General features: G+C 68.3%; 348 protein-coding genes, 4 tRNA genes, 2 pseudogenes and 2 riboswitches (1 of these 356 running past the window's edge). Of the genes and pseudogenes, 183 read left to right on the top strand and 171 right to left on the bottom strand.

All coding sequences use genetic code 11. The annotated features are described in order from the left end of the window. The 10 genes from AC1DSZ_RS05730 to AC1DSZ_RS05685 all read right to left on the bottom strand — a co-directional run. Positions 1 to 1095 (bottom strand): HAMP domain-containing protein (locus AC1DSZ_RS05730; RefSeq protein ID WP_476837403.1); only part of this gene is annotated, 1095 nt, incomplete at its 3' end. A 170-nt stretch (positions 1096 to 1265) separates the two neighbouring features. Next, positions 1266 to 3230: a response regulator gene (locus AC1DSZ_RS05725; protein WP_476837402.1), complete on the bottom strand. Its 1965-nt coding sequence runs from the start codon at positions 3228 to 3230 to the stop codon at positions 1266 to 1268. After that, a complete protein-coding gene (locus AC1DSZ_RS05720; protein ID WP_476837401.1) occupies positions 3227 to 4966 on the bottom strand; it encodes an ATP-binding protein in 1740 nt (579 codons plus the stop codon). Before AC1DSZ_RS05720 ends, AC1DSZ_RS05725 begins: the two co-directional genes overlap by 4 nt. Next, on the bottom strand, positions 4966 to 6003 hold the full coding sequence (gene cheB / locus AC1DSZ_RS05715) for a chemotaxis-specific protein-glutamate methyltransferase CheB (protein ID WP_476837430.1): 1038 nt from the start codon (positions 6001 to 6003) through the stop codon (positions 4966 to 4968). The genes AC1DSZ_RS05720 and cheB overlap by 1 nt, the downstream gene beginning before the upstream one ends. Positions 6004 to 6032: 29 nt before the next feature. Beyond that, positions 6033 to 8267: a hybrid sensor histidine kinase/response regulator gene (locus AC1DSZ_RS05710; protein ID WP_476837400.1), complete on the bottom strand. Its 2235-nt coding sequence runs from the start codon at positions 8265 to 8267 to the stop codon at positions 6033 to 6035. A 10-nt stretch (positions 8268 to 8277) separates the two neighbouring features. Next, positions 8278 to 9951, bottom strand: coding sequence for a methyl-accepting chemotaxis protein (locus AC1DSZ_RS05705; protein ID WP_476837399.1), 1674 nt, complete (start codon positions 9949 to 9951; stop codon positions 8278 to 8280). Between the two features lie 5 nt (positions 9952 to 9956). Next, on the bottom strand, positions 9957 to 10529 hold the full coding sequence (locus AC1DSZ_RS05700) for a chemotaxis protein CheW (protein WP_476837398.1): 573 nt from the start codon (positions 10527 to 10529) through the stop codon (positions 9957 to 9959). Next, positions 10526 to 11980 (bottom strand): CheR family methyltransferase, encoded by a 1455-nt coding sequence (locus AC1DSZ_RS05695; protein WP_476837397.1) that lies wholly within the window; start codon positions 11978 to 11980, stop codon positions 10526 to 10528. Before AC1DSZ_RS05695 ends, AC1DSZ_RS05700 begins: the two co-directional genes overlap by 4 nt. Then, positions 11977 to 12480 (bottom strand): chemotaxis protein CheW, encoded by a 504-nt coding sequence (locus AC1DSZ_RS05690; protein WP_476837429.1) that lies wholly within the window; start codon positions 12478 to 12480, stop codon positions 11977 to 11979. The genes AC1DSZ_RS05695 and AC1DSZ_RS05690 overlap by 4 nt, the downstream gene beginning before the upstream one ends. An 87-nt stretch (positions 12481 to 12567) precedes the next feature. Beyond that, complete coding sequence (locus tag AC1DSZ_RS05685; RefSeq protein ID WP_476837396.1) at positions 12568 to 13653, bottom strand: alpha/beta fold hydrolase; 1086 nt, start codon at positions 13651 to 13653, stop codon at positions 12568 to 12570. 257 nt (positions 13654 to 13910) lie between these two features. On the opposite strand from AC1DSZ_RS05685, the gene AC1DSZ_RS05680 reads away from it, so the two are divergent. Continuing rightward, positions 13911 to 14573, top strand: coding sequence for a YEATS-associated helix-containing protein (locus tag AC1DSZ_RS05680; RefSeq protein WP_476837428.1), 663 nt, complete (start codon positions 13911 to 13913; stop codon positions 14571 to 14573). Positions 14574 to 14591: 18 nt separating this feature from the next. On the opposite strand, the gene gyrB is transcribed toward AC1DSZ_RS05680, so the two are convergent. From gyrB to mutM, 8 genes are all read right to left on the bottom strand, one after another. Then, positions 14592 to 17015 (bottom strand): DNA topoisomerase (ATP-hydrolyzing) subunit B, encoded by a 2424-nt coding sequence (gyrB, locus tag AC1DSZ_RS05675; RefSeq protein ID WP_476837395.1) that lies wholly within the window; start codon positions 17013 to 17015, stop codon positions 14592 to 14594. A gap of 178 nt (positions 17016 to 17193) precedes the next feature. Continuing rightward, a complete protein-coding gene (recF, locus tag AC1DSZ_RS05670) occupies positions 17194 to 18381 on the bottom strand; it encodes a DNA replication/repair protein RecF (protein WP_476837394.1) in 1188 nt (395 codons plus the stop codon). Further along, positions 18378 to 19496 (bottom strand): DNA polymerase III subunit beta, encoded by a 1119-nt coding sequence (dnaN, locus tag AC1DSZ_RS05665; protein ID WP_476837393.1) that lies wholly within the window; start codon positions 19494 to 19496, stop codon positions 18378 to 18380. Before dnaN ends, recF begins: the two co-directional genes overlap by 4 nt. Before the next feature lie 158 nt (positions 19497 to 19654). Further along, entirely contained in the window at positions 19655 to 21118 is a 1464-nt protein-coding gene (gene dnaA / locus AC1DSZ_RS05660) for a chromosomal replication initiator protein DnaA (protein WP_476837427.1), read from the bottom strand. 967 nt (positions 21119 to 22085) lie between these two features. Continuing rightward, on the bottom strand, positions 22086 to 22352 hold the full coding sequence (gene rpsT, locus AC1DSZ_RS05655; RefSeq protein ID WP_188515741.1) for a 30S ribosomal protein S20: 267 nt from the start codon (positions 22350 to 22352) through the stop codon (positions 22086 to 22088). A gap of 162 nt (positions 22353 to 22514) precedes the next feature. Beyond that, a complete protein-coding gene (locus tag AC1DSZ_RS05650) occupies positions 22515 to 23312 on the bottom strand; it encodes a TSUP family transporter (protein WP_476837392.1) in 798 nt (265 codons plus the stop codon). Between the two features lie 30 nt (positions 23313 to 23342). Then, positions 23343 to 24131 (bottom strand): enoyl-CoA hydratase, encoded by a 789-nt coding sequence (locus AC1DSZ_RS05645; RefSeq protein ID WP_476837391.1) that lies wholly within the window; start codon positions 24129 to 24131, stop codon positions 23343 to 23345. A 99-nt stretch (positions 24132 to 24230) separates the two neighbouring features. Continuing rightward, a complete protein-coding gene (gene mutM / locus AC1DSZ_RS05640) occupies positions 24231 to 25115 on the bottom strand; it encodes a bifunctional DNA-formamidopyrimidine glycosylase/DNA-(apurinic or apyrimidinic site) lyase (protein WP_476837390.1) in 885 nt (294 codons plus the stop codon). A gap of 84 nt (positions 25116 to 25199) precedes the next feature. Here mutM and ubiE point away from each other — a divergent pair, with 84 nt between their 5' ends. The 6 genes from ubiE (at position 25200) to cysK (ending at position 30817) form a co-directional block, all read left to right on the top strand. Then, positions 25200 to 25976, top strand: coding sequence for a bifunctional demethylmenaquinone methyltransferase/2-methoxy-6-polyprenyl-1,4-benzoquinol methylase UbiE (gene ubiE / locus AC1DSZ_RS05635; RefSeq protein WP_476837389.1), 777 nt, complete (start codon positions 25200 to 25202; stop codon positions 25974 to 25976). A gap of 7 nt (positions 25977 to 25983) precedes the next feature. Further along, a complete protein-coding gene (gene ubiB, locus AC1DSZ_RS05630; protein WP_476837388.1) occupies positions 25984 to 27561 on the top strand; it encodes a 2-polyprenylphenol 6-hydroxylase in 1578 nt (525 codons plus the stop codon). A gap of 25 nt (positions 27562 to 27586) precedes the next feature. Then, complete coding sequence (gene coaBC / locus AC1DSZ_RS05625; protein ID WP_476837387.1) at positions 27587 to 28816, top strand: bifunctional phosphopantothenoylcysteine decarboxylase/phosphopantothenate--cysteine ligase CoaBC; 1230 nt, start codon at positions 27587 to 27589, stop codon at positions 28814 to 28816. Further along, entirely contained in the window at positions 28807 to 29277 is a 471-nt protein-coding gene (gene dut, locus AC1DSZ_RS05620; protein ID WP_476837386.1) for a dUTP diphosphatase, read from the top strand. The genes coaBC and dut overlap by 10 nt, the downstream gene beginning before the upstream one ends. A 24-nt stretch (positions 29278 to 29301) precedes the next feature. After that, complete coding sequence (locus tag AC1DSZ_RS05615; RefSeq protein ID WP_476837385.1) at positions 29302 to 29748, top strand: RrF2 family transcriptional regulator; 447 nt, start codon at positions 29302 to 29304, stop codon at positions 29746 to 29748. A gap of 79 nt (positions 29749 to 29827) precedes the next feature. Next, positions 29828 to 30817, top strand: coding sequence for a cysteine synthase A (gene cysK, locus AC1DSZ_RS05610; RefSeq protein WP_188515750.1), 990 nt, complete (start codon positions 29828 to 29830; stop codon positions 30815 to 30817). A 190-nt stretch (positions 30818 to 31007) separates the two neighbouring features. On the opposite strand, the gene AC1DSZ_RS05605 is transcribed toward cysK, so the two are convergent. The 4 genes from AC1DSZ_RS05605 to fabA all read right to left on the bottom strand — a co-directional run bounded on the left by AC1DSZ_RS05605 (position 31008) and on the right by fabA (position 36196). Beyond that, positions 31008 to 33371 carry a xanthine dehydrogenase family protein molybdopterin-binding subunit gene (locus tag AC1DSZ_RS05605; protein WP_476837384.1) on the bottom strand — a complete coding sequence of 788 codons (2364 nt, stop codon included), beginning with the start codon at positions 33369 to 33371 and terminating at the stop codon, positions 31008 to 31010. A 108-nt stretch (positions 33372 to 33479) separates the two neighbouring features. Next, entirely contained in the window at positions 33480 to 34334 is an 855-nt protein-coding gene (gene fabI, locus AC1DSZ_RS05600; protein ID WP_476837383.1) for an enoyl-ACP reductase FabI, read from the bottom strand. Positions 34335 to 34362: 28 nt separating this feature from the next. Then, complete coding sequence (fabB, locus tag AC1DSZ_RS05595; RefSeq protein ID WP_476837382.1) at positions 34363 to 35586, bottom strand: beta-ketoacyl-ACP synthase I; 1224 nt, start codon at positions 35584 to 35586, stop codon at positions 34363 to 34365. Between the two features lie 94 nt (positions 35587 to 35680). Beyond that, complete coding sequence (gene fabA / locus AC1DSZ_RS05590) at positions 35681 to 36196, bottom strand: 3-hydroxyacyl-[acyl-carrier-protein] dehydratase FabA (RefSeq protein WP_188515754.1); 516 nt, start codon at positions 36194 to 36196, stop codon at positions 35681 to 35683. A gap of 281 nt (positions 36197 to 36477) precedes the next feature. On the opposite strand from fabA, the gene irrA reads away from it, so the two are divergent. Continuing rightward, positions 36478 to 36948, top strand: coding sequence for an iron response transcriptional regulator IrrA (irrA, locus tag AC1DSZ_RS05585; protein WP_476837426.1), 471 nt, complete (start codon positions 36478 to 36480; stop codon positions 36946 to 36948). Between the two features lie 63 nt (positions 36949 to 37011). Here the strand turns inward: irrA and AC1DSZ_RS05580 are convergent, their stop codons facing one another. After that, complete coding sequence (locus AC1DSZ_RS05580) at positions 37012 to 37560, bottom strand: SH3 domain-containing protein (protein WP_476837381.1); 549 nt, start codon at positions 37558 to 37560, stop codon at positions 37012 to 37014. A 191-nt stretch (positions 37561 to 37751) separates the two neighbouring features. On the opposite strand from AC1DSZ_RS05580, the gene AC1DSZ_RS05575 reads away from it, so the two are divergent. The 3 genes from AC1DSZ_RS05575 to AC1DSZ_RS05565 all read left to right on the top strand — a co-directional run bounded on the left by AC1DSZ_RS05575 (position 37752) and on the right by AC1DSZ_RS05565 (position 40943). Continuing rightward, the gene (locus tag AC1DSZ_RS05575) at positions 37752 to 38747 is read left to right on the top strand and encodes a 2-hydroxyacid dehydrogenase (RefSeq protein ID WP_476837380.1); all 996 of its coding nucleotides are present in this window, start codon (positions 37752 to 37754) and stop codon (positions 38745 to 38747) included. Between the two features lie 135 nt (positions 38748 to 38882). Further along, positions 38883 to 39815 (top strand): dihydrodipicolinate synthase family protein, encoded by a 933-nt coding sequence (locus AC1DSZ_RS05570; RefSeq protein ID WP_476837379.1) that lies wholly within the window; start codon positions 38883 to 38885, stop codon positions 39813 to 39815. A gap of 27 nt (positions 39816 to 39842) precedes the next feature. Continuing rightward, a complete protein-coding gene (locus AC1DSZ_RS05565) occupies positions 39843 to 40943 on the top strand; it encodes an NAD(P)/FAD-dependent oxidoreductase (RefSeq protein ID WP_476837378.1) in 1101 nt (366 codons plus the stop codon). A 1-nt stretch (position 40944) separates the two neighbouring features. On the opposite strand, the gene pbpC is transcribed toward AC1DSZ_RS05565, so the two are convergent. Further along, positions 40945 to 43032: a penicillin-binding protein 1C gene (gene pbpC, locus AC1DSZ_RS05560; protein ID WP_476837425.1), complete on the bottom strand. Its 2088-nt coding sequence runs from the start codon at positions 43030 to 43032 to the stop codon at positions 40945 to 40947. 271 nt (positions 43033 to 43303) lie between these two features. After that, entirely contained in the window at positions 43304 to 48505 is a 5202-nt protein-coding gene (locus AC1DSZ_RS05555) for an alpha-2-macroglobulin family protein (RefSeq protein WP_476837424.1), read from the bottom strand. A gap of 233 nt (positions 48506 to 48738) precedes the next feature. Between AC1DSZ_RS05555 and AC1DSZ_RS05550 the strand changes: the two genes are divergently transcribed. Continuing rightward, positions 48739 to 50190 carry a peptidoglycan-binding domain-containing protein gene (locus AC1DSZ_RS05550; protein ID WP_476837377.1) on the top strand — a complete coding sequence of 484 codons (1452 nt, stop codon included), beginning with the start codon at positions 48739 to 48741 and terminating at the stop codon, positions 50188 to 50190. A 177-nt stretch (positions 50191 to 50367) separates the two neighbouring features. Further along, positions 50368 to 52011, top strand: coding sequence for a Na/Pi cotransporter family protein (locus tag AC1DSZ_RS05545; RefSeq protein ID WP_476837376.1), 1644 nt, complete (start codon positions 50368 to 50370; stop codon positions 52009 to 52011). 12 nt (positions 52012 to 52023) lie between these two features. On the opposite strand, the gene pcaDC is transcribed toward AC1DSZ_RS05545, so the two are convergent. From pcaDC to AC1DSZ_RS05510, 7 genes are all read right to left on the bottom strand, one after another. Then, entirely contained in the window at positions 52024 to 53229 is a 1206-nt protein-coding gene (pcaDC, locus tag AC1DSZ_RS05540) for a bifunctional 3-oxoadipate enol-lactonase/4-carboxymuconolactone decarboxylase PcaDC (protein ID WP_476837375.1), read from the bottom strand. 28 nt (positions 53230 to 53257) lie between these two features. Then, on the bottom strand, positions 53258 to 54625 hold the full coding sequence (locus AC1DSZ_RS05535) for a class-II fumarase/aspartase family protein (protein WP_476837374.1): 1368 nt from the start codon (positions 54623 to 54625) through the stop codon (positions 53258 to 53260). A gap of 206 nt (positions 54626 to 54831) precedes the next feature. Next, positions 54832 to 55425: a protocatechuate 3,4-dioxygenase subunit alpha gene (pcaG, locus tag AC1DSZ_RS05530; RefSeq protein WP_476837373.1), complete on the bottom strand. Its 594-nt coding sequence runs from the start codon at positions 55423 to 55425 to the stop codon at positions 54832 to 54834. Then, positions 55418 to 56128 carry a protocatechuate 3,4-dioxygenase subunit beta gene (gene pcaH / locus AC1DSZ_RS05525; protein ID WP_188515765.1) on the bottom strand — a complete coding sequence of 237 codons (711 nt, stop codon included), beginning with the start codon at positions 56126 to 56128 and terminating at the stop codon, positions 55418 to 55420. Before pcaH ends, pcaG begins: the two co-directional genes overlap by 8 nt. 57 nt (positions 56129 to 56185) lie before the next feature. Beyond that, the gene (pcaF, locus tag AC1DSZ_RS05520; RefSeq protein ID WP_476837372.1) at positions 56186 to 57385 is read right to left on the bottom strand and encodes a 3-oxoadipyl-CoA thiolase; all 1200 of its coding nucleotides are present in this window, start codon (positions 57383 to 57385) and stop codon (positions 56186 to 56188) included. Beyond that, the gene (locus AC1DSZ_RS05515; RefSeq protein WP_476837371.1) at positions 57382 to 58155 is read right to left on the bottom strand and encodes a CoA-transferase subunit beta; all 774 of its coding nucleotides are present in this window, start codon (positions 58153 to 58155) and stop codon (positions 57382 to 57384) included. Before AC1DSZ_RS05515 ends, pcaF begins: the two co-directional genes overlap by 4 nt. 10 nt (positions 58156 to 58165) lie before the next feature. Continuing rightward, positions 58166 to 59014, bottom strand: a complete 849-nt coding sequence (locus tag AC1DSZ_RS05510) for a CoA transferase subunit A (RefSeq protein WP_476837370.1) — start codon at positions 59012 to 59014, stop codon at positions 58166 to 58168. A 173-nt stretch (positions 59015 to 59187) separates the two neighbouring features. On the opposite strand from AC1DSZ_RS05510, the gene AC1DSZ_RS05505 reads away from it, so the two are divergent. After that, positions 59188 to 59973 carry an IclR family transcriptional regulator domain-containing protein gene (locus AC1DSZ_RS05505; protein WP_476837369.1) on the top strand — a complete coding sequence of 262 codons (786 nt, stop codon included), beginning with the start codon at positions 59188 to 59190 and terminating at the stop codon, positions 59971 to 59973. Between the two features lie 108 nt (positions 59974 to 60081). Beyond that, positions 60082 to 60369 carry a hypothetical protein gene (locus AC1DSZ_RS05500; RefSeq protein ID WP_476837368.1) on the top strand — a complete coding sequence of 96 codons (288 nt, stop codon included), beginning with the start codon at positions 60082 to 60084 and terminating at the stop codon, positions 60367 to 60369. A gap of 110 nt (positions 60370 to 60479) precedes the next feature. Here the strand turns inward: AC1DSZ_RS05500 and AC1DSZ_RS05495 are convergent, their stop codons facing one another. Next, positions 60480 to 61811, bottom strand: a complete 1332-nt coding sequence (locus tag AC1DSZ_RS05495; protein ID WP_476837367.1) for a BON domain-containing protein — start codon at positions 61809 to 61811, stop codon at positions 60480 to 60482. A gap of 146 nt (positions 61812 to 61957) precedes the next feature. Beyond that, positions 61958 to 63214, bottom strand: a complete 1257-nt coding sequence (locus AC1DSZ_RS05490) for an allantoate amidohydrolase (RefSeq protein WP_476837366.1) — start codon at positions 63212 to 63214, stop codon at positions 61958 to 61960. A gap of 141 nt (positions 63215 to 63355) precedes the next feature. On the opposite strand from AC1DSZ_RS05490, the gene AC1DSZ_RS05485 reads away from it, so the two are divergent. From AC1DSZ_RS05485 to AC1DSZ_RS05390, 20 genes are all read left to right on the top strand, one after another. Beyond that, positions 63356 to 63787: a GlcG/HbpS family heme-binding protein gene (locus AC1DSZ_RS05485; protein WP_476837365.1), complete on the top strand. Its 432-nt coding sequence runs from the start codon at positions 63356 to 63358 to the stop codon at positions 63785 to 63787. 136 nt (positions 63788 to 63923) lie between these two features. Next, a complete protein-coding gene (gene otnI, locus AC1DSZ_RS05480) occupies positions 63924 to 64703 on the top strand; it encodes a 2-oxo-tetronate isomerase (protein WP_476837364.1) in 780 nt (259 codons plus the stop codon). A gap of 10 nt (positions 64704 to 64713) precedes the next feature. Further along, positions 64714 to 66309, top strand: coding sequence for an alkaline phosphatase family protein (locus AC1DSZ_RS05475; RefSeq protein ID WP_476837363.1), 1596 nt, complete (start codon positions 64714 to 64716; stop codon positions 66307 to 66309). 247 nt (positions 66310 to 66556) lie between these two features. Further along, positions 66557 to 67843 (top strand): urea ABC transporter substrate-binding protein, encoded by a 1287-nt coding sequence (gene urtA, locus AC1DSZ_RS05470; RefSeq protein ID WP_476837362.1) that lies wholly within the window; start codon positions 66557 to 66559, stop codon positions 67841 to 67843. A 160-nt stretch (positions 67844 to 68003) separates the two neighbouring features. Continuing rightward, positions 68004 to 69608, top strand: a complete 1605-nt coding sequence (gene urtB, locus AC1DSZ_RS05465) for an urea ABC transporter permease subunit UrtB (RefSeq protein WP_476837361.1) — start codon at positions 68004 to 68006, stop codon at positions 69606 to 69608. After that, complete coding sequence (gene urtC, locus AC1DSZ_RS05460) at positions 69605 to 70777, top strand: urea ABC transporter permease subunit UrtC (RefSeq protein WP_476837360.1); 1173 nt, start codon at positions 69605 to 69607, stop codon at positions 70775 to 70777. The genes urtB and urtC overlap by 4 nt, the downstream gene beginning before the upstream one ends. Before the next feature lie 4 nt (positions 70778 to 70781). Further along, positions 70782 to 71546, top strand: coding sequence for an urea ABC transporter ATP-binding protein UrtD (gene urtD / locus AC1DSZ_RS05455; RefSeq protein WP_476837359.1), 765 nt, complete (start codon positions 70782 to 70784; stop codon positions 71544 to 71546). Between the two features lie 2 nt (positions 71547 to 71548). Further along, positions 71549 to 72244: an urea ABC transporter ATP-binding subunit UrtE gene (urtE, locus tag AC1DSZ_RS05450; protein WP_476837358.1), complete on the top strand. Its 696-nt coding sequence runs from the start codon at positions 71549 to 71551 to the stop codon at positions 72242 to 72244. Positions 72245 to 72421: 177 nt separating this feature from the next. Then, positions 72422 to 73231, top strand: a complete 810-nt coding sequence (locus AC1DSZ_RS05445; protein WP_476837357.1) for an urease accessory protein UreD — start codon at positions 72422 to 72424, stop codon at positions 73229 to 73231. Positions 73232 to 73244: 13 nt separating this feature from the next. Next, positions 73245 to 73865, top strand: coding sequence for an urease subunit gamma (locus tag AC1DSZ_RS05440; protein WP_476837356.1), 621 nt, complete (start codon positions 73245 to 73247; stop codon positions 73863 to 73865). 137 nt (positions 73866 to 74002) lie between these two features. Continuing rightward, positions 74003 to 75715 carry an urease subunit alpha gene (ureC, locus tag AC1DSZ_RS05435; RefSeq protein ID WP_476837355.1) on the top strand — a complete coding sequence of 571 codons (1713 nt, stop codon included), beginning with the start codon at positions 74003 to 74005 and terminating at the stop codon, positions 75713 to 75715. A gap of 139 nt (positions 75716 to 75854) precedes the next feature. Next, positions 75855 to 77048 carry an MFS transporter gene (locus AC1DSZ_RS05430; RefSeq protein WP_476837354.1) on the top strand — a complete coding sequence of 398 codons (1194 nt, stop codon included), beginning with the start codon at positions 75855 to 75857 and terminating at the stop codon, positions 77046 to 77048. Positions 77049 to 77097: 49 nt separating this feature from the next. Then, positions 77098 to 77712 carry an urease accessory protein UreE gene (locus tag AC1DSZ_RS05425; RefSeq protein WP_476837353.1) on the top strand — a complete coding sequence of 205 codons (615 nt, stop codon included), beginning with the start codon at positions 77098 to 77100 and terminating at the stop codon, positions 77710 to 77712. Beyond that, positions 77657 to 78385 carry an urease accessory protein UreF gene (locus AC1DSZ_RS05420; RefSeq protein ID WP_476837352.1) on the top strand — a complete coding sequence of 243 codons (729 nt, stop codon included), beginning with the start codon at positions 77657 to 77659 and terminating at the stop codon, positions 78383 to 78385. The genes AC1DSZ_RS05425 and AC1DSZ_RS05420 overlap by 56 nt, the downstream gene beginning before the upstream one ends. A gap of 71 nt (positions 78386 to 78456) precedes the next feature. Further along, positions 78457 to 79077: an urease accessory protein UreG gene (gene ureG / locus AC1DSZ_RS05415; RefSeq protein WP_476837351.1), complete on the top strand. Its 621-nt coding sequence runs from the start codon at positions 78457 to 78459 to the stop codon at positions 79075 to 79077. Positions 79078 to 79123: 46 nt separating this feature from the next. Further along, positions 79124 to 79705, top strand: coding sequence for a HupE/UreJ family protein (locus tag AC1DSZ_RS05410; protein WP_476837350.1), 582 nt, complete (start codon positions 79124 to 79126; stop codon positions 79703 to 79705). Positions 79706 to 79821: 116 nt separating this feature from the next. Next, positions 79822 to 80685, top strand: coding sequence for a formyltetrahydrofolate deformylase (gene purU / locus AC1DSZ_RS05405; RefSeq protein ID WP_476837349.1), 864 nt, complete (start codon positions 79822 to 79824; stop codon positions 80683 to 80685). A 69-nt stretch (positions 80686 to 80754) separates the two neighbouring features. After that, positions 80755 to 80853: riboswitch (TPP riboswitch) on the top strand. 38 nt (positions 80854 to 80891) lie between these two features. After that, positions 80892 to 81692, top strand: coding sequence for a hydroxyethylthiazole kinase (gene thiM / locus AC1DSZ_RS05400; RefSeq protein ID WP_476837423.1), 801 nt, complete (start codon positions 80892 to 80894; stop codon positions 81690 to 81692). Continuing rightward, complete coding sequence (gene thiE, locus AC1DSZ_RS05395; protein ID WP_476837348.1) at positions 81692 to 82339, top strand: thiamine phosphate synthase; 648 nt, start codon at positions 81692 to 81694, stop codon at positions 82337 to 82339. Before thiM ends, thiE begins: the two co-directional genes overlap by 1 nt. Next, positions 82339 to 83400: a TRAP transporter substrate-binding protein gene (locus AC1DSZ_RS05390; RefSeq protein WP_476837347.1), complete on the top strand. Its 1062-nt coding sequence runs from the start codon at positions 82339 to 82341 to the stop codon at positions 83398 to 83400. Before thiE ends, AC1DSZ_RS05390 begins: the two co-directional genes overlap by 1 nt. Before the next feature lie 94 nt (positions 83401 to 83494). Here AC1DSZ_RS05390 and wrbA read toward each other — a convergent pair whose 3' ends face one another. Further along, positions 83495 to 84094 (bottom strand): NAD(P)H:quinone oxidoreductase, encoded by a 600-nt coding sequence (gene wrbA / locus AC1DSZ_RS05385; protein ID WP_476837346.1) that lies wholly within the window; start codon positions 84092 to 84094, stop codon positions 83495 to 83497. A gap of 194 nt (positions 84095 to 84288) precedes the next feature. On the opposite strand from wrbA, the gene betC reads away from it, so the two are divergent. Then, the gene (gene betC, locus AC1DSZ_RS05380) at positions 84289 to 85839 is read left to right on the top strand and encodes a choline-sulfatase (protein WP_476837345.1); all 1551 of its coding nucleotides are present in this window, start codon (positions 84289 to 84291) and stop codon (positions 85837 to 85839) included. On the opposite strand, the pseudogene AC1DSZ_RS05375 reads toward betC, so the two are convergent. The 5 genes and pseudogenes from AC1DSZ_RS05375 to AC1DSZ_RS05355 all read right to left on the bottom strand — a co-directional run bounded on the left by AC1DSZ_RS05375 (position 85836) and on the right by AC1DSZ_RS05355 (position 89591). After that, a pseudogene (locus AC1DSZ_RS05375) lies at positions 85836 to 86384 on the bottom strand (UdgX family uracil-DNA binding protein). The gene betC and the pseudogene AC1DSZ_RS05375 overlap by 4 nt on opposite strands. A 77-nt stretch (positions 86385 to 86461) precedes the next feature. Then, complete coding sequence (locus AC1DSZ_RS05370) at positions 86462 to 86998, bottom strand: cupin domain-containing protein (RefSeq protein WP_476837344.1); 537 nt, start codon at positions 86996 to 86998, stop codon at positions 86462 to 86464. A 61-nt stretch (positions 86999 to 87059) separates the two neighbouring features. Beyond that, positions 87060 to 88478 carry a protein kinase domain-containing protein gene (locus tag AC1DSZ_RS05365; protein WP_476837343.1) on the bottom strand — a complete coding sequence of 473 codons (1419 nt, stop codon included), beginning with the start codon at positions 88476 to 88478 and terminating at the stop codon, positions 87060 to 87062. Further along, complete coding sequence (locus AC1DSZ_RS05360; protein ID WP_476837342.1) at positions 88479 to 89219, bottom strand: metallophosphoesterase family protein; 741 nt, start codon at positions 89217 to 89219, stop codon at positions 88479 to 88481. A 129-nt stretch (positions 89220 to 89348) separates the two neighbouring features. Beyond that, positions 89349 to 89591 carry a hypothetical protein gene (locus AC1DSZ_RS05355; RefSeq protein ID WP_476837341.1) on the bottom strand — a complete coding sequence of 81 codons (243 nt, stop codon included), beginning with the start codon at positions 89589 to 89591 and terminating at the stop codon, positions 89349 to 89351. Between the two features lie 181 nt (positions 89592 to 89772). On the opposite strand from AC1DSZ_RS05355, the gene AC1DSZ_RS05350 reads away from it, so the two are divergent. Continuing rightward, positions 89773 to 91638 carry an AI-2E family transporter gene (locus AC1DSZ_RS05350; protein WP_476837340.1) on the top strand — a complete coding sequence of 622 codons (1866 nt, stop codon included), beginning with the start codon at positions 89773 to 89775 and terminating at the stop codon, positions 91636 to 91638. A 51-nt stretch (positions 91639 to 91689) separates the two neighbouring features. Here AC1DSZ_RS05350 and AC1DSZ_RS05345 read toward each other — a convergent pair whose 3' ends face one another. Further along, positions 91690 to 91929, bottom strand: coding sequence for a hypothetical protein (locus AC1DSZ_RS05345; RefSeq protein ID WP_476837339.1), 240 nt, complete (start codon positions 91927 to 91929; stop codon positions 91690 to 91692). A 148-nt stretch (positions 91930 to 92077) separates the two neighbouring features. Between AC1DSZ_RS05345 and AC1DSZ_RS05340 the strand changes: the two genes are divergently transcribed. From AC1DSZ_RS05340 to AC1DSZ_RS05320, 5 genes are all read left to right on the top strand, one after another. Beyond that, positions 92078 to 93067: a TRAP transporter substrate-binding protein gene (locus tag AC1DSZ_RS05340; RefSeq protein WP_476837338.1), complete on the top strand. Its 990-nt coding sequence runs from the start codon at positions 92078 to 92080 to the stop codon at positions 93065 to 93067. Further along, positions 93064 to 95175 carry a sensor histidine kinase gene (locus AC1DSZ_RS05335; protein ID WP_476837337.1) on the top strand — a complete coding sequence of 704 codons (2112 nt, stop codon included), beginning with the start codon at positions 93064 to 93066 and terminating at the stop codon, positions 95173 to 95175. Before AC1DSZ_RS05340 ends, AC1DSZ_RS05335 begins: the two co-directional genes overlap by 4 nt. After that, complete coding sequence (locus AC1DSZ_RS05330; protein WP_476837336.1) at positions 95168 to 96925, top strand: ATP-binding response regulator; 1758 nt, start codon at positions 95168 to 95170, stop codon at positions 96923 to 96925. The genes AC1DSZ_RS05335 and AC1DSZ_RS05330 overlap by 8 nt, the downstream gene beginning before the upstream one ends. Next, positions 96922 to 97833, top strand: coding sequence for a response regulator (locus tag AC1DSZ_RS05325; protein ID WP_476837335.1), 912 nt, complete (start codon positions 96922 to 96924; stop codon positions 97831 to 97833). The genes AC1DSZ_RS05330 and AC1DSZ_RS05325 overlap by 4 nt, the downstream gene beginning before the upstream one ends. Before the next feature lie 122 nt (positions 97834 to 97955). Then, positions 97956 to 99095 carry an extracellular solute-binding protein gene (locus tag AC1DSZ_RS05320; protein ID WP_476837334.1) on the top strand — a complete coding sequence of 380 codons (1140 nt, stop codon included), beginning with the start codon at positions 97956 to 97958 and terminating at the stop codon, positions 99093 to 99095. 268 nt (positions 99096 to 99363) lie between these two features. On the opposite strand, the gene AC1DSZ_RS05315 is transcribed toward AC1DSZ_RS05320, so the two are convergent. The 3 genes from AC1DSZ_RS05315 to AC1DSZ_RS05305 all read right to left on the bottom strand — a co-directional run bounded on the left by AC1DSZ_RS05315 (position 99364) and on the right by AC1DSZ_RS05305 (position 102091). Continuing rightward, positions 99364 to 99672, bottom strand: coding sequence for a CsbD family protein (locus AC1DSZ_RS05315; protein ID WP_476837333.1), 309 nt, complete (start codon positions 99670 to 99672; stop codon positions 99364 to 99366). 77 nt (positions 99673 to 99749) lie between these two features. Beyond that, positions 99750 to 101429 carry a methyl-accepting chemotaxis protein gene (locus tag AC1DSZ_RS05310; protein ID WP_476837332.1) on the bottom strand — a complete coding sequence of 560 codons (1680 nt, stop codon included), beginning with the start codon at positions 101427 to 101429 and terminating at the stop codon, positions 99750 to 99752. A gap of 113 nt (positions 101430 to 101542) precedes the next feature. Further along, a complete protein-coding gene (locus AC1DSZ_RS05305) occupies positions 101543 to 102091 on the bottom strand; it encodes a CAP domain-containing protein (protein WP_476837331.1) in 549 nt (182 codons plus the stop codon). 282 nt (positions 102092 to 102373) lie between these two features. Between AC1DSZ_RS05305 and AC1DSZ_RS05300 the strand changes: the two genes are divergently transcribed. Next, positions 102374 to 104122, top strand: coding sequence for an ethylbenzene dehydrogenase-related protein (locus tag AC1DSZ_RS05300; protein WP_476837330.1), 1749 nt, complete (start codon positions 102374 to 102376; stop codon positions 104120 to 104122). Positions 104123 to 104190: 68 nt separating this feature from the next. Further along, the gene (locus AC1DSZ_RS05295) at positions 104191 to 105195 is read left to right on the top strand and encodes a 2Fe-2S iron-sulfur cluster binding domain-containing protein (RefSeq protein WP_476837329.1); all 1005 of its coding nucleotides are present in this window, start codon (positions 104191 to 104193) and stop codon (positions 105193 to 105195) included. 53 nt (positions 105196 to 105248) lie between these two features. Here the strand turns inward: AC1DSZ_RS05295 and AC1DSZ_RS05290 are convergent, their stop codons facing one another. The 17 genes from AC1DSZ_RS05290 to hutI form a co-directional block, all read right to left on the bottom strand. Further along, the gene (locus AC1DSZ_RS05290; protein ID WP_476837328.1) at positions 105249 to 107291 is read right to left on the bottom strand and encodes a methyl-accepting chemotaxis protein; all 2043 of its coding nucleotides are present in this window, start codon (positions 107289 to 107291) and stop codon (positions 105249 to 105251) included. 9 nt (positions 107292 to 107300) lie between these two features. After that, positions 107301 to 108053 (bottom strand): PstS family phosphate ABC transporter substrate-binding protein, encoded by a 753-nt coding sequence (locus AC1DSZ_RS05285; protein ID WP_476837422.1) that lies wholly within the window; start codon positions 108051 to 108053, stop codon positions 107301 to 107303. Positions 108054 to 108202: 149 nt separating this feature from the next. Then, entirely contained in the window at positions 108203 to 108376 is a 174-nt protein-coding gene (locus tag AC1DSZ_RS05280) for a hypothetical protein (protein ID WP_476837327.1), read from the bottom strand. 90 nt (positions 108377 to 108466) lie between these two features. Then, positions 108467 to 109147 (bottom strand): protein-methionine-sulfoxide reductase heme-binding subunit MsrQ, encoded by a 681-nt coding sequence (locus AC1DSZ_RS05275; protein ID WP_476837326.1) that lies wholly within the window; start codon positions 109145 to 109147, stop codon positions 108467 to 108469. A gap of 43 nt (positions 109148 to 109190) precedes the next feature. Beyond that, positions 109191 to 110126: a protein-methionine-sulfoxide reductase catalytic subunit MsrP gene (gene msrP / locus AC1DSZ_RS05270; protein ID WP_476837325.1), complete on the bottom strand. Its 936-nt coding sequence runs from the start codon at positions 110124 to 110126 to the stop codon at positions 109191 to 109193. 133 nt (positions 110127 to 110259) lie between these two features. Continuing rightward, positions 110260 to 111186 (bottom strand): sugar kinase, encoded by a 927-nt coding sequence (locus AC1DSZ_RS05265; protein ID WP_476837324.1) that lies wholly within the window; start codon positions 111184 to 111186, stop codon positions 110260 to 110262. A gap of 71 nt (positions 111187 to 111257) precedes the next feature. Continuing rightward, a complete protein-coding gene (locus AC1DSZ_RS05260; RefSeq protein ID WP_476837323.1) occupies positions 111258 to 111944 on the bottom strand; it encodes a haloacid dehalogenase type II in 687 nt (228 codons plus the stop codon). A gap of 89 nt (positions 111945 to 112033) precedes the next feature. After that, on the bottom strand, positions 112034 to 114184 hold the full coding sequence (locus tag AC1DSZ_RS05255) for a methyl-accepting chemotaxis protein (protein ID WP_476837322.1): 2151 nt from the start codon (positions 114182 to 114184) through the stop codon (positions 112034 to 112036). An 80-nt stretch (positions 114185 to 114264) separates the two neighbouring features. After that, on the bottom strand, positions 114265 to 114729 hold the full coding sequence (locus AC1DSZ_RS05250) for a cache domain-containing protein (protein WP_476837321.1): 465 nt from the start codon (positions 114727 to 114729) through the stop codon (positions 114265 to 114267). Positions 114730 to 114932: 203 nt separating this feature from the next. Further along, positions 114933 to 115724 carry an ABC transporter ATP-binding protein gene (locus AC1DSZ_RS05245; protein ID WP_476837320.1) on the bottom strand — a complete coding sequence of 264 codons (792 nt, stop codon included), beginning with the start codon at positions 115722 to 115724 and terminating at the stop codon, positions 114933 to 114935. Next, positions 115721 to 116497 (bottom strand): ABC transporter permease, encoded by a 777-nt coding sequence (locus AC1DSZ_RS05240; RefSeq protein ID WP_188515820.1) that lies wholly within the window; start codon positions 116495 to 116497, stop codon positions 115721 to 115723. The genes AC1DSZ_RS05245 and AC1DSZ_RS05240 overlap by 4 nt, the downstream gene beginning before the upstream one ends. Before the next feature lie 64 nt (positions 116498 to 116561). Beyond that, complete coding sequence (locus tag AC1DSZ_RS05235) at positions 116562 to 117512, bottom strand: ABC transporter substrate-binding protein (RefSeq protein WP_476837319.1); 951 nt, start codon at positions 117510 to 117512, stop codon at positions 116562 to 116564. Between the two features lie 107 nt (positions 117513 to 117619). Next, entirely contained in the window at positions 117620 to 118003 is a 384-nt protein-coding gene (locus AC1DSZ_RS05230) for a response regulator (RefSeq protein ID WP_476837318.1), read from the bottom strand. 107 nt (positions 118004 to 118110) lie between these two features. Then, the gene (gene hutU / locus AC1DSZ_RS05225) at positions 118111 to 119778 is read right to left on the bottom strand and encodes a urocanate hydratase (RefSeq protein WP_476837317.1); all 1668 of its coding nucleotides are present in this window, start codon (positions 119776 to 119778) and stop codon (positions 118111 to 118113) included. Between the two features lie 17 nt (positions 119779 to 119795). Continuing rightward, complete coding sequence (hutG, locus tag AC1DSZ_RS05220; protein WP_476837316.1) at positions 119796 to 120614, bottom strand: N-formylglutamate deformylase; 819 nt, start codon at positions 120612 to 120614, stop codon at positions 119796 to 119798. Continuing rightward, entirely contained in the window at positions 120611 to 122155 is a 1545-nt protein-coding gene (hutH, locus tag AC1DSZ_RS05215; RefSeq protein WP_476837315.1) for a histidine ammonia-lyase, read from the bottom strand. Before hutH ends, hutG begins: the two co-directional genes overlap by 4 nt. After that, positions 122152 to 123375 carry an imidazolonepropionase gene (gene hutI / locus AC1DSZ_RS05210; protein WP_476837314.1) on the bottom strand — a complete coding sequence of 408 codons (1224 nt, stop codon included), beginning with the start codon at positions 123373 to 123375 and terminating at the stop codon, positions 122152 to 122154. The genes hutH and hutI overlap by 4 nt, the downstream gene beginning before the upstream one ends. Before the next feature lie 63 nt (positions 123376 to 123438). On the opposite strand from hutI, the gene AC1DSZ_RS05205 reads away from it, so the two are divergent. Both AC1DSZ_RS05205 and hutC read left to right on the top strand, forming a co-directional pair. Then, positions 123439 to 124800, top strand: coding sequence for a formimidoylglutamate deiminase (locus AC1DSZ_RS05205; protein ID WP_476837313.1), 1362 nt, complete (start codon positions 123439 to 123441; stop codon positions 124798 to 124800). A 4-nt stretch (positions 124801 to 124804) separates the two neighbouring features. Then, a complete protein-coding gene (gene hutC / locus AC1DSZ_RS05200; RefSeq protein ID WP_476837312.1) occupies positions 124805 to 125554 on the top strand; it encodes a histidine utilization repressor in 750 nt (249 codons plus the stop codon). Between the two features lie 3 nt (positions 125555 to 125557). Here the strand turns inward: hutC and AC1DSZ_RS05195 are convergent, their stop codons facing one another. From AC1DSZ_RS05195 to AC1DSZ_RS05185, 3 genes are read right to left on the bottom strand one after another with little or no spacing between them, the layout of a single operon-like run. After that, complete coding sequence (locus AC1DSZ_RS05195; protein WP_476837311.1) at positions 125558 to 126442, bottom strand: transglutaminase family protein; 885 nt, start codon at positions 126440 to 126442, stop codon at positions 125558 to 125560. Further along, entirely contained in the window at positions 126439 to 128952 is a 2514-nt protein-coding gene (locus AC1DSZ_RS05190) for a circularly permuted type 2 ATP-grasp protein (protein WP_476837310.1), read from the bottom strand. The genes AC1DSZ_RS05195 and AC1DSZ_RS05190 overlap by 4 nt, the downstream gene beginning before the upstream one ends. Continuing rightward, on the bottom strand, positions 128940 to 132290 hold the full coding sequence (locus AC1DSZ_RS05185; protein WP_476837309.1) for a transglutaminase family protein: 3351 nt from the start codon (positions 132288 to 132290) through the stop codon (positions 128940 to 128942). The genes AC1DSZ_RS05190 and AC1DSZ_RS05185 overlap by 13 nt, the downstream gene beginning before the upstream one ends. Before the next feature lie 269 nt (positions 132291 to 132559). Between AC1DSZ_RS05185 and fumC the strand changes: the two genes are divergently transcribed. Further along, positions 132560 to 133951 carry a class II fumarate hydratase gene (gene fumC, locus AC1DSZ_RS05180; protein ID WP_476837308.1) on the top strand — a complete coding sequence of 464 codons (1392 nt, stop codon included), beginning with the start codon at positions 132560 to 132562 and terminating at the stop codon, positions 133949 to 133951. Between the two features lie 257 nt (positions 133952 to 134208). Here the strand turns inward: fumC and AC1DSZ_RS05175 are convergent, their stop codons facing one another. Then, complete coding sequence (locus tag AC1DSZ_RS05175; RefSeq protein ID WP_476837307.1) at positions 134209 to 135378, bottom strand: aminotransferase; 1170 nt, start codon at positions 135376 to 135378, stop codon at positions 134209 to 134211. Between the two features lie 114 nt (positions 135379 to 135492). On the opposite strand from AC1DSZ_RS05175, the gene speB reads away from it, so the two are divergent. Then, positions 135493 to 136539 carry an agmatinase gene (speB, locus tag AC1DSZ_RS05170; protein WP_476837306.1) on the top strand — a complete coding sequence of 349 codons (1047 nt, stop codon included), beginning with the start codon at positions 135493 to 135495 and terminating at the stop codon, positions 136537 to 136539. Positions 136540 to 136621: 82 nt separating this feature from the next. Then, complete coding sequence (locus AC1DSZ_RS05165) at positions 136622 to 137737, top strand: NADH:flavin oxidoreductase/NADH oxidase (RefSeq protein ID WP_476837305.1); 1116 nt, start codon at positions 136622 to 136624, stop codon at positions 137735 to 137737. A gap of 42 nt (positions 137738 to 137779) precedes the next feature. Here the strand turns inward: AC1DSZ_RS05165 and AC1DSZ_RS05160 are convergent, their stop codons facing one another. Further along, a complete protein-coding gene (locus AC1DSZ_RS05160) occupies positions 137780 to 138625 on the bottom strand; it encodes a DMT family transporter (RefSeq protein WP_476837304.1) in 846 nt (281 codons plus the stop codon). Between the two features lie 322 nt (positions 138626 to 138947). Here AC1DSZ_RS05160 and AC1DSZ_RS05155 point away from each other — a divergent pair, with 322 nt between their 5' ends. Together AC1DSZ_RS05155 and AC1DSZ_RS05150 are read left to right on the top strand one after the other, a co-directional pair. Then, a complete protein-coding gene (locus tag AC1DSZ_RS05155) occupies positions 138948 to 139937 on the top strand; it encodes an ABC transporter ATP-binding protein (protein ID WP_476837303.1) in 990 nt (329 codons plus the stop codon). Further along, complete coding sequence (locus tag AC1DSZ_RS05150; RefSeq protein WP_476837302.1) at positions 139934 to 140932, top strand: dipeptide ABC transporter ATP-binding protein; 999 nt, start codon at positions 139934 to 139936, stop codon at positions 140930 to 140932. The genes AC1DSZ_RS05155 and AC1DSZ_RS05150 overlap by 4 nt, the downstream gene beginning before the upstream one ends. On the opposite strand, the gene AC1DSZ_RS05145 is transcribed toward AC1DSZ_RS05150, so the two are convergent. Next, positions 140905 to 142098 carry an MFS transporter gene (locus AC1DSZ_RS05145; RefSeq protein ID WP_476837301.1) on the bottom strand — a complete coding sequence of 398 codons (1194 nt, stop codon included), beginning with the start codon at positions 142096 to 142098 and terminating at the stop codon, positions 140905 to 140907. The two genes, AC1DSZ_RS05150 and AC1DSZ_RS05145, sit on opposite strands and share 28 nt — an antisense overlap. 174 nt (positions 142099 to 142272) lie before the next feature. Beyond that, positions 142273 to 142380, top strand: a riboswitch (TPP riboswitch). Between AC1DSZ_RS05145 and AC1DSZ_RS05140 the strand changes: the two genes are divergently transcribed. The 3 genes from AC1DSZ_RS05140 (at position 142371) to thiD (ending at position 145178) form a co-directional block, all read left to right on the top strand. Then, complete coding sequence (locus tag AC1DSZ_RS05140; RefSeq protein ID WP_476837300.1) at positions 142371 to 143192, top strand: ABC transporter permease; 822 nt, start codon at positions 142371 to 142373, stop codon at positions 143190 to 143192. (Overlaps the previous riboswitch by 10 nt.) A gap of 24 nt (positions 143193 to 143216) precedes the next feature. Next, entirely contained in the window at positions 143217 to 144158 is a 942-nt protein-coding gene (locus AC1DSZ_RS05135; protein ID WP_476837299.1) for an ABC transporter substrate-binding protein, read from the top strand. Positions 144159 to 144359: 201 nt separating this feature from the next. After that, entirely contained in the window at positions 144360 to 145178 is an 819-nt protein-coding gene (gene thiD, locus AC1DSZ_RS05130) for a bifunctional hydroxymethylpyrimidine kinase/phosphomethylpyrimidine kinase (RefSeq protein ID WP_476837298.1), read from the top strand. 15 nt (positions 145179 to 145193) lie between these two features. On the opposite strand, the gene AC1DSZ_RS05125 is transcribed toward thiD, so the two are convergent. The 3 genes from AC1DSZ_RS05125 to AC1DSZ_RS05115 form a co-directional block, all read right to left on the bottom strand. Beyond that, positions 145194 to 146099, bottom strand: a complete 906-nt coding sequence (locus AC1DSZ_RS05125; protein ID WP_476837297.1) for an ABC transporter permease subunit — start codon at positions 146097 to 146099, stop codon at positions 145194 to 145196. Then, positions 146089 to 147102 (bottom strand): ABC transporter permease subunit, encoded by a 1014-nt coding sequence (locus AC1DSZ_RS05120; RefSeq protein ID WP_188515840.1) that lies wholly within the window; start codon positions 147100 to 147102, stop codon positions 146089 to 146091. The genes AC1DSZ_RS05125 and AC1DSZ_RS05120 overlap by 11 nt, the downstream gene beginning before the upstream one ends. A gap of 198 nt (positions 147103 to 147300) precedes the next feature. Next, positions 147301 to 148905, bottom strand: a complete 1605-nt coding sequence (locus tag AC1DSZ_RS05115) for an ABC transporter substrate-binding protein (RefSeq protein ID WP_476837296.1) — start codon at positions 148903 to 148905, stop codon at positions 147301 to 147303. A 250-nt stretch (positions 148906 to 149155) separates the two neighbouring features. Here AC1DSZ_RS05115 and AC1DSZ_RS05110 point away from each other — a divergent pair. After that, positions 149156 to 149232 (top strand) — tRNA-Arg (locus AC1DSZ_RS05110). Between the two features lie 83 nt (positions 149233 to 149315). Here AC1DSZ_RS05110 and AC1DSZ_RS05105 read toward each other — a convergent pair. Together AC1DSZ_RS05105 and AC1DSZ_RS05100 are read right to left on the bottom strand one after the other, a co-directional pair. Beyond that, positions 149316 to 149819, bottom strand: coding sequence for a DoxX family protein (locus AC1DSZ_RS05105; RefSeq protein WP_476837295.1), 504 nt, complete (start codon positions 149817 to 149819; stop codon positions 149316 to 149318). Between the two features lie 120 nt (positions 149820 to 149939). Next, positions 149940 to 150938, bottom strand: a complete 999-nt coding sequence (locus AC1DSZ_RS05100; RefSeq protein ID WP_476837294.1) for a MurR/RpiR family transcriptional regulator — start codon at positions 150936 to 150938, stop codon at positions 149940 to 149942. Between the two features lie 65 nt (positions 150939 to 151003). Here AC1DSZ_RS05100 and AC1DSZ_RS05095 point away from each other — a divergent pair, with 65 nt between their 5' ends. The 5 genes from AC1DSZ_RS05095 to AC1DSZ_RS05075 all read left to right on the top strand — a co-directional run bounded on the left by AC1DSZ_RS05095 (position 151004) and on the right by AC1DSZ_RS05075 (position 155299). Then, positions 151004 to 151783: a transporter substrate-binding domain-containing protein gene (locus AC1DSZ_RS05095; RefSeq protein ID WP_476837293.1), complete on the top strand. Its 780-nt coding sequence runs from the start codon at positions 151004 to 151006 to the stop codon at positions 151781 to 151783. Positions 151784 to 151888: 105 nt separating this feature from the next. Beyond that, complete coding sequence (locus AC1DSZ_RS05090) at positions 151889 to 152575, top strand: ABC transporter permease (RefSeq protein WP_476837292.1); 687 nt, start codon at positions 151889 to 151891, stop codon at positions 152573 to 152575. Beyond that, on the top strand, positions 152575 to 153297 hold the full coding sequence (locus tag AC1DSZ_RS05085; protein ID WP_476837291.1) for an ABC transporter permease: 723 nt from the start codon (positions 152575 to 152577) through the stop codon (positions 153295 to 153297). Before AC1DSZ_RS05090 ends, AC1DSZ_RS05085 begins: the two co-directional genes overlap by 1 nt. Before the next feature lie 40 nt (positions 153298 to 153337). After that, entirely contained in the window at positions 153338 to 154453 is a 1116-nt protein-coding gene (locus AC1DSZ_RS05080; RefSeq protein WP_476837290.1) for a succinylglutamate desuccinylase/aspartoacylase family protein, read from the top strand. A 30-nt stretch (positions 154454 to 154483) separates the two neighbouring features. Then, positions 154484 to 155299, top strand: a complete 816-nt coding sequence (locus tag AC1DSZ_RS05075) for an ABC transporter ATP-binding protein (protein WP_476837289.1) — start codon at positions 154484 to 154486, stop codon at positions 155297 to 155299. Between the two features lie 26 nt (positions 155300 to 155325). Here the strand turns inward: AC1DSZ_RS05075 and AC1DSZ_RS05070 are convergent, their stop codons facing one another. After that, positions 155326 to 156381: a LacI family DNA-binding transcriptional regulator gene (locus tag AC1DSZ_RS05070; protein ID WP_476837288.1), complete on the bottom strand. Its 1056-nt coding sequence runs from the start codon at positions 156379 to 156381 to the stop codon at positions 155326 to 155328. A 132-nt stretch (positions 156382 to 156513) separates the two neighbouring features. Between AC1DSZ_RS05070 and AC1DSZ_RS05065 the strand changes: the two genes are divergently transcribed. From AC1DSZ_RS05065 to AC1DSZ_RS05040, 6 genes are all read left to right on the top strand, one after another. Then, positions 156514 to 157794: an ABC transporter substrate-binding protein gene (locus tag AC1DSZ_RS05065; protein WP_476837287.1), complete on the top strand. Its 1281-nt coding sequence runs from the start codon at positions 156514 to 156516 to the stop codon at positions 157792 to 157794. Positions 157795 to 157878: 84 nt separating this feature from the next. Beyond that, positions 157879 to 158592 (top strand): carbohydrate ABC transporter permease, encoded by a 714-nt coding sequence (locus AC1DSZ_RS05060; protein WP_476837286.1) that lies wholly within the window; start codon positions 157879 to 157881, stop codon positions 158590 to 158592. 33 nt (positions 158593 to 158625) lie between these two features. Beyond that, positions 158626 to 158808 (top strand): hypothetical protein, encoded by a 183-nt coding sequence (locus AC1DSZ_RS05055; RefSeq protein ID WP_476837285.1) that lies wholly within the window; start codon positions 158626 to 158628, stop codon positions 158806 to 158808. Continuing rightward, positions 158805 to 159638 carry a carbohydrate ABC transporter permease gene (locus AC1DSZ_RS05050; protein ID WP_476837284.1) on the top strand — a complete coding sequence of 278 codons (834 nt, stop codon included), beginning with the start codon at positions 158805 to 158807 and terminating at the stop codon, positions 159636 to 159638. Before AC1DSZ_RS05055 ends, AC1DSZ_RS05050 begins: the two co-directional genes overlap by 4 nt. 2 nt (positions 159639 to 159640) lie before the next feature. Beyond that, on the top strand, positions 159641 to 160783 hold the full coding sequence (locus AC1DSZ_RS05045) for a hypothetical protein (RefSeq protein ID WP_476837283.1): 1143 nt from the start codon (positions 159641 to 159643) through the stop codon (positions 160781 to 160783). Then, entirely contained in the window at positions 160780 to 162585 is a 1806-nt protein-coding gene (locus AC1DSZ_RS05040) for a glycoside hydrolase family 2 protein (protein ID WP_476837282.1), read from the top strand. Before AC1DSZ_RS05045 ends, AC1DSZ_RS05040 begins: the two co-directional genes overlap by 4 nt. Here the strand turns inward: AC1DSZ_RS05040 and AC1DSZ_RS05035 are convergent. Further along, entirely contained in the window at positions 162582 to 163466 is an 885-nt protein-coding gene (locus tag AC1DSZ_RS05035) for a hypothetical protein (RefSeq protein ID WP_476837281.1), read from the bottom strand. The genes AC1DSZ_RS05040 and AC1DSZ_RS05035 overlap by 4 nt on opposite strands. A 557-nt stretch (positions 163467 to 164023) precedes the next feature. Then, positions 164024 to 164902 (bottom strand): hypothetical protein, encoded by an 879-nt coding sequence (locus AC1DSZ_RS05030; protein WP_476837280.1) that lies wholly within the window; start codon positions 164900 to 164902, stop codon positions 164024 to 164026. Between the two features lie 386 nt (positions 164903 to 165288). Between AC1DSZ_RS05030 and AC1DSZ_RS05025 the strand changes: the two genes are divergently transcribed. The 3 genes from AC1DSZ_RS05025 to AC1DSZ_RS05015 all read left to right on the top strand — a co-directional run bounded on the left by AC1DSZ_RS05025 (position 165289) and on the right by AC1DSZ_RS05015 (position 169141). Next, positions 165289 to 167712, top strand: a complete 2424-nt coding sequence (locus AC1DSZ_RS05025; protein ID WP_476837279.1) for an arylsulfatase — start codon at positions 165289 to 165291, stop codon at positions 167710 to 167712. Positions 167713 to 167897: 185 nt separating this feature from the next. Beyond that, positions 167898 to 168431 carry an arsenate reductase ArsC gene (locus AC1DSZ_RS05020; protein ID WP_476837278.1) on the top strand — a complete coding sequence of 178 codons (534 nt, stop codon included), beginning with the start codon at positions 167898 to 167900 and terminating at the stop codon, positions 168429 to 168431. Continuing rightward, positions 168428 to 169141 carry an MIP/aquaporin family protein gene (locus AC1DSZ_RS05015; protein ID WP_476837277.1) on the top strand — a complete coding sequence of 238 codons (714 nt, stop codon included), beginning with the start codon at positions 168428 to 168430 and terminating at the stop codon, positions 169139 to 169141. The genes AC1DSZ_RS05020 and AC1DSZ_RS05015 overlap by 4 nt, the downstream gene beginning before the upstream one ends. Here AC1DSZ_RS05015 and glf read toward each other — a convergent pair. Both glf and AC1DSZ_RS05005 read right to left on the bottom strand, forming a co-directional pair. Next, complete coding sequence (glf, locus tag AC1DSZ_RS05010) at positions 169136 to 170299, bottom strand: UDP-galactopyranose mutase (protein ID WP_476837276.1); 1164 nt, start codon at positions 170297 to 170299, stop codon at positions 169136 to 169138. The genes AC1DSZ_RS05015 and glf overlap by 6 nt on opposite strands. Continuing rightward, positions 170283 to 171506, bottom strand: a complete 1224-nt coding sequence (locus AC1DSZ_RS05005; protein WP_476837275.1) for a glycosyltransferase family 1 protein — start codon at positions 171504 to 171506, stop codon at positions 170283 to 170285. Before AC1DSZ_RS05005 ends, glf begins: the two co-directional genes overlap by 17 nt. A 346-nt stretch (positions 171507 to 171852) precedes the next feature. Between AC1DSZ_RS05005 and paoA the strand changes: the two genes are divergently transcribed. Genes paoA through AC1DSZ_RS04990 form a run of 3 tightly spaced genes read left to right on the top strand, consistent with a single transcriptional unit; the run spans position 171853 to position 175733 of the window. Further along, a complete protein-coding gene (gene paoA / locus AC1DSZ_RS05000; RefSeq protein ID WP_476837274.1) occupies positions 171853 to 172512 on the top strand; it encodes an aldehyde dehydrogenase iron-sulfur subunit PaoA in 660 nt (219 codons plus the stop codon). Then, positions 172509 to 173459 carry an FAD binding domain-containing protein gene (locus AC1DSZ_RS04995; RefSeq protein WP_476837273.1) on the top strand — a complete coding sequence of 317 codons (951 nt, stop codon included), beginning with the start codon at positions 172509 to 172511 and terminating at the stop codon, positions 173457 to 173459. Before paoA ends, AC1DSZ_RS04995 begins: the two co-directional genes overlap by 4 nt. A 3-nt stretch (positions 173460 to 173462) precedes the next feature. Then, positions 173463 to 175733 (top strand): molybdopterin cofactor-binding domain-containing protein, encoded by a 2271-nt coding sequence (locus AC1DSZ_RS04990; protein ID WP_476837272.1) that lies wholly within the window; start codon positions 173463 to 173465, stop codon positions 175731 to 175733. A gap of 71 nt (positions 175734 to 175804) precedes the next feature. Here AC1DSZ_RS04990 and AC1DSZ_RS04985 read toward each other — a convergent pair whose 3' ends face one another. From AC1DSZ_RS04985 to AC1DSZ_RS04970, 4 genes are all read right to left on the bottom strand, one after another. Next, positions 175805 to 176992, bottom strand: coding sequence for an extracellular solute-binding protein (locus tag AC1DSZ_RS04985; RefSeq protein ID WP_476837271.1), 1188 nt, complete (start codon positions 176990 to 176992; stop codon positions 175805 to 175807). Positions 176993 to 177077: 85 nt separating this feature from the next. After that, positions 177078 to 177722 carry an RraA family protein gene (locus AC1DSZ_RS04980; RefSeq protein ID WP_476837270.1) on the bottom strand — a complete coding sequence of 215 codons (645 nt, stop codon included), beginning with the start codon at positions 177720 to 177722 and terminating at the stop codon, positions 177078 to 177080. 43 nt (positions 177723 to 177765) lie between these two features. Beyond that, the gene (locus tag AC1DSZ_RS04975; protein WP_476837269.1) at positions 177766 to 178884 is read right to left on the bottom strand and encodes a mandelate racemase/muconate lactonizing enzyme family protein; all 1119 of its coding nucleotides are present in this window, start codon (positions 178882 to 178884) and stop codon (positions 177766 to 177768) included. A 55-nt stretch (positions 178885 to 178939) separates the two neighbouring features. Further along, a complete protein-coding gene (locus AC1DSZ_RS04970; RefSeq protein ID WP_476837268.1) occupies positions 178940 to 179686 on the bottom strand; it encodes an amino acid ABC transporter ATP-binding protein in 747 nt (248 codons plus the stop codon). Positions 179687 to 179805: 119 nt separating this feature from the next. Here AC1DSZ_RS04970 and AC1DSZ_RS04965 point away from each other — a divergent pair, with 119 nt between their 5' ends. The 9 genes from AC1DSZ_RS04965 to AC1DSZ_RS04925 all read left to right on the top strand — a co-directional run bounded on the left by AC1DSZ_RS04965 (position 179806) and on the right by AC1DSZ_RS04925 (position 187538). Next, positions 179806 to 180462: a GntR family transcriptional regulator gene (locus AC1DSZ_RS04965; RefSeq protein ID WP_476837267.1), complete on the top strand. Its 657-nt coding sequence runs from the start codon at positions 179806 to 179808 to the stop codon at positions 180460 to 180462. Between the two features lie 74 nt (positions 180463 to 180536). Then, positions 180537 to 181208 carry an amino acid ABC transporter permease gene (locus AC1DSZ_RS04960; protein ID WP_476837266.1) on the top strand — a complete coding sequence of 224 codons (672 nt, stop codon included), beginning with the start codon at positions 180537 to 180539 and terminating at the stop codon, positions 181206 to 181208. 5 nt (positions 181209 to 181213) lie between these two features. Beyond that, a complete protein-coding gene (locus tag AC1DSZ_RS04955; protein WP_476837265.1) occupies positions 181214 to 181918 on the top strand; it encodes an amino acid ABC transporter permease in 705 nt (234 codons plus the stop codon). A gap of 54 nt (positions 181919 to 181972) precedes the next feature. Then, entirely contained in the window at positions 181973 to 182758 is a 786-nt protein-coding gene (locus AC1DSZ_RS04950; protein WP_476837264.1) for a transporter substrate-binding domain-containing protein, read from the top strand. A gap of 66 nt (positions 182759 to 182824) precedes the next feature. After that, positions 182825 to 183157, top strand: a complete 333-nt coding sequence (locus AC1DSZ_RS04945) for a UxaA family hydrolase (protein WP_476837263.1) — start codon at positions 182825 to 182827, stop codon at positions 183155 to 183157. After that, a complete protein-coding gene (locus tag AC1DSZ_RS04940; RefSeq protein WP_476837262.1) occupies positions 183154 to 184377 on the top strand; it encodes a UxaA family hydrolase in 1224 nt (407 codons plus the stop codon). The genes AC1DSZ_RS04945 and AC1DSZ_RS04940 overlap by 4 nt, the downstream gene beginning before the upstream one ends. Positions 184378 to 184411: 34 nt before the next feature. Further along, entirely contained in the window at positions 184412 to 185521 is a 1110-nt protein-coding gene (locus tag AC1DSZ_RS04935) for an enolase C-terminal domain-like protein (RefSeq protein WP_476837261.1), read from the top strand. Between the two features lie 200 nt (positions 185522 to 185721). Further along, on the top strand, positions 185722 to 186762 hold the full coding sequence (locus tag AC1DSZ_RS04930) for a zinc-binding alcohol dehydrogenase family protein (protein ID WP_476837260.1): 1041 nt from the start codon (positions 185722 to 185724) through the stop codon (positions 186760 to 186762). Then, positions 186759 to 187538: an SDR family NAD(P)-dependent oxidoreductase gene (locus AC1DSZ_RS04925; protein ID WP_476837259.1), complete on the top strand. Its 780-nt coding sequence runs from the start codon at positions 186759 to 186761 to the stop codon at positions 187536 to 187538. Before AC1DSZ_RS04930 ends, AC1DSZ_RS04925 begins: the two co-directional genes overlap by 4 nt. A 15-nt stretch (positions 187539 to 187553) precedes the next feature. On the opposite strand, the gene AC1DSZ_RS04920 is transcribed toward AC1DSZ_RS04925, so the two are convergent. After that, positions 187554 to 188264 (bottom strand): L,D-transpeptidase, encoded by a 711-nt coding sequence (locus AC1DSZ_RS04920; RefSeq protein WP_476837258.1) that lies wholly within the window; start codon positions 188262 to 188264, stop codon positions 187554 to 187556. A 277-nt stretch (positions 188265 to 188541) separates the two neighbouring features. Between AC1DSZ_RS04920 and AC1DSZ_RS04915 the strand changes: the two genes are divergently transcribed. The 7 genes from AC1DSZ_RS04915 to AC1DSZ_RS04885 all read left to right on the top strand — a co-directional run bounded on the left by AC1DSZ_RS04915 (position 188542) and on the right by AC1DSZ_RS04885 (position 194945). After that, the gene (locus tag AC1DSZ_RS04915) at positions 188542 to 189201 is read left to right on the top strand and encodes a lectin (protein ID WP_476837257.1); all 660 of its coding nucleotides are present in this window, start codon (positions 188542 to 188544) and stop codon (positions 189199 to 189201) included. A 402-nt stretch (positions 189202 to 189603) separates the two neighbouring features. Next, positions 189604 to 190734 carry an ABC transporter substrate-binding protein gene (locus tag AC1DSZ_RS04910; protein ID WP_476837256.1) on the top strand — a complete coding sequence of 377 codons (1131 nt, stop codon included), beginning with the start codon at positions 189604 to 189606 and terminating at the stop codon, positions 190732 to 190734. 368 nt (positions 190735 to 191102) lie between these two features. Continuing rightward, positions 191103 to 191978: a branched-chain amino acid ABC transporter permease gene (locus AC1DSZ_RS04905; protein WP_476837255.1), complete on the top strand. Its 876-nt coding sequence runs from the start codon at positions 191103 to 191105 to the stop codon at positions 191976 to 191978. Then, on the top strand, positions 191978 to 192994 hold the full coding sequence (locus tag AC1DSZ_RS04900; RefSeq protein WP_476837254.1) for a branched-chain amino acid ABC transporter permease: 1017 nt from the start codon (positions 191978 to 191980) through the stop codon (positions 192992 to 192994). The genes AC1DSZ_RS04905 and AC1DSZ_RS04900 overlap by 1 nt, the downstream gene beginning before the upstream one ends. Further along, positions 192994 to 193740 (top strand): ABC transporter ATP-binding protein, encoded by a 747-nt coding sequence (locus tag AC1DSZ_RS04895; RefSeq protein ID WP_476837253.1) that lies wholly within the window; start codon positions 192994 to 192996, stop codon positions 193738 to 193740. Before AC1DSZ_RS04900 ends, AC1DSZ_RS04895 begins: the two co-directional genes overlap by 1 nt. 9 nt (positions 193741 to 193749) lie before the next feature. Continuing rightward, the gene (locus AC1DSZ_RS04890) at positions 193750 to 194499 is read left to right on the top strand and encodes an ABC transporter ATP-binding protein (RefSeq protein WP_476837252.1); all 750 of its coding nucleotides are present in this window, start codon (positions 193750 to 193752) and stop codon (positions 194497 to 194499) included. A 176-nt stretch (positions 194500 to 194675) separates the two neighbouring features. Beyond that, entirely contained in the window at positions 194676 to 194945 is a 270-nt protein-coding gene (locus tag AC1DSZ_RS04885; RefSeq protein ID WP_188515891.1) for a hypothetical protein, read from the top strand. Positions 194946 to 195064: 119 nt separating this feature from the next. On the opposite strand, the gene AC1DSZ_RS04880 is transcribed toward AC1DSZ_RS04885, so the two are convergent. The 4 genes from AC1DSZ_RS04880 to AC1DSZ_RS04865 form a co-directional block, all read right to left on the bottom strand. Next, positions 195065 to 196036, bottom strand: a complete 972-nt coding sequence (locus AC1DSZ_RS04880; protein ID WP_476837251.1) for a S1C family serine protease — start codon at positions 196034 to 196036, stop codon at positions 195065 to 195067. Then, positions 196033 to 196707, bottom strand: a complete 675-nt coding sequence (locus AC1DSZ_RS04875) for a DNA-3-methyladenine glycosylase (protein ID WP_476837250.1) — start codon at positions 196705 to 196707, stop codon at positions 196033 to 196035. The genes AC1DSZ_RS04880 and AC1DSZ_RS04875 overlap by 4 nt, the downstream gene beginning before the upstream one ends. After that, a complete protein-coding gene (locus AC1DSZ_RS04870; RefSeq protein ID WP_476837249.1) occupies positions 196704 to 198014 on the bottom strand; it encodes a putative PEP-binding protein in 1311 nt (436 codons plus the stop codon). Before AC1DSZ_RS04870 ends, AC1DSZ_RS04875 begins: the two co-directional genes overlap by 4 nt. A 189-nt stretch (positions 198015 to 198203) precedes the next feature. Continuing rightward, positions 198204 to 201566 carry a DEAD/DEAH box helicase gene (locus AC1DSZ_RS04865; protein WP_476837248.1) on the bottom strand — a complete coding sequence of 1121 codons (3363 nt, stop codon included), beginning with the start codon at positions 201564 to 201566 and terminating at the stop codon, positions 198204 to 198206. A gap of 196 nt (positions 201567 to 201762) precedes the next feature. On the opposite strand from AC1DSZ_RS04865, the gene AC1DSZ_RS04860 reads away from it, so the two are divergent. Beyond that, the gene (locus AC1DSZ_RS04860) at positions 201763 to 201954 is read left to right on the top strand and encodes a DUF1289 domain-containing protein (protein ID WP_476837247.1); all 192 of its coding nucleotides are present in this window, start codon (positions 201763 to 201765) and stop codon (positions 201952 to 201954) included. A 65-nt stretch (positions 201955 to 202019) separates the two neighbouring features. After that, positions 202020 to 202823: a PPK2 family polyphosphate kinase gene (locus AC1DSZ_RS04855; protein ID WP_476837246.1), complete on the top strand. Its 804-nt coding sequence runs from the start codon at positions 202020 to 202022 to the stop codon at positions 202821 to 202823. A 237-nt stretch (positions 202824 to 203060) separates the two neighbouring features. Here AC1DSZ_RS04855 and AC1DSZ_RS04850 read toward each other — a convergent pair whose 3' ends face one another. Further along, positions 203061 to 204869, bottom strand: a complete 1809-nt coding sequence (locus tag AC1DSZ_RS04850; RefSeq protein WP_476837245.1) for an ABC-F family ATP-binding cassette domain-containing protein — start codon at positions 204867 to 204869, stop codon at positions 203061 to 203063. A gap of 172 nt (positions 204870 to 205041) precedes the next feature. On the opposite strand from AC1DSZ_RS04850, the gene AC1DSZ_RS04845 reads away from it, so the two are divergent. From AC1DSZ_RS04845 to AC1DSZ_RS04825, 5 genes are all read left to right on the top strand, one after another. After that, positions 205042 to 206181 (top strand): ABC transporter ATP-binding protein, encoded by a 1140-nt coding sequence (locus AC1DSZ_RS04845; RefSeq protein ID WP_476837244.1) that lies wholly within the window; start codon positions 205042 to 205044, stop codon positions 206179 to 206181. A gap of 23 nt (positions 206182 to 206204) precedes the next feature. Continuing rightward, positions 206205 to 207338: an ABC transporter substrate-binding protein gene (locus AC1DSZ_RS04840; protein WP_476837243.1), complete on the top strand. Its 1134-nt coding sequence runs from the start codon at positions 206205 to 206207 to the stop codon at positions 207336 to 207338. Between the two features lie 779 nt (positions 207339 to 208117). Next, positions 208118 to 208948: an ABC transporter permease gene (locus tag AC1DSZ_RS04835; protein WP_476837242.1), complete on the top strand. Its 831-nt coding sequence runs from the start codon at positions 208118 to 208120 to the stop codon at positions 208946 to 208948. Positions 208949 to 209019: 71 nt separating this feature from the next. Further along, positions 209020 to 209805: an ABC transporter permease gene (locus tag AC1DSZ_RS04830; RefSeq protein ID WP_476837421.1), complete on the top strand. Its 786-nt coding sequence runs from the start codon at positions 209020 to 209022 to the stop codon at positions 209803 to 209805. Positions 209806 to 209934: 129 nt separating this feature from the next. Beyond that, the gene (locus AC1DSZ_RS04825; protein ID WP_476837241.1) at positions 209935 to 211563 is read left to right on the top strand and encodes an acyl-CoA dehydrogenase family protein; all 1629 of its coding nucleotides are present in this window, start codon (positions 209935 to 209937) and stop codon (positions 211561 to 211563) included. 238 nt (positions 211564 to 211801) lie between these two features. Here the strand turns inward: AC1DSZ_RS04825 and AC1DSZ_RS04820 are convergent, their stop codons facing one another. The 9 genes from AC1DSZ_RS04820 to AC1DSZ_RS04780 all read right to left on the bottom strand — a co-directional run bounded on the left by AC1DSZ_RS04820 (position 211802) and on the right by AC1DSZ_RS04780 (position 221952). Further along, positions 211802 to 213697, bottom strand: a complete 1896-nt coding sequence (locus AC1DSZ_RS04820) for a P-loop NTPase family protein (RefSeq protein ID WP_476837240.1) — start codon at positions 213695 to 213697, stop codon at positions 211802 to 211804. 77 nt (positions 213698 to 213774) lie between these two features. Continuing rightward, complete coding sequence (locus AC1DSZ_RS04815; protein ID WP_476837239.1) at positions 213775 to 214230, bottom strand: DMT family transporter; 456 nt, start codon at positions 214228 to 214230, stop codon at positions 213775 to 213777. Between the two features lie 4 nt (positions 214231 to 214234). Next, complete coding sequence (locus AC1DSZ_RS04810) at positions 214235 to 214711, bottom strand: hypothetical protein (RefSeq protein WP_476837238.1); 477 nt, start codon at positions 214709 to 214711, stop codon at positions 214235 to 214237. 67 nt (positions 214712 to 214778) lie between these two features. Beyond that, on the bottom strand, positions 214779 to 215777 hold the full coding sequence (locus tag AC1DSZ_RS04805) for an ABC transporter substrate-binding protein (protein ID WP_476837237.1): 999 nt from the start codon (positions 215775 to 215777) through the stop codon (positions 214779 to 214781). 28 nt (positions 215778 to 215805) lie between these two features. Beyond that, positions 215806 to 216936, bottom strand: coding sequence for an ABC transporter permease (locus AC1DSZ_RS04800; protein WP_476837236.1), 1131 nt, complete (start codon positions 216934 to 216936; stop codon positions 215806 to 215808). Continuing rightward, positions 216933 to 217826, bottom strand: coding sequence for an ABC transporter permease (locus AC1DSZ_RS04795; protein WP_476837235.1), 894 nt, complete (start codon positions 217824 to 217826; stop codon positions 216933 to 216935). Before AC1DSZ_RS04795 ends, AC1DSZ_RS04800 begins: the two co-directional genes overlap by 4 nt. Before the next feature lie 219 nt (positions 217827 to 218045). Continuing rightward, on the bottom strand, positions 218046 to 218861 hold the full coding sequence (locus AC1DSZ_RS04790; protein WP_476837234.1) for an ABC transporter ATP-binding protein: 816 nt from the start codon (positions 218859 to 218861) through the stop codon (positions 218046 to 218048). A gap of 147 nt (positions 218862 to 219008) precedes the next feature. Continuing rightward, positions 219009 to 220436: a dihydropyrimidinase gene (gene hydA / locus AC1DSZ_RS04785; RefSeq protein ID WP_476837233.1), complete on the bottom strand. Its 1428-nt coding sequence runs from the start codon at positions 220434 to 220436 to the stop codon at positions 219009 to 219011. 256 nt (positions 220437 to 220692) lie between these two features. Continuing rightward, a complete protein-coding gene (locus AC1DSZ_RS04780; protein WP_476837232.1) occupies positions 220693 to 221952 on the bottom strand; it encodes a Zn-dependent hydrolase in 1260 nt (419 codons plus the stop codon). A 169-nt stretch (positions 221953 to 222121) separates the two neighbouring features. Between AC1DSZ_RS04780 and AC1DSZ_RS04775 the strand changes: the two genes are divergently transcribed. Continuing rightward, positions 222122 to 222754, top strand: coding sequence for a TetR family transcriptional regulator C-terminal domain-containing protein (locus AC1DSZ_RS04775; RefSeq protein WP_476837231.1), 633 nt, complete (start codon positions 222122 to 222124; stop codon positions 222752 to 222754). Positions 222755 to 222935: 181 nt separating this feature from the next. Here the strand turns inward: AC1DSZ_RS04775 and AC1DSZ_RS04770 are convergent, their stop codons facing one another. The 4 genes from AC1DSZ_RS04770 to AC1DSZ_RS04755 form a co-directional block, all read right to left on the bottom strand. Further along, positions 222936 to 223688 carry an SDR family oxidoreductase gene (locus AC1DSZ_RS04770; protein ID WP_476837230.1) on the bottom strand — a complete coding sequence of 251 codons (753 nt, stop codon included), beginning with the start codon at positions 223686 to 223688 and terminating at the stop codon, positions 222936 to 222938. An 89-nt stretch (positions 223689 to 223777) separates the two neighbouring features. Then, positions 223778 to 224626: a carbohydrate ABC transporter permease gene (locus tag AC1DSZ_RS04765; RefSeq protein WP_476837229.1), complete on the bottom strand. Its 849-nt coding sequence runs from the start codon at positions 224624 to 224626 to the stop codon at positions 223778 to 223780. A 12-nt stretch (positions 224627 to 224638) separates the two neighbouring features. Further along, positions 224639 to 225454: a carbohydrate ABC transporter permease gene (locus AC1DSZ_RS04760; RefSeq protein ID WP_371875772.1), complete on the bottom strand. Its 816-nt coding sequence runs from the start codon at positions 225452 to 225454 to the stop codon at positions 224639 to 224641. Positions 225455 to 225850: 396 nt separating this feature from the next. Then, the gene (locus AC1DSZ_RS04755) at positions 225851 to 227224 is read right to left on the bottom strand and encodes an ABC transporter substrate-binding protein (RefSeq protein ID WP_476837228.1); all 1374 of its coding nucleotides are present in this window, start codon (positions 227222 to 227224) and stop codon (positions 225851 to 225853) included. A 313-nt stretch (positions 227225 to 227537) separates the two neighbouring features. Between AC1DSZ_RS04755 and AC1DSZ_RS04750 the strand changes: the two genes are divergently transcribed. Continuing rightward, complete coding sequence (locus AC1DSZ_RS04750) at positions 227538 to 228026, top strand: YaiI/YqxD family protein (RefSeq protein ID WP_476837227.1); 489 nt, start codon at positions 227538 to 227540, stop codon at positions 228024 to 228026. A 311-nt stretch (positions 228027 to 228337) separates the two neighbouring features. Here the strand turns inward: AC1DSZ_RS04750 and AC1DSZ_RS04745 are convergent, their stop codons facing one another. Then, the gene (locus AC1DSZ_RS04745; RefSeq protein ID WP_476837226.1) at positions 228338 to 229750 is read right to left on the bottom strand and encodes a sodium:proton antiporter; all 1413 of its coding nucleotides are present in this window, start codon (positions 229748 to 229750) and stop codon (positions 228338 to 228340) included. A gap of 155 nt (positions 229751 to 229905) precedes the next feature. Between AC1DSZ_RS04745 and AC1DSZ_RS04740 the strand changes: the two genes are divergently transcribed. Beyond that, entirely contained in the window at positions 229906 to 230697 is a 792-nt protein-coding gene (locus AC1DSZ_RS04740; protein ID WP_476837225.1) for a class II glutamine amidotransferase, read from the top strand. A gap of 18 nt (positions 230698 to 230715) precedes the next feature. Here the strand turns inward: AC1DSZ_RS04740 and AC1DSZ_RS04735 are convergent, their stop codons facing one another. After that, positions 230716 to 231555 (bottom strand): amidohydrolase family protein, encoded by an 840-nt coding sequence (locus tag AC1DSZ_RS04735; RefSeq protein ID WP_476837224.1) that lies wholly within the window; start codon positions 231553 to 231555, stop codon positions 230716 to 230718. A 74-nt stretch (positions 231556 to 231629) separates the two neighbouring features. Beyond that, positions 231630 to 232064, bottom strand: a complete 435-nt coding sequence (locus tag AC1DSZ_RS04730) for an RbsD/FucU family protein (protein WP_476837223.1) — start codon at positions 232062 to 232064, stop codon at positions 231630 to 231632. 130 nt (positions 232065 to 232194) lie between these two features. Here AC1DSZ_RS04730 and tal point away from each other — a divergent pair, with 130 nt between their 5' ends. After that, positions 232195 to 233160 (top strand): transaldolase, encoded by a 966-nt coding sequence (gene tal / locus AC1DSZ_RS04725; protein WP_476837222.1) that lies wholly within the window; start codon positions 232195 to 232197, stop codon positions 233158 to 233160. Between the two features lie 271 nt (positions 233161 to 233431). Here the strand turns inward: tal and AC1DSZ_RS04720 are convergent, their stop codons facing one another. From AC1DSZ_RS04720 to AC1DSZ_RS04705, 4 genes are read right to left on the bottom strand one after another with little or no spacing between them, the layout of a single operon-like run. Next, the gene (locus AC1DSZ_RS04720; protein ID WP_476837221.1) at positions 233432 to 234880 is read right to left on the bottom strand and encodes an aldehyde dehydrogenase family protein; all 1449 of its coding nucleotides are present in this window, start codon (positions 234878 to 234880) and stop codon (positions 233432 to 233434) included. Next, positions 234877 to 235308, bottom strand: coding sequence for a PIN domain-containing protein (locus AC1DSZ_RS04715; RefSeq protein WP_476837220.1), 432 nt, complete (start codon positions 235306 to 235308; stop codon positions 234877 to 234879). The genes AC1DSZ_RS04720 and AC1DSZ_RS04715 overlap by 4 nt, the downstream gene beginning before the upstream one ends. Before the next feature lie 2 nt (positions 235309 to 235310). Then, positions 235311 to 235604 carry a hypothetical protein gene (locus tag AC1DSZ_RS04710; RefSeq protein WP_476837219.1) on the bottom strand — a complete coding sequence of 98 codons (294 nt, stop codon included), beginning with the start codon at positions 235602 to 235604 and terminating at the stop codon, positions 235311 to 235313. Between the two features lie 54 nt (positions 235605 to 235658). Next, complete coding sequence (locus AC1DSZ_RS04705; protein ID WP_476837218.1) at positions 235659 to 236837, bottom strand: fumarylacetoacetate hydrolase family protein; 1179 nt, start codon at positions 236835 to 236837, stop codon at positions 235659 to 235661. A gap of 498 nt (positions 236838 to 237335) precedes the next feature. Between AC1DSZ_RS04705 and AC1DSZ_RS04700 the strand changes: the two genes are divergently transcribed. The 11 genes from AC1DSZ_RS04700 (at position 237336) to AC1DSZ_RS04650 (ending at position 250364) form a co-directional block, all read left to right on the top strand. Continuing rightward, positions 237336 to 238298, top strand: a complete 963-nt coding sequence (locus AC1DSZ_RS04700; RefSeq protein WP_476837217.1) for a substrate-binding domain-containing protein — start codon at positions 237336 to 237338, stop codon at positions 238296 to 238298. An 86-nt stretch (positions 238299 to 238384) separates the two neighbouring features. Then, positions 238385 to 239911 carry a sugar ABC transporter ATP-binding protein gene (locus tag AC1DSZ_RS04695; protein WP_476837216.1) on the top strand — a complete coding sequence of 509 codons (1527 nt, stop codon included), beginning with the start codon at positions 238385 to 238387 and terminating at the stop codon, positions 239909 to 239911. A gap of 40 nt (positions 239912 to 239951) precedes the next feature. Next, entirely contained in the window at positions 239952 to 240986 is a 1035-nt protein-coding gene (locus AC1DSZ_RS04690; RefSeq protein ID WP_476837420.1) for an ABC transporter permease, read from the top strand. A 167-nt stretch (positions 240987 to 241153) separates the two neighbouring features. Continuing rightward, on the top strand, positions 241154 to 242686 hold the full coding sequence (locus AC1DSZ_RS04685; RefSeq protein WP_476837215.1) for a UxaA family hydrolase: 1533 nt from the start codon (positions 241154 to 241156) through the stop codon (positions 242684 to 242686). Between the two features lie 122 nt (positions 242687 to 242808). Beyond that, complete coding sequence (gene ugpB, locus AC1DSZ_RS04680) at positions 242809 to 244119, top strand: sn-glycerol-3-phosphate ABC transporter substrate-binding protein UgpB (protein ID WP_188515927.1); 1311 nt, start codon at positions 242809 to 242811, stop codon at positions 244117 to 244119. Positions 244120 to 244332: 213 nt separating this feature from the next. Beyond that, a complete protein-coding gene (gene ugpA / locus AC1DSZ_RS04675) occupies positions 244333 to 245214 on the top strand; it encodes a sn-glycerol-3-phosphate ABC transporter permease UgpA (RefSeq protein ID WP_476837214.1) in 882 nt (293 codons plus the stop codon). Between the two features lie 25 nt (positions 245215 to 245239). Continuing rightward, the gene (gene ugpE / locus AC1DSZ_RS04670; protein WP_476837213.1) at positions 245240 to 246088 is read left to right on the top strand and encodes a sn-glycerol-3-phosphate ABC transporter permease UgpE; all 849 of its coding nucleotides are present in this window, start codon (positions 245240 to 245242) and stop codon (positions 246086 to 246088) included. Between the two features lie 3 nt (positions 246089 to 246091). Further along, positions 246092 to 247192 (top strand): sn-glycerol-3-phosphate import ATP-binding protein UgpC, encoded by a 1101-nt coding sequence (locus AC1DSZ_RS04665; RefSeq protein ID WP_476837212.1) that lies wholly within the window; start codon positions 246092 to 246094, stop codon positions 247190 to 247192. A 144-nt stretch (positions 247193 to 247336) separates the two neighbouring features. Next, positions 247337 to 247771 carry a hypothetical protein gene (locus tag AC1DSZ_RS04660; RefSeq protein ID WP_476837211.1) on the top strand — a complete coding sequence of 145 codons (435 nt, stop codon included), beginning with the start codon at positions 247337 to 247339 and terminating at the stop codon, positions 247769 to 247771. Between the two features lie 63 nt (positions 247772 to 247834). Then, positions 247835 to 249466, top strand: coding sequence for an HAL/PAL/TAL family ammonia-lyase (locus tag AC1DSZ_RS04655; RefSeq protein ID WP_476837210.1), 1632 nt, complete (start codon positions 247835 to 247837; stop codon positions 249464 to 249466). Positions 249467 to 249470: 4 nt separating this feature from the next. Further along, the gene (locus tag AC1DSZ_RS04650) at positions 249471 to 250364 is read left to right on the top strand and encodes a dihydrodipicolinate synthase family protein (protein ID WP_476837209.1); all 894 of its coding nucleotides are present in this window, start codon (positions 249471 to 249473) and stop codon (positions 250362 to 250364) included. Positions 250365 to 250420: 56 nt separating this feature from the next. Here AC1DSZ_RS04650 and typA read toward each other — a convergent pair whose 3' ends face one another. The 3 genes from typA to AC1DSZ_RS04635 all read right to left on the bottom strand — a co-directional run bounded on the left by typA (position 250421) and on the right by AC1DSZ_RS04635 (position 255112). Further along, positions 250421 to 252238, bottom strand: coding sequence for a translational GTPase TypA (gene typA / locus AC1DSZ_RS04645; RefSeq protein ID WP_476837208.1), 1818 nt, complete (start codon positions 252236 to 252238; stop codon positions 250421 to 250423). Positions 252239 to 252406: 168 nt separating this feature from the next. Further along, positions 252407 to 253738 carry a TAXI family TRAP transporter solute-binding subunit gene (locus tag AC1DSZ_RS04640; RefSeq protein ID WP_476837207.1) on the bottom strand — a complete coding sequence of 444 codons (1332 nt, stop codon included), beginning with the start codon at positions 253736 to 253738 and terminating at the stop codon, positions 252407 to 252409. A 141-nt stretch (positions 253739 to 253879) separates the two neighbouring features. After that, entirely contained in the window at positions 253880 to 255112 is a 1233-nt protein-coding gene (locus tag AC1DSZ_RS04635; protein WP_476837419.1) for an argininosuccinate synthase, read from the bottom strand. A gap of 264 nt (positions 255113 to 255376) precedes the next feature. Between AC1DSZ_RS04635 and AC1DSZ_RS04630 the strand changes: the two genes are divergently transcribed. The 3 genes from AC1DSZ_RS04630 (at position 255377) to AC1DSZ_RS04620 (ending at position 259280) form a co-directional block, all read left to right on the top strand. After that, the gene (locus tag AC1DSZ_RS04630) at positions 255377 to 257839 is read left to right on the top strand and encodes a M10 family metallopeptidase (protein WP_476837206.1); all 2463 of its coding nucleotides are present in this window, start codon (positions 255377 to 255379) and stop codon (positions 257837 to 257839) included. Between the two features lie 62 nt (positions 257840 to 257901). After that, positions 257902 to 258501, top strand: a complete 600-nt coding sequence (locus AC1DSZ_RS04625; RefSeq protein WP_476837205.1) for a DsbA family protein — start codon at positions 257902 to 257904, stop codon at positions 258499 to 258501. Beyond that, positions 258498 to 259280 carry a HesA/MoeB/ThiF family protein gene (locus AC1DSZ_RS04620; protein WP_476837204.1) on the top strand — a complete coding sequence of 261 codons (783 nt, stop codon included), beginning with the start codon at positions 258498 to 258500 and terminating at the stop codon, positions 259278 to 259280. The genes AC1DSZ_RS04625 and AC1DSZ_RS04620 overlap by 4 nt, the downstream gene beginning before the upstream one ends. On the opposite strand, the gene AC1DSZ_RS04615 is transcribed toward AC1DSZ_RS04620, so the two are convergent. Together AC1DSZ_RS04615 and AC1DSZ_RS04610 are read right to left on the bottom strand one after the other, a co-directional pair. After that, the gene (locus AC1DSZ_RS04615) at positions 259255 to 260028 is read right to left on the bottom strand and encodes a hypothetical protein (RefSeq protein WP_476837203.1); all 774 of its coding nucleotides are present in this window, start codon (positions 260026 to 260028) and stop codon (positions 259255 to 259257) included. The two genes, AC1DSZ_RS04620 and AC1DSZ_RS04615, sit on opposite strands and share 26 nt — an antisense overlap. A gap of 104 nt (positions 260029 to 260132) precedes the next feature. After that, positions 260133 to 261296, bottom strand: coding sequence for a M20 aminoacylase family protein (locus AC1DSZ_RS04610; protein WP_476837202.1), 1164 nt, complete (start codon positions 261294 to 261296; stop codon positions 260133 to 260135). 203 nt (positions 261297 to 261499) lie between these two features. Between AC1DSZ_RS04610 and argE the strand changes: the two genes are divergently transcribed. The 6 genes from argE to AC1DSZ_RS04580 all read left to right on the top strand — a co-directional run bounded on the left by argE (position 261500) and on the right by AC1DSZ_RS04580 (position 268581). Continuing rightward, complete coding sequence (gene argE, locus AC1DSZ_RS04605) at positions 261500 to 262654, top strand: acetylornithine deacetylase (protein ID WP_476837201.1); 1155 nt, start codon at positions 261500 to 261502, stop codon at positions 262652 to 262654. Positions 262655 to 262813: 159 nt separating this feature from the next. Then, positions 262814 to 264412 carry an ABC transporter substrate-binding protein gene (locus AC1DSZ_RS04600; protein ID WP_476837200.1) on the top strand — a complete coding sequence of 533 codons (1599 nt, stop codon included), beginning with the start codon at positions 262814 to 262816 and terminating at the stop codon, positions 264410 to 264412. Positions 264413 to 264585: 173 nt separating this feature from the next. Beyond that, positions 264586 to 265563, top strand: coding sequence for an ABC transporter permease (locus AC1DSZ_RS04595; protein WP_476837199.1), 978 nt, complete (start codon positions 264586 to 264588; stop codon positions 265561 to 265563). A gap of 11 nt (positions 265564 to 265574) precedes the next feature. Continuing rightward, on the top strand, positions 265575 to 266534 hold the full coding sequence (locus AC1DSZ_RS04590; protein ID WP_476837198.1) for an ABC transporter permease: 960 nt from the start codon (positions 265575 to 265577) through the stop codon (positions 266532 to 266534). Next, the gene (locus AC1DSZ_RS04585; RefSeq protein ID WP_476837197.1) at positions 266531 to 267565 is read left to right on the top strand and encodes an ABC transporter ATP-binding protein; all 1035 of its coding nucleotides are present in this window, start codon (positions 266531 to 266533) and stop codon (positions 267563 to 267565) included. Before AC1DSZ_RS04590 ends, AC1DSZ_RS04585 begins: the two co-directional genes overlap by 4 nt. Further along, a complete protein-coding gene (locus AC1DSZ_RS04580; RefSeq protein WP_476837196.1) occupies positions 267562 to 268581 on the top strand; it encodes an ABC transporter ATP-binding protein in 1020 nt (339 codons plus the stop codon). Before AC1DSZ_RS04585 ends, AC1DSZ_RS04580 begins: the two co-directional genes overlap by 4 nt. A gap of 19 nt (positions 268582 to 268600) precedes the next feature. Here the strand turns inward: AC1DSZ_RS04580 and AC1DSZ_RS04575 are convergent, their stop codons facing one another. Beyond that, positions 268601 to 269827, bottom strand: coding sequence for a peptide ABC transporter permease (locus AC1DSZ_RS04575; RefSeq protein ID WP_476837195.1), 1227 nt, complete (start codon positions 269825 to 269827; stop codon positions 268601 to 268603). A gap of 442 nt (positions 269828 to 270269) precedes the next feature. On the opposite strand from AC1DSZ_RS04575, the gene fdnG reads away from it, so the two are divergent. From fdnG to AC1DSZ_RS04520, 11 genes are all read left to right on the top strand, one after another. Beyond that, the gene (fdnG, locus tag AC1DSZ_RS04570) at positions 270270 to 273350 is read left to right on the top strand and encodes a formate dehydrogenase-N subunit alpha (protein ID WP_476837194.1); all 3081 of its coding nucleotides are present in this window, start codon (positions 270270 to 270272) and stop codon (positions 273348 to 273350) included. A gap of 13 nt (positions 273351 to 273363) precedes the next feature. Continuing rightward, the gene (fdxH, locus tag AC1DSZ_RS04565; RefSeq protein WP_476837193.1) at positions 273364 to 274251 is read left to right on the top strand and encodes a formate dehydrogenase subunit beta; all 888 of its coding nucleotides are present in this window, start codon (positions 273364 to 273366) and stop codon (positions 274249 to 274251) included. A gap of 31 nt (positions 274252 to 274282) precedes the next feature. Further along, positions 274283 to 274954, top strand: a complete 672-nt coding sequence (locus AC1DSZ_RS04560; protein ID WP_476837192.1) for a formate dehydrogenase subunit gamma — start codon at positions 274283 to 274285, stop codon at positions 274952 to 274954. A 198-nt stretch (positions 274955 to 275152) separates the two neighbouring features. After that, positions 275153 to 276070 (top strand): formate dehydrogenase accessory protein FdhE, encoded by a 918-nt coding sequence (gene fdhE / locus AC1DSZ_RS04555; protein ID WP_476837191.1) that lies wholly within the window; start codon positions 275153 to 275155, stop codon positions 276068 to 276070. Between the two features lie 89 nt (positions 276071 to 276159). After that, entirely contained in the window at positions 276160 to 277575 is a 1416-nt protein-coding gene (gene selA, locus AC1DSZ_RS04550; protein WP_476837190.1) for an L-seryl-tRNA(Sec) selenium transferase, read from the top strand. Beyond that, a complete protein-coding gene (locus AC1DSZ_RS04545) occupies positions 277575 to 278438 on the top strand; it encodes a tetratricopeptide repeat protein (RefSeq protein ID WP_476837189.1) in 864 nt (287 codons plus the stop codon). Before selA ends, AC1DSZ_RS04545 begins: the two co-directional genes overlap by 1 nt. Beyond that, positions 278435 to 280378: a selenocysteine-specific translation elongation factor gene (selB, locus tag AC1DSZ_RS04540; protein WP_476837188.1), complete on the top strand. Its 1944-nt coding sequence runs from the start codon at positions 278435 to 278437 to the stop codon at positions 280376 to 280378. Before AC1DSZ_RS04545 ends, selB begins: the two co-directional genes overlap by 4 nt. 50 nt (positions 280379 to 280428) lie before the next feature. Further along, positions 280429 to 280524: transfer RNA gene (locus tag AC1DSZ_RS04535), tRNA-Sec, on the top strand. 29 nt (positions 280525 to 280553) lie between these two features. Continuing rightward, positions 280554 to 281027, top strand: coding sequence for a hypothetical protein (locus tag AC1DSZ_RS04530; RefSeq protein ID WP_476837187.1), 474 nt, complete (start codon positions 280554 to 280556; stop codon positions 281025 to 281027). Then, entirely contained in the window at positions 281014 to 281400 is a 387-nt protein-coding gene (locus AC1DSZ_RS04525) for a hypothetical protein (RefSeq protein WP_476837186.1), read from the top strand. The genes AC1DSZ_RS04530 and AC1DSZ_RS04525 overlap by 14 nt, the downstream gene beginning before the upstream one ends. A gap of 61 nt (positions 281401 to 281461) precedes the next feature. Beyond that, entirely contained in the window at positions 281462 to 281650 is a 189-nt protein-coding gene (locus AC1DSZ_RS04520) for a hypothetical protein (protein ID WP_476837185.1), read from the top strand. Between the two features lie 389 nt (positions 281651 to 282039). Here the strand turns inward: AC1DSZ_RS04520 and AC1DSZ_RS04515 are convergent, their stop codons facing one another. Further along, complete coding sequence (locus AC1DSZ_RS04515) at positions 282040 to 282825, bottom strand: SDR family oxidoreductase (RefSeq protein WP_476837184.1); 786 nt, start codon at positions 282823 to 282825, stop codon at positions 282040 to 282042. Positions 282826 to 282986: 161 nt separating this feature from the next. On the opposite strand from AC1DSZ_RS04515, the gene AC1DSZ_RS04510 reads away from it, so the two are divergent. Together AC1DSZ_RS04510 and AC1DSZ_RS04505 are read left to right on the top strand one after the other, a co-directional pair. Further along, positions 282987 to 283781: an endonuclease/exonuclease/phosphatase family protein gene (locus tag AC1DSZ_RS04510; protein WP_476837183.1), complete on the top strand. Its 795-nt coding sequence runs from the start codon at positions 282987 to 282989 to the stop codon at positions 283779 to 283781. A gap of 158 nt (positions 283782 to 283939) precedes the next feature. Continuing rightward, positions 283940 to 284827 (top strand): lysylphosphatidylglycerol synthase domain-containing protein, encoded by an 888-nt coding sequence (locus tag AC1DSZ_RS04505; protein WP_476837182.1) that lies wholly within the window; start codon positions 283940 to 283942, stop codon positions 284825 to 284827. A gap of 202 nt (positions 284828 to 285029) precedes the next feature. Here the strand turns inward: AC1DSZ_RS04505 and AC1DSZ_RS04500 are convergent, their stop codons facing one another. The 6 genes from AC1DSZ_RS04500 to AC1DSZ_RS04475 all read right to left on the bottom strand — a co-directional run bounded on the left by AC1DSZ_RS04500 (position 285030) and on the right by AC1DSZ_RS04475 (position 293367). After that, positions 285030 to 287246: a transglycosylase domain-containing protein gene (locus tag AC1DSZ_RS04500; RefSeq protein WP_476837418.1), complete on the bottom strand. Its 2217-nt coding sequence runs from the start codon at positions 287244 to 287246 to the stop codon at positions 285030 to 285032. 515 nt (positions 287247 to 287761) lie between these two features. Then, on the bottom strand, positions 287762 to 288664 hold the full coding sequence (gene accD, locus AC1DSZ_RS04495; RefSeq protein WP_476837417.1) for an acetyl-CoA carboxylase, carboxyltransferase subunit beta: 903 nt from the start codon (positions 288662 to 288664) through the stop codon (positions 287762 to 287764). A 33-nt stretch (positions 288665 to 288697) separates the two neighbouring features. Beyond that, positions 288698 to 289546: a tryptophan synthase subunit alpha gene (trpA, locus tag AC1DSZ_RS04490; RefSeq protein WP_476837181.1), complete on the bottom strand. Its 849-nt coding sequence runs from the start codon at positions 289544 to 289546 to the stop codon at positions 288698 to 288700. After that, complete coding sequence (gene trpB, locus AC1DSZ_RS04485; RefSeq protein WP_476837180.1) at positions 289543 to 290760, bottom strand: tryptophan synthase subunit beta; 1218 nt, start codon at positions 290758 to 290760, stop codon at positions 289543 to 289545. The genes trpA and trpB overlap by 4 nt, the downstream gene beginning before the upstream one ends. Before the next feature lie 33 nt (positions 290761 to 290793). Then, positions 290794 to 291435 (bottom strand): phosphoribosylanthranilate isomerase, encoded by a 642-nt coding sequence (locus tag AC1DSZ_RS04480; RefSeq protein ID WP_476837179.1) that lies wholly within the window; start codon positions 291433 to 291435, stop codon positions 290794 to 290796. A gap of 1359 nt (positions 291436 to 292794) precedes the next feature. Next, positions 292795 to 293367, bottom strand: a complete 573-nt coding sequence (locus AC1DSZ_RS04475; protein WP_476837178.1) for a glutathione peroxidase — start codon at positions 293365 to 293367, stop codon at positions 292795 to 292797. A gap of 123 nt (positions 293368 to 293490) precedes the next feature. Here AC1DSZ_RS04475 and hemW point away from each other — a divergent pair, with 123 nt between their 5' ends. Beyond that, a complete protein-coding gene (gene hemW / locus AC1DSZ_RS04470) occupies positions 293491 to 294654 on the top strand; it encodes a radical SAM family heme chaperone HemW (protein WP_476837177.1) in 1164 nt (387 codons plus the stop codon). Positions 294655 to 294660: 6 nt separating this feature from the next. Here hemW and AC1DSZ_RS04465 read toward each other — a convergent pair whose 3' ends face one another. Both AC1DSZ_RS04465 and AC1DSZ_RS04460 read right to left on the bottom strand, forming a co-directional pair. Beyond that, positions 294661 to 296160, bottom strand: a complete 1500-nt coding sequence (locus tag AC1DSZ_RS04465) for an NAD(P)/FAD-dependent oxidoreductase (protein ID WP_476837176.1) — start codon at positions 296158 to 296160, stop codon at positions 294661 to 294663. A gap of 17 nt (positions 296161 to 296177) precedes the next feature. Next, on the bottom strand, positions 296178 to 296684 hold the full coding sequence (locus AC1DSZ_RS04460; RefSeq protein ID WP_476837175.1) for a GtrA family protein: 507 nt from the start codon (positions 296682 to 296684) through the stop codon (positions 296178 to 296180). Between the two features lie 188 nt (positions 296685 to 296872). Between AC1DSZ_RS04460 and AC1DSZ_RS04455 the strand changes: the two genes are divergently transcribed. Together AC1DSZ_RS04455 and mepA are read left to right on the top strand one after the other, a co-directional pair. Further along, on the top strand, positions 296873 to 298654 hold the full coding sequence (locus AC1DSZ_RS04455) for a hypothetical protein (RefSeq protein ID WP_476837174.1): 1782 nt from the start codon (positions 296873 to 296875) through the stop codon (positions 298652 to 298654). Between the two features lie 29 nt (positions 298655 to 298683). Further along, positions 298684 to 299538 (top strand): penicillin-insensitive murein endopeptidase, encoded by an 855-nt coding sequence (gene mepA, locus AC1DSZ_RS04450; RefSeq protein ID WP_476837173.1) that lies wholly within the window; start codon positions 298684 to 298686, stop codon positions 299536 to 299538. 12 nt (positions 299539 to 299550) lie between these two features. Here the strand turns inward: mepA and AC1DSZ_RS04445 are convergent, their stop codons facing one another. The 3 genes from AC1DSZ_RS04445 to AC1DSZ_RS04435 all read right to left on the bottom strand — a co-directional run bounded on the left by AC1DSZ_RS04445 (position 299551) and on the right by AC1DSZ_RS04435 (position 301177). Next, entirely contained in the window at positions 299551 to 300054 is a 504-nt protein-coding gene (locus AC1DSZ_RS04445; protein WP_476837172.1) for a TIGR00645 family protein, read from the bottom strand. 61 nt (positions 300055 to 300115) lie between these two features. Next, positions 300116 to 300772, bottom strand: a complete 657-nt coding sequence (gene msrA / locus AC1DSZ_RS04440) for a peptide-methionine (S)-S-oxide reductase MsrA (protein ID WP_476837171.1) — start codon at positions 300770 to 300772, stop codon at positions 300116 to 300118. A gap of 84 nt (positions 300773 to 300856) precedes the next feature. Next, a complete protein-coding gene (locus AC1DSZ_RS04435) occupies positions 300857 to 301177 on the bottom strand; it encodes a PetM family of cytochrome b6f complex subunit 7 (RefSeq protein WP_476837170.1) in 321 nt (106 codons plus the stop codon). 173 nt (positions 301178 to 301350) lie between these two features. On the opposite strand from AC1DSZ_RS04435, the gene AC1DSZ_RS04430 reads away from it, so the two are divergent. The 7 genes from AC1DSZ_RS04430 (at position 301351) to AC1DSZ_RS04400 (ending at position 307667) form a co-directional block, all read left to right on the top strand. Then, positions 301351 to 301440: transfer RNA gene (locus tag AC1DSZ_RS04430), tRNA-Ser, on the top strand. A gap of 136 nt (positions 301441 to 301576) precedes the next feature. Then, complete coding sequence (locus AC1DSZ_RS04425) at positions 301577 to 302836, top strand: tyrosine-type recombinase/integrase (RefSeq protein WP_476837169.1); 1260 nt, start codon at positions 301577 to 301579, stop codon at positions 302834 to 302836. Then, entirely contained in the window at positions 302836 to 303297 is a 462-nt protein-coding gene (locus AC1DSZ_RS04420) for a hypothetical protein (protein ID WP_476837168.1), read from the top strand. Before AC1DSZ_RS04425 ends, AC1DSZ_RS04420 begins: the two co-directional genes overlap by 1 nt. Before the next feature lie 102 nt (positions 303298 to 303399). Beyond that, positions 303400 to 303645, top strand: a complete 246-nt coding sequence (locus tag AC1DSZ_RS04415; RefSeq protein ID WP_476837167.1) for a helix-turn-helix transcriptional regulator — start codon at positions 303400 to 303402, stop codon at positions 303643 to 303645. Then, the gene (locus tag AC1DSZ_RS04410) at positions 303638 to 304654 is read left to right on the top strand and encodes a hypothetical protein (protein WP_476837166.1); all 1017 of its coding nucleotides are present in this window, start codon (positions 303638 to 303640) and stop codon (positions 304652 to 304654) included. Before AC1DSZ_RS04415 ends, AC1DSZ_RS04410 begins: the two co-directional genes overlap by 8 nt. 392 nt (positions 304655 to 305046) lie before the next feature. Next, positions 305047 to 305292, top strand: coding sequence for a hypothetical protein (locus tag AC1DSZ_RS04405; protein WP_476837165.1), 246 nt, complete (start codon positions 305047 to 305049; stop codon positions 305290 to 305292). 68 nt (positions 305293 to 305360) lie between these two features. After that, positions 305361 to 307667 (top strand): VapE domain-containing protein, encoded by a 2307-nt coding sequence (locus tag AC1DSZ_RS04400; protein ID WP_476837164.1) that lies wholly within the window; start codon positions 305361 to 305363, stop codon positions 307665 to 307667. A gap of 553 nt (positions 307668 to 308220) precedes the next feature. On the opposite strand, the gene AC1DSZ_RS04395 is transcribed toward AC1DSZ_RS04400, so the two are convergent. Together AC1DSZ_RS04395 and AC1DSZ_RS04390 are read right to left on the bottom strand one after the other, a co-directional pair. Further along, entirely contained in the window at positions 308221 to 308751 is a 531-nt protein-coding gene (locus AC1DSZ_RS04395; protein ID WP_476837163.1) for a hypothetical protein, read from the bottom strand. 40 nt (positions 308752 to 308791) lie between these two features. Next, on the bottom strand, positions 308792 to 309769 hold the full coding sequence (locus AC1DSZ_RS04390) for a hypothetical protein (RefSeq protein ID WP_476837162.1): 978 nt from the start codon (positions 309767 to 309769) through the stop codon (positions 308792 to 308794). 287 nt (positions 309770 to 310056) lie between these two features. Between AC1DSZ_RS04390 and hsdR the strand changes: the two genes are divergently transcribed. The 6 genes from hsdR to AC1DSZ_RS04360 all read left to right on the top strand — a co-directional run bounded on the left by hsdR (position 310057) and on the right by AC1DSZ_RS04360 (position 318479). Continuing rightward, positions 310057 to 312489, top strand: a complete 2433-nt coding sequence (gene hsdR / locus AC1DSZ_RS04385) for an EcoAI/FtnUII family type I restriction enzme subunit R (RefSeq protein WP_476837161.1) — start codon at positions 310057 to 310059, stop codon at positions 312487 to 312489. Between the two features lie 3 nt (positions 312490 to 312492). Further along, positions 312493 to 313359 carry an FRG domain-containing protein gene (locus AC1DSZ_RS04380; protein ID WP_476837160.1) on the top strand — a complete coding sequence of 289 codons (867 nt, stop codon included), beginning with the start codon at positions 312493 to 312495 and terminating at the stop codon, positions 313357 to 313359. A 3-nt stretch (positions 313360 to 313362) separates the two neighbouring features. Then, entirely contained in the window at positions 313363 to 314820 is a 1458-nt protein-coding gene (locus AC1DSZ_RS04375) for an N-6 DNA methylase (protein ID WP_476837159.1), read from the top strand. Continuing rightward, positions 314817 to 316523, top strand: a complete 1707-nt coding sequence (locus AC1DSZ_RS04370) for a restriction endonuclease subunit S (RefSeq protein ID WP_476837158.1) — start codon at positions 314817 to 314819, stop codon at positions 316521 to 316523. The genes AC1DSZ_RS04375 and AC1DSZ_RS04370 overlap by 4 nt, the downstream gene beginning before the upstream one ends. A gap of 143 nt (positions 316524 to 316666) precedes the next feature. Continuing rightward, the gene (locus AC1DSZ_RS04365) at positions 316667 to 317281 is read left to right on the top strand and encodes a hypothetical protein (RefSeq protein WP_476837157.1); all 615 of its coding nucleotides are present in this window, start codon (positions 316667 to 316669) and stop codon (positions 317279 to 317281) included. Positions 317282 to 317330: 49 nt separating this feature from the next. Beyond that, positions 317331 to 318479, top strand: a complete 1149-nt coding sequence (locus tag AC1DSZ_RS04360; protein WP_476837156.1) for a PIN domain-containing protein — start codon at positions 317331 to 317333, stop codon at positions 318477 to 318479. 104 nt (positions 318480 to 318583) lie between these two features. Here AC1DSZ_RS04360 and AC1DSZ_RS04355 read toward each other — a convergent pair whose 3' ends face one another. The 6 genes from AC1DSZ_RS04355 to AC1DSZ_RS04330 all read right to left on the bottom strand — a co-directional run bounded on the left by AC1DSZ_RS04355 (position 318584) and on the right by AC1DSZ_RS04330 (position 327702). Further along, a complete protein-coding gene (locus AC1DSZ_RS04355) occupies positions 318584 to 319666 on the bottom strand; it encodes a helix-turn-helix domain-containing protein (RefSeq protein WP_476837155.1) in 1083 nt (360 codons plus the stop codon). 8 nt (positions 319667 to 319674) lie between these two features. Then, a complete protein-coding gene (locus AC1DSZ_RS04350; protein WP_476837154.1) occupies positions 319675 to 320274 on the bottom strand; it encodes a hypothetical protein in 600 nt (199 codons plus the stop codon). 264 nt (positions 320275 to 320538) lie between these two features. Beyond that, positions 320539 to 320745 carry a MucR family transcriptional regulator gene (locus AC1DSZ_RS04345; protein ID WP_476837153.1) on the bottom strand — a complete coding sequence of 69 codons (207 nt, stop codon included), beginning with the start codon at positions 320743 to 320745 and terminating at the stop codon, positions 320539 to 320541. A gap of 68 nt (positions 320746 to 320813) precedes the next feature. Next, complete coding sequence (locus AC1DSZ_RS04340; RefSeq protein WP_476837152.1) at positions 320814 to 322031, bottom strand: Fic family protein; 1218 nt, start codon at positions 322029 to 322031, stop codon at positions 320814 to 320816. A 311-nt stretch (positions 322032 to 322342) separates the two neighbouring features. Continuing rightward, a complete protein-coding gene (locus AC1DSZ_RS04335) occupies positions 322343 to 327244 on the bottom strand; it encodes a glycoside hydrolase family protein (protein ID WP_476837151.1) in 4902 nt (1633 codons plus the stop codon). 23 nt (positions 327245 to 327267) lie between these two features. After that, on the bottom strand, positions 327268 to 327702 hold the full coding sequence (locus AC1DSZ_RS04330) for a phage pre-tape measure protein (protein WP_476837150.1): 435 nt from the start codon (positions 327700 to 327702) through the stop codon (positions 327268 to 327270). A 206-nt stretch (positions 327703 to 327908) separates the two neighbouring features. Here AC1DSZ_RS04330 and AC1DSZ_RS04325 point away from each other — a divergent pair, with 206 nt between their 5' ends. From AC1DSZ_RS04325 to AC1DSZ_RS04315, 3 genes are all read left to right on the top strand, one after another. Next, complete coding sequence (locus AC1DSZ_RS04325; protein ID WP_476837149.1) at positions 327909 to 328160, top strand: hypothetical protein; 252 nt, start codon at positions 327909 to 327911, stop codon at positions 328158 to 328160. Between the two features lie 428 nt (positions 328161 to 328588). Beyond that, the gene (locus tag AC1DSZ_RS04320; protein ID WP_476837148.1) at positions 328589 to 329713 is read left to right on the top strand and encodes an acyltransferase family protein; all 1125 of its coding nucleotides are present in this window, start codon (positions 328589 to 328591) and stop codon (positions 329711 to 329713) included. Positions 329714 to 329847: 134 nt separating this feature from the next. Continuing rightward, on the top strand, positions 329848 to 330078 hold the full coding sequence (locus AC1DSZ_RS04315; protein ID WP_476837147.1) for a BrnA antitoxin family protein: 231 nt from the start codon (positions 329848 to 329850) through the stop codon (positions 330076 to 330078). 13 nt (positions 330079 to 330091) lie between these two features. Here AC1DSZ_RS04315 and lhpI read toward each other — a convergent pair whose 3' ends face one another. The 4 genes from lhpI to sppA all read right to left on the bottom strand — a co-directional run bounded on the left by lhpI (position 330092) and on the right by sppA (position 332846). Next, complete coding sequence (gene lhpI, locus AC1DSZ_RS04310) at positions 330092 to 331045, bottom strand: bifunctional Delta(1)-pyrroline-2-carboxylate/Delta(1)-piperideine-2-carboxylate reductase (RefSeq protein WP_476837146.1); 954 nt, start codon at positions 331043 to 331045, stop codon at positions 330092 to 330094. Positions 331046 to 331077: 32 nt separating this feature from the next. Then, entirely contained in the window at positions 331078 to 331416 is a 339-nt protein-coding gene (locus AC1DSZ_RS04305; protein ID WP_476837145.1) for a lipopolysaccharide assembly protein LapA domain-containing protein, read from the bottom strand. Positions 331417 to 331487: 71 nt separating this feature from the next. Continuing rightward, entirely contained in the window at positions 331488 to 331814 is a 327-nt protein-coding gene (locus AC1DSZ_RS04300; RefSeq protein WP_188515986.1) for an integration host factor subunit beta, read from the bottom strand. Between the two features lie 69 nt (positions 331815 to 331883). Then, the gene (gene sppA, locus AC1DSZ_RS04295; RefSeq protein ID WP_476837144.1) at positions 331884 to 332846 is read right to left on the bottom strand and encodes a signal peptide peptidase SppA; all 963 of its coding nucleotides are present in this window, start codon (positions 332844 to 332846) and stop codon (positions 331884 to 331886) included. Between the two features lie 198 nt (positions 332847 to 333044). Here sppA and AC1DSZ_RS04290 point away from each other — a divergent pair, with 198 nt between their 5' ends. After that, positions 333045 to 334367 carry a bifunctional folylpolyglutamate synthase/dihydrofolate synthase gene (locus AC1DSZ_RS04290; protein ID WP_476837143.1) on the top strand — a complete coding sequence of 441 codons (1323 nt, stop codon included), beginning with the start codon at positions 333045 to 333047 and terminating at the stop codon, positions 334365 to 334367. Positions 334368 to 334452: 85 nt separating this feature from the next. Next, the gene (locus tag AC1DSZ_RS04285) at positions 334453 to 335940 is read left to right on the top strand and encodes a phospholipase D-like domain-containing protein (protein WP_476837142.1); all 1488 of its coding nucleotides are present in this window, start codon (positions 334453 to 334455) and stop codon (positions 335938 to 335940) included. Between the two features lie 5 nt (positions 335941 to 335945). Here the strand turns inward: AC1DSZ_RS04285 and AC1DSZ_RS04280 are convergent, their stop codons facing one another. The 4 genes from AC1DSZ_RS04280 to AC1DSZ_RS04265 all read right to left on the bottom strand — a co-directional run bounded on the left by AC1DSZ_RS04280 (position 335946) and on the right by AC1DSZ_RS04265 (position 340471). Further along, positions 335946 to 337049 (bottom strand): extracellular solute-binding protein, encoded by a 1104-nt coding sequence (locus tag AC1DSZ_RS04280; protein ID WP_476837141.1) that lies wholly within the window; start codon positions 337047 to 337049, stop codon positions 335946 to 335948. Next, positions 337046 to 338200 carry an aminotransferase gene (locus tag AC1DSZ_RS04275; protein ID WP_476837140.1) on the bottom strand — a complete coding sequence of 385 codons (1155 nt, stop codon included), beginning with the start codon at positions 338198 to 338200 and terminating at the stop codon, positions 337046 to 337048. The genes AC1DSZ_RS04280 and AC1DSZ_RS04275 overlap by 4 nt, the downstream gene beginning before the upstream one ends. Before the next feature lie 332 nt (positions 338201 to 338532). Next, complete coding sequence (grpE, locus tag AC1DSZ_RS04270) at positions 338533 to 339153, bottom strand: nucleotide exchange factor GrpE (protein WP_476837139.1); 621 nt, start codon at positions 339151 to 339153, stop codon at positions 338533 to 338535. Between the two features lie 103 nt (positions 339154 to 339256). Continuing rightward, positions 339257 to 340471, bottom strand: coding sequence for a penicillin-binding protein activator (locus tag AC1DSZ_RS04265; protein WP_476837138.1), 1215 nt, complete (start codon positions 340469 to 340471; stop codon positions 339257 to 339259). Between the two features lie 169 nt (positions 340472 to 340640). On the opposite strand from AC1DSZ_RS04265, the gene rsmI reads away from it, so the two are divergent. The 4 genes from rsmI to AC1DSZ_RS04245 all read left to right on the top strand — a co-directional run bounded on the left by rsmI (position 340641) and on the right by AC1DSZ_RS04245 (position 344775). After that, complete coding sequence (gene rsmI / locus AC1DSZ_RS04260; RefSeq protein WP_476837137.1) at positions 340641 to 341561, top strand: 16S rRNA (cytidine(1402)-2'-O)-methyltransferase; 921 nt, start codon at positions 340641 to 340643, stop codon at positions 341559 to 341561. Beyond that, positions 341562 to 341942 carry a YraN family protein gene (locus AC1DSZ_RS04255; protein WP_476837136.1) on the top strand — a complete coding sequence of 127 codons (381 nt, stop codon included), beginning with the start codon at positions 341562 to 341564 and terminating at the stop codon, positions 341940 to 341942. A 96-nt stretch (positions 341943 to 342038) separates the two neighbouring features. Further along, the gene (gene gshB, locus AC1DSZ_RS04250; RefSeq protein ID WP_476837135.1) at positions 342039 to 342986 is read left to right on the top strand and encodes a glutathione synthase; all 948 of its coding nucleotides are present in this window, start codon (positions 342039 to 342041) and stop codon (positions 342984 to 342986) included. Between the two features lie 76 nt (positions 342987 to 343062). Continuing rightward, on the top strand, positions 343063 to 344775 hold the full coding sequence (locus AC1DSZ_RS04245; RefSeq protein WP_476837134.1) for a sulfatase-like hydrolase/transferase: 1713 nt from the start codon (positions 343063 to 343065) through the stop codon (positions 344773 to 344775). A gap of 46 nt (positions 344776 to 344821) precedes the next feature. Here the strand turns inward: AC1DSZ_RS04245 and AC1DSZ_RS04240 are convergent, their stop codons facing one another. The 4 genes from AC1DSZ_RS04240 to AC1DSZ_RS04225 form a co-directional block, all read right to left on the bottom strand. Continuing rightward, positions 344822 to 345331 carry an OsmC family protein gene (locus tag AC1DSZ_RS04240; protein WP_476837416.1) on the bottom strand — a complete coding sequence of 170 codons (510 nt, stop codon included), beginning with the start codon at positions 345329 to 345331 and terminating at the stop codon, positions 344822 to 344824. Between the two features lie 35 nt (positions 345332 to 345366). Next, the gene (locus tag AC1DSZ_RS04235) at positions 345367 to 346149 is read right to left on the bottom strand and encodes an ABC transporter ATP-binding protein (RefSeq protein ID WP_476837133.1); all 783 of its coding nucleotides are present in this window, start codon (positions 346147 to 346149) and stop codon (positions 345367 to 345369) included. Continuing rightward, positions 346149 to 346898: an ABC transporter permease gene (locus tag AC1DSZ_RS04230; RefSeq protein ID WP_476837132.1), complete on the bottom strand. Its 750-nt coding sequence runs from the start codon at positions 346896 to 346898 to the stop codon at positions 346149 to 346151. Before AC1DSZ_RS04230 ends, AC1DSZ_RS04235 begins: the two co-directional genes overlap by 1 nt. Before the next feature lie 154 nt (positions 346899 to 347052). Then, entirely contained in the window at positions 347053 to 348033 is a 981-nt protein-coding gene (locus AC1DSZ_RS04225) for an aliphatic sulfonate ABC transporter substrate-binding protein (protein ID WP_476837131.1), read from the bottom strand. 299 nt (positions 348034 to 348332) lie between these two features. Between AC1DSZ_RS04225 and AC1DSZ_RS04220 the strand changes: the two genes are divergently transcribed. Continuing rightward, a complete protein-coding gene (locus AC1DSZ_RS04220) occupies positions 348333 to 350453 on the top strand; it encodes an ATP-binding protein (protein WP_476837130.1) in 2121 nt (706 codons plus the stop codon). Between the two features lie 159 nt (positions 350454 to 350612). Further along, positions 350613 to 351572, top strand: coding sequence for a l-ornithine N(alpha)-acyltransferase (gene olsB, locus AC1DSZ_RS04215; protein ID WP_476837129.1), 960 nt, complete (start codon positions 350613 to 350615; stop codon positions 351570 to 351572). A 231-nt stretch (positions 351573 to 351803) separates the two neighbouring features. Here the strand turns inward: olsB and AC1DSZ_RS04210 are convergent, their stop codons facing one another. Genes AC1DSZ_RS04210 through AC1DSZ_RS04200 form a run of 3 tightly spaced genes read right to left on the bottom strand, consistent with a single transcriptional unit; the run spans position 351804 to position 354504 of the window. Continuing rightward, positions 351804 to 352700, bottom strand: coding sequence for an SDR family oxidoreductase (locus AC1DSZ_RS04210; RefSeq protein ID WP_476837128.1), 897 nt, complete (start codon positions 352698 to 352700; stop codon positions 351804 to 351806). After that, the gene (gene queG / locus AC1DSZ_RS04205) at positions 352697 to 353815 is read right to left on the bottom strand and encodes a tRNA epoxyqueuosine(34) reductase QueG (protein WP_476837415.1); all 1119 of its coding nucleotides are present in this window, start codon (positions 353813 to 353815) and stop codon (positions 352697 to 352699) included. Before queG ends, AC1DSZ_RS04210 begins: the two co-directional genes overlap by 4 nt. After that, positions 353812 to 354504, bottom strand: coding sequence for a glutathione S-transferase family protein (locus AC1DSZ_RS04200; RefSeq protein ID WP_476837127.1), 693 nt, complete (start codon positions 354502 to 354504; stop codon positions 353812 to 353814). Before AC1DSZ_RS04200 ends, queG begins: the two co-directional genes overlap by 4 nt. 200 nt (positions 354505 to 354704) lie before the next feature. Here AC1DSZ_RS04200 and AC1DSZ_RS04195 point away from each other — a divergent pair, with 200 nt between their 5' ends. Next, entirely contained in the window at positions 354705 to 355520 is an 816-nt protein-coding gene (locus tag AC1DSZ_RS04195; RefSeq protein ID WP_476837126.1) for an undecaprenyl-diphosphate phosphatase, read from the top strand. A gap of 190 nt (positions 355521 to 355710) precedes the next feature. Here the strand turns inward: AC1DSZ_RS04195 and nth are convergent, their stop codons facing one another. Next, positions 355711 to 356601, bottom strand: coding sequence for an endonuclease III (nth, locus tag AC1DSZ_RS04190; protein ID WP_476837414.1), 891 nt, complete (start codon positions 356599 to 356601; stop codon positions 355711 to 355713). Between the two features lie 62 nt (positions 356602 to 356663). Here nth and AC1DSZ_RS04185 point away from each other — a divergent pair, with 62 nt between their 5' ends. Next, entirely contained in the window at positions 356664 to 357170 is a 507-nt protein-coding gene (locus tag AC1DSZ_RS04185) for a DUF2244 domain-containing protein (RefSeq protein ID WP_188516003.1), read from the top strand. A gap of 76 nt (positions 357171 to 357246) precedes the next feature. Next, complete coding sequence (locus AC1DSZ_RS04180; RefSeq protein WP_476837125.1) at positions 357247 to 358140, top strand: methylated-DNA--[protein]-cysteine S-methyltransferase; 894 nt, start codon at positions 357247 to 357249, stop codon at positions 358138 to 358140. Positions 358141 to 358157: 17 nt separating this feature from the next. Here AC1DSZ_RS04180 and AC1DSZ_RS04175 read toward each other — a convergent pair whose 3' ends face one another. Continuing rightward, entirely contained in the window at positions 358158 to 359153 is a 996-nt protein-coding gene (locus AC1DSZ_RS04175; RefSeq protein ID WP_476837124.1) for a hypothetical protein, read from the bottom strand. 313 nt (positions 359154 to 359466) lie between these two features. Between AC1DSZ_RS04175 and dnaK the strand changes: the two genes are divergently transcribed. The 7 genes and pseudogenes from dnaK to pyrF all read left to right on the top strand — a co-directional run bounded on the left by dnaK (position 359467) and on the right by pyrF (position 365571). Then, positions 359467 to 361374: a molecular chaperone DnaK gene (dnaK, locus tag AC1DSZ_RS04170; protein ID WP_476837123.1), complete on the top strand. Its 1908-nt coding sequence runs from the start codon at positions 359467 to 359469 to the stop codon at positions 361372 to 361374. Between the two features lie 7 nt (positions 361375 to 361381). Continuing rightward, positions 361382 to 361717 carry a nucleotidyltransferase family protein gene (locus AC1DSZ_RS04165; protein ID WP_476837413.1) on the top strand — a complete coding sequence of 112 codons (336 nt, stop codon included), beginning with the start codon at positions 361382 to 361384 and terminating at the stop codon, positions 361715 to 361717. Beyond that, the gene (locus AC1DSZ_RS04160; protein ID WP_476837122.1) at positions 361714 to 362097 is read left to right on the top strand and encodes a HepT-like ribonuclease domain-containing protein; all 384 of its coding nucleotides are present in this window, start codon (positions 361714 to 361716) and stop codon (positions 362095 to 362097) included. The genes AC1DSZ_RS04165 and AC1DSZ_RS04160 overlap by 4 nt, the downstream gene beginning before the upstream one ends. Before the next feature lie 8 nt (positions 362098 to 362105). After that, positions 362106 to 363239 carry a molecular chaperone DnaJ gene (dnaJ, locus tag AC1DSZ_RS04155; protein ID WP_476837121.1) on the top strand — a complete coding sequence of 378 codons (1134 nt, stop codon included), beginning with the start codon at positions 362106 to 362108 and terminating at the stop codon, positions 363237 to 363239. 162 nt (positions 363240 to 363401) lie between these two features. Then, a pseudogene (locus AC1DSZ_RS04150) lies at positions 363402 to 363974 on the top strand (class I SAM-dependent methyltransferase); the annotation flags it as partial. A 338-nt stretch (positions 363975 to 364312) separates the two neighbouring features. Then, complete coding sequence (locus AC1DSZ_RS04145) at positions 364313 to 364867, top strand: histidine phosphatase family protein (protein WP_476837412.1); 555 nt, start codon at positions 364313 to 364315, stop codon at positions 364865 to 364867. Beyond that, on the top strand, positions 364864 to 365571 hold the full coding sequence (pyrF, locus tag AC1DSZ_RS04140; protein WP_476837120.1) for an orotidine-5'-phosphate decarboxylase: 708 nt from the start codon (positions 364864 to 364866) through the stop codon (positions 365569 to 365571). The genes AC1DSZ_RS04145 and pyrF overlap by 4 nt, the downstream gene beginning before the upstream one ends. Before the next feature lie 166 nt (positions 365572 to 365737). Here pyrF and AC1DSZ_RS04135 read toward each other — a convergent pair whose 3' ends face one another. After that, a complete protein-coding gene (locus AC1DSZ_RS04135; protein WP_476837119.1) occupies positions 365738 to 367264 on the bottom strand; it encodes a YifB family Mg chelatase-like AAA ATPase in 1527 nt (508 codons plus the stop codon). Positions 367265 to 367514: 250 nt separating this feature from the next. On the opposite strand from AC1DSZ_RS04135, the gene AC1DSZ_RS04130 reads away from it, so the two are divergent. Then, positions 367515 to 370331, top strand: coding sequence for a [protein-PII] uridylyltransferase (locus tag AC1DSZ_RS04130; RefSeq protein WP_476837118.1), 2817 nt, complete (start codon positions 367515 to 367517; stop codon positions 370329 to 370331). Positions 370332 to 370692: 361 nt separating this feature from the next. Here AC1DSZ_RS04130 and AC1DSZ_RS04125 read toward each other — a convergent pair whose 3' ends face one another. The 6 genes from AC1DSZ_RS04125 to dctP form a co-directional block, all read right to left on the bottom strand. Next, positions 370693 to 370902, bottom strand: coding sequence for a DUF4287 domain-containing protein (locus AC1DSZ_RS04125; protein WP_476837117.1), 210 nt, complete (start codon positions 370900 to 370902; stop codon positions 370693 to 370695). 20 nt (positions 370903 to 370922) lie between these two features. Continuing rightward, positions 370923 to 372440, bottom strand: a complete 1518-nt coding sequence (locus AC1DSZ_RS04120) for a malonate--CoA ligase (protein ID WP_476837116.1) — start codon at positions 372438 to 372440, stop codon at positions 370923 to 370925. A gap of 190 nt (positions 372441 to 372630) precedes the next feature. Continuing rightward, a complete protein-coding gene (locus AC1DSZ_RS04115; protein WP_476837411.1) occupies positions 372631 to 373926 on the bottom strand; it encodes a malonyl-CoA decarboxylase in 1296 nt (431 codons plus the stop codon). Positions 373927 to 374068: 142 nt separating this feature from the next. Further along, positions 374069 to 375430 (bottom strand): TRAP transporter large permease, encoded by a 1362-nt coding sequence (locus AC1DSZ_RS04110; protein ID WP_476837115.1) that lies wholly within the window; start codon positions 375428 to 375430, stop codon positions 374069 to 374071. Then, positions 375427 to 375978, bottom strand: a complete 552-nt coding sequence (locus AC1DSZ_RS04105) for a TRAP transporter small permease (RefSeq protein WP_476837114.1) — start codon at positions 375976 to 375978, stop codon at positions 375427 to 375429. The genes AC1DSZ_RS04110 and AC1DSZ_RS04105 overlap by 4 nt, the downstream gene beginning before the upstream one ends. Then, positions 375975 to 376994, bottom strand: coding sequence for a TRAP transporter substrate-binding protein DctP (gene dctP / locus AC1DSZ_RS04100; RefSeq protein WP_476837113.1), 1020 nt, complete (start codon positions 376992 to 376994; stop codon positions 375975 to 375977). The genes AC1DSZ_RS04105 and dctP overlap by 4 nt, the downstream gene beginning before the upstream one ends. 126 nt (positions 376995 to 377120) lie before the next feature. On the opposite strand from dctP, the gene AC1DSZ_RS04095 reads away from it, so the two are divergent. The 3 genes from AC1DSZ_RS04095 (at position 377121) to AC1DSZ_RS04085 (ending at position 379937) form a co-directional block, all read left to right on the top strand. Beyond that, a complete protein-coding gene (locus AC1DSZ_RS04095) occupies positions 377121 to 377789 on the top strand; it encodes a GntR family transcriptional regulator (protein WP_476837112.1) in 669 nt (222 codons plus the stop codon). A gap of 61 nt (positions 377790 to 377850) precedes the next feature. Further along, on the top strand, positions 377851 to 379146 hold the full coding sequence (locus AC1DSZ_RS04090) for an O-acetylhomoserine aminocarboxypropyltransferase (RefSeq protein ID WP_476837111.1): 1296 nt from the start codon (positions 377851 to 377853) through the stop codon (positions 379144 to 379146). 2 nt (positions 379147 to 379148) lie between these two features. After that, positions 379149 to 379937 (top strand): alpha/beta fold hydrolase, encoded by a 789-nt coding sequence (locus AC1DSZ_RS04085; protein ID WP_476837110.1) that lies wholly within the window; start codon positions 379149 to 379151, stop codon positions 379935 to 379937. 139 nt (positions 379938 to 380076) lie between these two features. Here the strand turns inward: AC1DSZ_RS04085 and AC1DSZ_RS04080 are convergent, their stop codons facing one another. After that, on the bottom strand, positions 380077 to 380511 hold the full coding sequence (locus AC1DSZ_RS04080) for a DUF983 domain-containing protein (protein ID WP_476837109.1): 435 nt from the start codon (positions 380509 to 380511) through the stop codon (positions 380077 to 380079). Between the two features lie 168 nt (positions 380512 to 380679). On the opposite strand from AC1DSZ_RS04080, the gene AC1DSZ_RS04075 reads away from it, so the two are divergent. From AC1DSZ_RS04075 to AC1DSZ_RS04065, 3 genes are all read left to right on the top strand, one after another. After that, entirely contained in the window at positions 380680 to 381879 is a 1200-nt protein-coding gene (locus AC1DSZ_RS04075) for an MFS transporter (protein WP_476837108.1), read from the top strand. Between the two features lie 252 nt (positions 381880 to 382131). Next, on the top strand, positions 382132 to 385194 hold the full coding sequence (polA, locus tag AC1DSZ_RS04070; protein ID WP_476837107.1) for a DNA polymerase I: 3063 nt from the start codon (positions 382132 to 382134) through the stop codon (positions 385192 to 385194). A 224-nt stretch (positions 385195 to 385418) separates the two neighbouring features. Next, a complete protein-coding gene (locus AC1DSZ_RS04065) occupies positions 385419 to 385769 on the top strand; it encodes a RidA family protein (RefSeq protein ID WP_476837106.1) in 351 nt (116 codons plus the stop codon). 19 nt (positions 385770 to 385788) lie between these two features. On the opposite strand, the gene AC1DSZ_RS04060 is transcribed toward AC1DSZ_RS04065, so the two are convergent. Next, positions 385789 to 386553 (bottom strand): SDR family NAD(P)-dependent oxidoreductase, encoded by a 765-nt coding sequence (locus tag AC1DSZ_RS04060; protein WP_476837105.1) that lies wholly within the window; start codon positions 386551 to 386553, stop codon positions 385789 to 385791. Between the two features lie 282 nt (positions 386554 to 386835). On the opposite strand from AC1DSZ_RS04060, the gene AC1DSZ_RS04055 reads away from it, so the two are divergent. From AC1DSZ_RS04055 to ggt, 4 genes are all read left to right on the top strand, one after another. Next, the gene (locus tag AC1DSZ_RS04055; protein ID WP_476837410.1) at positions 386836 to 387918 is read left to right on the top strand and encodes a substrate-binding domain-containing protein; all 1083 of its coding nucleotides are present in this window, start codon (positions 386836 to 386838) and stop codon (positions 387916 to 387918) included. A 211-nt stretch (positions 387919 to 388129) separates the two neighbouring features. After that, the gene (locus AC1DSZ_RS04050) at positions 388130 to 390382 is read left to right on the top strand and encodes an ABC transporter permease (protein ID WP_476837104.1); all 2253 of its coding nucleotides are present in this window, start codon (positions 388130 to 388132) and stop codon (positions 390380 to 390382) included. Between the two features lie 10 nt (positions 390383 to 390392). Continuing rightward, positions 390393 to 391166, top strand: coding sequence for an ATP-binding cassette domain-containing protein (locus AC1DSZ_RS04045; RefSeq protein ID WP_476837103.1), 774 nt, complete (start codon positions 390393 to 390395; stop codon positions 391164 to 391166). 266 nt (positions 391167 to 391432) lie between these two features. After that, entirely contained in the window at positions 391433 to 393175 is a 1743-nt protein-coding gene (gene ggt, locus AC1DSZ_RS04040) for a gamma-glutamyltransferase (RefSeq protein WP_476837102.1), read from the top strand. Positions 393176 to 393302: 127 nt separating this feature from the next. Here ggt and ptsN read toward each other — a convergent pair whose 3' ends face one another. The 7 genes from ptsN to AC1DSZ_RS04005 all read right to left on the bottom strand — a co-directional run bounded on the left by ptsN (position 393303) and on the right by AC1DSZ_RS04005 (position 399854). Continuing rightward, a complete protein-coding gene (gene ptsN / locus AC1DSZ_RS04035) occupies positions 393303 to 393770 on the bottom strand; it encodes a PTS IIA-like nitrogen regulatory protein PtsN (RefSeq protein WP_188516028.1) in 468 nt (155 codons plus the stop codon). 87 nt (positions 393771 to 393857) lie between these two features. Beyond that, positions 393858 to 394448, bottom strand: a complete 591-nt coding sequence (gene hpf, locus AC1DSZ_RS04030; protein WP_476837101.1) for a ribosome hibernation-promoting factor, HPF/YfiA family — start codon at positions 394446 to 394448, stop codon at positions 393858 to 393860. Positions 394449 to 394563: 115 nt separating this feature from the next. Continuing rightward, positions 394564 to 396129: an RNA polymerase factor sigma-54 gene (gene rpoN / locus AC1DSZ_RS04025; RefSeq protein WP_476837100.1), complete on the bottom strand. Its 1566-nt coding sequence runs from the start codon at positions 396127 to 396129 to the stop codon at positions 394564 to 394566. Between the two features lie 430 nt (positions 396130 to 396559). Next, entirely contained in the window at positions 396560 to 397372 is an 813-nt protein-coding gene (gene lptB, locus AC1DSZ_RS04020) for an LPS export ABC transporter ATP-binding protein (RefSeq protein ID WP_476837099.1), read from the bottom strand. Positions 397373 to 397685: 313 nt separating this feature from the next. Next, positions 397686 to 398381: an LptA/OstA family protein gene (locus AC1DSZ_RS04015; protein WP_476837098.1), complete on the bottom strand. Its 696-nt coding sequence runs from the start codon at positions 398379 to 398381 to the stop codon at positions 397686 to 397688. Continuing rightward, complete coding sequence (lptC, locus tag AC1DSZ_RS04010) at positions 398378 to 399064, bottom strand: LPS export ABC transporter periplasmic protein LptC (protein WP_476837097.1); 687 nt, start codon at positions 399062 to 399064, stop codon at positions 398378 to 398380. The genes AC1DSZ_RS04015 and lptC overlap by 4 nt, the downstream gene beginning before the upstream one ends. Before the next feature lie 175 nt (positions 399065 to 399239). Further along, the gene (locus AC1DSZ_RS04005) at positions 399240 to 399854 is read right to left on the bottom strand and encodes a ribonuclease D (protein ID WP_476837096.1); all 615 of its coding nucleotides are present in this window, start codon (positions 399852 to 399854) and stop codon (positions 399240 to 399242) included. A gap of 359 nt (positions 399855 to 400213) precedes the next feature. On the opposite strand from AC1DSZ_RS04005, the gene AC1DSZ_RS04000 reads away from it, so the two are divergent. Next, positions 400214 to 400609 (top strand): DUF1801 domain-containing protein, encoded by a 396-nt coding sequence (locus AC1DSZ_RS04000; protein WP_476837095.1) that lies wholly within the window; start codon positions 400214 to 400216, stop codon positions 400607 to 400609. Between the two features lie 107 nt (positions 400610 to 400716). Here the strand turns inward: AC1DSZ_RS04000 and AC1DSZ_RS03995 are convergent. Next, a tRNA-Leu gene (locus tag AC1DSZ_RS03995) sits at positions 400717 to 400803 on the bottom strand. 234 nt (positions 400804 to 401037) lie between these two features. Between AC1DSZ_RS03995 and AC1DSZ_RS03990 the strand changes: the two genes are divergently transcribed. Together AC1DSZ_RS03990 and AC1DSZ_RS03985 are read left to right on the top strand one after the other, a co-directional pair. Further along, positions 401038 to 401406, top strand: coding sequence for a hypothetical protein (locus AC1DSZ_RS03990; RefSeq protein WP_476837094.1), 369 nt, complete (start codon positions 401038 to 401040; stop codon positions 401404 to 401406). 34 nt (positions 401407 to 401440) lie between these two features. Beyond that, on the top strand, positions 401441 to 402439 hold the full coding sequence (locus tag AC1DSZ_RS03985) for a complex I NDUFA9 subunit family protein (protein ID WP_476837093.1): 999 nt from the start codon (positions 401441 to 401443) through the stop codon (positions 402437 to 402439). Between the two features lie 17 nt (positions 402440 to 402456). Here the strand turns inward: AC1DSZ_RS03985 and AC1DSZ_RS03980 are convergent, their stop codons facing one another. The 4 genes from AC1DSZ_RS03980 to AC1DSZ_RS03965 all read right to left on the bottom strand — a co-directional run. Next, on the bottom strand, positions 402457 to 403164 hold the full coding sequence (locus AC1DSZ_RS03980; RefSeq protein WP_476837092.1) for a sulfate transporter family protein: 708 nt from the start codon (positions 403162 to 403164) through the stop codon (positions 402457 to 402459). 19 nt (positions 403165 to 403183) lie between these two features. Beyond that, positions 403184 to 403663: an MmcB family DNA repair protein gene (locus AC1DSZ_RS03975; protein WP_476837091.1), complete on the bottom strand. Its 480-nt coding sequence runs from the start codon at positions 403661 to 403663 to the stop codon at positions 403184 to 403186. Between the two features lie 108 nt (positions 403664 to 403771). Next, entirely contained in the window at positions 403772 to 406066 is a 2295-nt protein-coding gene (locus tag AC1DSZ_RS03970; RefSeq protein WP_476837090.1) for an NADP-dependent malic enzyme, read from the bottom strand. 549 nt (positions 406067 to 406615) lie between these two features. Next, on the bottom strand, positions 406616 to 407144 hold the 3' portion of the coding sequence (locus tag AC1DSZ_RS03965) for an XcyI family restriction endonuclease (protein ID WP_476837089.1). 431 nt of this gene lie beyond the right edge of the window; the window shows 529 of its 960 coding nt (coding positions 432–960); its start codon lies beyond the right edge, outside the window; it ends in the stop codon at positions 406616 to 406618.

Below are 407144 nucleotides of genomic sequence, written 5' to 3'. Positions count from 1 at the left end.
GTCGTTGATCGCCGACTTCAGGTCGGCGAAACGGCCCCGGTAGGCTGTCGCGACCGTCTGGGTCAGGTCGCCCTGCGCGATTCTGTCGAGCACGCTGGCGAACTCCGTCGTGGCGCTGTCCACCACGGCGTTGATCTCGTTGATGCCCTGCACGAGCTTGCGCATCTCGGGATCGGCGGTCTCGATTTCGAGCCGGGCCGAGAAGTCGCCCGCCGCCGCGGCCGCGACGACCTGGCCGACATCGTTCACCACCGCCACCATGGACTCGGCCCGCGCGGCCCGCTCCGCCGCGGCGGCCCGCTCCTGGGCCTCCAATTCGCGCATGCGCAGGCCGTTGTCCTTGAACACCTGCAGGGCGGACGCCATCGCGCCGATCTCGTCGCGGCGCTCCAGATAGGGCACCGCGACTGAGAGGTCGCCCTGCGCCAGTTGGCCCATCGCGTCGGTGGTGCGCCGCAGCGGCGCCGACAGCCTGCGCAACACGAAGAGCAACCCGCCCGCCAGCACGAGGAAGTTCAAGCCCGCGAACGCCATCATGGTCCACCAGACCTGGCTGTAATTCGCGCGGCTATTCGCGTGGGCGTCCTCGGCTCCCTTGTCGTTCGCCGCCGCGATCACCTGGAGGTCGCCCTCCATGGCTTCGAGCAGCTTGTCGATCTCGTTGCGGACTTCCAGGGCCTTCTCCTTCTGGCCTTCCTTGGCCAGACCGAGATGAGTGCGGTTGAGAGCGAGGAAACGCGCCCAACGCTCAGCGAAGCTCGCATAGGCCTGCCGCTCCGCTTCGGTGCTGATCCCCGCCTCATAGGCGCGGCGGCTCTTTTCGACCTTGGCGAGGGAGTCCTCGACCTTGCGCTCCAGCGCGGGCTGCAGCTCCGCTTTGCTGTTCACGTGGTTGGCCAGGTAGACGCGGCTGCGATACATGCCGATCGCAACGTCATCCGAGTTGCTGATGCTCGGGAGCCACGTCCCGGCGATCTGCTCGATGTCGCCGGAAAGCGACGACGCGCCCCGGATCGCAAGGAAGCTTCCCACGCAGGCGGTGAGGCCGATCACGGCGAAGAGGCTCAGCAGGGCCCCGCGAATCGATAAGTGCATGGTTCGTCCAGGTTTGCGGCTGTTGCGCCGTATGCGCGCGTCGATGCAACCCTGGATAGCAAACCGCCGGTTTAAATTTACTTTAAGCAGCTGGATCGGCTCACAAACGTCCAACTCGCGCGTGACTAGTCCTTATGGTCTATTCGGTCACAAGAAGCATCGTCCCGACATTACTTCAAAAGACGAGATACGACCTTACCTAAATCATCGATCTGGAACGGCTTGTGAATAACGGTCGCCTGCGTATCCGCGCCCGAAAAGTCCGCATAGCCGGTGATCAGCAACACCGGAACAGCGGGGTGACGTTGCTTGATGGCGGCGGCCAGCTCCAGCCCGTTCATCTCCGGCATGGCCACGTCGGCAATCACCAGGTTCGGCTTCGAGTTGCGCTCCAGCGCGTCGAGCGCCTCCGCGGCTGATCGGGCCTCCTCGACCGCGTAGCCGAGCTCCTGCAGCGACTGGGCCGTCACGGACCGGACGTCGCGGTCGTCATCCACGAGCAGAATACGCGCCCCGGCGCGGCTCGTTGACGCCACGTCAGCTTCGTCGGCCGCGCTCGCGAGCGCGGGATCCTGGCTGCGCGGCAGATAAAGCTTCATCGAAGTCCCGCGGCCGGGCGCGGTCTCGACGTCCACGGCCCCGCCGGATTGCTGAACCAGCCCATACACCATCGAGAGCCCGAGGCCGGTGCCTTTGCCAACTTCCTTGGTGGTGAAGAACGGCTCGAAGATACGCGCCACGACATCGGGCGGAATGCCCGAGCCGGTGTCGCGCACGGTGAGCAGCGCATAGTCGCCCGGCGCGAGGTTGAGCGTGTTCGGATCACCGATCGAGACGTTCTCGGTCGTGAGCGTGAGCGCGCCGCCTTCCGGCATGGCGTCCCGGGCGTTGATGCAGAGGTTCAGGATAGCGAGTTCCAGCTGCGCCGGGTCGATCAGCACCGGCCACAGGTCGGGCGCGCAGCTCTTGCTGATCTGCACCATCCCGCCGAGCGTCCGCGACAGCAACTCGTCCATCTCGGACAGGATGGCGTTCGGATCCACCACGCGCGGCTCCAGCTCGCGCTGCCGGCTGAAGCTCAGCAACCGGTGCGTCAGGCTGGCTCCTCGCCGCGCCGCGTAGGCGGCGTTTTCCAGAAGCCGGGTCACGCGCGGATTGTTCTCGATCCGGCGCGCCGCCAGGTCGATGCTGCCCAGCACCGCGGTGAGCAGGTTGTTGAAGTCATGCGCGACGCCGCCCGCCAGCGTGCCGAGCGCCTGCATCTTCTCGGCCTGCCGCAAGCGTGCGTCGAGCCGCCGCTGCTCGGTGATGTCGCGCTCGATGATGGCGAGCGATTCCAGCTGCCCGCCATGCCCGAACACCGGCGTGCGGGTCACCATGCGCCAGCGCGGGCCGTCCTCGCCCGCCCATTCCTCCACGGTCTCGACCGGAGCGCCGGCTTCCACGGCCTCGCGCTCGCTGCGCGCGATCGCTTCGGCGCGCTCGCCCGGCACGAAATCGCTCTCCTCGCGGCCGAGGCACGCGACGACGTCCGCGCCCAGCAGGGCGGCCTTGCGCGCGTTCATGCGGATGAAGCGCCCGTCCGCGTCCTTGAACGCGATCGCGTCCGCCACATTGTCCAGCAGGCCGCTGAACAGGGCGCGCTCCGATTGCAGCTCCATCTTGAGCCGCCGGCGGTCCAGCGCAGACGCCACCATGCCGCGCAGCGCGTTGGCGTCCCAGGGCTTCGGCGCGTAGCCGGTGATGCCGCCCTCGTTCAGGGCGCCGACCACGGCCGGCAGGTCCGCGTAGCCGGTCAGCAGAATTGCCTCCGCGTCCGAGAACTTGCGCGCCTCGGACAGGAACACGTGCCCCATCATGCCGGGCATGCGCTCGTCCGAGACGATCACCATGACGTCCGGCCGGTCCCGCAAAATCGCGAGAGCGTCCGCGGGCGCGGGCGCGGTGAGCACGTCGTAGTCGTCGCCGAACAGGTCCTCGAGCGCGATCAGGATGTCGGGCTCGTCGTCCACCACCAGAATGGGACCGCGCGGGCCGCTCTTGCCCGCAAGCTGATGCAACTCGACCGGACCCTTGGGGAGAATGTTAGCGCCCGGCGGGCTCATCGTGGGGGGACTGCTGCTGGGGGGATTCATGGGCGGTTCCGCCTTGGGATCGTGATGGTGAACCGCGCCCCGCCGTCCGGTCCCGAGCCGACGGCGAGGCTTCCCTGATGCGCCTGCACGACGCTGAACGCGATCGCGAGGCCGAGACCGGTGCCGGCCCCAACGGGTTTGGTGGTGAAGAACGGTTCGAAAATGCGCTCGCGCAAAGCGTCCGGCACGCCGGGTCCGCTGTCGGTGATTTCGATCGTGTAGGTTTCCGCGCTGCTCGCCGTGCGCACCACGATGCGCCCTTCGCCCCCCATCGCATCGGCGGCGTTGCCGACGATGTTCATCACCACCTGGTTCAACAGCGCCGACGAGCAGAACAGCTCGCGGTCTCCCTCGTACTGCCGCACCACCTCTATGCCCGTCGAGAGCTTGTGCGACAGCAGCGCCAGCACGGTTTCGATGGAGGCCGGCACGTCCACGGTCTGGAACTCGCCCTCGTCCAGCCGCGAGAACTTGCGCAGGTTGAGCACGATCTCCTCGATCCGCTTCAGGCCGACCCGCATGGACCCGACGCGCTGCATTGCCTTGCCGAGCGATTGGGCTCCGGGCGCATCCGGCCCCATGCCGTCAATCGTCTTGCCGAGGAGACGCTCCACCGTGGACTGGTGAGCCAGGATGAACGCGAGCGGATTGTTGATCTCGTGCGCGATCCCGGCGACGAGCTCGCCCAGCGACGCCATCTTGGCCGACTGGACGAGCTTGGCCTGGGCGTCGCGCAACTGCACGTTGGCGGCTTCGAGCTCGGCGTTGGCGCGCGCCAGCGCTTCGGCCAACGACGCGCGCGCCTCGGCGGCCAGCGCTTCCGCGCGCGCCCGCTGCAGGTCGGTCTGTTGCTCGCGCCACTCGCGCTCAATCCGGCGGTTCTCGTCGCGCACCAGCTTGCGCCGCACCAGCGCGCGGATACGCACGATCAGCACGTCCGGTTCGGCGTCGAGCGGCACGACCTCGTCGGCGCCGGCAGCGAACACCTCCGCCAGCCGGTCTCGTTCGGCGTTTGGCGCGTGGTCGATCGCCACGATCGGGAAACTCGCGCCTTCGCCCGAGCTGGCGTCCTCGACCCGCAGGGCGTCGAAGCTGCGGCACAGCGCCAGATCGCCGTCCGTGCCGTCGAGAAGCCCCAGGATCACGCCGTCGAACTCGATCCGCCGGAACAGCGTCGCCGGGCTTTCGGCGGCCGCCGTGGTCTCCACCGCGTAGCCTTCCGAAGTGAGAAGTTCCTGCAGGAAGCGCAGCCTCGCGCCGGTCGGGTCCACGACGAGGAGCCGCGGCCGGCGATACGAACCCGCCTCGCCCGCCGCGCCGGTGCGATCCGTTGCGCTCGGCGTCTGGCCGCTTTCGGAGCGGCGGAGCAGCGCCTTGATGCGCAGCCCCATAATGTCGCCGGGCGTGGACTTCGGCACATACGCGTCCGCGCCGCTCTCCAGGCCTTTCTGCTCGATGCCGTGCTCGCTCGCCTCGGTGAGCATCAGCACCGGCACGGTCCGGGTGCGGACGTTCAACCTGATCTGGCGCGCCAGCCCGTCGCCGTTCATGCCCGGCAGGTGGTAATCGGCGATCACCAGGTCGGGCAGCGGCCCGTTCAGGCGCTCCAGCGCGTCCTCGGCGCTCGCAACCCAATCAACTCCATAGCCCTGGCCTTCCAGCGCATGGCTGAACTGGAGCGCCTGGGTGCGCGAGTCCTCGACGAGGAGAATGCGGCTCTGCGGCTGGTTCGGCATCACGCGGTTCTCTCGACGAGCCGCAGCAGCCGCGGCCCGATCATGTCCAGCGGCAGGCTCAGGCGCGAGCCGCCAAGCCGGACGGCTGCGGCCGGCATGCCGTAGACCACGGCCGTGCTCTCGTCCTCGGTGATCGTGAAGCCGCCTGCCTTGCGCAACTCCAGGAGCCCGCGGGCGCCGTCCTCCCCCATGCCGGTCATCAGGATGCCGATGGCGTTTGCGCCCGCGCTTTCGGCCAGTGACTGAAACAGCGCGTTGGCGGACGGGCGCTGCCCGCCGATCGGCGGCGTATCGCCGATCTGCAGAAGCCCGTCGCGCCCGACCATGAGGTGGCGATCCCCGGGCGCCACGTACACGTTGCCCGCTTCAGGCGTCGCGCCATGACGGGCGATCGATACGGACAACGGCGTCACGCCATCCAGCCAGGACGCGAAGCCCGGCATGAAGGCCGCGCCCATGTGCTGCACGAGCACGATCGGAAGTGGAAATGTCTTGGGGAGGCCGCCCAGCACCCGGGCGAGCGCGGGCGGGCCCCCGGTCGAGGCCGCCATCGACACAATGGTGGGGCGAGCCGGCGCCAGGAAGTCCTCGCGAAATGACTGCATCGGCCGCGCCGGCGCGCGTTCCTCCGGCAGCCGACGCCGGATCACCGGCACTTGGCTCATGATGAAGAGCTGCGTGCAGATCGACTGCGCCTCGGCCTCGTAGCCGGCGCTCGAAAGCCCCACGGGCTTCTCGACCACCGACAGCGCGCCCGCCCGCAAGGCGTTCATCGAGATCCGCAGCGCCGCGTCCTCGACGCTCGCCGCGATCACGACGATCGGGGTGGGGCGCTCGCTCATGATGCGGCGCGTGGCCTCCAGCCCGTCCATGCCGGGCAAGCGGATGTCCATCGAGATCACGTCCGGCTGCACACGGCCGATCTCCCGCAGTGCGTCCTCGGCGGTCCCGACGGCGGCTGCGAGCTCCAGCCGGGGGTCGCGCGAGATGATGTGCGCCAGCAACTGCCGCACCACGGCCGAGTCCTCGACGATCATCACCCGCACGGGCAGCTTGGCGGTTCCGATCACAGCAATTGTCCGATCGTAGCCAGGAGCTCGCGCTGGTCGAAGTTCTGCTTGGAGATATAGGCCCGGGCGCCGAGGTCCAGCCCGCGCCTGACGTCCTCCGGCGCGGCGCGCGAGGTCATCAGGATCACCGGGATGGCTGAAAGCCCGGGATCAGTCCGGATCGCCTGCAGCAGCCCGAACCCGTCCATGCGCGGCATCTCGACATCCGCGATGACGAGGTCGACCAGCGCCTCGCCCGAGCGCAGGCGCGAGAGGGCGTCGAGCCCGTCTACGCTGAGCAGCACCGCGTAGCCCTGCGCCTCCAGGATGCTCTTCTCCAGCGTGCGCGTTGTGATGGAATCGTCCACAACCAGGATCGTGACCTGCCTGCGCGCGCCGGCCGGCGTCCAGTCCGGCAGGCCGAAGCGCCCGCCCGACGCGCTCGCGTGCTCGCCAAGCCAGCGGTCCATCAGGGCCTCGGGATTGAGCGTGAGAGCCGGGCGGTCGCCGTCGAGCAGCACCGTGCCGGACGCAAGGGCGTCGTCGCGCGCCAGCGCGGGCGCAGGCCCGACCAGCACCGTCTGCACGTCCAGGAACGCATCCACCGCCACCGCACACCGCCTCTCGCCCCTGCGCAGGAGCATGGCCTTCACATGGCCCGCCTCCACGGGAAGCTGCGCCTCGCCCCCCTCCGCCAAGCCCGCGAGAGGGATGATCGGTACGGTAATGTCGCGGGCGCCCATCCGGATCCGCGCCGCCGGTCGACCTTCCACACTTTCGAGCGCCGCCAGCGGCAGGCGCAGCAATCGCTCGATCGCGTGGGTCGGAACGCCATATTCCCGCGCCCCGGCCCGCGCCATCAGAAGCGTCTGCCGAGTCGCCAGCAGCGGCGCCGAGATGATCGCAAGGGCGCCCCATGGTTGCGCCGGCCTCAGCAACACGTCCCCGTGCAGCGCCCGGGCCGCCTCGGCGACCACCGACAGCCCCATTCCCCGCCCCGATAGACGGTCGACTTGGGCCGCTGTGGAAAACTGCGGCTCGAACACGAGCCCGAGCAGCTGGTCGGCGGGCGGAGCCGGCGCATAGGGCGGGCGCGCGGGCAGAAGCCCGCGCTCGATCGCGACGGCCTCGATGCGGGCGAGATCGGGCCCACGCCCGTCGTCCTGCACGCTCACATGCAGCCGCCCGCCCTGCGAGCGGAAAGACAGCGACACGGTCAGGTGCGCGGGCTTGCCGGCCCGGGCCCGAGCCTCCGGCTCCTCCGCGCCATGGCTGAGCGCGTTGCGCAGCAGGTGCATCACCGGGTCCTTCAGAGCCTGAAGGACCCGCCGGTCGGCCTGGATGTCCAGCCCCGACACCAGCACCTCGACGTCCCGGCCTTCGCCCCGGGCGAGGTCGCGGGCCATCCGACCAAAGCCGCCGAAAACGGTCTCGGCCGGGGTCAGCGAGAGCTGGTCGACGCGGTCGCGGACTCGGCGGGCCTGTTCGTCCACCGACTGGGTGGCCGCCGTCTGCCTCCGCACGAGCGCGCCCACATTGCGCGACAGCGCCTCGACGCGGCGCTTCGCCTCGGCGGATTTCGCGCCCCGTGCGGACGCCGCGCCCATCAGGCGGGCGACGGAGGTCAGCTCCGCCTGAAGCGCGCGCAACTCGCCGAGGAGATCCGCGCCCGCCCGCAGCCGGTCCGACAGCCGGTGCATATCCTCCGACAGGCTGTCCACCTGGTCAGCCCCGACGCGCAGGAACTCCGCCTGGGGCTGGGGCGTGGCCAGGGAGCCTTGCGGCGCCGCGTCCTGCAGGGCGGGTTCTCCGGCCGCCGCCGCGACGACCGCGACCTGGTCCTGAGGCGCGGCCGCCGCCTCGTCGGCGGCTTCTGTCCCGTTCAGCAAGTCTTCCAGCGCCTCGATGGCTGCCTGCGGATGCCGGGGCGCGCCGCCGGACGCGATGTCCGCCGCGTAGGCCTCCACGGCGTCGAGGCCGAGCTCGATCACGCGCGCGCCGGCTCGGTCCGCCACCAGCGTGCCGTCCAGCATGCGGGTGAACACGGCTTCCAGGCGGTGCGCCAGTTCCTCGATGGCGGGGAGGTCCACGGCCCGCGCCGCGCCCTTTAGGCTGTGCGCCCGCCGGAACGCGTCCTTCATGTCGCCGCCCTGGCCGTGCTCCACCAACGCCAGCTCGCGCCGGATCGCCGCCAGATGCTCGCGATGCTCGGCGTCGAAGGCTTCCAGGAGCTGGGCGCGGATGTCCTGCACGATCGGCGGCTCAGAACCGGTAGCGTTCGGCCAGCCCCAGCAGCTGCTGGGAGAGGCCGCTGAGGTTGCCGGCGGCCGAATCGAGCTGGCGCGTGCTGGCGGCGGTTTGCTGGCTGGCCTGTCGGATGTTCTGCAGGGCGCCCATCACCTGCTCGATGCCGAGCTGCTGCTGGTTGGTGGACGCGACGATCTGCTGGAACGTCTGCACGCTCTCCTGAACGCGGGCGGTGATTTCCTCAATGGTGCGCTGGGTGGTGTCGGTGCGGTCCTTGCCGGCCGCGACCCGCTTCACGGCTTCCTCGGTGAGCATCACGGAGGCGTTGATGCCCCGCTGGATCTCGCCCAGGATCGAGCGCACCTGCGCGGTGGCGTCCTTGGCCTGGTCGGCCAGGATCTTCATCTCGGCCGCAACCACGGCGAAGCGCTGGCCGGTCTCCCCCGCGCCCGCCGCCTCGATGGCGGCGTTCAGCGCCAGCAGGTGCGAGCGCTCCGAGATGTCGTTCACCGTCGTGGTGATGTCCTCGATCGCGAGCGTCTTCTCGCTGAGCGCCACGATGTTCTCGGCCACCGCCTCGGCCTGGTCGCGGATGGCGTCCATGGCGCGCGCCGTTTCGTCCACGGCCGCGAGGCCCGCCGTGCTGGTTTGCGCGGTGGCCTGCGCGGACGCGATCACCTCCTGGGCCCGCTTGCCGATCTGCGCGCCCGCATGCGTGATCTCGTCCACGGTGGCGGCGGTTTCCTGCACGGCCGCGAGCTGTTCCTCGACGCTGGCGGCCTGCTCCTGCGTGGACGCCCGGATCTCGGCCGCGGCCGCGTTCAGGTTCTCGGTCGCCTCGCGGCTCTGCTTGGCGAGCTGGCGCAGCCCTTCCACCATCTGGTTCAGCGTGGCGCCCAGGTGAGCGATTTCGGAAGGCCCGTCCGTCGCCGTGCGGCCGCCGAGGTCGCCCTGCCCGACGCGCTCCACAAAGGCCATGAAGGCGTGCAGCGGCTGCGTGATCGAGCGGCGAATGCCGAGCGCGATCAGGATCCCGAGCAGCGCCGCGACGCCGAGCGCGATGATCACCGAAACGCGGCTTTCCTCGTAGACGCTGTTGACGCGCTTTTGTCCGGCCAGAATGGCCGCGTTCATCACGTCCGTGGAGGCCGCGATCTGCCGCATGAAGGCGTTGTGGCTCGCATCCACGGGTTGGGTCGAGGCCACCACGCCCGCAACGTCGTTTGCCTGCGCGGCCGCGATCTGGCGCTCGCTGAGGTTGTGGAGCTGGCGCAGCTCCGTCATGGCGTCGCTCAGCAGCACGGCGATCTGCCGCCAGGCCTCGGCGCGCTCCTGGCTCACCGCGCCGTCGCGGAGTTTTTCGGCGGTGGTGATGGTTTGCGCCAGCGCGGCCTCGCCCGCCATGGCGTCGCGACGCCAGAGCGGCGCGGGATCCTCGCCCTGCCCTTCGCGCCCGAGAGCCCGCATCATGGTCCGCGTGATCACCGTCATGCGGAAGTTTCTGGCGCGGTTCTGGAAGTCCTGCACGGCCGAGAGCTGCCGCAGCATCGTGATGTTGCGGCTCACGATGGCCTCGTTGGTGTCCTTCACCTCCGCGACCTGGCTCAGCGCGTAGACGCCGAGCGCCACCATGAGGGCGAGAACGGCCGCAAAGCCGAGAAGGACGCGATTGGCGATCGATATGGACACGGGATTCAAACTCCAGACGCCAGGTTGGGTGCAAACGGGCGCAACACCCGGTCGAGATCGAGAAGGGCCACCAGCATCGGCCCGGCCGCGCCCGCCATCGGGGCGTAGCCGGCCGCGAAAGCCGAGCCGTCGTCGGTCGCCAGCCCGCTGGCGGTTTCGTCCGCCTTCAGGGTCGTGACCGCGATGGCGTCGTCGACCCGAAGCGCGATGCGGGGCTCGCCGCCTTTCAGCAGAACGAAGCAGCCCGGGCTCGCTTCGTCCCGCGGCGGAAGCCCCAGAAGCGCCGCGAGGTCCAGGGCCGAGATCGTCCGGCCTTCATGCGCGAAAAGGCCGATCGCCGCGCCGCCAGCCTGGGCGGCCGGCGTGCAGGGGCGCCATGCCAGCACGGCCGCGACCGCCGGCAGCCGCAATCCATAGCGGTTGCGCCCGATCGCGCAGACAAGGAACGGCTCGCCCGAAGCGGCCGGGTCGCGCGGGGCGAGCGACCGCGCCCGGCGGGCGAGTTCGCGTGTCCGTTCGGCAAGAATGCGCTCGCGCTGCTCGGGCGGTGGAAGAGACTGCTGGTCGCGATCCGTCATCGCGCCGCCGCCAAGGGTTGTAGCGTCGCGCGGGCGAGCCTTGCGAGCACGCCGGCCGTGAGGCCGTCGCCTTCCGCCAGCTCGCGCTCCGGCGGAAGGCCGGCGGCAAGCCTCGCGGCCGCCGTGAGGGCGCGACGCCCGGCTACGATCTCGCCGCAGGACGTGAGGAGCAGCCCGAGCTGGTAGTGCGCCATCACGAAGGCGCCGTCGAGATAGATGGCGCTGCGGAACGCGCGCTCGGCTTCGGCGGAGCGGCGTCCCGCCTGGTCCAGGAGGCCCTGGTAGTAGAACAGCACCGGATCGGTGGGAGCGGCCTTGAGCCCGGCCCGAACGAGCCGAAGCGCGCCTTCCACGTCGCCTTCGTCCGCCTTGGCGCGAAGCGCGGCGACGAGATCGGTTCCGGCAGGATGATGCTGGTCGCCCCCGTCGATAGACGCGGGAGCCGCCGGGGCCGGAGTCGCGCGCCGGGCGCTGGGCCGCTCCGCTCCGGGCCGGACGTCTGCTCGGGAGGGTCGGGGCGCCGAAAACGGGACCGCAGGCGGCTCGGTGGCGGCGGCTTGCGGGGCGGCTGCCTCACCTTGCTCCGACCGGAGCCGATACGCGATGGCGCCCGGCAACTCCACGAGCGCGAGCGACTGGGTGAAATCCGGGTGGCTTTCCGCATGGCCGATCAGCATCCAGCCCTCGGCGCCGAGGCAGTCGCCGAGGGCGTGCACGATCCGCGTCACCGCGTCCGTGTGGAAATAGATCAGCACGTTCCGGCACAGGATGAGGTCGAAGCCGGTGAACTGGAGCGGCGACGTGCCGTCCAGCAGGCTCATGAGGTTGTGGCGCTCGAAATGCGCCAGGCCGCGATAAGCCGGCCGCACTGTCCAGGGGCCGTCCGGTCCCGGCGCGGTGAACCAGCGCTCCCGGTCGGCCGGGTTCATGGAGCGCAGCGCCCATTTGCCATAGACGCCGCGGCGCGCAGCCTCCAGGAAGCTCTCGTTGATGTCGGTCCCGACGATGCCGACCCGCCAGTCCGCGATCGCTTCGCCAAGCAGCTCGCGCAGCACGATCGCGACCGAATAGGCCTCGGCGCCGGTCGAGCAGCCCGCGCTCCAGATCCGGATCTGCCGGCTCTCGCGGTTCCGCGCGATGATGTCCGGAAGGATTGTCGAGCGCAGCGCCGCGAATTGTTCGACGAAGCGGAAGAAGAAGGTCTCGCCGATGGTGATCTCGGCCTCGAGGGCGTTCCACTCGGCCTCGCCGCCGCGGCCGGCGAGCCGCTCCACATAGGCGTCGATCGACCCCGCCCCGGTGGGCTTGAGCCGCTTGGCGACGCGCTCCCACAGAAGCGCGTCCTTGTCCTCGTAGTAGTAGTGCCCCGTGCGCGCGATCACGGCCTGCTTGAGCAGGCGGAATGACTGTTCTTCCCCGAATGGCGGCCCCGTCCTGGCGATGCGGCTCATGGGGCCGCGCTCCAGGCGTCCGCGCGTGCGGCTGCGCGACGCGTCCAGGCGTCCAGGGCGGCGCGCTCCTCCGCGAGCAGGAGGCGCTCCAGCGCCAGCACATGGGTGAGCTGGCCGTCCTGGCTGTGCTCGGCCTCCACGAGGCCGTTCAGCGTCTGGTCCGGCGGAACGGTCTTCAGCGCCTGTGGGTCGATGTCCAGCAGCCCCACGGCTCTGTCGACCAGCAGGCCGATGCGCCGCGCCGCGATGTCACGCCGCAGGCGGACGATGTGGCCATAGAACGGGTCGGCCCGGTCGCCGGCCTCCAGCCCGAGCAGCACGGCGAGCCGAACCACGGGCAGCACGCCGCCGCTCAGGTCGACAAAGCCGGCGAGGGGCGGGGGCGCCTCGGGAGGCCTCTGCAGATGGGGAACGGGCAGGATCTCGCGCACGGCCGACGCGCGTAGCGCGCAGCGTCGGCCGCTGATGTCGAGCGTGAGGTAAGTCTGCCGCGTTGGAATGCTCGCCCCCTAGCGGTCGGCCACGGATGGTGGACGACGAAGGTCGGGCGCTAACGCTCAAGCTGCAAGATGGTTCCCGTACACGCTTTACTGGAGGGATGCGGCTTTCTTGGCCGGCAACGACCGGATGAACTCCTCGAGCTGCGCCTTGTAGAACTTGGCGATGCCGGTGGTGCCGTGCCCGCGGGTCTCGACGCTGGCCGGGATGAGAACCAGCTTGGCGTTCGCGAGCCGCTTCAACTCACGATCCATGACGCCCGTCTCGGGCGGGTTGCGCTCATCGTCGGCCGAGTTGATGGCCAGCACCGCCGCCTTGATCTGCTCCAGCTTCGGCGCGGGGTTGTAGTCGCGCGAGGAGTCCCACTGGTACATGAAATCATTGGCGTCGGCCGTGAACGGCGCCGCGAGACGCTCGTCCAGCATCTTGTCCGCCTTCTCGCGCGTGCCGGCCTGGGCCTGGTAGGCCATGGAGCCGCCATTCGTGGCCGTGCTGTAGAAGACGTTGGCGACGCGCAGCATCTTGGGCTGTTCGGTGTAGTCGCCGTTCTTCCAGTCCGGATCCTTGCGCACGGCGTCGATGATCATCCGGCGCATCATCCAGTTGCGGCTCGCCATCTCGACGGGCTGCGACGCCATCGGGACGATCGCGTCCATCATGTCCGGATAATTCACGCCCCACACCCAGGCGTGCATCCCGCCCATGGAGTTGCCCAGGATGAGACGCAGGTGCTTGATGCCGAGCCCTTCGGTGACGAGCCGCTGCTGGGCCAGCACCATGTCGTCGTAGTTGTAGGACGGGAACTTCGCCCGGAGCCCATCGGAAGGCTTGGAGGACTTGCCCGCCCCGAGCGCGTCCGGGAGCACGATGAAATATTTCGTCGCGTCGAGCGGCTGGCCGGGGCCGAACAGCTCATCCGCGAATGCAGGCGTCAGCATGCTCAGCGCATTGCCGGCCGTGCCATGGAGGATCAGCACCGGCGGGTTCGCGGGATCGCCGATCGTCGTGTAGTGCAGCTTCACCTCCGGCAGCGTCTCGCCGGTGTGGAACTTGAAATCCTTGGCGACATAGTCGCCCTCCCGCGGGGCCGGGTAGTTGGCCGCGAAGGCCGCCTGCGCGATGGTCGATACGGCCAACGCGGCCGCGGCCCCCAGCACGATGCTCCGAAATCCCATGACGTCCTCCCTGCGGCTGGACGAGTCTCGGCTCGCCCTTGGCCAGGCCCGGAGCGTCCTCCACCCTCGCGCCCGGCGCAAGCGCCTCGCATCGGGCGCGCATCAACTAGGCGTGAGCCACGGCCGCGGCCGTGTCCGGCCGAAAGTGTGAGCTACTTCACATTCGCTCACCCGGCCAAACGCCAAGACTGTGGTCTCCTTCTTTGCGGGGGACCGCCATGCGGCGCCTTGTTTTATGGATTTTCGTCGTGTTTTTCATGAGCCTGGGTGACGCGTTCGCGTCCATGACGGCTGCCGAAGCCAGCCTGGAGGCGAGCCGCTTCACGCCGCTCGGCGTCGCCGTGCTGGTGATGTTCATCGCGGGCGGCATGGGCTCGGTCTGCCGCAACGTCCTGGAGCCGAGCTACTCGGCCGGAACGGTCGCGTCCGTGGTTCTGCCCGGGTTGGTGGCCGCCAGTTTCGTTCCACTGCTGCTCAGCATCGGCAAGAGCACGGTGTTGAGCGCCGTGCTCGCCCAGGGCGAGGGTTGGATGGAAAGCGCCTTCCTGCTGTTCGCCTTCTGCCTCGTGGCCGGCATGTCGGCCCGCAGCTTCATCGAGGAGATGCGGGACCAGTCCCCGATCGCCGGGCTGGAGCTGGAGGGCATCGCCGAATTGCTGTTCAAAGGCGCCCGGGATGGCTGGCGAAGCATGGTGAAGCGGCGCCAGGGATCGTCCGGGAAGATCGACGCCGGACCGGCGGGCCAGCCGGGTCCGACGCTGCCCGAGCGGGCGCCCGGCGCCATACCGGCTCCAAGGCCCGAGGCGGCCGCCCCGGGCCACTCGCTCGACGACCCGACCCTGCGCAGCCTGCTGGAGCGGCTGTCCGCGCAACTGCTGGAGCCAGCCCCGGCCGCCGGCCAGGGACTGCTGCAGTCATGAGCCGGGAGCCGGCGGGCGTCAGACGTCCAGGTTGGAGACGTTCAGCGCATTGGTCTGGATGAAGTCGCGGCGCGGCTCCACCACGTCGCCCATCAGCTTGGTGAAGATGTCGTCGGCGTCGGCGACCTCCTTCACGCGCACCTGCAGAAGCGAGCGGATGGACCGGTCGAGCGTGGTTTCCCAGAGCTGCTCCGGGTTCATCTCGCCGAGGCCCTTGTAGCGCTGCAGGGTCAGGCCCTTGCGGCCCACCGCCGTCATGGCCTCGAACAGCGCCACCGCACCGGCGACCTGCGTCTCGTCCGCCCGGCGCGTCAGCGTCGCGGGGGCCGGGAAGACGTCGCGCAGCGGCGCGGAGTGTTCCTCGAGCTTGCGTGCGTCGGCCGAGGCCAGGAGCTGCGCGTCCAGCACGGCCGTGTGCTTCACGCCCCGGATGGTCCGCTCCAGCACGTAGCCGCCCGCTTCGGCGCGGCCGGTCCAGCCACGCTCGATGTCGTCCGCGATCACGTCCAGCCGGCGCGCCATTTCGGCCACGTGCGCTTCCGCGACTGTTTCGTCGTCTATGGGGTGCAGCGCGCCCGCGAGCGCGGCCTGCTCCACCACGGAGCGATCATAGCGCGTATGCAGCCCGCCCAGCAGGTTGCGGACGATCCGCGCCTCCTCGACCAGCGCCTTCAGGTCGCGCCCGGTGCGCTCCTCGCCGCCGCTGGTGCGCAGCAGCGCGCCGTCGACGCCCTGCTCGATGAGGTAGTCCTCGAGCGCGCGCTCGTCCTTCAAGTATTGCTGCGACTTGCCGCGCGTCACTTTGTAGAGCGGCGGCTGCGCGATGTAGATGTGGCCGCGCTCGATCAGCTCCGGCATCTGCCGGAAGAAGAACGTCAGCAGCAGGGTGCGGATATGGGAGCCGTCCACGTCCGCGTCCGTCATGATGATGATCTTGTGGTAGCGCAGCTTGTCGGCGTTGAACTCTTCCTTGCCGATGCCGGTGCCCAGCGCGGTGATCAGCGTGCCGATTTCCTGGCTGGACAGCATCTTGTCGAAGCGGGCGCGCTCGACGTTCAGGATCTTGCCGCGCAGCGGCAGCACGGCCTGGAACTCGCGGTTGCGGCCCTGCTTGGCGGAGCCGCCGGCCGAGTCGCCCTCGACGATGAACAGTTCGGCCTTGGAGGGGTCGCGCTCCTGGCAGTCGGCGAGCTTGCCGGGCAGCGACGCGATGTCGAGCGCGCCCTTGCGGCGGGTGAGCTCGCGCGCCTTGCGGGCGGCCTCGCGCGCCGCGGCGGCTTCCACCACCTTGCCGACCACGGCCTTGGCCTCGGTCGGGTGCTCCTCGAACCACACCGAGATCGCCTCGTTGAGGCAGTTCTCGACCACGGGCCGCACCTCGGAGGAGACGAGCTTGTCCTTGGTCTGGGACGAGAATTTCGGGTCCGGCACCTTCACGGACAGAACCGCCGTCAGCCCCTCGCGGCAGTCGTCGCCGGTGAGGCTGACCTTTTCCTTCTTGGTCAGGCCCGAGCTGTCGCCATAGCCGGTCACCTGCCGGGTGAGCGCCGCCCGGAAGCCCGCCAGATGGGTGCCGCCGTCACGCTGCGGGATGTTGTTGGTGAAGCACAGCACGCTCTCGTGGTAGCTGTCGTTCCACCACAGCGCCGCTTCCACCGTGATGCCGTCCTTCTCGGCCTTCACCATCAGCGGCGAGCCGATGATGGGCGACTTGGCCCGGTCGAGATAGCGCACGAAGGCCTCGAGCCCGCCCTCGTACAGCAGCTCCTGCTGCTTCACTTCCGAGTGGCGCGCATCGGTGAGCAGGATGCGGACGCCCGAGTTCAGGAAGGCGAGCTCGCGCAGCCGGTGCTCCAGCGTGTCGTAGTCGAACTCGATCATCGTGAAAGTCTTGGGCGAGGGCAGGAAGGTCACTTCCGTGCCGCGCCGCTCGGACGGGCCGACGATGCGCAGCGGCGCATCCGCGTCGCCATGCGTGAAGCTCATCTCGTGTTCCTGGCCGCCGCGGAAGATCCGCAGCTTCAGGAACGTCGAGAGCGCGTTCACGACAGAGACGCCCACGCCATGCAGGCCGCCCGAGACCTTGTAGGAATTCTGGTCGAACTTACCGCCGGCGTGCAGCTGGGTCATGATGACCTCGGCCGCCGAGACGCCTTCCTCCGAGTGGATGTCGGTCGGGATGCCGCGGCCGTTGTCCGTCACCGTCACGGAGCCGTCCGGGTTCAGCGTCACGGTGACGATGTCGGCGTGGCCGGCCAGCGCCTCGTCGATGGCGTTGTCGACCACCTCGTACACCATGTGGTGCAGGCCCGAGCCGTCGTCGGTGTCGCCGATATACATGCCGGGGCGCTTGCGCACCGCATCCAGGCCCTTGAGAACCTTGATGGATTCTGCGCCGTAGGCGTTCTCGGCCTCGTCGCGGCGAGCTGCTTCTGCCGTCATGGAGTGTGTGTCATCCGAATGCGTTGATTCGCCTGCCGAATACTAGACCGGATGGGCTCTCGCCGCACGGTCCGAGGCAGGCGCATCGTCCCTGAACCACGACCCGAAGGGCCGGCCCGGCCACTGGGACCGGATCTGTTCATTTCCTTAGCCTATATGGGCCTGCGTGGGGGCTTTTTCATGGCCTGAACCCCAGGTTCTGCACCGCTCCGGGCGTCACCTCGAAGATCTCGCGGCCGGCGGGCAGGCCCGCGAAAGCGGCCGCGTCCGCGCCCGTCATCCAGACCTGCGCGCCGAGGCCCGCCAGCGTCTCGTAGAGCGCCACCCGCCGGCGCGGGTCCAGATGCGCTGCGATCTCGTCCAGCAGCACCAGCGGGACGATCCCCGTCATGGCGGCGACCAGCCGGGCATGCGCGATCACGAGGCCGATCAGCAGCGCCTTCTGCTCTCCCGTGGAGGCGCTCGCGGCCGCCACGTCCTTGGGGCCGTGCCGCACGACGAGGTCGGCGGCCTGCGGGCCGACCAGCGTCCGGCCTGCCGCCTTGTCGCGCAGGCGGCCTTCGCGCAGCCACTCCCGGTAGAGGTCCTCAACGTCCACGGCGGGGCGGCGGCCGAGCTCCACTTCCAGCGGGCCCTCCAGCGCCATTTCCGCCCATGGAAATGCCGAGGCGTCGTCCCGCGTGGCGGCGATCAGCGCCGAAAGCCGCTCCACGGTTTCGCGCCGCGCCGCCGATACCGCGACGGCGGTCTCCGCGACCTCGCGCTCCACGGCGTCGAGCCAGGCCTGGTCGAGGCGATCGTCCGCGAGCAGCCGGTTCCGTCCGCGCAAGGCCCGGTCGAGCGCGTTCACGCGCGCGCCGTGTTCGCTGTCCACCGCCAGCACGAGCCGGTCCAGGAAGCGCCGGCGGTCGCCGGCCGCGCCCGCGAAGAGCCCATCCGAGGCGGGCGTCAGCCACACCACCCGCACACGCTCGGCGAAGGCCGCGGCCGAGGAGACCGGTGCGCGGTCGATCCGGCAACGGCGCGCGAACGCGCCTTCGTCCGTGCGCTCGGTCCCGACGCCGAGCTGCGCAGCGCCCTCAGGGCCGTCGAGATGGATCGAAACCGCGAACCCGCCAGCCGCGCCCGTGCGGGTCATCTCGGTGAGGTCGGCCCGCCGCAGCCCGCGCCCGGGCGTGAACAGCGACAAGGCTTCCAGGAGGTTGGTCTTGCCCGCGCCGTTTTCGCCCGTCAGCGCGACAAGCTGGGCCCCGACATCGAGGTCCAGCGCCGGGTAGGAGCGGAAATCCGACAGGACCAGGCGGGTGACGCGTGGTCCCGCGAGCGGCTCAGGCGAGGCGTCGGGCGACGTCGTCGTTCCGCTCACACGCGCATCGGCATCAGGACGTAGAGCGCTGCCGCGCCCTCGCGATCCTGCACCAGCGTCGGCGAGCCCGGGTCGGCGAGCTTGAACAGGGCGGTGTCGCCCTCCAGCTGCGCCGTGATGTCGAGCAGGTACTTGGCGTTGAACCCGATATCCAGCGGTGTCGAATCGTAGTCGACCTCGATCTCCTCGACCGCCGAGCCGGAGTCCGGATTGGTCACAGACAGCGTCAACCGACGATCCGCGATCGCGAGCTTCACGGCCCTGCCGCGCTCGGACGAGATGGTGGAGACGCGATCCACCGCGGCCGCGAACTCGGCCTTGTCGACGATCAGGTCCTTGTCGTTGCCGGCCGGGATCACGCGCTGGTAGTCAGGGAAGGTGCCGTCGATCAGCTTCGAGGTGAGCACAACCGGCCCCATCGTGAGGCGGATCTTGGTCGGCGACAGCTCGATCTCGACGCCGTCGCCGGCCTCGTCCACGAGCTTGATAATCTCGGCGACGGCCTTGCGAGGCACGATCACGCCCGGCATTCCGGCAGCGCCCTCGGGCGCGCCGGTTTCGACGCGCGCGAGCCGGTGGCCGTCCGTCGCGACGGCGCGCAGCACCTGCTTGCCGCCGGATTCCAGCGTGTGCAGGTAGATGCCGTTGAGATAGTAGCGCGTCTCCTCGGTCGAGATCGCAAACTGGGTCTTCTCGATCAGGCGCTTGAGCTCGGCGGCCGGCACCTTGAAGCGGTAGGCCATTTCGCCGGCTGCAAGATCCGGGAAGTCGGTCTCGGGCAGAGCCTGCAGGTTGAAGCGCGAGCGGCCGGAGCGGATCGTCACCTGGCCGGTGTCGCCGGTGGTCTCCAGCGAGACCTGCGCGCCGTCGGGCAGCTTGCGGACGATGTCGAAGAGCACATAGGCGGGCGCTGTGATCGCGCCCGGCTGGCCGACATCGGCCGCCAGCGTCTCGGTGACCTCGAGGTCGAGGTCGGTCGCCTTCAGGCTGAGTTCGCCCGCGTCGGCCCGGATCAGCACATTCGACAGGATCGGAATCGTGGTGCGCCGCTCCACCACCCGGTGAACGTGGCCGAGCGATCTGAAGAGGGCCGCCCGTTCGACTGTGACCTTCATGGTCCGACCTTGCGCTTGCTCATAAAGGAATGGAACCGGCGTTGACCCGGCCAAGGGGCGAGCACAATGGCGCGGCCGATCCGCCCACGCAAGGGCGTGGACGGGGCTGCAGCAAGCTGTCCCCGCCCAAAACGCCGCATCGGGCCGCAGCCGCGATCCTACTCCTGCAGCATGCGCTTCAGGAGCTCGACATCGTCCCGCAGGCTCGGGTCGGCCTGCACGCAGCCCTCGATCTTGCGCACGGCGTGCAGCACCGTCGTGTGGTCGCGTCCGCCGAAACGCCGGCCGATCTCTGGCAGCGATCGCAGCGTGAGCTGCTTCGACAGGTACATGGCGATCTGGCGCGGCTTCACGACGCCGGCCGACCGTCGCGACGACAGGATGTCGGCCCGGCTGACATTGTAGTGCGTGGCGACGAGCTTCTGGATGTCCTCGATGCGGACCTTCTTGGGCTCGCGCGACCGGACGAGGTCCCGGATCGCGGTCTCGGCCGACTCCACCGTGGCCGAGGAGCCGGACAGGGTCGTATGAGCGAGCAGCCGGTTCACCGCGCCGTCGAGGTCGCGGCCGTTGGTGGTGATCATCCGGGCCACGTAGCCGACCACCGCGGGGCTGACCTCGAAGCTTTGGTGATGCACGCGGGCCGCCGCGATGCGGGTCTCCAGGATCTTGATGCGCAGCTGTTCGTCCAGCGAGCCCATCTCCACCACGAGGCCGCCCGCCAGGCGGGAGCGCACGCGCTCGTCGAGGCTTTCCAGTTCGCCCGGAGCCCGGTCGGCCGCGATCACGACCTGCCGGCCGGCGTCGATCAATGCGTTGATGGTGTGGCAGAACTCCTGCTGGATCGACTTGCCCTGCAGGAACTGCACGTCGTCGATCACCAGGAGGTCGATGCCGCGCAGCCGCTCCTTGAAGGCGATCGCCGTCTGGGCCTTCAGGGCGGCCACGAAGCCGTACATGAACCGGTCCGCGGTGAGGTAGATCACCCGCTTGCCGGACGCGATCACCTCATGGGCGACGGCTTGAAGCAGGTGGGTCTTGCCGAGGCCCACGGCCGAGTGAACATAAAGCGGATTGTAGAGCGGCGGCGCGCCGGCCTCGATGCGGGCGACCCGCTCGCCGGCCGCATGCGCCAGGGCGTTGGAGCGCCCGACCAGGAAGCTCGAGAAAGTCAGGCGGCGGTCGAGCGGCGACCCTTGCAGGCCGTCGGCGTCGGCCAGCGCCGGCTGCATGCGCTCCGGCGACGGCGCGGAATGGCCTGCCTTGGGCTCGGAAGACCGCATGCCGGGCTGCGGCCGCGGGCCGCCGGCGCCGTTTTCGACGGTTGCGACGCGGACCGCGGGGCGCTGCGCGCTGCGAACAAACAGGTTGATCTCGGAAACGCCCTCGCATTCGGCCGAGACCAGCGTGCGAACACGGTCAAGATAATGCGCCTGGATCCAGCTTTTCAGAAAGCGCGTCGGCACCGAGAGCTGCGCCACGCCATCGATCACCTCGACGAGGTCAAGACGGCCGAACCAGCTCGAAAACACGTCATCTCCGAGCTCGGCGCGAAGCCGGCGCCGCACCCGATCCCAAGCTTCGTCGCGGTCCACCCTGAGAGCCTCCCCACTGTTGTGCATCGATTCCAGGGCCGCTTCGCGTTCAGCTGATTGAAACATCGTGTTCTCGCAAAAGGCGCCACATGCTCGCGCGCTGGTCGCGGCGAGTTGTGGCCATGTCTGTGATCTGTCGGTCGCTGGATATGGGCCTCTCGGGCCCTTGGGTCAGCTGAGCGGAGAGGTCCCGCTCGCCACACGCCTGAACGGCGTTCCCACCCTTTCGGTCGCAGGCTCCCCAGCCACGCGCTCTGCTTCAGCCATCCTTGCCCCCTCGGTCCGGCTAAGTATATTTCCAGACGTCATTGCTTGCCCGCTGCATCTTGAAAGGAATTCTGTCGATCACGATTGGTTCGACGACTCCTGAGTTTTCTTATCGTTACCCCTGCTCACAAAACCGGCGACTTCTATTGATACACGACTTAGGCAACGCGAATCCTTCAGCCTGAAGTCAGGCTTGTGGGCCGTCGGTACCTACTGAGGGATGGGCCAGGACGTCGTCCCGGCGTGAAAGGACCTTACACAGGGGCCCCGGGGGGTGCAACACGGCCGCGGGTGAGTCCGCCCCTTGCGGGGAGGACTCAGGCAAGCGCTCCCGCGGGGTTCCGAGCGGTCGTGCACAGCAAATTGTTGAGTCAGTTCACGATTCCTTAAGCCCCACGCCGCCCCCCAAGACCCGGCCCGGGACGCGAGATTCTTTTAAGCCGTTATGACCATTCTGCGACGGCGTGGGCGATTCAGGCTCTGCGCTGACCTTTGGGCCTTAAGCCACGACGATCATTGAACTTTTTCTGCGCAGCAAAGAGCCTCAAACCAGCTTGGCCGCGGCCTTAATGCTGGCATGCCTGTCAAGTCCAAATCGGCGTCAGAATGTCGTTTCGCGCACGTGCGCGACCGCTGAGGCGCCGCCGACACGGCCTCTGAAAGCGGCCCTCAAACGCAAAAAGCCCGGCCAGAAGGCCGGGCTTTGCAACAGTTAAAACGGGGCAGATCAGGCGGTCAGCGACGCGATCGCGTGAGCCAGCCGCGACACCTTCCGGGAGGCGGTGTTGCGATGGACGATGCCCTTCTGGGCGGCGCGCACCAGGACGGGCTCGGCGGCCTTGAAGGCTTCGGTCGCGGCGGTCTTGTCGCCGGCCTTGATGGCTTCCTCGACCTTCTTGACGAAGGTGCGCATGCGCGACCGGCGGCTACGGTTCACGGCCGTGCGGCGTTCGATCTTGCGGGCGGCCTTCTTTGCCGAGGGTGTATTGGCCATCAGTTCGTCCTCATTGCGCGCCGACCGATCAGTGTCGGGTCGCAGGCCGCGCCGTGTTCCTGGGAAAATTGGCGGGAGCCCGTCGAACGCGCCGGCCGGCTCTCATGTGTGCGGGCTTCTACACGCTGCCCGGCGGATCGTCAACGCTCTTTGCCCGCTCGATCAGCCGCCCGCCAGGATGCGCGACAGCGCCTGCCGCAGCGGATTGGCCGGATCGGCCATGAGCCGCGCCGCGACCGCCAAGCAGACGATGATCAAAAGCGGCCGGATCAGCCGCGCGCCGTGCCGCAGCGCGAGCCGCGCGCCGATTTGCGCGCCCGCGAAGGAGCCCGCCGCCATCACGAGGCCAACGGGCCAGACCACGAGGCCAGACCAGATGAAAAGCGCCAGCGAGGCGCCGTTGCTGGAAACATTCAGCAGCTTGGTGTTGCCGGTCGCGCGCACGAGCCCGAGCCCGAGCAGCGTCACCATGCCGACCATATAGAAGGAGCCGGCGCCCGGACCGAAGAAGCCGTCATAGAACCCGACCAGCGGCGCGACCGTGGCGCCGAAGACCCAGGGCGGAATGCGCCGCCGGGCGTCCTCGTCGCGCATCTTGGGCGACAGGCCGAAATAAAGCGCGATGGCGACGAGAAGGATCGGGATCACGCCCGCCAGCACGTTCCCGGCGAGATGGCGCACCGCGAAGGCGCCGGCCAGCGCGCCAAGGGCCGCCGTGGCGGCCATCGGCAGGCTCTCCCGCCAGGCGATTTTGCCGGCCCGCGCAAAGGACCAGGTCGCCGACGCGGTGCCGAACACGCCCTGCAGTTTGTTGGTCGCGACCGCGCTCACCGGGTCGAAGCCGGCCAGCAGCAGCGCCGGCACCGTCATGAGCCCGCCGCCGCCCGCGATGGAGTCGAAGAACCCGGCCAGCAGGGCGACGAGCCCGAGCAGGCCGAGCGTGATGAGATCGAGCTCCATGCGGGGAGAGGCCTTTCGGGCGCGCGCGCCTCAGCTGTTGGTGAAGCCGGGCTTGCGCTTGTCCACGAAGGCGCCCATGCCCTCCTTCTGGTCCTGCGTGGCGAACATGGCGTGGAACACGCGCCGCTCGAAGCGGATGCCTTCGGCCAGCGTGGTCTCGTAGGAGCGGTTGACGCTCTCCTTGGTCATCATCGCGATGGGCAGCGACATGCCGGCGATCTGGGCCGCGACCTTCAACGCCTCGTCGACGAGTTCGGCCGCCGGCACGACGCGGGAGACCAGCCCGGCCCGCTCAGCCTCGGCGGCGTCCATTATCCGGCCGGTGAGGCACATCTCCATCGCCTTGCTCTTGCCGACGAAGCGCGTCAGCCGCTGCGTGCCGCCGGCTCCCGGCATGACGCCGAGCTTGATCTCGGGCTGGCCGAACTTCGCGGTGTCGGCCGCCAGAATGAAGTCGCACATCATCGCGAGCTCGCAGCCGCCGCCGAGCGCGAAGCCCGCCACCGCGGCGATGATTGGCTTGCGCTTCTGGCCGATGCGGTCCCAGGCGGTGATGAAGTCGTCCAGGTAGGTGCCCGGGTAGGTTTTGCTCTGCATCTCCTTGATGTCCGCGCCGGCCGCAAAGGCCTTCTCGGACCCGGTGATCACCACGCAGCCGATGCCGGGGTCGCGCTCGAAGCCGTCCAGCACGCCGTCCAGCTCTGCGATGATCTGCGCGTTCAAGGCGTTCAGCGCCTGCGGGCGGTGCAGCCGCACGAGGCCGACGCGGCCATGCGTCTCGACCAGGATGGTCTCGTAGGTCTTGGCGGTATCGGACATCGGCTCCTCCCATCGTGCGTTTGGTTCAAGCGCTATCGCGGCGCAGCGTCCGCCGCAACACACAGCCGCGCAAGGCCGCCTGCGCGCCGCCGCACCGGCTCAGCGCTGGCACGTCGCGCAGAAAAACGTCGAGCGGCCCGACTGCACGATCCGCTGCACAACGCCCCGGCAGCCCGGCGTGGGGCAGGGCTCGCCCTCGCGGTCATAGACCCTGAAGCGATGCTGGAAATAGCCGAGCGACCCATCCGTCTGCGCGTAGTCGCGCAAGGACGAGCCGCCCGCCGCCACGGCCTCCTCGAGGGTTTCGCGGATCGTCACGGACAGCCGCTCCGCCTTGGCTGTCGGGCCGCCGTCCTGCCGGGCGATGGTTCCGGCCGCCCGGCGCGGCGACAGGCGCGCCCGGTGCAGCGCCTCGCACACATAGATGTTGCCGAGCCCGGCCACGAGCCGCTGGTCCAGAAGCGCGGCCTTCAGGGGCGCGCTCTTGCGGGCGAACAGGGTCGCCAGCGACGCCCCGTTCAGCGCGTTGCCGAGCGGCTCGATGCCCATCTGCCGAAACAGCGGGTGCTCGGCCAGCGTCGCCCGCTCGGCGATGGTCATGAAGCCGAACCGCCGCGCGTCATTATAAGTGACGGTGGCGCCGTTGGAGAGCCGGAACACCACATGGTCGTGCGGCAGCAGCCCGCCGGCTTCGTGGTGGAACTCGCCCAATTGGGCCACGTCCCCGCCCGGCGTCGCCACCGTGAAGCGGCCGCTCATGCCCAGATGCATGACCAGCACTTCGCCATTGTCGAGGTCTGCCAGAAGGTACTTCGCCCGCCGCCCGAGCGCCTCGATGGTGCGGCCCGCGAGGCGCTCGGCGAAGCGCTCGGGAAACGGGAAGCGCAGGTCCGCCCGGCGCTGGTCCACGCTCACGATCCTGGCTCCCACCATGGCGGGTTCGAGCCCGCGGCGGACGGTTTCGACTTCGGGGAGCTCCGGCATTTCCACCTGCGCACGTGTGAGCAAGCCACATAGCGCCCCGCGCGCCCGCGCGCTATGGTCCGCGCCGCAAACAGGGACGTGATCATGCAAGCGGGCAGGACCCAGGGCGACGACGCGGCGGCCGAAACGCATTTCGGCTACACGACGGTGCCGCTCGGGCAGAAACAGTCGATGGTCGACGAGGTGTTCCACAAGGTCGCCAACCGCTACGACCTGATGAACGACCTGATGTCGGCCGGCCTGCACCGCGCCTGGAAAGAGGCGCTGGTCTCCACCCTGCGGCCGCCGCAGTTGAAGCCCTACCGCCATCTCGACGTGGCGGGCGGCACCGGCGACGTCGCGTTCCGCGTGCTGGACGCCGCCGGCCCGCAGGCGCACGTCACCGTGGTGGACATCAACGCCGACATGCTGGCGGTGGGCCGCGAGCGAGCGCCGGCGCGGCTCGAGGGCCGCATCGACTTCGTGGAAGGCAACGCCGAGAGCCTGCCCTACCCGGACAAGAGCTTCGACGCCTACACGATCGCGTTCGGCATCCGCAACGTGCCGCGCATCGACCTCGCGCTGGCGGAGGCCTATCGCGTGCTGAAGCGCGGCGGCCGTTTCCTGTGCCTCGAATTCTCCCATGTCGACGTGCCCGTGCTGGACCGGATCTACGACGCCTATTCGTTCACGGCCGTGCCGGCGCTCGGAAAGGTCGTGACCGGCGACGGCGAGCCCTACCGCTACCTCGTGGAATCCATTCGCAAGTTCCCGCGCCCGGCCGTGTTCTCGGCCATGATCCGCGAGGCGGGGTTCGGACGGGTCACCGACAGGCCGATGAGCGGCGGCATCGTGCGGCTCCACTCCGCCTGGAAGCTGTGAGCCCGGCGTGCTGACCTCCATCGTCCATCTGCTGCGCCTTGCGCGCGTCGGCTTCGTGCTGGCGCGCGAAGGCGCGTTCGGCCTCATCGATCCCAACGAGCTGCCGGCGGGCGCGAAGCCCGCTTTGTGGGCCGTGCGCCTCCTGGAGCGCCGCGGCGCCGGCGACGGAGCCCAGCGCCTCGCCGCCGCGCTCACCCGCATCGGGCCGTCCTACGTCAAGTTCGGCCAGTTCCTCGCCACCCGGCCGGACGTCGTCGGCGTGCGCGTGGCGCGCGATCTGGAAGCCCTGCAGGACCGCATGGCCCCGTTCGGCCGCGCCGAGGCGGTGTCGATGATCGAAGCCTCGCTGGGTGCGCCGCTCGACAGCATCTTCGTGGCGTTCAGCGAGCCCGTGGCAGCAGCCTCCATCGCGCAGGTGCATCGCGCCACCGTGCGCACCGCCACGGGCGACCGCGACGTCGCCGTGAAGGTGCTGCGCCCGGGCGTGCGCGCCCGTTTCCGGCGCGACCTGCGCGCCATGGCGTTTCTGGCCCGCTCGGTGGAGCGCCTGGCTCCGGAAACCCGCCGACTGAAGCCGATGGGCATCGTCGACACGCTGGCGCGCTCCGTCGCCATGGAAATGGATCTCCGGCTGGAGGCCGCCGCCCTTTCGGAGATGGCCGAGAACACCCGCGAGGACGCGGATTTCCGCACCCCGGTCCCGGACTGGGAGCGCACTTCGCGCGACATCCTCACCATGGAGTGGATCGACGGCCTGCCGCTCAACGCCCTCTCGGCTATCGACGAGAAGGGCTATGACCGCGTCGCGCTCGGCCGCAGCGTGATCCAGTCCTTTCTGCGCCATGCCCTGCGGGATGGCTTCTTCCATGCCGACATGCATCCCGGGAACCTGTTCGTCGACACGACGGGCCGGCTTTGCGCCGTGGATTTCGGCATCATGGGGCGCCTCGGCCCCAAGGAGCGGCGCTTCCTGGCCGAGATCCTGCTCGGCTTCATCACCCGCAACTACCGGCGGGTCGCCGAGGTGCATTTCGAGGCCGGCTACGTGCCGGGCCGCCACTCGGTGGATGACTTCGCCCAGGCCATCCGGGCCATCGGCGAGCCCATCCACGACCGCACGGCCGACCAGATTTCGATGGCCAAGCTGCTGACGCTGCTGTTCGAGATCACCGGCATCTTCGAGATGACGACCCGCACCGAACTCGTGATGCTGCAAAAGACCATGGTGGTGGTGGAGGGCGTCGCCCGCAATCTCGACCCCCGCCTCGACATGTGGCGCACCGCCGAGCCCGTCGTGCGCGAGTGGATCGAGCGCAATCTCGGGCCGCTCGGCCGCATCGAGGAGGCCGGCCGCGGGGCCATGGATTATGCCAGGCTCTTCGGCAACATCCCGTCGCTGATGAATCGCGCCGAGCGGCTGGTGCTCGACCTCGAGGACTCGGCCGTGAACGGTTTCCGCCTCGCGCCCGAAAGCCTCGAAGGCATCGGCCGCGCCGAGGCGGAGCGCAATCGATGGTCCACGGTGGCGCTGTGGATCATCGCCATCTGCGTCTTCGCCGCGACCTTGCGCATTCTGTCGTGGTAAAACGCCCGCGAACCCGGAGCCCGTCATGACGATCGCCGGCCAACGCATCCTCCTGATCATCGGCGGCGGCATCGCGGCCTATCGGTCGCTGGAGCTGATCCGAGCCTTCAAGAAGCGCGGCGCATCGGTGCGCTGCATTCTCACCAAGAGCGCGGGGGAGTTCATCACCCCGCTCTCGGCCTCCAGCCTGTCGGGCGACAAGGTCTACACGGACCTGTTCTCGCTCACCGACGAAGCCGAGATGGGCCATATCGAGCTGTCGCGCGACGCCGACCTCCTCGTTGTGGCGCCGGCCACCGCCGACCTCATGGCCAAGATGGCGCACGGGCTGGCGAGCGACCTTGCTTCCACGGCCCTGCTGGCGACCGACAAGCGCGTGCTGATCGCGCCCGCCATGAACGTCCGCATGTGGGAACACCCGGCCACCAAGCGTAATTTGGAGATGCTGCGCGCCGACGGCGTCGCCGTGGTGGGTCCCGACCAGGGCGAAATGGCCTGCGGCGAATTCGGCTATGGCCGCATGGCCCAGCCGGACGCCATCGCGGACGCCGCCGCCCTCCTGCTGCGCGCTCCCGGCGGCGGCCCGCTCGCCGGCAAGCGCGTCCTCGTCACCTCCGGGCCGACCCACGAGCCGCTCGACCCGGTGCGCTTCATCGCCAACCGGTCGTCCGGCAAGCAGGGCCACGCCATCGCGCGCGCGGCCGCCGATCTTGGCGCGGACGTCACGTTGGTCAGCGGCCCGGTGTCCATCCCGGACCCGGTCGGCGTCACGGTGGTGCATGTCGAGACCGCCCGCGAGATGCTGGCGGCCGTTGAAGCCCACATGCCGGTCGACGCCGCCGTGTTCTGCGCCGCCGTGGCGGATTGGCGTGCCGCCCAGCCGGGGGAAGAGAAGCTGAAAAAGGACGGCTCGGGCGCGCCGAGCTTCTCGCTGGTCGAGAACCCCGACATCCTCGCGACGATCGCCACGCGCACCGAAGGCCGGCCCACGCTGGTGGTCGGCTTCGCGGCCGAAACCGAGAAGGTGATCGAGCACGCGCAGGCGAAGCTCGCCCGCAAGGGCTGCGACTGGATCGTCGCCAACGACGTCAGCCATGCGGGGCCGGGCGTCGGCGTGATGGGCGGCGACCGCAACACCGTCTCGATCGTCTCGCAGGCCGGCGTCGAGAACTGGCCGACCATGGGCAAGGATGCGGTCGCAACCCGGCTGGCCGAGCGCATCGCCGAGCAGCTGAAGGACACCCAATGGGTCTGACCCCGATGCAGGACCTCGCCGTCGGCGTCGTCCGCCTGCCGCACGCGCGCGACCTCCCGTTGCCACGCTACGAGACGATCCACAGCGCCGGCATGGATTTACTCGCCGCTATTGGCGAAAACGAAAAAATCACGTTGCAAAATGGGGAAAGGGCCCTTGTACCAACCGGGCTGAAGCTCCACCTGCCAGATAGCTACGAAGCTCAGGTTCGGCCCCGGTCGGGCTTGGCGCTGAAGCACGGCGTGACCGTGCTGAATGCGCCCGGCACGATCGACGCGGATTACCGCGGGGAGGTCGCCGTGGTGCTGATCAACCACGGCGCGGCTCCCTTCGAGATCACGCGCGGCATGCGGATCGCCCAGCTCGTGGTCGCGCCGGTCACGCGCGTGCGGCTGGAAGAGCGGGATACGCTCTCCGAGACCGAGCGCGGCGCAGGAGGATTTGGGTCGACGGGTGTGTGACGCCCGCTCGCGCGGGGGGAATGCATGATCCTGTTGTCACGGCGCAGTCTGCTGGCCATTGCGGCCGTGGTCGATATCGCGCTCCACGCCCGGCCGACTCCTGTCGCCGCCAAGCATCTCGCGCAGCGTCACAACCTGCCGCCCCGGCATCTAGAAACCATGCTGCAAGCGCTCGTGCGCGCCGGGATCCTCAAGGGCGTTCGCGGCCCGCGCGGCGGCTACGAAATCGCCCGTGAGCGCCGCCGTATCACGGCCGGCGACATCGTGCGCGCCGCCATGGCCTCCACGGGAGAGGATTCCATGCCGCCCATCCCCGAATCCAAGCTCGTGGACGAGGTGATCGGCCCCACCGTGAAGCGCGCCGGCGACGCCTTTCTGCGGGAGCTGGACGGCGTCACGGTGGATGACCTGTGCCGCCAGGCGGACGGCATCTACCGCGACATTCCCATCACGGCTGATTTCACGATCTAAAATGTAGATTTCGTGTTCACGTCGACATTTCGCGTGAATATGCGCTATACTGGCTCCACTGACCGATCGGAGGACGACCATGGCCAATCCCGCCGCTTTGCACTCTGCCCCTGAAACCGGCACGGCGCCGGGTCGCGGTCGGATCTACGATTCCATCACGGACACCATCGGCAATACGCCGATCGTCCGCCTGAGCCGCCTGGCGAAAGAGAAGGGCGTCCACGGCAATCTTCTCGCGAAGCTCGAATTCTTCAATCCGATCTCCAGCGTGAAGGACCGCATCGGCGTCAACATGATTGACGCCCTGGAAGCGTCCGGCGCGATCCAGCCCGGCGCGACCCTGATCGAGCCGACCTCCGGCAACACCGGCATCGCGCTCGCCTTCACGGCGGCGGCGCGCGGCTACAAGCTGATCCTCGTCATGCCCGAGTCGATGTCGATCGAGCGCCGCAAGATGCTGGCGCTGCTGGGCGCGCAACTCGACCTCACGCCAGCGCCGCTGGGCATGAAGGGCGCTATCGCGCGCGCCGAGGAGCTCAAGGCCCAGACGCCCGGCTCCGTCATCCCGCAGCAATTCGCCAACCCGGCCAATCCGGACATCCACCGCCGCACCACCGCGGAGGAGATCTGGAACGACACGCACGGGCAAATCGACTACTTCGTCTCCGGCGTCGGCACGGGCGGCACCATCACGGGCGTCGGCCAGGTGCTGAAGCCGCGTCGTCCCACCCTGAAGGTGGTGGCCGTGGAGCCGGAGGACTCGCCGGTGCTGTCAGGCGGCCAGCCTGGGCCTCACAAGATCCAGGGCATCGGCGCCGGCTTCGTCCCGCAGGTGCTGGATCGCTCCGTGATCGACGAGGTGATCACGGTCGGCAACCAGACCTCCTTCGACACCGCGCGCCTGCTCGCCCGCATCGAGGGCATTCCGGTCGGCATCTCGTCCGGCGCGGCTGTCGCGGCGGCGCTCGAGATCGCGGCCCGGCCTGAGGCCAAGGGCAAGAACATCGTGATCATCATCCCGTCCTTCGCCGAGCGCTATCTCTCGACCGCGCTGTTTGAAGGGCTGTGAGAGACCCAATCGGCTGAACAAAAAAGGCGGCTCTCGAAGCCGCCTTTTTTTGTTAGAAGTCCTCTCGCCGTCATCCCCGGCGGCGCGTAGCGCCGGGAAGGGGATCCAGCGCAATGCCGGACATTCGGCTGGATCCCCTTCCCGACCTGCTTCGCAGGTCGCCGGGGATGACGGCGATAGTGTTCAATCCTTAAGCCGCCGCCGTGCCCTTGGCCTGCTGGATGGCCTCCCACACGCGCTTGGGCGTTGCCGGCATGTTCATCTGCCGAATGCCGACCTCCGCGAGCGCGTCGTTGATGGCGTTCATCACCGACGGCAGCGCGCCGGCGCAGCCCGCCTCGCCGCAGCCCTTGGCCCCGAGCGGGTTCGTGGTCGCGACGGTGGGCCGGCTCTCGAACGTGAACGCCGGCATGTCGTCGGCCCGCGGCATGGCGTAGTCCATGAACGAGCCCGTCACGAGCTGCCCGCCGGCGTCGTATTCGGTGAATTCCATCAGGGCCTGGCCGATGCCCTGCATCACGCCGCCATGCAGCTGGCCTTCCACCAGCAGCGGGTTCACGACCGTACCGAAATCGTTGACCATCACGTAGCGCACCACCTTGGTGACGCCCGTGTCCGGGTCGATCTCGACCTCGGCGATGTGACAGCCATTCGGGTAGGCTGACGGCGAAAGCCGGTGCACGTGGTCGACGTCCAGCGACTTGGGCGCATCGTCCGGCAGCCGCAGCGCGCCGCCGCGCAGCTGGGCGGCGAGCTCCATCACGCCGATGCCCCGGTCGGTGCCCGCGATCGTGAAGCGTCCATTCGCGAACTCGATGTCCTCGACGCCCGCCTCCAGCGCGTGGGAGGCGATGATCCGGCCCTTTTCGATCACCTTCTCGGACGCTTCCGCGATGGCCGCGCCAGACGCCATGATGGACTTGGACCCGCCCGTTCCGCCGCCCGAGATCAGCCGGTCGCTGTCGCCCTGCACAAGCTTGATCTTGTCGAAGGGCACGCCGAGCTTGGTGGTGAGCACTTGAGCAAACGGCGTCCAGTGGCCCTGGCCGTAGTCGAGCGTGCCGGTGACGATCGTGACCGTGCCGTCGGCCTCGAAATGGATGCCGCCCATCTCGTTCATGGGCGGGGCCGTCACCTCCAGGTAGCAGCCGATACCGCGCCCGCGCAGCAGGCCGCGCTTGCGGCTGTCGCGCTTGCGCTGGGCGAAGCCCTTCCAGTCCGCCGCCTCGACGGCGCGCTCCAGAAGGGCCGTGAAGTCGCCCGAGTCGTACACGGTGTCGACCGGCGTCTTGTAGGGCATCTGCGACGGCTTGATCTGGTTGCGCTTGCGCAGGCTGACAGGATCGATCCCCATCTCGCGCGCCGCCTGGTCGATCAGCCGCTCCATGAAGTAGTTGCCCTCGGGCCGGCCGGCGCCCCGATAGGCCCCGATCGGCGCCGTGTTGGTGAACATGCAGCGCGTGTCCACCTGGAACAGCGGCGTCAGGTATGTGCCGACGCCGTTCTTGTGGATGTTCAGCGTCGACATCAGCGGCGCCACGGGCGAGAGATACCCGCCCATGTTGCTGTGCCCGCTGATGCGCACGGCCAGGAACTTGCCCTTCGCGTCCAACGCCAGCTCGGCATGGACGTTCTGGTCGCGGCCATGGTGGTCGGACACGAAGCTGTCGGAGCGCGCGTCCGTCCACTTCACCGGCCGGCCGAGCGTCTTGGCGGCGTGGAGGAGTGAGACATATTCGGGGAACACCGAGCCCTTCATGCCGAACGAGCCGCCGACATGGCCCGTGATGACATGGACGTCCTTGGGCTCGACCTTCAGCACGCCCGCCAGATTGTTGCGGAAGCCGAACACGCCCTGCGTCGGCACGTTCAGCACGTAGCGGCCGTCCTTGAACTGAGCCAGCGCCGCGCGCGGCTCCAGCGAGTTCACGACGATGCGGTTGTTGGCGATGTCCAGCTTCGTCACATGCGCGGCGGACGCGAACGCCGCCTCCACCTGCTCGGTGGGGCCGAAATGGTAGTCCAGCGCGCAATTGCCGGGGGCTTCGTCGTAAATGGTCGGCGCACCCGGCTTGTCGGCCTCTTCGGGGGTCGCGACGGCGGGCAGCGGGTCGATGTCGAGCGCCACCGCCTCGGCGGCGTCGCGCGCCTGCACGGCCGTCTCGGCGATCACGAACGCGACCGGGTCGCCCACGAAGCGCACCTTGTCCACCGCGAGCGAGGGCCGGTCGGGCGTCACCATCGCGGAGCCGTCGCGCTGCTTCTGCACCATGATGCATTTCAGCGTGCCGTAACCGGCCGCCACCAGGTCCGCGCCCGTATAGGCCGCCACCACGCCGGGCATCTCGAGCGCCGCCGAGAGGTCGACCCCGTTCAACACGCCATGCGCGTAGGGGCTGCGGACGAATGCCGCATAGAGCTGGCCGTCGACGTTCACGTCGTCCGTGTAGCGGCCTTCGCCGCGCACCAGGATCGGATCCTCGTTGCGGGACACCGGCTGGCCGATGCCGAATTTCATGAGGGACAGGTCGGAAGGGTCCGTCGGCTTGTTCATGACGTGCGAGAACTCGGGTGAGGCGGGATCACCGGAGTCTAGCGCGTTGCGACGGGAAGGCGATACCCAGCCGGGCAGGGCTCCGCCGCGCCTGCGGCATGGAGGCCGCTATTCGGCCGCCTGCCCGGTGGCTTCCGCCTGCTCCTCGGCGGCCGTTTCGGCCGCATCGACGGTCTTCAGCGCGTCCGGCGCTGGCATCGAGATTATGTTGTAGCCCGAATCCACGTAGTGAATCTCGCCCGTGACGCCGCTCGACAGGTCCGACAGGAGGTACAGCGCCGATCCGCCGATCTCGTCGATCGACACCGTCCGGCGCAGCGGCGCGTGGCGCTTCTGGTAGTTGAACATCAGCCGGGCGTCCGTGATGCCCGCGCCCGCCAGCGTCCGCACCGGCCCGGGCGACAGCGCGTTCACCCGGATGCCCTGCGGGCCGAAATCGCCCGCCAGGTAGCGCACGCTCGCCTCCAGCGCCGCCTTGGCGACGCCCATGACGTTGTAGTTCGGCATCACGCGCGTCGACCCGCCATAGGTCAGCGTGATCATCGAGCCGCCATCCGCCATCAGGGCGGCCGCGCGTTTCGCTACCTCGGTGAACGAGAAGCACGAAATCACCATGGTGCGCGAGAAGTTCTCGCGCGTGGTGTCGGCGTAGAGCCCCTTGAGCTCGTTCTTGTCCGAAAAGCCGATGGCATGGACGACGAAGTCGATCTTGCCCCAGGCATCCTTCAGGGCCGCGAACACGGAGTCCACTGTCGCGACGTCCTCGACGTCGCAGGGCAGCACGAGCTTGCTGCCGAGGCTGGCGGCCAGAGGCTCCACGCGCTTGCGCAGGGCGTCGCCCTGATACGTGAAGGCCAGCTCGGCCCCGTGCTCGGCCAGCGTCTTGGCGATGCCCCACGCGATCGAATGGTTGTTCGCGACCCCCATGATGAGGCCGCGCTTGCCGGACATGAACGACGACATGCCGTGATCCTTTTCTGGATGGGGCGCGTCAGGCGTCCGGGTGCTTCATCACGATCGTCGCGTTGGTGCCGCCGAACCCGAAGGAGTTGGACAGCACCGTGCCGAGCTTCACGTTGTCGATCCGCTTGCGGACGATGTTCATGTCCGCGAACTCGGGATCGAGCTCCTCGATGTTGGCGCTCTCGCAAATGAAGCCGTTCTGCATCATCAGCAGCGAGTAGATCGCCTCCTGCACGCCCGTCGCGCCCAGCGAGTGGCCGGTCAGCGACTTGGTGGCCGAGATCGGCGGGCACTTCTCGCCCGTGCCGAACACCTGCCGGATCGCCTCGATCTCCTTCTGGTCGCCCACCGGGGTCGAGGTCGCGTGCGGGTTGATGTAGTCGATCGGGGTCTTCACGCCCACGAGCGCCTGCTTCATGCAGCGGATCGCGCCCTCGCCGGACGGGGCCACCATGTCATAGCCGTCCGAGGTCGCGCCGTAGCCGACGATCTCGCCATAGATCTTGGCGCCGCGCGCCTTGGCGCGCTCGTATTCCTCCAGCACCAGCACGCCGGCGCCGCCCGCGATCACGAAGCCGTCGCGACTGCGGTCATAGGCGCGCGAGGCCACGGCCGGGCGGTCGTTGTACTTGGTCGACATCGCCCCCATGGCGTCGAACAGCACCGAGAGCGACCAGTCGAGCTCCTCGCAGCCGCCCGCGAATATCACGTCCTGCTTGCCGTACTGGATCATCTCATAGGCGTTGCCGATGCAATGGTTCGACGTCGCGCAGGCGGACGAGATCGAATAGTTCACGCCCTTGATCTTGAACCAGGTCGCCAGCGTCGCCGAAGCAGTGGACGACATGGCCTTCGGCACCGCGAACGGGCCGATGCGCTTCGGGCCCTTCTCGCGGGCGATGTCGGCCGCCTCCACGATGGTGCGGGCCGAAGGGCCGCCCGACCCCATGATGATGCCGGTGCGCTCGTTGGAGATGTCGCTCTCCTCGAGCCCCGAATCGCGGATCGCCTGATCCATCGCGACATGGTTCCAGGCCGTGCCGGTGGCGTGGAAACGCATGGCGCGCCGGTCCACGAGCTCCGACGGGTCGAGCTGCGGCTGGCCATGCACCTGGCAGCGGAATCCGAGCTCGGCGTAGCGATCGGCCCGAACGACGCCGGACTTGGCCTCGCGCAGGGAGGCCAGCACTTCCTGGGTGGTGTTGCCGATGGATGAGACGATGCCCATGCCGGTCACGACGACGCGCTTCATGGTGTCGGCTCCTTTTCAAATGAGCGACCAGGGACCGAACGCCCGCTGGCCGGAGAACAGATGAAACTCTTGAACGTCAACAACGCGGCAGGTTTCAGACCGGGTCGGCGGCCTTGAACAACCCGACGCGCAGGTCCTTGGCGTCGTAGATGCGCCTACCGTCCGCCTCGAGCCAGCCGTCGGCCACGCCGAGCACCAACTTGGAGCGGAACACCCGCTTCAGGTCCACGCCGTAGACCACCTTCTTGACGCTGGGAAGAACCTGGTCGGCGAACTTTACCTCGCCGACGCCGAGCGCCCGCCCGCGGCCTTCCGCCCCGAGCCAGCCCAGGAAGAACCCGGTCAACTGCCACAAGGCGTCCAGGCCGAGGCAGCCCGGCATCACCGGATCGCCCTTGAAGTGGCACGGAAAGAACCAGAGGTCCGGCCGGATCTCAAGCTCGGCCCGGATCATGCCTTTGCCGTTCGGTCCGCCCGTCTCGCTGACTTCGGAGATGCGGTCGAACATCAGCATCGGCGGGAGGGGGAGCTGGGCGTTGCCCGGCCCGAACATCTCGCCGCGTCCGCAGGCGAGAAGGTCCTCATATTCGTAGCTCGAGCGCTGCTGCATCTCCCCGAAGGGCTCCGTCCCGTCATGGTAAGTGGGAGCGACGCCCGAGGGCTCGCCCGTTCGCGGCTGCGTTGGTATCACAGCGGCTCTCGCATCGAAAGCCGGAACAGGCGCCCGAGGTTCCCGGCAAACCGATCTTAAGGCTAGGGGTTGGCGCGGGTTGCGGCGAGGGCTTGCGCTTCCTATGATAATGAAAGCAACAGCAGGACCGCTTTCCCCCTATGACGGAACTCACGCGCATCGGCCTTCGCGCATCCTCGTCCGCGCAGCAGGCCCCCCGGATGACGCCGCCGGCCGCAGCCGCCGCGAATCCCGGCGCGTGGCCGAACCAGAGCGGCTGCCTGTTCCACGATCTTCGCGGCAAGCTGCGCCAGGCCGGGTTGCGTCCGACCCGCCAGCGGGTCGGCCTCGGCTGGCTGCTGTTCGCCAAGGGCGATCGCCACGTCACCGCCGAGGTTCTGTTCGAGGAAGCCTCCAAGGCCCGCGTGCCGGTCTCGCTCGCGACCATCTACAACACGCTGCACCAGTTCACCGAAGCCGGCCTGCTGCGTGAAGTCGCCGTCGAGGGCGCCAAGACTTATTTCGACACGAATGTGAGCAACCATCATCACTTCTACGTCGAGGGCGAGAACACCCTGCACGACGTGGAAGGCGACCAGGTTCAGGTCTCGTCCCTGCCGGAAGCCCCCGAGGGGATGGAAATCGCTCGCGTGGACGTCATAATTCGGCTGCGCAAGAAGTCCGCGCGCTAAGCGGCCTCTTCTCCAAGGCCGGTTCCGCCGCTTTGCAGGTCGGAACGGCCGCAGGTTCCTAACTCACTCCACCCGCTCGTTCGGATAAACGCCCCAGAGCTTGTCCTGGGGCATGAAGCCGTCGAATCCCTGGCCGATCACCCGGCACCACTGGCCGTCGCAGGACTTCAACGTAGCGAGGACGCCGGGCTGCAACTGGGCGACGAGATCGCCCTTCTGGTTGGGACGGTTGAACAGCGGCAGCGGCCCCTGCTTCCACCAGGGCGCGACCAACGCGGTGCGGCGTCCGGACAACAGGCTGTGCAGCACCCAGCCTTCCGCGCCGTCCGAATCGCGGATGCGGCGCCAGGTCTCGGCCTCGGCCGTGATCTCGACCGGCAAGCCGGCCCGCTGGAACACCCACGTGGTGCGATGATCCTTGGACGGGCCCTCCCGCAGGTTCACGCGATCCGACTTCAGGCTCACATAGCGCGGCACCGGCAAGCCGGAGGCCGTTCCGGCCGTGGTCCCGTCAGCCGCCCGAACGCCCGGGGCGGTCACCGTCAATGACGCGACCGCAAGCGCGAGAACGAGCAGCAGGCGAGGGAAGCTCTGGCGAAAATCGATGCGCATCAACGGAGCCGTTGGTTCTCAATCTTTAGTCCCGGGTCGCCGGGCGTTGTTTTTCCCCAAGCGCCTCGGTAGACAGGGCTGGTAGCCTGAACGGCGCAGAGGGACACCTCCGGTTGTCTCCCGGTCGTCGTTAATGGTTGGTGAATGCGGCGGCTCGCGGTTGCCGCCACGGGTGGGGGATAGCGTTGGTCATGACCAAGAAGAAGCCGCTCGTCGTCGTCACGCGCAAGCTCCCGGACGTGGTCGAAACGCGCATGCGCGAGCTCTTCGACGCGCGCCTCAACGTCACGGATGCGCCGATGAGCGCCGGCGAACTCGCCGAGGCGGTGCGCACCGCCGATGTGCTGGTGCCCACCGTGACCGACAAAATCGATGCCTCCGTGCTCGCCCAGGCGGGTGAGAACCTTCGGCTGATCGCGAATTTCGGCAATGGCGTCGACAATATCGACGTGCAGTCGGCGCTGTCGCGCGGCATCACGGTCACCAACACGCCCGGCGTACTGACCGAGGACACGGCCGACATGACCATGGCGCTGATCCTCGCGGTAGCGCGCCGCATCGCCGAGGGCGCGCGCACCATCCCGGACGAGAGCTGGAACGGCTGGTCGCCGACCTGGATGCTGGGCCACCGCATCACCGGCAAGCGGCTCGGCATCGTCGGCATGGGCCGCATCGGCCAGGCGCTGGCGCGTCGCGCCAAGGCGTTCGGCCTGCAGGTGCACTATCACAACCGCCGCCGCGTCTCGTCCTCCATCGAGGAAGCCCTTGAGGCGACCTACTGGGATTCGCTGGACCAGATGCTGGCCCGCATGGACGTCGTGTCGGTGAACTGCCCGCACACGCCCGCGACCTATCACCTCCTGTCGGCGCGCCGCCTCAAGCTGATGAAGCGCGAGGCCATCCTGGTGAACACCGCGCGTGGCGAGATCATCGACGAAAACGCGCTTACCCGCATGCTGGAAGCCGGCGAGATCGGCGGCGCCGGCCTCGACGTGTTCGAGCACGAGCCGGCCATTTCGCCCCGCATGCTGAAGCTGGCGCGCCAGCACAAGGTCGTGGTGCTGCCCCATATGGGGTCGGCCACCATCGAGGGCCGCGTCGACATGGGTGAGAAGGTCATCGTCAACATCAAGACCTTCATGGACGGCCACCGTCCGCCGGACCGCGTCCTCCCCGCCATGCTTTGAGGCCGCGACAGCCCACACGAAAGGATTGTTCTTTACCCTGATACAATCGACGCCCGGCCCTGCGCCGGGCGCGCTTGCTCCACCGCCCTCCCGCCGTTAGACGCAGAGGGAGAAATTGCGGCCGGGAGCAGCGCCATGTTCGGTATTCACGCCAGCGGGGTCTACCCCATCGCCCCGACGCCGTTCACGGACGCGGGCGAGATCGATTGGGCGTCCACCGACCGGATGATCGACTGGTACCGGGAGATCGGGGCCACCGGCCTCACGATCCTCGGCATTATGGGCGAAGCCCCGAAGCTGGATCCGGCCGAAGCCGTCGAGTTCGCGACCCGCATCATCCGCCGTGCGCAGGGCCTGCCCGTGCTGGTCGGCGTCTCGGCCCCGGGCTTTGCGGCCATGCGGTCGCTTGCCCGCACCGTCATGGACGCGGGCGCGGGCGGCGTCATGATCGCGCCGCCGCCGGCCTTACGCACCGACGACCAGATCGTCGGCTACTACGCGCAGGCCGTGGAGGCGATCGGGACCGACATCCCGTTCTGCATCCAGGACTACCCGCTGACGCTCACGGTCGTGATGACCCCTAAAGTGATCCAGCGCATCATCACCGACAACCCGTCTTGCGTGATGCTGAAGCACGAGGACTGGCCGGGGCTGGAGAAGATCTCCACCCTGCGCCGCTTCGAGGCCGAAGGGTCGCTGCGCCATGTCTCGATCCTCACCGGCAATGGCGGGCTGTTCCTGGATTTCGAGATGGAGCGCGGCGCCGACGGCGCGATGACCGGCTACGCCTTCCCGGAGATGCTCGTCGATGTCGTGCGCCTCTCGGCCGCGGGCAAGCGCGACGACGCGCACGACCTGTTCGACGCGCATCTGCCGCTTGTTCGCTACGAGCAGCAGGCCGTGATCGGCCTGGCGGTCCGCAAATACATCCTGAAGCGACGCGGCATTCTCCAGTCGGACGCGCAGCGCAAGCCTGGCTCCGCCATCACGGCCGCCGGCAAGGCCGAGGTCGAGTACCTGCTCGCGCGGCTGGCCCGTCGCGATCCGCGCGCCGGCAAGCTGGTGTGAGGCCATGAGGCGAGCGGAGAAGCTGTCATGAGCGACGTCGACGCTATCGTGGTCGGGGCCGGCGTGGTCGGACTCGCGATCGCCCGGGAGCTCGCTCTGTCGGGCCGCTCCGTGGTCGTGCTCGAACAGGCCGAGGGCATCGGCACCGAGACCTCCTCGCGCAACAGCGAGGTGATCCACGCGGGGCTCTACTACCCGGCCGGCAGCCTCAAGGCCCGGCTCTGCGTCGAGGGCAGGAAGCTGCTCTACGCTTTTTGCGAGAGCCACTACGTCCCCCACCGGCGCTGCGGCAAGCTGGTGGTCGCCACCGACGAGGTCGAGCTCGCGGCCGTGGAGGCGATCCGCCTCAAGGGGCTGCACAACGGCTGCGACGACCTGGAGATGATCTCCGGCGAGGCCGCCCGCGCGATGGAGCCGGCTTTGAACACCGTCGGGGCGCTATGGTCGCCCTCCACGGGCATCATCGACAGCCACGCCTACATGCTCGCCCTCCAAGGCGACGCCGAGCAGGCGGGCGCGGGTTTCGCATTCCACACTCCGTTCCTGCGCGCCGACGCGACCGGCAATTCAATCGTGGTGGAGACCGGCGGCGCCGAGCCGATGCGGCTCACGACGTCGCTGCTGATCAACAGCGCCGGCCTGCACGCCTCCCGGGCCGCCAACGCCATCGAGGGGTTGGACCCTTCCGCCGTGCCGGTGACGCAGTACTGCAAGGGCAACTATTTCGTTCTGACCGCCAAGGCGCCCTTCACCCGGCTTATCTACCCGGCCCCGCACACCCACGGCCTCGGCGTCCACCTCACCATCGATCTCGGCGGGCAGGCGCGTTTCGGCCCCGACATCGAGTGGGTCGACGATCTCGCCTACGAGGTCGATCCGAAGCGCGGCGAAGGCTTCGACGCCGCCATCCGGAAATACTGGCCCGGCCTGCCCGAGAATGCGCTCGCGCCCGGCTACGCGGGCATCCGGCCCAAGATTTCCGGCCCGCATGATCCCGCGCCGGATTTCCGCATCGACGGGCCGGCCGACCATGGCGTGCCCGGCCTGGTCAACCTCTACGGAATGGAAAGCCCCGGCCTCACGGCTTCGCTGGCGATCGCCGCCGAAGTGGTGCGCAAGCTCGGCTGAGCTATTCCAGCCGCACCATCACGCTGTCGGTCGCGCCCGCGGCGTCCATCACGCTCACGCGCGCAAAGCCCGCTCCGTCGGGGCGCCACGCGCCCTGCCGCCGCGCTTCGGGCTCGCCTACCGGGCGGCCGTTGACCATCCAGGTGAGCGGCGGCACGCCGCCCAGCGCCTTCAGGGCCAGGCTCGCATCCGGGGTCGGACCGGCCGAGAGGCCGAGGTCCACCCGAGCGCCGTCGGGCGGGAATGCGATCTTCAACGGCGCGTTCGCGGCCGCCGCCACCGAGCGCGGCGCGTCCCGGCGCAACCGGCGCAGGGGAGGCGGCAGCGTCGCCGACGTGGCGAACAGGGCGTCGCGCGGCGCCGCGATGGGCTCCGGCTCGCCGCCAAGCCGCGCGAAGGCGTCAAACAGGATCGGCGCCGCGACCTGCCGGCCGACGAGCCCCGGCACGGCCGCGCCGTCCGGTCGTCCCACCCAGACGCCGATCGTCACGCGCTTGTCGAAGCCCACCGCCCAGGCGTCGCGATAACCGTAGGACGTGCCCGTCTTGAACGCGATGCGGCCCGCCGGCGAGTTGGCGGGCGGCGGCGCCCCGCGCAGGATGTCGAACACGTACCAGGAGGACAGCAGCTCGGCGATCCGCCGCCCCGGCTCGCCGGTCGGCGGCGCGTCCGCGCGCCATTGCAGCGCCGGAGCTTCGCCGCCGCGCGCGAGCCCGGCATAGAGCCGAACGAGGTCGGTGAGCCTGATCCCGAGCCCGCCCAGCCCCACGGCCAGCCCGGGCGCGGCCTCCTTGGGCACCACGATGTCGGCACCGGCTTGCCGCAGCCGCGCCAGGAAGCGCGCCGGCCCGACATCGGCCAGCAGTTCCACGGCCGGCACGTTCAGCGACAGCTGCAGCGCCCGCCGCGCCGTCACCGTGCCCTGGAACGAAAGGTCGAAGTTCTCCGGCGCATAGAGCCCGAAGCGGGACGGCCGGTCGTCCAGGATGGTTTCGGGGTGCGCCAGCCCGTTTTCGAAAGCCAGCGCGTAGATGAAGGGCTTCAGCGCCGAGCCGGGCGACCGCACGGCCTGGGCCATGTCCACCGCGCCGGCCCGCGCGACGGACAGGTAATCCGCCGCCCCCACATGCGCCCGCACGGCCCCGGTGGCGTTGTCCACCGCCAGGATGGCGATGGAGAGCCGTGGCCCCAGCGCATCGGCCCGCTCGCGCGCGAGGCTTTCCAGCGTCGCCTGCAGCCGCGCCTCGACGGCGAGCCGATGCACGCGCCGGCCGGGCTCTGCCCGCATGGCCGCCTCGGCCGCATGGGCGGCCAGCATCGGGACGGTCCGCCGGGCCGTCGGGACGGGCTCGGTCCTGGCCAGCGCCGCCTCCGGTCGGCCAAGCGCTCCAAAGCGCGCCGCTCGTTCAAGCACACGGTCGCGCGCCGTCTGGGCCGCGTGGGCGTAGCGGTCCGGCCGCCGCGTTTCGGGCGACTGCGGCAGGGCGGTCAGCAACGCCGCCTCGGCGGTGGTCAGGCGCTTGGGCTCCTTGCCGAAATAGGACAGCGACGCCGCGCGCAGCCCTTCGATGTTGCCGCCATAGGGCGCGAGGGCGAAATAGAGGTCGAGGATCTGGTCCTTGCTGAAATGCCGCTCCAACTGCACGGCCCGCACGGCCTGCCGCAGCTTCGCCGATAGCGTGCGCTCCTCGCGCGGCTCCAGCAACCGCGCCACCTGCATGGTGAGCGTCGATCCGCCCGACACCACGCGCCCGTTGCGAAGCGCCTGCCAGCCGGCCCGCACGAAAGAGCGCCAGTCCACGCCCGGATGCGAGCGGAAGCGTCGGTCCTCATAGGCGACCAGCATGGCGGTGAAGCGTGGGTCGACCTCCGCGGTGGTCACCGGCAACCGCCAGCGCCCATCCGCGGTCGTGAACGCCCGCAGCAGCTTGCCGTCCCGGTCCGTCACCGTCACCGACCCATCCTCGACGCGCGACAGGTCGAGCGGGCCGAGACTGGTCGTGAAAAACCACAGCGCCGCGCTCGTGGCGGCGACGACCGCCAGACCCGCCAGGCCGACTACGGCAAGACACTGCTTCAGTCGCTTCATCGGGATGAGCGCTTCGGCAGATTGGTCGCCGGAACCGGGCGCGCTCACAACGGCCTCCCGCCCGCGACCATGCCACAGGAGTTGTAACTCTCTCCCGCGCAGCGGGGGAGATGTCGGCGGCAGCCGACAGAGGGGGCGTTTAAGCGCCGAATCATGTGCAAGACAGCGGCGCTCCACCGCCCCCTCCCTGCCCTCCCCCGCTGCGCGGGAGAGGGTTCCGGCCGCAGCCGCCGTTCTGGTTCAAGATGTGGCCGGTGGACACTCATCGTCGTCACCGCGCCGGCGTCACCTCGACCGACCCATATGCGGTGCGGCCGAAGCGGTCGGGGCGGTACATGTCCTCCACGGTGGCGGGCGGGTGCACGTAGCGACCGGGCGAGACCGCCCGCACCATGTAGGCCAGCGTGAAGAATGCCGGCTGGCCGGGCTCGCGATCCAGCGCCGCCACGAAGCGGTCGTCGCGATACTCGGCCGCGACGGGCTCGATCTCGCGCTTGAGCCAAGGGAGGCCCTGCAGGGCGTCGGCGTCCATCAGCTTGGGATTGTCGATCTCGAGCCCGGCGGGCAGCATGTCGACGAGCAGCAGGCGCGCGTATTTCGCCTCCGGCTCCGTCACCTTCAGGACCACCACGAGGCGGTCGTTCTGCCGGATGGTGTTTGGCTCCACCTTCGCGCCGTCAAGCTTGTAGTAGGAGCGCTCCACCGCATAGCCCTGGCTGGCGGCCGGCTCCGGCGTGGTCGGGACGCCCGACAGGGTCAGCACCACCTGCGAGGCGACCTGCCCGGCGTTCGCCACCGTCACGGGGCGGCCTTCCAGCGCGTCGCCCTTCCAGCTGCGGAACAGGGCGCCGGCCTGCGGCGCGCCGTCCACGGTCAGGCGCAGGGCCTCCGCCTGGGACGAGAGGCCCTCCGCGGCCAGCACCATCCAGGCGTTCTCCTGCGTGCTCGTGTAGGACACGCCGTTGCGGGCCTCCTCGACCACAAGGCTGGCGCGTTGCAGCAGGTCCCGCCCCTGGTTGGCTTCCGCCGCCAGCGCCAGCACGCCCGCGCCGTCGCGCAAGCGCGAGCCGTAATCCGGCCGCGAGAAGCGGTCGTCCTTCACCGCGCGGATCTTGTCGAGCGCCGACGCGAAGGCGGTCTGCGCCCGCCCGCGATCGCCCAGCAACGCCAGCGCGGCCGCCACCTGGGCGCGCGACAGCGCGGACCCGAACGCGTTCAGCTTCGTGTCCGCGAGGTAGCGCAGGTCGCCCATCACGGGCCGGCCGTTGCGGGCGAGCACGTAGATCGCGTAGGCGAGCTCCTGCCCCTTGCCCTCCTGCACCTCGGTGGCGTTCGCGACCGTGTTGCGCAGGCGGTCGAGCGCGCTGTCGAGCGCCCGCTGCGGCACCGCGAAGCCGCGCTCGCGCGCCCGCGTGAGGAAGTCCGTCACATAAGCGTCGAGCCAGGCGTCGTCGGAGCCGCCGACGGTCCAGAGCCCGAAGGCGCCGTTGGAGTCCTGGCGCGACAGCACGCGGTCGATGGCGTCGCGGATGCGGTCGTCGACCTTGTCGTCCAGCGCCAGCGCCTCGGTGCGGGCCAGCTTGTTGACGTAGAGCAGCGGCATGGCGCGGCTCACGGTCTGCTCCGAGCAGCCATAGGGGTAGCGGTCCAGCGCGTGCAGCAGCGCCGGAACGTCGATCGCGCCGGCGGGCGACACCGCCATCGAAACCGAGGCCGTGCCGGGTACGAAGTCGGCCACGAGATCGCTCGACGCCGTAATGCTCGATCCGGGCGGCAGCGAACGCACCATGCGGCGATACACCGTCGAGGAGCCCGGCTGCACGCGCAGCGCGAAGCTTTGCGTTGCATCCACCCCGGGCCCGGTCAGCCGCAGGTCGACGCCCGTCATGCCGACGCCCGCGGCCGTTACCGGGATCGTGACGCTGGCCTTGCCGTTGGCCTCCAGCCGAACGGTGGAGCGCGTCGAAGCCGCCGGGATCACGAGCGGCCCTCGCACGTCGAGATCCACCGCATAATCGCCGGCCGGGCCTTCGACATTGTCGATCTGCATGAAGAAGCGGGATTGGTCGCCGAGATTCAGGAAGCGCGGCAGGGTGCCGGTCGCCACCACGGGGTCGCGCACGATCACGTCCTGCGTGGCCGCGCCGACGCGGCCCTTGCTCCACGCCACGGCGGTCACCCGCACGGTTCCGTTGAAGCCCGGGATCTCGAACGCCACCTTCGCGGTTCCGTCCGGTCCGACCTTCACGACGCCCGAATAGCGCGACACCGGCTCCTGCGCGGGCGGGTTGGCGTCGCCCGACAGCGCGGCGGCGTCACCGCCGGACCGGATGGCGCCGCGCGTGCCCTGCATGCCGTCGATCAGGAATCCGTAGAGGTCGCGGATCTCGGTCGCGAGCTGGCGCTGGCCGAAGAAGAAATCGTAGGGCTTGGGCGCCTCGAAACGGGTCAGGTTCAGGATGCCGACATCCACGGCCGCGACCGTCACGAAGGCGTCCTCCCCGGCCTGCAGGCCCGCGAGGCGGATCGGGATCTCCATGGCCTGCCGGGGCCGCATCTTCTCGGGCGCGCCGAGCGAGACGGCGATCGAGCGCGCGTCCTTGTCGAGCGCGAACCACGCGACGCCGAGCGCCCGCCCGGGCAGCCGCTTGGCTGCCGTATCGAGCGGCCGGTGCGCCAGCGCCACCACATAGGCCCCCGCGCCCCAATCGGCCTTCACCGGAATGGAGACGCTGTTCTCGCCGGGCTTCACGTCCACGACCTGCAGGTCGTGCACAGTGTCGCCCACGATCGCCACCGTGGCCTTGCCGGCGAAGCGGGGCGCGAGCTTGAGGTTCATCGTGTCGCCGGCCCGGTAGGACGGCTTGTCGAGCGACACCTCCAGCATGTCGGGCGTTTCGGCCGTTGCGTCGCCCGACCAGCCGACCGTGAAGGTCACGCTGGTGTCGCCGCCCTCGCCGCCCGTCCGTAGGTCAAGCCGGTAGGTGCCCCACTGCACCGGGATCGAGAGGCGCGCCGGCGCATCGGCCGCCACGTCGATGGCGCCGTCCGAGATGCGTCGGGCGGACTTGATGGTCTCGAAGGTCCAGCGCCCGTCCTGGTTGAACCACTGGTAGCGGCGCTCGACTTTCTGCAGCGTCCACGGCAGGGCCTTGCGCGCCAGCTTCTGGCCGTCCGGGCCCGCATAGACGACGTCGAAGGTCGCAGGCGCACCTTCGGCGAGATCGCCGAACAGCTTTTTCACCGCCGCGACCGGGCCTTTCGGCCGGATCGGGATCGTGACCGACCGCTCGATCGCGCGTCCGCCTGTTTCGCCGACCCGCAGCGTGATCCTGGCCTGCACAGGGCGGGGCGCGGCCGGATCCGGCAGCGTCATCACGACGGCGGCGTGGCCCTGCGCGTCCGTGCTGGCGCTCTCCTCGAGCGAGCCGGTGACGGTCTCAAACGCCTCGTCCTGAAGGCCCACCACGTAGCCGTCGAGACCCGGCAGAGGTGCGCCTTCCAGCGGCTGGATGGCGAACTCGCCGCCGACGTCGAGCCCGGAGCCGGGCGCGCCATAGAGATATCGGGCCGAAAGGTCGATCTGGGCGGGCTCGCCGGCCCGCAGGCTGGGCGTCTTCGGCTTCAGGTCGAGCTCGAGCCGCTCGGGCACATAGTCCTCGACCAGGAAGCTGACCTCGCCCAGCGCCGGGGCCTTCGGGTCCGCATAGGCCTGCACGCGCCAGGCGCCCCGGGCCGCGCCGGGCAGTAGGGGCAGCGAGAAGGCCCGGCCGCCGAGGCCCTGGTCCTCCACCACGGCGCGCCGATACTCCACGCCGTCCGGCCGCTTGGCCACGAGGGTGAGGGGCAGGCCCGGAACGGCCACGCCCTTGAGGTCGCGCAGGAGGGCCGTGACGTTCACGGTCTCGCCCGAACGGTAGACGCCACGCTCCGTGTACAGCAGCGCGTCGAGCGCCTTGGGGGCGACGCGGCCCTTCACGCCGCGGTCGGAGAGGTCGAAGGCCGCCTGCCCGAGATCCAGGAAGCCGTAGTCGCCCTTGAGGTCGGCCGTGACGAGGCCGGGCGCGAGGCCGCCGGTTCCACGCGCGAGGCCGGGATCGAACCGCACATAGCCGGCCGCGTCCGTCGGCTTGGTCGCCAGCACCTCGTTGTTGCGCGCGATCAGCCGCAGCTCGACGCCCGCGAGCGGCTCGGCGCTCGCGAGCGACCGCACGAGCACGTGGACACCGTCCTCGCCCGCCATCGCGGTAAGGCCGAGGTCGGACACCACGAACCATTGCGTGGCGCGCATGCCGTAGTCGTCATCGTCGGACGCCGAGGCCGAGCGCTCGCCGCCCGGCCGGGCCGTCATGATGTAGACGCCGGGTTCGAGCTTGCCGACCGCTTCCATCACAGGAAAGGCCGTGACGACGTCGCGGTTCAGGTCCTGCTTCGTGTCGAGCGTTCCCGACCAGATCTTGACGCCCTGCTCCTCGGCCAGCTGCCTGGCCTTGTAGCCGCCGATCTGGGACATGAAGTCCTCGGATCGCACGGTGGGCAGGAGGTTGCGGTCCCCGACCCGCGCGATCGCGACCTCGACCTTCGCGGTGTTCACCGAGACGACCGGGATGCCTTCCTGGCCGACGCGCGGCAGCACGTAGTTCTTGCCCGTGAAGCGCACCTGGGCGGAGCGATCGCGAACATAGACCTCGTAGTCCATGGCCTTGAGCAGGTTTTCGCCGACATTGGACGGCAGGCCCTGCCGCAGCACGAAGGCGTATCGCTCGCCGTGCTTCAGCCCGTCGACGCAGAGCTGCTGGTCCTCGGCTGTCACAGCCGCGTTGGCGCTGCCCGAAACGGCCACGAAGGGCGTGAAATCCACCTTGCCGCGCGCCAGCGGGTCCGAGAACTGGAAGCATACGCGCGGCGCGGAGGAATCGCTGTCCACCTTGTAGTCCAGCACCCGGAAGCCGTGCTTCTCGCGCAGATCCTCGTAGATCGGCCGCACCCGCGCATTGTCGGCGAGCTGGAGGCTCGTCCGATAGGCGTCCAGGGCCGGGCGCCAGATCTCGCGCAGTGCGAAGGCTTCGCCGAGCACGGCAAGGGCCGAGGCTTCGTCCGCCCGCGTGGCCGAACGCTGGTAGGCCGCATAGGCGGCGAGCGTCGCGCGCTCCTGGAGCCGCCAGCGCTCCGTGGCGTCCTTGGGATCGACCGCCAGGGCGGTGCGCGCGAAAGCGAGCCAGTTGGCGGGGTCGCGGCCGTCGATCGCGATCGCCTGTCCGTTGAGCCCGAGCGCCCGCCGGGCGTCGCCGCGCCCGACCAGCCCGGCCGCCTCGCGGCGCAAGGCATCCGCTTGCTTGCCCTGCGCGGCCGCGCCCGCGTCCTTGCGCAGCTGCTCCTCCAGCCGGACGCCGTCGCTCGCCAGGTCCTCGCGGTTGAAGCTCTTGGCCGGCGTCTGCGCGTGCGCGGCTGCGACCATGCCCGACAGCGCCATGACAAATGCCAGGGCTTTCAGAACGACGCGCATGGGAGGATCTCCGAGGGGGCGAACCATGACCGTAGCATTCCGCGGGCCGCCCGCAATGTGCGCAATGGCGCCTCCCCAAGCCGCGAGGTTGGGCACAACCAGCATTCGCTCGCCGCTCTCGACGCCAAAGCGCTGCTGCGCGACAGTGAGCGCCGATGCGTCGAGCTCAAGCCTTCGCGCCGAGCCAAGGAGAATCCTGCATGGCCAGCCGACCCGACGCGGTGACGCGGATCATCCTCATGGTCGCGATCGCGACCGGGGCCATGGCGTCCGTGGATATGAGCCGGGCGTTGGCCCAGACGGCTCCTCCGCCCGCCGCCAAGGTCGACCCCGTTTTCGAAGCTGCGCGGGCCCATTTCGACGGCCTGCCGGAAGGCGAGCGCAAGGCCATCCAGGAGGCGCTGATCTGGACCGGCGACTTCTCGGGCGCGGGGACTGGAGGCTATGGGCCGCTGACCCACAAGGGCGTGCTCGCCTTCCAGAAGCGCCAGAACGCGCCGGCGGACGGCATCCTGCAGCCGCGCGACCGCGCCGCCCTGGAGGCGGCCGCCGCCAAGGCGAAGCAGGCCATCGCGTTCGCCCGGGTCGTCGAGCCACGCAGCGGCGTGCGGATCGGCGTGCCGCAGCGGCTCTTCGACAGGCCGCCCGCGCCCGTGCCGGGCGGCATGCGCTACACGGCTGCGAACGGAACGCTGCTGGAGACGATCAGCCAGAGCGGCGGCGACGCCGAGCTCCCGGCGCTGTTCGACCGCTACAAGGCCGACGGCGCCGGCCGGCGCGTGACCTACAAGGTGCTGCGGCCCGACTGGTTCGTGGTCGCGGCCGAGTTCGAAGGGCGCAAGACATACACGCGCATCTCGGCCGGCCCCGGCGGCCTGCGCGGCTTCACGTTCACCTACCCGGCTCAGGCGCCCGAGCTCGACCGCATGGTGATCGCCATCGCAAACAGCTTCGAGGCGTTTCCCACGGCGACGCCCGCCGTCGCGGCGGCCCAGCTTGGCGCTCCGAACTCAAAGGCTGCGCCTGCAACTCCGCCGACTGCGCCGCAGCCCCCGATCGGCCCCATGCTCGCCGGATCCGCCTGGACGGTTGCGTCCGGCAAGGCGGTGACGACGGTTGCGCTAGCCGGTTGCGCCGCCGTTATGGTGGACCGCAAGCCAGTCCGGATCGCGGCCAGCGACGTGGCCACCGGCCTGACGCTCTTGGAGGCGCCCGGCGTCAAGCCTGCAGGCCTTGCGACCGCCGCGGCCCCACCGGCCGATGCTGCTCCGCTCGTGGCGATCGGCTTCGCGGCGACGCCCGACATCCAGCTCACCGCCGCCCCCGCGGAGGCGCGGGCGCCGCAGGGGAGCGACGTGCTGCGCGCCTTCGCGCCCCTGCAGAGAGGCGCGGCCGGAACGGCGCTGTTCGATCGGCAGGGCCGCCTTGCCGGGCTCGTGGCGGGCGCCGCCCCCGAGCCCAGGCTGGTGGCCGGCATATCGCCGGCGGCCAGCTGGCCGGCGATCTCCGGCGCCGTGGTGGCGAAGTTCCTGTCCGCCCACGGGATCGCCCTGCCAACCGGAACGGGCGCGGCCGATCCGCTCAGCGTCGGCCAGATCGCGGCCGCCGCGAAGGGCGCCGCGCTGGCGGTTGAGTGCCAGAAGGCGCTCTGAACCGCCAATCCGCTTGGGGCGGGCCATCGTTCGGCCGGTCGGCGCGCGGTGGTCCGGCAAGGTGGAACCGCCTGTCCGGCCTGCCGTTGAGGCGCCTTCATGGTGTTTCCGGTATATTCATTCCGTCGAGCGTCATAATGTAACGCCGTTTCCGCCCACCCCGTGCGAGGCCCCCCGATGTCCGCCACGCAGGTCATCATCCATCTCTTTGGCGATATCGCGCTGCTCCTGTGGGGCATCCACATGGTGCATAGCGGCGTCATGCGGGCTTTCGGCAGCGAACTCCGGCGTGCGCTCGGCGCGGGCCTGCGCTCGCGCGCCAGTGCATTCATGGCCGGCGTGGGCGTCACGGCCGTGCTGCAGAGCAGCACCGCCACCGCCCTGATGGCGACCTCGTTCACGGCCGAAGGCGTGGTTGCGCTGGCGCCCGCCATGGCGCTGATGCTGGGCGCCAATGTGGGCACGACCCTCATCGTCCAGGCTTTCTCGTTCGATATCAGCCTCGTCTACCCGGTGCTGATCTTCGGCGGCGTCGTGGCGTTCCGGAAGGGCGGACGCACCAAGACGCGCGACCTCGGCCGCGTCGCGATCGGGCTCGGCCTGATGCTGCTGTCGCTGCACCTCCTCACCGAGGCGATCCGCCCGATCGAGAGCGCGCCCGCGATGCGCGACCTCCTCCAGGCCGTGACGCGCGAGCCCGTTCTAAATCTCGCGCTCGCCGCCATCATCACCTGGGCGGCGCATTCCAGCGTCGCCATCGTGCTTTTCGTAATGTCGCTCGCCACGGTCGGGGTGCTGTCGCCCACGGCCGCGCTCGCGATGGTGCTCGGAGCCAATCTCGGCAGCGCCCTGAACCCGCTCATGGAGGGCTCGGGCGGCGATCCCCGGCGCCTGCGGCTGCCGCTCGGCAATTTCATCAACCGCGCCGTCGGCTGCCTGATCGCGCTGCCGCTGCTGCCCGAGATCGCGTCGTGGCTCGCCGTGCTGGATCCCTCTCCGGCCCGGATGGCGGCGCTGTTCCACATGGCGTTCAACATCGTGCTGGCGCTCGCCGCGATGCCGCTGCTCGGCCCGTTCTCCAGGCTGCTGACGCGGCTGCTGCCGCAGACCATCAAGGCCAATGACCCCGGCGCGCCGCAATATCTCGACGCCACCGCGCTGGAGACGCCCAGCGTCGCGCTGTCCAACGCGGCGCGCGAGTCCCTGCGCATGGCCGACGTGGTGGAAGCCATGCTGCGCGGCTCGCAGGACCTGATCCACAGCCTCGACCGCAAGCGCGTGGCCGAGATCGGCCGGCTGGACGACATCGTCGATCGCCTCCATGGCGAAATCGAGCGCTACCTGACGGCGATCAGCCGCGAGGCGTCCAGCGAAGCCGAGACGCGCCGGCTGGCCGAGATCCTCGGCTTCACGATCAACCTCGAGCACATCGGCGACATCGTCGACAAGAACCTCAAGGAGCTCGGGGCCAAGTGCATCAAGAATCGGCTCAAGCTCTCGGGCGAGGGGCTGGCCGAGATCGACTCCATGCACCAGCGCCTGATCGACCACATGCAGCTCGCCATCGCGGTGTTCATCGGCGGCGACGTCAACGCGGCGCGCCGGCTCGTGGCCGAGAAGGAGCAGTTCCGCGAACTGGAGCGCATCGCGACCGAGCGCCATTTCGAGCGCGTGCGTGACGGCGACACGGCCTCCATCGAGACCAGCGCGATCCAGCTCGACATCGTGCGCGACCTGAAGCGCATCGAGGCGCACATCGCGGCCTCCGCCTACCCGCTGCTGGAGCAGAGCGGCGTGCTGCGTCAGAGCCGGCTGCGCTGATCGGCGGGCGGCTTAGAGCTCGGCCCGCCACGGCTCCACGGCGTCGAGCTCCGGCCCGAGCACGTCCTTCACCCACCGGAACGCCGCATTGGCGGCGGGTACGCCTGCATAGATTGCGGTCTGCAGGAGCAGTGAGCGCAGCTCCTCCAGCGAGACGCCGTTCTTGAGCGCCGGGCGGACATGCAGCTTGAACTCCTCCTCGCGGTGCAGCGCCACCATCATGGCGAGCGTCACGCAGGAGCGCGTCTTCCACGGCAGCGTCGGGTCGCCCCAGACCTCGCCCCAGGCCGCCCGTGTGATGAAGTCCTGCCACGGGGCCGCGAACGGACCCGCGCCGGCCAGCGAGCGCTGCACATGGTCCACGCCCAGCACGGCCTTGCGGTTCGAGAGCCCACGCTGAAACGCCGCGTCCGTATGAACGGCGGGCTGTCCGGCCTGGGTTACGAGGAACTCGGCCAAGAGCGCGTTGACGTCGCCGGGCTGCTCGGCGGCGAGAAGATGCGCGGCGTCGGCAACGACCTCTAGCCGCGCGCCCGGGATGGCGGCCGCGAGCTCCTGTCCCATGGCGGGCGTGGTGACTGGATCGCCCGCGCCCGCGATCACGAGCGTCGGGGCTGTGATCGAACCTAGACCGGGCCGCAGGTCCATGTCCCGGATGGCGCGGCAGCAGGCCGCGTAGCCCTTGGGGTCGACGCCGAGCACCATCCTGGTGAAGAAGGCGAGCCGGGCCCGGTCGCGCTCCGCGAAGGCGGGCGTGAACCAGCGGCCCAGCAGCGGCCCGGCGATCGCCGCCATGCCGTCCCGCAGCACGGCCTGGGCGCGCGTCTCCCAGGTTTCGGGCGGCGGCAAGGCCGGCGCGGTGGCCATCAGCACGAGGCTCGCGACCTTTCCGGGATGCCGGATCGCGAGGTTCTGCGCCGTCATGCCACCGAGCGACAGGCCCACCACATGCGCCTTTTCGATCCCGAGCGCGTCCAGCAGGCCGGCGAGATCGTCGCCCAGCGTGTCGATGGTCACCGGCGCGGCGGACGCGGGCGAGCGCCCATGCCCGCGCGTGTCGTAGCGGATCACGCGGTAGCGCCCCGCAAAGGCGCGGGCCTGCGCCTCCCACATCTCCAGGGTGGTCCCGAGCGAGTTGGAAAACACGACCGGAGCCGCGCCCCGCGAGCCGGTCTCATCAAAGAACAGCGTGGTCCCATTCACGTCGATCAGCGGCATGGCGGTGGTCCCGATTGCGATCTGGAGGTTACGACGCCAGCGCGTCCTGGATAGGCTGCGCGGCCGCGACCGCGCGATCCACGAACCGCGCCGCCGCGTCGACGGACGGAGCCGGATCAAACGCCCTGGCGAGCGCGGCGCGGTCGAAGTCGGCCGGCAGTTCGGGCAGGCTCTCGATCACGTCCTGCAGCGAACGGCCCGAAGCGCGGACCGCGCCGGCTGCCTCCTCGACGAGATGGTGCGCCGCCGCGCGCCCGAGCGCGGGCGTCAGCGCGGAGGCTGCCGCGTCGGCGAACAGCAGCCCCTGCGTCAGGTCGACATTGCGGCGCATGCGCTCGGCGTCGACCTCGAGCCCCTCGGCCAGCCGCCGCGCTTCCGCAAGCGCCCCCGAGGCGAGGCCGAACAGTTGCGGCAGCGCGTGCCATTCCGCATGCCAGGCTCCGGCCGGTCGTTCGTGCGCGCCCGTCATGGCCGTGAGCAACGTGGAGGCGAGCCCCGGCGCCGCGCCAGCGGCCGCGAGCATCACCGTGGAAGACACCGGATTGCGCTTGTGCGGCATGGCCGAGGAGCCGCCGCGCCCGGGCGTGTAAGGTTCGGCGACTTCGCCGATCTCCGTGGAGGCGAGGCTGGCCACATCCGTCGCCATCTTGCCCAGGGCGCCGATCAGCATGGCGAGCCAGATCCCGGCCTCCACGACCGCGCTTCGCCGCGTGTGCCAGGACAGGGGCGGAGCCCCGAGGCTCAGCTCGGCCGCGAAGGCGTCCTGCACGGCCGGCCCGTGCTCGCGCAATCCCGCCAGCGTGCCCACCGGCCCGCTGAGCGAGGCCAGCAAGGTCCGCGTGCGAATATCGGGCAGCCGACCGGCGACATCCGCGAGGCCGGCCAGCCAGCCCGCGGCCTTGAAGCCTAAGCTCACCGGCGCGGCGTGCTGCCCATAGGTGCGGCCGACGCACAGCGTCGTCCGGTGCCGGCGCGCTAAGGCTGACAGCCCGGCCAGGGTGGGTCCGAGGTCCCGCCGCAACGCCTCGAAGGCGTCGCGCATCTGCAGCGCCAGCGCGGTGTCGACGATGTCCTGCGTGGTGGAGCCCTTGTGAAATGCGCTTTCCAGCTCCGCCGGCAGGCGCTTCTGCACGGCCTTCACGAACGGAATGGTCGGCACGCCCGCCAGGGCGGTCTCGACGCCCAGTTGCCGCAGATCGAGGCTGCCCGGCTCGATTGCCTCGATGGCGGCCGCCAGAGCCTCCGGCGCCAGCCCGAACCGCGCCTCGGCCCGCGCCAGCGCGGCCTCCGCCCGCAGCATCGCGGCGACCCGCGCCTCGTCCGAAAAGATCGCTCGCATCCGCTCGGTGGCGAAGAGCGGCCCGGTGAGGGCGGAGTCGAGGGCTGAGAAGGTCATCGTGTGTCATGTTCCGGTCGGGTTGCGCAGCATGGCACGCCGGGCAGTAGCCCGAAATGGCGGCCGCCGTGCTCTCCCTCTCCCCACCAGGGGAGAGGGGCAGGGGTGAGGGTGGTTCAGCTGCCTCAAACCCGGTCGTTGGCGCCCCGCCAGTCCACCCTCACCCCAGCCCTCTCCCCGTTCCGGGGAGAGGGGGCCGACGGCATCTAGGCCTCAAAAAACACTGTTTCGCCGTCGCCCTGCAGGCGGATGTCGAACCGGTAGGTCGGCTCGGCTTCGCCCGCCAGCCGCCGGGCGATCAGCGTCCGGCGCCCCTCCTCGTCGGGAACCAGCGCCAGGATGGGGTCAGCCGCGTTTGCGGGCTCGTCCTCGAAATAGATGCGCGTATAAAGATGCTTGAGCATGCCGCGCGCGAACACCGTGACGGCGATGTGAGGCGCCTGCGGCTTGCCGTCCGGGCCCGGAACCTGTCCCGGCTTCACGGTCGTGAACTCATACATGCCATCGGGGGTCGTGGGCGCCCGTCCAAACCCGGCGAAACCGGTGTTGCCGCGGGCGCGGCCATCGGCCGGATGCGCGTAGCGCCCCTCGGGGTCTGCCTGCCAGATCTCGATCATCGCGTCGCCAATGCCGACGCCGTCGCCGTCCAGCACCTGCCCGACCACGCGGATGCGCTCGCCGCCCACCGCCGGGGTCGTGAGGTCGGCCGAGAAGATCTCGCGCGTGTCGTAGTCTTTCGGCGTCAGGCAGTAGGCGAAATAGGGGCCGACCGTCTGCGACGGGGTGATGCCGTCAGTCATCGTGCGGCTCCTCCATGGGGGTGGCGTTGCGGCCGCGCAGCACGATGTCGAACACGAAGCCCAGCGCCCATTCGGGCTGCGTGGTGTCGAGATCGAACCGCGACACCATGCGGTTGCGCGCGCGCTCGTCAGTCACCGAGTTGAAGATCGGATCAAACGGGAACAGCGGGTCGCCCGGGAAATACATTTGCGTCACGAGACGCGACAGGTAGGACGGGCCGAACAGCGAGAAGTGAATATGCGCCGGTCGCCAGGCGTTGTGGTGGTTACGCCACGGGTAAGCGCCCGGCCTGATGGTGACAAAGCGGTAGCGGCCCTCGTCGTCCGTGACGACGCGTCCTGCGCCCGTGAAGTTGGGGTCGAGCGGCGCCGGGTGCTGGTCGGCGACATGCACGTACCGCCCGGCCGCATTGGCCTGCCAGACTTCGAGCAGCGTGTTTGGGACAGGGCGGCCGTCCTCGTCCAGCACGCGGCCGGACACGATGATGCGCTCGCCCAGCGGTTCTCCGGCGTGCTGGAGGGTGAGGTCGGCGTCTTCCGGCCGGACGATCTCATGGCCATAGACCGGGCCGGTCACTTCAGACAGCGTGTGCGGCAGGATCACGAGCGGGCGCTTGGGGTGCCGCTTGGCGGTGCTGCGATAGCCCTCGAACGAGTTGGAGGGGTGCGCCAGCGCGCTCTCCCGCGGGTAGATCAGGCCCATGTCGGTCCTCCTGGCTGTTGTTCGGCTTGGAGATTGCTCAGCCGGGGGAGCTCGCGTTCAGATGCGTTCCACGGCGAGCGCCACGCCCTGGCCGACGCCGACGCACAGCGTCGCGAGGCCGAGCTTGCCGCCCGTCTTGTCGAGATGATGCGCCAGCGTCATGGCCAGTCGCGCGCCCGACATGCCGAGCGGGTGGCCGAGCGCGATGGCGCCGCCGTTGGGGTTCACGTGGTCGGCGTCGTCCGGCAGCCCGAGCCCGCGCAACACCGCGAGCGACTGGCTCGCGAAAGCCTCGTTCAGCTCCAAGGCGTCGAAATCCGACACTTTGAGGCCCAGACGCTCACAGAGCTTCTGCACGGCCGGAACAGGCCCGACGCCCATGATGCGGGGCGCGACGCCAGCGGTCGCCATGCCGAGAATGCGGACGCGCGGGTGCAGGCCGTGCTTGCGGACCGCCTCCGTGGAGGCGACCAGCATCGCGCATGCGCCGTCATTGACGCCGGAGGCGTTGCCGGCCGTCACGGTGCCGTCCGGGCGGACGATGGGCTTCAGCTTGGCGAGCGCATCGGCGGTCGTTTCGCGCGGATGCTCGTCCGTATCGACCGTGATTGGCCCGGCCTTGCCGCCGGGCGTCTCGACGGCGACGATCTCTTCGGCGAAAAACGCCTTGGAACGGGCGGCCCGCTGCTGGCTGCGTAGCGCGAAGGCGTCCTGGTCCTCGCGCGAGACCTGAAAGTCCTGCGCGACGTTCTCGCCCGTTTCGGGCATCGAATCCGTGCCGTATTTCGCCTTCATGGCCTTGTTGACGAAGCGCCAGCCGATTGTGGTGTCGTAGATTTCGGCGGTTCGGCCGAAAGCCTGGTCGGACTTGCCCATCACGAAGGGCGCGCGGGTCATGCTTTCGACTCCGCCCGCGATGGCGAACTCCATCTCGCCGGCCCGGATGGCGCGCGCGGCCGATCCCACGGCGTCGAGCCCGGACGCGCAGAGCCGGTTCAGCGTCGTTCCCGGAACCTCCTGCGGCAGGCCCGCCAGCAGCGCCGCCATGCGGGCGACGTTGCGGTTGTCCTCGCCGGCCTGGTTTGCGCAGCCGAAGAACACCTCGTCCACCTGACCCCAGTCGGCCTCCCGGTTCCGCTCCATCAGGGCGCGGATGGGCGTCGCCGCCAGATCGTCGGTGCGCGTTTTAGCCAGACCGCCGCCGTAGCGGCCGATGGGGGTGCGGACGGCGTCGCAGAGGAAAACATCGCGGCTCATCGGGATCCTCCATGCGCCTTCTTGGTGCGGGCCTGGATGTCGCGCAGCACGTCGAGTTCCTGCGCGGTGGGGGGCGGGGTCTCGCCGACGTTCGCAGCATAACGCACCGGCCAGCCGGTGTTCTCGGCGATCTTCTCACGCGTGACGCCGGGTTGGATGGACACCACAATCATTTCCTTGGTGTCCTCGTCCGGCTCGAACACGCACAGATCCGTCATCAGCCGGCTCGGCCCCTTGGTCTTCACCCCCATGGCGCGGCGTTCGCGGCCCGTGCGGCCATGACCCATGGAGGTGATGAACTCCAGCTCGCCGACAAACGAGCGCGGCGATTGCGCCATTGTGATGAAGATCTCGCCGCAGTTCGTCGCGATCTCGGGCGCGCCGCCGCCGCCCGGCAGCCGCACCTTGGGGGCATCGTATGGGCCCACCACGGTGGTGTTCAGGTTGGCGAAGCGGTCGATCTGCGCCCCGCCCAGGAAACCGACCGTGATGCGCCCGCCCTGCAGCCAGTAGCGGAACATCTCCGGCACCGACACGGTGGTGAGCGCCGTGTCGCAGAGCTCGCCGTCGCCGATGGAGAGCGGCAGCACGTTGGGACGGGTCGCCAGCGTGCCGCTCTCGTAGATCAGCGTGATCTGCGGCGCGTGCGTCAGGCGCGCGAGGTTGCAGGCCGCCGAGGGCGCGCCGATGCCGACGAAGCACACGTCGTCGTTCTTCAGCGCGCGGGCGGCCGCGATGGTCATCATCTCGGTGGGGGTGTGGTCGGTCATGATGGTCCCCTCACGCGACCTTGCGGCCATGGGCCGCGAAGGCATCAGGCCCCTTGGCGAGAACGTTGTCCTTGATCCAGGCCAGGAATCCGTCCCGGTCGCGGGAAATTTTGTCCCACGCGATGTAGAAGGCGTTGTCGCGCTTGTAGTAGCCCTGCGCGTAGGACGGGTGCGCGCCGCCGGGCACGACCGCGATGGCGGTCACGGTCCAGCTCGGCAGCACCACGGCGTTGCGGTTGAGCGGGCCGAAGTCGTCCACCATCTCCTCGACGGTGACGATCGAGCGCCGGGACGCCAGCACGGTCTCCTTCTGAACCCCCGTGATGCCCTCCAGCAGAACGTTGCCCTCCCGGTCCGCCCGCAGCGCGTGGATGACGCCGACATCCGGCCGGATCGCCGGCACGGCGGCCAGCTCCTCGCCCGTGAACGGGCAGGTTATGCGCTTGATGTTGAGATTCACCTTCGGGAGATCGACGCCGAGATAGCCGCGGAACATCGCGAAGGGCAGGTTGGACGCGCCGGCCTCGTAGGCGTTCGCCATGGCGGCGTGGGAGTGCTCCTCGATGGCGAGCTTGTGCGGCCAGCCGTTCTCCACCGCGTCGCGCAGCCGGTGCAGCGAGCCCACGCCCGGATTGCCGCCCCACGAGAAAACGAGCTTCTCGGCGCAGCCCATGCCGATGAGCTGATCGTAGATGATGTCCGGGGTCATGCGGTAGAGGGTCAGGCCCTTGCAGCCCTGGCGGATCACCTCGTGCCCGGCCGCGTGCGGGATCAGATGGGTGAACCCTTCCATCGCGACCTTGTCGCCGTCGCGAATGCACTCGGCCACTGCGTCACGCAGCGTCATGAAGCGCGCCATCCGGGGTGTCTCCTCGCCGTGGTGTCGGCTTGACGTGTTCGCATTACGAACATACATTCGTATTGCGAACATTTTAGGTCCGGCGAAACCGGCCCGTCAAGGCGTGCGGCTTCGGTTTCCAATCGGTCGAGGCTGCGCCCGGCGCGTGTCGCGACCATCGAGGGTGGCTGAGAATGGAGGCGGGACCGGCGCCGATCAGCGAAGACGATCCGTCCTATGTGGGCGCGTTGGCGCGCGGGTTGTCGGTGATCCGCGCCTTCGACATCGGCCGCGAAAGCCTGACGCTGGCGGACGTCGCGAAGGCCACCTCGCTTCCGCGCGCGACCGTCCGGCGGTCGCTTCTCACCCTGCAGGCGCTCGGCTACGTGGCGAGCGACGGCAAGCAGTTTCGGCTCACGCCGCGCATCCTGTCGCTCGGCTACGCCTATCTGGCGTCCACGCCGCTCACGCGCGTTCTCCAGCCGGCGCTGGAGGCCGTGAGCGAGCGCACGCATGAAAGCTGCTCGGCCTGCACGCTGGACGGCCCCGAGATCGTCTATGTGGCGCGCGCCGCCACCAAGCGGATCATGTCGGTGGGGCTGGCCGTCGGCAGCCGCCTGCCGGCCTATTGCACGTCCATGGGGCGGGTGCTGCTGGCCGCCGAGCCGCCCGAGACGGCGCGGCGCATCCTGGCCCAGTCAGACCTGCGCCGGCTGACCCCCCACACCGAAACCGACATCGACGCCCTGATGACGATCCTCGACCAGGTCCGCCGGGACGGCTACGCGCTGGTGGACCAGGAACTCGAGGTCGGGCTGCGCTCGGTCGCCGCGCCGGTCCGCAACTCGGCAGGGCAGGTTCTGGCGGCCATGAACGCCAGCGCGCAAGCCGGCCGAATCTCGGCCGAGCGCCTCGTCGAGACCGCGTTGCCGGTGCTGCGCGAGCAGGCCGAAAGCCTCCGGGCCTCCCTCGTAAGCTGACGCCGCTTCGGCGCTTCTCCTCCGGTGTGCGGCTGCGTCCGACGGGCGCAGCCGGGGAACAGAACCGCCTTCCGGCGGTTCAACCCGTCCCATCACTGGAGGCCAACCATGATTCCGAAACTTGCCGCCGCCGCGTTCGCGACCGCCATCACGTTTGCTGGTCTTGGCATATCGAGCGCCCAGGCGGCTCCGGCCGCGCCGGCGGCTGTGGACTCGTCCGTCCAGGGCGGCGGACTGCTGAACGACGTGCGCTGGGTGTGTGGTCCGCGCGGCCGCAACTGCGTCTGGCGTGGCGGCCCCGGCCCGCGCTTCGCCCGCCCGGCCCCGTTCCGCCGCTGCGTCACGCGCGTTCAGCGTGGTCCCTGGGGCGTGCGCCGGGTCCGCACCTGCCGCTGAACACAGCGTCTGAATCAGGAACCCCGCCGGACGCGAGTCCGGCGGGGTTTTCGTTTTGCGATCTGTTGCAGGCGCCGCCATGGCGGGCGATCCCGCCATGGCGGCGCGGCTCAGGCCCCGCCGATCTTCCGGCTGGACCCGGCGCTGGCCATGGATGACCCGCTCAAGCCGGTCGAGCTCGATCCGGTCGCATCCGCGCCCGTGCCGGTAGTCCCGGTGGTCGAGGAGCCGGCCGTGTCGCCATAGCTCACCGCGCCGGGGTTCTGCGACCCGGTATGCGTTCCCGCCGAAGACGAACTCGTCGACCCGGATCCGGTGGAGCCAGCCCTGGCCGCGGCCGCGCCCGATCCATACAGGCTCTGGTTCGAGTCCGTGGACGTTGATCCGGATCCGGAGCCATAGCCGGAGCGCTGCTTCACCCGGATGTTGTTCTGCACGTGGGTCACGCCCGAGACCGTCTCGGCGATATCCTCGGCGTGGCGCTTGGCGAAGCGTTCCTCCACCGAGCCGCTCAGCGTGACTTCGCCGTTCTGGACCGTGACGTCGATGTCGCTAGCGTCAATGTGCGGGTCGTCCGTCAGGCGGTCGTTGACGTCCTCGCGGATGCGGTCGTCCGAGCGGGCGTAGCCCTTGGGGCCACGGCCGCGGTGCTGGGCGTCGCGCTGCGCGTCCTGGAGCCGGCGGCGCTCGGCGTCGTCATCGCCGAACCATGAGGCCACCTCGTCGCTGGCGCGCTCGAAGAAGCCGCGGTCGTCGTCGCGGCCATAGCCGCGATCCTGAGAGCCGTAGCCCTGCGAACCGTAGCCCTGCGAGCCCCGGCCGTAGCGATCGCGGTCCGAGCCCTGGCTGTAGGAACCAGCGCCCCAGCTGGAGCCAGAAGAACGCCCGAAGTCGCCACCGCGGCCATAGTCGCTCGTGTCGCCTCGGCCATAGCCGCCGGAGCGGCCGGACGAACCATAGCCGTAGCGGTCTTCGCCGCCGGCCGAGTAGGACGCTGCGCCGCGGCTCGGCCCGTATTCGGGAGCCACCGGCTCGTCGAAACGCGACCGCGATCCGAATCCGGACCCGCCGCCCGAGCCGCCGGAGCCGCTGAACGATCCGCGCTCACGGTCGCCGCCGCGCGAGCCGCCCCAGTCGTCGCCGCGCGAATAATCGTTGCTCCAGCTGTCGCGGCCACGCTCGTCGCGGCCCCAGTCGCCGGCCCGCTCCCAGGTCTGGTTGCGGCCATAGTCGGAGCCGCCGCGCGAACCGGACGCGCCCGAGCCGCTCCCGAACTGACCGCCACGGTTGCGGTCGCCGCCATAGCGGTTTTCCGAGCCGGAAGTCCGGCTGCTCGAGCCATAGCGGTTCTCCGAGCCGCCATAGCGGTTGTCCGAGCCGCCATAGCGGTCCTCGGTCCAGCGCTGGCGGTCCGGGTCGCGATATCGATCGTCGTTTGCCATGGGAATCCTCCACTCCTGCATGCAGGCGTTATGGGCTGCCGAGCGGCAGCCTGTTTGGGAAGAGCCCATTCAATGCCCCCAAGATGGGGAAGTTCCGGCGTGGTTAAGACAGCCCGCGCCGGCGCGGTGCAGCTTGCGCCGCCCCCTCAGGTGCGAAAGCCGCGCACGAAATCCAGCAGCGTCGCGATCGCGGCGTCCGCGTCCGCCTCCGTCATCGACTCGGCCGGGTTGTGGCTGATTCCGCCCTTGCACCGCACGAACAGCATGCCCACCGGGCACAGCGACGCCATCGCCATGGCGTCGTGCCCGGCGCCGGAGGGCAGCTCCAGCACGGGGATCTGCCGGCCCGCCACCGCGGCCGCAAGCCCGGCCCGGATCGCCGGGTCGCAGGGCGCGGCGGGCGCGTCATAGAACGGCTCGATCGTGAGCGTCACGCCGCGCCGCTCCGCGATGGCGCGGCATTCGCGCTCCACGGCGGCCACCAGGGCGGTGCGGATCACGTCGTCGGGGCTGCGGACGTCCAGCGTGAACAGCACCCGCCCCGGGATTACGTTGACGGCGTTGGGCTCCACCGTGAAACGCCCCACGGTCGCGACCGTGTCGGGCTGCCCGGCGCCGAGCCGCTCGATCGCGAGCGCCATTTCGGCCGCCGCCGCGAGCGCATCCTGGCGCAGCGTCATCGGCACCGTGCCGGCATGCCCGGCCATGCCCGACACGGTCAGCCGCCGCCGGCTCGCGCCGTTGATGGCCGTGACGACCCCGACCGGCAGGTCGCGAGCCTCCAGCACGGGCCCCTGCTCGATGTGGACCTCCACATAGGCGAGCACGCTCGCGGGATCGCGCCGCAGCGACATGATGTCGTCCGGATTGCCGCCGAACCGCACCAGCGCGTCGCGCAGGCTAATCCCGTCCTCGTCCCGGCCATCCAGCGTGGCGGCGTCGAAGGCGCCGGCCAGCGCGCGGGAGGAGGAAAGATTGCTCGGAAACCGGACATTCTCCTCGTCCCCGAAGGCGAGCGCCTCCACGGCGAAAGGCAGGCGCTCGCCGGACTTCGCGAGTTCCTCGATCACCCCGATCGCCGCGATCACGCCCAGCGTGCCGTCAAAAGCGCCGGCGTCCTTCACGGTGTCGATGTGCGAACCGATCAGCAACGCGGGCAATCCCGGCGTCGCGCCCTCGTAGCGCCCCACCACGGTGCCGAGCGCGTCGACGTGGACGCTGTCGCATCCGGCCGCACGCATCATCTCCGCCACCGCATCCGCGGCATGCCGGTGGGATGGGGAGAGATACAGGCGGTGGATCTGGCCCGGGACGTCCGTGAAGGCGCGGAGCTGCTCCAGGCGCTCGAAGGCGCGCGAGCCGAGCGTGACGGGAAGGCGGATGGACGGCACGATGCTGGTCATGGCGGGAAGCTAAGCCGGAACCGACCGCGGCGGCAACGCCGCCCGGTTCGGGCGAGCGCAATTGTGCCTCTCCCCCGCTGGCGCGCGGCGCCCTATGGTGCCGCATGGCCGCCGTCTCGCGGCTTTCCGGAACGTCCCATCATGACCGAACTCACCCTTGCGGCCGCCCAGGCCCTCGTGTCCGCCGCCCTCGCGCATGGCCGCGAGAAAACCATGCAGCCGCTCGCCGTCGCGGTGCTCGACGCACGTGGGGCGTTGCGCGCCTTCGGGGCCGAGGACGGAACCAGCCTGAAGCGCGGCGACATCGCGCGCGGCAAGGCCTCGGGCGCGATCGCGCTCGGCGTCGGCTCGCGCGCGCTGCACCGCATGGCGCAGGAGCGCCCGCATTTCATCGAATCCATGCACGGCGTCGTCGGCGCGCTCGTGCCGGTGCCGGGCGGCGTCCTGCTGCGCGACGCCTCGGGCGCCGTGATCGGCGCCGTCGGCATCTCGGGCGACAACGCCGACAACGACGAGGCCGCCGCCCTGGCAGGCGCGGCGGCGGTGGGCCTCACGGCCGATCCCGGCAAATGATCACCCTCCCGGGCGCGCGGCAGGCTTGCGCGCCCGGGGCTGGACAGGCCGGCCGCGCCGGGCTTGGCTCACGGAAGCCGCCGCTTTTGCGAACGGCGAGCCGCCAAACAAGGCGGCCAAGGAGGGGAGACCGCAGATGCCGCGCTTCGCCGCCAATCTGTCCATGATGTTCACCGAGTGGGAGTTCCTGGACCGCTTCGCGGCGGCCTCGGACGCCGGTTTCTCGGCCGTCGAATTTCTGTTCCCCTACGAGCATCCGCCCGAGGCCATCGAGCAGCGCTTGCGCGAAAACGGCCTGACCCAGGCTCTTTTCAACCTCTGGCCCGGCGACTGGCAGGCAGGCGAGCGCGGCATCGCGGCGCTGCCGGGGCGTGAAGCCGAGTTTCGTGACAAGCTGCAGGTCGCGGCCGCCTATGTGGAGGCGACCGGAGTGCGCCGCGTCCACCTGATGAGCGGCATGGCCGACCCGGCTGACGCCGCCGCGCAAAGCTGCTTTGCAGCCAACCTGGCGCTTGCCTGCGAGCAGATTGGCCAGCTCGGCGCCGACGTGCTGCTCGAGCCCATCAACGGCCGCGACATGCCGGGCTACTTCATGAACAGCTTCGATCGCGCGGCCGCGATCATCAAGCAGGCGGGCCGACCGAACCTGAAGCTGCAGTTCGATTTCTACCATCGCCAGATCCTGCATGGCGACGTCACGATGGCGTTCCGGGCCATGCAGCCGATCACCGGGCATGTGCAGATCGCCAGCGTGCCGAGCCGCCACGAGCCGGCCGGCGAGGAGCTGAACTACCCGTTCGTGTTCGAGGAGCTGGACCGCCTCGGCTATGACGGTTTCGTCGGCTGCGAATACCGGCCCCGCGCCGGCACGGTGGAAGGCCTCGGCTGGTTCGCGCCCTGGCGGCGCAAGACCTGACGCGTCCGCGATGGCCGAACCCGCCAAGCCCCGCCGCAAGGTGCTGTTCATCACCACCGACCAGCAGCGGGCTGACGCGCTCGCACTCGCGCCGGATTTCGATCTCTGCCCCAACCTGAAGGCGCTCGCGGCCGAGGGCGTGACCTTCACGCGGCACTACACCTGCGCGGCGCCCTGCGGTCCCGCCCGGGCGACGCTGCTGACCGGGCTCTATCCCTTCGTGCATCGCTCCGTCCGCAACGCCACGCCGCTGGACGCGCGGCACGGCAACGTCTTCATGGAGGCGCGCCGGGCCGGCTACGACCCGGTGCTGTTCGGCTACACGGATTCGGCCATCGACCCGCGCGCCACTGTGCCGGGCGATCCCCGGACCCGCAGCTTCGAGGGCGTGCTGCCGGGCTTGCGGCTCGAGGCGGCGCTCAACGAGGCGAGCCTGGAGCCCTGGCTCACCGACCTCGCCAAGCGCGGCTACGAGCTCCCCAAGCGCCTGCGCAACATCTACCGCCACCCCGGCTCAACCAAGGTGATGCCGGCGTTCTCACGCGGCGCGGCGCTTTATCGGGCCGAGGATTCCGACACCGCCTGGCTCACCGACAAGCTGCTCGATTTCTGGCGCCTGCGTCGGGACGAGGACTGGTTCGTCCACCTCGTCTGGTACCGCCCGCACCCGCCCTTCATCGCGCCCGAGCCCTACAACCGCCTCGTGCCCGCCGACGCGGTCGCCCCGCCGAGCCGTCGCGAGACCATCGAGGAGGAGCGCGCCGCGCACCCGTTCCTGGACGCCTGGCTGCACGAGCAGAACACGGCCGACTACCTGAAGACGCAGGTCAACACCCAGGAATCGAGCCCCGCCGAGATCCAGGACATCCGCGCCGTGTATCTGGGCCTCCTGGCCGAGGTGGACGCCAATCTGGGCCGTGTGGTCGCCCACCTGAAGCACACCGGCGAGTGGGACGAGACGCTGGTGGTGTTCACGTCCGACCACGGCGAACTGCTGGGCGATCACTGGTGCTGGGGCAAGGGCGGCTTCCACGACGCCTCCAACCACGTGCCGCTGATCATCCGCGCGCCCGGCATGCCGGCGGAGCACAGGGGACGGGTGGTCGACGCCTTCACCGAATCGGTGGATCTCGCCCCCACGATTCTCGAATGGCTGGGCCTGGAAACGCCCGCCGAGATGAACGGGGCGTCGCTGGGCCCCTGGTTGCGTGGCGAGACGCCGGCCGCCTGGCGCGACTACGCGTTCTGGGAGTTCGACTTCCGCACGCTGGGCGGCGGCGGCCTTGAAGCCGCGCTCGGGCTCATGCCCGACCAATGCACGCTCGACGTCATCCGCGAGCGGCGTTGGAAATACGTGCACTTCACCACCTTGCCGCCGCTTCTCTTCGATCTCGACGACGACCCGGGCGAATTCAAGAACCTCGCGGACGATCCCGCCTACGCGAGCGAGCGGGCTCGCCTCGCCGGCCGCCTGCTGTCGCATCGCATGCTCCACGCCGAGCGCACGCTGACAAACACCAAGCTCGCCCATGCAGGCGTGAAGACCTGGACGGGCGACCGCGGCCTGGTGCCGCCTTCGTTTCAGGCAGCGCCGGCTGGCGCCTAAAACAAAGGCAGACGCGTAAACCGAATCCGCATCCTGCGCGCTCCGCGTGCGAAACGGCCGACGACGCAAGATCCTGCTGCGAGCCCTGCCGCCACGTTCCAGCGCCGCCCAAGCTTGCCTCCAGCGTCCGTTTCGCTCGCATTTTATGCGAATCCAGCGTTCCGCCCGTTGTCGTCAACTGCTGGCACGGCGCTTGCGAACCTTCCTTTTCGGTCCATGAACCCGCGTTTAGGAGGGGGCTCTATCCATGTCGCTTCGTTTCAAGTCTTTCGTAGCCGCCGCGGCCGTCGCCGCCGGGGTGACGCTCGCCTCGGCCGGCGCCCAGGCCCAGACCATCAAGGTCGGCATCCTGCATTCGCTTTCGGGCACCATGGCGATCAGCGAGACCACGCTGAAGGACGTCATGCTCATGCTCATCGACGAGCAGAACAAGAAGGGCGGCCTCCTCGGCAAGAAGCTCGAGGCCGTCGTGGTCGACCCGGCCTCCAACTGGCCGCTCTTCGCCGAGAAGGCCAAGGAGCTGCTGCTCAAGGACAAGGTCGCGGCCACATTCGGCTGCTGGACCTCGGTGTCGCGCAAGTCCGTGCTGCCGGTGTTCGAGGAGAACAACGGCATCCTGTTCTACCCGGTGCAGTACGAGGGTGAAGAGTCCTCCAAGAACATCTTCTACACCGGCGCCGCTCCGAACCAGCAGGCGATCCCGGCCGTCGACTACCTGGCCGAGAACGAGAAGGTCCAGCGTTGGGTGCTGGCCGGCACCGACTACGTCTACCCGCGCACCACCAACAAGATCCTCGAGGCCTACCTTAAGTCCAAGGGCGTGAAGTCCGAGGACATCATGATCAACTACACGCCCTTCGGTCATTCCGACTGGCAGACGATCGTCGCCGACATCAAGAAGTTCGGCTCGGCCGGCAAGAAGACCGCCGTCGTGTCGACCATCAACGGCGACGCCAACGTGCCGTTCTACAAGGAACTCGGCAACCAGGGCGTGAAGGCGACCGACATCCCGGTCGTGGCGTTCTCGGTGGGCGAGGAAGAACTCGCCGGCATCGACACGAAGCCGCTGCTCGGCCATCTCGCCGCCTGGAACTACTTCCAGTCCGTCGACGTGCCGGTCAACAAGGCCTTCATCGAGCAATGGAAGGCCTACACCAAGAACCCGAAGCGCGTGACCAACGACCCGATGGAGGCGCACGTCATCGGCTTCAACATGTGGGTCAAGGCCGTCGAGAAGGCCGGCACCACCGACACCTCCGCGGTGATCGACGCCCTGGTCGGCGTCACCGTCCCGAACCTCTCGGGCGGCTACTCGGCCATGATGCCGAACCACCACATCACCAAGCCGGTCCTGATCGGCGAGATCAAGGCCGACGGCCAGTTCTCCATCGTGCAGCAGACCGCCCAGGTGGTCGGCGACGAGTGGTCGGACTACCTCGAAGGCTCCAAGGACCTGATCTCCGATTGGCGCGCCCCGATGTCCTGCGGCAACTTCAACGTGAAGACCGGCAAGTGCGGCGGCGCCTCCAAGTAAGCTGACGTCCAAGATCGTCATCCCCGGCCGGCCGCTCGCCCGTCGGCCGGAGATTGCGCACCAACCTGGACCGCGGGCCTCCGGCCCGCATCCGTCGGCCCAGCCCCGTGCAGGCCGGAGACCCGCGGTCCAATCCCCTCCGCCACAAGGTTTGCAACCGATGCGTATCGCGCGCCTCCTCGCCGCCCTGCTCGGGCTGGCCCTGGCCTCCGTCGCCTCCGCGCCCACGCGCGCCGCCGACCTAGACGCCTCCTTCGCGCGCATCGCCACCGAGAATTTCGGCGAGATCGAAGCCGCCATCGGCGATCTCGGCGCCACGGGCGACCCCAAGGCCGCAGCCGCCCTGCAGGCGCTCACCGACAGCCGCCTCGTCTATGCGCCCGCCGACAAGGGCGTGTTCATCAAGACGCCGGATGGCAAGTTCATCGACGCCCGCACGGGCGCGGCCCCGGCCGCCGAGCCGTTCGGGACCAAGCCGGTGCGCGTCAACAACCGCGTCCGCCGCGCGCTGGAAGCCGCATTGGGCTCCCTCACGCTGCTCGCTCCCGATCCGGCCAAGCGCCTCGCCGCCGCCGAGGCGGTGCTGAAATCCCGCGACGCCGCCGCGATTCCGGCGCTGGACGCCGCGATCGGCAAGGAAACCGACGCCCGCATCAAGAAGACCATGGTGCAGGCCCGCGCCGCCGCCGTGCTCGGCAAGGCGGACGCCACCGACGCCGAGAAGGTTTCGGCCATTGACGTGGTGGCCGAACGCGGCGACCAGGACACGCTGTCGCTGCTCGCCAACCTGCGCGCCAACGGCACCCCGATCGTCAAGATGGCGGCCGAAACAGCGGCCGGCGCAATTGAGCGGCGCCTCGCGGTGCTCTCTTCCGTGCAGAACGTCTGGTACGGCCTTTCGCTCGGCTCCGTGCTGCTGCTGGCCGCCATCGGGCTGGCGATCACGTTCGGCGTCATGGGCATCATCAACATGGCGCATGGCGAGATGGTGATGCTGGGGGCGTACACGACCTTCGTTGTGCAGGAAGTGCTGCGCACCCGGTACCCGGCGCTGTTCGACTGGTCGCTCGCGATGGCGATTCCGCTCGCTTTCCTGGTGTCGGGCGCGGTCGGCGTGCTGATCGAGCGCAGCGTCATCCGCTTCCTGTATGGCCGGCCGCTCGAAACGCTGCTCGCCACCTGGGGGGTGAGCCTCATTCTCCAGCAGGCCGTGCGCTCCTGGTTCGGCGCCAACAACCGCGAGGTCGGCGCGCCGTCCTTCATGTCCGGCTCCTTCGACTTCATGGGCCTCGCCATCACGTATGGACGGCTCTGGATCGTGGTGTTCGGCGCTCTCGTGTTCGGCGCGCTGCTGTTCGTCCTCAAGGCCACGTCCTTCGGGCTGAAGATGCGGGCCGTCACCCAGAACCGCCGCATGGCGTCCTGCATGGGCATCCGCACGCCCTGGGTCGACTCGCTCACCTTCGGGCTCGGCTCCGGCATCGCCGGGATCGCCGGGGTGGCGCTTTCGCAGATCGACAACGTCTCGCCAAACCTCGGCCAGAGCTACATCGTCGACAGCTTCATGGTGGTGGTGTTCGGCGGGGTCGGGAACCTGTGGGGCACGCTGGTGGCCGCCATGAGCCTGGGCATCGCCAACAAGTTCCTGGAGCCCTTCGCGGGCGCGGTGCTGGGCAAGATCCTGCTGCTGATCTTCATCATCCTGTTCATCCAGAAGCGTCCCCGCGGGCTGTTCGCCCTCAAGGGACGGGCGGTCGAAGCATGATCCTGTCAAAGCTCATCCACGACCTCGACTGGCGCGGCCGGGTCTTCCTGCTGGTGCTCGCCGCCGTCGCCGTGCTGGTGCCGGTTCTGAACCTGGCGGTGCCGGCCGGCTCGGCCTTCAATGTCCCCACCTACCTGGTGTCGCTGCTCGGCAAGTATCTCTGCTACGCCCTGCTCGCCATCGCGCTCGACCTCGTCTGGGGCTATTGCGGCATCCTCTCGCTCGGCCACGGCGCCTTCTTCGCGCTCGGCGGCTACGCGATGGGCATGTACCTGATGCGCCAGATCGGAACCCGCGGCGTCTACGCCAACCCGATCCTGCCGGACTTCATGGTGTTCCTGAACATGAAGGAACTCCCCGTCACATGGTGGGGCTTCCAGCATTTTCCTTACGCGATGCTGATGGTGCTCGTCGTTCCGGGCCTGCTCGCCTTCGTGTTCGGCTGGTTCGCGTTCCGGTCGCGGGTCACCGGCGTGTATCTCTCCATCATCACGCAGGCGATGACCTACGCGCTGCTGCTGGCCTTCTTCCGCAACGACATGGGGTTCGGCGGCAACAACGGCCTCACCGACTTCAAGGACATCCTGGGCTTCAACATCCAGGCGCAGAGCACCCGCGTGGCGCTGTTCGTCGCCAGCGTCATCGCCCTTGCGCTCGGCTACCTGATCGCCCGCGCGATGGTGACATCGGCCTACGGCAAGGTTCTGATCGCGATCCGGGACGCCGAGAGCCGGGCCCGCTTCATGGGCTACCGGGTGGAGCGCTACAAGCTGGTCGCCTTCACGGTGTCGGCCTGCATGGCGGGCGTCGCCGGCGCGCTCTACGTGCCGCAGGTCGGCATCATCAATCCGTCCGAGTTCGCCGCCGCCAACTCCATCGAGGCGGTGATCTGGGTCGCGGTGGGCGGACGCGGCACGCTGGTGGGCGCGGCGCTGGGCGCAGTCTTGGTGAACTGGGCCAAGACCTGGCTTACCGGCGCCTTCCCGGAGATCTGGCTGTTCGGCCTGGGCGCGCTGTTCGTGGTCGTCACCCTGTTTCTGCCCAAGGGCATCATCGGGACGCTCTCGGAATGGAGCGCCCGGCGCTCCGACCAGCGCGCCGCCTCGGTCGCCGCCGAGGCCGGGATCGGGCAGCCGCCCGCTGCGCCACAGCCGGCTGGAGCGGAGTGAGCCCATGTCGTCCGTGACCAACCCGGAGCTCACCCAGTCGATCCTCTATCTCGACGGCGTCAGCGTTTCGTTCGACGGCTTCAAGGCGCTGAACAGCCTTTCCATGGTGATCGGCCATGGCGAAATGCGCGCCATCATCGGCCCCAACGGCGCCGGCAAGACCACCATGATGGACGTCATCACGGGCAAAACCCGACCCGACGAGGGCGACGTTCTCTTCAACGGCACAGTGGACCTCACCGCCATGGACGAAGCCTCCATTGCGGAGCTCGGCATCGGCCGCAAGTTCCAGAAGCCCACCGTGTTCGAGAGCCACACGGTGGACGACAACATCCTGCTCGCCATGAAGGGACCGCGCTCGGCCAAGTCGTCCCTGTTCGGCTGGCGCAATCGCGTCCGCGACGACGAGAAGGACCACGTGCTGGAGACCATCGGGCTCAAGGACCACCGCAAGCGCCTCGCGGCGGATCTCTCGCACGGCCAGAAGCAGTGGCTCGAGATCGGCATGCTGCTGGCGCAGGATCCCAGGCTGCTGCTGGTCGACGAGCCGGTCGCCGGCATGACCGACCACGAGACCGAGCAGACGGCCGCCCTGCTGGCCGAAATCGCCAGGACGCACGCCGTCGTGGTGGTGGAACACGACATGCATTTCGTGCGCGCGCTCGGCTGCAAGGTCACCTGCCTGCACGAGGGCTCGGTTCTGGCCGAGGGCGCGATCGACGCCGTTTCCACCAACGACCGCGTGGTCGAAGTGTACCTGGGACGCTGACCATGCTCTCCGTCGAGTCCATCGACCTCTATTACGGCGCGGCGCAGGCGTTGCGCGGCGTGAGCCTGCAGGCGCAGCCCGGCAAGGTCACGTCCGTGCTCGGCCGCAACGGCGTCGGCAAGTCCTCGCTGCTGCGGGCCATCACGGGCGTGCAGCCTGTGCGGGGCGGCAGGATCGTCTGGAAGGGCCAGGACCTCGGCGGCCTCGCGCCCTTCGATCGCGCCCGGCGCGGCATCGCGTATGTGCCGCAGGGGCGGGAGATCTTCCCGCTGCTCACCGTGAAGGAAAACCTCGAAACCGGCTTCTCGCCCCTGCCGCGCGGCGAGCGCTTCATCCCGGCCGAGATCTTCGACCTCTTCCCGGTGCTGAAGGACATGCTCAACCGCCGCGGCGGCGATCTCTCGGGCGGCCAGCAGCAGCAGCTCGCCATCGGCCGCGCGCTGGTGACGCGCCCGAGCCTGCTGGTGCTGGACGAGCCGACGGAGGGCATCCAGCCCTCCATCATCAAGGACATCGGCCGCGCCATCGACTACCTTCGCCAAAAAGGCGACATGGCGATCCTGCTGGTGGAACAATATTTCGAATGGGCCCGCGACCTCTGCGACAGCTACGCGGTGATGGACCGCGGCCAGATCGTGCTCGCCGGCGCCCGCGCCGACATGGTCGAGACCGATGTGCGCCGGCATCTCTCGGTGTGAGGCCATGAATCGCCTCTCCGTCCTTGCGAGGAGCGCAGCGACGCGGCAATTCAGAAGCTGGGCATCGAGCTCAAACCCGCTTCCATCAGCTGGATTGCTTAGCTGCGCTCGCAATGACGGGAGCTTGGCCTGACGATGCTGCGCGATCCTCAACCAGAGGCGGCAGGCGCATCCTCGGTGGCCGCTCTGCCCGCCTATGTCCGCGCCAGCGGCGTCATCCAGGCGCGCTTCGCCCCGACCGGGCGCGGCACCCGCGTGATGGCGCTGCGCGAGGCGGGCGGCTATCGGCTGAAGTTTCCCAAGGCGCCCGGCTGCGAAGCCGTGCTGATCAACACCGGCGGCGGCATGACGGGCGGCGACCGGCTGGACGTGTCGCTCACGCTCGACGCGCAGGCCGAGGCGGTGCTGACCACGCAATCGGCCGAGAAGATCTACCGGTCCGACGGCGCGGCGGCCGAGATCGCGGTGGACGTGCAACTCGCCGAAGGCGCGCGCCTGTCCTGGCTGCCTCAGGAAGCCATCCTGTTTTCCGGCTCGCGCCTGCGGCGGCGGCTGAAGGCCGCGATGGCGGCGGATGCGACGTTGACGCTGGCCGAGTCCGTGGTGTTCGGCCGCGTCGCCTCCGGGGAGACGCTGGGCGATGGGCTGTTCGACGACCGCTGGGAGATCCGCCGCGGCGGATGCCTCGTCTTCGCCGAAGCCGTGCGGCTGGACGGCCCGTTGGCCGCCACGCTGAACCGCCCGGCGCTGGGCGGCGGCGCGCGGGCGGTTGCGGCCGTCCTGCACCTCGCGCCGGACGCGGAAAGCCGCCTCGAAGAGGCGCGCGCCGCGCTCGAGAACGCACAATCCGATTGCGGCGCGAGCGCCTGGAACGGCATGCTGTGCGTACGTTTCGCGGCCGAGTCTCCGGCCGTCCTGCGGGCCGACATGGCCGCGTTTCTGTCCGGATTCCAATCGGGCCCGCTGCCGCGGGTCTGGCAATGCTGAGCGAGATCGTCCGATGAACCTCTCCCCGCGCGAGAAGGACAAGCTGCTGATCGCCATGGCGGCCAACGTGGCCCGCCGCCGGCTCGAACGCGGCGTGAAGCTCAACCACCCCGAGGCGATCGCGCTGATTACCGACTTCGTGGTGGAAGGCGCGCGCGACGGCCGCTCCGTGGCCGACCTCATGGAGGCGGGCGCCCATGTAATCACGGCCGACCAGGTGATGGACGGCATCGCCGAGATGATCCACGACGTGCAGGTGGAAGCCACCTTCCCGGACGGCACCAAGCTGGTCACCGTGCACAACCCCATCCGGGGCGCGTCCGGCGCGGTGATCCCGGGCGAGGTGATGACGCTGGACGGCGACATCGTCATGAATATCGACCGCAAGACGGTCGCGCTGGCGGTCGCCAACACGGGTGACCGGCCCATCCAGGTCGGCAGCCACTACCATTTCGCCGAGACCAACGCGGCCCTCAGCTTCGACCGGGCTCGCGCCCGCGGCATGCGCCTCGACATCCCGGCCGGCACGGCCGTGCGCTTCGAGCCCGGCCAGACCCGCGAGGTCCGGCTGGTGGCGCTCGCCGGCAATCGCGAAGTGTACGGGTTCCGCCAGGACGTGATGGGCAAGCTGTGAAGCGCTCCTCCGTCATTGCGAGCGCAGCGAAGCAATCCACCTGATGCGGGCAACATGCCCGGCGCCTGGATTGCTTCGTCGCTGCGCTCCTCGCAATGACGGCCGAGGAGCTGAGAAGACGACTGGGGAACTGAACCATGGCCACCAAGCTCTCCCGCGCCGCCTATGCGGACATGTTCGGCCCCACCACGGGCGACAAGGTGCGGCTCGCCGACACCTCGCTGGTGATCGAGGTCGAGAAGGATTTCACGATCTATGGCGAGGAGGTGAAGTTCGGCGGCGGCAAGGTGATCCGAGACGGCATGGGCCAGTCGCAGATCACAAACGCGGCCGGGGCGGTCGACACCGTCATCACCAACGCGCTGATCCTCGACCACTGGGGCATCGTGAAGGCTGACGTCGGCCTCAAGGAAGGCCGCATCGCCGCCATCGGCAAGGCCGGCAACCCGGACATCCAGCCGGGCGTCACCATCGTGATCGGCCCGGGCACCGACATCATCGCGGGCGAGGGCAAGATCCTCACGGCCGGCGGCTTCGACAGCCACATCCACTTCATTTGCCCGCAGCAGATCGAGCACGCCCTGATGTCGGGCGTTACCACCATGCTGGGCGGCGGCACCGGGCCTTCGGCGGGCACCAACGCCACCACGTGCACGCCGGGGCCGTGGCACATCGCCCGGATGATCCAGAGCTTCGACGCCTTTCCGGTGAATCTCGGCATTTCCGGCAAGGGCAACGCCTCCAAGCCTGAGGCGCTGGTCGAGATGGTGAAGGCCGGCGCCTGCGCGCTGAAGCTGCACGAGGACTGGGGCACCACGCCCGCCGCCATCGACAACTGCCTGAACGTCGCCGACGACCACGACGTGCAGGTGATGATCCACACCGACACGCTCAACGAGTCCGGCTTCGTCGAGGACACGGTGGCGGCCTTCAAGGGCCGCACCATCCACGCCTTCCACACCGAGGGCGCGGGCGGCGGGCATGCGCCGGACATCATCAAGGTAGCGGGGCTGAAGAACGTCCTGCCCTCGTCCACCAACCCGACGCGGCCGTTTACCGTTAACACGCTGGACGAGCACCTCGACATGCTGATGGTGTGCCACCACCTCGACTCGTCGATCCCCGAGGACCTGGCCTTCGCGGAAAGCCGCATCCGGCGCGAGACCATCGCGGCCGAGGACATCCTGCACGACCTCGGCGCGCTCTCGATGATGTCGTCCGACAGCCAGGCCATGGGCCGTCTCGGCGAGGTCGTGACACGCACGTGGCAGACCGCCGACAAGATGAAGAAGCAGCGCGGCTCGCTGAAGGGCGACGGCTCCGGCAACGATAATTTCCGGGCCAAGCGCTACATCGCCAAATACACCATCAACCCCGCCATCGCGCATGGCGTCTCCAAACACATCGGCTCGGTCGAGGTCGGCAAGCTTGCCGACCTGGTGCTCTGGTCGCCGGCCTTCTTCGGCGTGAAGCCCGACCTCGTCATCAAGGGCGGCTCGATCGCGGCCGCCCCGATGGGCGACCCCAACGCATCCATCCCGACGCCGCAGCCGGTGCACTACCGGCCGATGTTCGGCGCCTTCGGCAAGGCGCTGACGGCCTCCTCGGTGGTGTTCGTCTCCCAGGCCGCCATGGAGGACGGGTTGCGCGAGAAGCTCGGCGTCGCCAAGCAATTCGTGCCCGTCGAGAACGTGCGCGGCGGCATCTCCAAGGCGTCCATGATCCACAACGACGCCACGCCGGATATCCAGGTCGACCCCGAGACCTATGCGGTAACGGCCGACGGCGAGCTGCTGGTCTGCGAGCCCGCCACCGAACTCCCGATGGCGCAGCGCTACTTCCTGTTCTGACCGTAAGGCTTCGCGAGCGAGCCTTGACGGGCGCGCATCGCGGCTCTGCGCGGGCGCATCGACGCTAGCCGACGCGTTGCCTGCCCCGTATGCCTGTGGGGCGGGGCGGCGCCCATAATGCCGCCCCTTCGGGGACGGGATGGCTCAGGACGTTCGGCGCGCGACGGCCGTGCTGGCGGTGACGCAGGTCATCGGCTGGGGGTCGACATTTTACCTGCCGGGCGTGCTCAGCCGGACCATGGCGGCCGATATCGGCGTGTCGCCGGAGTTCATCTTCGGCGGCGTCACCATCATGCTGGTGATGTCGGGCCTGCTCTCGCCGACGCTGGGCCGGCTGCTGGACCGTCACGGCGCGGCCTCGTTTCTCGCCGTGGGTTCCTTGTTGACCGGCGTTTCGCTGGCGCTGCTCGGGCTGGTCACCGGGCCCGTCACCTACGCGCTGGTATGGCTCGCCCTCGGCTTTTCCACCACGCTGGCGCTGACCTTGCCGTCCTTCACCGCGATGGCGCAGATCGCCGGGCAAAATGCCCGCCAGAGCATGATCGTCCTGATGCTGATGACCGGGCTGTCGTCCAGCATCGCGTGGCCGATCACCGTGTGGCTCGACGGCGCGATCGGCTGGCGCTGGATGTGCGTCGTCTACGCGGTCGTGAACGTGGCCGTTTGCGCGCCGTTGCACGCTTGGGTGCTGCCGCGCCGGCGCAGCATGGGTGGAGGCGCGAGCGCCGGAACCGCGGCCCCGCCGATGATCCGGCAGAGCGGCTTCCGCCCGGCCGTGATCGCCATGATGGCCGCCTTCGCGTGCTCGGGCTTCGTCTCCTGGGGCCTGTCGCTCCATATTGTCGAGCTGCTGCGGGACGTCGGCATGACGCCCGGGCTGGCGCTGACGCTGGGCTCGTCCATGGGCGCGCTACAGGTGCTGGCGCGGCTCATCGAGTTCCTGCTGGGCAAGCGCGTGACGCCGATCGCCTCGGCGGTGTTCGCCTCGCTGGTGATGACGTTCTCGTTCGCCCTGATCGCGCTCGCCAAGGGCTCCGTCACGGGCGCGACCGCCTTCATCCTCATCTACAGCATCGGGTCGGGCCTGCTCGGCGTCACCCGCGTGGCGTTGCCGCTCTGGGTGTTCGGCTCGGCCGTCTACGGGACCTATTCGGGCAAGATCGCGCCGGTGCAGAATTTCTCCTTCGCGGTGGCGCCGCTGGTGTTCTCGATCGTGACCGAGCGTTTCGGCGTCAGCGCCGGCATCGTGCTGTCCGGCGTGCTGGCCTTGTTGGCGGCGGCCGGCATGGCGCTGATCGGCGTCATTGTGCGCCGCCACCGGGCAGATGCCTAAGCGCACCGCGCGTGCTAGGACGATCGGAGGTTTCTTCGGGAGTTCGATCATGCTGCGCGCCGCCGCCGTTGTCCGCAAACCCGCCGTGAAGGCCGAGCGCGTCGTCGACGCCGTGGTGCTGGACCACGAGGGCCGCCATCGCCGCCGGCTGGCCCTGAAGGGCGAGAAGGGCACAGAGTTCCTGCTCGATCTCGAGAAGGCGGCCGTACTGAACGACGGCGACGCCCTGAAGCTGGAGGACGGATCGCTCGTGCTGGTGCGGGCCGCGCCGCAGAGCCTGCTGGAGATCCGCGCCGCCACGCCCAAGCGCCTCATGCGGATCGCCTGGCACATCGGCAACCGCCACACCCCGGCCGAGATCGGCGACGACGCGCTCTGGATCGAGGACGACCACGTGCTGGTCGAGATGGTGCGAGGGCTGGGCGCCGAGGTCGTCAGGGTCGAACGGCCCTTCCAGCCGGAGCGCGGCGCCTATGAGGCCGCGGAAGCGCACGGCCATGCGCACCACGATCATGGGCATGACCACGGCCACGGGCACGACCACGCCCATGCGCACGCCGAGGCCCACGCCCACGCCCACCAGCATGGCGACGCCTGCGGGTGCGGGCATGACCACCACGACCACGACCACCACGACCATGGCCACGCGCACAAGCATGGCTGAGGCGAGCCTGCTGCCGCTGCTGGTGTGGCTGTCTCCCGCCTTCCCGGTGGGAGCCTTCGCGTATTCGCACGGCCTCGAATGGGCGGTCGAAACCGGGCAGGTTAAGGACGCCGCGACCGCGCGGGAGTGGATCGCGGATCTGCTGGCCCAGGGCTCCGGCCGCAACGACGCCGTGCTGCTGGCTGCGGCCTGGCGCGCCGCCTCCAACCGCGACGACGCGGCGCTGCGGGAGGTCGCCGAGCTCGGCGCCGCCCTGCAGCCCTCGCGCGAGCGCCATCTGGAGGCGACCGCGCAAGGGGCGGCCTTCCTGGTCGCGGTCCGGGCCTCCTGGCCGACCGAAGCGGTGGAGCTGTTCGACGCCGCCTGGGACGGCGAGGTCGCCTATCCGGTCGCGCTCGGCGTCGCGGCCGCGGGCCATGACGTCCCGCTCGGCGCGACCCTGGAAGCGAGCCTGCTCGCCTTCGTGGGCAATCTCGTCTCGGCCGTGGTGCGGCTCGGCCCCATCGGGCAAACCGACGGCCAGCGCATCATCGCCGCTCTGGTGGCCGACGTTCGCGCCGCCGCGTCATTCGCGGAAGCGTCCACGCTGGACGACCTCGGCGCCGCGGCGTTTCGATCTGACATCGCGTCCCTGCGGCACGAGACGCAGTATTCCCGCCTTTTCCGGTCCTGACCCGCGCTGGCGCGTTTCTTGGATCAGCTGCCCGACCTGAACGGTCGCCCGACCTGAACGGAGAATGCATCATGACGAGATCCAGCCACGGCCCGCTTCGCGTTGGCATCGGCGGTCCGGTCGGATCCGGCAAGACGGCCCTCATGGAGGCGCTGTGCAAGCGCTTCCGCGACACTTACGACCTCTGCGCCATCACCAACGACATCTACACCAAGGAGGACGCGCGCCTTCTCACGGTTGCGGGCGCGCTGCCGGAGGAGCGCATCATGGGCGTGGAGACGGGCGGCTGCCCGCACACCGCCATCCGGGAGGACTGCTCCATCAATCTGGCCGCCATCGACCAGATGATGAAACGCTTCCCCAAGCTCGACCTGATCCTCATCGAATCCGGCGGCGACAACCTCGCGGCGACCTTCTCGCCCGAGCTCGCCGACATCACCGTCTATGTGATCGACGTTTCGGGCGGCGAGAAGATCCCCCGCAAGGGCGGCCCCGGCATCACGCGCTCGGACCTGCTGGTGATCAACAAGATCGACCTCGCCCCCTTCGTGGGCGCCAGCCTCGAGGTGATGGACCGCGACTCCAAGCTGATGCGCAAGGAGCGGCCCTACGTGTTCACGAATGTCCGCTCCGGCGAGGGCGTGGACGCCGTGGCGGCCTTTATCGAGCAGGCCGGCGGCTTGCGGGCCTAGCACGGGCTTTGCATCCTCGGTCCGAACACCCGTCCTGGAGCCACCGATGACACCGAGCCGCCTCTCCGCCGTCGCCATCCTGACAGTGCTCGCCACCCCGGCGCTCGCTCATACGGGCGTCGACCCGCATGTCCACGGCTTCGCTATGGGGCTGATGCACCCGCTCGGCGGAATGGACCACCTGCTCGCCATGGCGGCCGTCGGCCTCTGGGCCGGCCTCGTGGGCGGCGCGGCGCGCTGGGCCTGGCCGGCCGCCTTCATGGTCGCGATGGCGCTGGCCGCGATCCTCGGCGCGAGCGGGGTGGCTTTGCCTGGCGTCGAGGCCGGCGTGGCCGTCTCGGTCGCGGTGCTCGGCGGCGCCCTCGTGTCGGGCGTCCGCGCGCCGCTGGCGACAGGCGCTGCGCTTTGCGCCGCCATGGCGATTTTCCACGGCCTCGCGCATGGCGCGGAGATGCCCACGAATGCGGCAGGGCTCGCCTATGGCGCAGGCTTCCTGTCCGCCACGGCGCTGCTGCATGTTGCCGGATTGGCGCTCGCGGCCGGCGTTGTCCGGCTGTCCTCGGCGGTGCCGCTGCGCATCGCTGGCGCGGGCCTGCTGGCCGCCGGCGCCGCGCTTCTGGTCGGCTGAAGCAACGCTTTCGTCCCTCGCAGGCCAGCCGGGCCCGTCAGGCGCGCTATGCTGCGTTGCAGGATGGCGCGCCTTTCTGTAGGCAGCGTCTGCCGTCGCGCAGGGATGCCCGTTTCATGACCTCCGAGTCCTTCGTTCTCAAGCTCTCCTGCCCCAACCGCCCCGGCATCGTGGCGGCCGTCTCGACACTGCTCTTCGAGGCGGGCTGCAACATCCTGGATGCGCAGCAATTCGACGATGTCGAGACCGGCCGCTTCTTCATGCGGGTGATCTTCAACGCCGTGGACGCGGACCCTACCGCGGCCGAGCTGCGGGAGCGCTTCAGGCCCGTGGGCGAGCGCTTCGGCATGGACTGGACGATCCGGGCGCGCGGCGAGCGCCGCCGGGTGATGCTCCTGGTGTCGAAGTTCGACCATTGCCTGGTCGACCTGCTGTACCGCCAGCGCAACGGTGAGCTCAACATGGAGATCGCCGCCGTGGTGGCCAACCACCCGCGCGAGACATACGCACATATCGACCTCGACGGCGCGCCCTTCCACCACCTGCCCGTCACCCGCCAGACCAAGATGGAGCAGGAAGCGCAGCTCTGGGAGCTGGTGAAGAGCACGGGAACCGAGGTGGTCGTGCTCGCCCGCTACATGCAGGTGCTGTCGGATGGGCTGGCGGCCAAGCTCACGGGCCGCTGCATCAACATCCACCACTCGTTCCTGCCGGGCTTCAAGGGCGCCAAGCCCTATCATCAGGCGCATGAGCGTGGCGTGAAGCTGATCGGCGCCACGGCCCATTACGTCACGTCCGACCTCGACGAAGGCCCGATCATCGACCAGGACGTCGAGCGCATCAGCCACCGCGACACGCCCGAGGACCTCGTCCGCAAGGGCCGCGACATCGAGCGCCGCGTGCTCGCCCGCGCGCTGGCGGACCACCTCGACGACCGCGTGATCCTGAACGGCCGCAAGACAGTGGTGTTCACCGGCTGAGCCGCGTTCCTCCGCCGAGGTCTGAAATCTGGCGCACGTCTTGTGGCGGCGCGCAGCCGTGATTACGTTGCGTGCGCCATGGGGTGCCGTCCGCGAGGACGGCTGAGATCATACCCGTTGAACCTGATCTGGGTCATGCCAGCGAAGGGAAAGGCTGCCGGCGCGCCCGGCGTCTTTTCCGCTGGAGGAAGGACGCCGTGACCACAATGAATGTGACCCCGCACCACCTCGCCGACGCACTGACAGCCCTGCGCTGGAAGCGCCCGCTCGTGCATTGCCTCACCAACGACGTGGTTTCGTCGGTCACCGCCAATGCCCTGTTGGCCGCCGGCGCCGCGCCCGTGATGGCGCACGCGCCCGAGGAAGCGGCCGTGATCGCGGCGCGTGCCGGAGCGCTTCTGGTGAATATAGGCACGCTGACGCGTGAGCGGGTCGACGTCATGGCGGCCGCCGCGAAGGCCGCCACGGGCGCGGGCGTGCCGTGGGTGCTGGATCCCGTGGGGGTTGGAGCGTCGCCGTTCAGGCAGGGCGCCGCCGGCTGGCTGTCGACCCTCAATCCGACCATCCTCAAAGGGAATGCCGCCGAGATCCTCACCATGGCGACGGGCGAACCCGCCGGCCGCGGCGTCGACGCCGAGGAGCAGAACCCCCGCGCCGTGCAGGACGCCGCGACCGCTCTGGCCCGCAGGCTCGGCTGCGTGGTGGCGGTGACCGGCGAGACGGATTTCGTCACGGACGGCGCCGCGTCGATTTCGATCCACAATGGCGATCCGCTGATGGGTCGCATCACCGGCTCCGGCTGCGTGGCCGGCGCGCTCATGGCCGCCATGCTGGGCGCCGGGGTCGCCCCCCTGGCGGCGGCGGCTGCGGCTCTCGTGGCCTTCGGCCTGGCGGGCGAGCGGGCCGCCAAGGGCGCTGGGGGCCCCGGGACGTTTCAGCCGATGCTGCTGGACGAACTCGCGTCGCTGAGCGCCGAGGATCTTGCCGCCGGCGCGAGGATCGCCTGATGGGCAAGGCTCCCTTCGACCTCTCGCTCTATCTCGTCACCGACCCCGTCCTGGTGCAGCCGCGCGGGCTGCTCGCCACCGTGGCGGCGGCCGTGCGTGGCGGGGCCACGCTGGTGCAGTTCCGGGACAAGACCTCCGACGACCGGCAATTCGCCGCGGACGCCGACGCGCTGCTCGGCCTGCTGCGGCCGCTGCGCGTGCCGCTGATCGTGAACGACCGCGTCGCCATCGCGAAGGCGGTCGGCGCAGACGGAGTCCATATCGGCCAGGACGACGGCGATCCGCGCCGGGTCCGCGACCTCATCGGCCCGGGGATGATCCTCGGCCTTTCGGCCGGGATGGAGGCCGAATTCGCGGCCGTGCCGGAGGGCGTCGTGGACTATCTCGGCGTCGGCCCCATCCGGGCGACCGGCACCAAGCCGGACCATGACCCGCCCATCGGCGTCGACGGATTGGCGCGGCTGCTGCCGCTGCATCCGCTTCCCAAGGTCGCGATCGGGGGCGTCGGGCCCGCCAACGCCCGAGCGCTGGCCGCAACTGGCGTGGACGGCCTCGCGGTGGTGTCCGCCATCTGCTCCGCCTCGGATCCGGAGGCGGCCGCCCGCGAACTCGTCCAGATCATCCGGCAAACGCGCGGGGACGCGTGATGCGCCCGACCCGCCGCTCCCTTGCGATGGGCGCCGCGGCGCTGGTCGCCGCGCCGGCCGTCGCACGCGCGGAGGAGCCGCTGCGCCTGCGCATGGCGACGTCCTGGCCGCGAAACCTGCCGGGGCCCGGCGTCAGCGCGGCCAGGCTGGCGCAGCGCATCGGGCTCCTGTCGGGCGGACGCCTGCAGGTCGACGTCTTCGCCGCGGGCGAGATCGTGCCCGCCTTCGCGGTGCTGGACGCGGTCTCCAACGGTACGGTCGAGATGGGCCACACGGCCTCGTTCTTCTGGGAGGGCAAGGCGCCGGGCGCCTCGCTGTTCACCACCGCGCCGTTCGGGCTCTCGGCCGTGGAGCACCAGGCCTGGTTGTCGGAACGCGGCGGGCAGGCGCTGTGGGACAAGCTCTACGAGCCCTTCGGCGTGCGCGGCATGCTGGCCGGCAACACCGGCCCCTCGATGGGCGGGTGGTTTCGCAAGGAACTCGCCTCGGCGGCCGACCTGAAAGGGCTGCGCATCCGCGTCTCGGGGCTGGGCGGGGAGGTCTACGCCGAACTCGGCGCCGTCCCGCAGGCGATCCCGCCCGGCGACGTCTACCCGGCGCTGGAGCGTGGCGTGATCGACGCCGTGGAGCTCCTGTCCCCGGCCAACGACCTGCCGCTCGGCTTCCACCGTGTCGCGCCGGTCTACTACATGCCGGGCTTCAACAAACCGAACGGAGCCGCCGAGGCGCTGGTGGCGCGCCCCGTCTGGGACCGGCTGTCGCCCGAGCTGCGCGCCGCAGTGGAGACCGCCTGCCTGGCTGAGCATGCGGCCGGACTGGCGGACGCCGAGCGCACCAATGCGGAGGCCATCGTCAAGCTGGTGTCGCTCGGCGCCAGGCCGACGCCGTTCCCGGCCGACGTGATGGCGGCGGCGCGCCGGGCCGCCGACGCCGTGCTGGACCGCGTCGCCGCCAAGACGACGGTCGCGGGCGAGATCGTGACCTCTTACCGCACGGCCGCCTCCGAAGGCCGCCCCTGGGCGCGCATCCAGGGCTACATGGCGCAAGCGCTCCGCGGCTGACCGAAACGGAAAACGGCCTCCGAGAGGGGCGCTCGGAGGCCGTCTGGAGCCGAAGCGGCCGGGGGGCAAGCCGCTTCGGGAAAATCTGGCGACCTTAGCTGGCCAGCTTGCCGGCGATCTGGGCGACGTGCTTGCCCTGGAACCGCGCGCCGTCGAGATCGGCCGCCGAAGGCTGGCGCGAGCCGTCACCGCCCGCGATCGTGGAGGCGCCATAGGGCGAGCCGCCCTTGATCTCCTCGAGACCCATCTGGCCCGCGAACGAGTAGGGCAGGCCCACCACCACCATGCCGTGATGCATCAGCGTGGGGATGAAGCTCAGGATGGTCGACTCCTGGCCGCCATGCTGGGTCGCCGAGGACGTGAACACCGAGCCCACCTTGCCGACCAGCTTGCCCTGCGCCCAGAGGCCGCCGGTCTGGTCGATGAAGCTGCGCATCTGGCTGGCCACGTTGCCGAACCGGGTCGGCGCGCCGAAGATGATGGCGTCGTACTCGGGCAGTTCGGCGACGGTCGCTTCCGGGAACTCATGTTCGGTCTTGAAGCCGTAGGACTTTGCGGCCTCGGCCGGCACGGTCTCGGGAACGCGCTTGATCACCACTTCGGCGCCGCCCTCGCGCGCGCCTTCGGCGACGGCCTTGGCCATGGTCTCGATATGGCCGTAGGACGAGTAGTAGAGAACCAGAACCTTGGTCATCGGAAGCTCCGCTGTCGGGGGATGTTGTGAACCTTGGAGGCTGAGGCAGCCTTGCGTTTGAGCAAATTGGCCCTGCGCGGCCAAACCGCAACCGCGCCCGTGCAAGCGCCCGCTTGCAGAACCGAAGGTCGGCAGGAGAAAAGCGCGGGCGCGGTTGCGCGATACGGTGCATGCAAACCGAACGGGAGCCCGGAATGGCCGAGAAGAAGCCCAACATCCTGCTGATCGTCGCCGACCAGCTCTCGGCCCCGTTCCTGCCCGCCTATGGCCACCCGGTGGTGAAGACGCCGACGCTGGACCGGCTTGCCCACGAGGGCGTCGTTTTCGAGAGCGCTTACACCAATAGCCCGCTCTGCGCCCCGGCCCGCGCCGCCATGATGTCGGGCCTGCTGCCCTCGCGCACGGGCGCGTTCGACAATGCGGCGGAGTTTCGCTCCTCCATCCCGACCTTCGCGCACTACCTGCGGCTGGAGGGCTACCGCACCTGCTTGTCCGGCAAGATGCATTTCGTCGGCCCGGACCAGCTCCACGGCTTCGAGGAGAGGCTGACCACCGACATCTACCCGGCCGATTTCGGCTGGACGCCCGACTGGTCGAAGCCGCAGGAGCGGATCGACTGGTGGTACCACAACATGACCTCGGTGAAGCAGGCCGGGATCGCCGAGATCACCAACCAGCTCGAATATGACGACGAGGTCGCGTTCCTGGCCCGTCGCCGCCTGTTCGACTTCGCCCGCTACAAGGACACGCTGCCATTCTGCCTCATGGTGTCCTTCACGCACCCGCACGACCCCTACGCGGCGCGGGCGAAATACTGGAACCAGTACCGGGACGCCGACATCGACATGCCGGCCACGCCCGCCATCCCGTATGCGCAGATGGACCCGCACAGCCGCCGCCTGCACGACATGTCGGCCATGGACGACTACGACGTGACCGAGGCCGACATCCGCTCCTCGCGCCACGGCTACTACGCCAACATCACTTATGTGGACGACCTGATCGGCGGCCTCATGGAGACGCTCGAGACCTGCGGGATGGCGGACGACACGGTCACGCTGGTGACGTCCGACCACGGCGACTTCCTCGGCGAGCGCGGCCTCTGGTACAAGATGAGCTACCGCGAGCACTCCGCCCGCGTGCCCCTGCTGGTGCATGCGCCCAGGCGCTTTGCGCCTCGCCGGGTCGCCGCGCCGGCCTCCATCGCGGACCTGCTGCCGACGCTGGTGGACATCGCCAGGCCGGGCGGATCGGCCGCGCTGGCCCGCCCGGTGGACGGCGCCAGCCTCGTGCCGGCGCTGGAAGGCCGCGACGAGCCGGACCGGATCGTGGTGGGCGAATACCTCGCCGAGGGCGTCCACGCGCCGATGTACATGGTGCGCCAGGGCGACTGGAAGCTGATCAGCTGCGAAACCGATCCGGACCAGCTCTTCGACCTCGCCACGGACCCGCACGAGAACCACGATCTCGCCGCCGACCCCGCCCAGGCGTCCCGCCTCGCCACGCTGAAGCAGGCGCTGGCCGGCTTTGACGCCAAGGCGATCCGCCAGGAGGTCATCTCCAGCCAGCAGCAACGCCTGCTGGTGTTCAAGGCGCTCACCAAGGGGAACGTCTACCCGTGGGACTTCCAGCCCCTGCGTGACGCCTCCGAGCAGTACACCCGCAACCACCGCGACGTGACCGAGACCGACATCCTGTCGCGCTTTCCGCCCGCCCCCGAGGCCGTGAAGAAGCCGGGGCGCTAGCGCGACATGTCGCCGATGCGCCGCAGGTCGCCCACGAAAGCCTCGTAGGCGACGCGGCGCTCGCCGGGATCCTGCAGGCGCAGCAGGTAGGAGGGGTGCACGGTGACGTAGCCGTCGCGCTCGTCCGGCCAGCGGATCGGGCCGCGCGCTTTGGTGACGGGCAGCGGCTTGCCGGCGAGCGCCAGCACGGCCGTCGCGCCCAGCGCCACCACGACCCGCGGGCCGACCAGCCGGATTTCCTTCTCGAGCCACCAGCGCTCCTTGCGGATCTCGCCCGTGGACGGCTTCTAGTGGATGCGGCGCTTGCCGCGCTGCGTGAAGTGAAACCGCTTCACCGCGTTGGTCACATAGGCTTCGCCGCGCGGCACGCCCGCGTCCGCCAGCGCCCGGTCGAGCAACTGACCGGCCGGACCGACGAAGGGCCTGCCCTGAACGTCCTCCTGGTCGCCCGGCTGCTCGCCTACGAACAGGAGCGGCGCGCCCGCGGGGCCTTCGCCGGGGACGAAGCGGCCGACGCCCGGTCCGGGCGGCTCCCCTTCGGCCATAAGCGCGTAGAGCTCCTGCAAGCTGGTGGGCTCGACGCCTGTGGGATTATCCGGCTGCGAGCGCGAGAACAGGTCGTTCATGCGACACCCGGCGGCGCTTCGGGCACCGCCGCCCACAGGCTTGGCAACGCGCCCGTTTCGCCATGCAGCGGATCCCGCGTCGGCGCAGGCACGGCCACGATCGCCGCCACGGCGGCGTCGAGTTCGCCCGGATCGCCGCGCCGGACGTCCCAGTCGCGGCCGCCGTCATAGGCGCCCACGATTTCGAAGTCGTCCGATTGACCGCGATTGCAATGCGCCACGCCGGCCGGGATCGCGACGGCGTCGCCGGCTTCCAGGGCGATCACGGGCCCGCCCTCGCCGCCGAACTGCACCTTCACGTCGCCCCTGGACACGCCCAGCACTTCATGCGCGGTGGAATGGAAGTGGTGATAGTCGAAGACGCCGTTGCGCCAGCTCCGCGTCCAGCCATTCGCCGCGAAGATGCGCTCGAACGCCCGGGCCACGTCGCCGGACGGCGGAAACGCCTCGCGGTACACCAGCAGCGGAACCTGCGAATTCGGGATGCCGCCATTCGGCTGCAACCGATAGGCTTCGGGCGATCCGGCGCTCATGCGGGTCTCCTCGGGGTGCGTCCACGCGAAAACCCCCGGCCGGCGCCTGCGGTTCCGGGTGTCAGCCTTCCGTGTCCGGGGCCGGCAGGCGCACCACCGTCACCGTGCAGGGCGCCTTGGCGATCACCTCGGACGATACGCTGCCCAGATAACGCCGCAGCGCCGAGGCGCCGCGCGCGCCCAGCACGAGATGATCCACCTGGTTCTTGCTCACATAGTCGATCAGCGCTGCGGCCGGGTCGACCGCTTCGAGCACGTGGTAGCTCACCTTTTCGGCCGGCAAGGCGAGCTCCCGGGCCCAGTCCTTCAGCTCCACGAGGCGCTGCACATAGGCGCTGCGCCCCTGCTCGCCGGCGGTTTCGTCCAGCGACAGAAGCGCCGTCTTGAGCACCGTCACGCAGGCGAGGCGCGCGCCGGGCTCCCCCTCCACGGCCCGCCCGGCCTGGACGCGCACGCGCGCCGCAAGCTCGTCGACGCCGCCCGCGAGATCGACGGCCGCCACCACGATGGCGGCCGCATCGAGATCTGCCGAGACCCGCCGCGTCTGGAAGTCGGACCGCTTCGGCGCCCGCAGCCGCCGGCGCAGCACCGTCCAGAACCCGTCCTGCCGCAGCTTGGCGGCATTGGGGCCGAGCGGAGCCTGCTCGGGATTGGAGAGCGCGAAAGCGAGCTGCGCCGCGCTGCCGAAGCGGCGGCCCGGCTCCACCGCGAGGCAGCGCAGGATGGCCTCCTGCAGCCACGGCGGGCAGGCCGGCTCGAGGGCGCGCGGCGGAACGGGATCGCGCCAGAGCCGGCGCATCATGCCGGCCTTGCGTTGCGGGTCGCCGAAGGGCTGGCTCCCCGTCGTCAGCTCGTACAGCACGGCGCCAAGCGCGAAATGGTCGCTCTTGGGCTCCGTGCGCACGCCAAGCACCTGCTCGGGCGAGATATACGGGCTGGTGCCCATCGGAGCGTCGGATTCCTCGGCCAGCAGGTCCGGCAACTCGTCGTGCCGGGACAGGCCGAAATCGATGAACGTCACGTCGCCGTTCGGCCGCAGCAGGATGTTGGCGGGCTTCAGGTCGAGGTGGATCACGTGCTGGCGGTGGAGGTCCTGCAGCGCCCGCGCGGCCGCGACCCCGATGGCGGAGACGCGCTCCGGCGCGAGCTTGCCCTCGCGAGCCAGAATGGCCTGCAGGCTCTCGCCTTCGATCCACTCCATCACGAGATGCGGCGTCTCGTCGAAGTCCCCGGCCGCTACGAAGCGGGGCACGTGCGGGCCCGACAGGCGCGGCAGGATCATCTGCTCCAGCTCGAAGCCCACGATGGCGGACACATCCTCGCCCTCGGCGAGCGACGGGATCTTCATCACGAGCGGAGCGCCGCCCTCCCGCCCGGGCCGCGACACGCGCCAGAGCGTGCTCATCGGCCCGCGATGCACGAGCGTGTCCAGCCGAAAGCCGTCGATCACGTCGCCGGGCTGTGGTCGGGCCTGCCCCATTCAGCGCCCCGTCTTGAGCCGGCGGGCGAGGCTCTCGGGCAGGCCGGCCGCCAGGATCTTCCGGGCGGCCTCCTCCGCGTCATAGGGCACGCGCACCATGGTGAGCTCCAATGGATCGCGCCGCAGCAGGCCGTAGCAGGCGGCCGGATTGCCATCGCGCGGTTGGCCCACAGAGCCCATCACGGCCAGCCACCGCCGCGAGGCGGCCAGCGGCACCGGCTTGTTCGGCAGGGGCTCGAACTCGCCCGGCGGCCGGTGCGGGGCCATGTGGTAGAGCATCGGCACATGCGTGTGCCCGCAAAAGGTCCAGCGCTGCTGCACGGAGCGGATGCTGCGCTCGGCCTCCACGGACGAGGTCACATAGCCCCAGTCTCCCGGCGCCCACCCATTGGCGTGAACATAGAGCCGGCCTTCGTCCAATGCGGACAGCGGCAGCGACCGCAGGAAACCGAGATGCGTCGGGGACAGCTGCTCGCGCGTCCACGCCAGCGCGGCCGTCGCGACCGGGTTCATGCCGGGGTCAGGCGTCTCGACACCGGCGTCGTGATTGCCCATAACCGCGAACGCCCCCCGGCCGACCAGCTCCGCCACGGTCTCGACCACCCAGGCCGGGTCGGCGCCATAGCCTACATAATCGCCCAGCAGCACGAAGCGGGCGACGCCGCGACGCCGCGCATCCGCCAGGCAGGCCGTGAAAGCCTCCCGATTGCCGTGAACGTCCGAGAAAAACGCGATCGACACGGTTCCGTCCCATCGGCCTGCGGCTCCCCGGCCGCATGGCGCACAGGATGGGACCGCAAAAAGGGCCTGCTGCCTAGCGCTTCATCCTGCCCGACGGCTTGGCTAATGGTCTAGGTCGCGCCTCGAGCTCTACATCGTATGGAGGCGAACCTCGTCGCCGGCCGCGTCCGGGCGGGGCGCGTCCCCGGAACCGGCGTCGCCCCGATCGGCTTCGCGCAGGTCCGGGGCGGGCGCGATCCCGAGCTGGAGAAGCTTGGCCCGCACGGCGTTCAGGTCCATGCCGAGCCGCATCGCGATGGCGGAGGCCGGCTCGCGGTTCTGAGCCATGGTCTTCAGCGCCTGCACGGCTTCCAGCGTCCACTCGGCTGCCATCGTGTGATCTCCAGCGATGCGCGCCCCCGCGGGAGCGTCGTCCCGCAATGCGGCGATCCTGCGTCGGCGGGAACCTTGGGCTGGGCATCGCTGTTCGGGAGGGCGCGACTTCCGCGCCACGAGACAATGAACCATGGCGCCTGCGACACCTCCCAACGCCGCGCTCGAGCTGCAGCGATCCATGTCCATCATGGTTGGCGTCATCGTCGCCGTGGTGGTGACGTGCGCGCTGTATTTCGGCCGCGAGATCCTGATCCCGCTCGCCCTCGCGGTGCTGCTGAGCTTCGTGCTCGCGCCGCTCGTGCGCATGCTTCAACGGGTGAAAGTCCCCAAGGCGGTCGCGGTGATCGGCGTCGTGCTGTCCGCGTTCCTGATCATCGCGGGCCTCGGCACCGTGATCGCCGGGCAGGTCACCGGCCTGGCGAGCGAGCTGCCGAGCTACGAGCGGACGATCCGGGACAAGATCAAGAGCGTGCGCGGCATGGCGGCCGGAAACGGCGCCCTGGAGCGCGCCGCCGACGTGCTGCAGGACCTCGGCAAAGAATTGCAGAAGCCCGAGCAGAACGGAACGCCGGCGCTTTCGCGCAACCCGACCGAGAATTCAGCCCCGATACCGGTCGAGGTGCGCGCGCCCGAGTCCGGCGCCTTCCGGACGCTCGCCAACGTGGTCGGCCCGCTGCTGCACCCGCTGGCCACCACCGGCATCATCATCATCTTCGTGATCTTCATCCTGATGAGGCGCGAGGACCTTCGTAATCGCATGATCCGCCTCGCGGGCGCACAGGACCTGCATCGCACCACGGCCGCGATGGACGACGCCGCCAACCGGCTCAGCAAATTCTTCCTGGTCCAGGTCGCCCTGAATGCGTCGTTTGGCGTGGTGGTCGGAACCGGGCTGTTCTTCATCGGCGTGCCCACGCCGGTGCTGTGGGGCGTGTTAGCGGCCGTGATGCGCTTCATCCCCTATGTGGGCGCGGCGATCTCGGCGCTGTTTCCGCTCGCGCTGGCTGCGGCCGTCGATCCCGGCTGGACCATGCTGGTGTGGACCGCGGCCTTGTTCCTGATCGTAGAGCCGATCGTCGGCCACGTCATCGAGCCGCTGGTCTATGGCCAGAGCACGGGCCTCTCACCGGTGGCGGTCGTCACTGCGGCGACGTTCTGGACCTGGCTCTGGGGCCCGATCGGCCTCGTGCTCGCGACGCCGCTCACCGTGTGCCTTGTCGTGCTCGGCCGCCATGTGGAGCAGCTGTCCGTGTTCGACGTGCTGTTCGGCGACCAGCCCGTGCTCTCCGCGCCCGAGATGTTCTATCAGCGCATGCTGGCCGCCGACCCCACCGAGGCGGTGGAGCAGGCCGAGACTTTCCTCGAAGACGCCAGCATGGCCGAGTATCTCGACACCGTGGCGCTGCCCGGCATCAGGCTCGGCGCGCAGGACGCCACCCGCGGCGCGCTGGAGCCGGAACGCATGACCACCGTTCGGGACTCGGTCGGCGAACTCGTCGACGACCTCGAGGATCTCGTCTCGACGGACGATACCGCGCTTCCGGACGCCTGGGGCGAGGACGGGGATGTCGACGACGGCACGCCGCGGCCCGTCGTCAGCGTCGGCCTGCGCAACGCCTTGGACGATGCAGCCGCGATGCTGTTCGCGCTGCTGTCGCGCCGGCGGGGCCTGCGCACGCGCGTGCTCGCCCCCGAGGTCCTTACGCTCTCCAACCTGTTCCGGCTCGATTTGCGCGGCGTGGAGGTGATCTGCCTGTCGGTGTTCGAGACCTCGAGCCCGGTCCACATCCGCTATGCGCTGCGTCGCCTGAAGCGCAAGGCGCCGGACGCCACGATCGTGGTCGGCTACTGGAAGCAGGACGATCCGGAAGCGATCGAGGGCCTGCGCGAGGTGATCGCTCCGGCGCAGCTGGTGACGACGCTGGCCGAGGCCGTCGTGGCGGCCCAGACCGCGATGGCTGACGTGGAGCCCGCCGAAGTCGCAGCCGAGCGGCCTCCTGCCGAGCCGCATCTCGGCGTGGTCGCGCAGGCCGCGGGGGCCTGATGCAAAAAACCCCGGAGCGAGGCTCCGGGGTTTCGATGTCGACCTGGCTGCTCAGCGCCAATGATGGCGCGGACCGCCGTGGTGACGCCAGCCATAGTGGTGGCCGCGACGCCAGCCATAGTGCGGCCCGCGTCCGTAGTGGCGGACCACGACGGTGCGATGATGGCCGCCCCAGCCATGATGCCGGCCGTAGTGACGGGCTTCAGCCGCGCCGGTCGTCGCCAGAATGGCGATGAAGCTGCCGACGGCGAGCGCCGCCGCCGCGACGGTCTTCATGAAGGGTGCTCTCATTGTGCTTTCTCCGAGGGGTTAAGCGCCCAACAACGTCACAAAAGCCATAGCGTTGCGCCTTGGTGACCTTCGGCTTGGCGTTCTCCCCGCCGGTGCGTATTCTTGGTTGAAACTACGTTAGTAGCTCAACCAGCGGGAGGTTCGGGGAATGGCGATGCGAGGCGGCTTCCGGCTTGCCTGCGCGATGTTCGCCGCGCTCGGCCTCGAGGCGGGATCGCCGGCCGCGCAGGCGCGCGACTTCCGGGCCGCCGACAACCAGGTCGAGGGCTACCCCACCGTCCAGGCGCTCCACCACCTCAGCCGGCTTCTGGCGGAGCGGACGGGGGACCGCCTCACCGTCAAGGTGTTCTCGGCCAGCCAGCTTGGCGAGGAAAAGGACACCATCGAGCAGACGATGGCGGGCGCCATCGACATCAACCGCACCAACGTGGCGCCGCTGACCGCGCTTGCGCCCAAGCTGTCCGTTCTGGTGCTGCCGTTTCTGTTTCGCTCGGGCGAGCACCTGCGCAAGGTGCTGGACGGGCCGATCGGCGACGAGCTTCTCCGGTCGCTGGAGCCCAAGGGGCTCGTCGGGCTCGCCTTCTACGACTCGGGCGCGCGCTCGATCTACAACAGCGTCCGCCCGGTGCGGACCGTCGCGGACCTGAAGGGCCTGCGCATCCGCGTCCAGCAATCCGAAACCGCGATCGCGATGGTCAGGGCGCTCGGCGCGGAACCGGTGCCGCTCTCCTACGGGCAGGTCATGCCGGCGTTGACGTCCGGCCTCATCGACGGCGCCGAAAACAACTGGCCGTCCTATGTGTCCACCAACCATTTCACGGCCGCCCGCTACTACACGCTCACCGAGCACACGATCGGGCCCGAGATCCTCACCATGTCGAAGAAGGCCTGGGATGGGCTTTCGGCGAAGGACCAGGCGCTGTTCCGGGAGGCCGCCGCCGAGTCCAGCGCCTTCATGCATGAGGTCTGGACCACCTGGGAAAACCGCGCCCGTCGCCAGGCCGAGGACGCCGGCAACACCATCACGACCCTGACGGACAGGGCTGGCTTCGAGGACGCCACGCGCGAGCTGCGCGACAAGGCGCTCGACGACCCGGTTCTGCGCGACCTCGTCGAACGCATCCGGCAGGTGCAATGACCGCGCCCGACCAGGCCGCCACGGAGCCGGGCGGGCTGATCGGCGCCGCGCCCTTCGGGACGTTCAGGCAGGCTGTCGAGCGGGTGATCCGCCGCTTTCCGATCCGCTGGCGCATCATGTCGATCGCCGGGATCAACTCCGCCATCGTGGTGGTGCTCGCCATTGTGATCTGGGACGGCGCCAAGGTTCTGAACGCCACCTGGGCGCAACTCCTCCAGGTGCGCCAGTCGGACCGCTTGCTCCTGTCGGTCGAGGGCGAGGCCGGGCGGCTGCAGAGCCTGATCCACCGTTACTTCACGCAGCCCAACCCGGATGTGCTGGCCGAGATCGAACGGCGCCGGGCCGCCCTGATGGGCTCCCTCAAGGGCGCGGACTCGCGCGACGCCACCATCGCGCAGGAGGCCAGCGCGCTGACGCGCATCACCGAGCGGCTGCTGGCCGGCTTCGACGCGCTGCGGGACGTCCGGGGCCAGATCTCGCGGATCTACGACGACGAGGTGCTGAAATCCGCCCGCGAGATGTCGGGCCTCTACGCCATCCTGCAGGGCGCCTCCGAGGGGCGCGGCTCGCTGGTGCTGCCGGCGCTCGGCAAATCGCGCGAGGCCTTCTCGGCCACGCTGGTGGCCGCCAACGCCTATTATTTCTCGCTCTCCTACGATTCCGCCGAGGAAGCCTTCCGCAACATCGCCACCATCGAGAAAACCGTCCCGGTGATGCTCGACCTCGCCGAGACCGACCTCCAGAAGCAGGCGCTGCGCAAGCTCGGCGAACGCGCCGAGACGCTGGCGGCGGGCCTCGACAGGCTGTCAGCGAGCCTCAACCTGCAGGCCCGGCTACTGCGCGACACCATCGACCGCAGCGGCGCCGAGATGGCGCAGGCCGCCGGCGCGATCGCGCGGCGCACCGCCGAGCGCGAGATGCAGGTGCAGAACCGCCTCGACCGCGTGCTGCGCGGCGTGTTCGTGTGGGTCGGCGTGCTCACGCTCGCGCTCGTGGTCATCATCGTGGTGCTGGGCGCCGTGATCGCCCGCAGCGTCAGCGGTCCGCTGGAGGAGATCGGCGTCGCCATGGGCGCCATCGTGGCGGGCCGCTTCGACCACCATGTCGAGGGCGCGGACGCCCGCGACGAGATCGGCCACATGGCCCGCGCCGTGGAGGTGTTCCAGAACAACGCCATCGCCAAGCAGCAGGCCGAGGCGGACCTGCGCGCCTCCAAGGAGGAAGCCGAGCGCGCTCTCGCGGACCTGCGCGACACGCAGCAGAGCCTGATCGAGGCGGAGAAGCTCGCAGCCCTCGGCGGCCTGGTCGCCGGCGTCGCGCACGAGGTCAACAACCCGGTCGGCATCAGCCTCACGGTGGCGTCCGCGCTGGCAGAGCGCTGCAAGACCTTCGCGGGCGAGCTCGAGGCCGGGCAGCTGCGCCGCTCGCAGCTCGCCGCCTTCGTCGACCAGAACCGCGACGCCGCCCGCCAGCTCGTCGCCAACCTGCAGCGCGCCGGCGATCTCATCCAGTCCTTCAAGCAGGTCGCGGTGGACCGGAGCCACGCCGATCGGCGCGTGTTCGATCTTCGCGCCGCCACCGAGGACATCCTCGCCAGCCTGCGGCCGGGGCTGAAGCTCCGCCGGCTCAACCTGGTGGTCGACATCCCGGACGGCATCCAGATGGACGGCGACGCCGGCGCCTACGGGCAGGTGCTCACCAATCTGTTCCTGAACACCGTCACGCACGCGTTTCCCGACCAGACGGGTGGCCACATCAGCATCATTGGCCGGCCGCGCGGGTCCGAATACGTCGAGATCCATTTCTCGGACGATGGCCGCGGCATGCCGGGCGAGGTGATGCGCCAGGCCTTCGATCCCTTCTTCACCACCCGGCGCGGCCAGGGCGGCACCGGGCTTGGCCTGCACATCGTCTACAACGTGGTCACGCAGCGCCTCGGCGGCCGCATCACGCTGTCCTCCGTGGAGGGCCACGGAACCACCTTCGTGCTCGTGCTGCCCCGCGTTGCGCCCGGCGATACGCAGGCCAGGACCCAAGCGACTCCGCCAGTTGCCGGAAATTCCAGAGCGGCCGGCGCCGACACGCCCCAGGACATCCTCCATGGCTGAATCCGAAGACCTGCTCACCTTCATCGACGAGCCAGAAGTGCCCGCGCCGGCGCGGGACAGGCGCGCCCGCAGCTGGAAAATCGCGGTGATCGACGATGACGACGCCGTGCACGAGGGCACCCGCTTTGCGCTCGCCGACTACGAGCTCGCCGGCATGGGGCTGGAGATCCTCTCGGCCCATTCGGCCGCCGAGGGCCGCGAACTCATGCGCCAGCACCCGGACATCGCGGCCGTGCTGCTCGACGTCGTGATGGAAAGCGAAACGGCCGGCCTCGAACTGGTGGATTTCATCCGGCGCGACCTCGGCAACGAGATGATCCGCATCATCCTGCGCACCGGACAGCCCGGACAGGCGCCCGAAAAGCGCGTCATCCTCGACTACGACATCAACGACTACAAGGCCAAGACCGAGCTAACGGCCGACAAGCTTTTTACCTCTTTGACGGCCGCGCTGCGCAGCTACCAGCAGATCCAGCGCATGGAGGAAACGCGCCGCGGCCTGGAGATCATCGTCGACGCGGCCTCGACGCTGTTCGACTTCAAGTCCATGCAACGCCTCGCCGAGGGCGTGCTCACGCAGATCGGCTCGCTGCTCAACGTCGACTGTGCGGGCATCCTCGTGCTGCGGGATTCGGGCGCCACGGAGGGCGGCGTCTCGGTGCTGGCCGGGTCGGGCTGCTACGAGCAATATGTCCGCCAGGGCGTGACCTCGCTCGATCCCGAGGTCCGCGGCCTGGTGGAGCACGCCTTCACGTGCGGGCGCACCGAATATCTGCCGCGGCACTTCCTGATCTATATCCGCACCGCGAGCGGCCGCGAGGTCGTGGTGCTGCTGGACACCAGCCAGGAGCTTTCGGCGACGAACCGGGCGCTCGTGGAGGTGTTCTGCAGCCGCCTTAGCATCGCGTTCGACAACGTGCTGCTCTACCAGCAACTGCAGGACGCCAACGCGCTGCTGGATGATCGCGTCAAGCAGCGCACGCGCGAGCTCACCTCAGCCAACCAGCGCCTCGAAGCCCAGTGGGCGCGCCTGCGCCGCGCCAACGCGTTCCAGAGCGAGTTGCTCGGCACCGTCGCGCACGACCTGAAAAACCCGCTCAGCGTCATCCTGGGCCGCACCGAGATCCTGTCCGACCTTGCCGGGCGCGAACCTCTGCAGAAGGCTGCGGTCGAGACCCAGGTGGAGCACATCCGCAAGTCGGCGCGTTACCTCACCACCCTGGTCGACCGCCTCATCACGGACGCGATGACGGACGCTCTGGACATCAGCATCCGGCTGGAAACCCACGACCTGGCCGACATCATCCGGCGCGTCGCCGAGGCCAACCGGCCCTTGGCTGAGCGCAAGGGCCAGATCATCGACATCGACGTGGAAGCCGCGCTGCCGGCCCGCATCGATCCCGACCGGCTCGAGGAAGCAGTCGACAACCTCGTCAGCAACGCGGTGAAATACTCCCCCATGGGCGAGCGCATCCTGGTCTCGGCGCATCTGGAGGGCGACGAGGCGGTGATCCGCGTCCGCGACAACGGTCCTGGTCTCTCCAGCGAGGACGTCGGCCGCCTGTTCGGCCGCTTCCAGAGGCTGTCCGCCAAGCCCACCGCGGGCGAGGGCTCCACGGGGCTCGGCCTCTGGATCGCCAAGCGCATCGTCGATCTTCATGACGGGCGCATCGAGGCGCTCAGCGATGGGCCCGCGACCGGCAGCACCTTCCAGTTGAGCCTGCCCATCCGCCAGGGCGACGCCGCATGAGCCAGGCGCAACACATCGTCGTGGTCGACGACGAGGCTCCGGCCCGCGAGATGGTGGGCGACTACCTGCGCATGCAGGGCTTCGAGGTGACGCTGTGCGACGGCGGCGGCTCGCTGCGCTCCGTCCTCGTCAGCCGGCCGGCCGATCTCGTGGTGCTGGACCTCAACATGCCGACCGAGGACGGGCTCTCGATCCTGCGCTGGGTCAAGCAGACCTTCCCGACGCCCGTGATCATGCTCACCGCCACGGCCAGCTCCATCGATCGCGTGATCGGCCTCGAGATGGGGGCGGACGACTACGTGTCGAAGCCCTGCGAGCTGCGCGAGCTGCTCGCCCGCATCCGTTCCGTTCTGCGCCGGCAGAAATGGGCCCGCAACGCCCAGTCCGGGCGGCGGCTCGCCGCGATCGTGTCGCTGGATTTCGTCAGCTATGGCCGGTTCATCCACGAGGACGAGCACGCCACGCTGGCCGCCATCGACCGCATCTTCGGGCAGGTGATGACGCCCACCATCGCGCAGCGGCGCGGCACGCTGTTCAAGGTGCTGGGCGATGGCGCGCTGGTCGAGTTCCAGAGCGCCGTCGACGCGGTGGAATGGTCGGTCGCCTTTCAGGAATCCGTGCTGGCGGACCCAGCCTCGCGGCTCGCGGGCGGCGACATCCGGTTTCGCATCGGCATCGCGGCCGGCGAGGTGGTGTTCAAGCACGCCGACCGCTTCGGCGAGACGGTCACGATTGCGGTCCGGATCCAGGAGATCGCCGAGCCCGGAGCCATCGCGCTGACCGACATCGTCCGGCAATTCGTGCGCGGCAGGGTGGACGCGCCGCTCCAGGACGCGGGCTCCCGCGTGCTCAAGAATGTCGACGAGCCCATGCGCATCTGGCTTTGGTCGCCCGGCGCCGCATCATGAGGACAGCGACCCGCGATTGAGGGTACAACTAGGACGTGTGAACAGGTTCACAGACAGGCGGCCGCAACCTGCGCGAAGGTCGCGCCCGTTCTGCACCCGCGGTTCTCGTTTCGGAGCGACCGATGACCGACGCCGCACCCCTGCTGACGCGACGGGCCGCCCTGCGGCTCGCCGTCATGGGCGTCGCGGCCCCGGCCATCCTGCGGGCGAGCGACGCACTTTCGACCTCGGGGCGCGTGCAGGTCTACGCCTGGTCGGATTTCTTCGACAAGAACACGATCCTGGCTGATTTCGAGGCGCGCACCGGCGTCCTCGTCGAACTCTCGACCTTCGGCTCCAACGAGGAACTCGAGGCCCGGCTCACCGCCACCAAGGGCCGCGGCTACGACCTCGTGTTCCCGTCCGTGGACACGGCTCCCAACTACTATGCGCTGAACCTGCTTCAGCCTATCGACGAGCGCCGCTTCACGGGCGACCGCGTGATCCCGTCCATCTACCGCACCTCCGTGAGCCTCGGGGCGACGCACCGGGGCCGGCGCTACCTGATCCCGTTCGATTGGGGCACCGAGGGCATCACATATGACTCGCGGCGATTTCCGGTGCGTTCCGGGGAATTGTCATACGGCATGGTGTGGGATACGGCGCTCGGGAAACGGGCGCTGATCCGGCCCAAGTCGGCGCTCACCGGCGTAGCGCTCCATCTGGACGCCTCAGGGCTCGAGCGGTCGAACCGCGGCATGGACATGTATCGCAGCGAGGACGACTGCCGCCGCGTCATGGAGGCCTGCCTACGCTTCATGGCCGAGCGGCGCGGCGCCATCGCGGCGCGCTGGAACGACGCCGCCGAGGCCACGCGCGGTTTTACCCAGGCGGGCTGCGTGATCGGGCAGACCTGGGACAGCACGGGCGTGCTCCTGAACCGGACGGTGGGGCCGCATTGGCGCTACGGCATGCCCAAGGAGGGCGGGCTCGGCTGGACGGACACCATCGCGATCCCGTCCGGGGCCGCCAATCTCGACCAGGCCTACGCGCTGATCGACCACCTGATGCGCCCCGAAACCGGCGCGAAATTCGCCGAGGCGACGGGCTACAACAGCTGCGCGGCGGGCGCAGAAGCCTTTCTGTCGCCGCTCGCCAAGGCGTCATTCGAAATGATTTATCCGAGTTCGGCCACCATAGAGGACATCTGGTGGTGGCCGATGCAGACCGGCTTCTTCAAGTCGCTGCGCGCCGAGTACGCCGAAAAGGTCGCCGCGCTCTGAAGCGCCGCAATTCGAAGACCTTCTGATCCTGAGAGCCTGGCCGGATAATCGGGTGATCACCCTGAGTGCCCTCATCCTGAGGAGCAGGCCATCTTCGGCCTGCGTCTCGAAGGACGGGGGATTCCAGCTTGCACGACTGTCGGAGCCCTTTGGACCCCTCGTCGTTCGAGACGCATCGCCAAGAGGCGATGCTCCTCAGGATGAGGGGCATCGTTGAACCGCCGAGCCCCGTCAGCGCCGCAGCGGCCGAAGCCGCCCGGCAGATGGATCAGCGACGGCCGTGCAGGATCGTCGCGAGCGCGAAGCCCGCGAAAGCCGCCACCGCGAGCGCCCCGATGGGGTTCGCCTGGACCTGCCGGTGCAGCAGGGCGGCGCCTTCGCCCAGCGATTCAGGAGCCCGGTCCGCCATGTCGCGCACCGTGTCCTTGGCCCGGCCATAGGCGTTCTGGGCCGCCCCGGTCGCCTGGTCGGCGAGCCCGCGGGCCTGCGTCCCCGCATCTCCCGTCAGCCGGCCGGCGGCGTCTTCCACCTTGCCGGCGATGTTGGTGACCGTTCCCGCCACGCGATCCGTGTCCATGCGTTCCTCGCTATACGTCAAGCCCCCGCTGGGCTGGCAACGCGAGGTTGTCGGGTCGGTTCCACCGGGTGGGCCGGTCAGGCGGCTTCCAGCGTCTGGAAGAAGCGCTCGACCTCTTCGCGCATCGCGACCGCCTGCGAGTCGATCTCGCGCACCGCGGCCAGAAACGCGCCCGCGCTGGACGCGCTTTCAAACGACGAGCCGTCGACGTCTTCGGCGAGCCGCACCATCGCCTCCGCGCCATCCGCCGTGGAGCGGATCGAAGCCGCGATGCTCGCGGTGGCGCTGCGCTGCTGGTCCGCCGTCACCGCGATGGCGGTGGAAATCTGGTCGACCTGCGCGATCTTGCTCTGGATCGCATTCAGCGCGAGGGCCGACCCCGCGCCGGCGCGCTGGATGGCGTCGATCTGCTCGGCGATCTCGGCCGTGGCGCGCGCCGTCTGGGCTGCGAGCGACTTCACTTCCGCGGCCACCACCGCGAAGCCGCGCCCCGCTTCGCCGGCACGCGCCGCCTCGATCGTGGCGTTCAGCGCAAGCAGGTTCGTCTGGCCCGCGATCTCGCCGATCACCTGGACGACGCCGCCCACCCGGCTCGAAATGCTCGCGAGCTCGTCCACGGCCGCTCCGGTCTGGCGCGCCGTCTCGACGGTCTGGCGCACCACCGCGGCCGACTCGACGATCCGGCGCTCGATGTCCTCCACCGAGCGCGACAACTGCTCGGCTGCAGCGGCGGCCAGTGAAACCTCCTCGGCCGTGCGCCGGGAGGAGGCCGCCATGCTTTCGCTGCCCTGCCGGGAGCGCGTGGAGGCGGCCGTCATCGTGCCGGCGGACGCCGCCAGATTGGCCACCATGTCGCCGATTTCGTTGATCCAGGCACGCAGGCGCTGGTCGAAAGCCGCAACCCGGTCGCGAACGGCGGCCTGTCGCCGCAAAACCGCTTCGCGGTCGTCGCGGTTCTTCAGTTCGGCGACGAGGTCGTTGTTGCGCTTCACGGCGTCCCGCAGCACCTCGAGTGCGCGCGCCATCTCGCCGATCTCGTCCGCCCGGTCCAGCGGCGGCAGGGTCACGGAGGTGTCGCCCTGGGCGAGGCGCTTCATGATCTGGGTGAGATTCGTGATCGGATCGGCGATGACCTGAACGCTCAGGAAAAACGACAGGCCTCCGGCCGTCAGCACGCACGTGATCGCGATCAGGGTCACGAGGGCCTGCATGGAGCGGATTTCGTCGGCCGCCGCCTTGCCGGAGGACCACATGTGCTCCTCCGAATTCGCCTTCAGGGCCGTGAGGGCCTCGCTCAGTTGTTCGCGGACATTTCGGTTCTGGCCCGTATTGCCGGTTTGCCTCACGCCGTCGAGATTTCCGGCTTCGGCCATCTCGAGCAGCTTCTTACGGAACGCCACGAATTCGGCGATGCCCTTGCGGATTCCGCCTTCCGCCAGGGCGACCCGGTTGTCCGTCCAGGCCAGATCCATGCCTTCGATCTCGGTCAGGGCCGCGCTTAGGCCGTGGATGAAGCGTTGAGCCTCGCCGGGGCTCTGCGCGAGATACAGCCCACGCGATTCCATCACGGCCCGGTGCACCAGATTGTCCAGCCGTTCGGCCGAAAGACTCTCGCGCACCACGACGCGCAGGGAGGGAAACAACGCGCTGACCTGCCGGGTGGACAATACCGCATGCATCGCGATCGTGAGCGCGACGGCGCCAAGGAGCGACATCGCGAACAGGATCTTCAACTTGATCGAGAGCCTGAAAAGCATGGGACGTGAAGCCGCCGCAACGGAGGAGAGCTTCACAACTTTAAGTTGTGGTTCTTAACGATACGGTAGCGACGACGCTTATTTGGGCGCCGGGTGCTGTTTCGTCCCGATGGTCAGGGGCGGCCGCTGCCCCACCAGAAGCCCGGCATCACGGCCGCGCCGGGCGGCGGCCGGTCCGCCCGCGGTTCGGGCCCGGCGAGCACGAGCGCCCAGTACTGGACCGGGCCGCGCGGACCGGGGCCGGGCGCATGCGCGAAACCGATGCGGGTCGCGCCGGACATCAGCAGGTTCTTGCGATGGCCCGGGGACGTCTTCCACCCCTCGAGCGCCTCGGCGGCCGACGTCTGGCCCATCGCGACATTCTCGGAGGCCACATAGGCCTGCACGCCGGCGGCCTTGAGGCGGCTCGGGAAGCTTCCGGCGATCTCGTGCGACATCTGCCCGGCCCGCGCCATCCCGAGCGCCTGGGTAGCCGCCGCTCGCACGAGCGTGGGATCCGCCGTCACTGGGCCGAGGCCTTCGGCCTTCCGGAACGCCGAAATCCAGGCCGCCATGGCGGCCGATTCAGACGGCGCGGCGCTCTTTCGGGCCGGAGCCGCGGAGGCGCCGTTCGGCGAAACCGCAAATGCGGCCAGCACGACGAGAATGGCGAGAGAGCGCAAGCGCAGGGCCTTTCAACAGAGAACGCTCGCTCAGGTTGCAAGCGATCGTGTCAAAAGAACGGCGCGCTCGTATAGCGAGCAACAAGATTAAATGCAAGGTCTAGATGTATTATGATTCGACTGTATTGATAATATTGCATCAAGGATAATAGCCTACTGTGAATTCAATGTCAGAAAACGACGATGCCAAGTCGGCGCAGTGCTTGGCGCGATCAGTGTACAAGCTCTGGCCACATTGGCCTGGGTCGGTTGCAGACACGAATTGATTGACGGAGAAATTGCATGAACGAGTTCGTGACCCCGGCCGCGACCTCTGAGGGCGCACGGCCCGTCAACGCTGGCGCGGCCGGGCAGCGCGCCCCCTCCAAGCCACGCTCCGACGTCGGGACCATCGTGCTGCACTGGGCCACCGCGATCGCCGTGGTGGTGAGCCTCGCCACCGGCCTGCGCATCGGCGGCGACTCGCCCGATTCCATCGTCGGCAAGGCGCTCTGGTCCATCCTCCCCCAGGGCGAAATCTGGACCTGGCACTTCATCGCCGGGTTGGGGCTGTTTTTCTGCGCGACCGCGTACGCGGTCTACATGAAGCGCGCGGGCCTGCTCGCCCCCATCGCGCCCGCGCGCGCACGCGTGCTCACCCTCCCGGCCGCCCCGCGCCTGCGCTGGAACGCCCTCAACGTCATTTTGCACTGGGTGATCTATGCCGTGCTGGCGGCGCTCGCCGCGACCGGCGTGGCGCTTTATGTCGGGTTTGGCGGCTGGATCATTCCGGTGCACGGCCTGCTGGCCACCGGAACGCTGATCTATATCGGCGTCCACGTGTTCACGCATTTCATGTATGGCGGCCTCGACCAGCTGGTGCGGCTGTTCAAGCCGACCGCGCTGGCGAAAACCAAGGCGCTACGCCCGCGGCCCTTCTTGATCGCGGCGGCGGTCGGCGTCCCGGTCGCGGCCGGGGCGGTGGCGATCGATCTCACGACCCGCGACACGCTCGCGGTCGCGCATGTGACCAGCGCCCCCACGCTCGACGGCAAGCTCGACGAGGCAGTCTGGTCCGCGGCCCGGCCGGTGCGCGTGCGCACCGAGCAGGGCTCGACCATCGGTCGCCCGGGACAATCAACCGTCGAGATCCGCGCGGTCGAGGACGGGCGGAAGATCTACTTCGCGTTTCGCTGGGAGGATCCCACCCGCTCGCTGATGCGCCTGCCGCTGATCAAGCGTGAGGACGGCTGGCGCATGCTCGGCCACGACGCCGACATCGCCGACGTCACCGATTTCTATGAAGACAAGTTCGCGGTGATGTTCACGCATTCGGACGCGTTCGGGAACGGCGGCTCGACCCATATGGGTCCCAACCCGCTCCCGGGCGCGCCCAAGCCCGTCCATGGTCGTGGCTATCACTACACGACGGATGGCGAATACGCCGATGTGTGGCAATGGAAAGCCTCGCGCGGCGGCATGCTGGGCCGTGTCGACGACATGTATTTTGGCCCGCCAAACGAAGCCAACGAGGCCATGAAGGCCGGCAAGGCGCGCTATCAGGCCGGATACGACAACGACCCCGGCAAGGGCTTCTACGTCTACAACTACAAGCCCGAAGCGCCGGGTGGCTTCCGCGGACCGGTTGGCCTTCTGAAGCTGCCGAAGGATCCGGCCGCCACCACGCGGGCGATGGGGGCGCTGCATCTCGACGTCAACAAGAGCAACGACGAGGGCTCGCGCTGGTGGATGACCGAGGACGAGGTCGTTCCCTACAGCAAGGAGCTGGACGACAAGATCCCGGTCGGGACCGTGATGCCGGGCGTCCTGATCCAGGGCGCTTATGCGGGCGATCGCGCCGACATTCTCGGGTCCGCGAGCTGGAAGGACGGCTTCTGGACGCTGGAGACCAGCCGGGCGCTCCAGACCGGCAGCAAGTTCGACATCGCTTTCAAGAAGGACAAGCCGATCTACGTTTATGTCTCGGCTTTCGACCACAACCAGACACGCCACACCCGGCACATGCGGCCGGTGGTGCTGTCCATGCCGTGAGGCTCAGGCCGGCCAGCCGCCGGCCTCCACCCGCCATCTGGCGCGCTTCGCTCGGGAATACGTCTCGCATGTCGTCGACAGCTCAAATCAGCATCAACGGACGAACCGTGGCGGCGCATATCGGCGCCACCCTGCTGGACGCCGCCTTGGCGGCTCGCATCCCGATGCCGCATGATTGCTGCACAGGCCAGTGCGAAACCTGCCGGGTGACGGCGCCGTCCGGCGTCGACGACAACGGCACGCGTGTGCGCGACACCGTGCTGGGCTGCCAGGCCACCATTACGGGTCCGGCCGCGATCACCTTCGAGGAGGTCCCGGCGGTTGCGACGCGCGCCGGCGTGATCTACGCGATCAGGCCGCTGTCGCCCTCCATCGTCGAGGTGGTGATCGAGACCGACGCCCCCCTCCGCTACCTGCCCGGCCAATACGTGAAGCTCGGCTTCAAGGGCCTCCCGGAGCGGGACTACAGCCCCACGCTCGGGCTCGGCGGTGAGGCCCATGAGAACCGGCTCTACTTCCACATCCGCCGCTATCCCGGCGGGCGGCTGTCGGGCGCGCTCGGCTCAACCCTCCGGGAGGGCGCGCGCCTGAAGGTGCGCGGCCCGTTTGGCCACGCGTGGCTGCGCCAGGGCTCCGGGCCGCTGGTGCTGGTCGCGAGCGGCACCGGCTTCGCGCCGATCTGGTCGATCGCGGTGGCGGCCCGCCTGGGCCAGCCCGACCGGCCCCTGACGATGATCGCCGGCGCGCGTGACCCCCTGGATCTCTACATGCGCCACGCCTTCGCGTGGCTGGCTGCGCGGGGCGTCCGCGACCTGACGCTCACCTGCAGCGGCGCGCCCGCCTTTGCGGACATCCAGGCCGGACGTCCCACCGACGCTCTGCCGCCGCTCGATCCAAGCGCTACCGTCCATGTGGCCGGCGCTCCCGCGATGGCGGAGGCTGTCGCGGCGCTGGCCGAACAAGCCGGGGCTGCCTGCTTCGCCGACCCGTTCACCATCAAGCCCTCGGCGCCGACATGGCGCGAGCGGATCTTGGATGGGGTCCGGCTGGTCCGAAGCCGCCGCAGCGCCTGACGCCCAACGGTCCGCGAGCCTGCCTTGCGGGCGAAGCGTACCTTGTTCGTGAATCAGGACGCCGCCACGTCCGCCAGGAAGGACCGCACGGCCTGGTCCAGCTGGCGGGCCTCGTCGGTCATGCGCGCCGCCATGCCGACCACGTCCACGGTCGCAGCCCGTGCGTCCTCGACCGTGGCGCTCAGCTTTTCGACGCTTGCGCAGAGCGCCTCCGCGCCTTCAAAGGCCGAGGATACGCTCCCGGCGATCTGCTCGGTGGCCTCGGACTGGTCGCGAACAACATGCCGGATGGTGGTGGTCTGCGTCAGCACGTCCGAGAACGACTGCGCGATCCTGTCGATGGACCGCACGGCGTCGTTCGTGGCGTCCTGGATGGCCGCGACCTTCCCGGCGATAACATCCGTCGCCTTGCCGGTTTCGCCCGCCAGCGCCTTGACCTCGTTGGCCACCACCGCGAAGCCCCGGCCGGCCTCGCCCGCGCGCGCCGCCTCGATGGTGGCGTTGAGGGCGAGCAGGTTGGTTTGCGACGCGATCCCCTCGATCAGGCGCACCACGGCCCCGATCTGTTCGGCCGCCTCAAGCAGGCTGCCGACCTTGCGGGTGGCGTCCAGCGCGATGTCGTTGCCGTGCACCACCACGTCGGCGGCCGCGCTGACGCGTCCGGACACGCTCCGGATCGCTTCGGTCAGCTGGCCGGTCGCGGCGTCCACGACCATCACCGAGGAGGTCGTCTGCTTGGAGGCGCGAGCCGTTACCCCGGCCTCGTCGCGGGCGTTGCGCGAGATGCCGTCGAGGCTCTGCGCCGAGTTGTTCATGGACTGGACGCAGCCCTGGATGCCGTTCATCACCGAGCGCATGGAGGCGTCGAAACGCTGGATCGCGGCTTCCAGCGAGGCGCTGCGCTTGCGCACCCGCTCGGCGCCCGCGACGTCGGACCGCAACCGGTCGCGCTCCTCGAGCGAGCGTTGCACAAGCTGCACCGCCCGCGCGATGGAGCCGATTTCGTCCGTGCGCTCGGCTCCGCTCACGGCGGCCCGCCAGTCGCCTTGCGCGACCGCCGCGACCGCATCCGTGATTTGCCGCAAAGCCTTGGCCATGCGCCCCGCCATCAGCATCATCAGGCAGCCCACCAGCACGATCGCAAACAGGCCTGCGCCCGCCAGCCAGGTGTTCAGCCGCCGCGCGTGGGCTTCGCCGATCCTCACGGTTTCGTCGCGCAACGTGTAGATGTCGCCCCGCGGCGCTAAGGCGCAAACCCGGACGGTGTCGACCAGCGCCGCGCAGCTGCCGACATAGAGGCCGTTTTCGGTTTCGAGCAGGCGCGCGCCGTCCATCCGGCGAAGCCGAAGCCCCTCGGGAGGAACGCCCGCCACCGAGATGATCTGCTCCTCGACCTCGACGAACACGCCGGACCCGGTGAGCTGCGAGAATTCGTCCAGCACGGTCTCGGGCGAGCGAAGCGGCCGGAAGCCGATCAGCGTCGACATGACGTCGCCGAAGTCGTCGAAGACGGGCTCGATGAAGACCATGGCCAGCACGGACGCCTGTCCCATGCCGAGCTGGTGCGCGGTGGCGGCGTCGAGCAGCCGCATCTGGTTCAGCGAACGCGGCGCGGATTTCTGGTTGTCGGCCATCAGAGCGGCGACGCTCTCGAGCAGGGAGGTGCGGCGCAGCTCCTGGTCGATCCGAAGCAGGTCGGCCTGCTTCGACGACGAGCCGACCACGTGGATCTTGTCGTCCACGACCGCGATCAGCCCCAGATTGGCGGCGCGTCCGGCCGCGTCCAGTGTCTCGCTCATGATCGCGACGTTCCGGGACTGCACGGCCCGCATCACGTCGGTGCGCTGGGCCACCATGCCGAGCCGGCGGGCGACGTCCTTCTGAAGGGTGTCGAGACGCGCCTTCGCCAGGTGAGCCTGGCTGCGCATGCCGTCCGACAGCTTCTCCACCGAAAGGCGAGCCAGTTCGGTGGATTGCTCAGCCAGGCTCCGATCGACGCGCACCACGGTGCCGGCCACGAGCGCCGCCAGCGCGAGGCCGGTCACCCCGACGGTGACGGCCAGTATCCTTGCGCTGATGGATCGGAGAAGGGGCAAAGGCGGCCGTCAGGGCGTCGGCGCCACGCCACCGAGGCTCCCGACGATTCGTCGGGCCTTCTCGCCGGTGGAGTACCGAATGAATGCGGACGCTTCGGCCGAGACGGTCTGGGGCTTGTAGATCAGGCCGATCGTCACCGCGCTCGGATAGGCCGTTTCCGTGGGCGCCCGATCGTCGATCTTGAGGACGTTGACCGCATCGCGCAGCAGCGCCGAGTAAGGACCGAAGCCGATCGCGCCTTCCACGGACCGGACGGTCTCGACGGCCTCCTGGGTGGTCAGCGCAGTTTTGGACTTCGACGTGATGACGAGCTCTTTCCACCCCGGCATGGAGTTGCGCAACACGCCCAGCGTGCTGTCCCCGTCCTCGCGGCGCACCAACTTGATGCGCATGTCCGGGCCGCCGACGTCCTGCCAGTTGGAAATCGCGCCCGCATAGATGCCGGCGAGCTGGGCGCTGGTCAGCCCTGCCACCCGCACGCCGGGATGAGTGAAAAATGCCGAAGGCACTTTCACGACGGGGCTCAACGTCAGGCCCTGCGCGCGCTCGGAATCTGAGAGCGGCCGCGCGACGCGGCCGATGGTCTCGCGATCGGACGCGACCGCCACCACGGCGCCGCCGGACCCGATGCTCGGCGGCAGCGTCACCGTCACGGTGGGCATTTCGCCCGCGAACGCGGTTCCGATCGCGCGAAGCATCTCGACGCCGTCGCCGGTGCCGGGAATTGTGATTTCGCCAGACCACGCATGAGCAGGCGTCATCGCGGAAAAAAGCGAGCCGATCAAAGCGACGCGCCTATAAGTTGCAAAACCCATCTGGACACGATCCTTAAAGCAACGTGTCCAGAGCGTAACCAGATAAGCTTAACCGAATATCACACGGTTAAGCCTGGTTGCAAAAGTCAGCGGCTCTACTCTGCACCGTAAAGCAGAGGTTCGTTCGGGCGCAGCATGTCGTAAGCCGCCATCGCCCCGAGGCCGAGGCCCGCGCCGGTGATGAAGCCCGCCACGAGCACCGCCACGATCCGGGCGATCATGCGGATGCTGTCGCGGGGAGCGGCAGGGCGATGCAATGCGGCGTTCATCAGGTCCTCCCGAAGCCGTCGGCTTCATGGAGACGAGAATGCGATGAACCGGGGCGAGGCGCCGTGCCGAAGCGCACAGCCGCGCGCCGCTCAGGCGGCGGCGCGCCGTGCGTTCGGGCGCTTGCGGACCTTCATGTAGACCCGCCAGCCCAGCAAAATCGCGAGCATCGCCGCGAAGATGATCGGCCAGGTCAGGTCCCGCTTCACGAGCCACCAGTAGTGCAGCACCCCAAGCGTCGCGACCACGTAGATGAGCTGGTGCAGCCGCGCCCAGCGCGGCCCGCCGAGGCGCAGCACCCACCCGCGCGTCGACGTGATCGCGAGCGGGGTCATCAGCAGCAGCGCGGCGAACCCCACGGTCACGAAGGGGCGCTTCCAGATGTCTTTCACGATCGCCTCGGCGTCGAACACCATGTCGAAGCCGAGATAGGCCATCAGGTGGATGAACCCGTAGAAAAAGGCGAAGAGCCCCAGCATGCGCCGGAACTTGATCAGCCAGTTCCAGCCGGTGAGCCGGCGCAGCGGCGTCACCGACAACGTGATCAGCAGGAAGTAGAGGCACCAGTCGCCGGTGGTGTGCTCGATGGTTTCGGCAGGGTTGGCGCCCAGCAGATCGGGATTCAAGAATACCCCATAGACCAGCCGGGCGACCGGGATGAGCCCGGCCAAAAGCACGACCGGCTTCGACCAGCGGACCCAATCGGGACCACGCGCGGGCTTCGGCGGGCTGCGCCGCGCAACCGGCTTTTCGGCAAGGGCTGCGTTCGCCATCAGGCCGTCGCCGGCTGCAGCCGCCACATGCGCCGCGTCACCATCAGAAGTTCGACTTCAGGTCCATGCCCGCATAGAGCGACGCGACCTGATCCCCATAGCCGTTGAAGATCTCCGTCTGGCGGCTCGCGAACAGGGCCGGCAGGGCCCGCTCACGCTTCTGCGTCCAGCGCGGATGATCGACGTTCGGGTTCACGTTGGAATAGAAGCCGTATTCGTTGGCGGCGGCCTTGTTCCAGGCCGTGCCCGGCTGCTTCTCCACGAACTCGATCTTGACGATCGATTTCACGCTCTTGAAGCCGTACTTCCACGGAACGATGATCCGCACCGGCGCGCCGTTCTGGTTCGGCAGGATCTCGCCGTACACGCCCAGGGTCAGCAGCGTCAGCGGATGCATGGCCTCGTCGATGCGCAGGCCCTCCACATAGGGCCAGTCCAGCACCGGCACGCGCAGTCCCGGCATGGTCTCGGGCTGCATCGCGGTGGTGAACTTCACGTATTTGGCCTTGCTGGTCGGCCCCACCATCTTGGCGAGCTGGTTGAACTCCAGGCCCACCCACGGCACCACCATCGACCACGCCTCGACGCAGCGGAAGCGGTAGACGCGCTCCTGCAACTGCATCTTGAGCAGCGCCTCGATGTCGATGGTCTGGGGCTTCTCGACCTCGCCGCCGACCTCGATGGTCCAGGGGCGGGTCTTCATCTGGTCGGCGGACGCCGCCGGATCGTATTTGCCGGTCCCGAACTCGTAGTAATTGTTGTAGCCGGTCACGAGCTTCTTGGGCGTGGGCTCGGCGTCGACGCTGAAGGCGGCGTTGCGAGGGGCGGCGAGCGCGGCCGGCGCCGCGAAGGCGCTGCCGCCGCTGGCCCCGATCGCCCCGAGAGCGGCGGCGCCCTGCATGAAGCGCCGGCGGTCCAGGAAGACGGACTGGGGCGTGATCTCGGAAGGAGCGATCGGCGGCGGGCGGAACATCGGCATCGTGTCTCCAGGCGTCGGCGCGGCGGGGGGCCGTGATCGCCACATCGGGCGACGACCGGATCAGTCAAGCGCGCTGCGGCGATCACGGCAACTCACGATCCCGCGTCCGGGTCGCGCCCGGCCGGAGCAGCCGTCAAGCTCTCGCCATGAAGGCTTCGACGTCGACCCGGCGGGGCAGGGGCGCGACCGCCCCGTAGCCGGTGGTCGATAGGGCCGCGGCCGCGTTGGCGTAGTTGGCGGCCGAGAAGGGGTCGCCGCCGCGCAGCCACTCGGCCAGAAACGCGCCGTCGAACGCGTCGCCGGCTCCGGTGGCGTCCACGGCCTCGACCTTGTGACATGGGATCACGCGGGTCTCGCCGGGCGTCGCCACCATCGCGCCTTCGACCCCCATCGTGAGCGCCACGATGCGGCAGCCCAGCGACAGGTAGAAGGCGCAAATGTCCTCCGGCGCGTCGAGGCCGGTGAGCTTGCGCGCATCGTCCAGGCCCGGCCGGGCGATGTCGCTCATCGCCACCGCGGCGTGGATCACCGCGCGCGCCCGGTCGAGCGGCCACAGGCGCAGGCGCAGATTGGTGTCGTAGCAGACGGTGGTCCCGGCCTCGCGCGCACAGCGCAGGGCGTGGAACACAGCGTCGCAGGCGCTGTCCGAGATCGCCTGGCTGATCGCCGAGACATGCAGCACGCGGGCGCTGGCGATCTGCGCCTCCGGGATCGCGGTCGCGTCCACGAGGCTGGCGGCCGAGCCGGCGCGGAAATAGCTAAAATGGTGGCCCGCATCGTCGTGGCTGATGAAGTAGATCCCGGTCGCCGCGCCCTGGCGGGTCAGAACCGTGGAGCGGTCCACGCCTTCGCGGTCCCACAACGCCAGGATCTGCCGGCCGAACGGGTCGTCGCCGAGCGCCGTGAAATAGGCCGCCCTTGCGCCGCTGCGCGCCGCCGCGATCGCCGCGTTGGAGGTGTCGCCGCCATAGCCCGGCAGATAGAGGCTCTCGCCCTGGCGCTCGACCTGGCTGAACTCCATCATGGGTTCGCCCATCGCGAGAACATCCAGGGTCTTCATTTGCGCGCTCTTCAATCGTTTGAATCGAGCTGCATCATGCGCCCTCGCGCGCAGCCGCGCAATCCGCCCCGCTAGGTCGCGGGCGCTTCGAGGAGGTCCGGCAGCTCCGCCAGAGAGGCGATCACCCGGTCGGGCGCGCCCGGCAGCCGCTCGGGCCGCTGGCCGTAGCGGTTGCACCAGACCACCCGCATCCCGAACGCCGAAGCCCCATACGCGTCCCAGCCGTTGGACGACTGGAACGCGATGGCGTCCGGGCTGACGCCGAGCCGATCCACCGCGAGCTGGTAGACGCTCGGGTGAGGCTTGTAGACGCCCACCTCCGCGACCGAGAGCACGTGGTCGAGCCAGGGCCCGACGCCCGCGCCGTCCACGGCCGAGCGCAGCATGTCGGGCGAGCCGTTGGACAGGATCGCGGTCGCGAAGCCGCGCTCCTTCAGGGTGCGCAGCATGGCGGGGACTTCCGGGAAGGGGCGCAGCGTCGCGTAAAGGCCCATGAGCCTGTCGCGCAGGCCGGGCTGGTCGAGCCCGAGCGCATCAAGGCTGTAATCCAGGGCATCGCCCGTCACTTGCCAGAAGTCCGCGTAGCGCCCCTGCAGGCTGCGCAGCCAGGCATATTGCAGCTGCTTGTCGCGCCACAGCGCAGTGAGCAGCCCGGCGCGGTCGCCCAGAACATCCGCGCAGCCGGCGGCCGCTGAGGCAAAGTCGAACAGCGTCCCATAGGCGTCGAAGACGCAGGCCTTGATCCCGATCAGCTTCATCACGGCGCGCTCCCCTCCCGGTGCGCCGCCATCATAACGCGATCAATCGGCCGCCGTCAGCGCCAGCGCGGCAGGCGGCCGACAGAACGCTAGAACTCGTCCCAGCCGGCGCCCGGCTGCGTTCCGCCGCCTGCGCGCCTCGCCCTGGCGGGCGCTGGCGCAGCGGGAGCGGGCGCGTTTCCGGCGGCCGTGACGACCGGGCGAGCCGGCTTGGTCAGCTTCGAGAACGCATCCTGGGCGAGCTTGCGAAGCCGCGCCGGCTCGGTGGCGGGCGCCGGCGCAGGCGCGGCCCTGCCGGCGACCGGCGCGGACGCGGAATAAGCCGCCGCCATCCCGCCCCTGCGGGTGCGGAACGTCGCCACGAGCTGGTTCAGCTGGGCGATCTGGCCGGCGAGCGACTGCGCCGAAGCGGCGCTTTCCTCCGCCAGGGCTGCGTTCTGCTGCGTCATGTCGTCCATGTGGGCGACGGCCTGGCTCATCTCGTCGATGCCGTTGGCCTGCTCGGCCGCCGCGGACGAGATCTCCGACACGGTCGCGGCGACCCGCTGCGATGCGTCCACGATCTTGCCCAACGCCTCGCCGGCAGAGCGCACCAGGCGGACGCCGTCTGCGACTTCGGCGTCGGACGAGTTGATCAGCGTGGTGATGTCCTTGGCGGCCTCGCTGGAACGCTGCGCCAGCGTGCGAACCTCGGACGCCACCACGGCGAAGCCCTTGCCGGCGTCGCCCGCGCGAGCGGCTTCCACGGCGGCGTTCAGGGCCAGGAGGTTGGTCTGGAACGCGATGTCGTCGATCACGGTCGTGATGTCCGAGATGCGGCGGCTCGCCTCCTCGATGCGGCTCATGGCGTCCACCGCCCGCGTCACGATGGCGCCGCCGTCCTGCGCGACCAGCGCGGCTTCCTCGGACAGCCGCACGGCCTGCGCGGAAGATTGCGCCGACGCCTTCACGGAAGCGGCGAGTTCCTCCGTGGTGGCGGCGGTCTGTTCCAGCGACGACGCCTGGTCTTCGGTGCGCTTGGAGAGGTCGTCCGCCCCGGACGTGATCTCTCGCGCGGCGCCCGCCACGTCGACGGAGGTAGACTGGATGGTCTCGACCGTCTCGGACAGGCGCGCCACGGTTTCGTTCAGCGACGCCGCGAGCTCGCCGAAGCGTCCCTTGTAGCTTGTCTCCACCATGTGGGTCAGGTCGCCCTGCGCGAGCGCCTCCAGCACACCGCCGATATCGCGGGTGGCGCGGTCCACCACCGTATTGATGGCGTTGATGCCGTCCACGAGCTTGCTGATGTCGGGGTCGACATTGGCGGCCTGCGCCCGGGCCGAGAAGTCGCCCGCCACGGCTGCGTCCACCACGGTCGCGACCTCGCGCACGATCTCGGCGATCGCGGCCGAGCGCTGCTGCACGGCGATGTCGGCCTGGGCCTTGTCCGCCTCCAGGTGCGATCGGCGCTCCAGCGCCTGCGCGAGAACCTGGTAGGACGCCGCCATGGAGCCGATCTCGTCCTTGCGATCGTCCTTCTCCAGCTGCGCGTGGCGCCCGGCTGCGAGATCCTCGAGAGCCCGCGACATGGCGCTGACGGGGCGGCTGATCGCGCGGGCGATCATCGGGGCGCTCACCAGTCCGACCAGCGCGCTCAGCGCCAGGACGATCATCACGAGCATCATCTCGCGATCCACGATGGCGTTGATGCCGGCGGTTCCGGCCGTCTGGCGCGCCTGCGCGTCGGCCGCGAGCTTGGCGGTGATGTCCTCGAGCGTCCGGAACGTCCGGTCGGCGTTCATCATGAACATCAGCGAGGAACCGGCGTCGCTGTCGGCCATGTCGGCGACATTCTTGCCTTGGCGCGAATAGGTCTTCATCGCGGCGTCGAGCTTGGCCAGGGCCTCGTTCTCCGATGCCTCCTTGGCGAAGGTCGCCTGCGTGGCCGCGACCTTTTCGCCGAGCGCCTTGAGGTCCGCGAGGGTCGCGGCGGCGCTGGCCTGGATCTTGGCCTGGTCGCTCTCATTGGCGGCCGTCGCCGTCAGGCGGTAGAGCCTGCCATGGGTCGCCCATGCGGCGGTCTGGAGTTCACCGGCGATGCGGGCCTGTGCGATGGGGCCATTCGCGAGGTCCTGGAAGGAATCGCGTGTCTTGTCCAAAGCATAAAGCGAGAACGCGCCCAGGCAGGCGAGGGACAGAACGAGGCCGACCGGAGCGGTCAGCACTTTCCAACGCAAGCTGAGGTCTTTGAACCGGATCATGACGACGCTTCCTGGCGTTGAACGCTGGCAAAGGGGGGGACCCGAACGGCCGCGCCGTCCGGGTTTCGTCAGTTCAAGCGTCAGAGCTTGTAGACGCCGCCGCAAACCGCGGTTTCGTCGAGCTTCTCGCAGTACATCTGCTTGGGCTCGACTTTCTTGGTCACCGGGTTCACGAATTTGTATTCCTGCCAGAACGTGCCCTTCGCCTTGGCGAGGTCGACGCGCTCCTTGACGAAGAACTTGCCGTCCACGTCCTGGGAATCGAGCAGGTCCTTGCCGACGAGCTTGTCGTTGGCGCCGTGCGCCAGGACCTTGCCGTCGAGGCCGTAGACAACGACGTAGAGGTCGCGGTCGATGAAGTCCGGGGTCTTTTTGGTGAAAGTCTCGTAGGCCTTGGGGGCGCCATTGGCCTTGATGAAGGCGACCGCCTTCTTGACCATCGCCTGCGCCTCATCCTTGGTCGCCCACTCGCCCGCGCTCGCGCCCGAGAGGGTGAAAAGGCCCGCCAGGGCGGCGCCCACGCATCCGTGAAGCAGCTTCGTCATGTTTCCTCCGCGCATCCGTCATGAAGCGGATAGCCGCAGAGTGGACCCCAACTTTATTAATGCGTGTATAACAGCGTTTTCAACTTACCTAGAGTTGCATGCGGTAGTAGAGCCGGCCGCAGCATCGTCGTATGACTTCAGCTTTAGCCTGACCCTAAGATAAACCGAAAACAGCAAAAAACGACGAGCTTTAGAGCCTTGCGTCAGTGCTCCGTCGCCGCGAGCACCGCTTCGGCCCTGATTTCCTCCGTAAGTCTCGCCTTGAGGGCCGAGAACTCCGGCGTCGTTTTCACCGTGTAGTGACGCGGGTAGGGCAGGTCGACCGCGATGTCGGCCTTGATCCGCCCGGGCCGCGCGCTCATCACCAGCACGCGGGACGCCATGAAGATGGCTTCCTCGATGTCGTGGGTGACGAACAGCACCGTCTTGCGCTCGCGTTCCCAGATGCCGAGCAGCAGCTCCTGCATCAGCGATCGTGTCTGGTTGTCGAGCGCGCCGAAGGGCTCGTCCAGCAGCAGGATCTCGGGGTCGTTGGCGAGCGCGCGCGCGATGGCGGTGCGCTGCTGCATGCCGCCGGAGAGCTGCTTGGGCCAGTGGCGCTCGAAGCCGCGCAGGCCGACCTTGTCGACGTAGCTTTCCACGATCGCGTTGCGCTCGGCTTCCGGCACGCCGCGCTCCTTGAGCCCGAACGCGATGTTCTCGAACACATTGAGCCAGGGAAACAGCGTGTAGCTCTGGAACACCATGCCGCGGTCGGCCCCGGGCCGCGTCACCGCGCGCCCGTCCAGCAGGACGCGCCCGGACGTCGGGCTGTCCAGACCGGCCACGATGCGCAGCAGCGTCGACTTTCCGCAGCCTGACGGCCCCAGAATGGTGATGAAGTCGTTGGGAGCGACGCTGAGCGTGGTGGGCTCCAGCGCGCGCGTCGGCGCCCCGCCATGGACGCCCGGAAACACCCGGGAAACGGCTTCGATCGACAGCGACCCGCTTTTCACGCCAGCCTCCAGGGAAAGAGGCCGCGGTTCAGCGCCTTGAACAGGAAGTCCGAGATCAGGCCGATGAGCCCGATCACGATGATGCCGAAAATGATCTGGCCGGTGGCCATCAACGACTGACTCTCGATGATCATGTGGCCGATGCCCTCGGATGAGCCGATGAGTTCGGCGACGATCACGTAGGTCCAGGCCCATCCGAGCACCAGCCGGAGGATCTCGGCGATCTCGGGCGCATTGGCGGGGATCAGCACGCGCCTGACCACTCCCTGGTCGCCGGCGCCCAGCGTGTAGGCGGCCTCCACGAGGTCCCGCCGCGTCGCCCCGACCGCAACCGCGACCATCAGGACGATCTGGAACACCGAGCCGATGAAGATCACCAACAGCTTCTGGGTCTCGCCCAGGCCGGCCCAGAGGATCAGCAACGGAATGAAGGCGGAAGCCGGCAGGTACCGCGCAAAGGACACGAATGGCTCGAAGAACGCCTCAACCGGCTTGTAGGCCCCCATCAGGATCCCGAGCGGAACGGCCACCAACGCGGCCAGCGTGAAGCCTCCGACCACGCGCCACACCGTCATGCCGATATCGCGTGCGAAGCCGAACTTGGTCAGCAGCTCCCAGCCGTTCTGCACCATCGTGATCGGGTCGGCGAGGAAGATCTTGGACACGAATCCGCCCAGCGTGGCCAAGGCCCAGCAGGCGACGAAGAGGACGAAAAAAGACACGCCCAGCAACACGCGCTGCGTGTTGGGAATGGGCGCCAGCGGGCGCGGCATGACGACCAGGAGCGTTGGAGAGAGTGAGGGGCCGCCCGAACCCGGTCCGGGCGGCCCGAGCGGCTTACTGGATGAAGCGGGTGTCCGCCAGACCATCGAGATCCGGGATCTGTTTGATCACGCCGGCTTCGAGCAGCAGGTCGGCGGCTTCCTTCGAGAAGGTTTTGAAATCGCCCGTGAAGAACGCCTTGTTGGCGGCCTTGTCCTGCCAGCGCAGGTATTTAGACGACGCCGCGAACTGCTCGCCGGTCTGCTTCACGTCCGCGCCCATGATCTCGTTGGCCTTGGCAGGCTCCTTGGCGATCATGTCGAGGGCCTCGAAATAGCTGTCGGCCAGCGCCTTCACGGCCTTCTCGTTCTCGGCGATGAACTTCGGCGCGCAGCCGAACGTGTCCATGACGACCGGGTAGTCGAGCGTGGTCGCGATGATCTTGCCGGCTTCCGGCTTTTCGCGGACGCTGGACAGATAGGGCTCATACGTCATGGCGGCGTCGTTCTGGCCGGCGATGAACGCCTGTGCGGCCGGGCCGGGCTCCATGTTGACGATGGTGACGTCCTTGGAGGTGAGGCCGTTCTTCTTCAGCATCCAGGCGAGCACGAAATAAGGCGACGTGCCGGGGCCGGAGGCCGCCACCGACTTGCCCTTGAGGTCCTTGATGGATGCGACGCCGTTGCGCGTCACCATGCCGTCCGCGCCATAGGACTTGTCGAGCTGGAAGATCTGCTTGATCGGCACGCCATTCGCGTTCCAGACCACATAGGTCTCGACCGTCGTGGCGGCGCACTGGATGTCGCCCGACGCGACCGCGAGATGACGGCTCGCCTGCGGGATCTTCTTGATGGTGACGTCGAGGCCGTTCTTCTTGAAGATGCCGGCTTCCTTGGCGAGCGTCAGCGGCGCGAAGCCGGTCCAGCCCGAAATGCCGATCGCGACCTTGGTTTCCTGAGCAATGGCCGGGGAAGTCGCCCCGACCGCGGCCGCAAGCGCCGCTCCCATGATCCACTCTTTACGCATCCCGCTCTCCCTCGCTCGAAGCCGCCGTCACGACGGCCGCACCATGAGGGCATTCAAGCGTGGACCCTGCTATTTGTCTATACAAACGTGCTGCGATGCGGCGCCGGTCAGGCCGCCTGGGCGTCCACCAGGCTGTCGATGCGCGCGGCCAGCGTCTCGGCGTTGAACGGCTTCACGATCATGGGGCCGAGCGGATTGCCGTAGACGTCATGGGACTTCGTCTGCGCGGTGATCAGCAGCACCGGAATGGTGGCGAGCTGCGCGCGCCGCGCCATGGCGTTCTTGACGTCCGCGCCCGTATGCGGCGGCATGAGCCAGTCGCACACCACGAGCCCGTATGCGCGCTCCGCCACACGGTTCAGCCCGGCCTGGGCGCCGACCGCAACGTCAACGTCGCGAAAGCCTGCCTGATGCAGAAGCCCCCGCAGGATGTTGGTCATGATCTGGCTGTCGTCGATCACGAGCACGGGCGACGAGCGGTCCAACGGCATTGTGTCTCCCTCCCCGGCGGTGGGTTCGGCTAAACTCACGTCAATTGATGCCCTACCCCGGTTGAGATTCGATTATGCCGAACATCGAAAGATCGCATTTTCGCTGATTAGCCGAGAATGCCGGGCAAATTCAGCTGCTGCTCCCGCGCGCAGTCCAACGCCTCCTCGTAGCCCGCATCGGCGTGACGCATCACGCCGGTCGCCGGATCATTCCACAGCACCCGCTCGATCCGCTTGGCCGCCTCCGGCGTGCCATCCGCGACGATCACCATGCCGGCATGCTGCGAGAAGCCCATGCCGACCCCGCCGCCATGATGCAGCGACACCCAGGTGGCGCCCGATGCGCAGTTCAGCAGGGCGTTGAGCAGCGGCCAGTCCGACACGGCGTCCGATCCGTCCCGCATGGCTTCGGTTTCCCGGTTCGGGGACGCCACCGAGCCTGAATCGAGATGGTCGCGGCCGATCACGACGGGCGCCTTGAGTTCGCCGCTGGCCACCATCTCGTTGAAGGCCAGCCCGAGGCGGTGCCGATCGCCGAGGCCGACCCAGCAGATCCGCGCCGGCAGGCCCTGGAAGCTGATGCGCTCGCGCGCCATGTCGAGCCAGTTGTGCAGGTGGGCGTTGTCGGGCAACAGCTCCTTCACCTTGGCGTCCGTGCGGTAGATGTCCTCCGGATCGCCCGACAGCGCGGCCCAGCGGAACGGCCCGATGCCCCTGCAGAACAGCGGCCGGATATAGGCGGGCACGAAGCCCGGGAAGTCGAACGCGTCGGCGACGCCCTCCTCCTTGGCGACCTGGCGGATGTTGTTGCCGTAGTCGAGCGTCGGCACGCCCGCGCGGTGGAAGTCCAGCATGGCGCGGACATGCTCGGCCATGGAGCGCTTGGCCGCCGTGGCGACCTGCTGCGGGTGGGTCTCGCGCTCGCTCTCCCACTGGGCGACGCTCCACCCCTTGGGCAGGTAGCCGTTTACCGGGTCATGCGCGGAGGTCTGGTCGGTGACGACGTCCGGCCGCACGCCTCGGCGCACCAGCTCGGGGAAGATGTCGGCCGCGTTGCCGAGCACGCCCACCGAGAGCGGCTTCTTGTCCCGGCAGGACTGCTCGATCATGGCCAGCGCCTCGTCGAGGTCCTTGGCCTGCACGTCGAGGTAGCGCGTGCGCAACCGCATTTCGATGCGCGACGCCTGGCACTCCACCGCGAGGCAGGAGGCGCCCGCCATGGTGGCGGCCAGCGGCTGCGCGCCTCCCATGCCGCCGAGCCCGGCGGTGAGGATCCACTTGCCGGCCAGCGAGCCGCCATAGTGGCGGCGCCCCACTTCCACGAAGGTCTCGTAGGTGCCCTGCACGATGCCTTGCGTGCCGATATAGATCCAGGATCCGGCCGTCATCTGGCCGTACATCATCAGGCCCTTGCGATCGAGGGCGTTGAAATGGTCCCAGTTGGCCCAGTGCGGCACCAGGTTCGAGTTGGCGATCAGCACACGCGGGGCGTCCGGGTGCGTCTTGAATACGCCGACCGGCTTGCCGGACTGCACCAGCAGGGTCTCGTCGGCGTTGAGATCCCGCAGCGCCGCCACGATGCGGTCGAAGCTCTCCCAGTCGCGCGCCGCGCGGCCGATGCCGCCATACACCACGAGCTCGCCGGGCCGCTCGGCCACCTCGGCGTCGAGGTTGTTCATCAGCATGCGCAGCGGCGCTTCGGTGAGCCAGCTTTTCGCCGTGATCTCGGTGCCCCGGGGGGCGCTGATGCGGCGGGCGTTGTCGATGCGGGTCATGGGCGGGTCCTCAACAATCAGCGCGCGGTGGCGAAGTGCAGGCAGGCTTCCAGCGCGGCGCGCAGCCGCGCCGTGATCGGGGCCGCGTAGGCGGGATCGAAGGCGGTCGGCCATTCGCCCTCGCGCACGGGCCCGGGCGTCTCGGGCATGTAGCCCCGGCCGGCGAGCTCCATCTGGATGGCGTGGACGCCGCCCTCGGGCGCGCCGAAGAACCGCGTGATCCAGCCGCCTTTGAAGCGGCCATTGGTGACGCGCGTGAACGGCGCGCCGTCGCAGGCGGCTTCCACCGCGGCGGTGAGCGCCGGATCGCAGCTCGCGCCGGCGTTCGTGCCGATGTTGAAGTTCGGCAGCTCGCCCTCGAACAGCCGCGGGACTGCCGAGCGGATCGAGTGGCAGTCATACAGCACGACCTTGGGGTGGATCGTGCGCAGCCGCCGCAGCTCGGCCCCGAGGGCCGCATGGTAGGGGTCGAAATAGAGCCGCCGGCGCTCCGCGATCGAGGCGGCGTCGGGCGCGTGGCCGGGCTCGTAGAGCGGCTCGCCGTCGAAGCTCGTGCTGGGGCAAAGCTCCGTGGTGGCCTGCCCGGGATACAGCGAGGCGCCAGAGGGATCGCGGTTCACGTCAATCACGGTGCGCGAGATCGCCGTGTGGACGATCGTGGCGCCGAGCTCGCGCGCGAAGCCGTAGAGCGTCTCGATGTGCCAGTCCGCGTCCTTGCGGGCCAGCCAGGGCGAGACGAGGCCCCGGTCGAAGGGCGCAGGGATCGCCGTGCCGGTGTGCGGGATACTCAGCAGCAGCGGCGCATCGCGCCGCTCGACGGTCAGCCAGTCGTTCACGCGCGTTCTCCCTCAAGGCGGGGCAGCAGGCCGGGGCCGACCGCGTCCGCGAGCGCCCCGCTTCGGACGAGGCCGGCCGCGGCCGCCATGTCGGGCGCAAAATAGCGGTCCTCGCCCAGCGCCGGGACGATCGCCCGCAGCGCCGCGACGGCGCGCTCCAGCGCCGGGCTGGACCGCAGCGGCGCGTGGAAGCCGCAGCCCTGCGCGGCGGCCAGAAGCTCGATCGCCACCACCTGGACGGCGTTCTCGGCCATGGGCAGCAGGCGCCGCGCGCCATGGGCCGCCATGGAGACGTGATCCTCCTGGTTGGCCGAGGTCGGGATCGAGTCGACGCTTGCCGGATAGGCGCGCTGCTTGTTCTCCGAAACCAGCGCGGCTGCCGTGACCTGCGGTATCATGAAGCCCGAGTTGAGGCCCGGATGGGCGGTCAGGAACGCCGGTAGCCGCGACAGCGTCGGATCCACCAGCATGGCGACGCGCCGCTCGGCCAGCGATCCGATCTCGCAGATCGCCATCGCGATCATGTCCGCCGCAAACGCGACCGGCTCGGCGTGGAAATTGCCGCCGGAGATGACTTCGCCGGTATCCGCGAACACAAGAGGGTTGTCCGAGACGCCGTTGGCCTCGATCTCGAGCGTCGCGGCGGCCTGGCGCAGCAGGTCGAGACAGGCCCCCATCACCTGCGGCTGGCAGCGCAGGCAGTAGGGATCCTGCACGCGGTCGTCGCCGACGAGGTGCGACTGGCGAATCGCGGAGCCCGCCATCAGGCCACGCAGCGCATCCGCCACCTCGATCTGCCCGCGATGGCGGCGCAAGGCGTGAATCCGAGGGTCGAATGGCCCGTCCGAGCCCTTGGCGGCGTCGGTGGATAGCGCTCCCGTCACCAGCGCGGCCTGGAAGGCCCGCTCGGCGTCAAACAGTCCCGCCAGCGCCAGCGCGGTGGAGACCTGCGTGCCGTTCAGCAGCGCCAGTCCCTCCTTCGGACCGAGCGCAACGGGCGCAAGCCCGGCGGCCGCCAGCGCCCGCCCGGCCGGCATCCGCTCGCCGCGGGCGAAGACCTTGCCCTCGCCGATCAGCGCCAGCGTCATGTGCGCGAGCGGCGCGAGATCGCCCGACGCGCCCACGGATCCCTGGGCCGGGATCACAGGGAGGATGTCGTGGTCGAGCAGGCCGGTGAGCGCCTGCAAGGTTGTCCAACGCACGCCCGAGGCGCCCTGCGCGAGGCTTGCGGCCTTGAGGGCGATGATGAGCCGAACTACTGCGGCCGGGAGCGGCTCCCCGACGCCTGCCGCATGCGACAGCACGATGTTGCGCTGGAGCTGCGCCAGATCCGCGTCCGCGATGCGCACCGAGGCCAGCCGGCCGAACCCGGTATTGATGCCATAGACCGGCTCGCCCTTGGCGATCACGGCCGCCACCGCCGCCGCGCTCGCGTCCACGGCGTCGCGGCATTCCGGCGTGAGTACAGTTTTCGCTCCAGCGTATACACGGCGAAGATCGGTGAGCGGGATGGCTCCGGGAACCAGTGCGACGGCGCTCATCGGCCTCTCCAGACGCGGGCGTGAAGGGGGTTCAGCCCCATGCGGTAGACCAGCTCGGCCGGCCGCTCGACATTCCAGATCGCGAGGTCGCAGGATTTGCCGACGCTCAGCGTGCCGATCTCGTCGAGCCGCCCCAGAGCTCGCGCGGCCTCGCGCGTCACGGCGGCCAGACACTCGTCGACCGTCATGCGAAATAGCGTCGCCGCCATGTTCATGGTCAGCAGCAGCGAGGTGAGCGGCGAGGTGCCGGGATTGCAGTCCGTCGCCAGCGCCATCGGGACGCCGTGCTGGCGAAAAAGCGCCACCGGCGGAACCTTGGTCTCGCGAATGAAGTAGAACGCGCCCGGCAGCAGCACCGCAACCGTGCCGGCGCGCGCCATCGCGGCCGCGCCCTCGTCGTCGGTGTGCTCCAGGTGGTCCGCCGAGAGCGCGCCATGGTGGGCCGCCAGCCCTGCGCCATGCAGGTTGGACAACTGGTCGGCGTGGAGCTTCACCGGGAGGCCGGCCGCCTTCGCGGCCTCGAACACCCGCGCGGTCTCGTCGGTCGAAAACGCGATCCCTTCGCAGAACGCGTCCACGGCGTCGGCCAGGCCCGCCTTCGCGGCGGCCGGGATCATCTCCCGGCAGACCAGGTCGATGAAGGCGGCCTTGTCGCCCTTCGCCTCGGGCGGCAGCGCATGGGCGCCCAGCAGCGTCGTGGTCACCAATACGGGGCGCTCGGAGCCGAGCCGTCGGGCCGCCCGCAACTGCTTCATCTCGGTCGCGACATCCAGCCCGTAGCCGGACTTGATCTCGACCGTGGTGACGCCCTCGGCCAACAGCGCGTCGAGCCGCGGCAGGGCGGCGCCGACGAGCGCGTCCTCGTCGGCCGCGCGCGTCGCCGCCACGGTGGAGACGATGCCGCCGCCCGCCCGCGCGATCTCCTCGTAGGAGGCGCCGGCCAGCCGCAGCTCGAACTCCTGCGCGCGGTCGCCGCCGTAAACCAGATGCGTGTGGCAGTCGATGAGGCCCGGCGTGATCCAGCGCCCCTCGCAGGCGACGCGCTCGGCGGCGTCCCAGCCGCCCGGCAGATCCGCCTCCGGCCCCGCGAACGCGATGCGTCCGCCCCGGCACGCCACGGCGCCGTTTTCGACCACGCCGAGGCCCGGCCCGGCTCCGTCCAGCGTCAGCAGTCGCGCGCCGAGCCAGATCCTGTCATATCGCTCCCGATGATCCGCCATTTCGGTTGCGCGCCTCCCGGTTTGCCGGTTTAATTGTCTATACATAACCAGAATGGATCGCCCATGGGAAGGCTCATTTTCGATCACGCGTTGCTGCCTGACGGATGGGCGCGCGACGTCGCCGTGACGGTTCGGGACGGTGTCATCGAGGCGGTGGCGCCCGGCGCGGAGCCGCAGGCCGCGGACCGGCGGGTGAGCGGCGTCGCGCTTCCGGGCCTCCCCAACCTCCATTGCCACGCCTTTCAGCGCGCCATGGCGGGCCTTGCCGAAACGCGCGGGCCGACAGGCGACAGCTTCTGGACCTGGCGCCAGGTCATGTACCGCTTCCTCGGCGCGCTCACGCCCGAGGACGTCGAGGCCGTGGCGGCCTTCGCCTACATGGAGATGCTGGAAGGCGGCTTCACGACGGTGGGCGAGTTCCACTACCTCCACCACGACGCTGATGGCCGGCCCTACGCCAACCTCGCCGAGATGTGCGAGCGCATCGCGGCCGCGGCGACCGAGACCGGCATTGGTCTCACCCTGCTGCCGAGCCTCTACGCCCAGGGCGGCGTCGGCGGCCAGCCGCCCGTGCCCGGGCAGCGTCGCTTCCTGAACGATCCGGAGCGCTTCCTGCGTCTGGTCGAAGGCGCGCGAAAGGCCGTCGCCGGCCTGCCGGCCGCCCGCGTCGGCGTCGCGCCCCATTCGCTGCGCGCCGTGACGCCCGAGCAGCTCAGGACGGTGCTGGACGCCATGCCGGACGGCCCGGTCCATATCCACGCGGCCGAACAGGTGAAGGAGGTCGAGGACTGCGTCGCCTGGTCGGGCCTGCGCCCGGTCGAGTGGCTCCTCGCCAACGCGCCCGTGGACGCGCGCTGGTGCCTGATCCACACCACCCACATGACGCCGGACGAAACCCTGCGCCTCGCCCGGTCGGGCGCGGTGTCTGGCCTGTGCCCACTCACCGAAGGCAGCCTCGGCGACGGGGTGTTCGATGGCGTGCGCTTCGGCGAAAGCGGCGGCCTGTTTGGCGTCGGCACCGATTCCAACATCGAGATCACCGCCCCGGGCGAGTTGAAGCAGCTCGAATATTCGCAGCGGCTCGCCCATCTCGGGCGCAACATGATGGCGCTGACCGAGGGCGAACATACGGGCCGTCGGCTCTACGACGCCGCGCTCGCGGGCGGCGCCCGGGCGATGGGTCGCCCGATCGGCGCCATCGCGCCGGAGATGCGCGCCGACTTCGTCGTGCTCGACGGGGAACACCCTGATCTCGCGGCCGTGTCCGGCGATCGCTGGCTCGACGCCTATGTGTTTACGGCCGGCCGCGCGGCCATCGGCAGCGTCTTCGTGGGCGGCGAGCAGGTGGTGGAGGGCGGCCGCCATCGCGCTCGCGCGGCGATCACGCGCCGCTATGTGGACGTGCTTCGGCGCGTCGGGGCCTGAGCGCATGCCGCATCGGCTGAAGCGGGCCACCGCCGAGGAGAACATTCCGCGCTACGCCGAGATCCGGCGGGCGCTGGAGGGCGCGATCATGTCGGGCGCCTGGCCGCCCGGCCACCGGGTGCCGTCCGAGCATGAGTTGATGGCGCAGTTCGACTGCTCGCGCATGACCGTCAACAAGGCGCTGTCCGGTCTGGCCGAGGCCGGCCTCGTGGTCCGCAAGCGCCGCTCCGGCAGCTTCGTGGCGACGCCCGCTTCCGAGCAGACCGTGCTGGAGATCCACGACATCCAGAAGGAGGTTCTCGCCAGCGGGCGCGAGTACCGCTTCGAGATCGTGACGCGCCGGCGCGGCAAGGCCACGGCGGCCGAAGCCGAGCTGCTGGGCGTGAAGGCCGGGGGGCAAGTTCTGGCCCTCAGCGTCCGGCACTTCGCGGGCGGGAAGCCCTTCGCGGCGGAGCGCCGGCTGATCAACCTCGCCCGTGTCCCCGAAGCCGAGGCTGAGAGCTTCGCGCAGGCGCCACCCGGCAGCTGGCTGCTGGCGCGCATTCCGTGGACCGAGGCCGAGCACCAGATCAGCGCCGCCAACCTGGACAATGACACCGCCGAACTGCTGTCGCTTGCGCCCGGAGCCGCCTCCCTCGTTGTCGAGCGCCGCACCTGGCAGGGCGGCGTGCCGATCACCTGCGTGACGCTGTTCTATCCGGGCGACCGGCACCGCCTCATCGGGCGTTTCGCGCCGCCGGCGGGCCGGGGCTGAGCCTCAGGCGCGGCCGAGCGGCCAAACGTCCACCGCCACCTTGAGGCTGTGCCCGGACGACGCCAGCACGATGCCGGAAGACGGCGCCACGTCGGCATAGTCGCGCCCCACCGCCAGAACGACGTGATCCTCGCCGGCCAGAATGGCGTTGGTGGGATCGAAGCCGATCCAGCCCAGCCCGGCGCCGCACCAGGCGCTCGCCCAGGCATGCGTGGCGTCCGCGCCCACCAGCCTCTCGGCCCCCGGTGGCGGGTACGTGCGCAGATAGCCGCTGACGTAGAGCGCCGGCAGCCCGAGGCTGCGCAGGCTGGCGATCATCAGGTGGGCGAAATCCTGGCAAACGCCGCGGCGGTTCGACAGCACCTCGGCGATCGGCGTCGAGATCTCGGTGGCCTTCGGGTCATAGGTGAAATCGTCGTAGATGCGGCGCATCAGCTCCGTCACGGCTTCGACGATCGGCCGGCCGGGCGTGAAGCTCGGTTCCGCATAGGCGGCGGCCGCCGCCGAGATGGGCGTATGGCGGCTGCCGAACAGCCCGTGCACGGGCGATCCCGCGCCAAGGTCGTCGATCTCGCCCGCGGCCGATCGCACGCTTTCCCACGGCTCGGACAGCATGGGGGCGATCGCGTCCCGAGCCGGCGCCTCGACGGTCGTCACCGCCCGGATCGTCAAGGTCTGGTGCGGTTCCGCGAAGGCGACGTTCAGGCTCCAGTTGCCGAAAAAGTCCCGCACGCGCGTGCTTTCGACGGGCTTGGGCGCGATGTGCAGCTCATGCGCCAGCACGCGCTGGCCATCGCGGCTCGCAGGCTCCAGGTGCAACTGGCACCGCGCGAAGGAGACCCGACCGTCGTAATCATACACGGTCGTGTGGCTGATCTCGTAGATCAAGCTCCCTCCTCCGGATCGGGCGGCGTCTGCGAGAAGAACCGGGCCGTGATCTCGGTGGAGAGCTCCATCAGGCGGTTTTCGACCGCCAGGACGTCGGCGGGCTCGAGATCCTCGACATCCGTCACCCGCAGCCCGGTGGCGACCTGCAGCACGATCTTCTGCGGCAGATCGAGCGCCGCATGGGTGGGCAGGTTGCTGAGCGCCGCCAGATGATCCTGGATGCGCGCCACCTGGAACGCCACCGCGCGCGGGTTGCCGTCGTCCAGCGCCACGAGGTCGATCACCGGCAGGCGCAATGCGCCCATCAGGTAGCGCGCCCGGTAGGTGATCTGGCTGTCGCTGATCTCCAGCAGCGCTTCGAGGCTGGCGGCCGACGCTTCCGCGTCCGCAAGCCGGCGCACGCAGCGGCCGGTTAATACGCCGCGCTCGATGCGGCGGCCGATCTCGAGGAAACGCCAGCCCGAAAGGCGGTTCATGTTCTCCTGCACGAGGCCCGAGAAGGCCGCCATGACGCGCAGCGCCTGGTCGCAGAGATCCAGCGCCTCCGCCTGTGAGACGCTGACGCCCTCGTGTTCGAACAGGCGGGAGAGGTCGGCGAGCGCCCGCACGGCGTCGGACGATAGCCTGTCGCGGATCACGGATGCGGTGCGCCGCGCCTCGCCGATGAGGCTCAAGACCGAGCCGCCGCATTCGGCCGACCGCAAGGCTTGGTCCAGCAAGGCCGGCGCCTTGGGGCCCTTGTCCTCGCTCTCCGGCGCGGCCCCCCACGCGACCAGCATGTCGCAGAGCCGCACCACGGCGTCGCGCGCCGGCCCCGTTGTCTCGCTGCTCTCCACCAGCAGTCCGGCGAGGCAGCGCACCACCCGCACGGTCGCTTCGGCGCGCTCCAGATAGCGGCCGAGCCAGAACAGGTTTTCGGCGGCCCGGCTTGGTAGGTAGCCGATCACGCGGCGGATCTGCGGCTGGGCGGGCGAAGGCAGCAGGCTGAGGCGCTCGACGGGCTCGTCGGCCGTGATCCACACATCGGCCGAGCGGTCGCCAAGCTGCATGGAAAGCGCCCGCGCGTCCTGCGAGCCGGAAACGCGGCAAAATCCGCCCGGCAGCACTTCCCAGCCATCCTCGGTGGCCACCACATAGGCGCGCAGCGTGAAGGGCCGGGGCTCCAGCCGGCCCTCGGTCCACACCGGCATGGTGGACAGGCGCACCATCTCCTGGCCGACCACGTCGAAGCCGCGTCGCTCGAGCACGGTTTCGAGCGCCGCGCGGGCGTCGGCGTCGAGTTCCGCCCCGGGCGTCGGGTTGGGCGGCAGCGGCCAGCCGGAGCGGGCCGGGAAGGCGGGCGCGATTGCGAGCCTGTCGAGGTTTTGGCGCACGTGCTCGCGCTCGGCCTTGTGGCCGCACCACCAGGTAGCGACGTTGGGCAAGCTGAGGTCGCGGCCGAGCACCTGGCGCGCCAGCGCGGGCATGAAGCCAAGCAGGCCGCGCGCCTCGATCACGCCGGCGCCGAGCGGGTTGGCGAGCACCACCTTGCCGGCCCGCACTGCGTCCACGAGCCCGGGCACGCCGATGCGCGAGGAAGGCTGCAGCTCCACCGGGTCGGCGAATTCGGCGTCGAGGCGGCGCACCAGCACGTCGACGCGCTTCAGCCCCGCGATGGTGCGCACGAACACCGCGCCGTCCCGCACCGTCAGGTCGCCGCCTTCTACAAGGAGGAAGCCGAGATAGCGCGACAGGTAGGCGTGCTCGAAATAGGTCTCGTTCAGCGGCCCGGGCGTCAGCAGGCAGATGCGCGACGCCTCGCGGCCGGCCTGCGCGGCGAGCGCGCTGCGCCACGTCTGGAAAAAGGGCGCCAGCCGCCGCACGTTCATGCCGCCATAAAGGTCCGGCACGGCGCGCGACAGCGCGATGCGGTTCTCCAGCGCGTAGCCCATACCGGACGGCGCCTGCGCGCGATCGCCCAGCACCCACCAGCGTCCATCCGGCCCGCGGCCAAGATCCGCGGCGTAAACCTGCAGCCGGCGCCGTCCGCGCGACGGCAGGCCCACCATCGGGCGCAGGAAATCCGGACTTCCGGCGATCAGCGTCGCCGGGAGGAAGCCGTCCGCCACCAGCCGGCCAGGGCCGTAGACATCGTCCAGCACGGCGTCCAGCAGCTCCGCGCGCTGCACGAGGCCGGCGGCCAGCGCCGACCACTCGGCCTCGGGGATCACCAGCGGCACGTGGCTCAGCGCCCAGGAGCGCTCGCGGCTCTGTCCGGCGTCATAAACGCGGTAGTACACGCCCGAGTCGCGCTGGTGGCGGTCCGCCAGCGCAAAGGCGCGGTCCACCTCGGCGGGGTCGCCCGAGAGCCGGTCCAGAACCGGGGCCCAATGCGGCCGCAGCCGGCCGTCCCCGTCCACGAACTCGTCGCGGATGCCCGGCAGGGGCCGGTACCCGGCCAGCAAGGCGGCGGCGCGCGTGGACGCGGCCTTGGCGGCGGCTACGCCGGCTCGCGGCGTCAAGACATCCACCCGGGCGGCCTGCGGCGCAGATCCAGCGTCATCGGGAATTCCAGAGACGGCTCCGCCGGCGGCGGCGCGATCGGTCCCGGCGTATGCCCGTGGGCATCGAAGCGGGCGAGGCGCCGCGCCTCGGCCTCGTAGGCGTTCACCGGGAAGGTGTCGTAGCTGCGCCCGCCCGGATGGGCCACATGATAGACGCAGCCGCCCAGCGAACGGCCGGACCAGATGTCCAGGATGTCGAAGGTCAGCGGCGCATGCACCGGGATGGTGGGATGCAGGCCGGACGCCGGCTGCCACGCCTTGAACCGCACGCCCGCCACCGCCTCGCCGGCGACGCCGGTGGGCGTCATCGGCACGCGCCGGCCGTTGCACGTCACGACATGGCGCGACGGGTTGAACCCGTCCGCCTTCACCTGCATGCGCTCGACGGAGGAGTCGACGAACCGCACAGTGCCGCCGATCGCGCCGGTCTCGCCCATGACATTCCAGGGCTCCAGCGCCTGCCGGATCTCCATCTGCACGCCCCCAGCCTCGATCGCGCCGTAGAACGGGAAGCGGAACTCGCGCTGCGCCTCGAACCACAGCGGATCGATGGCGTAGCCGGCGCGGCGCAGGTCGGAGACGACCTCCAGGAAGTCGCCCCACATCACGTGCGGCAGCATGAAGCGGTCGTGCAGGGCCGTGCCCCAACGCGTGAAGTCGCCGTCCTGCGGCTGGCGCCAGAACCACGCGATCAGGGCGCGTAGCAGCAATTGCTGCGCCAGGCTCATGCGCGAGTCCGGCGGCATCTCGAAGGAGCGGAACTCCAAGAGGCCGAGGCGGCCGGTCGGCCCATCCGGCGAGAACAGCTTGTCGATGCAGATCTCGGAGCGGTGAGTGTTGCCGGTCACGTCCACCAGCAGGTTGCGGAACAGCCGGTCCACCAGCCAGGGCGGGGTTGGCGGCCCGCCCGGGCCGGAGACCATCCGGATGGCGGTTTCGAGCTCATAAAGTGAATCGTGCCGCGCCTCGTCGACGCGCGGCGCCTGGCTGGTCGGGCCGATGAACAGCCCCGAGAACATGTAGGACAGGCAGGGATGGCGCTGCCAGTAGAGCACGAGGCTCTTCAGGAGGTCCGGCCGGCGCAGGAACGGGCTGTCGGCCGGCGTCGCGCCGCCCACCACCACGTGGTTGCCGCCGCCCGTGCCGGTGTGGCGGCCGTCCACCATGAACTTGTCGGCGCCGAGCCGCGAGAGCCGCGCCTCCTCGTAGACGCCCTGCGTGATCGCCACGAGTTCGCGCCAGTTGGCGGCGGGCTGGACGTTCACCTCGATCACGCCGGGATCGGGCGTTACCTTCAGGACGTCGATGCGCGGGTCCTGCGGCGGCGCATAGCCCTCGATGCGGACCTTCAGGCGGTTGTCGCGCGCCGTGTCCTCAATGGCTGCGATGAGCTCGAGATAGTCCTCGAGCTTCTTCACCGGCGGCATGAACACGTAGAGGATGCCGTCGCGTACCTCGAACGCCACGGCGGTGCGCACCGCGCCCGCGATCGCGACCTGCTCCACCAGTTCCTGCGAGGCGACGCCGCTCTCCGGCTGCGCGCCCGCGATCTGTGGCTGCGTATGCTCTTTGTCCGGCGCCTGCACGAGCGCCGCGATGGCGGCGGCGGGCGGCAGCGGGCCGCGGGGCTCGGCCGGGTCGGCCGGCACCACATACGGGTAGGACGCCGCCGGTACGTGCGGCAGGCTGCCGAGCGGCAGGCGGTAGCCGACGGGTGAGTCTCCCGGCACCAGGAAGAGCTTGCCCCGGCGCAGCTTCCAGCGCTCGGTCTGCCAGCGCTTGTCGCCGGCCTGCGCGTTCCAGGTTTGCACCGGCAGCACCCAGCCGGTGGCGCGGCCGAGGCCATGCTCGAACACCCGCGCGATGCGGGCCCGCGCCTCGGGGTCCTCGAGCTTGGAGTCGAGCGGGTCGACGTTGTCGGGGAGCTCGGCCTCTTTCAGGATCCACTGCGCCGGATCCTCATAGGCCGGCACAGCATAATCGGCCGGAATGCCGAGCCGCTCGGCGAACCCACGCGCCACGGCTTCGGCCTGCTCGGGCTGCAGCGGCGCCTCGGGCGTCTCCAGCGCCAGCAGCGAGGGATCGCGCCACACGGGCTCGCCGTCCTTGCGCCAGTAGAGCGCGAAGGTCCAGCGCGGCAGCGATTCTCCCGGATACCACTTGCCCTGGCCGTGATGCAGGAAGCCGCCGGGCGCGAAGCGCTGCTGCAGCCGCCGGACCAGCGCGTCCGCGCGCTCCCGCTTGGTCGGTCCGACCGCGGCGGTGTTCCACTCCTCGGCCTCGTAGTCGTCCACCGACACGAAGGTCGGCTCGCCGCCCATGGTGAGCCGCACGTCCTGCGCGGCGAGGTCGCGGTCCACCTGCTCGCCGACCCGGTCTAGCGCCTGCCAGGCCTCGTCGGCGAAAGGCAGCGTGATGCGCGGCGCCTCGGCCACGCGGGTCACGTCCATCGCAAAGGCGAAATCGACCTGCGCGAAGCCCACCATGCCGGTGATCGGCGCGGCCGAGCGGTAATGCGGCGTGGCCGCGAGCGGAATGTGCCCTTCGCCGCAGAACAGGCCCGACGTGGGATCGAGCCCGATCCAGCCCGCGCCCGGGATGTAGACCTCGGCCCAGGCATGGAGGTCGGTGAAGTCGTGATCGGTCCCGGCCGGGCCGTCGAGAGCCTTGAGGTCGTGCTTGAGCTGGATGAGGTAGCCAGAGCAGAACCGCGCCGCGAGGCCGAGCCGGCGCAGCACCTGCACGAGCAGCCAGCTCGTGTCGCGGCAGGAGCCGACCCCGATCGTCAGGGTCTCGGCCGGCGTCTGCACGCCCGCCTCCATGCGGATCGTGTAGCCGATCTGCTGTTGCAAACGCTGGTTCAGCCCGACCAGGAAGTCCACCACCGGCAGCGGCTCGCGCGAGATGCCGGCCACATAGGCGTCGAGCTCCGGGCCGCCGTCCTCCAGCTCCAGATAGGGCAGCAGCTCGTGCTGGAGCTCCATGGGATAGGCGAATGGGATCGTCTGGGCGTAGTCCTCGACAAAGAAGTCGAACGGGTTCACCACCGCGAGCTCGGCGATGAGGTCCACCTCGATCTTCAGCTCGGTCGCGGGCTCGGGGAACACCAGCCGCGCCAGCCAATTGCCGTGCGGATCCTGCTGCCAGTTGATGAAGTGGTTGGCGGGCGAGACCTTCAGCGAATAGCTCTTCACCGGCGTGCGGCTGTGCGGAGCCGGACGCAGGCGGATCACCTGCGGGCCGATCATGACCGGCCGGTCATAGGTGTAGTGCGTCAGATGGTGGAGGGCTGCGGTGATGGACACAGGGCTCTTCCGGTTGAGGACAGATGCGCCGCCCTTGGTGATCAGGGTTACGCGTTCACAACAGGGAGGCAAGGCTTATGCCGCCCCGGAGCCCCGTTCGTGCACAATTGACAAGCTGAAGGCTGCCAATGGCCGCGCGCAACCCCAGCCGGCGGCCTGCGTTTGGAATGGCTCTTTCAAAGGCTCGCAAGTGGAGCGCGCCCCCTCTCCCTGTGCCACGGAGAGGGGGCGCGTTGCGGCGCTTCGTTCGACAGTCCAGGAGAAAAGCAATGGCCGAGACCCGCACCGAGACCGACAGCTTCGGACCCATCGAGGTTCCGGCCGCGCATTACTGGGGCGCACAGACGCAGCGCTCGACCCAGAACTTCGCGATCGGCGTCGAGAAGATGCAGCCGCCGCTCATCCAGGCGCTCGTCACCGTCAAGAAGGCGGCCGCGCTGGTGAATCGCGACCTCGGCGAACTCGACCCCAAGTTGGCCGACGCTATCGTGGCGGCCGCCGACGAGGCGTTGGCCGGTCGCCTGCCGGACGAATTCCCGCTCGCAGTGTGGCAGACCGGCTCCGGCACGCAGACCAACATGAACGTCAACGAGGTGTTGGCCGGCATCGCCAACGAGCGGCTCGGCGGCCAGCGCGGCGGCAAGACGCCGGTGCATCCCAACGACCACGTCAACCGCGGCCAGTCGTCCAACGACACGTTCCCGACCGCCATGCATGTCGCGGCCGCGGGGGAGATCGAGGGCCGGCTTTTGCCAGCGCTCGAGAAGCTGCACGCCTCGGTGGACGCCAAGGCCAGGCAGTTCGCCTCCATCGTGAAGATCGGTCGCACGCATACTCAGGACGCGACGCCGCTGACGCTGGGGCAGGAATTCTCCGGCTACGCCGCCCAGATCGAGCTCGGGATCGCGCGCATTCGCGCCGCGCTGCCCAATCTCTACCCACTCGCGCAGGGCGGCACGGCGGTTGGCACCGGCCTCAACGCCCATCCGCGCTTCGCCGAAGCAGTCGCGGCGAAGATCGCCGAGCTGACGGGCCTGCCCTTTACGAGCGCCGCGAACAAGTTCGAGGCGCTGGCCAGCAACGACGCATTGGTGTTCGTGCACGGCGCCCTGAACGCGCTCGCGACCGGGCTGTTCAAGGTCGCCAACGACATCCGTTTCCTGGCCTCCGGCCCGCGCTCGGGTCTCGGCGAGCTAACGCTGCCCGAAAACGAGCCGGGCTCGTCCATCATGCCCGGCAAGGTCAATCCGACCCAGTGCGAGGCCATGACGATGGTGTGCTGCCGGGTGTTCGGCAATCAGACCACCGTTACGGTGGCGGGCAGCCAGGGCCACTTCGAGCTCAACGTCTACAAGCCCGTGATCATCGACGCGGCGCTGCAGTCCATCCGCCTCTTGGCCGACGCCTCCGACAGCTTCCGCGAGCACTGCGTCGACGGCATCGAGGCCAACCAGGACCGCATCGACGACCTGATGCGCAGGTCGCTCATGCTCGTCACCGCGCTAGCGCCCAAGATCGGCTACGACGCCGCCGCCAAGCTGGCCAAGACCGCCCACCACAACGGCACCACGCTCCGCGAGGAAGCCCTGCGCATGGGGCTGGTGACCGAGCAGGAGTTCGACGAGATCGTACGGCCGGAGACCATGGTGGGGCCGGGCTGACTGTCGTCGGGCCATCCTCCCGTCATTGCGAGCCGGAGGCGAAGCAATCCAGTCTAAGGGCCGACTTTTAGGCCTGGATTGCTACGCTGCGCTCGCAATGACGGCAGGGTGGCCGCACTATCCAAACCGTCATCCCCGGCGGCCTGCGCAGCAGGTCGGGAAGGGGATCCAGGAGCAAAGGCGCTCACTCCTGGACCCCTTCCCGCCGCTTCGCGGCGCCGGGGATGACGGCGAGGCGGTTCCGCCTCGCGCGCTCTCTAAACAGCCAACCCAGCCAGCCGCCCCGGCAACTCGGCGATCGCAGTCCGATCCGCGTTCGCGAACGCCACACGCAGATGGCCATCCTGCCCGGCTCCGAAAAAGCCGCCCGGCAACGCCAGTACGCCGCGCTCCTGCGCGAGCCTGCGCGCCACCACGGGCGCGGCGACGCCCGGAAAGGGATGCGCCACATAGGCGAAATAGGCCCCGATCGAGTCCACCCGCCATCCCGGCAATTGGCCGAACGCCGCCCGGAACGCCTCCGCCCGCGCCGTGATCTCGCGCCGGTTCGCCTCGCGCCAGTCGTCCAGCGCGCCGATCGCCCAGGTGAGCGCGACCTGGCCGGCCCGCGCCGGGCAGATCTGGATGCAGTCCAGCACCTTGCCGATCTCGACGATCACGGCCTCTCCGGCCGTCACCGCGCCGAGCCGGTGGCCGGGCACGCAGTAGGACTTCGAGAAGCTGTAGAGCCCGATCACGGTGTCGCCCCACGCGGGCTCGCCGAACAATCCGTGCGGCCGCTGGTGCGCGCCCTCCAGGAAATCCCGATAGGTCTCGTCCACGACCAGCCAGATGTTCCGGCGCCGGCACAGCGCCGCGAAGCGCGCCAGCGTCTCGGGCGAATACACCGCGCCCGTGGGATTGTTGGGCGTGATCAGCACGATCGCCTTCACGCGATCATCGATCAGCGCCTCGGCGGTCTCGACGTCCGGCACGAAGCCGTTTTCGGCCGAGCAGGGCAGGGGCCGCGCCTCCACGCCGAGCATGCGGCACGTCATCTCGTGATTGAAGTACCACGGTGAGGGCAGCAACACGGCGTCGCCAGCTTTCGCGAGCGCCATCAGCGCGATCACGAAGGCCTGGTTGCAGCCGGCCGTGATCGCGGTCTCGGCGGCGCGGATCGGCGCGCCGAATAGCGCGGAGCAGTGCGCCGCATAGGCCTCGCGCAGGGCGTCGTCGCCGAAGATCGATCCGTAGCCGGCCGACCGCACGTCCCCGGCCGCGGCCGCGAGGCGCGCCAGCATCTCGGGATGCGGCGGATAGCCGGGCACCGCCTGGGAGAGGTCGACCAGGGGGCCGCGCCCGCCCGCATAGGCCCGGGCCCAGCCCTGCGCTTCCGGAATCGGCGGCGTGCCGGTGTCGACGAGGTTCGGATTGAGGGCGGGCATGCGAGTGATCCCTGGCGGCCTTGCGCGCGCGGCGTCCTTCCTACAGGCTTCGACCCGAGGGTCCAACCCGTCGCGCATCCCCGGCGCGCCGGACCCGCCACGAGGGCGAGAGTTGTGAACGACGACAAGCTGAAGGCGCTGCGAGAGAAGTATGGGGCCGCCCGCGGCGGCGACATCTACGATCCCGAATTCGCCAAGGTGGCGGCCGGCCAGTTCCAGGGCGACCGGCGCAAGTGGCCCTATGCGGACCCGGCCACCTTCATGGGCGCGGCCTTCCGGCCGCAGGCTCTGGAGGAGAACTTCGCCGGCCTCGACGTCGCCGTGGTGGGCGTGCCGATGGATCTTGGCGTCACCAACCGGGCCGGCGCCCGCCTCGGCCCGCGCGCGGTGCGCTCGGTGGAGCGCATCGGCCCGTTCGAGCACGTGCTGCGCCGCGCGCCCCTGCAGACGCTGCGGGTGGCGGATGTCGGCGACGTCCCGTTCCGCAGCCGCTTCAGCCTGGAGAGCTGCCACGAGGACATCGTCGACTACTTCAGCAAGATCGTGGACGCCGGCGTGATCCCGCTCTCGGTCGGCGGCGACCACTCGATCAGCATGTCGATCCTGAAGGCGGTGGGCCGCGACCGGCCGGTCGGCATGGTGCATATCGACGCCCATGCGGACACGTCTGGCCCCTATGAGGGCTCGAAGTTCCACCATGGCGGGCCGTTCCGGCAGGCGGTGCTGGACGGCGTTCTCGACCCCGAGCGCGTGGTGCAGATCGGCATCCGCGGCGGCGCCGAGTATCTCTGGGAGTTCTCGTTCGACTCCGGCATGACGGTGATCCACGCCGAGGAATTCGCCGCCATGGGGCCCGAGGCCGCCATCGCCAAGGCTCGGCAGGTGGTGGGCGACGGCCCGACCTACGTGTCCTTTGATGTCGACAGCCTGGACCCGGCCTTCGCGCCCGGCACGGGGACGCCCGAGGTTGGCGGGCTGACGCCGCGCGAGGCGCTGCAGATCCTGCGCGGCATGCAGGGCGTTGACGTGGTGGGCGGCGACGTCGTCGAGGTCGCGCCGCAATACGACGCCACCAGCAACACCGCCCAGGCGGGCGCGCAGGTGCTGTTCACCATCCTGTCGCTGATCGACATCGCGCACGAACGCCGCAAACGCGGCTGAGCCATGCGCGGCGCGCTCTTCCGCGCTGCAGCATGGCGCTTATCTTCGCCCTTCCCCCGACCTTGAACCGGGTTTTTGCACCATGTCTCTTCTGTTTTCTCCCATCGCGCTCGGCAATGTCGAATTGCCCAACCGCATCGCGGTCGCGCCCATGTGCCAGTATTCGGCCACGGACGGCTGCGCCAGCGACTGGCACCTGCAGCACTGGATGAACCTAGCCATGTCGGGCGCGGGCCTCGTCACCGTCGAGGCGACCGCCGTCGAGCGCCACGGGCGCATCAGCCATGGCGACATGGGCCTCTACTCGGACGACAACGAGCGCGCTTTCGCCCGCGCGCTGGCGGCTGCCCGCGCGGTGGCGCTGCCGGGCACGAAGTTCGCCGTCCAGCTCGCGCATGCGGGCCGCAAGGCGTCGTCGCAGCGCCCCTGGGAGGGCGGCGGCCCGCTCAAGGCCGACCAGGATCCCTGGCAGACGGTCGCCCCGTCCGCGATCCCGTTCGCTGAAGGCTGGCATGTGCCCAAGCCCGCCGACGCGCAGGATCTCGACCGGCTGGAAGCCGCCTTCGTTCAGGCCGCGAAGCGCACGGCGCGACTGGGCGTCGAGGTGATCGAGCTCCATTTCGCGCATGGCTATCTCGGCCACGAGTTCCAGTCGCCCTTCTCCAACCAGCGCGCCGACGAGTATGGCGGCACGCCAGAGAAGCGCCGCGCCTTCCTGCTGCGCATCGCCGAGGCCGTGCAGGCGGCCGTGCCGGACACCATGGCGGTCGGCGCCCGCATCACGGGCTCGGACTGGACCGAAGGCGGCATCACGCCGGATGACGCCGTCGCGCTGGCCTCCGAGCTGAAGGCGCTTGGCCTGAGCTGGGTGGACGTGACCTCGGGCGGCAACGTCTCCACCGCCCGCATCCCGGTTGGCCCGGGCTACCAGGTCCCGTTCGCGGCCGCGGTGAAGAAGGGCTCCGGCATCGTCACCCGCGCGGTCGGGATGATCGCCACGGCCAAGCACGCCGAGGAGATCCTCCAGAAGGGCGAGGCCGACCAGATCGCTCTGGCGCGCGCCTTCCTGGACAACCCGCGCTGGGGCTGGCACGCCGCCGAGGCGCTTGGGTTCGACCTGCCGCGCCCGCCGCAATACGCCCGCGCCGCGCCGAAGCTCTGGCCCGGCGCCAGGCTGGCCCGCCCTGACGTTCACTGAGCGCAGAGTCCCTCTCCCGCAAGGCGGGAGAGGGATGTGCCGCTATCCCGTCGCGCGCCGCTCGGCGATCAGCAACCCCACGCCGCTCGCGATGATGAGGCTCGCCCCCATCACGACCCCGATGCGCGGAATGTCGCCCCATATCGCGAAGCCGAACACGAAGGCCCACACCAGCGCCGAATATTCGAACGGCGCCACCGCGGAGGCCGGCGCATAGCGAAAGCCCTCGAACACGAGGTACTGCCCTGCGCCGCCCGCCACGCCGAGGCCCAGCAGCAGCAGCAACTGCGTCCAGGTGGGCGTCACCCAGAGGAACGGCAGCGCGACCGCGCAACCCATCGCGAAAATGAAGTTCGACGCGATCATCTGCGTCGCGGTCGCCTCGGTGCGGCTGATGATGCGCACCAGGATGTTGGTCCACGCCCACAGGAAAGCGGACGCCACCACCATGGCGGCCGGGATGAAGTTCACCGAGCCGGTCGGGTCGGCCGCGAGCGCCACCCCCAGGAAGCCGACGCCGGCCGCCAGCCAGCGCGCCAGCGTGACCTGCTCCTTGAGGATCAGGATTGACAGAACCATCACGAAGATCGGCGCGGCGAAGTAGAGCGTGACCAGCTCGGCCAGCGGCAGCCACTTGGCGGCCGAGTAGTAGGAGATCCACGCGATCAGGATCAGCACGCCCCGGCCGAGCAGCGCCGGCTTTGCGCGGCTGCGCAGCGCCGCGCCATAGACGCCCGGGCCCGCCAGCATGCCGGCGAAGATCATGATCATGATGCTGCGCGCGAACAGGATCTCGAACACAGGCAGGTCCTGCACGAGCCACTTCACGATGGCGTCCTGCACGCTGAAGCACGCATAGCCGGCCATCGCGAGCCCGATGCCGGTCATGATCCGCGGATGGGGGGAGGGCTGCACGGCGGGACGGACCACTGGGACGGGGACCACGGGGTCCGGGGGGATCGCGGGGAGTATGACGCGGCCTCGCGACGCGCCTGCGTCGGGACGCGCCCTCTTCTGTCACCCAGTCGCCTTTCGCGCCAGACGATCCGCGGCATGCTTGGCATGCGACGCGGAGGCCGACCGTGCCTTCGCCGCGCTCCGATTTGCGGACACGCGTTCCTGCTCTATGCTGAAGCCAACGCCAGCGGCTCGCCGCCGGCGATCCCACTTTTCCGGACCTCCGGTCTCGCCCCATCGCCATGGCGGATGAATGAGCCTGCTTGAAATCCGAAACCTCTCGGTCACCTTCGCGACCCGCTCGGGCCAGTTCCGGGCCGTGGACGGCGTCGACCTGACAGTCGACCAGAACGACGTCGTCTCCATCGTGGGCGAGTCCGGCTCCGGAAAGTCCGTCGCCATGTTGGCCGTGATGGGCCTCCTGCCATGGACCGCCACCGTGACGGCCGACGTCATGCGCTTCGACGGGCGCGACCTCCTGACCATCTCGGACAAGGAGCGCCGCTCCATCATCGGCCGCGACATCGCGATGATCTTCCAGGAGCCGATGACTTCGCTGAACCCGTGCTTCACGGTCGGCTTTCAGCTCGGCGAGACGCTGAAGACGCATCTCAAGCTCGACCGCGCCGCCCGCAAGAAGCGCTCGATCGAGCTGCTCGAGGAAGTCGGCATCACGGATCCGGCCCGCCGCCTGTCGGCGTTCCCGCACCAGCTCTCCGGCGGCATGAGCCAGCGCGTCATGATCGCGATGGCGATCGCGTGCCGGCCGAAGCTGCTGATCGCCGACGAGCCCACCACCGCGCTGGACGTCACCATCCAGGCCCAGATCCTCGATCTCCTGCTGCGCCTGCGGCAGGAGACCGGCATGGGCCTCGTGCTGATCACGCACGACATGGGCGTTGTCGCCGAAACCGCGCACCGCGTCGTGGTGCAGTATGCCGGCCAGCAGGTCGAGCGGCAGGAAACGCACGGCCTCTTCGCCGATCCGCACCATCCCTATACGGCGGCGTTGCTGGCCGCCCTGCCCGAGCGCGCCACCGGCCGCATCCTGCCCAGCATCCCGGGCGTGGTGCCGGGCCAGTTCGACCGGCCGCAGGGCTGCCTGTTTTCGCCGCGCTGCGCCTTCGCGACGGACTACTGCCGCGCCGTGCCGCCCAAGCCGGCCGCCCCCGAACTCGGCTACGCGCTGTGCCACTACGCCCTCGTGCAGGGCCAACCCACCAACCGGGAGCGCGCAGCGTGACCGTCGTTCTCGAAGGCCGCAATCTCTCGCGCGACTACAGCGCCAAGCGCGGCATGTTCTCCCCCATGGCGACCGTGAAGGCGCTGAAGGGCGTTTCGTTCGACCTCGAAGCCGGCAAGACGCTGGCGGTGGTGGGCGAATCCGGTTCCGGAAAATCGACGCTGGCGCGCCTGATCACGATGATCGAGGAGCCCACCGAGGGTACGCTCAAGATCAACGGCGTCGACATGGTCTCGGCCACCGCGGCCGATCGCAAGCGCCTGCGCAGCGAAGTCCAGATCGTGTTCCAGAACCCCTACGGCTCGCTCAACCCGCGCCAGACCATCGGGGCCGCGCTGGAAGAGCCGCTGATCGTCAACACCGACATGCCGGCCGCCGAGCGCCGCAAGGCCGCGCGCGACATGATGGCCCGCGTCGGCCTGCGCCCCGAATATGTGGAGCGCTACCCGCACATGTTCTCGGGCGGCCAGCGCCAACGCATCGCGATCGCGCGCGCGCTGATGCTCCGGCCCAAGATCCTGGTGCTGGACGAGCCCGTTTCGGCGCTCGACGTGTCGATCCGCGCCCAGGTGCTGAACCTGCTGGCCGAGCTACAGAACGAATTCCAGCTCGCCTACCTGTTCATCTCGCACGACCTCTCGGTGGTGCGGCACATCGCCGACGACATCATGGTGATCTATCTCGGCCACGCCGTGGAGGTCGGCAGCCGCGAGGCCATCTTCACGGCGCCGCAGCACCCCTATACGCGCGCGCTTCTGTCGGCGACTCCCGTGGCGGAGCCCGGCGCCAAGAAGGAGCGCATCGTGCTGCAGGGCGAGTTGCCGTCGCCCTTCAATCCGCCGAGCGGGTGCCCGTTCAACCCGCGCTGCCCGCTCGCCTTCGAGCCCTGCCCGAAGGAGATGCCGCCGCTCGATTTCAAACAGGGCCGCAAGGTCGCGTGCTGGGCCGTGCCCGCCGATGGCGAGGCTCAGCCGGTCCCCTCACGGATGTCGTGACGGTTCAGCAGCGAGCCTGTCGCCACCCCGGTGGCGGCCAGCACGATCGCGCAAACCGCCAGCGCCACGGGCGCGCCAATGGTGTGGAACGCCACGCCAAACAGCGGCGGCGCCAGCGCCTGCCCGATGAAGAAGAAGAACGCATGCAGCGCGATGGCTGAGCCGCGCGCCGTCGGCGCCAATTCGGTGGCGCGGTTCTGCAGCGAGTTGTGCAGCATGAAGAAACCGAAGCCGACGGCGCCGAAGCACGCCATGAGGGCCGGCCACGTCGCCGCATAGGCCACGCCCGCCAGCCCGAGGCCGCCGATCACCCCGCCGGCGCGCATCAGCACATGCACCGGAAAGCGCCGCAGCAGCAGCGACACAGTGGCCGAGAACAGGATGCCGCCCAGCCCGATGCCGGCGATCGACAAACCGGCCTGCGTCGCCCCGCCGCCGCCGCGCGCCTGCAGAAGCTCCGGCACGAAGGGCAGCACGCCGTAGATGGCCACGCCTTCCAGGAACACCGCCCCATAGCAGATCTTGGCGCGTGGATTGGCGAACACCAGCCGGTAGCGCCCGATCGCTTCCGCGACGCTGAAGCGCCCCGGCGCGCGGGCGTTGAGATGAGCCGGCAGGCCCAGCAGCGTCGCCACCAGCGCGATCGCGGCCGCGCTGGCCGTAACCGCCATGGCGCCGCGCCAGCCGACCCAGTCCGACATCGCGCCCGACGCCGTCACGCCCACGAGCTGGCCGATCAGAGCCGCGGCCAGGAACCGCGAGATCGCGACCTGCCGCCGCTCATACGCGAAGGCGTCGCCCACCATCGCGAGCGCCAGCGGAATGACGCCGCCCGCCGCCAACCCGGCGACGACCCGGCTCACGAAAAGCTGTTCGAGCGACCCAGCGAACACGCCCGCGCCGAGCGCCAGCGCGAACACGACGAGGCACACGCGCAGCACCAGCCCCTTGCTGATGGCGTCGCCGAGCGGCCCCAGCACCGGCTGGCCCAACCCGTAGGGCAGCGCATAGCACGACGACAGCAGCGCCACGGTGGCGACCGGGGCGCTGAAATCCGCCGCGATGGCGTTCACCATGGGATCAGTGGAGCGGGCCGCGAAAGAACTGGCGAAGCCGCTGAGCCCGAGAATGGCCAGGAGCTGGGTTTCGCGCGCCTTGTCGAGCATGGACATCCTTTCGGCGTGGCCCAAACAGTCTGGGCGACGCCGATCGCCCGGCCCTGACGGTCGCCTCCCTGACCGGCGGCGTCAATCGCGGTGTGCGGCACGGCAGTCTTGCGCCGGGCGCGGTGCTCTCGCGCAACGCTTGCGCCCTGCCGAAAGCCGCGATACGTCTTCGTGCATCTCTCGTCGGGGTGCCGCCCAATCCGGGGCGGCTGAGAGGCGTTCCGCCAACCCGTCGAACCTGATCCGGCTCGCACCGGCGGAGGGAACGTGAGATGGCGCCCAGCCAGCAATCCCCCATGCCCAATCGGCTACCCCGACGGTGGCTCGTCGACCCGCTCGCCCTCGGCGCAGGCCTCGCCCTGATCGCCGCCTGGGAAGCCGCGGTCGCGCTTTTCGCCGTTCCGACCTACATCCTCCCGGCTCCGAGCCGGATCGCCCAGACGCTCGCGCTACGCTGGCGTGTGATCGGCGCCGAGGCGCTGGTGACGCTGGGCGAGATCCTGTGCGGCTTTGCGGCCGGCGCCCTGCTCGGCCTCGCGGTCGCGATCGCGATGGCGCGGTGGCGCCTGCTGGAGCGGGCGCTCGGGCCCGTGCTGGTGGTCAGCCAGGCCCTGCCGGTTTTCGCCATCGCGCCGCTGCTCGTGGTGTGGTTCGGCTTCGGCCTCGCCTCCAAGGTCGTGATGGCGACGCTGATCATCTTCTTCCCGGTCGCCGCCAACGCGCTGGATGGCCTGCGCCGCACCGACCCCGGCTTGATCGAACTCGCCCGCCTGTACGGCGCCACGCCGACGCAGACGCTGCGGATCATCCGGGCGCCCGCGGCGCTGCCGGCCGTCGCCACCGGGCTGCGCATCGCGGCCGCGGCCGCCCCCATCGGCGCCGTGGTGGGCGAGTGGGTCGGCTCCTCGGCGGGGCTCGGCCTCCTGATCCTGCACGCCAACGCGCGCTCGCAGACCGACATGGTGTTCGCCGCCCTGGTGGTGCTCGCCGCTCTTTCGATCACACTCTGGGCGCTGGTCGACCGCTTCTCCCGACGCCTCGTGCGCTGGGCTCCGGACAGCCTCGACCAGCCCGCAGCCCGCGCGGCCGCCTGACATCCCCCGAAAGGACCCCAACCCATGCGTTTCGCCTCTCTCGCGCTCGCGGCCGCCCTGGCGGTCGCCGGCCTTGCCGGTCCCGCCGCCGCGCAGGACAAGCTCACCGTGCTGCTCGACTGGTTCACCAACCCGGACCACGCCGCGCTGGTGATCGCCAAGGAGAATGGCTTCTTCGCCAAGGCTGGCCTCGACGTCACGCTCGTGGAGCCCGCCGACCCGTCAGCGCCGCCGCGCCTCGTGGCGGCCGGGCAGGGCGACATCGCGATCACCTACCAGCCGAACCTCTACCAGCAGGTGCAGGAAGGCCTGCCGGTGATCCGGGTCGGCGCGGCCGTCACGACGCCGCTGAACAGCCTCGTCGCGCTGGCGGACGGCCCGGTGAAGTCGATCGCGGACCTCAAGGGCAAGACGATCGGCTACTCCATCGTGGGCTTCGAGGAGGCGCTGCTGTCCACCATGCTGGCCGAGGCCGGCCTGAAACTCACGGACGTGAAGCTCGTGAACATTAACTTCGCGCTCACGCCGGCGCTGCTGAATGGCCAGGTCGACGCTGTGATCGGCGCATTCCGCAATTTCGAGCTCACCGAGCTGAAGCTCGCCGGCAAGCCCGGCCGCGCCTTCTACCCCGAGGAGCACGGCGTGCCGCCCTATGACGAGCTGATCTACATCGTGAAGCAGGACCGCGCCGCCGACCCCAAGGTCACCCGCTTCCTGGACGCCGTAGAGCGCGCCACCTTCTCGATCCTGAACGATCCGGACGCCGCCTGGGCGAGCTTCGCCAAGGCGAACCCGAAGCTCGACGACGAGCTCAACAAGACCGCCTGGACCGACACCCTGAAACGCCTCGCCTCCAGCCCCGCCGCCCTGGACGGCGCCCGCTACAGCCGCTTCGCCCAGTTCATGAAGGACCGCGGCCTGATCGATACCGTGCACCCCGTCTCCCGCTACGCGGTGGCGCGTTGATTGCCTCCTGCCGTCATCCCCGGCGGCGCGCAGCGCCGGGAAGGGGATCCAGGCAACTGGGTGCAGCATCGGGCAAGTGGCCCTGGATCCCCTTCCCGACCTGCTTCGCAGGTCGCCGGGGATGACGGCGAGAATGGAGCCGAATTGGATGGCTCCCCAACTGCGATGATGTTCCCTCATCTCTGATACAAGGACCCGCCCGTGCCCCAGCCCGCCGTCAAAACCCCCATCGCGGTCACCATTGCGGGCTCGGATTCCGGCGGCGGCGCCGGCATCCAGGCCGACCTGAAGAGTTTCTCGGCGCTGGGCGTTTACGGCGCGACCGTGATCACGGCCCTGACGGCGCAGAACACCCTCGGCGTGCAGGGGATCCATGACGTGCCGCCGAAGTTCATCGCCCAGCAGATGGACTCGGTGTTCTCCGACCTCGCCGTGGACGCCGTGAAGATCGGCATGCTGTCGCGCCCCTCCGTGATCGACGCCGTCGCGGCCGGGCTCGAGCGGCACGGCGTGCGGCAGGTCGTGCTCGATCCCGTGATGGTGGCGACCAGCGGCGACCGGCTGATCGCGGCCGACGCCGTGGACGCCCTGCGGCGCATTCTGATCCCGCGCGCCACCCTCATCACCCCGAACCTCCCCGAGGCGGCGGCGCTGCTGGATACGCAGGAGATCGCCGCCGACGAGGCCGCGATGCGCCGGCAGGGCGAGGCGCTGCTTGGCAGCGGCGCGCGCGCGGTTCTGATGAAGGGCGGCCACCAGGGCGGCGAAACCAGCGTCGACCTGCTGGTCGAGTCGTCCGGCGTCACCCGCTTCGAGGCGCCGCGCGTCCAAACGCGCAACACGCACGGCACCGGCTGCTCGCTTTCGGCCGCCATCGCGGCCGGTCTCGCCAAGGGCCAGACCCTGCACGAGGCCGTCGAGGCAGCCAAGATCTGGCTTACCGGCGCGCTACAGGCCGCAGACCGCCTCGCTATCGGCCATGGGCACGGGCCGACGCACCACTTCCACGCCTGGTGGTGAGCGGCGCGGCGCCGCTCAGCTACGCTTCAGCTTCGGATCCAGCGCGTCGCGCAATCCGTCGCCCATCAGGTTGATCGCCACCACGGTGACCAGGATGGCGAGGCCCGGCAGCGTGACGATCCACGGGTTGGAGCGAATGAATTCGCGGCTGTCGGCCAGCATCGAGCCCCATTCTGGCGTCGGCGGCTGCGCGCCCAGCCCCAGGAAGCCCAGCGCGGCCGCCTCCAGAATGGCGTTCGACACGCCCAGCGCTGCCTGCACGATCAGCGGCGCGAGGCAGTTCGGCAGGATGGTGACGAACATCAGCCGCATCGTGCCGACGCCCGCGACCTTGGAGGCGGTGACGTAGTCCTTGCCCAGCTCGCCCAGCGCCGAGGCGCGCACCAGCCGCACATAGCTCGGCAAATACACGATCGCGACCGCCACGATGGTGTTGGTGAGGCTCGGCCCCAGCACCGCCACCACAAGGATCGCCAGCACGAGCCCGGGCACGGACAGGATCAGGTCCATGATCCGCATGATCACAGTGTCGACGATCCCGCCCAGGAACGAGGCCGCGAGCCCGAGCAGCACGCCCACGATCACGGACGTCGCCATCACGGCCACGCCGATGAACAGCGAAATGCGCGCCCCGAAAATCAGCCGGGTGAGCGTGTCGCGCCCGAGCGCGTCCGTGCCGAGCACGAACTTCCAGTTGCCGCCTTCCTCCCAGGCCGGCGGCAGCTTGGAGAAGTCGCGGAACTGTTCGAAGGGCGAGTAGGGCGACACGAAATCGGCGAAGATCGCCAGCAGGGCGATGATGACCAGCACCACCAGGCCGCCGACCGCGCCCTTGTTCTCCGAAAACGACGCCCAGAAGGCGCGCAACGGCCCGGGCGGGGCCGGCTGGACGGGCTGCGCCGCGAGCGCCTCAACGGCCATGGCGGATCCTCGGATTGATGGCTCCGTAGAGCACGTCGATGATCAGGTTCACGACGATCACCATGGATGAGATGAGCAGGATGCCGCCTTGCAGGGCGGGGTAGTCGCGCCGGCCGATGGCCTCGATCAGCCACTTGCCGACGCCCGGCCAGGAGAAGATCGTCTCGGTCAGCACCGCGCCGGCCAGCAGCGTGCCCACCTGCAGCCCCACGATGGTGACCACCGGGATCAGCGCATTGCGGAGCGCGTGATAGCCGATCACCCGGAACGGCGACAAGCCCTTGGCCTTGGCGGTCCGGACATAGTCCTCGCTCAGCACCTCCAGCATGGACGAGCGCGTCATGCGGGCGATCACGGCCAGCGGCACCGTGCCGAGCACGATCATGGGCAGGATGAGGTGGTGCAGCGCCGACCAGAACGCGCCGGGCTGGTCGGACTTCAACGCGTCGATCAGCATGAAGCCGGTGACGGGCTCGAAATAATAGTTGATCAGGTCAATGCGGCCGGACACCGGCGTCAGGCCCCAGCGCTCGGACACCAGCATGATCAGCAGCAGGCCCCACCAGAAGATCGGCATCGAAAAGCCCGTCACGGCCGCGCCCATCAGCGTATGGTCGAACCAGCTGCCGCGCTTCACGGCCGCTATCACACCGGCCGGCACGCCCAGCAACACCGCAAACAGCATGGCGGCGGCCGAAAGCTCCAGGGTGGCGGGGAACAGCGCGAAGAACTCGGTCAGCACCTTCTCGTTGGTGACCACCGAGGTGCCGAAATCGCCGTGCAGCAGCTGCCACACATAGTCGGCGAACTGCTTCCAGATCGGCTGGTCGAGCCCGAGCTCGTGCCGGAATTGCGCCAGCCGCTCGGGCGAGATGCCGCGTTCGCCGGTGCGCACCTCCACGGGGTCGCCCGGCACCATCCGGATGGCCACGAAGGTCACGAACATCAGCGCGAAGAAGGTGGGCAGCGTCAGCGCCGCACGCTTCAGGAGAAATTTGATCATCGAATCCTACGCAGGATCGGGGAATGCGGCCCGGGGGGCGGCCGGCGGTCCCACCTATGCACGTCGTGCGCCACGGGCGCCCTGGGGCCTGCAACGCTCACGGCGGATACTAGCCCAAAACACGAGATCGGCGGAGCGCCTTGGGCGTCCGCCGATCCCGCGCCGATCAGTGCGGGAGGGTTAAGCCCTCCCGCAGCCTCACTTCATGTCGACGCCATAGAACTCGTGGCGGTTGAAGGGGCTCATCTTGTAGCCGGTCACTTCCTTGCGCATCGGCTCGTACACGATCGAGTGCGCGATTGTCATGTCCGGGGCGTCTTCCTTCTGGATCAGCTGCATTTCCTCATACAGCTTGGCGCGCTCCTTGTTGTCCGACATGGCGGCGGCCTTCTTCAGCCGGTCGTCGAACTCCTTGTTGCACCACTTGGAGAGGTTCTGGCCGCCCGGACGGGCCGCCGAGCAGCCGCGCAGGAAGAAGAAGTTGTCCGGGTCGCCGTTGTCGCCGGTCCAGCCGAGCTGGCCGGTGATGTGCTCGCCCTGCTGCATGCGCTTGCGGTACTCGCCCCACTCATAGGTGACCAGCTTGGCGTTGATGCCGAGCTTGGCGAGGTCCGACTGCATCATCTCGGCGATGCGCTTGCCGTTCGGGTTGTAGGGGCGCTGCACCGGCATGTACCAGAGGTCGATGTCGAGCGGCGTCTTCACGCCGGCCTTCTCGAGCAGCTCCTTGGCCTTCGCCTGGTCGAACGGGTAGTCCTTCACGGTGTCGTTGTAGGACCAGATCGTCGGCGGGATCAGGTTCTTGGCCGGCGCGCCGGCGCCCAGATACACGTCCCGGATGATCGCCGCCTTGTCGACCGCCATGTTCATGGCCTGGCGCACTTCCTTCTTGTCGAAGGGAGGCTTGGTGACGTTGAACGACCAGTAGGCGATGTTCAGGCCCGGCTGCTGCATCATCTGCAGCGCCGCGTCCTTCTTGATCTCCTCGAGATCGGCCGGGCGCGGATAGGCCATGTGGTGGCACTCGCCCTTGCGCAGCTTGGCGAGGCGGGCGGTCGGGTCCGGCGTGATCGCGAAGACGAGGTCGTCGACCAGCGCCTTCTCCTGGCCGAAATACTCCTTGTTCGCCTTGAAGCGGATCACCGCGTCCTTCTGGTAGGCGACGAACGAGAACGGGCCGGTGCCGACCGGAACCTGATCCATCAGCTCGGGCTTGCCCTGCTTGAGGAGGAAATCGGCATATTCCTGCGAATGGATGGACGCGAAGTCCATCGCGAGGTTCGCCAGGATGGGCGCGTTCGGCTCGTTGAGAGTCATTACGACCGTGTAGTCGTCCTTCTTCTCGATCGTCTTCAACAGCTTGGGCATGTCCATGTCGTTGAAGTAGTCGTACTTGCCGCCCGACACCTTGAAGAAGGGATGGTCTTCCTTCCACTGGCGGTTGAACGAGAACAGCACGTCATCCGCGTTGAAGTCGCGGCTGGGCTTGAAATCCTTGGTGGCGTGGAATTTCACGCCCTTGCGCAGCTTGAAGGTGATCACCTTCGCGTCGTCCGAGAAGGTCCAGCTCTCGGCGAGGCCGGGCACCACCGTGGTGGAGCCGCGCGCGAATTCGGTGAGCTGGTTGAAGATCGGACGCGCGGCGTCGAAGCTGGTGCCGGTCGTGTTCAGCGCAGGGGTGAAGTTTTCCGGGCTGCCCTCCGAGCAGTAGACGAGCGTCTTGGCCGAAACGGCCGTGGAGCCCATCAACAGAGCCGCGAGCCCGAGGCCCAGCAGGCCTTTGGCGGTTGCATAGCGTGTCATCAACTTCCCCTCGTCACTTGTTCTTCGGGCCATGGCGGGCCCGGCCGTCTCGGGACAGCGTAGGCCTAGCAAAGCGCTTTTCGGCGCCGCACGCAATCGCCATCCCGGCGCCACAAATCGGGTGCGATCAGCCCTCGAACCGCACCTTCGGCGAAACCCGCGGAGCGACCGCCCCGACACACCGCGAAAACCCGCCCCATTGCGACCCGCGCCACAATCGGCTAGACACGATCCGCCGGCCTCGCCGCAGGCACCCGTAGCTCAGCTGGATAGAGCGTTGCCCTCCGAAGGCAAAGGTCACACGTTCGAATCGTGTCGGGTGCGCCAATTTTCTGGCTTCTTTAGATCAGAAGAGTTCTCGCCGCGCGTCAGCCGCTTTCGGTTGCGGTTGATCCGTGCTGGGCCAATCATCAGGGCGCGCTGCCCGGGAAGCGGGCTGGCGATGACGGACGCGGGGCGAGTGGCCAGGTCAGCACGTCGGCGGAAAACAGCGCGCACCAGACGAGGACTGGCTGAAACGCCAGTCGGGGAGCGTGGTACCACCAGCTGGAGGGCAGGCCTGGGACGTCGATGTGCGCGAATGCGTGACGCAGGTTCGCGGGGAACACACACACGGCGTAGAGGGCGAGCATCATCCCGGCCGTGCGGCGTAGGCGCGGAACGAGCAGCCCGATGGCGCCGGCGACTTCGCACAGCCCCGTCGCGACGATCACGGAGAGCGGAGCGGGTACCCAATTCGGCATGATGGGCAGGAACGCGGCGGGCGCATGCAGGTGGAGGAGCCCTGCTCCTCCGTAGAACAGCGCCAACGCGAAACGCAGGGTGGCGCGTGCGCGCTGGAAGAGGGCGCTCCGTTCCGGCGCCCCGTTGACGGATGACTGCGGGAGCTGCGTGCGAGCGTCGTTCTCGTCCATTTCCGCAACCTAGGGCGGCCTGTGTCCGGCAACCAGATCCGGGGGCCGTGACGGGGAGGCCGTGACGTTGGGCCATGCTCGTCGTTTCCGATCGAGCATCACTCTTGAACTGGTTCGCGGCTAGCTCGATTTCGGCCGTCGACGCCTCGAAGGAGTGCGGGACGCATCGTCGCCGAAGAGATAGGACGAGATCGCTTCCGTAAGTTTCGCCGCCTGCACGACGTTGGCCTGGTTCGACGTCATCAGCGCCGCCACGATCGTCTCCACGACGACGATGAGGCCGAGCGTGCTGCTCGACAGGATCGGGTGGCTGCTGCGGGCGAGCAGGACGCAATCCGCAAGCGGAACGAGGGGCGACGCGGAGGAGTCCGTGATCGCGATGATCGAGGCCTTGCGATCGCGCGCGTAGGCGGCGAGGTGAACGGCGTCGCTGGCGTAGCGCGGGATGGACAGCACCACGATCACGTCGCCTTCCCCGACATTGAGGAGGCGTCCCGCCGCCACTTCGGTGCCGCCGAATTCCACCACGTTCTGCACGCCATGGCAGAAGGGCTGCAGTCCGAGCGTGAGCACGCCGGCCACATGGGCGCTGAGGCCAAACCCCATGACGTAGACGTTTCGGGCCGCCGTCAGGCGCTCCACCACCTCGGCGATGAGATCGGGGTGAAGTCCCTCGGCAGTTCCCCGCGAGTTGGCGAGCGCAGCCTCTAGACTGTCCGACAGCGGCGATGGCGCATTGTCGGGTTGGGCGTCGAAGCGACCGCGCAGCTTCTCCACCGGATTGATCATCGCCTCGACGGTGGCGGCGACGTCGCTGCGCAGCGCCGCATAACCCTGGTAGCCGAGCAGGCGGGCGAACCGGCTCAAGGACGCCGGCGATACGGATGCGACTTCGGCCAGGCTCTCGATGCTCCAGGACGTCGCCTGCACGGGATGGCGCAAGAGAATGTCCGAGATTGCGCGGTTGGCGGAGGAGCCGTTGTCCAGCATGGCTCTCAGGCGTTCGCCCAGCTGCGACTGCGCGAACCGCATCTCGGCCGTGGAGGCGCTCACCGGAGGGCCAGGGGGCTCGTTCGCCGCCATGCCGCCGCGCGCGGGTGCTGGATCGGTTTTTTTCATGTATTGATCTTATGAAAATTTACGGTCACATTGAAGTCGCAAATCCGTCTGGCAGGAGACTTCGCATGTTCCGTCGCTCTTTCATCGTGGCCGCGCTCGCCGCCATGTCTGCGTCCCTGGTCCATTCTCCGCTTTCTGCGCAAACAACGAAGCTCCGCGTCGGCGTGGAGGGCAGCTATCCCCCGTTTTCGCAAATCAGCCCGGACGGAAAGCTGTCAGGCTTCGACATCGACATCGCCAACGCGATCTGCGCCGAGATGAAGGCGGACTGCAGCTTCGTGCAGCAGGAATGGGACGGCATGATCCCGGCGCTGAACGCCAAGAAGTTCGACATGATTGTGGCTTCCATGTCGATCACCGAAGAGCGCAAGAAGGCTGTCGAGTTCTCGGACCCCTACTACGACGTCCCGTCGCGCTGGGTGGCGAAGTCCGGCGCCTTCACGGAGGCGACGGCGGCCTCGCTCAAGGGCAAGACGATCGTCGTGCTGCGCAACTCGCCGCGCGCCAAGTGGGTTCAGGACACCTTCAAGGACAGCACGGTGCTGCTGGCCGGCAAGGAGCCGGAGGTCTACATGGAGCTGGCGGCCGGACGCGGCGACATCGCCTTCGGCTCGTCGGTGGTGTCGGGCGAGGCTTTCCTGAAGAAGCCCGAGGGCAAGGGCTTTGCTCAAGTCGGCCAGCTGGTGAAGCTCGACGCGGGCGGCGGCGGAGTCGGGATCGCGCTGCGCAAGTCCGATGGCGAGCTGCGGGAGCGCGTGAATGCGGCGCTGAAGGCCATCAAGGCGAACGGCGTCTACAAGACGCTGCAGGACAAGTATTTCGACTTCGACATTTCGGGCGGGTGACGGTTCGGCGGCAGGACCGGGCGGGGGCGCAAGCTCCCGCAGCATCGCGAACCGCCAATGTGTCCAGGCGCCATGCGCCTTGCTCCAGCCAGCGAGATTGATCGCATGCTGTACGGATATCTCCCGGCCATCCTCGAGGGCCTCGTGACGACGCTGAAAGTGTCGGCGCTGTCGCTGGCCATCGCCTGCGTTTTCGGCCTGATCGGCGCGGCGGCGCGCCTGTCGGACTCACGGGCGGCGCGCTTCCTGGCCGGAGTCTACACCACCCTGATCCGGGGGCTGCCCGAGCTCGTGCTCATGCTGATGATCTTTTATGGAGGCCAGGTCGGCGTCAACGCGCTGTCGGACCGCCTGGGCGGCGGCTATGTCGATATCGATCCCTTCGTGGCCGGCACGATCACGCTCGGCTTCATCTTCGGCGCCTATCTGACCGAGACGTTCAGGGGAGCGATCCTGGCCATCCCGAAAGGGCAGGTGGAGGCCGGGCACGCCTTCGGCCTCACAAGGCTGCAGGTCGCGCGCCGCATCGTCGCGCCGCAGATGGTGCGGCACGCGATCCCGGGCTTCGCCAACAACTGGTTGGTGATGGTGAAGGCGACGGCGCTGGTGTCGGTGATCGGCCTCGACGACATGATGCATCGCGCCGGTCTCGCCTCGGCGTCCACGCGCCAGCCCTTCACGTTCTACGCCGCCATCGCGTGCATCTACCTGGCCGTCACCACGGTCTCGCTGCTGGCTCTCTATGGGCTCGAAAAGCGCTTCTCGCTTGGCGTGCGGAGGGTCGACTTCTGATGAACGCGCCCATGATCGACTGGTCCGTCATCTTCGGCGCGCTGCCCAATTTTTGGCGCGGCCTGCAGATCACGCTGCTGCTGCTCGCCATCTCGATGTCGTCCGGGCTCCTGCTGTCGATCCCGCTCGGCGTGCTGCGCGTCTCGCCGCGGCGCTGGGTCTCGGGCCCGGTCTGGTTCTACACCTACGTGATCCGCGGCACGCCGCTGCTGGTTCAGTTGTTCATGATCTATTTCGGCCTGGCGCAGTTCGAAGCCGTGCGCGAAAGCTTTGCCTGGCCCTTGCTCAAGTCGGCGTGGTTCTGCGCCTGGCTGGCCTTCACGCTCAACACCACGGCCTACACCACCGAGATCGTCGCGGGCGCGCTGCGCGCCACCCCGCCGGGCGAGCTGGAAGCAGCCCGCAGCCTGGGCATGAGCACGCCCGCCATATATCGGCGCATCCTGCTGCCGGGCGCGCTGCGCCGGGCGTTGCCGCAATACGGCAACGAGGTGGTGATGATGATGCACGCCACCGCGCTGGCCAGCACGGTAAGCATCGTGGAGCTCACGCGCGTCGCCCGCGACGTCTACTCCGATCATCTGCTCCCGGCCGAGGCTTTCGGCACGGTGGCGGTGTTCTATTTCGTGCTCACCTTCACGCTGGTGGGCATCTTCAGGCTGCTCGAACAGCGCTATCTGGGCCACCTCAGGCCGAAGCCGCCGGAGCGAAAGGCCGCCTGAAGGTCAGCCAAACCCAGTTTCACTCATCATCGAAAGCGTCATGTCAGTCGAATTCATCGATCTTCACTCGGACATACCCGGCTCCCGGCAAACCCTCGCCGTACACCGCTTCGGCGCGCCCGGCGCGCGGCCGCTCGTCTATGTGCAGGGCGCGCTGCATGCCGACGAAATCCCCGGCATGGCGGCGGCGCGCGCGCTGGTGGACCGCCTCGAGACGCTGGATCGCCAGGGCCTCGTGCGCGGCGAGATCGTGGTCGTGCCGGTCGCCAATCCGATCGGTCTGGGCCAGCGCCTCCACGGGCATGCGCATGGCCGCTTCGACCTTGCCACGGGGGTGAACTTCAACCGTGGCTACGCAGCCCTCACGGATCGGCTGGCGCAGCGCCTGGACGGACGTCTCGCGGCCGATCAGGACGCCAACAGTGCGCTCATCCGCGAGGCGATGCGCGAGGAGATCGCCGCGATCGACGCCGTCAGCGCCACGGATCGACTGAAGCGCACGCTGCTCTCGCTCGCCGCTCCGGCCGACGTGGTGCTCGACCTGCATTGCGACAGCGAGGCCGTGATGCATCTCTACACGCTCACGCCTTTTTCGGAGCGTATCGAGGCCTTGGGCCGGCTTCTAGGCGCGCAGGCCATCCTGCTCGCCACCGAGTCGGGCGACGACCCCTTCGACGAGGCGACGAGCCGTCCGTGGCTGGAGCTTCGCGATCGCTTCCCGGGCGCGGCGATCCCCCTCGGTTGCTTCGCCGTCACCGTCGAGCTGCGCGGTCAGCACGACGTCGACGTCGCGACCGCCGCCGCGGACGCCGACGCGCTGGTCGCCTTCATGGTTCATGAAGGCGCGATCGAGGGCGTCGTTCCGGACCTGCCGGACGCTCTGTGCCGGCCGACGCCGCTCGCGGCCTCCGAGCCGCTCAGCGCGACCGCCGCGGGCATCGTGATGTTCGAGGCGGCGCCAGGCGCCCGTCTCGAAGCGGGCGCGCTCGTCGCCGCCATCGTCGATCCGCTCACCGGCGCGCGAACGGAGGTCCGCTGCCAATCCGCCGGCCTGCTCTACGCACGCAGCGCGTCGAGGTTCGCGGTGCCCGGCCAAAGGCTCGGAAAGGTGGCCGGCTCCGCCGCCATCCGCTCGGGCAAGCTGCTCAGCCCCTGACCTTGCCGATCGCCAGCTCAAGGACTCGTTATGGCCCTCGCAACCACGGTTGACCATCACGCCTCGGCGGGCGCCCCGGCGCCGGCGCTCGAAGCCCAGGACGTCAGAAAGTCCTTCGGCGCCGTCGAGGTGCTGAAGGGAATCTCGGTGGCCGCGGGCTCCGGCGACGTGATCGCGATGATCGGGTCGTCGGGCTCGGGCAAGAGCACGTTTCTGCGCTGCCTCAACCTGCTGGAGCGTCCCAGCGCGGGGCGCATCCTGCTCGGCGGCGAGGAACTGGCGTTGTCGCCGGGGCGCGACGGAAGCCTGGGTCCGAGCGATCCGGCGCAGCTCCAGCGGTTCCGCAGCCGCATCGCCATGGTGTTCCAGCAGTTCAACCTGTGGGCGCACATGACCGCGCTGCAGAATGTCATGGAGGCGCCCGTCCAGGTGCTCGGACTGGCTAAGGCGGAGGCGCGCGATCGCGCGCTGCGCTACCTGGAGCGCGTCGGCGTGGCGCATCGCAAGGACGCCTATCCGGCGCATCTGTCGGGCGGCGAACAGCAGCGCGTCGCCATTGCGCGCGCCTTGGCGATGGAGCCCGAGGTCATGCTCTTCGACGAGCCGACGTCGGCGCTGGACCCCGAGCTCGTCGGCGAGGTGCTGCGGGTGATGCGGTCGCTGGCCGAGGAAGGCCGCACCATGATCGTGGTCACCCATGAGATGAGTTTCGCCCGGGACGTGAGCAACCGCGTGCTGTTCCTCCACCAAGGCGTGCTGGAAGAGGATGGCCCTCCCGGCGAACTGCTGCGGCGCCCCCGCAGCGAACGGCTGAAGACGTTTCTCGCCTCGACCCTGCACGCCTGACGCGCGGCGGCCTAGCTCGGGGCGGTTTAGCCGGCAGGCTTCAGCGAGAGCCCGGCTGCTGCGGTTCTCATCTGCACGTGGAAGGGGAGGACCCGTCCCCTTGCGGGAACATCGGCCGGTGTCCCCAGCGCCTCCACGAGGGCTTGGCCATAGGCCTCATAGGGCACCTTCACGGAGTTGAGCCACGGGGCGACCCAATCGTTGAGAGGGCCGTCGTCGAAGCCGAAGATGATCATTCTCTGCGGATCGACATGGCGGTCCAGCAAGGCGCGGTGAGCCCCGTAGGCGATGAGGTCGCTCAGGCAAAACAGCCCGTCAGGAGGATGGCGTCCGGCGGCCAGCATGGTGGACATCGCCTCGTACCCGATGGCGAGGTGGTCAAGCCCCGGGCCGCCCGCGACCCGTTCGTGCGCGATCGGGCGGCCGCGCTCGCGCAGACGCGTCGTGAAGCCTTCGAGACGGTCGGATGTGGCCGAGGAGTGCAGCGGTCCGTGGATCAGCGCCAGGTCGCGCGCGCCGCGTTCCAGCAGCACGTCCGCGACTGCGGCGCCGGCGGAGCGGTTGTCGACCCCCACGAACGGGGCCGCGCCGCCGAATGGATTGCGCCGGTTCACGAAGACCAGCTGCGGATCGTCCGATTGCGAGAACAGCCGCAGCTGCGGGCTTTCCACCGCGCCCAGCAGCACCATGCCGCGCACCAGTTGGGCGCGCATCTCCAGCAGATATTCGTCCTGGAGCTCCGGCCTGTCATGCGTGTCGCAAAGCACCATCACCAGCCCGGCCTCGCGCAAGGCGACCTCTGCGGATGCGGCGATCGCCGCCATGGCGGGGTTGGCCAGGTTGGCGGCCAGCACGGCCACGAGCCGGCTTCGGCCGCGCCGTAGCGCGCGCCCGACGCTGCCCGGGCGATAACCGAGCTCCGTGATTGCGGCGCGCACCCGCGCCACCGTGTCGGGAGACGCCTTCTTCTCAATGCCGTTCAGGATGCGCGACACCGTCGCGATCGAGACGCCCGCATGCGCAGCGACTTTGGTGATCGACGGCGCCTCGGCGGCGCGGGGCCTCTGCGTCCGGCTCGGCATGCGCATCCCTGTTCGCGCCGCCCGAAAAAGCGGCTTGCGCAAACCTAGCGGGTCGCCATAAGCTGCGTAAAGGGAAAACGTTTACCCAACAACGGGCGAACACGACGGCCCGATCCGTCCGGGAGGAACACCATGCGCAGGACATTCGCGTTCGCAGCCGCGGTCGCGGCGCTCTTCATGTCGCAGGGGGCAGCTCGCGCCCAGGAGCTGAGCGTCTGGCACGATCTCGGCGACAACGGCACGCAGCTCTTCGCCAAGCTCTCGGCCGAGTTCGCCAAGACCCACCCGGGCGTCTCCGTGAAGGCCGCGAACTTCCCGACAGACCAATGGTTCGGCCGCGTCATCGGCGCGCTGAACACCGATACGGCGCCGGACCTCGTGTTCAACAACTATGAGCGCGTGATCCGCGTCGAGACGCAGACCGGCAAGATCTCGGATCTCAAGCCGCAACTCGACGCCGTCAAGGACAAAGACTTCCTGGGCGAGGACGACCTACGCGTCGCGACCTATGCGGGCAAGATGATCATCCTGCCGGTGCAGCGCGTGCAGATGGCGCTGGGCGTCCGCAAGAGCTGGCTGGAAAAGACCGGCGAGACCTTCCCGAAGACCTGGGCCGACGTGCAGCGCATCGCGGTGAAGTTCAAGGATGGCGATCCGGACGGTAACGGCAAGGCCGACACCTACGCGATGGCGCTGGAAGCCGCCAAGCCGCGGGACCTCATCCACATTCTCGACCTTTTCACCTTCGGCTCCGGGCTGCGCCACACGCTGGTGGACCCCAAGGGCGAAATCGTGATCGACGAGCCTGCGCACGCCAAGGTGCTGGCTGAGTTCCTGAAGACCTACACCAGCTACGGCTATGTCTCGCCCGACACCATCAACCACTCCTTCGGCGAGATGTACCAGGTGATCGAGGGCGGCCGCGCCGGCATGTTCCGGGTCGGCGACTGGAACGTAAAGAAGTGGGATGCACAGGCGATCAAGGGCGACTACGTCGTCGGAGCCTGGCCGCAGTTCGACCCCGCGCGCGAGAGCGCGGTGGTGATCGGCGGCATGCGCGGCGTGGCAGTGCCCGCCAACGCCCCCAATAAGGCGCTCGCGCTCGAATTCGCCCAATTCATGCTCACCAAGCCGGCCCAGCAGCTGTCGCTGGAGCTCGTCGGCGCGGCTGTGCGCAAGGACCTCGACATCGCGGCTCTTTCGGAGCGGGCGCAGTTCTTCGCGGCCGCGAAGGGCAAGCTCGTGGCCTATGACTTCCCGGAATCCGTGCACGCCTGGTACCCGGAGCTGGAGGCCGCCTTCCACCGCAAGCTGATGGGCGCGCTGGCCAACCCGCCGAAGGACGTCGAAGCCTTCATCAAGGAAACGGCTGCCGAGATGCGCGACCTCAAGACCAAGCTCGCCGCCAAGTAGGCAATTCACGCGGCGGGCCGCTTCGCCCTGCCGCCCGCGGCGGAGTTCCTCCCCGGCTCCGCCGCCCTTTTCGAGGATGCGACCATGACGGCGACAACTGCGACCCTCGGCGCGGTTCCCCGTAAGGCCCGCGGTGCGGCCCTGCTCAGCCCCCGCGCGACGATGGGCCTCTTCGTGCTGCCTTTCGCGGCGCTCACCATCGTGTTCGGACTGTGGCCGATCCTGCTGTCGATCCAGGTGTCCTTCACGGCCTCGGCTTCGGCGCTGAAGCCGAACGCCAACTATGTCGGCTTCGCCAACTACCTGACCGTGCTGGGCGACCCGCTGTTTCGCGAGTCGCTCTCCCGCACGCTCGCCTATACGGCGCTGGCGGTGGCGGCCAATGTCGGCTTCGCGCTCGCCTACGCGCTGCTGCTGAACTCGCCGCTGATCACCAAGGGTCGCACGCTGTTCAAGGTCGCGGTGTTTCTGCCCGTGGTGACGCCGGACGTCGCCGGCTACGTGGTGTGGCGCTGGCTCTACGATCGCAGCTTCGGCGCCGTGAACGCGGCGCTGGATCTCCTGCATCTGCCTGCCTTCGGCGGCTTGGCGTCGGGCTCGACGGTGACCATCGCGATCCTGATCGCCGAGCTCTGGCACCACGCCGGCTTCTACGTCGTGATCTTCCTCGCCAACCTGGCGATCTGCGACAAATCCCAGGAAGAAGCCGCCGCGATCGACGGCGCCAGCCGCCGCCAGATCCTCTGGCACGTGTTCCTGCCGCAGCTGCGGCCCGCGATCCTGATCAACGGGATCTAAGCGCTGATCCAGTTCCTGAAGACCTTCACGGTCGTGGTGGTGATGACAAAGGGCGGCCCGAACGACGCCACCAACTTCGTCAGCTACTACGCCTACCAACTCTTCGATCAGGGCCGCTACGGCGAGGCCACCGCCATGGCGACCATCCTGTTCGGCATCGTGATCGTGATTGCGATGACGGCCTATCGCTTAGGCGACCGGAGGGCGCAGGCATGAGCGCGCGTCGCATCGAGACTATCGGCGTCTACGGAGCCGCCGGCCTGGTGAGCCTTCTGTTCCTCTATCCCTACTGGTGGATGCTGCTGGGCGCATTCCGCTCCACCGAGGCGGTGATGACGGCGCCGCTGCGGCTGTGGCCGGAGGGGTTCTCGCTGCAGGCCTTCCACGACATCGCCGAGATCGGCGGCACGCCGCTGTGGCGCTATGCGCTGAACTCTGTGCTGATCACGGGGCTCTCCACCGTGCTGGCCGTGCTGGTGACGGCGCTCGGCGCCTACGCGATCGTCCGGCGCACGGGCGACAAGTTCTTCGAAGCGCTACGCTACGGCTTCCTGGTCACCATCATGTATCCCTACATGCTGCTGGTGATCCCGGTCTACATCGTGATGTACAAGCTCGGCCTGCTCGGCAGCTACACCGGCATCGTGCTGTTCCTGGCGCTGGGGCCGATCCAGTTCTTCCTCTTCGAGCAGTTCTTCCGGTCCATTCCGCCCGAGGTGATCGAGGCCGCCGTGGTGGACGGCGCCTCCGAATGGCAGACGCTGTTTCGCGTCGTAATTCCAATGGCGACGCCCATCGTCGCGACGGTGTCGATCATCACCTTCCTGCTCAACTGGGCGCAGTGGTTCCCCGTGATGGTGGTGTCGCGCACGCCCGACACCTTCACGCTTCCGGTCGCGCTGCTGACGCTGAACGGCGAGCTCGGCGTCAACTTCCAGGGGATCATGGCGCTCGCCGTGCTCACCACCATCCCGGCCACGATCGTGTTCCTTCTCGCGCAGCGGCGCGTGATGTCGGGCATGGCCGAAGGCGCCGTGAAAGGCTGACCATGAACCAGCAGTCGCTCCCCGACGCCCTTCTGCAGGGCGCGATCGAACAGGCGCGGGCCCGCACGCTGGGCTGGCTCGAATCCATGCAAGCCCCCGACGCGCCGCGCGGCGTCATGCGGGCCAGCGCGGCGCATGATCCGGCCAGGTGGCCCGGGGTGCTGCTGTCCGGGAGCTACAACGGCGTCATGGCGCTCGACCTGCTGGGCGGCGTCGCCGAGTTCGACGACGCAGAGCGGGACGCGCTGGTCGCCTGGTTCGAGGCGTCGCGCCGCCCAGACGGCGTATTCCGGGTGGCCGGCATGGCCGATGACGCCGTGTTCAAGAAGCCCGACCCGGCCGAGACCTGGGGCTATATCGACTTTCACGTCACCAACTACACACTGGGCGCCATCGAGGCCTTGCGGCCGGATCGCAAGCCCGTGCTGAACTTCGTGCGGCCCTTCCTGGAGCCGCTGCGGCTCGAGGCCTGGCTGGCCCGCCGCGATCTGCGCGATCCCTGGCAGGAGGGCAACAACATCGTCAACCTCGGCGGCTTCCTGCTCGCGCTGAAGCGTCACGGCGACGCGCAGGATGCGGCGGCGGTCGACCGCGCCATGACGGTGCTGTTCGACTGGCATGACCGTCTGCAGGAGCCGTCAACCGGCTTCTGGGGCGTCGGCCAGCTTTCCGATCCGCTGCGCGCCCTGCACTCCATGGCGGGCTCCATGCACAATTTCCATCTCTGGTACGCGACGGGCCGGCCGTTGCCCTATCAGGACAAGGCCATCGACTACGCGCTCGCGCAGCCGCCCGTGATCGACAGCGCCTGCATCGACGTGGACCTCGTCGACCTTCTGGTCCACGGCCACGATCTGATGGACCATCGCCGTCCCGAGATCCGCCGCTGGCTGCGCGTGCTGCTGCCGGCCCTGCTGGATTTCCAGAACCCGGACGGCGGTTTCGCGGACGTGCGCGAGGGCGTGCGCCGGCTCGACGGCTGGGTGAAGGGCTACGAGGAGCCGCAAGGCCTTTCCAACACCTTCGCGACCTGGTTCCGCTGGATCGCGATCGCGATGATCGCCGATTGCCTCTGGCCCGACTGGCGGGACTGGGGCTTCCGTCGCTCGGTGGGCATCGGCTACCGCCTGGAGCGAGCGCGATGACGGCGCCGGACGCTGGCAGCAACGCTGCGGAGGATCCCTTCGCGCATCTTCACGACGAGGATTACGCCGCCGCTTTCGCGGCGCGCCGCCTCGGTTTCGCCGACCGCGTCGCGATGGGCGGGCGCGAGGCCGAGAGCCTCGATGGCGAGTGGCGTTTCACGCTCGACCTCTTCGACGAGGGGCTGCGCCAGCGCTGGTACGCCAATGAGCCCTCCGCCGACCCCAGGACCTGGACCACGCCGCTCGACTACGACGCGGGGCAGGGGGACAGCATCGCGGTCCCGTCCTGCTGGACCTGCTTGAAGCCCGAGTGGAGTTTCTTCGAAGGCGGCGCCTGGTACACCCGCATGATCGACGGTGCGCTCGCGCCGGGCGAGCGCATGGTGCTGCGCGTCGGCGCGGCCGCTTATGAGGCCCGGGTTTTCCTGAACGGCGCCTTCCTCGGCTCGCATCGCGGCGGATCGACGCCGTTCTTCGTCGAGCTGACATCGGGGCTGCGCGACGGCCCCAACCGGCTCCAGATCAATGTCGACAACCGCCGGCGCCCCGAGCGCGTGCCGATGCATCACTTCGACTGGTTCAACCACGGGGGGATCTACCGGGAGGTCTCGATTTTGCGCCTGCCGGCCGTGTTCATGCGCGATGTTGGCGTCGCGCTGGTCCCGGATGGCGGCTTCGGCGCCATCGCGGCCGAGGTCACGCTGTCGGATCCGGTCGCCGCGGAGGCGCGCCTGCGGATCCCGGAACTCGGCGTAGACGTGGCCTTCCGTGTCGAGAACGGAGCCGGCCGCGTTGTCATCGCGGCCCACCCGGAGCTCTGGAGCCCCGACCAGCCGCGCCTCTACGATGTCGAGCTGCGCTGCGGCGAGGATGTCGTGCGCGAGCGCATCGGCTTTCGCGAGGTTCGCACGCAGGGGCATGCGATCCTGCTGAATGGACGCCCGCTGACGCTGCGCGGCGTCTGCGTCCACGAGGACGACGCCGAACTCGGCAAGGTCAGCACGGAGGCGGACGTGCGCCGCCGTTTCGCGCATGCGCGCGACCTCGGCTGCAACGTGTTGCGCCTCGCGCATTACCCCCACCACGAGCACGTCGCGCGCCTCGCCGACCAGGCGGGGCTGATGCTGTGGGAGGAGATCCCGGTCTATTGGGCCATCGATTTCAACAATCCGGAAACCTTGGACGACGCTCAGAACCAGTTGCTCGAGATGATCGCGCGCGACCGCAACCGCGCCAGCGTGATCCTGTGGGGCGTCGGCAACGAGAACGCCGACACCGACGCGCGCTACCGCTTCATGGCGACGCTGGCCGAGGCCGCCCGCGCCGAAGATCCCACTCGCCTGATCAGCGCCGCCTGCCTGATCAACCGCGAGCAGTTCCGCATCGAGGACCGCCTCGCCGCCCATCTCGACGTGATCGGCCTCAACGAATATTTCGGCTGGTACGAGCCCGACTTTTCCGGGCTGGAGCGCCTGATCGCCAACTCGCATCCGGACAGGCCGGTCGTGGTGAGCGAAACCGGCGCGGACGCGCTCGCGGGACATCACGGCTCTGAAGCCGAGCTGTTCACCGAGGAGCGTCAGGCCTGGGTCATCCGCCGGCAGATCGAAATCCTGTCAGCCGTTCCCTGGATCTGCGGATGCTTTCCTTGGCTGCTCTACGACTTCCGGTCGGAACGCAGGCAAACCGCGTTCCAGCAGGGCTGGAACCGAAAGGGCCTCGTGGCGCAAGACAAGACAACGCGGAAAGCCGCTTACCACGCACTGTGTAGCTTGTACGCCGCAATGGGCCGCTGCGGCTAAAGTCTACTTTGTAGTTTCTCGCGGGATACAAAAGCCTCCGCGAGATCTTCACTCGCCAACACTGTTAAGCGGCTTGACGCAGATCGCAGTCGCTTGGCGTCTCTTGCCCGCATGGTGTTGAGGCGAATGCGGTGGCTGTACGAATGGGCAATTTCGGCGCTCTTCGCCACGTGTCCTCGTCGTACCAGCCGATCGATGATACGCGCGGCTCCTTCCTGTTCATCTGATCCGGGGGCTGAGCGACTCTGGACAACCAACAGCCGTTCGCCCACCGGCAAACGCGGATGAACATATCTCCCGATATCGCGAGTCCTTTTGACCAAAGGATCACCGAGTATCTCGATGTAGTCGTAGATGCCAGGAGGGGTGTTTCGGATTTGCACGACAGAAGAGTGCGTTTCCATACTGTCCTGCTCGAGTTGCAACTTCGTGTCGCCAATCGAAAGCATAGGGAACGCTCTCGTTGTGATCACAAGGTTTTCAGCCGTGTGCACGCCCCGATCCGTTCGCAAGCATGCTGCATTGGTTCCAATCGAGGCGCTAAGTACGTTCTCGCCGAAATGAATCACTCCTCCCGCATCAAAGAAAGCTTGGACCAACGTCGAAATCAACGAACCAGCGCCCCCGGCGGGATACTTGAAACCTGCGCTAGAGGAAATCGCCGATCCGACAGCGCTCCGGGCGCTACGCAATGCGCGATCTGTTCGTCCAGAAGCGATGGATTTGATGGCGACCAGGGCATGAAAGAGTGCACGCGAGGCTTGGACTGTGCCGGCAATGTCTAGCGCATAGTGCTCTGGGGAAAGTCGAAGGCCGTACTCGCGTTCAAGCAAGTCATAAAGTCCGGATCGATTTTCTATAAAGTGGACGTTCGTCTCCACGTTTTCGTATCCGAACAAAGTCTTTGCCCGCCATACTCCCCCGGCCCGAGGAGCTTGGTCGATCAAGAGGACTGACCGATTGAGTCGAGCGAGAGCCGTTCCGTGGATCAGCATCAATGGGCTGGTCCCGACTCCTATGTAGTCAAATTTCATGATGCTTGGGGGATATCGAGCAGCGGTTGATCATCAGTGGGGGACGATGTTCATCGTGAAGGCTGTATCTGGAGTTCGGCGGAGTGTCGTCGAGGGTGGCGGTCAACGCCCAATTATTTGCATGACGAACGTCGGAGTAATCAGGAATTTCCCGGGACAGCGCCTGAAGAATGGTCTCTGAGAAGCCCGCGACCTGATCGCCTGATGATCTGCCGAAATGGGGCAGGAGCGTTCGACGTCCACCCCAGCGATCGCTCGACCTGCGGACGAGCAGCCTTCCAGTGCGCCGGGCCAGGGCGGCGATCCACAGTCCAGCATCGAGCCGCGTACACCGCGGGTTCCCCGTCACGACGCGGTGAGGTCTGCGGCGCAGCTCGCGCCTCGAGATCCACTGATGGGCGTTTCTAGAACCGGACGCTCAGGCCCAGCACGGGGCCGTGCTGCAGCATGTCGAAGGCGTAGCGCGAGGGGCCGATCCCCTGGCTGTAGTCGACGTAAAGGGCTTTGTAGCCGAGCACGGCCGAGTAGGTGACGCCGTTCGCGGTCTTGAAGTCATACGCGTAGGCGGCCAGCGCCTGCCATGTGAGCTTGCTGCCGCCCGCGCCGATGTCGCCGCGTAGTTCGAGGTGATGGTTGGGGGCGAGTTCGACACGGGCGCGAACGCCCGCAAAGGCGTCGAGCCAGTCGACTGAGCCCGATCGTGCGATCGCGGCGCCGCGTTTGATGGACAAGCCGCCAAGGTCGACCGTTCCGGCGATGTCGAAGCCGACATCCAGCTTCTGGCGCCAGTAGCGAGCGCCGGCGAGCACGTCGAAGGACGCCGCCCCGATCGTCCCGACCTCATAGGCCGCGCCGGCCTCCACGATGGCCATCTGGAACTGCATGTCCACAGCGGCGCCCACGGTTCCGGTGATGCCCGGAGCGACGCTCTTGGTTTTCAGCCCGGACTTCTCGATCGTGATCTTCTCGCCGATGACGTCGGCGAACAGTGCGACCGGACCGTTGCGCGCTTCGGCGTCCAGCATCACGGCCAGGAGGGAGCCGCCATCCCCGATCGTGTTCTCCACGATGTCGATGAAGCTTGCATTCACGTCCACGCTGCGCCCGCGGACGGTCTGCGAACCGTTCAGCGCCGTGAACCAGCCATAGGACGTCATCCTGAAAGTCCAGCCCGGCACGAAGGTGGGGGCTGCGGGTTGCGCCAGGGGGGCCGGGAGGTCCGCGGCTCCGGCGGGTGAAGCCAGCACGAGCGCACCCAGCAACGCAACGACAGTTTTGGACACCGACATGGATCTCGCCCCCGCTCCGCGAATGCAGCCGCCCGGTACGCCCGCCCGCCGGCCGCGTTCCATGGAAATCAGGCTGCACGTCGAACAACAGGCTGTGCGCAGCGGGCGAGAATCGTCAATACCCCGATAAGGAAATTCCAAGTCGTCGACAAATTTTTATCGACGTTGATCTGGCGCAATGCGGAAATCACTGGTGAATGCTCAGCCGCGATCGGCGCGATTGCGGTGGGGCGGAGCGCATTGGAGAGCGCAACCGAAGATTGCGTTAAATCAACGCCCTTCCCGACATGCCGCCCTACCGTTCACGTCCGTCAATCCGTCGGGCGATGTTTCAGAAAACATTGAATCTACGCGGTGGCGCGGTGACCAAGGGGAACAGGATGGGCAGGACCAGGTATCGCGGGCTACTCCCGGCTGTTGTCGGCGCCCTCTGGGGAGCATCGGCGCTGGCGCAACAGCCACCCGGCGCGCTCGACCGGACCGTGCTGCCGATCCCCGCCCCCCCGCGTCCGACCTACACGGAGCTCGACGCGCGAAACGTCACCATGCCGCCTCGCCAGGAGATCAAGGCCCCGGCGGGAGCCCCGAACGTGGTCGTTATTCTGGTCGACGACATGGGCTTCGGGGCGCCCAGCACCTTCGGCGGGCCGATCGCGATGCCGACCCTGGACGCGCTCGCGGCCGATGGCCTGCGCTACAACAACTTCCACACCACGGCGCTGTGCTCGCCGACCCGGATGGCGCTCAAGACGGGCCGCAACCACCATCAGGGGGAAGCCGGCTCCATCATGGAAACCTCGACGGGTTTTCCGGGAAACACCGGCCAGGTCCCCAACAGCGTCGCGCCCGTGGCCGAGATGCTGCGCCTCAACGGTTACAGCACGGCGGCTTTCGGCAAGTGGCACGAAACGGCCGTCTGGGAGACCAGCGTCTCCGGTCCGTTCGACCGCTGGCCGACGCACCAGGGTTTCGACAAGTTCTACGGATTCTTGGGCGGCGAGACCAACCAGTGGGCGCCGTTCATCTATGACGGGGTGAAGCCGGTCGAACTCCCGACCGACCCGAAATACCACTTCATGACCGACATGACGGACCAGGCCGTCACGTGGGTCCGCCATCAGCAGGCGATGACGCCGAACAAGCCGTTCTTCGTGTATTTCGCGCCGGGCGCCACCCATGCGCCGCACCACGTGCCGAAAGAGTGGATCGCCCGCTGGAAGGGCAAGTTCGACCAGGGTTGGGACAAGCTCCGCGAGGAGACGCTCGCCCGCCAGATCAAGCTCGGCGTTGTTCCCGAGGGAACCAAGCTTGCTCCCAAGCCGGACGCCATCAAGGACTGGGACAAGCTCACGCTGGACGAGCAGCGCCTGTTCGCTCATCAGGCCGAAGTCTACGCCGCGTTCGCCGAGATGACCGACAGCGAGATCGGCCGGCTCGTTCAGGCGATCAAGGACATGGGCGAACTCGACAACACGCTCATCGTCTATATCGCGGGCGACAACGGCGCGAGCGCCGAAGGCGGCATGAACGGCAGCTTCAACGAGCTCACCTACTTCAACGGCGTCGACGAGAAAGTCTCCGACATGCTGAAGAACATGGACAGATGGGGTGGGCCGGATACCTATCCGCATATGGCGGCCGGCTGGGCCGTGGCGCTGGATACACCCTTCACCTGGACAAAGCAGGTAGCGTCCAGCTTTGGCGGAACACGCAACGGCACGGTGTTTCACTGGCCCAACGGCATGAAGGCCAAGGGCGAGGTGCGCAGCCAGTTCCACCATGTCATCGACGTGGCCCCGACCATCCTGGAAGCCGCCAGGCTCCCCGAGCCCAAGGTCGTCAACGGAACGCCGCAAGTGCCGATGGCGGGCGTCAGCATGGCGTACAGCTTCGACAACAAGACAGCCGCCGACCGGCACGTCACGCAATACTTCGAGATCTTCGGCAACCGCGCGATCTACCAGGACGGCTGGCTCGCCGGCACGATCCATAAGGCCCCGTGGGAGCCGAAGGTGCGCAGGCCGCTCGCCGACGACGTGTGGGAGCTCTACGACGTCCGGGCTGATTTCAGCCTCACCCGCAACCTCGCGCAGCAGAACCCGGCCAAGCTCGCGGAGCTGCAGGCGGTGTTCATGAAGGAGGGCGAGAAATACAACGTCCTGCCCATCGACGATCGCCTTCTGGAGCGCTTCGACGCCACGCTTGTCGGCCGTCCCGACATCATGGCGGGACGCACCTCCATGACCTTGTCGCAAGGCATGGTCGGGATGGCCGAGAACGTCTTCCTGAACGTGAAGAACAGATCCAGTTCGGTCACGGCCGATATCGAGATCCCGACCGGCAAGGCGAACGGAACGATCATCGCCCAGGGTGGACGCTTCGGCGGGTGGTCGGTTTACGTGAAGGACGGCGTGCCGGGCTACCACTACAACTTCCTCGGCCTGGAGCAGACCACCATCGCGGCGACGCAGCGCCTGAAGCCCGGCAAGGCCACATTGCGCTTCGAGTTCGCCTATGACGGCGGCGGCGCGGGGCGGGGCGGCGTCGGCCGGCTCTTCGTGGACGGGAAGAAGGTCGCGGAAGGCCGCGTCAAGCGCACGCAGCCGGGCATGTTCTCGGCGGACGAGACGGCCGATGTCGGCATCGATCTCGGAACGCCGGTCTTCGAGGCGATCGGGGCGGAAGCGAAGTCGCGGTTTACCGGCAAGATCTCCAAACTGACCGTCGACATCTCCCCGCCTCAGAAAGGGGCCGCCGCCGACGCGGCCCGGGACGCCGCGGCCAAGAAGGCCTTGGCCGACTGAAATCATTCGGCGACGGGGCCGCGTGTTGCGCCGCCGCCGCCGGAACCGTCGAGCCCCATCCGGGGCAAGATGCGCGCCGCGGCCTGATCCGGCGCGGGGTGTCACGCCCGTGTCACAAACTGCGCCAATGCTCGTAGAGGAACAGCCCATGGACCAACCGGGCTTGGCCCGACGCGAGACGCACCATGGTCGATCGACCCGCAAACGTTCTGATCCTGTGCACGGGTAATTCCGCCCGCTCGATCCTCGCGGAAGCCATCCTCAACCGGGAAGGGGCAGGGCGCTTCAAGGCCTACTCTGCCGGAAGCCAGCCCAAGGGCGAGCCGAACCCGCACGCGCTCTCGTTGCTCAGGGACCTCGGCTACGACACGGAAGGCTTTCGCTCCAAGAGCTGGGACGAGTTCGCCGGACCCGACGCGCCGACAATGGACGTCATCATCACGGTTTGCGACAGCGCCGCCGGCGAGGCCTGTCCGTATTGGCCGGGACACCCGCTCGTCGCCCATTGGGGCATTCCCGATCCCGCCTCCGTCGAGGGTTCGGATGCGGAAAAGCGCGCAGCCTTCCTGGAGGCTTACGGCCGGCTCGCCTCGCGCATCAAGGCGTTCGTCGGCCTTGACCTGGAACGCCTGGACCTCGCCACGCTGAAGCAGCGCCTGGCGGAGATCGGCGCCATGGACGGGGCTACCGCGATGGCGCTCGAGGCCCACACAGGATGACGATTTTCGACCTGAGGCGCCGCCTCGCCGCCGAAGCGCTGGGGACCGCGATGCTGGTCGCCACGGTGGTCGGCTCGGGCGTGATGGCGACCAAGCTCACCAAGGATTTCGGCCTGGCGCTGCTCGGCAATACCCTGCCGACCGGCGCCATTCTGGTGGTGCTCATCCTCATCATGGGTCCGGTTTCGGGCGCGCATTTCAACCCTGCGGTCAGTCTCGTGATGGCGCAGCGCGCGCGCCTGCCCTGGCGCGAGGTCGGCCCCTATGTGGCCGCGCAGACGATTGGGGGCGTCGCGGGCTCGCTGATCGCTCACCTCATGTTCGACCTGCCGGTCTGGCAGGCTTCGCAAACCGTGCGGGCCGGCGGCGCGCAATGGTTCGCCGAGTTCGTCGCCACTTTCGGCCTCCTGCTGACCATTTTCGGCGTTGTCCGCTTTCGGGCCGAAAGCGCGCCTGTGGCGGTCGGGCTCTACATCACGGCCGCCTATTGGTTCACGGCGTCGACCTCCTTCGCCAACCCGGCCGTCACGGTCGCGCGCGCTTTCACGGACACCTTCGCCGGGATCGCGCCCGCCAGCGTGCCGGCCTTCCTGGCCGCGCAGATCCTCGGCGCGCTCGCGGCCGGCGCCCTCTCGGCCTGGCTGTTCGCGCCCGAGCCGGAGACACGCGCCTCGACGATGGCGGCAGGGACTACGCCAGCGCCCTCATGACAAAGGCTGAAGCGCTGGGACGGTCGCCGGGGCGGCGGCGACCGGGACGGATCTAGGGACCGACTGCTCGATCCGGCGGAACGTCGCCAGCGCCTGGCCGACGACCTGGTCCATGTTGTAATAGCGATAGGTCGCCAGGCGGCCCACGAACCAGACGTCGGGCGTCTGCAGCGCCAAGGCTTCGTACCTCTTGTAGAGCTCGGCATTCTCGGCGCGTGGGATGGGGTAGTAGGGATCGCCCGTGTCGCTCGGATATTCGTAGGTGATGCTGGTGCGCGGGTGCTTCTGCCCGGTCAGGTGCTTGTATTCGGTGATGCGCGTGTAGGCTTCCGACATCGGATAGTTCACCACCGCGACGGGCTGGAACTGCTCCTGGTCCAGCGTGCGATGGTCGAAGCGAAGGCAGCGATAGGGCAGCTTGCCGAACCGATGGCCGAAGAACTCGTCCACCGGGCCGGTGAAGATGGTGCGCGGCGCGAGGTTTTCGCGCTTCACGTCGGAATAGTCGACGCCCAGCCGCCGGGTGATGTTGGGATGGTCGAGCATGCGCTCGAACATCCGGGTAAATCCCTCGGCCGGCATCGCCTGGAAGGTGTCGCCGAAATAGCGGTCGTCGCGATTGGTGCGGGTCGGCACTCGGGCGGTCACGCTCTTGTCGAGCTCGGACGGGTCCACGCCCCACTGCTTGCGGGTATAGCCGCGAAAGAACTTCTCGTAGAGTTCACGCCCTACCTTGCTCACCACAACGTCCTCGGAGGTGCGGATCTCGGCGACGGGTTCGGCCCGGGCCGCGAACCAGCCCTCGAGCTCCTCGGACGACAGGTCGAGCCCGTAGAGCATGTTAACGGTGTCGAGATTGATCGGGATCGGCGCCAGCATGCCGTCCACCATGGCGCGCACGCGGTGCTCGTAGGGGCGCCAGGCCGTGAACAGCGAGAGGTGGTCGAAGATCGCCTGCGCGTTGGTGTGGAAGATGTGCGGCCCATACTGGTGGATCAGCACGCCCGCCTGATCCAGCCGGTCATACGCGTTGCCGGCCACGTGCGGGCGCCGGTCGATCAGCAGCACGCGCTCGCCGCGCTGGGAGGCGATGCGCTCCGCCAGCACGCTGCCGGCGAAGCCCGCGCCCACCACCAGCCAGTCATACGCGTACGACATCGGCGGCCTCCCGGCTGCGCACGGCGCGCGACCGCAGCGCTGTCGGCGGGTGGGCGCGGATCAATCCGTCCATCTCGGCCCAGGTGCGATCCCACGAATGGGCGGCGAGGCAGCGATCCACGGCGGCGAGCCATTCGGCCCGCGGCGCCGCCATCAGGGCCTCTGCCCGGGAGACGAACTCCTCGGCGGTGCTCGCGATGGTGACGAGGTTCTGTCGCCCATAGGTGCGCACCACGTCGACGATCGGGGTCGACACCACGGGCTTGCCGGCGGCCAGGAATTCCGGCGTCTTAGTGGGGCTGATGAAGCGCGTCGCCTCGTTGATCGCGAACGGCATCAGGCCGACGTCCCAGCCCGCCAGATAGGCGGGAAGCTCCGCATAGGATTTTGGCCCGAGCCAATGCAGGTTCGGGCGCTGCGGCAGGGTGGCGGGGTCGATCTTCACCACCGGGCCGATCATCACGAAATGCCAGTCGGGCCTGAGATCGGCCATGCGGCCGACCAGATCCACGTCCATGCGCTCGTCGATCACGCCGAAGAAGCCGAGCCTCGGGCCCGGAATGCCTGCCTGGTCGGCCGGCTCCTCGCCCGCATGGCTGCGCGCCTGGCCGAAATGCGCCTTGTCGATGCTGCTCGGAAACGGGTGGATGTTGGCGTGCCGGTGCTTCTTGGCCTCGTAGAGGCTCATGCCGCCGGTGAACACCACGTCGGCGCGGCGCAGCAGCTCGCGCTCCAGCGCGATCGTGCGGCGCGGCGCGCCCAGAAAGGCCGAGAGCTCGTCCATGTTGTCATAGACCACCACGTCGGCGGCCAGATGCCGGGTGAACGGCAGAGCCATCGGGGTGTAGTACCAGGCGACGAGGCGCTCGGCCGCGAGCTCGTCCACCAGAAGGGTCACGAGCCGCCGCTGCGCCCGCGCGACTTGCAGCGAATCCAGCCCCCACGGCAGCACCGGCGCGGCTACCAGCACGCCCTCGGACGTCGTGTACCGCTCCAGAAAAGGCTCCACGCCCTCGCGGTAGTGCGGCTCCTCAAAGAACACGACGTCGTAGTCGCGCGCCGCGCGCGACAGCAGATGCTGCGGCCGCTGCGTGACGAAGTTCCAGCGCAGATGGGAGAGGCAGAGGAGAACGTCTCGTTTCGCCCCCTGCCGTTCTGCGCGAAGTGGCTTCAGCGGAGAAATCGGGGGACAAAACTGCGTTTCCATTGTGGGTTCTACTCTCGTTCGACCCACGGAAAGCGTCGCCGCGCGGCGTGAGTTCCGCGATCAGGGCCGCGGGCCACTGGCGTACAATCCACATTCAGGGTCTAGGCGTAGCCCCGCTTAGGCCTGCAGCGCGGCCGCCCAGGCGGAGTCCGGAACACGCGCCCCCGCGGGCAGCGTCGATCTGACGCGCCGAGCGCCCGAGCCCAATCGGGCGCTCATCCCGGCGCGCGTCCCACCGATCACGAGCGCGTCATCGCCGGACCAACCGGGATCATTTCGGCCGCTGAGCCATTCCACCCTTCGAAATCGATCCACCGCACGCTTCTTCACCCGCATGGGAGCCACCATGAATCCCCCGAATGGTCTCGACGTCAGCCGGCGCGGCGTCGTGCTCGGCACGGCCGCGACCGGCGCCGTCTCGGCGCTGGGCGTCAGCCCCGTCTGCGCCCAAACCGCAACCGCTCCGGCCGGCGCGGCCCCCACGAGCGCGCCCGTCACGGCCCGCGTTTCCGTGACGGTGAATGGCGAGGCCCGGGCGCTCGAGCTCGACACCCGCACCACGCTGCTCGACGCGCTGCGCGAGCATCTCCACCTGACCGGCTCCAAGAAGGGCTGCGACCACGGCCAGTGCGGCGCCTGCACGGTGATCGTCGACGGCAGGCGGATCAATTCCTGCCTGTCGCTCGCCGTGATGCACGAAGGCGCCAGCGTCACCACCATCGAGGGGCTTGGCAGCCCGGACAGCCTTCACCCCATGCAGGCCGCCTTCGTGAAGCACGACGGCTACCAGTGCGGCTACTGCACGCCGGGCCAGATCTGCTCGGCGGTGGCGATGCTGGACGAGGTGAAGGCCGGGCTGCCCAGCCATGTCAGCGACGACCTCCTGGCCATGCCGGAACTCGACGGCGCGGAGCTGCGCGAACGCATGAGCGGCAACATCTGCCGCTGCGGCGCCTACTCCAACATCGCCGAAGCCATCACCGAAGTCGCCGGGAGGAAGGCATGAAACCGTTCACCTTCGAACGCGCCGCATCCCCGGCCGAAGCCGCGGCCGCGGCGGCCCGCACGCCAGGCGCCAAGTTCATCGCCGGCGGCACCAACCTCCTCGACCTGATGAAGCTGCAGATCGAGACGCCCGCGCACCTGATCGACGTCAACGGCCTGGGCCTCGACCGGATCGAGCCGACCCCCGAGGGCGGCCTGCGCATCGGTGCGCTGGTGCGCAACACGGACTTGGCGGCGGATGAGCGGGTGCGGCGCGACTATGGCGTGCTATCGCGGGCGCTGCTCTCCGGCGCCAGCGGCCAGCTGCGCAACAAGGCCACCACGGCCGGCAACCTGCTGCAGCGCACCCGCTGCCCCTATTTCTACGACACCGCGCAGCCCTGCAACAAACGCCAGCCCGGCAGCGGCTGCTCGGCCCTTGGCGGCTTCAGCCGCCAGCACGCCGTGATGGGGGTGAGCGACGCCTGCATCGCGACGCACCCGAGCGACATGGCGGTCGCCATGCGGGTGCTGGACGCCGCCGTCGAGACCGTGCGGCCGGATGGAAACAAGCGCAGCATCCCGATCGCCGAGTTCCATACGCTGCCCGGCGACACGCCCCAGGTCGAGAACACGCTCGCGCCCGGCGAACTGATCACCGCCGTGACGCTGCCGGCGCCGGTCGGCGGCGTGCAGATCTACCGCAAGGTGCGCGACCGGGCCTCCTACGCCTTCGCGCTCGTTTCCGTGGCCGCCATCGTGCAGCGCGACGGTGGCGGACGGGTCGCGGTTGGCGGCGTCGCCCACAAGCCGTGGCGCGTGGAAGCCGCCGAAGCCGAGCTACCCAACGGCGCCAGGGCGACGGCCGAGAAGCTGCTGGCAGGCGCCAGGATCACGCCCGACAACGCCTACAAGATCCCGCTGGTCGAGCGCACGCTCGGCGCGGTTCTGGCCAAAGCAAGGGGCTGAGCCATGAAGTTCGATAACCCCGCAGAACTCAACGCCATCGACCAGCTGAATGTCGTCGGCCAGCCGCTGGACCGCATCGACGGCCCGATGAAGACCACAGGGCGCGCGCCCTACGCGTATGAGCGCCACGACGTCGCGCCCAACCAAGCCTATGGCTACGTGGTCGGCTCCACGATCGCGAAGGGCGCCATCAAGTCGATGGACATCGCCCGCGCGCAGGCCGCGCCGGGCGTGCTCGCCGTGGTGACGGCGCAGAACGCCGGGCCGCTCGGCAAGGGCGACATGAACACCGCCACGCTGCTCGGCGGGCCCGAGATCGAGCATTATCATCAGGTGGTCGCGCTGGTGGTCGCCGAGACCTTCGAGCAGGCCCGGGACGCCGCCCAGGCGATCCGGATCGACTACGCGCCCGCGGACGGCGCCTACGACCTCGCGGCGTCGCGCGACAAGGCCGCCAAGCCCGAGAAGCTCACCGGCGGCCCGCCCGACACGGCGGTCGGCGACTTCGACGGAGCCTTCGCGGCGTCCGAGGTGCGGCTGGACGAGACCTACACGACGCCCGACGAGGCGCACGCCATGATGGAGCCGCACGCCTCCATCGCGGCCTGGAACGGCGACGAACTCATGGTCTGGACCTCCAACCAGATGATCGCCTGGGCCAAGAAGGACATCGCCAAGACGCTGAAGCTCGCGCCCGAAAAGGTGCGGGTGAGCTCGCCCTTTATCGGCGGTGGTTTCGGCGGCAAGCTCTTCGTGCGGGCGGACGCCGTGCTGGCCGCGCTGGGCGCGCGGGCGGCCAAGCGCCCCGTGAAGGTCGCGCTCACGCGCCCGCTGATGTTTAACAACACGCCGCATCGGCCGGCCACTATCCAGCGCATCCGCATCGGGGCGGCGCGCGACGGCCGCATCACGGCCATTGGGCATGAGAGCTGGTCGGGCGACCTGGAGGACGGCAAGCCCGACGGCGCCGTGAGCCAGACCCGCATGCTCTACGCCGGCGAAAACCGCATGACGACCACGCGGCTCGCCGTTCTCGACCTGCCGGAAGCCAACGCCATGCGGGCGCCCGGCGAGGCCACCGGCATGATGGCGCTCGAGATCGCCATGGACGAGATGGCCGAAAAGCTCCGGCTCGACCCTGTCGAGTTCCGCATCCGCAACGACACCCAGGTGGTGCCGGACGACCCCGGCCGCGCATCGGGCAGCGATCCGCAAGGCAAGGCCCCGGGCGCCGGTGGCGACTCCAACCAGCGGCGCGCCTTCTCGCAGCGGCAGCTGGTGCAGTGCCTGCGTTTAGGCGCCGAGACGTTCGGCTGGAGCCGTCGCAACCCGCAGCCGGCGAGCACGCGGCAGGATGGGCTCCTGATCGGCCATGGCGTCGCGGCCGCGTTTCGCAACAACCAGGTCGTGAAGTCTGGCGCGAGGGTGCGGCTCGACGCGCGCGGCGCCATTCAGGTCGACACCGACATGACCGACATTGGCACGGGCAGCTACACGATCATCGCCCAGACGGCGGCCGAGATGATGGGCGTCCCGATCGGGCGTGTGACGGTGCGGCTCGGCGATTCCAGCTTCCCGGTTTCGGCCGGCTCGGGCGGCCAGTTCGGCGGCAACTGCTCCACCGCCGGCGTCTACGCGGCTTGCGTGAAGCTGAGGGAGGAGATCGGCCGCAAACTCGGCTTCAACGCCGCCGAGCTCGTTTTTGCAGATAGCGAAGTGCGCTCGGGCGGCCGCAGCGTGCCCTTGGCCGAAGCGGCGCGCGACGGCGAACTCGTGGCCGAGGACACGATCGAGTTCGGCGCCATCGCCAAGAAATACCAGCAGTCGACCTTCGGGGCGCATTTCGTGGAAGTCGGCGTGGACCCTTTCACGGCGGAGATCCGGGTGCGGCGCATGTTGGCGGTTTGCGCCTCCGGCCGCATCCTGAATCCCAAGACGGCGCGCAGCCAGGTCATCGGCGCGATGACGATGGGCGTCGGCGCGGCCCTGATGGAGGATCTCGTCGTCGACAAGCGCGCGGGCTTCTTCGTCAACCACGACCTTGCCGGCTACGAGGTGCCGGTGCATGCCGACATCCCCCACCAGGACGTGATCTTCCTGGACGAGACCGACCCGGTCTCCTCGCCCATGAAGGCCAAGGGCGTGGCCGAGCTCGGCATCTGCGGCGTGGCGGCGGCGGTCGCCAACGCGGTCTACAACGCCACGGGCGTGCGGGTCCGCGACTACCCCGTCACGCTGGACAAGCTGATCGAGAAGCTGCCCAGCGCGGCCTGACCGACAGGCGACAGCGCGTATCGCTGAACGAGAAGCGGGCGGTTCCGATCCGGAGTCGCCCGCCTTCACGTTCAGGGGGTCTTCTTGCCGGCGATCTCGGTGTCCCAGATGCGGAACGCCTGCACCATCTCGGGCAATTCGAGCGGCATCTCGACCGGAACGGACGAGATCAGGGTCGCGTATTCGGGCCGGCCGAACTCGGCCAGCGTCTTCTGGCTGCTGGCCGGCGCGGCCGTGAGCGGGACGTCCTTCACGGACGGGCCCGGGTAGAGATAGCCCTCGTCATAGGCGAGCGCCTGCTGCTCGGGCGACAGCATGAACGACACGAGGTCGAGGATCACCGCCATGCGCTCGGGCGCGATGCCGGCCGGGACCGCCACGAAATGTGCGTCCGCGATGAAGTGGGTCCCCTTCAGCGCGATGGTCTTGGCCTCCTTGGGGACGATGCCCAGCGCCCGCGGGTTGATGTCCCACCCCATGGTCGAAGTGATCATGTCGCGCGAGCCGTCGCCGAGCTCCTTCATGGTCACGGCCGTGCCGGTCGGGTAGTACTCGATGTACTTGTTGAGTTCCTTCAGATAGGCCCAGGTCTTGTCCCAGCCCTTGGCCGGATCCTTCGGATTGGCGTCGCCGAGCAGGTACGGGACCGCCATCAGGAAGCCGCGCGCCGGGCCGGAATTCGACGGCCGGGCGTAGAAGAACCGGTTCGGGTTCTGCCGGCACCAGTCCAGCAGCTCGGCCGCCGTGTTCGGCGGCGTCTTCACCCGGTCGGGCATGTATTCGAGCAGCGGGCCTGACGGCGTGAACGCGATGCAGACGCCCTGGCCCTGCGTGATCGCCTGCATGCGCTGCACATCGCTGGAGTAGATGTCGGTCGGCTTCGGCAACGCGGCGGCGTGATCCGGGAACAGCTTGGTCCAGACCTTCTGCTCGGCGCCGGCCGAGATGGCGTCGGTGCCCACGAGCGCGATGTCGATGTCGACGCGCCCGGCGTTCTGCTGCGCCTTGAGCTTGCCCGGCAGTTCCGGCGACGGCGCCTTCGTGAAGGTGAAGCGGCTGACGAAATCCGGCTTAGCCTTGCGATAGTTCTCGAACACCGGCTGGGTGAGCGCCAGGCTGCCGGCGGCGTCGATCACCGAGATGGTGAGCGGGGCGGCAGGCTTCGCGACCTGCGCGAAGGCGCCGCGCGTGGATGATCCGAGCACCGCCGCGCCCGCCAGGCCGCCGACGAACCGGCGGCGATCCAAATCGTAGGTCATGCTTCTCCTCCCAGACTGGTTTTTGTGTTTGGCGCCCACCCGTCCGTGCGGGTGGGTTCGTTCGTTCGTTCGTTCGGCCGTCCGGTCAGAACACCCGGTATTTCATGTAGGCTTCCTGCGGATCGACCCCGGCCCGGATGGCCTTCACCATCTCGCCCTCTGTCGCCATCTTGGTTTCGGCCGCCTTGATCACGTCCTCGGCCGCCGAGCCCTCGATCAGGATGATGCCGTCGCGGTCGGCGAGGATCATGTCGTCGGGCTGCACGAGGTGCCCGCCCATCGCGACCGGCTCGTTGAAGGCCTCGGCCCGCCAGGCGCAAACGATGTCGATCGGCGTCGCGTAGCGGGCGAACACCGGGAACTGCTGGTCGGAAATCGCCTGGATGTCGCGGCAGCCGCCGTCCACCACATAGCCTCGCACGCCCTTGATCATCAGCGCCTCGGCCGAGAGCCCGCCGAACAGCGCCCGCGTGTCGTCCTGCGGCTGGCAGACCACCACATGGCCGGCCGGCGACTTCGACAGCAGCCCGGCCCACTCGAACAGCGAGGTGTGCTTGTCCAGCGTCGGATCCGGCCGGCCGCGCACCGTGAACACCGGCCCGGCGGCCTTCATGCCGGGCTCCAGCCCCAGGATGGTGCGGGGAAGGACGCGGATGCGCAGCTTCATGTCCGCCATCACGTCGTGGATCACGGAGCTGTGGCAGGCGTGGAGGCGGTCGGCGAGTGTCATTGCAAATCTCTCTGTCGAGGCGGAAATCGTGGCGATGAGGCGGTCAGCGCAGGGCCTTGCCGTAGCGCTCCATGCTGGCCGGCAGCGGCGTCGTGCTCGCGCCCGGCTGCTCGGGACGGGCGTAGACGCCGTCGCGGACGCTGATCGGCTCGGCGAAGTGGTCCTTGATCCACGGAATGTACTCCAGGATGCTGGAGGCCGGGTGGAAATAGGAGAGGTGCACGTGCACCTGGCTCATCTCGCCCGCATGCGGGGCGATGGGCAGCCGGTGCGCCAGCGCGAGGTCGGCGACCTGCAGGTACTCGGTGACGCCGCCCAGCCGGGTCACGTCCGGCTGCACATAGGTCACCGCGCCCGCCGCGATGAAGGCCTTGAAGGCGTCCAGCGTATAGAGCTGCTCGCCCAGCGCCACCGGGATCGCGGTGGAGCGCGCCAGCGCGGCGTGCGAGGCGACGTCGTCGTACCAGAGCGGCTCCTCGAACCAGAACAGGTCGAGGTCGCGCGCCGCGTTGCAGAAGCGCATGCAGGTCGGCAGGTCCCACTTGCCGTTGCCGTCGATCGCGATGCGGATCTTCGGGCCGATCGCCCGGCGCACGGCCGCGAGCCGCTCCACGTCCGCGGACGGGTCGTCATGCCCCACCTTGAGCTTGATGCGCGTGAACCCCTCCTCCTCCACGGCGCGGCGGGAATTCTCCACCAGCTGCTCGCCCGTGAAGGACAGCCAGCCGATGTCGGTGTTGTAGGCCTCGACGCGCTCGGAGGTCGCGCCGCCGAGATATTTCCACAGCGGCACGCCCGCCCGCTTGCTGTTGAGATCCCACAGCGCCACGTCCACGGCCGCGAGCGCGAGTTGGGTGATGCCGGCGCGCCCCACCCATTGCAGCGCCGGGTGGCGGGCGAGCTTCATCCACAGCCGCCGGTGGTCGCGCTCGTCCTCGCCGACCAGCAGCGGCGCGTAGCTGTCGCTGATGCAGGAGGTGACGAGCCGGTCCGACGCCAGGTGGGCGTGCGTGCCCGTGAAGCCGAAGCCCTCGTGGCCGTCGTCCGAGACGATCCGCGCGCCCACCACGCCCCAATGCGTGATGCTGTGCGTGGAATCCGAGATCGAGCTCTGCGTCAGCGGCAGATGCAGGATGAAGGGGTGAACGGCTGTGATCGTCATGATGGCTCCGGAAGGCGGGCGGGGAGGGACGGGCGCGCGGGCGTGAGCCGCCGCGTCAGTGCAGCAGCCTCCCCAGGAAATTGCGCGTTCGCTCGTGTGTCGGGTTGGCGAAGAAATTGGCCGGCGCGGCCTCCTCGATGATCTCGCCGCGGTCCATGAACACCACGCGGTCGGCGACCTGCCGGGCGAAGCCCATCTCGTGCGTCACCACGATCATCGTCATGCCGTCCAGCGCCAGCGCCACCATGGTGTCCAGCACCTCGCCCACCATCTCGGGGTCGAGCGACGAGGTGGGCTCGTCGAACAGCATGATCTTCGGCCGCATGCATAGCGCCCGCGCGATGGCGACGCGCTGCTGCTGCCCGCCCGAGAGCTGCGCCGGCAGCTTGTGCGCCTGCTCGGCGATGTGAACCTTGGCGAGGAACTCCATGGCGCGCGCCTGCGCCTCCGGCCGGCCCTCGCCGCGCACCCGCATCGGCGCGAGCACGCAGTTCTCCAGCACGCTGAGATGGGGAAACAGGTTGAAATGCTGGAACACCATGCCGACGTCGCGGCGCAGCCGGATCAGGCTGGCGCGGTCCTGCGACAGCTCCGCTCCGTCGATCACCACCGTTCCGCCCTGCAGCGTCTCCAGCCCGTTGATGCAGCGGATCAGCGTCGACTTGCCGGACCCGGAGGGTCCGCAGACCACGATTCGCTGGCCGCGCTCAACCGACAGGCTGACGCCGTCCAGCGCCTTGAAGGTTCCGAATTGCTTGGATGCGTTGCGAACGCTGAGCAGCGGCGCTGCTGATCCCGACATGGCGTTTCCCGAGCACTTTATGGTTGCGCCCAATCCAGCACGACCCTCCGACAGGAGCAAATAGAAAATTTTCTATCTTAGATATTGCGCTCGCCGCGCCCTTGTGGCCGGATGGGCCCATGAGTGGTTTCGTTCGAGCAACCCTGGCCGACCAGGCCTATCGCGAATTGCGCTCCCGCATTCTCGGCGGGCAGCTGCAGGGCGGCGACCGGCTGCTGCCGGAAGAACTCGCGATCGAGATGTCGATCAGCCCGACCCCCATCAAGGAGGCGCTGGTCAGGCTCGAGGTCGACGGGCTGGTGGTCTCGCCGCTGCGCAAGGGCGCGGTGGTGCGCCGCTTCTCGCGGCAGGACGTCGAGGAGCTCTACGAGGCGCGCCTCCTGGTGGAGCAGAACGCCATCCGCACCGCCATGGCGCGCGGCGCGTTCACGCCGGAGCTTCTGGCCAGCCTCGACCGCACCCTCACCGAGCACGAGCGCTACGCCGGCCGCAACACGCTGGACGACGTCGCCACCGCGCTGACCTTCGATTCCGAGTTCCACCACCAGATGGTGCTGGCGGCCGGCAACATCCTGATCGCCGATTGGCACCTGCGCGTGCTGCGCCAGACCAACACCGTGTTCGTGTTCAACGCCGGCGACTACCAGACCTCCGCCAGCGAGCACCGGGCCGTGCTGGCCTGCCTCGTGGAAGGCTCGGCCGACCGCGCCTGCGAGGCGTTGCGCAAGCATCTTGAACACAGCCGGGCCAACACGCTCGCGAACGTGAAGACCTGATCATCTGCGACGCCGGGCCTTCTGGCCCGCGCGATCCAAGAGTCCGGCGGAAACAGCCGGAACCGGGGAGGACCATGTTCTACTTCGATTTCTCCGGCACGCTTTCGCGCTGGGACGTGTTCGCGCATGCGGCGGCCTTCACGGTGGGCCTGTCCATCGCATCCACGCTGCTGGGCCTCCTGATCGGCGTCGCAGGCGCGGCCGCGCGCCTGTCGCGGTTCCGCGCCGCCCGGGCGGTCGCGTTCTTCTATGTCGAGCTGATCCGCAACACGCCCTTCCTGGTGCAGGCCTACGTGGTCTATTTCGGCTTCCCGTCGCTGGGCCTGCGGCTCAACGCCATCACGGCGGCCGTGATCGCAATGTCGCTCTACGCCGGCGCCTACGTCACCGAGATCGTGCGCGCCGGCATCGAGAGCATCGACAAGGGCCAGGTGGAAGCCGCCCGGGCGCTCGGCCTGTCGCCGACCCAGACGTTCCGCCATGTGGTCCTGAAGCCGGCGCTCGCGAGCGTCTATCCGGCGCTGACCAGCCAGTTCATCCTCATCATGCTGGCCTCCAGCGTGGTCTCGACCATCTCGGTGCCCGAGCTCACCGGCGCGGCCAACGACATCCAGGGCCTCACCTTCCGCAGCCTCGAAGCCTTCCTGGTGGTGGCGGCGCTCTATCTCGTGCTCACGGCGGCGTTCAAGGGCGTGTTCAGCGCCATCGGGCACAACGCCTTCACGTTCAAGAACGCGGCGCGGTGAGCGGCATGTTCCAGACCTTCTCCTGGCACCATGTCGGCTTCCTGGCGCAAGCCGGGCTGTGGACGCTGCTGCTCTCCACCGTCGCGCTGTTCGGCGGCGCGATCTTCGGCGCGCTTTTGATGCTCGCCCGGATCTCGATCTTTCCGGCGCTGCGCGGGGCGGCGGCGGCCTATATCTACGTCGTGCAGGGCATCCCGCTTCTGGTGCTCCTGTTCATCGCCTATTTCGGCGTCGCCTTCGCGGGCTTCGACGTGCCGCCGCTCGTGTCGGCCGGCGTCGCCTTCACGCTCTATGCGGCGGCGTTTCTGGGCGAGATCTGGCGCGGCTCGATCGAGTCCGTCGGCAGGGGCCAGTGGGAAGGCGCGGCGGCGCTGGGCCTCGACTGGCCGGGTACGATGCGCCACGTCATCGTCCCGCAGGCCATCCGGGCCGCCATTCCGCCCACGGTCGGCTTCTTCGTCCAGCTGGTGAAGAACACGGCTTTGTCGTCCGTGATCGGCTTCGTGGAGCTCACCCGCGCGGGCCAGATCGTCGCCAATGCGACCTTCCAGCCGCTCAGCGTCTACCTGACGGTCGGGGCCATGTACTTCGTCATCTGCTCCTGCCTGTCCTATCTCAGCCGCCGCCTCGACGAGCGCATGCGCGGCCAGGGCGCGCGGGCCAAAGCCGCGACGGCGCAACCGGCGGCGCTCGCCGCCGCCATCCAGTAGCCAACGAAAAAGCGCGGCCCAGCCGTCGCCGCATACATACCAAGGGAGCGAACCATGAGAACCTTCTTGAAAGCCGCCGTGCTCGGCCTCGGCCTCGCCATCGTGTCCGCTGGCGTAGCGTCGGCCCAGAACCTGCTGGACGACATCATCAAGCGCGGCGTCATCAATGTCGGAGTCAGCCTCGGCACGCCGCCCTATGGCCTCACCAACAGCTCCATGGAGCCGGACGGCTACGACGTGGAGCTCGCCAAGCTGATCGCCCGCGACCTCGGCGTGAAGATCAACATCGTCGACACGGTGGCGTCCAACCGCATCCCCAACCTCACCAGCAACAAGCTGGATCTCGTGATTTCGTCCTTCTCGATCACGCCCGAGCGCGCCAAGGCGATCGCGTTCACCAACACGGTCTATGTGGACCAGCAGGTGCTGCTCGCCCCCAAGGACAACAAGTTCGGCAGCCTCGCCGACCTGAAGGGCAAGAAGATCGGCGTCACGCGCTCCACCACCAACGACATCGCGCTCACCAAGCGCGCCGTGGAAGGCACCGCCATCCAGCGCTACGACGATGACGCCTCCACCAGCCAGGCGCTTCTGGCCGGGCAGGTCGACGGCATCGTGACCAGCGGCGGCCTCGCGCAGGTCTTCAGCCAGAAGAGCCCGAACCTCGAAACCAAGTTCCCGGTCGCAAGCGCCCCCATGGGCCTCGGCATCCGCCGCGGCGAGCACGACTTCCTGCATTGGCTGAACACCGACATCTTCATGCTGTGGACCACGGGCGAGATCCAGGCCCTGCAGAAGAAGTGGATGGGCGCGGCCAATCCCGAGCTGCCCCGCTTCTGACCGAAAAACACGGCGGGGCCCGCATCGGGCGGGCTCCGCCACCCGCTGTTGCAGAAGAGCGAACCCATGGCCGATCCGGACGATCTCGATCCCCGCCTCATCCGCCTCGATCCGCGCGACAACGTCGCGGTGGTCCGGCAGCGGCTGGAGGCCGGGCTTCCCGTGCGGGTCGCCGGACGCGTCGCGACGCCCGCCCGCGACATCCCGCTCGGCCACAAGGTCGCGTGCCGGCCCATCCAGGCCGGCGAGAAGGTGCTGAAATACGGCGCGCCGATCGGCTCGGCCGTGGCCGCGATCGCGCCCGGCGACCACGTGCACGTGCACAACATGAAGAGCGACTACACGGCCACGCACACGCTCGACGAAGCCCGGGCGCGGCACGGAGGATCGGCGGCATGACCCTGGCTGAAACCCATCCCGAGCCCGCGCTGCGCGGCTATCTGCGCGCCGATGGCCGCAAGGGCATCCGCAACACCGTGGTGGTGGCCTATCTGGTCGAGTGCGCGCATCACGTTGCGCGCGAGATCGCCTGGCCGTTCCGCGACGCCGACGTCCACCTCATCGGCTTCCCGGGCTGTTTCCCCAACGCCTATGCGCAGCGCATGATGGAGGCGCTGTGCACGCACCCCAATGTGGGCGCGGTGCTGCTGCTGTCGCTGGGCTGCGAGAGCTTCGATAAATACGGCCTCGCGCATGCGGTGCGCGAGAGCGGCCGGCCGGTGGAGACCATCGTCATCCAGGCGAGCGGCGGCACGCGGCGCTCCATCGCGGAAGGGCAGGCCTGGATCGAGGCCCAGCGCGCTGCTCTGGAAAACGCCGAAACCGTTCCGATGGCGGTGAGCGAGCTCATCGTCGGAACCGTATGCGGCGGCTCGGACGGCACCTCGGGCATCACCGGCAACCCGGCCGCCGGGCGCGCCTTCGACATGCTGATCAACGACGGCGCCGCCTGCATCTTCGAGGAGACCGGCGAACTTATCGGCTGCGAGCACATCATGGCGAGCCGCGCGATCACGCCGGACCTCGCCGGCATCCTGGAGCAGAGCGTCGCCAAGGCGGCGCGCTACTACGCGACGCTGGGCTACGGCTCCTTCGCGCCCGGCAACGCCGACGGCGGGCTCTCCACTATCGAGGAGAAGTCGATGGGGGCCTACGCCAAGTCGGGCTCTTCTGCGATCTCCGGCCTGCTGAAGCCGGCAGACCGGCCGCCTCGCGGCGGGCTCTACCTGCTCGACGTGGTGCCGGACGGCGAAGTGCGCTTCGGCTTCCCCAACATCAACGACACGGCCGAAATCGCCGAACTGATCGCCTGCGGCAGCCACGCGGTGCTGTTCGTCACCGGGCGCGGCTCGGTGGTGGGCTCCGCCATCTCGCCGGTGGTGAAGATCTGCGCCAACCCGGAGACCTACCGGCGCATGGCGGACGACATGGACGTCGACGCCGGCCGCATCTTGGATGGGGCGGCCTCGCTCGACGACGTCGGCCGCGAAATCCGCGACCTCGTGCTGTCGCTCGCGCAGGGCGCACGCACCAAGTCCGAGGAGCTCGGTCACCGCGAGTTCGCCCTCACCTACAAGAGTTTCGAGCCGATCGGCCCCGCCTGCCTTCCGGCGGCGTGAGCCCATCGCCTGATATTTGCACCACGAGGCCCCCATGAAGATCACCGACGTCGAAGTGCGCTGCTGCCGGCGCGCGCCGGACGCCTTCGACACCAGCGCGTTCCGCACCGGCGATTTCGCCGCCTTCCAGTTCCTGGTCGTCACGCTGAAAACCGACACCGGCCACCAGGCCTCGACCTTCGGCTTCGCGGGCCGCTCGGCCGAAGGCGCGGGCAAGCTCATCGCCGACACGCTGCGCCCCTTCATGATCGGCCGCGACCCGCGCGACCGCGAGAAGGCTTGGCACGAGTTCCGCACCGCCGACCGCTGGTGGGGCCACCTGCCGATCTACGCCTACGGCCCCTTCGACACCTGCCAGTGGCTGCTTTCGGCCGAGGCCGCCGGCCAGCCGCTCTACAAATATCTGGGCGCCTACCGCGACAGCGTCCCGGTCTATGGCAGCTCCATGATCCTGAAGGAGCCGGCCGACTACGCCCGCGAGGCGCTGCGCGCCAAGGCGGAGGGGCTGAAGGCCTACAAGCTGCACACCCCCGGCGCCGACATCGCCGAGGACCTGGAGGCGCACCGCCTCGTGCGCGAGGCCGTCGGCCCCGACTTCACGCTGATGTCGGACCCGGTCTCGACCTACAATCTCGAACAGGCGATCCGCTTCGGCCGGGCGCTGGAAAAGCTCGACTACTACTGGTTCGAGGAGCCGCTCTACGACGAGGACGTGCATCAGCTGCGCGATCTCGCCCGCACGCTCGAAATCCCGCTGGTCGGCACGGAGGTGCTGGCCAAGCACCCCTACAGCATCGCCGAATGCATCGCGACGCGCGTGGTCGACCGCGTCCGCGCCGACGTGTCGTGGACGGGCGGCGTCACCGGCGTGATGAAGACGGCCCGGCTCGCCGAGGCCTTCGGGGTGAACTGCGAGATCCACACCTCGATCTTCCATCCGGCCGAGATCGTGAACCTCCACTGCTGCGCGGCCGTGAAGAACTGCGATTTCTTCGAGCTGCTCTACCCGGTCGAGGGCTTCGCGTTCGGCCTCGCCGAGCCGCTGCCGATCCAGAACGGCATGGCGATGCTGCCGACCAAGCCCGGCCTCGGCGTCGAGCTCGACTGGGCGGACATCGACCGCTGCACCGTCGCGATCGTCTGAGGGCGGAGCCGAATAACCAGAATGCCCCTCATCCTGAGGAGCATCGCCCCTTGGCGATGCGTCTCGAAGGACGAGGGACTCCAGTACGTGACCAGGGTCGAGCGTTCTGGATCCCTCGTCCTTCGAGACGCCATGCTGTCGCATGGCTCCTCAGGATGAGGGCGTTCAGCGAGCGATCTCCCAGCAGCAAGGAGCCCACCATGCGCGCGCTTTCCATCGACCGCCCCGGCGAGGTCTCCTTCGTTGACCTCCCGCGCCCCGAACCACGCGAGGGCGAGATCGGTGTCCGCGTCTCGTTCATCGGCTATTGCGGCTCGGACCTGAACAGCTTCCGCGGGGTCAACCCGCTTGTGTCCTATCCGCGCGTGCCCGGCCACGAGATCGCGGGTGTGATCGAGGCCCTAGGGGAGGGCGTTCCCGCCGGCTTCAGGGTTGGCCAGCAGGTCTGCGTGCTGCCCTATTTCAACTGCGGCCAGTGCAACGCTTGCCGGATGGGCCGGCCCAACGCCTGCAAGCACAACCAGACCATGGGCGTCCAGCGCGAGGGCGCGCTCACCGAGTTCGTCTGCGTGCCGCACGGCAAGGTCATCCCGGTGGACGGCCTCGCGCTGCGCGATCTGGCGCTGATCGAGCCCTTGGCCGTCGGCTTCCACGCCGTCCGGCGGGCGGAGCTGCAAGCCGGCGAGCGCGTCGTGGTGCTGGGCTGCGGCGTGATCGGCCTCGGCGCGGTGCTCGGCGCCGTCTCGGCCGGCGCGCGCGTGATCGCGGTGGACCTCGCCGCCGGCAAGCTCGAGCAGGCGCGCGGGCTCGGCGCCGAGGATGTCATCGACGCCTCCAGCCGAGACGTGGCCGCCGAGGTCGCGAGGCTCACCGGCGATGACGGGCCCTCGGTGGTGATCGAGGCCGTCGGCGCTGACGTCACGTTCCGGCAGGCCGTGGATCTCGTCGGCTCCTGCGGGCGGGTGGTCTATGTCGGCTACGCCAAATACCCGGTCACCTACGAGACCCGCTTCTTCCTCATGAAGGAGATGGATATCCGCGGTTCGCGCGGCTCCACGCTCGCGGATTTCGCCGACGTCATCGCGGTGCTCCAGGCCCGCCCCGAAATCGGCGACCTCATCGTCTCCCGCACCGCCAGCTTCGCCGAGGCCGGCGACGCCATGCGCGACTGGGACGCCGATCCCGGCGCCTTCACGAAGATTATGATCGCCGTGCAGCACCCCTTGGAGCAGCCCGCATGAGCGCCCCCGCCGCAGACCCCATCCGCGCCGCCTTCGGCCTCGACGGCCGCCACGCCCTCGTCACCGGCGGCGGCAGTGGGCTTGGCCTCGCGATCGCGCGCTGCTTCCTGCTGGCCGGCGCCAGGGTGACGATCGTGGGCACGAGCGAGGCGAAGCTCGCGGCCGCGTGCGCGGAACTCGGGCCGGACACGGCCGGCCTCGCGTTCGACGTCACGAAGGTGGACGAAGCCGAGCGCTTCGCCGCCCGGGTCCGCGAGGCCCGCGGCGCGGTCGACATCCTGGTCAACAACGCCGGCAGCACCGTCAAGAAGCCGATCGACCAGATGACGCCCGCCGAGTTCCAGTCCGTGCTGGACGTCCACGTCTCCGGCGCCTTCGCGCTCACGCGCGCCTTCCTGCCGCAGATCGAGGCCGGACGGGGCTCGGTCCTGTTCACGGCCTCGATGAGCTCGTTCCTGGGGATCCCCAACGTCTCCGGCTATTCAGCCTCCAAGGCCGCCCATGTGGGGATGATCCGGGCGCTCGCCACCGAGCTCGCGCCGCGCGGCGTGCGCGTCAACGGCGTCGCGCCGGGGTGGATCGACACGCCGCTCTTCCGCGGCGCCACCGCGAACGATCCGGCCCGCCGGGCCAAGATCGACGGCCGCATCCCGATGGGCCGGCTCGGCCAGCCCGAGGACATCGGCTGGGCGATGACCTACCTGGCCTCCGCCGCCGCCAACTACGTCACCGGCCATATCACGGTGGTCGACGGCGGCGCGCTGCACGCCTTCTAGCGCGCCTGCCGGGCCTTAGGCCGGCAGCACGATCACTTTGGTCTTCACCGGCGTGCGATTGTACAGGTCGATCATGTCCTGGCTGAGCAGGCCCGTGCAGCCGCTCGTCAGGTTGGTGCCGATCGTCTCCGGGGCGCTGCTCGCGTAGATCGTGTACAGCGTGTACTTGCCGTTCTGGTAGAGGTGGAGCGCCCGCGCGCCGAGCGGGTTTTCCAGGCCGCCCGGCATGCCGCGCGCGTATTTCGCGGCCTCGGGCTGGCGCTTGATCATTTCGGCCGGCGGCGTCCAGGTCGGCCATTCGGACTTGCGCCCCACATAGGCCTCGCCGCTCCAAAGGAAGCCCGAGCGGCCCACATTTGCGCCGTAGCGCGTCGCGTTTCCATCGCCCTCGATGCGATAGACATAGTAGTTCGCGGGGTCGACCACGATCGTGCCGGGCGCTTCCTTGCTCTCGTAGCGCACCGTGCGGCGGAAATACTTCGGGTCGACCTGGCTGAGATCCACGGCCGGGATCGGGAACTTCTCGTTCGGCATGGGGCCGTACATCAGCGCCGCCTCGGCGCGGCTCAGACCGTCCGTGGTGGCGCATCCCGCCAGCCCGAGCGCGCCCATGCTGACGGCCGAGCCGATCAGAAACGAGCGCCGGCTCAGAGCCTCCGAACCAGGCTGAAGCCGGGCGTTGCCGATCGCCGCATGCGCGTCCGCGTTCCTGCCGTTCATGATCATCTCGCTACAACGCCCCTCTGCCATCACCCGACCAAACGCCATGCGGGTGAACAACTGCTGAACAACTCGCTGGCCGCAACTTGCCGTCGTCGTCCCGGATTGGCAAGGTTGCACGCGCCGCGCTGATCACGTTTGCGTAAGCGTGGGGCCCATTTTCCCGCTTCGGTTGCGCCGTGCGCCCGGCTTTGAGCTAGGCTCAGCGCGCGGCGTCCTGGCCGCATACGGAGCGACTGGCCGCCCATGCAGCCGCCGGCCTCCGCAAGGGAGGATGGAATCCATGAAGAATGCAAGACTGGCGCTCGGCGCCGCCGCGGCGCTCTGTGTCCTGGCCGGCCCGGCCGCGGCGCAGAACGCGAACCCGATGACCTTCTTCGTCACCAGCGCGGGCGTCGGCAAGGGCGGCGACCTGGGCGGCCTCGCGGGCGCGGACCAGCATTGCCAGACGCTCGCGGCCTCCGCCGGAGCGGGCTCGCGCACCTGGCGCGCCTATCTGAGCACGCAGGGCGCTGGAGCCGTGAACGCGCGCGACCGCATTGGGGCCGGGCCCTGGGTCAACGCGAAGGGCGAGACCATCGCCAAGTCGGTCGAGGACCTGCACGGCCCCAACGCGCTCACCAAGCAGACCGCCCTCACCGAAAAGGGCGAGATCGTGAAGGGCCGCGGCGACCAGCCCAACACGCATGACGTTCTCACCGGCTCCACGCCGGACGGCAAGGCCTTCACGGGCGACGCCGACATGACCTGCCGCAACTGGACCAGCAGCACGGCCGGCTCCGCCATGGTGGGCCATTCCGACCGCACCGGCCTCGACGACAGCGCGCCCGCCAAGTCCTGGAACTCGTCCCACCCCTCGCGCGGCCCCGGCGGCGGCTGCACGCAGGACGACCTCAAGAGCACCGGCGGCGCCGGCCTGCTCTACTGCTTCGCGGCCAACTGAGTGCATCGGCGCCTGCCGAGGCGCGCCGGGCGCGCGATGTGGAACCCTCTCCCGCGCAGCGGGGGAGGGCAGGGAGGGGGCGGTCGAGCGCTGGCCATTTCGTTTCCGGCGCTCAGCCGCCCCCTCCGTCGGCTTGCGCCGGCATCTCCCCCGCTGCGCGGGAGACAGTTCGCGCCCTGGCGGTAGCGAGCCTTACGCACCACCTCGAACTTGGTCATTGACGCCGACCCCGAAGATCGCATCAGTTTCGGTGCGAAATTGGGTTGATCGGACCTGAACGGCATGGCTTAAGCGACGCCGTTTATGAACCCGTGAGAACGGCAAGTCGCCCGGATGGCGGCGGGAGCCTGGCTTTCACCACGGCACAATGATCGGCGCTTGAACGCCGCAGAGGAGGAAACGATGAAGCAGATTGCAGGCGCCCTGGTCCTGTCCGCCGCCTTGATGGCGCCCGCTCACGCGCAAAGCATCAAGCTGATCAGCGTCGGCGAGCTCTCCGGCCCCGGCGCGACCGTGGGGACGAATTTCAAGAACTCGGCCGACCTCGCGATCGCGGAGATCAACGCCAAGGGCGGCATCCTCGGGCGCAAGATCGAGGTCACGCATTACGATTCGCAGAGCAACCCGGGCGTCGCCCGCGCGCTGGTGCAGAAGGCGCTGGACGAGAACCCCTATGCGCTTCTGGGCCCGGGCTATTCGGGCTCCGTGAAGGTCACGGCCCCACTGGCCGCGCAGGCCGGCGTCGCGCAGGTGATGGGCGGCGAGGCCGCCGAACTCACTCAGCTGGGCTTCGGCACGCTGTTCCGCACCAGCTTCGGCCAGCAATCCTCCATGCCCAAGATCGCCAAGTACCTGGCCGAGGACGTGAAGGCCAAGAGCGTCGCGCTCGTCTGGGTCAACAACGACTTCGGCAAGGGCGGCCGCGACATGGTCACCAAGGAGCTCACCGCCCGCGGCGTCAAGATCGTGGCGGACCTCTCCACCGAGGCCGGCCAGGCGGATTTCGCCGCCGACGTCGTGAAGGTCAAGAACAGCAACCCGGACGCCGTGTTCGTCTACCTCAACGAGGAGGAGAGCGCCCGCGCCCTCAAGGAGCTGCGTCGCCAGAACGTCACCGCGCCGCTGGTGGGCGAAACCACGCTGCTCGGCCAGAAGGTGATCGAGCTCGCGGGCGAAGCCGCCAACGGCGCGCGCGGCCATGTCGGCCTCACGGTCGACGCCCCGCTTCCCGCGCTGCAGGAATATGGCAAGCGCTTCCAGGCGAAGTACAACTACGTGCCGGATCACAACGGCATCAAGGGCTACCTCGGCGTCTACATGATCAAGGCCGCCACCGAGAAGATGGGCAAGGTCGACCCGAAGGGCCTGCCCGAGGCGCTGAAGGGCCTCACAATCTCGGCCGCCGCCGAGCCCGGCATCCTGATGGACCTCACCATCGACAAGAACGGCGACCTCGACCGCGAAAGCTTCATGGGCGAGGTGGTCAACGGCAAGCAGGTCATCAAGACCGTGCTGCCGAAGATGAACAAGTAAGGGATGACCAAGTGCGGTCCCGGGCTTTGTTTCGGGGCCGCTCCCTCATCCTGAGGAGCAGGCCCGCTTGGGCCTGCGTCTCGAAGGACGCGGGACTCCGGAATGCCTGAAGGGTCGCCGTCATCCCCGGCGCGCCGTAGGCGCGGGAAGGGGATCCAGAGCCGCCGCGCTCACTCCTGGATCCCCTTCCCGGCGCTCCGCGCCGCCGGGGATGACAGATAGAGTATGACCGGGATCGACGGACCATTCTCGCCGTCTTTTCGAGCGCAGCGAAGCAATCCAGTCTAAAGCCCGGCAATTAGACTGGATTGCTTCGCCTCCAGCTCGCAATGACGGCGGGGCTCACTGACGCCACACACGGACGCAGCATGGCGAACATGATCAACCTCCTGATGGCGGGGCTGGCGACCGGCGCGATCTACGCGCTGGTGGCGATCGGCTTCACGCTGCTGTGGCAGACGTCGCAGACCATCAATTTCGCGCAGGGCGAATTCGTGATGCTGCCGGCCTTCTTCGTGCTGGCTGCGTTGAACCTGAAGGCGCCGCTGTGGCTGGCGCTGCTGATCGGGCTCGGCGCCTCCATGCTGGTGCTCGGCGCGTTGTTCAAGCGCGCCGTCGTGGACCCGATGCTGCGCCACGGCGTGCTGCCGCTCGCGATCTGCACCATGGCGCTGTCGATTTTCCTCAAGGAAGGCGTCAAGGAAAGCTACAGCGCCGAGGCGTCGCCCTTTCCGTCCTTCGTCCCCGGCGGCAACGTTTCGCTCCTGGGCGCGCAGATCTCCCTCCAGAGCGTCTCGATCTTCTTGTTCGCGCTCGTGGTCGTGTTCGCCCTGCAGGCGTTCCTGATGCGCACCTCCACGGGCCGTCAGATGCAGGCCACGGCGCAGAACTCCTCGGTGGCGCGCCTCCTTGGCATCCCGGTGGAGCGGATGATCCTCTACACGTTCCTGATCAACGCCGGCCTCGTCGCGCTGGCGTCGTTTCTGGTGAGCCCCGTCTACCTCGCCAAGTTCTCGTCCGGCGAGACGCTGGGGCTCGCGGCCTTCATCGCCGCCATCGTGGGCGGCTTCAACCAGATTCGCGGCGCCATCGCGGGCGGGCTGCTGCTCGGCGTGGTCGACAATTTCGCCGCCGCCTATGTGTCCACGCAGTATCGCGGCGCGGTGCCGCTGTTTCTGCTGATCGCCGTGATCCTGTTCCGGCCGCAGGGCCTCTTTGGCCGCGCCGAGGAGCGCACCGTCTGATGGGCGCGAACGCCGCCACGCTGCGCGCCGCCGCCCTGGCGGCCGGGTTGCTGTTCCTGCTGCTCGTCCCGCTCGGACTCAGCCGCTACGGCGTCTACATCATGAGCCTCTGGGCCGTGATGACCATCGCCGCCATGGGGCTGAACCTGACGCTCGGCTATGCCGGGCAGGTCTCGCTCGCGCAGGGCGCCTTCGTGGGCATTGGCGCCTATGCGGTCGCGATCCTGTCCACCAACGGCATGCCGTTCATCGTGCCGTTGGTGGTCGCGGTCGGCCTCAGCTTCGCGATCGGCTGGCTGCTGGGTTACCCGGCGCTGAGGGTGCAGCACCACTATCTGGCCTTCGTGACGCTGGCCTTCTCGACGCTGGTCTATCTCGTGTTCCGCAACGAGGAATGGCTCACCAAGGGCATCTACGGGATCATGGGTTTCAAGCGCCCCACCATCTTCGGAATCTCCACCGCAACCCCGCTGGCCTTCTACTATTTCTGCCTCGCGATGCTGGCGATCGCCACCGCGTTCCTGGCCTGGATCGTCCGCTCGCCCTGGGGCCGCGCCTTCGTGGCGCTGCGCGAGAACCCCGTGCGGGCATTGTCGCTGGGCGTCGACACCCGCCGATACACCTTGATGGCCTTTGCGATCGGGTCCGCGATGGGCGGCTTCGCGGGCGCGGTCTACGCCCCGCTGGTGGAGTTCGTGGACCCGACGCCCTTCACGCTGGCGCTGTCGCTGAACATCCTCATGATGGTGATCGTCGGTGGCTCGGGCTTCTTTTTCGGCCCCTTCCTGGGCGCCGCCATCGCGGTGCTGCTGCCCGAGTGGCTGCGCTTCGCCCATGGGTGGTACCTCGTCATCTACGCCGCCTTCGTGATGGGGCTGCTGATCTATTCGCCCACCGGCCTGCTCGGCGTCGCCGACCGCTGGGTCGCGAACCGCAAGACCCGCCGCGCCAGCGCCGAGCGCGCCGCCGCGAGCGCGACGCTCGACGCGCCCGCGCTCAGCCCGGAGAAGCCGTGATGGCCGGCCCCATCCTGGAAGTGCGCGACATCCGCAAGCGCTTCGGTGGCATCACGGCCGTGGACGGCGTCTCGTTCGAGGTGCGCGAGGGCGAGATCCTCGGCATCATCGGCCCCAATGGCTGCGGCAAGTCCACGCTGTTCAACTGCATCCTCGGCCAGCTGAAGCCCACCGAGGGGCAGGTGGTGCTGGACGGCCAGGACGTCACCGGCCTGCGCCCGTCCGAGATCAACCGGCGCGGGGTGAGCCGCACCTTCCAGCTGCTGCAGGTGTTCCCGCAGCTCTCCGTGCGCGAGAACCTCATCCTGGCCGGCCAGGAGCACAAGGGCTCCATGGCGTCGCGCCTGTTCGGCAAGCGCGACGTCGGCCTCACGCCCGACGCCGACCGGATGATCGCGTTCTTTCGCCTCGGCCATCTCGCCGACGAGAAAGCCGGCGGTCTCAGCTACGGTCAGCAGAAGCTGCTGGACGCCGCCATGGCGTTCATGGCCGGCCCCCGCATGGTGCTGCTGGACGAGCCGGCCGGCGGGGTCAACCTCACCATGCTGGGCCACCTGGAAGAGCGCCTGCGCGCCATCAACCTCGAGCAGGGCGCCACATTCGTGGTGATCGAGCACAACATGGACTTCGTGATGCGCCTGTGCACCCGCGTGGTGGTGCTGGCCGAAGGCCGCAAGATTGCCGAGGGCACGCCCGCCGAGGTGCGCGCCAACCAAACCGTCATCGACGCCTATCTGGGCCACTGAGGAGCCAGCATGTCCGGTTCGATTGCGGATGAGCCCGTGTTGCGCGTGAAGGACATCGTCGCCGGCTATGGCGAGATGACGATCCTCAACGGCACGAGTTTCGACGTCCGCCCCGGCACGATCACGACCGTGATCGGCCCCAACGGCGCCGGCAAGTCCACGGTGTTCAAGACCATCTTCGGTATGCTGAAGGCGCGCAGCGGCTCGGTGACCTTCAAGGGGCAGGACATCACCAATGCGACGCCGCGGCGCTTGCTATCGCTCGGCCTCTGCTACGTCCCGCAGGGACGCAACATCTTCCCGGAGCTCAGCGTCCGGCACAATCTGGAGCTCGGCGGCGTCTCGGCCGGCGTGGGCGTCGACGTCCCGGCGCGTGTCGAGGCGCTGATGGAGCGCTTCCCAATGCTGCGCAAAAAGGCCGCCCAGCAAGCCTCGACGCTGTCGGGCGGCGAGCAGAAGCTGCTCGAGATCGCCCGCTCGCTGCTGCTCGATCCGCAACTGATGCTCGTGGACGAGCCCTCCATCGGCCTCTCGCCCCTGATGGTCCAGGAGGTGTTCGGCATCCTCAAGGACCTGCGCCAGAAGGGCGTCTCGGTGCTGATGATCGAGCAGAACGCCCGCTCGGCGCTGGAGATCTCGGACGACGGCCTCGTGCTGGAGCTCGGCCGCACCCGCATGCAGGACGACGCCGCCAGGCTGCTCGCCGACCCGCGCGTCGGCCAGCTCTTCCTCGGCGGCGTGGTGGGCGACGCCGCCTAGGGCGTCATCCCGCCAAGTGGTGGATACCGGTCGGCGGAAAAAGATGATGCCTGGCCAGAAAGCTAGAGCCGACGTCACTCCAGCCCGCGAAGCTTGCACGTAATCACATTGCCAACCCGGCTTTAGGTTGTGATGATCCTCCCAGGCGCTCGCGCCGTTTCGAGGGAGGATATCCAATGAGAATCGTACTCGCGCTTGCCGTTCTGGCGATCGGCGCCGGCGGCGCGCTGGCCCAGACGGCGGCTGCTCCCGCCATGCCGGCCTCGTCCTGCAAGGCCCAGGCGACCGAAAAGAAGCTCGCCGGCGCGGCGATGAACAGCTTCATGAAAAAGTGCCAGACGGACGCCGCCAAGGCCTGCGACATGTCCGCTAGCGAAAAGAAGCTCGCCGGCGCGGCCAAGAACAGCTTCACCAAGAAGTGCGTCACCGACTCGGTGGGCACCTAATCTCCGTCGCGCGCGGCGGGCCAACCCCGCCGCGCTTCTGTTGGGTTGTTGCCCCACCACCACGCCCCTCACAGGATGAGGGGCATGGGTGGGGCCGCGAGACGGACGGCGCCAAAGGCTCAGTGCAGGCGCGCCGACTTCAGGTATCGCTGCCGGTCGGCCGATTTCAGCGTGACGTCGAACACGTCGCCCTCGCGGTCCAGCGTCAGCGGCACGTCGACGCCGGCCGGGCCCAGCGCCCAGACCTGCCGGAAAAAGGTCGCGAGGTCTTTCACAGGCTTGCCCGCCACCGCCAGCACGGCGTCGCCCTCGTTGAGGCCGGCGCGCCGGGCCGGGCCGTCGCCCGCAACCCCCAGCAGCACGATGCGCTCGTCCGTCTCGGCCGCGTAGAGGCCCAGCCACGGCCGCGGCGGCGCGGAGGGGCGGCCGAGCTGCAGCATGTCGTCCAGGATGGGCGGCAAAAGCTCGATCGGCACCACCATGTTGAGCGGCGCCACGCGCCCGCGGCCGACCGGGTGCTGCACCTGCAGCGAGCCGACGCCCAACAGCGCGCCGTCCTCGCCGATCATCGCGGCCCCGCCCCAATGCGGGTGCGCGGGCGACGTGAACACCGCCTTGTCGAGCACGTATTCCCAGTAGCCGGCGAATTCCTGCAGGCCGACCACATGGGCCGACACCGCCTTGGTCCGTCCGCCCGCGCCCGCCACCACCACGCGGTCGCCGGTGGCGAGCTTGCGCGAGTCGCCCAGCGGCATCGCGGGCGCGTTCAGCCGGCCCAGCGTCTGCACCAGCCCGAGCCCGGTGGTCTGGTCATACGCCACCACGTGCCCGGGCGCGACCTGGCCGGTGTTGGTGGTGAGCCACACCTCCTCGGCCTCCGTGATCAGGTAGCCGATGGTGAGCACGAGCCCGTCCTCGCGGATCACCACGCCGTTGCCGGCGCGCTCCGAGCCCAGCGTCTCGGCCGTGAATGCATCCTCGGGCACGCGCGACGTCACCGCCACCACGCTGGAGAGGGTGCGGTCGAGGTCGAATCCAAAATCCCCCGCCTGGGGCTGCTCGTCGGCGGGCACCTTCCAGTCGGTTGTCATCGGGAGTCCTTTCGGTCGAGACGATTGCTACGGTTCAAGTCCGGGATTGGATCGAGGTTCCGCCCGCCCGGCAAGCCCCCGCGCTGCGTCTGTCCGTCGCTCCCGACGCGGGGCTCGCGCAGCGGCCGGCTGAGAAAGCGCGAGCCCGCCAGCGCGAAGCGCCAGGGCGTCTCCACACCCTTGGTGATGCCGATGCGCGGCCCCGCCAGCACGGCAGTCGGCGCGTCCGGCGGCAGCAGGCGAAACGGAGGCGCGCTTACCGGCAGCCCGTCATGCGCCCGCGTCACGCCAAGCGCCTGGCAGAGCCGCCCCGGCCCGGCGCATAACAGGCGCGGATCCGTGAGCCCGCGCCGCTCCCGCATGGCGTCCAGCCCGGACACAGGCTCGATCGCCCGCAGCAGCACGGCCGCCCCGGTGGGGCCGGGCCCGCACACGATGTTGAAGCACCAGTGCATGCCGTAGCTGCGATACACATAGGCGCGCCCCGGCGGCCCGAACATCGCGCCGTTGCGCGGCGTTTCCCCGCGAAAGCTGTGCGAGGCGGGGTCGTCCCGGTCATAAGCCTCCGTCTCGACGATCACCCCGCCGACGCCGTCCACCAGCAGCGTCGCGCCGATCAGCGCGCGCGCCACTGTCTCGGCGTCGCGGGCGAAAAACGCCTCGTCGATCATGCGGTGGCCTCCGCTCCGGCGCCAACCGCCGCGCCGGCCCCGACGGCCGCGATTGCGGCCTTCATGGCGGCCAGCGCGGGCGGCGGCGCGCTGAGGTCGCGCACTCCGAGCCGCAGCCAGGTTTCGGCCAGCGCCGGATCCGCCGCCAGCGCGCCGCACAGCGCCACGTCGACGCCCAGCGCGGCCCCGTGCGCGACCACGCGCTCCACGACGGCGCACAGCACCCGCGAGGGCGTCGCCGAAGCCGCCATCCGGGGCTCGCCGAGCGCCGCCGCGAGATCGCCGAGCCCGATCGACAGGCGCTCCACGCCCAATCCGGCCCCATGCTCCAGCGCCCCGGCGGTCTCGACCATCGCGCCCAGCCTTGGTGTCCCGAACGGGCGCCCGGCGCGCCGCAACGCCTCCGTCGCACCCGCGATCGCGGCCCGGATCGCCGCGACATCGGCGGGGCTCTCCACCATGGGCAGCACGATCGTGAGATCGCCCACCGCGCCCGCCCGCAGAAGCGCCCGCAATTGCACGCCGAGAATGTCGGGATGCGCCAGCCCGAAGGCGACGCCACGCAGCGCGCCCGCATCCACGCCCGGCAGCGTCTTTCCCTCGCCCGGGTCGAACAACCGGATCGCGACGGGCCGATCCCCGGCCCATTGCAGCAGGATCCTGTAAGTCGCGAACTGCCCTTCCTCGCCCGGCAGCGCGGCGCGGTTGGCGAACAGCATCTCGGTGCGCACGAGCCCGATCCCGTCCGCATGCGCGGGGTCGATCGTGCGCAGCTGCGACAACTGGTCGATCACGAGCCGCACCCGCACGCGACGCCCGTCCGCCGTCACCGCGGGCATCGGCAGCAGCGCGGCGTCCCGCGCCCGCTGCTCCCGCCAGGCGTGGGCGCGTTGCGTGAAGTCCGCCGCCGTCGCGGCGCTCGGCCGGCGCACGAGCCGCCCCTCCACGGCGTCCAGCAAGGCTTCGCCCCCGAGCGCATCCAGATCGAAGTCGGGTTCGCGCGCGAGCCGGATCACCAGCGGCCAGCCGCGCTCCTGCGCCATCACGGCGACGTGGCTGGTGGCCGAGCCGCGCAGCAGCGCCAGGCCGGCCGGGTTCCTGTCGGAAAGCGCCACGCATTCGGCCGGCGTGAGGTCCACCCCGACGATCACCGCGCCCTCGGGCGCGTCCAGCACGGCTGGCCGCACCCGCGCGGGATTGTCCTCGCCGTCGCCGATTTCGCCGCCCACCACGAATAGCGGCCCACGCCCGAAACCGGGCGCCGCCGCCTGCCCTCGCCACACCGTTTCGCCGCCGCCGTCGCTCATTCCAGAGAAATAGGAAGCCGAACGTCATTTCGCGAGTGGCCAAGCCGCAGCCGCAGCTGCGCCGCGGCAGCAGTCCTCCCCTCTCTCCGGAACGGGGAGAGGGCTGGGGTGAGGGTGGTCCCGCCACTCCCCTCATCCGGCGCTGAGCGCCACCTTCTTTCCGTGCCGCGGAGAAGGCGCGAGAGCGCCTCACCCCACCTTCTCGCGCCCGTCCTGGAGCCAGGCCAGCAGCTTGCGCGCGCGGGCGCGTTGGCCGGCCGGGGTTGCGGCGTCGATGGGCCAGACGAGGCGGCCGTTCTTCCAGTCCGGGCCTTCCTTGATGCGGTCGAGCACCTTGGCGACCCAGGCTGGCGGTTCGTCGCCGGTGCGAAATGACGCCGCGATCGCCTGGGGCCCCATGTCCAGGCGGCCTATGTCGAGCGCCCGGCACGCGACCGCCAGGCGGGCGCGCTCCAGCAGGCGCTCCACCGTTTCGGGCGGGTCGCCGAAGCGGTCCGCGATCTCGTCCGAAAGCGCCGCGAGGTCAGCCTCGCCACGGGCGCGCACCAGCCGGACATAGAGCTCCAGCCGCACATCAGGCTCCGGGATGTAGTCCACCGGGATCGCGCCCGGGTCCGCCATGCCGATCGCCGGCGTCCAGTCCTCCTCGACCGGTTCGCCGCGCGCCGCCAGCACGGCCCGCTCCAGGAGGTCCTGGTACAGCGCGGCGCCGATCAGCCGCATGTGGCCGCTCTGGTCCTCGCCCAGCAGGTCGCCCGCCCCGCGCTGGTCGAGGTCGCGGGCGCTGATCGCGAAACCGGCGCCCAGCCGGTCCAGCGCCGCCAGGGTTTCCAGCCGCTTGCGCGCGCCGGCGCCCAGCTTGTGCCGCGGGTCGGTGGCCATCACGAACACGCCGCGCCGGCGGCCCCGCCCGACGCGCCCGCGCAGCTGGTGCAGTTGCGCCAGCCCGAAGCGATCCGGCCGCCACACCACCATCGTGTTGGCGTTGGGGATGTCGAGCCCGCTTTCCACGATGTTGGTGGCCAGCAGCACGTCGCCGCCGCCGTCCGAGAACCGGATCAGCGCCTCGTCGATCTCGGCCGGCTTTTGCTTGCCGTGCGCCACCAGCACGGTGGCCTCCGGCCAGATCTCGGCCAGTCGCACCCGCATGGGCTCGATGTCCTCCACGCGCGGGCACACCACGAAGCTCTGCCCGTCGCGCCGGCGCTCGCGCAGTAGCGCGTCGTGGATCGCGGTCTCGTCGAAGGGCTGGATCACGGCCCGCACCGGCACGCGGGCGGCCGGCGGCGTCGCGATCACGCTCAGCGACCGCAGCCCCGCCATGGCGGATTGCAGCGTGCGCGGGATCGGCGTCGCCGTCATGGTGAGCACGTGGACGTTCTCGCCCAGCGCCGCCAACGCCGCCTTGTGGCGCGAGCCGAAGCGCTGCTCCTCGTCGATGATCAGCAGGCCGAGATCCGCGAACACGACGTCCTTGGCCGCAAGCGCGTGCGTACCGATCACGACCCGGACGGAGCCGTCCGCCAGGCCCTGCTTCACCTCCCGCGCTTCGGCCGGGCTGGTGAAGCGCGACAGGCCCGCCACCCGCACGCCCATGCGGGCGAAGCGCCGCGTGAACTCGGTCAGGTGCTGGCGCGCCAGCACGGTGGTGGGCGCCGCCACCGCCACCTGCTTGCCGGCGAGCGCGGCAGCCGCGGCGGCCCGCAACGCCACCTCGGTCTTGCCGAAGCCCACGTCGCCGCACACCAGCCGGTTCATGGGGCGGCCGGATGCGAGATCGGCCAGCGCCTCCTCGATGGCGCGCGACTGGTCGGGCGTCTCCGGATAGGGAAAGCCGGCCGCGAAGCGCTCATAGGCGGCGCGGGGCGGAACCAGCTTGTCGGCGGTCCTGGCGGCGCGCTCCAGCGCGAGCGCGGCGATGCGCGCGGCGGTGTCGTGGATCTGCGCCTCGATCTCGGCGCGGCGCTTCTCCCAGGCCTCGCCGCCAAGCCGGTCCAGCGACACGGTGTCGGGGTCCGAGCCATAGCGCCAGAGCCGCCCGGCCTCGTCGGCCGGAACCAGCAGGATCTTGTTGTCCGCGAAGCGCAGGCGGATCGTCTCGGTCGCGCCGGCGCCGGGCGTCTCGACGGTTTCGACGTCCTCCAGCACCGCCAGGCCGTGGTCGCGGTGCACCACCACGTCGCCGCAGCGCAGGTCCGGTCCCGCCAGCACGGCCGCGCTCGCGGCGGCCTGCGCGGCGACCCGCGCGCGGCTGCCGTAGAGGTCCGCGGCCGTCAGCACCGTCAGGGGCGGATCGGCGAGCCGGAAACCCTTGTCGGCCGGGATGCTCGCCAGCACGATCTCGCCCGGGTCGGCCGTGCGCACCGCCTCCCAGGAGGGCGCCACCTGCGCTTCGACGTCCAGCGCCGTGGCCGCAAGCCGGCGCAGGTCCCGCAGCCAGGTGCGCGACGGCGCGGCGAGCGCCACCGTGCGGCCAGCCTCGCGCTCCGCCCGCAGGAACCGGGCGGCGCTTTCCTCCGGCAGGCGCTGGCCGGCGAAGTTCGGGGTGGCGCTGTCGGCCTCCGGGGTGAACGCCAGCACGGTGGCGCGTTCGGCCAGCGCCTCCCAGGCGTCTGCGCCAAGGAAGAGGCCGGCCCCGGGACGCGCGCCGCCCTCGGCGACCAGTTCCAGAAAGGCTTCGGCCCGGCCGGGCGCCTCGGGCGAGAGCAACACACGGGCGTCGTCCAGCAGTGCGAGCGGCGCGGCGAGCTCGGGATGGGCCGCGAGCACCCGCTGGGCGAAGCTGTCGCGGGCTGACTCGCCGGCGTCGGTCTCGCCTTCCTCCCCGGCATCCGCGCGCAGAGCCGCGAGGGTGAAATCCTCGCTGGCCGCCACTAGCGTGACGGCCGCCAGCTTTTCCAGGGTGCGCTGGCTCACGGGGTCGAACCGCCGGATCTCGGTAATGCGCCCGTCCTCGTGATCGAGCCGCACGGGCCGGCCGGCGTCCGCCGGGAAGATGTCGACCACGCCACCCCGGATGCCGAACTCGCCGGGCTCGTCGATGCGCTCGTCGCTCCAGTAGCCGCGACGCTCGAGTTCGGGCCGCAACGCCTCGGGGTCGATGGCGTCGCCGGCCCGCAGGGTCAGCTCGCCGTCGCGCCACGCCGCCAGCGGCGGCACACGCTGCAGCATCGCCTCCGCGGTGGTCACCACCAGCGCGCGCTCGACGCCCTGCGCCAACCGCCCGAGTACGGCGGCGCGCCGGCCCATCACGGCGGCGGAGGGCGGCGCGAGGTCGAAGGGCAGGCTGTCCCAGGCGGGCCACCGCAGCACCGGCTGCTCCACCGCGAGCGCTTCGGCCAGGCGCCCGACCTCCTCGGCCTGCCGCTCGCTTCCGGCGACGAACAGCACGCCGCCGGGGTGATCGCCTGCGGCGTCCAGCAACGCCAGCGCGAGCGCGGCCGGCTGGGGCGGAACAGAGAGCGCCGCCGCGGCGTCCGAAGCGGCGGCGGTTTCGGGAGCGGAGGCTTCGAGAGCGGCGGATTGGGAAGCGGTGGTTTGCAAAGCGGTCATGGGGCGGGGCAAATCCAACGGCGGATCACCTCCGCCAAGGCGTCCTCAACGGGCGCCGACGCGATGGGTTGCGCGACCGGGGCCTCACGGTCCAAATAGTCGCAAGCCGCCCGCACGGGCGCCCGCCGCAACCGTTTCGACGAGACGCCCCACCGCCATGCAGATTACCGAAAGCCCTTGCGTCCAGATTTGCGTGATGGACGCCGACGCCGGGCTCTGCGTCGGCTGCGGCCGCACCATCGAGGAGATCGGGCGCTGGGCCGCGATGGAATCCGCGGAGCGCCGCGCCATCATGGACATCCTGCCAGCCCGCCTCGCCGCCGCCGACCTGCCGCCGCTCCCCCGCCCGGCGCGCACCGGCCGCCGCCGCCAGCGCGAAAGGGCCTGATCTCGAAGCGTCTTTCGGTCGAGCGGCGCGTTGGCGCTGGTTCGCAGCGTTCAACGGAGATCCGCATGTCCGACGATTACCTCGTGAAGCCCGGCAAAAAGGCCAAGCTGGACGACCGCGATCCCGCCGACATCTCCGGCCTCAAGGACGAGGAGACCGCGAAAGCCACCCTCGCGGACGACATCGTGGCGATCGACAAGCTGCAGGACCGGCTCTACGCCGAGGGCAAGCGCGCGTTGCTGGTGATCCTGCAGGGCATGGACACCTCCGGCAAGGACGGCACCGTGCGGGGCGTCTTCAACCAGACCGGCCCGCTCGGCGTCTCGGTGACGGCCTTCAAGCGCCCCAGCGAGGAAGAGCTCGCGCACGACTTCCTATGGCGCGCCCACATGGCGGCCCCCAAGCGCGGCACCATCGGCATCTTCAACCGCTCGCACTACGAGGACGTGCTGGTCGTGAAGGTGCACAAGCTCGTGGGCGCCAAGGAGATCGAGACCCGCTACGACCAGATCAACGCATTCGAGAAGATCCTCACCGACAACGGCGTCACCATCCTGAAATTCATGCTGCACATCTCCAAGAAGGAGCAGCGCGAACGCCTGCAGGAACGTCTCGACGACCCCAAGAAGCACTGGAAGTTCAACCCCGGCGACCTCGACGACCGCAAGCTCTGGGATGACTTCCAGGACGCCTACGCGACCATGCTGGAACGCTGCTCCACCGACCACGCGCCCTGGCGGGTGATCCCGGCCGACAAGAAATGGGCCCGCAACGCCGTCATTGCCTCCGTGGTCCGCAAGACGCTGGAAGACCTGGACCCGCAATACCCCAAGGTCACCTGGGACCCGAAAAGCTTCCGGGTGGAGTGAGGGGCCTGCCACCCTCCCTCGAGGGGGAGGGTCGCCGCGCAGCGGCGGGGTGGGGTGAAGCCCGGCGAAAAGCTCTCCGGTTGAGCCATCCTCCCCGTCATTGCGAGGAGCGCAGCGACGAAGCAATCCAGGCGCCCGGCGCTAAAGCGCCATCCTCAACAAAGCGCCCCCCGCCCAGTCTCTGGATTGCTTCGCTGCGCTCGCAATGACGGCAGGGTGGCGTTGTGAAAACGCTTCTCAGCCTTCCACTTCCTCGCGCAGCATCTCCAGCCGCAGCCATTCCTCCTCGGCGTGCGCGAGGTCGGCCTGCGCCTTGGCGGCGGCGGCCGAGAGCTTCCCGAAGGCCGCGGGGTCGCGGGTGTAGAGGGCGGGGTCGGCCATGCGCTCCTGGAGGCGCGCGATCTCGGCCGTGAGCTTGTCCATCGTGGCCGGCAGCGTTTCCAGCGCGTGCTTGTCCTTGAAGGTGAGCTTGCGCCGCGCTGCCGGGGCGGCCTCGGGCGCGCGCTCCTTCTTGGGCGCCGCAGGCCCGGCCGCGACCGCGCGGGCCGTCACGCCCTCGCCGCGCTGGATCACCATGTCGGAGTAGCCGCCCGCGTATTCCTGCCAGCGACCCTCGCCCTCCGAGACGATCACCGAGGTGGCGACGCGGTCCAGGAAGTCGCGGTCATGGCTCACCAGCAGCACCGTGCCGGGATAGTCGGCCAGCATCTCCTGCAAGAGGTCCAGCGTCTCGAGGTCGAGGTCGTTGGTGGGCTCGTCCAGCACCAGCAGGTTGGAGGGTTGCGCCAGCGCGCGGGCCAGCGTCAGGCGGCCGCGCTCGCCGCCCGACAGCACGCCCACGGGCGTGCGCGCCTGCTCGGGCGAGAACAGAAAGTCCTTCATGTAGCTGACGACGTGCTTGGGCTGGCCGCCCACCATGATGCTGTCGCCACGCCCGCTGGTGAGCGCCTCCGAGAGGCTCCAGGTCGGGTCGAGGCTGTCGCGGCCCTGCTCCAGCATCACCATCTGGATGTTGGCCCCGAGCCGCACCGTGCCGGCGTCGGGCGCGAGCTCGCCGATCAGCATCTTCAACAGCGTGGTCTTGCCCGCGCCGTTGGGGCCGATGAAGCCGACGCGGTCGCCGCGCAGGATGCGGGTGGAGAACTCGCGCACGATCGGCCGGTCGCCATAGGACTTCGCCGCCCCGATCGCCTCGATCACGAGCTTGCCGGAGAGATCCGCGTCGCTCACCGTCAGCCGCACGCCGCCGGCCGCCTTGCGCCGGTCGCCGCGCTCCTGGCGCAGCTCGCCGAGCTCGGCCATGCGCCGGACGTTGCGCTTGCGCCGCGCCGTGACGCCGTAGCGCACCCAGTGCTCCTCGGCGACGATGCGCCGGTCGAGCTTGTGCGCCTCCTGCTCCTCCTGCTCCAGCACCTCGTCGCGCCAGCTCTCGAAATGGGCGAAGCTCTTCTCCATCCGCCGCGTCCGGCCGCGATCGAGCCACACGGTGGCGCGCGACAGCGTTTCCAGGAAGCGCCGGTCATGGCTGATCAGCACCATCGCCGAGCGCATGGAGCGGATCTCGTTCTCCAGCCATTCGATGGCGGGCAGGTCGAGATGGTTGGTGGGCTCGTCCAGCAGCAGGATGTCGGGCTCGGGCGCCAGCACCCTGGCCAGCGCGGCGCGGCGGCCCTCGCCGCCCGACAGGGTCCGTGGATCCTCCTCGCCGGTCAGCCCGAGCTCGTTCAGCAGGTACTGCGCCCGGTACGGGTCGTCGCTGGGGCCAAGCCCGGCCTCCACATACGCGAGCGTGGTCTTGTGGTCGCCGAGGTCCGGCTCCTGCGGCAGGTAGCGGACCGTCGCGCCGGGCTGCACGAAGCGCACGCCCTTGTCGGCCTCCACCGAGCCGGCCGCGATCTTCAGCAGCGTGGACTTGCCCGAGCCGTTGCGGCCGACGAGGCACAGCCGCTCGCCGGGCGACACGGAGAGTTCGGCGCTTTCGATCAGCGGCGTGCCGCCAAAGGTCAGCGCGATGTCTTGCAGAAGCAGAAGGGGTGGAGCCGCCATGCGCCGACATCGCAGATCAACCGCCGGGGCGCAAGGCGCGCCGCCGCGCGGCTCCTCATCGGAGGGCTCCGATACCCTCTAGCCAAAGGTCACAATTGTCGCTTCACTGTCATGCACAACCAATAAGCGTCCCCGGCGAGCGCCGAAGGAGAACGTGATGGGAGGAAGCGGCATGGCGGCGACCGATAGTGGTCGCTCGGCGACCAGTTCGGGTCGCCCGGCGATCGCGCACGATCGCCCCGCCATCGAGGTCGAGCGCCTGTCGGCCGGCTACGGCGCGACCACGATCCTGCATGGCGTCGACCTTTCGGTCGCGCCCGGCGAGTTCATCGCCATCCTGGGCTCGTCCGGTTGCGGCAAGACCACGCTGCTGCGCACCATCGCGGGCTTCCAGCCCTCCAAGGGCGGCGCGATCCGCCTGTTCGGCCAGGATGTCGCCGGCCTGCCGCCCGAAAAGCGCGGCGTCGCGATGGTGTTCCAGAGCTACGCGCTGTGGCCGCATATGACGGTGCTCGGCAACATGGGCTACGGCCTCAAGCTGCGCGGCGTTGGCAAGCCCGAGATCCGCAGGCGCGTCGGCGACCTCCTCGCCATGCTGAACCTCGCCGGGCTGGAGGACCGCAACGTCAAGGACCTGTCCGGCGGCCAGCGCCAGCGCGTCGCGCTCGGCCGGGCGCTCGCGATCGACCCGGCCCTGCTGCTGCTCGACGAGCCGCTCTCCAATCTCGACGCCAAGGTGCGCCTGCAGCTGCGCTACGAGATCAAGGCCTTGCAGAAACGCCTCGGTTTCGCGGCCATCCACGTCACGCATGACCGCGAGGAGGCCATGACGATGGCGGACCGCGTCGTCATCATGGACGCCGGCCGCATCGCCCAGATCGGCCCGCCCGAGGAGATCTACCACCACCCGGCCTCGCCCTTCGTGGCGGCCTTCCTCGGCGCCGAGAACCGCATCGACCTCGACGTCCAGGCCGGCCCCGATGGCGCGCTCGGCCTTCAGGCCGCCGGCATGCCCGCCCCTGCGCCCTGGACCGGCCCGGCCGCCGGCGCGCCGCCGCACGGCGCCGTCACGGCCTTCTTCCGCGAGGAGGGCGCCTCCCTCACCGCGCCGGACGCCACGCCGGCCGACAGCATCGTGTTGCCCGGCGTGGTGTCGACCCGCGCCTATCCGGGCGGCCACTACCGCTACGGCGTCGAGGCTGGCGGGCGTCACCTGAGCGTCAAGGACGCCGGCTACCACGAGCTTGGCGCGCCCGTCGGCGTGCGCCTGCCCCTCGCCAATCTGCACATTTTCCCGGCCGCGCGAGCGTGAGCCGGTTTTCTGGAGGACACCCCATGCGCACCGCTTTCGCCGCCCTCGCCATCACGGCCGCGCTTGGCGCGCCGGCCTCCGCCCAGACGCTGAACGTCGCCACGGCGGGCGACCAGAACATGGTCGACTACATCAAGGACTATCTCGGGCCGATGTTCGAGAAGTCGCATCCCGGCGTGAAGGTCGTGGCGGTCGGCACCGGCCCGGGCGATAGCGGCTCGCAGAAGATCTTCGAGAAGCTCAGCGCCCAGAAGGCCGCCAACACGGCCGCGTGGGACTTCGACGTGGTGGTGATCCACCAGAAGATGGCCGGCGACATGGCCAGGGACGCCCTGCTGATGAAGTACCGCGGCGACATCAAGACCGGCTCGCTGGTGACGCGCGAAACCGCCGAGAACTCGCTCGGCGCGGACGTCTCCGGCTACGTCATGCCGATGTTCCACTCGCAGACCGCGATCGCCTACAACGCCGACATGGTGAAGGACGTCCCCAACACCTATCCGGAGCTGGCCGCCTGGGCCAAGAAGAACCCCAAGCAGTTCGGCTACAACGGCATCAAGGGCGGCATGTCGGGCGTCGCCTTCGTGGCCGGCTGGGTCTACGCCTTCGGTCAGGACGGCGACAAGCTGATGAAGGGCCCATACGACGCCGCCACGAAAGCCGGCTGGGACAAGGCGCTCGCCGACCTCAAGGACTTCAACAAGAACGTCGTGATCACGCCCGGCAACGCCGGCACGCTCGACATGCTCAACCGCGGCGAGATCGCGATGGGCCCGGTCTGGGTCGACATGTTCTACACCTGGCAGAACGACGGAAAGCTGCCGCCGAACATGAAGCTGAAGCTCGTCGCCCCCGGCATGCCCGGCCAGCCCATGTACTACGCGGTGCCGGCCAAGGCCGCGCAGGCCAAGCTCGCCGAGGAGTTCATCGCGCTGGCCACCAGCCCGGACGTGCAGGCGCAGGGCATCGTCAAGAAGTTCAACTGGTACCCAGGCATCGACGCCCAGCACCTCGAGGGCAAGCTCGACAAGGCCGATTGGCAGAAGCTCTTCACCGACATCACCCCCGCCGACCTCGCCAGCAAGGGCAAGCCCTTCCCGATCGCGCCCTACTTCAACGACATCCTGGAAAGCTACGAAAAGAAGGTCGCCAACTGAGCGCCCCGCGGTTCCCGGCGGTGACAACCTCCGGTCGCCAAACCCTCCCCCGTCATTGCGAGGAGCGCAGCGACGAAGCAATTCAGGCGCCGGGCGAAAGGCGCGCCGTGAACGCCAGCCCCACGCCCAGCCTCCGACTGGATTGCTTCGCTCCGCTCGCAATGACGGGAGGTTTACCCGGGCTTCTTTGCGCCATGGCCGGCTCAATGCTGCGTCATCCCCGAACGGCGCGGAGCGCCACCCTCCCCCTCAAGGGGAGGGTTGGGCGTGGAGACAGCCCGCCTGTCGATGTTCTCACGCCGTCATCCCCGGCGACCTGCGGAGCAGGTCGGGAAGGGGATCCAGGGGCAAAGGCGCTCACCCCCTGGATCCCCTTCCCGGCGCTGCGCGCCGCCGGGGATGACGGAGAGAGTTGAGCCAAACATGACGATCCGCCCCACGCCCAGCCCCAGACCGGATTGCTTCGCTTCGCTCGCAATGACGGAGGAGGGCTCCAGGGGAATCGTCTTGCCGCCGCCTCTCCCCCGTCATTGCGAGGAGCGCAGCGACGCGGCAATCCAGGCGCGGGGCGAAAAGCGGGCTGCTGAAGCGAGCCTCCCGCCCAGCCCCAGACTGGATTGCTTCGCTCCGCTCGCAATGACGGGAGGGTGGCACGGCCGCTCCACCTCCTCGCCGTCATCCCCGGGCTTGACCCGGGGATCCACGCGCTGGGGTCCCGCGTGGATGGCCGGGACAAGCCCGGCCATGACGGACCAGGATGCGAGGCCAGGTAGGATGAAATGACCGAATCCCGCCTTCTCGCCCTTGGCCTCGTCGCCCCCGCGCTCGCTCTGGTGGCGGCGTTGTTTTTGTACCCGCTCGGCTTCTCGCTCGTCGCCGCCTTCACCAAGGACGGCGCGCTCAGCCTCGCGCATTTCGGCAAGGCGTTCGAGCTCTACTCGGTCGACATCGTCTACACGCTGTTCATCGTGCTGCTGTCGGGCGTGCTGACCGCCCTGGCCGCCATTGCGATCGCCGGGATGCTGACGCTGGGCGAGACCCCGTGGGCGGTGGCGGTGCTGAAGGCGCTCTATCGCTGGCCGCTGTTCATCCCGTTCATCGTCGCCGGCCAGTGCATGCGCACCTTCCTGGCCAAGAACGGCCTGATGAACAACAGCTTCGTCGCGATGGGGATCATCGAGCCCCTCCAGGCGACGAGCCTGCTCGACTGGCGCGGCATCGTGATCACCTTCGTGTGGAAGCAGGCGCCCTTCGTCACGCTGCTGCTCGCCGGCGCGATGGCGTCGCTGGATCGCTCCACCATCGAGGCCGGCCGCAATCTCGGCGCCGGGCGCCTGCGCGTGCTGTTCGAGATTGTGCTCCCGCAGGTGATGCCGACGCTGCTGGTCGCGCTGGTGCTGTCCTTCGTCACCACCATGTCGGTGCTTTCGGTGCCCATGATGGTGGCGGGCTCGCAGCCCACCATGATGACGGTCGACATGGCGTTCCGCATCAACGCCTATGGGGACTACCCGGTCGCCAACGCGCTGGGGGTGATCTCCTACGCGATCACCGGGCTGGCGGCCTGGTTCTACCTGCGCCAGTCGATCCGCCGGGAGGTCGCCGCGTGACCACGCACGAACTCACGCTTCCCCGGGAACGCTCCGCCGTCTGGTCGCGCCTGCGTGCGCCGGTTGGGACCATCCTGAAGGTGCTCGGCCTCGCGGCCTTCGCGTTCTGGCTCATCGGCCCGCTCGTGAACCTGGCGCTCTGGAGCGTCGCCGAGCGCTGGTACACGCCCTTCAAGCTCCCGGTCACCTACGGGACGCGGTTCTGGGAGGTGGTGTTCCGCCCCAGCGGCGACGCCATGACGTCGCTCGGCACGAGCGTCGGTATCGCTCTTTTGACCGTGGTTGCGGCGCTCGCCGTCTCGGTGCCGGCCGGCTACGCGCTGGCGCGCCTCAGGCTGCCGTTCCGCACCGCCATCATGATCGCCTTCCTGCTCCCGCAGGCGTTTCCGTCCGTGGCGATCTACATCAACGTGGCGCGCATCTTCTACACGATCGGCCTCGCCGGCACGGTGCCGGGGGTGGTGCTGGTGCACGCCGCGCATGGCCTCGTCTATTCGGTCTGGATCGCCACCGCGGCCTTCGCGGCCGTTGACAAGGATCTGGAGCTCGCCGCCCGCAACATGGGCGCCGGCCCGCTGCGCGCCTTCGCGACCGTGACGCTGCCGCTGGCCGCGCCCGGCATCGTCGCGAGCGCGATCTTCGTGTTCCTGGAGTCGCTGGACGAGTTCACCGGCACCTTCTTTGTCGGCGTCCCGCAGGTCACCACCCTGCCGCTGCTGCTCTACAACGCCAGCATGGGCGGCAACTACCAGATCGCCTCCATCACGGCCCTGATCCTGCTCGTGCCGTCGGTCCTGTTCATGCTCGTGATCGAGAAATTCCTGAAGGCCGACGTCCTCGCCAAGGTCGGGCAGTAGGTCCCTTCTCCCCGTGCCGGGGAGAAGGTGGCCGAGCGCAGCGAGGTCGGATGAGGGAGCCGAAAACCCCGATGCGCTCCTGTTGATCGCAACCCCCAAAGCGCCCACCATCCCGCGATGGAAGCGTCCATGAACCAGCCGCCGCCCTTCGAGGACGTAAACCTCTTCGATCTCGACTTGCCGCTCTGGGAAGCGGTTGGACGTGCGGGCGTGAGCGCCGCCGCGCAGGCCGGGCTCGTGGCGTTCGGGCGCGAATGGGGCGCGGCCGAGCTCGCCGCCGAAGCCCGGCGCGCCAACGAGAACCCGCCGCAACTTCAGGCGCTGGACCCCCGGGGCGAGCGGCTCGACGTCGTCGAATATCACCCCTCCTACCACGCCCTACTGGCGCGCAGCATGGCGGCCGGGCTGCACGCCTCGACTTGGGACGCCGCCGCGATCGCGCCCGCCACCGGCGCGCCCCGGCCTTCCGGCCAAACACTGCGCGCCGCGCGCTTCTACATGGCCGCCCAGGTGGAAAGTGGCCACCTCTGCCCGCTCACCATGACGCATGCGAGCGTGGCCGCGCTGGCGGTCGCCCCGGACGCGCTGTCGCGCTGGCTGCCCCGCATCGTCGGCCGCGACTACGACGCCGCCTTCCGGCCCTGGTGGGAGAAAATGGCCGTCACGCTCGGCATGGGTATGACCGAGCGCCAGGGCGGCACGGACGTGCGCGCCAACACGACCTCGGCGGCGCCGGCCGGCGACCACTTTCGGATCAGCGGCCAGAAATGGTTCATGTCCGCCCCGATGTGCGATGCGTTCCTGGTGCTCGCGCAGGCGCCGGCCGGCCTGACATGCTTCCTCGTGCCGCGGTTCGAGCCCGATGGCCGCCGCAACGGGCTGCGCTTCCAGCGCCTCAAGAACAAGCTTGGCAACCGCTCCAACGCCTCCTCGGAGGTGGTGTTCGAGATGGCGTATGGCGAGCGGATCGGCGAGGAGGGACGCGGCGTCGCGACCATCCTCGGCATGGTGCAGCTGACCCGGCTCGATTGCGCCGTTTCGTCAGCCGGCCTGATGCGCACCGGCCTCGCGCATGCGGTGCACCACGCCCGCCATCGTCGCGCCTTCGGCCGCCGGCTGATCGAGCAGCCGCTCATGCGCACGGTGCTCGCCGACATGGCGCTGGAGGTCGAGGCTGCGACAGCGCTCACAATGCGGCTCGCCGCCGCGTTTGACGCCGCTCCGGACGATTCGCACGAGGCCGCGCTGGCGCGCATCTGCACGCCGGCCGCCAAATACCTCATCTGCAAGCAGGCGCCGCATCTGCTCTACGAGGCCATGGAGTGCCTGGGCGGCAATGGCTACGTGGAGGACTTCCCGCTCGCGCGCGCCTATCGGGAAGCGCCCGTGAACGCGATCTGGGAAGGCTCCGGCAACGTGATGGCGCTGGACGTGCTGCGGGCCGCCGCGCGCGATTCCGACGCGACCGCCGCCGTGCTGGACCGCCTCGGCGAGGCCGCCGGCGAACCCGGCCGCCGCGCCGCCGACGCGATCCAGGAGGCGCTACGCAGCCCCGACGCGGAGGCGCGGGGCCGGGAGATCACCGAAGGCCTGGGACGTCTCGCCGCCTTGGCGACGCTGGCCGCGGGCGATGCGCGCGTGGCCGACGCCTACGTGCAACGCCGCTTCGGCGACGGACGGGGCGCGCCCACGAGCTGGGGCGGCGCGGGCCCGTCTGCGCAGGCTGACCGGCTAATCGAGCGGGCGTTGCCGGGCTAGCGGGCGCGTCGGGACACCCGCTTTCCAGATCGTCTGGTCGGCCCAAACCCAAGAATCCCCTCATCCTGAGGAGCATCGCCCCTTTGGCGATGCGTCTCGAAGGACGAGGGACTCCAGCAAGCTCAAAAACCTGCGTTGCGACCCCTCGTTCTTCGAGACGCAGGCCCAAGGGGGCCTGCTCCTCAGGATGAGGGGCATGGAGGAGGCGGTATCGAGTTGTGGTTGGCGGGCGGCCCGCTCAGGCCGCCATCGCGAGTTCGCGGAGCTTGTCGCGCGGCGCGGCAAGAAGCGCCGACGCCCAGGCGGGATCGGCCTGCGCGTCCGGCGGGCTGACAAGCAGGATCTGGTCGGCCGAGGCCGCCAGGGCGGCGTCGGAGGGCTCGCCTGTGACGGCCGGCCCGTCGATCACCACGAGGTCGAAATGGCCCACGACCCCGTCGAAGCGCAAGAGCGCGTCGGCCGGCAGGCGCGGCGCGGCGCCGTTGCGGGCGGTGTCGACCGGCAGAAAGAACAGGCCGCCCTCCCAGTCGCCGTCCAGCGCATGGATCGGCCGCTCCCGGCCGCCGACCCGCAGCAGGCCGGGATCGCGACCGAGCCCGAAGGCGAGCGACAGCGTCGGATGAGCCGCGTTGGCGTCGATCAGCAGCACGCGCCGGCCGCAATCGGCCGCCGCCCGGGCGAGGTTCGCGGCCAGGATCGACTTGCCGGCGCGCGGCGCCAGCGAGGTCACCAGCACGGTGAAGGGCGTCGCCGCGCCGGCCTCGTCGACGATGGCCTCCGCCAGATCCTCGATCGCGACCGCATAGGGGCTGTCCGGCCGGTCCGCGACCTCCGTGAGGGTCGGCGCCGCGTCGTTCTCGTCGTCGTCGGGAGTGGATGGCGCGGCGGGTGCGGTTGGAGAGGAGGCCGGGACGGCCTCGTCGCCGGAATGCGTCGGTGCGACCGCCGCCGTCTCGCCTGTGGGGCTAGCCCCAATGGGCGCGCGATCCTCGCCAAAGGGCCCGGCCGCCGCCTGCTCGTCATGTGCAACTCTAGGTTGCATATCCGAAATAGTCCTGCGCGCGCGCACGAGGGCGGGGAGGCCCGCCAGCCCGCCCAGCAGCGCGCCAAGCGCGGCCCCGAGCGCGACCCACAGGGGCGCGCCCGCCGCCGCGGTCGCGGCGGACGGGGAGGCGGGCGCCAGCACGGTCGGGCCCGGGCCCGCATCGGCCTCCGCGGGCGCGGCCTGGCTGCGCAGCGCGCTCTCATAGGCGGCGCGCGCGGCCTCGGCCTCGCTCTCCATCGTGCGCAGCCGCGCCGTGGCGGCGTCCGGAGCCGCGGGCGCGGCGGCTGCACGCTTGGCCGCGGCCGCCTCCGCGGCCTCCGCCTGCGCGAGCTCGCCCCTGGCCGCGTCGAGCGTGCGCTTGATCTCGTCCGCGAGCGCCTTGCGGGCCTCGCGCAGCTGCTGCTGCGCGTCCGCCATCACGGGGTGGCGCGGGCCCAGGCTCTGGCGGTAGCCCGCCTCCAGGCGGGCGGCCTCGGCCGCGCGGGCGTGGAGGCGCTCCAGCGCGGGCGTGCGCGGCGCGTCGGCGTCCGGGCGCGTCGCCTGCTCGACGCGGGCGCGCGCCTCGGCGGTGCGCGCCTTCGCGAGCTGCAGCGCGTGCTGCGGGTCGGCGCCCGCGCCCGCTTCCGCGCGGGCCGCGAGCAGGCGCGTGTCGGTCTCGTACAGGCGCGTCTGCAGCGCGCTCAGGCGCGTGGCCTCGCGCACGGCCGCTGCCCGGGCCGCGTCGGCGCGAGCCTGCGCGTGCTCGGCCACGGACGCGGCCGCGATCGCGTTGGCGAGCCCGCTGGCGCCCTCGCGCGTGGGCGCGCGTACGTGCACGCGCATGAGCGCGCCGTCGCGCGCCACGCTCACGCGGTCGGCCAGCGCGCGGGCGCCCTCGGGGTCGCCCTCCTGCGCGGCGGCGCGGTCCAGCACGGGCGCGGATACGGCCACGCGCGCCAGCACGTCGTCCGCGCCCGTCAGCGCGGCCGTGGCCGTGTAGGCGTCCGGCCCGGCCGCGCGCCAGCCGGCGCCTGCTCCCGCCAGCGCGCCCGCCAACGCGAGCGCCAGCGCCCGCCATCCCGGCCGCCCACGCCCGCCCGCCCGCGTCATCTCACCCTCTCGCATCCGCAGATTGTGCGCGGGGACGCGTTGACGATTGGTTTACGTTACCGGGAGGTTACGATCTATCAGAGCAGCCGGACCATGAGGGCGCCGACGAGCACGAGCGCCGCGCCCGCGATGCGGCCGATCGAGAGCTCGCGCACGGCCAGCCCGAGCAGGCCGAACTGGTCCATCGCGAGAGCGGCCAGCAGCTGCCCCGCGATCGCGAAGGAGAACAGCGTCGCCGCGCCCAGCTTGGGCGCCAGCACGACGTTGCTGGTGACATAAAGCGTCCCTAGCGCGCCTCCGGCGACGAACAGCCAGAGCGGCGTCTTCGCGATCTCGGCCACGGGCGGCAGCCCCCGCACCAGCACGACCGCCACCAGGGCGAGCACGACCGCGCCTGCCGCGAACGAGATCGCGGCGGCCACGATGGGGCTTCCCACCCCGCGCGCCAGCTGGGCGTTGATGGCCGCCTGGATGGGCAGCGCCGTGGCGGCCAACAGGGCGATCAGCGGCAGGAGGAGCGTGGAGGGGGACATCACTTCACTCACTGACCATGTTCAGCAATTCGCGCATTGTAATAGCAGACCACAGTGTACTAATTCGGTGATGGATAATAAGAACAAATTTTCTGAAATCATGTATATCTTTTATATAAATCAACTCCGGAACAATTGACTTTCCTCCATGGATTCTATCTGAAATAAGTACCGTACCGGCCGGTTCGTTGTTGATGCTTAAGTCGCCTGCCACCCCATGCGCAATTGCATTTCGAGTTTCAATCAGATTACGAATCTGACTCAACGTCTCTAAAAGAAGATCTGATTCAGATTTTTCTAGGCGTGGGCATATGGGTGCGATCTTCGAGAGTATATCGATTCTCTTGGTAATCGGAGAGAATTTTATATAAGTCGCCTCGGAATCAACTGTATTGACAGCAAAACAATGGATAAGATCGATGTAACGCTCCATATTGCCCCAGCATGTAAGGGCAGAGCCTCTCTCTAATTCTATGTCCATTGTAATTTCGCTTTTGATTACGGGAGGAGAAATTTCCGCTCTCCCCCCGTTGAAAAAATCGCGTGTGTTACTTCAGCGTCTTCGCCTTCTCGGTCACCACATGGCTGAACGCGCCGGTCGGCTCCTTGGAGATCACCGGGTCGGAGCCGCCCGACAGCAGCGTCGCGACCGTGCGCTTGTAGTCGGCCTCGTCGAGCGTCCCGTCGGAGCCGGCCGTCAGCTTGTTGATCTCCTCCATCATGCGCGTCTGGTGCTTCTCGGTCTGGGCGCCCGAGGCGTCGTTGTCGAGCACGATCTTGGCGGCGTCCTTCGGGTTGGCGCGCGCCCACTCCCAGCCCTTCATCGAGGCCTTCACGAAGCGCGCCATCTTGTCCACGAAGGCCGGGTCCTTGAGCTTGTCCTCCAGCACGTAGAGGCCGTCCTCCGTGGTGGCGACGCCCTGCTCCTCGTATTTGAACACCACGAGGTTCTCCGGCTTGATGCCCGCGTCGATCACCTGCCAGTACTCGTTATACGTCATGGTCGAGATGCAATCGGCCTGCTTCTGCAGCAGCGGGTCGACGTTGAAGCCCTGCTTCAGCACCTTCACGCCGCCGGCCGAGCCGTCGGTCGGGATCTTGAGCTTCGCCATCCAGCTCAGGAACGGGTACTCGTTGCCGTAGAACCAGACGCCGAGCGTGCGGCCCTTGAGGTCGGCCGGCGCCTTCACGCCGGTTTCGGCCCGGCAGGTCAGCATCATGCCGGAGCGCTTGAACGGCTGCGCGATGTTGACCAGCGGCACGCCCTTCTCGCGCGATGCCAGGGCGGACGGCATCCAGTCCACGATCACGTCGGCGCCGCCGCCCGCGATCACCTGCGGGGGCGCGACGTCCGGGCCGCCCGGCTTGATGGTCACGTCGAGCCCGGCGTCCTTGTAGAAGCCCTTGTCCTTGGCCACGTAGTAGCCGCCGAACTGGGCCTGCGTGACCCATTTCAGCTGGATCGTGACCTTGTCGGCGGCCTGCGCCGCAGTGGCGGCCACCAAAGCCCCGAGCGCCAGGCCGGCGAGCATGCTGTGCTTCTTCATCGCGTATCCCTCCCGAAAGGTCGAAAAATCAGCCGGCGCGCTGCCTGTAGCTGGCGTGCCAGAACGTGGCCCGGCGCTCGGCGAGCGCCAGCAATCCATAAAACAGCGACCCGGCCAGCGCCGCGACCACGATGGTGGCCCACACCATGTCGATGTTCATGCGCCCGACCTCGGTGTTGATTCGAAACCCCATGCCGACGATGGGCGTCCCGAAGAACTCGGCCACGATGGCCCCGATCAGCGCCAGCGTGGAGTTGATCTTCAACCCGTTGAAGATGAACGGCAAGGCCGCGGGCAGGCGCAGGTTGAGCAACGTCTGGCCGTAGCTCGCCGCATAGGTCTTCATCAGGTCGCGCTCCATCGCGCCCGCCGAGGCGAGGCCCGCGACCGTGTTCACGAGCTGCGGAAAGAACGTCATGATCACCACGATGGCGGCCTTGGACTGCCAGTCGAACCCGAACCACATCACCATGATGGGGGCGACGCCGACGATCGGCAGCGCCGAGACGAGATTGCCGAGAGGCAGAAGCCCGCGCTGCAGGAACGGCGAGCGGTCGATCAGGATCGCGGCCAGGATGCCGGCGCCGCAGCCCATCAAATAGCCGGCCGTCACGCCCTTGAAGGTCTGCACGAAATCGGCCCCCAGCGTCGGCAGCGACGACCCGAACCGCGCCGCGATCGCGGAGGGCGCGGGCAGGATCACCTTCATCATCGAGGAGCCGAAGCCCCGCACGCCGCATTCCCACAGGAAGAGCAGCGTCAGGCCGAAGATAAGCGGGATGGCGAGGTTGACGAGCCGCGCCGGCCAGCCGGCCGGCAGGCGCAGCGACGCGAGCCATGCCACGGTGTGCCAGGCGCCCAGCCATACGGACACCATCGCGGCGGCGAAACCCCAGCTCGCCGCACCTTGCATTTCGGCGAGCGACCAAACCAGAACCAAGCCATACGCAAGGGCCGGGATGGCGAGCATGTCGTACCAGGAGGAGGATCGTGCGTGGCCCGGCGAGCGGTTAGAACAGCCCAGCGCCGCCAATGTGAGCAAGAGGCCCACGAGCAATCGCGCCATCATGGAGGGCTCGCCCTGACCAAAGGGCAGCAGGCTCGCACTGATCGCCGCCACCGCGCACAGGATCGCGAGCCAGTCGCGGCGGCCACTCATAGCCGGTAACCCATGCGCTTCGCCACGAGGTGGTCCGCCAGCGCCACGGCGGCGATCAGCCCACAGGCGCAAAACGCCGCCGCGAAAATGGCGGCCCAGATCTGGATGGTCTGGCCGTAATAGGAGCCCGCCAGCAGCCGCGCCCCGAAGCCGCCGTCGGCGGATTGCGTCAGCTCCGCCACCACGGTCCCGACCAGGCTGGCGGCGACGCCCACGCGCAGGCTCGCGAACAGGAACGGCGCGGAGGCGGGCAGCCGCAGCGACCAGAACACCTGCGCACGCGAGGCCGAATAGGTGCGCATGAGGTCCAGCTGCAGCGGATCGGGCGAGCGCAGGCCCTTCACCATGCCGACCGTGACGGGAAAGAACGACAGGTAGGCCGCGATGGCGGCCTTCGGGACGATGCCGGTGATGTCGAGCTGGTTCAGGATGATCACGATCATCGGGGCCAGCGCGATGATGGGAATCGTCTGCGACGCGATGATCCAGGGCATCAGCGAGCGCTCGAGGCTGCGCACGTGCACGATCAGCACCGCGAGGCCCACCCCGAGCCCGGAGCCGAACAGGAAACCCAGCAGCGTCGCCGAGAGCGTCACGCCGCCATGGTAGACGAGGCTGCGCTTGGAGCTCGGGGCCGTGTCCACCACGGTCTTCCACAACTCCTGCGCCACTTGGTGAGGCGCCGGCAACCGCGGCCGCTCCTGCGCGAGCGTGCCGGCCACGAGCTCGCCCGTGGTCCACGTCTTCTGCCCGGCATTGTCGAAGGCCGAGCGCTGCAGGTCGGCGTTCATCCCGACCGCGGCGACGTACCACAACGCCACGGTGGCGGCGCAGACGGCCAGGATGGGGCCGAGATGCCCGGCCCAGAGGGCCGCGAGGGGGCGCTTCAAAGCCGCGCGCTCCAGGTCGGGCCGGGCGCAATGGCCGACGCCCCACCCTCTCCGTCATCCCCGGCGACCTGCGCAGCAGGTCGGGAAGGGGATCCAGGCGACTGGGCGCCTTGCTGGTTAAGCAGGTTGGACAGGCGAGCGCGCGGCCCCTGGATCCCCTTCCCCTGCGCGGCTTCGCCGCTCCGGCCGGGGATGACGGCGGAGAATTGGCTACCAGCCTCAGTCATAAGAATGCCCCTCGCGCAGGCCCTGGCGGACGCGGTTGGCGATGGCGAGGAATTCGGGGGTTTCGCGGATGTCGAGCGTCCTGTCGCGCGGGAAGTCGCAGGGGATGATCTCGTGGATGCGGCCCGGCCGGGGCGACATCACGACGATGCGGGTGGACAGGAACACGGCCTCGGGGATCGAGTGCGTGACGAACACCACCGTCTTGCGGGTGAGGTCCCACAGGCGCAGCAGCTGCTCGTTGAGCTTGTCGCGGACGATCTCGTCCAGCGCGCCGAAGGGCTCGTCCATGAGCAGCAGGTCGGGATCGAATGACAGCGCCCGCGCGATGGAGGCGCGCTGCTGCATGCCGCCCGAAAGCTGCCACGGGAACTTGCGCTCGAAGCCTTCCAGGTTCACCAGCGCGAGATTGCGGGCGACCCGCTCGCGCCGGTCGTCGCGCGAGAAGCCCATGATTTCAAGCGGCAGCCCGACATTGCCGGCGATGGACCGCCACGGATACAGCGCCGGCGCCTGGAACACGTAGCCGTAGGAGCGCTTCAGGCGGGCGTCATGCGGGCTGACGCCGTTCACGGTGATCGATCCGGACGTGGCGGTCTCGAGATCCGCGATCACGCGCAGCAACGTGGTCTTGCCGCAGCCCGACGGCCCGATCAGCGACACGAACTCGCCGCGCTCGATGGCGAGGTCGATGCCCGACAAGGCCTGCACGGCCCCATCCGCGGCCGCATAGGTGAGCGACAGGTCGCGGGCCTGGATGACGGTGTCGCTCACGGCTGCTTGGCTTTTCTCATCGAAGTTTCGCGTCACTCTGCCCGCACCTCGCCGTCATTGCGAGCGGAGCGAAGCAATCCAGCTGATGCTGGGCAAGCAGGCTCGGAGCCCTCCGCCCGGCGCCTGGATTGCCGCGTCGCTTCGCTCCTCGCAATGACGGCGAGGCGGTGGAGAGAGTAAACCTCACCGCGCCACGGCGCGGTCGGCCGTGAGGGCCTTGAAGGTGCGCAGGGCCTGGGCGTCGGCCGGGAAGGGGGAGCGGGGGACGAAGCGGCCGCGGCCGCGCTGGCCGGTGAGCTTGCCGTCCTGCCACACGCATTCGCCGCGCGAGAAGGTGTAGCGCGGGGTGGCGCTGACTTTCATGCCCTCGAAGACGTTGTAGTCGATCGCCGACTGCTGGGTCTTGGCCGAGATGGTCTTGCCGGCCTTCGGGTCCCAAACGACGATGTCCGCCTCGGCCCCCTGCTGGATCACGCCCTTGCGGGGGTAGAGGTTGAGGATGCGGGCGATGTTGGCCGAGGTGGCGGCCACGAACTCGTTCATGGTGAGCCGGCCGGTCTCGACGCCCTTTGTCCACAGCACCGAGAGCCGGTCCTCCAGCCCGCCGGTGCCGTTCGGGATCTTGGTGAAGTCGCCCATGCCGAAGCGCTTCTGTTCGGTCGTGAACGCGCAGTGGTCGGTCGCGACCACCTGCAGCGAGCCGGCGCGCAGACCGTTCCAGAGGTCGTCCTGGTGCTTCTTGTTGCGGAAGGGCGGCGACATCACCCGCTGGGCGGCGTGGTCCCAATCCGGGTTGGCGTATTCGCTGTCGTCCAGTGTCAGGTGCTGCACCAGCGGCTCGCCATAGACGCGCTGGCCGTTGGCGCGGGCGCGGGCCACCGCCTCATGCGCCTCGATGGACGAGACATGGACGATGTAGACCGGGCAGCCGGCCGCGTCCGCGATCATGATCGCCCGGTTGGCGGCCTCGCCCTCCACGCTCGGCGGGCGCGAATAGGCGTGGCCCTCCGGGCCCGTGATGCCGTCCTTGAGCAGTTTCTGCTGGAGGGCCGCCACGAGGTCGCCGTTCTCGGCGTGGACGAGCGGCATGGCGCCGAGCTCGGCGCAGCGCTGGAACGAGGCGAACATCTCCTCGTCGTTCACCATCAGCGCGCCCTTGTAGGCCATGAAGTGCTTGAATGTGGTGACGCCCTTCTCGACCACCTTGCCCATGTCGGCGCGGACCTGGTCGTTCCAGTAGGTGATGCACATGTGGTAGGCGTAGTCGGCGTAGGCGGTCTCGGACTTCTTCTCCCACTCGGCCCAGGCGTCGAGCAGCGGCTGGCCGTTTCCCGGAATGCAGAAGTCCACCACCATGGTGGTGCCGCCCGACAGCGCCGCGCGCGTGCCGCTCTCCCAGTCATCCGCCGTGGTGGTGCCCATGAACGGCATCGACAGGTGCGTATGCGGATCGATGCCGCCCGGAAACACGAAGCAGCCCTCGGCGTCCACCGTCGTGTCGCCCGAGAGGCCGTCGCCCACCGCCTTGATGTGCTCGCCCTCGATCAGCACGTCCGCCTTCCAGGTGCGGTCGGCGTTGACGACGGTTCCGTTCTTGATGAGCGTCGACATGGGCGGCTCCTGGATGGCGGTGCGTTGAGAGATGAGGGCAAGCAATCCCAAGCGCTAAGGCTTAGGTCGCCCATGTTGGGCGTCTACGATCCCCTCATCCTGAGGAGCGTCGCCCCTTGGCGATGCGTCTCGAAGGACGAGGGTTTCCAGTGGGCTCGGTCGTGGTGCGGTCTGGACCCCTCGTCCTTCGAGACGCCAGGCGAAGACGCCTGGCTCCTCAGGATGAGGGGCTTGGGAGGGGTCGGGATACCCGGCCTCACGGGACGATCTCGGCCTTGCTGAGCGCGGCCTGCAGCAGCACGTTGGCGCCGGCGGTGGCCCATTCGGGCTTGATGTCCTCGGTTTCGTTGTGGCTGATCCCGTCCACGCAGGGCGTGAAGATCATGGCGGTCGGGGCCACGCGGGCGATGTAGCAGGCGTCGTGGCCGGCGCCGGACACGATGTTGCGGTGCGTGTAGCCGAGCTTGGTCGCGGCCTCGCGCACGGCGGCCACGCAGCTCTCCTCGAAGGCGACGGGCGGGTAGTAGAAGATCTGCTTCGTGTCCTGCTCGAGCCCGATGGCGGCGCAGATCTCCGCGACGCCGGCGTGCAGCGCCTGATCCATGCCGGCCAGCACGGAATCGTCCGGGCAGCGGAAGTCGATCGTCATCCAGACCTGCCCGGGGATGACGTTGCGGGAGTTCGGGTAGGGGTTGAGCATGCCCACGGTCGCGACCGCATTGGGCGCGTTGGCGAGGCCGATCCGGTTGACGAGCTCGACCACGCGGGCCGCGCCCAACAGCGCGTCCTTGCGCACCGGCATGGGTGTGGAGCCGGCGTGGCTCTCAAAACCCGTCAGGGTGATCTCGTACCAGCGCTGGCCCTGGCCGTGGGTGACGACGCCGATGTCGAGGTTCTCGTCCTCGAGGATCGGGCCCTGCTCGATGTGCAGCTCGAAGAACGCGTGGATGGGCCGGCCGCCAACCGGCAGCTCGCCCTGGAAGCCGATGCGCTGGAGCTCGTCGCCCAGCGTTTTGCCCTCGGAATCGGTGCGCGAATAGGCGAATTCCTCGGTGTATTCGCCCGCGAACACGCCGGACGACACCATCGCGGGGGCGAAGCGCGAGCCCTCCTCGTTAGTCCAGTTGGCGACCTCGATGGGGTGCTTCGTGCGGATGTTCAGGTCCTTCAGCGTGCGCACCACCTCCAGCGCGCCGAGCACGCCTAGCACGCCGTCGAACTTGCCGCCGGTGGGCTGGGTGTCGAGGTGGCTGCCGAGCATCACGGGCGGGAGCGTGTCGTCCACGCCGGGGCGGCGGGCGAACATGTTGCCCATCCGGTCCACCGAGACGGTGCAGCCGGCCTCCTCGCACCAGCGGGTGAAGAGCTCGCGGCCCTGCTTGTCGAGGTCGGTCAGGGTAAGGCGCTTGCAGCCGCCCTTGGGCGTGGCGCCGATCTGCGCCATCTCCATGAGGCTGTCCCACAGCCGCGCGCCGTCGATGCGCACATTGCCGAGTTCGGCGCCGGCTCCGCTCATCTGCTGATCCCCTCTCGGCGGCCAAGATGGCCGCGGCGACTGACGCCGCATGCGCACGCGTGGGCTGATTTTTGTCTCCCGCACCCGCGAAGTCGAGGCTATTATGGGCCTGACCGTTTGGTCAACATTGGCCCGACGCCCGAAGCGGGTCTTTTCCCGGAGGAACCGCGTGGGGGCATCCAGCACCGCAACCAGGCCGCGCGGCGTCGCCCGGGAGGAGAACGAGCGGTTGATCCTGGAGGCCGCCGAGGCGGAGTTCGCCGAGCTGGGCTTCAAGGGCGCGACCACGGCCGCGATCGCCGCACGGGCCGCGCTGCCCAAGGCCAACGTGCACTATTATTTCCCCAGCAAGGACGACCTCTACCGCGCCGTGATGGCGCGCGTGCTGGACCGCTGGCTGGCGGCGGCGTCGTCCTTTGACGACAGCGACGATCCCGCCGATGCGCTCACGCGCTACATCGCCGCCAAGATGGAGTTGTCGCGCACCATGCCGCTCGGCTCGCGCATCTTCGCCAGCGAAATCATGCGCGGCGCGCCCGCAATCGCGGACCACCTGGAGACCACGCTCGCCGCCTGGGTGGCCGACCGCGGCGCCATCGTGCGGCGCTGGATCGCGGAGGGAAAGCTCGCCCCTGTCGATCCCAAGGTGCTGTTCATGATGATCTGGGCGACCACCCAGCACTACGCCGATTTCGCCCGCCAGATCGAGGTGCTGAACGGCGGCCGCCCGCTCAGCGACGCTCATTTCGCCGACGCGACCCGGCAGGTCGCGCAGACCATCCTGCGCGGGGTGCTTAAATAGGGGTCGAGCCACCCCCTCCCGCCGTCATCCCCGGCGGCGCGCAGCGCCGGGAAGGGGATCCAGGGCAGCCGCGCCTATGGCTCCTGGATCCCCTTCCCCTCCACGCCTCCGGCGTTCCGGCCGGGGATGACAGTTGACGGTTTTGCGCCCTGGCTGGCAGCCCTCGAGGGCTGCCGCCGCCTTACCGCCCGCCCGTGACGTTGTAGACCGCGCCCGTCACGTAGGACGCCTCGTCGGACAGCAGGAACAGGATGATGTTGGCGACCTCGTCGGCCGTTCCGGCGCGGCCGATCGGCACGGAGGGGCCGAGCTTCTCGAGGCGGCCGCCGAGGCCGGAGGACTCGTGGATCTCGGTCTCGATCAGGCCCGGCGCCACAGCGTTGACGCGCACGCCCTCCTTGCCGACTTCGCGCGCGAGGCCGAGCGTGAAGCTGTCGATCGCCGCCTTGGAGGCCGCGTACCAGACGAAATTGTCCGGCGAGCCGATCCACACCGCCGCCGAGGAAAGGTTGACGATAGAGCCGCCCGCGCCGCCATGCCGCTGCGACAGGCGCCGCACGCCCTCCTGGGCGACCAGGATCGCGCCCGTCACGTTGATGTCGATCACGCGGCGGATCTCGGCCGGGTCGGCCTCGTCGAGGCGGCTCGCCTTGCCGGTGACGCCGGCGTTGTTCACCAGACCGTCGATGCGACCCATGCGGGCGTCGACCTCCGCGAACACGCGGCTGATGTCGGCGTCCAGCGCCATGTCGCCCTGGAAGATCTCGGCCTTCGCGCCGGCCGCCCGGCAGGCCTGCGCGGTCGCCTCCGCGGCGGCTTTGTTGCCCGCATAGTTGATCGCGAGGTCGTAGCCGCGGGACGCGGCGAGGCGCGCGACCGCGGCCCCGATGCCGCGGCTGCCGCCGGTGATGAGAAGCAACGGACGCTTGGCCATGAGGGCTCCCTGATCGCTGCGTGCGGTTGGTCCGGACGCTGGTTCTTGAAAGTGAAAGGGCCCCGCCTCGCCGGCAGGGCCCCCGTTTGTCAGCTCTTCACCGCGCCGGCCGTGAGGCCGCCGACCATGTACTTCTTCACCGCGTAATACATGGCGGCGGGCGGCAGGGCGTAGATCAGGCCCGTGGTCATCAGCAGCTCCCAGGGCGAATCGTCAGCCGCCAGGAAGTTGCCGAGCGCCACCGGCAGCGTGATCGTCGAGTCCTTGGACAGGAGCAGGAACGCGTAGAGATACTCGTTCCAGGCCAGCAGCACCGCATAGGTGCCCACCGCCACCAGCGAGGGCAGCATCAGCGGGATGTAGACCAGCCGGAAGAGCTGCATCGGCGTCGCCCCGTCCATGATGGCGGCTTCGTCGAGCTCGGCCGGCAGCTTGTCGGAAGCCTGCTTCAGCACCCAGATCGCATAGGGCGACGCGATCGTCACCATCGCGAGGATCAGCGCCCACTGGCTGTTCAGCAGCCCGTAGAGGCCCATGGTCCGGTACATCGGCACGGCCAGGAACGCGGCCGGAATGAAATAGGTGAACAGCGCCATGTTGAGCACCGTCCGCCCGCCCTTCACCTTCAGGCGCGAGATCGAGAACGCCGCGAAGGTGGCGACCAGCAGCGTCAGCGCGCCGGTCGCGGCCGCGATGAACACCGAGTTGAACAGCTGCTGCCAGAACAGATGGAGAAAATAGTGCTTCTGGCCGAACACGACCTCGAAGTTGCGCAGGGTCGGGTTCTTGGGCCACAGCGCGCCCGAGAAGGCGGACTGCTTGTCCGAGAACGCGAACAGGCACAGGTGGTAGATCGGCAGCAGCGTCCAGATCAGCACCGGGATGCCGACCAGCAGCAGCTTGGCCTCGTTGGTGGCGGTCCGAAAGAAGGTTTTCACGGGCTCAGGCCTTCACTTCGAGAGACGCTTCATCATCACGTAGACGAGCGGCAGGATGATCGGCAGGGCGCACACGATGGTGGCCATCGAGAGGTCGACCTGGTCGAGCCGCAGGTAGCGGATCCCGAGCGTCGCCAGCACATGCGTGAGGTCGGCCGGTCCGCCGCCGGTGAGCAGGTAGACGCTGTTGAAGTCGCCCAGCGTCCAGATCATCGAGAGGATCGTGCAGGTCAGGTAGAGCTGCTGCATCGACGGCCAGGTGATGAACCGGAACTTCTGCAGGTTGCTGGCGCCGTCCACGGACGCGGCCTCGTAGAGGTCGTTCGAGATCGCCAGGCGGCCGGCGAGCAGGATCAGCGTCCAGAACGGCAGCGACTTCCAGATATGCATCAGGATCGAGAGAAACAGCGCAAGCTGCGGGTCGTTCAACCAGTTCGGGCCGTCATCGCCGGTGAGGCGAAAGATGAGCTGGTTGATGACGCCCCATTCGGGGTTGAGCATGAACCGGACCGACAGGATGGTCGGTATCGACGGCACCGCCCAGGGCAGGATGAAGATCACCGAGAGGGCCTTCACCCATTTGCGCTCGTTCATGAAGAACCCTGACAGCAGCAGGGCCACGACCATCTTCAGGTTGATGCCGATGATCAGGAACGCGAGCGTGTTGAAGATCGACCGGATGAAGATCGGGTCGTTGAACAGGTGGACATAGCTCTCCGGCTTGTGGGCGAGCCAGAACGCGTAGAACACCGGGTAGACGACAAACAGCGCGAAGATCAGCAGGTAGGGGGCCACCATCAGGATGCCCCAGAACTGCCAGGAGGTCATGCCCTGCTTCTCGGGGGCGACGACGCCGGCGTGGGGGTCGGAGAGGCTTGCGGTGGTCATCGTGGGGGCCCTTGTGAAAGCGGCGGTCGCCCGGGTCAGGCGGCCACCGTTAAGTTTTTTCGTTTCCGTCGGCCGAGAGTTCCGGCCGATCCGATGCTCCAAGGCCCTCATCCTGAGGAGCCATGCGCAGCAGGGCGTCTCGAAGGACGAGGGGTCCAGATCGCTGGACCTTTGAAGCCCACTGGAAACCCTCGTCCTTCGAGACGCATCGCCAAGCGGCGATGCTCCTCAGGATGAGGGTATTCTGGTGTATTGCCGGGCGCTCAGACCCTGATGGATTCCAAGCGCCTGGACAGGCTCTCGGGAGGGTTGCTCCCGAGAGCCGTGGTCGTCGGCTCAGCTGCCGGCGACTTCCTTGATGCGGGCGATCAGCTCGTCCGTGGCCTTCTCGACCGGCACCTTCTCGTTGACGATGCGGTTGGCGGCCTTGGCCCAGACGTTCTCGTTGTTCAGCACGGTGAACTTGTAGTTCTTGGTGAACTCGAACGTCACGGTGCCGGACTTGTACTGGTTGTAGACCGACTTGCGATGCGGGTCAGCCTGCCAGAACGGGCTCTCCTGCCCGGCCTTGGTCACCGAGAACCAGCGGCCGAGAGCGCCTTCCACGTAAGGCTTCAGGTTGTCTTCCTGCAGCAGGAAGGCCACGAAGTCCTTGGCGAGCTTCTTCTGCTTGGCCTGCTCGAACACCACGCCCACCTTCACGGCGGTGCGGTACTTCATCGGCGAGCCGTCCGGCTTGTTCGGGAAGCCGGCCGTGCGGATCAGGCTGTCGTAGTTCTTCTTCGCCTGGTCGCGCTGTTCCTGGGTCAGGGTCGCGTTGTTGGCGTCGTCGAGCCACTTGGCGGCGATCGAGATGGTGGCGTTGTGGGTCAGCACCGTCGTCTTGTTGTGGAAGGCGACGTTGTTGTCCGGGTCCTTCCAGGACGTGGCCGACGGCGGCACGCAGCCCTTGGTGTAGGGAGCCGTGTAGTCCGACAGGGCGCCCATCAGGCCCTTCTTGACGTTCGGGTCGTCGAGCAGGAGCTTGCCGTTGTCGTCGACCAGCTTGACGTTATAGGCGTCCATGAAGGTCAGGAACGAGTAGAAGCTGTCCGACGAATCGACGCCCAGCGGCTGGCCGATGCCATACGCGCGCGTGCCCGAAGCCTTGCGGAAGCCGGGCTGGACCTTGTCGCACCAGAAGTTCCAGTAGCCGGACCAGTCCTTCGGAATGTCGCTTTCCTTGAAGCCGGCCTGCTCGAGCATGTCGATCCAATACTCGATATGCATCGTCTGCTGCTTGAGCGGGAAGGCGTAGTAGGCCTGCTTCTTGGTCTTGTCGTTGTAGAGCCAGGTGGTCTCGACCGTGTTGGGGGCGAACTGGCCCTTCAGCGGCTCGATCACGCTCGAGATGTCCTCGAGGCGTCCTTCGAACGCCCACTTGGCCGCGACCTGGAAGTCGTACACGTCGGCATAGGCCACGTCCGGCGGGCTGCCGGCGTCCAGCGCCGAGACCGTCTTCGGGATCATGTCCTGCACGGCGTACTGGGACAGGTCCACTTTCACGCCGGACTTGGCCTCGAACTTCTTGATGGCCTCGAAGAGCGCGTCGTCCTCGGCCTTGTAGAAGCCCTTCACCCACCACACGGTGAGCTTTTCCTGGGCGAACGCCTGTCCGCCGGCGGCCAGCAAGGCCGCGGACGCGACGGCGCCCATGATAACTTTCTTCATCGTTCCCTCCCAAAGGGTCCCATGCTTGTGCCGGGGTCGTTGGCCGCCGATGGGGCGCGAAACGGCGCGCTTCTCGGCGGAGCCTGCGGGTTGCAACCGCAGATGGCCCCTCTCGACCGGCTGGCCGCACTCTAAGCGTATCGAACCGATTAAGTCCAGACCGGCTGCACGGCTGCCATGCGTCTGGCGCGGCATTGCGGGTAATTTCGGGTAAAAACGACCGCGAAGCGAGCCGCTCCGTGATCGTTGTTTCGGAACGACCGCACATGTATCGATTGAATAAGGCCGCACCGCTTGTCGGCCGCCTTGGAGGATGCGTCCCGTGCCTGAGCCGACCGGCCCCATCGCGATCTATGTCGACGCGGACGCCTGCCCGGTGAAGGCCGAGATCTACAAGGTCGCGGAGCGCCACCGGCTGAAGGTCTTCGTGGTCGCCAACAGCTTCATGCAGATCCCGCGCGACCCGATGATCGAGCGCGTGCTGGTGGCCGCCGGCCCCGACGCCGCCGACGACTGGATCGCGGAGCGCGCCGCGCGCGGGGCCATCGTGATCACGGCCGACATCCCGCTGGCGAGCCGCTGCATCAAGGCCGGCGCCGACGTGATCGGCCCCACCGGCAAGCCCTTCACGACCGACTCGATCGGCATGGCGCTCGCCACCCGCAATCTGATGGAGGATTTGCGCTCCACCGGCGAAGTCACGGGCGGCCCAAGGCCCTTCGCCGCCAAGGACCGCTCGACGTTTTTATCAGCGCTCGACCTCGCCATCGTCCGCCTGAAGCGAGCGGGCTTCGGGGGCTAGGCGCGCTCTCGCAATGATGTCAGGGTGTTCCGAACGCAGAAACCCCAGAGCAGCGTAAGGCCGGCGCGTCGACGCACCTCGCCGTCATTGCGAGCGCCAGCGAAGCAATCCAGTCTAACTGCCGGGCGATAGGCTGGATTGCTTCGCCTCCGGCTCGCAATGACGGGAGGGTGTCTCGGACGTTTCAGCCCATCGCCATGGGCCATGGGCCGAGATGGCGCCCGGTCCCCTGGATCCCCTTCCCGGCGCTTTGCGCCGCCGGGGATGACGGAGAGATTAGAGCTCTTGTGCGGGGATACGGAACGCGGCCCCTAGAAAAACAGCCAGGTGATCGCCCCGAACAGCGGCATCAGGATCACGATCGTCCAGCCCATGTAGCCGAAGAAGCTCGGCATCTTGACGCCGCCCTGCCGGGCGATGGCGTAGACCATGAAGTTCGGCGCGTTGCCGATATACGTGTTCGCGCCCATGAACACGGCGCCGAGCGAGATGGCCGCCAGCGTGGAGGCGAGCGGGCCCATGAGCCGGGCCGGGTCGCCGCCCGCGAGCTCGAAGAACACCAGATAGGTGGGCGCGTTGTCGAGAAACGACGACAGGATGCCGGTGAGCCAGAAATAGGCGGCCGGCGACGGCGAGCCGTCCGGTCGCGTCACCAGCCCGACCAGCGGCGCGAACACGCCGTCGCGGCCGGCCTGCAGCATCGCGATCACCGGGATGATGCAGGTGAAGATGGCGGCGAAGAGCTTGGCCACTTCGAGGATTGGCTCCCACTGGAAATCGTTGGCGCGGCGGTGCTCGGGCCGCGTCACCGCGATCGACACGCAACCCACCACCACCATGGTGAGGTCCCGCAGCACGTTCTGCAGCGGCAGGTGGACGCCCAGCACATTGAGCTCGATCCCGGGCTTCCACAGCCCGCTCAGCAGGATGGCGGCGACCGCCACGGCGATCAGCGCGAGGTTCACCGTGCCGTGCAGCCGGATGGGCTTGTCGGGCGTGGGATCGCGCATCGCCCGGAAGGCGGCGTCGCGACGGTAGAACCACAGGTCAATGGCCAGGAACAGCGCCAGCAGCACGCCCACGGCGAACAACGTCTCGGGCCACAGCGTCTTGCCGGTCCAGAAGAAGTCGACGCCGCGCAGGAAGCCGAGGAACATCGGCGGATCGCCGAGCGGCGTCAGCGAGCCGCCGATGTTGGACACCAGGATAATGAAGAACACGAAGACGTGGACGTTGTGCAGCCGGTTGTCGTTGGCGCGCAGCAGCGGCCGGATCAGGATCATCGACGCGCCCGTGGTGCCGATCACGCTCGCCATAGCGGAGCCGGCGCCGAGCAGGCCGGCGTTCATCAGCGGCGACCCGTGGATGTTGCCCGCCACCACGATGCCGCCCGCCGCCGTGAACAGGGCGAACAGCATCAGGATGAACGGCATGTACTCGGTGAGCAGCGTATGCAGGATCGCGCCCGACGCGACGCCGACCCCCTGCGTGAGCAGCAGCGGCACGGCCGCGAGCAGCGACCAGCCGAGCGCGATCTTGCCGTAATGGGCGTGCCACGCATGGGCGAAGAGCAACGGCCCGAGCGCGATCGACAGGAGGATGCCCGCGAAGGGCAGGGCCCAGACGATCCCGAGCCTGGCGCCCTCGAGGCCCTCCGCCGCGAAAGCCGGGGCGGCTTGCAGCACGAGCATCGGGAGGGCGGCGAGAAGCGTCCGGGGTATCATGCAGGGTCCTTCACGGTGGGGGCGCGGCCATTGAACAGGATTGCAGAGTAGCCAACAACGTCCCGCCGATTGAAAGAGGTTAAGGCGCGTTAAGGTTCTGTTCAGGACGTTGGCCGCACGCTATGGCTTCCAGGCCTTGCGTCGATCGGTGGAACATGTGCCGCTTTCTCGCCTACCGGGGTGAACCGGTCTTCATGGAAGACCTCGTGAGCGCCCCGTGCCACTCGCTCGTGCACCAGTCGCTGCACGCCGAGGAGGCCAAGACCGGCACCAACGGCGACGGCTTCGGCATCGGCTGGTACGCGACCCGGCCAGAGCCGGGCGTGTACCGCGAGCTGCGGCCGGCCTGGTCGGACGAGAACCTCCAGTCGCTCTGCGCGCAGGTGCGTTCGGGCCTGTTCTTCGCGCATGTGCGCGCCGCCACCGGCACCGCGACCACGCGGGCCAATTGCCACCCCTTCGTGCAGGGGCGGTGGATGTTCATGCACAACGGCCAGATCGGCGGCTACCACACGGTGCGGCGCAAGCTGGAGGCCATGATCCCGGACGCGCTCTACGAGGCGCGCGGCGGCACCACGGACAGCGAGGCCATCTTCCTGGCCGCGCTGGCGGATGGGCTGGAGGAGGATCCCGTCGGCGCGATGGCCCGCACGGTGTCGCGCGTCGCCGCCCTGATGCAGGCCGCCGGCGTGCGCGAGGCGCTGCGCTTCACGGCGGCGCTCACGGACGGCGAGGATCTCTACGCTTTCCGCTGGGCCAGCGACGGCAAGCCCGCCACGCTCTACTGGCGCGACCTCGGCGACCGGCTGATCATCGTGTCCGAGCCGCTGGACCGGGCCCAGCCCGGCTGGCTGGAAGTGCCGCGCTCCTGCGTGCTCACGGCCCGCAAGGGCGCGCAGCCCGCGCTGCAGTGCATGGACGAGGCGATCACGCGCGCGGCGGCTTGAGAGCCGCGGGCCTGAGAGCTAGATCGCGCCCAGCCGGTAGAACGCCGTCGCGTTGCCGCCGAAGATCGCCAGCCGTTCGCCGGCGCTGCATGCGGCCGTGAGCTCCTCGGCGGCGTCCACCCAGCGCCGGTAGCCGGACGCCAGCGTGCACACCGGCCAATCGGAGCCCCATAGCAGCCGGCCGGGGCCGAAGCACTCCATGAGATGGTCCACATAGGGCCGCAGCTTGTCGACGGACCAGTCCGGCCCCGCCTCGGTGACGAGCCCCGACAGCTTGCACAGCGCCCGCGTGTCGCGCGCCAGCGCCCGCATGTCCTTCGCCCACTCGTCGAACTCGCCGGCCCGGATGCGCGGCTTGGCGCCGTGGTCGATCACGACCCGCAGCTCCGGATAGCGGCCCAGCAGGGCCAGCAGGTTGGGCAGGTGCTCGGGCTTCACCAGCGCGTCGAAGGCGAGGTCGTGCGCCACCAGGCTGCGGAACGCCCAGTCGAGCTCCTGCTTCAGCATCCAGTCCACGTCCGGGATGTCCTGGATCATGGGCCGGAAGCCCTTGAGCTTCTTGTGCCGGGCGAGCCGGTCCACATGCGCCAGGGCGTTCGGGTCGGCGAAGTCCACCCAGCCGACCACGCCGAGCACCCAGTCGGTCGCGTCCGCCAGCCCGAGCATGTACTCGGTCTCCTCCACGGTCGGGGCGGCCTGCACCAGCACGGTGCCGCCGACGCCGGTCTCCTCGATCAGGAACTCCAGGTCGTCGGGGCCGAACGGCCGGTACAGCGTCTGCAGCTCCGGCGTGAGCCAGCCATAATCGCCGCGGCTGGGGTTCCAGAAGTGCTGGTGCGAGTCGATTCGAAGCGTCATGGGGCCACTGTCCGCGCGCAAATGAGGCTGGGCGATGGCCGCGGGGGTCGGCCGCAAGGAATGGGCGTCTGGCGCTAATCAGGGCGAACGACGCCCTTCTTCAGCAGAATATTGCCATAAAGCCGCGTTTCCCCGCTCACCACCACGGCGAAGGCCTTCCGGACGCGCTCATAGAACGCGAAGCGCTCCAGCGAGGCCAGCCGGAAGGATGCACCCTCGCGTGCGACGATCACGCGACGGAACTCGTCGAAGATCGGCATCTCGGCCCCGGCGTCGCCCACCACCTCCATGCGCCACGCCGCTTCCGGAACGAAGTCGTCCAGCGGCAGCACCGACAGCACGGCGTCCAGCACCCGCGTCGCCGGGAGGCCGTCGAGCCGGATCACCGGCCGGCCCATGGCGGCGGCCGGAAAATTCGTGTCCACGATCGCGATGTCGTCGCCGTGTCCCATGGCGCGCAGCGTGGCCAGCAGGTCGGGCCCGAGAATGGGATCCAATCCCTTGAGCATGTCGTTCCCCCCGGCGACGGCGCCGGCTCCATTCGGCGAGCCGCGGCCTTTCCGCCTCAATCGCGTGCATGTTAGGAAGCCTGCCCGCGCGTCCGCAATCACTATCGCCAAGTTTCAGGAGAAGCCCCCCATGGCGTCCAAGCTCGACCAGCTCAAGTCCATGACCGTCGTGGTGGCGGACACCGGCGACATCGAGGCCATCCGGGCCTTCAAGCCGACCGATTGCACCACCAACCCGTCGCTGATCCTCAAGGCCGCCCAGATGCCCGCTTATGCGGGGCTCGTCGACGAGGCGGTGAACTGGGGCCGTCGCCAGGGCTCGGGCGACGCCGCCGTGTCCGCCATCGCGGACCGCCTCGCGATCACGTTCGGCGCGGAGCTGAGCAAGATCGTGCCCGGCCGCGTCTCCACCGAGGTGGACGCGGATCTCTCCTTCGACACGCAGGCCTCCGTCGCCAAGGGCCGCGGCATCATCAAGGCCTATGAGGAGCGGGGCGTCAGCCGCGACCGCATCCTGATCAAGATCGCCTCCACCTGGGAGGGCATTCGCGCCGCCGAGATCCTCCAGGCCGAGGGCATCGACTGCAATCTCACGCTGCTGTTCTCGCTCGTGCAGGCGGCCGCCGCCGCGGAGGCTAAGGCCTTCCTGATCTCGCCCTTCGTGGGCCGCATCCTGGATTGGCACGCCAAGGCCGAAGGCCGCGCCTTCACGGCCGAGGAAGACCCAGGCGTGCTCTCCGTGCGCAAGATCTACAGCTACTACAAGCGCCACGGCTACGAGACGGTCGTGATGGGCGCGTCCTTCCGCAACATCGGCGAGATCGAGGCGCTGGCCGGCTGCGACCGCCTCACCATCGCGCCCGCGCTGCTGCAGGAACTCGCCGCCGACGAGGGAACGCTGGCCCGCAAGCTCGATCCCGACACCGCCGGCCGCTCCGGCGACGAGCGCATCGCCACCGACGAGCCCAGCTTCCGCTTCGCCCTCAACGAAGACCCGATGGCGACCGAAAAGCTCGCCGAAGGCATCCGCCAGTTCGCCAAGGACATGCGCGCCCTGCACGCCGTGATCGCGCAGAAGCTCGCGCAGGCCGCGTAGGGCGGGGTTGCCCCGGAGACACTTGGGGCCACCACAATCCCCTCATCCTGAGGAGCAGGCCCGCTCGGGCCTGCGTCTCGAAGGACGAGGGACTCCAGCCCGTTTGAACGGCTGAGCGCTCTGGACCCCTCGTCCTTCAAGACGCCATGCGCGGCATGGCTCCTCAGGATGAGGGGCGTTGAGGTGCTCCCGCATCGGCATAATCACACAACAGCGGCCGCGCCCCGAAGGGCGCAGCCGTATATTTCTCTCCCGACGAACGGGATCCCGCTCAGCCCGGGAACGTGTAGGCCGTCTTCACCGTGGTGTAGAACTCGCGCGCATAGGCGCCCTGTTCGCGCGAGCCGTAGCTCGAGCCCTTCCGGCCGCCGAACGGCACGTGGTAGTCCACGCCCGCGGTCGGCAGGTTCACCATGATCATGCCGGCCTCGCTGTTGCGCTTGAAGTGCGAGGCGTATTTCAGGCTGGACGTGCAGATGCCGGACGACAGCCCGAACTCGGTGTCGTTGGCCATGGCCAGCGCCTCGTCGTAGCTCTGCACCCGGATCACGTTCGCGACCGGCCCGAAGACCTCCTCGCGCGAGATGCGCATGTCGTTGGTGGTCTCGGTGAACAGCGCCGGCTGCAGGTAGAAGCCGGGGGTCTCGCGGTTCAGGAGCTCGCCGCCCCAGGCCAGCTTGGCCCCTTCTTCCTTGGCGATGCCGATATATTTCAGGTCCTGGTCGAGCTGGCCTTGGTCCACCACCGGGCCGATATGGGTGCCGGGCTTCAGGGCGTCGTCGATCACGAGACCCTTGAGGCGCTCCACGCAGGCTTCCACGAACTTGTCATGGATGCCGGCCTGCACGATGAGCCGCGACGAGGCCGTGCAGCGCTGGCCGGTGGAGAAGAAGGCGCCGTTCACGGCCACTTCCACTGCGACCTTGAGGTCGGCGTCGTCCAGCACCACGAGCGGGTTCTTGCCGCCCATCTCGAGCTGCAGCTTCTTCATGCGGGTTCCGCCGATGGCGGCCGCCGCGACCTTGCGGCCGGTCGGCACCGAGCCCGTGAACGTGATGGCGTCCACGTCCTTGTGGTCGAGAATGACCTGGCCGACTTCCGAGCCGCGGCCCATCACGAGGTTCAGCACGCCCTTGGGCAGGCCGGCGCGGTTGAGGATGTCGACGATCGCCCAGGAGCAGCCGGGCACGAGGTCGGCGGGCTTGATCACCACGCAGTTGCCGTAGGCCAGCGCCGGCGCGATTTTCCAGGACGGGATCGCGATGGGGAAGTTCCAGGGCGTGATCATGCCGATCACGCCGACCGGCTCGCGCGTCATGTCGACTTCGACGCCCGGGCGCACGGAGGCGAGCTTCTCGCCCGAGAGCCGCAGGCACTCGCCGGCGAAGAACGCGAAGATCTGCCCGGCGCGCACGGTCTCGCCGACGCCCTCGGCCAGGGTCTTGCCCTCTTCGCGCGACAGGAGCCGGCCGAGCTCGTCCTTGCGGGCCAGGATTTCGTCCGAGGCCTTCTTCAGGATCTCGTAGCGTTCCTGCGGGGTGGAGCGCGCCCAGGCCGGGAACGCGGCCTTGGCTGCCGCGATGGCCTCCTCGGCCTGCTGCTTGGAGGCGCGCACATACTCGCCCACCACGTCCTTGGTGTTGGACGGGTTGATGTTGGGATTGACGGAGGCGCCTTCGACCCACTCGCCGGCGATGAGATTCTTGAAGGGTGCGTTCATGGCGATGTCCTGTATGTGGTCCAAGGATTGACGAGAGTAAGTTCAAGTCCGGCGAAATCGCGCTCGTTCCGGGTGACGAGCGGCATGCCATGTTTCAGTGCGATGGATGCAATTTGCAGGTCCAAGGCAGGCTTTTCGGCGCCGGCTTTACGCAGACGCGCTCTAAGACGGCCCCAGATCATCGCAGCGTCCCGGTCGTACTGCAGAATGCGGCCGTCGAATAGTTGCACGAGGCGTTCGAACCAGAGCTGGAATTCCCGCTTCCGCCGTCCGGCGGGCAAGCTCTCGATTCCGAACGCGACCTCTCCGATCGTCACTGACGACGTATACAGCTGGTCGAAAGCCTGGGTCGCCATCCATTGCTGAACGGCGGCCTCGGCGCCCAAGCGGCCGAACTCTCCGACGACGTTCGTGTCCAGCAGCAGCATGGTCAGAAAGCAAAGTCGCGATCGGGCGGCAGTGTGTCGCGACCGAAGTCGAGCGGCTCGCCTTCCGGTATCAAGGTCTGCAGGTCGCGATACACGTCCAGCGCCGTCGGCCCCGCCGCCGACTGATTTCGAACGATCTGCCGCAACGCTTCGGCTGCCTCGCCTTGCTGCCGCAAGATTTCCGCCGCGCGACGGATTACCGGCGCGTCGCTTTCCCGAACCGTCACTTCCACCCTGCGAACGCCCCGGGAGGCCGCGCGCTCACGATGGTTCTTGACGCGCTGGGGAGTTGTCACGAGCTTGTCCTCGATTATTCCGGATACGTTACCGGAACGCCGCGCGTCCGTCCATCACAGCAGCCCGCGGCGGGCAAGGCTGCGCATCAGGTGCGAGGTCCCGAAGGTCCAGGGCGGGCATTTGTCGGTGTGCTGCATCCGGTTGACGAGGCTACCCAGCCACGGCGTCGCAATCGTGACGATGTCGCCGATCTTGTGCGTGAATCCCTGGCCGGGCGCGTCGCGATCGTCGATGGGGGCGAACAGCGTGCCGGTATAGAGAATGGCGCCGTCCGGATACTGGTGGTGCTTGCCCAGCATCTGGCCGGCCAGATCCTCGAAGGAGCGGCTGATCTTGCCGAGCGAGGAATGGCCTTCCAGCCGGTAGCCCTCCGGCCCTTCCACGACCAGGGTGAGCTCGGCCTGGCGCAGGTCCTCCACCGAGAAGCTGGCGTCGAAGAACCGGATGAACGGCCCCACCGTCGCGGAGGCGTTGTTGTCCTTGCACTTGGCCAGCAGAAGCGCCGAGCGGCCCTCGACGTCGCGCAGGTTGACGTCGTTGCCGAGCGTGGCGCCGACGATTTTGCCGGCGGACGACACCACCAGCACGGCCTCGGGCTCGGGGTTGTTCCAGGTCGACATGGGATGGAGGCCGGCATCGACGCCCGTGCCCACCGCCGACATGGGCGGGGCCTTTGTGAAGATCTCGGCGTCCGGGCCGATGCCGACCTCGAGATACTGGCTCCACGAGCCCTGGTCGATCAGCGTCTGCTTCAGCCGCATGGCCTCGGGCGAGCCGGGCACCAGCTTGGAGAAGTCCTCGCCCACCATGCTGACGATCTGCTCGCGGATGCCGGTGGCCGCGGCCGGGTCGCCCTTGGCGCGCTCCTCGATCACGCGCTCCAGCATCGAGATCGCGAAGGTTACGCCCGCGGCCTTGATGGCCTGCAGGTCGTTGGGGGCCAGCAGCCAGGGCCTCGTGTCGTCGCGGTTGTCCGGAACCGTGTTGTCCAGGATGGCGTCGAGATCGCCGATGCGCTCGCCCTTCTCCTCCGCGAGGGCGCGGGCCGGATCGGGCATTTCGCACAGGTCCCGCATGGTCGGGAACGCGCGCGTCACGTCGAACACGCCGTCCGGCCGGATCGCCACGATCGCGGGTCCCGAGACGTCCGGGCGCCACACGCGGCCCGCGAGCGCGCCGCGGGCGCCGTCATGCGGAAGGGTGGTGGCGCTGTCGAGCTTGAGGCGGGCCATGGTCGCTCCCTAAATCGTTTATTATGGCGGGGTTTAGCACCTCCGGCGCGCTCTGGCGAGATCGCGGCCCCGCACCGCGCGCAATGCAGCGGCGCGGACGATCACACAAGGTCAGGAGCAAAGCGGAAACCTCACCGCGCGCCCGGCGCGAAGCGCCACCCTCCCCTCGAGGGGGGAGGGTCGACGGGCGAAGCCCGGCGGGGTGGGGTGCGGCCGGGGACGGGCTCAGGTTCGTCAAACCCCGCCTCACGCCCAGCTTCACCCCACCCCGCCGCTGCGCGGCGACCCTCCCCTCAAGGGGAGGGTGGCGCTTCGCGCTCTGCTCCGGATCGCGTTAACGAGGCGCGCTCCCGGCCGTGAGCGTCACAACCGTCACAAATCCGAAACGCCTATAACGTGCATTGCGCAGGTTGAAAAATTCGTTCTAGCATCCGGCATTCCGGACGTTAGCCCGGGGCATAAACGAGGCGGCTGAGCCGCCCGCAGAGGAGGACACCCATGAGACATTCCTGGCTCGTCGCCGGGTTCGCGGCCGTTTCGGCTGCGTTCGTCCAGCCCGCCGCCGCTCAGCAGCCCACCATTCCGATCATCGTCAAGGACACGACCTCCTTCTACTGGCAGATCGTGCTCGCCGGCGCGCGCAAGGCCGGGCAGGACCTGAACGTGAAGGTGCCGGAGCTCGGCGCGCAGTCCGAGGCCGACATCAACGGCCAGATCGCGATCCTCGAGAACGCCGTCTCCACCAAGCCGGCCGCCATCGTGATCTCGCCCACCCAGCGCGCCGCGCTCGGCAAGCCGATCGACGAGGCCGCCAAGTCGGTGAAGATCGTCGGCATCGACTCGGCCGCCGACTCCAAAGCCTTCACGTCCTTCCTCACCACCGACAACGTGCAGGGCGGGCGCATCGCGGCCGACGGCCTCGCGGCGGCGATCACCAAGAAATACGGCAAGGCCGAAGGCGAAGTGGCGCTCATCACCCACCTGCCGGGCGTCGGCTCGCTGGACGAGCGCGCCAAGGGCTTCAAGGAGCAGCTGGCGTCCAAGTATCCGGGCATCAAGCTGGCGGCCGACAAGGTGTCGGACGGCACCGCCAATGGCGGCCTCAACATCACCACCGACCTGCTCACCGCCTTCCCGAACCTGCGCGGCATCTTCGCGTCCAACCTCATCCAGGCCCAGGGCGCGATCCAGGCGATCGCCGAGTCCAAGGCGCAGGACAAGGTGAAGCTCGTCGGCTTCGATAGCGACGACAAGCTCGTGAAGGCGCTCAAGGACGGCGTGATGGCCGCCACCGTCGTGCAGGACCCGTTCCGCATGGGCTATGACGGCGTTAAGACCGCGCTCGCGGCCTCCAAGGGCGAGAAGGTGGAAGCGTTCGTGGACACCGGCGCGAACCTGATCACGGGCGAGAACATGAACGGCGCCCGCGCCCAGGAGCTGCTGAACCCGAAGGTCAAGTAAGCCGCGGTTCAGAAACGACAGCGCCGCCCGGCTGCTTCGGCGCCCGGGCGGCGGACGCGTCTTTCCCCCCAGCCGGAACAGCGCCCGTGTCCGCCATCGCCGAATCTCAGCCTGCCGTCGAAACGGCCTTCGCGGGCCCCATCCTCGAGCTGCGCAAGCTCGAGAAGCGCTACACCGGCACGCATGCGCTGAAGCCCGCCGACCTCGCCTTCGAGGCGGGCGAAGTGCACGCCATCGTGGGCGAGAACGGCGCCGGAAAGTCCACGCTGATTAAGCTGCTCACGGGCGTGACCCCGCGCACGGCGGGCGAGATCATCTGGAAGGGCGAGCCCACCAATCTCTCCACCCCCAACGAGGCTATCGCGCTCGGCATCAACGCCGTGCACCAGGAGGTGGTGCTCTGCCCGCACCTCACGGTGGCGGCCAACATCTTCCTGGGCGACGAGAAGACCTCGCCGGGCGGCCTGCTGCGCGACCGCGCCATGGTGCGCGCGGCGCAAAAGATCCTCGACGACCTCGGCTTCGCGCTGCCTGCGGGCGCGCTGTTGTCCACGCTCACCATCGGCCAGCAGCAGCTCATCGCCACCGCGCGCGCGGCGACGCGCGGCACCCGGTTCCTGATCTTCGACGAACCGACTGCCTACCTCACCCGGCAGGAGGCCGCGCAGCTCTTCGCGCTGATCCGCCGCCTCAAGGCGCAGGGCGTCACGGTGGTCTATATCAGCCACCGCATGGAGGAGATCTTCGAGCTCGCCGACCGCGTCTCGGTGCTGCGCGACGGCACGCTGGTGGGCACCCGTCGGGTGGCCGAAACCAGCGACGCCGAGCTGATCGGCCTGATGATCAACCGTTCCATCGAGCAGGTCTATCACAAGGACGCGTTCACGCCCGGCGCCCCGATCCTCGAAACCCGCTGCCTGAGCGGCCGCGGGTTCGAGGACGTGTCGCTCACCGTGCGCGAAGGCGAGATCGTCGGCCTCTACGGGCTGATCGGCGCCGGCCGCAGCGAGTTCGTGATGGGCGTCTATGGCCGCGAGCCGCCCACCGGCGGCGAGGTGCTCTGGCGGGACCAGCCGGTGTCGATCCGCTCGGAGCGCGACGCCATCGCACTCGGCATGGCGCTGGCGCCCGAGAGCCGCCGCGACCAGGGGCTCTGCCTCAATCTCGGCGTCGGCCACAATCTCAACCTGCCGGTGTTCGACCGCCTCACGCGCGGGCTCACGATCTCGGGCCGGCAGGAGCGCGCCGCCGCCGACCGGCAGATCGCCGACCTGCGCATCAAGACCGCGAGCCGCAACGCGCTGGCGCTCAGCCTGTCTGGCGGCAACCAGCAGAAGATCGTGATCGGCAAGTGGCTGAACCACGGGGCCAAGCTCTTCATCTTCGATGAGCCCACCGTGGGCGTGGATGTCGGCACCAAGGCGGAGATCTACCGGCTCTTCGGCGCGCTGCTGTCAAAGGGCGCCGGCATCCTCCTCGTGTCCTCTTACCTGCCGGAAGTCTACGAGCTGGCCGACCGCCTCCATGTGTTTCGGGCCGGCCGGCAGATCGCCAGCCACGGTTTCAAGGCCGCCAGCCACGAGCAGATCCTCACCGAGGCCATCGGCGTCTGAGCCGTCCCGAAACCCCCATGCCCCGCCAGCAGGAACCCGCATCATGACCGACACCGCGAGCACGCTGGGCGCGCCGAAAACCAGGTTCGAGTTCTCGCGCCTGCTCGGCCTCACGCTGGTGGGCGTGCTTCTAGCGATGTTCGCGTTCCTGGCCTGGAAGACCTCCACCTTCGCGACGCCGGGCAACATCTCCAACCTGGCGCGCCAGGGCGCGATCTTCGCCATCCTGGCGCTGGGCCAGACCTTCGTGATCATCACGGCCGGCATCGACCTCTCGGTCGGCGCGGTCGCGAGCTTCATCACCGTGGTGGTCGCAATGCTGATCCAGAGCGTCGCGCCCGGCATCGCGGCGGGGCTCACGGGCGTCGGACTGCCGGAGGCGGCCGCCAATGGGCTGGCGCTGTGGATCGTGATCCTCGCCTCGCTGCTGCTCGGCATGGCGATCGGGGCGTTTCACGCCTTCGGGGTGGTGAAGATGGGCCTTCCGCCCTTCATCATCACGCTCGCGACCTTCACGGCGCTGCGCGGCGTCGGCCTGCTGATGACCAACGGCTCCACCATCAACGTCACCAACGATGCCTTCACGGGCTTTTCCCGCGGGGAGGTGCTGGGCGTTCCCAACCTGTTCGTGGTGGTGATCGTCGTCGCGGTGCCGGCCTTCGTGTACCTGCACCTGAGCAAGTGGGGCCGCTACCTCTATTCGGTGGGCTCCAACCCCGAGGCCGCGCGCCTGTCGGGCGTCAACGTCAACGCCGTCACGGCCACCGCCTACATCCTGTCGTCGCTCTGCGCCGCGATCGTCGGCGTGATGCTGGCCTCCCGCACCGGCACCGGCAACGCCACCCAGGCGATCGGCTTCGAGCTGGAGGCCATCGCGGCCTCTGTGATCGGCGGCACCAGCCTGTTCGGGGCCATCGGCTCGGTGTGGGGTCCGCTGCTCGGCGCCTTCATCCTGGCGACCATCCGCAACGGCGCCAACCTGATGAACGTCAACTCCTTCTGGCAGTACATCATCACGGGCGTGCTGATTATCCTGATCGTCTATGCGGATGGGCTGCGTCGCCGTAGGCGCTGAGCCGTGGCCGATATAGAATGGCTTTACCCCAGCGAAGCGTAACCGCGCGGAACGCGCGCGTTTTGCTGGCATTCGAAAATATTTCGCGTAAAGAGAGCGCCGCCGAGGCGCTCTCGATGCACAATCGGCAGCGGCCCGACCACAAGAGCCGCACAGGAGGGTAGGCCATGAACGCTCCGGTCCTCAACGCCCCGCGCACCGTGCGGCTGAACGCCGCCGACAACGTCGTGGTGGCGGTCGACCCGGTGGATGTCGGCGCAGTCGCGGAGGGCGTCACCGCCCGCGCCCGCGTGCCGCGCGGCCACAAGATGGCCACCCTGCCGATCCCGGAAGGCTCGCCCATCCTGAAATTCGGCCAGATCATCGGCTTCGCGTCCAAGGACATCGCCCCGGGCGACTGGGTGCACGAGCACAATGTCGGCATGCACGACTTCGAGCGCGACTACCGCTTCGCCGAGGACGCGCGCGTCGAGGAGGTGCTGCCGGTCGAGCTGCAGGCCACCTTCCAGGGCTTCCGGCGCGCCAACGGCAAGGTCGGCACCCGCAACTATATCGGCATCCTCACCTCGGTGAACTGCTCGGCCTCGGTGGCGCGCTTCATGGCGCTGGAGATCGAGCGCTCCGGCATCCTGGAGCAGTACCCCAACATCGACGGCGTCATCCCGCTCGTGCATGGCGGCGGCTGTGCGCTCGACGTCAAGGGCGAAGGCTACGACATCCTCAAGCGCACCCAGTGGGGCTACGCCACCAACCCCAACATGGCGGGCGTCGTGATGGTCGGCCTCGGTTGCGAGGGCTTCCAGATCGGCCGCTGGAAGGACGCTTACGGGATCAAGGAATCCGACACCTTCCGGACCATGACGATCCAGGAAATCGGCGGCACCAAGAAGACCGTGCAGGCCGGCGTCGACGCCATCAAGACCATGCTGCCCATCGCGGACGCGGCGCGGCGCGAGACCGTGCCGGCCTCCGAGATCCTGCTCGCGCTCCAGTGCGGCGGGTCGGACGGCTATTCGGGCATCACCGCCAACCCGGCGCTGGGCGCGGCCGTGGACCTGCTCGTCAAGCATGGCGGCGCCGCGATCCTGTCCGAGACGCCCGAGATCTACGGCGCCGAGCACCTGCTCACCCGCCGCGCCGCCACGCGCGAGATCGGCGAGAAGCTGGTCGACATGATCCACTGGTGGGAGGACTACACGGCCCGCAACAAGATGGAGATGAACAACAACCCGTCTCCGGGCAACAAGCTCGGCGGGCTCACCACCATCCTGGAAAAGTCGCTCGGCGCGGCCGCCAAGGGCGGCACCAAGACGCTGGCCGGCGTCTACCACTATGCCGAGCAGGTCGACGCCAAGGGCTTCGTCTACATGGACACGCCCGGCTACGACCCCGTGGCGGCCACCGGGCAGGTGGCGGGCGGCTCCAACGTGCTGTGCTTCACCACCGGACGCGGCTCGGCCTATGGCTGCAAGCCGACGCCCTCCATCAAGCTCGCGACCAACAGCGAGATCTACCGCCGCATGCTCGACGACATGGACATCAACTGCGGCGACATCCTGGACGGCGTCTCCATCGAGGAGAAGGGACAGGAAATCTTCGACACGGTGCTGCGGATCGCCTCCGGCGAGCGCTCCAAGTCGGAGCAGCTCGGCTATGGCGACGCCGAATTCGTGCCCTGGACCGTGGGCGCGACCATGTGACCGCGCCGCCAGTTGCGGAAATGCGTGTCATCTGATTGTCATAGAACCGTCGCCTGAACGTTGCGCCGGGCTGCCAGACAACCAAAAGAGGGCCCCGAACGGCCCGTCAGGGAGAGAGAGCAATGAAACTCCGTACCAGGCTTGCGCTGTCGCTCGCCGCCATGATGGCCTCGACGTCCGCCTTCGCGCAGACCGAGATCCAGTGGTGGCATGCGATGACGGGCGCCAACAACGACGTCGTCAACAAGCTCGCGGCGGATTTCAACGCCTCGCAGAGCGAGTACAAGGTCACGGCCGCCTACAAGGGCAGCTACCCGGACACGCTGAACGCCGCCATCGCGGCCTTCCGGGCCGGCAACGCGCCGCACATCGTGCAGGTCTTCGAGGTCGGCACCGCCACCATGATGTCCGCCAAGGGCGCCATCAAGCCGGTCGGCCAGATGATGCAGGAAGCCGGCGAGAAGTTCGACCCCAAGGCCTACCTGCCGGCGATCACGGGTTACTACTCGACCGCCAAGGGCGAGATGCTGTCCTTCCCGTTCAACTCGTCCTCCATGGTGATGTGGGTCAACAAGGACGCGCTGAAGAAGGCCAACGTCGCCGAGATCCCGAAGACCTGGCCGGACGTGTTCGAGGCCGGCAAGAAGCTCAAGGCCGCCGGCTATGACAAGTGCGGCTTCACGGTCGCGTGGTCGCCCTGGGCGCTGATCGAGCAGTTCTCGGCCTGGCACAACCTGCCGCTCGGCACCAAGGCCAACGGCCTCGACGGCTTCGACACCGAGCTGAAGTTCAACAGCCCGGCGCACGTGAAGCTGCTGACCGACCTCGTCGCCCTGCAGAAGGACAAGACCTACGACTATTCGGGCCGCGGCAACGAGAACGAGGGTCGCTTCACGTCGGGCGAGTGCCCGATCATGCTGACGTCCTCGGGCTTCTACGGCAACGTCAAGGCCAACGCGAAATTCGAGTTCGCGGCTGCTCCGATGCCCTACTACCCGGACGTCAAGGGCGCTCCGCAGAACTCGATCATCGGCGGCGCCTCGCTGTGGGTGATGGGCGGCAAGACGGCTCCCGAGTACAAGGGCATCGCCAAGTTCTTCACCTTCCTGTCCGACACGGACCGGCAGGCCAAGCTGCACGTGGAATCCGGCTATCTGCCGATCACGCTGGCGGCCTACGAGAAGGTCAAGGCCTCGGGCTTCTACAACCAGTTCCCGGACCGCGAGACGCCCTTGAAGGAGCTCACCAACAAGGAGCCGACCGAGAACTCGCGCGGCCTGCGCTTCGGCAACATGGTGCAGATGCGCGACATGTGGTCGGAAGAGATCGAGGCCGCGCTGGCCGGCAAGAAGTCGCCCCAGCAGGCGCTGGACGACGCCGTCTCGCGCGGCAACGCCACGCTGCGCCAGTTCGAGCGCACCGCCAACCGCTGAGGTTCAGCCGCCGGCTCTGACGCCGTCGACCCCTCATCCGACCTCGCTGCGCTCGGCCACCTTCTCCCCCTTGCGGGGGCGAAGGGTAGCGCGGCGCCGATGCGCCCCCTCTCCCCGGCGACGGGGAGAGGGCTGGGGTGAGGGCGGCGCCAACCGCGCGCGATCGACGAAAAAGCTTCCGCCCGCCGCCAGATCTCCTCACACACGGCCCCCATGGAAAAGCGCTCGGTCTACACCAACAAGCTGCTGCCCTACCTGTTGCTCGCGCCGCAGCTGGTCATCACGCTGGTGTTCTTCTACTGGCCGGCCTCCCAGGCCGTGTGGATGTCGTTCCGCATCGAGGACGCCTTCGGCATCGCGACCGAGTTCGTCGGCTTCGAGAACTACGTCACGCTGTTTCAGCAGCGCTCCTATTACGAGTCGATGTGGACCACGCTGGTCTTCTCGCTCGCCGTCACCATCCTGGCGATGTCGTTTTCGCTGCTGCTGGCTGTCATGGCCGACAAGCAGATCCGCGGCGGCTCGGTGTATCGCACGCTGCTGATCTGGCCCTACGCGGTCGCGCCCGCCATCGCGGGCGTGTTGTGGCTGTTCATGTTCCAGCCCTCGCTCGGCATGATCGGCCGCGGCCTGATCGCCGCCGGCGTGCCCTGGAACCCGATGCTGAACGGCGACCACGCCCTGCTGCTCGTGATCCTGGCCGCCGCCTGGAAGCAGATCAGCTACAACTTCCTGTTCTTTCTGGCGGGGCTCCAGTCCATCCCCAAGAGCCTGATCGAGGCCGCCGCCATCGACGGCGCCCGGCCGGCGCGGCGCTTCTGGACCATCATCTTCCCGATGCTGTCGCCCACCACCTTCTTCCTGCTGGTGGTCAACATCGTCTACGTGTTCTTCGACACCTTCGGCATCATCGACGCCATCACGCATGGCGGCCCCGCCAAGGCCACCGAGACGCTGGTGTTCAAGGTCTATTCGGACGGCCGGCTCGGCGGCGATCTCGGCGGGTCGGCGGCGCAGTCCGTGGTCCTGATGGTGATCGTGATCGCGCTGACGGCCATCCAGTTCCGCTATGTCGAGCGCAAGGTGAACTACTGATGCGCGCCCTGCGAGGAGCCTCCCCATGGTAGAGCGCCGCACCTGGTTCTCGACGTTCCTGCCCCATTTCATCCTGATCCTGGGCGTGCTGATCGTCGCCTTCCCGGTCTACGTCGCCTTCGTGGGCTCGAGCTGGGACGCCGGCACCATCGCGAACGGCACGATGCCGCTCTATCCGGGCAAGTTCCTGGTCGAGAACTACTCGCGGGCGCTGCTGGCCGGCAACACCACCGCGCGCGAGCCGGTGGGGCCGATGCTGCTGAACAGCTTCATCATGGCGATCATCATCGCGGTCGGGAAAATCGCGATCTCGATCATTTCCGCCTATGCGGTGGTGTATTTCCGCTTCCCGCTGCGCCAGAGCGCGTTCTGGCTGATCTTCATCACCCTGATGCTGCCCGTCGAGGTGCGCATCTACCCGACCTACAAGATCGTGGCCGATCTTGGCATGCTCGACACCTATGCGGGCCTGGCGGTGCCGCTGATCGCCTCCGCCACCGCGACGCTGCTGTTCCGGCAGTTCTTCATGACCATCCCGGACGAGCTGGTCGAAGCCTCGAAGATCGACGGCGCCGGGCCGATGCAGTTCTTCTGGGACACCGTGTTGCCCCTGTCGATCACCACCATCGCGGCGCTGTTCGTGATTCAGTTCATCTATGGCTGGAACCAGTATCTCTGGCCCCTGCTGATCACCACCCGCGAGAACATGCAGACCATCGTGATCGGCATCAAGAAGATGCTGGTCACCCAGGACGCGCTGACCGAATGGCAGCTCGCGATGGCGACCGCCGTGCTGGCCATGCTGCCGCCCGTGCTGGTCGTGTTGCTGATGCAGAAGCTGTTCGTGCGCGGCCTCGTCGAGACGGAGAAGTAACCCATGGCCGTTGTCACCCTGAAGGACGTCCGCAAGGTCTATGCCGGCGGCGTCGAGGCCGTGAAGGGCGTCAGCATCGACATTCCGGATGGCGGCTTCTGCGTGCTGGTCGGCCCCTCCGGCTGCGGCAAGTCCACGCTGCTGCGCATGGTGGCGGGGCTGGAGACCATCTCGTCCGGCGAGGTCGCAATCGGCGGCCGGGTCGTGAACGAGATCGAGCCGGCCGAGCGCGACATCGCCATGGTGTTCCAGAACTACGCGCTGTACCCGCACATGTCGGTCTACGACAACATCGCGTACGGCCTGCGCAACCGCGGCACGCCCAAGGACGAGATCGACCGGCGCGTGCAGGAAGCCGCCCGCATCCTGGCCATCGAGCCGTTCCTGCAACGCAAGCCGCGCGCCCTTTCGGGCGGCCAGCGCCAGCGCGTCGCCATGGGTCGCGCCATCGTGCGCAAGCCGCAGGTGTTCCTGTTCGACGAGCCGCTGTCCAACCTGGACGCCAAGCTGCGCGTGCAGATGCGCGTCGAGATCAAGAAGCTGCAGCGCGCGCTGGGCGTCACCTCGATCTACGTCACGCACGACCAGGTCGAGGCCATGACGCTGTCCGACAAGCTCGTGGTGATGAGCGGCGGGCAGGTCGAGCAGGTCGGCACGCCGACCGAGGTCTATCGCCGGCCCGAGACGCGCTTCGTCGCCACCTTCATCGGCTCGCCGCCCATGAACATCCTGCCGGGCGTCGTGGAGGCGGACGGCCGCGTCTCGGTGGGCGGCCAGTCGCTTGCCGCCGCCGACATGGCCACCGACCTGAAGCCCGGCCTCGCCGTGGACGTGGGCATCCGCCCCGAGGAGGCCGAGATCGCCGCGCCCGGGGTCCCCGGCTGCGCCTTCGCGATCGATTTCGTCGAGGAGCTCGGCGCCACCGAGCTGCTGCACGGGACCATCGGCGAGGGCGCCTTCGTGCTGCAGATCCCGACCGGCTCGCTGCCGGCCGCGACCCGGCAGGTGGCGCTCACCATCGCTCCGCAATGCGTGCATGTGTTCGACCGCGAAACCGGCAAGCGGCTCAGCCGCGTGTCCGGGGCCGCGTCCCGGGCCGCGTGAAGCTCCGGGTCAGCCGCGCGCGGACGGCCCGCAGCAATTCGTTGCAGCTACTCTAGATTGCAAAGTACAGACGCGCAATTTTTGTGCGGTGTGATGAATATTGACGATCGAGCGCCATGATTCCTCCAGCTTGGGGAGTCTTCGTTGCGTTTTCTGCTCGCCGTCCTGATCCTTCGTCTTGTCGCGCCGACGGCGCACGCCCAGGTCATCTCGGTGGACAATTACGTCACCAAGCTCGATGTTGGCGAGGTCCACACCGAGCTGATGCTGTACGAGCGGCGGGGCAAGATCTTCGCAATGTTTACCGCGAAGGGCCCGTTTGAGGCCAACGCGCGCGAGATGAACGTCAGCAAGGATGGCTGCCACGAGGTGTTCTACAGCGGCCGGCACCAGAACGAGCCCTTCACGGTCACCCTGAGCGCCTGTTCGGACACGCCCCATTGCGAGCTGGAACGGCAGATCCTCACCGTGAAGGCCAACTACATGCTGATGTTCGCCGGAGAGGGCCGTCAGCCGCAGATCAGGGCCAAGCCCATCGTGAAGTCGATCCGGCCCGGCCTGCGCTCCTTGCCGTGCTGACGCCGTCGACACCGACCGGGCGCATACGCTAGGGATGGAGCCCGGACGTGAAGGGGACCCCCGATGGCGATTGAGATCGATGGACGCACGCTGACGGCCGCGCAGGTGATGCGGGTGTCGCGCCCGGACGCTTCGGGCGCGTATGAGGAAGCGGCCCTGGCCCCCGACGCGCGCGACCGGATCGCGGCGACGCGCGAATACATCGACGCGCACTGGATGAACGACGACGCGCCGCTGATGTACGCCTTCAACACCGGCGTCGGCCTGTTCAAGGACCAGCGCGTGCTGATGAGCGAGATGGTGTCCTACCAGGCCAAGACCATCTACGCGCACGCCACCGGCATCGGCGAGGCGCTGCCCGAGGACGCCGTGCGGGCCATCATGCTGCTGCGCGCCAACGCGTTCGCGTCCAACTTCTCCGGCCCCCGCGTGGAGCTCGTCGAGCGTCTGCTCGCCTTTCTGAACGCCGGCCTTCATCCGGTGATCCCCGCCAAGGGCTCGGTCGGCGCCTCGGGCGACCTCGCGCCGCTCGCCCACATGGCGGGCGCGGTCTGCGGCTTCCCGGAAGCCGAGATCGTGTATCGCGGCCAGCGCATGCCGGCGCGCGAAGCCATCGAGGCGGCCGGGCTGACGCCCGATTTCGACCTCGGCGCCAAGGACGCGTCGGCGCTGATCAACGGCTCCACGGTCTCGCTCGCGATCGCCGTGCTGGCGCTGGAAGACGCCAAGCGCATCCGCAAGGCCGCCGACGTGTCGCTGGCCCTGACGCTCGAGGCGCTGCGGGCCGAGAAGATCGCGTTCCTGCCCATTGTGCACGCGGCCCGTCCGCATCCCGGCCAGGCCGCGGTGGCCCGCAACGTCCTGAAGCTCATCGGCGACAGCCAGCGCTGCTCGGAGGCCGCGCGCCTCACCGTGTTCCCGGAAGAGACCCGGAAGGAAGGCGTCGCCCCACCGCCGCGCGTGCAGGACGTCTATTCGCTGCGTTGCGCCCCGCAGGTGCACGGCCCCGTCGTGCAAGCGCTGGACTACATCGACGGCGTGATCGCCACCGAGATCAACTCGGCCACCGACAATCCGCTGATCTTCGACGACGGGAAAGGCGGCTATGTCTCGCTCTCGGGCGGCCACTTCCACGGCCAGTACGTCGCGCAGGTCATGGACCTGCTCACAATCGTGATGGCGGACCTCGGCTCCATCTGCGAGCGGCGCCTGGCGCGCCTCGTCGACCCCACCATGAGCTACGGCCTGCCGCGCAACCTGCTGGCCGGCAAGAAGGGCCTCAACACCGGCTTCGCCACCGTGCAGTGCTCCATGTCGGCGCTCGTGATGGAGAACCGCACGCTCGCGACTCCCGGCTCTGTGGATTCCATCCCGGGCAAGAGCAACGCCGAGGACCACGTCTCCAACTCCACCTGGTGCGCCCGCAAGGCCCGCACGGTGGTGGAGAACACGGAGATGATCGTCGCCGGCGAAATGCTGATGGCCGCCCAAGCGCTCAGCCTCGTGGAGCCCATCGCCAAGGCGCATCCGCTCGGCTCCGGTACGGCGGCTGCCCTTAAGGCGATCCGCGGCGTGATCGAGCCGGCGCTGGACGGCGACCGCTGGTACGCGACCGAGATGCGCCACGCCCAGGCGCTGGTGCACTACGGCACCGTGGTGGCGGCGGTCGAGAAGACCGTCGGGCATCTGGAGTAAACCCATGCGCGGGCTCTCGGCCTTTCCGATCACCCCCTCGGACGCCGACGGCGTCGTCCGCGTCGACGCGCTGCGGCGGCTCCTGCGCCCGCTGGTCGACGCGCGCGTGCACTCGATCGGGCTCCTGGGCAGCACGGGCTCCTACCCCTACCTTGCGCGCGCCGAGCGTCGCCGCGCGATCGAGGCGGCCGTGGAGGAAGTCGCCGGCCGCGTGCCGCTGCTGGTCGGCGTCGGCGCGCTGCGCACCGACGAGGCCATTCGGCTGGCGCAGGACGCGCGCGCGATCGGGGCCGCGGCCGGCCTGCTCGCGGCCGTGTCCTACACGCCGCTCACGGAGGACGAGGTCTTCGAGCACTTCGCGGCCGTGGCGCGCGAGAGCGGCCTGCCGCTCTGCATCTACGACAATCCCACCACCACGCATTTCCGCTTCACCCCGGAGCTGATCGCGCGCCTCGCCGGGCTGCCGGGCGTCATCGCCATCAAGCTCCCGGGCGGGGAGCCGCAGGCGCTGGCCGCCCAGATGGCGGATCTGCGCGCCCGTGTCCCGGCCGACTTCGCGATCGGCCACAGCGGCGACTGGTTCGCGGTGGAAGCCATGCTGGCCGGCGGCGAGGCCTGGTACAGCGTCGCGGCCGGCATCCTGCCGAATGTCTGCATGGAGATCGCCACGGCCGTGCAAGCCGGCGACGCCGCCGAGGCGCGCCGGCTCAACGCCGCGCTGGAGCCTCTCTGGGCGCTGTTCCGCGAGTTTTCCAGCCTGCGCGTCGTCTACGAGATCGCGGAGCGCCGCGGCGTCTGTGCGGCCGAGCCGCCCCTGCCGGTGCGCCGCCTGCCCGAACCCGCGCGGCGCCGCGTCGCCGAGGCGCTGGACGGCATGGACCCGGCGCTGCTGCGCTGACCAACAAAAAACCCCGGGGCCAGCCCGGGGTTTTTCGTTTCAGCTACTTGCCGGCCTCAGCTGGCCGCGGCGGCGCGCTCGGCGCGCTTGCGGTCGTTCGGGTCCAGCCAGACCTTGCGCAGGCGGATGGCCTTGGGGGTCACTTCCACCAGCTCGTCGTCCTGGATATAGGCCAGCGCCTTTTCCAGCGTCATGCGGATCGGCGGGGTGAGGCGCACGGCCTCGTCCTTGCCGGCGGCGCGGACGTTGGTGAGCTTCTTGCCCTTCAGCAGGTTCACTTCCAGGTCGTTGTCGCGGCTATGCTCGCCCACGATCATGCCCTGGTAGATCTTCCAGCCCGGCTCGATCATCATCGGGCCGCGGTCCTCGAGGTTCCACATCGCGTACGCGACGGCCTCGCCGATGTCGTTGGAGATCAGCACGCCGTTGCGGCGGCCGGCGATCTCGCCCTTCCACGGCGCATATTCGTGGAAGATGCGGTTCATGATCGCGGTGCCGCGCGTATCGGTCAGAAGCTCGCCCAGATAGCCGATCAGGCCGCGGGTGGGAGCGTGGAACACGAGGCGTAGACGGTTGCCGCCCGAGGGCCGCATCTCCATCATGTCGGCCTTGCGCTCGGACATCTTCTGCACGACGACGCCGGAATGCTCCTCGTCCACGTCGATGGTGACTTCCTCGATCGGCTCGAGGATTTCGCCGGCCTCGTCGCGCGAGAACACTACCTTCGGGCGCGACACCGCGAGCTCGAAGCCCTCGCGGCGCATCTGCTCGATCAGGATGGCGAGCTGCAGCTCGCCGCGGCCGGCCACTTCCATGGCGTCGCGGTCGGGCGACTCGGTGACGCGCAGCGCGATGTTGCCCTCGGCCTCCTTCAGGAGACGGTCGCGGATCACGCGGCTCGTCACCTTGTCGCCTTCGGTGCCGGCCAGCGGCGAGTCGTTGACGCGGAACTGCATCGTGACGGTCGGCGGGTCGATCGGGTGCGCGGGCAGCGGGTTGTCGACGGACGGATCGCAGAAGGTGTCGGCGACGGTGCCCTTCACCATGCCGGCGATGGCGACGATGTCGCCCGCCTCGGCCTCATCGACCGGAATACGCTCCAAGCCGCGGAAGCCCAGAACCTTGGAGACGCGGCCCTGCTCGACCACGTTGCCCTTGGCGTCCAGCACCTTGAAGGGCTGGTTCGGCTTGATGGTGCCAGACGTGATGCGGCCGGTGACGATGCGGCCCAGATAGGGGTTCGCCTCCAGGATGGTGCCGAGCAGGCGGAACGGGCCTTCCTCGACCACCGGCGGGGCCACATGCTTCACCACGAGATCGAACAGCGGCGCGAGATCGTCCTTCGGGCCGTCCTGGCTGGTGGCCATCCAGCCCTGCTTGGCCGAACCGTACAGGATCGGGAAATCGAGCTGGTCGTCGGTGGCGTCCAGGGCGGCGAAGAGGTCGAACACCTCGTTGATCACCTCGGTGGCGCGCTGCTCGGGCTTGTCGATCTTGTTGATCGCCACGATCGGCTTGAGGCCGAGTTTCAGCGCCTTGCCGACCACGAACTTGGTCTGCGGCATCGGGCCCTCGGCCGCGTCCACTAGCACGACGACGCCGTCGACCATGCCCAGGATGCGCTCCACCTCGCCGCCGAAGTCGGCGTGGCCGGGCGTGTCGACGATGTTGATGCGGGTATCCTTCCACTGCACCGAGGTGCACTTGGCCAGGATGGTGATGCCGCGCTCGCGCTCCAGATCGTTGGAGTCCATCGCGCGCTCGGCGACCTTCTGGTTCTCGCGGAAAGTGCCCGACTGGGCGAGCAGCTTATCCACCAGCGTAGTCTTGCCGTGGTCGACGTGGGCGATGATCGCGATGTTGCGGAGCTTCATGGTTCTCTCGATTGGCCAAACGCTGAAACCCGGCTCCAGGGGAGTCGGGCTTTCGTTCCTCGGCCTGTCCGGTCGTTTCGTTGCGGCGCAATAGCACGGGAGGCCGCTCAAAACAACGAAGGATCGCGTCACCGCCCCGTCATGCGGCTGGCGCCGCCGCGCTAGGCCCTACTCCCCCGCCGCCCGCGCGGGCGCGAAGGCCACCGGGGCGACGGCCGGATCGCCCGTGCCGAGCACGCGCCGGCGCTCCGCGATGGCGTGGCGGACCTGTTCGAGCGCCAGCGAGAAAGCCGCGAGGCGGCTCGTGTCGATCTGCTCCTGCGAGGCCACCGCGAGCGTCTGGGCGAAAACCTCGTCGGCCTGCTGCTCGAGGTCGTCGAGCGTCGCCCGGTCCTGTCCCATGCGGGCCTCCCGCATGATGCGCAGCAACTGCTCGAGCCGGAGCGCCTGCTCGTGGCCGCGGCTGCGCCAACGCCCGGCCAGCGCCGCGAACGCTGATGCGACGCCGCCCATCACCATCGCGATGATGTAAAACCAGTCGCCGTAGCGATCCAGGAACGTCTCCTCGTCGCCGTCCAGATAGGCCGCCGCGCCGGGATGCACGGACACGCGCGCGCCCTTCTCGGTGTCGGGCGCCTCGATGCGCGCCGCCTGCGGCACCGCCGAGGCGAGGTCCGGCCGCATCTCGTAGAGGCGGCGCGTCAGGTCGGTGACGAGCTGGTCGGCGAGCCGCGCCTGCGCGACGATGCGGTACACGGCCGCGATGGTCGGCACGGAGTCGCTGGGCTTGGGCGGCGCGCCGCCGAAGCTGCCGCGCACGATCTGGACGCTGTCATAGGCCGGCGTGCGCTGCGCGATCGCGTCGGCCTCGTGGATCGGGATGAACACCGGCGACGACACCCCGGCGGCCGCCACGCTCGCCACAGTGGCGGGCACGAGCGTGCCGGTGACCGAGCCGACCACCAGCACGGCGTCGACGCGGCCGTCCCGAACCGCGGTCTGGACGTCGTCGAGGTTGAGCCCGGCCCGCGTGACCTCGTGCCCGGGCACCTCGTATTGCTGCAGAATGGTGTCGAGCAGCCGCTCGTTGGCGGGGGAATGGCGGACGAGGCCGACGGTCTTGCCCCGCAGGTCGCTCACGCTCGCGATGGCGCTTCCGCCCGGCGCGACCAGAATGGCGGCGTTGCGATGCAGGATCGCGATCGCGTGGCCCGTCGCCTTCTCGACCTGGTCGCTGCGCACCACCGCGACGTCGGCCTTGCCGTTGTCGAAAGCTTGCGCGGCCTCGGCCGGGTCCTGCGTGGTGATCACCTTGAGCCGGATGGCGGCCCGGTCCCGCCGCAGGATCTGGGCGGCGGTCTGCACGAGCTTGGCGTCCTCGCTGGAGGGCGGGCCAACCGCGATCGTGATCTCGGTCGGGCGCGTATACGCGTAGATCCCGGCCATCACGACCAGTCCTGCGGCGAACACGCCGGCCGCCATGAGCCAGGCTTTCGTCATCGGTTCGCGGCTACGCTCCAGGCCGCCCGGCCCCGGGGGAGGCCGACGCGAGCAGAGTAGGTGGAGCTTCAGCAGCTACCCGGCAAGTGTGGCGCGCGCGCGGCGCGCTACACGTCGGCGTGATGGGGGCGAAAGCCGGGCTTAGAGCCCCATCTTGCGCTTGCGCGCCCCCAGCGTGCGCAGGCGCAGCGCGTTGAGGCGGATGAAGCCCTGGGCGTCGCGGTGGTCGTAGGCCACGGCGCCTTCCTCGAACGTGACGAGGTCCTGGTCGTAAAGCGAGTAGGGGCTCTCGCGGCCGATCACCCAGGCCGAGCCCTTGTAGAGCTTCAGGGTGACGCGGCCGGTGACGGCCTCCTGCGACTTGTCGATCATCGCCTGCAGCATCTCGCGCTCGGGCGAGAACCAGAAGCCGTTGTAGATCAGCTCGGCGTATTTCGGCATCAGCTCGTCCTTGAGATGCGCCGCGCCGCGGTCGAGCGTGATGGATTCGATGCCCCGGTGGGCGAAATACAGGATCGTGCCGCCGGGCGTCTCGTACATGCCGCGGCTCTTCATGCCGACGAAGCGGTTCTCGACGAGATCGAGCCGGCCGATCCCGTTCGCCCGTCCGAGCTCGTTCAGCTTGGCCAGCAGGGTGGCGGGCGACATGCGGACGCCGTCGATCGCGACCGGGTCGCCCTTCTCGAAGTCCATCGTGATGATGGTGGGCGTATCGGGCGCCTGCTCGGGGTCGATGGTGCGCGAATAGACGTAGTCCGGCACTTCCTGCGCCGGGTCCTCCAGCACCTTGCCCTCCGAAGACGCGTGCAGCAGGTTCGCGTCGACCGAGAAGGGCGCTTCGCCGCGCTTGTCCTTGGCGATCGGGATCTGGTTCTGCTCGGCGAACTCCAAGAGCTTGGTGCGGGAGGTCAGGTCCCACTCGCGCCAGGGCGCGATGATGGTGATGTCGGGCTTCAGCGCGTAGTAGCCGAGCTCGAAGCGCACCTGGTCGTTGCCCTTGCCGGTGGCCCCGTGGGACACGGCGTCAGCCCCCACGCGCTCGGCGATCTCGATCTGCTTCTTGGCGATCAGCGGCCGCGCGATGGAGGTGCCGAGCAGGTACAGCCCCTCATATTGGGCGTTGGCGCGGAACATCGGGAACACGTAGTCGCGCACGAACTCCTCGCGCACGTCCTCGATGAAGATGTTCTCGGGCTTGATGCCGAGCAGCAGGGCCTTGTCGCGCGCCGGCCCCAGTTCCTCGCCCTGGCCCAGATCGGCCGTGAAGGTCACGACCTCGCAGCCATAGGTGGTCTGCAGCCACTTCAGGATGATGGAGGTGTCCAGCCCGCCCGAATAGGCGAGCACGACCTTGTTGACGCGCTTCTCGGCCATGATGGTCATCTCTCTCGAACCGGCGCGGTCTCCAGGAGATCCGCCAGCCTGCCGCAGGAGGAGCCTCGCGGCCCCCGAAATCGCGCGGGACTATAGGCAAGGCCAAGCCCGGCGCAAGCGCAGCCTTCCGAACCACCGCGAAAGCCCGAAAAAGCGCGCGTTGATTCAAATGCGAGCGATCCGGTTAGCGCAGCTGGAACGTGCATAGATCAATTACACACCTGCCACTTCACGACGAGTGGTTGGAACAATGCGAGTCGATGCATGGCTTACGGCGTCTATGTGGCCCCGACGGGCAAGAGCACGGTGGACGGGTTGTTGTCCGGCGTTCGCTGGAACACCACGAACCTGTCCTTCAGCTTCCCGACCGCGGCCAGCCAGTACGGCTCGGACTACGATTGGGCGGGCGCCTCGGCCGAAACCCGGCAGAACTTCACGGCCTTTACGACCGCGCAGCAGACCATGGTCCGCTCCGTGCTGGCGGAGTTCTCGTCCTTCGCCAATCTGAGCTTCACCGAAACGGCCGGCGGCGGCGGCGACCTGCGCTTCGGCCGCTCCGGCGCGGTGGACCCCAGCGGCGCCTATGCGTGGGCCTACTACCCGACGGCGGGCGCCGGCGGCGACGTCTGGTTCAAGCAGAACTGGACCGCCCCGCCGCAGATCGGCACCTTCGACTATCTGGCCGTGATGCACGAGATCGGCCACGCGCTGGGGCTCAAGCACTCGTTCGAGACCAGCGGCTCCTTCGGGGCCATGCCGTCCAGCCTCGACGGCAACACCTGGACGATCATGTCTTACCAGGCCTTCCCGGGCGCCGGGTACAACGTCGTGAACTACCCGGGCAGCTACGCGCAGACGCCGATGCTCTACGACATCCAGGCGCTGCAGAGCCTCTACGGGGCCAACTTCAACACCAACTCGGGCGCGACCACCTACCGGTGGAGCCAGACCACGGGCGAGATGTTCATCAACGGCGTCGGCCAGGGCGCGCCGGCCGGCAACCACATCGAGATGACGCTGTGGGACGGCGGCGGCTTCGACACCTATGATTTCTCGGCCTACACGCGCGGCCTGCGGATCGACCTGAACCCCGGGTCGTGGGTCACCGAAACCAATCTGGCCGGCTCCCAGGTGGCGCAGTTCAGCCCCACCGCCTTTGCGCCCGGCATGATCGCCAACGCGTTCCTGTACAACGGCGACCTGCGCTCGTTGATCGAGGGCGCGAATGGCGGTTCGGCCAACGACATCCTGATCGGCAACCAGGCCAACAACCTGCTGAACGGTAACGCCGGCAACGACACGCTGCAAGGTGGCGCCGGCGCGGACACGCTGGTCGGCGGGCTGGGGGCCGACAGCCTCGACGGCGGCGACGGCTTCGACACGGCCTCCTATGCGGGCGCCACGGGCGGCGTCACGGTCGACCTCGGCACGGGGCTCGGCGCCGGCAACGAGGCGGCAGGGGACCTCCTGGCGCGCATCGAGGCCGTGATCGGCTCGAACTACAACGACATCCTGCGCGGCGACGCCAACGCCAACCGCCTCGACGGCGGAGCCGGGCTCGACCAGCTCTTCGGCGGCGCCGGCGCGGACACGCTGATCGGCGGCGCGGGCGACGACCTCCTGGTCGGCGGCGCGGGCGCGGACTCGATGGATGGCGGCGCCGGCATGGACACGGCCAGCTACGCCACCGCGACGGCGGGCGTGGCCATCGACCTGCTCACCCCCGCCAACCAGAAGGGCGACGCCGCCGGCGACGTCTTTGTCGGGATCGAGCATTGGGTCGGCTCCGCCTATGCGGACAGCTTCGTGGCCGACAACGCCGGCCGCTGGTTCGACGGCGGCGCCGGCCTCGACAGCATCAAGGGCGGAACCGGCGCGGACGCGCTGTTTGGCGGCGCGGACAACGACTGGCTGTCGGGCGGCCTCGGCGCCGACACCCTGGCGGGCGGCGACGGCGTCGACACGCTGTCCTACGCGGACTCGGCCGCGGCCGTCTCCGTGAACCTGCAGACCAATGTCGTGTCCGGCGGCTCGGCCGCCGGCGACGTGATCTCGGGCTTCGAGGCCGTGGTCGGCTCCTCCTTCAACGACGTGCTCACCGGCGACGCCGGCGCGAACCGCCTCGAGGGCGGCGCGGGCGCGGACCAGCTCTCCGGCGGCGCAGGCGCTGACACGCTGCTGGGCGGGGCCGGGGACGATGTGCTGGTGGGCGGCGTCGGCGCCGACTCGCTGGATGGCGGCGCGGGCTTCGACACGGTGAGCTACGCCAACGCGCTCGCGGGCGTGCGCCTCAGCCTCGCCGACCCGGCGCAGGGTCTCGGCGATGCGGCGGGCGACCGCTTCGTTTCGGTCGAGGCCGTCATGGGCTCGTCCTACGCCGACATGATCACGGGCGACGCCCTCGCCAACCTGCTCCAGGGCGGCGGCGGGGCCGACACGCTGGTCGGCGGCGGCGGCGCGGACACGCTGTCGGGCGGAAACGGCCCGGACGTGTTCGTGTTCGGCTCCTTCGCGGGCCGTGACGTGATCACGGATTTCACCGCCGCCGGGGCGGACCACGACGTGATCCGGCTCCTGGGCACGTCCGTGACCAGCTTCGCGAGCGTGCTGAAGGCCTCGGCCCAGGTGGGCTCCGACGTGTGCATCACGTTGTCGACCAACGACTCGATCACGCTCAGCAACGTGAACCTGTCCAACCTCGCGATGTCGGACTTCCTGTTCGCCTGAGCGGCGGCGCGGGACGGATGCGGGCGCCTTGCAATGGGCGCCCGCGCTGCTACCGTCCGCCCATGCAGAGCACCGTCGATTTCTGGTACGAATTCGCCTCTACCTACTCGTTTCTCGCGGCCGAGCGCATCGAGGCGCTGGCCGCCGAGCGCGACGTCGCGGTGCGATGGCGCCCCTTTTTGCTCGGCGCGATCTTCAAGGCCCAGGGCTACGAGACCACGCCATTCAACGTCTTCCCGGACAAGGGCCGCTACATGTGGCGCGACATGGAGCGCTGGTGCGAGCGGCTCGGCCTGCCGCTGGTCCGCCCCGATCCGTTTCCGCAAAACAGCCTGATGGCGGCCCGCGTCGCGCTGGCCTTGCCGGAGGACGCCCGGGCGGCGTTCAGCAAGGCGGTGTTCCGCGCCGAATATTGCGAGGGCCGCCAGATTGCGGACCCCGCCGTGATCGCGGATGCGGTGCGGCAGACCGGCTTCGAGCTCGAAACCGCCGTGGCGGCCGCCCAGACCGACCTCGTCAAGCACGCGCTGCGCAAGGAGACCGAGGAGGCCCAGCGCCTCGGCCTCTTCGGCGCGCCCACGGTGGTGACGGCTGACGGCGAACTCTTCTGGGGCAACGACCGGCTCGAGGAAGCGCTCGACTGGGCCCGGGGCCGGCCGTGACCCTCGCGGGCGACGAGCTCGAGCGCTACGCCCGCCATCTCGTGTTGCGCGACGTGGGCGGGCCCGGGCAGGGCAAGCTGCGCGCCGCCCGCGTGCTGGTGGTGGGCGCCGGCGGCCTCGGCGCGCCCGTGATCCAGTACCTTGCGGCCGCCGGCGTCGGCGTGATCGGGATCGTGGACGACGACGTGGTGTCGCTCTCCAACCTGCAGCGGCAGGTGATCCACGGCACGCCCGATATCGGCCGGCTCAAGGTCGAGAGCGCCGCTGACGCGGTCGGGCGGCTGAACCCGCACGTCGCCGTGGAGCGCCATCCGGAGCGGCTGGACGCCCGCAACGTCTACGCGCTGGTGGGCGCCTACGACCTCGTGGTCGACGGCTCGGACAATTTTGACACCCGCTACGCGGTTTCGGACGCATGCTTCCGTGTCGGCCGCCCGCTGGTCACGGGCGCGCTCGGGACGTTCGACGCATCCCTGACCACCATCCGGGCGCATGAGCGCGGGCCGGACGGCGAGCCCAATCCCACTTATCGCTGCCTCTTCCCCGCGCCGCCGCCGCCCGGCGCCATCCCGGCCTGCGCGGAGGCCGGCGTGCTCGGCGCGCTCGCGGGCGTGGTGGGCGGCATGATGGCGCTGGAGGTCATCCGCGAGATCGTCGGCTTCGGCGAGGGCCTCGTCGGCCGCCTGCTGATAGTCGACGCGCGCGGCATGCGCTTCGAAACGCTGAGCTACGGGTGGGATCCCGAGAACCCGCTCAGCGGGCGCCCGGTCGCCCCATGAGCATCACGGGCGTGCGGATCGAGATGTCGACGAGGTCGTCCGTGTCGGTCAGCGACGGCGGCCCCTGTGGCCGCGGCATGGCCCAGTCCTCTTCACGATAGTCGAGCGAACCCCGCAGCGCGCGGGTCGTCCGCTTCACCAGCACCCGACCGGTAGCGCCCGCCGTCACCACGCCGGCGCTGCTCGTGCGCGCCGCGTTGCTGACGAAGAAGCCGTCCAGGAACTGCGCGCCGCCGCTGGAAAACAGCCCCAGGCACAGCGCGCCCTCGTGCGGGGCGGCGGCCGCGTCTTCGATGCCCTGCGAGCGGAACGTCCAGTGCAGCTCGGGGCGGTGCGCCGCAGGCTCGCGCCGGATCGCGCTGGCGAGGCTCTCGGCGCGCGTCCGCACGGCGGCGTCACGCGACCCGCCCGCCAGCACGACGATCCGCACCGTTTCGCCCGTCTGCGTGATTTCATGCACGGCCGGCCGCCATTCGTCCCCGGCCTCGCTGGCGTGCCACCCCTCCCAGCGGCCCGAGAAGTCCGGCGTCGGCCAGAGCTTCTGGCCGGCCGTTGTCCTCCAGAGCGATCGCTGAAAGCCGACGATCAGTCCGGCCCCGGCGCCGAGCCCCGCCACGAGAGCGATCGCCGGCCCGGCCACGGGACCGGCCGCAAACGCGCCAAGCGCAGCGGCCGCCAAGGCGAAAACCGTCACGCCGAGGAGGCACGCGGCGCCGAGCACGCGCGGGTGCACCGCATCGATCTGCAAATCCCGTCCCCCGAACGCCTCTTCAGGCCGCCGGGGGAGCTAAGCCGCGTGCCGCCGCGAGTCTACGCACCGGCAATTGCATTCGATTGTAGAGCCTTCCCGGCTCACGCCGGCATGGCGGTCTCCACCAGCCGCGCCCAGTAGCTCACGCCCACCGGAATGGCCTTGTCGTCGAAGTCGTAGCCCGGATTGTGCAGGCCCGCCGTGTCGCCGTTGCCGCAGAAAATGAACGCGCCGGGGCGCGCCTGCAGCATGTAGGAGAAATCCTCCGCCCCCATGGTGGGCGCGACGTTGACGTTGACGCTGTCGGCGCCCGCGATTTCGCCCGCGATCTTCGCCGCGAAGCCGGTCTGCTGCTCGTGGTTCACCGTGCACGGATAGCCGCGCACATAGTCCAGCGTCGCGGTCGCGCCATGCATCTTGGCGATTCCGGTCGCGATCTCGTTCATGCGCGCCTCGACGAGGTCCTGCACGGCCGGGTTCAGCGTCCGCACGGTGCCCTTCAGGGTCACGCTCTGCGGCAGGACGTTGAACGTATCGCCGGCCCGCACATAGGTCACCGACACCACCGCGGCCTCGAGCGGATCGACGTTGCGGGACACGATGGACTGCAGCGCGATGATGATCTGGCTGGCGATCACCACCGTGTCGATGGACGCATGCGGATGCGCCGCATGCGCGCCGCGCCCGTCGATCTGCAGCGAGAACCGGTCCGCGGCCGCCATCAGCGGGCCCGGCCGCAGCGCGAAGGCGCCCACCGGCAGGCCCGGCATGTTGTGCATGCCGTAGACCTCGGTAACGCCGAAGCGGTCCATCAACCCGTCGTCCAGCATCGCCTTGGCGCCGCCGCCGCCCTCTTCGGCGGGCTGGAAGATCACCACGGCCGTGCCGGCGAAATTGCGGGTCTCGGCCAGGTAGCGGGCCGCGCCGAGCAGCATGGAGGTGTGCCCGTCATGCCCGCAGGCGTGCATCTTGCCGGGCGTCTGCGACGCGTAGGGCTTGCCGGTCTCCTCGTGGATCGGCAGCGCGTCCATGTCGGCGCGCATGCCGATCACCTTGTCGCCCGGCAGCCGGCCCTTGATCACCCCAACCACGCCGGTGCGGCCGATGCCGGTCACGACCTCGTCGCAGCCGAACGCCTTCAGCTTCTCGGCCACGATCCCGGCGGTGCGGTGGACGTCGTAGTCCAGCTCCGGATGCGTGTGGAAGTCCTGACGCCAGACTGCGATCTCGTCGGCGAGCGCCGCGACGCGGTTGATGATGGGCATGATGAGGTCTCGGGTGAAACGGCCCGCGCGGCGGGCCGGGGGGAAAGCGGATGCGCAGGATGATCGGATGCCGCAGGCGCGGTCAACCTCGCTGAAGCGTCGGTCGCGATTTGGAAAGGCGTCACCCGACGCGTCGACGGCGACGATCGGCCTTGACTGCCCGGCCCCACCCGGAAAAGGCTGCCGCCTGAACGGAGCTTCCCATGCTGATGACCCCTCGCGAGATGCTGGCGCGTCTCGTGGCCTTTCCCACCGTGTCGCGGGATTCCAACCTCGACTGCATCCATTTCATCCGCGACTACCTGGCGGCCCACGGGGTCGAGAGCCGGCTCGTTCCGAACGAGGCGGGCGACAAGGCCAACCTTTACGCGACGATCGGCCCGGCCGTGGCCGGAGGCGTGGTGCTGTCCGGCCATACGGACGTGGTGCCGGTGGACGGCCAGCCCTGGAGCTCCGATCCGTTCACGCTGACCGAGCGCGACGGCAAGCTCTATGGCCGCGGAACCTGCGACATGAAGGGCTTCGACGCCCTGGCGCTCGCCCACGTGCCCGAGATGCTGGCCGCCGGCCTGCGCCGCCCCATCCACATTGCGCTGTCGTATGACGAGGAAGTCGGCTGCCAGGGCGCGATCCCGATGGTGGACGAGATGGCGGCCTCGATCCCGACGCCCTCAGCCGTGATCGTCGGCGAGCCGTCGCGCATGCGCATGGTCAACGGCCACAAGGGCTCGGTGTCGTTTTTCACCACCGTTCGCGGCCGCACGGTGCATTCGAGCCGCATCGACACGGGCGTCAGCGCCACCATGGTGGCGGCGCGCCTGGTCACCTGGCACGACGACGTCATGGAGGAGAACAAGCGCCGGGCCGACCCCTCGAACCCGTTCGAGCCGCCCTACACGACCCTGCATTGCGGTTTCATCCGCGGCGGCACGGCCGCCAACGTGGTGGCGGACCGCTGCGAGTTCGTCTCGGAGGTGCGCGCCATCCCGACCGACGACCCCTGGACCTACAAGCAGCGCTTCGAGGCCTATGTGCGGGATGTGATCGAGCCGCGCATGCGCGCCATCGCGCCCGAGACCGGCGTCGACATCGTCCACCGCGCCGCCGTGAACGGGCTGAAGCCCGAGATCGACGGCGAGGCCGAGCGGCTGGTGCGCCGCCTCACGGGCGACAACGCCACCGCGGTGGTGTCCTACGGCACGGAGGCCGGGCTGTTCCAGAAGGCCGGATGGTCCACGGTCGTGTGCGGCCCGGGCGACATCGCGCAGGCTCATCAGGCCGATGAATTCCTGGAAATCAGCGAGCTCGAAAAAGGCGCCGCCTTCATGCGCAGGCTGATCGCCGAATTGGCGTCATGAAGCCTTAAATTAGCGCCGAAACGGGCTGGACCGCGCGCAACAAGCCCGTCTAAGCTCCCGCATCCGCGCCAAGGGGCGCGAGCAATGAACAATACCGGAGAAGACCCGCGGCGCCGAGGGGGGCGTGAGACGAGGTTGGCCCGGACGGAGGGTGAGTTGATGCTTCGCAAGGTTCTGTTCGCTGCGGCTGCGGCCGTTGCGCTCTCGGCCGCGTCGGTCGCGGTCGCGCCGGCTTCCGCCGCCACGCTGCGCTACGCCAACCAGGGCGATCTGAAGTCGCTGGACCCCTACACGCTCAACGAAACCACCACCAACGCCCACCTGGGCAACGTCTATGAGGGCCTGACCTCGCGCGGCAAGGACCTGGCGATCGGCCCGGGCCTGGCCGAGCGCTGGGAAACCCCCGAGCCGACCCGCTGGCGCTTCTACCTGCGCAAGGGCGTGAAGTTCGCGAACGGCGAGGATTTCACCGCCGACGACGTGCTGTTCTCGGCCGACCGCGTCCGCGCCACCGGCTCCAACTTCACCACCCGGATTCCCAAGGACGCCAAGTTCGTCAAGGTCGACGACTACACGGTGGACGTGGTGCTCTCGTCCCCGAACCCGATCCTGCATTACCAGTGGGACACCTGGTACATCATGTCCAAGAAGTGGGCCGAGGCGAACAACGCCGTGGCGCCCACGCCCGCCAGCGCGACCTCGCCGAGCTACGCCTCGCTGAACGCCAACGGCACCGGCCCCTTCCGCATCGAGAGCCACCAGCCGGGCGTCAAGACGGTGTTCAAGCCGAACCCGAACTGGCGCGGCCCGACCGAGCACAACCTCACCGAGGTGATCTTCACCCCCATCAACTCGGACGCCACCCGCGTCGCCGCGTTGCTGTCGGGCGAAGTCGACATCATCGAGCCGGTTCCGATCCAGGACATCCAGCGCATCAACAGCGCCAACAACGTGCAGGTGCTCACCGGTCCGGAGCTGCGCACCATCTTCCTGGGCTTCGACCAGACCCGCGACGAGCTGCTGGAGTCCAGCGTCAAGGGCAAGAACCCCTTCAAGGACGCCAAGGTGCGCGAAGCCTTCTATAAGGCCATCGACATCGAGGCGATCAAGAGCCGCGTCATGCGCGGCCTCTCGACCCCCTCGGCGCTGATGATCGCGCCGGAGCTCTTCGCCCTGTCGAAGGACTTCACCCGTCCGAAGGCCGACCCGGAGGGCGCCAAGAAGCTGCTCGCCGAAGCCGGCTACCCGAACGGCTTCGAGGTGGGCATGGACTGCCCGACCGATCGCTACGTCAATGACGGCCCGATCTGCCAGGCGGCCGTCGGCATGCTGGCCCGCATCGGCGTGAAGGTGAACCTGAACGCCCAGCCCAAGGCTCAGTACTTCGCCAAGATCCTGAAGCCGAACGGCTACAAGACCTCGTTCTACCTGCTCGGCTGGACCCCCGGCACGCTCGACAGCCACAACGTCCTCTACGACATCATGGGCTGCCGCGACGACGCCAACGTGGCCCGTGGCGAAACCAACCTGGGCGGCTACTGCAACAAGAAGCTCGATGCGCTGACCGACCAGGTGCTGGTCGAGACCGACACGGCCAAGCGCAATCAGCTGATCAAGCAGGCCTTCCAGATCGGCTTCGACGACTACAGCTACATCCCGCTTCACCAGCAGGCGCTGGCCTGGGGCGTGGCCAAGAACGTCAAGCTGGTGCAGCGCGCCGACAACCAGGTGCTGCTCTACTGGATCAAGAAGGACTGATCCCGCCGGGCCCGACGCATCGACGCGCCGGGCCCGCTTCTCGCATTGATAGAGCGACGGGCCGGCGCTCCCTCGGCGGGGCATGTCCGCCCTGCGGCCGATAGCGCGTTGCGCCCGGCCCCGTCCCGGCGCCATGTGCGCCCGTTTCGCCCGGCGTCGCCCGAAAGAGGCCCATGCTCGCGTTTATCCTGCGTCGCTTGTTTCAGTCCGCGCTGGTGCTCTTGTGCGTCGGCGTCATCGCGTTCGCGCTGTTTCGCCTCGTCGGCGACCCCGTGAACCAGATCGTCTCCATCGACACGCCGTTCGAGCAGCGCCAGCAGATCCGCAAGGATCTCGGCCTCGACGACCCGTCGGTGGTGCAGTTCGGCCGCTACCTCGTGAAGGCTGCGCGCTTCGACTTCGGGATCTCCTACCAGTTCCGCCAGCCGGTCTCGACGCTGATCGGCGAGCGCATGCCCGCCACCCTCGAGCTCACCTTCATGGCGGCGCTGCTGTCGCTGGTGGTCGGAATCCCGATGGGCGTCTACACGGCGCTGCGGCGGGGCTCCTTCCTGTCCGGCGTGTTCATGAGCGTGTCGCTGATCGGCGTCTCGCTCCCCACCTTCCTGATCGCCATCCTGCTGCGCTGGATCTTCTCCGTGCATCTGGGCTGGCTGCCGTCCTTCGGGCGCGGCCAGGTCGTCAATCTCGGCTGGTGGAGCACGGGCCTGCTCACCGTCAGCGGCATCAAGGCGCTGATCCTGCCCGCCATCACGCTCGGCCTGTTCCAGATGACGCTGATCATGCGCCTCGTCCGGGCCGAGATGCTAGAGGTGCTGCGCACCGACTACATCAAGTTCGCACGCGCTCGCGGCCTGTCCGATCGCGCCATCCATTTCGGCCATGCGCTCAAGAACACGCTGGTGCCGGTGATCACCATCGCGGGCCTGCAGCTCGGCTCCATCATCGCGTTCGCGCTGATTACCGAATACGTGTTCCAGTGGCCCGGCATGGGCGCGCTGTTTCTCGGCGCCGTACAAAACGTCGACATCCCCGTCATGGCCGCATACCTGCTGCTGGTGTCCTTCATTTTCGTGGTCGTGAACCTCGTGGTCGACATCCTCTACGCGGTGGTCGATCCGCGGCTGCGCGCCAACATGCAGGCGGCCTGATGGCGGACATCATGACCACTCCCCCGGCGCCCGAGCCTGCAGCCGCCAAGCCCAGCCCGCCCGGCCGCTTCGCGCGCTTCCGCGATTCCGACCTCCTGGCGAGCTTCCTGTCGTCCAAGCTCACCATGGTGTCGGCCTTCATCAGCGTGGCGATGATCCTGGGCGCGCTGCTCGCCACCTGGATCGCCCCCACCAACCCGTTCGATCCCGCCAGCGTCGACCTGATGAACTCGCTCTATCCTCCGCGATGGATCGAGGGCGGCGACACCCGATTCCTGCTCGGCACCGACAACCAGGGCCGCGATCTCTGGTCGGCGATCCTCTACGGCATGCGCGTGTCGCTGATCATCGGCATCGTCGGCGTGATCATCGCGGCGACGCTCGGCATCGGCCTTGGCCTGCTGGCCGGATACGTGGGCGGGCGCGTCGACGCGCTGATCATGCGCGTCGCCGACATCCAGCTCACCTTCCCGGCCATCCTGATCGCGCTGGTGATCGACGGCGTGGTCCGCTCGGTGTTCCAGGGTCTGGGCCGCGAGCAGACCGCCTTCAGCGTGCTGGTGATATCCATCGGCCTGTCGTTCTGGGTGCAGTACGCCCGCACGATCCGGGGCTCGACCATGGTGGAGAAAAACAAGGACTACGTGCACGCCGCCCGCCTCATGGGCGTGCCCGCCTGGCTGATCATGATCCGCCACGTGCTGCCCAACGTCATCGGCCCCGTGCTGGTGATCCTCACCATCAACCTCGCGCTCGCCATCATCACGGAGGCGACGCTGTCCTTCCTCGGCGTCGGCCTGCCGCCGACACAGCCTTCGCTCGGCACGCTGATCCGCATCGGCAACGACTTCCTGTTCTCCGGGGAGTGGTGGATCGTCGCCTTCCCGGGCCTCACGCTGGCGATCTTCGTGCTGGCCGTGAACCTGCTGGGCGACTGGCTGCGCGACGCCCTGAACCCGAAATTGCGATGACAGAGCCCGTTCTTTCCGTTCGCGACCTCTGCGTCGAGTTCGTCACCCGCCGCGGCGTGCTACGTGCGCTGGACCGCGTCTCCTTCGACATCGGCAAGGGCGAGGTGCTGGGCGTCGTCGGCGAATCCGGCGCCGGCAAGTCCGTCACCGGCTCGGCCGTGATAGGCCTGATCGAGCCGCCGGGCCGCATCGCCTCCGGCGAGGTGCTGCTCAAGGGCGAGCGCATCGACAATCTCTCGCCCGAGCGGCTGCGCCACATTCGCGGCAAGCGCATCGGCATGGTGTTCCAGGATCCGCTGACGAGCCTGAACCCGCTCTATCGCGTCGGCGAGCAACTGGTGCAGACCATCCGCACCCACCTGCCGCTCAACGCCGCGCAGGCGCGCGACCGCGCCATCGAGCTCCTCGCCGAGGTCGGCATCCCGGCGCCGGAGCGGCGCATCGACGGCTATCCACATGAGTTCTCAGGCGGCATGCGCCAGCGCGTCGTGCTCGCTCTCGCGCTCTGCGCCGAGCCCGAGCTCGTGATCGCGGACGAGCCCACCACGGCGCTGGACGTCTCTGTGCAGGCGCAGATCATCACGCTCCTGAAGCGCATCTGCCGCGAGCGTGGCACGGCCGTGATGCTGATCACGCACGACATGGGCGTCATCGCCGAAACGGCCGACCGGGTCGCCGTGATGTATGCCGGGCGCGTCGCCGAGATCGGCCCCGTGCGCGACGTTGTCAGCCGCCCCTTCCACCCCTATGCGGCCGGCCTGATGGGCTCCATCCCGACGCTGGAGACCGCGAGCGAGCGCCTGGTGCAGATCCCGGGTTCGATGCCGCGGCTCACCAGCATCCCGAGCGGCTGCGCGTTCAACCCGCGCTGCCCGCACGTGCATGAGCGCTGCCGCGTCGAGCGGCCCGACCTCATCGCGCGCGGCCCGCACGCGGTGGCGTGCCACTTGTATGACGAGCCTGGCGTCGACGCGGAGGCGCTGGTGCAGCGCGACAAGGTCGCGGCCGCCGTGGCGAGGAGCCACGCATGAGCGACGACGCGCGTTTCGTCGACATCCGCGACCTGCGTCGCGTGTTCGACGTCTCCAAGCCCTGGCTCGAGCGCACGCTGGCGCGGGAGGGCCACCAGTACCTCAAGGCCGTCGACGGCGTGACGATCGGCATCCGGCGCGGCGAAACCTTCGCGCTGGTGGGCGAATCCGGTTCCGGCAAGTCCACGGTCGCCCGCATGGTGGTGGGCCTGCTGCCGCCCAGCGCCGGCGAGGTGGTGATCGACGGCGTCTCGATGACGGCCGCCAAGGACGCCGCCGCCCGCAAGAAGCTGCGCCGCCGCATCCAGATGATCTTCCAGGATCCCTACGCCAGCCTCGATCCGCGCTGGCGCGTGGGGCGCATCATAGCCGAGCCCATCCGGGCCTTCGGGCTCGCGAAGGAGCAGGGCGTCGAGAACCGCGTCGGCGAGCTCCTGCGGCTGGTCGGGCTCGATCCGGCCGACGCGGCCAAGTTTCCGCACGAGTTCTCGGGCGGCCAGCGCCAGCGTATCGCGATCGCGCGGGCGCTCGCCGCCGAGGCCGACTTCATCGTCTGCGACGAGCCCACCTCGGCGCTGGACGTCTCCGTGCAGGCGCAGATCCTCAACCTCATGAAGGACCTGCAGGAGCGCCTGGGGCTCACCTACCTGTTCATCAGCCACAATCTCGCGGTGGTGCGCCACATGGCGGCGACCATCGGGGTGATGTATCTCGGCCGCGTGGTCGAGGTCGCGCCCGCCCGGCAGCTCTTCTCGCACCCGCGCCACCCCTATACGCGCATGCTGCTGGACGCCGTGCCGGATCTCGCGATGTCGGGCCGGCCGCGCACGCCCGTGCAGGGCGAGATCCCGAACCCGATCTCGCCGCCCTCCGGCTGCACCTTCAACCCGCGCTGCGCGCTCGCCAACGATCGCTGCCGCCGCGAGGTCCCGCCGTTGGTGGACGGCACGGCCTGCCACGCCGTGCACGAGGGCAGGGCGGATCCGCAGGACATGCCCGAGGTCGCGGCGATCTGATCCGCCGGGCCTTGGCGCCTCAGCGCCGGGTCTGGAGGATCTGCGTCTTCGGCCGGCTGGTGCGGTATTGCCCGCGATCCACCGCGATGATCGCCACGGCGCCAAGAACAAGCGACATCAGCCACCACGCCTGCGCGGCGCCCTGGCCCAGCGCCGCGAGCGTGAACGCCACCGTGAGCGTCATCAGCGCGCCGGGCGAGACGCTGGGCGACAGGCGCTTGGTCGCCACCACGGCCCGGGCCAGCAAAAGCGCCAGCGCGGCGGCCCCGAGGAAGCCGAGTTCGAACCAGATCTCGAACAGGAGGCCGCTGGGCGCGTTGTTGGGCACCAGCCCGGCGAGCTTGGCCCGCAGCGCCGTGTCGAGCCCATGGCCGGTGACGAGCCGCAGCGGCTCGTTCAGGACGATGTTGCACCAGGCCCGCATGGCGTCCGCCCGGGCCGAGTCCACCCCGAACAGCATCTTGGCCAGCGGCCTGAGCGCGAAGGGGACCAGCGGCGCGACCACGACCAGCCCCGGCAGCAGCAGCAGCGTCATTCGCCGCCCGATGCGCTGGTTCACGGTGGCGCCCGCGAACACGCAGGCGCCCAGCACCAGCGCCGCCAGCGCGGACAGGTTTTCGCCCAGGATCAGCGCCGCCGTGACGGCCGCCACCAGGGTGAAGCCCGAGATGAGGCGGTCCTTCGACAGCAGCCACGTCACGGCCGCCGGCGTGGCGAGCACGATCACGAGCAGGCCGCGCTCGATCAGGGCCCGGTCCATCTCGGGATCCGGGCTGCGGCCCGACAGCGCCCGCCAGGCGATCGCGAGCCCCACCAGGGCCGCGGCGCCGACGCCGATCGGCATCAGGTAGAGGTTGGAGACGCGCATGCGCTCGGGCAGCGCCGCCACCGCCACCACGCCGGAGAGGCCAACCAGCGTCAAGTTCATGATTCGCTCGGCCGCCGGCCCCGGAAATGGCGTCCACAGGAGGGACAGCCCCGCCCAGAACGCCAGAAACGCCGCGATCCCGGCCGTGACGCTGAGCAGGGCCTTTCCGGCCCGCGCCCAGGGCTGGCGTCCCTCGCTCTCGATCGCGCTCGCCAGAACCATCAGGGCGATGCCGATCGGGGCCGCCACCACGAGGCCGCGGCGCGTGCTCACGGCAAGCACCGGGGCGGCCAGCACCAGGATGGCGAAGCCGAATCGGCGCAGGAGACCCGCCGCGTCAACGGCCGGATTCACGGAGGTGCGGGCGATGCGGGCCATAGGCGGTGCGAGGGGGCTGGGGAGGGGCTGATCGAGACCCGCGAGCTTAGCGGTTGCATCCGCCTGCGGCTGTGGGCCGCAAGCCACACCCGGGAGGTTCTTCGTGGCCCTGTTCGCCAAGCTTTGCGTCGGCGGCAGCTTAATCTGCGCGCCGCATCAAGCCACGCCGAGATCCGGACAAAGAAAACCGGTGTTCGAAAGACCCGGATGGTTGTCCGAGAGCTTACCCGGCAGACGACGATACATTCGCGTACGTCGTAAATCCAAGATGTCGTAACCGCCGTCGTTTTTATTCAAGATCGAACCCGATTTCACCCATGCAACGATGTGGATTGATGCTGCAACGCACAATGCAGACACTTTGACATTTATCGCGCTTCGGATTTAATGCTCGCATCCCGAAAAGGGCCCCGCCGCAAGGCGGGTGAGGAGGAGAAGCGACATGCTCGGCGAAGTCTCTCGCCGTCAGTTCCTGAAAGGAGCAGGCGCGAGCGTTGCCGGTTCAGCCATGGGGGCTTTGGGCTTCATGGGCGTCGAGGAGGCCGTGGCCTCGTCGATCCGTCCGTTCAAGCTCACCAACACGACTGAAACCCGCAACACTTGCCCGTACTGCTCGGTGGGCTGCGGCATCATCATGTATTCCGAAGCGTCCAAGCAGGACGGCAAGCGGAAGATCATGCACATCGAGGGTGACGTCGATCACCCGACCAACCGCGGCACGCTCTGCCCCAAGGGCGCGGCGCTGCTCGACTTCGTGAAGGCCGAAACGCGCACGAAGTTCCCGATGCACCGGGCGCCCGGCGCGAAGGAGTTCAAGCAGGTTTCCTGGGAGTTCGCGCTCGATCGCATCGCGCAGCTCATGAAGGAAGACCGCGACCGCAACTTCGTCGCCAAGAACAAGGACGGGGTCACGGTCAACCGCTGGACCTCCGTCGGCTTCCTGGCCGCCTCCGCAACCACGAACGAAACGGCGTTCATGACCTACAAGGTCGTGCGCAGCGCCGGCATGTTGGTCTTCGACAACCAGGCTCGCGTTTGACACGGCCCGACGGTGGCAAGTCTTGCCCCGACATTTGGCCGCGGAGCGATGACCAACTCGTGGACTGACATCAAGAACACCGATCTCGTCCTGATCATGGGCGGGAACGCCGCCGAGGCTCACCCCTGCGGCTTCAAATGGGTCACGGAGGCGAAAGCCAACCGGGGCGCCAAGCTCATCGTCGTGGACCCGCGCTTCACGCGCTCGGCCTCCGTCGCCGACTTCTACGCGCCGATCCGCCAGGGCACCGACATCGCGTTCCTGCTGGGCGTGATCAACTATTGCCTTCAGACCGGCAAGGTGCAGAAGGAATACGTCGCCAACTACACGAACGCGTCGCTCGTCGTGAAGGAAGGCTACGGCTACAAGGACGGCCTGTTCTCCGGCTATGACGAGAGCAAGCGCGACTACGACCGCTCGAGCTGGGACTACGAGCTCGGTCCGGACGGCTTCGCTGTCACGGACACGACGCTCCAGCATCCGCGCTGCGTGTACAACCTGATGAAGGAGCACGTCGCGCAGTACACGCCCGAGTTCGTGGAGCGCATCTGCGGCACCCCGAAGGACAAGTTCCTGACGATCGCCAAGATGATCTCCGAGACGTCTTCGCCCGACAAGGTGATGACGTCCATGTACGCGCTCGGCTGGACGCAGCACTCCAAGGGCTCGCAGAATATCCGCTGCATGGCGATGCTGCAGCTCCTCCTGGGCAACATGGGACTGGCGGGCGGCGGCATGAACGCCCTGCGCGGCCATTCCAACATCCAGGGACTGACCGACATCGGCCTGATGTCGAACCTGATCCCCGGCTACCTGACGCTGCCCTCCGAAAAGGAGACCAGCTTCGGCAACTACATGCAGACCCGCCTGTTCAAGCCCCTGCGGCCGGACCAGACGAGCTTCTGGCAGAACTACAAGAAGTTCTTCGTCAGCTTCCAGAAGTCCATGTACGGGGCGGCCGCCACGGCCGAGAACGACTGGGCCTATGACTGGCTGCCGAAGCTCGACGTCACCTATGACGTGCTCAGGGCCTTCGACCTGATGCACCAGGGCAAGATGACCGGCTATTTCTGCCAGGGCTTCAACCCGCTGCTGTCCTTCCCGGACCGCGGCAAGGTCACGGCCGCCCTGTCGAAGCTGAAATGGCTCGTCACCATGGATCCCCTGGAGACGGAAACGTCCCGCTTCTGGGAGAACCACGGCAAGTACAACGAGGTCGACACGGCCTCCATCCAGACCGAGGTGTTCCAGCTTCCCTCGACCTGCTTCGCGGAGGACGAGGGCTCGCTGACCAATTCCTCGCGCTGGCTGCAGTGGCATTGGCCGGGCGCGGACGCGCCGGGCGAGGCCAAGTCGGACGTCTGGATCATGGCGCAGCTGCACAAGCGGCTGAAGGACGCCTATCGGAAAGACGGCGGCGCCTTCCCGGACCCGATCGTCAACCTGGTCTGGAACTACAAGGACCCGAACGACCCGCAGCCCGACGAGATCGCGCGCGAGGTCAACGGCTATGTGCTGGCCGACGTGCCGGACCCGACGGACAGCACGAAGCTGATCCTCCAGAAGGGCAAGCAGGTGCCCGCCTTCGCGGCTCTCCGCGACGACGGCTCCACGGCTTGCGGCTGCTGGATCTATTCGGGCTCGTTCCCCGAGGCCGGCAACATGATGGCGCGCCGGGACAACAAGGACCCGGGCGACATGGGGGCCTATCTTAACTGGGCCTTCGCGTGGCCGGCCAATCGCCGCGTGCTCTACAACCGCGCGTCGGCGAACCTGGAGGGGCAGCCCTGGGATCCGAGCCGCAAGCTCATCGCCTGGGACGGCGCCAAGTGGGCCGGCAACGACATCCCGGACATCGCCCCCACGGCGAAGCCCGGAACCGTGATGCCGTTCATCATGAACCAGGAGGGCGTGGGCAAGCTCTGGGTGCGCGCCGGCATGCGTGATGGGCCGTTCCCGGTCCATTACGAGCCGTTCGAGAGCCCGATCAACAACCCCATCAACCCCAAGATCAAGGGCAACCCGGTCGCGCGCGTGTTCAAGGGCGACCTCGACAACATGGCCGAGAACGGCTCGAAGGAGTTCCCCTACGCGGCCACCAGCTATCGCCTGACCGAGCACTTCCATTACTGGACGAAGCACGTGCAGGTGAACGCGGTGCTGCAGCCGGAGTTCTTCGTCGAGATCTCCGAGCAGCTCGCGGCCGAAAAGGGCATCAAGCCCGGCGGCTGGGTGAAGGTGTCGTCCAAGCGCGGCCAGATCGAGGCCAAGGCGGTCGTCACCAAGCGCATCAAGCCGATGATTTGCGACGGCAAGACCGTCCATATCGTCGGCATCCCGATCCACTGGGGCTTCCTGGGAGCAGCCAGGAAGGGGATGGGGCCCAACAGCCTCACCCCGTTCGTGGGCGACGCGAACATCGAGACGCCGGAGTTCAAGGCGTTTCTGGTGAACGTCGAGTCCATCCCCGGTCCAGTGGCTTAAGGGAGGCGCGCTCATGGCGACCATGGAACTCGTCCGCCGCTCGGCCTCCTCCTCCCCGGCTTTTCAGCCGGGGGCCCAGGAGATCGCCAAGCTCATCGACGTCTCGAAGTGCATCGGCTGCAAGGCCTGCCAGGCGGCGTGCCTGGAGTGGAACGACCTTCGCGAGGAGGTCGGCTTCAACGACGGCACGCTCAACAACCCGCACGACCTGACGCCGGCCTCGTTCACCGTCATGCGGTTCACCGAATGGGAGAACGCCGCCACCGGCAATCTCGAATTCCTGATCCGCAAGGACGGCTGCATGCACTGCTCCGACCCGGGCTGCCTCAAGGCCTGCCCGGCCCCCGGCGCGATCGTGCAGTACTCCAACGGCATCGTGGATTTCGACCACGACAAGTGCATCGGCTGCGGCTACTGCGTGAAGGGCTGCCCCTTCAACATTCCGCGCATCTCCAAGGCCGATCACAAGGCCTACAAGTGCACGCTCTGCTCCGACCGCGTCGCGGTGGGCCAGGGACCGGCCTGCGCCAAGGCCTGCCCCACCAAGGCGATCTCCTTCGGAACCAAGCAGGAGATGAAGGACCTCGCCGACAAGCGCATCAAGGACCTCAAGGGCCGCGGCTACGCCAATGCGGGCCTCTATGATCCTCCGGGCGTGAGCGGCACGCACGTCATGTACGTGCTGCATCACAACGACCGGCCCTCGCTCTATGCGGGCCTGCCGGACGCGCCGAAGATCTCGGCCGTGGTGGAGCTCTGGAAGGGCGTCGCCAAATATGCCGGCCTCGCATTCATCGGCCTCGCGGCCGTGGGCGCTGCGGTCCACCACATGGTGGCGGGCCCCAACAAGGTCAGCAGCGAGGACGAGGAAAACGCCGTGCGCCTGAAGGAGAAAGCCTGATGGCGCACGCGAAACCGGAAGGAGGCGCATGATGGCGTCCGTATCTTCCACGCAGGATAAACCGGTGCTGGTCGACCGCTACGCGGCGGGCGCCCGCATCAACCACTGGGTGACGGCCATCAGCTTCATCCTGCTGGCGCTCTCGGGCTTGGCGTTCTTCACGCCGAGCCTCTATTTCCTCACCGGCCTGTTCGGCGGCGGGCAACTGGCGCGCACGCTCCATCCGTGGATCGGCGTGCTGCTGTTCGTCAGCTTCTCGGGCCTGTTCATCCGGTTCTGGAAGGCCAATCTCTGGAACCGGGACGACAGCGCCTGGATGTCGAAGCTGCCGGACGTGGTCGCCGGCCACGAGGAGAAGCTGCCCGAGATCGGCAAGTACAACGCCGGCCAGAAGCTCGTCTTCTGGGGCATGGCGCTGCTGATTCTGGTGCTCTTCGCCACCGGGCTGGTGATCTGGCAGCAATATTTCGGCGCGGCCAGCTCCATCGACCAGCAACGCGTGGCGCTGCTGCTGCACGCCGCCGCCGCCGTCGGGACGATCCTGATCTGGATCGTCCACGTCTACGCGGCGATCTGGGTGCGCGGCACCATCCAGGCCATGACGCGCGGCAACGTCACGGGCGGATGGGGCTGGCGCCACCACCGCAAGTGGCTGCGCGAGGAAGTGCAGAAGGGCGAAGTGAAGACGCAGCCGGCCGAATAGCCGGCGGACGCCAAACGCAGCGTCATCCCCGGCGGCCCGCCCTGGGCCGGGAGGAGAGGGAAGCTTTGCGCGCCTCCTCCTCCCGCGGCCTCGGCCGCGCCGGGGATGCGGCGCGCTTGGCGGCCGGAACGTTTCGATCACAGACTTGCCGACCTGAAAAACAGAAAGGCGCGCATCAGCGCCGCGAGACACCCGCACATGGCCCAATCCGGATCCCCCACCTTCGAGCCGATTGGCATCGGCGACGAGACGCGCCCGCCCGTCGCCGTCCTGCCGACGCCCGGCTCGCTGTTTCGCGACCGCGCCGAGCGTTTCCGCAAGCTGGCCGACGGCCACCAGATGAAGCCCTATCTCCTGTTCCTGGCCGGGATCGCGCAGGCGCAGCACGCCGCGCAGGACGGGCTCGGCCCCGCCCCGGCGCTCCCCGACGAGGAGATCCGCCGCGCCGCCGAATTCGGCATGCCGCCGCTGGCGCGCGACCGCTTCGACTGCGACGACGCCGCCATCGACACGCTGGATCGTTTCTTCGACCTCGCGGCCGCCATCGACATGCCCGACAGCGCCCGCGCGGCGCTGGAGCGCCTGAGCGGGGCGAATCCCGACAATTGGCGCGAGAGCGTCTTCGCCACCCTGGCGGATGCGCCGCTGGCGGACCGGCTCGGCGACCACGTCTTCGTGGCGGCCGGCCTGCAGGTCCAGTTCGCCCGCATGGCCGCCACGCTGGATCAGGACCGGCTGGTTCCGGTGGCGGACGGCGCCTGCCCGGCCTGCGGCGGCCCGCCGGTCACCAGCTCCGTGGTCGGCTGGCCTAGCGCCCACGGCGCGCGCTTCTGCGCGTGCTCGCTCTGCGCCACGCGCTGGCATGTCGTGCGGGTGAAATGCGTGCTGTGCTCCTCCACCAAGGGCGTCTCCTACGAGGAGATCGAGGGCGTCTCCGACAGCATCAAGGCCGAGACCTGCACGGAGTGCCGGGGCTACCTGAAGATCCTCTACGAGGTGAAGGACCCGGCGCTCGATCCCGTCGCGGACGACGTCGCCAGCCTCGGCCTCGACATGCTGGTGCGCGAGGCCGGCTGGCGCCGGGGCGGCGTCAACCCGTTCCTGCTCGGTTTTTGAGGCGCGGCAAGCCGCGTGCGCCTTGAACCGGACCGGGTGAGGGATCACCTGATGCCACGACCAGGTCTCCCGGAGGGAGCGGCCCACCCATGAACAAGCCGATCCGATCGCCCCTGCCGTCCGTCGACGAAGTGCTCCGCCACGAAATCGCGCTGGCGGCCGCCGCCCGTTTCGGCCGCACGGCCACGGCCGCGCGGGTGCGCGAGCATCTCGACGCCGCCCGCGCCGCCTTTGCGCAAGCGCCCGCCGCCCCCGTGGAGGCCGCCGCCGTCGCGCTTGCGGCGACGCGCACGCTGGAGGACGCCGACAGGCCGTCGCAGCGGCCGGTGTTCAACCTCACCGGCACGGTGCTGCACACCAATCTGGGCCGCGCGGTGCTGCCGGAGGCCGCCATCGAGGCCGTGGTCGCCGCCATGCGGAGCGCCACCACGCTGGAATACGACCTTGCGACAGGCGGGCGCGGCGAGCGTGACGACCACGTCCGCGGCCTCGTCCGCGAGCTCACGGGCGCGGAGGACGTCGTCCTCGTCAACAACAACGCCGCCGCCGTGATGCTGGTCCTGGCCGCGCTCTCCAAGGGCAAGGACACGCTGGTGTCCCGCGGCGAGCTGATCGAGATTGGCGGCTCCTTCCGCATGCCCGCCATCATGGCGAGCGCCGGCGCCCGGCTGGTCGAGGTCGGAACCACCAACCGCACCCACCTGGCCGACTACGCCGACGCCATCGGCCCGCGCACGGCGTTGCTGATGCGGGTGCACACCTCCAACTACCTCGTGCAGGGCTTCACCAAGACAGTGCCGGAGCGCGAGCTCGCGGCGCTCGGCCGGGAACGTGGCGTACCCTTCGTGGACGATCTCGGCTCCGGCACGCTGGTCGATCTCTCCCGCTGGGGCCTGCGGCGCGAACGCACCGTGCAGGACGCCCTGCGCGACGGCGCCGACCTTGTGACCTTCTCGGGCGACAAGCTGCTCGGCGGCCCGCAGGTGGGCTTCATCGCCGGCCGCCGCGACCTCGTCGCCCGCTGCGCCAAGCACCCGGCCAAGCGCGCCATGCGGCTGGACAAACTCCGCCTGGCCGCCCTCGAGGCGACGCTGCGGCTCTACCGCGATCCTGATCGCCTGCCCGAGATGCTGCCCACGCTGCGTTTCTTCACCCGCACCCGCGACGACCTGCGCGAGGCCGCCGGCCGGCTCGCGCCCGCCCTCCAATCAGCGCTGGAGCGTTTCGCCCCGGGCGCGTGGCGCGTCGAGCCGATCGACTGCGCCAGCCAGATCGGCTCCGGCGCCCTGCCGCTCGACACCCTGCTGAGCGCCGGCCTCGCCTGCGCGCCGCTCGCCAGGCGCCCCGGCAAGGCGCTGGACGCTCTCGCGGGCGCCCTGCGCGCCCTGCCGGTCCCGGTGATCGGCCGCATCAGCGAGGATCGCCTGCTGCTCGACCTGCGCTGCCTGGAAAACGAGCCGGCGTTCATCGCCACCCTGCAGGCGCTCGCCGGGGAGCCGCGCTGATGTTCGCGACGCTGAAACGCCTGCTTGCCCGCGCCGCGCCGCCCGACCCCGCGCCCGTGCGCGACGACCAGAGCGTCGCCGACGCCATGGCGGCCGCGCAGGCGAGCGCCGCGGCCGGCGATTACGCCGCCGCGCTGGACATCTGGGGGGCGCTCGCGCATGCGGGCGTCCCCCGGGCGCAAAACAATGTCGGGGCCTGCTTCGCCGAAGGGCTCGGCGTCGCGCCGGACGGCGCGCTGGCCCAGCGCTGGCTGACGCTGTCGGCCGAGGCCGGCGACCCGGTCGGCCAGCGCAATCTGGCCTCGCTGTTCTTCAAGGGCGAGGCCATCGCCCGCGACGACGAGGCCGCCGTTCGCTGGTACCGGGCCGCCGCCGAGCAGGGCGACCCCGAGGCGCAGGACATGCTGTCCTGGATGCTGCTGGAAGGCGAGAGCCTGCCGGCTGACCCCGCCGCGGCGCGCCGCTACGCCGAGCTGGCCGCCGCGCAGGGCGTCCCCACCGCGATGACGCGGCTCGGCATGCTGCATCACAACGCCATCGGGGTTGAGCGGGACGCCGGCGAGGCCGTGCTCTGGTGGTCCCGCGCCGCCGCGCTCGGCGAGCCGGACGCGCAAGCCATGCTGGGCGCCGCCTATCATCTCGGCCAGGGCGTCAACCGCAACCCGGTGACCGCCATGACATGGCTCCTGCGCGCCCGCGCCAGCCTGAGCCCGCTGGCCGAACCCTTCCACGCCGCCGTCCTCGCCTCGCTGACCCAGGAGGAGCTCGCCGAAGCCGACCGCCGCTCCCGCGAGCCCCTGCTCGCCAGCGAGCCCTTGCTCGCCGGCGAGCCCCTGCTCGAACCGAACAGGGCCCCCGCATGATCGTCGGCACGGCCGGGCACATCGACCACGGCAAGTCGTCGCTGGTGCGCGCCATCACGGGCGTCGATCCCGACCGGCTGAAGGAGGAAAAGGCCCGCGGCATCACGATCGACCTCGGCTTCGCCTATTGGCCGCAGCCGGACGGCTCGGCGATCGGCTTCGTCGACGTTCCCGGGCATGAGCGCTTCGTCCACACCATGCTGGCCGGCGCCACCGGGATCGATCTCGCGCTGCTGGTGGTGGCCGCCGATGACGGCGTCATGCCGCAGACGCGCGAACACCTCGCCATCATGGACCTGCTCGGCCTGCGGCGCGGCGTGGTGGCGCTCACCAAGGCCGATCTCGTGGACGCCGCCCGGCTCGCCGCCGTTCGGGCCGAGATCGAGGCGGCGCTGGAAGGCGCCGCGCTCGCCGGCAGCCCGATCGCGCCTGTCTCCACCGTCACCCGCCAGGGCCTGCCGGAGCTGGAGGCGCTGCTCGCCGCCGAGGCCAACGTCACGACGCTACGGCGCGAGGCCGGGCTGTTCCGCCTCCTGGTGGATCGCTGCTTCACGCTGTCGGGCGCCGGCACGGTGGTGACCGGCTCCGTGGTCGCCGGCTCGGTCGCGGTCGGCGACGAGGTGGTGGTCTCCCCCTCGGGCCTCACCGCCCGCGTGCGCTTCATCCACGCCCAGAACCGGCCCGCCGAGCGCGGCCGCGCCGGCGATCGCTGCGCCCTCAACCTCGCGGGCCCGGGCGTGGCCAAGGACGCGATCCGCCGCGGCGACGTCGTCATGGACCCGCGCCTGCATGCGCCGACGCAGCGGCTCGACGCGGAGCTGCGCGTGCTGCCCACGGAGCCCAGGGGCGTCGGCCTGTGGATGCCGGTCTGGCTGCATCTCGGCAGCGCCGAGGTCGCGGCCCGAATCGTGCCGCTGGGCGACGGCGTCATCCGGCCGGGCCAGGCGGGCCGCGTCCAGCTCGTGCTCGACCGCCCCATCGCGGCCGTCGCGCATGACCGCTTCGTGATCCGCGACACGTCGGCGACCCGCACGATCGGGGGCGGCCGCGTGCTCGATCTGCGCGCGCCCGAGCGCCGGCGCCGCACGCCCGAGCGGCTCGCCCAGCTCGATGCGCTCGCCCATCCGCGCGTCGAGGATGCGCTGGCCGCGCTGGTGGGCGCCGCGCCGTTTCACGTCCCCCTGGGCGCCTTCGCGCGCGACCATGGCCTCGCGCCCGCCGATCTGGTCCGGGTCGCGGACGCGCAGGCGCTGACGCGCGTACCGGTGGGCGACGACACCGTCGCGATGGACCCCGCCGTCTCGCGCGCCTTCAAGCAGGGCCTGCTGGCCGCCCTGGCGGCGTGGCACGAGGCCAACCCCGATCTCGTCGGCGTCGGCCTCGAGCGGCTGCGTCTCCAATTGGAGCCGCGCCTGCCCGCGCCGCTGTTTCGCGCCATCCTGCAGGCGCTGGCGCGGCCATCCACCGGCTCCCCCGAAATCGCCCTGCAGGGCGCCTGGGCGCGCCTCGCCGGCCACGAGGTCCGCCTCAGCCCGGAGGACGAGGCGCTGTGGGCCCGCATTCGGCCGTTGATCGAGGGCGAGGAGCGATTCCGCCCGCCCCGGGTGCGCGACATCGCGAGCCTGCTCGACGTGGAGGAGCCCCGCATTCGCCGCACCTTCAAGCTCACGGGCCGGCGCGGCGAGGTCGACGAAGTCGCGCACGACCATTTCTTCCTGCGGTCCACCGTCGCCGAGATGGTCGCGATCGCGACCGAGCTCGCGGCGAGCGCCCCGAAGGGCGAGTTCACGGCCGCGCAGTTCCGCGACAGGCTCGACAACGGCCGCAAGGTCGCGATCCAGATCCTGGAGTTCTTCGACCGCCACGGGGTCACCATGCGCCGCGGCGACCTGCGGCGGATCAACCGACACCGCGTCGACCTGTTCGGGGCCGCCGCATGATCGCCGATGCGGGCTGCCCCGGCGGCCAAGGTTCCGCTAAGCTCGTTCATGGAAGAGAATCGGCCCTGGTGGGCTGGCCGGACTTCAAATCCGGTGGGGGCCGCGAGCCGGTCTCTGGTGGGTTCGACTCCCACTCTCTTCCGCCATCCTTTCCCGCCGCTTTCCAGGAGCCGCCATGACGCCGGCGTCCAGCCCAGATGCAGTTCTGGCCGACTTCCGCGAAGCCGCCGCCGTGGCGGACCGCGCCGAGGAGGCCTATCGCCGCGATCACGCGCGCCGCCTGGAGGAGCTCGCCCGCGAGCGCACCTTCGCGTATCGGCGCTTCAACCTCGTCCGCGAGATGCTGACATACGCGCAGGCCGTGGAAGCCCCGAACGGCGCGGCCAACGCGGCTCTGGCCGCCGTTCGGCGCGAACTGATCTGGGACGACGACACGCCCATCCGCACCGCCATCCTGGGGCGGCTTGAGCCTGTTGCGGCGCTCATCGCCGCTATCGCGCTGCCCGGCGAGGCCGGGGAGGGCGACGCCGGCGCCGAACTCGGGCCCGCCTTGGCGGCCTTCGAAGGCTGGTATCTGGCGGAGTACGGCGCCCCGTTCTGGGCGCTGTTCGACGTCTATGTGCCGGAGCGGCCCGTTGTCGACTTCTGAGGAGCCCGCCGACGACTTCGACGGCTGGGTCAAGGCCGAGTTCGCGGCCCGCAACGCCTTCACGGCGCTGGTGCTGCTGGTGAAGATCGGCAAGCGCCGGATCTCGCCGCTGCGCTCCACCTATGTGCACGTGATCGGCGACGAGCTCGACTGGGGCGAGATCACCCGCCTGTTCAGCAGCGCGGGCGTGGCCTGGGACGGCGCGGCCTTCTTCCCGGAGGTCGCGAAGGGCGGCGGCCCGCTCGACAACGCCGCCGCGCGGCTGCGGCTGCGCATGCTGGAGACCCGGGTCGACGACGACCGCCTCGCCCTCAACGACGGCCATTTCTTCGACGCCTGGGGCCGGCGGATGAGGGTCGACGAGATCGGCTGAACCCAAACGTCCGAACCCTGCCGCCCCCGCCGCGTTGCTGGCGATCAGCAGGAGAACGCACATGGGCGATCAGACCAACGAAACCGGCGCGAAGGCGCCGCTCCACCCCGGCGACCAGGCCGCCCCGGGCACGCCCGGCGCAGGCGAGAACGTCTGCCCCGTCTGCAAGGGCTCCGGTAAGCTGCAGGGCGTCGCCTGCGAGGAATGCGGCGGAACCGGCAAGGTCATCGAGGAGATCGGCGGCGCGTAGCGCGGGCAAATCATTCCGTCATCCCCGGCCGGAGCGGCGCAGCCGCGCAGGGGAAGGGGATCCAGGGGCCACGGCCCTGGCTCTGGACCTAGTCCCCTGGATCCCCTTCCCGGCGCTGCGCGCCGCCGGGGATGACGGTGGAGAGTTGGCGGCCAGCCTCAGCTCTACCCGAAACCACTCGACGCCCCTCATCCTGAGGAGCCACGCGGCTTTGCGTGGCGTCTCGAAGGACGAGGGGTCCAGTAGGCCCGATGATTGAGCTTGCTGGAGTCCCTCGTCCTTCGCGACGCATCGCCAAGGGGCGATGCTCCTCAGGATGAGGGGAATGTGGATGGCGCAGGCAGTTTCGCTGACGACGAGACCGCCTGGTTTTTATAAGCCCCCAGCCCTCACACGCTGCGCGTCGCGCCGCCGTCGATGCGGATCTTCGTGCCCGTGACGTAGGAGGCCGGCTCGCCCGCCAGGAAGGCCACCACGTTGGCGAATTCCTCGGGCGTGCCGTAGCGGCCGGCCGGGATCTGCGCCATGGCGGATTGGGCGATCTTGTCGATCGAGACGTTCAGCCGCTCGGCGTTGGCCTGGTCGAGCTGGCCGATGCGCTCGGTCTGGATGCGGCCGGGCAGCACCATGTTCACCGTGACGCCGTCCTGCGCGACCTCGTTGGCCAGCGTCTTGGACCAGCCGAGCACGGCCGAGCGGATGCCGTTGGAGAGCGCCAGATTGGGGATCGGCTGTTCGATGCCGGACGACGCCACCGTGATGATGCGGCCCCACTTCTTCTCCTGCATGCGCGGCAGCAGGCGCTGGGTGAGGTGGAACAGGTTCGCGGCCATGGACTGGAACTGCGTCAGCCAGGCGTCGCGCTTCACATCCTTGGCGACGCCGGGCGGCGGCCCGCCGGTGTTGTTGACCAGCACGTCGACGCCGCCTTCGGTCAGCAGCTTGTCGGCCGCGGCGTCGATCTGGGCGATGTCGCCGGTGTCGAGCTTCAGCGCCGAGACGCGGCTGCGTACGTCCGCCGGCAACTCGGCGATCCAGGCCTCGATCTTGTCGACGCTGCGGGCGGCCGCCACCACGGTCGCGCCCTCGGCGGCGAGCGCCCGCGCGATGGCGGCGCCGAGGCCGCGGCTGGCGCCGACCACCAGCGCCTTCTTGTTGTTCAATCCGAGATCCATGGCCGTTCAAACTCCCGACGCGGCTTGTTGTGAGGCCGGGAGCCTAATCCGGCGCGCCGCCGCCGCATAGCGCGCAGGCGCATGGCGGATCGGCCGCAGCCGGCGGGGCCGAACGGAAGCGCCGCGGCTGCGTTCTCGACCCGGAAACCCAGAACCGGACGATGACCCGCATCCTCACCTACAACGTGCACCGCTGCCTCGGCGTCGACGGCAAGCTCGATCCCGCCCGGATCGCGGCCGTGATCGCGGCCTGCCAGCCCGACATCGTCGCCCTGCAGGAGCTCGACGTTGGCCGCAAGCGCACCGGCGGCGTCGATCAGGCCCAGCTGATCGCCGACCAGCTCGGCATGCAGATGCATTTCCACCCCGCCATGCGGGTGATGGAGGAACTCTACGGCGACGCCATCCTGACCGCCCGGCCATCGCGGCTCGTGAAGGCAGGGCCGCTGCCGCTGCGGGCGAGGGCCGAGCCGCGCGGCGCGCTCTGGGCCGCCGTGCAGGCGCAGGGCGGCGAGGTGCAGGTGATCAACACGCATCTGGGCCTGCGCGGCTTAGAGCGGCTGAACCAGGTGCAGGCCTTGCTGGGCCCGGACTGGCTCGGCGGCCCCAAATGCACCGCGCCGTTTATTCTGCTCGGCGATTTCAACGCCGTGCCGCACTCGCGGGCCTACAAGCGCCTGGCCGCCAGGCTGAGGGACGCCCAGGCGGCGCCGCTCGTGCACCGGGCGCAGCCCACCTTCCCGGGCCGCATGCCGGTGCTGCGGATCGACCACGTCTTCGTGTCCGCCGGCGTCGAGGTGACGCGCGCCGAGCCGATCCGCACCCCCCTGGCCCGCCGGGCGTCCGACCACCTGCCGCTGCTGGTGGAATTCCGGCTCACCATCCCGAGCGCGCCCGCGCTGCGGATCAATGGCGCCGATGCGGCGTTGAGCCTTCCGGAGGCCGAGCCCGCATGACCATCGTCCAGCACAGTCCCGCCCCGCCGCGTCACGTGAGGCAAGCAGAAGCGTCGCGCCCAGCGCGGCAAGCCGAGCCGGCGCGTGAGAGCGCGGAAGAAGGAGAATCGAGCAAGGGACGCCGGCGCTTCTGGTCGCGCCTGATCGGGATCGCGGCCGTGGCGCTCTCGGCTTTTCTGATCTGGCACACGCTGCGCCAATACAGCCTCGACCAGATCGTCGCCTCCGTGCGGGCGGTGCCGGCCGCCCGGCTCTGGGCCGCCGCCGCCTTCGCGGCCGCGAGCTATTGCGCGCTCACGGGCTTCGACTATCTGGCGCTGCGCTATGTCGGCAAGCCGCTGCCCTACTGGAAAGCCGCGCTGGCGTCCTTCACCAGCCTCGGGCTCGGCCACAGCATCGGCTTCGCGGGGGTGAGCAGCGGCGCGATCCGCTACCGCTATTACGCCCGCTGGGGCCTCACCATCGGCGAGGTCGCCAAGCTGGTGGTGTTCTGCGGCGTCACGGTCGGCGTCGGGCTGGCGGCTCTGGGCGGGATCGCGCTGCTGGTGCGCCCCGAGCTCGGCGCCCGCGTCACCGGGCTGGACGAGGGCGTCACGATTACGCTCGGCGCGCTCTGCCTCGTCACGGTGGCCGCCTATGTGGGGCTGGCGTTCCGCTACGGCGGGAAATCCGTGCGCTTTCGACGCTGGTCCATGGACATGCCCGAATGGCGCCTCGCAGCCGCGCAGGTGGTGGTCGGGGCCGTGAACTTCGCCCTCGTGGCCGGCTGCCTCCACCAGGCGCTCGCCGCTCAGGCGGAGGTCGGCTACCTGCCGGTCGCCTCCGTCTACGTGATCGCCAACACGGCCACGATGATCACCCACGTGCCGGGCGGCCTCGGCGTGATCGAGAGCGTCGTCTCGGTGCTGCTGCCCGGCGCCAACCTCATCGGCGGCCTGCTGGCCTTCCGGGCCATCTACTTCTTCATCCCGCTCGGCCTCGCCGCGCTGTCGTTCGGCGCCAGCGAGCTCGTGATTCGCAGGCGGGCGCGCTCCCCGGCGTCGTGACGAGGCAAGCCGGCCACACCCTCCCGTCATCCCCGGCGGCGCGCAGCGCCGGGAAGGGGATCCAGAGGTGCGCACCTTTGCCCCTGGATCCCCTTCCCGACCTGCTGCGCAGGTCGCCGGGGATGACGGCGGAGAAGTCGGGCCACCCTCGCAATGACGGTGAGGCTCTGGGCTGACGGCGAGAAAAACCCGCCCGAACGTCTCAGCCGCCGAAAAGCTTGTCCAGCAGGCTGCGCTCGGGCGGCGGATAGCCCTGCCGCTGGGCGCCGCCGCCGTTGGGGACGGAGCCTGGAGGGCGGAGAACGCCGTCGTCCGACACCACGCGGCGGGGCTGCGGCTGGGGCGGCGGGCCGCCCTGCGCCAGCGGGCTGATCGTGAGAGGCGCGCCGCGGGCCGCCACGGGGGCGGGTGGCGCGAGGCCGTAGAGCGTGTCGGCCGGGTTGCCGGAATCCGCCATCGGGACGCCGCCGGGCGGCGTGGGCGGCTGCGGGTCGGCCGGGGAAGGCCACATCTGCTTGTAGGCGCCGCCCGGCAGCGGCACGGGCGGGGTGGACGCCAGCGCGGTTTTCATGAACCGGCTCCAGACCTCCACGGGCAGGTTGCTGCCGCTGGTCTTCTTGGTGGGGGAACCGTCGTCGTTGCCCATCCACACGCCGGCCAGCAGCGAGCCCGTGTAGCCGACGAACCACGCGTCGCGATGGTCCTGGCTGGTGCCGGTCTTGCCGCCCGCCTCCCAGCCCGGCAGATCGGCCTTGCGGCCCGTGCCGGTGAGCAGCGTTTCGCGCAGCATGGCGTTCATCATGCCGACCGTCTGCGGCTCCAGCACCTTGCCGAGCCCGGTGCCCGAGCGCTTGTAAACGGTGGCGCCGTCGCTGGTCCGCACCTGCGTGATCACGTAGGGCTGCACCGCGATGCCGCCATTCGCGAAGGGCGCATAGGCGCCCACGAGCTCCAGCGCGGACACCTCCGAGGTGCCGAGCGCGATGGACGCGTTGGGCTCGAGCTTCGACTGGATGCCCATGCGGTGCGCGGTCGCCACCACGGCCTTGGGGCCGACCTCGACGCCGAGCTTCACCGCCACAGTGTTGATGGAGAGCGCCAGCGCCTGCCTGAGCGTCACCGGGCCGCGATACTCGCGCGTGGAGTTCTCAGGCTGCCAGCCCTTGATGTTCACCGGGCTGTCGTCCCGCACCGTGCTGGGCGTCAGGCCCTTCTCGATGGCGGTGAGGTACACGAACGGCTTGAACGCCGAGCCCGGCTGGCGCTTGGCCACGCTGGCCCGGTTGAACTGCGAGTCGGAGTAGTTGCGCCCGCCCACCAGCGCCTTCACGGCGCCGTCCGGCTGCAGCGCCACGAAGGCGCCCTGGCTGACGCCGAACTTGTCGCCCTTTTGCGCCAGCTCCTCCACCAGCGCCTTCTCGGCGATGTTCTGCATGCCGGGGTCGATCGTGGTGCGCACCACGATGTCCTTGTCGATGGTGCCGATATAGTCGTCCAGCACGTCCATGACGTAGTCGGCCGCGTAGTTCACCGAGCCGGCGCCGCCCGGCTTCACGGGCTGGCCGGGGTTCATCAGCGCGATCTTGGCCATGTTGTCATTGACCAGCCCCTCGCGCGCCATGGCGGCGATCACCATCGCGCCGCGCGCCTGCGCGGCCTCGGGATTGCGGTTCGGCGCCAGGCGAGACGGCGCCTGCACGAGCCCGGCCAGGATGGCGGCCTCGCCCAGCGTCACGCTGCGGGCCGTCTTGCCGAAATATTTCTGCGACGCGGCCTCGACGCCATAGGCGCCCGAGCCGAAATAGACCCGGTTGAGATAGAGCTCGAGGATCTGGTCCTTGGAGTAGTTGCGCTCCAGCCAGAGCGCCAGGATGGCCTCCTGGATCTTGCGCGAGGCCGTGCGCTCCTGCGTCAGGAACAGGTTCTTGGCGAGCTGCTGCGTCAGCGTCGAGCCGCCCTGCATGGAGGAGCCGCTGCGCGTCACGTTGCGGACCACCGCGCGGGTGATGCCCACCGGGTCGATGCCCCAGTGGTGGTAGAAGCGATGATCCTCGATCGCCACGAAGGCGTTCGGCAGGTAGGGCGGCAGCTCCTTCAGCGTCACGGTGCGGCCGCCGGTTTCGCCGCGATTGGCCAGCAGCGAGCCGTCCGCCGCCATGATGGCGATGTTGGGCGGGCGCTTGGGCACCGCCAGGCTGTCGATCGGCGGCAGCTTGGAGGCGTGGTAGGCCACGAGCCCGCCCACCGCCATCAGCACCCAGACGCCCATCACGAAGCCGTAATAGACCAGCGTCCCGAGAATGCCGCGCCGCTTGCGGGCCTTGGCGGCCGGCTTGCGGCCCCGCTCGCCCTTGTCGCCGCGCTCGGGCTTGTCGCCGGAGCCGCGGCCGGCGGCAGGCTTGCGGGAGGATCGCGCCATGCTGTGTCGCGGAGCGTCCGCGTCCTCGTCATCTGCCGGCGGCGTCGCGCGCACGGCCTCGCGGCTGCGTCCATCGTCCCGCCTGCGCCGGCCTTCGGCGAGCGGGTCGAGCGCGGGAGCGATCACGGGGTCGAAAGTGGGGTCGCGGCGCCCGCCGCGGTTGCGCGGGTCGTCGCCGTCCCGGTCCGTGTAGCCGGGCCGGTCGTCGCGGCTGAGCCGAAGGTCCAGCGACGCGGGCGCGTTGGGCTTGCCGCCCAGCACCGGTTCGCGTCTCTCCCCCGATCGGTCCCGCCGGTCCGTCATACCCTCGTAGCGCCCCTGCTCGCGCGAGCGGCGCGCGACGGCCTTCTGCCGTTCACGATCCGCCTTGCAGCACATCGACGCTAAATGCGGCGGATTAAGGGGTCGTTAGCGATGGGGCAATGGCGTCGGACGGCGAGACTCCGGCTTACTGGACCGCGAGCCTCCGGCTCGCATCGCCGCCAAGCGAGCCGGAGGCTCGCGGTCCCGCGCTCCTACTGCGCCGCCTCGGCGATGATCTCGTCGTTCGCCGGCGCGCCTACCACCTTGGGCTCGGCGCGGGTCAGTACCCGGCACAGCCGCGCGATGGTGGCCTTCAGCTCGTGCCGGTGCACCACCACGTCCACCATCCCGTGGGCGCGCAGGAAGTCGGCGCGCTGGAAGCCCTCGGGCAGCTTTTCGCGGATGGTCTGCTCGATCACGCGCGGGCCCGCGAAGCCGATCAGCGCGCCCGGCTCGGCGATGTGGATGTCGCCCAGCATCGCGTAGGAGGCCGTCACGCCGCCCGTGGTCGGGTTGGTGAGCACCACGATATAGGGCAGCTTGGCCCGGCGCAGGCGCTGCACCGCCACGGTGGTGCGCGGCATCTGCATCAGCGAGAACATGCCTTCCTGCATGCGCGCGCCGCCCGAGGCCGCGAACAGCACGAAGGGCGTGCGCCGCTCCACGGCGGTTTCCATGCCCTTGATCACGGCCTCGCCGGCCGCCATGCCGAGCGAGCCGCCCATGAAGTCGAAATCCTGCACGGCGATGGTCAGCGGCGACGCCTCGACCTGCCCGACGCCCACCTTCACGGCGTCAACCGCGCCGGTCTTGGTCCGGGCGTCCTTCAGGCGGTCGACATAGCGCTTCTCGTCGCGGAACTTCAGCGGGTCGACCGGGACCTCCGGCAGCGCGATGTCCTCGTACTGCGCGTCGTCGAACATCGCCTTCAGGCGCGCCACGGCGGACATCCGCATGTGGTAGTTCGAGCCCGGGATCACGAACTGGTTGGCCTCGACGTCCTTGTGGAACACGAGCTGGCCGGAATCCGGGCACTTGATCCACAGGTTCTCGGGCGTGTCCCGCCGCAGGATCGACCGGATCTTCGGCCGCACCACGTTCGAGATCCAGTTCATCGGGCTCGTGTCCATGCAGTCTCCAGTTCCGGATCAGGCCGCCGCCTTCGCCACGCGCCGGACGCCCGACGCGACCTCCCGCACCTTGGCGGCGACCGCCTCGACGGTGCCGGCCGTGGCCTTGCCGGAAACGTCCAGCGAGCCCCGCAGCGCGTCCACCAGCGCGGTGCCCACCACCACGCCGTCGGCGCTGCGCGCGATGGTCTCGGCCGAGTCGGCGTTCTTCACGCCGAACCCCACCGCGACCGGCAGATGGGTATGGCCCTTGATGCGCGCAACCGCGTCGCCGATCTTGGCGTAGTCGCCGATCGCCGAACCCGTGATGCCGGTCACCGCCACGTAGTACACGAAACCGGACGTGTTGGTGAGCACCTTCGGCAGCCGCTTCTCGTCCGTGGTCGGCGTCGCCAGCCGGATGAAGTTCAGCCCGGCCGTGATCGCCGGCACGCAGAGCTCCTCGTCCTCCTCGGGCGGCAGGTCCACGACGATCAGCCCGTCCACCCCGGCCGCGCGCGCGTCCAAGAGGAAGCGGTCGACGCCGTAGATGTAGATGGGGTTGTAGTAGCCCATCAGGATGATCGGCGTGTCGGCATCCGTCTCGCGGAAGGCCTTCACGAGCGCGATCGTCTTGCGCAGGCTCATGCCGGCGCCCAGCGCCCGCAGGCCCGCCGCCTGGATGGAGGGTCCGTCCGCCATCGGGTCCGTGAACGGCATGCCGAGCTCGATCACGTCCGCGCCGGCGGCCGGCAGCGCCTTGACGATGGCGAGCGACGTCTCGGGATCGGGATCGCCCGCCATCACGAAGGTGACGAGCGCCGCGCGGTTCTGCGCCCGCACGGCCGCGAAGCGGCGGTCGATGCGGGTGGTTGTCGCCTCAGTCATTCCATGCCCCCGAGATGCTCGGCCACCGTGAAGATGTCCTTGTCGCCGCGCCCGCAGAGGTTGACGATCATGAGGTGGTCCTTCGGCTTCTTGGCCGCGATCTCCACCGCCTTCGCGATGGCGTGCGCGGGCTCCAGCGCCGGGATGATGCCCTCGAGGCGCGACATCATCTGGAAGGCGTTCAGCGCCTCCTCGTCGGTGGCCGAGATGTAGTTCACCCGGCCGACATCGTGCAGCCAGGAGTGCTCGGGCCCGATGCCCGGATAATCGAGCCCGGCCGAGATCGAGTGCGCGTCCGTGATCTGGCCGTCGTCGTTCATCAGCAGGTAGGTGCGGTTGCCATGGAGCACGCCCGGGCGCCCGCCCGTCAGCGAGGCCGCATGCAGGCCCGACGACAGGCCGTGGCCGGCCGCCTCGACGCCATAGATCTCGATGCCGGGATCGTCCAGGAAGGGGTGGAACAGCCCGATCGCGTTCGATCCCCCGCCGATGGCGGCGATCAGCGAGTTCGGCAGCCGGCCTTCGCGCTCCAGCATCTGCTCGCGCGCCTCGCGGCCGATCACGCACTGGAAGTCGCGCACCATGGCCGGGTAGGGGTGCGGCCCCGCGACGGTGCCGATGCAGTAGAAGGTGTTCTCGACATTCGTGACCCAGTCCCGGAGCGCCTCGTTCATGGCGTCCTTCAGGGTCTTGGACCCGGACTGGACCGGCACCACTTCGGCGCCCAGCATCTTCATGCGGAACACGTTGGGCTTTTGCCGCTCCACGTCCACCGCGCCCATGTAGACGATGCACTGCAGGCCGAAGCGCGCGCACAGCGTGGCGGTGGCGACGCCATGCTGGCCGGCGCCGGTCTCGGCGATGATGCGGGTCTTGCCCATGCGGCGCGCCAGCAGGATCTGGCCGAGCACGTTGTTCACCTTGTGCGCGCCGGTGTGGTTCAGCTCGTCGCGCTTGAGGTAGATCTTGGCCCCGCCGCAATGCTCGGTGAGCCGCTCGGCGAAGTAGAGCGGGCTCGGCCGGCCGACGTAATGGGCGAGGTAGTCGGCCATGTCGTTGATGAAGGACGGGTCGACCTTGGCGGCCTCGTATGCGGCCTCCAGCTCGAGGATCAGCGGCATCAGGGTCTCGGCGACGAAACGTCCGCCGAAAAGGCCGAAATGGCCGGTCTCGTCCGGGCCCGTTCGGAACGAGTTCAGGGTGGGTGCGCTCACGCTCTTATCCTCGCTCGGCCGCAGCCGGACATCTCACGCCCCGCGGGCGGCCTTCACGAAAGCCGCGATCCGCTCGGGGTCCTTGTCGCCGGGCGCGCGCTCCACCCCGGAGGACACGTCCACGCCCGGCGCGCCCGTGATCCTCAGGGCCTCGGCGACGTTTCCGGGCTCCAGCCCCCCTGACAACATGAAGGGCTTCCGTAGGTCAAGGCCCGCCAGCAGCCGCCAGTCGAACGCCACGCCGTTGCCGCCCGGCAAAACGGCCCCGCGCGGCGGCTTGGCGTCGAACAGGATGCGGTCGGAAACGGCCGCATAGGCCGGAACCTGGGCGAGATCGCCCGCCTCCGACACGCCGATCGCCTTCATGACAGGCAGCCCCGTGCGCGCCTTGGTCGCGGCCGTGCGCACCGGCGTCTCGTGGCCGTGCAACTGGACGATGTCCGGCCGCACCTCGTCCCGGATGGCGTCCAGCAGGGCGTCGTCGGCGTCCACTGTCAGCGCCGCCACGAGCGCCCGCCCACCAACCTGCTCCCGCAGCGCCTTCGCTTCCGCGATCGAGACGTTCCGCGGCGAGCGCGGATAGAACACCAGCCCGACCATGTCGGCCCCGGCCGCAATCGCCGCCTCGATCGTCTCGGGCGTCCGCAAACCGCAGATTTTCACCAGCGTGCTCATGGGCCGTGTCCTTGCCACGCCGGACCGAAACTGTCCACGACGGGAAGGGGGGCGCGGGAATGCGCACCTGGCCCCACCGCCTCGCCGTCATTGCGAGCCGGAGGGGAAGCAATCCAGTCTAGAGGCCGGGCGCGACGCCCGGCGCCTAGGCTAACCCTAACCACCTGGATTGCTTCGCTGCGCTCGCAATGACGGCGAGGCGCTCCATCGTCGTGCGCGTCCCTCTCCCGCCTGCGGGAGAGGGGCAGGGGTGAGGGCGCCGGGGACGCCTGCATCCGTCATTGCGAGCGCCAGCGAAGCAATCCAGCTGATGCCGGGCGCTCTGCCCGGCGCCGGGGCTGCTCCCAATCACCTGGATTGCTTCGCTTCGCTCGCAATGACGGCGAGGCGATCCATCGTGGTGCGCGTCCCTCTCACGTCTGCGGGAGAGGGGCAGGGGTGAGGGCGTTTCGGCAGTGCGACCTCTCCACCGTCATTGCCAGCCCCTCCAAGCCCCTCATCCTGAGGAGCAGGCCCGCTTGGGCCTGCGTCTCGAAGGACGAGGGACTCCAGTGCGCTCCACCGTGCAGCCTTCTGGACCCCCTCGTCCTTCGAGACGCATCGCCAAGGGGCGATGCTCCTCAGGATGAGGGGCATGGTGGTCGAGCAGGGGCATGGTGGCGCGGACACAATAAGAAAATAATCCTTGACATTCCGCCCTGTTTCCCGCACCCTGCGCCTACTCTCGACCCAGGGAGGGGGCGCTTCCGGAGCGGTCCGTTGCGGGGTCGGGGCGCGGCGCCTGCGCGGGTGGGTATACCGGACCCACCCTCCCGGGAGGCCTTTCCGGAGCGGCCGGGCCGAGGGCTCAATGGGGTGAAAGCCTCGTCAAAGCCTCAGGTCAGGCAGTCAGCCCGCCCGCCCCACACTACGGTGGGGCCGTGGACGCGGCCACCTTAACACCCTCGCGGTTGCTGCCCACAAGGAGCGGCCACGAGGAAGGAGCGCGGGTCGGAAAGGTTCAAAATCGCCGGTCGCGGGGCGTCGGTCCGTCCGAACCTACGCGTAAAACCATTGATGGACCGACGCCTCGCGGCGCCCCTCCACCGATTGCCTCACCTCCGCCTTGGCGGAGAACGCAGACGCGCGCCGTTTAACGTGCGCCCCTTCTCCCCCCGGGAGAAGGTGGCCCGAAGGGCCGGATGAGGGACTAGAGGGAGTCCAGCGAAGCTCAACCCGAGCCAAGAACTCGTTCGGCTAGACCCTCATCCGTCAGCTTCGCTGACACCTTCTCCCGGGGGGAGAAGGGGATGACGGCGGGGGGAGTCTCAGCGCCTCCTATTCACAACGCCGAGAAAGCCCCGCATGCCCGCCACGCCTTCACGCCGTCTTCGCCAACTCCCGCTCGATTGCGGCGCGCACGGCCGGGTCACCGGGCTCCACGCTGGTGGGGAACACGGCCGCCACGTGGCCGTCGACGCCGACCAGGTATTTATGGAAGTTCCAGCGCGGCGGGTCGCGCGGCTTTTCGGCGAGCGCCCAGCGAAAGAACGGGTGGGCGTCCGCGCCCAGCACCTTCGCCTTCGCGGCCATCGGAAACGTCACGCCGTGCTGGCGGGCGATCCCGGCCGTCTCGGCCGAGGGGCCGGGCTCCTGCCCGCCGAAGTCATTCGACGGAACGCCCACCACCGTGAGCCCGCGCGGCTTCAGCTCGGCGTACAGCGCCTGCAGGCCGCCCAGCTGCGAGGAAAAGCCGCAGAACGAGGCGGTGTTCACCACCAGGATGGGGCGGGGCGCAAAGGCCGACAGGCGCAGCTCGCCGCCGTCCAGCTTGTCGAACGTGAAGCTCGAGGCGGTGCGGCCGCTCATCGCCGGCGCGGCGGATTGAGCCAGCGCGCGGCCGGCGGGCGCGAACGCGAGCGCGGCGATGAGAGTGCGGCGGTCGAGAAGCATGGGGCGGCTCCGTCGAAAAAAGCGCCAAACGGAAAGGCGCAGCATAAACCATTACGGGCGCGCAGGGCTGCCGGTTTCGCCATCCCGCTTGCCTTCGCGACCGCAAAGCCGCACATCAGCCCGATGACCGCTCAGCTTCCTTTCGACGCCGGCTTCGGAGTGTATATTCACTGGCCGTTCTGCGCGTCGAAATGCCCGTATTGCGACTTCAACAGCCACGTTCGCCACGCACCCGTGGACGAGGCGCGCTATGTCGCGGCCTTCGCGCGGGAGATCGCCCATCAGGCCGCGCTGGCGCCGGGCCGCACGGTCTCGACGATCTTCCTGGGCGGCGGCACGCCTTCTCTCATGCAGCCCGCCACCGTGGGGGCGATCCTGGACTCGGTCGCGGCCAACTGGGCCGTCGCGCCGGACGTCGAGGTGACGCTGGAGGCCAACCCCACCAGCGTCGAGGCGACGCGCCTCCGAGGCTACCGGGCCGCCGGCGTGAACCGCGTGTCGCTCGGCGTGCAGGCCATGAACAACCGCGACCTCGTGGCGCTCGGCCGGCTCCATTCGGCCGAGGAGGCCATGGCGGCCGTGGACGTCGCCGCGAGCGTGTTCGACCGCTATTCGTTCGACCTCATCTACGCCCGCCCGGACCAGACGCCGGCCGCCTGGGCGGCCGAGCTGAAGGAGGCCATCGGCCGCGCCGCCGAGCACCTGTCGCTGTACCAGCTCACCATCGAGCCTGGCACGATGTTCGAGCGCCTGCGTGACGCCGGCAAGCTCGTGGTTCCGGACGCCGACGCGGCCCGCGCGCTCTACGAGACCACCCGCGAGGTGTGCGAACAGCATGGCCTGCCGGCCTACGAGATTTCCAACCACGCCCGCCCGGGCGCGGAATGCCGCCACAACCTCGTCTATTGGCGCTACGGCGAATATGCGGGCGTCGGCCCCGGCGCGCATGGCCGCCTGAGCACGGCCACCGGCCGGCTGGCGCTGTCCACCGAGCTCGTGCCGGAATCCTGGCTCGCCCGCGTGGAGAGCGAGGGCCACGGCGTCACCGAGGTGGAGCGGCTGTCGGCCGAGGCCCAGGGCGACGAGTTCCTGCTGATGGGCCTGCGGCTCGTGGAAGGCGTCGATCCGGCGCGCTACGCGGCGCTCGCCGGGCGCGGGCTGGACCCGCGCCGCGTCGAGGACCTCGCCCGCGACAACCTCGTGGAGCGGACGGCCGAGGGCCGCATCCGGGTCACCCCGGAGGGCTTCCCGGTGCTCGACGCCATTGTGGCGGACCTAGCCGCCTGAGGCGGCTTAGGCGACCTTGCGGGGCACCAGCCGCTCGGAGGCCAGCGCCTGCTGCGCGCCGGACTCGCCGGACTCGTGGTACTCGGCGTCCTCGTTGACGTCCCAGATGTCGTAGAGGCGCTCGCCGGCCAGGATGTTGCGGACCGTCAGCATGGCGGTCATCATCGCGTGGTCCTGGTTGTTGTACTTGTGCATGCCGTTGCGGCCCACGAGGTGCAGCGTCGGGAAGCGGGTCTCGAGATCGAGCCGCACCAGGCCGACATGCTCCTTGTAGTCGTCGTCATAGACCGGATAGGCCTTGGCCTGCCGCACCACGCAGGCGTCCACCACCTCGTCCTCGCGCACCAGCCCGATCTTGGCGATCTCGGCCTTGGCGAGCGCGATCAGATCCTCGTCCGGCGCCGACCACACGCCGTCGCCCTCGAAACAGAAATATTCGAGGCCGAGGCAGGCGAGGTTCGGGTCGGGCACCATCTCGGGCGACCAGGAGCGGAAGTTCTGGATGCGGCCGACCTTCACGGACGGGTCGTGGATGTAGATCCAGTTGTCCGGGAACAGGTCCTGGCGCGTCGTGATCAGCGCCACGGTGAGGAAGTCCCGGTAGCGCAGCGCCCGCGCGCTGAACAGCGAGATCGGCGTCGGCTTGATCGCGTTGGTGAGTTCGGTGATGGGCGCAGACGAGATCACGTGGTCGGCCGTGAAGGTTTCAACCGAGCCGTCGCCGCGCTTGGCCGTGACGGTCCAGCGCCGGGCGCCCTCGTCCCACTCCATGGAGGCGAGTGAGCGATCCATCAGGATCTCGCCGCCCTGCTCGCGCGTCTTGCGCGCCGCCGCGTCCCACATCATGCCGGGACCCTTGCGGGGATACTGGAAGGACTCGATCAGCGTCTTGATGACCTCGCCGTCCTTTTGCTTCGGCTTGCCCCGGAACGTGCGAGTGAGCGCGTTCATGACCGCCGAGCCGAGGCTCAGGCCCTTGATGCGCTGGGCCGCCCAGTCGGCCGAGATCTCGTCGCAGGACATGCCCCACACCTTCTCGGTGTAGGTCTTGAAGAAGATCGAGAACAGCCGCTCGCCAAAGGCGTTGCGCACCCACTGGTGGAACGTGCGCGGGTTCTCGATCGGCCGCAGCTTGGCCAGCCCGTAGCTCGCCATGCACAGCGCGCTCTGGAACACGCCGAGGTTCCACAAGGCCTCGAAGGCCTTCAGCGGATAGGAATAGAGCTTGCCCTTGTAGTAGATGCGCGAAATGCGCGGCCGCTCGATGAAGTCGTCCGGCAGGATCTCCTTCCAGAGATCGACCACTTCCTTCGCCTTGGAGAAGAAGCGGTGGCCGCCGATGTCGAACAGGAAGCCCTTGTAGTTCACCGTCCGGCTGATGCCGCCCACCATGGTGGGATCGCGCTCCAGCACGGTGACGCTACGGCCCTCCTTGGTGAGGAGGTAGGAGGCCGTGAGGCCGGCCGGGCCGGCGCCCACGATCAGGACTTCGCTGTGCTGCGGCATGGGGAAAACCTCGGAACTCACGAACGCGCCCCAACGGGCCTGAATGCAAAAAAGCGGTGGCCGGCGAAGCCCGCGAAGGCCGCGAGCCCGGCGCCGGCCAGCAGGGCGAACAGCCGCGGCAGCGTCGGGGCCGAGTAGACGATCGAGAGGAACACCGCATAGCTGAAGCCCTGGGCCAGCAGCGCCACGGTGGCGTAGCGCATCGCCTCGGCGATCTGCCGACGCCCGCTCGCCGCGAACGTGACGCTGCGGTTGAGGCGCCAGGTCACGGTCGTGGCGACCAGCAGCGACAGCGCGCGGGATAGCTCGGGGGCCACGTGCGAATGGTCCAGCACCGAAAAGATCGAAGCGTCGACCGCGAGGCCGACCACGCCGACGCTCAGGAATCTGGCGAAAGCCTGCGGGATCGGATGAGCCAGAATGGCGCTCAGGCGCGGCCCGATAAACCGGCTGGCGAGCGTCTCGCGCGGCTTCGCGGCGCCAAGTGCGATGGAAGTACGCGCCAGTGCTGTTGCTTCCTGCATGCAGACGCCCTTCTTGGCCCGGCAGTGGTCCAAGGACCCATTGCCGACCGTTCTAGATCGCAAGCTTGGAATTTTCGGTAAACGGACGCGCGCGTTCCTGCGTCACTTTGATTGTGCAAGCGCATGCGCTTAACGGAGATGAAATTCAGACCTGGTAGACGTAGAGGAGTTTTCCGCAGGACATTCCAATGACCGACCTCAGCCATGCCGCTCCTCAGCGGTCATTGGAAAGCGTGCTTGGGAACAAGGCCGTGATGGTTTTGTTTGGCTGGGCGCTCGCCGTGGCGATGCGCTTCGGCTCGGTGGACCATGTCGGCATCCGCTTCAACGACACTGACGATGCGAGCCGTCTGACCCAGGTCCGGGATCTCCTCAACGGCCAGGGATGGTTCGATCTCGTCCAGCACAGGCTGGATCCCGCCTTCCCGGTTCCGATGCATTGGTCGCGCCTCATCGACGCGCCGATCGCGTTGCTAATCCTGCTGTTCGAGCGTTTCACGGATGTGGCGTCGGCCGAGCGTCTGGCGATGACGGTCTGGCCCTTGATCGTCCTGCTTGGCGCGGTGGCGGCCGTCTGGTCCGTCGCGGTGCGGATCGGCGGCGTACTTGCGAGCGCGCCTGCCGTGTTGCTGCTGGCCTTTGGGTTGTCGGTGCTTTGGCAGTTCGACCCCGGACGGATCGATCACCACAATGTTCAGGTCGTCCTGTCACTGGCCATGTTCTCGGCCGTTTTTGGCCCGTCACGCAAGGCCGGCGCCGTCGCGGGGCTCGGGTGCGCCCTGATGCTGGCCGTGGGGCTGGAAACGATCCTGCTGCTGGCCAGTGCGAGTCTGGCGGCGGTGTATCGCTGTCTGATGGAGCCGCAATCGCGCGCTTGGGTGAGGGCGTTCGGGACCACTCTTGCGGTCGGCTGCGTTGGTCTGATGCTCGCAACCGTGCCGCCGGCATTCTGGCAGGTCGGCGTGTGCGACTCGCTTTCAGCCAATTATGCCGCTCTCGCCGTCTTGGGCGGCGGCGGTCTTGCGCTCGCGGCGTCTGTCGACCGGCGCCATCGCTGGCCGTGGATGGTCGGCGTCGCCGCCGTTTCGGTGACCGCCTTCGGCTGGATCGAGCCGGCCTGCCTTCGTGGGCCGTTTGGCCAGGTAGACCCGCGCTTGTGGCCGATTTGGCTGGACCATGTCGAAGAAATGAAAAGCGTCTGGAAAGCGCTTGGATCACACCTGCCGTCGTTGACGGCCATGCTCTCCGGGCCTGTGCTCGCTTTGATCTCCATCCCGCTTCTGCTTCGGCGGCCGGAACTGCGGCGCAGCCCGGCGTTCTGGGCTTATGTCGCGTCGTTTGCGGCCTCGTTCGCAATCGGCTGCTTTCAGATCCGGACCCTGTTCTACGCCAACATGTTCGCGATACCGCTCATCAGCGCCGCCATCGCGTTGCTATGTCGGATGGCTGCCGACACTGGCCGTTCCGCCACGTTGGTGGTCGCGGCGGCTTTGTTGGCCACCAACAATTTCACCGCCGTACTCTTGGCCATTTTGGTCCTGCCGGCGGCGCCTGCTAAAGCGGCCCTAGCCGAAAGCGAGGAACGCTCCCGCGCCTGCATGGACTTGCGTGAATACGCCGAACTCGCCCGTGAGCCGGCCAGCCTGGTTCTGAGCACGCTCGACATGGGTCCGTTCATCCTGGCGGCGACGCCCCATGCCGTGCTGTCGGCGCCCTATCACCGCCAGTCGACCGGCATTCTGGATGGACACCGAATCCTGGCGGCGCCTCCGCAGGAGGCGGTGTCGCTGCTTCGGGTGCGCGGCGTTCGTTTCTTTGCGCTCTGCTCAAGCTCGCCTCAGAATTCGCTCTATGCCAGCATGGCCCCGAATGGACTGCACAGCCGACTCGTACGCGGCGAAGCGGTTGACGGGCTGCAGCCTCTCGAAACGCGCGGCGTGGTCCGCGTCTTCCGGGTAGCCGCGCCCTGAACGGCCAAACAGGCCTTTGGAGCGAACCCATGCGCCTGCTCGTTCTGATCGCCGCAAGCGTTTCCCTGCTGCCCCTCTCATTCCCCGCCCACGCCGAGCCGCCCGCCAAGGAGCTCTTCGGCGCGGTGACCCGCCCGGCGGACTTGCCCTCCCGGGTGATCGGCTTCTACGCCAAAGGGTGCCTCGCCGGGGCCGAGGCGCTGCCGGTGGACGGCCCGGCCTGGCAGGTGATGCGCCTGTCGCGCAACCGCGCCTGGGGTCACCCGGCGCTGATCAGCTTCCTGGAGAAGTTCGCCCGCGAGGTCCCGCGCATCAACGGCTGGCCGGGCATCCTCGTCGGCGACATCGCCCAACCGCGCGGCGGGCCGATGAAGACCGGCCACGCCTCGCACCAGATCGGCCTCGACGCCGACGTCTGGCTGACGCCCATGCCGGGGCGCGTGCTGAGCGCCAAGGAGCGCGAGGACCTGGCGGCGTCCGACATGGTGCGCGACGACAAGCTCGACGTGTCGCAGAACTGGACCAAGGGCCAGCACGCCCTGATCAAGGCCGCAGCGCAGAAGCCTCAGGTGGAGCGCATCTTCGTGAATGCGGCGATCAAGAAGGCGCTGTGCCGGGAAGCGACCGGCGACCGCAGCTGGCTCCAGCGGGTCCGGCCCATGTACGGCCACAACTGGCACATGCACATCCGCATGGCGTGCCCGGCCGGGGAGGCGGACTGCCAGTCGCAGGATCCCGTTCCGGCGGGCGAGGGCTGCGGCAAGGAGCTTGACTACTGGTTCTCGGACGCCGTGCTGCACCCGCGCCCGGGCGGCAAGCCCAAGCCGCCGATGGAGATGTCGGCGCTGCCGAACGCCTGCCGGGCGGTGCTGAACGCGCCTTGACCCCGGCGGGGGTCAATGCCCCTTGGAGTCGCCCGCGATCTTGTCCGTCAAGGCCAGGACGATACCCGAGCCGACGAAGACGAGGTGAATGATCACGTACCACATCAGCTCGCGATCGCTGATGTTCTTGACGTTCATGAAGGCCTTGAGCAGCTGGATTGCCGAGATGGCGACGATCGACGACAGGAGCTTCAGCTTGAGCCCCGTGAAGTCGATCTTGCTCATCCAGTCCGGCCAGTCCGCATGCGCGGAGGCGTCGATCTTGGACACGAAGTTCTCGTAGCCCGAAAAGATCACGATAACGATCAGCGAGCCCGTGAAGGTGAGGTCGATCAGCGCCAGGACGCCCAGGATGACGTCCGACTCGGAGGACGACGGGATGTGCAGCACGAAGTGCCAGATTTCCTGGAGCGTCTTGACCAGCAACGCCGCGAGGCTGAACACCAGCGCGACATAGAAGGGCGCGAGCATCCACCGGCTCGCAAACAGGAAACGCTCCAAAAGCCGCTCGACCAACCCCGCCCCCTCGATTGGCGGCGAGCGCCAAACGCGCCCGCCGTGTGAAATCCGCCGTCGCTCAGGCCGCCGTCACGCCCGTGCCGATCGGGCACGCGACGCCCGTTCCGCCCAGGCCGCAATAGCCCATCGGGTTCTTCGCCAGATATTGCTGGTGATAGTCCTCGGCGAAATAGAACGGGCCGCCATCCACGATCTCGCTCGTGATCGGCCCACAGCCGTTCTGCGACAGCACGCGCCCATAGGCAAGCTTGGAGGCCTCCGCGGCGGCTTGCTGCGCGGGGGTGGTCGGGTACACGCCGGAGCGGTACTGCGTGCCCACGTCGTTGCCCTGCCGCATGCCCTGCGTCGGGTCGTGGCTTTCCCAGAACGTCTGCAGCAGCGTTTCGAAGCTGATCACGGCCGGGTCGTAAACCACCAGCACCGCCTCGGTATGGCCGGTCATTCCCGTGCAGGTTTCCTCATAGGTCGGGTTTGGGGTGACGCCGCCCACATAGCCGACCGCCGTCACCCAGACGCCGGGCAACTGCCAGAACTTGCGCTCCGCGCCCCAGAAGCAGCCCAGCGCGAAGATCGCGGTTTCGAAACCGGCCGGATAAGGGCCTTTCAGCGGGTTCCCGTTGACGAAATGGGTCTCCGCGGTGCGCAGCGGCGTCGCCCGCCCGGGCAGCGCCTCGGCGGCGGTGGGCAGGGCCGTCTTCTTGCGGAATGCGAACATGGGGGAACCTCGCTCCGATTGCGATCAGCCCCCAATGTGGGGTTCCGCCCCCGAAAACGCGAGGGCGGTCGCGAAAACGTCAGATCAGGCGCGCGCGTCGTAGCCGATCGGCTGCTCGGGCTCCAGCGCCAGCCAGACAAACAGCAGCCCGACGCACAACAACGCGAGGGTGAGAGGCGCCCGCATCAGCATCGCGCCGCCATTGTCCCACAAGGCGGGCTGAACCCGACCCAGCAGGCCTTGCAGCCAGCCCTGCGCTGCCGGCGCGAAGCGGTCCAGCGCGGCCCCGATGGAGGTCAGCGTCAGCGCCGAGGACGCGATGGAGCGCGTTCCGTCCACGGCGGCGCTCACGAAGGCTCCGGCCAGCGCAAGGTATCCGAGCACGCGGATCAGAAAGCGAATCATGCGAAGGCTCCTCGCCAGCCCGGCCGCCGCGAATGGGCTACTCCGAAGGGCTACAAGCCGCCGGCCCCCGATGCAACCCGGGACAGGGCCCCCCGGGTTCCCCTCGCCGGCCCAAGCGCCTTGCATCCGGGCCCACGATGATCTACGAGCCTCCCCTGCGCAGCGATGCGCACGGAGGGGTGGCCGAGTGGTTGAAGGCGCACGCCTGGAAAGTGTGTATACGGGAAACCGTATCGCGGGTTCGAATCCCGCTCCCTCCGCCACTGACCCTGTCGCAGTACGTTGCAAAACAGGGCTTAACGTACTCACATCGTTGAGTTTTGTAGCCCTCCGGGTCACGTAAAGCGCCTTCTTGCGTCGCATGCCGAGGCAAGACAGCGCTCAAATCCGTTGGTAGGATTGCTCGCACTGACCAACCGCGAGCCTCGAAATACCAACATGCCGCTCACAGACATCGCTTGCCGAAACCTAAAGCCCGGTCCGAAGCCGCTGAAAGTGAGCGACGGAGGCGGGCTTTTCCTTTTGGTCCAGCCTACAGGCGGAAAGCTCTGGCGCTTCGCATACCGGCTGGACAGAAAACAGAAGACCCTTGCGGTTGGGCGCTTTCCGGAGGTGTCGCTAGCGCTGGCGCGTCGACGCCGCGATGAAGCCAAGGAGCTTATTGCCGTTGGCGTCGATCCGTCCAAGGCGAAAGTGGAGGCGAAGGAGGCGAAGCGTGCTAAGACCGAACACGGCTTCGAAGCGATAGCCTGCGAGTGGCACGAGCAGCAAAAGCCCGCTTGGGCCGAGGGGTATGCGGACCACGTTCTGACGCGCCTAAAGGGCGACATCTTTCCCTTGCTCGGCAAGCGACCGATTGCGGAAATCGAACCGCCAGAGCTTCTGGAGGCCATCCGCAAAATCGAGGCACGAGGCGCGCAGGAGATTGCTCGTCGCACGCTTGCTGTATGTGGCCAAATCTTCCGATACGCTATTGTCACGGGTCGCGGAACGCGTGACCCATCGGCCGACTTGCGAGGAGCGCTCAAGGCTCGGCCTCGGCAAGTCCACCACCGCGCAATGTCGCAAGCTGACCTGCCGGGGTTCCTGCGCCAGCTGGCCTCTTACGATGGCGAACAGCAAACCGCTTTGGCTCTTCGAATGGCTGTCCTGACCTTCGTACGGACGACGGAGCTTCGCGCGGCGCGATGGTCCGAGTTCGAGCACCTGGACGGCAAGGCTCCTTTGTGGCGCATCCCCGCCGAGCGCATGAAGATGAAAACGGAACACCTCGTGCCGCTTGCACCTCAAGCGGTGGGCGTCCTGCGCGAGCTCAAGGCCTTGGCCGGCGAGAGTCCATTCGTGTTCCCGTCTAAGGGCGCTGAACGGTTCATGAGCAACAATACCATGCTCTTCGGGCTCTACCGCATGGGCTACCACGGCCGCGCCACGGTTCATGGATTTCGAGGCTTGGCGTCGACCGTGCTGAACGAAATGGGCTTCCCACCCGATTGGATAGAACGCCAGCTAGCGCATGACGAGCGCAACAAGATCCGTGGTGCCTACAACTCCGCTCAACACCTACCCGAGCGCAGGCGCATGATGGTTCATTGGGCGAATTTTCTTAGCGAAGTCGAAACGAGCGGAAAAGTAGATATCCAGAACGTGAGCACAAGGTGATGGTTCACTATAAGAGAGAGCAAAAACTCGAACATTTCCGCATGGAATATGGCCGCTCCGTCGCTGTCGAAGTCGCAAAGCTATACCAATTATCTGATCAAGAAAGCAGCCTAAGCGTTTCTGCATTTGTGCGAGACATAATGACTTGCGCTAAAATACTATCTGAAAATGGAATTAAAACGAAGATTGTAACTGAAATTGTGGTTTTTGCAGTGAAAGGAAAACGATCTGCGATAGAGAGCGCCCCTAAGCTGGATGACGAAATATGGGCCGACTACCGGAGCGAAGCGCATGACGCGAATCCTAGATTAACAACGTATAGGTATGCGAGGTTGCCGGGAAAAACTGATAGATGGGGATTTGAAGACAGCGAGTTAGGGATGAAGAAGCTGAAAGAGAGGCTCGACTCAATCGAGAGACGCTATAACAATTCACTAGTGATCGAAAATCTGGATGGCTGATTTCGTGCAAGCCTGCATTTCTCGATGATTGCGAGCGCATAGCAATCAAGGTTTCCTCGCACAACGCTTCAGAAGGGAGCGTTGTTTTAGAGGAGATCGCCAATGAGCGTCCTGCTGAAAAAGGCTCCTTGGGAAGGTATCCCTGCTACGGGCCCTCTCATGAGGCCTGAGACTGCCGCCGAGTACATCGGTGTTTCGACTTCGGCCGTGTATCGGATGATCAATCAAGGTCGTCTCCCGCCCATCGCGAAGCTTGGGAAGCGTGCCAGTGGCATTCCGAAGCCTTGGCTGGACGCCGTAATTGCCGACCGGCTCACCCCCTCCACTGGAGGGCGCGGCAATGACTGAGCACTTTGAAGCGGTGATGGCTCTCGGCAAGCGCGAAATCGCCAACGGCAACGTTGTCAATACCGCGACAATGGATGGCCAGTATCCCGTAGATAATCCCGCGTCGAAGCTGAGCCATAACGGAATACCCGGAACGCGTAGCTCGTCAAAACTGCGAGACGAACTTCTAGCAACTGGCGCATCGCTGTTGATCGTCCGAAACCCGGCCGATCCAAGCTCTCGCCATCTACTCACCCAAGACGGCCGGACACTGCTTCCGAACGTCCAGCGCGTCAGAGCCACCGAACCGCCCCCGCCCGCTCCCTTGCCGCCCGCAGTGTCCAGGACGCGACCACTTTCGATCGAGGAGGCCCGCGAGCGGGTCTCCATCACGGTGCGCGCTCTGAAGGCGCTGCAAGGGATCAGGGACACGCTCAGAGCCCGCGCGGAAGGCCTTGAGGCAACCGCAGCCGAGTTTGACCGGGCGACGGCCGATCTCGACCGGCTGACTTCCGACTTGCACACCCGCCAGGTTGAGGCCTTGCGTTCTGGAGCGCCGTTCAATGCTGCTCCCGGCCAAGCCGAACTCAAGGCGCTAGCGGAGAACGTCGAAAAGCGTCGCGCTAGCGCAAGGCTCGCGGCCGACGCTCGAAAGAGCCTAGCGCACGACTCCCGAGAGACGGACGAGCAGGTGGGCGGGGCCGAGAAACGCCACAGCTTCGCCAAGGCGCAATTGGCATTCGCGCATGTTCCCGACTTGGAGAAACGGGTAGCGGCCTTCTTTGAGGGACTAGCGCCCCTGATTGCCAAATACCTCGCATTTCAGCAAATGGCCGAGCCGCACATCAGTTCGTCGCGCCTGCGCGAGGGCGAACGCTTGCTGTCCGTTCTCGGCTCCATAGACAGCGATGCGCCCTACCGGCCGGCTTGGCTGCGGACGATCCCGCGGCGCGAGTTCCCCGGCTATGCGGAGGCTTTGGAAGCGTTCGAACGCGAGATTTCCGAAGTCGCTGAAGACGTTCTCGGCTGACCCGAGATCAAGGCGCCGCGTGCTGCCGCGCCTTTCCTTCACCCAACATGGAGAGTGAACATGACCGTGATGCGCGACGAGTTCGCCAAGGCGCAAGCGATTACGACAAGGGCCACAAGGAGGGAGTCGAGCAGGGTCGACAGGACTACCGCAAACGTTGCCAAGGTATCATCGACTCGCCGGCCGCCAAGGTACGCCCCAGGGCAGCGCTCGCCGCGATCGTCAGCACTGAGATGGGCCAGTTGGAAGCACAGTCCTTCTTGGCCAGCCTTCCCGAGGAGAAGGGCACCTCGGCCGGCGGCGAGAGCACTAGTGACTTCTCCCGTGCTGAACGAGCCCTCCAGGCGAGCGGCAGGTTCGATCGTATCCATGAAGTTGGCGGGCGGTGAACCATGCTGACCCCTCGTTGGTCCAAATGGCGTGATCGGCGCGTCATCGACATGGCGGCGCGCGGCGTACCGATGAAGGTGGCCCGGTTCACTGCCAGCCGGGAGGCTCGCGTTCGTTCTGACATCGCCAAGCGGGAAGGCCTGACCGTGGCCCTTGAAGCTGCTTCATCGTGGAAGCTTGAGGGCCGTCGTTATCGTTTCGAGCTCATGCGCTCTGACGGCGACATACTAATCATGGAACGACATTGAAAAGCAAAACCCCGGCTCTTGACGAGAGAGCCGGGGCCTTCGCGGCAACGAAGATGTAAAGCAAGCAAATGAACAGTACATCACAGGCCGCGCTGAAGCAAGCGGGCTCGCTACGCCGACGTGGACTCGCGCTCCATTGGCTTCACCCAAGATCCAAGCGGCCTGTGGGCGACGACTGGTCTACGAAGCCGGTTGCGTCATGGGAGATGCTGCAGCAAACCTACTCTGACGGTTGCAACGTCGGCGTGCGGCTCGGGAAGTGGTCCAAGGTGGGAGGCGGCTACCTTCACGCCATAGACTTGGACATTCGCGATCCGGAGGCATCTGAGGAAGCGCGCGAGGCATTGCACAATCTGCTGCCGGACCTTTCAGCACGTATCGTTGCGTCGGTCGTGTCCGGATCAGGCGGCGAGAGCCGCCACTACTATATCCTGACCGACTACCCGTTCCCGTCCAAGAAGCTGGCGCGCAGCAGCGAGAAGATGCCCGATAGTGGCTCCTGGACATGGGAGATCGAGCTTTTCGGAACCGGCAAACAAGTTGCGCTTCCGCCCTCGATCCATCCCGACACGGGACTCCCGTACCGATGGGAGAGGCGCTTTGACCTTGACGAGATAGAGCTTGGAGTTGCGCCCTTCCTTGCTGCTGGTTTGCTGGGGGAGCTCGTAAGCGGCGACCGAACCAACAAAAGCGGCGGGGAGCCGCTCGGCCGCTCCATCGCTGAAATCAGAGCCACGCTGGACGCGTTGCAACTAGCCGATTGGTGTGACGATCGCGACGGTTGGCTGACGGTCGGCATGGCGCTCCACCACGAGACAGGCGGCTCGGACGCAGGCTTTGACGCGTGGTGCCGATTCGCTGCGCAGTCCCCCGACAAGTTCGACAAAAAGGATCAGCGACGCGTCTGGAAGTCGTTCGGCAAACAGGCTGCGAGCCAGCCTGTGACCATGCGAACGCTGGAAGCCGAAGCCCGAGCGCACCGCGCCGCCGAGATCGCATTTGAAGATTTGGACGACCTAGAAGCCCGTGAGGATGACGGCCAATGGCGGCGAACGCTTGAGCTCGATGCAAGGGGAGGGATCAAGCCAACGCTCACGAACGTTGCGACGATCCTCCAAAATGATCATCGCCTTTCCGCGTCCATGCAGCTGAACCAGTTCACCGGCGAGGTGGTCAGCCGTCAGCCCTTGCGCTGCAATCTCGCCGTTGTGCCGCGGTTCAAGATCCGCGACGAAATCAACGGAGACCTTTGGCAGGACCATCACGACGAAGCTATCCGCGCGCTTCTAGAGGCTCCGTTCGGCAAAGGTAAGCCCGGTTATGGGCTCAAGGTTAGCGACAGAGATTTGCGCGGAGGCGTGAACCTTGCCGCCCGACAAAACGCCTTCCATCCCGTTCGGGACTACCTGCAAGCGACGACCTGGGACGGGACGCCACGGGCCGAGAGGCTGTTCATCGACTACCTAGGAGCTGCCGACAGCCCATATAGTCGACACGTCGCTCGGAACACGCTGTTGGGCGCGGTCGTCAGAATCTTCGAGCCGGGCCACAAGTTCGACTTCGTCCCAATCCTTGAAGGCCTCCAGGGTAAGCGCAAATCCACGTTCATCGAAATTCTGGCGCGTCATTGGTTCGCAGAGTTGCAGGGCGACTTCAGCGATCGAAAGCGCATGATCGAAAAAATGCAGGGAGCGTGGATTCTGGAAATCCCTGAGCTTCAGGGCTTCAGCAGAGCCGAGGTTCAGGAGATCAAGGGCTTTGTTTCAGGTAAAACAGACAAGGATCGATTGGCCTACGATAGAAGGGCGAAAGCCTTCCCGCGGCAGTGCATTTTCATGGGCTCGACCAATGAGTCAGAATACCTGCGCGATGCCACGGGCGGGCGGCGTTTCTGGCCGGTGATGTGCAACGTAGATGAGATCAACACGGATCGGCTGAGATCGCAGGTTGATCAAATTTGGGCGGAAGCCGTGTACCTCTACCACGAGATGCGGAAGGCCCAACCAAGGGGCCAACTGCCGCTGTTCATCACTGATCCCGATGCGCGGAAGGAAGCCGAGAGGCTACAAGAGAGTCGCCGGATCGAGACGGCGGAAGATGCCTTGACGGGACAAATTGCAGCTTGGCTTGATCGTCCTCACGGCAGTTTTGAAGACGAAGATCCTAAGCCGCTGGATCGAACATGCTGCGTTCAGATTTGGACGGAATGCCTGAGGCATGACAAGGGCAGTTATGGCCCGCACCATGCGCAGATAATTGGACGCGCAATGCGGCGAGTGCCAGGTTGGAAACCACTTACTGTTGCCGAAAGCATACCTCCATACGGACGCCAGAGAGTCTATCTGCGCGTAGAACCGAAGCTTTTCGCCGATTGAGGCTGTACACCCTGTACACCCCGTACGCGGTAAGTCATTGATTTCCCGGTGTAAGTCACAGGGTGTACAGGTGAACAGGTGTTTCCAACACTGCCCCGTGTTGCGCGCTCTGTTGCCAGTGGGAGCTTACGCTCTCCGCTTCTCGGAATGACGGTGTTTTTAGATAGCTGTACACCCTGTACACCCTGTCACTTAAACAAACAAATCAAAGACTTAGGGGCGTACAGGTGGGGTGTACAGGTGCGTACAGGTTGAATGTTCCACAAGATCAAACCGGATTTTGTTCGGAAAACTCCCGAATGCCGGGTGCTCCGCGCACCCGCGTCACTCGGAATTGCCAGATGGGACCCGAAGCCAATCATTCCAGAATGCGCTGAGCCGCAGTCAACCGCGCGTTGACCAAACCCACGAACGCAGCTGCCGTTAAGCTCGATCAACCTCCGGTTGACTGGGCGAACTGCTCTGGTGCCGCCGACTTGGCCAATGCAAATTCAATCAACCTAGGCTTGATCAGGTTCCGAACGCGGAAAGGCTCCTCGCTGCGGGCTCGCGGCTAGTCGTCTGAAATGGCAGGGATCAGCCTCTGTCTCCCCCCGAACCAGACCAAGCGCGCAGGGAGGTCTGGGCCCGGGTAGTCAATCAGGTCCGGCCAATCAGGATGCGGCCTGTTGCGGCGGATCGTTTCGTAGTCGGTTTTCCACCATCGGTTTAAGACCGTGACACTGCGATCAGGGTACCGCCTCTTGCGCTGATTAAGCGGAAGATCCAAGAAGTTCGAATGCATCCATTCAGAATAATCCAACGTTGCCTGGGTCACTTTCAGTCGTCGCCCGGATGGCTCTGCGGTCGCTATTTCTCCAAGCCAGATCGCAGATATCTGTTTCACCTTGCTTAGCGCGTGATGTCGTTCAGTCAAACGATGTTGAACGTCTTGCCCGATCCCCACATACTGCATTGCGGAGCGTGGCTGTTTGCCAGATGTTTTGCCCAGGCATACATACAGCGCTTCCGCGTAATCTGCCCGCGCCGCCTTTCGTGCGGCTTCAATGGAGCTGTAGGGACCAAACCAGTCGACCGCGATCATGAGATGCCTTCGCAACCTCGTTCTCCGTCATTAAGCGATTTCAGGATTCTGTCACAACGCCGAGACGTTCACGGAGCACCTCAAGCGTTCTGGGCTCGCGCAATTTGCAGACGATATTCTGATTGGCGAACATGCCCTCAAACCTGATGGCGTCAGCGATCGGAAGCGTTTTGACCCAGTCTACGCCGACCAAATATTCTGCCACGTCAGGGTCGTCACGATCATGAGCCAGATTGGGCTGGGAGAGCGGTAGGGCGAGTATCGGGCCGTCTCCAGTTTCAAAATCACGCGCCATCACTGGAAGTGAGGCCACTTTCCCGTACCCGACGTACCCAGCGCCTTTTTGGTAGACCACAATCGAATCACCAACGCTCAACCTGCTCAGCGGTGCCGACCACGTCTCGCCTCCGCCGGCCGCGATAAAGCCGTATCGGCGCATGTCCTCCCAAGCTCGGCTCTCGCCGTCGCCTGCATTCACGTACCAGATGCCCTGCCAAGGCGCTTGAACCTTATTCTCAGACCGAACTGCCACCTCTTGTCGGTCGAGGAGCCAGTCGGTTGTCAGGAGTGTTTGTGAGCCTTCTTGAAACACGGTGAAAAACGCAGTGTTGATCGACACGCCGTGGGTTTCTGAAAGATACCGGACAATGCGCTGGGATGAGGAATCCAAAGCACTGGCGACGATGACCATCGTATGGTTCTGGTTTAGTCGATCTGGCGGGCTCGTACCGAACCGCTCTATGAAGGCGGTCTCGAAACGTTTGCCCAAATAGGTCTGTGCGCGCTCGTAAATTTGCGGGGTGCTCAGCGACTGTACCCAGCTCGCATAGTCGAGCACCTGGGCAACAATCTCTCTCGGTGTACGATCCCGCTTCAATTCGACGATTGCGAGACTCCCATCTGCGTCGATGCCGAGGAGATCGATGCGCCCGCCAAAGTCGGTCACGACCTGGCGGCCAATGACCAACACGTTGAGGCCAAGGAGTGAGGGCTGCTCGGCAACCCACCTCTCGATCATGTCCTCAGTGGCTAGGCGACCAGCTGGGACAGGGACTAGCGCGTCGTTAGCGAGCTTGTAGAGCCGAGTCATTCTCAACCTCAAATTGATCCCCGAATCGACCATCTCGGAGCACGCCCACGGTAAGCCAATCAACCGCTGATTGACGAACTTTGCAGCATCCGAGGTCAAACGAACGCTGATCCAAGCCTAAGCCTTGCGGCCTGGCGGCGATTCGGCGAGAAATGGTGAAAGCGGGCTGACTAGGTGGCTTTCGAAAATTGAGATTGCGGGAGCCGCCTTGCGCGATGGATAAGCGAAGCCTCACCGAACGGGACATCTGCACGAAATTCATCCTGCCCGCCGTCAAGCGTGCGGGCTGGGATGAGATGTTGCAGGTACGCGAGGAGGTCTATTTCACCAAGGGCCGCATTATAGTGCGCGGCAAACTGGTGACGCGCGGAAAGGCGAAGAAGGCCGACTTCGTCCTCTATTTTAAGCCGAACATCCCGATCGCGCTGATCGAGGCCAAGGACAACAAGCACTCAGTAGGGGACGGCATGCAACAAGGCCTCGACTATGCAGCGACGCTGGGCATCCCCTTCGTGTTCTCCTCAAATGGGGACGGCTTCGTGTTCCACGACCGCACCGGCCAGAGCGCCGCGATTGAGGTTAACCTCGCGCTGGATGCCTTCCCGTCTCCTGCGGACCTGTGGGCACGCTATTGCCTCTGGAAGGGCCTCGACGGACAGGCCGAACAGATCGTGCTCCAAGACTATTTCGACGACGGAAGTGGCAAGGCCCCCCGCTACTATCAGGTCAATGCTGTCAATGCGGCGATCGAGGCCATCGCAAAAGGGCAAGACCGGGTGTTGCTGGTCATGGCGACCGGCACGGGGAAAACCTACACAGCGTTTCAGATTATCTGGCGTTTGTGGAAAGCCGGCCGCAAGAAGCGCATCTTGTTCCTGGCCGACCGCAACGTGCTGATCGACCAGACGATGGTCAATGATTTCCGCCCGTTCGGCGCAGCGATGGCGAAGCTTTCCACCAGCGCCAAGACGATCGAGCGGCAGGACGGCAGCGCGGTTGATCTAACTCTGGCGCTCGACACCAAGCGTCGCATCGACACCGCCTTTGAAATTTACCTCGGGCTGTACCAGGCCATCACCGGGCCTGAAGACCGGCAAAAACTCTATCGCGAGTTTTCGGCCGGCTTCTTTGACCTGATCGTGATCGACGAGTGTCACCGCGGCAGCGCGGCGGCGGACTCGGCCTGGCGCGAAATTCTTGATCATTTCTCGGGTGCTACGCAGATTGGCCTCACGGCCACGCCGAAGGAAACCGAGTACGTCTCCAACACCGACTATTTCGGCGAGCCCGTTTTTACCTATTCCTTGCGGCAGGGCATCAGCGACGGATTCCTGGCGCCTTACAAGGTCGTCAAGGTCCATATCGACCGCGACGTGGAGGGCTATCGCCCGGAACTCGGCCAGCTAGATCGCGACGGCAACGCGATCGAGGACCGGATTTACAACACCAAGGATTTCGACCGGAACATCGTGCTCGATGACCGCACTAAGCTTACGGCTAAGAAGGTCACGGAGTTCCTGAAGGAAAGTGGCGATCGCTTCCAGAAGACCATTGTCTTCTGTGTCGATGAGGAACACGCAGCGCGGATGCGGCAGGCGCTCATCAACGAGAACGCTGACCTGGTCGCGGAAAACGCCCGCTACGTCATGCGCATCACCGGCAGCGACAAGGAAGGCCAGGAACAGCTTGGCAATTTCATCGATCCGGAATCGAAATATCCCGTGCTGGTCACGACCTCGCGGCTGCTTTCAACCGGAGTCGACGCGCAGACATGTCGCCTGATCGTGCTCGACCGCGCCGTAGGCTCAATGACCGAGTTCAAGCAGATTGTAGGGCGCGGCACCCGCGTTCACGAGGATACCAAGAAGTTCTATTTCACGCTGATCGACTTTCGAGGCGCGACAAGCCATTTTGCCGACCCCGATTTCGATGGCGATCCGGTGCAGATATACGAACCCGGCGAAGGCGACGCGATCACGCCGCCTGATGATGTGCCGGAAGGGGCGGACACGCCGCCCACACCCGGCGCGGATGAAGCCCTGGTCGATCAGCCGAGCTTGCCGTTCCCGCCCGGCGATCCGATCCGCAAAATCTATGTCGATGGTGTCGGTGCGCGCATTCTGGCCGAGCGTGTCGAATATCTCGACGAGAACGGCAGGCTCGTCACGGAAAGCTTGCGCGATTTCACCAAGACGGTGCTGAAAAAGCGCTTCGCCAGTCTTGACGATTTCCTCAAGCGCTGGAGATCGGCGGGGCGCAAGCAGGCGATCATTGAGGAACTGGGAGCCGAGGGCTTGGCGCTTGATGCCATCGCGGACGAACTCGGGAAGAATCTAGATCCCTTCGATCTGATCTGCCATGTCGCTTTCGACAAGAAGCCGCTCTCCCGCCGCGAGCGAGCCGAGAACGTCAAGAAGCGCGACGTGTTCACCAAATACGGGCCACAAGCCCGCGCCGTGCTCGATGCGCTGCTGGATAAGTATCGCGACGAGGGCGTGCTCAATCTCGACGATGCCAACGTGCTGAAGATCGCGCCCTTCAGCGCGATGGGCAGCGTCGTTCAACTCATCAAGGCGTTCGGCGGCAAGGAGGGTTTCCAGAAAGCCGTTCATGAGTTGCAGGACGCACTATACGAAGGCGTGGCCTGACCGATGGAGAAAATCGGCAATCAAAAGATTTGGTCTTACTTCGATAGTCAACCGAATGCTCGCGCCGCCAGCAATCAGGCCATTCGGGCCGGTGACGGACATGAGGTAGCGACCTATTTCCATCTCGCAAAAAAAGTTGCTGAACTTCAATTTCGCAACCGCGAGCATGTGCTTCTATTTCGCGGGCAGGGACAGGACTATCGAACGACAAAGAACAACAGCATGCTCAAGTCGAGCATTTTTCGGCTTGAAGGAGGAAAATTTTCAACGAGGGTTCAACTAGAAGATCGGTTTGCCCGCCTGCGGGAGGCTGAAGACCAATTGGTTGAGCAATACGCGACCGAGAGATTGCTCGGCTTCGAGCGTCTAAAGCGTCAGCGGATCATCCGGTGGGCGATCCTTCAACACTACGAAATTTGCGCCACGCCGCTTTTGGACGTTACCCACTCGCTGCGGATCGCGGCTTCATTCGCCTCCAATCGAAACAGTTCGGAGAGCGCATTCTTGTTCGCATTTGGAGTGCCGAATTTGAGCGGAGCTGTGACCGCCAGTTCCGAAGCCGGTCTGCAAGTTATTCGCCTTTCGAGTGCCTGCCCACCTGATGCTGCTCGGCCTCATATACAAGAGGGCTACCTCTTGGGAGAGTATCCCGAGATCAGCGACTTTGGGCAGCATTCGCACTACAGTTACTACGAGATGGACTTCGGAAGGCGTCTGATCGCGAAGTTTCGGTTTAATCCGAAGACCTTTTGGAGCAGCAGCAACTATCCGCCTTCCCCCGATGCTGCTCTCTATCCAGCCGAGCATCGCGACCTGCTACTTGCGATTGCCGACTACATCAAAAAGAAACTCGATAAGAAGGCCGCCTAGCCCATGTCCGTCCGCACCCTCGTCAAATCAATCCAAGACATCATGCGTCAGGATACCGGCGTCGATGGCGATGCGCAGCGCATCAGCCAATTGTGCTGGATGTTTTTCCTCAAGATCATCGACGATCAGGATCAGGAACTCGAAATTACGCAAACCGGCTATCGCTCGCCAATCCCCGAAAAGCTTCAATGGCGCAACTGGGCGGCGGACCCGGAAGGGATGACCGGCGAGGCGCTTGTCGGCTTCATCAACGGCGAGCTGTTCCCGGCGCTGAAGGGCCTGCAGCTCACGGGCAAGCCGGGCGATCGGCGCCGCGTAGTGCGCGACGTGTTTGAGGACGCCTACAACTACATGAAATCCGGCCAGCTCATGCGCCAGGTCATCAACAAGATTGCGCAGGTCGATTTCAATATTTTGGCCGAGCGCCAGCATTTCGGCGATATCTACGAGCGAATCCTCACCGATCTGCAATCGGCTGGCAATGCGGGCGAATACTATACGCCCCGCGCCGTCACGGCCTTCATGGTGGACCGCATCGACCCGCATCCGGGCGAAATACTGTTCGATCCCGCCTGCGGCACGGGCGGCTTTCTCACCTGTTCCATCCGCCACATGCGCGACCGCTATGTGAACAAAACCACGGACGAATGGGCATTGCAGAACGGCTTACGCGCGGTGGAGAAGAAGCAGCTCCCCCACATGCTCTGCGTCACCAACATGCTGTTGCACGGCATCGAGGACCCGAGCTTCGTGCGTCACGACAACACGCTGGCCCGGCCCTATATCAGCTACTCGCAATCCGACCGGGTGGATGTCGTCGTTACCAATCCGCCCTTCGGCGGGCGCGAGGAAGACGGCATTGAAAGCAACTTCCCCGCCCATTTCCGCACCCGCGAAACCGCCGATCTATTCCTGGCGCTGATCGTGCGCCTGCTCAAAAAAGATGGCCGCGCCGCCGTGGTGCTGCCCGATGGCACACTGTTCGGCGAAGGCGTGAAGACACGGCTGAAGGAACATCTGATGGAGGAGTGCAACCTCCACACCATTGTTCGCCTGCCCAATTCGGTGTTCAAGCCCTATGCTTCAATCGGTACCAACCTGCTGTTCTTCGAAAAAGGCGCCCCCACGAGAGACATCTGGTTTTACGAGCACCGTGTGCCAGACGGCCAGAAAGCCTATTCGATGACCAGGCCAATTCGGCTGGAGCATTTTCAAGGCTGTATCAACTGGTGGGGCGGCAAGGAGCGGAAAGGCCGTGAGGAGACGCTGCAGGCATGGAAGGTGAGCGGCGAGGAAATCAAGGCGCGCGGCTACAATCTCGACATCAAGAACCCGCACGCCATGGCGGACGATCAGGGCGACCCGGAAATGCTGCTGAAGGACCTCGCCCGCGCCGAAGCTGAGACGGCGGGCATACGCGATCAGTTGAAGGCGAACCTCGCCGAGGCGCTCGCCCGATGAACGCCGAACGCCTGCTGGCGCACTACGAGACGGTCGCCGATGCGCCCGACGCGATCGCCCACCTCCGCCACTTCATTCTCAATCTGGCCGTGCGCGGCAAGCTCGTGCCGCAGGATGCGAACGACGAACCGGCAACGGAACTGCTGAAGCGGATCGCGAAGGAAAAGGCGCGGCTGTTGAAGGCGGGCGAGATACGTAAGCCGCCATCCCTTGAGCCGATCACCGATGCCGAAGTGCTTTACGCTTTGCCGAGGACTTGGGCATGGGTGCGTGTCGGTGAAACCTTCGACTATGATGCAGGGACAAAGCGCGATCCGAAGGAACTAGATCAATCGCGATGGCTTCTAGAGCTTGAGGACATCGAGAAGGACACGTCAAGGATCGTCGAAAGGCTGCGTGTCAGCGATCGAGACTCGCAGAGCACGAAATCCGAGTTTGAACCCGGTGACATCCTTTACGGCAAACTGCGCCCCTATCTGAACAAGGTGGTGGTCGCTGATGAGCCCGGATATTCGACAACCGAAATCGTCGCAATTCGGCCGTTCATGCGGCTGTGCCCGGACTATTGCGCCCTCGCTTTTCGTCGGCCCGATTTCGTGGCCTACGTCGAACGATTGGGACGCGGCACCAAGATGCCACGCCTTCGGACGCCCGACGCGATAGTCGCACCCTTTCCCCTCCCACCCCTCGCCGAGCAGCACCGCATCGTCGCCAAAGTCGATGAATTGATGGGCCTGTGCGACCGGCTCGAGGCGGCGCGGGCGGGCCGCGAAGGGGTACGCGACCGGCTGGCGGCGGCCAGTCTTGCACGACTCAACGCGCCCGATCCCGAAACCTTCCAGTCCGACGCCCGCTTCGCCCTCGACGCGCTGCCCGCCCTCACCACGCGCCCCGACCAGATTAAGCGCCTGCGCCAAGCCATCCTTAACCTCGCCGTGCGCGGCAAACTCGTGTTGCAAGACCCCAACGACGAACCAGCGTCGGAACTGCTGAAGCGGATCGCGAAAGAGAAGGCTAGGTCAACAGGTCGAAACAAGTTTCTTCCGGAAATTGAAGACGCAGAAAAGACATTCGATGCGCCCGCAAGCTGGCACTGGGTTAGAATGGGAAACGTATTTGCAATTCGAACTGGCTTCGCATTTAAAAGCTCGACTTACGTTGACAAGGGAACACTTGTCTTTCGGGTCACCAATTTCAATCGAGAGGGCTCATTTGATCTGTCCGACGTAGTGTTTTTTCCAACAGAACAGATTGACTCAAAAATGTCTGGCTTCTTGATCGAGCCAGGTGAAATCATAATGGTGATGGTTGGCGGCACAATCGGAAAGACGACTATTGTTGATGAGTCGATACTTCCGGCGCTCCTCAATCAAAACATGTGGCGCATCCGTTCCTTCGGTGCCGTTTTGTCGAGCAAATTTGAGTACCTACTCGTCAAGAATATGAATCAGTTTATCGAAGGGCTTACTCAGTCAACTCATGGGCACTTTGCAATGAGTGATTACGAAAAAAGGGTCTTTCCCCTACCGCCGCTCGCCGAGCAACACCGCATCGTCGCCAAGGTCGATGTGCTGATGGCGCTCTGCGACCAACTTGAGGCAAGCCTCACCGCCACTGTCGCCACCCGTCGCCGCCTTCTCGACGCCCTACTCGCCGAAGCTTTGTCGCCGGCCGATCGGCGCGACTTAGAAGCAGCTGAATGAGCCTGTCCTCGGACAACGAAATCGTCTGTGTACAATCGCTCTCCGGATAGACGAGTTGATTGCCCTGGCAGGACCGGCGCCGTTGGATCTAAGCGGGGTGATCTACCGCCGGGGCGTTGATAATGAAGTCGAGAACGGGTTCCATGCTGGCGCTTATCGCGCTGGCCACTTCCGGTTGCGCCTACAAGGCGGAGCCGATCGCCACCCCCGCGCTGAACGTAGTGACGTCGTTTTCGCAAAAGGTGCCTGGTTCGTGGCTGCTTTACGCAGACGGGTCCAGGCTGACCGAGAACGTCCGCTCGTCGGATTTCCAGTGCAGCGCGCACACCTTCCCCCTCGACTTCTCGACGTCGTTCTCTTCTGCGGTCCGTCAGACGCTCGCCAATGTCATTGAGCGGCCGATCGACGCCGAGGAGCAGGTGCCCGGCGACCGCGCCAAGTCGCAAGGGGCTCGCGGCACGATCACGATCCGGGGTGAAACCATTCAGAGCCGGTTGCGCGTCGTGCCAGGGTTCTGGAGCGCCAACATTGTCAGCGAGGTCGACATCTCGGCCGCGGTGATTGTGGACGGCCCAAGTGGCCGGCTCTTCGGCAAGACGGTTGATGGTCGCGGCAAGGGTGACACGCCTGCGGGCTTTGCGTGCGCAGGTGGGGCCGAGTCACTGAAGATGGCCGCCGAACAGGCCGAGAAGGAACTACTTCGGCGTCTTGGCGAGGAGCTTGGCAACGCAGAGAGACTCCGCGGTCGAGGCACCTAAGATCCCCTATTTACAGGCCGCTCGCGTTGGTTCTGGTTGGAGCTGTAGAATGCCGGTTTATCCTGATGACGAGATCAGCCGAATGATTGCCAAAGGCGCGATCAAAGCTATCGCGCCTGACACGAACGTGTTCGACCGGTACGGCTGCAACCTGAGCTTTCCGGTGCTGCGGCGACTAGACCAATTCGCTAATGGAGCCACTTCGCTCCTTCTGTCGGAAATTGTTGAGCGTGAGGTCCTGCGGCACATCAGCGAGGAAGCGGCGGAGACCCAGAAGGCGCTGAAGAAAGCTCTCAGGGAACAAGGTCGTCGCTGGCGGATCGACAAAAATGACATGGCGGCCCCAGCTACCTATTGTATCGATGATGATCCCCAAATCGCGGCTGCTATCCAAGTCGAAGTCTTCGTTCGCAGCACCGGTGCCCAACGAATAGCGGCACTCGGCCAACACGACCGGACAAGCGAAATCCTAGACCTTTATTTTTCTGGCAAAGTTCCGTTTGAACGGAAGGAGGCGAAAAAGCACGAGTTCCCGGATGCATTCGCCCTTTTGTCTCTCGAGTCGTACGCGCGGCAGGCAAATACGACGGTCATTTGTGTCAGCACCGACAAAGGCTGGGCCGCGTATTGCGCCAAATCTGAGCATCTTGTTTGTATGGGAGATCTCGAAGCAGCACTTTCGCTGTTCAATAAATCCGGCCGTGTTGTGGCAGATTTAATTGTAGCCAAGCTCCGCAGCGCAGCCGATGATCTACCCCCTCTAGTTGAAGATGCGATTCAAGAGCGGTTGGCTGAGACAGACTTCTATGCCGATGGATGGTCGAGCGTGGAGTTCGAAGCCGAACCGATCGAGTCTGTGCTGAGCTTTGTTCATTGGGACTCCGCGACCGACCCGGTAGTGATCGCGGCTGACGACGACACTGTAACTTTTACAACATCTATCGAAGTCGACGCTAATTTTCAGGCATCCTTCTCGTTTAGCGTTCGAGACGGCATGGACCGTGATTACGTTAGCCTTGGCAGTGAAGAGGTCGAGGTCACAAAGCGAGTGAGTATGAATTTAGCAATCACGGTTCTTCGTAACCCTGAAGAGGGCTACGAACACGCCGAAATCGAAGTGGCCCGAACGCCTCTCCAGGTCAGCTTCGGTACGGTCGAGCCCTTCCAAAGTGAGGACCCATATCACGAAAAATACTGATGTCCTTAGACTGTAAGCAGTCTGGAAGGTCCCGATGGCCTCCGCGCCTCGCGTGAGGTCGTGGGGACAAGCTCGCGAATCCAGGATCTCAGGATTTAGTGGCGTCACTTCACTAAGCGCAACACAGCCTTCTTGTCCTTTGAAGCTCTTACACCGTAGAGCGTGAAAAGATCTTCTTCATCGATATTCAAGAGTTGGGACAATTCTTCTGGCGAGTAACCAAGCTCATCTAGATGCAAATCTAGAACATGTTTGAACAGCCGAATAGGTTCGCGATCGAACTGGGTCTCGGCAGGCTCCGTCTTGCGCCAGCCTCGGGCACTGAGTTGGCGCCACAGGTAATCAGACTGATTTTTGGAAATCAGGCCATGCCGGCCTGAACGAAATAGAAGCGAGGCTACCGACACACGCCAGTATCGTTTTAATTGGACCAAACGCTCCAACGTCATACGTCCGCCTATCAGATCGGATCTAAGCTGATTCAAGGGAGCAAGAAGCTCGCCTGCAAAGGTGTCGGCCTCCTCTTCCATCTCATCTGACGGGATACTGTGCATGATCAGATGACCCAACTCGTGGGCCAATGAATGCCGCATTCGGTCAGCAGGAGCCCTAGAATTTAGAAAGATGACGGGTGGAACGTCTCGTAAGCGCATCGTCAAACCGTCGACCCGTTCACCAAACTCGCACGCCACGACCAGGATGCCGGCCCTTTCGCATAACGTAGTCAGATTCCTGATTGGGCCGTCCGACACCATCCATGCTCGCCTAATGAGCCGGGCAACCTCAGCAGCTCCACCGACTTCGTCCGCGTCTAAACGTGGAAGTGGAAGTTCAGCGGCTATTTCGATCGGGTCGAGCAATCTCCTGAGATTCATAATACGAAGGTTCAGCTCTGCGTGAAGCCGTTTTAGATCAGTTGCAGAAACTGACGCTCGCTTTCTCCAAGCCACGTCGTGCACGCTTAGCGGGAGCCCAGCCATTTCGTCGGTCTGCTTAAAAAACGAGATCGGAAATCGTAGTGCGCCTGAGATGGCTGAAATCGTCGGGTCAGTAGGGGTGCCGTTTAGAAAACCCCGTTCGAGGCGTGAATAATGCCCTTGATCGAGGCCCGCAGCTTGGGCAACGTCGGCTTGGCTCAGACCGCGGTACTGCCGCGCAAGAAGCAACAGCTCAGGATTCAGGCTCATGACTGAACTCAACGGTTATTCTTCTTCTTGTCGACGTTGGGATGCTGTTTGATCTTAGCGATCCTTGACGGGTCTACCTCCGGCTCTAGGAAGGGCAGCCGCGCTGTCGCAGCGAGACCGGCTGTCGAGAGCTCAAGTTTCCAAAGCTGGCTGCCTTTCGATCGCGCGCTGATTCCGACCCACAACAGGTCCGTCTCGAACTCGTTTGGGACGTAAACGAGGTTGACCCGCTGCAGCCCCTTGAAGCCGTACAAGTCGACGTCGTGATCGTCGAAATCCACTGCTTCGCCCGTTGGAAAATTCGCCGTAGTGAGGCTCACATCAGCATGTTTGAAACGCATTAGCACGGCGTCTTCAAGCACAAACGAAACCGTGTCCCTGTGGAAAACAACGCGAAAACCTGGATCTGAGAAGGAGATCGATCCGAGTTCGCGGATTGCCTCCTCCCAAACCAAATTGCGAAACGTCGACCGCCTCTGCCATCGCGATCGCTCCGGGTACTTCGTGCTGACCGCATTCCAAGCCCGAGACACTGCCTCAAAAATGAGGCCAGCACGGCCGTTCTCAAGCAAAACCTGTTGAACGTAGTGCTCCAGCGGCAGCGCCATTTGTTTCCCCTACCGAATCTCCGGCTTGCAGCGTAGCAGAACTTTACAAAAATAGCCTCGGATTATGCGCGAGCCGATGCAGCGGCAACACGAAAATCTACAGCCAGATTTGCTGATGCTTCGAGCGCTCCACCACAGCACCGCAAAGCCGCGCTTCCTGATACAGGCTGTCGAGACCGTCATGTCAGATGGCCACCGCCCTAGCGTTGGCCGGCAGCACTTGCCCGATTTCGAGAAAAATCGGGGCAGACACGCTATTGCATGTCAGGCCGCAGCCTTAGCTTGTTTCGGCCGACCACGCTTTGCCGGCGCCTTGGCCGGCTCGGGAGGCAAGCGGCACTTGGAGCTAAGTCCAGCCGCCTTAGCGAACTCCGATCGGGATGCAGCGTAGTTCGGCGCGACCGTCGGGTAGTCGCTGGGCAACTCCCACTTGGCGCGGTAATCGGCCGGGCTCAGGCCGTACCTGATCATGAAAACCGACGCAGGTGGGTGCTCGCACGGCTGGGTGGGTATTCACCTTCACCCCAATGTCCCACAGATCATTCGCGCTCTACTGCGGCCCCCTCTGTAAGCTGCTGCCCGCCGTTATCATCGTCAGCCGGCGGCCTCTCGGGCGGCCGGGATGCGGCTAAGATTGCTGGAGCATAGTAAACCTTGGGGTACGTTCCGGCATATTCCCGGAGTATCCCATGTTCGACTAATTTATCGATTGCGCTTTTGGCAGCTGGGTATGTCACGTCCAGTTTCTGACCGGCTTGTGTGACAGTGATTGCTGGGTGCTCGAAAAGATAATCGACTAGATGCATTGCGGTAGCCGATCGGCCCAGGCTACCCGCAATCCCTCGGTAAGTTATTTGAAGATCGATTAACCGATCAATCGTAGATATCGTCTCCCTGCTACTCTCAACAATTCGCGAAAAAAAGAAATTCAACCAATCTGTCCATTTCCCATAAACCGAAACCCCGTACATCAAGTCAATGTATTCGTCTTTGTAGCGCTCCATCACTGGACTAATATAAAGAATTGGCATGTTCAGAAGGCCGTTATGGACAGCCATCAGTGAGATCAGCATGCGGCCGACTCGCCCGTTTCCGTCAGCAAACGGATGAATTGTTTCGAGTTGGTAGTGGACTAACGCGAGATCCACCAAAGGGATAGGGAACGTCTGGTCAGGGCGGTTGATGTAGCTCTCCAGCTCATCCATGCACTTTTGGGTGGCAGCGGGAGGAGGGGGAATGAAACGAGCGGCTTCAATGGTGCGCCCACCTATCCAATTTTGGTCCGTTTTATATTGGCCAGGCCGCTTTTGTGCGCCTCTCGACAGGCTGAGGCCCGACAACAAGATCTCGTGGGCCCGCTTGATTACCCTGTGCGAGATAGGAAGCGTCTCCAACATCTTCAAGCATTCATTCAAAGCGCTGAGATAGTTGACCACTTCCTTGGTATCGTCTCCGTCTTCGACACCCAAACCCGCTTCAGCGAGCAGCAAATTATCTGCGGTGGTGTATGTCCCTTCCATGGCAGAGGATGTGAGCGCCTCTCTCCGCTGAAGGGGGCGGACTAAGATGTAGGGATTTTGCAGACGTCTGCACGCTCCCTTCAATTCCCCAATGGCCTGCATCGCTTCGGCAAGGCCGATCGCAATTGCGCCCAAGTCAATGGTCGGCGGCAGCGGTGCGGGAACGAACGCGCTTTGTCGGTTGATGGTCGGGACCAGAGTGCCTGGCGAGGCGGCCGAGAAATCGGAAGCGTCCATGATAGCCCGCTATAAACTGGGAGTCGCAGATTATAGGAAACCGCCGAAAAATTGAAACTGGGCGCTGTGGATTATAGCCGACTAAAAACTCTGGTCTAGATGCAGGTGGTCGAAGGGGTCCAGCACCAATATGTAGCGGCTGGCGACGCATTGAAAAATGCTAGAAAGGACCTTATCGTAAGACCTAGGCTGGAGCTGCGCTCCACGGGCGCTCAGATTGTGCCCAGAGTTCGGGCATGATCCTAAGACTGCGTGGTCCTACCGTGGCGCGGGCTAGCTCGGATCTACTCATCAGGCGTGCAGATCGGCAATCATGAAATCAGGTTCCGAACCGTCGCTTGGTTCTTCTTTATAACATTGAGGATGACGCGTTCGCCTGACGAATTGGCCATGGCGTTTGGGATTTCCTCACTGTCGAACAGGAGCACATTGCGAATGCTCTGCGCGCCGCCCTGACTGCCACTGAGCCCGCCGTTGAGCCGGTTACGCGGATCGTCGGCTGTAAGCACCTCCTCGTTCCTCTCCAGAATGGCGGGAACCTCGTTTGGCTTGAAGCCGGCCAAGCCCCCCTCATGGTAGCGCACAGCGTTCCTGAAAGCCGCGACAGGGACTCGCCGCTGCTGCCCAACGCCTGCCAGCGCCAAGCCCCCATCGTGGCGCACGAGGCTGTTCACGAAGCCCGCTAGGGCGCCGCCAGCACCACCGCTGCCGGCCGATCCCATGACGCTCTGAAGGGCGTTCAGGATCGTTTGTTTGATGATCATTTCGCCGATCTGCTGGAGGAAGTTGGCCGCGAACTTTACGAAGGCCAGGCCCGCCCCTCGGATCGCATCGCCAAACGACTTCGCGCCGGCAATCGCCTCACCGAAACCCTTAAGCCCTTCGCTGAACGTCGACGTAAGCCCGGTTGCGAGCATGTCGTTTGCGCGCTCTGCCGTAAGGAGCACTGTCGGAAGCTTCTGAATGTTCAAGCCGGTGGTTTGGAGCTTCGCTATCGCCTTGTCGGCTTCCGCGCCCCCGATGGCCTGCCAGAGCGCAATAGCAGCCTCGATACCGGAGCGCAGCTGGGCGTTGATTTGCTCGATCGCCAGGCGCGTTGCCTCGGCCTTCGTCGTGTCGCCCTGATCCTGAAAGAGCTTCTGCTGCTCCAACAACTGTTGGCGGGTGGCGTAGAGATCGTTGACGCGCTTCTCGGCTTCCTCCGCCTCCTTCTTCTTCTCCTTTGCCGCATCTTCGGCGTGCTGCTGATCATACAGGGCGCCGGTCGCCGAGCGGATTTGCGCGACCTGAGCGGCCGTGAGTTCCGTGCCAGCCTTCACGGCCGCGTTGTTCTCGTCCCGAAGCTTTTTCTGGATTTCCTGCTCGCGTTTCGACAGCGACAGGATACGCGTCTCAAATTCGGCGTCAGAAATCCGCTCTTTGAAAGCCGTGTTGTACTCCTTGAGGGTTTCTAGCCGCTTTTGCTCCGTCTCCGCAGCCTTGGCGGCGATCTCAGGCGAGTTGAGGCCTTGGCTCCCGAACAGGTCCGCTTCGCGGCTACGACGAGCCGTAAGGACCGAGTTGGGCCGACCGTTGACGGTGTTCACGCCACTGCGAATTGCGGCCTGGGCACCCGCGTAGTCGCCCGCGTTGAGCTTGTCCAGGAGCGCTTGCGGTATCTTGCCGGTGTTGTAGGCGAGGCTTGTGAGCGCGTCCCGCATGGCGTCGGTAATCGGGACTTTGACGAGCTTGTCTACCTGCGCGGCGAACATGGCCACGTCGCGGACTAGCTGCTGATAGGCCTCCTCCTTCGAGATCTCCATGCCCATCGTGACGGGCTGGCCCTTGAAGGTGGTCGACCCGTAAGCGATCGTTGGCGTCCCGCCCTCGTCCTTGTAGGCGGAGAGGCGAAGTCCTTCCTCGTTCTTGATCAGCCCGAGCGTCTGAGCCGTGATCTTCGAATTGCCGGCAATCTCCTTCATGATCGCTGCTTCGCCTTCCGATTGAACGGAAGCCCGAGCAGCGCCGTAGACGTTCAGTGCGTCGCGGACCTTGCCGAAGTCGCCTGAGCGCACCGCTTCGGCGAAGGCTTTCACGCCAGCGGCGTCCACCTCCAAGAGCGACTTGAGCAGCTTCATTTGAGCGGCGAGTTCCGGGATTTTGCCCTTAAGGGTGTCAATCGCGTCAGTGTAAGCGTCCAGGCTGAACTTGCCCGGAGTCAGGGCGTCAGTTGCCGCACCCTTGAGGCCGAGCAGGGCTTTTTGCGAGTCCGTCGCGTTGCCCTCCACGAGCGCCAGAGTGGCCCGCAGCTTTGCAAGCGTCTGCTCACTGTCGCGGGCCTGGTCTGCCGTCTTGAGCATACTGTCGACCAATCCGCGATCTAGCTTCGGATCAGCTTCCGCGATGGCGTTCACCGCGGCCTTAAAATCGGCCGCTGATTTCTCGCCAGTTCGGAAGCCGTCCACCGCTGCTTTCAGCGCTGCCACCGTGCCCTTCGTGTCGACGCCAAAAGCGTCGGCCGGCGCCTGAACGCTCTTGCGCAGCTTGTCGAGCACGCTTTCGGCGTCGCCAATCCGAAGCTTGATCTGGGCAGACGATGCGCCCTTCACCTCTTTTGCAAAGTCGCCGGCCTTGTCCGTTGCCCGGCCGTAAGCGTCCACGACATCGCCGATGAGGCGCTTATGTTCCTCAAGGGCCGTGGACGCCTTGTCGACGCTCGTGAGCCACGAGCCAAGCGCGAAGGTGATGCCGGTGAGGATCAGTCCCGGCAAGCCGCCTACGGCCGCCCACAAGCCGCGCGCGACAGCGGCAACGCCAATGATGGTTGCTCGCACGCCGTTCAAGGTGGCGGCGAGCGAGAGCGCGCCGGCACGCGCCAGGGCAATGCTGCTGGTTGAGGAGAGCAGAGAGGCGCGGTAAGCGTCGATCGCACTGACCGTCTGCGCAAAACCGCTCATGAGCGTCCGCTGCGTCAGCGTGAGGGCCTGCGTGGGTGGACCAATGAACGCGAGCTCGGCGGAAAGGGCTTTCGCCGCATTCGTCGTTGCGCCAAGCGATCCGGCGACCCCTGCCAGCCAGCCGCCAAGCTTGAGGCCCACAACTGCGAGCACGGCCGTTTTGATCTCGTTGAAGTACCTCGGCACGACGGCAAGGGCCGATGCGAACCTTCCAAGAGCCGCACCGAGGCTCTGGAAGAACGCCTGCCCATCAATGCTGGCGAACCAATCGTTCAGACTCGCCAAGGCCTTGTTCAAGCCGTCGACAAAGCCGCCGTTCGCCACCCGGAGGTGCGCGTTGAACAACTCGTTCTGGAAGCGCCCGATTTCGGTTGTCGTGGTTTTCAGCGAAGCCGCAAGCTGCGGACCGAAGCGCACGTTGAGCGCATCGGCGAACTTGAGCAGTGTGCCTTGAGTAGCGAGCACTTGGCCCGCCTGAAGCATTTCGTCCAGCTTCTCCGTCGTGATGCCGAGCGCATCGGCGAAGATGTTGAAAGCGCCAGGAAGGCGTTCGCCCAACTGGCCGCGCAACTCCTCGGCTTGCACCTTTCCCTTGCTGATCATCTGAGTCAGCGCGAGGAACACGCCTGACATTTGATCGGCCGAGAGCTTGTTCACCCGTCCAGCTTCGGCGACGGACAGGAACACCTTACGTGTGGCTTCGCTTGTGAAATTGGCTGCGCTCGCCGCGACAGTGAACTTTCCATATTCGTCCGCGAGCGTCGCGAAGCTGATGCCGAGCCGAGCCGCTTGGCGCTTCAAGAAGTCGAGTTCCGCCGCGACCTTGTCGGTATCCTGGTTGAACACGGCGCCGAGGCGGCTCTGTGCCGCTTCAAGCGTCTGATAGGATTTGATGACGCCACCGATTTGGCCGAATGCGGCCTGAAGGCCGACGTAGGCCGAGGCTAGGCCGAGCACCTGGTTGCGCAGCTGCCCGAATACGCCAGAGCCCGCGCCGGCTTCCGCAGCCGACTTGGCCAGTCCGCTCGCGAACGAGCTCGCTCCAAACGCGGCGCTCCCCAATGCGGAGCCCGTGGCTTGTGCGGCGCTGCCAGCCGCGCGCATAGCCGAAGCGCTGTGACTGAACTGCGCGAAGGTGGACTGAACGGTTCCACCGAGGCGCCCCAACGCCTCCCGCTGTGCCAGGTACTCGTCTTTCAACCCTCGGGCTTGGCCTTGCGCACGGCCGAGAGCCGCACCCATCTCGGCCGTTGGCGCGGCGACGCCTCGCATGGCCTGAGCAAGGCGCTTTACCTCGGCTTCGGCCTCTACCCAATCGCGCTTGGCCTCCAGCAACACGCGGCGCTGAGCGGCCATGTTGAGCGGATCGCTTCCCGCGGCGCCGACCTTCGGCGCGTTTTGAAGCGCCTCGATACGAGCCTTCGTTTGCGCCAGTTGAGCGCCAGTGCGGGCGGAAGCCTCAGCGACTTGCGTTTGACCGGCCGACAGAATGCCTAGTCCAGCCGCGGCTTTTTCAGCCGCCTCGCCCATCTCGGCCAAGTTTCCCTTCGCACCAGAAAGGGCTTCCCGCTGATCCGAGAGGGCTGCGGAGGCGGTAGCAACGGCCGTGCGCAGGTTCGCTTCGTCCCGTACGGATGCCGCAACTTGCGTGTTGAGGCTGTCGAGGCTTTTGCGAAGCTCGTCTTGGGCGGCCTTTTGCGCCTGATAACGCGCGGCAGCTTCACCCTGCCGGCCGCGAAGGTCGGCCACGGTTAACCGTTGGTCCGCAATATCGGCCGAGGCTCCTGCCGGGTTCGCTCCCGAACGTCGCTCCAGCCGCGCAAGTGCGGTCTCGGCAGCGCGCAATTCCCGGTTCGCGCTGGTCTGCTCGGCCCTCGCTGCCGCCGTTGCGCGCCGCTGCGCATCGATCGCTGAAGCTGCGGCTTCGGACTCTGCCCTGAGCCGCGCAGTCCTTTCCGATGCGCTACCCGTCTCGTCGGAAAGGCGCTTGATCTCTTGGGCGGCTTTGACCGTGTCGGCCTCGATCCGCAAGACAGCCGCGCCGGCGATGTCGATTTGGACTGCGGCTTTGCCCACCGCCCCCAATGCCGCAGCCTCCCGCGTGAGGTTGCGGAACTCCTCCCCTAATTTGCCGAGTAGACCGTCAACTTTGCCGGCGCTTTTCCCGGTGCTGTCTTGCGTGCCCGCGAGATCCTTCAACGCGCTCGAAACGGCGTCGATCGCGCGCGATGCTTCGTTACGCGCCTTGATGACGAGTTCAACATCCTTGCTGGCCATGGCCAACCCTCCAATGTGAATGGTTAGTGATGGCCCTTGGGCAGGTTCTTCGCGGCGGCCTGCGTCGCGGCTCCAATCTGCGCGATGATGTCCCTAACGCTGGCGTCATGACCCGCCGCAAGCGTCAGCCGCGCAATGGCGTCCAGCGCCGCGACCGCAGTCCCAAGGGGAAGATCCCCGGCCGCCGCTATCTCATCGGGCTCATCCGCAGCGATGGCGATGGCTTTGGCAGAAAGCGCGGGGAGGTTCCTAAGCAGTCGCCCGATAATGAACCCGGTGAACTTCTCATCAAACGCGGGCGCTTCCGCTCCGCTCTGGCCAACGATCTCCATCAAGGGCGCCAGGTCTTCAGCGAAGGGCGCAAGGCATTCCGCAACCTCCTTCATCGTCAACCCGCGAACTTGGAAGCTGGGCTCAATTGACGAGACGGTGATTCTGACTTTCTGGACCTTTTTCATAGTGCTTACTCCGCTCTGTTGCATGGGCACGGTAGCAGATACAAAGAAAAACGTCGATTCAAGTGCGCTGTCTCAGCGCGTATCAGGGCATCTCATCTTTAAATTAAACGTCTAGTTGAGAAATACATAAGTAGTTGAAAAACAAAAACTTGTCGGCACGCAAGTTTTGTGTTTTCGTTAGTCTGTGAAAAACGGAGAACGAGCCAATGAACATTGCCATGCTTCCCTTCGTCAGTGTCGAAGGCACCCATAAGGATCTCTGGGCGGTCCAGGAGACAGGCGACACCGCGGCCGACAATGCGACCGGCCGAGAACATGCGCTGGAGTTGGTTCGCTATATGCGCGACAATGAAGCCGCGCCGACGCTCGGCCATATTGTTCGGGCGATGGTCGAGAAAGGGCGATTCGGCCCAATCGAGATTGGCTTCTGCCAGCGGATCGCGTCAGCGGTGCTCTAAAAGCGCGTTGGTAGAAGCGTTGGTAGAAATAATTTAGTTTTGGGCAGGAGCTTGGAATTGCAGAGAAATCCGCGCCAGAAGGCTCCCGCTCCCTCCGCCACTGTTCATTTCATTCCAACGGTCTGATCCGGGCCGCCTGCCCACTGGGAAACCTGGTGGATGAGCTCACTGGCTCCGCTGACTTGCACCTGTGGGCATCCCTTCGTCGATCCGTTCACCATTCCACGGGTTTTGGGCGCTGCCGAACTGACGGAATTCGGTCGCCGGACATTGGCTTGCGCTCCGGTGATGCCTCCAGAGTCAGCCGCCGCCTTTCCTAATGGCCGCGTATAGCTTAAAGCGCAGAAAAGCGCGGCATTCTGGAACATTCCATTAACGAAGGTCATGCACCGTCGTTGCGCCTGATGATCGAGTGACACAGCGTATTCATGCATAGATCTTTTCAGCACTATGTGGCTCTGGATGCCCTTCGGGGCTTTGCTGCGCTCTCCGTCCTCCTTTATCATCTAGGACATTGGTTTGATCAGTCATGGCTGGCTGCGAATAGCTTCCTCGCTGTAGACTTGTTCTTTTGCCTGAGCGGCTATGTTCTATCGGTTGCGTACCGGCAACGGCTCGCCGCGGGGCTGAGCGTTGCGGAGTTCATGGCCATCCGGATTGTTCGGCTAGCCCCTCTGATCGTTCTCGGCACGCTCGTCAGCGGCGCCTATATCGGCGCACGTGTTCTGCTGCTGGATCATGCAGTCAGTTTCGATTGGCTCGCGCTGTCGATCGTCATGGGGCTTTTCATGGCGCCGCTCTTCGGCGCTCCGAAGGAACTCGGCGGCCCGCAGGTCTTTCCGCTCAACGGCCCGCAATTCAGCCTGTTTCTGGAACTCGCCGTCAACCTCGTGTGGGTTGCACTGAGGCGTGTTGACGGATTGGCGCTGGCGCTCGTCCTGACGATTGCCGGATATGCAGGCGCGTCCGTGATGGGGCTGGGAGGGGACACCGGGGATAGCTTCTGGTCCGGTTTTCCGCGCGTGCTCGGCGGTTTTTACGCTGGCGTCGCGGTCTTCCATGCGCAGCGAAGATGGCCAGTTCTGCAAGACCCGCGTTGGCGGTGGGCTGTTCCGGTCCTCGTGCTCCTCACGGGCGTCACCTTCTACTACCCGCAGACCTTATCGCCTGCCGTGTGCGTCGCCTGGACATCCGTGATCGCCCCACTGCTGGTGCTCGCGCTTTCGAATACGGATCTGACCGGGCGCCTGCGAAAGCTGGGCATCGTATTGGGTGAGCTTTCCTACCCGATCTACGCCCTGCACTACCCGATTTTCGTGTGGCTCAACGGTGGATACCAGCACGTAATCGGCGTCCGCGATTTCGCGATCGAGGCTGTCGCGATCTGCGTTCTCACCCCCGCCGCAGCCTGGATCGCGCTGCGGTTCTACGATGAGCCGTTGCGTCGAAAGCTGGGCGCCTGGTTGCGAACGGTGTGGCCCAAGACGCATTCGGCAGACCGTGGCTCTGCCGGGCAGACATCCATGGCTCGAGCCGTCTCTCAACGAACGTGAGTAGTCCAGAAAGTCCGACTCTGAAGGTGCGTTGCGCTCACTGGCCGCTTGGTGGGACTATACGGCTTGCAGCCTGCAATTTGCGTCGCGATCAGGGCGGGGCGCTTCCACGCGAACAAAGGGTTCGGAGAACCATGATCGATCGTCCTCGCCGCGGCGTTGATCCCTTCAAGGCCGCCAATGCGGTGTTCAAGCCCAAGGACGCCGAGGCCGCGCCTGCGCCGGTCGCCAAGCCCGTGGCGCCGCGCGCCAAGGAGACGGTGTCGCTGCGGCTCGACGGCGATGTTCTCGCCCATTACCAGGAGGACGGGCCCGGCTGGCAGGAGCGCATCAACGACGCGCTCCGCAAACAGGCCGGCATCTAGCCCCTCACGGCGCTCAGGCCGCGCCGACGCGTTTCCACACCAGGATGGCGGCCGCGAGGTCTTCCAGCGAAGCGCCGACGGATTTGAAGAACGTGATCTCGTCGTCGCGCGTCCGGCCGGCATGCCGGCCCGACGCGAGGTCGTGCAGGTCGGCCTTGATGTCGGCGGCCGTGATCACGCCGGCCGCGATCGGTTGGGCGAGGTCGCCGCCCTCCTTCAGCGCGCCGCCGCGCGTGTCGCAGAACAGGGTGGCCCGGCGAACGACCTCGTCGTCGGTTTCGCGCATGGAAGGTTTGAACGCGCCGGCGCAATCCACATGCGCGCCGGGCTTCAGCCAGGCGCCGTGCACCAGCGCGGTTTCGCTGAGCGTCGCGCAGGAGACGATGTCGGCCTCCCGCACGGCGGCTTCGAGATCCGTGACGGCGCGCACCGGCAGGCCTTCGGCCGCAAGCTCGCGCGCCATGGCTTCGGCCCGGCCCGGGCGATGATTCCAAAGCACGATGTCGGTGAGGCCCCGCTCGGCCGCATGGGCGCGGATGAAGAACGGCGCCAGCGCCCCGGAGCCCACCATCACCATGCGGATGGCGTCCCGGCGCGCGAGGCTGCGCACCGCCAGCGCGGAGGCCGCGGCCGTGCGCCAGGCGGTCAGGCGCGTCCCGTCGATGATGGCGCGCGGTTCGCCCGTCGCGCCGTCCATCAGCATGTAAGAGCCCAGCACGGCAGGCATGCCGCGCACGCCGTTTTGCGGAAACACCGTGACGATCTTCGCGCCCAGAAAAGGCTCGGCCGCGGACGGCCCGGTCCAGGCCGGCATCAGCAAGAGCGTGCCGGAGCCTCCGTGGCGCTCGACCTCGTGGTGGTGACGAACCGGCGCGACGATGTCGGAGCGGAACGCCTCCGCGAGCACGTCCGCCACCGATGAGGGATCGAGGACGCGATCGACCTCGTCGGCGGACACGAATTGCATGGCGGTTCCGGCGGAAGGAGGAGGGGAGGCTTCTAGTGGATCGCCGATACGGCCGGAAGGGCGCGCGATGCGGGCGCCTCCTCGCGGACGCGTTCGAGTTCGGCGCGGGTGCGGGCCGCCTCGCGGGCGTGAACCCGTGCGGCCCTGCGATAGCGCATCTGGCCGAACCAGACGCCCATCCCGCCGACCAGCACGCCGATCGCCAGCGTGACGAGCAGCACCAGGAACAAGGGCGGGTTCAACGTCCAGTTCTGGTCGGACCAGCCCAGCGGATCGAGCTGGAGCGCCACGGGCGTCTTGTTGGCCACCGCGAAGACGGTGAGCAGGAGCGCCAGGGGCACGAGCACGAGCGCTTTCAGAAATGTTTTCATCGCATCCGTCAACAAAGCTTCAGACCGTGCGCGACCCCATTGGGTCGCCGAACGGCCGCGTCATCGTCAGGTCAGCCGACGCTCACCTTGCGGGGCGCGGCGGCGCGCGCCGGCGTGGGCTCGCGGTTCAGGCGGACGCGCATTTCCTTGCCCGCCTTGAACACCGGCACGAACTTCTCGGAAACGGGAACGTGCTCCCCCGTGCGGGGGTTGCGGCCCAGCCGCGCGTCCCGCTTCTTGACCGAGAACGCCCCGAAGCCGCGGATTTCGACCCGATCACCCCGCGTCAGCGCCTGGACGATTTCCTCCAGGATCGCATTCACGACGTTCTCGGCGTCCCGCTGGTACAGCTCGGGATAGCGCTCGGCGATTTTCTGCACGAGTTCCGACTTGATCATCGGTTCTTCCCTGGTTGCCCGCCAAACGTCATTTACCGACTATTTGATTGAAAAAACTTCGAAATTATATCATCCGCGAGGTTGCCAGACGACCAGCAGCCCGTCAAGGACGGGCGACTGCGCAGACTGCTCCACGGCGCGCAGCAGATTGGCCGCGGTATCGAGCCCGAAAGCCCCCGCGACGGCTCCGGCCGCGCTCCACAGGCCGAGCGGGCTGCCGTCCTTGGGCTTCCAGTCGCGGATCGGCAGATCCTTGCTGAGCTTCTTCTCGTTCTCGAGCCAGCTCACCGCCTGCTTCTCGCCGCCGATCTCGTCGATCAGCTTGAGCGGCAGCGCCTGCCGGCCCGTGAACACCCGGCCGTCAGACACGGTCGCGAGGCCGCCGCCGTCGATGCCGCGGCGTTCGGCGACCAGCCCCTTGAACCACCCGTAGGTGTCGGCGATCAGCGCCTCCACGGCGGCCTGCGAAGCTGGCGTCGGCGGCTCGAAGGGGCTCGGCGCGGCCTTCAGGGGCGCGGACTTGATGGTCTCCATCTTGACCCCGATGTTGTCGAGCAGCTTCACGACGTTGGGGAACTGGAACAGCACGCCGATGGAGCCCACCATGGCGGTCTGCCGGGCCACGATGCGGTCGGTCGCGAGCGCCGCGATATAGGCGCCCGAGGCCGCCATGCCATTCACCACCGCGACGGTGGGCTTGGCGGCCGCGAGCTCGCGGATTGCGTCATAGAGCTCCTCGGAGCCCGAAACGGTGCCGCCGGGGCTGTTGATGTTCAGCAGCACGCCCTTCACGGCGTCCGACTTCTGCACCCGCTTCAGGAGATCCAGCGTCTTGCGGTCGCCCGTGATCAGCCCCGAGATCTCGACCCGCGCGAGCTGCGGCGCTCCGGCCACGCCCATCTGGCGACCCGCCACAGCGACGGCGGCGCCCACCACGGCCAGGAATACGGCCACGAACGCCAGAACGCGCCAGAAGGTGACCCGCCGCTTGAGGCGACGACGGTCGACGAGATAGTCGGTCTCCGACGACATGGAGGCGCTCCGCTGTTGTGCCGCCACGGCGGCCCTTTGGTTGTTCGTAGCCCCGCGCCGGCGGGAGGGCAACCGGCTGCGCCGCCGCGGCCGGTTTCGGCCAGACGTGGTCGGGCGCGAGGTTGCGTCGCCCCGAGCGCGGCGCTAGTGGTCCGGCGACGGCGCCTCGCCGACGGTCATCACCCAGCAGGAGCCCGGATGGAGCCCTCGGACGCGATTCTGGCGCGCTTCCTCGCGCTTCATCCCAAGCTGATCGACCTGTCGCTCGGCCGCCTGCAACGGCTGCTGCTGGCGCTGGGCGAGCCGCAGAAGCGCCTGCCGCCCGTGATCCACGTGGCGGGCACCAACGGCAAGGGCTCGACCATTGCGTTCATGCGCGCCGTGCTGGAGGAGGCCGGCCTCGCCGTGCATGTCTACACGTCGCCGCATCTCGTGCGTTTCCACGAGCGCATCCGCATCGGCGCGCCCGGCGGCGGCCGGCTCGTGCCGGAAGCGCTGCTGGTGGACGCCTTCCGCCGCTGCGAGGCCGCGAACGAGGGCGCGCCCATCACAATCTTCGAGATCACCACGGCGGCCGCCTTCTTGCTGTTCTCCGAGCAGCCCGCCCACGTGCTGCTGCTGGAAACCGGCCTTGGCGGGCGGCTCGACGCCACCAACGTGGTGGACCGGCCGCTGGCCGCCGTAGTGACGCCGGTTTCACAGGACCATTCGGAATATCTGGGCGACAGCATCGCCAAGATCGCGGCCGAGAAGGCCGGCATCTTCAAGCGCGGCGCGCCTTGCGTGATCGCCCCGCAGGACCATGACGACGCGCTCGCGGTGCTGGAGCGCGCGGCGGCCCGCACCGGCGCGCGGACATGGATCGGCGGGCAGGATTTCCATGTGGGCGAGGAGAATGGCCGGCTGATCTACCAGGATGACGACGGGCTGCTCGACCTGCCGCTGCCGCGCCTGCCGGGACGCCACCAGCACGTCAACGCCGGAACCGCCATCGCGGCGTTGCGGGCCGCGGGCTTCGGCCGGCTGTCCCCGAAGGCGTTCGAGGCCGGCATCGGAGGGGCCGAGTGGCCCGCCCGCCTGCAGCGGCTCGCCAAGGGGCGGCTCGCCGCACTTTTGCCGCCGGATGCGGAGCTCTGGCTGGATGGCGGCCACAATCCGGATGGCGGCCGGGCGCTGGCCGCCGCCATGGCGGAATTCGAGGAGCGTCGGCCGCGTCCGCTCGTGATGGTGGTCGCCATGCTGGGCACCAAGGATTCTGCTGGTTTCCTGGAACCCTTCGCCGGGCTGGCGCAGTCCGTCACCGCGATCCCGATGCCGAGCCAGACGGCCGCGCGCCCGGCCGCCGAAGTGGCCGCCATCGCGCGCGCGTCGGGCCTGGAGGCCGAACAGGCCGACAGCATCGAGGCCGCGTTGACGCGCATCGGCGCGGTCACCTGGCCGAGCCCGCCGCGCGTTCTGATCTGCGGCTCGCTCTATCTGGCGGGGGAGGTTTTGGCCGCCAACGGAACGCCGCCGACCTGACCGGGGCGACGCCGACGGAACCGTGGCCGCAAAAAGAGAGTTTCCGCCACGAGAGTTTCCCGTCGCGTCTTTGCCCCGTGAGCCCGTGCTGAAAATCGACGAAGCCTACGCCGACCTCATCGAGAGCGACGCTCCCGCCCGGCGCGAGCCGATCCTGCAGCCCGGCCGCAATTGCTGGCGCGTCGAGGCTGCGCCCCGCGCCGCCGTGCTGGTGGACGGCGCCGCCTATTTCGGCGCTCTGGAGGCGACGCTGCGCAAGGCGCGCCGCTCCGTGCTGATCGCCGGCTGGGATTTCGACAGCCGCATCCGGCTGCGCCAGGACGCCCCCGAGAGCGAGTCGCCCCAGCTTGGCGAGTTCCTGCTCCAGCTCGTGGAGGCGAACCCGCAGCTCGAGGTGCGCATCCTCGTGTGGTCGGTCGCCGTCGTGCACGCGCCCAGCGCGCCGACCGAGCTGCTGATCGGCCGCGAATGGCTGAAGCACCCGCGCATCACGCTGAAGCTCGACAACACACAGCCGCTCTACGCCGCGCATCACCAGAAGATCGTCTGCGTGGACGACAAGCTCGCCTTCGTGGGCGGCATCGACCTCACGGTGGGCCGCTGGGACCGCGACCCGCACGCGCCCGAGGATCCCGCACGCCTCGACCCCGACGGCGAGCGCTACGACCCCGTGCACGACGTGCAAATGGCGGTGGACGGCGACGCCGCCCGCGCGGTCGCCGAATTGTTCCGCGCGCGCTGGACGGTGGCGACGGGCGAGACCTCCCGCCCCGAGGTGGTGTCGCACGATCCCTGGCCGGATCACGTCGCGCCCGATTTCCGCGACGCCTTCGTGGGCGTCGCCCGCACCATGCCGGGCTATGCGGGACGGGCGGAGGTGACCGAGGTCGCGACCCTCAACACGGACGCGCTGCTCGCCGCCCAGCGCATCGTCTATATCGAGGCGCAGTACCTGACGACGCCCGCCATCGGCCGGGCGTTGATCCGGCTCCTGGCCAAGCCGGACGGACCCGAGGTGGTGGTGGTGATGACCCGCGCGTCGCGCGGCTTCGTCGAGCATTACGCCATGGGCAGCAACCGCGACCGGCTGATCCGCCGCCTCAAGCGCTCGGACCATCATGGCCGGCTTCGTGTCTGCTTCCCGATCGTGACCGACCGGAAGGGCGAAGAGCAGCACGTGATGGTGCACGCCAAGGTCATTATCGTCGACGACGTGTTCATGCGGATCGGCTCGTCGAACCTGAACAACCGCTCCATCGCGCTCGACACGGAGTGCGACCTCGCCATCGAGGGCATGCGCCCGGCGCATCGCGACGCCATCGCGAGGGTGCGCGACACGCTCATGGCCGAGCATGTGGGGGCCGACGCCGCCACGCTGCGGGACGCCGTGGAGCGGCACGGATCCTACGTGGACGCGCTCGACGCGCTGGGCCACGACGGGCGGCGACTGCACTGTTTCGAGGGCTGGCGCACCAAGGGGCCGACGCGGCCGATCTTCGGGACGTTTCTGCTGGATCCGCGGCGGCCGTTCTGGCCCTCGCGCCTGCGCCGCAAGCCGAAGCGGATCAAATAAACGGCTCACTTCCCGGTCTTCACCTTCTGCCAGCCCCGGGCGACCTGCTTTTGCGTCCGCTCGTCGAAAGGCGGGCTCGCGAACAGGCGTCGCATCGCGTCTGCCGGCGGGTAGACCGCCGGGTCGTTGGCGATCTCGGGCTTCATCAGCGCCCGCGCGCCCTGCACGGCGCTCGCGAGGCCGAGCGCGTCGGCGTTGCGGGCCGCGATCTCGGGCCGGAGCACGAAATCCACGAACGCGTAGGCGGCGTCGCGGTTGGGCGCATCGGCCGGGATCACGAGGCTGTCGATCCAGATCGGCGCGCCTTCGCGCGGGATCGTGTAGGCGATCTCGACGCCGTTGTCGGCCTCGCGGGCGCGACGCCGCGCCAGCAGGATATCGGCCGAACTGGCCGCCGCCACGCAGGCCTCCCCGCTCGCCAGCCCGTTTGCGGCTTCGGCCGTTCCGAACTTGTCGATCTGCCCGCGCGCCCTGAACAGCACGTCCGTGACCCGGTCGAGATCGCCGATGCGGCGGCTGTCCTGCGGCAGCCCGAGCATGCGCAGCGCGGAAGGGTAGATATCGTCCGGCGCGTCGGCCAGAACCACGCCGCAATCCTTGAGGCGGCCGTTCTCGGCCCGCAGCGCCATGTCCCAGCCGCCCGACGCTTTGTCGCCGAGGCGCTCCCGCACCTTGCGGACATTCGTCCCGATGCCGAAAGACCCCCACACATACGGGATCGCGGTCGCTCCGGTCGGGTCGAAAACGCGGAGCTTCTCGGCGATCTCGGGCGAAAGCCCCTTGGCGTTCGGCAGCCGCAGCCGGTCCAGCCGGGCCAGCAGGTTTCTGGCGGTGAGACGCGAGACGGCCGGACCGGACAACACCGCCACGTCATAGCGCCCGCCTCCCGCGCGCTGCTCGGCCGCGTCGGCGCTGTCATAGGGATCGACCGCGACCGAAATCCCGGTCTCGCGGGTGAAGCGGTCCAGCACGGCGACGTCGAAGTAGTCGGGCCAGGAGAAGATCGCGATGGTTTTCGCCGGCGAGGCGGCCCGGGCCGACGGCGCCAGGCAGCCGGCCGCCAGCACGAGCGCGAGCGCGTGAAGAAAGAGCCGCCCCGCGCCCCTCATGCGGCCTTCCGGGCGACGCCGTCCAGCCGGTCCAGCGCGCCGTCCAGCACGGCGTCTCCCTTGGCGAAGCAGAAGCGCACGGCGCTGCGGATGGCGTCCTGCGCGTAGAACGCCGAAACCGGGATAGCGGCGACGCCGTGCTGTCGCACCAGACGCTCGCAAAACGCCACGTCGTCCGTCTCGCCGAGCGGCGCGATGTCGACGTTCAGGAAATACGTGCCCGCGCTCGGCAGCACCGTAAAGCCGCGCTCCGCGAGGCCCGCCGCGAAACGGTCGCGGCTGCGCTGCAAGTCGGCGCGCATGCCGGTGAAATAGCTGTCGTCCTTGCCGAGCCCATACGCGACTGCGGCCTGCAGGTTGGGCGGGGTCGTAAAGGTGAGGAACTGATGCGCCTTGGCGAGCACGCGTAGAATCTCGGGCGCGGCGCACACGAAGCCGACTTTCCAGCCCGTGAGCGAGAAGATCTTGCCGGCCGAGCCGATCTTGATCGTCCGCTCGCGCATGCCGGGCGCGTTCAGCATGGTGGCGTGGCGAAGCCCGTCGAACACCACGTGCTCCCAGACCTCGTCGCAGATCGCCACCGCGTCATGCTGGACGCAGAACCTCGCCAGCAGGGCGAGATCCTCGGCCGAATACACGACGCCGGCCGGGTTCAACGGGTTGTTGAACAGCACGGCCTTGGTCTTCGGCGAGAACACCTCGGCGAGCATGGCCTCGGTGAAGCGCCAGTGCGGCGGCTGCAGCCGGACGAAGCGCGGCACGCCCCCGGCGCGCAGCACGAGCGGCAGATAGGCGTCGTAGAGCGGCTGGAACAGCACCACCTCGTCGCCGGGCTCAATGATCGCCATCAGCGCGCCGGCCAGCGCCTCGGTCGCTCCCGAGGTGATCATGACTTCGCGTTCGGCGTCGAGCGTGACGCCCTGGTGGTGCGCATAGTGGGTCGCCACCGCCTGCCGGAGCTCGGGCAGGCCCATCATGGGCGGATATTGGTTCCAACCCGTCATCACCGCCTCGGCGGCGGCGCGGCGCACGTCCTCGGGGCCAGGCGAATCAGGAAAGCCCTGGCCCAGATTGATCGCCCCGGTCTCGCGCGCGAGGCGCGACATGACCTCGAAAACCGTGGTGGGCAGGTCGGCAAGAATGGGATTCATGGCAGATCGGCTCGTGTGCCGCTCCCCGCGACAGGAACGCCGTGCTTAGCACGACGCCGGCGGGCGGCTCCACCGCGGGATGCGGGATGGAGCGATGCGGGACGGGGGCGGCTGGCCACCCTAATCTCTTTAACCGCACCAATACCTCATCCTGAGGAGCATCGCCCCTTGGCGATGCGTCTCGAAGGAGGAGGGCCTCCAGAGATCCCGGTGGTTGAGCTTCCTGGATCCCCTCGTCCTTCGAGACGCAGGCCCAAGGGGGCCTGCTCCTCAGGATGAGGGCAATGAGGGGAGGCGGAGGGGGGGGTAGCCCAGCCTCTCCCGTCCCCGCCTCAGACCTGCCGGTCGACACCCTCGCCGGCCGCGCCGGGCTTGGGGCCGCCCTTGGCGACGCCCACCAGCGCGGGGCGCAGGACGCGGTCGCCGATCACGAAGCCGGACTGAACCACCTCGCGCACGGTGCCGTTCGGCACGGACGGGTCCGGCACTTCGAACATGGCCTGGTGGAAATTGGGGTCGAACTTCTCGCCCTTGGGGTCGATCTTGCGGATGCCGTGGCGCTCCAGCGTCTTCAGCAGGTCGCGCTCCGTGAGCTCCACGCCCTCGATCACGGCCTTCAGCGCGCCTTCGGCGGCGGCGGCGGCCTCGGGGGGCAGGCTCTCCAGCGCGCGGCGCATGTTGTCGGCCACGTTCACCATGTCCTTGGCGAAGTTGGTGGTCGCGTAGGTGCGGGCGTCGGCCACTTCCTTCTCGGTGCGGCGGCGCAGGTTCTCCATCTCGGCCAGGGTGCGCAGCACCTTGTCCTTGAGGCTGGTGTTCTCGGCGTTGAGCGCCTCGATCACCGAATGGATGTCGCGCTCGCCCTCGGCGCCGGGCGCATCGCCGGCCGAGGCCTCGGGACCGGGAACGCCGGTTTCGACGGGAGTCTCGGTCTGCGGATCAGGTTGGGTCATGGCGTCGCTTGTTCACGCATTTTCACTGGGGATGGCCGGGATATCAGCCTGCGCGCCGTGAAAATCAAGAGCGACGAGCCGAACGTGCTTCAGCGCAGGCAGGTTAGCTGCCCGGCGCGAAGGTCCGCGGGGCCGCGCTGATCACGCTGGAAGAGCCGGTTCCGACCTGCAACACCGCCAGCCCGCGCTGGTTCACGCCGTCCTGCCGGAAGCGAAACAGCCCGTCCGTGCCGATGATGCCGTCCGGATTGGTGAGCGTGGGCTCGTTGAAGGCCTGCGCGCCGTATTTGGCGTTCAGCGCGTTCACGAGGAACACGGCGTCATACGCCAGGGTGGCGAGGCGCGTCGGGTCGCTGCCGAAGCGCGCCCGGTAGCGCGCGGCGAAATTGTTGAACCCGGCCTTGTCGGGCGCGGCGTACCAACCGCCCTGCAGCGTCTTGGCGCCGAACACGCGCGGATCGTCCCACAGGCCCGTGCCCACGAACTGCATGCGCGCATTCGTGACGCCGTTGGCGGCCAGCGCCGGGCCGACCAGCGCCAGGCCCTCGCCGCCATCCGGGATCAGCAGCGCGTCCGCCTGGTCGCCCAAGGCCGCGATGCGCTTGGCGGTGACGTCGATGGAGGCCTTGTCCTGGTTGTAGCGCTCCAGCGCCGCCACGCGCACGCCGCGGCGGGACGCGGCTTCCTGGAAGGCGGCGGTCACCACCGTCCCGTAGGCCGTGTTGGGGATCATGGCCGCGATGGAGCGCTTGCCGCGCGCGGCCGCGAACTCGACGATCCGGTCCACCTCGGATTCGGGCATGAAGCTGAGCAGGTAGACGCCCCGGCTGGCCGCGCTGGCGTCGGTCGAGAACGCGATCACGGGCTTGCCGGCCTGCCGGGCGACCTGCCCGGCCGCCTGCACGGAGGAGGCGAAGAGGGGGCCGACGATGACCTCCGCACCCTCGCCGAGCGCCTGCTGGGTCGCCTCGCGCGCGCCGTCCGGCGAGCCGCGGTCGTCCTTCACCAGCAGGGCGACGTTGGAGTTGGAGAACTCCGCCACCGCCATGTCGGCGGCGTTGCGCAGCGAGCTGGCCGCCACGGCGGCGTTGCCCGCTCCGGTGAGCGGCAGCACGAGGCCGACGCGCAGCTTCCCGGCCTCGATGGCGGGCGCGGCCGGCGCAGGGGCCGGCTCGGGCGCGGCGCCGAAGCCGCCGCCCACGCCGGGCATGTTGCCGGCGCATCCCGAGGCGAGGGAGCCGAGCACGAGGGCGGCCAGGATGTTGCGCAACGCGCCTGCGCGCGATGTCCCGTTGGCGTTTTTCGTCGAATGGGACACGGGCGCAACCTCCGGCGGCGTGACGGCGAAACACCGTCCTGCCTGCGCCGCGCTCGCGACGCGGTCTGGCTGCCTGACGGCTTCAGCTCCAGCTTGTGTTTACCTGCCGTCGTGGCTTTTGCGAAGGGCAAGCGGGCGTGCCATGGTCGCCCGGACGGGAATCGAGGCAATGACGCAACACCCTCACGCGCCGGGCGAGCGCTCATCCAGCTTCACGGCTTTCGGCATGCGCGCCGAAGCCACCACCTTGCGGCCGGGCCTGCACGTGGTCGCGACGCCCATCGGCAATCTCGGCGACGTCTCGTTCCGGGCGCTGGGCACGCTGGCGGCCGCCGCCACGGTGCTGGCCGAGGACACGCGCGTCACCAAGACGTTGCTGGCCCATTACGGCATCACGACGCCGCTGACGCCCTATCACGAGCACAACGCCGAGGAGATGCGGCCGCGCATCCTGGCGCGCCTCAAGGCGGGCGAATCGCTAGCGCTGGTGTCCGACGCCGGCACCCCGCTGGTGTCGGATCCCGGCTTCAAGCTCGTGCAGGCGGCCGTCGCGGAGGGCATTCCGGTGACGGGCGTTCCGGGCCCGTCCGCCGTGCTGGCCGCGCTCGTGGTCGCCGGGCTGCCGACCGACCGCTTCTTCTTCGAGGGCTTCCTGCCCGCCAAGAGCGCCGGCCGGCGTGAGCGGCTCGAAGCGCTGCGGCCCGTGCCCGGCACGCTGGTCTTCTTCGAATCGCCGCGCCGCGTCGCCGACATGCTGGCCGACGCCCGCGACGTGCTGGGCGACCGCGACGCCGCGGTGGCGCGCGAGCTCACCAAGTATTTCGAGAACGTCCGCCGGGGCACGCTGGGCGAGCTCGCCGAGCGCTACGCCGCCGAGGATGCCCCCAAGGGCGAGATCGTGGTGCTGATCGGTCCGCCGACCCAGCACGCGGCCGAAACGCAGGCGCAGGGCGACGACGCAATCGACGCCAAGCTGCGCGAAGCGCTCGCCAAGCTCTCCGTGAAGGACGCGGTCGCGATCGTCGCGCAGGACACCGGCATGCCGCGCAAGCGCGTCTACGCCCGCGCAGTCGCGCTGGTGAAGGAATAGGTGGCCGGCCGCCGCGCTCCGTCCGACCGTCGGGCGGCGCTGCGGCGAGGCATGCACGCTGAGATTGCAGCAGCGGGGTACATGCTCGCGAAAGGCTACAGGGTGCTGGCCTGGCGTTATAGCGGCGGCGGCGGCGAGATCGACATCATCTGCCGGCGCGGCGACGCCATCGTGTTCGTGGAGGTGAAGGCCCGGGGCGATCTGGACGCCGCGGGCTGGGCCATCGGTCCCACCAAGCAGCGGCGCTTCGTGCGCGCCGCGCGGCACTGGATCGTCCGCAACGCCTGGGCGGCGTCGCTCACCTGGCGCTGCGACGCGGTGCTGCTCGCGCCCTGGCGCTGGCCCCGCCATGTGCCTGATGCGTTTCCGCTGACCTTCTAGGCTTGCAAACACGCAAGCGCGCCCCGGGTTGCGCCGCACGGGGAAGCGGTGGAAGGTGCGGCCGGCCGCGTCGGCCAGCCTTGCCAGGAGATCCCCATGTCGTTGACCGTGGCCGTCCAGATGGACCCCATCGAGCGCATCAACATCGCCGGGGATTCCACCTTCGCGCTCATGTTGGAAGCCCAGGCGCGCGGCCACAAGCTGTTCTACTACACGCCCGACAAGCTCTCGATGCGCGACGGCGCCGTCACGGCCCCGATGCAGTCCGTGCAGGTGCGCGACGTGAAGGGCGACCATGTCACGCTGGGGGAGGCGGAGACCCGCGACGTCGGCCAGATGGACGTCGTGCTGCTGCGCCAGGACCCGCCCTTCGATCTCGCCTACATCACGTCGACCCATCTCCTGGAGCGCATCCACCCCAACACGCTGGTGGTGAACGACCCCGCGCAGGTGCGCAACGCGCCCGAGAAGATCTTCGTGCTCGAATTCCCGCAGCTGATGCCGCCGACCCTGATCACGCGCGACAAGGACGCCATCAACGCTTTCCGGGCCGAGCACGGCGCGATCGTGATGAAGCCGCTCTACGGCAATGGCGGCGCGGCGGTGTTCAAGGTGGCCGAGAAGGACCCAAATTTCGGCTCGCTGTTCGACCTGTTCTCGGTGACGTTCCGCGAGCCCTGGGTGGTGCAGCAGTTCCTGCCGCAGGTCAGCGAGGGCGACAAGCGCATCATCCTGGTGGACGGCGAGCCGCTCGGCGCGGTGAACCGCGTGCCGGCCGAAAACGACATCCGCTCCAACATGGTCCGCGGCGGCGCGGCCGAAACCACGATGCTGTCCGACCGCGAGCGCGAGATCTGCGAGACGATTGGGCCGCATCTGCGCAAGATGGGGCTGCTCTTCGTCGGCATCGACGTGATCGCCGGCAACCTCACGGAGATCAACGTGACGTCGCCCACCGGCCTGCGCGCCATCAAGCGCCTCGGCGGCCCCGATCTCGCGGTCTCGATCTGGGAGTGCATCGAAGACAAGGTCGGCCGGAGCTGAAGTTTCCGAGATAAACAATAGTCAAATGCAAACTCACCCGTAGTTAGGATACGCCGTCACCCGAGAGGACGGCGCCTTGACCACCCAAGCCCTGATTGCAGCCGGAAGCACGCCCCGACGTCCGGCAGCGACGTCGCTCTGGCAGAAACTCCAGTTCGGCGCGGTGTTCGGCGGATTCCCCGCTTTGCTATGGGCCGAGCAGGACTGGGCCTCGCTTCCCTTTCTGGCCGCCGTCACATTGGGGCTGATCGGCCTCGCTTACGCCCTGAGCCGCCGCCCGCTTGCATCCGCCCAGGCCGGCGTCGCCCTGATCGCGCTGGTGACGGTGGTGTCGGCGGCCAAGTACCGCTTCACGGCCGTGAATGCGACGACCTATGACCTCGTGTTCTATTTCCGGGACACATCCACGATCGAGTTCCTGCTGGGCGAGTTCGCCGCGCCGGTGAGCGGCGTCGCGGCGCTCATCCTGCTGGCGGGCGCCTGGCTCACCGCGGCCTTCATCTCCGAGCGGCCAAGCGCGACGCCGCGCAAGGTAGGGCTCGTTGCGTCGCTCGCCTGCTTCGGAGCGACCGTCGTCACATTGCCGGCCGCGTCCGGGTCCGTGACCTACTACACGGGCCGCAGCCACTTCGCCTCGTCGGTGCTCGGCTCCGCTCCGGATCTGATCCGGATGCTCCATCCAAGCCCGCTCGCGGACCGCGTCGCCGCGCAGGAGCCGGGCGCGCCCTATCCGGCGTGGACCTGCTCAGTCGACGCCAGCGCGCCCGACGTCGTGATGGTGCTCAGCGAGTCCACCGTGATGCCGGCCCAGATCCCCGAATGGGGCTGGGCGGCCGGACAGGACGCCGTGGACCGCAGCTTCCGCTCTTTTGACGGCCGGGCCCACCGCGCCAGGGTCGAGACCTTCGCGGGGGCGACCTGGGTTAGCGAGGCGCAGGTGCTGAGCGGCATGTCGATGGCCGATCTCGGCTGGATGCGCCCCTATGCGGCGCGGTTCATGCAAGGAGCCACCACCAACGCGCTCCCGGCGCGCCTCAAAGCCTGCGGCTACCGGACGATCGCGGTGTCGCCGCTCAAATACAAGAACTACGACGAGGGTCCGCTTCTGTCGTCGCTCGGCTTCGACGAGGTGCTGGACTCCGTGGCGATCGGCGCGCCCACCACCCAGGAGCCGGACAGCTTCTACTACGCCGCCGCGCTGCGGGTGATGCGGGAGCGACGCGCCGCGGGAGGCGGGCCGCTCTTCGTGTTCGTGATGACCATGGAGGCGCACGCGCCCTATGACTTCGCGTTCCCGGGGTCGGCGGCGGCGCCGGTCCGGGCCGTGACGGAGGACCCGTCCGTGCTCGAATATCTGCGCCGGGTCGCCTCATCGCGGGCGGAATTCCGCGCCTTCGCGGATGCGGTGCGGCAGGACACGCGGGGGCGGGGAGCGGTGCTGATCAATTTCGGCGACCACCAGCCCATCGTCACGCTGAACCACCTGCCGATCGAGCAACGGACCGCGTTGCTGAACGACTTCGGCTCCCCGGCCTACGAGACCTATTATGCGGTGGAGCTGCTCAACCTCGAACCGAAGCGGCCGCTTCCGGCCTACCCGATCCTGGATCTCGGCTATGTGCCAATGGTTGCGCTCGACGCGGCCGGTATCGCGCTCGACCCGACGCAGCTGGAGCTGCGTGAGCTGATGGAGAGTTGCGAGGGCCGGTTCCACACCTGCGCGGACCGCACGGCCGTCGACCGCAGGCTTCGCCGCCTCACGGACGCCGGCATGCTGCGCCTGCCCTGAGGGCGGGCGCAGCCCCTGGTGGGCAGCTTCTCAGCCCCGGTTCACCTCAGCCCCGGTTCACCTGCACGCTGAGCTGCGGCTTGGTGTTGATGGTCTGGAACACCACGCAATAGCGCTCGGTGAGCTTGATCAGCGAGTCGATCTTCTCCTGCGGGGCGTCCGTGTCGAGATCGAAGGCGAGCCGGATGGCGCGGAAGCCCACCGGCGCGTCGCGGTCGACGCCCAGCGTGCCGCGGAAATCGAGGTCGCCCTCGGCCCGCACCACGCCCTTGCGCAACGGCACCTCGAGGGCGGTCGCGACGGCCTTCAGGGTCACGCCCGCGCAGGCGACCAGCGCCTCCAGCAGCATGTCGCCGGAGCAGAGCTCGGCGCCCGAACCGCCCGTGGCCGGGTGCAGCCCCGCCATCGCGATGGCGCGGCCGGTCTCGACCTTGCAGGCGATCTTGGCTTCGTCGATCTCGCCGGAAGCCTTCAGGGTGATCACGGCCGCGTCCGGCGCGTCCTTGTACTTGGCCTTGATGGGCGCCTGCATGGCGCGCAGCGCGGTGGCGTCGATCGTGTCGGACATGGTTTGCTCCCTGCGGGTCTGGTTCACCACCACAGCTCGGCGCCGCCGGCGGATGGCGTTTGATGGTCCTCGGCGCTCTTCAGCGACCGGTCGAGCGCATTCAACACGCGCCGCTTGGCCTTGTCGAACCCGGGCGCGAGCTTGTCGCGCGGCCGGCCGGCGCGCACCGAGATCGTCTCGAACACCCGGCCGGGACGCGGGCGCATCACCACCACGCGGTCGGCCAGCGACACGGCCTCCTCGACGTCGTGGGTGACGATCACCACCGTCGGGCGGCTCGCGGCCCAGAGCGTCAGCAAATGCTCATGCAGGCTGGCGCGCGTGAAGGCGTCCAGCGCCGAGAACGGCTCGTCCAGCAGCAGCACCTTGGGCCGGGCGACCAGCGCGCGCGCGATAGAGACGCGCTGCTGCTGCCCGCCCGAGAGTTCGCGCGGCCAGCGCCGGGCGTGCTCGGCGAGGCCGACCCGCTCGATCGCCTCCCCGACGCGTGCTTCGCGCTCGGCGCGGGGCAGGTCCATGATGCCGAAGCCGACATTGTCAGCGACGCTCAGCCAGGGCAGCAGCCGCGGCTCCTGGAACGCGATGCCGACGGCGGGGTGCGGCCCGAGAATGGGCTCGCCATCCACCGTGATGGCGCCCGCCGAGGCCGTGTCGAGCCCGGCGACGAGCCGCAGCAGCGTGGTCTTGCCGCAGCCCGAGCCGCCCACCACGGCGAGGATCTCGCCGGCTTCCACCGCGAGGTTGATGCCCTGCAGCGCGTGCGTGCCGTCCGCGTAGGTTTTCGAGAGGCCCTGGACGACGAACATCAGAGCCGCCCTCGCCGCAGATCCTGCCAGGCGGTGAGCGGCGCGGTCGCCGCCACCACGATGCCGTCGCAAATCTTGCCGAGCAGCGCGAACGCGATGATGGCGGCCAGGATCTGGTCCGGCCGGCCCATCTGCTGCCCGTCGAGCAGCAGGTAACCGAGGCCCTCGGACGCGCCCATCAGCTCGGCCGCAACGACGAACATGAAGCCGAGCCCGAGGCCCGAGCGGATCGCAATGATCCATTCGGGCAGCACGGCCGGCAGCATCACACGTCGCACGGTGGCGAAGGGCGACAGCCGAAACACGCGCCCGACCTCCAGCAGCTTGCGGTCGATGCCCGCGATCGCGCCCGCGACGCCGAGATACACCGGAAAGAACACCCCGACCGCGATCAGGATGATCTTGGACGTCTCGAAGATGCCGAACCACAGCAGGAACAGCGGCACCCACGCGATCGAGGGCACGGCGCGCAGCGCCTGCAGGGTGGGATCGAAGATCCAGCGGAAGCGCTCGGACGCGCCCGCGAAGGCGCCCAGCAGCGTGCCGAACAGGGCGCCGAACGCGAAGCCGGCCAGCACGCGCCCGAGCGTGGCGCCGACATGGACCCAAAGCTCGCCCGTGCGGGCCAGCGACCAGAACGCGTCCAGGATTTTAGACGGCGGCGGCATCAGCCGGCCCTGCGCGAGCCCGAGCCGAACCGCAAGTTCCCAGCCGAGCGCGAGACCGACGGGCAGCACGAAGCCGAGCATCCAGGGCCGGGCCGTCCGCCTGGCCCGGACAGCCGAACGCGGCGTCGTCAGGGACGGCGCCGCGTTGGTTGCATCCGTCGGGAGGGAGGTCGACGGCTGCGAAGAGAGACTGGAGGCGTCCAAAATTGTGAGCCCGGTGAAACTCCGCGGAGCCTTACTGGGTCTGCGTCTTGGAAGCGAGATACTTCGGCTCGATCAGGGCGTTCACGGTGGCTTTCACGTCCACGCTGGCGTCGATCACGCCTGCCTGCTGCAGGGCGAGGCCGGCCGCCAGGATGGTGTCGGCCTGGGGCTGGCCGATGGGACCGTGCGTCAGTTCGGTGCGCTCGAGCTGCTTGGCGATCACGGCGTCCGGCAGCTTGGTGGCGGCCACCAGCGTGGCGGAAAGGTCCTTCGGGTTGGCGAGCGACCACTGGCGGGCCTGCTCGTAGACCTTCAGGACGCGGGAGACGAGCTCGGGATTCTTCTGCGCGAACTCCTCCCGCACGTTGAGGATGCCCCAGGTGTTGGCGGCGGCGTTGCGGAAGAACAGCTTGGCGCCGCCCTCCACCTCGGAGGCCGCCATCAGCGGGTCTAGCCCGGCCCAGGCTTCCACGTCGCCGCGCTCCAGGGCGGCGCGGCCGTCCGGATGCTGCAGCAGGACGAGCTTCACGTCCTTCTCGGTGAGCTTGGCGTCCGCCAGCGCCCGCACCAGGAAGATGTGCGGATCGGTGCCGCGCGTCACGGCAACGCGCTTGCCCTTGAGGTCGGCCACCGTCTTGATGGCGTCGCCCTTGGTGACCAGCGCGGTCCATTCCGGGCGCGAGTAGACGTAGACGGATTTGATCGGGTTGCCGTTGATCTTGGCCACCAGCGCGGCGGAGCCGGCCGTGGAGCCCAGATCCAGCGACCCGGCGTTCAGGAACTCGAGCGCCTTGTTGGAGCCGAGCGACTGCACCCAGCGGATCGTGATGCCGTCCTTCTTGAACTCCTCCTCGAGCAGGCCCTTGTCCTTCAGCACGAGGCTGACGGGGTTGTAGGTCGCCCAGTCGATCCGGATTTCCTTGACCTGCGCGGAGGCGACCTGGGCCAATCCGCCCGTCAGGCAAAGGGCGGCGGCCAGCGCGAGCGTATGGCGGCGGTTGATCGTGAACATGGTTCCCTCCCGTTGCGGTCGTGGGAGGAGGGATGTCCACCCGCGGCGCTTTAGCTGCATTTGTCGGGCCCGAGAGGCTGATCCCTCGTCCCGGCGCGCCCAGCAAGCTGCTCGCTCAAATCGGCGCGTGTTCCGTTTATAGGTTCAACCGTTCGGTATGTCAAACGGTGTGTGTGATCGGAAAAAACACAAAATACAACGTGGATTAGCGCGATCCTGGGTTGCAAGCCCTCGCCGCGACCGCGCTCGAACCAACCATTTCTCAATGCCTCTCGTGCATGCTGGCCGCAGAGGATGGAATGGGCGCGCTTCAGTTCAGCACCGCGGGATGGCTCTCGCTTCTGGTTTTCGGCTCGTTGTCGGCCCTGGCGCTGATCGCGGCCGCGCTGCTGCTGCGCGACTATTTCCGCATCGAGGCGCGCGCCACCGCGCTGGAAGCCAAGAACGAGAAGCTGCAGGATCACATCTGGGAGCTGCGCGAGAGCGAGGACCGCTATCGCAGCCTGATCGAGGGGCAGGACGACCTCATTCTCCGGCGCGACCAGGCCGGGCGGCTCACCTATGTGAACGAGGCCTTCGTGACCCTCGCGGGGGCGCCGCGCGAGCAATTGCTCGGGGCCGAGTTCCAGATCCCTGCCCTCGAGACCAGCGACGAACGGCAGGGCGATGACGGATCGCGCAGCTACGACCAGGCGATCGCGACCGAGAAGGGGCAGCGCTGGATCTCCTGGCTCGAAAGCCCGGTGCGCAGCGCGCGCGGCGAGACCGAGATCCAGGCCGTGGGCCGCGACATCACGGATCGCCGCGAGGCCGAGGCGGCGCTCGCGGCCGAGCGCGCCAAGGCGCAGGCCGCCAACGAGGCCAAGAGCCGCTTCCTCGCCACCGTCAGCCACGAGATCCGCACGCCGCTCAACGGCGTGCTCGGCATGGCCGACTTGCTGATGGGCACCAAGATCGACCCCGAGCAGCACACCTATGTGCGCGCCGTGAAGACCTCCGGCGAGGCGCTGCTGTCGATCATCGATGAGATCCTCGATTTCTCGAAGATCGAGGCCGGCAAGCTGGAGCTCTCCGCCGAGCCGTTCGACCTCGCCGCCCTGGTGGAGGGCGCGGTGGAGCTGCTCGCGCCGCGCGCACAGGGCAAGGGCATCGAGATCGCCGGCTTCGTGGCCGCGAACGCTCGCCGGATGGTGGTGGGCGACGCCGCGCGCCTGCGCCAGGTGCTCACCAATCTGGCCGGCAACGCCGTGAAGTTCACCGACGAGGGCGGCGTCGGCGTGCTGGTGGAGCGGGACGCCTCCGGCCGCATCGCGTTCAGCGTGTCGGACACGGGCGTCGGCATCCCGGCGGACCGGCTGGCGCGCATTTTCGAGGAGTTCGAGCAGGTCGACGGTTCGGCATCCAGCCGCCACGGCGGCACCGGGCTCGGCCTGACGATCTCGCGCCGCCTGGTGGCCGGCATGGGCGGCGAGCTGACGGTGACGAGCGAGCCCGGCCGCGGCTCGGTGTTCTCGTTCTCGCTCGCATTCGAGGCGGCCGACGCCGGGCCGGACGCCGGAAGCGCGCCTCCCGCGCCGTCCTTTGCGGGCATGACCGCCCTGGTTGTGTCGCGATCGCCCTTCGAGGGCCCGTTCATGCTGCGCCGCCTGCAGGAGCTCGGCGTCCGCGCCCATGGCGTGACCACCACGCAGAGCGCCGTGGTGCGCCTCAACGAGGGCGGCTTCACGCCGGACCTCCTGGTGATCGACGGCGCGGTGGGCGAGGACGACGCCCGCATGGTGGCGGCGCTGGCCAAGCGCTGCGGCGTGGTGCGCCGCCTCGTGCTGCTGTCGCCTTTCGAGCGCCGCTCCTTCGGCCCGCCCTCCGCGGCCGGCTATGACGGCTATCTGGTGAAGCCCGTGCGGGCCCGCGCGCTGGCGTCGCGGCTGGAGCCGGAGGGCGAGGCCGCGCCGGCTCCCGTGGTCGTCGACATCGGCGGCGCGCAGGCTGACGCTCCAAAGCCCGCCGGCCCGGCCGCACAGGGCATGCGCGTGCTGCTGGCCGAGGACAACGACATCAACGCGCTGCTGGCCACCAAGCTGATGCAACGCATGGGCGCTAGCGTGGACTGGGCTAAAAACGGCCGCGAGGCCGTCGCCCGCTACGAGGCGTCGCTGCAGGCCGGCGAGCGCTACGACCTCGTGCTCATGGACGTCCGCATGCCGGAGCTCGACGGGCACGAAGCCGCCCGCCAGATCCGCGAGTTGGAAGGCCGCCACGGATCGGCGCGCGTGCGCATCGTCGCGCTGACCGCCAATGCGTTCGAGGAGGATCGCGGCCTCGCGTTGGCCTCCGGCATGGACGCCACGGTGGCGAAGCCGCTGGATCCGGCCGCGTTGACGCGCGCGATCGGCCTGGAAAAGCTCGCCCGGACGGGATGATCGAGCCGGCTTGAGCGCGGCGTTCACGCAACCGTCGGATTTGTCACAAACGCGTCAGCCGACTATGATGAAGAGGGTGCGTCAGGGCGACGCGTCACCCTTGCGAGCCGGCGCTGGCGTCGCCTCCGGCGTTGGGGGTCTTCGCCAATGTGGCAACCGATGCAAGCCGCCGAACCAGCCTCGCACACCGCCGCCTCGCTCACGTCCCGGGTCATCGTGAACTTTCACCGCCAATCCGCCGGCTTCCTGACCCGCGCCAAGCTCCGCCCCGATCCCGCGCCCGAAGGGCTCGCCGGAACGCTCGGCCGCATCGGCTCGCTTGAGGTGCGCCTCGCCCAGACCAAAAAGGACGTGAAGCGCGCCCAGAAGCTGCGCTACCGCGTCTTCTACGAGGAGATGGCGGCCGTCCCCGACATGCTGTCGCGGCTGAAGCGGCGGGACATAGACGCCTACGACCTCATCTGCGACCACCTGCTGGTGATCGACCACGAAGCCCCGGCCGAGTTCTTCGGCAAGCCGCACAAGCGCAAGCGCAAGCCCAAGGTGGTCGGCACCTACCGGCTGTTGCGCCAGGAAGTCGCCGAACGGCATGGCGGCTTCTATTCGGCGGGCGAGTTCGACATCGGCCCCATCCTGCGCAGCCATCCGGGCCAGCGTTTCCTGGAGCTCGGCCGCTCCTGCGTGCTCGCGCCCTATCGCGACAAGCGCACCGTGGAGCTGCTCTGGCACGGCGTGTGGACCTATGTGCGCCGCCACCGCATGGACGTGATGTTCGGCTGCGCCAGCCTGGAGGGGACCGATCCGGCCCGCCTAGCCCTGCCGCTCAGCTTCCTGCATCACCACGCCATGGCCCCGGCCGAATGGCGCGCCCGGGCGCTGCCAGGCCGCCACGTGCCCATGGACGTGATCGACAAGGCGGCGATCAACCCCAAGGCGGCGCTCCACAGCCTCCCGCCGCTGATCAAGGGCTACCTGCGCGTCGGCGCCACATTCGGTGACGGCGCGGTGGTGGACAGCCAGTTTGGCACCACGGACGTGCTGGTGGTGCTGCCCGTGACGGCCATCAGCCCCCGCTACATCGGCCACTTCGGCGCCGACGCGGAGCGCCACGCGGCCTGAAACGCTGCATGCACCGACATTTGTAGCCGTCAGCCTCCCCATACGACCCTCATCCTGAGGAGCATCGCCCCTCGGCGATGCGTCTCGAAGGACGAGGGACTCCAGATCGCACGATGATTGCGCCTCCTATTGCCCCTCGCTCTTCGAGCCGCAGGCCTAAGCGGGCCTGCTCCTCAGGATGAGGGGTGTCGGGGAGGCTGGCTGATTGCTGCTGGTAGCCGGGCCTGGGCCCTACTCCGACCCGCCAGCCCCGCCCCCATCCCGGCCTTCGCCCGCCTCGGCCAGCGCCTGCAGGGCTTCGCGATAGGTCGGGTACCGGAACGCATAGCCGAGCTCGTCGCGCACCCGGCGGTTGGAGACGCGCTTGTTTTCCCCGTAGAAGCTGCGCGCCATGGGGGAAAGCTCGGCGGTTTCGAAGGCGAACTCGGGCGGCGGTTCGACGCCCATGAGCCCGGCCGCGTAGGTCACGACGTCCTGCGGCGGCGCGGGCTCGTCGTCCGTGACGTTGTAGATCCCGCCGTCGGGCTTGCGCAGCGAGGCGGCCAGCACGCCCGCGATGTCGTCGACATGGATGCGGTTGAACACCTGCCCGGGCTTCACCAGGCGGCGCGCCGTGCCGTTCTGCAGGTTCACGAGCGCGTTCTGGCCGGGACCGTAGATCCCCGACAGGCGGAAGATGTGAACGGGCTTGCGGGTCTGCCGGCCCAGCGCCAGCCAGCCCTCCTCGGCGTGAACCCGGCGGGCGGAGCGTTCGCTGATCGGCCGCGGCGGCGTGGCTTCGCTCACCCAGGCGCCGCCATGGTCGCCATAGACCCCGACGGTGGAAAGGTAGCCGATCCAGCGCAGGTTCGAGGCCGCGCCGATGCGGTCCGCGAAGACGCGCAGCACCGGGTCGCCCTCGTTGTCGGGCGGAATGGACACCAGCAGCGCGTCCGCGGCGTCGAGCGCGGCCGGAAGCGCCGCATCCCAGCCAGTGGCGTTGAACACCAGCCCGCGCACGCCCTCCTGCGCCAGCGCGGCGGCCTTTTCGGGCGAGCGAACCGTGGCGGCGACGTCCGAGAATGCGTCTCGCTGCGCGCTCACGAAAGCGCGGCTGGTGTAGCCGTAGCCGAAGACGAGGAGATTCACGGGGGGCTGCTCCATTCGGCCAGAACGTCGGCATCGGTTTCGTGCGGCGCGAAAGCCGCCCGCGCTCGCGCCAACCTCTCCGGCGCGAGCCGTCCCAACGCCCATATAGCGGCTCCGCGCACCAGCGGCGAGGCGTCCGCGAGCAGCGCTTCGGCGTCGGGCGCCAGCGCAGGATCGCCCGAATTGCCGATCGCGACCAGCACATTGCGCACGAAACGCTCCCGGCCGGTGCGTTTGACAGGCGTTCCGGCGAATTTCACCCGGAACGCCGCGTCGTCCAGTCGCGCCAGTTCGGCGAGCGGCAGCGCGTCCAGATCGGCCCGCGCCTGCAGCTTGGCGTCGCGCCCCGCCGCCGCGAACTTGTTCCAGGGGCACACCGCCAGGCAGTCGTCGCAGCCGAACACGCGGTTGCCGATCCCGGCGCGCAGGTCGCGGGGGATCGGCCCCCGGTGCTCGATCGTCAGGTAGGAGATGCAGCGCCGCGCATCCAGCCGATAGGGGGCCGGAAACGCGTCCGTCGGGCAGATGTCGAGGCAGCGCGTGCAGGAGCCGCAATGGTCGGGCTCGGGCGCATCCGCCGGCAGGTCGGCGGCCGTGTAGATCGCGCCCAGAAACAGCCAGGACCCGTGCTGGCGCGACACCAGCACGCTGTGCTTGCCCTGCCAGCCGACGCCGGCCGCGGCGGCCAGCGGCTTTTCCATCACGGGCGCGGTGTCGACGAACACCTTCACGTCGGCGCCGGACGCGGATTTGAGCCGGCTCGCGATCTGCTTCAGCCGGCCCTTCAGGACCTCGTGGTAGTCGCGAGCCCGGGCGTAGACCGAGATGGCGGCCCGGTCGCGGCGCGCCAGCGTGGCGAGTGGATCCTCGGCGGGCGCATAGCTGGCCGCCAGCATCACGACGCTGCGGGTGTCCGGCCACAACGTCCGCGGATCTGCGCGCTTCGCGGGCTCGTCGGCCAGCCAGTCCATGTCGCCATGGTGGCCGTCCGCCAGCGCGGCCAGGAGTTGGGCCCGGGCCTGCGGAATGGCGTCCGGCGTCGTCACCCTGACGACGTCGAATCCTTCCCGGGTCGCGTCCGCGACGAGCTTCGCCTTGAGGCGGTCGCCGGTCAGAAGTCCAGGTCGCCGTAGTGCTCCGACGGCTCCATCCCGAGCACCCGGTCGGCGAGAAGCGGCCGGAACGACGGCCGGGACTTCACCCGCGCGTACCAGTGCTTGGCTGTCTCGTTCTCGTTCCACGGCACGTCGCCCAGGTAATCCGCCGCCGACAACTGCGCGGCGGCCGCGAGGTCGGCCCAGCTCAGCCGGTCGCCGGCCAGCCAGTTCCGGCTCCCCATCAAGAAGCCGATATAGGACAGATGATAGCGGATGTTGGATCGCGCCGCCCGGATGGCCGCCATGTCGGGCGCGCCGCCGCCCAGTTCGGCCGGCATGAAGCGCTTGAACACCTTCTCGGTCACGAGATAGCCCGTGACCTCGTCATACATCTTGCCGTTGAACCACTCGACGAGGCGGCGCACCTCCACCCGGCCCATCGGGTCGGAGGGCAGCAGCCGCCGCTCGCCCAGCGCGAGCCCGCGCGTCTCGTCGAGATATTCGGCGATCACGGCCGCGCCCGGCACGGCGCCGCTCGGGTCCTCCACGAACACCGGCGTGGTTCCGGCCGGGTTCATGACGAGGAACTCGGTGCGCCGCTCGAAGGCGCGTTCCTCCACGAGCGCGACATCGATGCCGAACTCGCCCAGCACGAGCCGGACGAAACGCGAATGGGGGCAAAGCGGGTGGTGATAGAGCGTCGCCATCTGCGGCTTCGACTCCGAAAAATGCAGGCCTGAAGGAGGCGAGGGGATCGAAAGCCCGCCAGGCGGAACGCTCAGGGTGGCGCCGCGCGAGGGCAGCGTATAAAACCGCCACGCGTTTGGGACAACCCGAATCGTCCCCCTGCGCACAAGCCCATCCGGCGCGCCCTGCCTCGCGCCGGCCTTCTCCAGAGGAATTTCGCATGGATCTCGCGCTCGCCCTCAAAGCCATCGTGCTCGGGATCCTGGAGGGCTTCACCGAATTCCTGCCCGTCTCCTCCACCGGCCACCTGCTCCTGGCCGAGCATTTCCTCGGCCTGAACTTCGGCGACGAGCAGTTCGACAAGACCTTCGCGGTGCTGATCCAGCTCGGCTCGATCCTAGCCATCCTGGGCGTCTACCTGCGCAAGCTGCTGCAGATCGCCTTCGCGCTGCCGAGCGACCCGAAGGCGCGCAACTTCGTGATCGGCGTTCTCGCCGCCTTTCTGCCCGCCGCCGTGATCGGCGCGATCCTGCATGGCTTCATCAAGGGCGTGCTGTTCAACCCGCTGGTGGTCTGCATCGCGCTGATCGTCGGCGGCCTGGTGCTGCTCGTGATCGACGAGCGCGCGCCCGCGCCGCGCTACCACGACGCCACCACGTTCCCGCTGTCGATGTACATCAAGATCGGCTTCGCCCAGTGCCTGGCGATGATCCCGGGCGTGTCGCGCTCCGGCGCCACCATCGTGGGCGCGATGCTGATGGGGGCCGACAAGCGGGCGGCGGCCGAATTCTCGTTCTTTCTCGCCATGCCCACCATGGCGGGCGCCTTCGCGTATGACCTGCTGAAGAATTACAAGACGCTGGACACCAGCCATGTCGGCATAATCAGCGTCGGCTTCGTGGCGGCGCTGATCGCCGGCCTGCTGGTGGTGAAGGGCCTTCTCACCTACGTCACCAAGCACGGCTTCGCGGTGTTCGCCTGGTGGCGCATCCTCGTCGGCGCGGCCGGCCTAGCCGGGCTGTGGGTTTACGGGTAAGCCCCACCTGCTTCACGCCAACTCTCCACCGTCATCCCCGGCGCGCCGGTGGCGCGGGAAGGGGATCCAGGAGACTGGGCTCAGACGCAGGCCAATGGCCCCTGGATCCCCTTCCCCTCCGCGGCTTCGCCGCTCCGGCCGGGGATGACGGCGAGGGTGTAGCCTCTTTCCAGCAATCCGACGCCGATCGTTACTCCGGCAGCGGCGCATCCTCCGGGTCCGCGCCGGGCGGCGGGCTCTGGCCGGGCAGGGTCTTCGGTTCGAAGCGGCAGATGTCGCTGACGATGCAGCGGGGGCAATCCGGCTTGCGGGCCTTGCAGACGTAGCGGCCGTGCAGGATGAGCCAGTGGTGGGCGTGGAGGCGGAATTCCTCCGGGATCACCTTCTCGAGCCCCAGCTCCACGTCCAGCGGCGTCTTGCCGGGCGCCAGCGGCAGCCGGTGCGAGACGCGGTAAAGATGCGTATCCACCGCGATGGTGGGCCGGCCGAAGGCGGTGTTCAGCACCACGTTCGCGGTTTTGCGGCCGACCCCCGGCAGCGTTTCCAGCGCCTCGCGGCTGTCCGGCACCTCGCCGCCGAACTCGTCGATCAGCTTGCGCGACAGCGCGATCACGTTCTTGGCCTTGTTGCGGAAGAGCCCGATCGTCTTGATCGCCTCCCGCACCGCGTCCTCGCCCAGCGCCAGCATCTTCTGCGGCGTATCCGCGACCGCAAAGAGCGGCCGCGTCGCAATGTTGACGCCCTTGTCGGTCGCCTGCGCGGACAACACCACGGCGACCAGCAGCGTGAACGGGTTGCTGTGCTCCAGCTCCCCCTTGGGTTCCGGATCGGCCTCGCGGAAGCGCGTGAAGAGCTCGCGCACCAGCGGCGGCTCCAGCGGCTTCGGGGCTTTCGGCGCCCTGGCCTTCTTCACCGGATTTGCCGGCTTCGCCTTCGCGGCCGGCTTACCCTTCGCGACCGACTTGGCGCCGGCCGAGGTCTTCGGCTTGGGGCTGGGCTTCGCCGCAACCTTCCCGCGCGCGGCATCCGCGGCGATTGGCCTCGTGGAGAGTTGATCGGCGACGGGCTTTCTCGGCGGCATGGCTGACATATAATTTTCCAAATGGAAGGGCGGCAAGCTCAAACCAAGGCAGGCAACCTCCAATGTCCCCCGAAGAGGCGCCACCCGTTTTCTCCGCGGTGCTGCATCCGCACCGCTCGCTGAACCTGCGCGGCGTCCGGCTTGTGATGGTGCTGGTCGCGCTGGCGAGCTGCGTCGCCAGCATCCCGTTCATCGTGCTCGGCTTCTGGCCGGTGGCGGGGTTCTATGGCCTCGACGTGGTGCTGCTGTTTTTCGCCCTGCGCGCCAGCCTCGCGGAAGCGCGCTCCTCCGAGGAGGTGCGGGTCAGCGCCCTGGAGGTGTTCCTGCGCAAGAACCCCGTGAAGGGCCCTTCGGCCGAATGGCGGTTCAACCCGGCCTGGACGCGCCTGCATCGCGAGGAGCACGAGGAATTCGGCGTCCAGCGCCTCGCGCTGGTTTCCCGCGGCCAGATGGTGGGTCTCGCGGCGTTTCTGTCGCCGGACGAAAAGGCCAATTTCGGCGACGCGCTCTCGGCCGCGCTGGCCGAGGCCCGGCAGGGCGTGATCTACAATCCCTATTCGCCATCCTGATCAGGCGGCCTCGCAGCTTTCGGGTGTCGGGCCTTTCGGCGACCGCCTAGTGTGGCGGTCGACACGGAGAGCCACGATGTTGCAATCCACCGCCGAATTCGCCCCCGTGGGGGTCGCCGACCTTCAGCCCGGACCGCTGGAGGATTATGACCGCGTCCGCAAGGCGCTGGCCTTCATGACGGAACACTGGCGCCGCCAGCCCTCGCTGGACGAGGTCGCCGCGCAGGCAGGCGTCTCGTCCTCGCACCTGCACCATATCTTCCGGCGCTGGGCGGGGCTGACCCCCAAGGCCTTCCTGCAGGCCCTGACGCTCGACAGCGCCCGCGCGCTTTTGCGCGACTCGGCCAGCGTGCTGGACGCCGCCTATGAGGTCGGCCTCTCGGGCCCGAGCCGGTTGCACGATCTCTTCGTCACGCACGAGGCCATGAGCCCGGGCGAGTGGAAGGCGGCGGGCGCCGGCGTCGCGATGGCGTATGGCTTCCACCCTTCGCCCTTCGGCGAGGCCATCGTGGTCGCGACCGCACGCGGTCTCGCAGGTGTGGGCTTCGTGGATGACGGCGACCGCGAATCGGCGCTGGCCGACATGGTGCGGCGCTGGCCGCGGGCGCAGTTCCGCGAGGACCCGGCCGCCACGCAGGCGCTGGCCCAGCGCGCGTTCGATCCGGAATGCTGGCGCTCCGACACGCCGCTGCGCGTCGTGCTGATCGGCTCGGATTTCGAGGTGCGGGTGTGGCAAACGCTGCTGCGCATCCCGATGGGCCGCGCCACCACCTATTCGGACATCGCCCGCCACATCGGCGCGCCCAAGGCGGCGCGCGCCGTCGGGGCCGCGGTAGGCCGCAACCCGATCTCCTTCGTGGTGCCGTGCCACCGCGTGCTCGGCCGCTCGGGCGCGCTCACCGGCTACCACTGGGGCATCACCCGCAAGCAGGCGATGCTGGGCTGGGAGGCCGGGCAGACCGCCGCCTGATTGGCGGCGCGGCCCGCCTACCGGAAGATATCGAAGATCGACTTGGTCGCCGGTGGAGGCGGCGGGGCGGTCGCGGGCCGGGTCGGCAGCGCCTCGGCCGGGGCCGAGCTCATCAGGCCGCCATCGGTGGCCGGCTTGGGCTTCGGCTTGGGCGCCGGCTTGGCGGCCACGATGGCGTTCTCGGGCTTGCCGTCGAGCCGGTTCAGGCGCGCCGCGAGGCTGGCGGCCCGCCATTCCGTGTAGCGCGATGCGCAATAGCCGTGCGCGGCCTCGCGGGCGTAGCCGCCGCAGATGGTTTCGCGCTCGGACGTGAAGCCGGCCTGCTCGGCCGCCACCTGCTTGATCTCGGCCTTGCCCTTGGTGCGGCTGAGCAGCGCCTTGAAGTTGTCCCGCACCGCCTTGTCGGCGCGCCCGCGGTCGCTCTCGATGCCGCCTACCGCCTCGATCGCGCTGGGGGCCGGGCCCCACATGCCGCGGGGCTCCACCCGGCAATCGGCTTCCGTGAAGGTGCAGCTCGGCGACGCGCTGGTCACCAGCACCGCGCCGTCCAGCATGTCGAAGGTGAGCGGGCAGGCCGGGAAATCCAGCGTGTAGCGCAGCACCCCGTCCGGCCGCCCGGCCGGCTTCAGGTCGATCGGCCGTCCCCCGCCCAGATCGATGCCGCAGGCTTCGGTCGGCTTGGAGATCTTGTCGCCGGACGCGATCACGGTGGCGGCCAGGGACGTCTTGTCCTTGCGCTCGATCACGAGCTTGCCGCGCGTGCCCTTCAGGAACAGCGACTTGCCGACCAGCGCGTCCTCGCCGGCGATCTTCACCGCCACGGGCCCGGCCGGCGGCCGCGGCGCCGCCGGAGCGGACGGCCCTGCCTGGCCGGGCGAAGCCGGCTGAACGGCCCCTTGCGGCGTCGGCGCGGAGGCGCCCGGCAGCATGAGCTGCGCGGCAGAGGGCGTGGACCAGGCCGCCGCGAGCGCGAGCGTGGCGAAGAGGCGGGGAGCGGAAACGCGGAGGGGCAAGGCGAGGGCTCGTGTTGCGGCGATTGCAACAAGGTTACCACGGCGTTGCTTAACAACGAATCGCTGGCGGCGCCTCGCGCGTGCGAAGCTCGGGGGCTGTGACCTTCTTGCGCGATCACCGGGATCGCGATGCGGGCAGGATCTCGCCTTGCAGCCCCGGCGGCGCCTCCTTATATACCCGCCGACGCGGGAAATACCCGCCAATCCTAGGGGATCAGGCTCCCGGTCCCGCCTCGGTCGGGGCGAGACGGGGAACCTCTGGCCGGAGCGCCTTCGGGGCTCGGTGATCTCGCCGAAAAAGGGGACCTACGACATGGCAAAAGTCATCGGCATCGACCTCGGAACCACCAATTCCTGCGTCGCCATCATGGAAGGCGCGACGCCCAAGGTGATCGAGAACGCGGAAGGCGCGCGCACCACGCCCTCCATCGTCGCATTCACGGACGAAGGCGAGCGCCTCGTCGGCCAGCCGGCCAAGCGCCAGGCGGTCACGAATCCCGAGCGCACCTTCTTCGCCATCAAGCGCCTCATCGGTCGCACCTATGACGATCCGATGACCCAGAAGGACAAGGGCCTCGTGCCCTACACCATTTCGCGCGCCGGCAACGGCGACGCCTGGGTCGAGGCCGACGGCAAGACCTACTCGCCCTCGCAGATTTCCGCCTTCATCCTGCAGAAGATGAAGGAAACCGCCGAGGCCTTCATCGGCCAGCCGGTCACGCAGGCGGTCATCACGGTTCCGGCCTACTTCAACGACGCCCAGCGCCAGGCCACCAAGGACGCCGGCAAAATCGCCGGCCTCGAGGTGCTGCGCATCATCAACGAGCCCACCGCGGCGGCGCTCGCCTATGGCCTCGACAAGAAGAAGACCGGCGTGGTCGCCGTGTACGACCTTGGCGGCGGCACCTTCGACGTGTCGATCCTGGAGATCGGCGACGGCGTGTTCGAGGTGAAGTCCACCAACGGCGACACCTTCCTGGGCGGCGAAGACTTCGACATGCGCCTTGTGGAATACCTCGCCGAGGAGTTCCGCAAGGAGTCGGGCATCGACCTCAAGAAGGACAAGCTCGCCCTGCAGCGCCTGAAGGAGGCGGCCGAGAAGGCCAAGATCGAGCTCTCCTCCGCGAGCCAGACCGAGATCAACCTGCCCTACATCACGGCTGACGCGAGCGGCCCGAAGCACCTGACGTTGAAGCTCACCCGCGCCAAGTTCGAGGCGCTGGTGGACGATCTCGTCCAGCGCACGATCGAGCCCTGCCGCAAGGCGCTCAAGGACGCCGGCGTGACGGCGGCCGAGATCGACGAGGTCATCCTCGTCGGTGGCCAGTCGCGCATGCCGAAAGTCCAGGAGGCCGTAAAGCAGTTCTTCGGCAAGGAGCCCCACAAGGGCGTCAACCCGGACGAGGTCGTGGCCATCGGCGCGGCCGTCCAGGCGGGCGTTCTGCAGGGCGACGTCAAGGACGTGCTGCTGCTCGACGTGACCCCGCTGTCGCTGGGCATCGAGACGCTGGGCGGCGTGTTCACCCGGCTGATCGACCGCAACACCACGATCCCGACCAAGAAGAGCCAGGTCTTCTCCACCGCCGAGGACAACCAGACGGCCGTGACCATCCGGGTGTTCCAGGGTGAGCGCGAGATGGCGGCGGACAACAAGCTGCTTGGTCAGTTCGACCTCGTCGGCCTGCCGCCGGCGCCGCGCGGCGTGCCACAGGTCGAGGTGACCTTCGACATCGACGCCAACGGCATCGTCAACGTGTCGGCGAAGGACAAGGCCACCGGCAAGGAGCAGCAGATCCGCATCCAGGCCTCGGGCGGTCTCAGCGAGACCGACATCGAGAAGATGGTGAAGGACGCCGAGGCGCACGCCGCGGACGACAAGAAGCGGCGCGAGCTGGTCGAGACCCGCAACCAGGCCGAAAGCCTGATCCACCAGACCGAGAAGTCGGTCGCGGATCTCGGCGACAAGGCTGCGGCGGCCGATAAGTCGGCCATCGAGGGCGCGATCGCGGCTCTGAAGACCGAGATCGCCAGCGAGAACGTCGAGGCCATCAAGGCCAAGACCAACGACCTGATGCAGCTCTCCATGAAGCTCGGCGAGGCCATGTACGCCGCCGAGCAGGGCCGCGCGGAAGCTGACGCCGAAGCCGACGCCAAGAAGGACGACGTCATTGACGCGGACTTCCGCGAAGTCGGCGACGACGATAAGAAGAAGCGGGCTTGATGTGATCATGGCGGCCGGCCGAGCGCCGGCCGCCGATCGCATGGAGGGCGACATGCGACCGTCTGCTGCGCTGGCTTCCAACCGCGACGCTGTGATCAGCACGGTATCGCGGTACCCCGTGTCCAACCTCCGAGTCTTCGGATCGGTGGCCCGTGGGGACGACGACGAAAACAGCGACGTCGACATCCTGATCGACCCCTTGCCTGGCCTGACCCTGTTTAAGATCTGCGGGCTGGAAGCCGAGCTGGAGCGCCTGCTAGGTAAGAAGGTGGATCTCGTCATCGCCGAGGAATTGCACCGCCGCATCAAAGGACGGGTGCTTTCGGAGGCGAAGCCTCTATGAGAGGCGGCGATCCGGGCCTCTACATCGAGCTCATGGCCAACGCGGCTCGTGACGCGATCATTTTCGTCGAAGGCCTCTCCGAGCAAGATTTTCTCGCTGACAAGAAGACGCAGCACGCAGTTGCGATGTGCCTGATCGTGATTGGCGAGAACACGAAGCGCTTGATCGCCGCGGCTCCTGATGCAATGCGGGGCCATGACGACATTCAGTGGATCAACATGGCCCGAATGCGCGACAGAATCGCTCACGGCTATGAAGGTCTGCACATGGGCGTGATTTGGGAGACGGTGCGTGACGACCTTCCGCCGCTGATCGAATCGCTCGAAACTATGTTGCTGGCCTACCCTGACCCCGAAACTTCAACGCCTGACCGAGCATAGCCGCATCCATGGCCAAGACAGACTACTACGAACTGCTCGAGGTCAGCCGCACCGCGACCGAGACGGAGCTGAAATCCGCGTTTCGCAAGCTCGCGATGAAGCATCACCCGGACAAGAACCCGGGCGACAAGCAGGCCGAGGCGAAGTTTAAGGAGCTCAACGAGGCCTATCAGGTGCTCTCGGACGGGCAGAAGCGCGCCGCCTATGATCGGTTCGGCCATGCGGCCTTCGAGAATGGCGGCGGTGGCGGCCCGGGCTTCGGCAACGACTTCGCGTCCTCGATGGCGGACATCTTCGAGGACCTGTTCGGAGACTTCTCCAACCGGAGCGGCCGCCAGCAGCCCAACGGGCGCGAGCGCGGGTCGGACCTGCGCTACAATCTCGAGATCACCCTCGAGGAGGCCTATGCGGGCAAGACCGCGACCCTGAAGGTGCCGACCTCGATCGCCTGCGAGGCCTGCTCGGGCACCGGCGCGAAGCCCGGCTCCAAGGCCAAGCAGTGCCCCACCTGCGGCGGCTATGGCCGCGTGCGGGCGAGCCAGGGCTTCTTCTCCATCGAGCGCACCTGCCCGAATTGCCAGGGCCGCGGCGAGGTCATCGAGGATCCCTGTCGGTCCTGCAACGGCGCGGGCCGCGTCACGCGCGAGCGCACGCTCTCGGTGAACATCCCGGCCGGCGTCGAGGACGGCACCCGCATCCGGCTCGCCAACGAGGGCGAGGCGGGGCTGCGCGGCGGCCCCAACGGCGACCTCTACATCTTCCTGTCGCTCAAGGCGCACCCCTTCCTGCAGCGCGACGGCGCGGACCTGTTCTGCCGCGTGCCCGTCAGCATGGTGACGGCTGCGCTCGGCGGCGAGATCAGCGTTCCGGTGCTGGACGGCGAGGAATGCAGCGTCAAGGTTCCGGAAGGAACGCAGACCGGCAAGCAGATCCGCATCCGCAGCCGCGGCATGCCGATCCTGCGCTCGCGCGACCATGGCGACCTTTACATTCAGGTCGTCGTCGAGACGCCGCAGAAGCTCAGCGGCCGCCAGCGCGAGCTGCTGCTTGAATTCGAGCGCGAGAGCTCCAAGGACACCCAGCCCGAGAGCGCCAGCTTCTTCGCCAAGGTGCGCGACTTCTTCGGCGGCGCCGCCGAATAGGCGGACGCCTGCCGCCGGCGGGGCGTCTTTCCGCAACCCAGGCGCGTTGACCCCATGACCGCTCGGCTCTAGCCTTGCGGTTCTGCGCACAGGGAGCCAGTTGCGTTGCAGCCCGAGCCCCGCCGCCACCAGCGCGGCGCCAGCCCCGAGAGGAAGCCCAAGCTGAAGGAGCCGCTCGCCCGGCGCCTGCAGGATGAAGCGCGTTTTCTCAGGAGCTGGCTCGACAATCCCCTCCAGGCCGGGGCCATAGCGCCCTCCGGCCCGGCGCTGGCGCGCGCCATGGCGGCGCTGGTGGATGTCTCCCGTCCCGGCCCTGTGATCGAGCTCGGCCCCGGCACCGGTCCGGTCACGCAGGCGCTGATCGAGCGCGGCGTGGCGGAGGATCGCCTCGTGCTCGTCGAGTTCGACCCCGATTTCTGCGCGCTGCTCCGCCAGCGCTTCCCGCGCGCCACCGTGGTGCAGGGCGACGCCTACGCGATCGACCGCACTTTGGCCGGACGCCTGCGGGCGCCGGCCGCCGCCGTGGTGTCCAGCCTGCCGCTGCTCACACGTCCGGAGGAAGAGCGCGCCCGCCTGCTCGTGCAGGCCTTCGGGCTGATGGCCCCGGACGCGCCATTCATCCAGTTCACCTACGGGTTGACGTCGCCGGTTCCGCGCGGCCCGGGCGTGGCCGCCGAGGCTTCGGCCCCGGTCTGGCTCAACATTCCGCCGGCGCGTGTCTGGGCCTACCGCCGCGCGGACGGCGCGCCGGTTTTCGAGACAAAGCGGCGCTCGCGCGCCGAAGCGGCGTTTGTCCGGCGCCTCAAGTCCGGCACCGGCCGCGTCCGCGACGAACTTCTGGACGGAGCGGACCGGGTTCGGCACGCCTGGGACGAGCAGGCCGATCGCGTGATGCGCGACGAGCGCGTGCGGCCCACGCTGGAGTTCCTGCGCCGCATCAACGCGCACATGGAGGGGCCCGACGCGCATGTGGCCGCGGACGCGCAATTGCGGGCCCTGCGCAAGGCGCGCCCCACGCGGCGCGGATAGCCCGCGTGGCGACGGTCTACTACGTCACCCACCCGCAGATCCGGATGGATCCCGCCGTTCCGGTTCCGCGGTGGTCCCTGTCTGACCTCGGCCGCGCCCGCATCGAGGCTGCCGCCGGAGCGCCTTGGGTCGCGGGGCTCGCAGCCGTCGCATCATCTGATGAAGCCAAGGCGATTGAGACTGCCTGCGTGCTCGCGCGCGCCACCGGCGCAGCGCTGCTGGTTCGTCCCAATCTTCACGAAAACGACCGCAGCGCGACGGGCTTTCTGCCGCCGCCCGAATTCGAGGCCGTCGCCGACCAGTTCTTCGCCCGACCGGACGAGAGCGTCCGCGGCTGGGAGCGCGCCTTCGACGCCCAGTCCCGGGTCGTCGCGGCCGTCCGCGCCGCCCTGGCGGAGGCCCCGCCCGGGGACCTGGCCTTTGCCGGTCATGGCGGCGTCGGCACGCTGCTGTGTTGTGCGCTGAGCGGCTCGGAGATCGACCGGCGCTTCGATCAGCCGGCCGGGGGCGGAAACGTCTTCGCCTTTGACAGGGCCACGTTGCGCGTGCTCCACCGCTGGCGCCCCCTCGAGGACGCCAGAATCGGAGAGCCCGAATGACCGGAGCAGCCCACCCGCGCGACCGCATGATCGTCGCTCTCGACCTCCCCGGCGTGGCCGAGGCGCAGGCCATGACCGAGCGGCTCGGCGATTCCGTGAGCTTCTACAAGGTCGGCCTCGAGCTGATCTATGCGGGCGGCCTCGACTTCGCCAAGCGCCTGATCGGGGACGGCAAGAAGGTCTTCCTCGACCTCAAGTTCCACGACATCCCCAACACGGTCTCGCGCGCCGCCGAGCAGGTCGCCAGGCTCGGCGCGACCTACCTCACCGTGCACGCCTATCCGCAAACCATGAAGGCCGCCGTTGCGGCGACGGAGGGCTCCGGCCTGACGCTGCTGGCCGTCACGGTGATGACCTCCTACGACGACGCCGATCTTCAGGCCGCCGGCTACGGCATGACCGTGAAGGACCTGGTGGCGCGTCGCGCCCGGCAGGCCCGGGAGGCCGGCGTCGGCGGGCTGATCCTGTCGCCCGAGGAACTCGCCGCCACGCGCGCGCTGCTCGGCCCCGGCATGCGCCTCGTGACCCCCGGCATCCGCCCCGCCGGCGCGGCCCTTGGCGACCAGAAGCGCGCCGCCACGCCCGGCTCCGCCATCGCGGCCGGAGCCGACGCGCTCGTGATCGGCCGGCCGATCACGCAGGCGCAAGACCCGCGCGCCGCGGCCGAGGCCATTACGGCCGAGATCGCCGCCGCGCTGGGGTGAGGCGGCCCACCCGTACTTCGCCGCACCACGCTCCGCCGTCATCCCCGGCGACCCGCGCAGCGGGTCGGGAAGGGGATCCAGGGGTGAGCGCGGCTGCCCTGGATCCCCTTCCCCTCCGCGGCTGCGCCGCTCCGGCCGGGGATGACGGCGGAGATGTGCGTTCGATTTAGCCGTCCACCACCTCGCGGCTGCGATAGGACAGCGCTTCGGCGATGTGGAGCCGGCCAACCTTGTCGGCCTCGTCGAGGTCGGCGAGCGTGCGGGCGAGCTTCAGCACGCGGTGGAAGCCGCGGGCCGTGAGCCGCATGGCTTCGGCGGCTTCGCGCAGGATCTTGAGCCCGGCGGCGTCCGGCTGGGCGATGTCGTTCACCAGCCCGGCCGGGCAGGCCGCATTGGTGGACGTGGGCGCCCCGAGCGCGGCGTAGCGCCTGAGCTGGATCTCGCGTGCAGGCGCCACCCGGATGGCGACCTCGGCGGAGCCTTCGGCCGGGGAGGGGAGCATGAGGTCTGCGGCGCTCACGGCCGGAACGTCGATCTGCAGTTCGATGCGGTCCAGCAGCGGGCCGGACAGGCGCGACTGGTATTGCGCCATGCACCTGGCGTTGGGCGCGCGCTTGCAGGCGTAGCCTGGCTCCGTGGCGTGCCCGCACCGGCAGGGGTTCATGGCCGCCACGAGCTGGAAGCGCGCCGGGTAGACCACGCGCCGGTTGGCGCGCGAGATCGCGACCTCGCCGGTTTCCAGCGGCTGGCGCAGGCTGTCCAGCGCCTGCGGAAGAAACTCGGGCAACTCGTCCAGAAACAGCACGCCATGATGGGCTAGCGAAATCTCGCCCGGCTTGGCGTTGATGCCGCCGCCCACCAGCGCCGCCATGGAGGCCGAGTGATGCGGCGCGCGGAACGGCCGGCGATCCGTCAGCGCCCCGCCCGCCAGCAGGCCGCCGACGGAATGCACCATCGAGACTTCCAGCAACTCGCGCGGCAGCAACGGCGGCAGGATCGAGGGCAGGCGAGCCGCCAGCATGGACTTGCCGCTGCCGGGCGGCCCGCACATCAGGAGATTGTGCCCCCCGGCGGCCGCCACCTCCAGCGCCCGCTTGGCGCTTTCCTGGCCCTTGATGTCGCGCAGGTCCGGGATCGACGCGCCGGGCTGGCGCACCGCCGGCATGGGCGGCGACAGCACCTGCACGCCGCGGAAATGGTTGGCGAGCTGGATCAGCGAGCGCGGCGCCAGGATCGTCATGTCGCCCGACGCCCAGGCGGCCTCCGGCCCGCACTCCGCCGGGCAGATGAGCCCCATGTCGCGCTCGTTCGCCGCCATGGCGGCCGGCAGAACGCCCGCGACCGGCGTGATCGCGCCGTCCAGCGCCAGTTCGCCCAGCACCGTGAAGCCGTCCAGCGCGTCCGACGGAATGGCCCCGATGGCGGCCATCACGGCCAGCGCCACCGGCAGGTCGTAGTGGCTGCCTTCCTTGGGCATGTCGGCGGGCGCGAGATTGACGGTGATGCGCTTGGACGGCAGCGACAGGCCGGACGCCACCAGGGCCGAGCGCACCCGCTCGCGCGACTCGCCGACCGCCTTGTCGGGCAGGCCTACGATGGTGAAGACGACGCTGCCGGGCATGATCTGCACCTGCACGTCCACGGGCCTCGCCTCGATGCCCTCGAACGACACGGTGGAGACGCGGGTCACCATGGGCGGGCGACCAGGCCGGCGACGCAAAACGCGTTGATCATGAAAACCATGCCGCAACAGGGCTGAAACAGGGTCAGCCTAGCCCATCGGTCGTGCGCCACAACCGACCGGCGCGTGCGCGAGGTTGTGAAACGCATGCCGGTTTGACGCCGGCGCGGGAACGCCGGAAAAGCAGGTTGTTTGCTTTTGTCGGTTATCGTGGGCCGTTCCGCTCGCCAGGGCCGAACGCTCCGCCTCTGGATTTCGCCTCATGGTCGCTCCGCGCAGCAATCCCGCCCGCCCGTCGCCGGTGTTCGACCGGGCCGAACTGAAGACCGCGCTGGACGGCGCGCTTCAGGCCGCCGGGCAGGACGCCGCCGCCCGCCGCGCCGCCGTGGTGGGCGTGTTGCGCAAGGCGCTGGACGAGGGGCGCGAAAAAGCCCGCGCGCTGCTCGACGTCGAGCGCAACGGCCACGCCTGCGCGCGGCGGCTATCCGACCTGATGGACGCCATGGTGGCTGCCCTGCACGACATCGCCGTGCGGGTGCTCTACCCGGTGCAGAACCCGTCCACCTCCGAGCGCCTCGCCGTGGTGGCGGTCGGCGGCTACGGCCGCGCCACGCTGGCGCCGGGCTCGGACGTCGATCTCCTGTTTCTGCTGCCCTACAAGACCACGCCCTGGTCCGAGAGCGTGGTGGAGAGCATCCTCTACGCGCTCTGGGACCTGAAGCTGAAGGTTGGCCATTCCACCCGCAGCCTCGACGAGTGCATCCGCGAGGCGCATGGCGACTACACGATCCGCACCGCGCTGCTGGAGGCGCGGCTGATCCTCGGCGACAAGGCGCTCTTCACGGAGTTCGAGGGCCGCTACGACCGCGAGGTCGTGCAGGGCACGGCCTCCCAGTTCGTCAGCGAAAAGCTCGCCGAGCGCGAGCGCCGGGTGAACCGGGCCGGGCAGTCGCGCTACCTCGTGGAGCCCAACGTCAAGGACGGCAAGGGCGGCCTGCGCGACCTCAACACGTTGTTCTGGATCGCCAAATACGTCTACCGCGTGCGCCGCACCGCCGACCTCGTCGAGGCCGGGCTGTTTTCGCAGGAGGAGGCGGACCTGTTTCGCCGCTGCGACGAGTTCCTCTGGCGCGTGCGCTGCCAGATGCACTACGTCACCGGCCGCGCCGAGGAGCGGCTCACCTTCGACCTGCAACGCCAGATCGCCGAGAAGCTCGGCTACGCGACGCATGGCGGCATGTCGTCGGTGGAGCGCTTCATGAAGCGCTACTTCCTGGTCGCCAAGGATGTCGGCGACCTCACCGCCATCGTGTGCGCGGCGCTGGAAGCGCGCCACGCCAAGCCGCGCGCCATGCTGGACCGCCTCGTCGGCCGCTTCCGCCGCAGCGGCCGGGCGATCTCGGAAAGCAAGGATTTCGTGGTCGATAACGACCGGCTCAGCATCGCGCGGCCGGACGTGTTCGAGCGCGACCCGGTCAACCTCATCCGGCTGTTCTGGATCGCCGACAAGCTCAACCGCGCCATTCACCCGGACGCCGCCCGGCTGGTGACGCGCTCGCTGAAGCTGATCGGCCCGGCCCTGCGCAACACTCCGGAGGCGAACCGGCTGTTCATCGAGGTCCTGACCTCCACCAACGCGCCCGAGGTGGTGCTGCGCCGCATGAACGAGGCCGGCGTGCTCGGCCGCTTCGTGCCCGAGTTCGGCCGCGTCGTCGCGATGATGCAGTTCAACATGTACCACCACTACACGGTGGACGAGCACCTCATCCGCTCGATCGGCATTCTGGCAGACATCGAGAACGGCCGCCTGAAGGACGAGCTTCCGGTCGCCAACGAGATCCTGCCGACCATCCGCAACCGCACGATCCTGGCGGTGGCGCTGTTCATCCACGACATCGCCAAGGGCCGGCCCGAGGACCACTCGATCGCGGGCGCGCGCATCGCCCGCAAGCTCTGCCCGCGTCTGGGGCTGACGGACGCCGAGACCGACACGGTGGCCTGGCTGGTGGAGCAGCATCTCACCATGTCGACGGTGGCGCAGAGCCGCGACTTGTCGGATCCCAAGACCATCCAGACCTTCGCGGCGATCGTGCAGACGCTGGAGCGCCTGCGCATGCTGCTGGTGCTCACCGTCTGCGACATCAAGGCGGTGGGGCCGGGCGTCTGGAACGGCTGGAAGGGCCAGCTCCTGCGCACGCTCTACTGGGAGACCGAGATCGTGCTGGCCGGCGGCCACTCGCAGATCGAACGCGGCCAGCGCGTGCGCCAGGCCCAGGAGGAGCTCCGCCGGGCCTTGCCGACCTGGCCGGACGCCGAGGTCGACGCCTATCTGACGCGGCATTACCCGGCCTACTGGCTCAAGGTCGACGTGCCCCGCAAGGTGCAGCACGCGCTGCTGCTGCGCAGCGCCGAGCGCGAGCTGCGTTCGCTCGCCACCGAGGTCGCGACCGACAGCTTCCGCGGCGTCACCGAGCTCACCGTCACGGCGCAGGACCATCCGCGCCTGCTCGCCATCATCACGGGCGCCTGCGCGGCGGCCGGCGCCAACATCGTGGACGCGCAGATCTTCACCACCACGGACGGCATGGCGCTGGACACCATCTTCGTCTCGCGCGCCTTCGACATGGACGAGGACGAGCTGCGCCGCGGCGCCCGCGTGGCCCAGCACATCGAGAAGGCCCTGAAGGGCGAGATCAAGATCGCCGAGGCGGTGGCGGCGCGCGGCCCGGACCGCAGCTCGGCCTCCAAGGCCTTCACGGTGCCGCCGCAGATCATGATCGACAATGCGCTCTCCACGCGCCACACCGTGATCGAGGTTTCCGGGCTGGACCGGCCGGGCCTGCTCTACGAGCTCACGACGGCTCTGGGCAGGCTGAACCTCAACATCGCATCGGCCCACATCGCGACCTTCGGCGAGAAAGCCGTGGACGTGTTCTACGTCACCGACCTGACGGGCTCCAAGATCGTGAACCCGGCCAAGCAGGGCTCCATCCGCCGCCACCTCATGGACGTGCTGCAAGCCCGCGACCCCAACCGCGACCGCGAACCCAAGCTGCGCGTGGCCGCCGGCGGCAAGTAGCCGCCCTGTCGCAACCGCCCCGCCGTCATTGCTTCGCTGCGCTCGCAATGACGGGAGGGTGACACAGCCGTCCCGGCCTCCTCGCCGTCATCCCCGGCGACCTGCGCAGCAGGTCGGGAAGGGGATCCAGGGCCACCGGCCGGATGTTGCGCCCAGTCCCCTGGATCCCCTTCCCGGCGCTGCGCGCCGCCGGGGATGACGTGAGGATTTCGCGGCTTTCCAGTCCCTCGCCGTCATTGCGAGCCAGAGGCGAAGCAATCCAGTCTAAATGGTCGGCGTTAGACTGGATTGCTTCGCTCCGCTCGCAATGACGGCGTGGGTGCCCCGACAGTGAGTTCAAGGCCCGGCCGGCCGGCCGGCCCTAGCCCGCGTCTTCCGCCAGCGTATGCGCCACGATCGCGTTGGCGTGGCCGTGGCCCATGCCGTGCTCGGTTTTCAGGAAGGCCACGAGCTCCATGTGCTTGGCCGGAGCCCGCTGCCGGACGAGCGCCTTCCAGTGCGCGATCGGCTTCCCATACGTCTTCTCGATCGACGGGAAGTAGGAGGCCGGGCCTTTCACTGTGTCCGCCATGGATTCGAACTCCGCCGCGATCAGCCGCCGTACAGGCCCTTGTACTGCTCTCGCAGCACGTTCTTCTGCACCTTGCCCATGGTGTTGCGCGGCAGGTCGTCGACGATCATCACGCGCTTGGGCTGCTTGAACTTGGCGAGCCGCCCGTCGAGCCGCGCGACAACGTCCTTCTCGGTCAGCGCGGAGCCTTTCGGCACGACGACCACGGCCGTGACGCCTTCGCCGAAGTCGGGATGCGGCACGCCGATCACGGCGCTCTCCACCACGCCCGGGATGGCGTCGATCTCGGTCTCGACCTCCTTGGGATAGACGTTGTAGCCGCCCGTGATCACGAGGTCCTTGCCGCGGCCGACGATGTGCACGTAGCCGCGCTCGTCGATCTTGCCGAGGTCGCCCGTGATGAAGAAGCCGTCCGCCTTGAACTCGGCGGCGGTCTTTTCCGGCATGCGCCAGTAGCCCTTGAAGACGTTGGGGCCCTTCACCTCGATCATGCCGACGTCGCCGTCAGGGAGGCGGGCGCCCGTCTCGGGGTCCACCACGCGCAGCTCCACGCCGGGCAGCGGGAAGCCGACAGTGCCGGGCGCCCGGTCGCCCTCATAGGGATTGGAGGTGTTCATGTTGGTTTCCGTCATCCCGTAGCGTTCCAGGATGGCGTGGCCGGTGCGCTCGCTCCAGGCGCGGTGGGTGTCGGCCAGCAGCGGGGCCGAGCCGGACACGAAGAGGCGGATATGGGACGTCGTCTCGCGGTCGAGGCGGGGCTCCTGCAGCAGGCGGACATAGAAGGTCGGCACGCCCATCATGCAGGTGGCGCGCGGCATGAGGCGCATCATCTCGTCGGCGTCGAGCTTGGGCAAAAACAGCATCGAGGCGTTGGCCATTAGGATGGTGTTCGTGGCCACGAACAGGCCATGCGTATGGAAGATCGGCAGCGCGTGGAGCAGCACGTCATCTGCCGTGAAGCGCCAGAAGTCCTTCAGCGTGAGCGCGTTTGAGGCCAGGTTCCAGTGGCTCAGCATCGCCCCCTTGGACCGGCCGGTGGTGCCCGACGTGTAGAGGATCGCGGCGAGATCGTCCTTGGCGCGCTCCACGTCCGGGAAGTCGGCAGGCTGGCCGGCGGCCAGCTCCATCAGGGAGCCGTCGCCGCCGGTTCCCAGCGTCTCGGTCGCGCCCACGCCCAGCCGCGCGGCGAGTTCGCCGACGGCCGCGCCCGTCTTGGGGGACGCCACCACCACGCGGGGCTCGGCGTCGCCGATGAAATATTCGAGCTCGGTCAGCGTATAGGCGGTGTTCAGCGGCAGGTAGATCGCGCCGACCCGCAGGCAGGCGAGAAACAGCATGATCGCCTCGGGGCTCTTCTCGACCTGCACGGCTACCCGGTCGCCGACCTCCACGCCCCGCGCCTTCAGGGCGTGCGCGAGCCGGGCCGAGAGGGCCAGCATGTCCCCATAGGTGAAGCGTCGCCCGTCATTCGTCTCGATGAAGAGCTTCTGCGGGTCGGTGACGCGCTCGCGCACCAGCGCGAAAAGGTTGTCGGACATGGGTTTTCTCTTGCTCTGGTTCTCGCCGGCTACCTCGCGCCCCTCATCCTGAGGAGCGGCGCGTCAGCGCTGCGTCTCGAAGGACGAGGGTTCCAGCGCGCGCCGCCGGTCCCGCATCCTGGATCCCTCGTCCTTCGAGACGCGATGCCATGCATCGCTCCTCAGGATGAGGGCGTTGAGGGTTGCCCCGCTATTGCAGCGGCACGACCTCGCGGCTGGGCAGATCGCTCCGGAGCGCGTTGCGGACGCCGGAGGCCGCCGCGACGCGGCCCTTGTTGACGAAGGCCTCGTGATTTTTCTCGATGTCGTCGAGGTCGTAGAGGTAGTTCACCATCAGGCCGTGCGCCTGCTTCAGGCCCTTGGCGGAGACGTCGCCGAGCCAGTTCAGCCGCTCCAGCCGCGCGCCGTTGCCGAGGTGGAAGCGCGCCACGGGGTCCACCGGGCGCCCGCCCGGCGTCTTGGCGCGGAGATAGTAGTAGGCGGCCGCCTCCATCAGCACGCGGCGTACGGCCGGCAGGCGTTGGGCGTCCTGCGTCCAGCCCTGCGCGTCGAGCGCGTCGAGAACGCCCTTGTCCTCGTCCGTGAGCGCCTGCGAGGCTTCGTTGCGGCGCTCGCGCGCCAGCCAGCTCGCGAAGGTCGGAGCCGGCGAAAGCGTGACGAAATTCTTCAGGGCCGGAAGCTGGCGCGCCAGTTCCTCCACAACCTGCTTGATCAGGAAATTGCCGAACGAGATGCCGCGCAGCCCCTCCTGGCAGTTCGAGATCGAGTAGAACACCGCCGTCGTGGCCTGCCGCGGGTCGATCACGCTCCGGTCCTCGGCCAGCAGCGGCCCGATGCCGGCCGGGATCTCGGCCGTCAGCGCCACCTCGACGAAGATCAGCGGCTCGTCGACGATCTGTGGGTGAAAGAACGCGAAGCAGCGACGGTCGGCCGGCTGCAGGCGCCGGCGCAGGTCATCCCAACTCTCGATGGCGTGGACGGCCTCGTAGCGGATGATCTTTTCCAGGATGTTGGCCGGCGTCGACCAGTCGATCGGCCGCAGCACCAGGAAGCCGCGGTTGAACCAGGACGAGAACAGGTGCTGGAAATCTGCGTCCAGCGCCTCCAGCTCGGGCATGTCGGCCTGGTGCCGGAACAGCTCCTCGCGCATGCGCACCAGCCGCAGCGTGCCGCCGGGCGAGAGGTTCAGCCGGCGGATCAGCTCCTGCCGGCGGGGCTCCGCGGCCTTGTGCAGGTCCAGCAGCGTGCGGTGGTCGGGCTTCTCGCGATAGGCCGCGATGGCCTTTTCGAGCGCGGCGGGCTCCGCGCCGAAGCGCTGCACCAGCTCGCGCAGGAAGGTCGCCTTGGCGGCGTCGTCCAGCGCGTCGTAGCGATCCAGGATCTCGCGCGCCAGCGCCACCCCGGAGGCTTCGCCGCGGCTGGACAGGAGGTCGCCGCACAGCCCCGCCAAGTCCTTGGCGGTGCCGCCGCGCCCGCTCATGATCATCGAGCGGCCACGATCTGCGATGCTCTGCAGCAGATCGCTGAAGAACGAGATGTTCACGGCGTTGCGCCACCCGGCCGCCGCCGCGACGGCGGGGGCATCGGCGGTGGGTTGCGGCTCGGCGTTGGTCATGCGCGCGCTCCGGTCACTTTCCGGCCCCTGGCGGTCCCATCACAAGGTCCGGCAGGAAGGTCGAGATTTGCGGGAACAGGCAGAGCAGCAGCACCGCCACGGCCATCAGGATCACGAAGGGAAGCGTCCCCATGATGACGTCCCGCAGCGGGATGTCGGGGGCGATGTTCTTGATCACGAAGATGTTGAGTCCCACCGGCGGGTGGATCAACCCCATCTCCATCACGATGGTCATCACCACGCCGAACCAGATCAGGTCGAAGCCGGCCGCTTTCAAGGGCGGCAGGATGATCGGGGCCGTCATCAGGATGATTGACACCGGCGGCAGGAAAAAGCCGAGCACGATCACCATGCCGAGGATCACGAGCAGCAGCAGCCACTTCGAGAGGCCCAGCGCCACGATCCACTGAGCCGTGGACTGGCTGATATGGAGGTAGCTCATCACGTAGGCGTAGAGCAGCGACATGCCGATGATCAGCATCAGCATCGTGCTTTCCCGCAGCGTGGCGTGCAGGATCGGCGAGAGCTCGGCGGGCTTCCGCACGCCGTAGATCGCCGCGATGAGCCCGAGCGCCATCACGCCGCCGAGCCCGGCCGTCTCGGACGGCGTCGCGAAGCCGCCATAGAGCGCGATCATCACGCCTGTGAGCAGCAGCACGAAGGGCAGCACGCGCGGCAGCAGCGAGAGCTTGTCGCGCGTCGACAGCGTGTCTTCCTCGAGAATCGGCGACAACGGGCCGCCGGCCTCGTACACTCGCTTGGCGAGCGCGTATTCCTGCCGGAAGCGGATGCCCGCGTAGAGGGCGAACAGGCCGACCAGCAGGAAGCCCGGCCCGATGCCGGCCAGAAACAGCCGGCCCAGGGACTGCTCGGCCGCGACCGCGTAGAGGATCATCGTGATCGAGGGCGGCAGCAGGATGCCAAGCGTGCCGCCGGCCGCGATGATGCCGGCAGCGAAGCCGCCCGAATAGCCGCGCCGCCGCATCTCCGGGATGCCGGCCGAGCCGATGGCCGAGCATGTCGCCGGCGAGGAGCCCGCCATGGCGGCGAACAGCGCGCACGCGAACACGTTGGCGATGCCGAGGCCGCCCGGGATCCGGTGCAGCCAGGCGTGCATGGCCGAGTAGAGATCCTGCCCGGCCCGGGACCGGCCGATGGCCGCGCCCTTCAGGATGAACAGCGGAATGGCTAGAAGCGTGATCGAGGACATTTCCTCGTAGACGTTCTGCGTCACCGTATCCAGCGACGCGCCCGGCATGAAGAACGCCATGAACAGGATCGCGACCGCGCCGAGCGCGAAGGCGATCGGCATGCCGGAAAACATCGCCCCGAGCGTCGCGCCCGCATACAGGAAGCCAATGGCGGCGGCGCTCACGCGTGATTCCTCCGGTCCAGCGCAACCGCGATCTGGATCATGATCTGCAGGGTCAGGAGCGTCATCCCGATCGCCATCACCGAATATGGGATCCAGAGCGGCGGCCCCCAGGTCGAGGACGAATGCTGGTCATCCACCCAGGCCTCGTGCAGCAGCGTGAAGCTCTTCCACGAGAAGAAGGCGCAGAACGCCGCGGACGCGATGTCGGTGAACAGCATGCGCCAGCGGTTCGCACGCGGCGACATGATGGACGCGAAGGCCTCGATGCCCACATGCCCGCGCCGCGCCTGCACGGCCGCGCCGCTCATGAAGGTGGCGCCGACCAGCAGGAACACGGCCGTTTCGTCCTGCCAGTCGGTCGGGATCTTCAGGAAGTAGCGCACCACCACGCTGTAGGAGAGCACCAGCGCGGCCGCGACCAGCGCGATCCCGCCGAGCCCCATCACGAGCCGGTTGACGAGGTTCATCGCCCTGACGAGCACGCCGACAGGCCCCGGCACGACCGGGACCTCGACGGGTGCGGAGATTTCAGGCGCCCCGTGGCTCACGCAACGCCCTCGGCGAGCTTCAGCAACTCGGCGCAGGAGGCGTTGCGCTCGCCGAAGTCCTTCCAGGCGGTCTCGCGCGACAGCTTGCGCCACTGGTCGAGCGTCGCGTCGTCCAGCGTCTTCACGGTCGCGCCCGCCTTGGCGAACACCTTCTCGACCTCGTCGTCGTCCGCCTTGGCGCCCTGGATGCCGAAGGGCTCCATCTCGGCGCCGACGGCCAGGATGGCGTCCTGCTGGTTCTTGGGCAGCGCGTCGAACAGCGACTTCGACATCAGGAGCGGCTCAAGCATGAACCAGTAGAACTTGCCGCGGCCCGACGTCAGGTTCTTGGCGAGCTCTTCCAGGTGGAACGAGATCAGGCTGGTGGAGGACGTCACCACCGCGTCGCACGCGCCGGTCTGCATGGCGGCGTAGGATTCATTGGACGGGATGTTGAGCGTCGCGGCGCCGGCGGCCTTGAACACCATGTCCATCTCGCGCGAGCCGCCGCGGATCTTGATGCCCTTGGCGTCGGCCGGGCTGAGCATCGGCTGCTTGCTGGCGACGCCGCCCGACTGCCACACCCAGGTGATGATCATCACGCCCTTGTCGGCGAGGATGTCGGAAAGCTTCTTGCCGACCGGCGAGGTCTTCCAGGCGGCGCCCTGCTCGTAGGAGGTCACGAGCCCGGGCATCAGGCCGATATTGGTTTCCACCACCTCGCCGCCCGCGTAGCTCAGCGGGTAGAGCGTCATGTCCAGCGCGCCCTTCCGGATGGCCGAGAACTGCGCGTTGGTCTTCATCAGCGACGAGCCGGGATAGACCTGCGCGGTGAGCTCGCCCTTGGTGCGCTTCTCGATCTCGGCCGCGAACTTGCGGCACATGCGGTCGCGGAAGTCGCCCTGCTCGAGCGTGCCGCCGGGAAATTGGTGGGAGATCTTCAGCGTCTTCTGCTGGGCGAAGCTGCCCGTCGGCAGCGACAGGATGGCGGGGGCGGCGAGGCCCGCGCGCAGCACGGAGCGGCGTGAAATCAGCATGGCGTTTCCTCGACTTTGGCCGCCGTTGCCGACGGTCCGCTTCTGTGGCGATGAGGAATAGCCGTACAGGCTCCTGTACGAAGCGTCAATCATTGTGTATACATGACGGCCAACGCAGGTGCACAAATGACCGACATCCATGCTGCGGCGCCGAACGGCAAGCTCCGCGACCTGATCGAGCAGGCGATCCTGACGGGCGATTTCGGCCCGGGCGAAAAGCTCGAGGAGGTCGCGCTGGCGCAGCGCTTCGGCGTGTCGCGAACGCCCGTCCGCGAGGCGCTGCACCAGCTCTCGGCCGCCGGCCTCGTCGAATCCCGCCCGCGCCGCGGCGCCGTGGTGGCCACCATCACGCCCGAGCGGCTGGTGGAGATGTTCGAGCTCATGGCCGAGCTGGAGGCCTTCGCGGCCAAGCTGGCGGCGCGCCGCCTGACGCCCGAAACGGAGGCCGCCATCGTGGAGGCCCACAAGGCCTGCAAGGCCGCGCTCGCGAAGGGGCCGGACGCCTACTACTACGAGAACGAGCGCTTCCACTTCGCCATCTACGCGGCGAGCCGCAACGGCTTCCTGATCGAGCAGGCCACCGCGCTGCACCGCCGCCTCAAGCCCTACCGCCGCCTGCAGCTGCGCGTCCGCAACCGCGTCGCGGCCTCGTTCGACGAGCACGCCGCCATCGTGGACGCCATCCGGGACGGCAAGGCCAAGAAGGCCGCCACGCTGATCCGCGACCATATCTCGGTGCAGGGCGAGCGCTTCGCCGACCTCATGGCGAGCCTGCCGAGCCTCAAGGCCGGGTAGGCAAGCTCTTGCGCGCCCGGCGCGCGGCTGGTCCACTCGGGCGAAACCACACGAGCGCCCGATGTCCGGACCCAAGCCGCCCGCCTTCGAGACCCTGAGCCTCCATGCCGGGCAGCGCCCCGACCCGGCCACCGGCGCGCGCGCGGTGCCGATCCACCAGACCACGTCCTTCGTGTTCGAAGACGCCGACCACGCCGCCGCGCTGTTCAACCTGGAGCGGCCCGGCCACATCTACAGCCGCATCTCCAACCCCACCGTGGCGGTGCTGGAAGAGCGCCTCGCCGCGCTGGAGGGCGGCGTCGGCGCGGTGTGCACGGCCAGCGGCCAGGCCGCCATGCACCTCGCCATCGCGACGCTGCTGTCAGCCGGCGACCACATCGTGGCCTCCGCGTCGCTCTATGGCGGCACCGTCAACCTGCTCGCCCACACGCTGCCGCGCTTCGGCATCGAGACCACCTTCGTGAAGCCGCGCGACCACGACGCGCTGCGCGCCGCCATCGGGCCGCGCACCCGGCTGGTGATCGGCGAGACGCTCGGCAATCCCGGCCTCGAGGTGCTCGACATCCCGGCCGTCTCGGCGATCGCGCACGCGGCCGGCGTGCCGCTCCTGATCGACAACACCTTCGCGACGCCGTGGCTCTGCCGCCCGATCGAGCTCGGGGCCGACATCGTGATGCACTCGGTCACCAAATGGCTCGGCGGCCACGGGATCGCGATCGGCGGCGTGGTGATCGACGGCGGCCGCTTCGATTGGCTCGCTTCCGGCAAGCATCCGACATTGACCGAGCCTTACGCGGGCTATCACGGGCTCTGCTTCGCCGAGGAGTTCGGCCCCGCGGCCTTCATCATGCGCGCCCGCACCGAGGGCCTGCGCGACTTCGGCGCCTGCCTCAGCCCCACCAACGCCTTCCATCTGCTGCAGGGCGTCGAGACCCTGCCGCTGCGGATGCAGCGCCATGTCGAGAACACCGCCGCCGTGCTGGACTTCCTCGGCCGGCACGAAGGAGTCGCCTGGGTGCTGCATCCCACGCTTGCAACGCACTCCGACCACGCGCTGGCGCAAACGCTCCTGCCGCGCGGCGCAGGCTCCATCGTGAGCTTCGGCGTCAAGGGCGGCCGCTCGGCCGGCCGGCGCTTCATCGAGGCGCTGAAGCTCGCCAGCCACCTCGCCAATGTGGGCGACGCCAAGACGCTGGTGATCCACCCGGCCAGCACTACGCACCAGCAGATGGACGCGGCCCAACTCGCGGCGGCGGGCGTCGGCGAGGACATGATCCGCCTCTCGGTCGGGCTGGAAAACGCCGCCGACCTCATCGGCGACCTCAACCAGGCGCTGCGCGCCTCGCAGCGGGGTTGACCATGCGGATCACGGTCGACAGCGAGCCCGTGTTCGCCGCCACCGGCGGCAAGCCGTTCGATCCGGCGCTGCCCGTTATGGTCTTCATCCACGGCGCCGGCATGGACCACACCGTCTGGGCGCTCCAGACGCGCTGGTTCGCGCATCACGGCCGCGGCGTGCTGGCCGTGGATCTGCCCGGCCACGGCGCCAGCGGCGGCGCGCCGCTGCGCACGGTGGACGCGATGGCGCAGTGGACGCTGCGCCTGCTGGACGCCGCCGGGCTGCGCGAGGCCGCCATCGTCGGCCATTCGATGGGCGGGCTGATCGCGCTGCGCTGCGCCGCGCAGGCCCCGGACTGCGTCCGCGCCATCGGGCTCGTCGGCACGGCCGGCGCGGCGCCGGTCTCGGCCGACTTGCTTAGCGCCGCCGAAGCCAACCAGCGCCGGGCGGTCGACATGGTCGCGGTCTGGAGCATGGGCGCCCGCGCCGCCATGGGCGGCTCGCCGATGCCCGGCCTCTGGATGCTGGGCGACGGAACCGCCCTGCTGGAGCGCGCCGTGCCCGGCGTCCTCCACGCCGATCTCGCGGCCTGCGACGCCTACCGGGACGGCCTCGCCGACGCCGCCCGCGTGCGGTGCCCGGCCATCCTGGCGCTCGGCGAACGGGACATGATGACGCCCGCCAAAGCCGGCCGCGCGCTCGGCGCCGCCATCCCGGGCGCCACGACGATGGTGGTCCCCAAGGCCGGCCACATGCTCATGGCCGAAGCGCCCGACGCCGTGCTGGACGCGCTGAGAACCGTGATGTGACGACGGTGGCGACACCCTCCCGTCATTGCGAGCGCCAGCGAAGCAATCCAGCTAACGCCGGGCATTTAGGCTGGATTGCTTCGCCTCCGGCTCGCAATGACGGGGAGGGGGCTGAAAGGCGGCGGCCATGCCCGCATGCTCACAATTTTTCCGCCGGAGGCGCTGTCGGCGCCGTTCCGGGCGGGGCCGCCTCGGGGCGTTCCTGCGGGGCCAGGCGCCCCTCCTCGGCCTTGTAGTAATATTGCGAGCAGACCAGCCAGCCCTTGATGGGCCGCAGCGGCAGAACGCAGAGCGCCAGCAGCATGGGCAGGGACACCAGCAGGTGGCCCCACCACGGCGGCTGGTAGGCGGAATCGTACCAGAGCGCGAAGCCCAGCACCGGGAAGCTCATCGCGCTCATGGCGAAAAAGGCCGGGCCGTCGGCCGGGTCCGCGAAATCGAAATCCAGCCCGCAATGGTCGCAGCGCGGCGCCAGCTTCAGGAAGCCTGAGAACAGCTTGCCTTTGGCGCAACGCGGACAGCGGCCGCGCAGGCCGGTCAGGACAGGGTTCGGTAGCGCCGCGACGCTGCTCATGGGTTCACTCCGGATCGCGGCGCCTGGCCGGGGCCGGGCGCTGCGGGTTGAATGCCGGGCACGGCGGAGGCGTTCCGCCCGCCATGCGTTGCAGCCGCTATCGCCCGTGCTGCAAATCGGGTTTGTAGCGACAAGCGCAGTGCATGCGCCGATCGGGAGAAACTGTCCATGGCCGCGCTCGCGGTGCTGCTCTTCGCCTATGTGCTGAGCCAATTTTTCCGCGCCTTCCTGGCCATCGTGGCGGCGGATCTCACGCGCGAGCTCGGCCTCGACGCCGCGCAGCTTGGCTCGCTCTCGGCGGTCTGGTTCGCGGCTTTCGCGTTCACGCAATTCCCGGTCGGGATCACGCTGGATCGGTTCGGCCCGCGCGGGACCATCGCGGGCTTCATGCTGCTGGCGGTGGCGGGCGCGGGATGGTTCGCGGCGGCGGGCAGCTACACATCTCTGATCGTCTCCATGGCGCTGATCGGCGCGGGCTGCGCGCCCGTGCTGATGGGCAGCCTTTACTATTACGGTCGCGTCGCCCCGCCCGAGCGCTTCGCCATGATGGCGTCGATCACCATCGGGGTCGGCACCTTCGGCAATCTCCTGGGCGCGACCCCGCTGGCGCTCGCGGTGGCGCGCTTCGGCTGGCGGCCCAGCATCGCCGCCATCGCGGCCGTGACGCTGCTGGCGGCCGCCCTCGTGCTGCTGGTGTTGCGCGACCCGCCGCAGGTGCGCCGCGAAGGCGAGCAGGCTGGCGTGCTGGCCGGCCTCGGCGAGATCGCCCGCATCCGCGCGCTGTGGCTCATGCTGCCGCTGATGCTGGTGAGCTACGCCGTCGTGATCGCGCTGCGCAGCCTCTGGATCGCGCCCTTTTTCGGCCAGGTGCATGGCTTCGACGCCGTGGAGCGCGGCAACGCGGCGCTCGCGATGGGGGCCGCGCTCTCGCTCGGCGCGTTGGCCTATGGTCCCTTCGAGCGCTGGATCGGCGGCCCCAAGCCGGCCACGCTGGCCGGAAGCATCATCACGGCCGCTGCCCTGTTGACGCTCGGCCTCGCCGGCCACGCGAGCGCGCTCGCCGCGGTGGCGCTTTATGTCGTGGTCGGCGCCATCGGGATGACCTACGGCATCCTGATGGCGCATGCGCGGCTGTTCTTTCCCCCGCATCTGCTCGGGCGCGGCGTCACGGCCATGAACTTCGTGTTCATCGGCGGCGCCGGCGTGCTGCAATGGCTCTCCGGCCAGTTCGTCCAGGCCCAGACGGTGGCGGGCGCGGCCCCGGCCGACACCTACGCCCACCTCCACCTCGCCTTCGGCCTCGCGCTTGCGCTGGCCACGGCCGCCTATGTGTTCGCGCCGGCGCGGCCGGCTGCGTCGGACGCCTGAGATCCGTCCCCCTCCCCCTTGTGGGGAGGGGTTAGGCGTGGGGGTCTCTGTATGAACAGGACTCGTTCGCCTAAGACAGACATGGCGCGACCCCCACCCTCACTCCCTCCCCACAAGGGGGAGGGAGGTCGATCGAGCGTGTCCCGCCCGAGTGCGTCGACGATCCGAAGGGGGAGGGTGGCGCTTCGCGCGTTCACAGCGGCGGCGTCTCGCCCTCTCGCCCGCCGCCGCGGCGGCGTGTAGAACAGGCGCATGACCGACGCCGCCGCCATCTCTCCCGAATCCCGCTCCCCTGTTCGCCCCGTCCGCAAGGGCGACCATGTCTTCGTGGTGGACGGGTCGTCCTACATTTTCCGGGCCTACCACGCCCTGCCGCCGCTCACCCGCAAGTCCGATGGGCTGCCGATCGGCGCGGTGGCGGGGTTCTGCAACATGCTGTGGCGCCTCCTGCGCGACTCGGTCGCGGGCGAGAAGCCGACGCATCTGGCGGTGGTGTTCGACAAATCCGCCGTCACGTTCCGCAACGCGCTCTACGATGAATACAAGTCGCACCGGCCAGAGGCGCCCGAGGATTTGCGGCCGCAGTTCCGGCTGATCCGTGACGCCGTGCGGGCCTTCGACATCCCCTGCGTCGAGCAGGACGGCTTCGAGGCCGACGACATCATCGCCACCTATGCACGCGTCGCCTGCGAGGCGGGCGCGACCACCACCATCGTGGCCTCCGACAAGGATCTCATGCAGCTCGTCGGCAACGGCGTGACCATGTACGACACCATGAAGGAGAAGCGCATCGGCCGCGACGAGGTGGTCGAGAAGTTCGGCGTCCAGCCCGAGAAGGTCGTCGAGGTGCAGGCGCTGATCGGCGACCCGGTGGACAATGTCCCGGGCGTGCCCGGCATCGGCGTGAAGACCGCCGCGCAGCTCATCACCGAGTTCGGCGACCTCGAGACGCTGCTCGCCCGCGCCCACGAGATCAAGCAGCCCAAGCGCCGCGAGGCGCTGATCGAGAACGCCGACAAGGCCCGCATGTCGCGCAAGCTCGTGCTGCTCGACAAGCACGTGCCGCTGGATCGGCCGCTGGACACCATCGGGGTGCATGACCCTGATCCCAAGCGCCTCGTCGCCTTCCTGAAAGCCATGGAGTTTGGCGCCGTCACGCGCCGCGTCTGCGAGGCCTATGGTCTGGACGCCTCCGAGATCGACGCCGACCCGGAGCTCGCCGCTCCCGGCGCGGCGACCGGCTGGCATGGCGCGGCCGGCTTCACGCCCGCGCCGGCCGAGGGCGACGCCGCCGCCCGGCCAGGCCGCAGCGCCGCCATGGGCGCGCCGCAGACGCGCGCCGGCTCCTACAAGGGCGCGGAAAACACCGTTCCGGCCGCCCCCTCGGCGGCGGGCGACGCCGCCGGCCCGACGCCCGGCCATGTGGCGGGCGAGATCGCGGCCCGCATGCGCGCCATCCCGTTCGACCTCGCCTCCTACGAGACCGTGCGGACGGCCGAGCGCCTCGACGCCTGGATCGCGCAGGCGCGCGACGCCGGGATGGTGGCGTTCGACACCGAGACCACCTCTCTCGACGCCATGCAGGCCGAGCTCGTCGGCTTCTCGCTCTGCACCGCGCCCGGCAAGGCCTGCTACGTCCCAGTCGGCCACAAGGGCGAGGGCAAGGGCGACCTCTTCGGCGGGGCCGACCTGCTGCCCGACCAGCTGCCGCTGGCCGACGTGCTGGCCCGGTTGAAGCCGCTGCTGGAGGACAGGAGCGTCCTCAAGGTGGCGCAAAACTTCAAGTATGACTGGATGGTGCTGTGCCGCCACGGCATCCACGTGGCGCCCGCCGACGACACCATGCTGCTCTCCTATGTGCTGGACGCCGGCCGCGCCAACCACGGCATGGACGCGCTGGCCGAGAGCGTGCTCGGCCACACGTCGATCCAGTTCGGCCAGGTCGCCGGCAGCGGCAAGAGCTTCGTCGGCTTCGCCCGCGTGGCCATCGACAAAGCCACCGAATACGCCGCCGAGGACGCGGACGTCACCTTCCGGCTCTGGCAGGTGCTGAAGGCGCGCCTGCCGGCCGAGGGCATGGCGACCGCCTATGAGACGCTGGAGCGCCCGCTCAGCACCGTGCTGGGCCGCATGGAGGAGCGCGGCATCTCGATCGACCGGCAGATGCTGTCGCGCCTGTCGGGCGAGTTTGCGCAGAAGATGGCCGGGCTGGAGGCCGAGATCCACGAGCTCGCGGGCGAGCCCTTCAACCTCGGCTCGCCCAAGCAGCTGGGCGACATCCTGTTCGGCAAGATGGGCCTGCCCGGCGCGAAGAAGACCGCCACCGGCGCATGGTCGACATCGGCCGGCGTGCTCGACGAACTCGCCGAGCAGGGCCACGAGCTGCCGGCCCGCATCCTCAACTGGCGCCAGCTCTCGAAGCTGAAGTCCACCTACACGGACGCGCTGCCGAGCTATGTGCACCCGCAGACGCATCGTGTACACACGTGCTTCTCGATGGCGTCCACCACCACGGGGCGGCTCTCATCGTCCGAGCCCAACATCCAGAACATCCCGATCCGCACCGAGGAAGGCCGCAAGATTCGCGCCGCCTTCGTGTCGGCGCCGGGCACGAAACTGGTGTCGGCCGACTATTCGCAGATCGAGCTGCGCGTGCTCGCCCACGTGGCCGACATCCCGCAACTGCGCCACGCCTTCGCGGAGGGCATCGACATCCACGCCCTCACGGCGTCCGAGATGTTCGGCGTGCCCGTGGAGGGCATGGACCCGATGGTGCGCCGCCGCGCCAAGGCGATCAATTTCGGCATCATCTACGGCATCTCGGCCTTCGGCCTCGCCAACCAGCTCGGCATTCCGCGCGAGGAGGCCGGCGCCTACATCAAGAAATATTTCGAGCGCTTCCCCGGCATCAAGGACTACATGGAGGAGACGAAGCGGTTCGCGCGCTCCAACGGCTACGTGACCACCATCTTCGGCCGCCGGGCGCATTACCCGCAGATCAACTCCAAGAACCCGCAGGAACGCGCCTTCATGGAGCGCGCCGCCATCAACGCCCCCATCCAGGGCTCGGCCGCCGACATCATCCGCCGCGCCATGGTGCGCATGGAGCCGGCGCTCGAAAAGGCGCGCGTCTCCGCCAAGATGCTGCTGCAGGTGCACGACGAACTCGTGTTCGAGGTGCCGGACGAGCAGCTCGAAAAGGCCATCCCGATCATCCGCAGCGTCATGGAGGACGCCCCGCACCCGGCCGTGCAACTCGCCGTGCCGCTGCAGGTGGACGCAAGGGCGGCGCATAACTGGGACGAGGCGCACTGAGCCTCGCCGGGCCTCGCCGTCATTGCGAGCCAGAGGCGAAGCAATCCAGTCTAACGATCTGGCGTCAGACTGGATTGCTTCGCTTTCGCTCGCAATGACGGGAGGGTGGCGCGAGCGCCCCTGAAGCCCTCCCAACAGAAAGCAAACCAATAAGCGCCGGTCGACTCGCCTTGCGCTTCCCTCGCCGCCGCCCTAATCCGGGGCTCCCCAACGGAGAACCCCAAATGACCATCGAACGCATCGGTTGCGGCCCTCGCATGAGCGACGCCGTGGTGCACGGGAGCACGGTTTACCTCGCCGGCCACGTGGCGGACGCCGCCAAGGGCAAGAGCGTCACCGAGCAGACGCGCGACATCCTGGCCCAGATCGACGAGACGCTGGCCGAGGCCGGCACGGACAAGACCAAGGTCCTCTCCGCCACCATCTACCTCGCCGACATCTCCACCTTCGGCGAGATGAACGCCGTCTGGGACGCGTGGGTCCCGCAGGGGAACACCCCGGCCCGCGCCACCGTGGAGGCGAAGCTCGCCGCCCCGGCCTACACGGTCGAGATCGTCATGGTGGCGGCCCGCTAAGGGCCGCTCGCGGCGGCGGCTACACCCAGCCGCCGTCCACCACGTAATGCTGGTTCGTGCAGGCGCCGGCTTCCTCGGACGCCATGAACACCGTGAACTTGGCGAGGTCGTCCGGAACGAGCTTGCGCTTCAGGCACTGGCGCTCCATCAGCTCCTTCTCGCCCTCGGGCGTGAGCCACAGGTCGAGCTGCCGCTGCGTCATGATCCAGCCCGGCGCGATGGCGTTGACGCGGATGTTGTATTCGCCGAAATCGCGCGCCAGCGAGCGCGTCAGGCCGATCACGCCGGACTTCGACGCCGTGTAGGCCGCCATGCCGCCCTGGCCGACCATCCAGGACACCGAGCCGAAATTGATGATGGAGCCGGCCCGCGCTGCCTTCATGTCCTCCAGCACCGCCTGGGCGCAGAAGAACTGGTGGCGCAGGTTCACGGCGATGCGCCCGTCCCAGTATTCGGGCGTCACGTCCTCGGTCTTGTGGCGCTCGTCATGGGCGGCGTTGTTGACCAGCACGCTCACGGAACCGAGCTTGGCCCGGATCGCCGCGATCGACGCGCGCAGCGCCGCGATGTCGGTGAGGTCGCAATGCTCGAACTGCACGGTGGCGCCCTGTCCGGCGAGCTCGGCCGCGACCTTCTCGGAGGCCGGCTTGTTGATGTCGAGGAAGCCCACCTTGGCTTTCTGGCGCGCGAAGGCGCGGACGATGGCCTCGCCGATGCCGCTGCCGCCGCCGGTTACGATCACGACCTTGCTTTCGAGATCGGGGTAGATGGCTCCCTGCGCCATGATGATCCTCCGTGTTGCCCGGCCGCCCGGCGAGCGGCTTCTGGTTGGGGGGCACCTTGGCACAACCCCGCGCGGTCCGCCACCCGGTGCGCCTAAATGAGAGGCACGTACCTCAACCAGGAATTGCAAGCTCAGCGGGGCGATCCAAGCGCCTCAAAAGGCATGGAAAGAGCGGCGCACGTCATCCTTGATTTTCGCCCCCGGGCCGATACCGTGGCGCATGCCGTCGCGGTGGACGCCGGAACAATCGGCGCGGCGAACGGCGACCTGGAGGGCGCCTCGATGAAGTCATTCCTGCGCACGGCCGCGCTGGCCGCCGGCATCTCATTGATCAGCCTCGCCGCCCACGCCCAGTCGGGCGCGCTCAACAAGGCGGTCGGCGGCTATTCGTTCGAGGACGCCGCCAAGGAGGCGCCCGGCACCAAGGATTTCAACTCGAAGGACGGCAAGCTCACCTTTGCGATCGTCACCCACACGGCCGGCAACGGCTTTTTCGATCCCACCTATGTGGGCGCGCAGGTGGCCGCCAAGGCGTTCGGCGTCAACCTCATCATGCTGGGCTCGGAAGCCCCGGTGGACGACATCCCGCGCGAGATCGCGATCCTCAACCAGATCGTCCAGGACCCGACCATCGACGGCGTCATCATGACGACCCCGCAGTCGGGCGCGTACAACGACCTCGTCAAGAAGCTGATGGAGCGCGGCATCCCGGTCGCGACCACCAACTCGTATGATCCCGCCATCACCAACCGCAACGGCATCTCGCACACCGGCCAGGACGCCAGCGCGGCCGCGATCGGCGGCGAGGCGCTGGTGCAGTGCCTGGTGAAGAACAACGTCAAGGGCGGGACGATCATCTTCCCGAACACCACGACGCTCGGCAATGTCGAGGTCAACAACCGCATCACGGCCGCTTTCCAGGCCACCGTGAAGGCGTTGAACGCCGCCGGCAAGCTCAAGGACTTCAAGGTCGACGCCGGCCCGCAGAACATCGGCATCGACGTCGACAAGGACAACATCGTCGGCTCCATCGTGACGCTGATCGAGAGCCGCAAGGACGTGGTCGGCGCCTTCGCGGCCAACGGCTTCGTCACCCCGGCGCTGGGCGACGCCATCAGCCAGGTGAAGAAGAACAACCAGGTCTGCGCCTTTGGCTTCGATCTCGGGCCCAAGCAGCAGGAGCAGATCCGCACCGGCGCGCTCACGGGCTCGCTCGGGCAGCAGCCCTTCCTGCAGGGCTTCTGGCCGGTGGCGCAGCTCTACCTCCAGATCGACCGCGGGATCGCGGCCGCCAACCTGGACACGCGTGCGCAGCTCGTCACCAAGGACACGGTCGACAAGATCGGCAAGCGCTTCGAGAATTGACGCGTAGCATCGTCTTCGCGTCATCCCCGGCGGCGCGCAGCGCCGGGAAGGGGATCCATGGCCACCCCGTCGTTGCGAGGAGCGCAGCGACGAAGCAATCCAGGCGCCGGGCGACAAGCTCGGCGCCAGCTGACCCTGCCTCTGGATTGCTTCGCTGCGCTCGCAATGACGGCGAGGTGCTGAGACAACGAGCCTCCAACCGAGGATGCCCATGACCAGCGTCGCCTCGGCCCCACCGGCCGCCGGCAGGCCGGCTTCCCTGCCGCTGCAGCTCGCGGGCGGCTGGGAGGTGGGCATCCTCGTGTTCATGGCGGCGCTCTACCTCGTGGGCGTCTTCATCAACCCCGGCTTCTTCGGCTCCACGGACGCCGTCTCGTCCGTGCTGCGCGACACCGCCCGCTATGGCGTCATGGCGGTCGGCATGACGTTCGTGATCGTCAACAAGGAGCTCGACCTCTCGGTCGGCTCCATCATGGGGCTGGTCGCAACCGTCTTCTCAATTCTCTACGCGCCGTCTCACCTCGATCTCGGGGCCGGCTGGGCCATCTTCGGCGCGGTGCTCACCGGGCTCGCGGTCGGCCTCGTCAACGGCGTACTGGTCACCCGCCTTAAGGTGCCGGCCTTTATCGCCACGCTCACCATGCTGTTCATCGGCCGCGGCTTCGTGCTCGGCCTCACGGGCGGCAAGACGGTCGCGTTCGAGCGCAAGGCCGTGGCGGATGGCTGGTTCTTCGGCTGGGGCGAAACCAACGCGCTCGGCTTCAACAGCCAGATCCTGATCTTCGCCGCCGTAGCCGTGCTGGGCGCGCTGGCGCTGGCCAAGACCCGCATGGGCTACGAGACTTATGCGGTCGGTGGCAACGAGCAGGCGGCCTCCTATGCGGGCATCCCGACCCGCTGGGTCCGCCTGCGCGCCTACCTGCTCTCGGCGCTCGGCGCCACGCTGGCCGGGCTGATGATCGTCGCGCAGGACAAGGGCATTACGTCGCAATATGGCGGCGGGGCTGAGCTCGTCGTGATCGCGGCCGTGATCGTGGGCGGCGCCTCCATCGCGGGCGGGCGCGGCAGGGTGGTCGGCGCCTGCCTGGGCGCCGCGCTGGTGGTGCTGATCGACAAGGTGCTGCGCGAGGGCATCCCGATCACGCGCGAGATCGACGTCGGCGGCGTCAAGATGGAGGTGCAGGCCTATGCGCAGCTGCCGCCCGGCGCCGTCCCGGCCTTCCTGGGCCTGATCCTGCTCGGCGCCGTGCTGATCGAGCCCTGGGCCATCAAGGGCGGCGGCGCTGCGCGCGTCTGGGCGCTGCTGCGCCGGCGCGCCGCCCCGCCCGCCGCCGACCGGGGCGAAGCCGCCATCGTGGGCGCGCAAACCCGTGGCGCGGGATCTGATGCCCGGGGCGTGGGAGCGGCCGGCATCCGCGCGTTCCTGGCCCGCCGGGACGCGGCCGCCATCATGCTCACCGTGGGGCTGTGGCTGGTCGGGCTCTGGCTGCGGCCGGATTTCTGGGGCTTGCTCGACAACTCCTTCAACCTCCTGCTCGCCTTCACCGAAATCGCGCTGGTCAGCGTCGGCCTCACCTTCGTGCTCGCCAACGGGGACGTGGACCTGTCCGTCGGCTCGGTGCTGGCGCTGTCGGGCGCCATCGCGGCCTTTCTGATGAAGGAGCTCGGGGCCGACCCCGCAGTGGCGGTGCTGTGTGCGCTGGTCGGCGCCACGCTGTGCGGCGTCGTCAACGGCCTGCTCACGGTGCGCTTCGGCCTGCCCGCCTTCGTGGCCACGCTCGGCACATTCTACATCGCGCGCGGCCTCGGGGCCTGGCTGGTGGCCGGGCGTCAGCTCTCGGGCTTTTCCGAAAACTTCAACCTCATGGGCCGCAACCTCTTCGAGGTGCTGACATGGTTCGGCGCGGCGCCCTCGTCCGGGCTGCTGCTCGCGGTCGCCAAGGCCGTGAGCGTGCAGACGCTGTTTCTGGGGCTCGTCGCCCTCCTGGCCGGGATCGTGCTCGCCCGCACGGTATGGGGCCAGATGGTCTACGCGGTGGGCGGCAACGAGCGCGCGGCGCGTTATGCGGGCATCGACACCCGCGCGGTGCGCTTCTGGTCGCTGGTGTTCTCGGCGCTTTGCGCCTCGGCGGCCGGCGTCATCTACGTGGCCTATTACCGCTCGTTCAATCCGTCGGCCGGGAACCTGCGCGAGCTCGATGGCATCGCGGCCGTGATCATCGGCGGCGGCTCGATCTTCGGCGGTTTCGGCACCGTGCTGGGCTCGCTGGCGGGCGCGGCGGCCATCACGCTCATCCGCTCGCTGCTGTCGCTGCAGCTCATCCTGGCCGACGGCTCGTCCTTCGTGATGCCGCAGCACTGGATGAACGTGTTCATTGGCCTCGTGCTGATCGGCGCGGTGGTGGGCGACATCTGGATCCGGCAGGAAAACATCCTGGCGCGCCTTGTGCGCCGCCGCTCGTGAGGATCACCGCATGACACCCGTCATCGAGATGCGCGGCATCCAGAAGCACTTCGGCGCCGTGCACGCGCTGCGCAACGTGAATTTCACGCTCGGGCCGGGCGAGATCCTCGGCCTCGTCGGCGACAACTCGGCCGGCAAGTCCACCCTCATGAAGGTGATGACCGGAGCCTATGGGCGCGATGGCGGCGACGTGCTGGTGGACGGCCAGCCCACCCAGTTTCGCAGCCCGCAGGAGAGCCGCGACGTCGGCATCGAGATGATCTACCAGGACTTCGCGCTGTGCGGGAACATGGACATCGGCCAGAACATCTTTCTGGGCCGCTGGCCGCGCCGCTTCGGCCTTTTCGTGGATCGCCCGCGCATGTACGCGGAGGCCAACGCGGTGCTGAAGCGCCTCAAGGTCGACGTCAACTCGGTGTTCCAGAAGGTCGAAAGCCTGTCGGGCGGGCGCCAGCAATCCGTCGCCATCGCGCGCGCCATCTCGTTCAACCCGCGCGTCGTGATCTTCGACGAGCCCACCGCCAACCTGTCCGTGATGGCGACCGAGCGCCTGCTGGAGACCATGGCGGAGCTGAAGCGCCAGGGCGTCGCGCAGGTCATCATCTCGCATCGGCTCACCGACATCTTCGAAGTCGGCGACCGCGTGATGGTGCTGAAGCGCGGCGAGAATGTCGGCGACCGCTACGTCAAGCACACGGACGAACGTGAGGTGCTGGAGCTTATCGTCTCCGGCTCGCCCGAGACCGCCCTGACGGCCGACGAGGCGCTCGCAAAGGCGGCGTGAGGGGCGGGCGCGCGCCGACCTGTGATCATCTCAGTTTCCACTAGCCACAACTCTCTCCGTCATCCCCGGCGGCGCGTAGCGCCGGGAAGGGGATCCAAGGGCAAAGGCGCTCGCCCCTGGATCCCCTTCCCGACCTGCTGCGCAGGTCGCCGGGGATGACAGCCCAATCCAAAGCATCGCTTGGGGCCTCAGCCTCCCTTTCCCGTTTGCGAGCGTCACCGCTCTGGCGCACCATGGCGGTCAAGAAGTCTGCGGAGGATCTCCTGATGCGCGTCAAACTGGCCGTTCTGGCCGTCCTTCTCACCAGCGCGGCGTCGCTGGCCCAGACAGCCCCGGCAACGCAGGCGCCGGCGCCGGAAGGCGCGACCGGCCGTGCGGTGCGCACCACCCAGGAGGCGACGCGCTACATGGTGGCGGCCGCCAACCCGCTTGCCGCCGAGGCCGGCCGCGAGATGCTGCGGGCAGGCGGAAGCGCGGTGGACGCCGCCATCGCGGCGCAGCTCGTGCTCAATCTTGTGGAGCCGCAGAGCTCCGGCATCGGCGGCGGCGCCTTCCTGGTGCATTGGGACGCCAGGAAACGCGAGGTGGACACGCTCGACGGGCGCGAGACGGCCCCGGCCGCCGCAACGCCGACGCGCTTCATGGCGGCGGACGGCAAGCCCATGCCGTTCTACACGGCCGTCGTGGGCGGGCGCAGCGTCGGCGTGCCGGGCACGCCGCAACTGCTCGGCGAGGCGCATGAGCGCTGGGGCCGCCTCCAATGGCGTCGGCTGTTCGAGCCGGCCATCCGGCTGGCCGAGAACGGCTTCGTGGTGTCGCCGCGGCTGGCTGGGCTGCTCGCGCAGGAGAAGTTCCTGTCGTCCAATCCGCGCGCCAAGGCGCTGTACTATCCTGACGGCAAGCCGCTCGAAGCCGGCGTGACGCTGAAAAATCCGGCGCTGGCGCGCACCTTCCGCGTCCTGGCCGAGCAGGGGCCGCAGGCCTTCTACACGGGCGAGATCGCGGAGGACATCGTCGCCACCGTGCAGGGCCATCCCACCAATCCAGGCGACATGACGCTGGGCGATCTGCAGCGCTATCGCGTGGTGGAGCGCGAGCCGGTGTGCGGCCGCTACCGAGCGTTCCGGGTGTGCGGCATGGGCCCGCCGAGCTCCGGCGCCGTCGCCGTGCAGCAGATGCTGGGCGTGCTCGAGGGGCAGCCCATGGCGCGCCTGCGCGGCGCCGACGCCGCGCACTGGTTCGCGGAGGCCGGGCGCCTCGCCTTCGCGGATCGGGCGCTCTACCTCGGCGACCCCGCATTCGTGAGCGTGCCGGTCGAGGGGCTCATCGACCCCGCTTATGTGAAGAGCCGCGCCGCGCTCGCCAACCCGGACCGCAGCATGGGCAAGGCCAAGGCCGGCGAGCCACCCATGCGCAAGACCGACCTGCTGCTCGCGCCCTCGGACGGGATCGAGCACGGCACCAGCCACATCTCGGTGGTGGACGCCGAGATGAACGCCGTTTCGATGACCACCACCATCGAGGACGGGTTCGGCTCGCGCCTGCTCACCGAGGGTGGATTCCTGCTCAACAACGAGCTGACGGACTTCAACTTCGCCCCGACCGACGACGGCAAGCCGGTGGCCAACAGGGTGGAGCCCGGCAAGCGGCCGCGCAGCTCCATGGCCCCCACCATTGTGTTCGACGCCTTCGGGCGGCTTTATGCGGTCACGGGCTCGCCCGGCGGCAGCCAGATCATTGGCTTCGTCGGCAAGACGCTGGTCGGGCTGCTGGACTGGAAGCTCGACCCGCAGGTCGCCGTGGACCTGCCCAATATGGGCAGCCGCAACGGCCCCACCGAGCTCGAGGCCGGCACCGAGGCCGAAGCCTGGAAACCCGCCCTGGAGGCCAAGGGCCACGAAGTGAAGCTGCTTGAGATGACGTCCGGCATCCAGGCCATCGTGCTCGCGCCCGGCGGCTTCCTGGGCGGCGCCGACTCCCGCCGCGAAGGCGTGGCGATCGGGGATTAGACGGGGAGCTGGGCGTAAACCCCGCAATCATTGCGAGCGCCGCGAAGCAATCCAGGCGCCGGGCGTAGCGCCCAGCCTCTGGATTGCTTCGCCTTCGGCTCGCAATGACGGGAGGGCGGTAGAACTCTCAGGCCGCGTTGGACGAATTCGCCGTTTGCGTCAGGATTGCGTAGATCGCGTCCGCGTCGCGGGCGGCGCGCAGCTTGGCCGTGATGGCCGGCTCGCGCAGCACGCGGGCGACGCGGGCGAGAGCCTTGAGGTGGTCCGCGCCGGCCGCCTCGGGGGCGATCAGCAGGAAGATGAGGTCGACGGGCTCGCCGTCCAGCGCCTCGAAGTCGATCGGCTTTTCCAGCCGGGCGAACAGCCCGAACAGCTTCGGCGACTTCGCCAGCTTGCCGTGCGGGATCGCGATGCCGTGCCCGATCCCGGTGGAGCCCAGGCGCTCGCGCTGCAGCAGCGTGTCGAAGAGGTCGCGCTCCGGAAGGCCCGAAAGCGCGGAGGCGCGCTCGGCCAGGTCCTGGAGGGCCTGCTTCTTGGTGTTTGCCCTCAGAACGGGCAGAACCGCCTCGGGTGTCAGGAAGTCGGAAAGCGGCATGGTCGCCTTGTCTTCATGGATGCGCGCCGAACCAGACCCGCGTAGCACGAAACGGGCCAAAGATCCGTGTACGGAAGGGCGCCGGGATCAGGCGCCGGCGGTCGCCGTAATGGCGGGAGGATCGATCCACCCCAGGTTGCCGTCGGTCCTGCGGTAGACCATGTTCACCCGCCCGCTGCCGGCGTGGACGAACACCACGACGGGCGATCCGGTGAGGTCGAGCTCGATCACGGCCTCGCTCACCGAGAGGGTGCGCATGTTCTTCTTGGTTTCGGCGATCACCAGCGGGTGGAACTCCTGCTGCGGCTCCTCGTCCTCGTCGAGGTCGGGGGTCTGGATCACCGAATAGGGCGCCTCCACGACGCGGCCATTGGCCTGGGCCGGCCCGCGGTCCTTGAGGCGGCGCTTGTAGCGGCGCAGGCGCTTCTCGATGCGCTCGGCCGCCTGGTCGGAGCTCGCATAGGGATCATGCGCCGTCCCTTCGGCCTGCAGCGTCACCCCGGAGGCGAGGTGCAGCGTGCAATCGGTCCGGAAGCCCGTGCCTTCGCGCTGCACGATGGCGTGGCCCGAGAAGCCGCCGTCGAAATACTTGGCGATCGCCGCCGTAACACGGTCGACGACTTGTGCCCGCAACGCTTCGCCGATGTCGAGATTTTTGCCCGAGACGCGCAATGCCATTGGGTCCACTCCCGGTCGCCTTGTGCCCGGCGACAAATGGACGGGTCCAAGCGCCCGTCTCTCTGGTCGGCAAGACGTAAGGACGGGTCGTTTGGAAGTCAATGCGGCTGGCGTCTTAACCCCGCGCCAGGGCGGCGGCGCTCAGCGCCATCTTCTCGCGGCGGCGCTCGACCGACGACGGAATGCGCAGTCCCTCCCGATACTTGGCGACCGTCCGGCGGGCGATGTCGACGCCCGAGTCGCGCAACTTCTGCACGATGGCGTCGTCCGACAGCACGTCCTGCGGGCTCTCGGCGTCGATCATCTGCTTGATCCGGAATCGCACCGCCTCGGCCGAATGCGCCTCGCCGCCCCGTGTCGCCGCGATGGAGGCGGTGAAGAAGTACTTCATCTCGAAGATGCCGCGCGGCGTCGCGACGTACTTGTTCGAGGTGACGCGCGAAACGGTCGATTCGTGCATCCCGATCGCGTCCGCGACGGTGCGCAGGTTCAGGGGCCGCAGGTGCTGCACGCCCAGCGCCAAAAACGAATCCTGCTGCCGCACGATCTCGGTCGCGACCTTCAGGATGGTGCGGGCCCGCTGCTCCAGGCTGCGCGTCAGCCAGTTGGCGGTCTGCAGGCAGTCGGTCAGGTAGGTCTTGTCGGTGTCGCTCTTGGCCGAGCCGGACACCTTGGCCAGGTAGCTCTGGTTCACCAGCACGCGCGGCAGCACGTCGGAATTGAGCTCGATCAGCCAGCCGCCATCCGCGGCCTGGCGGATGTAAACGTCCGGGATCACGGGCTGGATCGGCGACCCGCCGAAGCGCAGGCCGGGCTTCGGGTCGAGCCGCCGCACCTCCGCGACCATGTCGCTGAGATCCTCGTCGTCGACGCCGCACAGCCGCTTCAGGCTGGCGAAGTCGCGCCGCGCCAGCAGGTCAAGATGCGCCAGCAGGGTCGCCATGCAGGGGTCGTAGCGGTTCTGCTCCTGCAGCTGCAGGCGCAGGCATTCGGCCAGGGAACGGGCGCCCACGCCCGTCGGCTCAAAGCTCTGCACGATGGCGAGCACGCGCTCCACGGCCGCCAGCGGCACGCCCAGGCGCTCCGCCACAGGCTCGACCGGCTCGGTGATGTAGCCGGACTCTTCCACCAGATCGATCAGCGACAGCCCGATCAGGCGCTCCACCGGGTCCTCGGTGGCCACCTGCAGCTGCTCGGTCAGGCTGTCGTGCAGCGAGCCCTGGGCGGCCACGAAGGCCTCGAGGTTGACCTCGTCGTCGCCGTCGCGCCCGCCGCCGCCGACGCCGCTCCAGTTGGTGGAGGACAGGCCCAGCCCGTCGCCCGCCTCGCCCGTGGTGGCGCGCGGCTCGGCCGTCACGGCCGGGGCGTCGTCCGGAAAAACATTGTCGAAGCTGGTGTCCTGGCGGTCGTCGATCTCGCCGCGCTCGGGGGCCATTTCGGCTGGCGCCCATTCGGTCTCGCCCGAAGGCGCGTCGGCGGCCTCGAACGCATCGGCGGTTCGCTCCACCGGCCCGTCGGGCTCCTCGGCCCGCTCCAGCAGCGGATTGCGCTCGAGCTCGGCGTCCACGTAGTTCACCAGCTCGATGCTGGAAAACTGCAGCAGCTTGATCGCCTGCAGGAGCTGCGGCGTCATCACCAGGGACTGCCCCTGGCGGATTTCCAGCCGCTGAGAGAACCTCATACCGTATCGCGCCCCACACTTCGGCGTGACCACGCGGGTCCCGGCACGAAATTTGCTGGGGCTGTTTTACCGCGCTTTTTACAGGCTGGTCAAAGGGTCGGGCCCGACTAACGCGTCCGGTGTTTAACGAATTGCGTCGTCGCCGCGGACGCACAACCGCGCGTGGCGATGGGCGGAGAATCGCAACCGTCCGCGATCCGCGCCGAAGCGCCGGTCGAAGTCGGGATGACCACGCAATCCCCTCATCCTGAGGAGCATCGCCCCTTGGCGATGCGTCTCGAAGGACGAGGAACACCAGAGCGCTCCCACGATCAGCCTCATGGAACCCTCGTCCTTCGAGACGCAGGCCCAAGCGGGCCTGCTCCTCAGGATGAGGGCTTTCAGGGGACTGCTCGGTTGATGGGCGCTAATGGGCAGTTGGACCGTCGGCTTAAAGCCGGAAGTCCTCGCCCAGATACAGCCGCCGCACTTCCTCGCTGGCGATGATCTCGTCGGGCTTGCCCTCCATCAGCACCCGTCCCGAGTGGATGATGTAGGCGCGGTCGATCAGTCCCAGCGTCTCGCGGACGTTATGGTCGGTGATCAGCACGCCGATGCCGCGGCCCGTGAGGTGGCGCACCAGCGCCTGGATGTCGCCCACCGCGATGGGGTCGATGCCCGCAAAGGGCTCGTCCAGCAGCATGAAGGAGGGCCGCCCGGCCAGCGCGCGGGCGATCTCGCAGCGCCGCCGCTCACCGCCCGACAGCGCGATGGAGGGCGACTGCCGCAGCCGCTTGATGTCGAACTCTTCCAGCAGCGAATCGAGGTCAGCCTCGCGCTTGTCGCGGTCCGCCTCCACCACCTCGAGCACGGCCCGGATGTTGTCCTCCACGTTGAGGCCGCGAAAGATCGAGGCCTCCTGCGGCAGGTAGCCGATGCCCAGCCGCGCACGCCGATACATCGGCAGCGGCGTGATGTCGTGCCCGTCCAGCGAGATCCGGCCGCGATCGGCCTTCACCAGCCCGGTGATCATGTAGAAGATGGTGGTCTTGCCCGCGCCGTTTGGGCCGAGCAGGCCGACCGCCTCGCCCTGCCGCACCGTCAGGCCGGCGTCCTGCACCACCGCGCGGCCGCGATAGCTCTTGGCGAGTCCGCGCACCAGGAGGACGCCGGGGCCGCCCTCGTCGTCCATCCCGACGCCCATGCCGCCCGGGGCCGTGGGCTGGCCGGGCGCGCTCTCGTGTTTGCGGGACAGGAAATTCATGAGCTCGGGGTCCGGGTGGCGCGGAGCGCGCCTGTTCCTAGCCAAGGACAGGCCAACCCGCAATCATCTCGCAGTGTGGCCGTGGGCGGCCAGGGAAAACAAAGTCAAAGCGCTCTCGACTTTGATAAATCGAAGCAGTCGCACCGAACCCCTCATCCTGAGGAGCGGGCCCCCTTGGGCCTGCGTCTCGAAGGACGAGGGGCTCAAGTGAACTCAATCATCCAGCGCACTGGACCCCTCGCCCTTCGAGACGCCATGCTGGCGCATGGCTCCTCAGGATGAGGGGCATTGTGTTCCGTGGCCTTGAATGGCCTCAGCTCTTCGGCTTGGCCGGGGCGGCCGGCTTCTTCTTGGCGTCGGCCTCGTCGTTGCCGGGCACGAAGAAGCCCTTCACGCGGCCCCCCTCGACGATCGCGACGCCGGTTTCGGTGTTGTAGACGAGCTTCTGGCCCTTGGTGACGTTCTCGCCCTGGCTCAGCGCGACGTCGCCCGTCAGGACGATGCGGTTGGAGCCGCGGTCGAACACGCCCTCGTTGCCGGTGGCGATCTGGTCCTTGTTGATCACGATCACGCCGCCCTTGGCCTCCACGCGCTTGAGCTGCGTGCCGCCTTCGCCCTCGCCATCGGCGGCCGGGGCTGCCGCAGGCGCAGCCGGCGCGGCGGCGGGGGTCGCGGCAGGCGTGGCGGCCGCCGTAGCCTGGCCGTTCGCCGCAGTCGGGGCGGCTTTGTTCTGCCGCTCGAAATACACGATCATGGTCGGGCACTTGATCGTGGTGTCGCCCTGGATCGCGATGACGTTGCCGGTGTAGACCGCGCGCTGCTCCTTGTTGAACACTTCGAGCTTGTCGGCGTCGATCTTGATCGGCTCCTTGGAGTTGCCGCCGAAGCCCGGCAGGCCGGCGCTTTTCTTGGCCGGGGTCTGCGCCGAAGCGGGGGGCGCGGCGGCCAGCGCCAGCGCGCCGGCGGCGACCATCAACGCGAGGGTGGGGCGGGCGAAAGCGCGGATCATGGGGTCGTTCCCTTGGCCTGGCCGGCGGGCCGGTCGCTCTGGTCGGACAGCATCACTGTGTGGACGCGCCCCTTGAAGATCACAACCTGCCCGTTGTCCAGCATTTCGAGCGCGTCTGCGCGGATCGTCCCGCCGGTGAACTTCAATTCGACCGGCTCGGTGGATTGCACGGTGCCGGCCTTGAAGTTCACGTCCGCGACCTTCATGGCGACGTCATAGCCCGTGTCGGTCTTCACCCGCACGTCGTCCTTGAGCTGGATGGCCTCGGCCTGCGAGTTGTAGACGCCGTTCAGCGCCTCCACATTGGCGAAGCCTTTGTCCTGCAGGGCGATGCGCGCCTTGATGTCCTTGAGCTCGATCACGTTGGGGTTCTTGACGTCGGACGAGGCCCAGCGGGCCGTCACCTCATAGGGGCGCTTGTCCTTCTTGAAGCCCGAGAGCTTCGGGGCCTCCATCGTCACCTTCGTGCCGTTGATGCTGAGCGGCCCCACCGACACGCCGTCCGGAATGGCCCGGAACGGGTTCCAGAACGCGAAGAACCCCACGCCGAGCACCAGCAGCACGGCGCCGATCGGGATGATGCGCCGCAGCCAACGCACGCGCCCCGAGTGCCGCAGCGCCGCATCGTAGCGCCGCTGCGTTCCGGGCGTCTGCTGTCCGAACCGCGTGCTTCCCGTCGCCATGGAGGCTGGTGATCTCCGTCTGGGCCGTCGCAGGGGCGCGACGACGGTGTCCGTCCGCCGGATCGCGCCTGTCGCGGCGCGCGTATCGCGGGCCCGGCGTCGGGCTCCGCGGCAGAGTCGTATCGCATAGATGGGGCGCCCGGCCGGAATTTGCCAGCGTCTGCCCGTCGCGTGCTTAAGCGTGCGCGAAGATATCCGTTTCGGCCCAGCCGAGTAAATCCAGCCGCGCGCGGGTTGGCAGGAATGTGAACGCCGCCTGGGCGAGATCCGTGCGGTTCTCCCGAGCCAGCATGGCGTCGAGCTTCACCTTCATGGCGTGCAGGTGCAGCACGTCCGAGGCCGCGTAGCTCTGCTGCGCGTCCGTGAGCGTCGCCGCGCCCCAGTCGGAGGATTGCTGCTGCTTGGAGATCTCCTGGCCGAGCAGTTCGCGCACGAGATCCTTCAGGCCGTGCCGGTCCGTGTAGGTGCGCACCAGCTTGGAGACGATCTTGGTGCAGTACACCGGCCCTGGCATCACCCCGAAGGTGTGGAACAGGACGGCGAGATCGAACCGCGCGAAATGGAAGAGCTTGATGACCTGCGGGTCGGCCAACAGCCGCTGCAGGTTGGGGGCGCTCGTCTGGCCGGCCGCGATCTGCACGAGATCAGCGTCGCCGTCGCCAGAGGAAAGCTGCACGAGGCAGAGCCTGTCGCGCAGCGGATTGAGCCCGAGGGTCTCGGTGTCGATCGCCACGATCGGGCCGAACGAGGCGTGATCGGGCAGGTCGCCTTGGTGCAGTCGAATGGTCATGGGAAACCGGCGTCCGGAGAGCGGCCGGGGCGGCGCGCGTTGCCTAGCGCGTTACCACGGTTTCGCCGCCCGGAACCACCGGTTTCTCCAATCGAGGCTGCCGATCAGCGCAGTCCGAAGAACGACAGCACCGCAATCACCACAACCACCAGTCCGACGATGTAAATCACGCTGTTCATGTCCAGCCTCCGTTTGAAAGATGCCCGAATAACGGCGTACCGACGGAGATCGTTCCGGCAGCGCTCAAGAATCGCCGACGCGTGGTTTACGGCGGTCGCGCGCTCATCGCGGCTTGTGCTTCAGCCTTGCCTGCCTGCCCGAACCGCGAGAGCCTGCCGGCCAGCACGGGAGCCCGCCTGATGACCACCGATGACACGACGGAAACGCAAACCGCCACCCAGCAAATCGACGCGAAGATCGCCGCGCTCGGCGACTGGCGGGGCGAGGCGCTGGCCCGCGTCCGCGCGCTGATCCGGGCGGCCGAGCCCGAAGTCGTCGAGGAGGTGAAATGGCGCGGCGTGCCGGTCTGGTCGCTGAACGGCATCCTGTGCACGGGCGAGACCTACAAGGCGGCCGTGAAGCTGACCTTTCTCAAAGGGGCCTCGCTGCCGGACCCAGCCAGCCTGTTCAACGCCAGCCTCGAAGGCGGAACGCGACGCGCGATCGACATCCACGAGGGCGAGGCTCCGGACGAAGCAGCCTTCACGGCGCTGATCCGGGCGGCCGCCGACCTGAACCGCGCGAAGCGCAAGTAGCGCGCACCGGAGCCGCCCAACTAAATCCCGCGCAACAAAAAAGCCGCCCGAAGGCGGCTTTTTTTCGTCGGGCCGGGCTCCACCGCGCCTGCATGGCAGGGTTGCGATGGTGCCCAGGAGAGGACTCGAACCTCCACGTCCTTTCGGACACTGGCACCTGAAGCCAGCGCGTCTACCAATTCCGCCACCTGGGCCCGGCGCGCTTTCTAAGGGGGGGATTCAGGTGTGTCAACGCCGCCCCGGGCCCATTCGCGAACATTCTTCGGCCGTCCTTCGCCGACCCGAGGTGCGGCCCCATTCCGGCCACGGGCGAAACGCTCCCGAAACCTCAACTTGACTGTGCGGGGACGTCGCGGCGGTCTGCCCTTGTCAGGACGCATTCGCGGCCCCACCATATCACCATGGCACAAAGCCCCAGAGGCGATGCGATGAACAGGAACGCCGGCCGCAAGCTCCCGCCGCTCATGAAGCGGCACCCGGTTCTGCGGCTCGTGCTCGAACACGCGGCGCTTGGCGCGCTGCTTGGGCTCGTCTTCGCGGTCGCGCTTCTCGCCTTCGACGCGCATGGACTGCGCCGGCTGATCGCCGAATCGGACAGCGGCTACGTCGCCTTCGCGTTGCTGGCGGTCGGCTTCATGGTGACGTTCGGCAGCCTCGTGGCCGGCGGCGCGATCATGTCGCTGCCCAAGGGCGACGACGACGGCCCCGGCGGCGGGCGTCGCTATCGTTTGCAGCCCATTCCGGTGCGCGCCCGGTCCTCGCGTCGTTCGTCCTCTATACAGCGCGACTGGCATTGACTAAGAGCCTCCTGTTACGCGCAGGAGACCAGCCATGATCCCGACGTCCAACCAACTCGTCACCGTTTTCGGCGGGTCCGGCTTCGTCGGGCGGCACGTCGTGCGCGCCCTGGCGCGCCGCGGCTACCGCATCCGCGTCGCGGTGCGCCGGCCTGACCTCGCGCTCTTCCTCCAGCCGCTCGGCCGCGTCGGCCAGATCCACCCCGTGCAGGCCAACCTGCGCTTCCCGGCCTCCGTGGCCTCCGCGATCGCGGGCGCGGATGCGGTGGTCAACCTTGTCGGCATCCTGAGCGAGGGCGGCAACCAGACCTTCACGGCCGTGCAGGCCGACGGCGCCCGCGCGGTCGCGGAAGCGACGGCCGCCGCCGGGATCACCCGCCTCGTGCAGATGTCGGCGCTGGGCTCCGACCCCGACTCCGAATCGGACTACGCCCGCACCAAGGCGGCCGGCGAGGCCGCCGCCTTCGCGAGCGTGCCCGAGGCAGTGGTGCTGCGGCCCTCCATCGTGTTCGGCCCCGAGGACCAGTTCTTCAACCGCTTCGCGTCGCTCGCCCGCATGTCGCCCGTGCTGCCGCTGGTCGGCGGCGGCGAAACCCGCTTCCAGCCAGTCTTCGTCGGCGACGTGGCGGAGATGGTGTGCCGCGCCATCGACGGGACGATCCGCACCGGCGTCGTCTACGAGTGCGGCGGCCCGGAGGTGAAGACCTTCCGGCAGATCCTCGAATACGTGCTCGCCGTGACGGGCCGCAAGCGCCTGCTCGCGCCGCTGCCCTTCGGCGCCGCCAACATCCAGGCCAGCGTGCTGGAGTTCGTGGACAAGATCAGCCTCGGCCTCCTGCCCGACGCCCTGAAGCTCACGCGCGACCAGGTCCGCCTGCTGCAGGTCGACAACGTCGTGTCGGACGCCGCCAAGGCGGAAGGCCGCACGCTGGAAGGCGTCGGCCTCACGCCCGAGCTCATCGAGGCCGTGGTCCCGTCCTACCTCTACCGCTTCCGCGCCCGCGGCCAGTTCGACGCCAGCAAGTTCGCCTGAGCTGAGCTGAGCGCCGCTCACCGCGCCGGCAGCGCCGCTCGCGCGTCCTCGCGCGCCGAGAGGCGCTTGTGCACGTGCACCATCAGGGCCGTGCCGAACAGCGGCGTCAGGAGGTTGAGGATCGGCACCGCCACCATGCAGGCGATGATGAAGCCGGCGAACAGCACCGTCCCGGCGTTGCGCTCGCGCATGGCCCGCACCTCCGTGAGCGGCCGGAACCGCCCCGCCGCCAGCGCGAAATATTCCCGCCCGAGCAGATAGGCGTTGGCGGCCAGAAACGCCGCGATGTTGATCGGCGGGATCAGCAGGAAGATCAGCGCCACCAAATTCACCAGCAGCGCCACCCCGGCGAAGCGCACCGCCTCCCAGAGTGAAGTGGCGACCGGCAGCGCCGTCCCGGGCGCGTCGGCCGGATAGTGCAGCGCCTCCACCTTCTCGGCGACGTCGTCGAGAAAGAACCCGGCCACCAGCATGCTCACCGGCGGGATCAGGTAGCCAAGCCCGATCACCAGCCCGAAGCCGGCCAGGAACACCGCATAGGCGTCCACCCAGGGGTGCTCGGCCACAAAGGCGGAGCTGCCCAGCCAATAGGCGAAGAGCTTGGTCAGCGCCGCCCAGATCAGCGCCAGCAGCACGGCCGTGAGCCCGAGCGACTTCCACAGCACCTTCCGGAACGGCGGCGACAGGATTTGCCGGAAAGCCCGGAGCGCGGCGTCGAAGATCATGGGCGGGAAATCCTGAGCGTCACAGCATGCCGCTGCCGGCTTCCGGGTCGAACAGCGCGTGCAGCCGGCCCGCGCAGGCCTGCCCGAAGCGGATCAGCAGCGCCTTGCGGGTCGCGGCCGCCATGCGGTGCTCGTCCGGGTCGCGCAGCACCGCGGCCCCATAGGCGTCGGCCACGATCAGCCCGGCGTCCGGCGGCATGATGCCTTCCGGCACATGGCCGGGAATGGCGAAATACAGCCGGTCGCAATGGGCCCGGTAGTCCGGCCATTTCCGGTCCGTCCGGAAATCCTCGACGCTGGACTTGATCTCGACGATCCACACCGTGCCGTCCGGCCCCAGCGCGACGATGTCGGCGCGCCGGCCGGACGCCAGCGGCAGCTCCGTCACGGAGGCGAAGCCGAGCCCTGTCAGCAGCCGGCGCGTGCCGCGGCACACCGCCGACGCCGTTTCGGATTGCCGGCCGTCCACCGGCGGGGAAAGAATCGCGGATGCAAGCATCCGAGGAGTCTAATCCATGCCGTGTTTCGTGGAAACAAGACACGGATCAGCCTCCAGGCAGCAGCCTGCCGTCCTCGAAAAACCGGTTCCCACTTTTTCGCGGCAGGCTCATCCCCCCACGTTGAACGCCGCCAGCGCCGCCATGTTGACGATGTCGGTGTCCTTGGCCCCCAGCGGCACGATCTGCACGGCCTTGTCGAGCCCCACCAACAAGGGCCCGATCACCGTGGACCCGCCTAAACTCGCCATCATCTTGGTCGAGATCGAGGCCGAGTGGAACGCCGGCATCACCAGCACGTTGGCGGCGTCCGACAGCCGGCAGAACGGGTACTGGCTCATCAGTTCCCGGTCCAGCGCCACGTCGGCCGCCATCTCGCCGTCATACTCGAAGTCGACGCGCCGCTGGTCCAGCAGGCGCACGGCCTCCTGCACATGCGCGGTGCGCTCGCCCGGCGGATGCCCGAAGCTCGAGAACGCCAGCAGCGCCACCCGGGGCTCGTAGCCGAGCCGCCGCGCCACGCCGGCGGCCTCGATCGCGATCTCGGCCAGCTCTTGCGCGCTCGGCAGCTCCGTGATCGCCGTGTCGGCCACCAGCACGGTGCGCCCGCGCGCCAGCACCAGCGAGATGCCGATCACCCGGTGCCCGGGCTTGGGGTCGATCACGTGGCGCACGTCGTCCAGCGCCACCGAGAAGTTGCGCGTCACGCCCGTCACCATGGCGTCGGCGTCGCCCAGCGCCACCATGGCGGCCGCGAAGTGGTTGCGGTCCTGGTTGATCATCCGCTGGCAGTCGCGGAACAGGTAGCCCTTCCGCTGCAGCCGGTCATACAGGTACTGCGCGTAGGCGGTGTTCCGGTGCGAAAGCCGCGCGTTGTGGATCTCGATGCCGCTCTTGCCGTCGATCTCCAGCCCCACCTGCCGGGCGGTCTCCTTCACGCGGTCGTCGCGGCCCACCAGCACGGCCGTGCCGAGGCCCTGGTTCACGAAGCTCACCGCCGCGCGGATCACCTGCTCCTCCTCGCCCTCGGCGAAGACCACGCGCTTGGGATAGCGCCGCACCCGCTCCACGGTGCGCTGCAGCGCCCCCGCGACGGGATCGCGCCGGGCCGAGAGCTGCGCCTTGTAGGCCCCCATGTCGACGATGGGCCGCTGCGCCACGCCCGACTCCATGGCGGCCTGCGCCACCGCGGCCGGCACCCACGAGATCAGCCGCGGGTCGAACGGCGCCGGGATGATGTAGTCCCGCCCGAAGCGCGGCCGCGCGCCCTGGTAGGCGGCCGCCACCTCGTCGGGCACGTCCTCCTGGGCGAGCTGCGCCAGCGCGCGCGCCGCCGCGATCTTCATCTCCATGTTGATGGTGGTGGCCCGCACGTCCAGCGCGCCGCGGAAGATGTAGGGGAAGCCCAGCACGTTGTTGATCTGGTTCGGGTAGTCCGAGCGCCCCGTCGCCATGATCACGTCGTCGCGCACCGCGAAGGCTTCCTCCGGGGTGATCTCCGGGTCCGGGTTCGCCATCGCGAAGATGATCGGGTTCTCGGCCATGGAGCGCACCATCTCGGCCGAGACCGCGCCCTTCACCGAAAGCCCGAAGAACACGTCCGCGCCCGCGATCGCCTCGTCCAGCGTGCGCAGCGGCGTCTCGATCGCGTGCGCGCTCTTCCACTGGTTCATGCCCTCGGTGCGGCCCTTGAACACCACCCCTTTGGTGTCGCACAGGATGACGTTCTCATCCCGGAAGCCGAGCGCCTTCAGGATCTCCAGCGACGCGATTCCGGCCGCCCCGGCCCCGTTGCACACGAGCCTGGCGGTCGCGATGTCGCGCCCGGTGAGCTGCAGCGCGTTCATGATGCCGGCCGCCGCGATGATGGCGGTGCCGTGCTGGTCGTCGTGGAAAACCGGGATCTCCATGAGCTCCCGCAGCTTCTCCTCGATGATGAAGCATTCCGGGGCCTTGATGTCCTCCAGGTTGATGCCCCCGAAGGTCGGCCCGAGATAGCGCACCGCCGCGATGAATTCGTCCGGGTCCTCGGTCCCGATCTCCAGATCGAACGCGTCCACGTCCGCGAAGCGCTTGAACAGAACCGCCTTGCCCTCCATCACGGGCTTGGACGCCAGCGCCCCGCGATTGCCGAGCCCCAGGATGGCGGTGCCGTTGGAGATCACCCCCACCAGATTGCCCTTCACGGTGAGGTCGTACGCTTTCGACGGGTCCTCCGCGATCGCCAGCACCGGAATGGCCACGCCCGGCGAATAAGCCAGCGACAGGTCCCGCTGCGTTGTCATCGGCTTGGTGGCGACGACCTCCAGCTTCCCCGGCCGGCCGCGCGAATGAAACAGCAGCGCCTCCTGGTCCGTGATGGTGGGGCGGGTGCGTTTCCTCGGTGTCTTATCGTTGTCGGTCATGGCCAGCCCGGTCTTCTGCACGGATGCGGGCGGCCAACTTACGGACGCGAATGATGTTTCTCAAGCACGTTGGCGTGCGACGATGGGGGGAGGGGAGGAGGAGGGCGAGAGTTGCCCAACCCGCAACCGCGCCGATGCCCGGGCGGCTGGCGAACGGCTCACCCCAGACCGCCCTCGCCGTCATTGCGAGCGCAGCGAAGCAATCCAGATGCCGGGCGTCCCCCGCAACGGACGGGGCCGGACCTCCTCTCCCGCCAGCGGGAGAGGGGAAGCGGTGAGGGCGCGGGTTCCAAGCCCGGCGCCGGGATGGCGCGCTCTGGCTCGCAGCGACGTGGAGGCTTTGCCGAACATACCGCTAAGCTGCGCTGGTGCGCTCGCCCGCACCCGCCATCTTTCGACTGTGGTCTCTGGGCTTCAACCGGAACTTCGCGCAGATCTTTCCGTCACCGTCAACAGTGCTAAGTGTTGAGATCAAATTCTAGTCAACGGTGCTCTCTTGCCTCTCGGTCCAGCGCTGCTTCAAGGGTCGTTTGACATGAGGTCAGATGATCATGATACCGCTTCTAGAGCCAAGCCCAACAAAGCTGACAAGCGCGGCTTGAAATCACATCCAGGCTTTTCGATATCGCTGAGCAGATAAAATCTTTGCGTAGTCGGACTGGCGGCTCTAGCCGATTTCTCGTCGAAACTTTCAACGTTTAAAACTGTCCAAAACTCTGTAAAGCCAGCTGCCTTTGCCTTGAGGTGACTCTTCTCAGCTTCACCTAGTCGATTATGAAAATTGGAATAGTCCCGGCCACCTTTGATTTCCACTGCAAGAATTTTTCGATTTTGCTGACTGGAGTGTTCTTCAAGGCAAATATCAGGGTCAGCCGCATACGTGACAGACATTGTGCGTCCAGCCGAGTTGACGATCGTAAAGCCAGAATCAGTTTCTATCGCTCCTGCAGATTTTACAACGGACTGGATTGCCTCCTGTACAAGGTAAGCTCCAGTTTTGCCAGTAGCGTTATTGGCACCCCCGCGTAATTGCGCACCAAAGGTTAAAAGACACAGCTCATTGAGTCCGTTCGGAGTG

The organism is Alsobacter sp. P4_H11, assembly GCF_056400925.1.
Note: the sequence above shows the minus strand (reverse complement) of the source record. Positions and strands in the feature narration are given on the sequence as shown.

Excerpts from the sequence above, each read along its gene's own strand:
- AC1DSZ_RS05725 (WP_476837402.1), bottom strand. The coding sequence starts at position 3,230 with ATGAATCCCCCCAGCAGCAGTCCCCCCACGATGAGCCCGCCGGGCGCT.
- AC1DSZ_RS05720 (WP_476837401.1), bottom strand. The coding sequence starts at position 4,966 with ATGCCGAACCAGCCGCAGAGCCGCATTCTCCTCGTCGAGGACTCGCGC.
- cheB (WP_476837430.1), bottom strand. The coding sequence starts at position 6,003 with ATGATCGTCGAGGACTCGGCCGTGGTGCGGCAGTTGCTGGCGCACATC.
- AC1DSZ_RS05700 (WP_476837398.1), bottom strand. The coding sequence starts at position 10,529 with ATGACGGATCGCGACCAGCAGTCTCTTCCACCGCCCGAGCAGCGCGAG.
- AC1DSZ_RS05695 (WP_476837397.1), bottom strand. The coding sequence starts at position 11,980 with ATGAGCCGCATCGCCAGGACGGGGCCGCCATTCGGGGAAGAACAGTCA.
- AC1DSZ_RS05685 (WP_476837396.1), bottom strand. The coding sequence starts at position 13,653 with ATGGGATTTCGGAGCATCGTGCTGGGGGCCGCGGCCGCGTTGGCCGTA.
- AC1DSZ_RS05680 (WP_476837428.1), top strand. The coding sequence starts at position 13,911 with ATGAGCCTGGGTGACGCGTTCGCGTCCATGACGGCTGCCGAAGCCAGC.
- gyrB (WP_476837395.1), bottom strand. The coding sequence starts at position 17,015 with ATGACGGCAGAAGCAGCTCGCCGCGACGAGGCCGAGAACGCCTACGGC.
- dnaN (WP_476837393.1), bottom strand. The coding sequence starts at position 19,496 with ATGAAGGTCACAGTCGAACGGGCGGCCCTCTTCAGATCGCTCGGCCAC.
- dnaA (WP_476837427.1), bottom strand. The coding sequence starts at position 21,118 with ATGCACAACAGTGGGGAGGCTCTCAGGGTGGACCGCGACGAAGCTTGG.
- rpsT (WP_188515741.1), bottom strand. The coding sequence starts at position 22,352 with ATGGCCAATACACCCTCGGCAAAGAAGGCCGCCCGCAAGATCGAACGC.
- AC1DSZ_RS05650 (WP_476837392.1), bottom strand. The coding sequence starts at position 23,312 with ATGGAGCTCGATCTCATCACGCTCGGCCTGCTCGGGCTCGTCGCCCTG.
- AC1DSZ_RS05645 (WP_476837391.1), bottom strand. The coding sequence starts at position 24,131 with ATGTCCGATACCGCCAAGACCTACGAGACCATCCTGGTCGAGACGCAT.
- mutM (WP_476837390.1), bottom strand. The coding sequence starts at position 25,115 with ATGCCGGAGCTCCCCGAAGTCGAAACCGTCCGCCGCGGGCTCGAACCC.
- ubiE (WP_476837389.1), top strand. The coding sequence starts at position 25,200 with ATGCAAGCGGGCAGGACCCAGGGCGACGACGCGGCGGCCGAAACGCAT.
- coaBC (WP_476837387.1), top strand. The coding sequence starts at position 27,587 with ATGACGATCGCCGGCCAACGCATCCTCCTGATCATCGGCGGCGGCATC.
- dut (WP_476837386.1), top strand. The coding sequence starts at position 28,807 with ATGGGTCTGACCCCGATGCAGGACCTCGCCGTCGGCGTCGTCCGCCTG.
- AC1DSZ_RS05615 (WP_476837385.1), top strand. The coding sequence starts at position 29,302 with ATGATCCTGTTGTCACGGCGCAGTCTGCTGGCCATTGCGGCCGTGGTC.
- cysK (WP_188515750.1), top strand. The coding sequence starts at position 29,828 with ATGGCCAATCCCGCCGCTTTGCACTCTGCCCCTGAAACCGGCACGGCG.
- AC1DSZ_RS05605 (WP_476837384.1), bottom strand. The coding sequence starts at position 33,371 with ATGAACAAGCCGACGGACCCTTCCGACCTGTCCCTCATGAAATTCGGC.
- fabI (WP_476837383.1), bottom strand. The coding sequence starts at position 34,334 with ATGTCGTCGTTCATGTCCGGCAAGCGCGGCCTCATCATGGGGGTCGCG.
- fabB (WP_476837382.1), bottom strand. The coding sequence starts at position 35,586 with ATGAAGCGCGTCGTCGTGACCGGCATGGGCATCGTCTCATCCATCGGC.
- fabA (WP_188515754.1), bottom strand. The coding sequence starts at position 36,196 with ATGCAGCAGCGCTCGAGCTACGAATATGAGGACCTTCTCGCCTGCGGA.
- irrA (WP_476837426.1), top strand. The coding sequence starts at position 36,478 with ATGACGCCGCCGGCCGCAGCCGCCGCGAATCCCGGCGCGTGGCCGAAC.
- AC1DSZ_RS05580 (WP_476837381.1), bottom strand. The coding sequence starts at position 37,560 with ATGCGCATCGATTTTCGCCAGAGCTTCCCTCGCCTGCTGCTCGTTCTC.
- AC1DSZ_RS05575 (WP_476837380.1), top strand. The coding sequence starts at position 37,752 with ATGACCAAGAAGAAGCCGCTCGTCGTCGTCACGCGCAAGCTCCCGGAC.
- AC1DSZ_RS05570 (WP_476837379.1), top strand. The coding sequence starts at position 38,883 with ATGTTCGGTATTCACGCCAGCGGGGTCTACCCCATCGCCCCGACGCCG.
- AC1DSZ_RS05565 (WP_476837378.1), top strand. The coding sequence starts at position 39,843 with ATGAGCGACGTCGACGCTATCGTGGTCGGGGCCGGCGTGGTCGGACTC.
- pbpC (WP_476837425.1), bottom strand. The coding sequence starts at position 43,032 with ATGAAGCGACTGAAGCAGTGTCTTGCCGTAGTCGGCCTGGCGGGTCTG.
- AC1DSZ_RS05555 (WP_476837424.1), bottom strand. The coding sequence starts at position 48,505 with ATGGCGCTGTCGGGCATGGTCGCAGCCGCGCACGCGCAGACGCCGGCC.
- AC1DSZ_RS05550 (WP_476837377.1), top strand. The coding sequence starts at position 48,739 with ATGGCCAGCCGACCCGACGCGGTGACGCGGATCATCCTCATGGTCGCG.
- AC1DSZ_RS05545 (WP_476837376.1), top strand. The coding sequence starts at position 50,368 with ATGTCCGCCACGCAGGTCATCATCCATCTCTTTGGCGATATCGCGCTG.
- pcaDC (WP_476837375.1), bottom strand. The coding sequence starts at position 53,229 with ATGCCGCTGATCGACGTGAATGGGACCACGCTGTTCTTTGATGAGACC.
- AC1DSZ_RS05535 (WP_476837374.1), bottom strand. The coding sequence starts at position 54,625 with ATGACCTTCTCAGCCCTCGACTCCGCCCTCACCGGGCCGCTCTTCGCC.
- pcaG (WP_476837373.1), bottom strand. The coding sequence starts at position 55,425 with ATGACTGACGGCATCACCCCGTCGCAGACGGTCGGCCCCTATTTCGCC.
- pcaH (WP_188515765.1), bottom strand. The coding sequence starts at position 56,128 with ATGGGCCTGATCTACCCGCGGGAGAGCGCGCTGGCGCACCCCTCCAAC.
- pcaF (WP_476837372.1), bottom strand. The coding sequence starts at position 57,385 with ATGAGCCGCGATGTTTTCCTCTGCGACGCCGTCCGCACCCCCATCGGC.
- AC1DSZ_RS05515 (WP_476837371.1), bottom strand. The coding sequence starts at position 58,155 with ATGACCGACCACACCCCCACCGAGATGATGACCATCGCGGCCGCCCGC.
- AC1DSZ_RS05510 (WP_476837370.1), bottom strand. The coding sequence starts at position 59,014 with ATGGCGCGCTTCATGACGCTGCGTGACGCAGTGGCCGAGTGCATTCGC.
- AC1DSZ_RS05505 (WP_476837369.1), top strand. The coding sequence starts at position 59,188 with ATGGAGGCGGGACCGGCGCCGATCAGCGAAGACGATCCGTCCTATGTG.
- AC1DSZ_RS05500 (WP_476837368.1), top strand. The coding sequence starts at position 60,082 with ATGATTCCGAAACTTGCCGCCGCCGCGTTCGCGACCGCCATCACGTTT.
- AC1DSZ_RS05495 (WP_476837367.1), bottom strand. The coding sequence starts at position 61,811 with ATGGCAAACGACGATCGATATCGCGACCCGGACCGCCAGCGCTGGACC.
- AC1DSZ_RS05490 (WP_476837366.1), bottom strand. The coding sequence starts at position 63,214 with ATGACCAGCATCGTGCCGTCCATCCGCCTTCCCGTCACGCTCGGCTCG.
- AC1DSZ_RS05485 (WP_476837365.1), top strand. The coding sequence starts at position 63,356 with ATGACCGAACTCACCCTTGCGGCCGCCCAGGCCCTCGTGTCCGCCGCC.
- otnI (WP_476837364.1), top strand. The coding sequence starts at position 63,924 with ATGCCGCGCTTCGCCGCCAATCTGTCCATGATGTTCACCGAGTGGGAG.
- AC1DSZ_RS05475 (WP_476837363.1), top strand. The coding sequence starts at position 64,714 with ATGGCCGAACCCGCCAAGCCCCGCCGCAAGGTGCTGTTCATCACCACC.
- urtA (WP_476837362.1), top strand. The coding sequence starts at position 66,557 with ATGTCGCTTCGTTTCAAGTCTTTCGTAGCCGCCGCGGCCGTCGCCGCC.
- urtB (WP_476837361.1), top strand. The coding sequence starts at position 68,004 with ATGCGTATCGCGCGCCTCCTCGCCGCCCTGCTCGGGCTGGCCCTGGCC.
- urtC (WP_476837360.1), top strand. The coding sequence starts at position 69,605 with ATGATCCTGTCAAAGCTCATCCACGACCTCGACTGGCGCGGCCGGGTC.
- urtD (WP_476837359.1), top strand. The coding sequence starts at position 70,782 with ATGTCGTCCGTGACCAACCCGGAGCTCACCCAGTCGATCCTCTATCTC.
- urtE (WP_476837358.1), top strand. The coding sequence starts at position 71,549 with ATGCTCTCCGTCGAGTCCATCGACCTCTATTACGGCGCGGCGCAGGCG.
- AC1DSZ_RS05440 (WP_476837356.1), top strand. The coding sequence starts at position 73,245 with ATGAACCTCTCCCCGCGCGAGAAGGACAAGCTGCTGATCGCCATGGCG.
- ureC (WP_476837355.1), top strand. The coding sequence starts at position 74,003 with ATGGCCACCAAGCTCTCCCGCGCCGCCTATGCGGACATGTTCGGCCCC.
- AC1DSZ_RS05430 (WP_476837354.1), top strand. The coding sequence starts at position 75,855 with ATGGCTCAGGACGTTCGGCGCGCGACGGCCGTGCTGGCGGTGACGCAG.
- AC1DSZ_RS05425 (WP_476837353.1), top strand. The coding sequence starts at position 77,098 with ATGCTGCGCGCCGCCGCCGTTGTCCGCAAACCCGCCGTGAAGGCCGAG.
- AC1DSZ_RS05420 (WP_476837352.1), top strand. The coding sequence starts at position 77,657 with ATGACCACCACGACCACGACCACCACGACCATGGCCACGCGCACAAGC.
- ureG (WP_476837351.1), top strand. The coding sequence starts at position 78,457 with ATGACGAGATCCAGCCACGGCCCGCTTCGCGTTGGCATCGGCGGTCCG.
- AC1DSZ_RS05410 (WP_476837350.1), top strand. The coding sequence starts at position 79,124 with ATGACACCGAGCCGCCTCTCCGCCGTCGCCATCCTGACAGTGCTCGCC.
- purU (WP_476837349.1), top strand. The coding sequence starts at position 79,822 with ATGACCTCCGAGTCCTTCGTTCTCAAGCTCTCCTGCCCCAACCGCCCC.
- thiM (WP_476837423.1), top strand. The coding sequence starts at position 80,892 with ATGAATGTGACCCCGCACCACCTCGCCGACGCACTGACAGCCCTGCGC.
- thiE (WP_476837348.1), top strand. The coding sequence starts at position 81,692 with ATGGGCAAGGCTCCCTTCGACCTCTCGCTCTATCTCGTCACCGACCCC.
- AC1DSZ_RS05390 (WP_476837347.1), top strand. The coding sequence starts at position 82,339 with ATGCGCCCGACCCGCCGCTCCCTTGCGATGGGCGCCGCGGCGCTGGTC.
- wrbA (WP_476837346.1), bottom strand. The coding sequence starts at position 84,094 with ATGACCAAGGTTCTGGTTCTCTACTACTCGTCCTACGGCCATATCGAG.
- betC (WP_476837345.1), top strand. The coding sequence starts at position 84,289 with ATGGCCGAGAAGAAGCCCAACATCCTGCTGATCGTCGCCGACCAGCTC.
- AC1DSZ_RS05370 (WP_476837344.1), bottom strand. The coding sequence starts at position 86,998 with ATGAGCGCCGGATCGCCCGAAGCCTATCGGTTGCAGCCGAATGGCGGC.
- AC1DSZ_RS05365 (WP_476837343.1), bottom strand. The coding sequence starts at position 88,478 with ATGGGGCAGGCCCGACCACAGCCCGGCGACGTGATCGACGGCTTTCGG.
- AC1DSZ_RS05355 (WP_476837341.1), bottom strand. The coding sequence starts at position 89,591 with ATGGCAGCCGAGTGGACGCTGGAAGCCGTGCAGGCGCTGAAGACCATG.
- AC1DSZ_RS05350 (WP_476837340.1), top strand. The coding sequence starts at position 89,773 with ATGTCCATCATGGTTGGCGTCATCGTCGCCGTGGTGGTGACGTGCGCG.
- AC1DSZ_RS05345 (WP_476837339.1), bottom strand. The coding sequence starts at position 91,929 with ATGAGAGCACCCTTCATGAAGACCGTCGCGGCGGCGGCGCTCGCCGTC.
- AC1DSZ_RS05340 (WP_476837338.1), top strand. The coding sequence starts at position 92,078 with ATGGCGATGCGAGGCGGCTTCCGGCTTGCCTGCGCGATGTTCGCCGCG.
- AC1DSZ_RS05335 (WP_476837337.1), top strand. The coding sequence starts at position 93,064 with ATGACCGCGCCCGACCAGGCCGCCACGGAGCCGGGCGGGCTGATCGGC.
- AC1DSZ_RS05330 (WP_476837336.1), top strand. The coding sequence starts at position 95,168 with ATGGCTGAATCCGAAGACCTGCTCACCTTCATCGACGAGCCAGAAGTG.
- AC1DSZ_RS05325 (WP_476837335.1), top strand. The coding sequence starts at position 96,922 with ATGAGCCAGGCGCAACACATCGTCGTGGTCGACGACGAGGCTCCGGCC.
- AC1DSZ_RS05320 (WP_476837334.1), top strand. The coding sequence starts at position 97,956 with ATGACCGACGCCGCACCCCTGCTGACGCGACGGGCCGCCCTGCGGCTC.
- AC1DSZ_RS05315 (WP_476837333.1), bottom strand. The coding sequence starts at position 99,672 with ATGGACACGGATCGCGTGGCGGGAACGGTCACCAACATCGCCGGCAAG.
- AC1DSZ_RS05310 (WP_476837332.1), bottom strand. The coding sequence starts at position 101,429 with ATGCTTTTCAGGCTCTCGATCAAGTTGAAGATCCTGTTCGCGATGTCG.
- AC1DSZ_RS05300 (WP_476837330.1), top strand. The coding sequence starts at position 102,374 with ATGAACGAGTTCGTGACCCCGGCCGCGACCTCTGAGGGCGCACGGCCC.
- AC1DSZ_RS05295 (WP_476837329.1), top strand. The coding sequence starts at position 104,191 with ATGTCGTCGACAGCTCAAATCAGCATCAACGGACGAACCGTGGCGGCG.
- AC1DSZ_RS05285 (WP_476837422.1), bottom strand. The coding sequence starts at position 108,053 with ATGACGCCTGCTCATGCGTGGTCTGGCGAAATCACAATTCCCGGCACC.
- AC1DSZ_RS05280 (WP_476837327.1), bottom strand. The coding sequence starts at position 108,376 with ATGAACGCCGCATTGCATCGCCCTGCCGCTCCCCGCGACAGCATCCGC.
- AC1DSZ_RS05275 (WP_476837326.1), bottom strand. The coding sequence starts at position 109,147 with ATGGCGAACGCAGCCCTTGCCGAAAAGCCGGTTGCGCGGCGCAGCCCG.
- msrP (WP_476837325.1), bottom strand. The coding sequence starts at position 110,126 with ATGCCGATGTTCCGCCCGCCGCCGATCGCTCCTTCCGAGATCACGCCC.
- AC1DSZ_RS05265 (WP_476837324.1), bottom strand. The coding sequence starts at position 111,186 with ATGAAGACCCTGGATGTTCTCGCGATGGGCGAACCCATGATGGAGTTC.
- AC1DSZ_RS05260 (WP_476837323.1), bottom strand. The coding sequence starts at position 111,944 with ATGAAGCTGATCGGGATCAAGGCCTGCGTCTTCGACGCCTATGGGACG.
- AC1DSZ_RS05255 (WP_476837322.1), bottom strand. The coding sequence starts at position 114,184 with ATGATCCGGTTCAAAGACCTCAGCTTGCGTTGGAAAGTGCTGACCGCT.
- AC1DSZ_RS05250 (WP_476837321.1), bottom strand. The coding sequence starts at position 114,729 with ATGACGAAGCTGCTTCACGGATGCGTGGGCGCCGCCCTGGCGGGCCTT.
- AC1DSZ_RS05240 (WP_188515820.1), bottom strand. The coding sequence starts at position 116,497 with ATGCCGCGCCCGCTGGCGCCCATTCCCAACACGCAGCGCGTGTTGCTG.
- AC1DSZ_RS05235 (WP_476837319.1), bottom strand. The coding sequence starts at position 117,512 with ATGCGTAAAGAGTGGATCATGGGAGCGGCGCTTGCGGCCGCGGTCGGG.
- AC1DSZ_RS05230 (WP_476837318.1), bottom strand. The coding sequence starts at position 118,003 with ATGCCGTTGGACCGCTCGTCGCCCGTGCTCGTGATCGACGACAGCCAG.
- hutU (WP_476837317.1), bottom strand. The coding sequence starts at position 119,778 with ATGACCCGCATCGACAACGCCCGCCGCATCAGCGCCCCCCGGGGCACC.
- hutH (WP_476837315.1), bottom strand. The coding sequence starts at position 122,155 with ATGAGCGCCGTCGCACTGGTTCCCGGAGCCATCCCGCTCACCGATCTT.
- hutI (WP_476837314.1), bottom strand. The coding sequence starts at position 123,375 with ATGGCGGATCATCGGGAGCGATATGACAGGATCTGGCTCGGCGCGCGA.
- AC1DSZ_RS05205 (WP_476837313.1), top strand. The coding sequence starts at position 123,439 with ATGGGAAGGCTCATTTTCGATCACGCGTTGCTGCCTGACGGATGGGCG.
- hutC (WP_476837312.1), top strand. The coding sequence starts at position 124,805 with ATGCCGCATCGGCTGAAGCGGGCCACCGCCGAGGAGAACATTCCGCGC.
- fumC (WP_476837308.1), top strand. The coding sequence starts at position 132,560 with ATGGCCGAGACCCGCACCGAGACCGACAGCTTCGGACCCATCGAGGTT.
- AC1DSZ_RS05175 (WP_476837307.1), bottom strand. The coding sequence starts at position 135,378 with ATGCCCGCCCTCAATCCGAACCTCGTCGACACCGGCACGCCGCCGATT.
- AC1DSZ_RS05165 (WP_476837305.1), top strand. The coding sequence starts at position 136,622 with ATGTCTCTTCTGTTTTCTCCCATCGCGCTCGGCAATGTCGAATTGCCC.
- AC1DSZ_RS05160 (WP_476837304.1), bottom strand. The coding sequence starts at position 138,625 with ATGACCGGCATCGGGCTCGCGATGGCCGGCTATGCGTGCTTCAGCGTG.
- AC1DSZ_RS05155 (WP_476837303.1), top strand. The coding sequence starts at position 138,948 with ATGAGCCTGCTTGAAATCCGAAACCTCTCGGTCACCTTCGCGACCCGC.
- AC1DSZ_RS05145 (WP_476837301.1), bottom strand. The coding sequence starts at position 142,098 with ATGCTCGACAAGGCGCGCGAAACCCAGCTCCTGGCCATTCTCGGGCTC.
- AC1DSZ_RS05140 (WP_476837300.1), top strand. The coding sequence starts at position 142,371 with ATGGCGCCCAGCCAGCAATCCCCCATGCCCAATCGGCTACCCCGACGG.
- AC1DSZ_RS05135 (WP_476837299.1), top strand. The coding sequence starts at position 143,217 with ATGCGTTTCGCCTCTCTCGCGCTCGCGGCCGCCCTGGCGGTCGCCGGC.
- AC1DSZ_RS05125 (WP_476837297.1), bottom strand. The coding sequence starts at position 146,099 with ATGGCCGTTGAGGCGCTCGCGGCGCAGCCCGTCCAGCCGGCCCCGCCC.
- AC1DSZ_RS05120 (WP_188515840.1), bottom strand. The coding sequence starts at position 147,102 with ATGATCAAATTTCTCCTGAAGCGTGCGGCGCTGACGCTGCCCACCTTC.
- AC1DSZ_RS05115 (WP_476837296.1), bottom strand. The coding sequence starts at position 148,905 with ATGACACGCTATGCAACCGCCAAAGGCCTGCTGGGCCTCGGGCTCGCG.
- AC1DSZ_RS05105 (WP_476837295.1), bottom strand. The coding sequence starts at position 149,819 with ATGGACGAGAACGACGCTCGCACGCAGCTCCCGCAGTCATCCGTCAAC.
- AC1DSZ_RS05100 (WP_476837294.1), bottom strand. The coding sequence starts at position 150,938 with ATGAAAAAAACCGATCCAGCACCCGCGCGCGGCGGCATGGCGGCGAAC.
- AC1DSZ_RS05095 (WP_476837293.1), top strand. The coding sequence starts at position 151,004 with ATGTTCCGTCGCTCTTTCATCGTGGCCGCGCTCGCCGCCATGTCTGCG.
- AC1DSZ_RS05090 (WP_476837292.1), top strand. The coding sequence starts at position 151,889 with ATGCTGTACGGATATCTCCCGGCCATCCTCGAGGGCCTCGTGACGACG.
- AC1DSZ_RS05085 (WP_476837291.1), top strand. The coding sequence starts at position 152,575 with ATGAACGCGCCCATGATCGACTGGTCCGTCATCTTCGGCGCGCTGCCC.
- AC1DSZ_RS05080 (WP_476837290.1), top strand. The coding sequence starts at position 153,338 with ATGTCAGTCGAATTCATCGATCTTCACTCGGACATACCCGGCTCCCGG.
- AC1DSZ_RS05075 (WP_476837289.1), top strand. The coding sequence starts at position 154,484 with ATGGCCCTCGCAACCACGGTTGACCATCACGCCTCGGCGGGCGCCCCG.
- AC1DSZ_RS05070 (WP_476837288.1), bottom strand. The coding sequence starts at position 156,381 with ATGCCGAGCCGGACGCAGAGGCCCCGCGCCGCCGAGGCGCCGTCGATC.
- AC1DSZ_RS05065 (WP_476837287.1), top strand. The coding sequence starts at position 156,514 with ATGCGCAGGACATTCGCGTTCGCAGCCGCGGTCGCGGCGCTCTTCATG.
- AC1DSZ_RS05060 (WP_476837286.1), top strand. The coding sequence starts at position 157,879 with ATGACGGCGACAACTGCGACCCTCGGCGCGGTTCCCCGTAAGGCCCGC.
- AC1DSZ_RS05050 (WP_476837284.1), top strand. The coding sequence starts at position 158,805 with ATGAGCGCGCGTCGCATCGAGACTATCGGCGTCTACGGAGCCGCCGGC.
- AC1DSZ_RS05045 (WP_476837283.1), top strand. The coding sequence starts at position 159,641 with ATGAACCAGCAGTCGCTCCCCGACGCCCTTCTGCAGGGCGCGATCGAA.
- AC1DSZ_RS05040 (WP_476837282.1), top strand. The coding sequence starts at position 160,780 with ATGACGGCGCCGGACGCTGGCAGCAACGCTGCGGAGGATCCCTTCGCG.
- AC1DSZ_RS05025 (WP_476837279.1), top strand. The coding sequence starts at position 165,289 with ATGGGCAGGACCAGGTATCGCGGGCTACTCCCGGCTGTTGTCGGCGCC.
- AC1DSZ_RS05020 (WP_476837278.1), top strand. The coding sequence starts at position 167,898 with ATGGTCGATCGACCCGCAAACGTTCTGATCCTGTGCACGGGTAATTCC.
- AC1DSZ_RS05015 (WP_476837277.1), top strand. The coding sequence starts at position 168,428 with ATGACGATTTTCGACCTGAGGCGCCGCCTCGCCGCCGAAGCGCTGGGG.
- glf (WP_476837276.1), bottom strand. The coding sequence starts at position 170,299 with ATGTCGTACGCGTATGACTGGCTGGTGGTGGGCGCGGGCTTCGCCGGC.
- AC1DSZ_RS05005 (WP_476837275.1), bottom strand. The coding sequence starts at position 171,506 with ATGGAAACGCAGTTTTGTCCCCCGATTTCTCCGCTGAAGCCACTTCGC.
- paoA (WP_476837274.1), top strand. The coding sequence starts at position 171,853 with ATGAATCCCCCGAATGGTCTCGACGTCAGCCGGCGCGGCGTCGTGCTC.
- AC1DSZ_RS04995 (WP_476837273.1), top strand. The coding sequence starts at position 172,509 with ATGAAACCGTTCACCTTCGAACGCGCCGCATCCCCGGCCGAAGCCGCG.
- AC1DSZ_RS04990 (WP_476837272.1), top strand. The coding sequence starts at position 173,463 with ATGAAGTTCGATAACCCCGCAGAACTCAACGCCATCGACCAGCTGAAT.
- AC1DSZ_RS04985 (WP_476837271.1), bottom strand. The coding sequence starts at position 176,992 with ATGACCTACGATTTGGATCGCCGCCGGTTCGTCGGCGGCCTGGCGGGC.
- AC1DSZ_RS04980 (WP_476837270.1), bottom strand. The coding sequence starts at position 177,722 with ATGACACTCGCCGACCGCCTCCACGCCTGCCACAGCTCCGTGATCCAC.
- AC1DSZ_RS04975 (WP_476837269.1), bottom strand. The coding sequence starts at position 178,884 with ATGACGATCACAGCCGTTCACCCCTTCATCCTGCATCTGCCGCTGACG.
- AC1DSZ_RS04970 (WP_476837268.1), bottom strand. The coding sequence starts at position 179,686 with ATGTCGGGATCAGCAGCGCCGCTGCTCAGCGTTCGCAACGCATCCAAG.
- AC1DSZ_RS04965 (WP_476837267.1), top strand. The coding sequence starts at position 179,806 with ATGAGTGGTTTCGTTCGAGCAACCCTGGCCGACCAGGCCTATCGCGAA.
- AC1DSZ_RS04960 (WP_476837266.1), top strand. The coding sequence starts at position 180,537 with ATGTTCTACTTCGATTTCTCCGGCACGCTTTCGCGCTGGGACGTGTTC.
- AC1DSZ_RS04955 (WP_476837265.1), top strand. The coding sequence starts at position 181,214 with ATGTTCCAGACCTTCTCCTGGCACCATGTCGGCTTCCTGGCGCAAGCC.
- AC1DSZ_RS04950 (WP_476837264.1), top strand. The coding sequence starts at position 181,973 with ATGAGAACCTTCTTGAAAGCCGCCGTGCTCGGCCTCGGCCTCGCCATC.
- AC1DSZ_RS04945 (WP_476837263.1), top strand. The coding sequence starts at position 182,825 with ATGGCCGATCCGGACGATCTCGATCCCCGCCTCATCCGCCTCGATCCG.
- AC1DSZ_RS04940 (WP_476837262.1), top strand. The coding sequence starts at position 183,154 with ATGACCCTGGCTGAAACCCATCCCGAGCCCGCGCTGCGCGGCTATCTG.
- AC1DSZ_RS04935 (WP_476837261.1), top strand. The coding sequence starts at position 184,412 with ATGAAGATCACCGACGTCGAAGTGCGCTGCTGCCGGCGCGCGCCGGAC.
- AC1DSZ_RS04930 (WP_476837260.1), top strand. The coding sequence starts at position 185,722 with ATGCGCGCGCTTTCCATCGACCGCCCCGGCGAGGTCTCCTTCGTTGAC.
- AC1DSZ_RS04925 (WP_476837259.1), top strand. The coding sequence starts at position 186,759 with ATGAGCGCCCCCGCCGCAGACCCCATCCGCGCCGCCTTCGGCCTCGAC.
- AC1DSZ_RS04920 (WP_476837258.1), bottom strand. The coding sequence starts at position 188,264 with ATGATCATGAACGGCAGGAACGCGGACGCGCATGCGGCGATCGGCAAC.
- AC1DSZ_RS04915 (WP_476837257.1), top strand. The coding sequence starts at position 188,542 with ATGAAGAATGCAAGACTGGCGCTCGGCGCCGCCGCGGCGCTCTGTGTC.
- AC1DSZ_RS04910 (WP_476837256.1), top strand. The coding sequence starts at position 189,604 with ATGAAGCAGATTGCAGGCGCCCTGGTCCTGTCCGCCGCCTTGATGGCG.
- AC1DSZ_RS04905 (WP_476837255.1), top strand. The coding sequence starts at position 191,103 with ATGGCGAACATGATCAACCTCCTGATGGCGGGGCTGGCGACCGGCGCG.
- AC1DSZ_RS04900 (WP_476837254.1), top strand. The coding sequence starts at position 191,978 with ATGGGCGCGAACGCCGCCACGCTGCGCGCCGCCGCCCTGGCGGCCGGG.
- AC1DSZ_RS04895 (WP_476837253.1), top strand. The coding sequence starts at position 192,994 with ATGGCCGGCCCCATCCTGGAAGTGCGCGACATCCGCAAGCGCTTCGGT.
- AC1DSZ_RS04890 (WP_476837252.1), top strand. The coding sequence starts at position 193,750 with ATGTCCGGTTCGATTGCGGATGAGCCCGTGTTGCGCGTGAAGGACATC.
- AC1DSZ_RS04885 (WP_188515891.1), top strand. The coding sequence starts at position 194,676 with ATGAGAATCGTACTCGCGCTTGCCGTTCTGGCGATCGGCGCCGGCGGC.
- AC1DSZ_RS04880 (WP_476837251.1), bottom strand. The coding sequence starts at position 196,036 with ATGACAACCGACTGGAAGGTGCCCGCCGACGAGCAGCCCCAGGCGGGG.
- AC1DSZ_RS04875 (WP_476837250.1), bottom strand. The coding sequence starts at position 196,707 with ATGATCGACGAGGCGTTTTTCGCCCGCGACGCCGAGACAGTGGCGCGC.
- AC1DSZ_RS04870 (WP_476837249.1), bottom strand. The coding sequence starts at position 198,014 with ATGAGCGACGGCGGCGGCGAAACGGTGTGGCGAGGGCAGGCGGCGGCG.
- AC1DSZ_RS04865 (WP_476837248.1), bottom strand. The coding sequence starts at position 201,566 with ATGACCGCTTTGCAAACCACCGCTTCCCAATCCGCCGCTCTCGAAGCC.
- AC1DSZ_RS04860 (WP_476837247.1), top strand. The coding sequence starts at position 201,763 with ATGGACGCCGACGCCGGGCTCTGCGTCGGCTGCGGCCGCACCATCGAG.
- AC1DSZ_RS04855 (WP_476837246.1), top strand. The coding sequence starts at position 202,020 with ATGTCCGACGATTACCTCGTGAAGCCCGGCAAAAAGGCCAAGCTGGAC.
- AC1DSZ_RS04850 (WP_476837245.1), bottom strand. The coding sequence starts at position 204,869 with ATGGCGGCTCCACCCCTTCTGCTTCTGCAAGACATCGCGCTGACCTTT.
- AC1DSZ_RS04845 (WP_476837244.1), top strand. The coding sequence starts at position 205,042 with ATGGCGGCGACCGATAGTGGTCGCTCGGCGACCAGTTCGGGTCGCCCG.
- AC1DSZ_RS04840 (WP_476837243.1), top strand. The coding sequence starts at position 206,205 with ATGCGCACCGCTTTCGCCGCCCTCGCCATCACGGCCGCGCTTGGCGCG.
- AC1DSZ_RS04835 (WP_476837242.1), top strand. The coding sequence starts at position 208,118 with ATGACCGAATCCCGCCTTCTCGCCCTTGGCCTCGTCGCCCCCGCGCTC.
- AC1DSZ_RS04825 (WP_476837241.1), top strand. The coding sequence starts at position 209,935 with ATGAACCAGCCGCCGCCCTTCGAGGACGTAAACCTCTTCGATCTCGAC.
- AC1DSZ_RS04820 (WP_476837240.1), bottom strand. The coding sequence starts at position 213,697 with ATGACGCGGGCGGGCGGGCGTGGGCGGCCGGGATGGCGGGCGCTGGCG.
- AC1DSZ_RS04815 (WP_476837239.1), bottom strand. The coding sequence starts at position 214,230 with ATGTCCCCCTCCACGCTCCTCCTGCCGCTGATCGCCCTGTTGGCCGCC.
- AC1DSZ_RS04810 (WP_476837238.1), bottom strand. The coding sequence starts at position 214,711 with ATGGACATAGAATTAGAGAGAGGCTCTGCCCTTACATGCTGGGGCAAT.
- AC1DSZ_RS04805 (WP_476837237.1), bottom strand. The coding sequence starts at position 215,777 with ATGAAGAAGCACAGCATGCTCGCCGGCCTGGCGCTCGGGGCTTTGGTG.
- AC1DSZ_RS04800 (WP_476837236.1), bottom strand. The coding sequence starts at position 216,936 with ATGAGTGGCCGCCGCGACTGGCTCGCGATCCTGTGCGCGGTGGCGGCG.
- hydA (WP_476837233.1), bottom strand. The coding sequence starts at position 220,436 with ATGTCGACGCTCATCAAGAACGGAACCGTCGTCAACGCCGACCGCACC.
- AC1DSZ_RS04780 (WP_476837232.1), bottom strand. The coding sequence starts at position 221,952 with ATGAGCGGAGCCGGCGCCGAACTCGGCAATGTGCGCATCGACGGCGCG.
- AC1DSZ_RS04770 (WP_476837230.1), bottom strand. The coding sequence starts at position 223,688 with ATGGCCAAGCGTCCGTTGCTTCTCATCACCGGCGGCAGCCGCGGCATC.
- AC1DSZ_RS04760 (WP_371875772.1), bottom strand. The coding sequence starts at position 225,454 with ATGACCTCCTGGCAGTTCTGGGGCATCCTGATGGTGGCCCCCTACCTG.
- AC1DSZ_RS04755 (WP_476837228.1), bottom strand. The coding sequence starts at position 227,224 with ATGAAGAAAGTTATCATGGGCGCCGTCGCGTCCGCGGCCTTGCTGGCC.
- AC1DSZ_RS04750 (WP_476837227.1), top strand. The coding sequence starts at position 227,538 with ATGCGTCCCGTGCCTGAGCCGACCGGCCCCATCGCGATCTATGTCGAC.
- AC1DSZ_RS04745 (WP_476837226.1), bottom strand. The coding sequence starts at position 229,750 with ATGATACCCCGGACGCTTCTCGCCGCCCTCCCGATGCTCGTGCTGCAA.
- AC1DSZ_RS04740 (WP_476837225.1), top strand. The coding sequence starts at position 229,906 with ATGTGCCGCTTTCTCGCCTACCGGGGTGAACCGGTCTTCATGGAAGAC.
- AC1DSZ_RS04735 (WP_476837224.1), bottom strand. The coding sequence starts at position 231,555 with ATGACGCTTCGAATCGACTCGCACCAGCACTTCTGGAACCCCAGCCGC.
- AC1DSZ_RS04730 (WP_476837223.1), bottom strand. The coding sequence starts at position 232,064 with ATGCTCAAGGGATTGGATCCCATTCTCGGGCCCGACCTGCTGGCCACG.
- tal (WP_476837222.1), top strand. The coding sequence starts at position 232,195 with ATGGCGTCCAAGCTCGACCAGCTCAAGTCCATGACCGTCGTGGTGGCG.
- AC1DSZ_RS04720 (WP_476837221.1), bottom strand. The coding sequence starts at position 234,880 with ATGAACGCACCCTTCAAGAATCTCATCGCCGGCGAGTGGGTCGAAGGC.
- AC1DSZ_RS04715 (WP_476837220.1), bottom strand. The coding sequence starts at position 235,308 with ATGCTGCTGCTGGACACGAACGTCGTCGGAGAGTTCGGCCGCTTGGGC.
- AC1DSZ_RS04705 (WP_476837218.1), bottom strand. The coding sequence starts at position 236,837 with ATGGCCCGCCTCAAGCTCGACAGCGCCACCACCCTTCCGCATGACGGC.
- AC1DSZ_RS04700 (WP_476837217.1), top strand. The coding sequence starts at position 237,336 with ATGAGACATTCCTGGCTCGTCGCCGGGTTCGCGGCCGTTTCGGCTGCG.
- AC1DSZ_RS04685 (WP_476837215.1), top strand. The coding sequence starts at position 241,154 with ATGAACGCTCCGGTCCTCAACGCCCCGCGCACCGTGCGGCTGAACGCC.
- ugpB (WP_188515927.1), top strand. The coding sequence starts at position 242,809 with ATGAAACTCCGTACCAGGCTTGCGCTGTCGCTCGCCGCCATGATGGCC.
- ugpA (WP_476837214.1), top strand. The coding sequence starts at position 244,333 with ATGGAAAAGCGCTCGGTCTACACCAACAAGCTGCTGCCCTACCTGTTG.
- ugpE (WP_476837213.1), top strand. The coding sequence starts at position 245,240 with ATGGTAGAGCGCCGCACCTGGTTCTCGACGTTCCTGCCCCATTTCATC.
- AC1DSZ_RS04665 (WP_476837212.1), top strand. The coding sequence starts at position 246,092 with ATGGCCGTTGTCACCCTGAAGGACGTCCGCAAGGTCTATGCCGGCGGC.
- AC1DSZ_RS04655 (WP_476837210.1), top strand. The coding sequence starts at position 247,835 with ATGGCGATTGAGATCGATGGACGCACGCTGACGGCCGCGCAGGTGATG.
- AC1DSZ_RS04650 (WP_476837209.1), top strand. The coding sequence starts at position 249,471 with ATGCGCGGGCTCTCGGCCTTTCCGATCACCCCCTCGGACGCCGACGGC.
- typA (WP_476837208.1), bottom strand. The coding sequence starts at position 252,238 with ATGAAGCTCCGCAACATCGCGATCATCGCCCACGTCGACCACGGCAAG.
- AC1DSZ_RS04640 (WP_476837207.1), bottom strand. The coding sequence starts at position 253,738 with ATGACGAAAGCCTGGCTCATGGCGGCCGGCGTGTTCGCCGCAGGACTG.
- AC1DSZ_RS04635 (WP_476837419.1), bottom strand. The coding sequence starts at position 255,112 with ATGGCCGAGAAGCGCGTCAACAAGGTCGTGCTCGCCTATTCGGGCGGG.
- AC1DSZ_RS04630 (WP_476837206.1), top strand. The coding sequence starts at position 255,377 with ATGGCTTACGGCGTCTATGTGGCCCCGACGGGCAAGAGCACGGTGGAC.
- AC1DSZ_RS04625 (WP_476837205.1), top strand. The coding sequence starts at position 257,902 with ATGCAGAGCACCGTCGATTTCTGGTACGAATTCGCCTCTACCTACTCG.
- AC1DSZ_RS04610 (WP_476837202.1), bottom strand. The coding sequence starts at position 261,296 with ATGCCCATCATCAACCGCGTCGCGGCGCTCGCCGACGAGATCGCAGTC.
- argE (WP_476837201.1), top strand. The coding sequence starts at position 261,500 with ATGCTGATGACCCCTCGCGAGATGCTGGCGCGTCTCGTGGCCTTTCCC.
- AC1DSZ_RS04600 (WP_476837200.1), top strand. The coding sequence starts at position 262,814 with ATGCTTCGCAAGGTTCTGTTCGCTGCGGCTGCGGCCGTTGCGCTCTCG.
- AC1DSZ_RS04595 (WP_476837199.1), top strand. The coding sequence starts at position 264,586 with ATGCTCGCGTTTATCCTGCGTCGCTTGTTTCAGTCCGCGCTGGTGCTC.
- AC1DSZ_RS04590 (WP_476837198.1), top strand. The coding sequence starts at position 265,575 with ATGACCACTCCCCCGGCGCCCGAGCCTGCAGCCGCCAAGCCCAGCCCG.
- AC1DSZ_RS04585 (WP_476837197.1), top strand. The coding sequence starts at position 266,531 with ATGACAGAGCCCGTTCTTTCCGTTCGCGACCTCTGCGTCGAGTTCGTC.
- AC1DSZ_RS04580 (WP_476837196.1), top strand. The coding sequence starts at position 267,562 with ATGAGCGACGACGCGCGTTTCGTCGACATCCGCGACCTGCGTCGCGTG.
- AC1DSZ_RS04575 (WP_476837195.1), bottom strand. The coding sequence starts at position 269,827 with ATGGCCCGCATCGCCCGCACCTCCGTGAATCCGGCCGTTGACGCGGCG.
- fdxH (WP_476837193.1), top strand. The coding sequence starts at position 273,364 with ATGGCGACCATGGAACTCGTCCGCCGCTCGGCCTCCTCCTCCCCGGCT.
- AC1DSZ_RS04560 (WP_476837192.1), top strand. The coding sequence starts at position 274,283 with ATGGCGTCCGTATCTTCCACGCAGGATAAACCGGTGCTGGTCGACCGC.
- fdhE (WP_476837191.1), top strand. The coding sequence starts at position 275,153 with ATGGCCCAATCCGGATCCCCCACCTTCGAGCCGATTGGCATCGGCGAC.
- selA (WP_476837190.1), top strand. The coding sequence starts at position 276,160 with ATGAACAAGCCGATCCGATCGCCCCTGCCGTCCGTCGACGAAGTGCTC.
- AC1DSZ_RS04545 (WP_476837189.1), top strand. The coding sequence starts at position 277,575 with ATGTTCGCGACGCTGAAACGCCTGCTTGCCCGCGCCGCGCCGCCCGAC.
- selB (WP_476837188.1), top strand. The coding sequence starts at position 278,435 with ATGATCGTCGGCACGGCCGGGCACATCGACCACGGCAAGTCGTCGCTG.
- AC1DSZ_RS04530 (WP_476837187.1), top strand. The coding sequence starts at position 280,554 with ATGACGCCGGCGTCCAGCCCAGATGCAGTTCTGGCCGACTTCCGCGAA.
- AC1DSZ_RS04520 (WP_476837185.1), top strand. The coding sequence starts at position 281,462 with ATGGGCGATCAGACCAACGAAACCGGCGCGAAGGCGCCGCTCCACCCC.
- AC1DSZ_RS04515 (WP_476837184.1), bottom strand. The coding sequence starts at position 282,825 with ATGGATCTCGGATTGAACAACAAGAAGGCGCTGGTGGTCGGCGCCAGC.
- AC1DSZ_RS04510 (WP_476837183.1), top strand. The coding sequence starts at position 282,987 with ATGACCCGCATCCTCACCTACAACGTGCACCGCTGCCTCGGCGTCGAC.
- AC1DSZ_RS04500 (WP_476837418.1), bottom strand. The coding sequence starts at position 287,246 with ATGGCGCGATCCTCCCGCAAGCCTGCCGCCGGCCGCGGCTCCGGCGAC.
- accD (WP_476837417.1), bottom strand. The coding sequence starts at position 288,664 with ATGAACTGGATCTCGAACGTGGTGCGGCCGAAGATCCGGTCGATCCTG.
- trpA (WP_476837181.1), bottom strand. The coding sequence starts at position 289,546 with ATGACTGAGGCGACAACCACCCGCATCGACCGCCGCTTCGCGGCCGTG.
- AC1DSZ_RS04480 (WP_476837179.1), bottom strand. The coding sequence starts at position 291,435 with ATGAGCACGCTGGTGAAAATCTGCGGTTTGCGGACGCCCGAGACGATC.
- AC1DSZ_RS04475 (WP_476837178.1), bottom strand. The coding sequence starts at position 293,367 with ATGCTTCTCGACCGCCGCACTCTCATCGCCGCGCTCGCGTTCGCGCCC.
- hemW (WP_476837177.1), top strand. The coding sequence starts at position 293,491 with ATGACCGCTCAGCTTCCTTTCGACGCCGGCTTCGGAGTGTATATTCAC.
- AC1DSZ_RS04465 (WP_476837176.1), bottom strand. The coding sequence starts at position 296,160 with ATGCCGCAGCACAGCGAAGTCCTGATCGTGGGCGCCGGCCCGGCCGGC.
- AC1DSZ_RS04460 (WP_476837175.1), bottom strand. The coding sequence starts at position 296,684 with ATGCAGGAAGCAACAGCACTGGCGCGTACTTCCATCGCACTTGGCGCC.
- AC1DSZ_RS04455 (WP_476837174.1), top strand. The coding sequence starts at position 296,873 with ATGACCGACCTCAGCCATGCCGCTCCTCAGCGGTCATTGGAAAGCGTG.
- mepA (WP_476837173.1), top strand. The coding sequence starts at position 298,684 with ATGCGCCTGCTCGTTCTGATCGCCGCAAGCGTTTCCCTGCTGCCCCTC.
- msrA (WP_476837171.1), bottom strand. The coding sequence starts at position 300,772 with ATGTTCGCATTCCGCAAGAAGACGGCCCTGCCCACCGCCGCCGAGGCG.
- AC1DSZ_RS04435 (WP_476837170.1), bottom strand. The coding sequence starts at position 301,177 with ATGATTCGCTTTCTGATCCGCGTGCTCGGATACCTTGCGCTGGCCGGA.
- AC1DSZ_RS04420 (WP_476837168.1), top strand. The coding sequence starts at position 302,836 with ATGGTTCACTATAAGAGAGAGCAAAAACTCGAACATTTCCGCATGGAA.
- AC1DSZ_RS04415 (WP_476837167.1), top strand. The coding sequence starts at position 303,400 with ATGAGCGTCCTGCTGAAAAAGGCTCCTTGGGAAGGTATCCCTGCTACG.
- AC1DSZ_RS04410 (WP_476837166.1), top strand. The coding sequence starts at position 303,638 with ATGACTGAGCACTTTGAAGCGGTGATGGCTCTCGGCAAGCGCGAAATC.
- AC1DSZ_RS04405 (WP_476837165.1), top strand. The coding sequence starts at position 305,047 with ATGCTGACCCCTCGTTGGTCCAAATGGCGTGATCGGCGCGTCATCGAC.
- AC1DSZ_RS04400 (WP_476837164.1), top strand. The coding sequence starts at position 305,361 with ATGAACAGTACATCACAGGCCGCGCTGAAGCAAGCGGGCTCGCTACGC.
- AC1DSZ_RS04395 (WP_476837163.1), bottom strand. The coding sequence starts at position 308,751 with ATGATCGCGGTCGACTGGTTTGGTCCCTACAGCTCCATTGAAGCCGCA.
- AC1DSZ_RS04390 (WP_476837162.1), bottom strand. The coding sequence starts at position 309,769 with ATGATCGAGAGGTGGGTTGCCGAGCAGCCCTCACTCCTTGGCCTCAAC.
- hsdR (WP_476837161.1), top strand. The coding sequence starts at position 310,057 with ATGGATAAGCGAAGCCTCACCGAACGGGACATCTGCACGAAATTCATC.
- AC1DSZ_RS04380 (WP_476837160.1), top strand. The coding sequence starts at position 312,493 with ATGGAGAAAATCGGCAATCAAAAGATTTGGTCTTACTTCGATAGTCAA.
- AC1DSZ_RS04375 (WP_476837159.1), top strand. The coding sequence starts at position 313,363 with ATGTCCGTCCGCACCCTCGTCAAATCAATCCAAGACATCATGCGTCAG.
- AC1DSZ_RS04370 (WP_476837158.1), top strand. The coding sequence starts at position 314,817 with ATGAACGCCGAACGCCTGCTGGCGCACTACGAGACGGTCGCCGATGCG.
- AC1DSZ_RS04365 (WP_476837157.1), top strand. The coding sequence starts at position 316,667 with ATGCTGGCGCTTATCGCGCTGGCCACTTCCGGTTGCGCCTACAAGGCG.
- AC1DSZ_RS04360 (WP_476837156.1), top strand. The coding sequence starts at position 317,331 with ATGCCGGTTTATCCTGATGACGAGATCAGCCGAATGATTGCCAAAGGC.
- AC1DSZ_RS04355 (WP_476837155.1), bottom strand. The coding sequence starts at position 319,666 with ATGAGCCTGAATCCTGAGCTGTTGCTTCTTGCGCGGCAGTACCGCGGT.
- AC1DSZ_RS04350 (WP_476837154.1), bottom strand. The coding sequence starts at position 320,274 with ATGGCGCTGCCGCTGGAGCACTACGTTCAACAGGTTTTGCTTGAGAAC.
- AC1DSZ_RS04345 (WP_476837153.1), bottom strand. The coding sequence starts at position 320,745 with ATGATCAGGTACGGCCTGAGCCCGGCCGATTACCGCGCCAAGTGGGAG.
- AC1DSZ_RS04340 (WP_476837152.1), bottom strand. The coding sequence starts at position 322,031 with ATGGACGCTTCCGATTTCTCGGCCGCCTCGCCAGGCACTCTGGTCCCG.
- AC1DSZ_RS04335 (WP_476837151.1), bottom strand. The coding sequence starts at position 327,244 with ATGGCCAGCAAGGATGTTGAACTCGTCATCAAGGCGCGTAACGAAGCA.
- AC1DSZ_RS04330 (WP_476837150.1), bottom strand. The coding sequence starts at position 327,702 with ATGAAAAAGGTCCAGAAAGTCAGAATCACCGTCTCGTCAATTGAGCCC.
- AC1DSZ_RS04325 (WP_476837149.1), top strand. The coding sequence starts at position 327,909 with ATGAACATTGCCATGCTTCCCTTCGTCAGTGTCGAAGGCACCCATAAG.
- AC1DSZ_RS04320 (WP_476837148.1), top strand. The coding sequence starts at position 328,589 with ATGCATAGATCTTTTCAGCACTATGTGGCTCTGGATGCCCTTCGGGGC.
- AC1DSZ_RS04315 (WP_476837147.1), top strand. The coding sequence starts at position 329,848 with ATGATCGATCGTCCTCGCCGCGGCGTTGATCCCTTCAAGGCCGCCAAT.
- lhpI (WP_476837146.1), bottom strand. The coding sequence starts at position 331,045 with ATGCAATTCGTGTCCGCCGACGAGGTCGATCGCGTCCTCGATCCCTCA.
- AC1DSZ_RS04305 (WP_476837145.1), bottom strand. The coding sequence starts at position 331,416 with ATGAAAACATTTCTGAAAGCGCTCGTGCTCGTGCCCCTGGCGCTCCTG.
- AC1DSZ_RS04300 (WP_188515986.1), bottom strand. The coding sequence starts at position 331,814 with ATGATCAAGTCGGAACTCGTGCAGAAAATCGCCGAGCGCTATCCCGAG.
- sppA (WP_476837144.1), bottom strand. The coding sequence starts at position 332,846 with ATGTCGTCGGAGACCGACTATCTCGTCGACCGTCGTCGCCTCAAGCGG.
- AC1DSZ_RS04290 (WP_476837143.1), top strand. The coding sequence starts at position 333,045 with ATGGAGCCCTCGGACGCGATTCTGGCGCGCTTCCTCGCGCTTCATCCC.
- AC1DSZ_RS04280 (WP_476837141.1), bottom strand. The coding sequence starts at position 337,049 with ATGAGGGGCGCGGGGCGGCTCTTTCTTCACGCGCTCGCGCTCGTGCTG.
- AC1DSZ_RS04275 (WP_476837140.1), bottom strand. The coding sequence starts at position 338,200 with ATGAATCCCATTCTTGCCGACCTGCCCACCACGGTTTTCGAGGTCATG.
- grpE (WP_476837139.1), bottom strand. The coding sequence starts at position 339,153 with ATGACCCAACCTGATCCGCAGACCGAGACTCCCGTCGAAACCGGCGTT.
- rsmI (WP_476837137.1), top strand. The coding sequence starts at position 340,641 with ATGACGCAACACCCTCACGCGCCGGGCGAGCGCTCATCCAGCTTCACG.
- gshB (WP_476837135.1), top strand. The coding sequence starts at position 342,039 with ATGTCGTTGACCGTGGCCGTCCAGATGGACCCCATCGAGCGCATCAAC.
- AC1DSZ_RS04235 (WP_476837133.1), bottom strand. The coding sequence starts at position 346,149 with ATGTTCGTCGTCCAGGGCCTCTCGAAAACCTACGCGGACGGCACGCAC.
- AC1DSZ_RS04230 (WP_476837132.1), bottom strand. The coding sequence starts at position 346,898 with ATGCTCGGCTTCGTGCTGCCCGTCGGTCTCGCGCTCGGCTGGGAACTT.
- AC1DSZ_RS04225 (WP_476837131.1), bottom strand. The coding sequence starts at position 348,033 with ATGTTCACGATCAACCGCCGCCATACGCTCGCGCTGGCCGCCGCCCTT.
- AC1DSZ_RS04220 (WP_476837130.1), top strand. The coding sequence starts at position 348,333 with ATGGGCGCGCTTCAGTTCAGCACCGCGGGATGGCTCTCGCTTCTGGTT.
- olsB (WP_476837129.1), top strand. The coding sequence starts at position 350,613 with ATGCAAGCCGCCGAACCAGCCTCGCACACCGCCGCCTCGCTCACGTCC.
- AC1DSZ_RS04200 (WP_476837127.1), bottom strand. The coding sequence starts at position 354,504 with ATGGCGACGCTCTATCACCACCCGCTTTGCCCCCATTCGCGTTTCGTC.
- AC1DSZ_RS04195 (WP_476837126.1), top strand. The coding sequence starts at position 354,705 with ATGGATCTCGCGCTCGCCCTCAAAGCCATCGTGCTCGGGATCCTGGAG.
- nth (WP_476837414.1), bottom strand. The coding sequence starts at position 356,601 with ATGCCGCCGAGAAAGCCCGTCGCCGATCAACTCTCCACGAGGCCAATC.
- AC1DSZ_RS04185 (WP_188516003.1), top strand. The coding sequence starts at position 356,664 with ATGTCCCCCGAAGAGGCGCCACCCGTTTTCTCCGCGGTGCTGCATCCG.
- AC1DSZ_RS04180 (WP_476837125.1), top strand. The coding sequence starts at position 357,247 with ATGTTGCAATCCACCGCCGAATTCGCCCCCGTGGGGGTCGCCGACCTT.
- dnaK (WP_476837123.1), top strand. The coding sequence starts at position 359,467 with ATGGCAAAAGTCATCGGCATCGACCTCGGAACCACCAATTCCTGCGTC.
- AC1DSZ_RS04165 (WP_476837413.1), top strand. The coding sequence starts at position 361,382 with ATGGCGGCCGGCCGAGCGCCGGCCGCCGATCGCATGGAGGGCGACATG.
- AC1DSZ_RS04160 (WP_476837122.1), top strand. The coding sequence starts at position 361,714 with ATGAGAGGCGGCGATCCGGGCCTCTACATCGAGCTCATGGCCAACGCG.
- dnaJ (WP_476837121.1), top strand. The coding sequence starts at position 362,106 with ATGGCCAAGACAGACTACTACGAACTGCTCGAGGTCAGCCGCACCGCG.
- AC1DSZ_RS04145 (WP_476837412.1), top strand. The coding sequence starts at position 364,313 with ATGGATCCCGCCGTTCCGGTTCCGCGGTGGTCCCTGTCTGACCTCGGC.
- pyrF (WP_476837120.1), top strand. The coding sequence starts at position 364,864 with ATGACCGGAGCAGCCCACCCGCGCGACCGCATGATCGTCGCTCTCGAC.
- AC1DSZ_RS04135 (WP_476837119.1), bottom strand. The coding sequence starts at position 367,264 with ATGGTGACCCGCGTCTCCACCGTGTCGTTCGAGGGCATCGAGGCGAGG.
- AC1DSZ_RS04130 (WP_476837118.1), top strand. The coding sequence starts at position 367,515 with ATGGTCGCTCCGCGCAGCAATCCCGCCCGCCCGTCGCCGGTGTTCGAC.
- AC1DSZ_RS04125 (WP_476837117.1), bottom strand. The coding sequence starts at position 370,902 with ATGGCGGACACAGTGAAAGGCCCGGCCTCCTACTTCCCGTCGATCGAG.
- AC1DSZ_RS04120 (WP_476837116.1), bottom strand. The coding sequence starts at position 372,440 with ATGTCCGACAACCTTTTCGCGCTGGTGCGCGAGCGCGTCACCGACCCG.
- AC1DSZ_RS04115 (WP_476837411.1), bottom strand. The coding sequence starts at position 373,926 with ATGATCATGAGCGGGCGCGGCGGCACCGCCAAGGACTTGGCGGGGCTG.
- dctP (WP_476837113.1), bottom strand. The coding sequence starts at position 376,994 with ATGCTGATTTCACGCCGCTCCGTGCTGCGCGCGGGCCTCGCCGCCCCC.
- AC1DSZ_RS04095 (WP_476837112.1), top strand. The coding sequence starts at position 377,121 with ATGACCGACATCCATGCTGCGGCGCCGAACGGCAAGCTCCGCGACCTG.
- AC1DSZ_RS04090 (WP_476837111.1), top strand. The coding sequence starts at position 377,851 with ATGTCCGGACCCAAGCCGCCCGCCTTCGAGACCCTGAGCCTCCATGCC.
- AC1DSZ_RS04085 (WP_476837110.1), top strand. The coding sequence starts at position 379,149 with ATGCGGATCACGGTCGACAGCGAGCCCGTGTTCGCCGCCACCGGCGGC.
- AC1DSZ_RS04080 (WP_476837109.1), bottom strand. The coding sequence starts at position 380,511 with ATGAGCAGCGTCGCGGCGCTACCGAACCCTGTCCTGACCGGCCTGCGC.
- AC1DSZ_RS04075 (WP_476837108.1), top strand. The coding sequence starts at position 380,680 with ATGGCCGCGCTCGCGGTGCTGCTCTTCGCCTATGTGCTGAGCCAATTT.
- polA (WP_476837107.1), top strand. The coding sequence starts at position 382,132 with ATGACCGACGCCGCCGCCATCTCTCCCGAATCCCGCTCCCCTGTTCGC.
- AC1DSZ_RS04065 (WP_476837106.1), top strand. The coding sequence starts at position 385,419 with ATGACCATCGAACGCATCGGTTGCGGCCCTCGCATGAGCGACGCCGTG.
- AC1DSZ_RS04060 (WP_476837105.1), bottom strand. The coding sequence starts at position 386,553 with ATGGCGCAGGGAGCCATCTACCCCGATCTCGAAAGCAAGGTCGTGATC.
- AC1DSZ_RS04055 (WP_476837410.1), top strand. The coding sequence starts at position 386,836 with ATGAAGTCATTCCTGCGCACGGCCGCGCTGGCCGCCGGCATCTCATTG.
- AC1DSZ_RS04050 (WP_476837104.1), top strand. The coding sequence starts at position 388,130 with ATGACCAGCGTCGCCTCGGCCCCACCGGCCGCCGGCAGGCCGGCTTCC.
- AC1DSZ_RS04045 (WP_476837103.1), top strand. The coding sequence starts at position 390,393 with ATGACACCCGTCATCGAGATGCGCGGCATCCAGAAGCACTTCGGCGCC.
- ggt (WP_476837102.1), top strand. The coding sequence starts at position 391,433 with ATGCGCGTCAAACTGGCCGTTCTGGCCGTCCTTCTCACCAGCGCGGCG.
- ptsN (WP_188516028.1), bottom strand. The coding sequence starts at position 393,770 with ATGCCGCTTTCCGACTTCCTGACACCCGAGGCGGTTCTGCCCGTTCTG.
- hpf (WP_476837101.1), bottom strand. The coding sequence starts at position 394,448 with ATGGCATTGCGCGTCTCGGGCAAAAATCTCGACATCGGCGAAGCGTTG.
- rpoN (WP_476837100.1), bottom strand. The coding sequence starts at position 396,129 with ATGAGGTTCTCTCAGCGGCTGGAAATCCGCCAGGGGCAGTCCCTGGTG.
- lptB (WP_476837099.1), bottom strand. The coding sequence starts at position 397,372 with ATGAATTTCCTGTCCCGCAAACACGAGAGCGCGCCCGGCCAGCCCACG.
- AC1DSZ_RS04015 (WP_476837098.1), bottom strand. The coding sequence starts at position 398,381 with ATGATCCGCGCTTTCGCCCGCCCCACCCTCGCGTTGATGGTCGCCGCC.
- lptC (WP_476837097.1), bottom strand. The coding sequence starts at position 399,064 with ATGGCGACGGGAAGCACGCGGTTCGGACAGCAGACGCCCGGAACGCAG.
- AC1DSZ_RS04005 (WP_476837096.1), bottom strand. The coding sequence starts at position 399,854 with ATGACCATTCGACTGCACCAAGGCGACCTGCCCGATCACGCCTCGTTC.
- AC1DSZ_RS04000 (WP_476837095.1), top strand. The coding sequence starts at position 400,214 with ATGACCACCGATGACACGACGGAAACGCAAACCGCCACCCAGCAAATC.
- AC1DSZ_RS03990 (WP_476837094.1), top strand. The coding sequence starts at position 401,038 with ATGAACAGGAACGCCGGCCGCAAGCTCCCGCCGCTCATGAAGCGGCAC.
- AC1DSZ_RS03985 (WP_476837093.1), top strand. The coding sequence starts at position 401,441 with ATGATCCCGACGTCCAACCAACTCGTCACCGTTTTCGGCGGGTCCGGC.
- AC1DSZ_RS03980 (WP_476837092.1), bottom strand. The coding sequence starts at position 403,164 with ATGATCTTCGACGCCGCGCTCCGGGCTTTCCGGCAAATCCTGTCGCCG.
- AC1DSZ_RS03975 (WP_476837091.1), bottom strand. The coding sequence starts at position 403,663 with ATGCTTGCATCCGCGATTCTTTCCCCGCCGGTGGACGGCCGGCAATCC.
- AC1DSZ_RS03970 (WP_476837090.1), bottom strand. The coding sequence starts at position 406,066 with ATGACCGACAACGATAAGACACCGAGGAAACGCACCCGCCCCACCATC.